The following is a 461,373-nucleotide window of genomic DNA, read 5'->3' as shown; positions in this document are numbered from 1 at the left end:
TGTTTGACGAATTTTTTTGTTGCGTAACATATACTGGGCATATCAATCTAGTAAGGGAAGTAATTAACCAATCCCAACACAAATTACTTCATAATAGATCCCAGCTCCAGTCCTGTCGGCGGAAAAAGAACCCATTGTTGTAAAAAACTAAAGAAATTGAGACCCATGATGCAGTAAATAAATTCTATCCCGATAAAGTAAAATTTAATTATCGTTATAAATCGGCTCTTGTGTCTGGTAGAAATAAGGCGGATTTAGTTACAACTCGTATAGTTTCTTTAACTGATAATAAGGAAATTCGCTTGGATCCTCGAAGTGGAACTTGTTTAATTAAAATATTCTCGGATGCCTTTACTCAAGGCTATTTCACGTTATCTGACCAAGGTCATATGTCAGTGCCAGACATAGCTTCAGATAATCTAGAAGTGAATAAAACATTAAATAAATACAAGAATAGAAAAATATACATTAGTAAAGAATGTTCTCCTAATAAAAAGTATTAAAAATGCCGTCTTGAGCATGTCCTTAAGCAATAATTGCTATTGACGAATCAACACGTCCTTTGTATTATATGTACAACAACTTTTAACTAAGTCCAGTGAGGCTTGGAAAGTAATCAATTAGTAAGGGGAACCTTCTAAATCGAACTTTCTTTGTCTGCTGGCAGAGGAAGTTTTTTTATTACTATAGTTTTAATCACCTTAAAAATATTTAATATAAACGTTACTTAAATTAAAATTATTTTAATTTAAGTATTGACGATTCACCTCGTTGTTTGTATCATTGGAACAATAACTTTTAATTAGACCCGGTGAGGTCTTGAAGGCGAAAGAAGTACAGAGAGGATTCTCTGGGTTTCGCGTACTGGTGAAAAGTTTTTAAATTTGAATTTTTAATAGGGTCCAGAGAGATCCCGAAGGTTCAGTCTATATCAATCGTCTAAGACAAAAACTTTAGGGATGCTGGTAAGTAGGCATCCCTTTTTATGTACAAATTTTTATCAATTCGGAGGACAAATATGAAAAGATACCTAGTTTTTGAAGATGGAACATACTTTGAAGGTACAGCTTTTGGAAGCGACACAGAAACAATCGGCGAACTTGTTTTTACAACAGGGATGAGCGGATATCAAGAAGCAATTACTGATCAATCCTACAATGGGCAAATTATTAACTTTTGTGCACCAATGATCGGTAATTATGGTGTCGCCAAGAAATTTAATGAATCACAAAAGCCTACTATAAAGGGCGTGCTAGCCCGAGAAATAAGCGATGTCGTTGGCAATTATCAAAGTGAAATGACAATCGATGAATTCTTGAAACAAGAAAATGTCCCTGGTATCCGACGAATTGATACACGTGCAATAACTTTAAAGATTAGAAAAGCTGGCTCATTGAAAGCCGCAATCGTAGACGATTTAAACTCAGGTTTATTAGACCAAATCAGTACTTGGAAATTAGACGATGAACAATTACAAAAAAGTATCAACCCCACACCAGCTACGTTTGAAGGTAGCGGCAAACATGTCGTACTACTGGATTTCGGATATAAAGAAAGTATCGTGTCTGAACTAACTAAAAGATGTTTGCAAGTAACAGTTGTACCAGGCAATACACCATTAGAAGAAATTGAAAACTTAAAGCCCGACGGCATTATGTTGAGTAATGGACCTGGAGATCCGACTAGACATATGGATATTTTGCCAACGATTGTTGAATTGGAAAAACGCTATCCACTATTTGGGATTTGTATGGGCCACCAATTGTTGTGTTTAGCTAACGGTGCCAAAACTTTTAAGATGAAGTTCGGTCATCGTGGGTTCAATCACCCGGTTAAAGACCTTGAAAGTGGCAGAATTTATTTCACATCACAAAATCACGGTTATGCCGTTGATGAAGAATCGGTTAAGGATACAGACTTGAAAGTTACTCAAGTTGAATTGAATGACCAAACAGTTGAAGGTGTTGAGCATACTAAATACAATGCCTTCTCAGTTCAATTCCATCCGGATGCTAAGCCAGGTCCACACGATGCTGATTTTTTGTTTAACAAATTCTGGGACATGATTAACAAATAGTTGGAGGGGAATAAATTGCCAAAAAGAACAGACCTTAAAAAAATTATGATTATCGGTTCCGGTCCAATTATTATTGGTCAGGCTGCCGAATTCGATTATTCAGGAACACAAGCTTGTCTAGCTTTGAAAGAAGAAGGCTATGAGACGGTTTTGATCAACTCTAATCCAGCCACGATTATGACTGACAAGCATATTGCCGATAAAGTGTATATTGAACCGATTACGCTGGAATTTGTTGAGAAAGTTTTGGTAAAGGAACATCCCGATGCCATTATTCCCACTCTGGGTGGTCAAACTGGTTTGAATATGGCCGTGCAGTTGCAAGAAGCTGGTATCCTAGATCAATTAGATATTGAAATTATTGGAACTAAATTAAATACAATCAACGAAGCTGAAGACCGTGAAGAATTCAAGGAATTGATGAATAAATTACACGAACCAGTTCCTGCTTCACAGTCAGCTCACACGTATAAAGCAGCTAAAAAATTTGTCGATGATATCGGTTTTCCAGTTATCATCCGTCCTGCCTTTACTATGGGTGGAACTGGTGGTGGGGTTGCTCACGATTACGTTGAATTAGAAGAAATTGTTGAACGTGGTTTAAAAGCTTCACCATCAACTGAAGTATTGATTGAACAAAGTATTGCTGGTTATAAAGAAATTGAATTTGAAGTTATGCGTGATAGTGCCGATAATGCTTTAGCTGTTTGTCACATGGAAAACGTTGACCCCGTCGGTATTCATACCGGAGATTCAATTGTTATTTCTCCAATTCAAACGTTAACTGATAATGAAATTCAAAAACTACGTGATGTTTCCCTAAAAATTATTCGTGCTTTAAAAATCGAAGGTGGTTGTAATGTGCAACTTGCCATCGATACTAAAACAAGTAATTACTTCATTATTGAAGTTAACCCTCGTGTCAGTCGTTCTTCCGCTTTGGCATCAAAAGCAACTGGTTATCCGATTGCTAAGATTGCGGCCAAAATTGCAGTTGGTTTGACATTGGATGAAATTATCAATCCAATCACTGGGAAGACTTTTGCTCAATTTGAACCTGCTTTGGACTATGTTGTCTGTAAGATTCCTCGTTGGCCATTTGATAAGTTTTCTAAGGCTGACCGGACTATTGGTACCCAAATGAAGGCAACTGGTGAAGTTATGGCTTTAGGTAGAAATATCGAAGAAGCCCTACAAAAAGCTGTTCGCTCACTGGAAATTGATCAAGAAGATTTGATTATGGATTCGCTGGCTGATAAATCAATTGAAGATTTGGAAAAATATATTCAAACACCAACTGATGACCGTTTGTTCTATATCGCCGAACTATTGAGACGTGATGTTTCTTATGAAACTATCAAAGACTTAACAGCGATTAATCCTTTCTTCCTTGCCAAAATCAAAAATATCATCAACTATGAAAAAGTTTTGACTAATGGAACATTGGATAAAGAGATTGTTTTAGAAGCTAAGCGATTAGGCTATTCTGATAAAACCATTGCTCGTTTGAATGACTTGGATGAAGATATTATTCGTCACTTTAGAATTCAGAGTGAAATTCTACCAACTTACAAGACAGTTGATACATGTGCTGGTGAGTTTGAAGCGGCAGCTCCTTACTTCTACAGTACTTATGAAACTGAAAATGAATCAGCAAAGATGTCTAATAAATCGGTATTAATCCTCGGCTCTGGTCCAATCAGAATTGGTCAGGGGATTGAATTCGACTATTCAACAGTTCACTGTGTCAGAGCTGTGCAACAAATGGGCTATAAGGCCATCGTTATCAATAACAATCCTGAAACTGTTTCAACTGACTATTCAGTCGCTGATAAATTGTACTTTGAACCTTTGACATTGGAAGATGTTTTGAATGTCTGCGATTTGGAACAACCTGTCGGTGCAATCGTTCAATTTGGTGGTCAAACTTCTGTTAATTTAGCAGAACCTTTGAAAGAAAATGGTATCAAGATTTTAGGTACTCAAGTTGAAGATATCAACCGCGCAGAAGACCGTGATTTATTTGATCAAATTATTAAAAAATTGAATATTCCACAACCGGCTGGTGGTACTGCTACATCTCAAGAAGGTGCGCTTGAAGTTGCTCATAAGATTGGTTATCCAGTTTTGATTCGTCCAAGTTATGTTCTCGGTGGTCGTGCTATGGAAATTGTCAGATCTGACGAAGAACTCGACAAGTATATGCACGAAGCAGTTCATGTTTCCAATGATCATCCAGTTTTAATTGATACATATTTGACCGGACGTGAATGTGAAATCGATGCCTTGAGTGATGGTAAGAATGTTTTACTACCAGGTATCATTGAACATATCGAAAGATCTGGTGTGCACTCTGGTGATTCGATGGCGGTTTATCCTCCTCAAAATATTCCGGATGAAGTTCAAGCTCAAATTGTTAAATACACTAAGTTATTGGCCAAAGAATTGAAGTGTGTCGGTATCATGAATGTTCAATTTGTTATTCACGATAACCAAGCTTACGTAATTGAAGTTAATCCTCGTGCCAGTCGGACTGTGCCTTTCTTGAGTAAGGTAACAAGTATTCAAATGGCAAGAATTGCTACTAAGCTAATTCTGGGAGCTGATTTTAATACACTCGGACTAGAGCCAGGCTTGGAACCAGAATCTCGTTTGATTCACGTTAAAGCACCAACATTCTCCTTCAATAAACTAAACAATGTTGATAGTGCTTTGGGACCTGAGATGAAGTCAACCGGCGAAGTTATGGGCTCCGGACTCGACTATACTGAAGCTTTGTACAAAGCTTTTGAAGCAACTAATGAACATATTAAAGATGCTGGTAATGTCTTGATAACTGTCAATGACAACGACAAGCAAGAAGCTAGTTCATTAGCTCATCGTTTCCATGACGTTGGATTCCAAATCTTGGCAACTAAGGGAACTGCCGCATACCTCAACAAAGAGGGTATTAAAGCGAAAGTTGTCCCTGAAGTCGGCCAAGCAAAAGAAGATATTGTCTATTACTTGAGTCACAATAAGATTCAATTATTGATCAATACCTTGGGCGAGAGTAGAAGTCACCATTCTGACGGTTATATTATTCGTCAAAATGCAGTCTTAAATTCAGTGCCACTTTATACATCACTTGATACTGCTAATGCGATTTTGAAAGTATTAGAGAAACGTTTTATCAGTGTTAATCCATTATAGAGACAAAAATAGCATCCCGAGCGTGGGATGCTATTTTTATTGCTTACTTGTTGATTAATTCAATTTCACTCTTACCGTCTCCAAGTTTCTTGACGAGTAATTGTTGACCAATACTTTGTTTCATTGATTCAATATGGCTGATAACACCAACCATCCGGTTTTTACCGATATCTTCGAGAGCATTCATGGCTTCACTGAGTGTTTCATCATCGAGTGAACCGAATCCTTCATCGACGAATAGGGCGTCAATTTGCACACCATTGGCTGATGATTGAACGACTTCACTGAGTGATAAAGCAATTGATAGGGCAGCGATAAATGTTTCACCACCAGAGAGGGTATCAGATGATCTAATGGCGTTTGTTTCTCGATCGTATACATTGATATCTAATCCGTGATCACGTTGCTTATCGGCAGCTTTTTCTGAGATAACGAAGTAATAACGGTTATGGGATAAGCGATTGAGGAATGTTTCATTAGCGTATGACAGAATTCGTTGCAGATAGTTTTGAACGACATAAGTTTCTAGTTTCAACTTGCTGTCATTGCCATCTTTACCATTCACAACGTTGTAGAGGCTAGTGATTGCAGCTAATTCTTTAGCAAAGCTTCCTTGTTGTTTCATGATATCTGTCACTTTGTCGAAACTCTTTTGGGCGTTGTTGAAGTCTGATTTGGCAGTCGCGGCTTGAGAAATTGCAGCTTTACGTTGAATTTGGACTTCGTCGAGGGCTTGTTTCAATTTGTCTGTATCAGGCTTTTCTAATCCTTCGATGGCCTTCTTGAGTTTGTTAATACTGTTGGTTAGCATTTCTTTTTCTTTGTTGTAACTGACGATAGTATTTTGCAATTCGGTTAGTTGATTTTGGTTTAACTCGAGAATCCATTTATCCAAGGTATCGTAATCGTTGGTTTTAGCAGATTCAGAGTTTAATGCTTGATCTAATTCGGCAGATAAACTCTTGAGTGTATCGTTTTGTTTTGTTAAACGGCCTTTGATGTCATTTAGGTGAGTTTGATTATTACTGAAGTTCTTTTCAGCGTCGTTCAATGATTTCTGAGCTTGTTTCAAGTTAGCTTGGAACTCGTTGTAATCATGTTTTAACTGAGCTTGTTGTTGAAGCAATTCGGTGCTGGATACATCAGGGTTATCGAGCGTTTGTACTTTAGATTCCAAATCTTTAGTGTGTGTTTGTTGTTGTGCTAATAGACGTTCCACTTTAGCATTGGCAGCTGACAAATCGTTTTGGATATCTTGTTGCTGTTGTTCCAAAGCTTGAATTTCTTGCTTTAATTTTTGAGCAGCTTTTAGTTCTTTGTTTATTTCATCAAGTGTAATTTGGAATTGGTCACGAATCTTTTCCATATCAAATTCAGCTGGTAAGTCGATACTTACCGTTTCAAGTAATTCATTATATTTAGATGAAAGATTTCTTAGTGCCTCGACTGATTCAAGTTGCTTTTGACTGAATTCAGCGGATAGGTCATCTAATGTTTGATTGATTTCTTTAACGGCATTGTCAGCTGCAGCATAGGCTTTTTGAGAGTCATCAACTTCATCCATAGACTTTCGTAGTCCGGCCTCATCAGCAGTAACTACATGTTCAGCATAAGGGTGGTCGGTGGATCCACAGACAGCACAGGGTTGGCCATTTTCAAGTTCTTGACGTAATTGGGCAATCATTAATGTCTGTCTGGTTTTAATCTTTTCTTGATAGACTGCCTTAGCTTTAGCAAGTGTCAATTTTTTGGTCTCGGCTTCAGCGGTTAATTTCTTAAGTCGTTCTTGAAGTCGTTGAGCTTCAGCAATGGTTGTGTCACGTTTGTTAGCCAAGGGAGTGAGCGTGTCGCTGATATTGTTCTTCTCGTTATTTAATTTATCTTTTTGGTTATTTAAGGATTCTGAATCAGTGGCACTTTGTTTCTTGGTTTCAATCTCCTGCTTGATTTTTTCAACGGCCTCAGTTTGAGAGGTTAGGTTAAGTTGAGCTTGTTCCAATTGGGGTTTGAGTTTAGCTAGTGCCTTTTTAATATTTTCAATATCTTGGACTTTTGATATAACCACGCTTAACTTTTGAACTTGCTCGTTTTTGCTATCAAATTCTTTAGTTTGAGAATTGAGCTTAGTAAATGATTTTTTTGATTGATCCAATTCATTTTGAGAAGCTGTTAATTTTTGAGTGAATGTTTGCTCATCTTTAGCAGTTTCTTTTTGTTCAGTTGTAATTTTATCAAGGTCACGAACAGTCTCACGGAGTGGTTGGGCCCAGGTTAATTCGTCAATATGAGTTTGTTTTAACTTGATATCTTGAGTTTGGTCGATGATTTTAGTTTTATATTCCTGTTCGGATTCAGCTAAACTTTCAAAGTTGTTTTTGATGGTTTCGGCTGCACGGTATTTGTTGTCGGCAGTTTCATATTCAGCATCAATTTTCTTTTCGGCTGCTTGAGCGTTAACTAAATTAGTTTGACGTTGGTCTAGGTATCCTTTCAGGACAACGGTCAATTGGTCGTTGGTAGTCTTCGATAATTCTGTCTGTTCTTCATCAGACCAAACAGGAGATTCAGTTTGCGACTTTAATTCGTTATTAAAATCAGTTGATTTAGCATTAGCTGCATCAAAATGGTCTTTCAATTTAGTTGTAAAGTCGGTGAATAATTGAGTACCGAAGATTTTTTTGAGAATTTTTTCTTTGTCGTTGGTGTTAGATTTCAAAAATTCTGAGAAATCATTTTGTGGTAGCAGAATAATCTTCTTAAATTGATCAGCGTTTAAGTTGAGAATTTCAGTAATAGAGATTCCGACATCGGCTGGTTTTGATGCAATACTTTCAACTTCAATACCACCGACATCTTCGACAACTGATAAATTGGCTGTGGGATTTCGGGTGGTATTACCGGTACCGCGTTCTTTGGCTAGTACTTGGAGTGGTGTACGTTCGATTTTATAAATTTTGCCACTTTGTTCAAAGTAGAAAATGACTTTTGTAATATCTTTGGGACCAGCAAACTGGCTGCGCATTTCTCTAGCATCACGATCACTAGTTGTAGTGTTGAAGAGAGCATAAGTCATAGCATCAAAGATAGTCGATTTTCCAGCACCAGTATCGCCACCAATTAAGAAAATTGGTGATTCATCAAGTTTTCGAAAGTCGATAACTGAGTGTGCATGAGGTCCAAAATTATTGATTTCTAAGTAAATTGGTTTCATTTGTGCTCTCTTTCTACTTCATTGAAGATAGTCTCAACAATGTTCTTTTGTTTAGTTGATAAGTCCTTGCCGGTAATAGTTTGAAAAAATTTGTCGACCGTTTCTTCAGGGCTGATTTCATTGATATTGACTGCAACGTGCTGTAAATCATTTTTGTCTTGATTGACTTGATAATCTAATTCGACAATTGTTCCATAACGTTTTTGCAACTCAGCACGGATATTAGTCTGAATGTGTTCACTACGGTCAAAATCTTTAATAGTTATCGCAAACCAATCTTTATTAACTGGTTGTTGTTTGTAAAAGTCAGCATCACAGAGAGTTTGCCAATTCTCTTCGAGGACAATTAAATCAGTTTTTGGTGTTAAAGGTTTGAATTCACGTGTAATACCAGAATCGTCAATGGTAACGATATCGACACCTTTAGCTTTATTTTTGAGACGTGCTTCTTTGATATTGAACTTAACAGGACTACCAGAATAACGGATAGTCTCACTTGGGGAGGCAAAACGGGTATGAATATGACCAAGCATTACATAATCGAAAGCTTGGAATTGATCAGCGGTTAATGTGGCTAAACCACCGACTTTAGACGTAGTTTCACTAGTAAGGTCAATCTCTTCATCTTTATGAGGAGTGACAGCAAAGTGGGTTATCAAGATATGTTTCTTATTTTTGTCGAATAATTTCACCATATCGCTGACGACTAAATTCATGGCATCACTGATTGTTGTAATACTTTTAACTTCTTCATCGGGGAGTCCTTGCTCTTTGTAGTAAACACGGGCATCGATTGGATCAAAAAATGGCAATAGAAAAAGTTGAGCCTCGTCAGTCTCAACTGGTGTAAAGGCTTCTTTTAGAAGGGTATTTAGGTGAAAATTAGTGTGTTCCATCCATTCACGACCATAGTTGAGCCGCTTGGCGCTGTCGTGATTACCAGAAATAGCATAAATAGGGATGTTGTTTTCCAAATTTATTTCACGAAGCATTTTATCTAAGGCAGTTACGGCCTCGGGATTAGGGATGGCGCGGTCATAAATATCACCCGCAATAACAACGCCATCAACGTGTTCATCTTTAGCAATTTGTAATATTTGCTCAAAGGCATGCTTTTGTTCGTCCAAAAGAGACAGTGCATTTAATGTTCGACCAATATGCCAGTCAGCTGTATGTAAAAGTTTCATCGGCAATTCCTCCATTGAGTTCATTGTATCAAAGTTATCTTTCTACAAGGAAAAGTATATCATCTTCTAAGAACATATGTTCGCTAAAATGTCAAAAAAAGACGATAAATTAATTATCGTCTTCAAAAGTATTAATCGTTTAAATTGTAACGGAGCTTCATATTCTCAGAACCCATTGTTACCATGTCTCCGAGCAATTTAGTTTGTAATTCAAAAGCAGTTGTAGCCAATTTTTCGTTAGCTGATTCCAAATATTTTTCAACATTTTTGGCATCTTTAATATCGGTATCAGTATCGTTTTGGATTTTACGATAAGCACTCATAGCATCGAGTTCGTAATCGTTTCGCATGTCAACGTAGAAGTCATAATCAGTATCACCAAGTAAAGCTGTTGTACAACTCAACCAATACATGTTATTAAGGTCGAATTTGCCAGTAGCATTTTTGTATGGTGCAGGTGTGTCGTTGACGTTAGCGTAGAAAGGAACAACTGTGTTGAATGTGTTGGCACCGTAAGCTAACCAGTGGATACCAGCAATTTCAGTGGGAACATTATTTCTAATTTGGAGAATGTGAACGTTGTGGTTTCTGTTAATTCCGATTGGACGGAAGAGTTTCTTTTCAGCATCAGTACCATTTCCGTAAACATCATATTTAGTATTTTCGAAATGGGAACTCAAGACAAATTTTACATCTTCAATAGAAATTTTACGGTTGGCGTGACAAATGAATGGCAAATCTTGGTCCATTGGATCATCTGGTGTGTCGTCGGGACTGAAGAATCTTTGACCATACCAAGTACGTGGGTTGTTGTAAACAGTATCTTTAATAGATGAGCTACCAAAAATATGTCTCAAATTATATTTGTCAAAATCAGGATTCAAATTATTGTTATCAATCATTTCCTTCAAATCGTCTGAACAAATTGTGTCATCAGAATCGAAGTCGAAATCGTCGATATTCATACGGTTAGGAGCGACAACATAGGCATCGTCAGGAATACGAACGGCAGCAAAGTGGTGTCCACCGATAGTTTCAAGCCACCAAACTTCTTCTTTGTCAGCAAATGAGATACCGTTTGGTTCGTAAGTACCATATTTTTCTAACAATGAACCAAGACGTTTAACACCTTCACGGGCACTGTTGGCGTATGGAAGAACTACGGTAACAAGGTCTTCTTCACCAAGTCCACCTTCAACGAATGGATCTAGTCCTAAGACACGTGAATTAGTAGTAATTGTTTCAGTTGCTGACATAGCAACGTTTTTACTATTAATACCGGCGGCTGGCCAGATACCATTTGTCAAAATTGAGTTAGGCATTGATGTGTAACGGAGTGGGTTGTCAGGAAGATCAACGTTAACTTTACTAATAACTGAAGTGTAAGTTTTTGGTTGGTCCTCAGGGTTTACAACTACAAAACGTTGAGGATCTAGTGCTTCGTGACCATCATCGTTTCGAGAAATAATTGTTGAGCCATCGATTGAAGCCTTTTTACCGACTAAAATTGATGTACATGAACCTTTAATGCGTTTTTCCATTATATAATTAGCTCCCTTTTATGGTTTCTATTGTTTAATTATAACTTTTCTAATATGGTTAGACAAATTAGTGATAAATTGTTCTTATCAGATGATGTATAGCAAATATGACGATTTTCTTGTTCTTTTAGAACTGGAGGATCGTCTTTTTGATAGTATACTTATAAAAGCAATGTGATAATTGGTCATTTTTGTCCAAGCATAAATAAGCGGTTTGATTAAAACTGGAGGTACACATGGCAGCAAGTAAGTCAGAAGATAATATGGTTGATTTGACTCAATCAGTCCATAAACAAATGAATAAGTACAAATCTCAACAAATCAAAGCAGTTCTAGAGTTGTTGGATGAAGGGAATACTGTGCCATTTATTGCCCGTTATCGTAAGGAACGGACTGGGACTTTGGATGAAGTTGCCATTCGTGATATTGAAGATGAAGCACATCGATTAATGAAGTTAAATCAACGACGTGAAGATGTCATTAATTTGATTCAGGAACAGGGCAAGTTAACGCCGAAATTAAAGAAGCAGCTTGAAGAAGCAACGGTATTACAACAAGTGGAGGACTTATATCTTCCATATAAACAAAAGAAGCAGACCAAAGCTAGTATTGCTCGAGAAGCTGGGCTAGAACCACTAGCAAATTGGCTATTAAGTTTTCCATCAGGCGGTTTAAATAACAAAGCGAGTTCATTTATTAATGCTAGTAAAAAGTTAGCTAATTTAGAGGACGTTTGGGCTGGAGTCAACGAAATTTTGGCCGAACAATTCAGTGAAAATGCTAGTTTCCGTGAATGGATACGAGGATATACTTGGCAAAATGGTGAATTGACTAGCAAGGTTAAACGTGGTGCTAAGGAAAAGGATGAGGGACAAACTTACGAAACATATTACGATTTTCAACAATCATTGAAACAAATCCCTCCATACCGGACCTTAGCCATTAACCGTGGAGAACGTGAAAAAATATTGACCGTTGGTATTTCCATTGATACCGATAAAATTATGAATTTTGGAAATTCTCGAATAATTGGTCGTCATCAAGGACCAGCTGTCGAAAAAGTCCAGAATGCCTTTGCGGATGCATACAAACGATTTTTGGGACCAGCTATTGCCAGAGAACTTCGTCGCAAGCTATCTGACCAAGCAAATGAACATGCCATTAAAGTCTTTGGAAATAATTTGTATCATCTTTTGATGGCATCACCATTGAAAGGCAAAGTTGTTATGGGCTTCGATCCAGCCTATCGAACGGGCTGTAAATTAGCAATTGTCGATGCTAACGGAAGATTTTTGACCAAACAAGTAATTTATCCTCACAAGCCGGCTAACAAAGAAAAACGGGATGCAGCTAAAACTGAATTTAAGAAGTTACTAGAAGATTATCAAGTTGAAATGATTGCTATTGGGAACGGAACTGCCAGTCGAGAATCTGAAGAGTTTGTAAGTGAAATTTTAAAAACTCTAAAACGTCCGGTTTATTACGTAATTGTTAATGAAGCAGGTGCTTCAGTTTATTCGGCGAGTGCAAATGCCCGTTCAGAATTTGGTGATCTGCACGTTGAAGAGCGCTCAGCAATCAGTATTGGTCGTCGTTTGCAGGATCCATTGGCGGAATTGATAAAAGTTGATCCAAAAGCAATCGGTGTAGGTCAATATCAACATGATGTTCCTGAAAAAGATTTAGATGAACAGTTAGACCGAGTTGTAGAAACAGCTGTAAACCAAGTGGGAGTTAATGTTAATACAGCAAGTCCCGAACTTTTGACTCATATTTCTGGTTTGACTGCAACGACAGCTAAAAATATCGTAAAGTTTCGAAATGAAAATGGTACCTTCAATAAACGTGAAGTATTAAAGAAAGTTCCTCGATTGGGACCTAAAGCCTATCAACAGTCAGTCGGCTTTCTAAGAATTATTTCTGGAGATGATCCGCTGGACAACACTGATATTCATCCGGAAAGCTATGCTGCCACACGGAAATTGTTGAAAGAAATTGATATGTCTATTGAATCAGTTGGTACCACTGAGCTTCACCAAAAATTAGTGGAATTAAATAAACACGAGTGGGCTCAAAAGTTGGATATTGGTGAGGAAACTCTAACTGATATTATTGACGGATTGAGTAAGCCAGGTAGAGATTTGCGTGACAATATGCCAGCACCATTGCTCCGACAAGATGTTTTAACTATGGCTGATCTTAAACCAGGGATGGAACTTCAAGGTACAGTTAGAAATGTGATTGATTTCGGTGTGTTTGTTGATATCGGGGTTAAACAAGATGGATTAGTGCATATTTCACAGTTAGCTGACCGATTTGTTAGTGATCCTAGTACGATAGTAACGATTGGCGATATTGTGACTGTTTGGGTACTAAGTGTCGACGAGAATCGCAATCGTATTCAATTGACGATGCGTAAAGATAAAGTTAATAATTAAATTTAGTCATAAAAAGGCCCTGAACTGTGGATTCATTTCCAAGCTCAAGGCCTTTTGCCATATTTTATTTAGGTAAATCGATGTTAGCATCTTTAATGGCTGACAAATATGTTTTTAACAAGACATTTCTAGCTTCAAATTGAGCACCTGGTTTAGTGTAGGCTGCAACTTGAATGGTCAATGTACCGTCGTTTTGATTGGCAAAACCAATAATAGCAGGACGTTTGGTGATATTTAGTTCAGTTAAATTCAAATTTTGATTAATATCTTCAATAATCTTCGTAATTTCGTTAAAAGGGGAGTCGTTGAAGATAGGAATTTCCATTAGAGCCTGCATATTGTTACGGGATTTATTGCTGACAACGGTGATATTACGGTTGGGGATGTAGTTGAGAGTTCCGTCGATACTTTGAATTTGCGTAGTCCGAATACCAACGTATGTAACACGACCTTCAATACTATTGATTTTAATCGTATCGCCAACACTGATTTGTTGTTCTAATAGGATGAAAAATCCGTTGACCATATCGGAAACGAAACCTTGCGCACCAAGTCCAATTGCCAAACTGAAGATTCCGGCACCAGCAATCAATGTCCCAACAGGAATCCCAATGGCTGAAAGAATAGCGTAAATCCAGAAGAATATCAGGATATATTTGAAAATATTAAGGACTAATGTGTAAATTGTGTCGAGTTTCTTGGGTGAAATGGATGCTTTAGTGCCACGTAATCCAGTTTTGAAGATATGGCGAATAATTTTTTTACCAATCCAATTGATTAATAATAGGACGATTGTTAATAGGATTAGCTGGAATAAAACACCAGCGATATGTTGCAAGACCGATTCCCAGTCGACTTTGAGAAACATGTTTTTAATTAGAGAATTTAAGTTAAGGGATGATTTCAAGATGATTGTTCCTTTCAAAAAGCTGTAAATATAGTATAGCAAAAAGAAAAAGCCAGAGTGGGACAAAACATGGTCAACTTTTCAAGTATTAATGCAAATAGGCCTAATAATCTAAAATCAGATTACTAGGCCTATTCGTTTTAAGTGGAAAGTTTGTGCAGCAATACTAAACTATTTCATATAACTTCCCGGTACGAAATCCTCAACGGCCACATATAGGCGGTCGGATAAATCTTTGTAAAGTTCGTGTTCACCGGTTAATAGAGTGAAATTCAAGTTGTCGCATGATTCAATCAATTTGATAGCAGCGGCAATTTTTAAATCATCGTGTGAATAATCGATATCACTGTTGCCGGTAATAGTGATGTCTAAAGTAGGTCTATCTTGACCTAAAGTATATTCTTGAATGTTTTCTGTTATTAACATTTTTTCTCCCTCAAATCCTCTGGAGCAATAAAATACAACATTTTTCAAGGGATAACAATACTATTGTACGGATTGTAAACTCAGATAAACCTGATATATTGATGGTAAATGATAATGAGGTGAAGACAGATAACAAAAGCCGGTGTACCGAGGAATGTTATGTTTATTTCATTAGTTTTGAGCATTGGATGTTTTGTATTGTTTGAAATGATTGGATCAACCGTTGACAGTAATGGAATTTTACATGAACCATTTTTCTTAATACCATTTGGCTGCTTATTTATCATAATAGGATTCGTCAGTGGTCTAATTCACTGGTATCAGCGCAAATTTGCCAAATAAATTATCCAAATTATTTTAAAATAGGTGTATCTTAGAGAAAAAGCAAAGTAAAGAAGGTTAATTAATGGCACTAGTTTATATGAGAAAAGCCGAAGCTTCCGATATTGATGCAATTATGGAAGTGATTAACGAGGCTAAAGCACTTTTAAAAGCTGATGGTAGTACACAATGGCAAGATGGACATCCGGATAGAGATTTATTGCTTGATGATATTGCCAAAGGATTTGCTAGAGTTTTAATAGTTGATGGAGATGTTGCCGGAACTGCTACTTTGATGACAACGGATGACCCTAACTACAGTAAAATTGAAGGAGCTTGGCAAGATACAACTGATCAATATGCTACAATTCATCGAATTGCTATTTCTGCTAAATATCGTGGTATGAAGTTGAGCAAATTCTTTTTCTCTAATTTAATCAGTGATACATATGCCCAAGGCATTCGTCACATGCGAATTGATACACATAAACTCAATAAACGCATGCAACATTTAGCTCAAGAATTCGGTTTTGAATATACTGGAATTATTTATGTTCCAGATGCAATCGATGGTAAACGTTTGGCTTATGAATTAAGTATGGTAAAGTAGTTTAACGTTAATTGTACATATAGAAGGGAAACTAAAAATGACATACCCACAATTAGATTTAGAAAATGCTACAGGTAGTGTGGCAACAATCAATACTAATCATGGAATAATTAAGATTCAATTGTTTGATGAACTAGTACCTAAGACAGTTAAGAACTTTGTTGAATTAGCTAAGAAAGGTTATTACAACGGAATTATCTTCCATCGTGTAATCCCTGATTTCATGATTCAAGGTGGCGATCCAACTGGTACTGGTATGGCTGGTGAAAGTATTTACGGCGATAGCTTTGAAGATGAGTTTACTGATCAATTGTTCAACTTGGACGGTGCACTATCAATGGCTAACGCTGGTCCTAATACTAATGGTAGTCAATTCTTCATCGTATCTAACCAAAATGTGCCTAAGCGTATGATTAAGGAAATGGCCGGAGCTGGTTATCCTCAAGAAATCATTGCAGCTTATAAGAATGGTGGAACTCCATGGTTGGATCACAGACACACTGTCTTTGGCCAAGTAATTGATGGAATGGATGTTGTCCGTGAAATTGCTCGTGCTAAACGTGATGGAAATGATAAGCCTAAAGAAGATATCGTTATGGAAAGTGTTGAAATCACAGATTAAGTATATAAAGACTAGATAAGAGGGATGTTAACCTCAAGCTAGTCTTTTTTTGTTACCTAAATTCTGATCAAACTTGTACAATTCGGACTTCCATTGCTGAAAAAACGTGATATAGTATTAGTCAATAAAGTTGAACCGGATATTTATAAGTGATTTGTTTTTAGCTACTTAATAGGAAGAAACTTGTTTATGATTCAATTGTGTAAAATAAATTGAAAAAAATCATAAAAAGTACTTGCATCGGTTTATCTTTAACGGTAATATATATCTTGTTGTTGCGACAGATGACAACGGCGTCAACGGATTCAAGCTTAATTGCTTATCTCATTCGCCTTTAATTATTTTAAAAAAGTTCTTGACTTGGTCTTGTAACTTCGATATGATAATTAAGTTGTCTGTTAGATAACTCCTAACAATTTATCATTTGCTTGATAGATTGTTAGAAAAATTATTTTAAAAAGCTCTTGACATTCATTTGTCAGCTTGATAAAATAATTAAGTCGCTGATGAGCGTAAGCGCTTAATCAGCTGGTAGACCTTTGAAAACTGAACAAAGTTTTAACACTAAAATTGTGTAGGCCAACATTTATTTGTTGGATTTACAACGAAGTCAATTCGCTAGTATTTAATATTTTTATTGAGTCACAAACTTTTAATATGAGAGTTTGATCCTGGCTCAGGACGAACGCTGGCGGCATGCCTAATACATGCAAGTCGAACGAACTTTCCCGATGATTGAAGCTTGCTTCATGAATCGGATCTAAGTGAGTGGCGGACGGGTGAGTAACACGTGGGTAACCTGCCCAAAAGTGGGGGATAACATTTGGAAACAAGTGCTAATACCGCATAACAACTACTTTCACATGATCGTAGTTTAAAAGATGGCTCTGCTATCGCTTTTGGATGGACCCGCGGCGTATTAGCTAGTTGGTGAGGTAAAGGCTCACCAAGGCAATGATACGTAGCCGACCTGAGAGGGTAATCGGCCACATTGGGACTGAGACACGGCCCAAACTCCTACGGGAGGCAGCAGTAGGGAATCTTCCACAATGGGCGAAAGCCTGATGGAGCAATGCCGCGTGAGTGAAGAAGGTTTTCGGATCGTAAAACTCTGTTGTTGAAGAAGAACATGCGTGAGAGTAACTGTTCACGTACTGACGGTATTCAACCAGAAAGCCACGGCTAACTACGTGCCAGCAGCCGCGGTAATACGTAGGTGGCAAGCGTTGTCCGGATTTATTGGGCGTAAAGAGAATGTAGGCGGTTTATTAAGTTTGAAGTGAAAGCCCTCGGCTCAACCGAGGAAGTGCTTCGAAAACTGGTAAACTTGAGTGCAGAAGAGGAAAGTGGAACTCCATGTGTAGCGGTGGAATGCGTAGATATATGGAAGAACACCAGTGGCGAAGGCGGCTTTCTGGTCTGTAACTGACGCTGAGATTCGAAAGCATGGGTAGCAAACAGGATTAGATACCCTGGTAGTCCATGCCGTAAACGATGAGTGCTAAGTGTTGGAGGGTTTCCGCCCTTCAGTGCTGCAGCTAACGCATTAAGCACTCCGCCTGGGGAGTACGATCGCAAGATTGAAACTCAAAGGAATTGACGGGGGCCCGCACAAGCGGTGGAGCATGTGGTTTAATTCGAAGCAACGCGAAGAACCTTACCAGGTCTTGACATACCATGAAAAGCTAAGAGATTAGTCTTTCCCTTCGGGGACATGGATACAGGTGGTGCATGGTTGTCGTCAGCTCGTGTCGTGAGATGTTGGGTTAAGTCCCGCAACGAGCGCAACCCTTATTATCAGTTGCCAGCATTCAGTTGGGCACTCTGGTGAGACTGCCGGTGACAAACCGGAGGAAGGTGGGGACGACGTCAAATCATCATGCCCCTTATGACCTGGGCTACACACGTGCTACAATGGTCGGTACAACGTGCTGCGAACTCGCGAGGGCAAGCAAATCACTTAAAACCGATCTCAGTTCGGATTGTAGGCTGCAACTCGCCTACATGAAGCTGGAATCGCTAGTAATCGCGGATCAGCATGCCGCGGTGAATACGTTCCCGGGCCTTGTACACACCGCCCGTCACACCATGAGAGTTTGTAACACCCAAAGCCGGTGGGGTAACCCTTCGGGGAGCTAGCCGTCTAAGGTGGGACAAATGATTAGGGTGAAGTCGTAACAAGGTAGCCGTAGGAGAACCTGCGGCTGGATCACCTCCTTTCTAAGGATATGATGCGTAAGCATCAACGGAAATACACAATTGTTAAAACTTTGTTTAGTTTTGAGAGGCCTACCGGGCGTTTTTCGGGCCTATAGCTCAGCTGGTTTAGAGCGCACGCCTGATAAGCGTGAGGTCGATGGTTCAAGTCCATTTAGGCCCATTCTCATATTAATAAGTACCATATGGGGGCTTAGCTCAGCTGGGAGAGCACCTGCTTTGCAAGCAGGAGGTCATCGGTTCGATCCCGTTAGCCTCCATTGGCAGAAATGCCAATGTTCGTACCTTGAAAACTGGATATTAAGAAATAATGAATTAAAGAAACACCGAAAACTGCGCGATAAAAATGATTAATTTCATATTTTGTCAAGATTAAGTTATAAAGGGCGCACGGTGGATGCCTAGACACTAGGAGCCGATGAAGGACGTAACTAACGACGATACGCCTCGGGGAGCTGTAAGTAAGCTTTGATCCGGGGATTTCCGAATGGGGGAACCCAAATATCGTAATGGATATTTACTTGTTTGTGAATACATAGCAATCAAGAGGAACACGCAATGAACTGAAACATCTAAGTAGTTGCAGGAAGAGAAAGAAAATTCGATTCCCTGAGTAGCGGCGAGCGAAACGGGAATAGCCCAAACTAAAGAGCTTGCTCTTTAGGGTTGTAGGACTGATGTTGTGAGAACAAAAGGTAATGATAGTTGAACAAGTTGGAAAGCTTGGCCAAAGAGAGTGAAAGCCTCGTAAACGAAATCTGACCCACTCCATTCAGTATCCTGAGTACGGCGGAACACGAGAAACTCCGTCGGAATCTGGGAGGACCATCTCCCAAGGCTAAATACTCCCTAGTGATCGATAGTGAACCAGTACCGTGAGGGAAAGGTGAAAAGTACCCCGGAAGGGGAGTGAAATAGATCCTGAAACCGTGTGCCTACAAGTAGTCAGAGCCCGTTAATGGGTGATGGCGTGCCTTTTGTAGAATGAACCGGCGAGTTACGTTAACATGCAAGGTTAAGATGAAAAGTCGGAGCCGTAGCGAAAGCGAGTCTGAATAGGGCGATTTAGTATGTTGATGTAGACCCGAAACCAAGTGACCTACCCATGACCAGGTTGAAGATGCGGTAAAACGCATTGGAGGACCGAACCCGTGTATGTTGAAAAATGCTGGGATGAGTTGTGGGTAGCGGTGAAATTCCAAACGAACTTGGAGATAGCTGGTTCTCTCCGAAATAGCTTTAGGGTTAGCCTCGGGGATTAGGATTATGGAGGTAGAGCACTGTTTGGACTAGGGGCCCGTCTTGGGTTACTGAATTCAGATAAACTCCGAATACCATCAATCTATACCCGGGAGTCAGACGATGAGTGATAAGATCCACCGTCGAAAGGGAAACAGCCCAGATCACCAGTTAAGGTCCCAAAATTCATGCTAAGTGGAAAAGGATGTGGAAACGCATAGACAACTAGGATGTTGGCTCAGAAGCAGCCATTCATTCAAAGAGTGCGTAATAGCTCACTAGTCGAGTGATTCTGCGCCGAAAATGTACCGGGGCTAAGCATGATACCGAAACTGTGGATGTGTCGTAAGACACGTGGTAGGAGAGCGTTGTAAGAGCATTGAAGCTGTACCGTGAGGAGCAGTGGAGTTCTTAGAAGTGAGAATGCCGGTATGAGTAACGAAAGACCAGTGAGAATCTGGTCGGCCGAAAGACTAAGGTTTCCTGGGGAAGGCTCGTCCTCCCAGGGTTAGTCGGGGCCTAAGATGAGACCGAGAGGTGTAATCGATGGATAACGGGTTGATATTCCCGTACTAGTTTATTTTGTTTGAACGATGGAAGGACGCAGGAGGATGATGTGTGCGCGCTGATGGATATGCGCGTCCAAATAGCAAGTCTTGGTAAGAGTCAAATGCTTTTACCTTTAAGGACAAGTTATGATGGGGAGTGAAATTTTAGTAGCGAAGCACAGTAACTCACACTGCCGAGAAAAGTTCCTAGTTAGAAATAAACTACCCGTACCGCAAACCGACACAGGTAGTCGAGGAGAGTATCCTAAGGTCAGCGAGTGAACTCTCGTTAAGGAACTCGGCAAAATGACCCCGTAACTTCGGGAGAAGGGGTGCTGGTGTAACAGCCAGCCGCAGTGAATAGGCCCAAACAACTGTTTATCAAAAACACAGGTCTATGCTAAATCGTAAGATGACGTATATGGGCTGACGCCTGCCCGGTGCTGGAAGGTTAAGAGGATCAGTTAGCTTTTGCGAAGCTGAGAATTGAAGCCCCAGTAAACGGCGGCCGTAACTATAACGGTCCTAAGGTAGCGAAATTCCTTGTCGGGTAAGTTCCGACCCGCACGAAAGGCGTAATGATTTGGGCACTGTCTCAACGAGAGACTCGGTGAAATTATAATACCCGTGAAGATGCGGGTTACCCGCGACAGGACGGAAAGACCCCATGGAGCTTTACTGTAGCTTGATATTGAGTTTTTGTGTGACATGTACAGGATAGGTAGGAGCCGTTGATTTCGGAACGCTAGTTTCGAAGGAGGCATTGGTGGGATACTACCCTTGTTATATGAAAACTCTAACCCACGCCGCTCAGCGCGGTGGGGGACAGTGTCTGGTGGGCAGTTTGACTGGGGCGGTCGCCTCCTAAAATGTAACGGAGGCGCTCAAAGGTTCGCTCAGAATGGTTGGAAATCATTCGCAGAGTGTAAACGTATAAGCGAGCTTGACTGCGAGACTGACAAGTCGAGCAGGGACGAAAGTCGGAGTTAGTGATCCGGTGGTACCATATGGAAGGGCCATCGCTCAACGGATAAAAGCTACCCTGGGGATAACAGGCTTATCTCCCCCAAGAGTTCACATCGACGGGGAGGTTTGGCACCTCGATGTCGGCTCATCGCATCCTGGGGCTGTAGTCGGTCCCAAGGGTTGGGCTGTTCGCCCATTAAAGCGGTACGCGAGCTGGGTTCAGAACGTCGTGAGACAGTTCGGTCCCTATCCGTCGCGGGCGTAGGAAATTTGAGAGGAGCTGTCCTTAGTACGAGAGGACCGGGATGGACATACCTCTGGTGTACCAGTTGTGCCGCCAGGCGCATCGCTGGGTAGCTACGTATGGAAGGGATAAACGCTGAAAGCATCTAAGTGTGAAGCCCCCCTCGAGATGAGATTTCCCATTCCTTTATGGAAGTAAGATCCGTTAGAGATTATGACGTAGATAGGCTGCGGGTGGAAGTGTAGCGATACATGGAGCTGAGCAGTACTAATAGATCGAGGACTTAATCGAGTAAGAGTTTACAGCAGTTCGAAGTGATTCATGATTTAATTCATTGTTCTTAATATCTAGTTTTCAGGGTACGAGCGAAAATAGTGTGGTGGCGATAGTGAGAAGGATACACCTGTTCCCATGCCGAACACAGAAGTTAAGCTTCTCCGCGCCGAAAGTAGTTGGTGGGAAACTACCCGCGAGGATAGGGAGCTGCCACGCTAATATAAAGGAATTGACTTAGGTCAGTTCCTTTTTTCGTATCTTCGAATACTTAGAAATACCGTTTATCTCCCTTCGGGATCATAAACGGTATTTTTTGTGCCAAAAATTACCAAAAAGCCTATAATATTCAGTTATTAAATCTTTTACCAAGAGGGAATCAAGAATGATTAAGATTAGACAGGCAACCGAAAATGATGTGCAAGAATTGTTAGATATTTATGCGCCATACATTCTTAATACGACAATTACTTTTGAAGATGTTATTCCAACTGTAGAAGATTTCAAGAAACGGATTCATAATATTTTAGAAAACTTTCCTTATTTAGTAGCAGTTGATGATAATAACAAAATTCGTGGATATGCTTACGCTCACGCCTATAAACCTCGTGCCGCATATGCTTGGACGGTTGAAACTAGTATCTACGTAGAACGTGAATATGAGGGTCATGGTGTGGGGACAACATTGTATCAATATTTGGAAAATACTTTAAAAAGACAGGGTGTCGTCAACTTGATGGCATGCATTACTGAGGAAAATACGAATAGTGTTAAATTTCATGAGAAATGTGGTTATGAGAAAGTCGGAACCTTTAAAAAGGTTGGTTTCAAGTTTAATCGGTGGCTCGATATTGTCTGGATGCAGAAAACATTAAATCCACGTTTAGAAAAAATGGAAAAAGTAATTTCTTTTAATAAATTGGATTAAATGTTTGACCTAGAGTTAACTCTAAGGAGTATCATTCTTAATGATGAAGGGAGCATTTATATGACAAAATTAACTGATACATTTGATATTTATAATGGTGTTAAGATTCCCAAGGTAGCATTTGGTACATGGCAAATTCCCGCTAACCAAGCAAGACAAGCTGTTTCTGACGCTATCGAAACAGGTTACAGACATGTTGATACTGCACTTGTTTATGGCAATGAAAAAGAAGTTGGACAAGGTATTAAGGACTCTGGTGTTAAACGTGAGGACTTGTTCATTACTTCTAAACTACCTGCTCAAACAAAGTCTTATGACGGTGCTCTAGCTGACTTTGAAACAACTATGAAAAATCTTGATTTAGATTATTTGGATCTTTATTTGGTTCACGCTCCATGGCCTTGGAGTGAAATTGGTGCTAATTATGACAAGCAAAATCTTGATGTATGGCGCGCTATGGAAGAAATTTACAAATCTGGCCGTGTTAAGGCTATTGGTGTTTCAAACTTTAACGTACATGATTTGGAAAATGTAATGAAGACAGCAACTGTTAAGCCAATGGTTGACCAAATTCAATACTACATTGGTTATACAGAACCAAAGATTACTTCATTTGCTAAAAAGAATGATATTTTGGTTGAGGCATACTCACCACTTGCTACAGGTGGCTTGATCCACAACGAAGATGTCTTGAAGATTGCTGAAAAGTATCATGTCAGCGTTCCTCAACTAGCTATTCAATTTGTTATCCAAAATGATGTTTTGCCATTACCAAAGGCTGTTCACAAGGAACATATTGTTGCTAATACTAAGTTGGACTTTGAGATTAGTGCTGATGACATGAAGACATTGAACGCAATGCCTGATACTGCTCCAGAGCATTCTCACAATTCTACACAAGGGTAAAATTTAAGTAAGTGAGCCGTTTCCAGAGCTGAGAGTATTCATCTGCTGCGCGGAACGGCCCGAGCCAAAAGGCGGTCTCGGACCTCGGTTGAAGCCTTTCCAAAAACCGGAAAGTCTCCAACACGTCCGGTGGTGTAATGGCTAAAGCCATAACACCACTTTCGCTGCGGATAAATACTCTCAGCTCTTCCAACTAATTTATTTTTTGTATGTTCTATATGAATCCACTTTTACTATTTGATGGATCAATCATAAGTGACCTTTGTAATCAAATAGAAGAGTAGTAGTTACGGTAGTCTTAAAAAGACTATCGTATTTTTTTATCAAAATAATTATTAAAATGTTAGACAAATTGACTACATCATGATAATATTACAATATACTAATGATAACGATAAGATTTTAGATAAGGAGATGAACTATGAAATTAAAAAACGATAACCTAATGAAGCTTTTAACATCCGATAACGAACCAAAAATCAGCATTATCTTACCGATTCATCCGGAAACTCCTCAGGCAGAAACTAACTTACTTGCCTACAAAAATCTTTTGAAGGATGTCAAAAAAGACCTAGAACTAAATTATCCACGTCGGGAATGGAATAACGCAGTAAAAAATCTCGAATCCCTGATCCTTGATAGAAAATTATGGAACTCAGATAAAAGAGCCTTATTGATTTTTGCCAACAATGATAACATGGAAATCAGAGCCATGGAACATACAGTTTTAGCCAAAGAACATGTTGGAAATACTTTCTTGATTCAAGATCTCTTGCTACCCGAAGAGAATGTTAAGAGACCAGATTACTTGCTAAATATCAGTCGTGACCGCGTTAACGTTATTGATATTAATAGTTTGAAAGAAGTCGAATTACCTGACCTGCACACGAGATTTTCCGACTACTATTCAGACTTTGACGCTAATTCCAATGTGAATTCTGGTTCATATGGAGGTCTGACAGCAACGTATCACGGACACCGTACTAAATCTGAAGAGCAACAAAAAGATCAAAGTATCTATTACCAATATTTAGATAAAGAGTTAACGAATTTAAACCGGACAAAAGGCTATACATTTGTGTTAGCAGGTTTGTCAGAAACATTAGATGTATATTTGAAGTCGTACAAGAATAGTCCTTATATCGGTGGAATCATGCATGGATCAGTCATGAATCTGTCCCGTGCAGAGTTAGCCGAAAGAGTAAATGATTACTTCGCTTTTGAAAGAATTGCTGAAGTGGAACAAGTAAAGAATAATGTCAAAGCCGCCGGGGAAAAGAATAGAGTTATCAATGACTTGAGTATTATTGACCTTGCTTTAAACAATCGGGATGTTAAATCATTAGTTTCGTTTAACGATGGAAGTTCATATTCAGTAGAGCATAATAAATTACTGATTAAATCCTTGATCAATAAAATCAATTGTCGAGTTCTATATACACCAGGCGACAATAGTTATCCTAGTATGAATGCTATATTGTATTAGAGAGAGCGGAGACAGGGCGGTCAGCTCCCGAGCATTTTCATAACTAAGTGAATTGCACGCCGAACTTAGCGGGCGATTTGCTTAGTTGTGAAAAGCGGAAGGAGTTGCCCTGTCGTAGCTCGTTTCAAGGTAGAGAGCAGAGCGAGCCTGTATAGCTCGTTTTAGAGCCACAGCAGTATAGAACCAAAACCATTCATCAAATTTTCCAACCAAGTAGTGCAACCATACAACCACAAATAAGCCGATAATCGAAAAAAAGATTATCGGCTTATTTTGTTGATTCCAGCAAGATTTCCAAGAAAGGTTTAGGATAGACGTGTAACAGAGAGGTAAAACAATCGGAGGTAGAGTAAATGGCAAATGTATTAATTATTGGCGCAACAAGCTTAATGGGGCAAAAAGCGACGAAATTTTTCTTGGACAAAACTGATGATAATATTACTTTGATGGCACGCTACACAGGACTTTTAACAATCGATGAAAAACGTGAACGTGTATTTCAAGGAGACATTATTGATGAAGAAATTTTGGATAGCGCTATGAAAGGCGTTGACGTGGTATTAGTATCACTCGATAGCAATGAAGAGCTGTTGATTCAAAAGATTATTGATGCAATGGACAAAGAGGGAGTCAGACGCTTCATATTCTTAACATCAATGGGACTTTACAATGAAGTACCAACTACAAACGGTGCGTCAGGTAATTTGAACGATGGTGAAATTTTGGCACCATATCAACAAGTAGTTTACGCAATTGCTGCTTCAGATTTAAATTACACGGTCGTTCGCCCAACTTGGTTAGATAATGGACAAGATGTCGATAATTATGAAATCGTCCGCAAAGGTGGTTTGTCTAAAACAGATACAGTTGCCAGCAGCAGTGTAGCTGACCTTGTAGTTCGCCTAGCACATAACGGAAAGCTAGGTTCACACGATAGTTTAGCTATTAGTCGTAAGGCATAAAAATTCTACAAAAAAATGGAGTTGCTAATCATAATTAGTAGCTCCATTTTTGTATTAACTTTATTTTTCGGGTTTATTTTCTCTAAGAATACGAGCAGGATTTCCAACAACAATAACGTTGTCAGGGAATGAATGTGTAATGACAGATCCGGCACCAACGATGACATTATTTCCCAAAGTGACACCTGGTAAGATGCTTGCGCCACCGCCGACCCAAACGTCATTACCGATAGTAATAGGTGAAACTCTTTCAGCTTCAGTCCGACGAACCGATGGGTCCAATGGGTGCTGTGGAGTGTAGAGACCGACTTTAGGTCCAAACTTAACATCATTACCGATAGTGATTTTACCTTCGTCACAGAGCATTACATCGTGGTTAGCGTAGAAATGGTTACCAATCGTAATGTTAACTCCGTAGCTAAAGTAAATCGTTGGTTCAACAAAGAATCTATCGCCGACCGATTTCATCAAACTCTTGATCTTGCTGTTACGTTCGTCATTGTTGGCAATACGATTGTAGTCCATCAATTTAACACGAACGTCATCACGTAAGGCAGCTAAGTCCTTTGACTCTAGGTATAACTCCCCATTGATCATTTGCTGGTACGATGAATCTTCTTCAATATTCATTTTTAAATTAATCTCTCCTCAAAATAGACATATATTAAGGATAGCACAACGACAAAATGCTTGCTTTGAAGTGTACTTTAAGGTCTAAACTTTGGGGTATATAGAATGCCGTTTCCAGAGCTGAGAGCATTCATCTGCTGCGCGGAACGGTCCGAGCCAAAGAGCGGTCTCGGACCTCGGTTGAAGCCTTACCAAAACCCGGTAAGTCTCCAACACGCCCGGTGGTGTAAGAGCTAAAGCTCTAACGCCACTTTCGCTGCGGATGAATACTCTCAGCTCTTCCAACTAAATTATCTTTATAATAATTAGATAACTAATCAAATTAACTGGGTATGTTCTCAGCGACGATATCTTTTAATCATTAGATAATTTGTTGCTGTTCAATAATATGGAAACGGGTTTTAAATTGTTAAGTATCAAAATGAGGAGAGTACATCTATGAAGAAATTAATCATCTATTTTTCACTATCAAATAATACAAAAAAAGCTGCTGAAAAGATTCAAGAAATCACCGACGCAGACATCGTTCGTTTACAACCAGTTACATCATATCCAGAAGGGTACAGCAATTACGTTCCGGTTGCCCAAAAGGAATTCGAAGACCAAATTCATCCAGCTTTAAAAACTGAGATTCCAGATTTGGCAAATTATGACACGATTTATCTAGGCTATCCAACATGGAACGGCAAGATGCCAATGCTATTCCATACATTATTTGAGAAGTATGATTTCAGTGAAAAGACAGTTGTTCCATTCATAACAAGTGGCAGTTCATCAGTTGCCGAATCGATGCCAGATGTAAGAAAGGTAGCGGCTAATAGTAAGGTGACTGAGGGCTTTAGGTATGATAATAATGATACCCAATTAAAGGCCTTTTTAAGCGATAAATAGTAATGGTAAGTAATAATACACAAAACAAACAATAATTGAATACAAGAGCCGGAAGGTGCAAGATAGTCCACCAGCAGTGCAAGTGGTGTTAGGACTCTAGTCCTTACTCCACTGACGTATTTTGAGATTCGCGGTCTATGCGAAGCTCAAAATCGAGGCGCGAGACCTTGGCTCGCACCGGTCACACAGCAGGGGACTATCTTGCACCTTCCGGCGGCAGGAACTAAAGAATTCAAATTATAAAAACAACAAAAAAGCTGAAGCAGCTTGGATCGGGAATTATCCAAGTGTTTCAGCTTTTTCTGAGGTTTTAAAACAACCAATTAGCTATTTTTTTATGTGTGTGTAATATGGGAGAACAGCCAATTGATTATGAATAACGGAGCCCATTGACTACTTCAACTTCGAAGAAGTCAATGTAAGGTTACTGTAGAATTCATCGTTAGCAGGGCTAAGATCGAATCCTTTAACACGGTTGTTAACTGGTTGCCATGCGTAGTTAAATTGTTCACCGACAACACCAGCTTGGTTGTTCATGTATTCTTGCCATTCTTTGAATGTCTTAGCACGTGTCTTATCGTTCCAAGCACCATTATCATTCATTTGGTTGATCAACTTAGTATTCTTAGCAGTTGTAAAGTGACCCATGTTGAATGCAGCAGTATCACCGTACAATTGTGATTGTGATGGTTCTGATGATAATGACCATGCACCTAACCAGATATCCATCTTGTTTTGTTCTGGCTTTTGAAGAGTATCGTAGAAACTGTTCATTTCAACTGGCTTGCCGCTAGTGTATTTAACGTCCAAACCAACCTTGTGCCATTGTTGTAGATAATCTTGGTATGTAGCTTCTGTAGTAGCACTACTTGTCATAGCACCGAAGTAGATAACGAGTTTCTTACCCTTTGGATCTGAACGCCACTTGCTACCGTTACGTTTCTTGTAACCAGCATCATCAAGTAACTTGTTAGCTTTCTTGATGTTTAGTGGGTAACCCTTAGCAGACTTGTCGTAGTACTTGTTAAATACTGGTGGGAGCAAAGTATTAGCACGCCACTTGATACCATTACCAAATTTCTTTGAAACTTGGTCAACGTTTAGAGCATACATCATAGCTTGACGAAGACTCTTGTTAGCCATCTTCTTGTTTGGATCAGCAACGTTCTTACCAGTCTTAGTATCGTAGTGACCTAAGTTAAAGGCAAAGTAACTGTAACCTAAAGCAGGTTGTCCAACTTTTGAGTATCCTTTAAGGTTCTTCAAGTTCTTGTAGTCAGTACCACCAAGTGCACCAGCAACTGATGGAGCAACTGTATCGTACTTCTTAGATTGAAGAGCTTTGTCGATATTATTCATTGAAACAACGTTCAAAGTAATGTGACCGATTTGGGCTTTCTTTCCGTAGTAGAACTTGTTTGGTGACCATGATGTTGATTCACCTTCAACGACTTTATCCAACTTGTAAGGTCCGACAAAGATAGGGTTCTTACGGATTTGTTCTGAAGAAGCCAATTTAGCGATAGGAACATCTTTGATGTATTCGTAAGGTTCAATTGAACCCCAGATGTATGAGTTACCAGAGAACTTCATACTTGGAGCCATTTGCTTGAAGTGGATGACAGCAACTTTACCAGTTTCACCGTCTGGGAATGTGATACCTGAGATAGTATCAGCCTTACCCTTGTGATATTCAGTCATACCTTCGATATCTTCGAAGTCAGATGAATATTGTTGTGAGGTAGTTTCTTTGTTACCTAAAACTTCATAAGCGTATTCAACGTCTTTAGCAGTAACAGGTGAGCCGTTTGACCACTTAGCATCCTTACGGATTGTAATTGTGGCAGTTTTAGCTTTACGGTCAAGTTTTTGATTAGCAAGTCCACCATCGATGATCTTGTAGTTCTTGTCAACGTTGAACAAATTGTTTTGACCACCGGGTGCAAAGGCCTCAGCATCTTCAGCGTTAGAAGCAAGAATAGGATCGGTGATACCTTGGAATGGAGCGTTATTAACGATAGCTAACTTCAAAGTACCGTTCTTAGTAGCATTTTTATTTGTAGCAGCTTTGTTGTTATAGGCTGTTGAAAGTTTAACAGCTGCATCGGAGCTTTCTGAGCTGCTATTGTTAGAACATCCAGCTAGTGTGAGGGCTGCTAGAAAAGTGATTGCAACTGAGGCTAGCTTTGTTTTTGTTTTAACCATATATATTTCCCCCTTGGAAATTTTTTAAACCCTAAATATTTTTTACCAAAACCACTTGTTGAAAGATGATTTGGTTGTGTAATAAAGAAAGAGAACTGGAAGATGCTTTTGTAATGATGTAGGCATCACTTCTTTCAATTGTTAGGTATGATTTTACAAATATTAAGCTTCGGCGCCTTGACGTTGAGAAGCATCAGCAGAACGACGAACAACTTGTCCGATGTAACTGATTGATAAACATAAAATGATGATTAAGAGCGCGGCTGGCAACCATGTCCACCAGTATTGGGTGATGTTGTTAGGATCATTGGCGTTAGCAATCAAAGTACCAAGTGATGGTGTATGAATTGGAAGTCCAAATCCCAAGTATGAAAGACCCGTTTCAACCCCGATATTTTCGGCGAAAGATAATGTTGTATCAACGATAATTAGGGATGAAATGTTAGGCATGATTTCTTTAAAGATAATCTTGAAATTGCTAGTACCAGAAGTTTTGGCAGCAGCAACGTAATCTTTTTCTGATTCAGAAAGGGTACGAGAACGAATCAAACGTGAAGTACCTTCCCAGTAAAAGATTGAAAAAATTAAGGTTAAAGTAACAGCGTTGTAATTTCTGATGATTGTAACTAAAACGATGATCATCATAGTCATAGGTAGCATCATCATGAAGTCATACACACGTTGCATACCCCAGTCGATGTAACCGTTGAAGTAACCGGAGACGAGTCCCCAGCAAATACCAAAAGTTGATGAAATAATTGTCAATCCAATGGCAATACCAATTGAATTTCTAGAACCAACGATCAATTGTTGTGCAATCGAACGTCCACCAGTATCAGCTCCAAGTATGAAACCATTAGTACCAGGTGCAGTATTGTAATTCATGATGTTTGTTTCCATCATCTTCGGTGTGTCGATAAATAGTGAAGCAATCATAACGAATAAGATGAAAGCTACAACGATAACTAGCGCAACCATAGCTGGCTTGTCGGCCTTGAATTCGCTCCAAATAATTTTGGCAGAACTTGGAGTTGCTTCTTGTTGGGCTTCTTTAGAAAGCCTCTCAAGATCAGCCGCTGAAATACGTGAATGTCTGTTTAAATTTTCTTCCATAATTTAACGGCCCCCTTATTGAATACGAATTCTAGGATCGACGATACTTAGGATGATATCTGAAAGTAAGGTACCTAGTAGATTCAAAATTCCGTAAATTAAAACTAATGCGGTGATAACAGTGTAATCACGGTAACTAATTGAGTTAATGAAGAGTAGTCCCATACCTGGATATGAGAAGACGGTTTCGGTAAATAGGGAACCGTTTAACAATCCGGTAATTGAGTAACCTGCAAAGGCTGCAATTGGTAAGAGTGAATTTCTAAAAATATGATGTCTGTAGATATCTTTTGAAGGAACACCTTTTGAACGAGCTGTTCTAACATAGTCAGAACGTTTAGCATCGATAACTTCTGAACGAAGGTATTGAACGACGTTGACGGTTCCGAATAATGCACCCAAGATACCAGGTAATAGAATATGGTAGAAACGGGATCCAATTGTTTGTATTCCCGGATTTGCCGTTGATGAAATTGAACCAGTTGTTGGGAACCAGCCAAGCACGTAACCGAAAATCCAAACACCGATAACTAAGATAACGAAGAATGGAATACAGTAAGTAACGTATGTGTAAACTCTGATAATTGAATCAGGTAATTTACCTTCATGCTTAGCAGCGAACATACCCATTGGTAAAGCAAAGCAATATGTCAAAATAGTTGTGAATAATGCTAACCAAAGAGTATTAACAGCACGGCTACCAATCAAACGAGTTACAGGTTCTTGATATTGATAACTATTTCCTAAGTTTCCATGGAACAAGTGAACAACCCAGTTCCAATATTGTTGATACCAAGGATCATATAGACCGTTGAGTTTCATCAAGTGATGGATTTGAGCTGGGTCAGATCTAGGGTTGATGGAACCTGTGAACGGATCACCAGGCATCGCTTTAGCTAATAGGAAAACTAAAATACTAAGAATAATAACTTCAGGAATCATAATTAAGATACGACGGAGAATTGTTTTCCACATTATGCTTGCACCTCGCCTTCATGCTTGAGTTGTTCAACCAAATCCTCAGGTAATGCGACTGAATGAGTTGGTGTAATTTGAACTAGTGGATAAGCTTGACCATCTTTGTCATAATATTTATCTTGTTGTTCACGATAAACTTCTTCGACTGCCAAACGTTGAGCACGATGTTCAGCACGTTGACTAACGTTTGTTTCAGGAATAGCGGCTAAAAGTCGTTTAGTATAAATGTGCATTGGGTGATTATAAATATCATCTCTAGTACCAATTTCAACTAAACGTCCACGGTTCATGATGGCGATGTTGTTACACATATGTCTGACAACACCCAAATCGTGAGAAATAAATAGGTAAGAAATACCAAATTCACGTTGAATCTTTTTCATAAAGTTAAGAACTTGTGCTTGAACTGATAAGTCCAAAGCGGAAACAGGTTCGTCAGCGATAATCAATTTTGGATTAGTGGCAACGGCTCTAGCAACACCGATACGTTGTCTTTGACCACCGGAGAATTGGTGAGGATACTTATATAAAGCATCAGCATCAAGTCCAACGATATCGAGTAATTGTAAAACACGTAATTTTTCTTCATCTTTACTTAGGTGTTCGAAATTACGAAGTGGTTCAGCGATGATATCTTCAATTCTCTTTCGAGGATTTAAACTGGAAAGTGAATCTTGGAAAATCATTTGAACGTCGTGATTGTAATCAAGACTCTTACGATTAGACTTTTTAGTAATATCTTTTCCTTTATACATAACTGATCCGCTAGTGACCTTTTCGAGACCAACGACTGATTTACCAGTGGTTGATTTACCAGAACCAGATTCACCAACTAGACCATATGTTTCACCAGCTTCAATGTTGAAACTGATACCGTCGACGGCTTTAACTGAATCAGTAATACGATTCCAGAAGCCAGAGCGGATGGGGTAGTGAACTTTTAAGTCTTTAATTTCAACTAAACTCATGCTGTTGCACCCCCTTGTTGTTCATCAGGAAAGGTGAACGATTTGTAACATGTACAACGAACGATATGACCGTCGTCAACTTCATGCATACTTGGTTCAGCTTCGTGAGCATCATCTGGCAACCAAGGAATTCTTGGTGCAAAACGATCACCATCAGTAGGCATCTTTTGTAATGAAGGAACATTACCTTTAATGACGTATAAGTCATCATTTTCTTTATCAAGTTGAGGCATTGATCTTAATAGTGAACGAGTGTAGGGATGTTTTGGTTGGTCGAAGATTTGTTCGGCTGAGCCTTCTTCAACGATTTGACCGGCGTACATAACAGCAACACGGTCAGCCGTTTCAGCAACAACTCCTAAATCGTGGGTGATTAAGATGATTCCGGCGTGATTTTCTTTTTGAATATCACGGAGAACATCTAGAATCTGAGCTTGGATAGTTACGTCCAAAGCAGTGGTTGGTTCGTCAGCGATGATTAAATCTGGCTTGCAGGCGATGGCAATGGCGATGATAACACGTTGTCTCATACCACCAGATAACTCATGTGGAAATTGATGAGCCGTCCGTTTAGGATTGACGATACCAACTTGGTCCAACAATTCCAAAACTCTTTGATGCTTTTGTTCAGCAGTGAATTTAGTATGATAATTCATAACTTCACTGATTTGATCTTCAATTCTTTTTAATGGATTCAATGCAGAAAGTGGATCTTGGAAAATCATACCGATTTTAGCGCCACGGAATTGGTTGTAGCCATTTTCGTCAAGTTGTAATAGGTCGGTACCTTCAAAATCAACTTTCCCAGTGATTTTTGTTTCTGACGGATCGTGCAGTCCCATGATGGTCGTAGCTAAAGTACTTTTACCACAACCTGACTCACCGACAATGGCAAGAATTTCATCATGGTGTACTTCCAAATTAATATGGGAAATAGCATCGTAATATTTTCCTTTAATCTTAAAAGCAGTGCTGACGTCTTTAATATTTAAAAATTCTGAATTAGACCCCAAGAAATCCCCTCCCGGTTTTTAATTTATCTCTTATTCTCCCTAACCACTTTTCAGTGGTCTACACACAGTCGTTTGAATTGAGATGTAATAATTGATTTTGATTATAATTAATTTAAATCTAATTTACAACCCTGATTATTAAAGAAATATTAAAAAGATTAATAAAAATACAATTTGTCTTATTTTAGGCCTTTTGGCTTGAAATAAATGGCTAGAGGGGGTTGAAAGGGGTACCATTGCCGTTTTAAGGGATATTTTTTTCTAATAATTGTCCCTTGGTCAGGTTAAATTGGAGTCAAAAAAAGGGAAATATCATGAAATATGGCTTCAGATACCTCTCTTATATTAATAAAAATTAAAATTTATATATTTTACAAAAACTTAGTTGGTTAAAACAATTGCACTAAAATTATTGTTCAGACATACTATTGAAATATTGGTTTTTGTTCCATCTCCAGAGCTGAGAATATTCACCTGCTATGCGGACCGGTTCGAGCCGTAGTGCGGTCTCGAACCTCGGTTTGAATCCTTGCCACAGTTCGGCAAGTATCCAAACTCGCCCGGTGGTGTAATTGTTAAAGCAATAACGCCACAACCACAGCTGGTGAATATTCTCAGCTCTTCCGATTTGTTGTGCATTAAAAAATTCAAACTAATCCTAATCTATATAGAAGAAATTGTTACAGCAACTTTTATATTTGAATTGGTTAATTTAATAGAGTGGTAAGATATCGATAGAAGAAGGGTGATTATATGCGTCATCGTAAAGGTAGTAAGAAACCGTTAATTATTACACTGGTTTCGATTGTAGTAATTTTGGCATTGTGCGTGATATTTTTCTTTCCATTGAATAATATGATCCGTAATGCTACGGGCAATGACACGGCTAGCGATAAGGTTGTTAAGTCGGAGCTTGTTAAAAAAGTCAAATCTAAGAAAACTGGTGATCCAAGTAAAGACAAAAAGATCGACCGAGCTGCATCGGTCTTGGGTAAGAAAAAAATGTCGCAAATTATGTCAGCTGCCAGCAATCAGGAACAGGCTGCTAATTTAATTGAGAATTCGTCGTCATTGTCAAAAACTCAATCACAAACAGCCGCTCAAGAGATTTTCTCAAATGATGCCTATTCAGGTTTACGTTCGGCCATTAGCTCTGGTAACTGGTATCAAGCGTATCAGCAGTATCAGAAGCTTTCGAGCAATGGTCAGTTGAATCAGTTACAACAGGATATTAATCAACAAAAATAACGTTAATTCATCGAAGTTAACGTTATTTTTGTTTAAATTAAACAATATTAGTATTAAATTCTGGAGTGTTGGACTACTAAAAGACTATAATAATAAATGCATTTAATCCAAGAATATTTTGATTATTTTTTCTATTTTAAGGTTTCTCTAAGGAATTATTGGTATCCTTATAAATAGCTATAATTACAAAATTTCCAAGAATATTTTTGGAAAAAGTCGTATTTTAAACTAATATTTCATAATATGAAAGGTATAGGTAGTATTTAACGTATGATGACGATTGGAAGATATTTACGTACTAAGAGATTTTTTAAAGAACTAACCTTGCAACAGGTAGTTGATACTGTAAAAAGTGATTACAACTTCTCAACATCAACTTCAGTTTTGAGTGCTATTGAAACTGACAAAAACAAGATCATTGATGGTGAATTGTTATTTGTATTATCAGATTTATATGGAGTCGATTTGAAAGAACTTCAAGAATTGATTTTGAATAATTTGAAGACTAACAATAACAGAAGATAAAAATTTTTGTTTTTTTTAATATTCCGCCTTCGGGTGACAATGATAGCAGCCTGCTGTGGGGACCGGTCCGAGCCGAAGTGCGGTCTCGGGCCTCGATTTTGAGCCTTGCAAAACCAGCAAGTCTCAAAAGCCGTCCTAGTGTTGTAAGAACGGGAAATTCGCTCGTCCTAACGACACTTCCCACTGCTGGCTCCATCACTGTCACCCGAAGGCTAGGTTATTTGTCTTTTGTTGAGTATTACTGGCTGATGAAATGAATTTTATTTTTAGTCAAGTAGGCTTAGTTTGGTGATGAGTAAATTAAATAATTGAGGATTTTTTTATCTTTTTAAAACAGAATAAGTAATTTAATGGAGCACATCACTTAACTTGGTGGTGTGCTTTTTTTGTTGTAAGTTAAGTATTCCGTCTCCAGAGCTGGAAAATATTCTCAAGCTGTGCGGAACGGTCCGAGCCAAAGTACGGTCTCGAACCTCGGTTTGAAGCCTTGACACAGTTCGTCAAGGCTCCAAACACGTCCGGTGGTATAAGCATGGGAGATACCTCCCATACTTATACCACTACCACGGCACACAAATATTTCCCAGCTCTTCCGACTAGATAATCGATATTAATTGAATGTGGAAGTATTCAAATGTTTTTGTACTCAGCCGTTTTGATACAAAAGTTTTATTTAAGGCTTATTCAGTCTGAGTAACCACGAAATCATTTAAATGAGTCGGAAGGGATAAGAATATTCACCAGCTGTGGGTGTGGCGTTACGGCTTTAGCCGTTACACCACCGGGCGTGTTTGGAGACTTACCGGGTTTTGGTAAGGCTTCAAACCGAGATTCGAGACCGTACTGTGGCTCGAATCGGTCTGCATAGCAGGTGAATATTCTTATCCCTGGAGACGGACAACATTTATTTATATATAGAATGTGAATTTTTTCATATTTATAATAAAATCGTTTATAATAGTTTTGAGGAAGTTTAAACATGTTAACGACATTACCAGTATTTGTGTCAAAATATTCTTTTTGATTGGAAGATGATAAAATGAAATTTTGCGTGAATACTGATAAGAAAAACAGTTGGTATATCGGAGTTAATAACTATGATCCGAAGATGATTAACAAGCTTGAAACGTTGATGTTTCAAGGCAATGGCTACATGGGGATGCGGGCAGTTTCTGAGGAACGGCAATTGAATGAACGACGCAATATGTTTGTTTCGGGGACTTTCGATGCCTTTCCAAGTGAAGTTACTGAATTACCAAACTTGCCTGATATTTTGAATATGGAAATTCAAATTGATGACATGCCTTTGTCTTTGAGTACAGGTCGAGTTGAAAATTATCAGAAGAGTTTAAATTTGAAGAACGGTGAATTAACACGTAATTTTGATTGGATCATCAATGATAAACGCGTTAATTTTAAATATAGCCGTTTTGTTTCCATGAAAGATAAGCATCTTTTCGTTTCAAAGGTAGAAATTACGTCTGATAAGGACATCAATGTTAAGGTTCAATCGGGGATTGACGGGCAGCAATCTAATAGTGAGACTCAACATATGATGGAAGGCGACAAGCGTCTTTATGATGGCAAATTTATTCAGATGAAATCCGAAACGCAACAATCACATATTAAATTTGTCTTTAATGTTAGACATAAACTGTATGTTGACGAGGTTTTGATGGGGAATAAGCCTTACATGAAGATGGGACGTCGTCAGATTTTTGGCAATTACGATGTTGATATGAAGGCAAACCAAAAATTTACTTTGGTGAAATATGCCAATGTTTACACGAGTATGGATGAGCACCACAATGCGGATAAAATGGCCGAATCATCGGTTGATGATTTGAAATTTGCTAGTTTGAGTAACTATAAAGAATTGTTACAAAAATCAGCCCGTGTTTGGAATCAAAATATTTGGAAAAAGAGTTTCGTTCAAATTGAATCTGATGACGTAATGCCACAAGTTTCCATTAACTTTGCGCGCTATCAATTGGCCGCCAATACGCCACATGACCCACGTAAGAATATTGGTGCTAAAGGAATTACTGGTGAAGGTTATAAGGGACACAGTTTCTGGGATACTGAAACTTTCATGCTGCCATACTATACTTTCACCATGCCAGAAGTTGCTAGAAATCTTTTGACATATCGTTATTTAGGACTTGAAGGTGCACATAAGAAGGCTTTGGCTAATAATTACAAAGGTGCCCAATTCCCTTGGGAGGCAGCACATCCAGCTGATGGAGAGACAACGCCACTTTGGGGTTCAGCCGATATTGTTACTGGTAAGCCAATGAAAATTTGGTCTGGTTTTATCGAACAACATATTACGAGTGATATTGTGATTGCTTTGATGGACTACATGAATGCGACCGGTGACCATGATTTTGCAGAAAAGATGGGCTTTGAAATTATTTTAGATGCCGCCAAGTTCTGGAGTAGCCGTTTGGAATATAATCAAGCTCAAGATATTTATGAAATTAACGATGTTATTGGTCCAGATGAGTACAAGGAACACGTTAATAACAATGCTTACACGAACTTTACAGCGCGTTGGTGCATTCAAAAGGCTATTAAAGTTTACAATCTTATCAAGGAAGACAATCCAGCTCTTTACGTAGATTTGAATGATAAGTTGAACTTGAAGAAGACGTATGGCGATTGGATTAAGCAAGTTAATAAGATCTATGTGCCACAACCTAACGCCGATGGTGTGATTGCTGAAGATGACCAATACTTGTCAAAGAAGATAATCGATGTTTCTAAGTTTAAAGTTAATGATCAGATCAGTAATGTGTTCAAATATTATAATTTGTCACAAATCAACGATATGCAAATAACGAAGCAAGCTGATGTTTTGTTATTAATATATTTATTTGAAGATATGTTTACAGATAAAGTGAAGATGAGCAATTGGAATTATTACGAGCCAAAGACGACACATGACTCATCATTATCACTATCAATTCACTCAATTTTGGCCAGTGACCTTGGCTTAGCTGATGAAGCTTACAAGTTATATGAAATGTCCTGCGAAACCGACCTGGGTGTTCACGTTGGTAAAGCCGCTCAAGGATTGCACATGGCAGCCTGCGGTGGAGTTTGGAATATGACCGTTCAAGGCTTTGGTGGCATGAGAATTGATAACGGCAGACTAAAGATTGAGCCACATCTACCAGATAATTGGAAGAGTTTAAAATATCAAATTCAATGGCAAGGCAGCACAGTTAAAGTTAGTGTTGATAATGAAAATCTTGTTGTCGAAGCAGTCGGAAAAGGCGTTGAATTTATCAATCATGGACAGACATATCAAGTTGCTGCTAATTCTAACGTGGCAGTTGAAACATCTGTTGAAGAATTTGTATAAAGTTTCATAATTTCGTTTAATGTATGGGTTTTAGTTTGGTTTAATTTGTTGTAATTAATAAGATGTAGTAGAAAAAGTTATTATTGGGGTTTCAAAATAAAGAAGAGATTAAAAATCAAGCAATTCCGCAGTTAGTGGCTTGCTTGATTTTTTTGTCTATAATTTTAACAAAACCGAATCGAATAAGTTTATATTCAAATATTAATTTTTATAAATAAAAAAATACATTAGTCGGAGGTCACCAGAAATATAGTCATACAGTGGAGGTGGCGTTACGGCTTCAGCCGTTACACCACAGGGCGACTTTGGAGACTTGCCGGACTGTGGCAAGGCTTCAAAGCGAGAGACGAGACCTTGGCTCGGCTCGGTCCTCACTGTAGGACTATATTTCTGGCGACCGGAGTCATCAAATAGTTTAGAATGAAAGTAAATACGATTTGGAGGAATACGCAATGGCAAAAGTGGTTATCATTACTGGGATTTCATCAGGCATGGGCAGAGCAGCAGCTTTGTATTTTCAAAAACAAGGCTTCGAGGTCTACGGTGGAGCCCGTCGAGTGGAAAGATTAGTCGATTTGCAGGAACAAGGCATTCACACACAAGCTTTGGATGTAACTGATAAGTTGTCTGTTCGTGGATTGGTTGATCATGTCATCAGTGAAGAAGGGCACGTTGACGTTTTGATTAATAATGCTGGTTACGGTGAATATGGTCCTTTGGAAGAAGTTCCAGTTGAGAATGCTAAGAAGCAATTTGATGTTAATTTGTTTGGCGTGGATCAAATAACACAACTAGTCTTGCCATTTATGAGACACCAAGGTTCGGGTCGAATCGTTAATATTTCATCCATTGCGGCCAATGTTTACAGTCCATTAGGCGGTTGGTATCACGCAACTAAAGCAGGATTAAATATGTGGAGTGATGTTTTAGATACTGAAGTGCGCCGATTTGGAATCCGTTCAGTCATTGTGCAACCCGGTTTGACTAAATCAGAGTGGAGTAAGATTGCTTTCGAAAATGCTCGGAAGAATTTGTTGGATGATTCTCCGTATGAAGAGTTAGTTGATAAATTGGGGAACCTCTTCGGGGAACTTGGTAAAGGCGCTACATCGGAAGATTTGGCAAAAGTATTTTATCGCGCCGCTACAGATGTTCGTCCAAAACGTCGTTACTACAATTCGATAATGGATCACGGGATGGTCATGGTTGCTAGAACGATGCCTAATACATATCGAGTTGCTTTGAATTTATTGATGAAATAATAGGGGAAATAAGATGGCTTTTTTTGGTTTTAAAGATATAGATAAACTTTCAGAGGTGGATATGGCAATTTATCGCTATATTGTCGACCATGATGAACAAGTTCCATACATGAGAGTGAGAGATTTAGCTACGGGGGCTCATGCGTCGAACTCTTCAGTAATGCGCTTCATTCATAAAATAGGGTATAGCAGTTTTCCCGAATTTAAAGTGTCATTTCAAACTGAAAATCAAGATTTAAAAAATTCAAATGATGATATTCTAACAATGTTTACGAGGGATGCTTTTCCCAATGATATTGAAAAAACGATTAAATTAGTTGCTCATTTGATGTTGGACGCTGACAATATTATTTTTATTGGCATGGGTGCATCAGGTGCGATTGCTGAATATGCATCACGTCAGGCGGCATCGTTAGGTTTTAATTGCTATGCCATGAAAGATCCATATTATCCATTGGTTCAGCAACTACATAACACTTCAAACAATGTTTTAGTTACGTTATCGGTGTCAGGAAAGACAATAGAATTGGTTGAGATGTTAAACAATTTTGTTAATTCCGCAGATACTGTATTAACAAGTATTACTGGTAATATTGAGAGCCCGATTGCAAGGATTGGGCGCTATGCGTTGTCATACAATGTGGAGGAAACAAGAATTCATAAGTATTATGACTTAACAAGTCAAGTCCCAGCAGTGTATTTAGTGGATGGACTGTTGAAAGAACTGCACAATCAAGACGTTGCTCGACGAATAAATTAACCGGTACACAGTGTTCCTAACTTGGAAAATCAGTCATATCACAGGTACGAATAATCAGAACGCTTGCAAAGTATTCACATTTTGTAAGCGCTTTTTTATACTTGATGAGTAAATTGATTAGGGGGACACAATATTATGATGAATAGTTTTAATGCCTTCATGGAAAAACACATCGTACCGTTTGCGACTAAGTTAAATGAACAACGTCATGTTGCTGCGATTCGTGATGCTTTCATGTATACATTTCCAATCACTATGGCGGCTTCAATCGTTATTTTGATTAATAATCTTATTTTTTCAAAGCAAGGTTTTATTGCACAGATTTTATTCTTACCGAAATTTTTCCCACACTTAGAGGAAGCTCAGAAACTTTTGACTTCCGTAACTAATGGGACAATGAATATCATGTCGATTTTTATTGCGTACCTAGTTGCCAGAAACTTGGCCAAATACTTCCATGCTGACGATATGTTAGTTGGTATGACAGGTATCGCGGTTTTCATGATTTTATACTCACCATCAATTATGAAGGGTGGAGTTACATATCTACCTACTACATACATGGGCGCACAAGGTTTGTTCGTTGCCATGATCTGTGGTGGCTTAGTTGGTGAATTTTTACCAAAGTTAACAAGAATTAAGAAGTTACAAATTAAGATGCCAGATATGGTTCCACCTGCTGTTGCTCGTTCATTTAATGGCTTGATTCCAATCGTTATTGTCATTATGTTAGCTTCTGTTTTGAATTACTTTATTCAAATGGTTTCACCACAAGGTATTAATGATGTTATTTACAATACAATTCAAACACCATTAACTCACATTGGTGTAAACATCTACGGTGTTATTATTATTGCTATCGTTCAAAACTTACTATGGTTAGTTGGTATTCATGGTCCAAATACTTTGAACGCTTTGAGATCAATTATTTTTACTGAAGCAGATTTAAGTAACCAAACATTTATCAATGCTCATGGTACCGTTTGGGGAGTTCCACATCGTGTTACATGGGGTGTTCTAAATGATGTTTTCGCTAATATGGGTGGTAGTGGTATGACACTTGGTCTAATCATTGCTATCTTCCTTGTTTCAAGAAGAAAGGATTACCGTACTATCGCTAAAATGGCTTTGGTACCCGGACTATTCAATATCAATGAACCTTTGATGTTTGGTTTGCCAATTGTTTTGAATCCAATTATGGCTGTACCATTCGTCTTAACACCTGTTGTTAATATCTTGATTGGTTACATGGTAACTGTTGTCTTTAATTGGATGCCGACGCCCGCGATAGGTATGTCGTGGACCACTCCAGGGCCTTTGATGCCGTTCTTAGGTACTGGTGGTAATTTAATAGGACTAGTCATGGGTGTTGTTTGTTTAGCTGTATCTGTAATGATGTACTTCCCATTCGTTTTGGCAGCTAACAGAATGGCTGCACCAGCTGATGAAGATTCAAAAAAAGATAAGAAAGCAGAAATTGAAAAAGACGCTAAAAAAGAAACTACTGGTACTGAAGTAGCTGGTGCCTAAGCAATTGATGGAGGATAACTATTTATGAGTTTAAAAGGACAAGCATTTCCAGATGGATTTCTCTGGGGTGGTGCAGTTGCAGCTCACCAGCTTGAGGGTGGATTCGATCAGGGAGGCAAAGGATTAAGTACTGCCGATGTAATGACGATTGGCGCCAATGATATTCCAAGAAAGGTTACTGATGGGATTGATTCTGACGAATTTTATCCAAATCACAATGCTATCGACTTTTATCACCGTTATCCTGAAGATATTAAATTATTCGCTGAAATGGGATTCAAAGCTTTTAGAACATCAATCGCTTGGACAAGAATTTTTCCTAATGGCGATGATGAACAACCAAATGAAGCTGGTTTGAAATTTTACGATGATTTATTTGATGAATGTCTAAAATATAATATTCAACCAGTTATCACGCTGTCACACTTTGAAATGCCATATCATTTAGTACAAAAGTATGGTGGTTGGAGAAGTAGAAAAGTTATTGATTTTTTCGTTAAATTTGCGACAGTTGTCTTCAAGCGTTATAAAAATAAAGTTAAATATTGGATGACTTTTAATGAAATCAATAATCAAACTGACTTTGAGTCTAGTCATGCATTATTTACCGATTCAGGTATTTTACCTAAGCCTGATGAAGATAATGAAAAATTAATGTATCAAGCCGCACATTATGAATTGGTTGCGAGTGCCAAAGCAGTTAAAATTGGGCATGAAATTAATCCAGACTTTCAAATTGGATGCATGATTGCAATGACACCAATTTATCCACTAACTTCAAAACCAGAGGACGTCCTCTTTGCTCAACGAGCTATGCAAACAAGATTTTGGTTCGCTGATGTTCATGCTAATGGTTTTTATCCACAATGGTTATTCAATCATTTCAAAGAACGTAAATTTGATTTAGACATTACCGAAGATGATTTAAAGGATTTACGTGAGGGTACAGTTGATTATATTGGGTTCAGTTATTACATGTCATTTACTGTTAAAGATACCGGTAAACTTGAATATAATGAGAGTCATGACCGAGTAAAGAATCCTTACGTGAAAGCAAGTGAATGGGGGTGGCAAGTTGATCCAGTTGGACTACGTTATGCGCTCAATTGGTTCAATGATCGCTATCATTTGCCACAATTTATCGTTGAAAATGGTTTAGGTGCAGTGGATAAAAAGACTGAAGATAACCAAATTCACGATGATTATCGTATTGCTTATATGAATAATCACATTCGTGAAATGAAAAAGGCTGTCCTTGAAGACGGTGTTAATCTAATTGGCTATACACCTTGGGGATGTATTGATTTAGTAGCCGCAAGTACAGGCCAAATGTCGAAACGTTATGGCATGATTTATGTTGATGAGAATGACGATGGAACCGGATCATTGGAACGCTATCGAAAAGATTCCTTCTATTGGTTCCAAGACGTTATCAAACATAACGGTTCAGAAATAGAGTAGGCAATAATATGACAAAATATATTGGAATCGATATTGGCGGTACATCTGTTAAATATGGTCTAGTCGATGAAAATGGTGTTGTTTCGAATAAAAATAGTTTTAAAACTAAAGCTGAAGATAAAGCCGAATTATTGTCTGATTTGCTTGATGCAGTTGACAATATGAAGGCAATTGACTCAAATTTAGCAGGTATTGGTGTCAGTATGCCAGGTGTTGTTCAGGCAGATGGATATTTAACGACGGCCGGCGCAGTGAAGTGCTTTTATGAAATCAATCTCAAAGACATATTAGAAGATAAGACCGGTTTGCCCGTTAAGATTGAAAATGACGCTAACGCAGCAGCCATTGCCGAAAAGTGGCTTGGCTCTGCTCAAGGAGTTCATGATTATTTAAGTTTAGTTTTGGGGACCGGCGTTGGTGGAGCATTAGTGATCAATGATCAAATTTATCGTGGAGCTCACGCTCGTTCGGGTGAGTTTGGTTGGATGATTGTTGAAGATGATGATATTGATGTTGAAATGGGGAGTCTTAACTTCCGTGGAGCAACTGTAATTGGACTAATCAGAAGATACAATCAGTATAGTGACCAACCAGTTGATGACGCCCGAGTTATTTTCCAGCGTGCAGATGCCGGAGAAGTATTGGCCAAGAGTATCTTGAAGAGTTATTATCACAGTTTGGCTAAAGGAATTATTAATTTAGAGGTTTCCTTTGATCCAGCCACAGTGATTATTGGCGGTGGTATCAGTGCTAATACTGAGTTTATAGATACACTGAATAAGACCATTGAAGAAATTAAAAAAACACATAATAGTATTAAAAATTTAGATTTACCACTTGTCAAAGCTGCAAAGTTGAAGAATGATGCAGGAATGATAGGTGCCGTTTATCAACTAATTAATGCTTAGAAGTATAAATAAGACAATCAGAATGCATGTGAGAAATTCACGTCGTTTTGATTGTCTTTTTTTAGTCTAGTCATTATATTGTGTTTAATTATTACTGTAAGGCAGAAAATAATTTGTGTTTTAGACTCTGGAGACGGCACGATAGACAAACCTTATATATTTAAACAACAAAAGAGGCGGTTTCAATGCTATTTGGAATTGCGACAAAAAAAGATGATGATTGGTGGATTGGAGTTACTAATCCGGATACGCCACATCTGAGTAAATATGAATCTCTGATGTTCCAAGGCAATGGTTATTTAGGAATCCGAGGTTCTTTGGAAGAACATTATTTAAATGAAAAACGAGATATGTTCGTTTTAGGAACCTTTGATAAATTTAAGAATGAAGCGACTGAACTCCCCAATTTACCTGATATCGTTAATATTGAAATCATGGTAAATGGGAAGTTATTGAGTTTGAACCATGGCGAAACCACCAACTATCAGCGAGGATTAAATCTCCACAATGGTGAAATTGTTCGTTCATTTGATTGGCTGAATGGAAAAGATAAACTTCATTTTGAATTTAGACGTTTTGTCTCGATGGATAATTGTCATTTATTTGTGTCGGAAGTTAAAGTTACGCCGCTGTCTGACAATGTCAGGTTACAGATAAAATCTGGAATCGATGGGCAACAGACTAATGGTGGAACGCAACATTTTGTCGAAGGGACTAAGCGATTATTCAATGCTCGGTTCGTACAAATGCAGACACAGACGCAGAATTCTTTAGTGAAATTTGCCTTAACTGAATACCATCGACTCTTTTTGAATGCGACCGAATTGACGCTGAATCCTCGGTTACAAATAGAGCGACGTCAGATTTTTGCCAACTATTCGATTGATGTTGAAAAGGATCAATGTTTGACTTTCGTTAAGTATGCCAATGTTTTTGCCAGCAATGACCAGGATTTAAAAGACAATGTTTCGATGGATTGCTTGTGTCAGTTGAAGCATGTAGGACGAGAATCGTATCAGAAATTATTGGAGGCTTCGTCGCATGTTTGGGAAGAAAAAATTTGGCAGGATAGTTTTGTGGAGATAGCTTCACATAATAATAAGCCCCAAATTGCCGTCAATTATGCGCGGTATCAACTGTTTGCCAATGCGCCTTGTGATTACAGTAAAAATATTGGTGCCAAAGGGATGACTGGTGAAGGTTACAAAGGTCATGCTTTTTGGGATACCGAAATTTTTATGTTGCCGTTTTTCATGTTAAATATTCCGTCCTATGCTCATAATCTGTTGATTTATCGTTATTTGAATTTAATTGGTGCTCAAAAAAAAGCTCGCCAAGGTGGTTATCAAGGTGCGCAATATCCGTGGGAAGCTGCTATGCCAGAAGATGCTGAATCAGCTCCATTGTGGGGAAGTGCCGATATTATAACCGGTGAACCGATGAAAATTTTGTCTGGCTCGACTGAAATACATGTGACAGCGGACGTGGCTTTTGGCGTGTATCAATACATTAAAAATACGGGTGACTACAGCTTTGCTAAACGAATGGGTTATGAAATTATTTTGCAGTGTGCCCAATTTTGGGCCAGTCGTGTTACTTGGAACAGTGAAATCAATCATTTTGAGATCACCGATGTGATTGGACCAGATGAGTACAAGGAACATGCCAACAATAATGCTTTCACAAATTACATGGTTCACTGGTGTATGCGTAAGGGTGCTGAGATTATTACTGATTTACGTCAAAATGATTTGATAACGTATAGTCGATTGAATAAAAAATTTGATATGAAGAAATTAGTCAAAGAGTTAATTGAGAAATCATCGATGCTCTATTTGCCAGCTCCCAATGAAAATGGAATTATTGCTCAAGATGACAATTATTTATCATATAAAAAAATTAATGTTAATAAATATCGAACCTCTGATAACATCTCCGAAATTTTCAAAGATTTTGATCTAAAACAATTGGACAAGCTCCAAGTTACCAAGCAGGCTGATGTTTTACTGTTGCTATTACTATTCGAAGATGAACTTCCAAAAAATATTATCAAGCAAAACTGGGATTACTATGAACCGAAGACGATTCATGACTCTTCATTATCGTTTTCAACCCATGCAATTTTGGCCAATGATATCGGTCTTTACGACCGGGCGTTTGACTATTTTGAAAAGAATTGTCAGATTGATTTAGGTACCAACATGGGTTCCTCTGTGAAGGGAGTTCATATGGCCGGACTAGCTGGGACGTGGAAAATCGTCATTGAAGGTTTCGGCGGCATCCGTGCTGTCAAAGATGGCTTACGAATTCAACCACATATTCCCAGTACTTGGAAACATTTGAAGTTTTCATTGATTTGGCGTGGAAATAAAGTCGATGTTTTGGTCACACAAACTTACTTTTCCGTAATTTCTGATGGGAAAATTAAATTTATCTATCATGACCACATTTATCATGTAGAGCCCCAAGAACGTGTGCTGATAGAGATTTGAGATATTTTTCACAGATTAGAAGAGATTAAATTATTTAATCTTTCTCTAATTTAACTGTTGTAAAACACTTTGGAAGATGATAGTATCTTTTTCATAAATTAATTTTTTTCTAATAAAGAGGAGAGACAATATTATGACAGAGACAAATAAAGTAGTTTTAGCATATTCCGGTGGATTGGACACATCAGTGGCCATTCCGTGGTTAAAGAATAAAGGATACGATGTGATTGCATGTTGTATTAACGTTGGTGAAGGAAAAGATCTTGAGTTTATCAAGAACAAGGCGATTGATGCTGGTGCAGTTGATGCTATCGCCATTGACGCTTTGGATGAATTCGCCGATGATTACGCCCTCGTGGCTTTACAAGGACATACCCTCTATGAAGGTATCTATCCGCTTCTCTCTGCTCTTTCCCGACCTCTTATTAGTAAAAAATTAGTAGAAATTGCCAAAGAAAATGATGCAGTTGCCATTGCCCATGGCTGTACCGGAAAAGGTAACGATCAAGTTCGTTTTGAAGTTGCCATCCACGCTTTGGCTCCAGAAATGACAGTGCTTGGTCCTGTCCGTGATTGGCACTGGTCACGTGAGGAAGAAATTGAATTTGCCAAGGAAAACAATATTCCTATTCCAATCGATTTGGACTCACCATACTCAATCGACGCCAATATTTGGGGTCGTGCTAATGAATGTGGCGTTCTAGAAGACCCTTGGAATGAGGCTCCTGAAGATGCTTTTGATATTACGACTCCAATCGAAAAGACACCTGACGAACCAACAAGTATTGAAATTGAATTTGAACATGGCGTTCCCGTTACATTAGACGGCGAAAAGATGAAATTCTCTGATATGATTCAGGAATTGAACATCGTTGCTGGTGAAAATGGTATCGGTAGAATTGATCACATTGAAAACCGTTTGGTTGGTATCAAGTCTCGTGAGGTTTACGAAACACCCGCCGCAGCAGTATTATTGAAGGCTCACAAAGAGTTGGAAGATTTGACTTTGGAACGTGATTTAGCGCATTTCAAGCCATATATTGAAAAAGAATTAAGCGACACAATTTACAATGGCTTGTGGTTCTCACCATTGATGGATTCATTGTTGGCATTCTTGCATGAAAGTCAAAAGATGGTTAACGGAACTGTTAAATTAAAGCTATTTAAGGGTACAGTTTGGGTTCAAGGACGTAAGTCACCAAATTCACTTTATGATAAAGATTTGGCTACTTATACTTCAGCCGATTCCTTCGATCAAGAGGCTGCCCAAGGATTTATCAAACTTTGGGGACTACCAACACAGGTTTCCGCTCAAGTTGCTGCTAAAGCTGAGGCAAAACAAGCTGAAGCACATAAAGACGGAGTTAACCAATGAGCACAGCCAAACTTTGGGGTGGAAGATTTTCCGCTCAAGCCGACTCATGGGTAGACGAGTTTGGTGCCTCAATCAGTTTCGATCAGTTGATGGCCGATGAAGATATCGAAGGCTCTTTGGCTCACGTGAAAATGTTGCAGAAGACGGGCATTTTAAGCCCTGAAGATGTGCAACAGATTGTCGCTGGTTTGGAAAGCATTCAAGCTGACCTGCACCAAAATAAATTACATTTTACAGTTGAAAACGAAGATATTCATATGAATATTGAAAGTATTTTAACTGACCGTATTGGACCAGTAGCGGGTAAATTACATACTGGTCGTTCCCGAAATGATCAAGTAGCAACGGATTTTCACTTATATGTTAAGAAACGTTTGCCACAGATTATCGAAGAAATTAAGACGATACAAAAGACTTTGGTTAACTTGGCGGCTGATAATGTCGAGACGATTATGCCTGGTTATACGCATTTACAGCACGCCCAACCAATCTCTTATGGTCATTATTTGATGGCTTACTACTCAATGCTCAAGCGAGATGTCGAACGTTTTGAATTCAATCAAAAACACACTGATATTTCACCACTTGGAGCCGCAGCGTTGGCTGGAACTACTTTTCCAATTGATCGTCAATTTACGGCTGACGAATTAGGCTTCTCTGAAGTCTATAATAATTCGTTGGACGCCGTGTCAGACCGTGATTTTGCATTGGAATTTCTCAGCAATTCGTCAATTCTAATGATGCATCTATCACGTTTTTGCGAAGAATTGAGTATGTGGGTCAGTTACGAGTTCAATTATTTGGAATTGAGTGACAAATATACAACGGGAAGCTCAATCATGCCTCAGAAAAAGAATCCTGATATGGCTGAGTTGATCCGTGGTAAAAGTGGACGTGTCTTTGGACATCTCTTAGGTTTACTTTCAACAATGAAATCCTTGCCTTTGGCTTATAACAAAGACTTACAAGAGGATAAAGAGGGCGTTTTTGATACTGTCAAAACTATTCTGCCAGCTTTGAGAGTTTTCAACGGGATGCTTTCAACTGTGAAGGTTAAAAAAGAGAACATGTACAAGGCAACGACTCACGATTTTTCAAACGCCACTGAATTAGCAGATTATTTGGCTACGAAGGGAATTCCTTTCAGACAAGCTCATGGCATCGTGGGTGAATTAGTCTTGAAAGGCCTCCAGACTGGTAAGAATTTGCAAGATATTTCAATGGAAGAATTTAAACAGATATCACCTTTGATTGAAGAAGATGTCTATGATGTTTTGAAGCCGGAAGTTGCTGTCGAGAGAAGAAATTCTTTTGGCGGGACAGGCTTCCAACAAGTTTTAGCCCAGATTGACCGGGCTCGAACTGAATTAGCTGAATAATGATTTTGGAGTCCTCTTTTATGGGACTCCATTTTTTGTATTGAAATATGCCGCCTCCGGGTGACAGTGATTGCAGCCTGCAAGTTGGGACCGGTCCGAGCCGAAAGGCGGTCTCGGGCCTCGATTTTGAGCCGAAGCCCACGTCTCAAAAGTCGTCCTAGTGTTGTAAGAACGAGAAGTTCGCTCGTTCTAACGACACTTTCCACTGCTGGCTCCATCACTGTCACCCGGAGGCTGGGTTTTTATATAAAATCGGGTCATTTGGACTTTAAAAATATTTAGTTGATTTGGTTTGATGGTATTTGATTATTGGATGAATTTTTCCTGATTGGTTGGGAGGATTCATCTATTTTTTTGTTTTTAAGTATCTGAGAGTTATATAGGCAGTGGCTCTAAAACGAGCTACACAAGGGCAACTTCTTCCGCTTTTTGTAGATAAGTAAATTGCATGCCGATTTTGCGTGCGATTTACTTATCTACAAAAATGCTCGGGAGCTGACCGCCCTTGTTTCGCTCTCTAAGATTTTCTTATATTAACCTTATTCAATCATCAAGACCCTAATACCAACGGGGTGCTATAACTTATATATGCTTTTGAACGAAATAAAAAAATGCTTAGTTTCATTAATTATATGAATCAAAAAATCTAGTCAAACAAGTCTCCGAGTGCGAGAAAATTCCACCCGCTGTGGAGGCGGCATATTTAACAAACAGAGGTGAACTTTTGACGCAAGGAAGAGTAAAGAAGAAAAGATATCTCCATGAAGTTGATCTGATGCGTGTGATTTTTATCGGTGGTGTGTTGTTGAATCATACGACAACTGCCTTTAAAAATAACGTTGGTAGCGGATCTGGCAGTGAGCTTCTTCTTGAAGCAACTCATTTGGCACTTCATTTTACTAGAATGGGTTTTATGTTTATGACTGGGCTCGTTTTGGTACTTAATTATTACAATAAAGAACCGCATTGGTTCAATTTTTGGAAGAAACGTTATATCAGCGTTGGGATTCCTTATGTTGGCTGGAATGCCATTATGATGTGGTTCGCAACGATTACGGCTGGTGTCGCATTGAATTGGCCGAATTACTTTAAAAATTTATTTGATGCAATCATTCACGGAAATAAATATTATATGTACTACATTTTAGTGACGTTTCAGTTGTATTTGATTTTTCCACTGTTGGTTTACATGTTTAAGAAGTTGAAAAATCATCATATTGCCATTTTGGTAGGTAGTGCTTTGATTCAGTTGTTGCTGGTAATTGGAATCAAGTATTGGTTGCCTGGTGTTGATCGGAGCAGCTGGTGGTATTTATTTAGAGCTTACGGAATGAATATTTTAGTTTATCAATTCTACTTTATCGCTGGAGCATTCGTTGCCATCCATTACGATGAAGTTGACCGTTTTATTGAAAAAAATCACCGAGTCATTGGCTGGTCTACATTGGTTCTCGCTTTGGGAACCGTTGCCTTATTCTTCGGTAATCTAAAAATTTTGAAGCTGAGTATGAGTGCGACTGAATCAATTCATCAACCATATATTTTTATTTATGACGTCTTTATGATTGCCTTTGTTTTCTGGATTGGGCGGCAATACGCGCATGCTCGAGAAAAGGGATTACCACAATGGATCGACCGAATTATTAAAAATATGTCCAAAGTATCCTTCGGGATTTATTTGACACAGACGATTCCTATAACATTGTTGTACGGCATTCTCAGTGTTATCAAAGTTCCATCAGTCGTTATGTTGTTATTATTGCCGTTTGGGTATGCATTCGTTTTAGGCGGAGCGTTCTTAATTTCGTGGTTCTGCTACAAAGTCCCACCATTTGGAGTTTTGATTGGACGTCCCCAATGGCACCTTAGTAAAGCTAGAAAAGAAGCTAAAGGAGTAAAAGAAAATGTCAAAAATAACGAATCAATTAAACAAGCAATTAGAGAATAATATGAGTGAAAAAGTCATTAAAGACGAAAAAATGAACCGTTGGTTTCATGGTTATGAAATAGCAGATGATGTACGTTCATTGCGTGATGTATTTCTGGATTTACACATTGGTCGTGGCGATGCAGTACTAGTTTGCTTACCAAATACGGCCGCTTATCCGGTTATTACGCAGGCATTGTGGGAAGTTGGTGCGGTTATGCATCCAATTGCAGCAACGACTCCAGAACTCGAGTTACAACAAGAACTTGCTGAACATGAATATGTAGCTTCGATTGTTGGTCAAGAATTAGTGGATGCTGCTTTAGATGACAGATTGGCGATTGTAACGGCGTTACATTTGCAGACGTATCCTTTATTGCACATTATCCGTGACCGTAAGTTGATGGGTAATGATGCCGGTATTCCTGAGGAAGACGATTTAGCATTGATTATGAACACCTCTGGAACGACTGGAAAGCCTAAGCGTGTTGGTTTAACACATCGAATTTTGTTGAACGGAGTTGAGCATGATATTGAAAGTCATCAAATGACTGCCGCTGATACGACGATGGTTGTCATGCCAATGTTTCATATCAATGCGCAGGCAGTTTCAATTCTTTCGACTAGATTGTCTGGTGGCAAGATTGTGATTGCTGACAAATTCAGTGCTTCTAAATTTTGGAATCAAGTCCGAGATAACGGCGTTACATGGGTTTCAGTAGTACCAACTATCGTCAACATCTTGTTGATCAACCAAAAGGCTAACGAAAATTACAGCGATGACATCAGATTACGTTTCGCCAGATGTTCATCATTTGCTTTACCACTTGATAAACTAACTGCGTTCCAAACTCGTTTCCATACTAGAATTTTGGAAGGCTACGGCATGACTGAAACAGCCAGCCAATGTACGATCAATCCATTCGACGCTCCCAAAGTGGGTTCTGCCGGTAAGGCGTTTAAAACTGACGTTCAAATTATGAATGATGGAAAGATTATGACGGTCGCTAATCAAATTGGTGAAATCGTTGTTCGTGGCGATCATGTAATTAGCGATTATCTCGAATCACATCCAAATTCTTTCAAAGATGGTTGGTTTTTGACTGGTGATCTTGGATATTTGGACGAAGATGGTTACCTGTTTGTCAAAGGTCGTAAGAAAGATATTATCAATCATGGTGGCGAAAAAGTTGCTCCAGCACAGGTCGAGAATTCACTCAGTCAGTTGAATTTTGTCAAAGAAGTGTCAGTGATTGGGACCCCGGATGCACTCTATGGTGAGGCGGTCACGGCAGTAGTTATCAGCCAAGGTATGCAAGAAGAATCCCTAGAGCGCCAAAAGATTCTAGCTCATGCCAGAGAAACATTGGCTAATTATGAACAGCCGACACGAATTTATTTTGTGAAAGATTATCCTCGTAACGCTACGGGTAAAGTGATTCGTTTGAAATTACGTGAACAAGTATTGTCATTAGTAGGGAGCGTCGGATGAGTAAAAAACAGAAAAAATTTAAAAAGTTAATCATCAGTGTGGTGTTAGTTTTCTGGGCAGCCATTGCCATTTATGGATTCAAACAGACTGACGCCGGAGCTGCTAGTTCAGACTTACAGACTGTGACGATTGGTTATCAAAAGGGTGATCCTTTCGATATTGCCAAAGAACGTGGCAAATTCGTTAAAAAGATGAAGACTAAAGGATACAAAGTTGTCTGGAAAGAATTTCAAGATGGAAATTCTTTGATGCAAGCATTGAAGGCAGGCAGTATCAATTACGCAAGAACTGGTGATACACCGCCTGTTTCTGCACTCTCGACTGGAACGAAGTTAACCTATGTTGCAGCAGGTTCCTCAAAAGCCAAGGGTTCAGGAATTCTGGTTAAAAATAGTTCAAGTATTTCATCAATCAAAGATTTGAAAGGTAAGAAAGTCGCTTATACCAAGGGAACTAGCTCACAGTACATGCTATTAGCTGCTCTGAAAAATGCTGGACTTAGTGCCAGTGACATTACTTGGGTCAATATGGACCAATCCAGTGCCAGCGTTGCTTTCTCCAAGGGTAAAGTTGATGCGTGGGCGACATGGGATCCATATACTTCTCAAGCTGAAATTACACAAAATGCCAAACTTTTGACCAATGGTGTCGGAATTACGAATAATCGTGATTACGTTTTAGCCATGCAAAGTTATGCAAAAGATAATACTGAGGTTTCCAAGTACCTAATTAAGTATCTTGAAGAAGATATGCAGTGGGCCAATAACCATCACAGTGAATTGATAACGATGATGAGTAAGTCATTGAAAGTGTCAAAGAAAGTGGTTAAGAAGATGGTTGAACGCAGGACTTATGGTATTAGCGCGATGAACAGTACTTACGCCAAAGAAGAACAGCAAATTGCTGATTTATTCTATTCAGAAGGTTTAATTGAAAATAAAGTCACAATTAGTGATTCAGGAGATTATAAAAATGAATAAAATTAAAGATGAAGGTCAACTCAACGAGTTGGCTTTTTTGTTTAGGATGCCGCCGGAGGTCGCAAAAGAATTTCGCCTGCTGTGGGACCGGTCCGAGCCAGGGAGCGGTCTCGAATCTCGCTTTTGAGCCGAAAACCGCGTCTCAAAAGTCGTCCTGTGGAGTAAGGGCTAAAGCCCCAACTCCACTTTCACTGCGGGTGAATTCTCTTGCGACCTCCGGCTAGTTTAGTTGGTTATAACAGACTTATAGAAAATAGCTATTTAAAAGCGATGTCTTATTCTGTATCATATTTTATAACGATATCATAACGGTATAATTTACCTTACAAAGTAAGTGCAACTGTCACGTTCTCGGCAAATACAGCTTTGTCGAATAGAATTGGAGTCAATCAAGGGGGATATTGATATGAGAATTGGAGAACAATTACAACAACAACGTAAATTACGGAATATGTCGCAAAACGAATTGGCTGATAAGCTGAAGATTTCTCGGCAATCAATTTCTAAATGGGAAAATGGTGCTTCGTTGCCTAGTTTTAGTAATGTGATTGCGATTAGTGAACTATTCGATATTTCTCTTGATGAACTGATTAAAGGGGACGTGGATTTAATGAATAAATTTGAAGACGATAAAATTGGTTTGAGTAAAATTGAAACTATTTTTACAGTAGGTTTCATTTTGGTTATTACCAGTTTGATTTTTATATATAGCCAAGGTATTACCGTTACCAGTGTAGATTATTGGCTGCCCGGCCTAGGAATCATCTTTTTCATAGGTTTTGCTGCCAATATCAAATGGAGTGTATTTAATAAAAGTCTTAATAAAAAAGCAGTGTTTTTTGGAATTTTATTGTTGGTCGTAATTGTTGTTCCGTATATTATGCATGAGGTTCCTGATATTTTAGAAGGTATCAGGGAAGGTAGTAATTATTGATAAAAAAAATAAGCCTATTTGGGCTTATTTTTTTTAATCTTCTTCGTCATCATCATCTGAAAAATCAAGCATTGGCAATGTCATAGCTGAAAAGCCACTGGCTGATGTCATCATTGAAACCATTGGCCGTAAATATGACAACAGAATTGAAGCTCCTTCATCCTGCAATATTTGAAGTGCATCTTCTTGTGGCAACAAGTTGGAGACTTTAAATAGTGACAGGATACGAGCCGTGATTTTATACGGTGAATTATCGTTTTCGTAGTTGATAAAAATGGTTAAATAAACGGGAATTGCTTCATTAAAGTCAATCTCATCTTCAGTTGGCATTTCCACAAGTGTGCTGATATCAGTATCGTCAATTGTGTCATCAAAATCAAAATCATCATTAACTTGAAAATCGAATTTTAGAACAGTAGGATTTTCAAATTCTAAATACTTGTTCGGTGTATTCATAATTGGGCTCCAGCTATTTTCTATCAGCTTATCATTATGCTGAAGAAAAAACAGCTTTTTAGATAGGTTTGTTTGCCATAAATATCAGGTTAAAAGTATGTCATCAGCGCATTGGTTAAATTATCAGCGAGAACATGACGAACAAGCACGTTTAAAGTTGAGCATTAATCGTCAAAGTCAACAAGTTGTCGGAGCTGAAGCTTACAGTTATACGGCTGATGACTTGGTCAACTACTTGGCAATTTTGATTCAACAAAATATATCTGTAAAAAGATTACATGATTTATTCTTAACTTATCCAAGTACTGCGACTGATTTATGCGGTATCTGGGTCTAAAATTTCAAAAAAAAAGAGGCTCCCAATGGAGGTCTCTTTTAATAGCTAATTTTCTTAATCTTTAACAATTTTACCCACAGCGATAGGTAGGGTTACGTGTTGATCGTAGTGTCCAACGGCACCGGCAATTGTATCTGGCAAATCCAAATCTTCAGGAACACCGTGAACATAAATAACACGTTTATCTAAGTCCAAATCGTCTGTCCCGAAAACTTCTTTAAATTTAGCTTGTAACTTGTTTAGTGGAACTTCTTTTTCGTATTCGAAACTTCCGTTAGCGTCTGAAACTGGGTATGTATCGTTAGGAACGTTCATGTCATGTGGGGCGGCATCGAATGGGACCATAGTTGTACCAGAAACTGGTTCAGTCTCAGGCAAATCTACGAATCCGTCACCATTAGCATCTTGGGCTTTAGTAGCGATTTGAGCATCTTTACCATCTGGAAAGCCGTGGAAATGTTCCCAATGTTGAGTATTTTTAGGTGTATCTTGCATTGAAATGTGAATCTTCATTACATCATTCTCAATTTCAAAAGTGGCAGTTCCGTGTGCTGCCGTACCAATTTTTTCTTCATTTAATGGAACAATTTTTGCACTATACTTTTCAGTCATGGTAGTAGTTCCTCCAGTTATTTCTTTTTTGATTACGAAAGTAATTGTATACTGAATCTGAATAAATAGAATTGACATATGTCAAGAAAGGGAAAATAATTTTATGGCACACGATCCGATTAAATGCGTGGAACAAGTTTCTATCTTCAAAGGTGCTCCAAAGAGTGTGATTGAAGCATTGGCACGTGTTTCAGTTCATCAGAAAAAGATTGTGGCTGGGCAGATGATTTATTCGGCGGGAGAACCCAATGACCGCTTGATGATAGTCGATTCTGGTAGAGTACGAGTTTATAGTTACGCTGATGATGACCGTGAACGGACACTTTACATGTTGCGGTCGCGAGAAGTGGATTTAACAGGAGCCTTATTTACCAACCACGAGCATCACAATTTTGCTCAAGCCGCCGAACCAACTGAGATATGTTACTTGAAACAGAGCGCGTTCAAAGATGTGCTGAAAGAATATCCAGAAATGGCTTTGTCACTAGTCGATGTGCTGGGTGAACGGTTGACTTCGTTGGAGCAACGGGATGTGACCGATACTTTGTTGACGTCAAGGGAACGTTTATATAATTATTTGTTGGAGTTACGAAGCCAATTCGGCAATCAAACGTATAAGTTGCCAGTTACTAAGAAAGAGTTGGCTCAGTATTTAGGAATTACCCCAGAAACACTCAGCCGTCAGTTAAAACAATTAGTCGCGGAAGATAAAATTAAATTGGATCGACGTGAGTTTACTATTCTTTAATGCCGTCTCCAGAGATGAGAGTATTTCGCCCACTATGCGGAACGGCCCGAGCCAAAGTGCGGTCTCGAACCTCGGTTGAAGCCTTGCAAGACAGGCAAGGCTTCAACACGCCCGGTGGTGTAATGGCTAAAGCCATAACGCCACTTTCATAGCGGGTGAATACTCTCATCTCTTCCGACTAGGTTTACTGGCTTTAATAAATATTAAATTTTAATAGAATATAAATTAAAAAATTGTCTTCCAAATTTATTGGGAGACAATTTTTTGTTATGCAGTTTGCTTTTCCAAATTAGGTTCTTCTAGAATTTCACCGAGAACTCGATCTGCCACAATGCCAATTTGACCGGCATTACGGTTCTTAGGGCAATCTTCTTCGTATGAATTAGTGGAATCTTTCATAACGATAATTCGGTCCGCCATTCTGGCAGCTTCTTCAACGTCGTGGGTAACGAGGATAGTTGTTAGATTTTGTTTCTGACAAATATCGAGGATTAAATCCTGCATCTTTCGTCTTGTTAGAGCATCCAAAGCCCCGAGAGGTTCGTCTAATAATAGAATCTTAGGGTGGCTCATAAGTGCTCGAGCCAAGGCAACACGTTGTTTTTGTCCACCTGATAATTGGGTTGGATAGTGGTCGGCATAATCGCTGAGTTCGACTAATTCGAGTAACTCCTGAGCGTGCGCTTTAGTATTTTTATTTTTTGAACCAAATGATAAATTGTCTAAAACAGACATCCAGGGGAGTAGTCGATCTTCTTGAAACATTACGCGCATTAACGTTTTGGAGTTGGTCTGGTCAATGGTAACAGATCCTGCGGTTGGCTGTTCCAATCCGGCAATCAAACGTAGTAGGGTACTTTTACCACCACCACTCATTCCGACCAAAGCGATAAACTCGCCTTGATTAATATCGAGATTTACATCATGGAGTGCGGTTAAATTATCATATATTTTATTAACATTTTTAATTGAAATCATTGTGTTATTTATTTTCTTCATTAAATATTGCTCCTTCCAGTATTTTGCCAATCGAGTAAGAGACTTTCAAAACTCTTCGCGATTAAATCAGAAATTTTTCCAAGGACGGCATAGACGACGATACATAAGATGACGGTTTCCATATCGACGAAATCTTCGGCGTTGTTTGCCATATAACCGATACCTGAACTAGCTGAAATTGTTTCGGCAACGATTAAAGTAGTCCACATAACGCCCAGTGCGTAGCGAATACCGACTAAAATTTGTGGTAAAGTGGCTGGAAAAATTATTTTGAAAAACATTTGCTTTCTAGTTAATTCGTAAGATTTACCCATTTCGATCAAATCAGGATCAACGGAACGAATTCCGTGGAAAGTGTTGATATAAACGGGGAACATTGTCCCAATAGCTACCAAAGAAATCTTGGCGGATTCGTTAATTCCTAACCACAAAATGATTAGGGGAATAAGAGCTAAATGAGGGATATTCCGAAACATCTGAATTGATGAATCGAACAGTAATCGACTCGTGTTGGACATGCCGTTGATAAATCCCAGCAGAAAACCAATTCCACCACCAATCAACAGACCAACAGTTGCCCGGTAAAGACTGATACTGAGGTTCTTGGGCAATTCTCCAGATACTGTCAATTCAACTCCGTCCTGGAATACTGCAATTGGCGAGGGTAAAACGGAACTTGAGAGCCAGCCTAAGGAACTACTAACTTGCCATAATAAAATTACGATAATTGGAATTAAGAATGGCAAAAATTTATCGACTGGGATAGTGAATTTCTTCCGTTTGGTCGTTGTAAGTGCAACTGGCTTTTCCATAGATTAGGCCTCCTTGAGTTGTTGAGTCACTTCCTGAGCTAGAAGTGTGCGTTGAATTTTCCCGGTCGCATTTTTCGGTAATTGCGTACTGAAAATATACTTAGTGGGACGTTCAACAGGTAATAATTGCTCATTGGCTAATTCGTTCAACAACGCTAATTGGTGGCGATGATCTTGGCTAAGCTTTTTAGGAACGATAACGGCCGTAACAGTCTCACCATAAATCAAATCAGGTGTACCAACAACAGCCATTTCACGGATAAATTTCAAATCATTCAGACAATCTTCGACAGCTAAGGGATTAATATTTTCACCGCCACGGATAATCATTTCCTTGATACGACCGGCCATGTGCAGATAACCTTGTTCATCTAAGGAACCGAGGTCACCAGTCAACAGCCAGCCGTCATGGAACGCTTCAGGTTGTGGGTCAAGATAATGTGTGATGATATGCTCACCTTTCAAAGCAATTTCACCAATTTCGTTAGGCCCGAGTTCTTGATGATTGCCATCTAAAATTCTAATCTGAGTACCTTTGATGATACCGACAGTGTTTTGAACCGGCTTTTCCAAAGGATTCTGAGCAATTTGACTAGCAGCCTCGGTCATACCATAACTTTCGATTAATGGGATGCTGAAACGCTGGCTAAATTGTTGGTGAATACTTGGTAGGAGAGGGGCTGAAGCAGTCCGGAGAAACCGAAGCCTATTTTCTCTTGGCTGTTCGTCACGCTGCAATAAAATGGCAACGATAGCTGGTGTCAATGAAACCCAAGTTACCATTTCACTACTGACTTCTTTCCAGAAAAGGTGAGCACTGAATTTTGGTCTGAATAGTAATTGACCGTGAGATAGTCGTGTTGCCAAGTTAGAAATCACCATCGCATTGATGTGGAACATTGGCATCAGGATTAAAGTGCTATCTTTTTCAGTCAATTCTTCGCTGTCGATGACGTTAAAAGCCTCAGCCAATAGTTGATGATGTGTTAGTCCAACACGTTTAGGTTTACCAGTGGTTCCTGAAGTATGCATGATTAAAGCAAGCTGTTCATCGTTGGGTATTTCTAAGGGATGTGCCTGATGTTTATTGCAAATAAAGATTTGAACCTCTGGTTCGTGGAGGGTCGTCAAACGTGGATGATTAGTAAAGAGGTCATTTAAAACTTCCAATTCAGTTGTATTTGTATCTAAAATAATTGCGGAATAATGGTATTGATCTTCAAGTTCACTAATTTGAATTTCATTAGTTGCGGGGTTGATAGGTTGAACAATTGCGCCAACTTCCCACAAACTTTGAATTGCTAAGGTATAAGTAACCGAGTTAGTTAAGCTGACAAGCACGATATCGTTGTGACCGATACCTTTGTTTTGCCAATAATTTTTCCAAACATTTTCTTCTAAGTTAAGTTCACTGCCGGTGTACCAGTGTTGATTAGCGTCTTGCATCAAAGGACGAGTAGCACCAGCAATTAATTGTTGTTGTAATCTTTCAGTAAGTTCTGACATAAGTTTTACCAGATTTAAGTGGAATCATGGGGAGGATTATTACTTAAATCGATGTCCTTTCGATTGAATAACCATAGTTTACAAGGGAAGAGGTTATGCAACTACCTAGGTTTGATAAGGTTTATATAAGAAATTCTTAGAGAGCATATCAGAGATCGGAGACAGGGCGTCCAGCTCCCGAGCATTTTCGTGGTTTTGTGAGTTGCCCGCTGCTTTTGCGGGCGATTTACAAAATCATGAAAAGCGGAAGGAGTTGCCCTTGTGTAGCTCGTTTTAGAGCCACTGCATATATGAAAGGTGGGTTTCAAATTTGATAACTAAGATGTTAACCAATGTTTTACTTACTATTTACAGCTTCTTTACATAAGGTTGATATTATTAGATTTATTAAATAGTAGACGAGGTCAATAAAAATTATGAACAGTGCTTTAGATGAGCTCTTACTAAATCTTCTATCGTTGATTGTATTGGCAACTTTCAATGTATCTCCAACAATGCGTCATTTAAAATCACGTTTGCGGAATAATTTTAGAAATATAATCTTGATTGTAATAATATATATTGGGATTTTCTTTTCGATTATCATGGCTCATATATTTTATTACCTGTGGATATTTATTTTCTCGTTTTGTATTTTGTTTGATACATACAAATCTACTAAAGATAGGACATGAATTTATGGAAAGCAAAAAGCCTCCAATCATTACATTTAATGATTGAAGACCTTAAAGTATGGAAACATAATAATTAAGAATTTTTATTATTAACGGTTTAAAAAGCAAATAGAGAAGTTAATCAGATAACTATTTATCATACATTTTGTTGATAATTCTCGTTAATATTTTATCGTTGTCTTTAATTAGTTTGTTTATTTGTTTAAATTTAATAAAAAAGTTTATTGAAGAAAGAACTAAAACAATACCAACTGTAATTGATGAAAGTGAATAAATTGAAGATATCAAATTTTCTTGCAACGTTACCACCAGCTCTTGTTAAGTTTATATTCTATGAGTTTTAATCGATTATTTTTCTCTTTTGCCTCATCCAACTCTTATTGTAAGTCCGGTTCAGTATAAGCAGGGCTATGATAAGCAATATATTAATAAAAATAAGAGTAATCATCTTGGGCTCCTCCATTTATTTTATGATCCACGGACTCTAAAAAGTGACACCGGTAATTGTCATATATAGTCTTAAAATCATTTGTCGGATAGTTCATCCAAAATTTCCGATTCCAACTTCTTGTTTTCACGTGCTATTTTATTGACTTGGGGACGTTTAGTTATTGTATAGATTACAGTTATCAGTATCGTGGCGAGAGCAATAAATGCTGTGATTATAAATGTTATGACTACGAGTACTTCTAACAACATTATTGCTTACCTCCGTTAGTTAATTTATATTTGATTAGTTTTAATTGACTATTATTTTTTCTTACTCTAGCTGCTGATTTTTCGATATGACGGAATGCTAACCAATAGGCTATGGTAATGAATATATTGATAATAATAAAAATAATAAACGCAATCATACCGTTATATGTTGAAATGACTGATCCATGCAACATTTTTAGTCCCCCAAATGACTTAAACGTAATTTATAAACTGGGATAAGTATATCACAAGCGCATCGATGCCATTGGTACCGTTTACACGGAGCTTTCTAAATGGTATAGTTCTAACCATGTGCTAGTAATTAGCCTATAAACATCATTTATAAAGAAAGGTCTATACACCGAAATGGGGAAGAAATTCATGAACCAAAATAAAATTAAGTCAGAAATCATCAATTTATCCGCAATCTTGAGTTTGCCCAAAGGTACTGAAGCTTTCGTCAGTGATGTTCATGGTGAATATGATGAATTTGCTCACATCATGCGGAATGGATCAGGTAATACGAAGCAAAAAATAGCTGAATTATTCACTGGTCGATTAACTCCTGCCAGTCAGAAAAAGTTGGCGTTTTTAATTTATTATCCGTCAGAAATTCTGACTAAGACCAAATCACGGATGCATGATTCTGATGAATTGAATCAATGGTATATGGATATTTTCAACAATTTAATTGAAGTTTTACGTTATACAGCCAACAAATATACTCGCTCAAAAGTTAGGAAATCTATTTCTCCAGAGTTTGTTTATATTACGGAAGAACTGCTCTATGCGGACTTGAATACTGAAACTAAGCAATATTATTATCAAGATATTATGACGAGCATTGTCAGTTTGCACGAAGCTGATGATTTTATCATTGCCACATGTCATTCGATTCAACGTTTGGTGGTCGATCACGTTCATATAATTGGTGATATTTATGACCGTGGGCCACATCCGGATTACATCATTGAACATCTGGCGCATCATTGGCAAAACTTTGATTTCCAGTGGGGTAATCACGATATTTTATGGATGGGAAGCGTTGCTGGCTCCAAATTGTGCATGCTAAATTTACTGCGAATTTGCGCGCGCTACGATAATTTATCCATTCTGCAAGATTCCTATGGGATTGATTTGACCTCGGTAATTGCATTGGCGACTAAGTATTATCAACCTTTGGAGGCATTCAATCCTAAATCAGATACTGGAGAAGTCATTTCCACTGCGAATAAAGTTCAGGATAATTGTGTTCAACAGGCAGCAACCATTATGCAATTCAAGTTGGAAGGGGCTGCTATCAAACGTAATCCAGATTTTCAAATGGAGAATCGTTTGTTGCTGGATAAACTGACTTCAGATAAAAAGTCGATTATTTTGCATGGAAAATCATACCCATTACAAGATGGCTGTTTTCAACTGGTGGATATGGAAAATCCATATGCATTGACTCCAGAAGAATCTGCTGTAATCGATGACTTGATTCAACAATTTATTAATTCTCAGAAATTAAATAAGCATATAAAATATTTAGTTGATAATGGTTCAATGTATCTCAAATATAATGGCAATTTATTGTTGCATGGCTGTATTCCGGTTGATGAAAACGGACAATTACAAGGCTTGGTCATTAATGGTAAAGCATACGCTGGTAAGCAACTATTCGACTATTTTGACCAAATGATTCGAAAAGCTTTACAACATCCAGCTGTGGAAGACTCTTTCAATACCGATATTATCTGGTATTTATGGACCGGAAAAATGTCACCATTATTCGGAAAAGATAAGATGACAACTTTTGAACGGTATTTTATCAATGATGATGCATTGCACATCGAAAAGTTGAATCCATATTACTCATTACGAAAAGAAGAATGGTTTGCGGATCAACTGTTGCAAGAATTTGGATTGGATATCAACGAAGGTCACATAATTAACGGGCATACGCCAGTCAAAGCTGGAACTTCGCCAATTAAAGCCAATGGAAAGATTTTTGTCATTGATGGTGGCATGTCGAAACCTTATCACAAGACGACAGGAATCGGTGGTTATACATTATTGTCTAATTCTTACGGATTGCAGTTGGTAACTCACGAACCATTTACGACACGTGCCAAGGCGATTGAAGAAATGAAGGATGTTGTTTCAACCAAGCGTGTGATTGAACAGTCAGTTAAACGAAAGTTAGTTGCCGAAACTGATATTGGTCAAAAGATTAAGCAACAAATGGATGAACTAATTTTGGAGTTAAATAGTAAGTAATAAAAAAGAGGAACCTTACCATATCTGATTATCTCAAGTATGATAGGGTTCCTCTTTGCATATAAATTTAATAATTAGACTTCATCAAAATTAACTTCAAAAATAGAACCTTTTGGTTGATTGTCTAAAACTACAATTGAGCCATTGTTGATTTTAACTAGCTGAGAAACAATCGATAATCCCAAGCCACTACCCTTGATTTCGGTAGAGTGGGATGTGTCAACTCGATAAAAACGTTGGAAAATCAGCTTCTTCTGATCATCAGGAATACCCATGCCTAAATCTTTAACTGATAATCTAATTTTGCCAGCTTTCTTCTCCAAAGCTAGTGTGATTGGCGTGTCCTCAGGTGAATATTTATTAGCATTGTCCAATAATGCGACAATGATTTGCTTCAATGTGTCGGTATTACCTGAAATATTCAGACCAGGGGTAATTGATAATTTCAGTTCATGTGCCAAAGCTTTTTGATATTGATTACCAATTTGTTCGGCAATTTCAGATAAATTAACTTTTTCCAAAACTAATTCGGCTCGGTCAGCTCGAGACAAGTGTAAGAGGTTGGTAATCAGATTTTGCATGCGGAGGGACTCTTCGTCGATAAATCCCAGCGATTCAGGAATAACATCGGGATGCTTGTCACCATGGCGTTTAATTAAGTTGATATTGCCACGGATAGCTGCAATTGGTGTTTTCAATTCGTGGGAAGCGTTGGAAACAAAGTCTTTCTCACGTTGCAATCGTTGATTTTGGGCCTCTAGTAATTCGTTGAAGGCATCTCCCAGTTCCTTAATTTCTTGGGGACTGTCAGGCACTGTCAAACTTGGTTGATCGGTATCTGGGATGGTACTACGGGTTTCTTTAACCAAGGCAATAGTTGGAGCACTCAATTTGGCAGCCAGTTGTTGAGCCCACCAAGTTCCGAATCCTAGGGTGACAAAGACGATAATACTGATAATTATCAATAATAATAGAAGACTGTTAATCAAGCGGCTCAAACTAGTCCACAGTTGATAGGTCGTATCGGCATCTTTTCTCGTATAAAAGAGGAAGAAGCCGTAACCTTGAACGTAGACGATATGTTGACCAGGCAAAATTAAAACTTTTCGCTGATTGATAAATTTTTTAGAGGCAGAAGTCGTCATGATTTCTTGACCGGCTCGGTTGGAAGCGGCAGTAATTGACGATTTATTGGTTTTTACACGAATGACCGTGTTCTGTTTAGTATGACGATTATTCTGATTGCTCCATTGAATAAAACCGGGAATGTCATCAATATTGGAACGATAAAGACTCATCATTTGACCATTGGCTTCGTGAACAGTTTGCGAATATTGCTGAATCCCGACAACAACCAAAATTATTGCGCTAATTGATAAAGTAATGATAATAACGAGTTTGCGAATTGCGCTGTTGATTAACTCTTGATAGGAAGGCGACTTTTGAGTGTCTGTCATTCTGCCACATCCTCGATTGAATAGCCAACTCCACGAATAGTCTGAATCAAAGCTTGATTATTTTTGCCATCAACCTTGTTTCGCAGATAACCAACGTAAACATCGACTACATTTTGTTGTCCGAGGAAATCTTCACCCCAAACATTGTCGAGTAATTCATCACGTGTAAAAACTTGTCCAACATGTTGCAGGAAGAATAACAGTAGATCATATTCACGTCTCGTCAACTGAACATTTTCATCATTACGAGTAACTTGGTGTGACTTAGTATTCAAAATTAGGTCAGCAATTTGATAAGTTTGGTCCGGTTCAGATAAATGTTCGGCCCGTCTTTGAATAACCCGAACACGTGCCAAAAGCTCTTCAATTTCAAAAGGCTTCGTAATATAGTCGTCAGCACCGTTATCGAGTCCAGCAACTTTATCACCAATATAATCACGAGCAGTCATAACGATAACAGGAACTTGATCATGTTTACGAATGCGACGGAGCACTTCCATACCATCCAACTTAGGCAACATCCAATCAAGCAAAATCAATAGCAATTCATTCTGATGTTTTTCATAAAGTTCCATAGATTCAACGCCATCGTTAGCAATGATGACATCGAAATCCTCAAATTGTAGTTCTTTACTGACGTAACTGGAAAGACTACGTTCATCTTCAACAATTAAAATCGTATTTTTCATTAACAAATCTCCCAATGGTTTATTTTGTGGGATGCCGTCTGCGAAGCTGAGAAATATAATTAATTCTCATTAATTTCATTCTTCATAGATATGGAATATTTAACTTGCACAACATGTTATTTAATTAAAATCTTTTTAGTTATTATAATAGTAAATAGACCTTAAGACTAACTAAAAAACAAACTAAAGCGTAAAGATTACTAATTATGCTATACTACTAAGTAGCGAAAACGTTAATAGAATAGTCAACTTGAAGATAACTTAGTGCTAAATTATTATATTGATTTGCAAGGTTTTAATAATTCAAATCGATGATATATATAAATATGTTTGAAGATATATTGAGAGATTAGTCTCCGATTGTGGGGAATTCACCAGCAGTGAAAGTGGTGTTAGAGCAGTGATTTTCTGCTCTTACAGCACAGACGTCTTTTGAGATTCGCGCACTTTGCGAAGCTCAAAAGCGAGGCGCGAGACCTTGGCTCGCACCGGTCTCACAGCAGGCGAAATTCCCCACAATCGGAGACGGCAGTGAACAGTGGAAGGTGATACCCGATGGAAAAAGCAATTGAGATTCTTAAACAAAATAATTATAAAATAACTAAACAACGAACTGACCTAATCGATTTCTTGGGCAAATTTACAGTTCAATACGTATCAATCAACGATATTGCTAACTATATGCGTTCACTTTATCCGGGGATGAGTAATAATACGATTTATCGGAACTTGAAAGAATTTGCCGATATTGGATTAGTTGAATATCAGGAAAAAGATAAGACTTTGGTGAAGTATCAATGTGATTTTACACATCGTCATCATCACCATTTTGTCTGTAAGAATTGTGGAAAAGTTACGGAACTCAAGGCTTGTCCAATGGAATTCTTCGCTGATCAATTACCTGGATATACGATTGAAGGTCACGCGATTGAGGTTTATGGACTTTGCGCTGACTGTACAAAAAAATTAAATGCTTAAACTTGTTAAAGACATAATTTTGATTTTACTGAAATTATGTCTTTTTTTTCTGCAAAAAATAGCTTGTACAATATATCGAAGCGATATATGCTTAGAAACGAGAAAGATAGGTGTTAAGGATGTACGAATTATTTATTTTGGGACAGTTGATGGATCATCCAATGACTGGTTATTCTTTGAGAAAGGCTTTCATCACGATTGCTGGAAATGACCAGGCCATTAGTTTCGGTACTTTGTATCCATTAATGGATAAGTTGGAACGGTCAAAGATGATAAATCATAAATTTGAAACAACTGACAATGACCGTATTCAAAAACTAGCAGCGATAACTGAAAGTGGAAAAAAACGCTTTTATGAGTTAGCGACTGTTAAAACACCCGTCAATAAACAAACTCAATTGACTTTTTTGATGAAGATACATTTTTTACATTTATTGAATCGAGAACAACAGGTCTTTGTTTTGGAAGATTTTCAGGCTTTTTCTGAGGCTAAACTACAACATCTTCAAAGTCTGAAAATGGGATTGGAAATCAATGACAACATGATTCAGGCGGATATAGATGATGCCTTATTAGTTAAACAGTTACAAATTTTACGTGCTCAAGTTCAGATAGACTGGGTCGCACAACTTCTAAAAGAAAGAAAAGGAGCTTAAACTTATGGATAGCTTTGCTAAAAATCCGGAGATTCAAAAGCATCGCTGGTTAATTTTAATCGCGGTATGTATGTTTACGTTCATGTCGACTTTGGACGGAAGTATCGTCAATATTGCTTTGCCAGTGATGAGTAGAGATTTAAAAATTCCGATGAATCAAGCGGAATGGGTCGTTTCAATTTATTTAATTGTTATTTGTGCACTATTATTATTATTTGGAAAACTTGGGGATGCCTATGGTAAAATTCGGATTTTCAAACTTGGTTCAATTCTCTTTACAGTTGGTTCATTACTTTGTGGATTCAATTCAGGCTTAACATTTTTACTTGCTGCTCGTGCTTTGCAGGCCGTTGGTGCAGCGATGACGATGAGTACGAATAACGGAATTATTACTGAAGTATTTCCATTTAGCGAACGTGGTCGAGCTTTGGGAACAATCGGGTCATTCGTGGCATTGGGAAGTATTGCTGGACCCGGTGTCGGTGGTTTGATTTTGGCGCATTTGCACTGGGGTTACATTTTCTTGATCAATGTACCCGTTGGTATCATTGCAATTTTGTTAGGTATGAAAATTTTGCCAAAAGATATTACTTTGTCGAATCAAAGGATTGATAAAACTGGTTCCGCACTCTTTGCTTTGGTGATGGTAACATTGTTTGCGGGAGTATTCTTAGGGCAAGAAGTCGGCTTTGTCCATCCAAGTATTTTGACATTATTTGCGGTGGCTCTATTGGCGTTCATTTGGTTTATTAGGACCGAATTGCGTGTTGAAATTCCGGTGCTAGATTTAAGAATTTTCCGTAACGCTAATTTCACTATCAGTATTTTCTGTGCCTTTCTAATTTTTGTGGCAAACTTTTTCTTCAATGTTATTTCGCCATTCTATCTTGAAAATGCGCGAGGATTGGCAGCTAATTACGCTGGTTATGCTTTGATGACATTTCCAATTGTGCAGGTTGTTGTGGCACCGATTGCCGGAGCTATTTCTGATAAAATTGGTCCCGAATTGTTAACATTCATCGGCTTGATTTTAATTTCAATCAGTCAAGTTGGCTACATTTTCGTCGGCTTATCCACGCCATTGTGGATTTTCATGTTCTTTGTTGGATTAGTTGGATTTGGTAACGGTGTTTTCCAAGCACCAAATAACTCAATCGTTATGAATTCAGTTGAGGTCAAAGATCTCGGAATTGCCGGTGGGGTCAATGCTTTAGCTCGTGAGTTGGGAATGATTATCGGTATTTCCGTAGCGACAACTGTCTTGTTCTCATCAATGAGCCACACAGCAGGTCACACGGTCACTTCATACGTACCAGCTCAACCAGAGTTATTCATTTCCGGTATGCACGTGGCATTCATGGTTTCATTAGCCATTTGCTTGGTGGCTACGGTTATTACTGGAGTACGTTTGTTGAGAAAGTAAATCTCAGATTTTTTTGAAAAGTGATTGCCTTAGAGTATAGGCTAAGTGCTACTATCAAATTGAGTAAACGTTCAGGAGGAATATTCATGAAATATCGTAGATTTGGAAATACTGGCTTTAATGCTAGTGAAGTTTCATTGGGTACTTGGCAACTTGGTTCAAAATGGGGTGATCCATTCTCAGAAAAGGATGCGATTGCCACTTTGGAAGAGGCTTATGACCAAGGCGTAAATTTCTTTGATACAGCTGATGTCTATCAAGATGGTGAAAGTCAACGTGCTATTGCTAAATTTATCAAAGGAAAAGAAGACAAGGTTTTTGTTTCAACTAAAATTGGACGTCGTTTAGATTCCCATGTCGCTGAAGGTTACAATGAAAAGAATCTTCGTGGCTTCGTTGAAGATTGTCTAAAGAATTTAGATGTTGATGCGCTAGATAATGTGCTATTACATTGCCCACCAACTCAAGTTTTCTATGAACCAGAAGTATTTTTTGCCATGGATAAGATGAAAAAAGAGGGCTTGATCAAGAACTATGGTGTCAGTGTTGAAAAGGTTGAGGAAGGTATTAAAGCTTTAGATTATAATATTTCTTCAGTTGAAATCATCTACAACATGTTCCGTCTTCGTCCTGCAGATAACTTTTTCAAAATGGCTAAGGAACACGATGTTGGAACAATCGTCAGAGTGCCGCTTGCCAGTGGCTTGTTGACAGGTAAATATACTTTGGATACGAAATTTGGTAAAAATGACCACCGGACAACCAACCGAAATGGGGAAGAATTTGATGCTGGAGAAACTTTCTCAGGTGTTGATTACGCAACTGGTGTTAAGGCTGCCCAAGAATTAGACGAAAGACTAGGCGCTGGCAACAAATTGGCACCGATGGCACTACGTTATATTTTGATGAATGATGGTGTCAGCACAGTGATTCCAGGTGCTTCAAAGCCAGAACAAATCGAAAGAAATGTAACAGCTGCAGAACTACCACCATTTACTCATGAGCAAATGGGAATCGTCCGTGATGTCTATGACAAGTACATTAAGAATCCAGTGCAATATAAGTGGTAAAATATTTAGTCAAAAAGGCTGTTGTAAGAAATTATTCTTATTTCTTACAACAGCCTTTTTTAATGGCAATATAACGTGTAGTGCTAGTTAAACATGCCGTCTCCAGAGCTGGAAAATATTCTCAAGCTGTGCGGAACGGTTCGAGCCAAAGAACGGTCTCGAACCTCGGTTTGAAGCCTCGTAAAAACCACGAGTCTCCAAACACGTCCGGTGGTATAAGGATGGGAGAAACTCCTATCCTTATACCACTACCACGGCACACAAATATTTCCCAGCTCTTCCGACTAATTAATTGGTATTAGTTGAATGTCAAAGTATTTAAGCAAATTTTAGACTAAGAAATATTTGTGACAAGTTATCAACTAGTACCATACGTAATGTAGGAAATATTTTTAAATTTTTATTCGAAAACTGCTGTTACATTTAATTTGTTGAGATGCAATAATGTTATGCAAGGAGGGTATGATGAAAAAAACTTTAATAGTTCTAACACTGTTATTCTTTGTTTTACCATTATCCGCATGTGGATCGAATACGAAAACTTCCAATCATCAAGCATCAAAAACTGAGTTGAAGTACCGGCCTGATACTGCCTTGATTAAAAAGAATCAGGCAATTTGGGATAAATTAACCAAGGACGCTGAAGTTGTCAAACATAATGATTACAGTGGCGACAGCATTGTGCCAACCAAATTATCGGAATTAAAGGAACATGGAGATGTTATAAAAGGTACAGTTTACAACTTAGAACAGATGGGTGCTCCGAAGAATATGGCTTTTACCAAAGCTAAAATTCACATTGACCAAGTTTTGAGCGGCGATAAAAAATTGGCTGGGAAAGACTATTACGTTGTTTTGCGTGGTGGACTGACGACAACAGATATTTTTTACGCAGATATGAATCGTACTAGAGAAGCCAATCATGATATTTTGGTCGTAAATCCGGAAGCACCTTTGCCTAAAATTGGTACACAATTTATTACCATTTTAAGTAAAAACACTTTGGATGATGGTTCTGAATTCAGCAAAATATTGTTGAAAAGTGGTTTCACAAAAGAAAATTCACGTCCCATTTTTGATGAACAATTTATTTTTTTGGTTAAAAGTAAATCCGGCGATTATGTATTGAATAATCCGACCGCTAGAACAGGCTTGGAAGAATTAACTGACGCTATTAATGAAAAATATAAATAAACTTAAAAAGCTATAACAAGAAAACCAACGATTTTCTTGTTATAGCTTTTTAGTGTGTTAATTTCCAATTTTTATAACTCAAACCGGCAAAGTATGCCAAAACTTCAAACGTCGAAATGAAGAATGTCACTGGCCAATTGGTAACGAATGCCAGATAAAGTCCCAACCAGACACCAGCTAACGACAATCCAACTGAAACTAGGATCATCTTTGGCACGGAATGAACAACGTATTTAGCTGTTGCGGCGGGGAGTGTTAAGAGGACGAAGACTAGCAGTGAACCGACGATTTGTGCGCCGATACTGACACTTAATGCCAAAGTTATTAGAAAGACGATTGACAATAAACGTGTTTTTAATCCTGAAGCTTGAGCACCTAAGTGGTCGAATGAGTCGAATGCCAGTGGTTTATAAAATATCAAAAAGATAATTATAACGAATACTGCCAAGATCAATAATTGCTTTACTTCTGCGGCGCTAATTCCGACAATACTACCGAAGAGAATATTTGTGGCATAACTACTTGATTGTGCCGATAGGGATAGGAAGAGAATTCCTAGTCCAATAAACAATGATGATATGGCACTGATTGAAGCTTCTCGTCTGGATGCTTCGCCGCTCAAACTTCCGACCGCGATGGAACTGACGAGTGTGAAAATAATCATTCCCGCTAATGGTGAAATGCCAACGAGAATTCCGAATGCGGCTCCGGCAAAACCAATTTCTGATAATGTGTGGGATAAGAATGACATGTTTCGTGAAACTACGAAGACTCCCACTAATCCAGCAGTGATTGCGATGAAGGTACTGGCAATAAAGGCCTGACGCATAAATTCATACTCAAACATAATTAGCCCTCCATCTCGAACATCTTTTTAGAAACTTGGTCGACATCAAGCTCTTCCAGAGTTTTATTTTTGAAAAGTAGTGCTCGATTTGTATATTTTTTAGTTAGTTCGTAATCATGAGTTATAAAAATAACGGTTAACTGATATTTATGGTTCAATTCTTGGACGAGATCCATCAGCTGCATTTTGACTTCGACATCCAAGCTGGCAGTTGATTCATCCAGAATCAGAATCTTTGGTTCATTCAGTAGCGCTTGAGCCAAATATGCTTTCTGTTTTTCACCACCAGATGCTAGTCCCAGTGGCCGATCTTTGAGCTCAGTCAGATGAGTTTTTTCCATGATAGTGTTGATAAGTTCATTATTCTGTCGACGTTGCTTGGAACTGAAAGTTAACTTGAGGTTCAAACGAATGAATTGCTCGATACTGAGTGGATAATCAATGTCGATATTACGGAATTGGGGCACGTAACCGATAGTTTGCTTAACAACATTCAGCTCGCCACTAGTTTTTGGCTCCAATCCCATCAGAATTTTGACCAATGTTGTTTTACCGGAACCATTGGGACCAATCAGGCTAATGAATTCGCCATCATTGATTCGGAAATTCAAATCTTTGAAAACTAGTTGTTTACCGAAACGCTTAGTTAAATTTTTTGCTTCAATCATTGTTTCATCTCACTTTGTAAAATCTTATTTAGAGCTTGATATTGCGATAACATCCATTGTTGGTAAGTTTTACCTTTTGGTAAAGTTTCCGTGACGCTTAAAACAGGGATGTTATTTTTCTTGGCTAATGAAACGAGATTGTTGACGACTTTACTATCTGTTTGTTTATTGAGAACAAGAAAGGCAATCTGTTTATTTTCAATCCCTTGGTGCATGGATTTGATAACTGCTGGAGTAGGGTCAGTGCCATTTTCAATGGCTTGTTCAAATTTTTTATTAGTAACATTTAATCCCATAGCTTTGATTGAATAGTCAAAAACAGGTTCGGTGACGTAAACATTTTTGTTAGGTAGCTTGTTGACTGTGTCTTTTAATTGGCTCAATTCCTTTTGAACTGGTTTGAGTGAGGCAATGTATTCCTGAGCATTTTGTTCAAAGTAAGCTTTATCCTTGGGATATTTTTTAGCTAACTTATCAGCCAAATACTTAGCGTAGTCAGGCATGGTTTCAGGATTGTACCAGATGTGTGGATTGACGCCAGTCTTTTTATGCATGACGTTTTCGCCAATCTTGATTTCAGTGCCATTTTTTTGAAGTTTGTTCATCCATGAATCATAGCCCAAACCGTTGGCGACCGTGACATCCGCCTTACTGACAGACTGGGCAACTTTAGTAGTTGGCTCATAATCGTGAGGATCAATAGCAGGATTATTGATAATAGAAGTAACGTTTCCTTTGTCACCAACAACCTTCTTGGCGACTTCAGCGTAAAAATCTGTGGTCGTGACGATATTGATTTTTTGTGAAGTATTGTTAACTTTTTTGTTGGAGCAACCGGAAATTATTAAAGCAAGAATTGCAAAAAATAGAATGATTCCTAAAGATTTTTGTTTCTTAAAATTCATTGTTTTTTCTCCTTAATGATAAATAATACTATTTAACACTAAACTAAAGATGTAAAAAAGTAAATAGTAAGTTTTATCATTTGGGTGGGTGCCGTCGGAAGGGCTGAGAATATTCACCTGCTATGCGGACCGGCTCGAGCCAAGGTCTCGCCCCTCGGTTTGAAGCCTTACCAAAGCCCGGTAAGTCTCCAAACTCGCCCGGTGGTGTAAGAGCTGAAGCTCTAACGCCACACCCACAGCTGGTGAATATTCTCAGCCCTTCCGACTAGTTTTTTTCTTGAACTTGAGTTATTCATATTAGTTTTAGTAACGTTGAAATTTTTAATTGTATGAAAAAAGAGTTGAACCACATCTGAAGTAATCAGGTAGGTTCAACTCTTTATTATTCTAAATGTTTAATAATTAAGTTTTGATATGAATATTGACATAACAGTCTTAGTGGTAATTTATTTAAACTATTTGAAGTCATTCCTTCAATAAAAAATAAATTAGTTGGAAGAGCTGAGAGTATTCATCAGCAGCGAAAGTGGCGTTATGGCTTTAGCCATTACACCACCGGACGTGTTGGAGACTTTCCGGTCTGTGGAAAGGCTTCAACCGAGGCCCGAGACCGATCTTTGGCTCGGACCGTGCCGCGCAGCAGATGAATACTCTCAGCTCTGGAAACGGTACACTTTAAAACCTTAACTATAACTTATCAATATTGTTTGTTAATTCAATAATATGTTGTTTAATATCGTCACGAACATCACGGTATGCTTGAGTTTCCTCGCTTTCGCTACCGGTTGTTAGGGTTGGGTCGCTGATAGGCCAGTGCAACCAACGAGCCGTTGAAGGAAGGACGTTTTTATCACGAGCTTCACCGCTTAATGTGATGACTACGTTCGCATGATTGAGAAAGAGATCGTCAATCTTTTTAGATTCCTGTTGTGAAATATCGATACCATCATCTGCCATAACTTTTACTGCTTTAGGATCGAGATCTTCCGCGCGCACGCCCGCACTTTCGATTTTCCAGTTTGGTAAATATTTTTTAGCGTATCCTTTGGCGATTTGACCACGACAAGAATTGCCGCTACATAGGAAGTAAATACTTTTATTCATTTTTTATACCTAGTTTGATTTGACATTCAGGGCAGAGACCGTAGACCTCCATGTGATTTCCAGAAATCATATATCCAGAAATCTCAGCAGTCTTTTCTTCAAGACTCTTTTCAGTATCGCTGAAACCGGGATACGTAACGTCTACAATCCGTCCACAATTGGTACAAATGGCGTGATAGTGGGGTGAACCGAAGTAATCATAGTGAGTACTGCCGTCACCATTTTGTAATTCCACGACTAAATGATGGTCAACAAAAGTGTTCAGAGTATTATAAATCGTAGAAGACCCGATATTAGGCAACTCTTTGCTGAGGGCATCACGGATAGTCTCCACAGTAGGGTGATTATGATGGCTAACTAAATAGGCCAAAATAATGTGTCGTTGTGGAGTAACTCGCAACTTATGGTCCTTTAGAACTTGTAGTGTTTCTTCCATTACAGCGTTACTAGCCATGAGCAATCTTCCTTTCTATATGAGAATCATTACAGGTTAATTATATTACTAAACATAAGACAATTCCAAAGAAACTACCTTTTTTCATCAAAAACAGTAATTTGTTTACTTTTTAAAAAACTAGGTTTATTATGTACTCGTTACTAAATGAGAACCATTCCAAATTAATTAATAGCTAAGGAGTGAGGAATCATGACCAAAGAAAAGAAACAACGTAGCTTAGCTGAAAAAATCAACGTAATGCGTGCCAGTGTCATGGGAGCCAACGATGGGATTGTTTCAGTCGCCGGAATTGTTGTCGGAGTCGCAAGTGCTCAGAGTAATAATCATGCTATTTTTCTAGCCGGAATTGCCGGAATGTTAGCCGGAACTATTTCAATGGCAATGGGTGAGTGGGTATCTGTCAGCACCCAACGTGACACCGAGAAACGAGCTTTGGAAAAGGAATCCGCTGTTTTAGATGGTAATTATGACAGTGAATTCAGTTTTATTCGGGATAAATACCAAGCCACTGGGATTTCAAATGAATTGGCAACTCAAGCTACTTCAGAAATGTTGAGTAAGGATCCATTGGACGTCGCTGTTCGTGAACGTTATGGCTTTAATCCTAAGGAGAAAACTAGTGCAATTGCGGCTGCCATGGCTTCAATGATTTCATTTCCAACTGGATCAATTTTGCCACTAGTTTCAATTACGATGTTTCCCCAAGACGTTAAAATGATGGCGACTGTGATTGCAGTTATTATCGCTTTGACGATTACCGGCTATACAGCAGCTGTTTTGGGCGGAGCTAACCGTTTAAAGGCAGTTATCAGAAATGTAGTTTCCGGACTGTTAACGATGTTTGTAACTTACGCAATCGGTTCGCTATTTGCACATTAAGGGAGTGAGAATGATGAAATCTATGACAATTTCTAAACCAAAGAAACAAAAGAAGACAATGGCTGAACGTTCTAATACCCTTCGTGCAGGCGTTTTAGGTTCAAATGATGGTATTTTAACAGTCGTCGGTGTGCTATTTTCAGTCGCTGTAGCTACGACCAACCAATTCGTAATATTTATCGCAGGTCTATCAGACCTCTTAGCATGTGCTTTTTCAATGGCTTCTGGGGAATATGCCTCAGTTAGCTCTCAAAAAGATACCGAAAGAGCTGCAATTGAAAAAGAACGTGAGTTGATAAAAAGTGATTATCCGTCCGAATTAGCAGTAGTTGCCAAATACTATGTTGAACGTGGTGTTACACAAGCAACTTCTAATGAAATTGCCTCAGAATTGATGAAAAAAGATGCTCTAGGAACAGTCGTCAGAGTTAAATATGACTTGCAACTAGGACATTACATGAATCCTTGGGACGCTGCTTTTTCTTCATTAGTTTCCGCAGCTTCCGGTGGTATTTTCCCATTAGTTGCGATGACCTTGTTGCCATCAGCAGTTAAGTGGCCCGGAACAATTTTAGCAGTTACGTTGTCTGTAGCATTGACTGGATATTTGAGCGCCAAGTTAGGTGATGGACTAGTGAAGACCGCTATGATTAGAAACATTATCGTCGGCTTGATCACAATGGCAATTCACTATTCAGTTGGATTGATGCTTTAATTCTGACGACCTCCGGCTAGTGTATTTCTTGTTTTAAAATTATATTGATATTATATTTAACAATCTTTACAAAAAACCTCTAGTAATCGAATGTGTTGATTACTAGAGGTTTTTTGAGTTTAAATATTTAGTATTATTGATCTACTATAAAAATAAATTAGTTGGAAGAGCTGAGAGTATTCATCAGCAGCGAAAGTGGCGTTATCGCTTTAGCGATTACACCACCGGACGAGTTGGAGACTTTCCGGTCTTTGGAAAGGCTTCAACCGAGATTCGAGACCGTACTTTGTCTCGAATCGTGCCGCGCAGCAGATGAATACTCTCAACTCTGGAAACGGAAAGTCAAACTTCAATTCACTATTTCGTTTTAAGCATTAGATCCAATGATTTTTGTAAATCTTCCAATTGTTTAGCGTCTTTGCAGTCAGTATTTTGTCTGATATTTTGGGCAATTACTAATTTCATTGCTTTATCAACGCTGGACTTTACAGCTGACAATTGCATCAAAACATCATCACAGGGCTTGTTGTCGTCCATCATTCTGAGAACAGCATCGAGTTGTCCACGTGAACGTTTCAAGCGACTAGTTATTTTTTTAGATGCAGCAGCTGATTCTTCGGGTGTTTGAGACATGTTTACCTCCCAAATTTGTTTTATTGTTCCAATTATACCCATGCGGGTACCGGGTAGCAAATAATTGATTCATTTTCTGTGAAAAAGCTTTAAAAACAAATTATTTGCTTTCATTTACCCTAGGGGGGTATATTATTTTACATAGATATGAGAAGGAGATTTGAATGATGGCTAATATTACAGAAATTTCAGATAAGACATTCAATGACGAGACAGGTAAGGGACTAGTTATCACCGATTTTAACGCGGATTGGTGTCCTCCATGTAAAATGATGAACCCAATTTTGGAGAAGCTATCATCAACTGATGAATTAGGCGACAAGATTAAGTTCACTTCAATGAACGTGGATCACAACCCAGATACACCTAACAACTTTGGTATTCAGGGAATCCCAACATTTATCATTAAGAAAGATGGTAATGTTGTCGGCCGTATGGTTGGTTATCAACCAGAAGCTAAATTCCGTATGGAACTAGAGAAGTATATGGATTAGGTTTTGTTCACTGCCGCCGGAGGGGGCAAGTGATAAAAGACCGCTATGCGACCGGTTCGAGCCTAGGTCTCGAACCTCGATTTTGAGCTTTGCAAGGTTCGCAAATCTCAAAATACGTCGGTGGAGTAAGGGATAAATCCCTAACTCCACTTGCACAGCAGGTCTTTATCACTTGTCCCCTCCGGCTGTTTTTTTGGTTTTGGGCAGCTGTTATTGTTGCTATATGAGTTAACTTTTATTCAAGAGCATTTCTGGGCCAGATTATTCCAATTGAGGGGTGTCTGGTCTTTTTTGTTTTTTGAAGTTATAGAAGTTTTGAACCATTTAGTATACTTAATTCCCGTTTGTATTTATAAAAATAACTAAGTTATTGATTGAATTAAATTTAAATAATTATTAACTCCCCAAAAACAAACACTAGTCGGAAGTTGTCAGAAATATAGACAGCCGTGAGGTTGGCGTTAGAATGGCGCTTTTCCATTCTTACACCACCGACGTATTTTGAGATTCGCGTTTTTTGCGAAGCTCAAAATCGAGGCGCGAGACCTTGGCTCGCACCGGTCGCATGGCAGGCTATATTTCTGACAGCTTCCGGCGGAAATAAAACAATCTTAAAATATACCTCATATACCATCAAAAAGGTGGTATATTTGACGAGAGAAAACGGTTTCAAATATATGCAAAAGGGATGGTAGCAAATGTCTAAATTACCAGGAACGCTTAAATATATCAGCTGGTTTGAAGGCGAAATCATCACAATCGATTTTGGACGTGCAGTTGACTTTGATCCGAAGGCTTATCCAGAATTAGCAAAGATTGGACGTTGGATTGCATCAGATGACCAGTCGAAGTATTATCTAGCTTATAAGATTGATGGCATCTATCCGGACAAAATTATCAATCATCTATTGGGGACATTGAATTTGAACGGATACGAATTGATTCACAGTTCTGCTACATATGCTTAATTCTTTCCAAACAAAAAGCCGCGGCTGCGACTTTTTTAATCTCTATTGAAAGTTTACAAAACGTTGATCCCAGATATTCTCAAAGAATGAAATCGTATTTTCAGCGGTCATATAATCATTGTCAAAGGTAGTTGTCATATCGTGTTTCATGATAATTTTATAGCCGAGACCGTGAGCCATAACGATTGTCGCATTGCAGCAATATTCAGTTTGGGCACCACAAAGCTCGATTGAGCGAACTCCTTTTTGCATTAAAATTTTATTTAAATTAGTTTGATAGAAGGCATTTGGATGGGTCTTTTCCACCGTGATGTCTTCTTTTTGTTTGTCCAATTTCCCCGATAAATTCCAGAGTTCACTGCCACGTACAAGATCCTGATCATTATGTTGAATAAAAATTATAGGCAAATTGTCTTGGCGGTAATTAAAAATTCGATTATTGATGCTGTGGATCAATCCATCAAAATTATAGCTGTATTGTAGAGCCCGCTGCATGTCTACAATTACTAGTGCGTCAGCTAATTCTGGCATGATAACACTTCCCCTTAAAAGATTTTTCTAGTTTGAGCGTACCATGATGGTTCATTTTTTGAAAGCGATATTATTAGAATTTGTCTCTTAAAATATTTGCAGGTAGTTAGTAATTCGCCTTATAATTGAAAATATCAAAATATAGGATATAAAAAATGAAAAAATTAAAAATAATTTCAATTATAATTGGTTCGCTATTAGCCATCGTTCTAGTATTTGCCGGAATCTTTGTTTATCGAACTCAAGATTCACTGAATTCTCTGAATACAAATAAGAATAGTGTTTCTCAAAAAATCAATCAGGGGAAACCATTCTCAATTTTGTTACTAGGTGCTGATACCGGGACTGATGGACGAGTTGACCGTGGTAATTCTGACACAATGATGTTGTTAACATTGAATCCTCAGAAACAAACGACCGTCGCATATTCGATTCCTCGAGATGCTTTGGCTGAAATGGTTGGCGATAAAACCAAGAATGTTCAAAAAGTTAACGCTGCCTACAATATTGGCTTATCAAAAATGGCTAAAAGTACCGTTGGTAGTTTGTTGGGTGTACCAGTGAACTATCACGTGGCTATTAACATGCAAGCTTTGGAAAAAACAGTTGATTTTGTTGGCGGTGTGACTGTGAAAAGTCCCATGAATGTTTCCTTTGATGGAGTAACAGTTCCTAAAGGAACACATCATTTGAATGGTAAAGAAGCTTTGACATATGCTCGAATGCGGTATCAAGACCCGCGTGGCGATTATGGCCGTCAAGTTCGTCAGCAACAAGTTTTACGAGCAGTTGTTAAGAAATTAGAGCAACCTCAATATGCTGTCAAAATCCCAGATTTAATCAAGAAATTGGGCAATGACGTCAATACTGATTTAACAACTTCAGAAATCGACCAACTAGTATTGAAGTATCATAGCAGCGCCAAGGCAATGGACTTCAATCAAATCCAAGGAAAAACAGCTTGGATCAACCAAAGTTCTTATCAAATATTGCCAACATCAACTATGCAAAGTGCATCTGATAAATTACGTGATAATTTAGGATTGCCAGCACAAACTTTGGATAATACGGAAACTAGGTTGAATGCTAAAAATAAGGCATTCTTCAAAGACCCAGACGATATCAATTACGACACATTTGGTTTGGATACTATGCATTATACGAATAATACGTATTAGGGGTTTTCGTCTCCGGAGATGAGAGTATTCATCTGCTGCGCGGTACGGCTCGAGCCAAAGAGCGGTCTCGACCCTCGGTTGAAGCCTTGCAAAATCAGCAAGTCTCCAACACGCCCGGTGGTGTAATTGCTAAAGCAATAACGCCACTTTCGCTACATATAAATACTCTCATCTCCTCCGACTAATTTGTTTCTTTAATGGATAGATAATTAAAGAAAAATTTGTGGATTTTCAATAAATTATTTCTAGTACGGTTACTTGACGAAAGCATTAAGTTTAATATCGGGTAATTAGTTAGAAAGTCTAGAGTATTTAATGATAGTCCAGTGTTTCTTAATAACCAACTGACTTAAAAGATAAAAGAGTCGGAAGAGCTGAGAAGTATTCACCAGCTATGAAAGTGGCGTTACGGCTTTAGCCGTTACACCACCGGGCGTGTTGGAGACTTTCCGAACTTTGGAAAGGCTTCAACCGAGGGTCGAGACCGTACTTTGGCTCGAGCCGTACCGCATAGCAGGCGAAATACTTCTCAGCTCTGGAGACGGCAGGTAACTTTAATAGAATAAATAAAAGGGGCTGTGAGATAACTACTTTTGTCTTAAACATGCAGCATAAACGTGCAACAAAACATAACTTTTTCCGCTTAAAACAAATATGGACTGTAATCCAAAATCGGATTACAGTCCATATTTGCCTTAATGCTCGAAAGTTGACCATGTTTTGTTGCACTCTTTTTTTTACAATGTTATGTCAGCTGTTAAGCGGCTGCTTTGATAAGGAAAACGTGATTCAGCAATTTCAAATGGTTGACCATCATCAAGATAGCTCAACTGGTTGATTATTAAAACTGGTTCGCCTAATTCATGAGCAATTCCGGTCTCAACGTCGGTTTGGTCAGCCTTATCAGCCCGGATGATTCGATGGGTTCCTTCAATACGTAGGCCTTCTTTTTCAAGATGGTTATAGATTGATTTTTCCAAAATATCTTCAGTTAAAGTGGTAATAGCTGTTGGCATAATGGTGTGTTCATAGGCAAAAATTTTACCATTAACGTAACGAACACGGCGGATTACATAGACTGGCTCGGTTGGTTGAATAATCAACTTATCAGCTTCATCTTTAGTAGGGATGCGTGCTGATAATTCCAAAACTTTACTGGTAACAGCTTTACCTTTATTTGTTTTCGTTGCACCAAGGGGTTTGTCGATTGGCGAAACACGTCCAAAGCGGTCATCACTGTGATTGTCGGCAACATAATCTTTGCGGACGTATGTTCCAGAGCCACGTTTGGAATACACCATACCTTCAACCATCAATAGCTGTAAAGCCTTGTGGACCGTGATTCTAGTGGTATTAAACTTTTTTGCAATTTGATTCTGATCGGGCATCAATTCACCTGGAGCATACCGGCCGGTTTGAATTTGATGTCTTAACGTATTTGCAACTTCTTTGTACTTGTATGCCATTAACAGACAGCCCCCTAACTTATATCATTAATAGTGTAGCATTAAAAATGTACGATTTTCGTTTTATTTAAAAGTATATACTTATTTGCAACCGGATATTTACATTAATAAGTTTTGTGGTATGCTGAAAACGTATTCATAAGAGAGGATGAGGTGGATCATGAATAAAAAATTGCCAGAGAATTTCTTTTGGGGAAACTCAACATCCAGTATGCAAACTGAGGGCGCTTGGAACGTGGATGGTAAAGGTAAATCGGTTTATGACATCAAAGAGGCAACTGCTAATACTTCCGATTGGCATGATGCGATTGATGAATATCATCGTTATGAAGAAGATTTCAATTTGATGGCCAATCAGGGAATGAACTTTTATCGTTTCCAAATTTCTTGGAGTCGTGTTGATCCGGATGGTGACGGCAATTTCAATGAAGCGGGGATTGAGTTTTATGACAAATTGATTGATGCCTTGTTGAAACGTAATATTACGCCGATGATTTGTTTGTACCACTTTGATATGCCACTGAATTTAGCTGAAAAATACAACGGCTTTCTATCTCGTCCAGTCGTCAGCGCCTTTGTCAGATACGGAACTGAAATGGTTAAACGCTTTGGCGACCGTGTAAAATATTGGATTACTTTCAATGAACAGAATTTGTATCATACGACTGAAGCATTCAAAATTTCAGGATATATGAAGGGCGACAAAACGGTTGATGAAATGTATCAAATCAGCCATCACGTTATGTTAGCGCACGCGGGTGTTGCCAATTATATTCATGAGAAAACTGACTGTTTAGTCGGTGGGATGTTGGCTTATACCGAAGTTTATCCAGCTTCACCTAATCCTAAAGATGTTTTATATGCACGTCAGATAAATGAATTTTTGAACCGCGACTTGTTGGATTCTTTCGTTTACGGACGTTATTCACATGAAGTTATGACATATGTTAAAAATCATAAGATTGAAATGGATTATCAGTTAAATGATGATGAAATTTTGATTCAAGTATCATCAGATTTTCTAGCGTTCAGTTATTATCGCAGTGAAACTATCAACTCTGCCAAGGTTCCAGATGGGACAGTGCCTAACCAATATTTGGATTATGGTGCGCAAGAAAATCCATTCTTGCAGACTTCAGAATTTGGTTGGCAGATTGATCCACTCGGATTCAGGGATGTTTTGACCAAAGTCTACAATGAATATTGCTTGCCAATGTTTCCAATTGAAAATGGTTTGGGAGTGCGTGAAGTTTACGATGGTAAAGAAATTCAAGACGACTATCGCATTAATTACATGCGTGACCATATTCAAGCGATGAAAGATGCTGTTTTGGAAGATGGCGTGGAAGTCTTGGGCTACTTGGGGTGGGGATTGATTGACATTCCTAGTTCAAGCGGCAATATGGATAAGCGTTACGGAACAGTCTATGTTAACCGGACTAATCATGATTTGAAAGATATGCAACGGGTACCTAAGAAAAGCTATTGGTGGCTGCAACGTGTCATCAAAACAAACGGTGCCAATTTAAACAATTTAGAAACTGTGGAAGCTCACTAAAAATGGGCTTCTTTTTTTGTTTTTGAAATATGCCGCCTCCGGTTGCCAGAAATGTAGATACCCGCTTGTGGGACCGGTGCGAGCCAAGGTCTCGCGCCTCGCTTTTGAGCCGAAGACCGCGTCTCAAAAGACGTCCGTGGTGTAATGGCTAAAGCCATAACGCCACTTTCACAGCGGTACTACATTTCTGGCAACCAGAGGCTAGTTTTTTTTGATAAATTCCATGTTTTAATCACATGTTAGTAAATTGATGTCAGAAGTTATTTTTGATATTTAGTTTAATTGTAAGTTATATATGTTTGAACTATAGAATCTGTTTTGGACTATTATGATTCTATTTATTATCAAATAATATATAACGGCTTTTTGGTCATTAATACGGAATAGTTAAGATTAGAATTTTCCATCAATAAATTAGGCGGAGGAGCGGTTGAATGCTCGCTTATCCCAAGTTGTAAAAGATGTAATTATTTTCATGAAAATTTAGTGTAGTAGTTTTCGGATACACGTGTCTAACCCCAGTAAACAGGCAAAAATAAATGTGATAAGAATCACAAAAATGTGTTGTTTTAGCTAAATGTAAGCGTTAACATGAAAATGGAATGAATTTGGAGGTGGATGTTTTGATGACTGTCGAAGATTTAAATGCAATGCCACGGTTTCAGAATCCGGTAACGATTCACGATATTAAAAAGGCTGCTCACTTGATTCATCAGGTTGGTCGGGTGACGCCGTTGATTCAGTCGATGTTCTTGAGTCGGGATGTGACTGGTGGGGAGGTCTATTTGAAACTTGAGAATATGCAGCTGACTGGTTCTTTTAAGTTTCGCGGTGCCTTTAATAAAATTAACCATTTGAGTGAATCAGAAAAAGAACGCGGTGTTATCACTGCTTCGGCAGGAAATCATGCTCAAGGTGTTGCTTTGACGTCTAAATTGTTGGGCATCAAGTCAATTGTTGTTATGCCGCATGGAGCTCCATTGGCTAAGCAACAAGCTACGGCTGGCTATGGTGCGCAAGTAGTTTTGCATGGCGATACGTTTGATGAAGCACACCAATTTATGGAAGAAGAGGCCGCTGACAAAGGTTATACGATTGTTGATCCATACGATGATGTGGATGTGATTGCTGGACAGGGTTCGATTGGTTTGGAAATTTTGAATCAATTGGAAGATGTCGACACGGTTATTGTGCCAGTTGGCGGTGGCGGTCTGATTTCGGGAATTGCGACGGCTATCAAGACTATTAATCCACAGATTCACTTGATTGGTGTGCAGTCGGAAAATGTTCACGGAATGACAGCCTCATATCGGGCTAATGAGATTACGACATTTGGCGTTGATAAAACTTTGGCTGATGGAACTGCGGTGGCAACGCCGGGACAAATAACTTTTCCAATTACTAAGCATTTAGTGGATGAGATGGTTTTGGTCAGTGAAGAAGAAATTGCTACAGCGATGAAAGACTTGTTGCAACGGGCAAAAGTTGTGGCTGAAGGAGCTGGCGCTTTGCCAACCGCTGCTTTGGAAGCACACAAAATTGATCCTTGTTGGTTGGAAAATAAGCGGGTGGTAGCTTTAGTTTCCGGTGGTAATGTCGACCTCGAACGTGTTGCTACGAATATTGATCATTTTGTCGGATAGGGTTGTCCTTGAAATAGGGGAACGAGTATCATAAACGATATAAAGGCGCATGGTACTGGTTGGTAATTTATTGCAAATATTGCATTGCTTAAATAATTTGAATGTTAATACATTTGTATACTTTTACATTCAATTAATAGTAATCAATTAGTCGGAAGAGCTGGGAAATATTTGTGTGCCGTGGTAGTGGTATAAGTACGGGAAATTCTCCCGTACTTATACCACCGGGCGTGTTTGGAGACTTGACGAACTGTGTCAAGTCTTCAAACCGAGGTCCGAGACCGCTCTTTGGCTCGGGCCGTTCCGCACAGCTTGAGAATATTTCCCAGCTCTGTAGACGGCATATTTAACTGGCACCACACGTATATAAAGAAATTTTTAATTGGGGGATAAAAATGACAGAACTCGATCGTTTTGAAGCATCAGCTTGTACATCAATTATGGTAGGTAAGAAAGCTTCTATGGATGGAGCAACTTACATTTCCAGAAATGAAGACCGTATGTTGGCAATTGAACCTAAGCGTATCATCGTTCAACCAGCTGTTTCTGGACGTCATGAGACATATGTTTCACCATACAACAATATGACAGCACCTTATCCAGAAAGTGGTTACCGTTATACCGCTACTCCAAGCACGAACCAAAAGACTGCTGGTCCTAACGAAGAAGACGGTTTTAATGAGAAAAATGTTGGTATGAGTGCAACTGAGAGTGTTTATGCTAATGAAAAAGTTTTGGCTTTCGATCCATACGTTAAAGATGGTTTGGCTGAAGATTCACTAGCAACTTTAGTATTGCCATACATCAATTCAGCTCGTGATGGTGTTAAATATCTTGGTGATTTAGTTGCCAAATATGGTTCCGCTGAAGGTAATGGTTTGCAATTCAACGATAAAGATGAAGTTTGGTATATGGAAGTTGTTACCGGACATCAATGGGTTGCTGTAAGAATTCCTGACGACAGTTATGCCGTTGCTGCTAACCAAGTAGCCATCCAAGATATCGACTTTAACGACCCAGAAAACTACATGTGGGCTGACGGAATTCAAGATTTCGTTTCTGACAATGACTTAAATCCAGACTTTGACCGTTGGGATTTCCGCCACATCTTCGGAACAGATACTGAACAAGACCACCATTACAACACACCACGTGTCTGGTTTGCACAACGTTATTTGAACCCATCAATCCAACAAGAACCAGAATCACCAGAACTTCCTTTCATCAGAAAAGCCGAAAAGAAGATTGCTGTTGAAGACATCCAATATATTTTGAAATCACATTATAATGAAACAAAATACGATCCAATGGGCAGCGGCAGTGACCATGACAAGAGAACATATCGTGCCATTTCACTTTCCAGAACAGCCAATTCTCACATTCTACAAATGAGAGATTCAGACAAAAATGGAGCAGCCGGCGTTGAATGGACAGGTTTTGGAATTCCAAGTTTCTGCCCACACGTACCATTCTTCACTAATGCCAATGACATTGACGAATCATACAGTTATACACCAGATAAATTAGATTTGAAGAGTGCATACTGGATGTATGAAGCCTTAGCAATGGTAGTAGAATCACATTATGCAGAATTCGTGGAACCAAACTTAGATTATCAAAAAGAGTTATCATCATGGGCCAGAAGAAAGATTGCGGCAGTTGATAAAAAAGCAGTCACAATGAGCGGTTCAGAATTAACAGATTATCTAACAGAACAAAATAAAGAAATAGTTAAACATTATAACGACGCAACAAAAGCCCACTTAGCAGATTTAGTAACAAAAGGGACAGAGTTGTCGAAGTTAACATTTAAGATGGATCCAAATTTGTAGAGAGTGGAGCAGGCCCGGGAATCCCCGAGCATTTGCATGACTTCACGAATTATCCGCGCACCTTGCGGATGATTTGGGAAGTTAGGCAAAGCGGAAGGGATTGGCCTGCGGAACTCGTTTTAGAGCCACTGCCTACACAGCAAAGGTCTAAAATACAACAGCCGATATAAATATCTTTTATAAGTAATCCATCAATAAAAAAAACGACAAATATCCCCAAAATCCCCAATAACCAAAATGGAGACAAAAGATATTTGTCGTTCTTTATATCTGAATAAAGCTGAATAACTGAATTAAAAATTGTAAACTAAAACTGAATATATTATTTAATAATCAGTAGTCGAGTACCTATCCGGAAACGGCATACTTCACGAAACTTCCACCCTAATAAATACAGAGGTAATAACCATGAAAGATATACGTTTTAAAAGTGTTTTTGACATTATTGGACCCGTAATGGTTGGACCCAGCAGTTCTCATACCGCCGGAGCAGCCAGAATTGGGAAAGTAGTCCACGATATTTTCGGTGAAAAGCCAGATAAGATTACGATTGATTTGTATGAATCATTTGCCAAAACTTATCGTGGTCACGGAACAGACGTCGCCATTGTTGGTGGTTTGTTAGGCATGGAACCTGATGATGAACATCTAGCTGATTCCTTGAAAATAGCTTACGAACAAGGCATTAAAGTGGCTTTCGTTCCCAAGAGTGACAAAGTTGACCATCCAAATACCGCCAAAATCAATCTAGTTAAAGGTGACCACGAGTTGTCTGTAACTGGTATTTCAATTGGTGGTGGGAATATTCAAATTTCTGAAATCAATGGATTCAAGATGTCTTTGAGCCTTGGTACACCAACTTATATCACCGTTCACCAAGATGTCGCCGGAATGATTGCCAAAGTTACTGATGTCTTTTCAAATTTCAAAATCAATATTGGTACCATGACCGTTACTCGTGCTTCCAAAGGTGAGAAAGCCATCATGATTATTGAAGTGGACGAACGCCGTGACAAGCCAGAGATTCTGGAAAAATTACGAGCTTTGCCAAATGTCGATAATGCAACGTATTTTGAATAATAGGGGATTACAAGATGTTTTATACAATTAAAGAATTAGTTGAAAAAAGTGCCGATTACGATTCAGTTGCTGACTTGATGATCCAAACTGAGATGGAAAATACTGATCGTAGCAAGGAATTTATCCGTTCGCAGATGGAACGTAATTTGGAAGTTATGGAAAAATCTATCAAGCAAGGTATCGCTGGAGTTAAATCAGTTACTGGTTTGACTGGTGGGGATGCTAAGTTGATGGATGCTTATATTAAAAAAGGCGATTTCTTGAGTGGAGAACCAATTTTGGAAGCTGTTCGTAACGCCGTAGCGGTCAATGAAGTTAATGCCAAAATGGGTTTGATTTGTGCCACACCAACTGCCGGTAGTGCTGGAGTTTTAGCCGGAGTACTAGTTGCCACAAGAGATAGACTACATTTAACACGTGATCAACAAGTTGACTTTCTCTTCACAGCTGGGGCTTTTGGACTAGTAATTGCGAATAATTCATCAATTGCCGGTGCCGAAGGTGGTTGCCAAGCAGAGGTCGGTTCGGCCGCCGCAATGGCATCTGCAGCTTTGGTATGTGCTAAAGGTGGAACAGCTCAACAAGCGGCTGAAGCAATTTCTATCACTTTGCAAAATATGATGGGACTAGTCTGTGATCCAGTGGCTGGTTTAGTTGAAGTGCCATGTGTTAAACGTAATGCATTGGGCTCTTCACAAGCAATGATTTCAGCCGACATGGCTCTAGCCGGAATTAAGAGTGTCATTCCAGTTGACGAAGTGGTTGAAGCAATGCACAAAGTTGGTCAACAAATGCCATCAATCTTTAAAGAAACAGCCGAAGGTGGCTTAGCAACAACACCGACTGCTTTGAGACTGAAAAAAGAAATTTTTGGAGATTAGATAGTTCCGCCGGAGATTGCGAAAAATTTAAGTCTGCTATGGGACCGGCTCGAGCCAAAGTGCGGTCTCGACCCTCGATTTTGAGCCGAAAATCGTGTCTCAAAACTCGTCCTGTGGAGTAAGGACTAAAGTCCTAACACCACTACCACAGCCGACTTAATTTTTCACAACCTCCAGCTAGTGTATTTGTTTCTTCGAAGTGGTTTTGAATTATTAATAAATAAGTAATTAAAATGGCAATGCTAATTCAATATTATTGGATATGACATTGTCTTTGTTTTAAAAGTTAGTTTTTAAAGTAAATAAATTAGGAGGAATTAAAGGCTGTAATTACGTTTTTTCAACCTTAAAAAAATTATGAGACAACAGACGCACATGGCTTGTACCTCAATTATGGTAGGTAAAAAGGCCGCAATGGATGGCGTTAACTATATTGCACGTAACGAAGATAACTTTGTAGCTAACTGGCCCAAGAGGTTTTTCGTGCAACCAGCAGTTTCTGGACGTCATGAAACTTATACATCACCATACAATAAATTAAGTGTCGAACTGCCTGAAACTGGTTATCGCTATACTTCTTCACCAGATGCTAATCAAGACGAGGGGTGGTACGAAGAAGACGGTATCAATGAGAAAAACGTTGGTATGAGTGCAACTGAAAGTGTTACCGCCAATGAAAAAGTTTTGGCATATGATCCATTGATTGAGAACGGTGTGGCTGAAGATTCAATCACAACCTTAGTTTTGCCATACATCAATTCCGCTCGTGAAGGCGTGAAGTATCTTGGTGATTTGATTGCCAAATACGGTTCAACTGAAAGTAACGGCGTGGAATTTTTCGATGAAGATGAAATTTGGTATATGGAATTGGCTACAGGTCACCACTGGGTTGCCATAAGAATCCCTGACGACTGTTATGTAGTAGCTGCCAATCAAATTGGAATCGAAGACATCGATTTCAATGATCCAGAAAATTACATGTGGTCCGATGGAATTCAAGAATTTGTCAGCGAACACGACTTGAATCCAGATTTAAACGGCTGGAATTTCAGACACATCTTTGGCACAAGCACCAAACAAGACCGCCACTACAACACACCGAGAGTTTGGTATGGTCAAAAAGTCTTGAACCCTTCAATTGAGCAAGATCCCGAGTCAGACGATTTGCCATTCTTGAGAAAGCCTGAGAAGAAGATCTCCGTTGAAGACATTCAATATATTTTGGCATCACACTACAATGAGACCAAATTTGACCCAATCGGCAGTGGTTCTGAAGAAGATAAGAAACGTTACCGTGCCATTTCCTTATCAAGAACAGCCAATTCCCATATTCTACAATTACGCGATTCCAAGAAAGTAGCTGCCAATGCCATCGAATGGAAAGCATTAGGCATTCCCAGCTTCACACCATACGTGCCATTTTTCACCAATGCGGATGATATAGATGAATCATATAGCTACGTGCCCGAGAAATTAGATTTAAAGAGCGCATATTGGTTATATGAATCATTGTCAATGATCGTTGAAAGTCATTACAGCGAGTTTGCTACGGCTAATTTAGACTATCAAAAAGAACTAGCATCATGGTCAAGAAGAAAAATAGCAGCAGTTGATAAAGAAACAGCCAATATGACAGGACAAAAATTGGCAGATTATTTAACAGAGCAAAATCATCAGATAGCAAAACACTTTAATGACACAACAAAAGCCCACCTAGCAGATTTGATTACACAAGGGACAGAGCTGTCGAAATTGACATTTAAGATGGATCCAAATTTGTAGAGAGTGGAGCAGGCCCGGGAATCCCCGAGCATTTGCATGACTTCACGAATTATCCGCGTTTTTTGCGGATGATTTGGGAAGTTAGGCAAAGCGGAAGGGATTGGCCTGCGGAACTCGTTTTAGAGCCACTGCATATTTAAACAAGGTCTAAAATACAAAAGCAGTAAAAAAAGAGAACTAACTTAAAGAAACCGATAAAAAGGATGTTCCCAAAGTTAAGCCCTCGAATAACCAGCAACCCAAAATGAAAAAGAAGCAGATGATCAGCACTTGAACTTATAATTCAAGTCGCAAAACCATCTGCTTTTTACATACCAAAACCAAAAAAATCACTCTTTTTACAAAAATTTAAAATATTTCAATACCTAAACGTCCAAACCCCACGCCCCTCTAAAAGAATTTTCCCCAAATCAAGGAAGAAAATTTTGCATAACTTATTAATATAACACAAATAAAACGTTTTCTAACAACAAATTTGCTATATCATGAGCGTTTTTTCCCCATAGTGACAATTTCAAGGCTATAATAGATATTGGGACTTTCCCAGTTTGGGAAAAATCAATGAAAGGTAGCGAATGTATGCAGGTATATAAAAATTCACAAGAATTGATAGACCAGATTAAAGAGAGTTATCATAAATTCATTGATGAATATGAGGGAATTAGCGATGATGTTGCTGATGAAAGAATCGATCAGGTAGATAAGACTCCTAGAGAGATGCTCTCATATCAAGTTGGTTGGATTAATATGATTTTATCATGGGAGAAAGCTGAAGCTGGTGGGGCCAAAATTACCACACCTACTCCTGGCTACAAATGGGATCAAATGCGTCAGTTATACCATGATTTCAATATCAAATATGGTTCAGATGGCATCGAGAACGAAAAAGCAGAACTTGGCAGTGTCGTGGCTGAGTTGATTGCTTGGATTGAGGATATGTCACACGATGAGTTGTTCACACCTGGCGAGCGTAAGTGGGCAACAACCAAAGCAATGTGGCCAGTAGCTAAATGGATCAGAATAAACGCCGTTTCACCATTCAATAACTACAGTAGACAAGTTAGAAAATGGAAGAACTTTAACTTAAGAGATAAAAAACCAGTAAATTCATAGAATCAAATGGTTTTTAGTCAAATAGAACAAAAAGCAGTGCTTACAATCTTTAGGGATTGTCGGTGCTGCTTTTTTGCTTGCTGTCTCCAGAGCTGAGAAGTATTTCATCTGCTATGCGGACCGGCCTGAGCCACAGTGCGGTCTCAGACCTCGGTTTGAAGCCTTACCATAGTTCGGTAAGTCTCCAAACTCGCCCGGTGGTGTAACGGCTAAAGCCGTAACGCCACTTTCATAGCGGATGAAATACTTCTCAGCTCTTCCGACTATATATTGTTGGATGTTGATTTAATGGGCTTTACTTTAGTTCTTATAATATATGAATAAGATATTGTTGAGCTGTATGAAGGTTACTTGAACTTTAAACCAATAACTCAGAATTATTTAAAACCTCAGCCTCCGATTGTCAGAAATTTCACCAGCAGTGAAAGTGCTGTTATGGCTTCAGCCATTACAGCACGGACGACTTTTGAGACTTGCCGGTTTTGCAAGGATCAAAAGCGAGGTTCGAGACCGAACTTTGGCTCGAACCGGTCCCACAGCAGGCGAAAATTTCTGACAATCGGAGGCGGCAGTCAAAGCAAAATAAAAAAGCCACCCATAATATGAGTGACTTTAAAGCCCAAGATCAATCAAGAAATACCCGATAGTACCAATGATAACCAACATAGTAAAGTTGATTATTGTGAAGTACAATAAATACTTACCAGGATCTTTCTTAAAGAAAAATCTGTATTGTTTGAAAGCCAATAAGTTAGCAAGTGAACCAACTACAGTACCAAGTCCACCAATATTCGTACCTAAGAAAATGGCGTGAACATATTTAGAAAACTTAGAAACTAAGATAGTCGTTGGAACATTACTAATGAATTGACTGGTAATAATCGATGTTAAGTAAGTGCTTGTTCTTGTTTGCAAGAATTGATGTAGATTATTAACGATTGCTGGTTCACGGTTAATATTACCAACGGCAATAAAGAAACACATGAATATCAGCACGATAGAATAATCAACTGATTCAAGAATATGCGGATTGATGAAAATCACCAGCAATAGTGCCGCAATCAATGAACCCCACATTGGGATAACTGAAAAAATTCCAAGGAAGATTACTACTGTGACAGCGACTGTTAAAGATAAACTAGGAATATTTAATTCCACAGCGGGTAACTCAGTCAATTCGATTGGATCTTTTGGAAAGAACCGAGTGGCTAAAAAGACTGCTATGAAAGTAACAATCGTTATCGGAGTAGACATGATAAAGAATTGTTTGATTCCTAAATTAAAGTGCGTCAACAGGAATAAGTTATGGGTATTACCAAACGGCGTAAAAATACTTCCAAGGTTAGCGGCCATCGCGATGATGATCACTGGGAAAATTGGGTTGACTTTTATATGTTTGGAAAGTTGATAAAATAATGGTACTAAGGTTAAAATCGTAACATCATTAGTTAAAAACATAGCTCCAAAAAAAGCTAATGAAGCTAGCATAAATATCATTTGTCGCGTAGTTTTCGCTTTATGCGTCATATACGCCGCGTAATATTTAAGAAAGTCCAAATAATCATAAATTTGGATTATAATCATCATAGATAGTAGCGATGCGAGCGTCTTCCAATTTATGTCCATCAATTGTGGTGGACTAATGAAGATAGATGTCAAAATTGCTGCGGCACCAGCGATCCACAACACCCTATCTGAAAATACACGTTTTAATACGGCCATTTACGTTTCCCCTACAAAAAATTAGTCCTTATATAGTATAAAGATAAAAGTACTGTTAAAAAAGATAATTATACAAAAAATAACAAATAAGTTTCCAAAACTTAATTTTTTCAAAAATTATTTATATAAAAAGCATAATGTATTGTAACCTAAGTATAATAAATATCAACATGAGGGAGGATAATAAATGCAAATAATTTTATCAATTTTGATGTTCATTGTCGGAATCGCCATAATGACCGTGTCTTTCAGAGCTAAGAGGGAATTGATATATTATCTGACCTTATCAGCTGGTACCATCGTCTTTTTCGCAGCTATATTCGTGATATTTCCAAAGTAGTAGTACCTAGAGGAAAAAATTGTTATAATCGCCTTATCAAATAGGGGAGGACTTCTATTATGTTTAAGCGTATTTTTCTTTTGGTCCTTGTTTCAATGATTCTAAGCATCATTGAAATGACCGTAGATCCCGGATTCTTCGTTGGAAGAATTTTCTTAGCTTTCTCAGGATTTTTGATGGTTTTAACATCATTAATGTTTATTAAAAATTTAAGACGCGCTGAATAGTGCCGTCTCCAGGACTGAGAATATTCAGCTGCTTTAGTATTATTCAAGTTAGCTCAAATATTAAATAAAGCTCAATTAAGGTAGCTATATTGTTAAAGTATTGTACAAGTATTCAGATTCTTTCTGATGAAGATGTACAGTGCTTTTTTTAATTGATTCTACAGATTGAGAATATTTTAAATATGATAAAATTATTTATAACGCATAGTCTCATTCATAAAGAAATAAATTAGTTGGAGCAGATGAATACTCTCAGCTCCGGAAACGGCACAATATATTACTTGTAGCAAAATTGAGGAGGCAAATAATGATAGCTTTCAAAAGAGTATTACTCCATGTGGTACGCAAATAAAAATATAACTACATGGAGAAAATTATGAAAAACATATATGACAATGAAAAATTCTTTGATAAATATAGTCAGATGAATCGTAGTAAGAATGGATTAGCTGGTGCTGGCGAGTGGAGTACGTTGAAACCAATGTTGCCAGATTTCCAAGATAAGGTAGTTTTGGATTTAGGCTGTGGTTACGGTTGGCATGATCGGTATGCCGTTGATAAAGGTGCCAGTGCAGTTGTCGGTGTCGATATGTCCGAGAGAATGTTGCATGTTGCTCGTTCTAAAACTGTGAGCGATAAGATAACTTACGTGCATGATGATATTACTAAAATAAAATTTGAAGATAATAAATTTGATGTCGTCCTAAGTTCACTAGCTTTGCACTATGTAGAAAACTTTGACGATATGGTAAAAAAGATTGGCCATTATCTTAAACTGAATGGAACTTTCATCTTTTCGGTTGAGCATCCAATTTTTACTGCTCAAGGCAGTGAAGAGTGGAATTATGACAGTAATGGTCAAATTAAAGATTTTCCAGTTGATAATTATTTTTATGAAGGTAAACGTGAGACTGACTTTTTGGGTGAAACGGTTGTTAAGTATCATAAGACTTTGACAACTTACTTAAATGGACTGCTTAAAAATAATTTTCAAATTACGCAAGTTGTTGAACCAATGCCACCCAAAGACATGATGGATCTTCCGGGAATGAAGGATGAAATGCGCCGACCAATGATGTTGATCGTTTCAGCTACTAATAAAAATAGATAAACAAGAAGTCAGAATTTCCAAGTATTAGTTTGGAAGTTCTGGCTTCTTTTGTCTGATTAAAAAATTGAAAAACTATAGCACGATGTAAAAAATGCCACAACCAATAATCTAAAATAAAATAAAATTTATTTGCGTTTTAGTGTATTTTGAATTGTTGGTCAGATGCTAATATTTCCCTAAACAACGAGGGAGAGTGGAGAGAATGAAAAAGTTCGTTAGATTTGTACTTGTTTCAGCTTTAGCACTTATTTCTTTTGGAAGTTTTAGTCAAACAGTTAGGGCCAGTGGAGCAGATAGCCTTTTGGTTCACACTTTTAAGACAACAAGGTTATATGCTAAAGGAAAACAAGTTGCAGGAAATGATTGGGATCCCCAGTTTGAGTTTTCACCTATAAGCGATCGAGAATTAGCGATTAATAGTAATTGGTATAGTGATCAACGAACTGATTCTGATAAAATTACGGATGGTAAATATTACCGTGTTGCAACAAATGAATGGGTTAAACTCAGTGATGTTGTATTGGTAGATAATTACAGCGTTATTTTTGGATTGTACACTTATAAAAATTATCCGATTTTTAATTTAAATACTGATTCTTTTAAAATGGAAAAAACAGATAAAACATTACCTACTAATGAGTGGTTAATTGGATCAGAAATAGACTTTCCGAATGGAGATAGTTATTATCAAGTCGGTCAGAATGAATGGATTCAAATAGACCAATAGTTTTTTAATTCAATTTTAAATTATTTTGTATGGGATAAATGGATAGAAAAAGAACAGGTAAACTCAGAATTATTCTTTTGAGTTTACCTGTTCTTTTATATCATGAAACAATTGTTTCACAAGAAACATCTAATATTCACCTTCAGCGATTTTCTCTAAAGTAGTTTTTGAAGGGATGAAGAATAACGTTCCGCTGACTGCTGTACTGAAGTCTAAAAGACGATCGCTCTTAGTAAACATATTTTCCAGCATACGGTTGGTGATTGAGAAATCTTTGGTATAAGCAATGAAATAAGTTCCGGTAATATCTTTGACAGGGTCGGAGAAAGGTACATTCATTCTGACAATTTTGTGTTCAATGCCATCTTTCATATCTTTGGAAATAACGTTGTGAGCGTTAGGAAGTTTTTCATCATCGGCCAGTTCGCGGTCAGAAAATTTGTGACGACCAATTGATTTTTCTTGTTCGTCAGTTGAGAGACTTTTCCAAGCATCCATGTTGTGAATATACTTTTGGGCAAAGGCATATGAACCGTTGGCGAATTCTTCATCATCGTCAATTAGCGTGTAGTCCATCGATTCAACGCCAGCTGGGTTTTCAGTACCGTCAATGAAACCGACAATTGAACGACCTTCGAGGTATCTGAAACCATGAGTTTCGTCCTCAACCGAAGTGATGGGACGAAGGATGCCCATGAACTGATCCATTAATTCATAACAGACAGCCATATTTTTTGCTCGAACGTGGATAAAAATATCTCCGGGTGTGGAAACGGCGGTATACTTTGGACCTTTAATTTCTTGGAAAGTTGATAATTGTTTTGGTTTTGGTGCATCAGGGAAAAGGTAGTCCCAAGCATCAGCTCCAAATCCCCAAGCAATATGAGCTTGAGCCTCAGGGTCACGAATACGCATACTATTAATTATGGAATTAGATAAGTCAGAGAATTCAGCGATAGCATCTTTTTCATCAGCTTGATTTTTATGGTTCAGCAGTAAAGTTGCGAAAATAACACTTTCACCGGCATCTTTATAAACGTCTTGAGCTTTTTTAATGTCAACGGTCATGAAATTATCCTCCAAATATTGTTTATACCGAAACCATATCATAGAACTGGAAAATTTAAGCATTTAAAGATTGGTTTTTGGGGCCGCTGGAGATTGTGCGGAATGGTTCTCGCTATGAGGACCGGTTCGAGCCAAAGAGCGGTCTCGAACCTCGCTTTTGAGCCGAAAACCACGTCTCAAAAACGTCCTAGTGGAGTAAGAACGGTGAAACCGCCCGTCCTAACTCCACTGGCACAGCGTTCACCATTCCGCACAATCTCCAGCTAATGTATTTGTTGGATAAAATGAACCGGAATTGAATTTAATGTATCGCCAAAAAGCGGTTGAAGTATTATTTTAGTAAACATTATTTAGTAGATGATTTGTCTAATTTATCTTATTATATTGAAAAAATAATAATCATCCTTATTAAATGTCAGTTTAAGGATTAATATAATCAAAAGGAAAGTAACGGTAGTTCTTCAGAAATCTGAGAATTAATGAATAAATTAATCGGAAGGAATGAGCATATTCACCCGCTGTGGGTGTGGCGTTATGGCTTTAGCCATTACACCACCGGGCGTGTTTGGAGACTCGCGGTTTTTGCGAGGCTTCAAACCGAGGTTCGAGACCGTACTTTGGCTCGGACCGGTCCGCATAGCAGGTGAGTATGCTCATTCCTGGAGATGGAAACTTTCAAGTTGTATACCTTTGTTTAAAATTCATAAATTAAAATTCTTGATTATGCGTTAATTTAGGAGAATAATAAAATTAATAACTAATTTAATAATTTAACTAGGAATTATCCCGAAAGGAAGTACAGATATATGTGCACAAGTCTTAGCCTAGGAGCTTTAGATGGCTCTAAATTTTTAGCAAGAACAATGGATTTCGCCTTCGAATTGAATGGTCGTCCAACTTTCTTACCAGAAAACTACAAATGGATCTCATCATTTGATCAAGCGGTTTATACAACGGATTACGCAATCATGGGAACAGGTGCCAAATATGGTAATAACTATATGGTAGCCGACGGTTTCAATGAATACGGTCTATCTGCTGCTGAATTATATTTCTCAAACGCAGCCAAGTATGATGAAAAACCAACTGAAGGAAAAATGAATCTTGTCGCTGAAGAATTTATTCTTTGGGCATTAGGTAACAACAAGAACATTGATGAACTCCGTGAAAATTTGAAGGAAGTTCGTTTGATTGATTCAGATGCTGGTGTTATGGGTCAAAATCAACCATTACACTTTATTTTCAGCGATGCTACAGGGGCAACTTATGTCCTAGAACCAGAGGGCAATGGCTTAATTCTTGAAGAAGATAAAGTTGGTGTTATGACTAATACACCTAACTATGACTGGCACAAGACTAACTTGGCTAACTACTTGGGTGCTCAACAAATGAGTTTCAAGGCTAAGAATTTCGGTGACCAAGAAGTTATTCCATTAGGTTCAAATGGTACATTCAGATTGCCAGGAGGCTACACAGCCGTTGACCGTTTCGTCAGAACAGCTTTCAACCGTAGCAAGACTGAACAACCAAAGAATGCTAAGCAAGCCGTAAACACAATTTTGCACATTCTCGACAGTGTAACAATTCCTCGTGGTGTTAATTTGAAAGATAATGGCGACCCAAGCTACACACAATACCAAACAGTTTTGGACTTAACTAATAAAGTAATGTATTTTGTACCATACGGTAACAGAACAGTTTACTCAGTTAAGATGACAGAAGATTTGATCAATAACCAAAAAGAACCAAAAGAATTCGAAGTAGCTCTAAAACAAGAATTCGCAACATTGAACTAGGTTTTCGTTTTTGTCTCCAGAGCTGAGAAACATTTACCTACTATGCGGACCGGTCCGAGCCGAAGAGCGGTCTCGAACCTCGGTTGTTTTGAAGCCTTACCAAAATGCGGTAAGTCTCCAAACACGCCCGGTGGTGTAAGAGCTAAAGCTCTAACGCCACACCCACAGCGGGTAAATATTTCTCAGCTCTTCCGACTAATTAGTAGTGTGAATTGTATTGATGTGTATCTGATAATAAATAATTGATTGAATTTGATAATAATGGATAAGATGTTAGGTTTTCCACTAGCATTTCATCCATTATTTTTTTTCATTCAGATAAATTGGTCATTCCAGTTAAATATCAATTAATTCAAAAGCCTAGTCTCCGTTTGTCAGAAATTTCGCCAGCAGTGGTAGTTATGTTAGGCTGGCGATTTTCCAGTCTTACATAACAGGACGTCTTTTGAAATTCGAGTGATTTTCTCGAAGTTCAAAAGCGAGGGTCGAGACCGTTCTTTGGCTCGAGCCGGTCCCACAGCAGGCGAAAATTTCTGACGACCGGAGACGGCAAAGAAAAACCATACCAGTAAATTTTTGGTATCTAACTCCAATATGTTATAAGATGTAACTAAAGTAAAAGATAATCACCATGTCAAAAATTGGTGCGACCCAATTATGAAATGAGGAAATGTAATGGCCGATTTAGTTTATCAAAAAATTATTACATCATTGAAAAAATCAATTGATGCTGGGGAGTTCTCAGATATGCGTTTACCTGATGAAAGATCTCTAGCAGAAAGTTACAGTGTCAGCCGCAGCTCTATCAAACGAGCTCTAGGTTTAATGGCTGATCAAGGAATCATCTTTAAAAAACGTGGTTCAGGGACATTTGTTAATCCGTTGTATTTGAAGCAAGGTTCGTCTTTCAATTACAGTGGCAAGAACCTTGGTATCACGGACAGTTTCAACGCTAATGGACAAAAGCCAGGCGTGAAAGTTTTGAGTTTTGACGTTGTGCATCCAAGTAAAGATTTACAGGATAATTTATTTCTCAAGCCTTCAGAATTCGTCTATGCCTTCAAACGCTTGCGCCTGTTGGATGACGTGCCATTCATGATTGAAACTGGCTATATTCCCATCAAGTTGGCGCCTGAATTGTCAGAGCAAATTGCTTCTGAATCTATCTTCAATTATGTAGAATCAGAATTAGGCAAAGAAGTTAATAAAACTTACTTGAATATTTCGGCAGAACCATCTGATGCTGAAGGTAAGGAGTTATTGCATTTAGCTGATAATGAACCTGTTGGATTGATGGAAGGTATTTTCTTCTTAGACGACGGAACACCGTTCGAATTTTCGACAATGAAGTTGCATTATAAGTATTTCAAGTACGATTCATTCGTTGATTTGGCAAATAAGTAAGAGTTTCCAATAATTGGAACGCACCAATTTATCAAATGGTTGACTTTTTAAAATATTCTAGTTATGATACTCAATGTAAATACATAAGGAGTGTGCTGGTAATGACAGATTACTCATCAAAAGAATACTTAAATTTAGTAGATAAATATTGGCAAGCAGCAAATTATATTTCTGTTGGTCAACTTTACTTAAAAGATAATCCTTTATTAAGACGTGAATTAAAACCTGACGATGTTAAAGTTCATCCGATTGGACACTGGGGAACTATCGCCGGTCAAAACTTTATTTATGCTCATTTAAACCGTGCTATCAACAAGTATGGTCTCAAAATGTTTTATATCGAAGGCCCTGGTCATGGTGGGCAAGTAATGGTTTCAAACTCTTATCTTGATGGTAGTTACACTGAAACTTATCCAGAAATTACTCAAGATACTAAAGGTATGCAAAAGCTATTCAAGCAATTTTCATTCCCAGGCGGTGTTGCATCACATGCTGCCCCTGAGACTCCTGGATCAATGCATGAAGGTGGAGAATTAGGTTATTCTCTATCACACGGTGTAGGTGCCGTTTTGGATAATCCTGACGAAATTGCTGCTGTTGTTATTGGTGACGGGGAAGCAGAAACTGGTCCTTTGGCCGCTTCATGGTTCTCAAACGTCTTCATTAACCCAGTTGATGATGGTGCTGTATTGCCAATCTTAAATCTAAATGGTTTCAAGATTTCTAACCCAACAATCTTGTCACGTAAGAGTGATGAAGATTTGACTAAGTACTTTGAAGGTATGGGTTGGGATCCAATGTTTGTTGAAGGAACTGATCCTGAAAAGATGCACCCAGAAATGGCTCAAACCGTTGATGCTGCAATCGAAAAGATTCAATCCATTCAAACAGAAGCTAGAAAACACCCAGCCTCAGAAGCTAAGATGCCTAAGTGGCCTGTAATTATTTTCCGTGCCCCTAAAGGTTGGACTGGCCCTAAGACTTGGGATGGCGTTCCAATTGAAGGCTCATTTAGAGCTCACCAAATTCCAATTCCTGTTGACCAAAATGATATGCAACATGCAGACAAATTGGTTGAATGGATGGAATCTTATAAACCAGACGAATTATTTGATGAAAATGGTACTTTGAAGAGTGAAATTGCTGCGATTGCACCTAAGGGTCAAAGCAGAATGGCTATGAACCCTATCGTTAATGGTGGAGTTGATCCAAAGCCTCTTAAATTGCCAGACTATAAAAATTACGCATTAAACTTTGATAAACGTGGTTCTAAAGTTGCTCAAGATATGATCGAGCTTGGTAAATATTTGGAAGATGTTATCAAGAATAATCCAGATAACTTCAGATTATTTGGACCCGATGAAACAATGTCCAACCGTTTGTATGACATCTTTAAGACAACAAACCGTCAATGGATGGAACCAGTTCACGAACCAAATGACCAATATGAAGCACCAGCTGGTCGTATCATCGATTCACAACTTTCAGAACACCAAGCAGAAGGTTTTAACGAAGGTTATACTTTGACAGGTCGTCACGGTATTTTCGCTAGTTATGAAGCATTCTTACGAGTAGTCGACTCAATGTTGACACAACACTTCAAGTGGCTTAGAAAAGCTAACGAATTAGGTTGGAGAAAGAAGTATCCTTCACTAAACGTTATTGCTACATCAACAGCTTTCCAACAAGATCACAATGGTTACACTCACCAAGATCCCGGTATTATTACTCACTTGGCTGAAAAGAAACCAGAGTATATCCGTGAATACTTCCCAGCCGACACAAACTCATTGTTAGCCGTAATGCCAAAGATTTTGGATGACCAAGAAAAGATCAATTTATTGGTTACTTCAAAGCAACCAAGACCACAATTCTACTCAATTGAAGAAGGTCAAGAATTGGCTGAAAAGGGACTCAAGGTAATCGATTGGGCCTCAAATGACAACGGAGATCCTGATATTGTGATTGCTGCTGCCGGAACAGAACCAAACCTTGAATCGTTGGCTGCTATTAGCATTCTTAGAAAAGCTAAGCCAGAACTCAAGATTAGATTCGTGAACGTCGTAGACCTATTGAAGTTGAGATCACCAAAAGTTGACCCTCGTGGTTTAACAGATGAAGAATTCAACGAAATCTTCACAATTGATAAACCAGTATTGTTTGCCTTCCACGGTTTCGAAGATATTATTAAAGACATCTTCTTTGATCGTGAAAACCACAATCTTTACGTACATGGTTATCGTGAAAATGGTGATATCACAACACCATTCGATATGCGTGTAGTTAATGAGATGGATAGATTCCACTTGGCAGAAGAAGCAGCTGTGGCCGTACAAGGCGATGGTGCAAGCGACTTTGCTGATGAAATGGAAGCTAAAGTTGATAAGCATAACAAGTATATCCGCGAATATGGCGATGATTTGCCAGAAGTTCAAGAGTGGAAGTGGGAATAGCAGAGAGTGGAGACAGGGCGGTTAGCTCCCGAGCATTTTCGTAATTAAGTGAATTGCACGCTGGTTTTGCGTGTGATTTGCTTAATTATGAAAAGCGGAAGGAGTTGCACTGTCGGAACTCGTTTCAGAGCCACTGCATGCCCCAACAAAGCTTTTAAAATTAATATAACTAAAACTAAAGCTGTAGAAATTCCAACGAGGATTCCCACAGCTTTTTTGTTGTTTCAAACAAAATCTAAACTATTTCAGAAACCAAAAGATCCAATGAACTAAAAAAAACAGCTCCATCAAATGAATCAAGCACCTGCGCATATCACTAAAACCCAAAGCACAACAAATCAAAATTCATCCTAAAATTAAAATTATTAAACCAACAAACTAAAAAATACTGTTCACTCATCGTAAACAGCTGTCCACAAACCCCGTCACACCAACGTTTATAGAAAAATAAGTTTAAAAATAATTGAATAAGTTTCATTCTAAGAAACTTTCATAATTCTGTTGAAAAAATGTGAAGCTTTTTAAAACACCTACTGCGAGTAGAATGTAAACTTTAATTTGTTCTAAGACAATAATAGGTATTATTAGAATTAAAAAGCATATTATTGAAAGGGCTCTAACCCCTGGTATGACGGGTTGTTAAAGCCTTTTTAGCATGGTATTATCGTTTATGGAAAAAGAGAAAACACTAAGGGGTGGATGTTATGACAACAAGAAACGTAAAATTCATGAAAGTAGCACTAATGGCGGTAGTGGCCGTATTATTAATGATGTTATTCGTCTTGCAAAGTCGATACACCATTCCAGCAGTTGCAATTGCCGCAATCGCATTAGCAGTTTACTCAGAAGATAGAATTTCAAAGACACATACATTTAAGTTTACTGATTAATCAATCAGCTAAAATATAAGGTACAGAAAAAAACTCATCGTGGTAATCATTTGGTTATCGTGATGAGTTTTTTTGTCCTTATTTCTTCCGCAGGTTGGCTGATCTAAAGCAGGGATTAGCATTATTTTATTAGCTTAATATTTAAGTTTTTGTATATAGGTTTTATGATTGCCATACGAACATATGTACGATAAACTGTAACCAATCAGATGAAGAAGTGAGGTAGTAGTGGGATTTCTTTCAACTTACAATTTACCAAATGAAAGGTATTAGTGATTTGGTTTTTTGCTTATAGTCAATGAATGCTTGTCCATAATGACCTTCCAAATATTTATCAGCTGTGGGTATATAGGAAAAAATAAACGTACATAAGAGCATCAAAGGTATTAGTAATGACCAAAGATTACCAGTGACCAGAGCAAATCCCAGCACCCATAGAACGTCTCCAAAATAGTTAATATGGACGGCATATTTGAACAGTCCACCGGTATATAATTTCCCTTTGTTATCGGGATTGTCCTTGAACGGTTTACGTAACAGCTCCGATATGGAATTTACGAGTGATCCAAGTATAAATAGAATCCAACCGCTCCAAATCAGTCTAGTGGAGCCCCAGATGGCTAGAATTTGGAAGATAAGGTAATAGAGTGCAAAGGCAGAACTATTGCCTAGAGCTTCTTTCCAGCTGATTCCTCGTGGCAGCCAAATGAACATCATGCAGTTTAACCTAATAAAGATTATGGCGATAAGAATCTGCATGTTGATAGATACGAAATTGGTGAGCTTAGGAAATACAAATAGATAGTCGATGATGATGTATATTATTTGAGCTACTAGAATGAAAATTTTAGCAGACATAGTTTTTTTGTGAATACCGTACATAATTGCCTCTTTTAAAATTAATTATCTTGTTACATAAAGTTTGAAACAAAGTATAGTTCACTTGCAAATGATAAGTCCAAAAAAGGCAGTGATCCAATATCAGATCACTGCCTTATAGTGTAAAAAGTTATATAGAAATTAAATTTAATCAGCGTAAGGCAAGGCATCGTTAGAAACATCTTCTTTGTTTAAAAGAATGATATTCTCACCTTTTTGCTTGCGCATTTCGATATCGTTCTCACCCCAAACACAGAGTTCCTCCAAAATTTTGTTCAATGAGTGACCATAGTCTGTCAAAGAATATTCAACTTTTGGTGGAATTTGGTTGTAAACCTTGCGAGTGATAATTCCGTCATCTTCTAGTTCACGAAGTTGTTGCGTCAACATTTTTTGAGTGATGTTGGGGATGGCGCGGCGTAATTGACCAGTGCGCATGGTGCCATGTTTTAAGTGACAAAGAATAATTGGTTTCCACTTGCCACCAATAATTCTCATAGTTGCCTCAACACCGATATTATAAATTGCCTGTTTCATAAGACGTCATCCTCCCGATTTCAGTAAGTGTATCTTAACATCACTAATTATTCTTAGCAATTTTCCAAGTCTAAATCTTTGGAATTAACTGTCGAACTTTCCATTTTCATCAAAACCCAAATGAGCACGATACTGGCGATCAACATGATTATACCAATAAATGGCGTGTTCAGAATTTGATGATGTGCAACAGCAAAACCACCAGCAGTTGAAGCAAATGAGATTCCAACGTTGAAAGCAGAAATATTTAGAGCTGATGCCAAAGGAACTTCATTAGGAGTATATTTTTCAGCCAATTGAACGATGTAAAGTTGTAATCCAGGAACGTTCATAAAGGCAAATAAGCCCATCAATAGAACAGCCAGTAAACCTAAGAAATGTAGGTTGATCGTAGCTCTAATTACAAGTAATGCCACACCTAGACCAATGAACATTCCCATTAGTGCACGCAAAGGATTTTTATTAGCCCAACGACCACCGAGTGTGTTACCAATAGCTACGGCCACACCGTAAAAAATCAAGATGATAACGATGGCACTTTCAGACCAGCCCATATTTTTATTCAAGATTGTTGTCAGATAGGTATAAACGGGGAAAGTTGCTCCGTAACCTAAAGCTGTGATAACCAAAATCAAGAGTAATTGAGGTTGTTTAATGATGCGCCAGATACCTTTAACACTAGTAGGCTTAGGCAATGGCAATTCATTTGGTACGAGGATAGCGTTGCTGACAAGTCCAATCAATCCTAAAGTAACTAGGAAAGCAAATGACATTCTCCAGCCAAAAGTTTGGCCGATGAAAGTCCCGATTGGAACACCAGTAATAGTGGCAACAGTCAAACCAGTAAACATTACTGCAATGGCAGAAGCACGTTTGTTTGGAGCCACAACATCAGCGGCAATTAACGAAGCAATTGTCATGAAAATTCCGTGTGACAAGGCAGCAATGACACGACCAGCCAATAAGATGGCAAAGTTTGGTGCCAAAGTAGCTAAGAGATTTCCTAAAATGAAACTAACCATGATACCAATCAATAACTTTTTACGATTCCAGCGATTAGTAATCAAAGCTAAAACTGGTGCGCCGAACATAACACCTAATGCATAAATGGAAACAGTCAGACCACCCTCAGAAATAGAGATGCCGAAAGTTTTCGTCAATAAAGGCATAATGCCGACACTGATAAATTCAGTTGATCCAATCGCAAAGGCACTGATAGCCAATGATAAAAGAATCCAGTTTGGAGATATTTTTTTGTTCATATTATTTTCGCCCCTTTAAGTAAAAATTGAGTATGTGTAACATTATATGGGGTTAGAACAAATAAACAATTACGTACTTTAAAGTGCAGTAGGGACTAAAAAGTACCTACCCCTTTAACTGTTCACTGCCGCCTCCAGTTGTGAGGGAATGCCACGGCTGTGCGACCGGTCCGAGCCAAGGTCTCGAACCTCGATTTTGAGCTTTGCATAGACCACAAATCTCAAAATACGTCGGTGGGGTAAGTCCTTTCAGAACTAACGCCACCTGCACTGCACGTGGATTTCCTCACAACTGGAGGCTATAATATTTTTAGTTTTACTGCAGATTTTATAGTCTCAATTTTGAATTTGATTTGTTTTGTGAAGATTAGAACGATGCTGGAAATGTTAAACCGTAAATTACTTTAATGGATTATTTTTTATGATTCATTCATTTTAGTTGAGCTATCTAATATCAAATTAACTTGGCTAAAAATAAGCCAGCTGGAGAATTCGAGGAATGGAGACCACTGTGGCAGTGGTGTTAGGACGGGTGGTTTTCCCGTTCTTACAGCACAGGACGTCTTTTGAAATTCGAGTGGTTTTCTCGAAGTTCAAAAGCTAGGGTCGAGACCGTACTTTGGCTCGAGCCGGTCCTCATAGTGGGACTCCATTCCTCGAATTCTTCAGCGTCAAGGAACGGCTACATTAAATATTTCTAATAAAATTATTGACATATTAATCTGTGAATGTTTTACTAGTCATTGTAAATTGAAAACGAGGGGAACTTTATTATGAAAATGAATAATAATCTTAGCTCACATTTAAATAGTCAATTTGCCTTTAGCTTTTTCTTTAGATAGCGTTTGTATCCGGTCATTGGATACGAACGCGTACGTGTTCGTATCTATCGATTGGCTAAAGCTTTTAAGCATGTCATTTAAAGCCAGATAGATACAGGGTTGAATCTATCTGGAGAAAATATTTGGGCCCAATTATTTAAACAGTTAGATTCGTATCCGAATCTAGCTGGTTTTTTTTATACTTTTGGGAGGGTATTTTCATGAAAAAAACATTAATCGGATTATTAACAATCACAATGGCAGCACTTTTATTAGTCGGCTGCTCTAACAAAACGGCATCATCAGATAAGAGTCTAAACGTTGGTATTTTACAAATTGTTCCACATGGATCACTCGATGCTGCACGTAAAGGCTTCAAGGAACAGTTGAATAAAGAAATTAAGCAAAATCATAAATCAATCAAAGTTAATTACAATTATCAAAATGCTCAAGGTGACCAATCGAATTTAAACTCGATGGCACAACAATTAACACAAAAGAAGAGTGATTTGATTTTAGGAATCGCCACACCTTCAGCACAGGCTTTAGCTAAGAAGACTAAAACGACACCAATTGTTGTCACAGCTGTTACTAATTTGGAAAGTGCTGGTTTAGTTAAAAATGATAAGAAGCCTGGTACAAATGTCACTGGTACGAAGGATCTTGGTCCGGTCGACAAGCAAGTTAAGTTATTGACGACGATGACTAAAAACGACAAACCAATCGGTGTTTTGTACAATTCATCCGAAGAGAATTCTGTTTTGCAAATCAAGATGGTCAAGAAATACGCTAAGAATCACAATTTGAAACTAAATATCGTCAGTGTCACAAGTACCAATGATGTTGCCAGTGCTTTGTCAGGATTAGCTGGAAAAGTTTCAGGTATCTACATTCCAACTGATAATTTGATGGCAAGTTCCATGAAGACCGTTGGTAAAAAAGCTCGTGAAGCTAAATTGCCAGTCGTTACTGGTTCAATCGAAATGGCTGAAGATGGCGGTACAGCAACTTACGGAATCAACTACCACGACCTTGGTAAACAAACAGCTAAAATGGCTTACAAAATTTTGATCGACAAAAAGAAGCCTCAAGATATGCCAGTTGAAACATCACACACATTGAGACTTTATGTAAACAAAGCTAATGCTAAAGCAATCGGCGTTAACCCTGATCAAATTCAGAAGCCATAATTAAAATTTTTTGGAGGTAGAAATATGCTTATATCTAGTCTTGGACAAGGATTACTGTGGGCGCCGTTAGCGATTGGTGTCTTCATCACATTTAGAATTTTAGATATACCTGATTTGACGACTGAAGGCAGTTTTCCCTTTGGTGCTGCCGTTGCAGTCAGTCTGATGTTAAAAGGACAGTCAGCTATTGTTGCTGCTTTGGCAGGTTTCGTTGCTGGATGTTTGGCGGGACTGATAACGGGAATTCTGGATACTAAATTACACATTCCTTCACTTTTAGCCGGTATTTTAACAATGACTGGTTTGTACTCAATCAACATGCACATCATGGGTAAATCTAACGTGCCGCTCTTGAATGAAAAAGTTTTGACCGAATATTTGCCAGCTGGTTGGAGTTTAGAAATCCAAACAATCGTCTTGGGATTAATTGTTACCGGTATCGTTGTCACAATTTTATATTTAATGTTCAAAACTAGATTAGGTTTGTCACTGATGGCAACTGGTAATAACAAGAACATGTCGGCTGCCAACGGAATCAACACGGATGGGATGATTATCTTCGGATACATGATTTCCAACGGATTCATCGCTTTATCAGGTGCATTAATCGCTCAAAGTAACGGTTACGCTGATATCGGCATGGGAATTGGAACTATCGTAATTGGCTTGGCATCAGTGTTAGTCGGAGAAATTTTCCTACGTGGACACAATATTTTGACTAGATTAATCGCTATGGTCGTTGGGGCAATTGTTTATCGACTACTCTTAACGGTTGCCATGGGACTAGGGTTCCCACCAGATGATTTGAAAATTTTATCCGCAGTCATCTTGGTAATCGTAATCTGCGTGCCAATTATTCAAACAAGAATCAGAACGAAACGTCAATTGAAGAAGTATTTAGAACAAATGGAGGATAAAGCTGATGAAGGTATTACAAGTGAAGCACCTACAAAAGGTATTCTTTCCCGGGACTGATAATGAACGCCACGTTTTGAAAAATATTAATTTACAAGTAGATGAAGGCGACTTTATATCCGTAATAGGTAACAATGGTGCCGGAAAATCAACTTTGCTAAATACCATTGCTGGAACTTTGCACGCTGATGCCGGAGAAATTGACCTAGCATCTCACAATGTTTCCAAAAAATCGATTGCTTACCGTTCACGCTGGATGTCGCGAGTGTTCCAAGATCCAAAAATGGGCACGGCTGGTGATTTAACAGTTATGCAAAACTTAGTTTTAGCCCAAAGTCACACGAATACCATCAACTTGAAGTGGTACCAAAGAAAAGGCGACGTCGAAGAGTATCAGGAGTTGTTAAAGACCTTGAACATGGGACTAGAAAATTTCATGGATACACAAGTTAAATATCTTTCAGGCGGTCAAAGACAGGCATTGTCATTGTTGATGGCAACCTTGAGCAAACCAAAATTGTTGTTGTTAGATGAACATACAGCAGCGTTGGATCCAAAGACGAGCCAAGAGGTTATGAAGATAACGAACGAAATGGTTCAAAGAGAACATTTAACGACCATGATGATTACACACAAAATGTCAGATGCATTGAAGTATGGCAATCGCTTAGTTATGGTGCAAGATGGCCAAATTAAGTTAGATGTCAGAGGCGCTGAAAAAGAGAGCTTAGATACAGCTCAATTGTTGCAGGCATTTGAATAGAAAATTTCTGAAATATCCTGTCTACAGAGCTGGGGAATATTCACGAGCAGTGCGTACCAGTCCCCATAGCAGGACTGTATACTGACAATCGGAGACGACACAAATAAAAAGACTAGTTACTGAAGTAGGATTCAGTGACTAGTCTTTATTTGTATAACCCATTTATCAGGGGGAAGGATGAGTTACAACTTGTTTTTTGAATGTGAATCATTCTATATCTATGTTTTTTATATGAAGATTAACTTTATAGGGGGATAAGTTAAGGCTTTTTGATTTCCTTTAACTTACAAATACATCATAACCAGAAAATGTGAAGAAATTATGATTCCAATGTTCCGAAAATGAGAAGTTTATTTATTTTTTTCGTCTCCGGTTGGTGTGGCTGTCGTTGTTTTTTAAAATAGTGTACTGATTGTCATCTATTAATTGTGAACTCAAAAATATTCTTTGTGGAACAACCGATATTAATATACTTTTATTGTGCAAAGAATTGGGAGATACCGGCATTTTTGAATTTAAAATAACTTCAAAATTTATAAACTAGAAAAAATTAGATTTGATAAGATTTTTAGGTATTACAAATTTAGATAGTTTTTTAAACTAGGAGGGAACATCACACTATGAGGTTTAAGCAAATAAAAAAAGCCCCAGACTCAATTATGAGGAAGAAATTGGTTGTGGCATCAGCACTTGCACTTGGGGGAGTTGCAATGCTGGGGACGGCAACAATCGTTAATGCAGAAAGTGTACTTAGTAGTAGTGAGCAATCATATGTTAAAGAAGCAAATTTAAGTAATTCAAATCATGATGAAATGGGTTCTAATACTAAAGAACAGATTGATTTTGAATTACCAGATGGATTAGGTAAGGACGATGTATTAGATTATGGAAAAGATGGTACTGCAAATTATATAATCTCTAAAAAAGGTACTTTATATTTTCTCAAAGGAGAATTGTCCGTTACTGATACTCAAAATATAGGTAGAAAATATGGTCAATTAATTAAAAAAATTGAAACGCGTTTTGCCAGTTTCAGTTTAAAAACCCCAGAAAATTAATCATCACTATTTGCAGATTATTTTTCAAATGTTATTGAGTTTGATTGTTGGGGATTAGATTTAAGCGAGACTAAAAATGCTTCTTTAATGTTTGCTAATATGACATCATTGAAATATATGGATAGCCTAGGGATATCAGGATCAGGTAAAGAATATGTGACTACAAATATGAGTGGAATGTTTAAAAACGATAGTAATCTAGAAAGAGTATTTTTAAATAGCAGTTTGGATACAAAGAATGTGACTGACATGTCTGAAATGTTCTCCGGTGTTTCAAAATTACAGAATTTGGATATTTCTGAGTTTGATATGAGAAAAGTTACGAATTCTAATAAAATATTTGAAGGGACTAATTTAGAAAGAATTACATTAGGAGCTAGAAATAAATTTTCTAAGAAGGATGTTATACCCAATAAGAATAAATTAGTGTGGAGAGCTATTGATGAGGATGGCAATTTGGAGAAAGACATGACATTTTCTTCGTATGAATCAAATGGCCATACTTTGTCCGAATATTACGATGGTATGGGAAATAAAGGACGTCAAACTTTTATTGTGAATTATCATGTGCTAATAATTCCAAGCAATTTGGGTGATCAAGTAATTGAAAATATTACTGTTAATTCTGGAAATAGTGTCAATGTAAAAGTGCCAGTTATAAAGGGCTATACAGCGGACAAGAAAGATGTTACAGCGTTTATTAATAATTATGGAACTATTACAACTGAAGAAATAGTACATTATACTTTAAATTCCAAACCTTCTGAGTCAAATAATGGAGGATTACAAAAGCCTTCAAACCCATCTGGAACGGGAAACAACTCTTCATCGCAAACTAAACCACAAAAAGATAAAAATAATACAATAAAAGCTAATGTAACTATTTCAACAAACTTAGGTGATATTAAAGTTCAAGTTTCTGGTAAAGCTAATGAAAAGAAAACTGTAGATGTACCTCAAACGGATGGATACACATCGGATAAAAAGACTGTTACTGTCTTAATTAATGCAAATGGAACTGCAACCACATCTGAATCAGTAAAGTATATAAAAAATACTACTGAAGTTGTTAGGAAGAATACCTTAATTACAACATTTAATGATAAGGGCAATGTTATTTTGTATAACTTAGATGGTACAAAATTAACTAGGTCTGATAGAATGTTGGCCTCAAATACTGATTGGTTCAGTGATCGACAGGTAACGATTGATGGAATATTGTACTTGCGCGTTGCGACTAATGAATGGATTAAAGGTTCAAATGTTTATAGCTATCAATCAAATATTGAAAATGTTAAAACTAAACGACTTGCAATGTTAGTTAATACTCATGGACAACGAGTAAAAGATAGAGCATTACAGACTGGAACAAGTTGGTTTACAGATAGAATTGTCATGATTAATGGAAATAAGTATTATCGAGTAGCAACGAATGAATTAGTTTCTGCAGATGATATTTATTAAAATGTAAAAAAGAACATTCCTGATTAAGAAAAGGAATGTTCTTTTTACGTTCAATTGTAATATTAAATTTTAAGAAATCCGTTTATTAAAATAAATTAGTTGGAAGAGTTGAGAGTATTTAGCCGCAGCGAAAGTGGCGTTAGAGCTTTAGCTCTTACACCACCGGACGAGTTGGAGACTTTCCGGTCTTTGGAAAGGCTTCAACCGAGGTTCGAGACCGCACTGTGGCTCGAACCGTGCCGCAGCTGAATACTCTCAGCTCTGGAAACGGCTACTCCAGGTAAATCTTCTTCAATGACTCGATTTCAGAAGGACTAACCTTCAATTCATTTTTGATATACTTATCAATGTTGCCATACGTTTTATTAATAGTCTTAATAGCGGTGGCTAAGTAATTATAATGAACAGTCATTAAGTCTTTAACAGAATTGATAACGTCAGGGTCCTTGTAGCCTTTGGAATCCAACAAGCCTAATAGGTCAGTCACAAATTCTTTGTTAGCTACATTAGTTAATAGGTAATCTTCTTTGATTGTTTCAAAAGGAACGCCCAAAGCTGTGAGCAAGAAGACTGCACCCATACCGGTTCTATCCTTACCAGCACTACAGTGGAAAATCAAAACTTCGTTATCGTTCTTATTTAGTAATAATTGGTTAAAGAATTTTCGATAAGCAGCTTTTGAGCTATCCTTTGTGATAATATCACGGTAAACGTCAACCATATGTGCATATCCATCGGTAGGATCACCGTCAATTTCAGGAATGTAACTGTCACTTTGTACCTCAGATGACTTAGTTTCATCTTCTTCAAAAACAGGTGCCCAAACGTAACGTACGCCTGCAGGACGCTTGTCGGGTTTCTTATCGATTTCTTGTTTCGAACGGAAGTCCACGTCAATCTTCAAACCGTAATCCTTCAAATATTGAAGGTCTGCGTCAGTTAAGTCAGCTAATCCAGCTGATCTCAAAATCTTGTGATATTTAACCGTTCTGCCATCGGTTGTTTGATAGCCGCCAAGTTCACGGAAATTAACACCTTTTTCAAGGTTTAAAACACGTTCATTATCGTTAGCCATTCTCATTTACCTCGGTTGTTTTTTTCTACGTATCCATTATAACAAAAAGAAAGAGTTACCTTATTATGAAGTTCATTATTGCACCCGGAAAATACAGTAATCATGTTAGCTCGGAAAAAATCGGTCAAGCTATATATAGTGGAATATTACGTGCTCTGCCAAATGCTGAAATTGCGACCATGCCAGTAACGGACAGCAAGGATGGTATGCCAGCTTTGGTTGAGCACACAATTGGTGGTCACTGGAGTGAACTGCCGTTTTTTGATGCCTTTTGGACTAGTAAAACTGGACGATATCTTGTTACTAATATCGACAGTCAAGATACCGCTATTATTGATTCTGAACAAGTCGTAGGTGTAGATTTAGCAAAAAATAAATCGCGTGATCAATTGTTTCATGCGACAAGTTATGGTATCGGCGAGTTGATTGTTGATGCTGTGACGAGTGGAATTCGCAATATTGTTCTTTGTTTGGGGAAGACTGCCGTAGCCGATGGTGGCTTAGGAGTCTTACAAGCGCTTGGAGCCAAGATTTATGATGAATCTGGATCGTTGATACCAGAAGGTGAAAATCCGCTGATAAACGTTAATAGAATCGATTTGGAAGATGTCTATGAATTGTTGGGAAAAAGGACACGGATAAATGTTCTGTTAAATTTCTCAAGTTCCTACCGACTCAGTGATACTGTAGAGTATTTGAACGAGGCGCAGGAAAGTTTTTTGGAAGATAATTTAGTTTATATTACCGAAAAAATGAATCAGAAGTATAATTTAGATATACACCCGATGCCACATTCGGATTCAATTAAGACGTTGGCAGGGGCGTTAGCAATGATTAATGCACGGATTTCACGCTCGTCATTTGAGTGGGTCGCTAAAGTTACAGGGATGAATGACACCATTCGTTCGGCGGATATATTGATTACAGCCACTGATAAAATTTCTGGAGATTCGATGCATGATGATATTTTGTATCACTTGAGTCGGGTGGCAGGATCAGAAAAAATTCCTACGTTTGTTTTGTGCAATAATTTCGTTGATAATTTTAATAATTATGAACAACTATTCACAGGGATATTTTCCACACAGATGACGGAATATGACGATGAAATCACAATTTTTGAAAACTATGAATCCGTAGCCAACCAATTGGCACGAACTCTTTTAGCTTTTAAATAGTTATTTCATTGAATAATATATATGAATGCATTAATCTTAAAACAAAGGATTTTCAATAAGTGCATTGGAGGATTGAATTATGGAACAAGATTATAAGAGAATTTTGGTTCCGGTAGATGGATCAAATGAAGCAGAAATGGCTTTCAAAAAAGCTGTCACAGTTGCCAAAATGAACGGTGGTCACATCGACGTTTTGACTGTGCTAGATACAAAACAATTCATCGGTTTACATGGTGGAATGCTTAACGGGGACGTTATTTACCAACTATCCGAAGATGCCCAAAAATATCTTAACGAATTAAAAGAGGGCGCTGTTAAGGATGGTTTCAAAGAAGACGACATCGACATCCACGTTCGTTTCGGTGAACCAAAGACAGTTATTTCCCAAGAATTTATCGAAGAATACAAGAACGATTTGATCATGATCGGTTCAACAGGTATGAATGCAGTCACAAGATTGCTAGTAGGTTCAGTTTCAGAGTACGTTACAAGAAATGCTAGAACCGATGTTATTATTGTTAGAACTGATATTGATAATAAGAAATTGGTGGATAAGAAGCACAAGAAATAGAGAGTGGAGCAAGCCCGGGAATTTCCGAGCATTTGCGTAGCTTCACGGATTATCCGCGTATTTTGCGGATGATTTGGGAAGGTATGCAAAGCGGAAGAAATTGGCTTGTGGAACTCGTTTCAGTTAGAGAGCGGAACAAGGGCGGTCAGCTCCCGAGCATTTTCGTATTTAAGTGAATTGCACGCCGATTTTGCGTGTGATTTGCTTAAATATGAAAAGCGGAAGGAGTTGCCCTTGTGTAGCTCGTTTCAGAGCCACTGCCTATATAAAAACGGGCTAAAACTCAACTGCCTATATAAAAAGTTTTAAAACCCACTGACCAGATGGCAAATGTTTTAAAACGAAATCACTTATCCATTTCAAAGCCCTAACCAAAAAATACGAAAAAAAATAAAAAGCTGGCACAATGCCGGCTTTTTTGTTGGAGGAAAACCATATGAGATGTGAATGGGCTAATAGTTCTGAAGAAATGCAGTCCTATCACGATAATGAATGGGGCACACCCAATCATGACGAACGTTATTTTTTCGAAATGTTAACACTAGAAGCAGCTCAAGCTGGACTTTCATGGGCAACAATTATCAAACGCCGCGAAACATATCGAAAAGCATACGATAATTTTGATATTGATAAAGTAGCTGCCTTTGACCAAGCCAAAAGAGATGTATTGCTTCAAGACAAAGGTATCATTCGCAACCGTCTAAAAGTCGATTCATCCATCAATAATGCCAAGTTAATTCAGGAAATGCATCAACACGGAGAAAACTTTTTTGAATATATTTGGAATTTTGTTGATAATAAACCAATAATTAATCATTATAGTGATATGAGTGAAGTGCCTGCTCAAACCGAATTGTCGCAAAGAATCAGTAAGGATTTGAAAAAACGTGGTTTTAGATTCGTCGGTCCAACAATAATATATTCATATTTGCAGGCAGTCGGCGTGATCAATGATCATGTGGATGCCTGTGATTTCAAGTATTAATTAGTATAATAGTACTGTGCCGTTTCCAGAGCTGATGAATACTCGCAGCTCTTCCAACTAATTTATTAGGATTGTTAAAATAATAGTTATATTAAACTTTTGTTTTTCAATCTTGAGAGACGTAATTTAAACATTTACAGAGTTAAAGTATAATAGATTATTAAGAAGACGTTATACATAAGCGACAGTAAGAACCAAAAACAAACAAGCAACCTTTAGCAATATGGAGGAGAAATATGAATTCTGAAACAATTAGTAAATTAGCTGAAAAGCTATATGAAGATCGCAATAAGATTGAAGAAAAGTCACAAACATTCGAGGCTCAAGCAGTCTACGATATTTTGGACTCACTAGAAGTTTTGAGAAAGCCTATCAAGGAATACTTTGATATGACTGAAGATGACTACTACCAAAATGAATCAGATCACCGTTTGACTTTACAAAGCCCAACTCACAAATTGAGCGAATTGCATGACCGTGTTCAAGTAAATCACGTTGATGGTTCTTTGGATGCTCACGAAATCAACTTTACTTACAATCACGAAGATCCATATGCTGGCGGAGACTATAAAGTTAAAACTGATCTAAATTTGGTCAGCTTTGCTTTTACTGTTATTGGCGCTGTTTATGACAATACAATTGTCGCTGATGTCAGAAACTCGCTTTCAAAAGACGCTGTTCTTTCAATTGGACTAGCAGCACACGCTATTGAGGCTTGGCAATAATTATGAAATTAATATCAGTCAATGATTTATCATTGCAAAACAATGGCTACTTTGCATTCAAGCATGTAGCTTTTTCTTTATCCCAAAACGAAATAATCGGCATTAACGGCGACAATGGCAGTGGTAAAACTCAGCTTTTAGAGGCAATCGCTAATTATCAAACACCTGACAGTGGCACGATTGAATACACTCCAGGGGTTAGAATCGGCTATTTGCCCCAAGATAATCCGCAGGTTGTAGATCAAACAGTTGCCAAGTATTTGGAAAATATTCGACGGATTTCAAAAGATTTAGCCGTTAGAAAAGAACAGTTGCAAGGGATGATTACGTTTCTTGGTGTCAGTCCGTACTTGAATCAACCTGTCCGCCAATTATCGCTTGGTTTAAGACGACGGATTGACTTCTTAGCAGCGGTGGCTGGGCACCCTAATGTCTTGTTGTTGGATGAACCATTTGCCTTTCAATCGAAGAAAACTATCAAGAATATGTTGAGTTTGATGCAAGATTTGAAGAAGAATGGCTCAGGCATAATTTTGAGTGCGACAAGTTTTGACAAAGAAGTCAGCCAATATTTGGATACTGGTTATCTTTTGGCTGAGAATAAGCTGACAAAAATTGAATCTACGACGAATAAAGAGTTGAAATGTCGGCTAATTTTTAGCGTGCACCCAAATTCGGTGGCAGTAACTTCAGATATTGAGCGCTACATCACTTCGAATCTCAACAATGTCGTCAAGTTAGATATTCCCTTGGCGTTGAAAAATGCTATGGTAGAGAAGATGACGCGACTTAACTATCATCTAGAGGAGGTTTTATGAGATGAAGGTTAGAATCTTCTTGAAAAGTTATCTGCAACTAATTTTTCAAGATTTCTGGTATTTGACGATGCTTTTTGCCATTATCGTTTTCGGATTGACTGCCGACCATTTGCTCGGAATCGATTCGATAAAAAAATACAGCCTATTGTTGATTGGCAGCTTCTTCTTGTCGCTATTTGCCACGATGAACCTTTATCACAATGACAGTCGACAGAACAAGTATTTAAAGCAGAAAGTTGCCAGTTATTGGGCGGATACATTGAGCCAATTTTTGGTAGCGCTGATTGTAAATATCTTTTCAGGCAGTTTGATTTTTATTTTCAGTCTAATTTTGAACCGCAATATTTTATTAGATACGGTCGGAATTTTGACATTAATTGCAGTCGGATTCTTAGGCAGTTCGATTGCAACATTATTTAAAACCCAATGGGGCCGTCATTCGAGCCTGGGACAAGTGGGCGTGTTAGTTTTCGTCTACTTAGCATTATCAGGCAGCGTGATCAGTTTATTGGATTACGTGGAGTGGTTATTACCTCCTTTATCAAAAATAATAGTAACTTTGCAGAGTAAACCATTCATACCGCAGTTGTTGCCGATTACAGGCCAAACATTCTTATATGGACTAGTTTTGTTCATAATAAGCAGTTTGATATATCGTCCAAAAAAAATGCACTAAAGTGTTGCAATGAGGTAGGTTTTTCTGTTTTAATACTCTGATGGATTAAAGTTGTCGCCGGAGAGTGACTGCGATTTAGTTTGCTGTGAGATATCTCGTATCTGACTAAATCACAATTACCCTCCGGCTAGTATTTTATAGGCTTGTTTGATTATGTTATTTATTAACGTGTGGTATTAGTTAAATATGCCGTCTACAGAGCTGGGAAATATTCACCAGCTGTGCGGAACGGTCCGAGCCAAAAAGCGGTCTCGAACCACGGCACACAAATATTTCCCAGCTCTTCCGACTAGTTAATTAGTATTAATTGAATATAAGAGTATTCGAATGTATTTATACTCAAGTGGGTTTAGGCTATGAAATTTTGTGATAGGTTATCAACTGGGCACCATACGTTATGTATTAATAGATTTTAATTGAGCCTGTAAATTTAATATAAACATAATTTGATGTAATGTAGTTGGGCTGATATTTTTTGAATATGCAATCCAATTAACTGACGGTTAGGTTTCAAGTAATCGTGTAAAGTTATTTATCAAGCGATTATTTAAAGTAAAAGATGAAGGTAATCATCTTGAAAATAACTTAGCCGGAGGTTATCAGAGATATGGGTATGCAGTGAAGGTGGCGTTATGGCTTTAGCCATTACACCACGGGGCGAGTTTGGAGACTTTCCGAATTTTGGAAAGCCTTCCAATCGAGGTTCGAGACCGTACTTTGGCTCGGACCGGTCCCCACAGCAGACCCATATTCTCTGATGACCGTAGGCGGCACAACACAAATGATAGTTTTCAACTTTAGCTCTGACGAAATAAGGAGGGCATTTATTTAATGAGTAATATTTATTTGCGTCAATCAACCCTTGACGATTTGCCAAGAATTATTAAAATCATCGATAGTGCAAAGAAAACCTTACGGAACCGTGGTGTTAACCAGTGGCAAAATGGTTATCCCAATGATGAGATTTTGGAACAAGATATTCAAGAAGATATAAGTTATGTTTTAATATTAAATGGTAGAGTTGTCGGAGTTGCTGCATTGCAACAAGGCTACGATCAGAATTATCAAGATATGACTTCTGGGTCATGGGCAAGCAATTCTGACGTAACGTATTCCGTGATTCACCGTATAGCGATTGAAGCTGATCACCAAGGCGAACACCTCAGTTCAGCATTAATTCAACAACTATTAACAATGTCATATCACCTTGGCTACTGTGATGTCAGAATCGATACGCATCCGGACAATTTAGTCATGCAACACATTATCGAATCCAGCGGTTTTGAAGAAAAAGGAACGATTACGATGGACGAAGATCTTGGTGTAAGAAAGGCATACCAAATTCTTTTGAAATAAACTTTGAAAGATAATTTTTCACATTTTTGATATATAATTGAACCATAATTAACCATCGTTAAGATGGTTTTTTTATTATATCTAAAGGTTAAAAAATGAAAGCTTGATGTAGCCACGTTATAGCGTTTCTAACTGAGGTTATTATAGAAAATAATTAGTTGGAAGAGCTGAGCGTATTCATCAGCAGCGAAAGTGGCGTTATGGCTTCAGCCATTACACCACCGGACGAGTTGGAGACTTTCCGGCCTTTGGGAAGGCTTCAACCGAGGCTCGAGACCGCACTGTGGCTCGAACCGTGCCGCACAGCAGATGAATATGCTCAGCTCTGGAAATGACAGAGCAAACTTTCAACCTTTAGTACTATATTTATATCCGTGGTTTGGATATTGGGAGAACTGCAAATTGAAAATCAAAAATATTGCAAGAAGTGTGCTTACACCTAGACCTTCAGAATTTATTTCAACTCAAACAGATAATTTTTTGAGAAGATTAAAGCCGAGACCGTTTGTCGTTGATTATATCGAAGGTGTTTATAAAAATAATGTCTTACCTAATGTCAATGATGATACAGTTACAATTTCCGTTCTAACTGATACTCATGCTAAAGCCGTTGTCAGTTCTTCCTATTATGGAATCAATGGTATGCGGCATATTATTGAGGCCAATTATGTCAGTGACCACCTAGGAGTCGATCTGAATGTTCATTTGGGCGATTTGATGGATGGCAGCGACAAACCTGAGATAAGTCGGGGTATTTTGAAGTTTGCGGTTGAAAATTATCAGGCAAGCAAGGCCCCATTTTTTATTATTGAAGGTAACCATGACGAAAATGATAAATATGATGAACATCGTTTCTTTAAAACTGCTTCATTTCACCGAGATGACTATGATTCACTAGTAACTAAATACGATTATGAGCAATCTGAGATTCAACGTTTGAATCCCGTTTCGAGAGTAGGCTGGTTCGATAAAGGCAGTATACGAATTGTCTTCATCGATACGAGTGATATTCCTTATATTTTAAGTAATGGTTCCAAGAAATATGATTTCAAGAAAGTTCGTGGAGTCAGGGAACAACAGCTTGAGGATTTAACTACTGTTTTGGAGCGCACTGTTGATAAACATGTCGTTGTGATGGGACATGCAAATATTATCAGTCCAAGTGGACGGAGTGCGTTAAACTTTAATGGTGACTTGGTGCAACAATTATTGGTTGCATTCAATAACAAAGCTTCTGGACAATTGAAAAATGAATTAACCGGAGATTTTGGTGTAAATATTCGCTACGATTTCTCGTCTACCGGCATTTCTAAGGTAACGACTTATATTTGTGGACACATGCATTACGAAAAAAACTACAAAGTTTCTGAAATTAATCATATAATATTAAATTGTTCGGCCCTTATGGGGAAGAAGCACGGTTTAACAACAGACTATAACAAAAAATGGGATAGACGTTATAATGAAATCTCTGAATTAGCAGGGTATTTCATTAATATCGACCCGAATAAACTACGCTTACAGATTTATGGTTACGGAGCCGCAACAAGGTATGTAAGTTTTGAAATATAAGGGAGAATTATTTTATGTGTGGAATTGTCGGATTCGTAGATAAAAATATTGCAGATAAGAAGCCTGTAATTGAAGCTATGATGGATACGATCAAACACCGTGGACCAAACAGTTCAGGTGAACTACTAGAAGGCGACACTGCGTTAGGTTTCCGTCGCTTGAGTATCATTGATATTAACAGTGGTATGCAACCAATTTATAACGAAGATAGATCAAAAGCCGTCATCTTCAACGGTGAAATTTACAACTATCAAGATGTTAGAAAAGAACTAAAGAAAGCCGGACATATTTTTACAACTGATACTGATACTGAAGTCCTTCTTCATGGATTTGAAGAATGGGGTATCGAAGGTTTGTTGAAGAAAATCCGTGGAATGTTTGCCTTTGTAATTTATGATCTCAAGACTGGTGATATTACTGGTGCTAGAGACTTCTTTGGTATTAAGCCATTGTATTATTACAATCGTGAAGGTACATTTATTTTCGGTTCAGAAATCAAATCTTTCTTGAAGGAACCTAATTTCAAGAAGGAATTAAACAAAGCTGCCTTGAAGCCATATTTGACTTTCCAATATTCAGCTATGAATGAAACTTTCTTCAAGAATGTTTTCAAAATTCCTGAAGGCCACTACTTTACATTTAAGAATGGCAAGCTAAGTATCAAGAAGTACTGGGATATGGAATTCAAAGAAAATAACTTGTCATTCGAAGAAACTGTTAAACGAATTGACAAATCATTGCGTGATTCAGTTGAAGAACACTCAATCAGTGATGTGCCAGTTGGTTCATTGCTTTCAAGTGGTGTTGATTCAAGTTACGTTACAGCTATTTTAAAACCACAACATACTTACTCAATCGATTTCGATACAAGTACGTATGAAGAAGGTACTGCTGCTAAGGAATTAGCCGACAAATTAGGCCTTGAAAATACACGTGGTATCGTTACAAAAGAAGAAGCTATTAAGTCACTTCCTTTAATCCAATACTACATGGACGAACCAGATGCCAACCCATCAAGTGTGCCACTATACTTCTTAACAAAATTAGCTAGCCGTGACGTTACCGTTATCCTTTCAGGTGAAGGCGCTGATGAGTTGTTTGCTGGATATGCAAATTATGGATTCCACTCACATTCAAAGGCTATCCGTGTCGTTGCTGAAGACTTGAAGAAACTACCTAAGGGCGTTAAATACAAGTTAGCTCGTGGTTTGAAGAAGATGCCTAACTTCCCAGGAAGATTGCACTTGTACGAATCAACAGCTAAGGCTGAAGAATTCTTTATCGGACAAGCTAAGATCTTTACTGAAAAAGAAGCAGCAGATTTAGTTAAACCAGAATTTGAAAAATCACGTTCAGTACATGACATCGTTATGAGAAGTTACAACAAAGTTCGTGACTATAACGATGAAGTTAAGAAGATGCAATACCTAGATCTTCACCAATTCATGGCAAACGACATCATCCTAAAAGCTGACCGTATGAGTATGGCCAACTCAATGGAATTAAGAGTACCATTCCTAGATAAAGAAGTTGCCAAAGTAGCAGCCGGCGTACCTACAAAGTATCTTTTGAACAGTAAAGATAGCAAGTATGCATTAAGAGTAGCTGCCGAAAGAGCACTTCCAAAAGAATGGGCTAAACGTGAAAAACTAGGCTTCCCAGTTCCAATCCGTGACTGGATCAGAACAAAAGAAGTTTATGAAGACTTCCGTAAGTTGTTCAGTGCCGACTTTGCCGGAGAATTCTTCGACCAAGACGCAATCTTGAAGATGCTAGATGGCTGTTATCGTGGAGAAAACGATGATCGTCGTAAAGTTTGGACAATTTATACATTCTTGATTTGGTATAAAGTTTACTTTATCGATGGTGGTAAGAAACCAGACGTTGATCCTAAGGTTTTTGTACCAGAAGACGAAGAAAAATAGAGAGTGGAGACAGGGCGGTCAGCTCCCGAGCATTTGCATGACTTCACGAATTATCCGCGTACTTTGCGGATGATTTGGGAAGTTAGGCAAAGCGGAAGGAGTTGCCCTGTCGGAACTCGTTTTAGAGCCACTGCCTATATAAACAAATATTTAAGAACATACTAATATTATTAGTGATTTTTGTAATTTATCAAAAGTAAAAGGAGTTGTTTCCAACTTGATGTTATATCAAGCGGGAAACAACTCCTTTTTTTTATTGAATAATTATATCTAAATTTACTTTATTAAAAAAGATATATAAGTCTGCAAATCAACGAGTTCAAAGCTTATTACATAAAATAATATTCTGATATTTGATTATTAAATACAAAACAAAATAAATAATGAAATAAGCTTTATCAAATGATTTATTAAATTACTTATAGCGTTACTATTAAACTGATTACGGATATTTTGACGTCAGAATGAAAGTTTTAAAGAAAATCTGTAACTTGGGTATAGGCATTAAAGGTATTGATTGATATTTGTTATTTGATAAGAGAGTTTATTAATTAAATAGACTTTTCAGGGAGGCAACTAATGAGGTTTAATCAATTGAAAAGAGATCCTAATTCGATTATTAGAAAAAAGCTGTATAGGAAAGGTAAATGTTGGGTGATCTCATCATCTTTAGCATTTGCTAGCGGGCTAATACTTTTGGGTACTAGTGGGATGTTAGTTCAAGCGGATGCTACAAGTGATAATACAACACAAGAAGATAATGTTGTAGTGCAAGGAAACAGTATTCAAGATGGTAGTACTACAAGTTCAAATGATGCTAACGGTTCTGAAAGTGTGGGCAGTGGTCAATCTTCTTCTGACAATGGTGCTGTTACTAAGAGTTTAAACGGAGGGATTGAACAAACAACACAAAATCCCACTAATAAAGTACAACCGGAAAATATTCAGGTTACAAAGAATCCTGTTGCTGATAATGACAATGTATCTCAAGATAAACAGACAAAAGTAACAAAATTTGCGTCTTTAAATGAGGAAGGTGCTCCTACTAAAGATTCAACAGAAACCGGAGCAGGCACTGCTCCAAAGGATATAGTGCCTAATTATAATCCTGACGCAGTTTTTGCTGATAACACGAATAATTCACCAATGTCAGGTACCCAATTTACAATTGCTGATAATCAAATTCCAAATCAAATCAAGCAAGAAGGTATCTATCAAAGTGGTATGGATGGAACATCACCATATTTCATAACTAATGATACACATACATTGTATCTTCTTGATGGAACCCTAGATAAAGTGTATACAGAAGAATTATTGACTAATGATGACTTGATGCTGAATCATATTTTTAAAGTCGATACATCGTTGGCAAAGAAAGTTTATTTCCCAACAGATTCAAGTAATTTCTTTTCCGGTATAACATATGCGAGTACAATGGGTAACACTCATGTCTTAGAAATGGATTTGTCTAAAGCTGATACTAGCAATGTTACTGATATGTCTTATATGTTTAATAATGCGTCAGTTCAGGCGCTTGATCTAAGTTCTTTTGATACTAGTAATGTTACTAATATGTCTTATATGTTTGAGAATTTAAATACAATGAGCGTGCCTAATAGTAATGACATAGAGGCACCTTGCGTTTTAGATGTATCGAGTTTTAATGGAAATGGACTAACGGGTTCCGACGTTGTTGACGGTATGTTTGAAGATACAAATGTCACAACTATAAATATGCCTCATTTTACAATTAATTCAGACGGTGTTGAAAATGCCTATTATATGTTTAATGGAGTTGTTACTGATAAAGTTTCGATTCCTAATTTTGATGGTAGCAAAATTAAGAATTGGGATTACATATTTTCAGGAGCTAATATTAACAATCTAGATATTAGTAATTGGAATATGACAGGTAATTCCAAATATTCCGAGTTTTTTTCAGAGGCTAATATAAAAGAAGTTGTATTGGGACCTAAGGACAAATTTGTTTGGGACGAAAGTATTCCTACGGTAGGTACTGATGTAACAGATGATAGTAAATGGATTAGTATTGAAAAAAATGGGTTAGTTGATAATCCAGAAACGGCATTAATGTTTAGTGCCTATCCACAGGTTCAAAATGACGGATTGAGTAAATATTATGATGGTACTGGTAAAACCGGTGTAAGAGCATTTGTACCAGATATTGATATTGCTAAGTTAAACTTAAATGTTCCAACCATGATAGATGGCAAGAAGACAGCTGATACAGTTTATCCGGACCTATACGTAAAAATTGGTATTCCTGTAACAGTAGATGTTCCCGTTAAGACGGGATATACTTCTGACAAAAAGACGATTGTTGCAACGGTTACAAAAGACGGTATTACCACTGACGAAACTATTAACTATAAGAAAATACCGACAAGCAGTGGAACGACACAAAACATTTTTGTATCTAATAACGTTCAAACAGTCGTAACCTATCCTGACAAAGGTAATGTGACTCTGTACAAACAAGAAGGACAAGAGTTTGTTCCAATTACTGATCGGGTTGTAGAAGCTGATAGTGGTTGGTATACTGACCAGGTTGCCAATGTTGGCAGTGAAAAATCTGATATACAATATTATAGAATTGCCACCAACGAGTGGGTCAAAGCTAGTCAGGCTTACGTATATAAAGCTAATAAGATAATCATTAGAACAACCCCAGGAGCTGCTAAGCAATTGATTCATGCTGAAGGTACTAATGTCACTGACCGTGCATTAAGTTCAGATACTGAATGGTATAGCGATTTAACTGCTGTACTTGGTGACAGTGAGTATTACCGAGTAGCGACGAATGAATTTGTAAATAAAGCTGACGTAACTGTAATTAAAGATATCTAAATAACAATTAGGAAGTATCCAGGATAAACTGGATGCTTTTTTTATAGAATATTTAAAGGTTGAAAGTTAAGAAACAATAAAACTATTGCCAAACTTAAATAGTGGACAGGATTATTTGATATAGTAAACTTGATATTTTTCTAAACAGAAGCCGTTAGGGGAATTCTGCTTAGAACCAGAATCAGGGGTGGAAAAATGGATACTAGCAATGTAACAAATATGAGCCAAATGTTTTTAAATTGTCGGTCACTAAAAGAATTAAACTTATCCAGTTTCAATACTAATAGTGTCCAAGATATGTCACAGATGTTCAGTGGCTGCAGCGATTTACGCATGCTTAATATTACAAATTTTGATACCAAAAAAGTTACTAATATGAACGGAATGTTCGCTGGTTGTGAAACCTTGGAAGAGTTGGATTTATCAAACTTTGACACGAAAAATGTTAAGAGTATGGATAACATGTTCCAATCTTCCGATGCTCTAAAGTCACTCAAATTGGGTGAAAAATTCGTTGTGCCCAAGAATAAAGAACATAATTTAAAACTGGTCAACCGGACTTGGGTTGATGTTGGAACTGGCACGATTAAGAATCCTAAGCCAACCAACAAAGAAGGCATCAGTTCAGTTGAATTGTTGAAACACCATGATAAAGGCAATTGGGTCGTTAAACCTGAAAAGGCCTACCAAGGTGATTTCAAATTGATCATCGCTAATAATTTGAACAAAGATATCGTTATGGATGTTCCAGAAGATATTCGTCCAGAATACATTGGCAGCAGTTTTGAAATGATGGTTCCACAAATCATTGGTTATAACGCTGATAAAAAGATTTTACACGTTACCGCTACAGATAAAGGTTTAATCAGTGACGATAAAGTTAACTATACAAAAATCGAATCTGAAGTTGATCCTAGAACAGTTACTTTTGATAAACCCGTCGAAGCAGTAAAACCTGCAGAGCCCGTAACGCCAAAGGTACAACCTACTTCTTCAGTACAATTGGCTGAAAAAGTTGCACCAAAGCCTGAGAAAAAAGTGGAAGTTCAACCAGCAGAGAAGACTGAGACAAAGGTTGAGACTAAGCCTGAAGAAAAAGAAAAACCAGCAGAAAAGGCAGAGCCAACAAAGCCTACAGTAGCCGGTAAAGTTTCAAAATTCATGCATTATGTCACAGTACATCCTGATATCCAATCAGCTCAAACTTACAACACTAATGGTCAAATTAATAAAGGCGACCAATTGCGTCAAAATTATAGTTGGTTCAGTGATAAGCAACTCCAAATTGGATCTCAAAAATATTATCACGTTGTAGGCGATTCATGGATCAAAGCAGAAGATGTCTACCGTTATCAAGAATTCCAAAATATTGTTAAGACGAAAGATGTTGTTATGACACACTTAGTTAATAGTCGTGCCGAAGAGCTAACTAACCGTGGCTTGGGTGCTTTGAGTACATGGCAAACGTCTAAAGAAGCATTGATCGGTGATCACAAGTATTATCAAATAACTACTAACGAGTTTGTTGACGCTGATAGCGTTGATTTGATGAATGCTTAAGGTTGCTGTTTAAACCGTTACAGTCGTTATGCAATAGCAGTAAAGCATGAATTTATTGCGTATTTGGATTATCGGTTAATTTAAATCATTGTAATTGTTCATGATATTATTAATGATTTTTCAAGTGAGATTTATAATTAATTATTTCAAATAACGATTCATGAAGCTTGTAATATCAAGGCTGACAAAAAATATATCACCATTATTGATGAATGATTGTTTCGACGAAATCGACATTATTCAATGATAATCAGAGGCGATGGCTCGCATTTACTTCATGTAGATGTGAGTTTTTTTGATGCGTGTAGCAAATAGGGTAGCGTTATGACGTTACTGTTAATATGTGATATATTAATAACCGCCGATATAAAATAATTATCAGTTGTCTCAAACAGATTTATTAGAAATACGCTGTATTATGCCTTTTTCAAGTGATAAATTAAGAAAAGGATAAGGCTAGGAAATTAAAACCCACAGCGATACTCGTTGTGATAAATTGAATATGGTATAATTTTGTTTGAAATGTGTGAAAATTTAAAAATAGAATTTTAATATAGTAAGAGGTTGATCCCTATCGAAACTGAATCAGGAAAAAAATTCACGCCTATATTATTAGGTAGTGATATGAATGTTTACGGAATGGCTCGTGCTTTCCATGAACTTTATGGGGGCACTGTTAAGGCCTATGCTGATATCCAATTGGCACCTACAAGATATACAAAAATCTTAAACTTAACACTTCACCCAGGCTTTTCTGAAGACCCTGTTTTTATTGAAAAAATGCGTGAAATTGCTAAAGTTTACCAAAATCACGAAGAACCAGTTATCTTAATTGGTTGTGGTGATGGTTATGCCGAACTTATCAGCAAACATAAAGAAGAATTATCAAAGACATTTGTCTGCCCATATGTTGATTATGATTTACTAAAATCATTGAATAATAAAGAGAGCTTTTATAATGTTGCCGACAAACATGGTTTGCCACATCCTTTGACAAAGATCATTACAAAAGATATGTACGAAAGTAAGCAGGATATGGATGTGCCATTTGATTTCCCAGTGGCTTTAAAACCTGCTAACAGTGTTGAATGGTTGGATATTCATTTTGAAGGCCGTAAGAAAGCTTTCACTATCCATTCACAAGAAGAATACATGAGTATTGTCGGTAAAATTTATGGCAACGGCTATAAATCTGATTTGATTTTACAAGACTTTATCCCTGGTGATGACTCTAACATGCGTGTTTTGAATGCCTATGTTGATCAAGATCACCACGTCAAGATGATGTGTTTAGGTCACCCAATTTTGGAAGACCCAACACCTCAATCAATTGGTAATTACGTTGCAATCGTGCCTGAATTCAATCAGGATGTTTACGACCGTGTTCAAAAGTTTCTTGAAGATATTGAATTCACTGGTTATGCCAACTTCGATATGAAGTATGACTCTCGTGACGATACTTTCAAATTCTTTGAAATCAACTTGCGTCAAGGTAGAAGTAGTTTCTTCGTCACATTGAACGGCTATAACTTAGCTAAGTATGTTGTTGAAGATTACGTTGAAGGCAGTCTTGAGAACGAACCAACTGTCTATGCCAACAAGAACAAGGCTCAACATAAGCTTTGGTTAGGTGTACCAGTTAAAGTCTTCAACAAGTATGCTGCTAAAAACGATGCAACTAAATATGCTGACGAATTAATCAAACAAGACCGCGTTGGAACAACTGTTTTCTATGATAAAGACAGATCATTCAGACGTTGGATGTTGTTGACATACATGTTCCACAATTACGTTAAGAGATTTGATGAGTACTTCGAAGAGAACAAAGGACGTGACTTTAAATAACTTAGGGGGCTTTATTGATGGACGAAATAAAAGGATACAAAGTTAAAAAAGTAGATTATTCTAAGATTTTAATCTGTGTCGATTCAGACGATTTTGTGTCATCGAAAAACGCTTTTAATTATGCCTGTTCACTAGCAAGACACCATAATGCCGAACTAGGGATTGTTTCAGTGCTGGAAACTGGCGATTTGAATATTTTTCAATCACTAGATCCAGAAGTTTTGAAAGAACGCCGTGAAGAGATTAAAGAACTTCTAGCAATGTATGGCGAAAAAGCCGAAGACTATGGAGTTAAGAATATCCATTTGATGGTAACAGAAGGAACACCAGGTACAACAATAGTTGATAAAGTCATTCCAAGTTTCAAACCAGATTTAGTGATTGTTGGTGTTGAAGAGAAGAACAGAACACGTAATACAATCGGTTCGCAAGCTGCAAAGATTGTGAATAATTCTAGATGCTCGGTTAGTGTGATTAGATAGAGAGTGGAGCAGGCCCGGGAATTTCCGAGCATTTGCATGACTTCACGAATTATCCGCTTACCTTGCGGATGATTTGGGAAGTTAGGCAAAGCGGAAGAAATTGGCCTGCGGAACTCGTTTTAGAGCCACTGCCTATATAAGCAGAGGTTTTAACACCCAATCTACCAATAAAGAAAAAGCACTTACAAAAAAAGTACGAAAAATAAATAACAAATAAAATAGTGGACAATCTAAATAAGATGTCCGCTTTTTTAGTAGGGTATCAAGAGTTTCTTGATTTAGAGCATTGCTAAGTATTAAAAACTTCCAGAAGAACAGAGCCGGAGGGTATTAGAAATTTCACCGGCAGTGGGAAGAGGAGTTAGGACGAGTGAATTTCTCGTTCTTACTCCTCTAGGACGATTTTTGAGACTTGCCGGTTTTGCAAGGCTCAAAAACGAGGCCCGAGACCGAACTTTGGCTCGGACCGGTCCCCACAGCAGGCGAAAATTTCTAATACCCTCCGGCGGCAGTGAAAAGAATAAAACTGAAACATAAATATTCTAATAAATTATAAAGAGTGATATAGTAGTCACTAAAAAATAACGGCGGTGAATTATATATGTTAATGAGTAAAGTTGTCGGTGGTGCAGGTGACATGGTTAACGCCAAGCCAGCCGATTTTAAAGATAATTTGTATTTGGCTGTCAATGGTGCTTGGCAAGAAAAGGCTGAGATTCCTTCAGATAAGTCACGTACTGGTGGTTTCATGGATCTTGACGAAGGTGTCGAGAAGAAATTGATGAAAGAATTCCATGAATTCGCTGACGGGGAAAAAGAATTAGATGACGAATTGATGGAACAAGCTGTTAAGTTATATCGTTTGACGAATAACGTTGACCACTTGAGTAAATTTCACCAACAACCAATTTTGAAAGATATGCAAAGAATCAGCGATTTGAACAATTTGCAAGACTTAAGTGAAAATATGGCTCAACTTTCAAAAGATGGTTTCCCATTGCCAATCGATGGTGAAGTTGACGCTGATATGAAAGATACCGCTAAGAATGCCTTGTACATCGGTGGCGCTAGTCTAATTTTGCCTGATAAATCTTACTATGATAAAGACAATGAATCAGGTAAGAAATTGTTGGCTAAATACGCTGAAATTGCCGGCCGTTTGCTTTCAATGATTGGCTACAAGTTGGACGATGCTAAAGAAATCGTCGATAAGGCTTTGGCTTTTGATAAGGCATTGCTTCCTATCGTTAAGAGTTCTGAGGAGTGGGCTGACTATACAAAAGTTTATAACCCAATGGACTTTACCGAGTTTATTACTAAATCAGACAAGCTTGATTTGAAGAGTTTAGTAACAGATTTGATTAACGATACTCCTGAAAAAGTTATTATCACTGAGCCAAGATACTTGGATAATTTGAACAAGTTAGTTAATGACGATACTTTTGAAGATATTAAAGCTTGGATGATGGTTAAATTCCTAACAGGCAACGCTTCAATTCTTGATGAAGAATTCCGTCAAACAATTGGTGAGTATCAACTTGCTAAGAGTGGTGCCAAGGAACTTCAAAATAGAACTAAGTATGCTTATCACTTTGCTTCAGGTATGTTCAGTGAAGTTGTCGGTGCTTATTATGGTAAGAAATACTTTGGTGAAAAAGCTAAGGCTAACGTTCGTGAAATGGTCAAGAAGATGATTTCAATTTACGAGCAAAGACTTTCTAACAACGATTGGTTGAGCGAAGATACTAAGAAGAAAGCTATCGTTAAACTTGATAAGATTGTTATTAAAGTTGGTTATCCTGATAAGATTCAAGATATTTACAGTAAATTCCAAATTAACGAAAATGATTCATTGTATGACAACGTTTCGCGAATCAAGAAGATTATTACACAAGATTCATTGGATCAATTCCACAAGCCAGTTGACCGTGAAAAATGGTTGATGCCAGGACACATGGTTAACGCTTGTTACGATCCATCAAGAAATGACATCACATTCCCAGCAGCTATTTTGCAGGCACCATTCTACAGCTTGGACCAAACAAGCAGTCAAAACTTTGGTGGTATCGGTGCTGTTATCGCTCATGAAATTTCCCACGCCTTTGATAACAACGGTGCGCAATTTGATGAATACGGTAATATGAACAACTGGTGGACAAAAGAAGATTACGCTAAGTTCCAAGAACTAACTAAGAAAGTGATCGATGAATTTGACGGCATTCCATACGCTGGTAGCAAGGTCAACGGTACTTTGGTTGTCAGTGAAAACGTGGCCGATGTCGGTGGATTACGTTGTGCTCTAGAAGCAGCTAAGGAAGACGCAGACTTTGATGTCAAAGCATTCTTCACTAACTGGGCTAAAGTTTGGAGAAATAAGTCAACTAAGCAATTAACAGAAATGTTCTTGTCAGTTGACGTCCACTCGCCAGCTCCATTGCGTGCTAATGTTATGGCTCAAAACATGGATGAATTCTATGATGCATTCGATGTTAAACCAGGCGACGGTATGTGGTTAGATCCAGATAAGCGAGTTAATATTTGGTAAAATTAAATTATAAGCGAGAGTGTGACAAAACATGGTCAGCTTTCGAGCATTAAGGCAAATACCTCTAGTAATCCGATTTGGATTGCTGGAGGTATTTGTTTTAAGCGGAAAAAGCTATGTTTTGTTGCACGTTTATGGCCGCATGTTTAAGGTAAAAATAGTTATGTCACAGCCCCCCTTTTTTTATGCCGCTGCCTTTTCCCTAATTAAGATTGTGTTGCTGTATTTGAAGAGCGGAATAGTCCTAAATCAAAATTAATTACATAATATATTGAGTATTTGTATAAAAGAAGCTAATGATTTGCGTAATATTCAATTCTAAAAGTAAACTTAGCTGGAGGTTGGTAGAGAAATTGGTCCGCAGTGAAATGTATTGTAAGAACGAAGTTCTTGCAATACAAGGACGACTTTTGAGACGCGGGTTTCGGCTCAAAAGCGAGGCCCGAGACCGCACTTTGGCTCGGGCCGTTCCTCACAGCAGACCAAATTTCTCTACCAACCGGAGGCGGCAATATATAAACAACATTTCTTAATATTATAATTGCTCTAATTAAATTAGAAGAGTACCATAGAAATACAAAATAAGTTGTGGCGGTGAATTAATTGAGAATTAATAAAATTATTGGTGGTGCCGGGGATTTGGCACTTGATACAAAACCAACTGATTATAAAGACAATCTATATCTAGCAGTTAATGGTAAGTGGCAGGAAAAAGCTGAGATTCCAGCTGATAAATCCAGTGCCGGAGCTTCCGTTGATTTGGAATTGGAGATTGAAAAGAATCTCATGCAGGAATTCCACGATTTTGCTAAAGATGATAGTTCAATTAATGACTCAGAACTTTTGCAAGCCATCAAACTATATCGAGTAGCTAACAATGAAGAAACTTCTCAAATGGTACAAAATAACTCCATTTTGAAGGATATTGATCGTATCAAAGCATTGAGTTCAGTAAATGATTTGAGTAAAAATTTTGCCAGCTTGAGTAAAGATAATTTTATTTTGCCATTAGAAATGTTCGTTGAAGCCGATATGAAAAATACCGCTAAAAACGTTGTCTTTGTGAATGGTGCCGATTTATTCTTGCCTGACAAATCTTACTATGACGAAGACAATGAATTTGGTCATAAATTGTTGGCTAAATATGTCGACGTCGCTACTAAATTATTGGAAAAATTGGGATACAGCGATGCAGATGCCAAAGATACTGTGAAGAAAGCTTCAGCCTTTGATAACTTGTTGGTTCCAGTTGTAAAGACAGCGGAAGAATGGGCTGAATATACCGAAATTTATAACCCTTATGAATTTAATGATTTTGGCGCTAAGTCAGATACTTTGGACTTGAAGACTTGGGTTACCGATGAAATCAAGGCAACTCCAGAAAAAGTTATCGTTGTACAGCCAAGATATATGGACAATCTAAATAAGCTTGTTAATGACGATAATTTTGAAAATATCAAGGCGTGGATGATTGTTAGATATTTGATGGATAACGCAGAATTTGTCAGTGAAGATTTCCGTCAGATTTATGGTGAATTTAAATTGGCTCGTAGTGGTGCCAAAGAATTACCTACAAGAACTAAATACGCCTATCATTTGGCAGAACGTACATTTAGCGAAGTTGTCGGAGTTTATTATGGTAAGAAATACTTTGGTGAAAAGGCCAAAGCAGATGTCCGTGAAATGATCAAGAAAATGATTAATATTTACGAACAACGAATCAATGACAACGATTGGTTAGGTGAAGATACCAAGAAAAAGGCTATCGTTAAGTTGGAAAAGATTGTTCTTAAAGTTGGTTATCCCGATAAAGTTGAAGCAATTTATAAAAAGCTAAAAGTTGATGAAAATGCCACTCTTTATGACAATATGGTCCAACTGAATAAAGTTTTGGTACAAGATAACTTGGATGATTATCACAAACCAGTCGACCGAACAAAATGGGCAATGCCAGGACATATGGTCAACGCATGTTACGATCCAACACGCAATGACATCACATTCCCAGCCGCAATTTTGCAAGCACCATTCTACAGCTTGAAGCAGACAAGCAGCGAAAATTATGGAGGGATCGGAGCAACAATAGCACACGAAATTTCTCATGCTTTCGATAACAACGGTGCACAATTTGATGAATATGGAAATATGCATAATTGGTGGACAAAAGAAGATTACGCACATTTCAAAGGATTGACACAAGAAATGATTGACCAGTTCCAAGGCATCGTTTATGCAGGCGGCAAGGTTAATGGAAAACTAGTTGTAAGTGAGAATATTGCCGATGTCGGAGGAATGCGCTGTGGAATCGAAGCGGCCAAGTCAGAACCAGACTATGACCCTAAACAATTCTTCATCCAGTGGGCTAAATCATGGAGGTTCAAGGCAACACAAGAGTATAACGAAGATTTATTAGCAACCGATGTACATGCACCACAACCAATGCGGGCAAACGTAATGTCACAAGATTTAGATGAATTCTTTGAGGCATTTGATGTCAAAGAAGGAGACGGAATGTGGCTAGCAACGGATAAACGTATTAATATTTGGTAAGCCGTCTCCAGAGCTGGAAAATATTTGAAATAGGCAATCAACTAGCACCATGATTTAATTTATAAAAATTAATTGATCTCATCAGCCGCAGAAGGTTGTTGAGGTCTTTTTTTTGAACTAAAGGTTCTACAAAATGGTTTTCCTCTAAAGCACTACGCAGGCGAAGCCCAGGCTATGTTTTGAACTTAAAGGTTTTGAACTTAAAGGTTTTGAACTTAAAGGTTTTGAATTTAAAGGTTTTGAATTTAAAGGTTTTGGATCTTAAAGGTCTAAAAGGCATGGAAGCAAAGGAACAAAGCGGAGGGTGACAGAGAAATTTTTTACCAGTGGTGCAGGTGGCGTTATGGCTTTAGCCATTACACCACGGACGATTTTGGAGACTTACCGGGCTTTGGTAAGGCTTCAAATCGAGGCGCGAGACCTTGGCTCGCACCGGTCCCACCACAGGTAAAAAATTTCTCTGTCACCCGGAGCGCCAAAAGATAAAATTATTGATAACCCAAAACAAATATGATAAAATTTTTCAGCTTGTGACAAATCCAAAAATAAAGGAGGGATTTTTATGGAACAAGAAACTTTTGCAATAAAAAATTGGCGCCGAAATATTTATCTATTTTTAACCGGTCAATTTTTGTCAGGGATTACCAGCATGATTGTTCAGTACGCCATTATTTGGTATTTGACCAAACAGACAGGATCAGCGACAGTTCTGAGCATGGCGACATTGTTAGGAATGTTGCCGATGATTCTGTTGAGTCCATTTGTGGGCCCATACGTCGACCGAACTAACAAGAAAGCACTGTTGATCATACCTGATATTATTGCGGCTTTAGTGGCGATAGTATTGGCCATGGTAGGCTTTCTGACACATGAATTTCCAATTTGGCTAGTGTTTATTTCATTAGTTATTAGAGCTATCGTGCAGACTTTCCAAATGCCAACGATTCAATCAATTTTGCCAACAATGGTACCGCAAGACCAGTTGACGAAAATTAATGGTCAATTAGGAATGGTTCAATCAGCCAATTACATCATTGCACCAGCATTAGGAGCCTTTCTTTTCGCTATCATTTCCATGCCCGTATTGATTTTATTTGACGTTTTAGGAGCCATTATCGGGGTAACGATTATCTTGTTCGTAAAAATCCCAGAATATCCTAAAACAGATGAAAAAGTTCGTGTATTGGCAGATGCCAAATTCGGATTAGACTTATTACGTTCGAAAAAAGGCTTGTGGTACATGACTTTAATGGGAACCGTATTCACATTATTATTTATGCCAGCAGTCAGCATGTATCCATTAATGACAATGTCATATTTCAAAGGTACAGTTGCTCAGGCAGGTATCATTGAAATGATTTATTCAGTCGGAGCGCTGATTGGTGGAACGATTATCGGATTTTTAGGTAATTGGTCAGATCGAATCAGACCGTTGATATGGTCAATGTTCATTATGGGAATCACGATGGGCATGAGTGGCTTTCTACCACAAAATTACACAGGATTTCTGTGGTTCTTCGCCTTGAATGCCATTTCCGGAATAGCCACACCGTTCTTTAATACACTGTTGATGGCAATGATTCAGCAAAGTTATCCGCCAGAACAGTTAGGCCGAGTCTTAGGAATTATGAATTCATTAATGAGTTTGGCAGGACCAGTAGGATTGATATTTGCCGGACCATTGGCTGATAAAATTGGCGTTAACAATTTATTTGTAATTGCAGGATTGGGAACAATAGTCTGTGGCATTTTTGTATTTATGAATGCTACAACACGAAATTACGATAAAGAATTGCAAAAAGAAATTGATTAGTTTTCCGCCTCCGGTTTCGAGGGAGATGAGGTAGCCTGCTGTGGGACCGACTTGAGCCAAGGTCTCAAGTCTCGATTTTGAGCTTCGCAAAGTACGCGAATCTCAAAATACGTCCTGTGGTGTAAGACCGGAAAATCGCCGGTCTAACACCACTGCCACGGCTGGCTACCTCACTCCCTCGAAACCTCCGGCTAGTTGGTTGGATGTTTTTATTTGTATTGAAGTGTAATGATATAAAAATATATGGAGTGTTAAAACACTATTATTTGAATGACGTCATTTTAATTGATCAAAAAAACTGTAGTAATCTCATAAAAAGGATTGCTACAGTTTTTTGGTTCTACAATTCGAATTAAAGTTAAATCAATATTGGAGAGCATACAACCAAGCATACCAAGAGCTGGAGGGTGACAGAGAATTTTTTTACCGGTGGTGCAGGTGGCGTTATTGCTTTAGCAATTACACCACGGACGACTTTGGAGACTTACCGGGCTTTGGTAAGGCTTCAAAGCGAGGCGCGAGACCTTGGCTCGCACCGGTCCCACCACAGGTAAAAAAATTTCTCTGTCACCCGGAAGCGGAAAAAAACTAAAAATATTTTTTTATTTTTTGTGATGTATACGTTTTCTTATATAATAGTAGGTAACAAAGAAAGGTGAGGGTCTAATGGCATACATTGAAGTTAGAAATGAATCGAAACGTTATCACATGGGGGAAACGACGATTATTGCTAATAATAATCTGAATTTTAATGTTGATAAGGGGAAACTTACTGTCATTTTAGGGCCTAGTGGTGCTGGTAAATCAACTATCTTGAACATTTTGGGTGGCATGGATACTCCCACTGAGGGTCAAGTTATTATTGATGGGACGGATATTGCCCAGTTCTCTGAGCGTGAATTGACCACGTATCGCCGTAATGATGTCGGTTTTATTTTTCAATTCTACAATTTGATTCCTAATTTAACGACTAAAGAAAATGTTGAATTGGCTTCGGCCATTGTTAAAGATGCTTTGGATGCCACCAGAATCTTGCAGGCAGTTGGTTTGGGAGATCGTGTTGATAATTTCCCATCACAATTATCGGGTGGTGAGCAACAGCGTGTTGCAATTGCTCGGGCTTTGGCCAAGAATCCCAAGTTGTTGCTGTGTGATGAACCAACGGGTGCTTTGGATTATGAAACTGGTAAACAAGTTCTAACGCTGTTACAAAATGCCAGTCACATTGATAATAAGACGGTTATCGTCATCACTCACAACTCGGCTTTGGCAAAAATGGCTGATCGAGTGATTCGAATTCACGATGCCAAGGTTCAATCAATTGAAGATAATCCTTATCCAACTCCAGTCCAAGATATTGAATGGTAGGTGATAAAATATGAGTCCTTTAACGAGAAATATGTTGCGCGATATTAAGAAATCCAAAGGACGATTTATCGCCATTATTTTGATTATCATGTTAGGTGTCTTGATTTTCGTTGGTGTCAAAGCTGCCGGTCCGAGTTTGAATGATTCGTTGGACAAAACAGTTTCCGACAAGAATTTATCTGACATTCAAATGTTGTCAACAACTGGCTTTTCAGAAACCGACTTGAAGTTAGCTCGAAAAGTTCCAGGGGCTCAAGTTGAAGCTACAAAATTCAAGTATGTTATTGGTGGTAAAAGTAAAGTGGCCGTTGCGCTCTATGGCTATGATGAAACTGCCAAGCAGAATCAATTGATCATGCGTAGTGGACGTTTGCCTGAGCATAATAATGAGGTTGTTTTGGATAAGAATGCTAAATCCAAGTATGGCTATAAATTGGGACAGCAGTTCCATTTTGCTAATGATTCTGGGTTAAACCAAAAGTCATACAAGATAGTTGGGTTTGCTGATTCGCCACAATATATTGATAACCAGTCACGTGGCTCAACCAATATCGCGGATGGACAAGTGCAATTATTTGCGTATATTCCGGAAAATCAACTGGATATGTCTGTAGCAACAATGCTGAATTTACATTTTAATTCTTTGAAGGATAAAAATACGTTCAGCGATGCCTATAAAGACGCAGTTGATAAAAAATTAACAATACTAAAGAAGAAGTTTAAAAATCGCAAGTATCAACGGACAACTGAAGTTACAGCCGACTATTTAACTCAATTCGACCAGCAACAAGCACAGTTGGACCAGTTACGTGCAATGGATCCGCAAGCTGCCAGTCAACAACAAGTACAGTTGAATGCTGCGAAAGCAAAGGTTTTAAAGAAAGCTAAGACGAGTTATACATGGCAAACGAGAAATGATATGCCCGGCTTTTCAGCATATGGTGAGAGTTCAGATCGAATCGCTGCCATTGCCAACGTCTTTCCAGTGTTCTTCTTCCTAATCGCTGCTTTAATAACGTTCACAACAATTACTCGGATGGTTGAAGAGGCCAGAAGTGAAATCGGAACGTTCAAGGCATTCGGTTATACGAAGTGGGAAATTTCTAAAAACTACTATTACTATGCGATCTCTGCCGGAGTAATCGGAGCCATTTTAGGAGCGTTGATTGGAAATGAGAGCTTGCCAAGAATTGTTCTAGCGCTCTATAAGCAATATATTGCCCTCGATTGGGTGGTTAGTTTGCAGTGGTGGGTCATTCTCATTGCCATGATTTTCTCGCTCTTGGCAACTTTGGGAGCGGCTGTAATCGTTATTAGAAAAGAATTAGTTGAAGGCCCAGCGGCTCTAATGCGTCCGAAAGCTCCTAAATCTGCTAAGAAGATTTTGATGGAGCGAATCAAGCCACTCTGGAATCACTTGAGTTTCAATAGCAAAGTCAGTTATCGGAATTTGTTCCGATTCAAGTCACGAATGTTTATGACAATTATCGGTATTGCCGGTGGTACAGCTCTGATTTTGACAGGATTCGGAATTCAAAATTCTATTGGAGCAAGTGGAAACCGTCAATATAGTGAGATTTTTGATTATCAAGCGGTTGTGAAGCTGAATGACGATGCTAATTTGATGAAAGTTAAACAAGTTTTAAATGATAATGGGCAGTATCAAAGTAGTACAGCTATTAATTCGACGACTGCCAAGTTGAAAGCTAATGGAGAACAAGTTAACGATGTAAATATTTATACGCCAACATCAATAAATAAATTCGATAAATTTGTTCATTTGGGGACTAGTTTAAATAAACATGACGTAATTTTATCAAAGAAGACAGCTCAACTGTTGGATGTTAAAAAAGGCGATAAACTAAACGTTGCGGCAACTGGTGGCAAGAAAGTTACTGTCAAAGTCGGCGCCATAACGGAAAACTTTATCGGACATTTTCTCTACTTGAGTCCAGAAGTTTATCAAGATAAGTTTGGCGAATCGGCAACCGCAAATACTTTGTTGCTACATTTGAAGAACCAGACGAGTGGTCAACGAAAGCATTTGGCTAATAAGTTATTGGATTCTGGTGAAGTGATGGGCACTAGTTATACGCATGATGTTTTGAGTACCGTTTCAAAAATGTCATCATCATTGAAACCAATCGTTTTGATTTTTATCTTATTATCAGGAGTTTTGTCGTTCGTTGTGCTATATAATTTAACCAACATCAACGTTTCGGAAAGAATTAGAGAGTTGTCGACTATCAAAGTTTTAGGATTTTATAACAATGAAGTGACGATGTATATTGTCAGAGAAAATATTATTTTGACGATATTTGGGATTATCGTTGGTTACGGAGTCGGTAATTTATTGACAGCTTATATCCTTAATCAAGCTGCGACCTAATTGGTGATTTTCCCACTGACAATCAGCTGGATTGGCTACTTAGTTGCAACTTTATTGATGATAATTTTCACAGCTATTGTTATGCTTGTAACGCATAAGAAATTGCAACATATTGACATGATTGGTGCACTAAAATCGAATGAATGATTGAGGGTAGTATTATGAGTCTAGAGAACGATAAAGTTCTGATAATTGGTGGTACTTCAGGTTTTGGTAAAGAAGTTGCCATTATGGCTAAGCACAAAAAAGCTGATGTTTATGTCATTGGCCGTGATCAAGAACGTGTGAATCAATTAAGATATGAGGAAAACATTCAAGGTAGTTCATTAGATGCACAAAATAAGGAACAGTTGAACCATTTCTTTGATAAATATGGCTCATTTGACCACATTGTATCGATGCTCGGTGGCGCTATGGGCGGTGGATTTTTGGATAGTCCCATGGCAGAAATTCGTGAAGCAATTGAGGATAAATTCTTCGCCAATTTACAGTTAGTTCAAATCGCAAGCAAACATTTACGTAATAAAGGCTCAATTATTTTGACATCTGGTTCCGGTGGTCATCCTTATGACGCTTCAGGAGCAATTATCGGTAATCAAGCCATTAATACGATGGTTGAAGGGACAGCCGTTGAATTAGCTCCAGATCACAGAATCAATGCCGTATCGCCAACCTGGACCCCAACTGGATTGTGGCGTGATATGAATTCCAAACAATTGGCTCAACAAAAAGATAATGTGGCTGAAAATGTGCCGTTAGGTCGTGTGGCAAGAATCGATGAAGTTGCCTCCGCTTATATTTATTTGATGGAAAACGACTTTATCACTGGTCAAGTCTTGAGAGTTGACGGTGGAGTTGACCTCTAAGAGGTGTTACACTTAAAGCCAACTTTAAGTAGAGGTGAAAAATAATGCCAGTAGAAATTGAAAAAAGATACCGTATTGGTGACTTTTCCGAATTGGTCGGATTGAATAGCCCAACACTTCGTTATTACGAAAAAGAAGGACTGATCAAACCACACCGGACTGATAATGGAGTCCGTTATTATACTGATATGGATGCTAGATGGGTCCGTTTCTTGTTACATTTGAAGAGTACGGGGATGACAATCGAGCAGTTGAAACTTTATGTTAAATTGCGTGCTGAAGGCGATTCAACGATTAATCAACGAATCGAATTGCTTGAGGAAGTTCGTAAAAACTTTGAAGTCGAATTTCAACAATTACAAGATAGTTGGACTATTCTGAATGATAAGTTGGATTGGTACAAGGGTAAAATGGGCGGTCATATCGAAGATAGTGAACAGTTTTCTGAATACTTGGAAAGCTTGAATCACGGGTATTTGCAGGATAGATGATAGCCGTCAGAGGTTGCGAGGGATTGAGCCTGCTGTGGGATCGGCTCGAGCCAAAGAGCGGTCTCGACCCTCGATTTTGAGCTTCGCAGAGTACGCGAATCTCAAAATACGTCCTGTGGTGTAAGACCGGAAGTTCACCGGCCTAACGCCACTTCCACTGCTGACTCAATCCCTCGCAACCTCTGACTAATGTATTGGTTTGTTTGAAATTGAATCTTAAAAATATTAATAGTATAAAAAATAATCGCTTACTTTATGGAAAAGTAGACGATTATTTTTTTTGAATTAATACAATCAAAAAAGCATAATTCATTTCTTCCATGTCAGTTACGTTTGAAGTTGATTCAATCAAAGGATTCTAAAATATAATTTAAGACTGAGCCGGAGGGTGCCAGAGATTTTCACCAGCAGTGAAGGTGTCGTTATGGCTTTAGCCATTACAACACAGGACGATTTTGAGACGTGGTTTTCGGCTCAAAATCGAGATTCGAGACCGTACTTTGGCTCGGATCGGTCCTCACAGCAGGCGAAAAATCTCTGGCACCCGGAGGCGGCATATTTAAATAAAATTCAGATTGTCCTTGACTTAAAGTTAACTTTAAGTAGTTTAATAGAAATCATCAAGGAGGAATTGATTATGGCAAAACAAACAGCAGGACATGACCTATTAGGAGATTTTGCTCCACAATTTGCTGAATTAAATGATGATGTATTATTCGGAGAAGTTTGGAGTAAAGAGTCTGAACTTTCTGCGCATGATCGTTCTCTAATCACAATCGCAAGTATTATTTCAGCAGGTAACCTTGAACAATTAGATGCACATTTAAAAATTGGTAAGAAAAACGGTATTACTAAAGAAGAAATCGTTGCAGAAATTACTCATTTATCATTTTACGCAGGTTGGCCTAAGGCATGGTCTGCATTTAACAGAGCTAAAGAAATTTGGAAGGATGAAAAATAATTATGGCAAAAAATGAAGAATTAAAGACAGACGGAGTTTTTCTCGTTGGTGACAAAAATGATGCATATGCACAATACTTTATCGGACAAAGCTACCTCAAAGGTTTAGTAAGTCCTGAAGACAATATCGACTTTGGTGTTGGTAACGTTACATTTGAACCGGGATGTCGTAACGATTGGCACATTCACCATGATGGTTTCCAAATTCTTTTGGTTACAGGTGGCGAAGGTTGGTATCAAGAGTGGGGCAAATCAGCTCAATTATTGAAGCAAGGTGACGTTGTCGTTATTAAAGAGGGCGTTAAGCATTGGCACGGTGCAACTAAGGACAGTTGGTTCAGTCATGTTGCAATTACTAAAGGTACAACAGAATGGCTTGAGAAAGTTACTGATGCTGAATATAACAAATTATAAGAGGTAAAAATGGTAGAAAAAGTTTTAATCTTGGGAGCTGCTAGTCAAATTGGTCGATATTTGATTCCTGATTTATTGGAACAGACAGATGCTAAATTAACCTTGTTTGCCCGTAATGGTAATCGTCGTTTGAAAAATTTCCAAGATAAAGCAGGAATTATTGATGGCGACTGGACTAATACTGAAGAATTGGTAGCAGCTTTAGAAGGTCAAGGTATCGTTTATTTGGCCACAGTTCCCAATACATCAGTATCGAAGAAAATCGTTGCTGCAATGAAACAGGCTGGTGTTAAACGATTAATTGTAGCCGGTGGACTTGGTATTTTTGATGAAGTTGCTGGAAAGTTTGGTGAATGGAATGCACGGATGATTGGCGATTATACAGCCATCAAGGAAGCATCATTTGCATTGTGTGATCCAGATTTAGATGTAACATTTTTACGAATGACTTGGTTGTATGACCAAGATAATAATACGAAATATGAAATTGTTCCTGAAGGTCAGCCCTATAAAGGGACACAGGTTACTCGTCAGGCAGTAGCACAATTGATTACAGATATTGTTAAAAAGCCATCGCTTTACGGTCAACAAAATATCGGTGTAGTTGAGCCCAACACTGAGTGGGACAAACCGTCATTTTACTAAAATAGTGAGTTTGTTTTAGTTGTTTAAAAAATAAACTGATATTTGAAATTTTAGCAAGTGATAAATTCAATATTTTGATATTTAATAATTGTTAAAATTAACTGTGAATTTCCGAAAATATAACTTATATCACAAAATTATAGACCGAGAAAATGGTCTATTTTTTTTACGCTTTTTTTACATTAAATAGATTATATATATACATCCCGTCTCCATACTATAGCTAATGACTTATTTGGAGGGATTAGATAATGTCTACAGTATTAACGAATATTACTAAGAATTACGATTCAGAGAAAGCGGTCTTGAGTGATGTCAACGCCGAAATCCAAACCGGGGAATTCTTTGTAATCGTTGGCCCATCAGGTTGTGGTAAGAGTACTTTACTACGAATGATTGCTGGTCTAACACCAATCAGTGATGGGGAAATTCGTATCAACGATAAAGTTGTCAACGGATTGCCACCTAAGGATCGTAACTTAACAATGGTTTTCCAAAGTTATGCACTTTTCCCATTTTTGAATGTTTGGGATAACGTAGCTTTTGGTTTGAAAGCTAGAAAGAGTACATCTCAAGCTGAAATTGAAACTCGTGTTAATGATGCTTTGAAAATGGTTAACCTTGAAACTCTAAAGGATAGAAAACCTCGTGAACTTTCTGGTGGTCAAAGACAACGTGTTGCTTTAGCCCGTGCCGTTGCCAGTGATGCCAAGATTTGTTTGATGGATGAACCACTATCTAACTTGGATGCTCAATTGAGAATCAAGATGCGCCAAGAAATTTATGCACTCCAAAGAAAACTTGGTTTAACACTGATTTATGTTACCCATGATCAAGTTGAAGCTATGACTATGGCTGATCACATCATGGTTTTACATGATTCTAAAGTTCAACAAATTGGTACACCAGCTGAAATCTACAAATACCCAGCTAACGAATTCGTTGCCAGTTTCTTCGGAGTTCCACCAATCAACATTTTGCCTGCTGTGAAAGTTTCAAATGGAAAAGTAAATGTTAACAATGATTTTGAAGTTAATATCGATCAACAAGTACCAACTGATAACTTCAAAATTGGTATTAGACCTAACGAATTGGTGATTGAACAAACAGATGAATTGCATGCTAATGCTTCTGTTAAATCAATTGAATTCTTAGGTGATGAAAAGATTGTTTATGCCAAGATGAGTAACAATGATTTGGAAGTAGCAGCTGTTGTTGCCAGTGATGCTGATTTCAAAGCTTATGACACAATCAAAGTTTCTGCTTCTGACAATGTTCTATTATTCAATGGCGATGGTGTAAATATCACTAGAAACGCGGAGGATGTAGTCAATGCTTAAGACTTCAACAACTGACGCTGTTCCAGAAAAAAAGGTTAAAGCCACACAACGTCACAGTTTTCGTTTGAATGCGAATGACAAATATTATGCATCTATCTTTTTAGGTCCTTCATTATTAGTTTTAGGATTATTCGTTTTCTATCCAATGCTTAAGACACTTTATATCAGTCTCTTTTTAACTAATACACTTGGTAAAACGACTGTCTATGTGGGATTAGGTAATTATGTAAATCTAATTTCTTCACCGGATTTTATTTCTAGTATGTTTGTTACGTTATTTTATGTTTTTGCGGTAACTTTCTTTACCGTAGCGCTCGGATTACTACTAGCTAACTTAGCAAGTCAAAAGTTACCAGGGATTGCCATTTTTAGAACACTTTATTCAGTTACAATGGGTGTTTCAGTAGCTGTCGCAGCTATTTTCTGGCTCTTCATTTTTAATCCATCAACTGGTTTCTTTGCTCTAATGAGTAGCATGTTTAACTTACCAGTCATGAACTGGTTAACTAATCCAACTAGTGCCATGTGGGCTGTTATTATCACAACCGTTTGGATGAATCTTGGATTTACTTTCTTAATTTTATTGGGTGCTATTCAATCAGTTCCAAATACTTTGTATGAAGCCGCCGACGTTGAAGGTGCTTCATCAAACTTCCAATTTTTCCACATTACTGTTCCAATGATCTCACCAACATTGTTCTTCGTTTCCACAATCACTATCATCGGTTCATTTAAGAGTTTCGGTCTAATCGATATGATTACTAAGGGTGGTCCTACAAATGCCACTAACATGCTAGTTTACCGAATTTATAAAGATGCCTTTTACAGTGGAAATTATTCTAAATCTAGTGCAGAAGCAATCATTTTGACAGTTATTATTGCCTTCTTCACATTGCTTCAATTCAAATTCCTTGAGAAGAAGGTGAACTACTAATGCAAAGTCTTGATGAAAGTGCTGTTCTAAAACGTGTTTTCAGTTATATCTTGATGATCTTATTAGCTTTGATTATCTTGGGACCATTCTTTATTGGTATTTGGACTAGTTTCTTGCCAACAATGGATATTGCCAAAGGTAATATGTTCAGTACCAATGTTTCACTTGATAATTATGTAGCCGCCTTTACGAGAACACCGATTTTACGTTATCTCGGTAATACAGTTGTTATTGCTACAGTTACCATGCTTGCACAATTACTCTTCTGTTCAATGAGTGCGTATGCTTTCGTATTTCTCAAGTTCAGATTTAGAAAGACATTCTTCACATTGTTCTTAGTTACAATGATGTTGCCTTTTGAAGCAGAAATCATCCCTAACTTTGCCACAATCAAGCAAATGGGATTATTGGATCACTTCGGAGCCTTGATTATTCCATTCTTAACTTCAGCGTTTGGTACATTCATGCTTCGTCAATCATTCATGCAAACACCAGCCGAATTGAAAGAAGCCTCAGATATTGAAGGCTTGAATCATTTCCAATTTTACTGGAAAATTGTTTTGCCATATAACAAGATCAGTATGATTACGCTTGGTGCATACAGTTTCTTGGGTGCCTGGAATCAATACCTCTGGCCAATGTTGACAACCTTTAGTAATAACTCACGTGTTATTCAAAATGGTTTGAAGCAATTGAAGTCAGAAGAAACTTTCAATGACTGGGGAATGATTCAAGCCAGTGCGGCTATCATTGTTATTCCAACAATTATTGTGCTCTTCGTCGGTCAACATTACTTCAAGTCGGGTATGAACGAGGGGGCAGTTAAATAATGTCGAAATTTAAAAAATTAACAATCCCGTTGATTTTAGTTTTAGGAGTTGTTTTAGTTGCCTTGTTTGGTAAATCTCTTTCAGCTAAATCTGCGGTTAAAGATAATCGGACACAAGTTGTTTTCTGGCACGAAATGGGTGGACCTTCTGAACAAGCTTTGTATAAAGTTGTTGATGGTTTCAACAAGTCACAAAACAAGTATCGCGTTGTTCCTAAGTACCAAGGATCTTATGATGAAGCGATTCAAAAGATTCTGCAAACACATAACACAAGTACATCACCAGCAGTTTTCCAAGCATTTGATATTTCAACTGCTCAAATGTTACACAGTGGTTATACAACACCAGTTCAAAACTTCATTGATGAAGACAAATACGATGTAAGTAAGATTTCTGCCGTTGCTAGAGCTTTCTACGCCAATGGTGGTAAGCAACAAGCTATGCCATTCAATACTTCACAGCCAGTGTTGTATTTCAATGCCTCTCTATTAGAGAAATACGGAATTACACCACCACCAGTTTCACCTTCATACAGTGACATTACTCGTGTTGCCAAAGAATTGTACGAGAAGTCAGGTCACAAAGTTAAAGGTATGACTGTTCAAGTTTATGGTTGGTTCCTAGAACAAGCTTTAGCTAATGCCAACAGACAATTAGCAAACAACAACGATGGTCACACTGGTAACCCAACGAAGGTTAATATTAATAATCCAGATACAGTTGAATTCTTGAACTGGATCAAGGAAAATATTAAAGCCAGCGACTTTATCGATTATGGTTCAGGTGCCAGTGCCGGCGCTAACCAAACTGCCGGTTTCCTTTCTGACAAGGTTGGAATTTTCATCCAATCTTCAGCAAGTATCGGTCAATTGAGCAAGAGCAATAAGAACAAATTAGGTATCACATACTTCCCACATCCCGATGGCAAAAAAGCTAACGGTGTTTCTATTGGTGGGGCAGCCCTTTGGATTTCAAATGACAAGCCTAAGGACGTTCAACGTGGAGCCTTCGAATTTATCAAGTATACTTTGAAGCCAGAAGTTCAAGCTCAATGGCAAAAGTCTACTGGTTACTTAGCTCTTAACAAAGATTCACAAAAGACTGATATCTTAAAGGACTTATATGCCAAGAGTCCTGAATCAAAAGTACCAGGAGAACAATTAGCTAATGCCAAAGCTAACTTCTCGAATTCCGGTATTTTGATGGAAGGTATGCAATTGACACGTCAATTAGAAGAAGTTGCCATGGAGACAGTTTATAATGGCGGTGATATTAAGACTGCTTTAAATACAGCTGATAAGAATATCAACGATAATTTAACTACTCTGAATAAGGCGAACGGCTTTAAATAAACGTTTTCGTCTTTTTGAATTGGTCAATGTTGTAAGTTTTCGTCCGCTTTAATTAAAATGGTCAAAAAACTTTTAAAAACAAAAAAATCATTCCTCCTAATTATCGGAAGAATGATTTTTTTGATAGTGCCTTAAATTGAATAGGTTGGGCGGCAATGCTTGTAAGAAGGTAATACCTAAGATTAGCAATGCTCCCGCTAATTCGGCAGCGCTGACGTGTGTTTTTAACACTGTTACAGCTAGAAATGTTGCTGTTAGTGGCTCGAACGCACTTAACATTCCGGTTGTTGCTGGTGTTAGATAGTTGAGACTTTGTAGATAGAATAGATATGAAAACATTGTTCCACCGGTAACGATGAAAATAATACAGATCCAAGCTGTTGGTGTCATTGCTGGCACGTGGGTCAAGTTGGCGAATGGTGCGAAGACGATGCCGCCTAATAACATTGACCAGCCGGTGACAATTCTCGCATCGAAACGTTTTAATAATTCTCTTGGCAATAATGTATATGATGCCTGACTGATACCAGCTCCAACTCCCCATAAAACGGCCGCAGGTGACAACATTAGCTGATTAATGTGTCCGTGTGTCACTAAGAGAAAAGTCCCTAGAAGGGCTAAGAAAATGGATATTACGTCAATTCTTCTTGGCAGTTGTAGTTTTCTCAATGAGATGTATAAGATGATGAATAATGGCCCTAAAAATTGTAAAACAGTGGCGGTTGGCGCATTGCCATATTTAATCGCCATAAAGTATGTGTATTGTGCCGGTAACATCCCCAAAAGTCCAAATGCCAACAGTTGCACGACATAGCGTGGTTTCTTTAAGATGGCGAATAATTCTTTAGAATCAACGAAGTAACACCAGATAACTAGCATTAAACCGGCGAAAATCAAGCGAATACCCACGATCCACTGTGTTGGGATGTTTTCTTGTGTAAATAAATATTGGGCGATACTGCCAGAAAATCCCCAGAGTACGGGACCAGCAATCGCGTAAAAGAACCCCTTTTGTTTGTCTGTCATAAAAATCTCCCCTAAGACATGTTAAATATCATGCTAACACTGATGATATCTCTCAAGCAAAGAAATATTTAGTACTGTATAATTCGTTTTATATAGGAGGAACGCTTATGCTCAAAATCCAAGATATTAGTAAGAATTTCGGATCATTGCAAGCTTTAAATGATGTCTCATTTGATGTAGCTGACGGCCAAATTATGGGATTAATTGGCCAAAATGGTGCCGGAAAATCGACTACTTTTCACAGTATTTTGAACTTTCTCAACTATTCCGGAACAATCACGTGGAATGGGCAACCGATAACTGAGTCAGTCTTTGATGAGATTGGTTATTTGCCCGAAGAACGTAGTTTGATGCCCAAATTAACGATTGAACAACAGATTATTTATTTGGCACGACTCAAAGATAAATCGGCCAAAGAGATTCGCCCCCAAATTGATACGTGGCTACAACGATTTGCGGTTAAGGGGAATAAGAAAGATAGAATTAAGGATTTATCAAAAGGGAATCAGCAGAAAGTTCAATTAATTTGTACCCTAATTCATAAACCTAAGCTGATAATTTTGGATGAGCCTTTTAGTGGACTAGATCCGGTCAACGCCGACCTTTTGAAACAAGCCATCTTAACTGCCAAAGAGCAGGGAGCAGCCATTATTTTCTCCAGTCACGATATGGAAAACGTTGAGGAATTGTGTGACAAATTGGTTATGTTGCGTAATGGACGGGCTATTTTATATGGAACTGTTCGTGAAGTTCGCCAATCATTTGGTAAAACCAGAATTTTAGTGACGACGGATTGGACGAAAGAACAATTAGAAAACTTGCCACATGTCATCAAAGTTGAACGGCACGAGGAGAAACGTTTCGTCTTAGATTTAGATGATGAAACAGCCGGTGAAGAGATTTTTGATAAGTTGACTCAAGGTAAATATATCGAAGAATTCAGTCAGCAGCCACCAACTTTGGATGAAATTTTCCGTTTGAAAGCAGGTGAAAAAGATGAATAAACTTTGGATTGTTACGATGGAAACATTTCTACGTCAAATCAAGTCGTGGAGTTTCGTACTATTAATTTTAGGACCATTCTTGATGTTTGGGATTTCCATTGGTGCCGGTTATATGGGTGCTCAAAGTAACCAAGGTGCCGATAAGATTGCAGTTATCAGTACTCAGCCACAGTTGCGCAACAGTTTTATCAAGAGTAATAAAGACGATGTCAATAAATCAGTTACTGATAAAAAGACAGCTACTAAGAAAATGAATCATAACAAATTAGCTGGATATTTGGAATTAGAGATAGTTTCTGGCAAGGTCAGTGCCCATTATACAGGGACAACCTCACTAGGAACGGGTACGAAGTCTCGTATTAATAATTATTTAATGCAGACACAGCAACAATTAAATCTTGCCAATGCCAAATTAACCACTGGCCAAATTAAAACTTTACAGCAACAACCGGTATTGAAAGAATCAATCAAGAAGAGCGCTGGAACGGCAAATATAGCTAAGCAACTTTCATTCTGGATCACAGTTGTTATGGTTTATATAATTTTAATTACCTATACAACCATTACCGCTCAAGAAATTGCTTCTGAAAAAGGGACTAAGATTATGGAAATTATTTTTTCCAGCACAACAGCCGTGAAATATTTCTTGGGAAAAATCTTTGGAGTGATGTTAGTGATTTTGACACAAGTTTTGATTTATCTATTAGGCGGATGGGGAGCGTATGTCTTTGCCCAAAACTCGTCCCTAACCAAGCCGTTTATGCATGAGTATCAATCGTTGATAACATCAGTTTTGAAAAATTTATTAAGTGTCAATCTGATTTATTTGTTGCTAGGCGTAGTAATTTATACAATTTTGGCCGCATTTTCCGGAGCATTGGTAGCCAAAGCAGAAGATGCCTCGAAAGCTGCTCAACCAGTTATTATGTTGAATCTAGCAGCGTTCTTCATCACTTTCCCATTCCAAAATAACCTCGATTCGATGGTAGTAAAAGTACTTTCGTATATTCCATTTTTCTCAACATATTTCATGCCGTTAAGAATAATCAACAACGACGCATCAACATTAGAGATTGTCTTGTCGATTGTGATTTTAGCGTTGAGTATCGTTCTTTTAGCAGGATACATTGGAAAAATCTATCAAGGATTGATGTTACAAACAGACGATTCAAGTTTCTGGAAGAGATTTAAAAGAGGAGTTTCATATACTAAATAGAAGATTGGTTTTAATTAGTCTTTTATTCCTAAAGTTAGACATAAACTAGCCGGAGGATACCAGAGAATGTACCTGCGTAGCTGGAACAATCATCTGGCATCCGGAGGTGGCAATAAAAATAAATACCATTATATTTGCATATTAAATTGCATTTATAGTGGTATTTTTTATACAAAATGTATATGAAAGCGTTTTGCTTGCAGGTATACTCCACGTATAGAGGAAAGGGGTATTAAATATATGTCTGCAAAACAGAATCAACATGGGGGTTTCAGAAGTAGTCAAAAGCTGTTTTTACTCGGCGTGACTACTTTTAGTGCAATGCTAGTTTTCATCAGTTCGCCAACCACAGTTCACGCTGATGAAACGGATGCGACAGTTTCCACAAGTACGAACGATACTGATACGGCAACAGCTCCAACTGATCCTAGCGCCAAAGAAACAGATTCGACTGCAACAGACAATACTAGTGATACCAATAAGGTGAGTGCTTATTATGAAGTTCAGGCATCCTCCGATATTGCGACCGAACAAGCGCCAACGAAAGCAGTCGCAACTAAATCAACTAAGGCGGTGACGACAACAATCGGCAATTCAGTTGAAGATACACAGACTTATCAAGAGATTCAGAAGACTACAGACACGATGAACGCCAACCAAGTCAACGTTGACCAAGCATATTTTGGACTGGCTGGAGACAAAGTGGTCGATCAACAGTTGGCAAATATGGACGCAACGACAGCGGCTAAGTTGAACGACGACGGTTATTTGATTAAGAGTGGCGTAGTTAATAGTAAGAAAACTTTGGTCGTTCAAGGAAAAGATGCTACCGGATTATTTTATGGCATCAATCATTTGAATAATCTAATCGCTAAAAAATCCGATTTATCTAAAATTAACATTTCCGAATCGCCCCAGATGTCAATTCGTGGTGTGATTGAAGGATTTTATGGCGAACCTTGGTCACAACAAGCTCGTAAGGATTTGTTTAAATTCATGGGTGATCACAAAATGAATGTTTACATCTATTCACCTAAAGATGATGACTACTTGCGGAAGAATTGGAAAGAACTTTATCCACAAGATAAACTCGACCAGATTAAAGATTTAATTTATGCGGCTAAGAAGAATCATGTGCAATTCGTTTATACATTATCACCTGGTAATGACATTACATATTCTAGTAAGGAAGACTTCGACAAGACAGCCGCCAAGCTAAATCAATTGAAGTCAATCGGCGTGACCCAATTTTACATTGCTTTAGATGATATTCCTTTGGGGATGACAGATGCCGATGCCGCAATTTTTAAAAATCATCCGACAACTAACTATCCCAATAATCCATGGTCAGGTTTGGCTGATGCTCAAGCCTTTTACGTGAACAAGGTCCAAAGAGATTACGTTAAGAAAAATAATTTACCAGACCTCTGGTTAGTGCCAACTAATTACAACGGTTCCAAGCGAGATCCATTCAAAGAAGCTCAAGGTGAGGCTTTGGACAAAAACATTCGTGTGCAATGGACAGGTGAAGGCGTCTTTTCAGGTGATATCACGAATGAGTCAGTTGAAAAAGCTAAAGAGACATATCATACGGACCACATTTTTATTTGGGATAATTTTCCAGTAAACGATTCAGATCAAGAACGTTTGTATCTCAATCCGGTCAGAAGTAGAAGTAAAAAGCTTTATCAAATCATGGATGGGTTCACAAGTAATCCAATGGTTCAACCATATGCTTCGTGGATTGGCTTATCTAGTTATGGTGACTACATGTGGAACGCTGACAAATATAATCCGGACGCAAATCTACAAGACACGATTCGAGAACTAGCTGGTGGCGATCCAGAAGTAGTTGTTGCTATGCAGCAGTTTGTTGACTTGAATCAATATTGGAATTATGCGACTGAAGAAGACCAAGTACATGCGCCAATCTTATCAAACTTTGTGAATAAATTTGAACAAGCAGACTACGGTACGGCAGCTTATCAAGAGGCCAAGAAGGATTTGTTGGATCGTTTGGATATCATTAGTAACATGCCAACGACATTGCAGAAGATGAAAACAAGTGGTTTTTATAATGACTCGTTGCCATGGATCAATGCCGCTAGTCACTGGGGGAAAGCGATGATTGCAAGCGTGGAAATCATGGATGCAATCAAGAGTAATCAGACTGACAAGTTGAGTGCTAGTTTCAGTACTCTCAATGAACAAGTTAAATTAGCCAATGAGAAATCTTTGCCAGACAATCGGACTGGAAAGCCTGACTTAGTGCTGACACCAACAGTTGGGGATGGCGTGTTTGAAAGTTTTGTTGCTAAAGCTAATCAAGCAGTCGATGGATATTTGGGAACGAAGACTTTAGTTACAGGCACAGCTCAATTGGCAAGTACGGCTACAACCAATATTCCACAAAATGGCGATTACGCTCCAGGCAATATGAACGACAATGACCTTAATACGAAATTCTGGAGTAATCGCAGTATCAAAACAGGCGACACAGTCACTGTGGATTTGAAGGAAAGCCAAGAAATCCAAAGAATCAATCTACATCAAGGTATTTCAGATGATGCAACATCAGGTGATATTTTTAAAGCGGCCACAATCTATGCTGGAAATTCAGCTGACGGTAGCGATAAATTTGCTATTGGGGAAGTGACACCGACTGGAAATTATCAATTAGATTTGAACCAACCAATCAAAGCCAGATATATCTTTATCACAGCCACAAGCGATTCAGACAATTGGCTCCAAATTAGAAATATTTCTGTTTTCGGTAAGACGGGCTTGAGTATCAACAATATTCAAGCAACTGATAATTCGAGTTCCAAGGGGATGTTTGATGGAACCGTCAAGACAGCATTCACCGGGATGCTAACTGACAGTCAAACAACCGGAACAATTGAACAGACCTTCGAATCGACCGATGCTAAAACAATTTACCTAGCAGGTAAGGTTAGTGGGACTATCTATGTCCATCAAAATAATAAATGGCAAGAATTAGGTCGAGTTGAGGATAACCAGTCATTAACCAAGTTAAAAATAGAAGGTGGGTCGATTGATGGCATTAAGCTAGTAATTGATAGTAATACATCTGAGTTTGTAATAAATGAGTTTGGGTTGAGTAGTAAATAGGAATTTCTAGCGGAACAAGAATCGAATAAGATAACCCAAAAAAGCCAACTTACAATTGAAGCTGGCTTTTTTGACGTAATATATAACAGAGACAAAGAGCCGGACGTCTTTTGAGACGTGGTTTTCGGCTCAAAAGCGAGGCTCGAGACCGCCCTTTGGCTCGAACCGGTCCTCACAGCAGGCGAAAAATCACTGTCAACCGTAGGCGGAAACAAAAAGACAACCTAGTTTTCACCAGATTGTCCAAAATTTTCATTATTTAAAAGAATAGTCCGTAAAGTTTAACGGCACAAACGGCACCAAGTATTGGAGCAACAACTGGTACCCAACTGTACTTCCATTGGGAAGAACCCTTTGGATTTAAAGGTAATAATGCATGCAAGATACGAGGACCAAGATCACGAGCAGGGTTCAAAGCGGGACCTGTAGGACCACCGAATGAAACGACCAAACACATAACCAAGAATCCAAGTCCGATAAAGTCGGCACGAGGGTCGATATGATCAGAAGTTAATGCTACGGCACCGAATACCAAGATAAAGGTACCGATAAATTCGTTAATGAAACCATTCATACGACTGTTTTCAGCATCGATTGTTGAGAAAGTACCAAGAATACTTTCAACATTCTCTGTTTGATTGTAATAAGGCTTGTAGGCAGCAACAATCATCAATTGACCAAAGATGGCACCTAAGAATTGGGCAATTAGATATGGACCAACTTCGGCCCATGGAAATTCACCATTGAAAGCCAAAGCTAAAGTCATAGCTGGATTGATTTGACCACCTGAGATAGGACCGAACATCATGGCTGGAATCATAACACCGATACCATAACCGAATCCGATCAAAATCCACCCACCGTGGAAACCTTTCGTTCCTTTTAATTCAACGTTGGCAACTGAACCATTACCGAGGGCAACCATGATAGCTGTTCCGATAAATTCAGCGATACAACGTACTAACAATGTATAATGCATAATTAATACTACCCCTAAATTTAATTGATTTGTCCCATCATGACCTATACTATTAAGCAAAACACGAATATTAAAATTCACTCAGAAATGGGTTAAATCGTATAAATTCGTAATAATTTGTCTTTTATGAGTGAATATTTTCTAAAATTCACGTAAAAAAATTGCTCCACCAATAAGGGGCAATCTTCACTAACATAAATAGTAAAATAAATCAAATAATGAGCAACGTGTAATATTGTATCATACATTCCGAATATTTTTTGGCATTTTCAGAAAAATCGACAAGTTTTTGCTTTTGGTTTTTTCCGCCTACGGGTGAGATGGATGAAGTCCGCTGTGGGACCGGCTCGAGCCAGAATGCGGTCTCGACCCTCGGTTTTGAACTTCGAGAAAGGCACTCGAATTTCAAAACACGTCCTGTGCTGTAAGAACGGGAAAAGCACCCGTCCTAACACCACTGCCACTGCAGGACTTCATCCATCTCACCCGTAGACTAGTTTATTTATGGACTGGAGTGTATTTTGTCTTGCGGGTCTCACTTAAGATTGAGTAGAGTTCATTTAGTATATAGACACATAATCAAAATCTTAATGAAATTATTTATAATTATAGGAAATAAATTAGGCGGAAGGGATGAGCATATTCACCCGCTGTGGGTGTGGCGTTAGAGCTTTAGCTCTTACACCACCGGGCGTGTTTGGAGACTTACCGAATTTTGGTAAGGCTTCAAACCGAGATTCGAGACCGTACTTTGGCTCGAATCGGTCCGCATAGCAGGTGAATATGCTCATCCCTGGAGTTTTTCAAAAAAATGGCATTACTTTACTTGGAATTTAACTATCAAAAGATATAATTGAGTTATTATTCCGGTGACAAGAGTTAGTCTCTTTCAATCTTTGGATAATTAATCCTAAAAACGAGGTAGAAAAATGAAGGTTCTTAGTTTAGTTAATTTAACAAAGAAACAAACAGAGAAGATTCAATCAATCTCTGGTATTGATTTAAAAGTGGTATCTCCTAAAAAGGTTACCCCTGAAGATCTTGATGGAGTCGAAGTTTTATATGACTGGTCAAATACTTTGAAAGATGCCGTTTTGAAGAGCGATACTTTGAATTGGATTCAAGTTGTTCGTGCAGGTGTCGACGCTTTGCCTTTGCGTGAATTGAATGAAAAGGGTGTTATTTTAACTAACGGATCCGGTGCCAATGCTATCAATATTGCGGAACAAACTTTGGCCTACATGTTGATGTTCATGCGCCGAATGAATTTGACCGCTAGACATCAAGATGCCCGTGAGTGGAAACAAGATGATGGTTATGATGAAGTTTATAACAAGACTGTCATGATTGTTGGCGTGGGCCACATTGGAAAATTGATTGCTCAATATGCCAAAGCTTTGGGAATGAAGACAATCGGTGTCAGAAGAACTGACCAAGATACTGAATATATTGACGAAATGATTCCTATGTCAGAAATGAAATCTAGAATCAATGAAGTTCACTTTGTCGTCAACGCTTTGCCAGATACCGAAGAAACTATTGGCATGTTTGATGAAGAATTGTTCAAAGCTATGTCTAAGAAAGCTTATTACATCAATATCGGCCGTGGAAAAACAACGAATATGGACGATTTGATTGCAGCTTTACAGAATGAAGAAATTGCCGGAGCCGGTTTGGATGTTACAACTCCAGAACCATTGCCAAGCGACAATCCATTGTGGGATATGAAAAATGTCATCATAACACCACACGATGCTGGCAACAGTGTTCACTATGAAGAAAGAGCCTTCGATATTTTCAAACGCAACTTGAAGTCATACGTGGAAAATGGCGAAGTCGTTGTTAATGAAGTAAATTATTCAACAGGTTATTAGTTGAGTGTGCTGCTGAGGGCAAGAAGGGTAAAGGCCACACCAGCGGACTTTATCCTTCACATCCTTTGGCTAGTTGGTTGAGGTTCCTGTATATGTTCGATATATTAAATGGATAATTAAATGTGAGTTCTTAGTAAATGTTAATTCATTTGCTAGGAACTTTTTTTTGTCAATAAAGTTTAGTAGGAAAATATGTTGGTTTATTCGGATATATCTCGAATGATAAAGATATCAGCTATGTACCAAGGAAGATAAATACTGTCGAGTGCACCTTGTTTTACAAGATAAGGTAATGGATTTACACTAAAAATAAAGATTAGAAGTTATTATAAGAAAATACCTTATGGACTTGATCTTCCCAGTAATGATGTGTACCAGATAATAATGTTACTCAAATATTTCGGAAAGAAATGATAATATGACCTTAACGGATAAAGACATAGATCTATTAGACGAAGTTATCGCTGAAGATAACGCTCTTAAATCAAAGGCGTACGGTGCCGAGGTGCCACAGCATTCGAAAGAAGAAATAGAACAAATGAGTAGATGGTTTACTGAAATAAGAAAATCCAGTCAACCATTATCAGTTGAAGAGTTAAAGAGGATTAAGTAAGCACTCAATAATTAGGTTGAGTGCTTTTCTTGTATTTAAATAAAATGAAAACTAACTTTTAAGAAAGTTAAGGATATTAATAGGTGCAGAAATTGTTGTTGGTATAAATGGTTAGGCTTAGGTCTATATGGAATTAATATTATTTGGCATATTTTACCAAGACAACGTTTTCAAAAATAAATAGTGTTGAGAATTAACCCAGATGTATTAAAATTAAAGTAGATACGTGAAAGGAAAAATAATGTCATCTGGTGATTGTTTTATAGGATTCATGCTTGTTTTCTTGTTTTGGTTATTATTATTGATTTTGGAAATAATTTTAAACATGAGAAACACGATTATAGAATTATCTTTCTTTTCTGATGAAAAACTAAATACTTTAGATAGTGATCTAAATAAAAGATTCGGTGTTCGTTTTCAGGCTCCATTTGAATTGTTGGAGTTTTTGATAGTTGGATATATTGTTTATGTACTATTAACGGATTTACGCTTCCAAGGAATTCAGTTGGATGCTGGTTCGTTAAATCAAATCATGTTCTTCTTTGCGATTGTCACAGCAGTGATGGTCGGGGATATGTTGTTGATTGCTAAAGATTTACATATTTATAAGTTCATTAAGAATTACGTGGCACAATCTTAGAGAGTGGAGCAGGCCCGGGAATTTCCGAGCATTTTCGTATTATTGTGAATTGCACGCTGTTTTTGCGGGCGATTTACAATAATATGAAAAGCGGAAGAAATTGGCCTGCGGAACTCGTTTTAAATTAGAGAGTGAAACAAGAGCGGTTAGCTCCCGAGCATTTGCATGACTTCACGAATTATCCGCGTACTTTGCGGATGATTTGGGAAGTTAGGCAAAGCGGAAGGAGTTGCCCTTGTGTAACTCGTTTTAGAGCCACTGCCTATATCAAAAAAATAACTGTATCAATCGCGAATGATTGTTACAGTTCTTTTTGACTATAAATTATTATTCATCATCTTCAGGATGCTCTTTAAGCCAACTATCAACGTCCTTTTGGCTCTCAAGGTGTTCAACAGGTATATCTTTAATAGATTCTGCTAAATTTTTCTCGGCTACTTCTCTTGATGTAGAGTTAATTTTCTTTTCCATTCGAATCATATCCCTCAAAATTAGTTTATTTTCGATAATTGGAGCATCGTAATTATCCACAAAGAAGTTACGATCAATGTTAACAACTCGAAAGCCACATTTCTGATAAAGATAAAGCTGTGCAAAACTTGTGCTACCTGTGCCAATTTCAATTGTGTGATACTGTCTTTTTTGAGCCCAATCAATGGCAAAACAAACTAACTTTTCGCCTAAACCGTGATTTTGAACCGACTCATCCACAGAAATATTCACAATTTCCACTGTTTCCGGTCTGGTATCAAGCATTAACAGCACACCTAATAACTCATCATTGTGCACAAGTTCAAATTGGTAAGCCCGGTCAAGATAACTATCTACAATTTCTCGAGACGGATCAGCAGCTAAGAAAAGTTGGTAATGTTTAGAAGTGATTTTTGCAATTGGTTGAATTTTGAAATTATTCTCTGATTTGTCCATCGCCTTGTACCAAGTATTTCGTAGTAGTTAATTCGTTGGCGCCCATAGGACCTCTGGCGTGAAGCTTTTGGGTACTGATACCAATTTCAGCTCCGAAACCAAATTGTTGGCCATCGGTGAAACGAGTTGAAGCATTTGTGTAAACCACCGCAGCGTCGATTTGTTTCATGAATTGGCGACTGGCTGAATAGTTTTCGGTGATGATTGATTCACTGTGTTTTGTATTGTATTTGTTGATGTGTTTGATAGCGTCATCGATGCCGTCCACAATTTTAATAGCAATGATGTAATCGTCGTATTCGGTGCCCCAATCTTCATCAGTAGCAGGCACAATGTCAGGAACGATTGCTTTAGCTAGAGTATCGCCACGGACTTCAACGTTATTGGCGCGCAAGGCACTGTAAAGTTTTGGTAAAAATTGATTGGCAATATCCTTGTGAAGGACAACTTTTTCAGCCGCATTGCAGACGGAAGGGCGTTGGACTTTGGCATTGATAATAATCTTTAAAGCCTTTTCCAAATCAGCGCCTTTGTCAACGTAAATATGGCAGTTTCCGGCACCAGTTTCGATAATTGGTACCTTAGCTTTGTTGACAACCATCTTGATAAATTTACCGCTACCACGAGGAATCAAAACGTCGATGTAGTCAGTTAATTCCATCATCTTCTGAGCTGTTTCATGGCTGACATCGTCAATCAATTGGACAGCATCAGGCGTGATACCGGAATCTTTCAGAGCTGAACGAAGCGTTTCTGACAAAATAATATTGGAATTGATGGCTTCTTTACCACCACGCAAAATTACAGCGTTACCAGCTTTAAAACAAAGTCCAGCAGCATCGACAGTCACGTTAGGGCGGGCTTCATAAATCATGCCAATGACACCCAAAGGCACACGTTCTTGAGTAATATCGAGACCAGTCACAGTTTCCCAACCACGCTCAATTTTTCCAATAGGGTCAGGTAAATCCATTACTTGACGCAAACCGTCAGACATATCGTTGATACGATCCGGCGTTAATAAAAGACGATCAATCATCGCTTCTTTAATACCATTTTTCTTGGCGTTAGCAATATCTTCCTTGTTAGCATCAATAATTTTTTTAGTGTTGAGTACCAAAGCATTGGCCATGTTTAATAAGGCATTATTTTTCTTTTGAGTACCAAGTTGGCCTAATTCAAAAGCTGCACTTTGGGCATTTTGACCCATTTTTTCTAGATCTGTCATGATTTTTCACTCCTAAAACTGTTTTGTATTGAAGGATGCCGCCTGCGGGTGCCGGTGAAATGGTAGTTCACGGTGAGGACCGGCTCGAGCCAAAAGGCGGTCTCGAACTTCGATTTGAATCCTTGCCATAGTTCGGCAAGTATCCAAATTCGCCCTGTGGTGTAACGGCTAAAGCCGTAACGCCACCTCCACCGCGTACTACCATCCACCGGCACCCTCCGGCTAGGTTATTCGTATATAGTTTTGTCATCAGAATGATGACGATAGGTAAATGTATTAATTGCGAAAGTATTCCAATTATGAAATGTTATCCGCTTTCAATATTTAGATATGTATCTCTAGTATACACAAAAAAGCACTCATCACCATTACGAGTGCTACAAATAGGAAGAGGTTTTGAATCCAAGGAATTTGAATCAATTCATATCAAATTAAAGTAAAACCAAACTCAATTATAAAAAAGCGGGTTTGTCTTTTAAAAAGTTAATCTAGTCTCCGTGTGTGAGGAATCTGCCAGCAGTGAAGATATGGTGTAAGGGCGTAAGCCCTTATACCATAGGACGACTTTTGAGACTTGCCGAACTTGCAGGGCTCAAAAGCGAGGCGCGAGACCGCACTATGGCTCGCACCGGTCCCACAGCAGGCAGAATTCCTCACACACGGAGACGGCAGCAGCCCAGCAGATTAATTTTTCAAAAGACAAAAAAATAGCGGACGGCTGCATCCACTATTTAACGTCTAAGTAATATTTTGTTTTTTTAGTTATCGTTGATTAATATGTTGCCGTCAACATAAACACTTACTTATTTAAATTTTTTGTAATTCTATCAATCATTTCAATAAATAAACGTTGCTCTTCTTCACTTAAACCATCAGTTGCACAACACTCAGAAGTGACCCAAATTTCTTCAACCTTTTTAGCTAGATCATGCCCATGCTCAGTCAAGCTAACGAGGGTAACACGTTTGTCTTCAGTAGACTTTTCCGTATGAATGAGATCACTACTGACCATACGGCGAACGGATTTAGCAATTGTTGAATGGTCGACACAGAGTTCTACGACAAGTTTATTTTGAGAAACCTGTCCATGTTTTAATAATTCCAATAAAATCATATCTTGACCAGGATAGAGGCCAAGAGGACGCATTTTTTTAGTAATTTGATTCTTATAACTGTTTATAAGGTTAATAATGGCTTTTTCAATTGGAAATTGTGGATTCATCATTATCGCCTCCTAATAGTTAATTGTTTTCCATCTCTAGAGCTGAGAGTATTCATATGCTGCGTGGAACGGCCCGAGCCAAAGGGCGGTCTCGAACCTCGGTTGAAGCCTTACCAAAAACCGGTAAGTCTCCAACACGCCCGGTGGTGTAAGAGCTAAAGCTCTAACGCCACTTTCGCTGCATATGAATACTCTCAGCTCTTCCGACTAATTTAGCTCTTTTAATGTCATATGATCAGTCGAAAGAATTTGTAGCATCATTGTTAATGGACATGATTGTAAATTGTATGGCACGAGTATTATGCCGGCCATATTCTGTAGTAGTACAGTTTCAAAATTCAAAATACACTAGCCGGAGGTCGTCAGTAATATAGTCCAGCGGTGAAGGTGGCGTTATTGCTTTAGCAATTACACCACGGACGACTTTGGAGACTTGCTGGTCTTGCAAGGCTTCAAAGCGAGGCTCGAGACCGCATTTTGGCTCGAACCGGTCCTCACAGCAGGACTATATTACTGACGACCGGAGGCGGCACTAGTCGCTTGATTTAGAAAATAGTGTACCAACAGGATCGCCTGATAAAATATTGAAGATGATGTCAGGATTTTTACCGTTAGTTAAGACCATCTGTTGATTGTGCTTTAAAATCCGCTCAGCGGCCTTTAACTTAGTTGTCATGCCACCAGTACCATATTTTGTTCCGTGACCACCAGCGGCTGCGATAATGGCAGGACTGATAGAATCGATGCTAGGAACTAATTGAGCATCAGGAACTTTCAAAGGATTGGCTGTGAAAAAGCCATCGATATCTGACAACATAATCAACAAGTCAGCATCGACTAAATTGGTGACAATGGCAGAAAGTTGGTCGTTATCGCCAAATTTTGTGTGATGGTCCAATTCAGAAACCGTGACTGTATCATTTTCGTTGACGATGGGAATGGCATTATCCATTGATAACAATTCTTGGAAACTGTTCATTACGTTGGTGTGACTTTCCGGATAATCGATTATATCACGAGTAATCAACATTTGGGCGACTGACATACCGTACTCGTGGAAAGCTTCATTATAAATTTGCATCAATTCGGCTTGACCGACAGCAGCAACGGCTTGTTGTTTCGAAATTTTTACCGGACGTTGATCGATTCCTAAAACTCCCATACCGACACCAATAGCACCGGATGAAACTAGGACGACATCTTTGCCTTCTTTTTTGAGGGTACTCAAAACTTTGGCAAGTTCTTTGATAACATTTAAGTTGATCTTGCTATTTTGACGAATTAAAGTGCTAGTACCAATTTTGACAACGATTCGATCAGCATAGATCTGACGCTTATTTTGCATTTTTTCTTCCTCATAGATGTTTTTAAAACTAGTATTTATTTTCCATAACTATTACGATAGAACAATAGGTAGAATAAGAAAAGGGTGTATTTCATGTATAAAATATTAATCATGCTTCATGACGGTGACGACTATATCCGAATGAACAAAGTTTACATCGAAAGTATGCCGGTCGCTGGGCAATATATAATTCACTCAGACGGATTGCCATATTACGTTGAGGAAGTCACAACCTTTGTTGGTTACGTTAGCAGCAAAGGTGCGATTGCCATCGTGGTCGTGCATCCAGCTCCAAAAGATGCAGAAGTTAACAATCTTTATGGCGTTGATATCGTAAAAGACTTAGATGATCCCGAATATAATAATAAAAAAGAAGAATAATGTGAGTGCTAGTTAAATATGCCGCCTCCAGAGCTGGGAAATATTCTCAAGCTGTGCGGAACGGTCCGAGCCAAAAAGCGGTCTCGAACCTCGGTTTGAAGCCTTGACACAGTTCGTCAAGTCTCCAAACACGTCCGGTGGTATAAGTACGGGAGTTTCTCCCGTACTTATACCACTACCACGGCACACAAATATTTCCCAGCTCTTCCGACTAGTTAACCGTTATTAGTTGAATGTAGAAGTGTTTAAACACATGTGATTACTGATTCAAATCGGGTAAACAGACTTTTAAATAAATGATAAGCAGAGCAACTACCGTGGATATATCATGATAGTTGCTAATGGCAAAGCAAATATAATTGCTTTGTCTTTTTTTGTCTCTTATACCGATATTTTAATACTATTCGCTGATGATCAAATTTAAGAAATAAAGGTTAAAACTAGCCCAGGTTCATTAATCGAAAATCTATTTACAATCATATGAAAATAAGCAGCATATTTTCTTGATCAGCAAAATACCAAAGACAGCAAAATAATGGTAATTACAATATTTATAAGCTATTGCATCAACCTTTACAGTGATTAATAAATGAAGAATCGTGGAAAAATTTATTATTTGAGCCAAAAAATTAGCCTGTGGTTGTCAGTAGTGCAGACAGCCGTGAGAGTGGCGTTAGAGCAGTGGTTTTCTGCTCTTACACCACTGACGCATTTTGAGATTCGCGTACCTTGCGAAGCTCAAAATCGAGGCGCGAGACCTTGGCTCGCACCGGTCACATGGCAGACTGCACTACTGACAACCACAGGCGGCCGTCTTTCAATACTCCAAAAAAAGGGCAAAAAAAATAAAGACCTACCACAAGTCTTTATTTTTGCGAGAGATTTTTAAATCAGAGCCTACCACTAACCCTGATTCCTAAGCAGTTGAGAAGGAGTACTACTTTCAAAACGGATAACAATGAAAATATTGTTAGGTATATACATCTCGCCTATATAACCAAATTAATTATAAGTCCAATATTAAAAAACTTCTACAATCTCTTTAATATAATTTGATAAAAATGGCAATATATTAAAACTATTCGGCAACTTGATACACTATCTTGGCTACTTTGTGAAATCACATGACATGAAATAGTTATGATGTCATAATTTAGTCAATGAGAGTTTCCTGATTTTATATGAAAAGTTCAAAATTGTATAAGTATTTTATATAAAGTTGAAAGCACATGCCATCAAAATTGAGGCATAATGATGACAATAAATGAGAATAAATCGCATATGGGTTTTGGAATTTCCAAATAGAAGGGTGGTAACATTTTGAAACAAGTTAAAGTTTCCAACGTCGAGCGAGATAATTTTATCCGTTCCGTTGAGGAGTCCGTTGGATCCTTCAATTTAGGTTCAGAAGGTTCGTTGATAAAGCTAGTGTTTAAACATCTTAAGCAACTTGAATATGACGAAAATTTGGAAGTTGAATTGATTAGTTTCCGCAGTGACTTAATCAAGTTTGATATGGACACAGGTCATCGTCACAGTCGCGATGTTGAGGAGTTATTGTTTAAAATTAAAAATAGAAATTTACCATATATCTAATATAGTGTAGGAATATTTTTTATTCCTACATTTTTTTGTATTCTGGGTGATATTATAGTTCCGAGGTGACAAAATGACAAAAATTTATCAACAAATGATACAAGATGTACCAATTTTAGAGGTGATTCCTGAGGACGCATTTCACAAACAATTGCCCCTCGTAATTTTTTATCATGGTTGGCGCTCAAGTAAGGAGTTAGTTTTGACCCAAGCTCGAAAATTAGCGCAAAAAAATATCCGCGTCGTCTTGCCCGATGCAATGAATCATGGGCAAAGATTGGCGGATGTCTCTTCAATTCCCTCGTTTACCTTTTGGAATAGCATTCAAGGAAATTTGACTGAATATTCGTTGATTCGAGATTATTATTCTAATAAAGATTTAATCAAAGATAATAAAATTGGCGTTGGCGGCTATTCGATGGGAGCGATGACGACGGGAGCCTTGTTGACGGCACACCCCGAAATCACTGCAGCAACCATCATTATGGGTACACCAGATCTTTCGACATATGCAAGACTGGTTCGAAGAGATGCTAAACGCCGTGGGATTTATGTTCCAGATGATTTGGAACAGTTAACAAGTTGGATCAATACGTATGATTTGAGCCAACACCCAGAAAAAATTGCCCATCGACCACTGCTATTTTGGCATGGAACTGACGATTATCGAATTCCTTATCGCCAGTCCAAAGACTTTTTCGACCGTATTCATAATGAAAGTTATGCCGACCAAGTAGCGTTTATTACTGGTTACAAAGCAGGACACTTGGTTGAACCACGGTTAATGGATAAAGTAGCTAACTTTTTTGAGTATTACTTGGAATAGCTTTGAACAGGATGAACAAATTGAGCAAACCGAGAATTACCAAAACAATAAAGGCGTGCTGGGTACCGATAGCAGTTGAAACCTCAAGGCTGAGATGAGTATTGCTTTGACTTTGAGCGATGATGGCAGAAACAATTGATGTACCAGTCGCTCCAGCAAATTGTTGCAGTGTGTTAAAAATGGCATTGCCATCGGCTTGATCGGGGCCAGAAAGATATTTCAGACCATTAGTCATGATGTTACCAAATGACAGTCCCATTCCGAACATGTAGAGAATATAAATCCAGACAATCATCGTATTTGTTAAATGTAAACTGAGGATTGTGAAAATAATTAAGGAAATATCAGCACATGTGACACCAAATAAAATTGGCAAACGAGCACCCATTTCATCGAGAACTTTTCCACCTAAAGGAGCTAAGATTGCCCCGATGACACCAGCCGGAAAGACTGCCAAACCAGCAACTGTGGCTGAATTATTATTGACAAGTTGGATATAGTTGGGCAGGATAAATGCAAATCCTAGCGATAGAATTTGGAAAATGAAGAAACTGGCTACATGACTGCTGAAAGTGTGATTCTTGAGTACTTTCAAATTGACGATAGGGCTGGCAATTTTAGTTGAGCGGAGAATGAAGCTGATAAGGCCAATGATTCCTACTAAAAATGCGGCAAGTACTACGAGATTCAATTGGCTCATATTACTGAATCCGAAGATCAGTCCACCAAAAGTTAAAATCAAACTGAATAAACTGAGCGAGTCAAATTTAGATTTTTGAATTTGGCTTTTTTGTTGGATATTTTTAATTCCTAATAGAAAAGAAACAATCAAAATTGGCAAGAGAATTACAAAGATGTAGCGCCATCCAAGGGAACTGACGACTAGACCACCAAAGGTTGGACCAATGGCAGGAGCCACAGCCGTAATTAGTGTTCCGATCCCCATCATTAGCCCAATTTTTGATTCGGGAACATTTTCCAAAATAATGTTGAACATCAGTGGCAAAGCAATTCCGGTACCAAGACCTTGAATAATTCGGCCCAACAAAAGGATTGGAAATGCAGGTGCGATGGCATCAACTAAAACACCAAAAATGAAGAAGAGGTTGGCAAAGATAAATAGTGTTTTAGTTTTGAAATTTTTCTTTAAGTATGATGATAACGGTACAACGATGGCGACAATGAGTAGATAAATAGTTGTCATCCATTGTACGGTCGAAGTGGTGACGTTGAATTCTCTCATCAAGGTAGGGAAGGAAATATTCATGGAAGTCTCGACGATAACGCCGCAAAACGACATTAAACCAGTCGCGATAACAGCTAGCAGAACGTTCAAAGGAATCTTTTCAGATTTATTCATTAGGCTTCACCTCCATTAGCGTAAAATTTAAGAATCTTTTCAAATGTAGCAATTTCAGCGCTCGAAAAATTTTCTTCTAAAACTTTTTGTTGGTGATTCATAAACTGATTGATCTCTGTTTCTAAATTACGAGACTTATCGGTTAAAAAAACTGATTTTTGACGTGCATCGGTAGTTGAAGATTGGCGATAGAGCAAATCTCTTTTTTCCATCCGTTGTAAAAGGACTGTGGCAGTCGATCGTTGGATGAAAAATTCGTGTTCGATGTCACGTTGAAACATTTCTTTGTCACCTTGACGACTCAAGTAGTCGATAACGGACATTTGCATCCAAGTTGTATCGTATTTGTGAGCAAAGAGGTCCAGTTCGCGAGTGATTTGGTTAGCGGCAATTTTTAAAAGCCGATTGGTATAATGTTCTGACATAATTTTTACCTCAATTTAAATTAAACGTTAGCTGACTAACGATTAATTATCTTACAACTGATTTATCCTGTGTTCAATGGTTAATTGTGATGCCGCCTCCGGTTGACAGTGATTTTTCACCTGCTGTGAGGACCGGTTCGAGCCAAAGAGCGGTCTCGAACCTCGCTTTTGAGCCGAAAATCACGTCTCAAAAGTCGTCCGTTGAGTAAGGACTAAAGTCCTAACTCAACCTTCACTGCTGGCGAAAATCACTGTCAACCTCCGGCTAGTTCGTTTAATAAATAAGTTTTTAAGATTGCGATAGGATGTGTAATTTTTGATTTTGAAACTAGAAACAAAATCTAAATTCGAGCCGAACAAAAGAATCTTGGGACATAACTGTCATATTCATTAAATATGCGGTGTAAACGTGCGATAAAACATAACTTTTCCACTTATTAAACCAAATATGGACCGCAATCCTAAATCGGATTACAGTCCATATTTATCTTAATGTTCGAGAGTTGGCCATGTTTGGTCTCACTCTCTAAATTGTTTTATAGTCTAAATTCAAAAGTCTGTTTCTTAATATCTTTCCGTTCGTTGACTTGGGAAACTTGTCAATCTGACGATACTCGCTGGGAACTTGATAATCGACTAAATTGTGTTGACCAAATTCTTGCAAGTCGGCGCTGGTTAAAAAGGCATTTTCTTGCATTGTTAAATATGCTACTGGAACTTCTTTGCCATCTTTGCCCGGAATGCCTACGATACAGATGTCGATGATGCCGTTGACACTGCGGAAGATGTTTTCGACTTCTTCGGGATAGATGATTTTGTCGCCGGAATAGATTAAATCGGCTTGGCGGCCTTTTATATAGAGGAAGTTGTCATCGTCTAAGTAACCGACATCACCGGTTTTGAAAAAGCCATCTTCAGTGAACCTAGATTGGTAGAGTTCCTGTTTATTGAGGTAGCCGACTGCGACTGTAGGTGATTTTAATTCGATGTTACCGATATTATCTTGATTGATATTGGTAATTCGAATCTGAGTTGTGAAAAATGGTTGGCCACAGGATCCAGCCTTGATTTCGGCATCGTCAAAGTTCAAAGCCGATATATTCGAGGTTGTTTCGGTCATGCCGTATGACTGTAAAACTGGGATTTCCAACATATTACAGCGCAACAAGGTCCAATTATCAATTCGACCAGTACCTAGGAAAATACAACGGAAGTTATCGTTATAACGCTGTCCTTTTGGTAAATTATTTAATAGTTCTCGCAATAAAGAAGGGATCAGAGAAATTATTGTTGCTCGTTCATTGATCAAAACTTTGTTGATATGGTCGATGTCGAAGCCATCAATTAAATAAACGCCGATGCCGTATATCAGTGCCCGCATGATGATAATAAACCCTGGCACGTTGAAAAGTGGCAACGTCAGAACCCAAGAATCTTTCTTGTTGATACCAAGGTTTAAAGCGGTACCCATGGCGGAGTAGAAGTAATTGCCATACGTTAACATAACGCCGGTGTCGTTACTGTCAGCGCTTGGCGTATAGAAAACGGAGGAAACTTGAGTATCGGTGAACTCCGATATTGGTTGATATTTGGGGTCTTTTCTCAGACTCAAAATATCGGACATGAAAGCTTTGTTCCATGTGATTTGCTTGATTTCTCTCGTATTGGCTGAATCGCTGATTAGAATCATTTTGGGATTGCAGTCGTGCAACTGGTAGGTCAAAGTGGCTTGGGATAGCTCGGTGTCGAGGAAGATAGTTCGTGTTCCCAACTGTTGAAGTGCTAAAATGGCAACGTAGCCATTAAAACAATTATCGGTAAATAACGCTACGGGGTCGTTTTGGCGAATGCCGCTAGAATAAAGTTTACCGGCGAAGAGTTGAACAGTTGAATTGAGCTCGCTGAAGGTAAAATCCGCGTGTTCCAGTATCAACGCAATTTTGTTTGGATCGAGTTTTGCACGTTTGACTAACCAGTTTTCCAAAATATGACCTCTTTTCAATCAAAAATTTGATACGATTAATACATTATGATTTATTGTAAAACACATATATAAGAATTTTTTACTAATTATCGAAAAAAATTGAGGTACAAAATGAGTTTATTAAAGGATTTAGGAATCGAAGTACTTGAACAAGGGAGACATAAAGTTGTCTTGCAGATGGATTTGACGGAAGAACATTTAAATATGGAAGAGAAGAAAGCCGGCAGTATCAACGCAATGCTTTCCGAAACAGCCGCCAGTATCGGTGCCAATTTGAATGTTGACCAGAAGAGTTCAGCTGCCATCATGGGCGTTAATGTCCACAATTTGAATAGCTTTAAACTGGGAACGCTCATTGTTGAAGCCATCTCAGTTCGTAGCGGTGAAAATGTGCAGACATGGCAAGCGACAACTCACTTTGAACAGAGCGCTATTCCCAATGGTTTGAGTACCGTAATGCTAAAAAAAATCCAGATCTAATTGCGATAGATTCTGGAGTTTATGATTTCAAAGAAAGCTAAAATAATTAAGCTTAAACCGAATAATTGATATATGAAAATAATAGTTTTAGAAGGGTTCAGGATAAACACGATACCGGCCAGCATCAACAATGCTGAGTAGAAATAATCAAGGTATGGCGTTACCGGAGCCTTTTTTGTCATCTCATGTGAATCACGGTATTGGTTGATACCGTTGACTAGCAGGATGATTCCTAAAACTGGTGGAACAAGTGGGACAAGCAATTTTGCGAATAATAAAACTGCTAAAGCCAAGAATAATGCGCCAATCCCTAATCCAACAGCAATATTATTTTCCCCCGTGGTTCGTCGAATACTTAAACCGTCAAAAATGGACAACACGCCATAAATGGCAATGTAACTGGAAACAATGTAGATGATGATATCGAAACTCTTGATTGGCGCAACGACAATTAAAATGCCAGCAACCAACAAGAAGATGAAACGTAACCAACGATAAAGTTGGAACTGTCTAACCATTTTTAAATCCCCTCTGATATATGTGTTGATCCGCCTCCGGTTGACAGTGATTTTTCGCCTGCTGTGAGGACCGGTTCGAGCCAAAGTACGGTCTCGAACCTCGCTTTTGAGCCGAAAATCACGTCTCAAAAGTCGTCCGTGGAGTAAGGACTAAAGTCCCAACTCCACCTTCACTGTTGGTGAAAATCACTGTCAACCTCCGGCTAAGTTTTTTTAATGTTATGAATACATGGTATAAAAATTAAATTGGATAATCTAATGGTTGTAGATAACTAAAGTATCGGTGTACATAATATTCAGTTATCAATCAACCAATTTAATTGAAGAAACAAGCGGAAGGGGTGAGAACGTTTGCCAGCTGTGGGTGTGGCGTTATGGCTTTAGCCATTACACCACCGGGCGAGTTTGGAGACTTGCTGATTTTGCAAGGCTTCAAACCGAGGCCTGAGACCGCACTGTGGCTCAGACCGTTCCGCATAGCAGGCAAATGTTCTCATCCCTGTAGCGTCCCATAGATATATGATACCAGAAATGATTAAAAAGAGAATCAGTGGATAGCACTTATTTCACAATCTCAATTGTTTAGCCATTAACACCATGTCAAGCCAGTCCAAAGCAAATTTCTTTTATTGTGAAATCTTTGTGGTACGTTATATGTAAATGTGATGTTAGGAGACGAGATTATGGCTGTTCGTGCATCTGATGAAATGATTGATGTTTTAACAAAGTGGGGCGTAGATAATATTTACGGTTTGCCCGGAGATTCAGTCGATACTACGATTGACGCTTTATACCGAGTTCAAGATAAAATCACCTTTACTCACGTATTACATGAAGAAATTGCCGCTTTATCTGCTGCTGCTCATGCTAAATTAACTGGAAAGTTGGGCGTTTGTTTATCAATCGGAGGTCCCGGCGCAATCCACTTGTTGAACGGACTTTACGATGCCAAGATGGATCACGTGCCAGTTCTGGCTATTGTGGGGCAGGTTCAATCTAAATTGCTCAACACAGATTTCTTCCAAGAAGTTGATACTCATGTGCTATTTGACGATGTTGCTGTCTATAACAAAATTATTATGGATCCCCAATCATTGCCAAGAATTATAGATGAAGCAATCAGGACTGCCATTTCGAAAAAAGGTGTGGCTGTTTTGACGATTCCAGATGACATTCCAGACCATATGATTAAGGATAATTTCAAGCCTAATGTTGACAACTTTCACATGGAAAATTACAAGGTTGATGATGTGCAGATTAAGAAAGCCTTAGAAATGATTGAAAGTCATGCTAATCCAATCGTTTTAGCTGGAGTTGGTATTAAAGATGCCAAAAAGGAAATGAAGGAATTTATTGAGAAATATAAATTGCCTATTATTTTGACAATGCCTGCCAAAGGATTAGTTGACGATGACCATCCTTATAATTTGGGACAATTGGGCAAACTAGGAACTAAGCCCGCGTTTGAAATGATGCAAAAGGCCGATTTAGTAATTATGGTCGGCACAGATTATCCATATACGGCTTACCTAAATAAGAAAGTAGATGCGATTCAAATTGACGTCAACGCTGATCGATTAGGCAAACGTCGTCACGTAAACATTGCGATTCAAGCCGATGCTAAAGAAGCTTTGATACGCTTGAATGAGTTAGGAACTGAAGTACCGCAGCGTCCCTATTTGGATGAAGCAGTTGGTAAAATTGGTCAGTGGCACAAGTGGATGCAAGACGTTTATTCCAAGAAACACCAAGGAGTTTTGCCATCATTGATGTTCCACAATATTAGTAAGAGCGCACCTAGCGATACAATTTGGTCAATCGATGTTGGGACTTCAACAGCATTCGGTGCCAGATTTTTAACAGCTAAATCCAGTCAAAAGTATACAATCTCAGCCTGGCTAGGAACTATGGGCTGTGCGTTGCCCGGAGCTATTGCCGCTAAGAAAGACTTTCCAGACCGTCCCGTATATGCAATTGCCGGAGATGGTGCTACTGCAATGGTTATGCAAGACTTCGCAACAGCAGTCAGATATAATTTGCCAATGCTCTATGTTGTTTTGAATAACAAATTGTTGGCATTTATTGAATACGAACAACAGTCAGCTGGTCAACAAAATTACGGAATCAGTTTGCCCGAAATTGATTTTGCCAAATTTGCGGAAGCCTGTGGAGGAATTGGTGAACGTATCACAACCGACCAAGAGTTTTCCGAAGCAATCGCAAAGTATCGTCACCCTGAAAAGCCCGTATTGTTAGATGTAGCCGTAACCGATGAAGCTCCATTGCCAGGAAAAATCATGATGGATGAAGCACAAGGTTATGCAAAATTTAGCTTTGACCACATCCTTGATAAAGGTTCAATGCCAAAATTACCACCGATGAAAGAAATATTACGTTCATTTTTATAATTAAATAGATAATTAGAGTAAATAAAGAGTCGCAATCCAATATGGAATTGCGACTCTTTTTGGTTGGTCTAAACATTATTTTTATATGATTAAATCAATTTTATATGCAACTTGATAGAAAAAACTAGTCGGAAGGAATAAGAATATTCACCAGCTGTGGGTGTGGCGTTACGGCTTTAGCCGTTACACCACCGGGCGAGTTTGGAGACTTACCGAACTTTGGTAAGGCTTCAAACCGAGATTCGAGACCGTACTGTGGCTCGAATCGGTCCGCACAGCAGGTGAATATTTTCTCAGTCCTGCAGACGGAAGTTACAAGGGACTGAATTCCTTTATAACATACTCGCTAGGAAGTGTCTTATCACTATCCAAATATCTCTGATATCGAGTCTTCTGGACAATCTCGTTATAAGCATCCTGAAGTTGTTCCATAGTATATTTTTCCGTCAATAAATCGACAGGTGTTTTGTAAAAATTCGACATGTATTCTAACAATTTTTTATCGTCATTGATCATTGTTAAATACCTCCGCCAACATGGTAGTTCCTGAGTTAATTATTAGCAACTGTTCATAAATTAAAAAATCTTTAATTTTTCTTTAACTTAAATAGGCTGATGTAACGCCTTATAATACGCTTTCACCTTGATTGTGTAGGATTTAACTATAATAAAAATCTTGCAACTAAATTAAAAAACCATTAAAATATCAATATTTCAACAATAAAAAATTAGGGGGTGTCTTTATGACAACGCAAAATGTAGATCATGATCACGAGGTGGACCACCGCTTGATTCAAAACGAAAATAAGTACTACGCTCAAGCATCTCGTATCAACTACTATGATTTAGTCATAGAATCAGCTCACGATGCAACTTTGGTCGATGCTGATGGAAACGAGTATATCGACTTGTTGGCAAGCGCGTCTGCTATCAACGTTGGTCATACTAATGAAAAAGTCGTTAAAGCAATTCAAGCGCAGGCTGAAAAGCTGATTCATTACACACCTGCCTATTTTCATCACCGTCCCGGACAGGAATTAGCTGAACGTTTGGCAAAATCAGTTCCCGGCAGCGAAAAGAAAGTTGTTTTCTCAAATTCTGGCTCTGAAGCAAATGATGCAATTGTTAAATTTGCTCGAGCATACACTGGTCGCCAATATATCGTGTCCTACATGGATGCGTATCATGGCTCAACCTTTGGCTCTATGGCTTTGTCAGGTGTCAGTTTGAACATGACTCGCAAGATGGGCCCATTGATGCCCGGAGTCGTGCACGTGCCATATCCAGACTTGTATCGCCGTTATCCTAATGAAACTGAGCATGATGTAGCGTTACGTTACTTCGATGCATTCAAGGAACCGTTTGAAAGTTTTCTACCTCCTGATGAAGTTGCCTGCGTTTTGATTGAACCGATTCAAGGGGATGGGGGCATTCGTAAAGCTCCTGAAGAATATATGAAATTAGTTTATGACTACTGTCACGAACACGGAATCCTCTTTGCGGTCGATGAAATTAATCAAGGTATGGGACGTACCGGCAAAATGTGGAGTTACCAACAGTTTGATGGCATCGAACCCGACTTGATGTCAGTTGGAAAATCCCTTGCTTCTGGAATGCCTTTATCTGCTACAATTGGTAGAAAAGAAATTATGGAAAGCCTTGATTCACCTGCACACGTCTTTACAACGGCCGGTAATCCAGTCTGTTGCGCCGCTTCCTTAGCTACCTTGGATGTCTTGGAAGAAGAAGATTTGCTTGAAAAGTCAACAGAAGGTGGCTTTCATGCTGAAAAGAGATTTAAAGATATGCAAAAGCATTACCCAGAAATTGGGGATGTGAGAATGTATGGACTCGATGGAGGAATCGAATTAGTGAAAGATCGTGACTCCAAAGAACCAAATCCCGACTTTGCTAACAAAGTGATTTATTATGCATTTCAACATGGTGTTGTTATGATTACATTAAAGGGTAATATTCTTAGATTTCAACCGCCACTAGTCATCAGCCGTGAAGAATTGGACAGAGCATTGGACGTTTTGGACGACGCTTTTGCCGCAGCAGAAAATAATCAAGTAATTATTCCGAATAACGAAAAAATAGGTTGGTAAATAAGGGAGAGATTTTTTTATGAGTGATTTTTTTAAACGTTTGACCTTAAAAGAAGATCCGAGTATATACGAGGATAAAGATTCACATTTAGTTCGAGTTTTAACAGTTAAGGATTTCTTGGCATTAGGAGTTGGGACAATTGTTTCAACGTCAATCTTTACATTGCCCGGAGTGGTTGCCGCTGAGCATACTGGTCCGTCCGTGGTGTTCTCATTCATCGTTGCCGCAATTGTTGCCGGTTTAGTAGCTTTTGCCTATGCGGAAATGGCTGCTGCAATGCCATTCGCTGGTTCGGCGTATTCTTGGATCAACGTAATGTTTGGTGAATTCTTCGGTTGGGTCGCAGGTTGGGCCTTGCTGGCAGAGTATTTCATCGCCCTAGCGTTCGTTGGTTCTGGGTTGTCCGCCAATTTCAGGGGACTGTTGGAGCCGTTGGGAGTCCATTTCCCGAATGCCATTGCTAATACTTTTGGTAACAATGGTGGAGTTGTCGATTTGGTGGCCGTAGTCGTAATTGCGGCGGTAGCGTGGCTAATTTCTCATGGTGCCGGTGGTGCTGCTAAAGTTGAAAATATTCTAGTTGTGCTAAAAGTTTTGGCCGTTTTAACGTTTATCGTCGTTGGTTTGACTGCCATTCACGTGGAAAATTATTTCCCATTTATTCCTAAGTATCGTGTTAATCCAGATGGAACTGCCTTTGGTGGTTGGCAAGGAATTTACGCTGGTGTATCAATGATTTTCCTATCATATATCGGATTTGATTCAATCGCCGCTAATTCCGCTGAAGCTAAAGACCCCGGGAAGACAATGCCTCGTGGTATCTTAGGTTCACTATTGATTGCCGTTGTCTTGTTCGTTGCTGTTGCGTTAGTGCTTGTCGGAATGTTCAAATATTCTTCATACGCTAACAACGCTGAACCTGTTGGTTGGGCTTTGAGACATGCAGGACATCCAATTGTTGCTAGTATTATTCAGGCAATTGCTGTTATCGGGATGTTTACCGCATTAATCGGGATGATGTTGGCTGGCTCAAGACTAGTTTACTCATTCGGACGCGACGGAATGTTGCCAAGTTGGTTAGGTAAGTTGAACAAAAATAACCTTCCTAATCATGCGTTACTAGTACTTTCTATCGTTGGTATCTTGATTGGAGCTTTCTGTCCATTCGCATTCTTGGCTCAATTGATTTCAGCCGGAACATTGATTGCGTTCATGTTCGTTTCCTTGGGAATTTATCCATTGAGAAAACGTGAGGGTAAAGATATCAATATGCCTGATTTCAAAGTTCCATTATATCCAGTTCTACCCGCACTTGGTTTTATCGGTTCACTGATTATTTTCTGGGGACTTGATATTCAAGCAAAGACATACGCTGGTATCTGGTTTGCCATTGGCTTAGTTGTTTACTTTGCTTATGGCATGCATCATTCTACATTGGGCAAGAAAGCCGATGCTGAAAAAAATAGTAAAAAATAAAGCAGACTCTTCGGAGGCTGCTTTTTTGGTGGCTTTTGCCGCCTTCGGGTGTGAGTGATTCCGCCGCTGTGAGACCGGTGCGAGCCGAAGTGCGGTCTCGCGCCTCGATTTTGAACTTCGAGAAGTTCGCTCGAATTTCAAAATACGTCTGTGGAGTAAGAACGGCAAAAACGGCCGTCCTAACTCCACTGTCACTGCAGGCTCCATCACTCACACCTGAAGGCTAAGTTGTTTGTTATAACTGAATTGTTTTTATTGACTTGAGTTGGTTATGTATAGATACTTTAAGTTAAAAATAGGTGCTGGAGGGATATTATGGCTAATACGAAAATTTTTCAGATGGCTTTTAGTAAAATTTATTCACTTTATATTCAGAAGATTGAACGTAAGAATCAGCCTAAGGAGAATTTGGATAGGGTCATTTACTGGCTGACAGGTTACGATGAAAATAGTTTACAAGAACAAATTTCCGCTGATGTGACTATGGAAGAATTTTTTGAACAAGCGCCATTTTTGAATGAAAATGCGCACCTGGTTACGGGAACTATTTGTGGTGTTAGAGTGGAAGATATTTCTGATCCGTTGATGCAGAAAATCCGTTATTTGGATAAATTAGTTGATGAAGTTGCTAAGGGTAAGTCGATGGATAAGATATTGCGTAAGTAATTTGGAGGACAAAAAAAGAGCCGAGAGTGCACTCCGGGCTCCATGGATCTGACTAGCTTTCAGCTGTACCTAGGCTAGCTGACGATCGAATCGTCATTTCATGGTTCAAATACTACTATGTGGTCTCTAGATAGTCAATTAGTTTACCTAGAATCTTGAAAAGATATTTAGTTTTGGGTCGCATCCATGCTATTCCTCACATCTATGAAACTTAACTTTGCTTTAATGATATCCTTTCAATCATCGGATAATGCTAGTGGAATTATATTAACAGAAAGCAAATTAGTCGGAAGGGATGGAAATATTCACCAGCTGTGGGTGTGGCGTTACGGCTTTAGCCATTACACCACCGGGCGAGTTTGGAGACTTACCGTACTTTGGTAAGGCTTCAAACCGAGATTCGAGACCGTACTGTGGCTCGAATCGGTCCGCATAGCAGGTGAATATTTTCCATCCCTGGAGACGGCAACCTAAAAAGCCAACCATATCTGGACGTATATGGTTGGCCTTCGGCGTTCTTCTATGTTGTAAGGAGATTCACACTCTGACTAGTGTGAGAACTTAGTATATCATGAGTATGTCAAGAAATGTACTCAAAATCCAATTGAATTTGTTGTACAAAATGTATAAAAAGTATTATTTATTTATAAAACCCAATGATATTAAGTCTTATCAGTGAAAAGATGATGCCAATTAATAAAATAGTAAAAAATTATAGACTTTTTATGTGTCACTTTTTCAGAATAGAACTATAATGGTCTTGTAACAAAGGAGGTTGTTGAATTATGGCAGAAGTAGATCCATCAAAGATGGCTGATGCAGCCATTGCAAAAGAACCAGAAGTATTGAACCTAAAGATGAGTGAGGCTTTCGACTGGAGCGATGATGATACAGTTGTTCGTGACGCAATCTGGGATTATTTCATGGAGAACAACAATCACGATACAGTTAAGACTGAAGAAGCTGAAAAACCATTCCTCGATATGAAGGATGCAGATGTACGCGACTTCATCGAAAAGAACCTTAAAAAATAAATCTTTAATTTTCCTTTAGACTTCAAGATGTGATGTCTAAAGGATTTTTTTATGCAATTTTTTTAATAAATTCAATATATAACATGATATAAAAATGAAAAGAAGACAGAGCTTCCAAAACTGGAAATTCTGTCTTTTATTTTGACTTAGAATTGTTGTAAACCATCGTAACCACGTCATCCACAGCGTTAAATATGAAGTCAGTTACACGTTTCTTGAATTCTTTGCTGGCGATGAAATTGGTGGATTGATGAACGATAAAGTCTACGACAACTTTTGGAGCCTTTATTTCAGCAATTTTCTTCATCATCTCATCCTCCTACGCAATGTTTTGAACATTTTTCTAAGAAAGCGGTTGGATGTTTGCCGAGCCAAGTGATCATAAGCTAGGTAGTGCAATTGCCGTTTCGAAAGTTTGGGATTTTGCGCCAACTGTAATTCGAGAAAGGCATACAGTTCTTTAGGCTTTAAATCGGTGTTTCTGGTAAATTCAGCCATCCGTTTGTCGACAGCCTGTTCAATTTCCTCATGAATAATACCGTAGGATAGACCGCCGGGTAAAATTTTGTTGTGTTCGTGCAATTCGTGTTCAACGTGCAACTTCAAATTAAGTTTGGTTTCATCATTAAAATCATCGATTTTTTGAGTAACGTCAGATAATTTTTTGTCCTCAGTCAAATTTATCACCCCTCGCAACTATTACTATAATTATAGTCTGAACAAAATTGGATGACAAAAAAAGTCTCCCAGATTAGGAGACTTTTGAGTTAATAGACACGTTCGTGTTGTGCTGGTTAAATATGCCGTCTCCAGAGCTGGGAAATATTCTCAAGCTGTGCGGAACGGCCCGAGCCAAAAGGCGGTCTCGGCCCTCGGTTTGAAGCCTTGACATAGTTCGTCAAGTCTCCAAACTCGTCCGGTGGTATAAGTACGGGAAGTTCTTCCCGTACTTATACCACTACCACGGCACACAAATATTTCCCAGCTCTTCCGACTAATTAATTGTTATTATTTGGTCCGTTGTTATAGAGTTCAGAGTACTTTTAACATGCTCATATTCTCCGACCTTTATCAGTTTACTAATTACAGGAGAAATGGAATTAGTATCTGATTTGAATGCAGGCTCTATTTTTGAACGATAATTAAATTTATACTTCTCCCAAAGTCCAGCATCAACTGGACCATATTTAAAGGCAACAAAATTGTTTTCAAATAATGGTCGTTTATACTCAGCTAAGAAGTCGGAGTATACAAAGTAGACTAATTTCATAAGTGGTGGGGCAGTTAATGAAAAACGCTCGGTTATATATTCGGCAATATCTGTGGAAGTTATTTCGTCTTTGTATTCAGCAATGAAGTTTTCAATATTGTTCAGAATGAGGATATCTTTAAAGAAAGGATCGGAGTCAATAACTGACTGCCATGATGCCCCTTCAGTATCAATAAGATGAGTCGAATAGGAAGTTATATTATTGTTTTTTAACGTATCGCTAATGTTCGTAATCTTAGTTAATAGACTTCTATCTGTACTTAGGGATGTTTCTTTATAGGCAATTCTAGAACCTTTTTTATAACTATCGGCAATTACTATAAAATGTTTGTACATACGACTTCACCTCTTTATCGGTATTTTAACATCTATTAATTAGCCTAAATACTAAAAAGGCCTCCCACAAATTGGGAGGCCTTCTTCTATATTAGGGAGGGAGATTGTATTAGTTTGTTTATATATGTTTCTCATATCTTTTAGTAACGCAATATTCTTGTTTACCAGTTTCTATAATAAATGGTAAATGTGAAGAAATTGTGAAAAATAGAAATATCCCTAATTATTGTGTAACAGATGTCGCAAATTCTGGTTCGCTTGTGACATTTTGATTAGCTTGATTTAATTGCATGTTTGAACTCTGTGTCCATTCGTTGGTTGAAACTTGGTAGAAAGTATAGCCATATTTATTTTGAACCTGTTGACCAACTTTCCACTGAGTACCTTCTTGCAACTGACGACCAGAGAATGAATCCATTGAAGTGTCATAGACATCCGCCGGACCATTCACCACTGTACCAACGACTGGTTGAGCTTGTTCAGTTTGTTGTGCTGCAGCTTGAGCTTCAGTCTGTGGTGTCGCAATATTCAGATTACTTGCGGCCACATATTCATCAGTCGCAATTTGGATATAACTTGTGCCATTGATCGTAACGGTTTGACCGATATTCCATGAAGAACCGGCTGGTAACATTATGCCACTGACTGCTTGGCCTTGGCTGTTGACGACTGCCGTTGCCCATTTAGTTGTTCCAGTTTGACCCGTATTAGCAACAGCAGTTTCATATGAACTAGTTTGTACCTGTGATTGTGCTTGCGTTTGAGCAGCTTGATTTTGACTACTAATATTCAAATTTTTGGCAGAAATCCATTCGTTTGTAGCAACTTGATAGTATGTTACGCCGTTGATTTGTTTAGTGCTGCCAAGTTTCCAAGCACTGTTGTTTGGAAGAAAAGTGCTGGTGATAGTTTGACCCTGATCATCGACCATGACCCCGCTACCAGTGACAGTACCGACTAAACCACCGATTTCCGCTGTATCTGCCGCACTTACGCTTTGAGGTGACAAATTAGACAGGACGGTTGGAGCGATTAACAAAGCTAATGCCGAGCCGATTAAAACTTTATTCTTTTTCATCAATATACCTCCTCGTTTTAATTTGCGGTTCATAGTAAACCTATAATGCAATCGGTAAATCCGCAATAGCTTTAAGAAACAGTTAAAGGAAATGTTATCAAATCTTTAAAAATAGATTTTGATTTTTTGAGGAGTGCCGCCTTCGGGTGTGAGTGATTCCACCGCTGTGAGACCGGTTCGAGCCAAGGTCTCGCACCTCGATTTTGAGCTTTGCATAGTGCGCAAATCTCAAAATACGTCTGTGGAGTAAGAACGGAAAATCGCCGTCCTAACTCCACTGTCACTGCAGGCTCCATCACTCACACCCGAAGGCTAAGTTAATTGGATGTGCTGTGGATTACATTGATTCAGTATTACGGTTAAACGAATCGGAAAATAATAACAATAAATTGAAAGCATTTACTAGGATAGTTTTATCCATCACGTTTTTTCAAACTAATAAAACTAGGAAAAATGAGATATATTTATGTATTACATATGTACAGCATGATAATATACAAACGTAGAATGGAGGGTGACAGTTAATGATTAATTCGGAGTCACTAAATCAAAAAGTTAAGATGTTCAAAAATGGAAATTCATATGCTTTTAGGATGTCGAAAAAGGATTGCGAGTTTATGAAGGTTGACGAAGGTACTAAATTTGAAAAAACTGTATCGCCTGATGGGAAAGAGATAACATTCAAAAAAGTAGAGAGTGCTACTCCGAATATTCTTGAAATAGCCAACAATATTTATGATGAACATGAATATCTTATGAAGCGACTAGAGAATTTATGATATTTCTGGACTAACTTTCTTAAAAGCTAAATAAAGAATACAAAGGGAAGCCGCTTAATGTGACCTCCATTTTTTGAAGTTGCTAGTTGTCTTTTGATTTATATTACCGAAGACAGTTAACTCGTAGTACTAAATAGTTCCAATATTAAGGAGCAAAGTATTATTTTTATGTTTTGCTTTTTTTAGCCTTTAAATCACAAAACTAAAACCAATAAAAAAACTCCAACCCAATGAGTCGGAGGAGCTGAGCGAGAAGTATTCACCAGCAGTGACAGTGTTGTTAGGGCGTCAGCCATTACAACACAGGACGAATTTTGAGACGTGGTTTCCGGCTCAAAATCGAGGCTCGAGACCGCACTATGGCTCGAGCCGGTCCCACAGCAGGCGAAATACTTCTCGCTCAGCTCCGGAGACGGACCCTAGTTAAAAAAGCTGGAAAAGTCTGAAGAATACCCCTTAATTTTAAACTTATGGTAAGTCTTCAAATCACGGTCAGCTAATTTTACGATAATGGAATTGGTGATTGTATGTTGCTTGGAACGTATCGTGGGTTTAACTTTATAGATCAGACCATATTCAGAAGGTTTCTTCATTTTGTAGACATTAATAGAAACGTTTTGATAGTTTTGCCAGTCAAAAGGTCCATCTTTTTTGTCGATTGCTAAACGAGCCATTTTGATAAATTGCTTTTTCTGATATTTGTTCAATTTGTGCGTCTGCTTGCTCTCCAAGGTTATCTGGCTGCCCGAAGAATAGCAGTAGGGTGCAGAATGATAATTGCGATATAGTTGAGGAATTCCAAAAGCCCCCATTAATATTAAAATGCAGGCGATCCAGATGGCTCGGGTCGTGTGCTTTTTTACTTTTTCCTCAGTCATAAATTTCTCCTATGCGTATTAAATATAACGTATACCATTATACTAATTTTTTTGAAACATTAAAAATCTGCTTTTATTTCAATGTATTGAATTGCAACATTTAAAAATCGATTGCAACATTACAATGTTGCAATCGAAAAAATAATGTTACAATCTTTGGAATTTCGGAATATGTCCCTGGAATAATCTCCAAAGGCCCCAGATTACTGATGGAACTCAGTAACCTGGGGCTTTTCTAATGTTAATTTTTTATAGATAAAAAATGGGCTAATTACGTAATTACTATATATACAGGCATATGGTTGGATGTTTTAAAACCGAAAGATAGTCTTCAAACATATTTTATGGTTAAAAGGCGTTTTATCTGGTACCATACTACTTGAATACATCAAAATGATGTATCGAATACGTTTTAAGACGAGGTAAAGAAATGGAAAATAAGTTGCGCTTCCTATCACTTGATATTGAAGGGTATCCATTATTTGAGAATAAACTGAATTTTTCTTTGCTAACCGATAGTAGAGTTTCAAAAGGCCACACTGAATCTCTAACTAACCTCTTTGGAAATAACTATACGAATAATGTGACAACCATAGTAGGTAAGAATGCCACTGGTAAAACAGCAATTTTGAAATTAACCATTGGTATACTGTCATTGCTACTTAACAATAGGTCGATTGAAGAGACTAAATTAAATGAAATATTATTTGATGATTCAGCAGTGACATTTAACATTTATTTGTATGGGACTGATAAATTTTTATACAAAGATGTGATTACGATTGCTAAAAATGAAAATTCAGAATCCAATAATCTTGAGATAAGAACAGAAAAAATTTATCGAAAGAGAGCTTTAGTTAATGAGAGTAAGAAAAAATCACTAGATTTTTCTAAGGCAAAATTGATTATGGATCGTAATAATCTCAGTCCAGAGGTTGCGGCAGTATTGGCTCCAGATGATTCAATATTTAGAACAATAATAAAAATTAATGATTACAATATTCCTAGCGTGGTTGATAATACAATTTTTACAAATACGAATTTGTTCGTTTCTAATCTAGGATATGTTCCAAGTGAGATTTTGCGATATTTGGATCCAAGTATTGAATACCTTAAGATTGAGCGAGTAGATGAAAATAACAATAGACAGACTTTTTATAGATTAAAATTCAAAAATAAAGATGAAGAAATCACTGATAGAAATTTTGCCACGATTGAGTATTATTTATCTTCTGGTACGGCCAAAGGTATTTCACTTTATACGCAGATATTGAATACTTTAAAAAATGGTGGAATTATTTTCGTTGATGAAATTGAGAATCATTTCAATCATGCCATAGCTAGAACTTTTATAAATTATTTTAAAGACCCATCAATAAATATAAATCATGCAAAATTAGTTTTCACAACGCATTATTCTGAATTCTTGGATGATTTGGACAGAAATGATCAAATATATATAACAAGAAGACTAGATAAAATTTCATTGACTAGATATTCCAGCACCAATATGAGAAACGATGTTTTACGGTCAGATATTTTCATGTCCGACAGTATACCTGGAACGGCACCAGAATATGATGCCTATCTTGCTTTAAAGAAAGCAACCTCTAAATTCGTCACAGATATGAGTTAATCAAGAATATAAATAAGAAGAATATCAAGCCCTTGAAAGTGAAGCGGTCTGATATTCTTCTTTATTTATAGAACAAATTTAATGGTGTGAATTGATTTGATTAATACCTGTACGCCCACTGAACATTGTCTTTACAATCAGTTGTAACATTATTTTTTTCTATTGTAACATTGCAATGAAACAATACGATATAAAATGTTACAATAGAAAAAAACAAATATGACAAAAGGGTAATTAATATGATAAATAACATTTCTGATCAATTGGATTATTTCAGAAGAGAGAGTGGAATATCGGTAGAAATAAAGAAGCAACTTGAGATACCAATGTCTAATTTAGACAAAAGGGTATCGGTAGTTTATCGTGCCTCCATTCTTAGTAGAGAGATCAATCTTGTAGATTATCAGGCCAGAAATGTTAAAAGAGCAGTGTCCATAATTCAAAGAATAAGGGAGAATAATGAATTTGATTCTGTCATAATGGTTACTCAATTGGGCAAGGACGATAGAAAATTCTTAATCGAGAAGGGTATTCCTTTTATTACTCTAGAAGGAGAAATATTTCTGCCATTTCTTGGAACAAAGCTTTTCCCAAATAAAATCAAAATGTTTAATGACAATAAAACTCTATCGCCAGTTGGTCAGAGACTATATATGTTCATTTTGATGATGATGCTTATGGCAGAAAAAAACCGAGCAGTATTTGTAGAAATAGGCGCTAAAAATATTTTAGTTAATGACCTGGGACAGTTGGTTATTAAAGGTGGACAAGAATTTTATAGTCGTGTTGGTAAAAATATTGGTATCAAAAATAGAATCAGTTTTTCCAGAGCAACCAATGATTTGATTTCTCATGGACTACTCAAGGCATCAGGTGAGACGGTTGACCGAATATATACGTATCCACTGGAAAGCCGGGCATACTTTGAAGCTGGTCTTGAATATCTAGTTTCACCTGTGCATGAAAAAGAATTGAAGTTTGATTCTGCTGTTAACAGGGGTATCGTTGAAACTTTAGATTACTCAAAACTACTGAAGAGCGGCTTCACAGGATTGAGTCAGGTAACTATGATTTCCGATAATCAGAGAAAAACGTTCGTTACGGATAAAAACATGTTTAATACATTGTCAAATACTGTAATTAGAGAAGCTAGTGAATCAATGGGCGAGCCATTTAATACTGATTTGAAATTTTTAATTCAGGTCCAAAAGTATGATTTGAATTTTTTTAACGTACTTTATAGACAGACGGATAAAGAATACCCTGGGGATGTAGTTGATCCTTTGGACTTGTATTTAATGATGTCAAAAGAAAATTATGACGAACGTGTAGATTCTGAATTGGAAGACATGCTAGACAATATCTGGAGGGACAATTGATGCCATTTGAAAACTTCTTTCACTTTTTTAAATCATATAGTGACTGCTATACGATTATTGGTGGAAACGCAGCATCTATCTTACTGAATAAAGAGGGACAGGATTTTAGAGCAACACACGATTATGATATGGTGGTTATCTTCGAAAATGCCACCGCAGGATTTTCGGAACGTTTTATGCAGTTTGTTGAGAAATATGGTTACTCTATGGATGGTTTTGGAAAGAATAAAGATAAAAGTTACTATAGGTTTGTCACCAAGAATGAATCTGTTCCAAGTCAAATAGAACTTTTTTGCAGAAAGCCTTTCTTATATGACCTAATTGAACCAGATGTTCATAAAACTCCATTGCACTTTGAGAATGGTCCCAGTTTGTCAGCAATTGTTTTAGATGATGATTATTATCAAATTCTCAAAAAAGGGGTTGAACGAATACAGGTTGGTTCTGAGGGTGCACCTGTTTTAAGCCCAGCATACTTAATTTTATTTAAGGCTAAGGCACACTTGGATATAAGAAAACGCATTTTGGATGGTCAGCAGGTGCAAAGAAGTGATAAGACAAAGCATTTTAACGATGTTTGTCGCTTAACAGAACTGTTACCGGATAATAATTACGATTTGAGTTTAGTTCCAGAGAGAGTTCAATCGGATTTGAAGAAATTTATCAAACTAGTTGAGGATACTGATAAAAGAGAATTCAAATTAAAATTTCGGCATATGAATGCAGCTGAAAGACCCAATCAAATAGTTGTCATTACAGACTTAAACAATTTATTACCAAACTAAAAAGCATCCAGTCAATTTCGACTGGATGCTTTTCTACTATATATTTAACAAATCAAAACCTAGTTACGAATCTGAGCGTCAGAAGGTTGAATAGTATCACGACCATCAGCACGAGCATTCTTGATAGCACGGATAATATCGTTGTCACTCCAAGCACCAACTGTCTTAACACCTTGGTCAGTCAATTGTTGACGGGCGTTAGCAATATCAGCGTCAGTAATTTCTTTACCTTGGCCTTTTCTCGATTCAATATCGAAATCACCCTTAGCGGCAGGATTATTGCTTTGGTCATCATCTGTTGCGTCTTTATTGTCGGCTGAATCATCACCGTTGTTATCAGTATTAGTTTCATCAGTAGCGGTCACGGTAGCGGCTGGTAATGTGTCTAACAATTCCTTAGCTTGAGCATAAAGGTCAGAGTAATACTTGCCTTTAACATTCTTAGACTTAGCTACTTGTTCTAACAATGAACGAGCTTGGTCATTATCACCAGACTTGATCATTGCCTTAGCGTTTTTAATATCTAGTTTAAAGTTATTGCGTGTTACTTCAATTTTATCAACTTGCTTGAGCATTGTTTTTGCCTTAGCAGTCATCTTCTTATTGCCATTATCTTGATCTTTAGCAATTGTTAAAGCTTTTTTAGCGGCAGAAAATTGACGTTTGTTCATCAATTTCTTAGCTTTTACCAAATTAGTAGCTTGTTTTTCAGAAGCTGTGGCTTTGTCAGTCTTCTTAGCTTTGACGGCGGACTCGAAGTGGTCAGCAGCACGTGAATAGTTCTGGTCGCTGACGGCATCGTTACCCTTAGTCATTTCTGTCTTGTAAGCATCACTGTTGTCAGTGCTTTTGCTTGATGATGAAGAATTACTGCAGCCGGCTATAATTAGTGCCAAACCTGTTGTTGCGAGTAATAAAGCTTTTTTCATTTTTGAATTCCTCCATTGAATACTGGTTGGATTATAACATGACAAGGGGGTTGTTGAAAAATTCCGCCTCCGATTGTCAGATGATGGAGTTCCGCTATGGGACCGACTTGAGCCAAAGTGCGGTCTCAAGTCTCGATTTTGAGCCTTGCAAAACCGGCAAGTCTCAAAAGTCGTCCCTGTGGAGTAAGAACGAGAAATGCACTCGTCCTAACTCCACTACCACAGCAGACTCCATCACTGACAATCAGAGGCTGGGATATTTCGTTGGTTTTAAAATAACTCTGGATTCTGGAATTTTCACTTTTAGATGATTGGATTACTTCTATAGTAGATTTACACAATTTTGGATGAAGTATTGTTCGAATATTTAAAGATACAGTTCTATGAGTTAATTCTGGAATTAATTCTGATATTCATTAGTTATAGGAAGAATCTAGTTCAGAATATCAATTTTTCAGACTAAATTATCCATATAACTGGAGTGGATCAGAACATCAGATATCTAAAAACAAACTAGCCAACGGGTGCGAGGGAGTCAACCAGCAGTGGGAGTGGAGTAAGGACTTTAGTCCATACTCCACTACGAATTTTGAGATTCGAGCGAACTTCTCGAAGCTCAAAATCGAGGCGCGAGACCTTGGCTCGCACCGGTCCACAGCAGGTTAGACTCCCTCGCACCCGTTGGCGGCAGAAAAAAGTTAAATTAGTATTTCCGTTTTAAAGACTCTCAATCGTTACTATCTATGTAAGTTACTTAACGGCCGTTAGTTCTTACAAATAATAATAAAGAGGTCAGACAAATGAGCTGGAAGAAAACTGCTATCACAATCACCATGGGAAATGACAAGTATCCAAAGGGAATCAAAGTGATCCGCTTCAACAACATCGTGGAAGAACCCACTAAGGAACAGCTTCAACAATTCGCTGAAGGTTTGGTTTTGTTATCAGACGGGGATTCTTATCTTGGTTCAGAAATCGTTAAATACACACAACAAAGTGCAAAATAGAGGAGAATAACTGATGAAAAAATTACAATTGCGTTTTAAGACTGCTGAAGGTCACAAGAAGAACTTGGTATTGAACTATGTTAAGGCTGATCTAACGCCCGAGGAAGTTAAAGCGGGGATGGCAAAGATTAGTGCCAGTAAACTTTTTGAACAAAATACTGTCCAACTTTTTCAAGAAGTACTTGGTGCCAGCTATATTGAACGCATTGAAACCAAAGCTCTTTAGAATTATGCAGTATCTAGATAAAATTATTAAAATATTTAAGGGATAAACCTTGAGCCTACGACTTATTTCGACTAGAATAAGAGTAGGCTCTTTTGGATAAGCAATAAGTTGTAAGGAATGCGTTGGAATAACGGCTGTAATAGATTTGTGATTTTAAGGTTGACTTTGGTCAAAAAAGAGCAAATATATTGTGGTTATCTGTATGATTATTACAGAACTGTGATTTTTAATACAGAAGTGTTACAAAAATGTAGACTTTGCAATTTAGAGTTGATTCATAAGCCAGAGTTTCATATAATGGTTGTCAGTGGGATAGCCCCACGACAATTTAAAATAATAAATTCTTGTAGTCCAGGGGAGGATTAACATTGAAAAAATCTATTAAATACGCAGGAATCGCTGCTGCAACACTTCTAGCTGTTGCCCCAGTTGCTGCTCCTGTTGTTTCACAAGCCGCCGGTACAGATACAACTGTAAATACACCAGCAAGTGAATTTACAAATGCTAAGAACAAATTTGCCGGTCAATTTACTGACAAAGATGCTGTCTCAGCTAACGTTTATGCTAAATTAAAACTTGGTCAAAATGCTGCTGTTAAGACATCAGAATTTAACAACGCTAATGCTGCTGTTATCGGTAGTCCATTAAGTAACAATGATGGTAAAAACTATCTTGGAACATTAGATCGTAAGAATGTTACTGCTTATATGACTGCTACTGATGCAAAGGGTAACGTATATGATGGTACAACAAATCATACTTCTGCTAATTTGAATGCTGCTATTAATGCTGATGATTCAATGTTGCCTGTAACATTTACTGTTTATGCTAAAGATACTGACATTAATGGTAACGGTACAACATTTAAGCAAGTTGCACAATTTAAGTTAAACAAATCTGACGAGGGTACAGAACTTAAGACAATTAATGCTAAGTTTACAACACCTATCTCAGTTGCTAAAAACTCAAAGACTGCTCTTACACAATTAGTTTCATCAACTAATGTTGCATTGACAGATCAAGATGGTGAAGCTGTTTCAACAACAGGTACAACTATCGGTAAAGGCTTCTACAGAACATATAAGGCTGCTATGGATGCTGCTGCATCAACAGATGTACATGCTGATGGTACTCTTGGTACAGATATTACAGGTGGCGAATTTAAGACTGCTGGTACATACTATCAATTAGTTAACTTTACTGCTGGTAGTGATACAAAGCTTGCTAAATTCATTACTAACTATGAAGGTGATCCTTCATCATATACTGTTCTTGTAAATGGTAAAAAAGCTTCAGCTGGTTACGACTTTACAACAAGTCGTGCTACAATTTCATTTGTACGTGCAATCAATGTTTCTGATTCAGAAGCTGAATGGACAACTACAGATACTAAAGGTGTTGTTACAACAAAGGCTGACCACGCTTATTACACATTGAAGGATGACGAAGGCAATGCCGTTACAAACCGTGCTCTTGCAAAGAACACTGCTTGGAAGACAAATGCTGTACGTGTTGACCAAAATGGTAACAAACAATATCGTGTTGGTGGTAGCGAATGGATTGACGCTAACGATGTAACATTCTCAGACAAAGCTACTGATAACAATAATGGCGAAGGTGCATACACTGACGTTAAAGCTTTGAATGGTAAAGTTGTTACTGCTGGCCCTTCAGGCTTCGTTTACCCATTGTTTGATGACAATGGCAAACAAGTAACAAACCGTGCCGTTGCTGGTGATACTGCATGGTACACAGACAAGTCAGCTGTTAACGCAGAAGGCACAACTGTATATCACGTTGCTACTGGTGAATGGTTACAAGGTAACAATGTTACTTACTCAGCATACTAGAAATTAGTTGCTTAATAAGTTCCAAAAAAAGAGACTCACTGTGGTGAGGCTCTTTTTTTTATGATTTTATGCCTTTAGGCCCTGTTGAGTGCGCATAAGCGTGCGAAACAAAAAACCACCCGCTATGCGGGTGGGCATTAATTCGTTATACGAAAACGCCCCCATAAGTTTTAAAATGTAGGTGTCGAAGCCAAACATTTTAAAAACAAAGGAGACGTCTATCATGGCGAATAAGCTCAATAGTCTTGCACATACCAAATGGATGTGTAAGTACCATATCGTATTCATTCCAAAGTATAGGAGAAAAATAATATATAATCAATATCGACGTGATTTACAAGACTATATAAAATTGCTTTGTAAATATAAAGGTGTTGAAATAATTGAGGGTCATATGATGCCTGATCATGTGCATTTGTTGTTAAGTATTCCACCTAAAATAAGTGTTGCCAGTTTTATGGGATATCTAAAAGGAAAAAGTGCATTGATGATGTTTGATAAGCATGCAAATTTGAAATATAAATTTGGAAACAGACATTTTTGGGCAGAAGGGTATTACGTAACGACTGTAGGAATGAATGAAGCAACTATACAAAAATACATTCGTGATCAGGAAAAGAAAGATATGGTCACGGATAAATTGATATCTCATGAATATGAGGACCCTTTTAAGGGTCCACGTAAGTAGTACGAATACCGCTTAAAGCGGAAGCAACAGTGGTAAGAGCAATTTGGCTTTGATACACAAAAGCCAGCGTCTTGAGGCGCTGGCTAGTGATGGAGGCTTATAGCCTCAGAGAAAACCACCCGTTTTACGGGTGGTTTTTATTCTTTGTCAAATCGTGTTGATGAATGATTTTGAGCAGATGGTACCCCTTAATTGAGTTGCTTTATTGCATAAAACAGTCCCATTCCTTAAATGTAGTTAGGATTTATAGGCCCAATAGATATTGTGTTTAAGCTTACCAATAGTGCTATTGGAGTAAGAAAATAGACAATTATTGCTTACATATTTTAAGCTCTTACGCAATGTACTGATTGACGTATCCGCAGCGGTATTATTCTTCTTATAGTTACGAATATTCTCTAAGTAACTAAGGATTATGGCTTTTAATTGACGATTCCATTAATTGGTATGTTTCATATGTTTGCTTTATATTAGTAATTGATTGGTACCAAGATTGTCATATTTTTCATTATTTATATTATTGTATTTTTCCTTATTGAATAATAAATTATTAAGTGCTACGGTATGTGTGAAATATAGGAGGGCAAAGATATGAAAAAGAAAGTTTTAGTATCATTTTTAGCATCAATTGTTGCTATATTTGCTGTGATATTCCTAGGGAGTACTGAGCAAACTGCAAATGCTGCCTTGAATAATACAATAATGATTAATAAATCAAGTGGTGCAACAGTTTATGCTTCTCCAAGTTCATCTGATCCTGCTGGTAGAACCTTATCTAATGGTTCATCATGGGCTTATAATTCTATTCAAATTGGCGATGGCGGTAATACATATGTAATGGTTGCCCCTAATCAATGGGTTAATACGAATGATACGTATAAGCTCGGGGATGAAAATGGAAATATATATGTTAATAAGTTGACGTATGTTTATAGTTCACCTACTAGTGGATTAACTACTCAAATATTACCTACAAATAGCACGTGGGCTTATAATGGAGTTGCAAGACAATGGAATACTTCTGGTTTACCTGCATGGGTAAGAGTATCAACGAATGGTTGGGTAAAAGCAACTGATGTTGGTGCTTGGAAGTAGTCTTTTGTTAGAAGTACAAAGTAGATGTTAATAGCGATTATAAGAAGTAGGAAAATGGCGAATTAAAATTGTCAGTTTTCCTACTTTTTTGATATCATACTTCTAATGGAATCTAGAAGGTTCTAAATATTATATTAGACGATGGAAAAAACTAAATGATTGGCCGTTTTGAATGGTAAAAAAATAAGGGCGTGGGATAAAGCTCCAAACTCTTGTCTTTTAGATTGATGATTTTTTTACAGGTATGTTCGACCGATGATTGTTCTTTGAATTTTTATTTTCTTAACTGCTTGTATTTGACAAGCGGATTAAGCTTCCGGCTTATAATTATTTTTCTTCATTATCTGTTCAGCAATGGATCTAGCTTGAGAATTGCTGAAGTTAGTTTCTAAATAGAAATCAGGTTTCAATTCTGGTAAATTAATTTTCTTTGGATTAACAAAATCTTTTCCGGTCGGATGGACTGGTGCGTCAGTGGAGTATATGTACCTTTTTCCTGTGGAGGTTTTCATGCTATTCGGAAATTTTTCTCCTACTTGTTTAGCAACTTTAGTCAAAACCTTTTTCAATCTTTCGCCTACTGTACTATCGCCCTGCCAAATATTATCAATATCTTTTGTATATTTACTAATTGACGATGGTTCATCAACATCATTACTGTCGTTTCTAGTTTCCTTAATCATTGTTTCTAAATTCTTTTTTAATACCTGTAAAGATTCTTTTTGCTTTCGCAAAAATGATATATACGCATAAAATATATTTGATTCAAAATTAATTTTTGTCCACTCGTTTTTGCAAATACAAATTTCGAATTGCTGGACGAGTTCTAACAGTATTTCCTCATCAAAGTTATCCTCTTCAATTTGTGGATTTCTCCTTTTTGCGTATAGTTTATCAATACCATTGATTAATTTTAAAAGTTGTTTTTCACAATCATCAGATTTCTTGAGAAAACTGTTTAGATACTTTTTTACTCTCTCTTCTAAGTCTTTTTCACCGTGTTTATTTTTTCTTACATCTACTGAGACAAACTTCACTAGGTTCTCTGATTTATCATCGTTTTCAAGTTCGTAAGCTTTAAACTGCATTGTCAAATCAATTTTTTTGTTTTTTAATGCTCGATACAATGCATAAATTTTATCGGATTCATCTTTTTTAGTTTCAGGTTTGACCTGTCTATCGAATTCGATGATTTCTTCTAGTGCTGTATTATATTCAATGAAACTTTTTTTCAGTAACTTTAACCAATTCAATCTGCTTTTTACAATATTATGATTTTTATAGTTGTTTTTTGTATCCAAACTTGAATCGCTACAAATACCAGTATAGCAATAATTGAACTTACATTTGCTAAATCTAAAATCTTATCCACCTGAAATCCCCCCGGAAAACCTTATTTATATTATGCAATACTCTAAATAATACCATTACCTTAACATTGTCAATTTGATTATTCAAAAAGATTCAGAGTATTCTTTCAAATAATCATGTATTTTTTCCATCGTTCAATATTCTATGTGAAGTAACAGGACTATCAGAGTATTTTAAATTCATGTGCTTTTCAGTCTCAATACTTTGACTTTACTATTTTTAACTTTAGGCATAAATTTTTGATTACTCAAGATTTCTTTTTCCTTATTTGAACATTTACTGAAATTAGACAATCAATATAAAAACTGCGTAAAAATTACGATTAAAAAGGTATATAATTTTATTTAATTCTAAAGGCATGGTGAATACAAATTGGACGAAGATTATTATAAATGTATCGATAATTTGGCGGATGAAATATCAAAATGGGGTGTCGGGCTAATCATTGGTGCTGGATTTTCAAAAGCTGTAATTAGCGGAGATAATCCCGCAAAGAATTGGAAAGAACTTTTCGAAGATTTAGTAGTATATCTGAAACGGACATACTTTAATGATGAAGAGAAACCATTCATAGATATTGATAAGGAGTTGTCAAAAGGATTAACCCTTCCTCAAATTGCTACAAGGGTCTGTCAATTATTAGCAAAAAAGCGAAAAATAACATATGAAGACAGTAAGGATGAGATAAAGAAAATTATTCGTGCTCTTGTTAATTGGGTTCCAGAGAGCAGTGAAACAGAGAAATATAAAAGCCTTTTTGAAAATTTAAATATAAAATGGATAGTGACGACCAACTATGATGAGGTACTTGAAGCTATTTTGGGTGAAAAGGGATATACAATTGATCCTGAGCAACCTTTGACAGCCCCCAGTGAAATGATTCCGATTTATCATATCCATGGTGATCGTAAAAACTACCCAAGTCTAATTGTTACACATGAGGATTATGTTCCCTTGTTTAAGCCTGGTAATTATCGTGAATCAAAGCTTTTTACAATGATGTCAGAAGCTCCGGTACTGATTTTGGGTTATAGTCTGTCAGATTTGAACTTACTGTCAGCTTTGGAACAAAGTAAGCAACCGTTTGACGATAAAGATAATTTTCCCGTAGTTTTAACTAATTTTGTTGGTCAACAGGATGACTTGGAATATCAAAAGGAACTTTTCGATGGAGGAAGTTATGAAAAGATTGATATTGATTCTATTGATAACTTCTTGAGTAAGTTGGATTTATTAATATCTGAAAAAAAAGAAACACGAAAAAAAGAACGTGAAAACAAAATAATGGCATATGCGTCAATCAAAAAATTTGTTGAGAGTGTTGAGAAACTTTCTTCAGAGTCTGAATCGTGTGAAGATTACGCTGATTTCGTATTCAATAATTATTCGCAATAATTATTTAAAATTCAGTGAATCTTTTAAGCCTGAAATGTTCAAAGATATAAAAAATTGTTTTAAAAATTTAAAGAAACATGGAAAAGCTGAAGCAGATCAAAACATTATTTTTAATAAAACACTGGTGATCGTTATGCAGTATTACAGAGGAGAATCTGGAGGAAATGGTAATTTTAGCTCCTATAGTTCCCTTTTGGAGTTTATATTATTTATAATTGATACTTTTGAGGTTGATTGGTTCACCCCTCGAGGTATGGAACTAATTACTAAAAATCTTAATTATTGTTTGGAACATACAGGAGAAAGAGGAATACTAGGCGCCTCTTGGACGGCTGATGATACATGGAAAAAAGAAGGGCCCAATTTTTATAACAAACATCGTGAGTTATGGGATGAGATATATTTGCAGGCAAAAATTGATATTAATATGTCCCAATTAGTACAACACTTTGATCAGATTATGGATGAAAATTAAAGTGGAGTATCTTTTATCTAAGAATTCACTTGTATTTCGTTTAAGAATTACTAGGAATCTGGCATAAAGTACTTCAATGTCTTATGATTAAGTAGTGTTGTTAATATAAAGACAAGGGAGTTTTTTTATGTCACGTAAATTAAGAAAGATTGGTATTATTATTGCCACCGTTCTTTTGATTTTTGGAACATTGCCATTTATGGGCCTTGGTACTGCGAAAGCAGCCGATACATCTGCTGATGAGAAGATTACCATTGGTGTATTGAAGAATACAGCCTCTCTGCCAGCTCTAATGGCCGATGCTGCTGGTGATTTCACTCACCAAAATATTTCAGTTGAAACAAAGACTTTCGACTCTAACGAACAATTAGATGCTGCCATTAAGGATGGTACTGTTAATGCTGCGGTTACTAACTTAGTTAGTTATGCCGGACTTGTTAGCAAGAAAGCTAATGCTGACTGGAAGGTTGCTGGTGCTTTGCCTGGTTACAGTGGTTTAGTCGCCAACAAGAAGTACAAGTCAATCAAGCGTCTCAAGGGTAAGACGATTGCTATCGACAAGAAGGATGCTTCTAAACAATACTTATTGGACGTTTTAAAGAAGAATAAGATGAAGTATTCAAGTATCAAGGTCAAAGAAGTTGCTTCAATGCAAGACCGCGTGGATGCTTTGAAAGCTGGCTCAATTGATGCCGCTGTTTTGGAAGATCCATTGATGAGTTCTGCTAAAGCTAATGGCGGTAAGATTTTGAATCGTCAAAAGATGACTGCTAATAACGGTAGTATTTTGATTATGAATAAGGCTTTTGCTAAGAAGAATACTTCTTCAATGCAAATCCTAGTTGATACTATGAACCAAGAGATTAAGATGCTTGATAAGTCTGGCGGTTACGGTATGGCCGGTACTGCTCTTAACAAGATGAACTTTGATCAAAAGGGTGCCAAGGTTTTAACTGACTTGGATGTTAGTTTCAAGAAGATTCATAAAGTTAAGAAGTCTGATTTCAACAGTGCCTTCAAGTATGCCAAGAATCACAAGCTATACAAAGGTAAAATTAGCTACAAAGCACATACAATTAAAATAAAAAATATTAAATAATTTTTTTTGAGATATCGCAAATTGGCGGTATCTCTTTTGCTTTCAATACGGTATATTTAAATAGCACCACAAAGGGTGCAAATAACCCCGAAAGAGGTCTAGCTAGATGGAAGCTGTCGAACAAATGTCCGATGTACGTCCATTAAACACAGTCGATGCAGCCTACATGAAAGTTGCAATGGAATTCTTGGAAGAGTTGCGATTCGTCCAGGTAATTAACACTTTGGGGTTGGCCACAATTGATTTAGATAATTTGGAGCTGCAACACTTCAATCGATGGTTGTCGTTGCTATGTAATCCAGATAATCAATTTCTGTTGTCCCCATTCAAAGACGTTTCGTTTTCTGTAGCTCTAACCAAGTTTCCTTCGAAGTGTTTTCAACATCCTCTTTCCGCAGGGGAACTAGCCCTGTATTTGCAACAACGAGATGATACTGACTCCGTTTTGGAGTTCGCGATGATCTTGAAGGCTTTACCAGCTCTAGTTGTTTTGCACGAAATTATTAATCAATAATGTGTATCTTTTAGGCTCTATATAAATCTTGGTGCAGAGAATTATATATTTTATTAATACACATTAGCTGATTTTGGAAATTAATCCGTACTACCACGGCTTTTATTGTCCCGTTGAATTCTTATATTCAGCGGAAGCTGTGGGCTCAAAAATAAAATCATTAAGTAATTCGATAACTCAAAAAAAAGTCAATCCTTGCGGATTGGCTTTTTGCTTTGTCTAAAATTTTGTTTTTAAAAATTGGTTTCTTTATCTGAAATGTGACCAGTAGCGTTGAACTTTTCTCTAGTTAATTGAAATATTCTATCTTGATACTTGGTTTGGATTTTTTGATTGTTTTCTATTTTTGAAATATTTCCGTATCCCAATCCAGTCCAATCTCCAAATTCTCTAACGGTCATTTTAATGGCTTCTCTTAATTTCTTTAGTTCCCATGGTTGCATAAAGCCGACACGAGACCTGTAAGCGGAAAAATCATTTCTAACATTTTCCATAGGGTCGTCAAAATTATTCCAGAGTTCGCCATCGGAATCTTGCCAATAGTAGTGAAGTACTACTAGATCATCTATGTCTTTTACTTTAACTTTTTCTTCCAATGACTTATTTTCATACAGTTCAGTTATTCCTTTTTCGGGATTATAAAACTCTCTTTGTTCTACATTCATATTTTTCACCTCATGGAGAAATCGATAACTGGTAAAATACTTTCACATAAATTATCAGATATCTTCATTACCCTTGAGTGTGTCATGAAAAGCTTCTTCTTGTTTGAAGTCGTGGTCTTTGATGAATGTGGGATCCTTGAAAACATTTGGACGCTTAGGCCTATAGACTATGTCTCCGTGGCGTCCTTGAAATACCACATAGATACCATCGGTTGGATTAATTTCTTTAGGAATATCAAACACTTTGGTGTCCTTGATTTTTCTAGCTTTGACTTCTTTCTCGTTCGGTTCTTTCATGTTGTCCAGCTCCTCTTATGGGATTACCATCTACTTTAGCAATCTGAACATTGTAACTGTGGTAGTTGTCTCAGATTTGTTCAATGGTAATACCGCTTATTTTGGCGCTTTCATTCTACCTTATAGTACTCAAAAAGGCCATCCATATGGATAGGCCTTTTTAGTTTGAACTATTCTTTTGTTTGCTTATCTTCTGAATCAACATCTTTGAAATCATTAGCTGGTTCTTCGGAATCAGCGGATTCTTTAGATTTTTTTGGTTTTTCAGATTCTTTAGTTTCTTTGGAGTCGGCAGTTTCCTTTGGTTCTTTTGAATTTTCAGATTCTGTGGAATCCTTTGGTTCTACTTTTTCTTCTGATTCTTCAGCTTTAGCTGCCTTTTTTTCAGCCAACTTATTCTTCATTTCAATAGCCCGTGGCTTGAACTTGCTCCATTTGAAATTGAACATACTGAAGATTGAGCCAATCACAAATGCAACTAATGCCCAGAATGAGAAGTGGCGAGCGGTCTTTTGGACGTGTGTTTCGTAGTAATCAATCACTACTTTACCATTGCCGCTGACTGTCACTTCACCGAGTCCGTTATTTTTCTTATTCATAGTCAATTTCGAAACGTTGCCGGTGGACTCCTTGGATTGGAAACCATAGTAGGCGATGACTGGAACGGAGATGACTGTCTTCCTAGCATTGGTAAAGTTGAAAGTCATCTTGGTATCAGCACGTTTGAAATTGGTTATCTCGGCTTTTTTACCAGCTTTGATAGTTGGCATCTGTGGTTCAGCTTCCAATGGTACGACATCCGCACCATCGGGTAGGTATTCTTGACCACCACCGATACTGAATGGCGATGCTTTGTCATACTCTGAATATGGCACCATGGCAGTTGACATGCCATTGACCATCCGATAACTGGCTGAAATTGCTAGTAATGTGACGAAAGCCACTAGAGCTGCTTTGACCAGATTACCTTTGAGCAAGTGCAGTGGGTCGGCGGCGATGAAGATTGCTAAGAGGACAGTGGCAATCATATCGAAACGCCATGGATATTGAATCATCTTGAAAGGTGTCTTGTTGAGCATTACCCATGGGAAAATTTTACTTCCGCAGATGAACATAATGGCACCAATACCGGCAAAATGTTTGACAGCTTTATTCTCGATTTTACCCATTGAAACTAGGGCGGCGATACCTGCCAATAAGAGAACGACCCCGATATTTGGCTTGTTGATAACGTTGTTGATACTCCAGTGGAAGTAATCGACTAAATTGTCGGCTCCAGCTGGAAGGATACTTTTACTCTCGGTCAAACGTAAGGTGGTGTGCTTCAATTGCTCAAGCATGGGCAAGAAATAACCGACACTCATGAGCCCCGAGGCACCCGCTGCCCAAATCAGTGAAAGTAGACGTTTGGGGTGAACTTTGAGTTCAGGCAATTGGCACAACATGATTAGTACGATTGTGATTGCTACCAAAATTGGCGAAATAGCGTGGGAATAGATGATTCCTGTCATACCAAAGGCTAGAAATAACCAATTGCGCTTTCTTTCACCATAAAAAATTTCATAAATACCTAAAATTGCGATAGGTAGGAAGACGAATGCTCCCACTTCACCGAGATCGTGGCGGAAAAGCATATCGTGGAGTCGGTAGTTAGCCAACGTGTAGACAAAACTGAAAACTAAACTGTTCCAATATTTCTTGGAAACTTTGAAGAAACAAAGAAATGATACGGAGAATGTTAGGAAGTTTAGTAATAGGTAGAAACGTACAATTGTCTGCGCTGGTGTAAAGCCCATCAAACGCATGAAGGCTGCGGGATATATCAGAAAATCAGAGTAGAAGATATTCGAGATATATCCGAGGCCTTCCATAAAGGACATGTTGACGAGTGGAAAATAGTTGTGATGCAGGATGGATTGATAGAGACCTTCAATACGCATCATGTGGAATCGGTTGTCACTTGGGCCTAAGAAAGTCCAAATGGAGTGGTGATAAAATTCGGTTTGATAGAGTGCAATGTAGCTGACTCCAGCAAACAAGGCGGCGGTGATGGCTGCAATGATGATGATTAGCAGGAACCGCAGATATTTATTCTTTATAGAAATGGATTTCATTAGTTGATACCTTTCCCCTAATATATAACGCAGTTACTTGTGGTGTGTTAGTTAAATATGCCGTCGGAAGAGCTGGGAAATATTCTCAAGCTGTGCGGACCGGTCCGAGCCGAAGTGCGGTCTCGAACCTCGTTTTGAAGCCTTGACACAATTCGTCAAGTCTCAAAACACGCCCGGTGGAATAAGTATGGGAAAAATTTCTCGTACTTATTCCACTACCACGGCACACAAATATTTCCCAGCTCTTCCGACTAGTGTTCCTTAAATGAGTTAATTATGTTAATAATTCAAGGATTTAATGTGTGACCTTGGTATTTCTGAATTCATTTAAAACGGCATATTAACTAACATGGCAAATAACTTATTCCTATTATACTAATACTTAATGGGACAATCATAGGATATTATCCGATATTTAAAAGAAATGTTTAAACTGGACGTCTCCAGGGCTGAGAATATTCACCTGCTAATCGAGTAGGAGGTACTTTATGTACCGACCTCTCACACCACCGTACGTACGGACCCGTATACGGCGGTTCATTAATTAGACATCCTGGTAAGTCCAAATCTCATTGGCCATATTTATCAGCCAAGAATTTGTCTTTTTATCTTGGTTCAGTCCATCCGTAAGTATCATTGAGATTATCATCACTTAAGGTTGGCTCAGCCAAATAAGATGTCTCTTCTAATCAAACATTCACCAGAATCAGTGCTACGCGCCCAGTGGGCCAGAAACTAGTTCCGTTTTCTGCGATTATCGCACACTTCCACTTCCCGTATTGATTAGAACAATTAATGTTCAGTCCTTCGTCGCAACGCGACTACTATGACCTCTGCTGACTTCTCTATCATTCAGTCAGGTATCACTACCTGATTTGACTGTAGGATACATTCCGTTTCCTTGCCAGTCATATGACAGAGACCTCCCCGGGTAAGAACGTTAACTTTCGTACCATGTAGCTGTTGGCTTTACTTGACCTGTCACTCGTAGTTATAGGATTTGAGTTGCGCAGCACTCTTGTCCGACAAGCCCAGCCTTATAGCCACTTCTTGTTCATCAGCTCGGTACTTTGCCTCGGGCTTCCTTCAGATTCCACCTCACGATGGACACCCTTGCCTCTGGCTAGTGATTCCGACTACAACGGCTCACGAAGGACTTTCACCTCCTAGTTAACGCCCATGCCGGGCGCACTGCGGACCGGTCCGAGCCGAAGTGCGGTCTCGAACCTCGGTTTGAAGCTTTGCCAAAGTACGGCAAATCTCCAAACACGCCCGGTGGTGTAATGGCTAAAGCCATAACGCCACACCCACAGCGGGTGAATATTCTCAGCACTTCCGACTAATCTATTATTTATTATTTTGATATTATTAATAAATTCATTAAGAATGTTGGCTATATAAATAAAAAATACTAAATAAATTATAATAATCCATTCATTTTATTGAATTATTTTTTACATGAATCGATTAATTTTATATTTCTTTATTTGTTACAATTCAATAGACATATCGTATATAAATCACATTTGAGAAGGGTGATTTTATGGGGGAATATAAAAAAATAAATATAAAAGTATTCATATTTTTTGTGTTTATTGCTGTAATTACTACCACAATTGCAGCGTGCAATTACACAAAAGTTAGGGCTGATACCACGTCAGGTGATCCGGCTGATTTAGCTAATGCACTAGCCACGGCTCCACGAGGATTGGATATTTCTGATCCGACTTTTAGGTTGGGTGAGTTTTATATGAATAATTATCCAGGACTTAACGTCAATGCTGCTAAGGTTATTGACCGTAATCAAAGTGCTGGTGATAAAACCGGTATACTACGAGTTACCAATGATTTTAATCAGTTGGGTGCTATCTGGAGTAATATCGATGAAGCAAACTATATTGATGTTTCACGTGACCAAACGATGTCAATGTGGCTGTATTTTGGTAGGCCTGTGAATTCCGCTCAGCCTAAAGAAGTTGGTGATGGAATGGCTTTCGTTCTCCAAAATGATGATCGAAAATTAGGCGCCATTTCCATGTTTAACGAAGACCCTGCATATGGTGAAACGCTTGGAGTTTGGGGTGCTGATTTTGACAACGAGAATGCGAATAATATGACGAGTGATCTTATTAAGACAAGTATTCAGAAAAGCTATGCAATTGAGTTTGATACTTTTGCTAATAATCTAGTCAGCTTTGGGGCTATTAATGGTAAAGGTGTCTCATTTGACGCCGGGAAAACTTCTCAGCATATCGGAATGAATTACCCTGATTTAGAATCAACATATTTGCGCCAAATAGTCGATATAATAGTCGATCAAAAACATTATTTTTCGATGAATCATAAGAATGAAGAGGCCACCATAACTACTGGAGGGTCATTTGATAATATGAATTTGACTGATGCACAATGGCATCATATGACGGTTAAATTTACTCATGATACCCATACTTTATCGTTCGATTATGACGACAAGAATCTTGATGGAACATACAAGGCACCTGTTAAAGCCGCTTCGACTGTCCTTAATATGAACCATTTTCAGCTGGGTGACAGTAATAAATTGCGCTGGGGCTTCACGGGTTCAACTGGTCAATTTATGGAGAATAATCTGATTGTTTTCGAATCAATTCCTTCATTTGTTTCTGGTGATACCAGTGCCTCAATTAAGAATGTGACGAAAAATTATACGATTTCTGCTGGTGATCATGTCGATGTGGGGGATGATTTGGACTTCACTTATAACCTTAATTATGAAAGTGGGGCCAAGGAGTGGTCGGATATTTTGGCAAGTATGAATTTGCCGTCTGAAGTCACTTTCCACTCTGGTTCGGTTATTTACAACGATGATGCTGGCAATGTGGAAGAAATTCCGCTGTCGGAATACACCAACAATAATGTTCAACATCAGTTATTACAAAACCTGTCGGATACAAATAAAAAAGCCACAATTGTTCTACATACAACGGTTAATTCGGTGGATAGACAGACTGAAGTTGGTGAGTCATGGGCCAAGTTTGCCAGTGATAATTTTATTATTAATGATAAGGCACCCAATTTCGTGATTGATGTCGATTCATTGAATATCAGCACGAATCCCTCGGGAACAGTGAATTACGGCAGTCTGGATCAGGTTCCAGAGACTATACCAGTGACAGGTGAAATTTGGTACTCGAAGGTTTCAACGATTAATCCTAATACTATCAAGGTTAAAAGCAGTTTTAACGGTGGGTCAGAAGTGACTACCTCAGCTACGGGTTCGATTGGTGCCACGGCTCCATTTTCATTGTCGATTGACAGGTAGAAAGTACACGTCGGACAAAATACTTTGACACTTTATGGTCAGGATAATACTGGAAAACGTACGAAAGAAGTTACGATAATTTTCAATGTTGGTGGCGGTCTATCATTTGGCAATGTATCGCCGGGGGTATTTTTCAAAGATGTGAATATGGGCTACAAGGGTGAAATTGTTACGAGAAAACCTGGTTGGCAAATAGAAGTTATCGATGGCCGGTCGACTCAAAAAGGTTGGACTTTACAGGCTAAGGCATCGTCTTTGGTTGATGAGAAGACTAGTGGTCAGCTGATTGGTGAAGTTGTTCACCGTGATGATAATGGCGTGATAGCTCCGCTGTTGGATTGGACTAATATTTATTCGCATAAGAAATCTACCGATAGTGTCGAAACATTCGATGTTGCTAATGCGTGGACACAGAATAACGGTGTACTGTTACAGCTTAATGGTAAGAATATGGCTGGAGTGTACTCTGGCAAAGTAGAATGGAATTTGGTTGATAGTATTCAAAATGAGTAAAAGTAGATTTATGTATTTTCTAGAACAAACAAAAACTCTAGCCATTGTTGGTTAGAGTTTTTGTTTGTGGATATTTATGTTTAGTAGACCTCGTTTCCAAGCGATTGACCAAAATTATATTCTGATTTTTATAATCTTGGATTCCTAGTTCCATTAGAACGTCTTTCGGAATCATAATCCCTTGTGAGTTTTCCCACTTTTTCAAATAAGTTCTTCTGTTTTCTACCATAATATTCTCCTGCTTTTTTTATTGAATATCGGAAAATGTGGCGCAGTCTCTTATCTGTAATTAGTTCTTGGATACGGCATAATCTTATAACGAATGATTATTTCATGTCGAGCGATTATTCAAAATAGCCAATTTATTAATTCATTATGTTTATAAATATATAAATAGTGTAGAATATTGTGATGTGCGGAACTTTTCCGAAAAAATGGAGATTGATGGAAAATAGTAAAGAGGGAAACGTTGAAATAAACGTTTTTATTTTTTCTATCAGTAGGGGTTATGATGAAACGATTAAAATTAAATAAACTATCATCGCTTATCTTGTTAGTGATGATGTATTTTATCATGTCTGCAATTATGTACTTAATTATTAGACAGAAGTTCATTTGGAATGGGGACGATGTTTATTATCAATTCCAAAGAATTCAGGGGATTCAACATTCCTTTAAAGTAGGCGTTTTTCCAACGTTATCGACGATGAACTTTGGCCGAATTGGTTATGGAGTAAATTTATTTTATCCTTGGTTAACGTTGGTTCCATTTGGAATTGTGGGGATGTTTACTAATAATTTAATTTCTACTTATTACATTACGTTAGGGCTGCTATTTTTCGTTTCATTTTTAGTCAGCCACTATTCAATGTATAAATTGAGTGGGTCAACTAACCAGTCAATTGCATTTTCACTGATTTATAATTTTTGTAATTATCGGTTAATTGAATTGATTCCACGTGCGTCTTTGGCGGAGTATATTGCTACAATTTTTCTTCCATTATGTTTTGTAGGATTGTATGAAATTTTATATCGAAATTATCGTAGTTGGTATATTTTAGCAATTGGGATGAGTCTGATAGTTATGACCCATGTGTTGACTAGTTTTATGACGGTGATATTGTTTGTCATAATTCTTGCTGTCAGTGTTCCCAAGATGGATCAAAGAATAAAGAGAATAGTTGCCTTGGGCTATGCGGCATTGACGACATTTTTGTTGTCCGCAGCCTACTTGATACCGTTCTTGGCTGAAGAAAAGTTTCAAAAATATGGTCAGCCGGATCCACAGAAATTAGTTGGAACGGATTTCTGGCAATCAATTGTTATGGGATTCAATAATTCATCCAGTCGAATGGTTGAAGGTAACTATTATAATATTGGTGCCGCAATGTTAATTGTTATAATTGTGGGATTGATTTCATTCAGAAAAATCGATTTTACCAATAAGAGTATTTATGTTTTAGGTGTGGTTATTTTTCTTGTTTCAACGAGTATTTTTCCATGGCACGTGTTCCAAAACACACCTTTAGCATTAATTCAATTTCCGTTTAGATTGTTGATGTTCACATCAATGTTTTTATCAGTTACAGGTTCATATTTGTTCATGTTGTACTTTAACGGGGCGGAACCTCAAGCGGGAACCTCAAGCGGGAACCTCAAGCGGGAACCTCAAGCGGGAACCTCAAGCGGGAACCTCAAGCGGGAACCTCAAGCGGGAACCTCAAGCGGGAACCTCAAGCGGGAACCTCAAGCGGGAACCTCAAGCGGGAACCTCAAGCGGGAACCTCAAGCGGGAACCTCAAGCGGGAACCGTCTAAATATAGTATTCTCAAATCGAGCATGTACATGCTAGGTTTGTTCGCAATTTTACTTGGTTTTTGGAGTAGCTCATTTTCTATGTCAACTTCTAGTAAAACGTTGATTGCTGATAAAAATGCTACAATTGGCGCAGCTATGATTAGGGAGAATAGAATTCCCGATACTTATTTAGCTCAATATGTGCCATCAAAAGCAGAAGCAACTTTGGATTCTGTTACACAACATCAGGCATTTCTTGATCAAAAACCAGCTATTTGTAATCCTACCGATATCAAAGGTAATGCCGTAGTTTCAGTTGGCTCATTGGATAAGAATGAAATTGTTGATGTGCCGTTTATCAGGTATAAATATTCAAAGATTCTTTTAAACAATCATCCAATTTCAAGCTGGTCTAGTAAACGTGGAACGATTGAATTTAAGAGTAAGAATCATATTAAGCATTCTAAAGTCCAGATACAATATGGTAGTAAAAGATTGTTCGCTGTCATAGTTGCCTGTGAAGTTTTGGGTGTTTTAGGTATTATTACTGGAATAGTAATACAAAAAAGAACGCCATCAGACATGATTTAATTCATGTTTGATGGCGCTCTTTTTCTATAGTCCGAGAATTTGTTTTTTCTTAATATCGTATTCTTCTTGTGTAATAGCACCTTGGTCGAGCAAGTCTTTCAATTTGTCGAGTTGATCAAGTTGTGAATCATTTGTATAGCCATTACTTGTGTTTGAAAATTTACGGCCCGGATTGATGTAATTCTTTGCCAAGAGGGCATTGTATGAATAGTCGTCAGCTGGTTCAAAGCCGGCGTTCAATAGGTCATTGGCATAAAGTTTATTATAGAAGAAAGCAAAAATTAGATTGAAGAAAAATGATCCACCGCCCCATGTAAAGACGCCAAAGGCTAGGTCAACTAGTAGAATGATGACAAGCCATTTCCAATCTCCTCTGAAAAGTGCAGGCCAAAAGCCCCAGAAAAACTCAGTCCATGAGAATCCAACTTTGACATCTTTTCGTTCTCTAGTATTACGATTAATTAGCGTTGCATGCATGATAAATCCTCCCCGATAATGGTACATTTGCATTAAGTATAGCAAATAATCGTCTAAATTGAAGGATTCATCGCATTCTACGCGTAGGTTTTCTGAAAATAAATGTTATTTATTGGAAGTCTAAGCGATATTAGTGAGTTCTACCATAGTGGTTCTCATTAATAGTAGAGAATCTACGACCGGATGCAATGTAATTTTTGGCAAGTAATGCGTTATATGAGGAGTCATCGGCTGGTTCAAAGCCGTTATTTAACAGATCATTTGTGTAGAGCTTGTTATAAAAGAATGCAAAAATCATATTAAATAATCCTGAACCAATACCGTTATTCCAAACACCTAAGACGAGATCAACTAGTAAGATGACTACTAACCATTTCCAATCGCCTCTGAAAAGTGCGGGCCAAAAGCCCCAGAAAAATTCAGCCCATGAGAATCCAACTTTAACTTCTTTACGTTCGTTAGTACGACGGTTCAGTAAAATTGCGTGCATAATATTCTCCCAGTGATTATTTTTCCTAAGTATAGCAATTATTATTTAATTTAGTAGGAATGGGATAACTTTTTTACAAATTGTTTGGCGGATGAATTATAATTTTATAATGTACAGTAATAGAGCGTTTATAAGGGGGGTTGAGTCATTAACGAAGTGCTTTCAAAATTAAAAAAATATCGGTGGTCACTAATTATTCTGACAATTGTCTTTTTTATTATGCTATTGCTCAACTGGAAGACGTTGTATGTGGCTGACGATTATGTCTATCGTTTCGTCTATCAATCACCATCGCCCACGGCATTTGCTCACCAGCAACGGATTAGTACAGGGATGATTCCGTACTCGATGTTTAATCATTATATGCTGTGGAACGGGCGTTTTGTGGCGCATTCAATCGTGCAATTTTTCATGCAATTTAATTCAAAAATTCCGTTCGATATTTGTAGCAGTTTGATTTACGTATTGTTGCTGATATTCATGGATAAAATAGCTGTGAAATTAACTGGCAAGAAACATAATGCATTTATTTTGCCACTGATTTTTGGATTCACTTGGTTCTACATTCCTTATTTTGGTCAGTCAGTCTTGTGGTTGTCAGGATCAGGTAATTATTTGTGGATGAGTGTGATTTATTTAGGATTTATTATCTTTAATTTGAAAAATCGTTCCGTAAATATCGGCAACATTTTTAGTGCAATAGTCCTAGGATTTTTAGCTGGAGCTTCGAACGAAAATTCTGGTCCAGCGGCTGTTTTGATTATTTTATTGTTCATGTTGAAACGATTTATTAAGGAACATAAGGTCAGTTTTATTTCGACAATTAGCGTAATTTTTAGTGGAGTCGGATTTATCACGATGATGATGTCGCCAGGTTCGCAAAGTCGTGGCAATGTTCATCGGACTTGGGAAATTATTCAAAAAAATATTGATGGAATATATAAACTTACTTTTGATAAATGGGTTTGGATTTATGGATTGATGGCAGTTTTATTGATTGCTGGAATCGTCATGAAACGGATTAATGGTGATACATTCTGGGCAGTGATGTTCTTCTTGATCGGGCATTTGGCAGCTGTCTATGCGATGGCTTTTTCACCAGAATATCCGGAAAGAACCTTCTTCGGTGGAGTGATTTTTCTAGGAATAGCGTTGTTTATTTTAGTTTATTCGGTATTGGGCGAGTTGAAGTGGGCGCCAATAGCTTTGTCAGCCGCGGTTGTAATTGCATTTGGAGTCAGCTTTGGGCCAGCTTATAAAGATATTAATATCAGCTATCATCAGATGCGGACACAATATCAATTAATTTATAAAGCCGAGGCAACCAAGGATAAGAGTGCCAGAGTTCCGTTAATGACCACGCAAAAGAGCCAGTATAACGCCAATTATGGTGTGATTGCCTTAGATACACCGGCAAATGCGTTGATGAATCAATGGGAAGCCAAGTTCTTTGACCTTAATCAAATTACCGGTTACCGAATAAAATAACCGGTATGGTAAGATAGTTTTTACTAGTGCATATTAAATTAGAACTTATTTACTAAATATGAATGTTTATATTATACAGAAGACAATTAGTTGGAAGGGATGAGAATATTCTCAGCCCTGTAGACGTTTTCGGGGGATATTTTGAAGAAAAAAAGAGTAATATATATCGACGTTATCCGTGTGGTAGCCATGATGCTCGTGGTTTTAGCACATTCGTTGGCGGCTAGATTGGCAGTTAGGGATGGCTCGTTAAATTGGGATATTTCAAACATGCTAGTCGTGATCACTGAAATTGCTGTGCCACTATTTTTCATGATTAGTGGGGCCACGATTTTGAACAGTCGGCGGACTAAAGACGTGGGATATTTGTTCAGTCACCGCTTGGTCAGAGTGTTGGTGCCATTTATCCTCTGGTCGATCATCAGTGCTTACGGTGCCAGAAAAATTGATGGAGTTTTCACATTTCATGACTTTTTCCACAGCGTATTATTGATGTATCATCAGCCAGTTTTAATAGCGTATTGGTTCATCTATCCGTTGGTATCACTGTATTTGTTATCGCCGTTGTTGAAAGCAATGGTTGAGGGCATGGACAATAAAATGTTTAATTATTTGTTGGCATTGTGGATGGTCATCAGCATGTTCTTACCAGCTTTAGTCGACGCATTGCCAAAGAATCTCAGCATGTACTTTGACGGATATACGGTTGGAAAAGTAGTCTTTTCAACCAGTTTGGGCTATTTCTTATTGGGATATAAGTTGACCCAAACAAAGCATGCCAAAGATAATCCACTACAATTATTCGTGATTGCTGTCGTATTGATGGCAATTAACGTCTTGATTGGATTCGTCAGTTTAAAACCAGCTTTCCATTATTTAACCGTAATTTCAGTAGTGAACATTCCAGTTATCGCTGCCTTGATTTTCTTAGTATTGAAATCATTTGAAGGTCGCTATCACAATTGGTTCATCAAGTTGACCGAAATTATCGCACCATTGACGTATGGCGTGTATCTAGTTCACGGCTTGAGCATTGGAATTGTGCAGAAGATGGCGGGAGTTAACCATTATCTGATTACATTCTTCTTTGCAACAGTGCTTTCATTAGTAGTTATTTTCATCTTGAGTAAGATACCAGTTTTGAAAAAATGGATGTTATAGAAGTTAAGCCCTTAGACCGTGCATGGTCTAGGGGCTTTTTTGACGTACAATATGGCAACAGGTTGTGCATGATTGATTATATAGCGGAGGCTATAATTGGGGAAAATAATCATAAGAGGAAAAGGCAATGAAGAAAAAACATCTGATTATTCTAGGGATTTTTGCAACGATTTGGTTACCAGCGTTAGCAGATATATTCTACTGGAATAAGTTACCTGAAAAACTTCCGACCCATTTTAATGCCCAAATGGTACCGGACAGTTGGTCGTCCAAAGCAGTAGCAGTGCTGGCTTTACCTGTTATATTAACCTTGGTACAGGGATTGATTCTGTATTCTATTGACCAACATTCGAAGAAATATGATGTACAAAATGGCATTGTTTATACGGTTTTAACAATCATGCCAATTCTTTCAATATGGCTAAATTTTGTTATGATATCGACGGCGTTAAATAATAACGTTAATCGTTCCAAACAGCCAATGCTCAGTTTATTGTTTGGCATCATACTCATTATTTTAGGAGTGGTATTGAAGTATGTTAAAACTAATCCAATAATTGGGATTCGATTACCTTGGACCATGTTGAGTACGGAAAATTGGCGATTAACAAATAACTTTGGATCAAAAGTATTTATTGTTGGAGGAATAATTGAATTTATTGTGGCACTGTTTTCGTCACTGTCATTAATGATATTCATTTTAGCAATAATTATTATAATACCGGTGATCTACTCGTATATTTTGTATCGAAAGGGAATTTGAGTGTTATCGAAATGCAAGTTGATGTGCCGAAATTTTAATGAATTATATGTGAAAATCATTAAAACTCCAGTCAAACTAGTCGGAGGTTGCTAGGTGATTTTTTACCCGCTATGGAGGTGGCGTTAGTGCTTTAGCACTTACACCACAGGGCGACTTTGGAGACTCGCGGTTTTTGCGAGGCTTCAAAGCGAGACTTGAGACCTTGGCTCAAGTCGGTCCTCATAGCAGGTAAAAAAATCATCTAGCAACCGGAGACGGCAACACAATAAATGTCTTGCGGAATCGAGGAATATAGCGCAAACTTAAACAATCATGAAAAATAAAATTACGAGTAAATTCAACCCTTGGCAGAAGTTTGTCACACCGTTGATGTTTGTGATTTCATTGATCTATTTTGGGGTATTCAGATATTTTGTAATTCCATCTGGGGATGATTATTTCTGGTGGGGACCGCGGGGGTCTTACTTACTTCATCATATGTTCTTTGGACCGCAATCAATCTATGGTGGTAGCAGCAATGGCCGATATCTAGGCAATACTTTGGAAATAATCACTATGCATTACCAACCAATCGCCATTTTAACCTATGCAATATTTTGGACGCTGCTACTGTGGGGGCTGTGGCGCTTATCCGGAAAAACGATGTTGTCGCTAGTCATGTCATTTTTATTTGTCTTCACGTTGCAAGATGGATTTTTGAACAACATCTTAGTTTGGAACGCCGGTTTCGTAAATTACGTGCCACCGATTGCATTAGCACTAGTTTACATATGGCTAGTCGAAAAAGGCCGTGAAAAAGATTTCAACCAATTCATGGCACTGGGGACTTTAGTTTTGGCATACATTGGTGGACTATTCACCGAAACGATGACAGTAGCGCAGATAGCGTTAGGAATCTTCGTGATTCTCCATTTCCGCAAGCAAACGAAACTTTACCATGTGACTTATTTATTGGGAGCAGTCGTGGCAGCCGTGACGATGTTTACCCACCGTGGTTACCGTGGCAAGAGTATTTATCGAAATACAACCTTTGATCCGCTCAAAATTTGGGAAAATTACGCAAGAATTACCCATTTCTGGTTGATAACTTTCAATGTGGCAATGTTGGTAGCAATTTTATTAGCCATTGCCGTTTTGATATTTAGAGCTGATTTCTCCATTATGAAAAAGTCGATTTTAACCGTTATAACGCTGGCATTTTTAGGATACTATATTGCAATAAACGTCTATCTGAAGCGATTCGAGCTCAATTATATGTACGGCTACAATAAGATTGACGATAATCTCTCCAATATGGAAGGAATAGTCAGTTTACTATTGGTAGCATTTATCGGTTACAGCATTTTTCTATTCTTCAAAACTGATGCTAAAATGTGGCTCTACTTCCTGATGACAGGCGTTATCATGGGACAATTGTTATTCGTATCAGCACCAATCAATTGCCGGGGCAACTTTTTAACGTATGTTTTTACATATTTAATAACCATGCGATTCGTTCTGGCAGCGATGGATAATTTGAAAGTAAAAAATTGGCTAACAGGTTTATTAGTGTTGGTATTAGTTGTAGTAGGCGGCGAATATTTAAATATAATGTCGACCAATTATGAAGCTAATTTGTCCAGAGTCGATGATCCTGAATATTATGATGGCAAAGTAGAATTAACCAAGCACGTTCCATATCGAAAATTTGTCTGGGTCAATGATTTGTTGAATCAGCAAGTTCCAAGATATTGGGAATATTATTTTGATAAGTAGAGAGTGAATTTCAGAGAGTGGAGCAAGCCCGGGAATTTCCGAGCATTTGCATGACTTCACGAATTATTCGCGTACTTTGCGGATGATTTGGGAAGTTAGGCAAAGCGGAAGAAATTGGCTTGCGGAACTCGTTTTAGAGCCACTGCATATATAAAATAATAAAGGCCTCAGCATGTGAAATGTTGGGGCTTTTACTGTATAAAAGAATATGTACATTTTAGAGGACAGATAAAATAAAAAAGCTATCAGTAATTAAACTGATAACTTTCCTTAGCAGATTTAGTTGTGGTCCCAGCGACCGATACGCCCGTATGTCGTACATTTATATCTGATTTAATTGTGGTTTCAGCAACCGATAGACTCATATGTTCTACATTTCTGTCTGGTTTTATAGATGTCTGCCACATCTCTCTTGCTTTCAAATACATTATACAGGGGGTTAAGGTAAGTTCAAAAATATAGACTGAATGTTTTCAATAGTGCTTTTGTTATCCCCAAGGTTACGACGTTTGCAATTTTTGCAAAACTCGTAACCTTGGGTAATTATTGGGTATCAAAATTGTTTTTTGATGTCCTTAAATTTGTTATTAGAGGAAAAAGTCCAAATTATTGAAATAATATCCAGTGATAAAAAAGGGAGTCGGAGGATATAGGTGAATTCAGCCGCTGGGGACGACTTTTGAGACGTGATTTTCGGCTCAAAAGCGAGGTGAGAAACCTTGGCTCGAACCGGTCCCCATAGCGGCTGAAATTCACCTATATTCTCCGGCGGAAAAACGGCAACCTTTAATTAAACATTTAAGGTATAATAAAACCAGTATTAACTTAAAAGGTGGTATTACAATGCTTGAAAATGTACAAGGTCTTGTAAAGGTCAACCAAGATAGCCGTTATGTCGTCTTTTTGTTTGACTCTTATGAAGTAAATCGTAAAATGTTGCAAGATAAATATGTTAAAGGTGAATCAGCTTGGTATACAGATGCCAAGGGAACCGGCGACGATGGCAAAGTCTTTTATCGAATCGCTCAAGATGGCGAATGGATCGAAGCCGAATACGTTACCTATATAGAAACTACAGATTAATATCTGAATCATAGGTATTAATCTTTTTTCTTTGGGGGCATCTCCAGAACTGAAAATATTAATCTGCTATGCGGACCGGTCTGAGCCAAAGTGCGGTCTCAGACCTCGATTTTGAACTTCGCAAAGTACGCGAATTTCAAAACTCGTCCTGTGGTGTAATGGCTAAAGCCATAACGCCACACTCACAGCAGGTTAATATTCTCAGTTCTTACGACTAATTGGATGTCCATAATATAAATATCTTTAGTTTATTCTTTCAATCTTCAAATATTCTTCGTAATTTAAATATAGAGTGAATAGATGGCAAGTATTACGAAGATTCCAATACCAACTGAATAATCTAAGACATCAGTTAGTTTTAAAAAACTAGCCAGAGAGATCCTGTGAATTCAGCCGCTGTGCAGGTGGAGTTTACTCCACGGGACGACTTTTGAGACTTGCTGAACTTGCAAGGCTTAAAAGCGAGGTTCGAGACCGCACTTTGGCTCGGACCGGTCCCCATAGCGGCTGAAATTCACAGGAACTCTCTGGCGGCAGAACCCCAAAAATGAAAATAAAAGAAAATTCTTTAAAAATAGCCGGATTTCTTAAGGTTTTATTGAAGGCAACCCTTTTAAATAGTAGTCTACTGTTAGTTATATTTTTATAATTGGAGGGAGACAATTATGAACAAAAAATGGGTTGCCTCTACTGCTCTAGCAAGTTTCTTAGCAGCAGTTGGTGTATCATCGAATGCTTCTCCAGTAAAAGCTGCACTTGCTACTGATGATGGAAATCAGGATGATGACCAAGATCACAAAGTTGCTGATACTAAGGATCCGAATGTTGCCAGTGTAATGGACGCACAAGGAGCTCCAATCAGTGAAAGTGCTGCGGATGCTATTGAAGAAAACGAAAATAGTGCTGAAACTAACAGTGTTTTGCCGGCTAGTGCTGTGCGTTCAATTACGCAAGCCTCTGCTACAGCGGGAGTTAGCAAGGCGCAACAAGATGCTTTTCTAAAAAATATTGGACCAATTGCTCAACAGGCAGCTTCCAAATATAATGTCTACGCCTCAGTTATGATGGCACAGGCTATTATTGAAAGTTCTTGGGGACAATCAACTTTGTCGACGCAATCGAACAATTATTTCGGTGTCAAAGGTGACTATAATGGCTCATACGTCAGCATGCCTACTCAAGAGTGGAGTGCTGATAAAGGCTATTACACAATTTATGCCAATTTTAGAAAGTATCCTAGTATTTATGATTCTTTTGCCGATAACGGCGCATTACTAAGAGGCGGAATTTCCGGTGCCCCTAATTTTTACGACGGGACTTGGAAAGAAAAAACTTCCTCATATAAAGATGCTACGGCTTGGTTGCAAGGTAGATATGCCACCAGTCCAATTTATGCATCAACTTTGAATAGGATAATCGAGACTTATAATTTGACACAATATGATAGCGAAGCCAGTACCGGAGGTACTAGTGATAATTCAGTCAGTGGTACACAAACAGCAATGGATGATACCGCTACTGTAACTAATAAAAGTTTAGCTAAAATTTATATCAATGCTAATCCCAATCAGATTGCTGCTAACCGTGCATTGGCATACAACACTTCATGGCACATTTCTTCAAAAGTTGTCGCTGCTGATGGAACCGTTTATTACCAAGTAGCTTCCAACGAATATGTTTTGGCATCTGATGTTCAATTAGCATCCGAAAAATCCAATCCACCTGTTAAAATTGCTGATACAGCAGTGATTGTTAACAATAGTGGATCGGTAGTTTATAGTGCCGCCAATAAAAAAGCCGCAACTAGTCGAGTTTTGCCATACCAATCCGCTTGGATTACAACTGCATACGTAGTTGACGATGATGGCAATACTTTCTACTTTGTGGGAAATAACGCTTATGTTTTAGCAACAGACGTTAGCTTGAAGTCGCAAATGGCTAATGATGAATATAAAGACGATGATATCGTTTCATATCCAGATATCGTGCACGTTACAGCGACACCAAGTGCCAGAGCTTATGACGACAAACACAACGTGTTAGCGGTTAGTTTAGCCAGTGGAACCGATTGGAAGATTGATAAGAAATCGACTCATTCAGACGGTTCAATTTGGTATCGCGTGGCAACTAATCAATGGGTCAATGCCAATGACGTACAAGTTAAAGGCTCAAATTATGTTACATCGGTTTCAGGTATGGTTAAAATCAATTACATTCCTGGCTATGGAGTTAACGTATATAACAGCCCAGCATCCAACAATAAGTTTACCGGAGCACGCTTAGCAGATGGTACAACTTGGCGTGTTACGTCAAAGCAAATTGTCGATGGACAAACTTGGTATAAAGTAAATGCCGGTTGGGTTAATGGAACTTATTGTATTTATAATGCAGATTAGAGAGTGGAGCAGGCCCGGGAATTTCCGAGCATTTGCATGACTTCACGAATTATCCGCCGTACTTGCGGATGATTTGGGAAGTTAGGCAAAGCGGAAGAAATTGGCCTGTGGAACTCGTTTTAGTTAGAGAGTGGAGACAGGGCGGTCAGCTCCCGAGCATTTGCATGACTTCACGAATTATCCGCCGTACTTGCGGATGATTTGGGAAGTTAGGCAAAGCGGAAGGAGTTGCCCTGTCGGAACTCGTTTTAGAGCCACTGCCTATATAACCTTAAATAACAAAAATCAAAGCGTATGTTCTCAGTAAATCACTGGGAGCATATTTTTTTAGTTATTTTACATTTAAGCATATTTCTAAAATATACTAATATATACTTAAATATTTCGAATTTTAAGTACGATATGCAAAACCGGTTTAAAATACTTCAAATATAATAAATTGAATGATAATATTCAGTATATAGAAATCTTACTTAAAAGATTGGAGTGAGTAATTTGGAGAGAAAAAATTTTAGTGAACATCCAACGATTCTAGACATTTTGAAAGAGAACGATTCTAATATAAAAAGACAACACGGTGTGATTAATTATTTAGATTTTAAAATAAAAATCTATCATGAACTAAAGAGATATTTTGAAGATGAAGCTATCATTAATGATTCTAATATTTCGGAAATTGAAAACAGTAAAGTAATCCAAGATATGATAAGTTCCGGAATTCTTGAATACATTGGTCGTGGTATTTTAGTAGATTCGTCATGGAATCCAAATGATTTTCTACTTCGTCAGTTGGTACTAAAACAAGGAATATATTCCGGATCTACAGCACTCTATCTTTGGGGATTGAGTGACGAGTACCCATATAAATCCTTTATGACATTCAAGCGTGGGTATAGATTGCCTAGTACAATGCAAGAATGGACTGAGGGAATTGTAGTTAAACAAGTAAGTGATGATGTATTAAATATGTTTGTTGAAAAAATGGATGTGTCTGGAACACAACAGAAAATCAATATATATAGCAAAGAAAGGGTGCTGGTGGATGTACTTCGTGAACCAGTGAGTACAGACGTTATTAATACTGCCTATAGACGATATCTGAAAGATTCAAAGGTGGGAGTTAATAGACTAATGCTTGTTGCTAAAAAGATGGGAGCTTTTGAAAAAGTCAGAAATAGATTGGAAATTATGATATGAGTACGAGGAGGAGCCAAGAGCAGAGCATAAAGGATAAATTGAAAGCCAAGCGCGATGAAACAGGCGTTCCATTTGATATTTTACAGAAAAAGTTTTTTATTGATTGTTTTCTAAAATTATTATCTGAATCTAAATACGCTGATAATTTTATTTGGAAAGGTGGGTTTGTTCTTTCAGCTATTACTGGAATACAGAAACGAACGACAGTTGATTTGGATACCTTAGTAAGAGGTGTTACTGTAGACACCGTAACACTTAGTAAAATAATTAAAGAAATCATTTCTAACAAAGACGAAAGCAGTCCGGATTTTAATCTGATAGATGTTCAAGAGATTCAAGAGGAAAAGGCCTATCAAGGATTAAGAGTCAGAATAATGGGTCAATTAGGACAAATGAAGGATAATTTCCACTTAGATGTTGTTACTGGTGAAACTCTAGAGCAGCGAGCAATTGAATGGGATTATCAGCCACTAATTGGTGATAAGAAAATCCCAATTTATATATATCGGCCTGAACAAATCTTAGCTGAGAAGTTGCAGACTGTATTGGAGAGGGGAATTGCCAATACTCGTATGAAAGATTTTTACGACGTATATATCATTCCAGCTACCACTCAGCTAGATATTGATGATTTATCAGATGATTTTAAATCAGTTATGCATTCAAGGGATACCGAAGAACTTTGGACAATTCGCGAGTCAGTACTTGATTTAATTGCCACTGATCAAAAAATGCATAACGAATGGATTAATTATTCTAAAAAGAATAAATTTGCTAAAAAATTGTCATTTGAACGAGTATTAAGTTCGGTAAATATTTTGTTTAAAAAAATTAAAATGTGATATAACTTAAAGCAATCCCGTATTACGAAAAAATATCTGAAAAACAAATAAAATCTTACAGAAAATGTATCTAGGATTTTCCAATCATGTTATATTTTCGGCATACTCAGAAGTGAGTAAATACTGCACTGCTAAGAGGTAAACATCTTGAAATTATATCAATTCGAATCAATTGAAATTTCGAAACAATATCTATTAACAAACGGTTATTACTCGCTTTGGCGCAATGAAGATTTTGAAATGGATAACAAAGTAGTCGCATTATTTGATGTATCCCATTTTGAAGTTCCGAATATCAAATCACTAATTTTACATTTGGATCTGGGCGTAATTATTGAGGAACGATCAACTAAGCAATTGATGAATGAATTATATAAAGCAAATGGGCTCGGCTTCACCGTAAGTAAGGTGTTGGCGAGCCTTTTTGGTATCAAAAAATACATTCCATTCGTTCATGGATATCAAACTTATATGCCTATTAGCGGTGGAAGTCGCAAGAATACCGACTGGATTTCTCCCAATTTATTAAGTAAGGCGGAGGTTTCTAATGGGGTGTTACATTTGATAGCAATCAACGGAAGTAGATTTAGTTTGGAGTTTATAAAAGGCGACTTTGGAAAAAGAGTACACGACGTAGCATTACTAAGCCGAGCTAATTTTTTATTTTTAGAAGCTTTAGTAAATTGGGGGAATTGCGAGTTACAACCACCGTCTAATTTAGGATTGCTGGAACCATTTGAAAATTGTCAGTGTCTGAACCATGAGCAAATGGAAATGAAAGTGAAAAATTTGCGTGAGATGATTGTTGCATTCAAAAAAGCTATTCTATTCAATCTGGGAATAGAACAACTTCAAAAAGTAGAATTGATTAAGTTTTACAGTCAGAACTTGTCGAGGATGAAAAAGGTTTATTAGGAATTGAACTCCGACTTCATTTTGAAATGTGACTTTGTGATATATTATATTTGCCATAAGGTTTGGTGTTTCTTAAAATGTAAATAGGGGTATGTATAAAACTGATGCGATTTTTCATTTATCATGGAACTACAGAGAAAAAGTTTAAAGAAATTATAAAAACGCATACGATATCATTTAAAAAACGCCCTGATCATTGGTTAGGAGGGGGAGTTTATTTCTTTATAAATGATTATGTTTCAGCATTTAATTGGTCTCATAGAGTTAAAAAAGATCCTGTTGGGTGTGTTCTTAAATATGATTTTGAAATAAATCCCAAATATTATCTTGATTTAGACAGTCAGACAGGTCTTGAGTCTTTTAATGAATTTGTAGGCTATATGGAGTCAAAGAAATATGCGTTTGAGTATAGTGAAGAAGAGCAGGCCTATATAAAAAAGAACCCCGATAAAAAAAACATAGTTTTAAGGTCAAAGTATTTAGAGCTGTTTTATAACGTTGAAAATATTAAAGCTTGTTCCTATACATTTTCTGGACCGTTTAATTCCGAAATAAGATCTCTGGGACAATTGGGCTTAGAGTCTAAAAGTAGACAATTGGTTGTTGTTGATCCAGAGTTAATAGACATCTCACAATTGAAAAGGGTAACCGAGTAGTTTATACTTCATCCTAGAAGGGAGTTGATAAAGTAATGAGTTATGATAAAAAAACGATTTTGGATGCTGCAAAAAAAGCAGGGATTAATTTAATCGAGAATAATTCTAACAACAATATTATTTATCCAGATGGAACTGAAGAATATATTGATGTTAGAATTAAAAATAATGTTACAACAGATTGTAATTATGTTATTAATGATTTAACTGCTCAATCGGATAATTTGTTTATTAATAATGATGAATATGAAATTATTTATGACACTAATGACAGTGGAGATTACAGTTTAGATTTAAAAGAATTTTTAAATCCAACTCATGATTTATCAAGTCTACAAATTGATTCCGATATAAAGATAAATCATTTGAATAAAAGTAATAATGATTTTGAAAGGGCTGCTTAGTTTTTATGAATACTGAACAAAATAAAAGTATATTGGAATTCACAAATCCGGTTTTGAAACGTGCAATTTTTCAACCAAATCCAAAATTTGATAAAAAGAATTCGAAGAATATAAAGATGAATTTAAAGACGAGTAATAGTGGTATAGATACTAAGCTGGAATATCACTCGTCTGATGTTGTATTAACTGTTACAAATATATCTTCGGATGATAGTTTGTCTTCAAATGAGGATCCTTTTGTATTAATAGTAAGTATGGCTGCTAGATTTAGATGGCCTGAAAGTACACCTAAGGATGTTGAGGAGTCATTTGTTAGAACTAATGCTCCATCCTTACTGTTATCATATATACGACCTTTGGTAAGTAATATTACGGGTTTGAGTGAATTTGGAATCCAAAACATTCCATTCATTGACTTTACTAATTCTATTGAAGATTAAATTTTAGTCGTTTGACCATATTTTGTGGTTGACCGGCTTTTTATTTTGTGCAATTTTGGAAATGAATTTGCCTTCAGCTTATTGTTTTTATTTTTGGCAATTAATATTACAGGAAAGGATTTGCTATATTAATTCCACCACAAGCGCTTGTGAGTTAAACCCAGGAGAACTCACAATTATGACTGATCTGGAATTAGGCTTTCAACATGCATTACAAAATCAAAGGTTGATTCATGGCGTCTTGAAACGTGTCCATATTTTCGTAACTCGCTGCGATTATGACGATTATTTTCAAGAGGCAATGATTCTCTATGCCCAAACTTATGTTAAATACTGTCAAAATGAAGACGATTTGTCTAAATTCAACCGTTATGTTTTTCAGAAGTTAACATGGAGATTGACAGATATGTTGCGACAGGAGAAGCGTTATAACGACTTCCATAGTCTTGAAGAGTTCGACTTTCAACGAGTTCCAGAGGTATTGTTGTTGGCTGATTTGGACTTTGTGAATTTAAACGAACTCTCGGAAATTGAGAAAGCTATCTTACAAGAACACTTTATCGATGGACAATCTTTAGTAATATTGGCGAAGCGTTATAACCATACATCAAGGGGCCTGAGGTACTGTCGCAATAGGCTTTTGAAAAAACTACGACATATGAGCGTTCGTTGAATTTTACCATTTGATTACAGGCGTATTACTTTTGTCAAATTAGTGAAAAAACTTGTTATAATTTATATCGTTAAGGAAATTAACGGCGGGAAGGAAATATATATTATGGTATCTAAAAAAATTATGACGACTGTGGCAACTTCTGTTGCTTTGGCTAGTATCGGATTTACAACGGTAGGACAGGTAGTTCCTACACTCGGTGCTAACACTCAAACAGCTCAAGCTGTAACGTCATCTATTAATAATTACATCAATGCTAATAACATCAAACCAGTTTCAATTACAAATCAAGAAGGAACTTTCAGTGTTTGGCAAGGCTATGAAAATGGTGTTGGTAAGCCAGAAGGTGTTGTTATTCATGAAACAGCTACACCAGGGGCAACTGCTCAAAACGAAGCTACATACTTCAATCGTGAGTGGAAAAATATTTACACATACGTTCATGCTTTTGTCGACAACAACCAAATTTTGAACATTAAGAATACGGATTACACTACTTGGGGTGCAGGTCCTACAGCTAATGCCAAATTTATCAACGTTGAATTGTGTGAAGTTGTTACGACCGATGCTTTTGCACGTTCAGTTGCTAACCAAGCATATTACACAGCTTCAAAATTAGTTCAATATAACTTGCCATTTACACCAGGTGTGACAGTTATGTCTCATGATGCTGTAAGTAAAAAATGGCATGAAACAACTCATACTGACCCAGTTGGCTACTTCGCTAAATGGGGCTACAGCATGGATCAATTCTATGATCTAGTTGGCAAGTACTACAACCAATTGAAGGGTAGTACAAACTCTGGTAGCAATAATAACAACAATAACGTAAATAATGGTAACGGCGATGCTGCTAACTCAAGTAACATCCGTGTTAACAATTCTAAAGGTAACTTCGTTCCATTAGTTGCTTTCCAAAATGACGGCAGTGTTAAAAACATTTCTGACCGTGCTCTAGCCAACAACTCACTATGGTATACAGACCAAGTTAAGGAATACAATGGTCTACAATATCGTCGTGTTGCTACAAACGAATGGGTTGATAACGGCTATGTTACAGGCAACAAATAATTTATAACGAAATAAACTGTCTTTGATAGTTAGTTATTCTAAAAGATACGCTGAAAAGCGTGTCTTTTTTTGCTATCATTATTCAATAATAGGGGGAGGCCGCCGGAGGCTGCCATGGATTGAAGCCTGCGGTGGGGACCGGCGCGAGCCAAGGTCTCGCCCCTCGCTTTGAATCCTTGCAAGTTCGGCAAGTATCCAAAGTCGCCCCGTGGTGTAACGGCTAAAGCCGTAACGCCACCTTCACCGCTGTCTTCAATCCATGGCAACCTCCAGCTAAAGTGTTGGCTTGCTGCAGCGGCATCTGTTACTGCTTTCTATTGAATTATTGAATTAGAAACGGAACATGTTCTTACTATTATTAAATTAGTTTATGAGCATCTTTTAAAACCAAGAATCAAAAACCATATAAAATTGTAATACTTTATTTTGAAATATTTGTCGCCATAAAAATAGAAGAGAGACAAAATAGTGAATAATCCCTAGCCGGAGCTTGATAGCAATATAGCCGGCTGTGCAAGTGGAGTAAGAGCTTTAGCTCTTACTCCACAGGACGACTTTTGAGACTTGCTGGTTTTGCAAGGCTCAAAATCGAGGCTCGAGACCGTCCTTTGGCTCGAACCGGTCCCATAGCAGGCTATATTGCTATCAACCGGAGGCGGAACAAGTTGTATAATTGTTGGATGAGAAAGGCATAAAGATGGGTAAAAAAATCTATGTTGTTTTGAGCATGCTGTGTCTTTTTGCCGTACTTTTGGTAGGTTGTAAGCCGAAAGAGACGTCAAAAGTTGTTGCATCGAATAAGACTTGGTATTTGTACCAAGATCAAGGCGAGAACGATACAGTTTCAATTAAATTTTTAAAGAATCAACGTGCTGAAATTAAAGATATTACGACGATTGACGGAAAAGTTGGTATCAATCGTTTCAATAATCAATTTAATAATCCAAAATATACTTTGGACCGTGATGGCAAAACGATTACTTTCAAAACGGCTAAAACTGATTTAGTCTTGAAAATTATTAAGAGCTATCATGAAAATGTTTATGGCAAACATATGAAGGGTTACTATGTCCAATCGGGCAACGATACCTACAAATTTGCCTATATTACCAAACGCGACAAGCAGTCCAATATCAGCAAGTCGCAAAAAACTAAGTCTCAGACGATTGCTTATGATCAATTGCCGGATCATATTATCGATGTGAACGCTAATACGAAGCCACTGACAGCTAACAATGCGTTGATTGGTAATTATGATTTTTCTACTATTATTGATTATCGTCGAACAGATGGAAATTTAACTATCAATCAAAATGGAACTTACCAGATGACTTTGACCGAGCATTCAGCTCAGAAATTGACTGACAAAACTGACAATAAAGTGGTTATGTTAACGGAGGTTGAGACTGGGAATGTTCAGAGTCTTTATGGAAAAATTTATTTAACGCCGAAGAATCTTTTGACGATTAATTATTATTATCATGGGCAAAATCAGGATAAACTTTTGCCTAAGAGTGTTAATTTGAAAGTTAATTCGAAGTCGACTGGTAATCAGATTGACCGGGCTAAGATTCGTATGGAAGCTGACGGGGACCAGTTGTACCTCTTCTCGAGTGACTATACTGTGCGGGTCAAAGATGGTCAAAAGAATACCAAGGCTAACTTGTTAACCAAATCGACTTCGGAACAGACGAGCTTGAGAGATGCTATTACACAGACGAAAGATTATTATGATAAGTATGTTGCCAATCCATTGACTTCAAACGCTGATTTGATGCAATTGGTTGGGGCAATCTCTGACAATCATGATAAGAAAGTCGGTAATATTGGCGTTAACTTTGGCGACTTGTATGGAACAAATATTCAGCCGAGCGATTATCAAGGAGTCAGTGTTAATGGTAGTAAACAGCCATTGATGCAATATATTTTCCTCGTTTCGCCGTCAGCCTATTCTGAAAATGGGCCTGCTGTGACGACAACTAAAGGGAAACTGTTGATTTATGGGTCTTTGGATAACAAATTATTCCTATTGAGACAGCCGGACAAAGATTCGACAACGGTAACTTGGACGATGGTGAAGGACTTTCCACTAACCGTTCCCAAATTAAAATTCAGCTTAAATTAAGTTCTGGAGGGGAACCATGAATTTTTTACTGATGGTCATTGTTACGATCATTGAAGCACTAGTGGTTTATCGAATTAGATTCGTTTATAGTCGGCAGCCTGTTTGGGCAATTAGTTTGGCGAGTGCAACAATTGTCGGATTTTACTTGATTGCCAAATTTTCAGTTAGTAAATATGTCAGTGCCTTTGCGTTTAGTTTGGCAACGCTTAACTTGATATTGTTGCTGGTAATGCTGATATATATGTGGAAATTGGATCAGACTTTGAAAAAGCAACAGGCGCTGCAGGGAACAGATTTCCTGTTGGTTTTGGGCAGTAAATGCCTGACTCCGCGAGTAACACCAGTATTGGCTTCAAGGTTGGATAAAACAATTGAGATATATGATAAATTTGACGTCAAACCGCAGATAATTGTCACTGGTGGCAGAAGTTCAATCGATTTGCCCACGGAAGCTGAATTAATGGAGCAATACTTAGTTGATGCTGGGATTCCGGCTGAGATGATTATTATGGAAACAAAAGCTAAAAATACTATTCAAAATTTAGGATTTTCTTCAATAAAAATTCGTAATATATGGCATAAAGATAATCACCCACGCGTTATCATAGTTACGAGCGATTATCATCTGCCTAGAACCAAGTTTTACGCGAAAAAGTTGGGAATAAAGGTTAATTTTGCGGCGGCTAGAACGGTCAAGATGTTAAAGTGGCCGGCAATGTTTCGTGAGTTTACTGCAATTCTTTGGGATCACCGATATTCTCTCGTGACAATTTGGGGGATGGATGTCTTATTTTCGTTAAGTATGTGTATATGATGAGGAGAACTATATGAGTTTGTACGATAAGTTTGTTGAAAATAAACGTCTGCGAAGATTCGTCTTGTTGCTGTTTGTTGTCGTGGTATTTTACCTACTACGTAGCATGATGAGCATGTTTTTACTAACGTTTACATTTACCTTTTTATCGGTTCAATTAGTCCGGACCGTTCAAAAAAAATTTCCAAGGACCAAGCCCGCTTGGGTGATTGCGCCAGTCTATTTGATAATTATTGGCTTGCTGATTTTTGTCATTGCCAACTACATACCACAGTTGATTAATCAAACAGCTAAGATGTTTAGTTCGTTGCAAAAATTTTATGAGAGTAAAGAAGTTCGTTCTAATCCGTATTTAGACGTAATTTATAATTACTTGCAGCAGATCAACCTTGATAACCAAATCAAAGTTGCTATCACACAAGTAGTCAATTACATCACAAGTGTTGGGGCCGTTGGCTTTAACATCGTAATTTCCTTCTTATTGAGTTTCTTCTATACCAGTCAGGTTGAACAGATGAATGCCTTTGGTCGTCAGTTCTTAGATAGCAAATACAGCTGGTTATTCTCAGATTTGTTCTATTATGGTAAGAAATTCGTCAATACTTTCGGTGTCGTTTTGGAAGCACAATTGATGATTGCCGTTGTAAATACTGCTTTAACAACGATTACATTGCTATTTATGGGGATGCCGGGAATCATTGCGTTGTCAGCGATGGTCTTCATATTGTCATTGATTCCAGTGGCCGGAGTAATTATTTCCTTGATACCATTGAGCTTCGTGGCTTATTCAGTCGGCGGAATCCGTTACGTTATCTACATTGTAATCATGATTGTTGTGATCCATTTGATCGAAACATATTTCTTGAATCCACAGTTCATGTCCAGCATGACTCATTTGCCAATCTTCTTTACCTTCGTTGTCTTGATAGTTTCCGAAGAACTACTTGGAACTTGGGGACTAATCATTGGTATTCCAATTTTCGTTTTCTTCCTAGATATTCTGGGGGTTCATTCAATCGGTGGGCACAAGCCTAAAAAAATCCGAATAAAATTAAAGAAAACGTTATAATTATGATTAAGATATATTTGTCATATATAATGGAGTTAAATGTAGTCAACTGACGTAGATGGGAGATTAAAATATGTCATTCTTCGATAGAAAAAAGAAAGATAATGATGATAATAATTATTCTGATCTAAACAATCCTTCATATCCAAATGCACAACCGGATCAAAATAATTTTGACCAAGCACAAAATCAATATAATGATGTGCAGGCTGGAATGGGGACACAGTTTACACCAAATGACCAAGATTTTAACAATGCCAATGCTAATAATAACAACGGCAATGATTATTTCTTCGGCCAAAATCAACCACAATTTGGTCAACCAGATCCACAACAAGGACCAGCACAACAACCACAGGGACCACAAGGCCAAGCTCCACAAAATGGCATGGATAATAATGGTGGCGAGCAGTGGCAATATACTGAACAGGATTTGCAAAGTACTTTGGATCAAAGTGCTGATTTGAAAGCTCAACTCCGCAGTCAATTATTGGCTGACAGAAGCTATTGCAATCACGTTTTGCGCAATACTAACAGCGACCAAGTTGATGACCGTCAACAAGCAACCGACCGTATCAGTGAAATCAACAAGTCATTGAAAGAATGGTTTGGAACAGATGAGATGGCCAATGAAATTTACATGGATGAAAACCGTGACTACTATATTTTCACCGATGATTTAGCAGCCAATCCCGACGCTGACACAAGCAAAATGTGGCAACAATTGACAATGACTTTAGCCGATAAAGGACTTTTAGCCAACGCCATTTCCGTGACATATAATGATCAAGTTGACCAAACATGGATGAACTATCAAAACGCCGGATTCGTTGATGGCAATGCATTCTTGTTGAACATGTACAATGAATTGCAGGGCCGCAACATGAATACACCCGTAACGCCAGCTGAAATTCCATTCGATGCCGACTACCGAGTACAACACGTCAGCGATAAAGTTGATAAGATTTTGGATGCCGATGACAAATTAGTGATGGAAGTTTCCAGAACAGCTAACCATCAATTACAAATCATCCGTCACTACAAAGACAACAGCTTATTGAGCCGTGATATTTTCGATGTCAACGGAGTAATCTCAGCAACTCAATTCTATGACCACCGTAATGCCAATAAAGTTGTCCGTGAGAACTTCTATCGCCAGGACGGAACATTGGTTCTAATCAAGAGTTATACAGCCAACGAGCCATATATTCAGCTATTCAGTGAAGGAAATGTGCTTATTAGTACATTCGATAGCGATGAAGAGTTGATAGTTTGGTGGTTGAAGAGCCAAGCATTGAGACAAAGTGAAGCTACAATTTTCGTATCAATTAATTCTGAGTATTATAAGAAGTTGTTGACACTTAGAGATAGTGGCTTTGAAGTAGTTCCAATTGTGATGAAGCAGAGTGAAAATGCTGATATCATTTCTGATTTGATTGAAGGTAAGGACAAGATCAGTGCGGTGATGGCTGGGTCTGATCAAGTTAATACTTACTTGAATAAGAATGCTAAGAATACTTTGGATATTACTACTTTGAAGGAAATCGATGCACCAGTGTATAAAGAATAGAGAGTGGAGACAGGGCGGTCAGCTCCCGAGCATTTGCATGACTTCACGAATTATCCGCGTATTTTGCGGATGATTTGGGAAGTTATGCAAAGCGGAAGGAGTTGCCCTGTCGGAACTCGTTTTAGAGCCACTGCCTATATAAAGTTTTGAAAATAATAAAACAAGAGCTATAACAATTGAAGTAGATGATTGTTATAGCTCTTTTAGTTAGTGTAGGAAGTTTAGATTACCGATATAGGAAGTGTAATACATAAGCCAGTAAAGGAGCTGGAGGTTTGGAAAATAATAAGCCAGCAGTGAAGGTGGAGTTAGGACGGTGCTTTTCCGTTCTTACTCCACGGACGACTTTTGAGACGCGGTTTTCGGCTCAAAAGCGAGGTTCGAGACCTTGGCTCGGGCCGGTCCTCACAGCGGCTTATTATTTTCCAAACCGGAGGCGGAGAGAATAAAACATAAATTGAGACGGGTTCTCTTTTTTTTATTGCCAAAATCGTGTAAAATACATATTGTTAAAGAAATGAAAAGAGGATCTTATAAATGGCAAAATTAGTTTTCATTCGTCACGGACAAAGTGAATGGAATTTATCAAACCAATTTACTGGTTGGGTTGATGTTGACCTTAGTGAAGAAGGAGTAAAGCAAGCTCAAAACGCTGGTAAACTTCTTAAAGAATCTGGCATCCAATTTGACCAAGCTTATACATCAGTATTGACACGTGCTATCAAGACATTGCACTACGCTCTTGAAGGCTGTGACCAATTATGGATTCCTGAAACAAAGACATGGAGACTTAACGAACGTCACTATGGCGCACTTCAAGGTCTTAACAAAGCTGAAACAGCTGAAAAATATGGTGACGAACAAGTTCACATTTGGAGACGTTCATATGATACATTGCCTCCATTGTTGAAAGCTACTGACGAAGGTTCAGCAGCTAAGGATCGTCGTTACGCAAACTTGGACCCAAGAATTATTCCTGGTGGCGAAAACCTTAAAGTTACTTTGGAACGTGTAATTCCATTCTGGGAAGATGAAATCGCTCCTAAATTGCTAGATGGCAAGAACGTTATCATCGCTGCCCACGGTAACTCACTACGTGCTTTGACTAAGTACATCGAAAACATCAGTGATGCTGACATCATGGATGTTGAAATGACTACTGGTGAACCAGTTGTCTATGACTTGGATGACAAGTTGAACGTTGTAAGTAAGAAGAAGCTTAACTAATTTTAGTAACACTTAGCGACTTTGTCGCTTAGGGTTACTTATTAATTTAGTTGAATGTAAAATACGACCTGCACAATTGTGTGCAAGTCGTATTTTTTTGATACTTTTTTTTAGAGTGTGTTATTTGGATGTCTGCTTGTGATAAAGTTGGTATAATTGAATGTGTTAAAGATTCAAGAAAAATTTTACGGAGCTAAAAGTAGCTTTGTAGAGCTGAAGTAAGGTTTACGGAGCTGAAAGTAGTTTTGTAGAGCTGCAGTAAGGCTTACGGAGCTAAGAGTAGTTTTGTAGAGCTGAAGTAAGGTTTACGGAGCTGAAAGTAGTTTTGTAGAGCTGCAGCAAGGTTTACGGAGCTAAGAGTAGTTTTGTAGAGCTGCAGCAAGGTTTACGGAGCTAAGAGTAGTTTTGTAGAGCTGCAGTAAGGTTTACGGAGCTAAGAGTAGTTTTGTAGAGCTGAAGTAAGGTTTACGGAGCTGAAAGTAGTTTTGTAGAGCTGCAGCAAGGTTTACGGAGCTGATGGTAGTTTGTATAACTAATACGAATTATTCAAAGTTTAATAGGATTATTATTTTTATAAAAGCATGAGGTGTGCAATTGAATACTCCTAAGTATGAAGAAAAGGATTTATTAAGCATTCCAGAAGGAAAAACTTTCGGAGTAAATAGAGTCCAGAAATCCGTATCATCATTGATTAAATCTTTTAAATCAAATGTTTGGTTAAAGCTGTCTCCAGATGCGTTTGCTGCAACGGTATAAGTTTTGTTTCCAGCAGTAATTTTGTAAACAATGTTAGTGTTGGCTGAATCGTTCCCAAAGCTGTGGTTATCACTGTAGTTCAGTGTTGTGGGTAAATTCAAAGTGGCATTAGTTTGCTTATAAAGCAAGTCGATTTCGTTAGTAGAATTGGAATTAGTCAGATTCAGCGAGTATGTTGGCCTTGCCAAGATAGTAAATTCAGGACTATTGGTTGATGAAATTTCATTACTGCCATTAAAGGTTGCAGGAGCTTGCTTAACATCAATATCTTTAGTTGTGGCATTGACTGCTTTAGCGTTGATAGTGATCTTGGCAGTATCGTTGGTGGGACTCAATTCTTCATCCAACTGTGATGTGATGTTGTCGTTTGTTATGTCACCTGTACTAATAGTTTGAGAATAACCATCGTTGAAGGTAATGGTTCCTATATTATTATAAGAATCTGGAGTAATTGTGACACCATTAGGAATTTTGATATTGGCTAAAATATCTTTCCAATTAACGCTACCAGTTTTGTATGTTAAGTCGTAATTTAGTTTGAGTGAGTCACCATTACCGACGGTTTTGTCAGTTGAGGCAGAGGTGATTTTTTTGTTGTTTAAAGTTGTATCAATAATATTAGCGTCAGCATCGGCGTAGAGTGTATCCGGAGTGGAGTCGAAGGCTACTAATTTGGTAGATACACTATCTGAAGGACCATTAGCTGCTGTGAATCCCCAACGAACTTTACCGTCAGTTGTGTTTAATTTTGATGTATCCACAGTGTTGGAAACAGACAGTTTCTTGTCCCATCCAGAAGGAATATTATTATCACTATAATCGAGGTTTTTGTCGTTGTAATCATATGTCAAAGTAGCGAGGTTGCTACCATTAGGGGCGGGAGTCCATTTGATAGTAACATGGTGCCAGTATAATACATTGCCATTTTGGTCTGTACCATCAGTTAAAGATGCTGAATTAGAATTGTTGTGTACCAGAACATAGCCCTTTTTCCAAGGGGAATAGTCGTTAGTTAAGGTGGGATTGTCTGTGAAGTCTAAGTCCTTATAAGAAGTGGCAAATCCAGGGTAAGTTACAGCAATATGTCCATATTGACCTCCAAGAGAACCATATGTGACTTTAGTCTCATTTTCGGTTGGAAAGCCAATATAATCTGAAGGTGGAGGACTCACTTGGGTATCATAACCGTTCAAAGAGTAGGACGTTAATGTAGAAAGAAACCCCGAGAAATAGCCATATTTGTTACTAATTGGTTTTGATGGTAAATAAAAACTATTTTTTTCCGTATCAAATTCGAGTGCAATACTGTTTTGAATGGCAGTTTTCTGAATGTCACTTGGAGAAGGAACAGTACCACCTATAGCTGTATACGATGAAGAGTCGTAGCCATAAACACCCATACTCTCAAGTCCAGCACCCAATGCACTAGTATTTTTTGAATCATTTTGAAGTACGAAGGCAATTCCTTCACTATTAACATCGTCACTACCTTCTCCGCTACCAAAATATAACCAAGCGGAAATAGTTTGTTTCTTGTTAATGTCAAAGCTTTTAGCAGTGGACCACATTGATCCATAAGTGTTCTTATTGTTAGCCAAAGATATGATGTTACCACTGTCGGAATTTTGACCGGTATTATCAACGATTTGAGCTGAATTTGTTCCATATGGATAACCAAAAGATACTGTAGGTTTGGCATTTGACATGTAACTATCAACTGGAATACCAGTCGGAGCACTTTTTAAGACAGCTAAATCAGTACTGTCAGTCAAAGCGGCTGAAGCTTTATTTGTATTAAATGAAAAAATCACAAAAATACTAACAAGTGCAGAAAATCCAATTCCAAGAATCTTCCTCATTTTATTCCTCATATGCATGTTCCCCCTCAATTAAGAACAGCTCATTTGAAAATACAATAAGTATATTTTTAATTATATCATTATGTGTAAATGACATAATTCATATAAAAACAATTATATTTATGAATAACGACAATCATGTTGCATGGAATAAATGTTATTGGACTTCTAATGCCGTTAATTTTTTCCAAAAGTTGTATGATATTAATGAGAGACAATACATTTATAGGAGGCTTTACGGATGGCATTTACGAAGATTGATTTAGACAATTGGACGAGAAAAGAAGTTTTTGAACACTTCATTGATCAAAAGACGACATATAGTGCAACACATGAAATTAATATTGAGCATGCATTACATTTTGTGAAGGAAAACGATTATAAGTTCTATCCATTATTTATCTATGCAGTTTTGCGTGTGGTTAATTCCAATTACTTATATCGTATGGACTTTAATGATCAAGGTGAACTGGGCTTTTACGACAGCAGCACGGCCTTTTATTCAATCTTTGATGATAAACGTGAGATATTCTCCAATATTGATACTGAAGATACGTATACCTTTGCGGAATTCCATCGTGATTATTTGGACGATGTTGCCAAGTATCGTGACACTGGAAAGTTATTCCCTAAGCAACCAATTCCTCAAAATGTTGTCAATATCTCCATGATTCCGTGGGCTAGTTTCAACAGTTTCAACTTAAATATCGGTAACAATGACAATTACTTATTGCCAATTGTAACGGCTAGCAAGTTTCAAAAGCGGTCTGATGGGATTAAGCTACCTGTAAGTTTCCAAATTCATCACGCTGTCTGTGACGGATATCAAACAGCTCAATTTTTCAATCGATTACAAGAAGTTCTCGATGAACCAGAAGAATTGTAAAAATACTTGTCTTAGAGTGTGCTTTAAGGTTTATAATTGTAAACAAGTTATGCCTTTTCAGTAAATAAATAGTTGAGGATTGCCAAAGAAATAAGACGTTGCACGTTGTGTAGGTCTTATTTTTTGTTGGTAAATAACGTGTGATATTCCGTCTCCAGAGCTGGAAAATATTCACCAGCTGTGCGGACCGGTCCGAGCCATGGAGCGGTCTCGAACCTCGGTTTGAAGCCTTGACACAATTCGTCAAGTCTCCAAACACGCCCGGTAGTATAAGTACGGGAGAGTCTCCCGTACTTATACTACTTTCACAGCACACAAATATTTCCCAGCTCTCCCGACTAGTGGAGTATAGCTTTCATATCTAGACATAATCAGTCTTCTATCTTTGGATAAAGCGAATGTAACTTTATGCGTGCATCTGCTGTTGTAAATTGCCAATCTATTGATAGATTCTTTTCATTACGTTCGCTACACCATGTTGTCACTTCTTGACGTAGTTGTTTGATTTCTGGAATACGCCGATTCAGACATTGACGACTCAACAAGTTCAAGCCAATTTCAGCTATATTTAACCAGCTCCCATGCTTGGGTGTGTAGTGTATTTCTAATTTACCAGCCAATCGACGAGCCTCTTTTGGCTCGAAACGTTGATATAGTGATCCTATTTTATGAATATTCAAATTATCCATTACTAAAATTATTTTATCGGCAGATGGGTACAGGTCATCCACCAACCATTTTATAACCTCCGCGAAATCGCGTGAGGTTCTGCGTTTTCGGACGTCCACATATTGTTTACCGGTTAATGGTTCAATCAAACTGATTATTGCGCAATACCCATTACGAGTGTATTCATAGTCAATTTTCTTGGGTTTCATTCTACGAGTTGGAAGTGGTTTGGAAACATCGCCGTGAAGTACATACGGCTTCTCATCCAAACAAACTAATGGTCGATTACTATCATATGGTAGGGCATATGTGTCTAGAACATCCTCCATGTGGGCAACGTATTCACCATCATCTGGCTTGGGGTTCGCCCAACTCTCTACTTGGTATGGTTTAATTTCATTTTTTTAAGCTTGCGTGCAATGGCATCACGCTTCACAGGATGTTCGAGTATAGTCGCTGACTTTTCTTCCAATAAGCTATATGACCATCTCGTGTAGCCTTCTGGAGCGGGGCCACAGGCTAACGCAATCAGTTTTGCCTCATCTTCTGCTGTTAATTTTTGGTTTGCGTGATCCGAATTACTATTACGTTTTATAGTGATGGCCTCATCGATACCGCCTTCGAAGAAAAGGTTGATGACGGCATAAACCACTCCAGTACTGCAACGATTCATCTTAGCCACTTCAATTCTAGTCATGATTTCACCATGAGATTCATCTAAGTCTAGCAATACTTGAATCCGACGTTTGACGGTTTTATTAAGACTTTTAGAATTCAAAAGATTTTTTAGACGAGTAACTTGATCATCAGAAAGAAAAATATGTTGTTTAACTGGTCTGTTATTCGATTTCATGAGGATTGTCCTTTTTGAATTGATTATATCGAAATACAGATATGAAAGCTACGCTCCACTAGTTAATCGGTAATAGTTTAATGTAGAGGTATGCTAGATTATTTTTTAAGATGGGATATTTGCGTAACTAATAGCATGTGTTAAATAAAGATAGGAAGAAGTAGAGGGGTATGAGTAGAAATCGTAAAATTTTGGTTACCTTTGCGTTAGTGCTGTCGAATATGATGGCCGGTCTTGATGCGACGATAATCAATACTGCGCTGCCTGCAATCATTAGTGACTTGCACGGTATTCAGTACATGGGGTGGATTGTCGCCATTTTCTTATTAGGAATGGCCGTTTCGACACCGTTATGGAGTAAATTTGGGGAGAAGAAGGGTAATAAAGTTGCCTATATCACCGCTACAGTTGTTTTCATGATTGGAGCGTTGTTTCAAGGATTAGCGCCCAATATTATCTGGTTTATCACTGCCAGAAGTATCATGGGAATTGGTGCAGGCGGTATGAACACGATTCCTTTCATTATCTACTCACAGATTTTCAAAAATATTAAACGTCGTTCGCAAGTCATCGGGATTGCTTCGGCGGGATTCAGTGGGACGTCAATCGTCGGACCGCTAATTGGTGGTTGGATTGTTGATGCGTTCAGCTGGCACTGGGTATTTTATATTAACTTGCCATTAGCATTGCTTTCGATTGCAATTGTTGCTATTTTCTTCAATATTAAAGAGAAGTTGAATGAAGAAAAAGTTGATTATCATGGGGCAATTTTGATGGTACTTGGTTTGACTTCCTTCTTGATTGGGATTCAAATGCTCGGAGTATCGTCAATTTTTGTTACGTTAGGATTCGTTGCTCTTGGAGCTGTCTTAATTTTCTGGATGTCACGAGTGGAAAATCGAGTCGATGATCCCATCGTACCTAATCGTTTGTTTAAAAATGAAAAGTTAGTTATTGATTTGATTTTATTCGCCTTGTTGTGGGGTTCATTCGTGGCTTTCAATATCTACATTCCGATGTGGGCTCAAGGCATCATGGGACTCAGTGCTCTAGTCGGAGGGATGACACAGATTCCCGGGGCGATTGCTAACTTCTTTGGTTCCGAGCTGGAGCCATTTATGCAACGAAAGATGAATCGTTATACGATTATTGCCGTCGGAACTGCATCATTCTTGATTTCCTTTGCCGGATTGTACTGGGCTAAACAAACCGCCAGTTATACATTCTTGCTAATCATGGGTGTCTTTGAAGGATTCGGTATCGGTGTCTGTTTCAATGCTTTGTTGATTGCCGTGCAATTTGATGTTGAGACACGTGATGTGCCAATTTCAACTTCATTTGCTTACTTGGTCAGAATTTTGAGTCAAACATTTATGTCATCAATTTATGGTGTTATTTTGAATCTAGCTTTGATCAATGGCGTGAAGGAAAGCCATGGTCATATCACGATGGCAATGATGAATAAATTGAGTAACGCTACGGTGGCAAAAGAATTGCCTAAAGCCTACGTTCCACAAATGAAACGGATTTTATTCTCAGGTATTCATAATATTATGTTGACTGCCTTGGTTCTGATTATTTTAGTTATTATAATTTTAATTTATTTGTTCAGACGGGAAGCTGTTAAGAAGCATTCAGTTCAAACAAATTAAAAAGCGAGCTCATTAGGAGTTCGCTTTTTTTTGTGAATTATAGACGCTTAGTAGACAACGATAATTTCTTTTTTATGATGAGATAACACTTAATGGTGGGTAAAGATTCCGAAGTGTCTGGAATTTTGAAATCACAATCATTCGATTCTTGTATAACGTCGATACCCTGACTAGAATTAGATTCAGTCGTAAAAGATATGTTGGAGGTAGCGCTTGTGACATCAAGAATATTATCTAAAGAGAAAATCATAAATACGGCTATGGAAATGATTAATCACCAAGAAACGTTGAATTTTACCAAATTGGGTAAAGCGCTGGGTACTAGGTCACAGGCTTTGTACAATTATTTTCCTGATATAATTGTGGTAAAAGTTGCTGTAGCAGCGAAGTTTTATGGTAAATTAGGGGTTCGATTGGATGCTGATTTATTGGGGATGACTGGCAAGCAAGCTATTAAAACATTTGCCAATGTGGCAGTGCAGTATTCATTAGGCAATTTTTATCTGGTTCAACAAATTATCACGATTCCACCTAACAGGTTGAACAATTCTGAGTTTGAAGAAAGTTTTCGCCGATTGCAGATGATTTTAATCCAATTGTTGAAACCGATAGTTCAAGATGAATCACAGCAGTTGGTCGTTTCCAGAATGATATTCAACTTAGTCATTGGGGAAGTATTTTGTGCAGGGTATGGTCGTTTTGATAATAACTTGCTTAATACACGTGATAGTTTTAACCAAATGTTGAATAGAATATTATCTGATCAAAGTAAATAGCATTAGTAACCTTATACGATTACTAATGCTATTTTTGTACTACTTATAAATATTTCTCAGACCGTTTAAATCAGCTTCCGATAATTTGGAAACGCCCTGATCAACAGGATACATGACAGAATTCGTATAAGAACTATGACCTAATCCCAGAGCATGGCCTAATTCGTGCATTGCCACTGAATCTTTCATCGACATATTAGGATAGGTAACATTCAATCCGGCCCGACCACTATTGATTGCATAATGATCCAGCTGTAGAGCCGATGGACCACCGTTGCCCAATTCAACGGTACTGGAAGCAATATTTTCAATCTTCTTATGATAAATGAAGAATGTAATATTATTCTGATTTGGTTGTGCATTTCCAGGTACTAGTTTAACGATACCAGTGTTGTTATATGTATCGACAGCATTCTGGAAAACCTGACGTGCTTTAGCAGGAACGTTACTTTTGAAATGATAATAGTAAGTATTGGAAGTGTGCATATTTTTTAGTGGCGATTCAACCGGTGTGGAAACTTTTCCGACTTGATCTTCAGAAGTTGTTTTGACCGGCCCACTGAGTTTCTTATCAATATTAGTTTTAATTAGATAAACGTATGGTTGCATACGAGTATTGGTTGCTTTAATCTCGTCTTTCACTTGCGGAACGATTTCAGGATGAATTTCAACAACAACGAAGCCAGCTGCCAAAATGATTATCCAAGCAATCCATGAATTTTTTCTCATCTGTACTCCTTAAAAATTCATTTTTGTCTATGTAATCATAGTTTTTTAGACTACAATTGTCCACTCAATTGATTAGAAAAAAGTTATTTTTTATTTTGTAAGGAGCTACGTTTAGGACTGACCCATGTGCCTGACCCAAAACCGAGAATTGTCTTCATGGCTGGGATGAAAGTTGCCACAACGGTAATGGGATTAATCATCCAATAAAAGAGCATGTACATTGGGGCAAAGAAGGCGTATTTCATTTTGGCTCCGTGGTGGTCAAGCAACAGGGCAGTGAGCAATTGAAAAACTCCGGCGATTATTTCAAAACTGACGAAAATAAATGAGATTTCAAATCCGTGCATGATCCGTTCAAATTTGCCGTGTATAAGGAATAACAACATAGCGATGATAAACATGACTGTTGTAATGACAAAAAAGAATGACCAGATGATTGATAATGTTGAATCTATGAACATCGACATTTGATAACGACGTTTAATAGGATGAAAGATGAATTTTTTAACATTAGTCAGCCAAACTTCAGTCCCACATTGTGCCCAACGTTTGCGCTGTTTGTAGAGGTCACCAATAGTTTCGGGAACGTTCATATGAAAAACGATATCTGGAGCAAAACGAGGAATGGCACCAATAGTTTGATGATCCCAAGCAATACTGATATCTTCAGTCGCTCGGTCTTGTCGGAATCCACCAACGTCAATCAGAAAATCCTTTTTGTAAAGAGTATTGGCGCCACTATAAGCGTACATTGAGTCGTTAATTGAAGTTTGACTACGTTTGATAACACCAACGATACTAGAGAACTCAACTGTTTGGGACTTGCCTAATAGTGAAGTCCGATTTTGAACATCCATATTAGCCGTGACAGCGGAAGTATTCATATCTTGAGCATGGATGAAGAAGTTCATGTATTTCATCAGTGCGTCCGGTTCAGGAATTGTATCGGCATCGTTACTGAGAATATATTCACCTTTGGCAAAGTGCATACCGATATTGAAAGCATGTGCTTTACCTTTATTTTGAATGATATTGATAGTTCTTAGGCGCGGATACTTTTTCATTAAACGCTTGATAATCTCAGCTGTTTTATCAGTTGAACCGTCATTAGTAACGAGAACTTCAAAATTATCGTAGTTGATATTTTCGAAAAGGTACGTGATTGTCTCTTTAATGACGACTTCTTCGTTATGTGCGGGAATCATGATTGTGATCATTGGTTGCAGATTCTTGGGAATGGGATGCCAATCTTCATCGTATTTGTTCTTCTTTAAAAAGCGATAAGATAGGGCGCCGCTGAACCAAAAAAATGATCCAACAATGGGATATAAACATAGTATCAACAAGCAAATGTTGACAAAAGTTCCTCCAGCTGTGGAGCCCAATATGTGATCTATAAAAATATTTTTCATGTTAGCTCCTAATCTACGTCGTCTAAATCTTTTTTAGCATAGAGTTTTTGAATTTGGTGAGTCTCAAGATTTTGTTCTGGTTGGACGTCATAACTTCGGACATTCTCACGGAATTCTTGATCACCAAAACGATTATCAATGAAATAATCGATAGTCTTTTTGCGTTTCTTCTGATTGATAGGGTTAAAAGTTGGCCACTGTTCGACCACACGGTCACGTTTGCGATTCTGAATAATCGTCATACCAGTAGAAAATATTGCCGTCATAACGAAGGCAAATAATAGAATGATACCGATAAATTTAATTTCATAAATACCCTCTCGAAAGGACCAGACATGAGGAATCTTTGGATTAAAGATAGCCCAAAAAGAAGTTATCGTTATAACGATGGGTACGATGACCGCCACCCAGCCAATGATGGCGAAAAAGGTTTGGCGAATTTTGAGCCACAAATGGCCGGATTCAAAATACTTATCCGTATATAATTGTTGTCGGTTTTTTTCTTTCATTATTTTTTAGCACTTTCTGGATTTTCGGGGTGACCAAAGAGATAACCTTGACGAGTTTTAATGTTCAACTGTTCTGCTAGAGCCTGGTCATCATCATTTTCAATACCCATTAAAATTAAATTGATGTTATTTTCTTGTGAAATTTTGTTCCATGACTGTAAGTTCAAATCGAGCCAGACGTTGGGATCATCTTTACGAAAGTTACGCATTGAACACTTGATATTGTCGACAAACGGCAGCATCCACTCAATTTCCTTGAGATTTTTCATATCGGCTCCAACGTTATCGATGCCGAATTCCATGTTGTAATGTTGCGCTTCGCGAATTCTTTTTTCGAAAATATAACGGTTCTTCAAACGATTGCCTTTGCCGGGAGTATATTCAATGGATAAATTCATCGGTTCAATTTTAGAAATTGCCCAACGAACAAAGTATTGAAACTCCGGACTGATAATTTGGTTATATTCCAAGTTAATGGATAAAGTTATGGGCTCAGCTGGCAAAGATTTGAAGGTATTTTCCAACAAAAAGACGACTCGTTGCAATGGTAATGAGTCGAGATTAGAGGGGAGAGACCAAGTTCCATCTGGGTTTTGTTGACGTAAAAGGCATTCATAACCGAGCGTTTTATTTTGATAATCAACTTGTTTTTGAATGAAGTAGCGTAAGGTAAATTCCTTATTCTCTAAATAATTATTATTAGACTTACGCGAATTCCAATAAGTGATTGCGATAGTTACCACAAAAAATACAATTGTTGCGATTACTATCCATATTAGACCCCTCTCTAACTCTAAAAGATTCATAAGTTCCTCCACAATATGATTTACTGAAAGCTTTCAGCTATTTGAATGCAAACTACAATTGTCGTCATAAAGAAAAGAATGTAGTAAGTAAAATTTGCGTGATCCTCAATAATTATAATTAATATTATATCTGTTAATAGTCATGAGCTATAACTTTTTTACGATATAATTTTAAAAATGTTTAATCTGGTTTGGAGCCATTTCCATAACATGATTCCCCATATAATCAAATTTATAAATAAAAAAGTTTACATTTTGTATTTAAACAACAAGTCTATTTTACTGCATATACGTAATCCAAGCATTCATTTATGCGAAAATACCAATAAAATTAGTTCGAACAAATTTGACTATAAATGTGTTTAAACATATAATGAAAGCGTAAACAAAATTGATGTGAAATTCAAAAAAAGGGAATGAACGTTATGGAAAATCAAACACTGATTTCATTAGTTGCACCCGCTGATGGGCAACTTTTAACGCTAGACAAAGTTTCTGATCCCGTATTTTCACAAGGCCTGATGGGACAAGGCTTAGCAATTGAACCTACTTCTGGAGAGATTGTTGCGCCAGTCGATGGAACAGTTACCTTAGTTTCGGAAACTAAACATGCCTTTGGTATCAAAACTAAGGATGGTGCTGATATTCTAGTCCATTTGGGAATTGATACAGTTGAACTGGAGGGCAAACCTTTCAAGGTCAACATTAAACAAGGCGATATCGTCAACGCCGGTGAAGCGGTCGTTAGCATGGATCTTGCTGCAATTAAAGCTGCTGGCAAAGAGACAACCGTCATTTTGGCAATTACTAATAGTAATGATATTTTACAAAATTTGATGGTGACTGGTTCTGAACAAGTTGTTGAAGCTGGCGATACAGTCGCAGTGGCCGCAATCAAAACTGCTGAAAAGGTTGCGTTGAAACCTCCTAGAACTGGTGGAAAGTACGATCAGCTGGCTACTAACATTATTGAAAATGTTGGTGGAGTAGAAAATATCAACAGTTTGATCCACTGTATAACTAGATTACGTTTTTATTTGAAAGATTCGTCTAAAGTAAATGATAAAATTATCGAAAATATGGATGGCGTCATTTCGGTTGCCAAAGCTGGCGGTCAATATCAAGTTGTTATCGGTCAAGCAGTGGTCGATGTTTATGATGCTGTGATTGCTCAGATTGGTCCACAATTCTCGAATGATGATGCCACAGCTGAAGCAGTTGATCAGACTGCCAATAAAGTTCATGGTTTTTGGCCTAATGTCAAACGCGGTGCCAGTAATTTTATCGGTGTTCTAACCGCTTCAATGATTCCTATTATTGGAATTCTAGCTGGCTCAGGTATTTTGAAAGGTATCTTAGCTGCTTTAACCGGATTCAAAGTTTTGTCAACGACTAGCGGCACATATGTGATTTTGAACGCTGTGGGCGATGCAACATTTTACTTTTTACCAGTTGTTTTAGGATTTACTGCTGCTAAAAAGTTAGGCTCAGATCCAATCGTTTTAGCAATCGTAGGTGGAATTCTGATTTATCCACAGATAATAACTTTGGCGGGTAAAGCTAGTACCGCCAGCACCAACTTCTTGGGAATTCCAACAACATTGATTTCCTATACATCTTCAGTTTTCCCAATTATCGTGGCAGCTTGGTTAGGAAAGTATGTTGAAAAATTTCTAAAGAAAGTTATTCCTACTTATGTAAAAAGTGTTTTTGTACCAATTTTGGAAGCATTAGTTTTGAGTTTAGTAGTCATTATTGGCGTTGGACCAATTATTACCGTCTTGAGTAAAGGACTTTCCAACGGATTAGTTTCAATTTATAACTTCAGTCCAACTTTATCTGGATTAGTTCTTGGTGGTGTCTATCAAACAATGGTAATCTTCGGCTTGCATTGGGGACTCATTCCTATTGTTATCAACGATATTGCCACTAACGGTCACAGTTACATCAATTCAATTCTTTCAATCACTATGGTTGCCCAAGGTGGTGCCGTTCTCGCTGTATTCTTGAAAACTAAGGATAAGAAACTCAAGGAAATGTCTTTAGCAGCTGCTGTATCGGCGTTTTGTGGAGTCACTGAACCAGCACTTTATGGTGTCAACTTGAAGTACAAACGAGTCTTCGTTGTAGCAAGTATCGCCAGTGCTCTAGGTGGTGCTTTGACGGGCTTCTTGAGAGTGGATAACTATGCTCTATCAGGTGCCTTAATTGGGTTCCCAGCGTTCATAACGCCAGGAGTCGGAATTGGCAGCAATTTCTACGGTTACCTAATTTCTCACTATGGAACGTTATTGATTGCAGTCGTCTTGGTTTACTTCTTTGGATTTACCGACAAAATGTTAGCCAAGAAAGCTGATCCGATGAATATTAACAATGTTAGTTTAGCTTAGTTATTTTGAAATATGTCGCTGGAGGGCGTCAGTAATGTAGTTTGCTGTATGGCTGGTGTAGTAGTGAAATTGCACCGTTATAACGCCATTCAAAATGCAAACTATCTTACTGATGCCCTCCAGTTGAGTTTTTATTTAGTTTTATCTAGTGATGAATTCTGAAAATATAAATTAAATTTACAAATGTTTCGTACAATTATTCAGTTTTGGAAGACTTAAAATGGTAGTCTAAACATGTAAACAATTATTGTAAGATTAATTCTTAAAGCAAATGAGTATTCTTAGTTCTAGATACAGCAATTCCAACAATCAAAGGAGAAAAAATATGAAAATAGAGGAACGCAAGCTTAAAATCTCTGATCATGAATTTACAGTTAAAGGTTACTGGCTCGACCAAATATCCGATTTTGGGAAACCTGTTGATTACCCAGTCGTAATAATTTGTCCCGGCGGTGGTTTTACTTTCCACTCAGGGCGTGAAGAAGAGCCGCTTGCTTTGCGTTATAACTCCTTTGGGATGCACGCTGTTGTTTTAGAGTACAAGCTGATTGGCGATACACCAGTTTATCCGATGGCTTTGCAGGAAATGGCAAAAACTATCGATTGGATCAATCAACAACCAGATTCGATGCATATTGATAAGGATAAAATTATCTTAGCTGGTTTTTCTGCTGGAGCACATATAGTGGCTGCTTATAACGGAATAGGTCCTAATCCAACATTACGTAAGAAATACCAAATTGAGAGATATAAAGGTCAACATGCAGCGGTCATTTTAGGCTATCCTGTAATCGATATGACGATGAAAGACAGCTTTCCAGATGATGACAAGGTACTGCATGAAATTAGCACTGACGAGTCATTATGGAAGTCTCAGGAGTTGTTGAATAAAGACTCTAAGCCAGCATTTGTTTGGCAAACAAGAACCGACGATTTGGTTAATGTCATGAATTCCTTGGTATATGTGGAAAAGATGGTTCAGTTGGGACTTCCAGCCGAATTTCACATGTTTGGTTCAGGAATCCATGGTTTAGGTTTAGCGACTTATGTTACGAAAAAGCCTGGTAAGGATAAGTATCTGAATAAAAGAGCATCGGGATGGATGGATCTATCTTTAACATGGTTGGAAATGATGAATTTATTAGGATCAGCATATTAAGGCATTCTACTGAAAAGTGGAATGCTTTTTTCATACCGAGTTTAATCTTTTATTATCCAAAATTGACTGACTATAAAGGTGTTTGAATACTATTAATACTCAAACAATAACGACTATTTAGTCGGAATTGCTAGTGAATATTTCCCAGCTCTGGAGACGTCATATTTAACGAACACTACAAGTTATTTATCATAAAACATGAAAATACTAGCTATCATTTGAACTGAAAACGCTTAACGCTTCCAGAGTGTTGTTTTATCATTTAGCATTGTTATACTAATCACGTTAACCATAAGGAAGGTGAATATTTATCGTTAATTGACAGCAGTAATATTTCGGCTATTCGAGAGGGTAGCGTAGCAATGAATTCAAATGAAATCAAAGCGAAGGGAAATATTACTCATGAAGTCTAAAAGGGTTCTCGGATCCATTGAATTAAGCATTGCCGCAATTATTTGGGGAGCAATGTTTGTAGTTGTAAAAATTATTGTCGATGAGGTACATCCAATTCAATTAGTTTGGTTGGAGTACTTAATCTCGTTAGTATTTTTAATCGGATACTCAGTAATAAAAGGAGAAAAGTGGCACATCAATTGGTCTGATCTTCGATTGATCTTCTGGATCGGAATAATTGGTAACACAATCTCATTAGTAGCACAGGAAATGGGTACAGGTTTATCCAATGCCCAAACTGGTTCAGTTATCACTTCAACCATTCCAGCATTTATGATTATCTTTGGTTGGTTGATTTTGAAAGAACGACTCGATAAGGTCAAGGTTTTCTCAGTTCTCATTGCTATCTTAGGTGTAGTTATGATTGTTGGTTTGAAAATGACTGGTAGCAATGTTGTTTTAGGAATTATTTTATTAATTCTAACTGCCATCACATGGGCTTTGATGTCCGTCTTGATTAAAAAAGTAAAGACGTATAGTTCTTTACAAATTACTATTATGTCAACTGTAGTAGCTGTAGTCTGCTTGACACCATTTATTTTGAGCGACTTGCCATCACTCACAAGCATTAATTTTTCTGAACCAAAAGTTATTCTCAGTTTGCTATATATCGGTGCTGTTTCAACCGCCGTTGCTTACGTAATGTGGAATAAAGGTCTCAAAGTTATAAGTGCCAGTTCTTCAGGATTGTTCTATTTGATTCAACCAATCGTTGGTTCATTCTTAGGTTGGTTACTATTGGGTGAACAAATTTCTGTTGGCTTTATTATTGGCTCCGCCATGATACTTGCCAGTGTTTGGATCTCAGTTAAATTTGAAGATTCAGACGAAGAAGCACTTGCCAGTGCTGAGGGTTAGTTGTAAAAAAACAATTTATAATTGAATATTAATAATTTATAAGGTGAATCCATTAGGGTTCATCTTTTTTTGCGTAATTTTGATTATGATGAAAAATAAAACTATTTTGCTAATGATGTTGTTAAAAGTTCCCGGAATCGGTGGACAAACGGTGCGTAAGATTATGGAAAAGGAGATTGATGTCGATAAGTCGGTGGATAACTGGAATTTTTTGAGTGAATTGGAGATTACTATCGTTAAAAAGGCTGTTACTAGTGGAAAACTTTCGGATGAAATTTGGAATCAATATCATCAGGAAGTTTTGCAAGAGCTAGAACAAGCAAAAGCCATAGGAGTCGAAATAATTAGTTATCTTGATGAATCTTATCCACAGCGCCTGTTGAAACTGCAACGTTTTCCAGTGATTTTGTACGCAATGGGAAATATTGAATTGTTGAACGCTGAACGGATGGTGACGATTGTTGGTACTAGAAAGCCGACTGAATATGGTATCGAATGTGACATTGAACTGACGGAATGGCTTTCATTAGAACAAGGATATGTCGTGGTCAGTGGATTAGCGCAGGGTTGCGATGCATATACTCATGGTACAGCTGAAAAAACGATTGCGGTGGTGGCTCATGGTTTAGATCAACCAATTTATCCACGGAAAAATGCTCCGCTGGCGAAAAGTATTTTGGAAAAGGGCGGACTATTAATTACCACATATCCACTGGGGACAAAAATTATTCCACAACATTTGGCAGCTCGAGATGAGTGGCAGAGTGGCTTGGGTGATGGAGTAATTGTGATTGAAACTGGTTTGACTGGTGGGACGCACACGACGATTAGTTACGCTTTAAAGCAGTCGAAACCTTTGGCAATCTTGAAATTTGATGAATACTGTAAAAATAATTTTGGTAATGAAAAATTATTGAATAACTTAGCTTTTGATGGGTTGAATGGAATGGATACGTGTATTAACTTTGTGAAAAGAATGCAACGTGAAGCAAAATAAAAAGCCGGTCTCTAAAGTGAGATCGGCTTTTCTAATGATTAATTTTCAGCGTTATGAATTTCTCCCAATATGTCCCAATCGGAAAAATCATAATTCATATAATCTTTATTCTGAATAGGTAAATGTTGTTCTAAAGTATCGAATTGTTGAATTTCAACTTGACCAGTTGCGCCGCCAAATCCTAAGACGTGACCACCAAAATCATGGTCATCAGATAGGAAGTGGTGATGGAAACCGCCGACAGCAGCACCGTCAAAAATCTGGGGAGAATAGTAGCTTAACAATGTTCCTTCGACAGATTCTTTCAAAAAGATACTTTGATTTTCAGCAGTCTTACCAAGAGTTGCGTAAGGTTTGTGCGACTTTTTAACAGCACGAGTTTTGATATTGGTGAAAGTTCCGTGTACTAGTAGTGAGAAAAAGGTATTGTTACTGGTCATTGAAAGAATTTTCTTATCCAATTCTGGCTGTGAAAGTTGTTCGATTTCAGTCAAATGTCGATATTCAGCGAAGTGACTGTTGGCAAATGGCAATGTGAAATCATCTTTAACAACGTTAACTTTGCCATCGCTATCAACTTGGTAAGGAACGCCGTCGAGAATAACTAATTCGCCATCAAGTCCTTCACCAGTACCGATTCCAGTATCACCATGTTCCAACAATTCTTTCATCGTGATAGTTCCATCCAATAGACCGGGAACGAGCAATGCTAGAGTTCCGTGTTGATAGAGTGTATGTGTTTTTGCCATATTTTTGCCTCTTTCTAATTAGTTCAATACGTCATCGACAAGTTTAGATGCAAGGTTGATGTTGTCTGAATAATCAACAGGGATGTGCAAGATGACTGGACCCTTGGTGTTAAAGGCTTTGGCAAGCATAGGTTCCAAATCTTCGGTTCTTTCAACGCGCATACCAGTAGCACCGAAACTTTCAGCATATTTAACAAAATCAACTGGTCCTAATTCAACGCCAGATTCGTGACCGTATTTAGCAATTTCTTGGAAACGAACCATATCGTAATATCCGTCGTCCCAAATCAATTGAACGATGTTGAGGTGTAGACGAACTGCTGTCTCCAGTTCTTGACCAGAGAATAGGAAGCCACCGTCACCAGCAACGGAAACGATTGGTTGTTCTGGACGTTCCAAAGCAGCTGCAATGGCCCATGGAAGCGCCACACCGAGTGTTTGCATACCGTTACTGAATAATAGGTGACGTGGTTTATAACTTCTGAAATGACGTGCCATCCAGATATAAAGCGATCCTACGTCAACAGTTACAGTTGTGTCATCGTTAACTTGATTTTGCAAAGCGTGGATGATTGCTAGAGGATGAATTCCGTTTTTATCCGAGTGATTTTCAGGAATAGCATCTTTCTTAGTAAATTTCTCTTGTTGGTCAGCCAAATGCTTGTGCATATCAGTGCCAAGGTCAATGTCAGCGGGTAAACTTTCACTAACTTCGTCCAAAGTTTTAGCAATATCAGCTTGAACAATTAAGTCTGGTTGATAATCGTTAGTGATTTCAGGGGCAATACTATCTAGGTTGATAATTTCGCCAGTTCTGCCAACGTTCCAATTTCTGGCTTCGTATTCGATTGGATCATAACCGACAGCGATGATTAAATCACTTTCCTTGAGGATTGTGTCACCAATTTGGTTTCTAAATAGTCCAACACGACCGTAGTAATTCTTTTCAAGGTCACGTGAGATAACACCAGCGCCTTGGAAAGTTTCAACAACAGGAATTGAGAACTTATGTAAAAATTTATGAATTTTATGAGTTACTTCATTAGTTGACGAACGCATACCAGCTAAAATTACAGGTAACTTAGCATGTTCAATCTTTTCAATAATCTTATTAACAGTTTCTTGATCAGCACCACCTTGTTCGATGGGAGACAAGCCATTGATGGTATTATTGCTGACTTTGTCATTCAAAACATCTTGAGGGATGGAGATAAAAGTAGCACCAGATTTAGGTGCCATCGCATTTTGGTAAGCGTTTGCAAATGACTCCGACAAATTATTTGCATCTTGAATTTCCACACTCTCTTTTGTTGCAGCAGCTAAAAGCTCTTTACTTGAGATACTCTGGTGGGTTAACCTAGCAATATCGTTTCGAGGAACTTGACCACCAAGAGCAACAACTGGGTCACCTTCAGAAGTGGCGGTAATTAAACCAGTTGCTAAGTTGGAGACACCAGGACCTGAAGTAGTAGCTACGACACCAGGTTTACCAGTCAAACGACCGATTCCCGCAGCAATAAAGGCCGCATTTTGTTCGTGGCGAGTGATGATTAGTTTGGGAGTTTTAGGATTATCGTTGTATTCAAGCGATTCAAAAAGTTGGTCGATTTTAGCACCAGGTAGTCCAAAAACATACTTAACTCCTTGATTAATCATTGTTTGAATCAACGCTTGAGCACCATTTGGTTGTTCTGTCATTGTTTCTAGCCTCTTTTTTATATAATTTTGTTCTATACTTATTTATAGTTTAAATTAAATCATTCGTGTTGAGTTGTCAACACAGAAAACTTTTCATCGGAGTGAAAATAAATGAAAAATATCGGTTACTTAGCGCAAGACATATCTATCTTACATAGACAATATTACAAGGATACAAGGGATAAATTCAACGAAATCAACTTGAACCCGACCGCAGCGTGTATTTTATTAGCTGTGAGCGATTATGAAAACATCAGTCAAAATCAAGTTGCCCGTTCATTAGTGATCGATAAAGGCTTAGCAACCCGTGAAATCAATAAGATGGAAAAACTTAATTATCTAACAAAGACTGATGGGGCAGGGAAAACTAAGATTTTACAGCTCACAACAGAGGGAAAAAAAGTCATTGATACGGTTCAATCAATCCGTAGTCAATGGTGGGAAGATAGATTTGCAAAATCCGGCATTACGCCAGATAGTCCGTTGGTTTCTTCAATTGAGGCTGTTGTATCAACGATTGTGGGACCTATAAATGAAAAGTAAGCAATACTCAACGTTTTCAGTTGAGATGTTGCTTATTTTTTTTGCTCTTGTCATCCTCCAGCTATTTTATCTGGTGTATATGTACTTTGATTTCATAATATACAGAAGTATTTTGATAACCTTTTAACAAAAAATAATATTATCCTCTATTAATACATTGAATATGTATATAACCATATTGTATTTACACATGGTGCTAGTTGATAACCTATTACAAATATTTCATAGTCTAAAATTGTTTAAATGCTTTCACATTCAACTAATAACGATTAATTAGTCGGAAGAGCTGGGAAATATTTGTGTGCCGTGGTAGTGGTATAAGTACGGAAGGAATCTTTCGTACTTATACCACCGGACGTGTTTGGAGACTTGACGAACTGTGTCAAGGCTTCAAACCGAGGTTCGAGACCGCATTTTGGCTCGGACCGTTCCGCACAGCTTGAGAATATTTCCCAGCTCTGGAGACGGCATACTTAAATACATTGAAAATAAAAAAAGCGTTTGACAACGCGTGATTAGAAATCATGTGCCCTCAAATGCTTTTTTCTGTTGTTGCTACAGGAACCTTTTCGATACGAACTTTCTTAGTAATATTTTTTGGCAAAATTTGCTTTAAATTGTTGCGCAGATTCAAAACTACTATTGAGTGATCATAATTATTGCGATTTAGTACCCTGATTTTGTCATCTAATCGTAAGTCGATATTGCTCAAAATCTTAAAGAGATAGTCGTCTTCAGTGAAATTGATAATTCGTAAGGTAGTCTCGGAAATATCTTGATTGGCGAGTAGGGACGCCTGAGTGAACTCAGGTATCTCACTATTAATTGGGATGATATTTCCGTGCGGACATGTTTCTGGATAATCCAAGTAGATATTAAGTCGGTCAATCAATAATATATCGGGATGGTCCGATAATTTTGTTGCTTGTTCGTAGATGTCACTTATAGGAATATTTAATTTTTCATAAAGCCATGTTTCTAGTAAGCGATGTTGTTGAATTAGGGGAGTGACTCGGTTCAATCCCTTCTTTGTAAGTCGGGTTCCGTAGTATTTTGTGTACTTAACCAAGCCTAACTTTGCAAGATGCTGAGTTCTATCTGAGATAGAAGCCTTGCTGACATTGGCTTTGACGGCTAAATCAATATTGTTGGCATTTTGGAAACTACCACCTAATTCGAAGATAAGTCTTAAAAAGTTTAAGTCATTCAAAATTATTCGCCACCTTTTTCTATAGATAGATTATTTGGAAGGCTCTTTAAAAATATCGTCAACTGATAATAGTAAATTGGTGAAGATCCTAGAATACATACCGATTAGAATCTCCTTTGTTAGTCGATTGTGAGACTGTTCATTCTTCATAAGTACCTCCATGATAAAATTGTTTAATTCATTTAATTAGTCTGACCTAATAAATATGTTTAAATTTATATGTAATGGGCATGTATATACCATTTGTATAACGAATCATTAATGAATTAATATAAAATCTTTAGAAACCTTGCTATGAACGTTTTTAATATAACATATTTATTTTAAATAAAATAGTTAAGGTTCATCTAACCTTTCTGACATATACCTCATAATATTGCTAAAATTCCCTTTACAATGGGCAAGTAAACGGTTACTACAAAATTTCGAATTAATGGATTAAAAATTACAGTTTTGTTAGGTAGCCTTAAAAAAGAGTTTACATCACATTAATTTGCGGTAGAATGAGTTTTGGAAAGACAAACAGCAACAAAATGATTTAAAAAATTGTATTGGAGGAGAGAAAAATGTCGAAGCAAAACAACACTTTTGAACGTGTTTTAGTCGGTGTTGATGATTCAGCAGATGCTCAATTGGCGTTTAGATATGCAATGCACCGCTGTATCAAAGATAGTTCAACGTTAATCATTACTTCTATTCTGGAAGATAATGAAATGAATGTTTATCAAGCGTTGACAAGAGACTATGTTCACGGCGAACGTAAAGAACTTGAAGAGCACTTGAAAGAATATCGTCAAGTAGCTTTAGATGCTGGAGTTAAGAAAGTTGAGTTAATGGTAGCTGAAGGGGATCCTGGTGAAACAATCGTCAAGGATGTAATTCCTGCCTCAGATGCGGACTTACTAGTTATCGGTTCACTTTCTAAAAAGGGAATCAAGAAATACTTCGGTTCGCAAGCAGCCTATATGGCAAAATATTCACCTATCTCAATCATGATTATTCGTTAAACCAAAGTTAAAGGGGGAGATTAATATGGCTGAAAAGCGTAAATTAATCCAATATGCCAATGGTCCTTCACTAGAAGAGATCAACGGCACAGTTTCAGTACCAAAAGACAAAGGTTTTTTCAAAACACTACTTGCATACTCAGGTCCCGGGGCATTAGTTGCCGTCGGTTACATGGATCCAGGTAACTGGTCAACATCAATCACTGGTGGTCAAAATTTCCAATACTTACTAATGTCAGTTATTCTTATGTCTAGTTTAATTGCCATGTTGTTACAATATATGGCAGCTAAACTAGGCATAGTGAGTAAGATGGACTTGGCACAGGCCATTCGTGCTCGTACAAGCAAATCACTAGGTATCGTTTTATGGATTTTAACTGAATTCGCTATTATGGCGACTGATATTGCCGAAGTTATCGGTGGTGCGATTGCCTTGTATCTATTATTCAATATCCCATTAGTAATTGCCGTTTTCATTACTGTTGGTGATGTTCTAGTCTTGCTATTATTAACAAAAATTGGTTTCAGAAAAATTGAAGCTATCGTTGTATGTTTAATTCTCGTAATTTTATTTGTATTCGTTTATCAAGTTGCACTATCAAATCCTAATTGGAGTGCCGCATTTGCTGGATTGTTGCCAACAGGTAAAACTTTCGCAACTGGTCCAACTATTGGTGGTCAAACACCTTTGACTGGTGCACTAGGAATTATCGGTGCCACAGTTATGCCTCATAATTTGTACTTGCATTCAGCTATTTCTCAAACAAGAAAAGTTGATCATGCTGATGAAAAATCAGTTGCCCAAAATGTTCGTTTCTCAGCTTGGGATTCAAATATCCAACTAACAGCTGCTTTCTTCGTTAACGCTTTGCTATTAGTTATGGGTGTTGCCGTCTTCAAGAGTGGTGCCGTTAAAGACCCATCATTCTTCGGTTTGTATCACGCTTTATCAGATACCTCAACTTTAAGCAATGGAGTTTTGATTGCCGTTGCTAAATCAGGTGTCCTTTCAACATTATTCGCCGTTGCTCTATTGGCTTCAGGTCAAAATTCAACTATTACTGGTACACTATCTGGACAAGTCATTATGGAAGGCTTCGTTCACATGAAGATGCCTCTTTGGTTAAGACGTTTAGTTACACGTTTGTTGTCAGTTATCCCCGTACTAATTTGTGTTATGTTGACAAGCGGTAAGAGCTCAATTGACGAGCACGTTGCCTTGAACGATTTGATGAATAATTCACAAGTATTCTTGGCATTCGCTTTACCATTCTCAATGTTGCCATTATTATTGATGACTGACAGTGCCACGGAAATGGGTAACAAATTCAAAAATGCTACTTGGATCAAGTGGTTCGGCTGGTTCTCAGTTCTCGCATTAACATTCTTGAATCTTTACGGATTGCCTGGTCAAATCCAAGCATTCTATGGCGATAATCCAACTGCTGGTCAAATGACTCAAGCAAATATCATCGCTGGTGTCTTGATTGCCGCTGTTCTAGCACTCCTAATTTGGACAATGCTTGATATGCACAAGGGTAATGAAAGACTTAAGGCATCATTAGCCGCTGAACACGTTGATTCAACATATGCTCACTTGGCTAAAATGTCAGCAGAAGCTAAGACTGAAGCAGACTTTGATAAAGCCGCTACTGTCGAAAGAGATGCTGAACAAAGATAACTAATTGTAATCAAAAAGCGACCTTTTTGGGTCGCTTTTTTTAGTCATAAAATTTCAATTATTATTCGATAAATAAAACCTGTCAAAATGAGAAAAAATCCTAGGTAGTTAACGTTTCCATATGATATATTTCTCGAGTTATTTAAAAAAATTTATGTTGTAGAGGAAATTTATGAAGAAATTACTATATAGCTCAATTATTCTTGGTGCAGCCGTTTTTGCGCTGGGAATCCAAGGAAACAATGCTCTAACAGTTAAGGCAGAAGATGTTGTAAGTGCAGAACCAGCAAATGAACCTGCTAGTGAAAAAGTTGAACCTAAAGAAGATATTGACGTGCCAGTTGAAGAAAAGTCAGATCTCCCAAGTAAAACTGAAATATCTCAAAATAATTCTGACATTGATGTAGACACAGTACCTGTTTTAGCTCCCAAAACAGGTAATAGGGTTAATGTATCTGATGGTAGCAATCCCTTGATTTATATTAAGCCAAGAGAAGATAAAATTGCTGGTTTATCTAATACTGAAGATCCGGCTAACAAAGGCGACTTAATGGTTCCTTATACATATCATGGAAATGCGGCTATCTTTGAGATTGAAGATGGAAAAATTGCTCTGGATGATAGTAAGGAAACAGGTTATAAAGAGAGAGACTTTGATGATGTTTATGTAAATGATCCAGATATTCGTAGTAAAAGTGGGGCTTTTACTGAAGTTATTTATGGAATTAGTTCAGGAAATCAAGTAACCAAAAAAGAAAAATTAATTGAGGCTTTAAAGCAAGAAGCATTCTTTTTTATGGAACGTAGAAATCATGGTTATAGTAATGAAGCAGAATTAAATTCGTATGAGGATGCTTTTAATAAGAAACTTGATGAAATTAAAGCTTTAAATGATGATGGGACTCCAGTTGTAAAAACACCAGTTACAGAAACAACGACAATTTCACATAGTCACCACACATCAACAAAGGCGCAAAATCATGATCAAGATGACGAGAAATTACCTTTAGTTATTGTAGCAATTCGTCAAGCACAACTTTACACGGCTGATGGTCAAACGGTAACTGACCGTGGATTAAGCGATAGCAGCGTTTGGATGGCCGATAAAGTGGCAACAATTAATGGACAAAAAATGTATCGTATTTCTGCCAACGAATGGGTTGCAGCAAGCGATGTTATCTAAAAAAAGGGGCTGTGACTTCAGACATAACTGTTTTTGTCTTTAACATGCAGCATAAACGTGCAACAAAACATAACTTTTTCCGCTTAAAACAAATATGGACTGTAATCCAAAATCGGATTACAGTCCATATTTGCCTTAATGCTCGAAAGTTGACCATGTTTTGTCACACTCTCGTTTTTTTGACTAAATTAAAATACCGTCGCAGTGGTCAATTTCATGTTGAATAATTTCAGCAATAAAATCAGAAAATTCTTGCGTCTGTTCATTAAGATTATTATCCAAATATTTCACGGTGATTTTTTTATAACGCTTAGTTGCACGTTCACCAATCAAGGAAAGACAACCTTCGGAAGTGGAATATTCGCCAGACTTACTAATAATAGTGGGATTAATCATTGGAACATTCATAATACCCATAGAAAAAACAATAATTCGTTTATTAATACCAATCATATTAGCAGCCATGCCAACACAATTTTCCGAGTTAGCTTTCAAAGTATCCAGCAGATCCGTAACGACGTTATGGTCGTCTTTAGTAGCGAGTTCAGCTTTTTGAGAAAGTAGTGCAGTGTCACGATTAATAGGTCTGATCATATTGTTTTGCTCCTATTTTTTTGAAAGATTTTATATTTTTATAGATTGATAAATTTGTGAGCTTTCATTTTTTAATACATTAGCCAAAGGACGGCAGAGATTGAGACAGCTGTGGAGGTGGCGTTATGGCTTTAGCCATTACACCACAGGGCGACTTTGGAGACTTGCCGAACTTGCAAGGCTTCAAAGCGAGGTGTGAGACCTTGGCTCACGCCGGTCCTCATAGCAGACTCAATCTCTGCCGTCCTTCGGCGGCTCCACGCCAAGTTATAGTATAATTTAGTTGAGGATGATTGACTAGGAGGGTATGTATGAATTTATTATTTGCGATTGATGACAATGTAACGCAACAATTAATGACTACTTTATATTCGATTAAACAGAATTCTACCTTTGAAAAGTATTCTGTCTATGTAATTCAAGATCAGAAATTACGCAAGAACGATGAAATTAAAAGTTTTTGTCAGAAGTTAGGGATGCATTATCACCCCGTAATAATTGATGATGACCAATTTGACGATGCACCAACGACTGACCGTTATCCTAAGACTATCTATTATCGACTATTGGCATATAAGTATTTGCCTAAAAATATTAAACGGATTCTTTATTTGGATATTGATATTTTAGTTATTAATGATTTGAAGCCGTTATATACAATTGATTTGAAAAATTACTGGTATGCGGCTGCCAGTCACACATCTTTGGACGTAACTGATAACATCAATAAATTGCGTTTGGGTAATTATGAGGCTGAGGGTTACTTTAATTCTGGGATCATGTTGATGGATTTGCAGGCTATCCGAGAAAATGTCAAAGCTGAAGATATTTTCAACTATATCAATAAGATGGGAGCTACATTATTGTTGCCAGATCAGGATATTTTGAATGGTCTGTACGGTCAAAATATTATGAGAATCCCCGATGAATTATACAATTATGATGCAAGGATGAATCCACTTTATTATGCAAAAAGTAATGGCGAGTGGGACATCGATTGGGTGATTGATCACACGGCTATTTTACATTTCTGCGGTCGTGACAAACCATGGCGCCCCGAATACAAAGAACGTTTTTCAGGATTATATAAGCATTATCAACGAAAAGCAGGGCTACTTTAGTGGCCTTATTTTTTTTGGCATTTTGTCAATATCAGAATGATATCACTTTGATATAAGGGTGATATAATGCGGGTATGACAGATAAGATGATTGCATTAAGACTAGATAAGGATTTATACGACCGGATTTCTGAGGATGCTGATCGTGAAAATCGAAGTGTTAATAATTATATCGTCACTAAGTTGAGTGCGGCAGTGCCCACCAATAATCTTGAGCAACGCCAAATAGTAGGATCAGTCGTTGGAGGGAACAAAATCAATATGGCAAACGATTTGATTGAGGTTAAGGGGATTTATTACCGCTATGACTTATTGGCAAATGATTCGGTTAACAAAGAGAGAAATTATCAAATAATCAAAGCAAATGGTAATATCTTGACGATTCAAGAATTGAAAGCAGAAAAGTAGGCGGATAAATATGTTTGGTTTTAAAATAGTACGTCAGAATCATGTTGGTTTGGTAGAAACTTTAGGAAAATACAGACGTGAAGTTAGCGCTGGTTTGAATGTTTATATACCTTTTATACAGAAAGTACGTATTGTTGACTTGGCGATGATTCCTTTGTCACTGCAAGGTTATTCGGTTATTACCAAGGATAATGCGGAAGTCCAAACTAATGTCACCTTGAATTATCACATAACTGATGCGCGTAAATTTCAATATGAAAATAGCAACTCAGTTGAATCAATGATTCAGTTGGTTCGTGGTCACTTGCGTGATATTATCGGTAAATTAGATTTGAACGAGGCATTGGGCTCCACTTCTCAAATTAATGCCGACCTAGCAACAGCTATCGGAGATTTGACGGATACATATGGTATCAAAGTTGATCGTGTTAATATCGACGAATTGAAACCATCTGCTTCAATCACTGAATCAATGGAGAAACAAATTCGGGCTGATCGTGAAAAAACTGCCGCAATTGCCAAAGCTAACGGTGATGCCAGAAGTATTGAAATTGAAACTAAAGCTAGAAATGAGGCCACGGTTTCAACAGCCAAGGCGGAAGCTGAAGCTACAATTGCCAGAGCCGATGCCAAAGCTTACGAAATCAAGAAGTTGAACGATACTTTAGCAGCCGTTGACAACAAGTATTTCACTGCCCAACAAATCCAAGCATTCGCTGCATTAGCTAATTCAGCCGCTAACACTGTAGTTATGGACAAAGATTCAATCGCTAAATACGCTGATATTCCTGTAACTGCTAAGGTTATGAATCAAATGGTAAACAAATAATTTCAAAAGATGTATAAGACAGATGGTTCCCAATAAGGAATTATTTGTCTTTTTTTCTTGACTATATGTCGTTATCGACATATACTATCTATTGTCGATAACGACATAAGGAGACAATTAAATTATGACAAAAACTTTTAAAACATTAGATGACTTTTTAGGAACACATTTTATTTACACTTATGACAATGGCTGGGAGTATGAATGGTACGCTAAGAATGATCACACCGCTGATTACCGAATTCACGGTGGAATGGTTGCTGGACGTTGGGTAACTGACCAAAAAGCTGATATTCTTATGCTTACAGAAGGTGTTTACAAAGTTTCATGGACGGAACCAACTGGTACTGACGTTGCTTTGGACTTCATGCCTAATGAAAACAAGATGCACGGAACAATCTTTTTCCCTAAGTGGGTTGAAGAACATCCCGAAATCACAGTTACTTATCAAAATGAACACATTGATTTAATGGAAGAATCACGTGAGAAGTACGAAACATATCCTAAGCTAGTCGTTCCAGAAATGGCTAAAATCACTTATATGGGTGATGCAGGTCAAAATAACAACGATGTTATCAGCGAAGCTCCTTATAAAGGATTGCCAGATGACATTCGTGCCGGAAAATATTTCGACGAAAACTACCACCGTATCAATAAATAAGCATGTTAGAATGGTATACGAAAGTCGTATATCATTTTTTTTGTATGGGTCTCTAGGACTGAGAATATTAACCTGCTATGCGGACCGGTCCGAGCCGAAGTGCGGTCTCGAACCTCGATTTTGAACTTCGCAAAGTACGCGAATTTCAAAACTCGCCCGGTGGTGTAATGGCTAAAGCCATAACGCCACACCCACAGCGGGTTAATATTCTCAGTCCTTCCGATTAATTTTCTAACTAGTACATAGAATTCTATATATATTAACTAAACACCAATCGGAACCTTTACAGAAACATTTGTATATTTCAACATTTAATATGGAGAAAATTATGCCAAAAAAACGTATCTTACCATATGTCTTATTAGGATTAATCAATAATAAAGGTAAATTATCTGGTTATCAGATCAGTCAGGAATTTAAGAATGAAGTCGGCGATTTCTGGCATGCCTCACACAGTCAAATTTATCCCGAATTAGCACGTATGAAAGATGACGGTTGGCTGATTGACGAGGATGTGGATAAGTCTACATTTTACAGTGTCACTGCCGAGGGTCATAAGATATTACGTAATTGGATGCAAGAACCGTTGACTGATAATGAAGAAATTTTTTCGTTGAAACTTTACTTCATTAAAGACCAGACGGATCCCTTGTTGAACAATTTACTTCAACAGGAATTGGAATTGCGTCAAGAAAAGTATGATTATTTAAAAGGACGTCTCGAAGAAGTTTTCACAGATGACGCTACGATTCAAAATAATTATGGTCATTATTTGATATTGACCCGTGCCATTGAACGTGAAGAAAATCATATCCATTGGTTGAAATCTAAAGTTAATTAAGGATTCCACCTTTGATCGTCAATAATTCAGTTTGCCTTCATAGCTGGGTTAATTATTGACAGTCAGGGTCTGGGGTCCTTTTTTTATATAGTGAGTTATCAAAGAGATCCACATAAGTTTTTAAGTATTCAACAGTATGTTAAAAGAGAAAAACAACCAACGAATAAAAAAAGCCGGAGGTTGCGAGAAAAAATCTATCAGCAGTGCAGGTCGTGTTAAGGCTTTAGCCTTTACACAACCGACGTACTTTGCGAAGCCCAAAATCGAGACTTGAGACCTTGGCTCAAGTCGGTCGCACAGCAGATAGACTTTTTCTCGCAACCGGAGACACCACTAACAATATAATTGTAAACAACATAAATTAGCTCAATAAGATTGTACGCAAATGGACAGAGTGTCTTGTCTAACGCGTACCGTCTTATTGGGCTTTTTTTGTGTCTTTTTGAGTTTTTATCAATAAATAGATTAATAACAAAAATTCATATTTCACAACCAAAACTATCAAACAGTCGAAAAAAATTTCCCAAATTATCGGTAAAAGAATAATATCAAATTTCAAATTTTGATATATCCGGTTATATCAAAGCTGTATAGACATCAATCCGGCCAGCCCTTAAAATTGTTCCAGCATGAGGGAAACATGTAAATACGTGTCTTGTAAATTGATGACTTTCTATAAATATTAACTTCAATTCAATTTAAGCATCTATTAGTAAGCCGAATATAAACACATATCCATTATTAAAGAGACTAGTTGGAAGAGCTGAGAGTATTCATCAGCAGCGAAAGTGGCGTTATGGCTTTAGCCATTACACCACCGGTCGTGTTGGAGACTTTCCGGTTTGTGGAAAGGCTTCAACCGAGGTCCGAGACCGCTCTTTGGCTTGAACCGTACCGCGCAGCAGATGAATACTCTCAGCTCTGGAGACGGCAGCACCACACGTATACAAATAAATTTGATTATTAGTGGAGGTTTAAGTGGAATCAGAACAAACCATTAGTATGATTCAAATTCTAGTCATACTGCGTAAACACATTAAAGCTATCTTGGGAACAACAATTGTCGTTACTTTGGTAGCAGCATTTATGACTTTCTTTGTCATGACACCCAAATACAGCGCAACAACTGAGATTCTCGTTAATCGCAAACTTTCTGCCGATTTGCAGAGTGCTCAGTTTCAACAAGTTCAGGCCGATATTCAAATGATCAGCACTTACAAGGACATCATCACTAGTCCGGCTGTTCTAAAAGACGTTAATCGTGAAGTGAAAACTTATGCCGGTTATCCAGGCTCACTGGCCAAATTGAAAAAATCGCTAACTATTAGTAGCTCGCAAAATTCACAAGTATTTTCCGTAACGGCTAAGGCAACTAATGCCAAGACTGCTGCGAAAATATCGGATGCTACTGCCAAAGTTTTTAAAAAGAAAATTGGCAAAATCATGAGTATCAATAATGTTTCTATCGTGTCAGATGCGTTGGTAACTAAGAAGCCTGTCAGTCCTAAGAAAACTTTGAATATTCTCGCTGGAATTATTTTAGGGATGATTTTGGGCATGGCATTAGCTTTCATCATCGAATTGACCGACCGTACCGTTACTTCAGAAAAATTTCTCGTCGATGAGCTGGGATTAACCAGTCTGGGTGTTGTCACAGAGATTGATCAAAAGGATGTCGAACGGACGTTGCAACGGAAACGATTCTATGGAAATAAACCAAATCCTGCGAAGAGGAGGGTCTAAAGTGGCTTTTAAATTATTTAAAAAAACTGCGAAAAAATTGGACAACTATAGCTTGTCGCACGGTGTCAGCTTGGTTACATATGACAATCCCATCAGCACGATTTCAGAACAATTTAACACTATTCGTACCAATATTCAGTTTTCGTCAGTTGATCGAAATTTGCAGTCGATTTTGTTCACATCTTCTGCACCATCTGAAGGTAAATCAACTGTCAGCAATAATGTGGCTGTCAGCTGGGCTAAACAAGATAAACGAGTGATTTTGATTGATGCCGATTTACGTCGACCAACAATTCATCGGACTTTCGGAGTTTCTAATCACCTCGGACTGTCGAATTATCTTTCAGGAACAGTTGATTTGGAGACAGTTATCCAGCCAACTATGGTCGAAAATCTTTTCGTTATCACCAGCGGACCGACCGCACCGAATCCGTCAGAACTGTTAGGTGGCAATCGCATCAATGAAATGTTGGCAACTTTGACTGAACAATTTGACTGCCTGATTTTTGACGCTCCACCAATTAATTCCGTGACAGATGCGCAAGTTTTAGCAACCAGAGTGGATGGCGTTATTTTAGTGGTTCCTTGTGGAATCGCTAATAAAGTTGGCGTTACTCAAGCTAAAAAGTCTCTGGAAACTGTCCATGCACATATCCTCGGATTCATTATGAATCGCATGACGAAAGAGAACATGGAAGGTTACTACGGTGGCGAATATAGCGGATATTACGGAGCTATTCAAAAATGACGTTAGTAGATTTACATTGCCATCTTTTACCCGCCGTTGATGATGGGGCACAAGATGTTTTTAATGCTCTGAGTTTGGCAAAAGTAGCGGTGGAGCAAGGTATTAGCCATCTTTTATTAACGCCGCACCATTTAGATGGCAAGTATATTAACCATAAATTAGAAGTTATTCAAAAAGCAGCTCATTTGCAAGATGAGTTGAACAAGATGGAATTATCGCTGCAGGTATTTCCGAGTCAGGAAGTTCATTTGAATGGTGAATTGTTAGAGAAAATTGCTACAGATGACGTTTTATTCATGGATGAAACTAATCGGTATCTGTTACTGGAACTACCACATGGCGATGTACCAAAGTATACCGAACAAATTATTTTTGAGTTGGTTGCTCGAAATATTAGGCCAGTCATCGCTCATCCGGAACGCAATCATGCTATCCAAAGAGATCCATCGAAATTGTACGAGCTGATTACACTAGGGTGCTTGACACAGCTGACTTGTAGCAGCTATCTAGGCAATTTTGGCAAGCAAGTTCAGACGCTGACCGAAAAAATTATCAAGTCGAATCAAGGCTTTGTCTTTGCTTCCGATGCTCACAATTTTGAGGGACGAAGATTCTTGATGAAAGAAGCTTTTGAACGTTTAACTGCCGAAGAAGGTTCAGATGTCGCGGCACGTTTCCAACAGAATGCCAGAAATATTATCAACGGCGAAGATATTGCCGAACTTGAGATTAAAGATATTTCCGCATTACCACCAGCTAAGAAAAAATTTTGGTTATTTTAACACAGGAGAAAAGCTATGGAATATTTTGACGGTGATGAAAAAAGGATAGCTATTCATAAACCATCTTTTATTTATCCAATCATGAAAAGAATTTTTGATATTGTTATGTCTCTGTTAGCGCTTATGTTCTTGAGTCCAATCTTCTTATTCGTTCTAATCATGAACCTTATCTGTAAATCAAATCGTGGACCGTTGTTTTATCGCCACGTCCGTATTGGTTTAAAGGGTGAGAAGTTTGGGATGTACAAGTTCCGCTCCATGATTGTGAAAGCCGAAGAAAGATTACAACAGGATAAGGAATTGTATGCCAAATATGTGGCTAATAACTACAAATTAAAGCCGGAAGATGATCCGCGAGTGACTAAAATTGGGCGCTTCTTGAGAAAATCTTCAATCGATGAGATTCCTCAATTTATCAATGTTTTAAAAGGTGAAATGAGTTTAGTCGGTCCTCGTCCAGTAATTGAAGCGGAATTAAAAGAGTACGACCATGAGAAACTTTTGTCAGTTAAGCCCGGTGCCATGGGATTATGGCAAGCATCAGGTCGCAGTCATATTGGTTATCCTGAGCGTGCCCGAATTGAAATGCGTTATATCGATCAGGCCTGTATGTTATTCGATATGAAAATAATTATCGGAAACTTTGTCAGTGTCTTCAAAGGAAAGGGAGCCTATTGAGCAAGTTAAAAATTCTGGTAGCGACCCACAAACAGGCACCAATGCCCACGAATCGTGATTTGTATCTTCCCATTTTAGTTAATGCCAAGCGTAACTATCAGGTGGGAATTGATCTCGATTATCAAAGGGATGATGTGGCAGAAAATATTTCTCATAAAAATGCTAATTACAATGAATTAACAGCCATATATTGGGCTTGGAAAAATTTGTCCGATGTTGATGCAGTAGGATTAGTTCACTATCGGCGTTTCTTTTTCAAATCAGGGCGTAAGAACAAACTTGAGCATTTAATTGACCAAAATGATGCCGAAAAGTTATTGGCGAAACATGATGTCATCTTGCCTAAAAAGCGCAACTACTACATTGAAACCAACTATTCTCACTACATTCATGCCCACCATGAGGAACCTCTGTTGGAGGTACGAAATATTTTGGTTGAATCATATCCAGAATATCTCGAATCGTTTGATACGGTGATGAATAGAAATCAGGCGCATATGTTCAATATGTTCATCATGAAAAAGGCTCAATTTAACAATTATGCGACTTGGTTGTTCGACGTTTTAGAACAGTTGGAAACCAGAATTGATATTTCCAAATATTCCATACAAGAAGCACGAGTTTTCGGTTATGTAGCAGAATTGATGATGGATGTCTGGATTGAAACGAACCAAATTAACTATGGCGAAATGAAATGGTCGATGACGGGAAAAAAGCAGACTGTCAAGAAAGCTTATAACTTTTTACATCGAAAGTTTGTTAAGTCAAACGTTGATTCCAGCCGGACACATTTTTAAGTGAGGGTAATCATATGAAAAAAATCTGTCTATTTATTCCCTATATGACAGGCTTTGGTGGCACGGAGACGGTTATTACCAACTTGTTTGCCGAGTATAACCGCAGTCAATCGAATACTGAGTTGAGTTTAGTCAATATCGGTGGATTCGAAAATGGTGCTTGGTTGGAAGGTGTCAAAGATAAGCAGATTATCTGGTTGAGTAAAAATAAATGGCTTCGAAAAATTCAATACGCTTTATTTTTACCGCTCATTTTGTATCGTCAAATCAAGTCAAAAAAAGAGGTAGATGTGGTTATTTCTACCAATCCCATCATGTGGTTCTTGCTCTTTTGGATAAAAAAAATAACCCATCAGGATTATCGAGTTATGAGTTGGTATCACTATTCACTTAGCTCTAAAAAGGTGGCTCAGCCATTGTTAAAGAGCGCTGACGGCTATCTTGCTATTAGTACCGGTATTGCGAAACAAATCGTTGCGACGGGTATTTCAGAGGATAAAGTTAAAACGATTTTTAATCCGATTCTGAAAAAATCACTTAGCATTCCGCGAACACAAACTAGTGATAAATGCCGTTTTATCTATGTTGGTCGCGTGATGTTGGATGGTCAAAAAAACCTTCGGGCAACGTTTGAAGCTTTGAGTAGGGTTCATGGCGACTGGCAACTAGATGTTATTGGTAATGGCTACAGTCAAGAAATTAAAACGCTTTTGACAGAGCTAGGTATCAAATCACATGTTAAATTTACTGGTTTTAAAGAGGATGTTTGGAGCGGTTTAACGGCGGTTGATGGATTGTTATTATCTTCCAAATATGAAGGATTGCCAATGGTTTTAAACGAAGCTATTTCCGTGGGGATCCCCGTTTTAGCGTTTGATTGTCCAACCGGACCAGCTGATATTGTGAATTCTCAAAACGGAATATTGGTACCAACCGATAATTTGACTGCCTATGTGACTGAATTACAAAAGTTCATTGACCGTCATTATGACTTTAACCAACTTGCTGAAATTAAGGATTCAATTAAAAAGTTTTACAGTGAAAATTATTTTCTCACTTTTATGAAATCAATAGAGAACTAGGAGGAACTGCCTTTGAAAATCGATGCTGTAGTGGTCACGTTTAATCGACTTGATAAGTTGAAAGAATGTCTGGAGGCCTTAAGCACTTTTGATCTAAACAATATCTTTGTAATCAACAATGCAAGTACCGATGGAACTAAGGATTATCTTAAAAAGCTGCCAAGTGTTCAAGCAATTAATTTGGAAGAAAATGTTGGCGGTGCCGGTGGTTTTAACGTTGGTATGAAGCAGTTTATCGAGAACAGTGAGAGTGATTATGTTTGGATCATGGATGACGACACGATTCCTGAACCGGGCGCGCTCGAGTTACTCGGCAATACGTTGGCTGACAACAGTAAAATCGGTTTTGCTATCGGGCAAGTGTATTGGACTGACGGTACTTTGGCAAAGATGAATTTACCAGTTTTGGCTAGAAATCAACCGACTGATTCAAAGATTCGTTGCGTTGAAGAAGCATCATTTGTAGCTGTGATGTTCTCACGTCAGGCTATCAAAAAAACTGGTTATCCAATTAAAGACTTTTTCATCTGGGGTGACGATGTCGAGTATACCAATCGCGTTATCCACCAAGGTTTTCTAGGTATTCAAGTTATGAATGCACGGATTTTACACAAGATGGGTGAAAACGTCGGCATCAATATCCTCGGCGAAAATTCCAATCAAGGTCGGATTCAACGTTACTTTTATAACTACCGCAATCGTCTGTATTTGAATCGTCAAAAAGGGATTGTACCAGTTATGCGAGCACTGTGCGGACGGATTGTTTGGGGCTTTCGCATCATGTTTTCAGAGAATGAATTTAAGCGTTTGAAACTAAGCGTTTTATGCAAAGGAACCCTAGCAGGCTTAACGTTTAATCCGAAAATTGAACAATGTTAACAAAAAAACAATTACAAAAATTTGACGGTTGGCTCTTTATTTTCGGTTACGTCTTAGTTTTGATAACAGGAATCGTCAACTCGTCAGCGTTTAATGAATTATTACCAACTGATGCTATGAACAAAATAGTGGTGGCGTTTGCCCTCGGACTGTTCATTTTGAAAGTCTTTTTGAATGAATACCGTGTCAAAGAACTGGGACTTTACGTAGTAATATTAGTGATTCTGGTTCTTTCGTGGCGACAATCACAAAGTACGTCGTTGGTTTCAATGTTTATCTTCATGATTTCCAGTCGCAATGTTAATGGCGAGCTGATCAATAAAATTTATTTATTTATCTCAGTAGGCCTGATGGTTCTGATTATTTTCTCAGCGCTTAAGGGCGTGATTCCCAATTATGTCTATTTCCGCGATGGTCTGTCACGGGTATCATTGGGCATCATTTATCCAACCGACTTTGCGGCGCACGTGTTTTATATTCTCGCCAGTTTAGCGTATCTACGTAAGGATAAGTTCAATTGGAAAGATTTTTTGTTCATGGTGGGGATTAGTTACTGGGTTTATCTCCAGACCAACGCTCGCTTGAATTTCATCTGTAGTTTGTTGTTGGCAATCGGCATGTATCTCGCTAAATGGGATAGAAAGAATTATCTACAAAAAATTACGTGGTTAGCTCCAATTATCGGTGCTACGGTGATGATTTTTTTAACATATATTTACAATCCTGGCAGCCAATTTCTAAATCTTTTGAATCATCTGTTGTCAGGACGTTTTTCAATTGTGAACGAGGTTATCCACGAATATGGTATCCACGCCTTTGGTAGCAACATTCTCCAAAATGGCTTAGGTGGACCGACTGGTTTGAACTTTAATGCACTCTTCAGCAAGTACGTTTTCATCGATTCTTCGTATTTACGGCTGTTATTGATGTACGGCGTGGTCAGCTTGGTTGTCACAATCCTGATTATTTCCATGATGGTCAAAAAAACGACCGACCGATATTTGCTAGTGATTCTCTTGGTCATTTTTATTTCCGGGGCGATTGAAAATCACATGCTTGAATTAGCTTATAATCCGTTTTTCCTAATCTTATTCACCGAATGTTTTAAACGAAAAAATTTAACCCAAGGAAGTGTCTAATGAATTATTTAGTAGTTGGCTCAGGACTTTTTGGAGCAGTTTTTGCACATGAAGCTGCCAAAAAAGGCCATTCAGTTAAAGTTATCGAAAAGAGATCCCACATTGGTGGCAATATTTATACCAAAGAAGTTGCTGGGATTCAGGTTCACCAATATGGTGCCCACATTTTCCATACGAATATGAAAGAAATTTGGGATTACGTGAACCAATTCGCTGACTTTAACAATTATATTAATAGTCCAATCGCCAATTATAATGGTGAAATTTATAATCTACCTTTTAATATGAATACTTTCAACAAGCTCTGGGGCGTGATTACTCCGGCTGAAGCTCAGGCCAAAATTGCTGAACAAAAGCAGCTGTTTAACTTGGATGGTGAGCCTAAGAACTTGGAAGAACAAGCTATTTCGTTGATTGGACCAGACGTTTATCAAAAATTAGTTAAGGGTTACACCGAAAAGCAGTGGGGTAAGTCAGCTAAGGATTTACCAGCCTTTATCATTCGTCGTTTGCCAGTTCGTTTCACATACGATAACAACTATTTCAACGACCCATATCAAGGGATTCCTGTCGGTGGTTATACGAAGATTATTGAAAAACTCTTAGATCATGACTTGATTGAAGTCGAACTTAATTCTGATTTCTTCAGTCATCGTGAAGAATATTTACAATCTGACGCCAAAATTATTTATACAGGGATGATCGATCAGTTCTTCAATTATCGATTGGGTGAATTGGAATATCGGAGTCTTCGTTTTGAAACTGAAATTTTGAATCAAGATAATTATCAGGGCAATGCGGTTGTTAACTATACCGATGCCAAAACTCCTTTTACCAGAATCATTGAACATAAGCATTTTGAATTTGGAAAAGGCGACCCTAATAAGACTGTTATTACACGTGAATATCCTGAAGTTTGGCAACGTGGAGATGATCCATATTATCCAGTTAACAATCAACGTAATCAGGAACTATACGCTGAATACGTACAATTGGCACAAGCTGATTATCCACAAGTATTCTTCGGCGGGCGTTTAGGGCAGTATCGTTACTACAATATGGATCAAACAATTGCCGCTGCTTTACAAGTCGTAAAAGATGAATTTGGAGAATAAATTATATGCGTGTTGTTAAAAACTATCTCTACAATGCTTCTTATCAAGTGTTTATTTTGATAGTGCCTTTAATAACGACTCCATATTTAGCTCGTGTTTTGGGTCCAAAAGGAGTGGGGATCAACGCATATACCAATTCTATCGTTCAATACTTTATCTTGTTTGGAAGTATCGGTGTCAGCTTGTATGGTAATCGCCAAATTGCTTTTGTCAGAGATAATCAAGCTAAATTGACCAAAACTTTCTACGAAATTTTTCTCTTGAGATTAGGGATGATTTTGTTAGCTTGTTTGGCTTTTGGACTGTTTATCCTCTTGACTCCGGAGTATAAAGTCTTTTACTTAGCACAAGCCGTATCACTATTGGCAGCAGCGTTTGATATTTCTTGGTTCTTCATGGGCGTGGAAAACTTTGCGGTGACAGTTCTCAGAAACCTAGTTATCAGAATTTTGACATTGATAAGTATTTTCATTTTTGTCAAAACGACCAATGACTTGGCGATTTATATTTTGATTTTGTCGCTGTCATTGTTACTAGGAAACTTGTTATTATTTCCCAGTTTGTCCAAATATTTAGGGAAAGTATCATTCAAGACATTGCAGTTAGGCAAGCACTTTTGGCCAGCGGCTGTCTTGTTTATTCCCCAAATTGCAACTCAGATTTATCTTGTTTTGAATAAAACTATGTTGGGTGCGATGACTTCAATCCAAGCAGCTGGTTATTTTGACCAGTCAGACAAGATGATCAAAGTAGTTTTGGCTGTTGTTACAGCGACCGGAACAGTGATGTTACCACACGTTGCCCATGCTTTTGCTAAAGGAGAACATGAGAAAACGCGTGAATGTCTGTATCAAAGTTTTGCCTTTGTAACGGCGTTATCCGTACCAATGACATTTGGTTTAGCGGCAGTTACTTCCAAATTTGTACCATTATTCTTCACCCAGCAATTCATCAGCGTAGTGCCGATTATGATGATTGAAGCGGTCGTTATCCTATTGATTGCTTGGAGCAATGCTTTAGGATTGCAGTATTTATTGCCAACGAAGCAGAATAAGGCCTTCACCATCTCGGTAGTAGTCGGCGCCATAGTTAATCTGATTGTCAATATTCCGTTAATTATGGCGTATGGTGCAGTCGGAGCGGCCATTGCCACAGTTATTTCCGAAGTGGCAGTGACCGGATACCAGTTGTGGAGTGTTCGTAAGCAAATTAGTTATCGCAAGCTTTTCACCGATATTCACAAGTATCTATTGGCAGGTTTGGGGATGTTTGGACTGGTTTATTGCTTGGACATCGTTTGGGCAGAAAATTGGTTGGCCTTAGCGGGCGAAATCTTAATAGGGATAGTATTTTATCTAATATTGTTAGTATTTTTGAAAGTCGAATTAGTGAATAAGTTGAGGGGAAAATTGAGACATGCAAAAGAAAACTAAAAGACACGTTTTGGGATATACCTTGATTATTTTCATTTTGTTTTTAATCTTTGGCGGAACTGCCTATGGTATGACCCGATATCGTGGTGTAAAGAAGGCGATTGACAGCACTTATCACGACTCAGGTGTGGTAAAGCAACGCAATGGTGCAGATCAGTTAAAAAATAAACGACCAATTTCAATTCTCCTAATGGGTACTGATACTGGGGCTTTGGGACGAAATGACCGTGGTCGGACAGATAGCATGATGGTTATAACGCTACAACCGAATAAACATAAGACGACAATTACGAGTATTCCTCGTGATACCGCAGTGAATATTCCAGGTTACGGTCGACCATCAAAAATAAATGCAGCTTATTCAATGGGACAGACAAAAATGGCCATTACAGCTGTGCAGAAACTTTTAAATATTCCAATTGATTTCTATATTTTGATCAATATGGGTGGTATGGAAAAAGTTATTGATGAGGTAAATGGGGTACAAGTTACGCCAACAATGGATTTTGAATACGAAGGTTACAGTTTCAAGAAAGACCATAAGACGTTGATGGACGGTAAAAAGGCTTTAGCTTATACACGTATGCGACATGAGGACCCTAATTTAGATTACGGCCGTCAATCGAGACAACGTGCAGTTCTAACAGCTTTGGTTTTGAAGAGTACATCAATGGCAACTTTGTTGAATCAGGACTTTGTGGATTCATTGTCAGATCAGACACAGACAGATATGACGTTTGAGGACTTCAAGAATATTACTCAGAAGTACCATCTAGCTCGTAAGGAAATCAGTCAAACTCATTTACAAGGTGAGAGTACTGAAATTGATGAGCAGGATATGGAAGTTGTGGATCAATATGAATTGCAACGAGTAACTGATCAAATTCGTGACAACTTAGGACTTGATCCAGCACCAACCGGAAATATTGAATATCGTTAAAAAAGAGATGTGATAATTTCACATCCCTTTTGTTTTTTTGAAATAATGCCGCCAGCGGATGCCCGTGATTTTTGCCTGCTATGAGGACCGGTCCGATCCAAAAGGCGGTCTCGAACCTCGATTTTGAGCTTCGCCAAGTGCGCGAATCTCAAAACTCGCCCTGTGGAGTAAGGGCTAAAGCCCCAACTCCACTACCACAGCAGGCAAAATCACGGGCATCCACTGGCTAGGTTATCTGTACGTTACTTATAATTACAATCAAATTTGAGAATGATTTAGGTATTGGTAAGACATGCTTAATTTATCTGTGTGTCTAAATAGTTGTAAATCTGCCAATTGGTGCTAGATTGATCACCATAAATAGAAATTATTTCCACGATATTTGTCTGTCAGTTATCTAAAAAAACTATAAAAATATTTTTGAAAAGAATTACAAAAAAGTGCACACAGCTATGTGAATTATAAGTAGAATGATGGGGAGATATCATGAATATATTGAGGAAGAACTTATGAAAGAAAAATCTGTTGATAATCTAATTTTTATCGGTATGGTTTTAATCTTGGTCTACCAATACACGTTACTTTATTTGAGTGTTATTGATGGATCGTGGATAAACTTTCTAATCGTATCGGGAGTATTTATCCTGGGACTGGTTTTGGGACATAGTACATATATTATTTTGGGCAGTGTCTTGTCGTTTGTTAGCATGTGTGCCGGCGGTTTTATGCTGGTGTTGCCATACACACGGATGATGTATTTTTGGCCAGCAATTGCTTTATTGACGATTACGCCGATAACAACTTATGGGATGTATCTGTTGTACCATCAGCTTTTGAAACGTAGAGCTTTGTCACAAGAGTTGGAACAGTTGCAGCAAAATAAGCCTGATTTGGAATTCGTAACCGGGGCTCTGAATGAGCGTGCCTTGAATATTGCGGTGGCTCGAGAATTGAAATTGGTTTTCTACCATGAAGAAGATTATCGTTTCACTTTGACGATGGTTAAAATCGACTTTTTGGAAAGTATTATTAATTTCTTAGGCAAGCAACGGTTCAATGAGTTGTTACGAACAACTGCGGAACATTTGATGGGGATGTTATTTACGACTGATAGTCTTTACTATATTGGGACTGGTCGGTTCGTAATTCTCTCGCCAATGTTGGGGACAGATAACGCCCCAATCATGAAAAAGAAGATTAAAGACCATATCGATGACATTGCTGAAAAGTTTGGTTTAGCCCGTAATGCCTTGGTATTGCGGATGGGACAAATTACGTACTCGTCACAAGATAGGGTTAAGAACCGTAACGTTGAAGATACGCTGGCACAATTAGAGCGTAGCGCTGAGACTGATATTGTTAAAGAATACTTATAGGAAGTGATCAAATGGGATTAGGAAGTTTTGCATGGCTCTTTCCGGTTAGTTTGATCGTGACAATTTCGTTTGGCATCGTCGTATTGGTGTTGTCAATTTGCTGGTGGATAATTTTTAAAAAGACTATCCGCTGCTTCAATACGGAGGACAAACGTCATGATTGATTGGTTATATGTCATCGCAATTATCACGATTTGGCTGTCGATTGTTATGACTATCGTGACTATTAGTGGTGGCGTTATCTTTATTTTTAAGCACATGCAGCATACCGATATTGATAATTTGCCACCTTTGAAACGCTATCCGAAAGTAACGCTTGTCGTACCAGCTCACAATGAGGAACTTGTTATTCAAGATACCGTTAAAGCTATTTTGAATTTAAATTATCCCAAGGATAGAGTTGAATTGCTAGTTTATGCCGATAATTGTAACGATAAAACGGCGAACCGAGTTCGAGAATTAATGGCGATGTCGGTGTATTTCAACAATAATTTCCGAGTGATTGAACGGACTGGTAGCGGTGGAAAAGCTGGCGTTCTAAACGATGCGCTGAAAATTTCAACCGGTGAATACTTGGGCGTATATGACGCTGATGCAGCACCAGAAAAGAATGCGCTGTATTTCTTGATTCAAAAAGTTTTGGAAAATCCCGAGCGTTATGCGGCTGCCTTTGGTCGTAATAAGACCCGGAACTATCAACAGAATTTTTTGTCACGTTGTATTAATTTGGAAATCGTTAATACGCAAAGAATTCAACATACTGGCTTGTGGCAATTATTTAAGATTGGCCGAATTCCCGGTACTAACTTTATTATTAATAAAAAAATCGTTCAGTCGATTGGCGGCTGGAATAATGGCGCTCTGACTGAGGATACAGCTATTTCCTTTAGTTTGATGCGAGCAGGAAAGTTGATTGCTTTGGCTCATAGGGCAGAGGCTTTTCAACAGGAACCGGAAACATTATTTGCTTACTACAATCAACGGAAACGTTGGGCTCGTGGTAACTACGAGGTTATTTTAGATAATATGAAACACTTATTTGATAAAACACCTTGGCGGATTAAATTGGAAGTTGGTTACTATCTGTGTACTTTCTTCTGGTTCAATGCGGCCATCATTATTTCGAATGTGATTTTTCTGATTAACATTGGCTTGGGTGGCATTCGAACGATTTTTCCACAGATGCATCAATTAGTTTCACTAGGGGCACCGTTGTCAGTGTTATTCATGATTAACTGGCTGTTGATGTTCTTCTTGTATTTGTTGCAAATGAACATTGCTTTGGCCAGCGATTATGGTCAAGCGACAGTAACAAACTTTTTTTACACACTAATTTCGTACTTTACGTATGCACAACTCTTTGTGGTCGTCTCAATCGTGGCAATTTACGACATGTTGCGGGACAAGCTAACTGGGAAAAAGCAGACGAAGTGGTATAAGACTCAGAGATTTTGATGGAGGCTGGCAAAATGAAACGTCATAAGTATCAATGGATGATCAGTGGCCTAATTATTTTGGTCGCCTTGGCAATTGGTATAGCAATATACAATACTTATTCGCCTCGTAGTACGTCCAGCGTTAGTACTGCAGTCGTGAAAGACCACTATAAGATTTGGAAGAAAGCCTATTTACGAGGCAACAAGCAACAAGAATTTGTCAAAACTAATAATAAGAATTCTAAAGATCAGACACTTTCTGAAGCACAGGGTTATGGGATGTTGATTACAGTTATGGCGGCTCAACAAGATTTTGGCAGTCAAAAAACATTTAACCAGTTGACCCGTTACTATGTAAGACATCAAATTAGTTCTGACAATCCACTGATGGCTTGGCGTCAAAATCATAAAGGGATTGCCATGACCAGCACCAAGGAAGAAAAAACTAGTGCAACCGACGGCGATTTAGATATTGCTTATGCTTTGATTTTGGCAGACGAACGTTGGGGCAGTAAGGGTGAAATTAAGTACAATCGTTTGGCTAAAAAGTTATTAACGACGATTAAGAAAAAAGAAATTAATCCTACGACTAAATTGCCAAAAGTTGGTGACTGGGCAACTGGTCCAAAGTCTGCAACAGTGGTACGGACGTCAGATTTAATGACAGCTTATTTCCGTAAATTTGCCAGCTATACCAATGATGGCAGTTGGACTAAAGTCGCTCAGAACAGTCAGATAGTTTTGAAGAGGTTGAGTGATCAGCAAGAGACAGGTTTAATGGCCGATTTTGTAACAGTTACAGGCTCGAAGTTGAAGACTGGCAAGATTGGTGCTAAAGAAGTGGCCTCAGAACATGACAATCAGTATGGTTTCAATGCGTGTCGAGTTCCTTGGCGGGTGGCATATGATTATCAGATATACCACAGTCAAAGTAGTAAGCAAATTGCCAGAAAGATGTGCAGATTTTTCGCTGATCAGAAGCAAATTACGGCCATCTATAAATTGAATGGTGATCCAGTTGGAGACTACACGAATGCGGCTTTCACAACACCGGTAGCTTATGCAGCACAAGTCGTTGCTAATCCAGAGTTAAAAGTTCGTTATACTAAGGTTTTGACGGGGAAGATGTCGACAAAAGACTACTATCCGGCAACCATTCAAATGGCAACTCTTTTAGCAAGTAGCAGTATTGGAAAATAAAAACAGTAATCCAAATCGGGTTACTGTTTTTATTATTCTAAAATTAGTTATTGACAAGTCAGAACGTATGTTCGTATAATGAACTTGCAAACAAAATAGGAGGTGTAAAGCGATGGATTACAGCAAAGAACCACATGGTGTTTTCTTTTTGATTGATAATAAATCGTTTTATGCCAGTGTTGAGGCAACTATGCGTGGTCTCAATCCTCTGAAAGAATTATTAGTTGTAATGAGTGAGGCTGACAACACCAATGGCGGCTTGGTACTTGCCACTTCACCGATGGCTAAGAAAATCTTTCATCTCCAAGCAAATGTTTCTCGTCAACGTAACCTACCACAAGATCCACGTTTGATTGTTGTCCCACCACGGATGAACCTCTATATCAAACGGAATTTACAAATAAATAATATCTTTCGAGAATTTGCGGCTGAGTGTGATGTTTGGCCATACTCGATTGATGAATCGATTCTTGATATGACTAAATCATGGCATCTGTTCGGCAACAGTCCTAGAGAGGTAGCACGTTTAATTCAAAAAACTATTCGTAAGCGTTTAGGTTTGTATACCACAGTGGGTATCGGTGACAATCCAGTGCAGGCAAAGATTGCCTTAGACATTTATGCTAAGCATGACCCTGAATTAATGGGAGAAATTCATTATGAAACAGTTCCCGAAAAGATTTGGACTATTAAAAATATGACTGACGTCTGGAGTATTGCCAAACGAACCGAGAAACGGCTCAACCGTTTGGGAATCCACTCTATGAAGGAATTAGCCTTTACCAATCCGTTTTATTTGAAACAAGAACTAGGATTAATCGGTGAACAAATTTTTGCGATTGCCTGGGGAATTGATCGAACACGTTTGTCAGACAATATTGCCCCAAAGAATCACAGCATTGGCAACTCACAAGTCTTACCAAGGGACTATTTCCAAAAGTCCGAGATTGAAACAGTCATCAAAGAGATGGGCCAACAAGTTGCCTCACGCTTGCGGCATCATCATAAGCAGACCGGCTGTCTATATTTAAGCGTGACATATGCCTATGCAGCGCGTGTTGAAGGTGAACGTGGCGGCTTCAGCGTTGCTAGTAATCTAAATCATACCGATAATGACCGTGATATAGCAGAAGTTTTGATTGCCTTATTTGAGAATTATTGGCAAGGACAACCGGTTCGTAATTTGGCAGTGTATACGTCCAAACTGGTCAATAAGGAAGCTCAACAACTGAATTTCTTCACGCCTGTTAAGCAACAATGCCAAGCAGAAGACAAACTATCTATCATCGATGAGATTCGAGCTAGGTATGGATTTGAGTCGATAGTATATGCGAATAGTTTATTGAAAGGGGGCACTGCAATCCATCGGGCTACTTTAGTTGGCGGTCACAATGGCGGCAATGCCTATGAATAAAGACTTAAGAATTATTCTTGAACGTATCAAGCAAAACTTTACGCGAAAAAGAGATACCGAGTATTATTTGCAAGTGGTCAATGACTACTATGACCAGACGTATAATTTCTTTATCAACATCCGACCACGTGGCAAAAGACTTCATTCGATTCCCCTACACACAGTTGAAGATTATCGGTTGTCATATTTGGAAAAAATAATTGATAAAATTATGGAACAATATAAATTTTCAATCACGTATGATGGATTTGTAGGGCAGAAATGGCCCGAGAAACAAGAATTAATACAGAAAAGACGGCATAAAGATGAATAGTAAATACGAATACGATTCTGAAACTGTCCAATCGTTTTTTGATAATTATTATCACGATCGCGGCAAAATGAAGTGGCAAGGGTTTTATCTATCAGACCACACAGCGGCTTTGAATCGACAAATGAAACAAATACAGCATCATAATAAATTACGACAAGAACAATCGGATGCAGAAATAACCAAGTTTTTGATGCAATCATTCACATACAATCAAATAGTTAAAGTGCAACTCAATGTTTGCGATACGGATAATCAAGTTGAAGCAGATTTAACCGGAGAAGTTAGCGGTTATAATGATGACTTGTTCTATTTGGATAATGGTAAGACATTTCATTTAGGGGATGTTCGCAATGTGGAAGTTGTTGCTTAGGGTAGGGGAACCTACCTTTTTTTGCGCAAAAAAAAACTACCAATCTCTTGGCAGTCTAAAAGTCATTCTCATCTTCAATAATATGTTCTTGCGTCTGCTTAAAAATAGTGATGATGTGCTGATCACTCAAACGGTAGTGAATGTTACGTCCTCGTCTCGCGTTAGAAACAAGATTGAGTTGTTTTAAAATACTCAATTGATGGGAGATTGAAGATTGGCTCATATCAAGGGTGTCCGCAATCTCACCAACACTTAATGGTGTTTTTGCTAAGGCAAGAATTATTTTTACCCGTGTCATATCGCCGAAGGCTTTAAAAATATTGACCATGGCATCGAGGTCATCGTCATTAGGAAGATTTTCTTTTAAATTATGCAAAGCTGCTTGATGTTCTGCTTCAAAATTTTGTTCTGGCATAAATTGTCCTCTTGTCAAATAAGGTTAGATTAGGTTGAAATTCATTACGACCTATTATATTATAATTTATATATGAATGATTGCTCATATATTCAGATGAGCATGTAAACCCTTTCAAGGAGGATAGCTCGATGAAATTATACGATGTCCAAACTGATTATAAAGTTAAAAAAATACGCAAACGTATTAAAAATGAATTAAGCAAAGAAACTAAGTTAACCATTATTCGTTTGTTAATTTCTTTCATTCTACTACTAGTTGGCTCCAGTAGGCTGTTGCCAGCACCAATTAATGCGGGATTTTTTATTCTGGCATATCTAGTGATTGGCGCTAGAATCGTCTATACAGCTGTTAAAAATATTTTTCATGGTGAAATTTTTGACGAGAATTTTTTAATGAGTATCGCTACGATTGGGGCAATTATTCTTGGAGAGTATCCGGAAGCAATTGCCGTAATGTTGTTTTACGAGTTGGGAAACGTCTTTGAAGATGTTGCCGTCAACCGTTCGAAAAAATCAATTTCGGCATTATTGGAAGTTAAACCAGCTTTTGCCACATTAAAGTTGGATGATAAAACTAGGGTAGTCAATCCCAGTGAAGTTCAAATTGGCCAGATTATTTTAGTTAAACCGGGTGAAAAGATTCCGCTTGATGGGACAGTTGTCTTAGGACAATCATCCGTTGATACATCAGCTTTGACCGGTGAATCGATGCCACAAAATATCAAAGTGGGCGACCAAGCATTGAGTGGTTCAATCAACCAAAATGGGACGCTTCAAATCAAGGTAAGCAAGGTTTACAGTGATTCGACAGTTGCTAAAATTTTGGATCTGGTTCAAAATGCCAGCAGTAAAAAGACTGATACGGAAAAATTCATCACGAAATTTGCCAAGATTTACACGCCAATTGTTGTTGGTTTAGCTGCAGCGTTGGCAATCTTACCACCACTTGTAATGCATGGTGCTTGGGATGTCTGGGTTTATCGTTCACTGATTTTCCTAGTGATTTCGTGTCCGTGTGCGTTGGTTATCTCGGTGCCATTGAGTTTCTTCGGTGGAATTGGGGCAGCCTCGAAACAAGGTATCTTGGTCAAAGGTAGTAATTATTTAGAAGCTTTGAACAATGTTGATACGGTGGCTTTTGACAAAACTGGGACTTTGACTAAAGGTAAGTTCTCGGTTATTCAAGTTACACCGACAGCTGATGTTACTAAAGATGAACTATTGCAGATGGCAGCCAGTGTCGAAAAGAATTCGACGCATCCGATTGCTGCATCAATTTTGAATGCTTATACAGGAAAAATTTTGCCAATTGATTCATCAGAAGAACAAGCTGGGCATGGTTTGAGTGCTGAAGTTGCCGGTCAGACTGTGGTTGTCGGTAATGCCAAAGCTATGCGAGCTAATGGCGTCGAATTTATTGAAGCACAGTCGGTTGGGACGATTGTTTACGTTGCTGTAGCGGGTAAGTTCTGGGGTGATATCGTGATTGCAGACGAACCTAAAAAAGACGCTGCCGAAGCTATTCGATTGTTGAATAATCGTGGTATTAAAAAGACAGTTATGTTGACGGGTGACAACGAAAAAGTTGGTACGACGATTGCAGATAAATTAAAGATGAGCGCCGTATATACGAATTTATTACCCGAAAATAAAGTTGAAATCGTCAATAATCTTTTGAAAACATCGCATAAAAATAACAAGAGTGTAGCTTTCGTGGGTGATGGTATCAACGATACGCCCGTTTTAGCTACTGCTGATGTCGGATTTGCAATGGGTGGATTGGGATCAGACGCCGCCGTTGAAGCAGCCGATATTGTTATCATGGGTGATGAGCCCTCCAAAGTTGCACGTGCAATGAAGATTGCCAAACGAACTCGCCAAATTGTTACGCAAAATATTTCCTTTGCTTTGACGATTAAGATTTTATTCTTACTCTTAGGAGCCTTGGGAATGGTCAATATGTGGCAGGCAGTGTTCGCGGACGTTGGTGTGACGATTATTGCTGTGCTAAATGCCATTAGATTACAATTTATTAATTTTGAAGATTAGAGAGTGGGACAGAACATGGTCAACTTTCGAGCATTAAGGCAAATAGGGACTACAATCCAAAAATCGGATTGTAGTCCCTATTTGTTTTAAGCGGAAAAATTTATGTTTTGTTCCAAGTTTATGATGACATCGCTATTTAGCTGGCAAAATATTGATTGTATATAGCAAGATAATAAAGATAAAGAAGAGAATGTACATAATTGGCGTAATTTCTTTTCTACGACCTGCGGCCCACATTGTTAGAGGGTAGAAGAGAATCCCGAATGCGAAACCATAAGAAATGTTATAAGTTAGCGGCATACCAACGATTGTCAGAAAAGCTGGCATGGCAATTTCAAATTTACTCCAGTCGATTTCTTTCATCGCTTGAGCCATTAAAATTCCGACGATTATCAAAACTGGTGCGGTAACGTTGGAAGTAACGACGCTCAAGAGTGGTGAGAAGAACATTGCTAAAGCAAACATGATACTGACGACCAATGATGTTAAACCCGTTCGGCCACCGATTGCGATACCTGCGGATGATTCCACGTAAGCTGATGTAGGCGTTGTTCCCATGACTGCACCACCGACCATGGAAATTGAATCTGCCATCAAAGCACGACCGATACGAGGCATTTTGTTGTCTTTCATAAATCCAGCTTGTTCAGCCAAACCAATCAAAGTCCCAGCAGTATCAAAGAATGCGACTAACAGAAAGACTAGAACGACTGCCCAAAGTTGTGGATTAGCGAGATCAGGCAAGTGGGCAATTCCGACTCCAAAGGTTGGTTTCATGCTTGGAATCGTGGAAATAATTTGTTTTGGCAAAGGAATTAATTTGGTAAATAGTCCCAAGATGGTTGTTAATACCATACCGATAAAAATTGAGCCAGGGACTTTTTTAGCCATCAAGAGGCCAGTAACGATTAATCCGAAAATTGTTAGCCAAGTTGTGGGAACAGTCAATGAACCCATTTCGACTAAAGTTGATTTGCTGGCGACAACTAGGCCACCACCTTGTAAACCAACGAACGCAATGAACAGTCCGATACCAGCTGCCATCGCAAGTTTTAAGTCGCGAGGAATTGAATCAATCACTATTTCACGTAATTTTAAAACGGAGATTAACAGGAATAAAATACTGGAAGCAAAAACTCCAGCCATTGCAGTTTGCCAAGGAATTCCCATGGCTAAAACAACTGAGTAGGTGAAGAACGCGTTGTCACCAAGTCCTGGCGCAATCGCAATTGGATAGTTGGCTAGAAATGCCATTAATATGGATCCTAGAATTGCCGACAGGGCAGTTGCCGTGAAAACAGCACCTTTGTCCATACCAGCAGCCCCTAATACCTGCGGGTTGACGAAAAGGATGTAAGCCATGGATACGAAAGTTGTTAGGCCTGCTAAGACTTCACGTCGAATTGTTGTATTAGCTTCTTTGAGATGGAAAACTTTTTCAATAAAGCTGAGATTTGCATCAGATTGCACGATAATAACCCCCTAATTTATCTAAAGGCTGCCGCCGGAGGCTGACAGTGATTTTTGCTCGCTATGGGACCGGCTCGAGCCGAAGTGCGGTATCGACCCTCGATTTTGAGCCGAAAACCGCGTCTCAAAACTCGTCCTGTGGTGTAATGGCTAAAGCCATAACGCCACCTCCACAGCGTGCAAAATCACTGTCAACCTCCGGTTAGTATATTTTGATAACTGAGTTACTTTTTTAACTATTGCTTGAATATAATTATGAACATTTATTTATATAACTCGGTTAATCGTTCAGCCTTTGATCGATTACTCCATTAGTATTACAGATTTTATGCCAAATTACAAATAAAATACGAATAATTATATAAAATGTATACAATATAATTCGGAAATTGAACATGGCATTCAAAAAGAATAAGTCAAAATCTCACTTCAATACCCAAAATTCCGAAGAAAAAGAGGTCCTTCACGGTCTAATGCTGTGAAGGGCCTCTTTTCAAGGTTCAATTAATTCTGTTTTATCTGAAAATATCTTCTTCCGCTGTGTCGCCACTAGCAAAGGTATATTCTTTTCCAATTGTTGTAGGATTTTGAATAATCAATGCCAAGGCACGTGCAACGTCAACTCGAGGGATATTGCCAATTTCGTTATTTCCAAGCAATTTAATCTTGCCTGTACCATCTTCATCGGTCAAACCACCTGGGTGAATGATGGTGTAATCGAGGTTAGTGCCACGCAAATGGTCGTCAGCGTAATGCTTGGCAATCATGTATGGCTTAATACCTGAAGCATCCCACTTGCTACGGTTATCGCTAAAGACTGAACTAACCATAATGTAACGTTTGATACCAATAGCTTCGGCAACCATCATTGTTTTAATGGCACCGTCGAGATCAATTTGCAAAGTCAAATCTGAACCAGCGCCACCAGCACCAGCTGAAAAGACAATTACATCCGCTCCTGAAGCCTCAATTGAATCCTTGATACTGTCGAGGGATGCTGTTAAATCAATAAATTGAGTTTCAATGTTGTTATCGTTGTAGGCCTTGATCTGTTCTTGACTGCGCAATCCAGCAACAAAATCGATGTTTCTTGATTGTAACTCTCCGATTAGTAGGTGACCAACTTTACCATGGGCACCAATAATAAGAACTTTCATACACACAAAACCTCCTTAGTTAACCATACTGTAGCAACAATTTTTTAATAAAGCTAGTGTTTTGTATCTTATATTCTTCTATATTAAACTTGAATAAAAGATGTTGGTTTTGAAATATGCCGCTTCCGGTTGCCAGTGATTGGGGTTCGCTGTGAGGACCGGTGCGAGCCAAGGTCTCGCGCCTCGCTTTTGAGCCGAAAACCGCGTCTCAAAAGTCGTCCGTGGTGTAACGGCTAAAGCCGTAACGCCACAATCACTGGCAACCTCCAGCTCTTGTATCTGATATTCTGGATATATCTGTGTACTTGATTTTTAATTGTATAAATCAATGTTTAATATGGAATGTAGATGTATCCTAGAAGTATAAACAGATTTTTAATGAAATAATAGAATTTAAATTAACATCAATATGAATGTTCTCAGCTCTGGAGACGGCATATTTAGTTAGATAGGGGTGGATTGTACATATGAAAATTTTAGGGATACTTGGCTCGCACCAGGAACATGGGCTCAACGCTCAAATGCTGGATGAAGTTTTGAAAAATGTTGATGCTGGCGTTGAGACTGAAACAATTTATTTGGAAAATTATGATATTACGCCACACAAATATCATGAGAAAAACTTGGTTCTGGATGAATTGGCTGAAAAGATGGCCGAGAGTGATGTTTGGGTTTTAGCTGCACCGACGTATTTTCGGGAATTATCTGGAGTTATGAAGAACTTTTTTGATTGTATACGTCCGAAGCTAGTTTATTTTAAGGAAAATGGCGATACGATTCCGGGGCAGTTTAAAAATAAACATTATCTCAGCATCACTTCTTGTTATGTTTCGACGATAGAAAACTTTCTAACCGGTGTCACAGACGAGTCTTTGAAGACGATTGATCGGGTCATGTCGGCTGCTGGTGTGATAAAAGTTGGAGAAATTGTGCTGCCTAATACTTTTGGCATGAAAACTATTCCTAATAATAAGAAGGAACTGTGTCAAAAATGCGCTAAAAAGATCTCGGTTCGAAAGATAAAGGATGACTCAACTGTGAAAAGATATATTCAATTATTCTTGATGATTGCTGTGATGGCATTGATTACGATGGGGATTCAGATTCCTCTGAAAACTTGGATTGCGGGTAATTTTTGGCTGAACTATGGCAGCTTTACGATAATTTTCTTCGTATTATTAGCATGTATTCTGCATTTCATGACCTTTGTAAAGCATCGTAGAAGGTAATTCGAGAATTTTAATATCTAAGTGGCTACGATTAATCAATAGTAATATGATAATTAGAGCAAAATAAAAAAGACAAGAAAACTCTTGTCTTTTTAATTACAATAATTTTGTATTAAATTAGTCGGAAGGGATGAGAACAGTTACCCGCTGTGGGTGTGGCGTTAGAGCTTTAGCTCTTACACCACCGGGCGAGTTTTGAGATTCGCGTACTTTGCGAAGCTCAAAATCGAGGTTCGAGACCGTACTGTGGCTCGGACCGGTCCGCATAGCAGGTGAATGTTCTTATCCCTGGAGACGGCCGCCTATTTTATTAATTCGTTCAATTGACCAAGTACACGGTCATAGCTTGGTTCATCTGATTGAACTGGGACGATTTCGGAATAGATGATTTCGCCATTCTTATCGACTACCCAAACGGAACGAGCCAAGATATTGCGGTCTCTGATCCAAATCTTAGACTTCTTACCAAAGTCATGATCCATGTCAGATAGCATTTGCATATTTTCGACACCTTCAGCTGCACACCAGTTAGCTTGTTCTTCTGGTGTATTAGTTGAGATAGTTACGAAATTGATTTCAGCATGACCGGCAACTTCTTCATTGAAGTGCTTGGTTTGAATGCTGCAGACACGTGTGTTGATATCTGGCACAACACTGATCAAAACTGGCTTATCAAGCAGACTGCTCAATTTGACCACGTTATTATCCTTATCAAGCACAGTAAAGTCGGGGAATGTTTCACCAACAGTCAATGGGTCGCCATAAGTTGTAATTGTGTCGCCTTTAAAATCTAAATCCATACAAAATCACCCTTTCATATTTGAACTAAAAGCATTATGCATATATTATAAAGTACCGCAAAATAAAACCCCAGAAATTAGATTGGAAAATAAGTTATTATGAGGAAATGTCATGAAGTTAATTGGAAAAAACATCGTAATTCGTAATTTTGAAATGTCAGACTTAGAACAATTTTTGGAATTGGTACAGGACAAAAATAACCATAAATTAGCTGGACTAGAATATACCGAGGATGTAGACTTTGGTCGTGATCTCCTTGATATGTACTGCAGAAGGGATGGATCCTACGCCATCGCTTTGTCCGGTAACAACAAGATGATAGGAATAATTGAGTTGAATAAACGCGGTGAATCAACGGAACTGTTGCTTACACGTGAGATGGGTTTTGTAGTAGATAGGAAGTTTCGTCATCAGGGATATGCCAAAGAGGCCGTTGAGATGATGATTAACTACGGGTTTACGGACTTACAGTTAACTGAAATCTGGGCTTCCACGGAGAAGGAAAATCCCGTACCACAGAATTTGCTAGAAAACTTCGATTTCAAGTATATGTATGAAGCTGATCAAGCGCTTCCATACACGGGGCAACACAATTTGGTCAAATACTACTTGCTCAAGAAGTGATTCACTTCTCGTAAAAAATTCTTAACTATTTCGGATTAGTTAGGGGGTAGACAGATGGTATTATACAAAGCGTAAGGAGAAAACAGACAAGACTTTTGATGAGAGGTTTTTTATATGAAGAGAAAAATGAGAACTAGAAAAAGTCTCACAGTCAAAAAGCGAGTAGTCGGTTTCTTCGCAATTGCCGTTATATTGTTGGGTGTGATTGGAGGATTTAGCTTTACACATGTAATCGCTGAATCCAACAGTTCGACTGGAGGTGGCGCTGATAGGTCAGCACCGGTTGCGGTTGTCGCCTCCAAGGCCACAGATGATTCAGGCCTTGATGGTGGCGGTGGCTCCAATGGATCAGTTTTACTAAATAGTGATAATACCGGTACTAGTACTGGTACTGAAGCTAAGAAGGTAAATACTAATTTTCAACCTTCAGTAGAAATTAACAACATGTCGACATATCCACAAACGGGTGATGCACATGACACCGGATTAATCATAACTGGTTTTACGATTCTGATTGGTCTATTCGCTTTTTATGGTTACAAGCTCCGGAAAAGCTTGAAGTTCTTACAAGTTTCAAAATGATTCAATTCTGATAAATAACTTTTACAAATAATGAAATGTACAGCTTGTAAAATTTGTTATTATCTAATTGTAATCAAGAAAGACAAAAACAAAAAAATAATTTTCTATATCAGGGAGGATATATCATGAAATTATCAAGAAATGTTCTAGTAGGATCACTAGCAGTATCAGGAATGGTTTTAGGAGCAGTTGCACCAGCAATGACAGCACAAGCTGCTACATCAACAGCAGATATTAATGCATCAACAGGTGCCGTTACACCTAAGGCAGAATACAATATCGGTAATTTAAACAATCCAGATAATGGACAATTAGCAATTGCTATGGATAGTAAAGATGGTGCCAATGATGGTACTGCAAGTGCTACATCAAATGCAGCTGTTAAAGTTGTAACAGGTGTCTTAGTACTTGACCAAGTTCCAGACTTCAATTTTGGTACAGCAGTATCAGGACAAAAAAAGGATTTAGTTGATAACACAAGACCAGAAGACGCTAAGAGTGTTGATGGTAATGCTGATGGTAGTCTATCGGTTCTTGAATCACGTCAAATTTCAAATGGATCAGAAGGCGCAACAGGTGCCACTGGATTCAGCCTAACAGCTAAATTAGGACAATTTGTTGATGCATCAGCTCAACCTATCGCAGGAGACTCTGCATTTACATTGAACTTATTAGCACAACCAATCTCAGATGGTCAAAACACTATCTCAAATGCTGCTGGTGAAAAATTGAGTACACAAGCTGCTGAGTTGACTTCAGCTACAGCTGCAAAGGATAGTACTGCTAAGTCAGTTATGAATGTTTCTACAGCAGATGGTTCATCATACAAAGATGGTCAATACCTTGCTACGTTTAATGCTGCTGATAAGGCAACTAGTGGTAAAGCAGGTGCTAATTTGTTAATTCCTTCAGGACTAGACAATTCATCAGCTGCCGTTAAATCATTGAATGCTCCTATTACATGGACATTGAAGACAACTCCAACAGTTGCATAATTAATTGATTTAAATTTAATTTAATAGCAACTATAAAACCACTACTCGTGTAGTGGTTTTTATTTTATAATGTGTATGTATAAAACATATTGTTTTTTGGAGGGTTTAGTTTATGAAGTGGAAACGAAATAAATTAATATTATTTTTTATGCTCTTATTTGCGACAATCTCTGGTGCAATGACAGGGGCAATTGATGTTAAAGCTGTTTCAGGTGAGTATCTTTTGAAACCAATGGGCGGATCAGATACTGTTAACATAGGGTCTGGAAGCTATATGGTAACCGGAACTCCTGGTCAAGAAGCAACTTTGCAACTTATGGTTCTTAATAAGGCAAGTAATACCAGAAAGTTTATGTATATGGTAAATACTGCTTATACAAATGATGCTGGTCAGTTAGAGTATGATAAGTCCAAAGTTACTGATCCGTCATTGAAGATTCAAACTGCCAATACTGCTTCGCCTAGAAAACAAGAATTTACTGTTCCGGGTAAAACCAATGCGACAATTGCTTTCAAGATTACTATTCCAAAGAAAGCCTTTAAAGGAACAATAATGGGTGGGGTTACCGTCTATCCATATAAGGAAAAGGCAAAAGGAACCGTTAGTTCAAATGGTACTTTGATTAAAAATAAATTTAGTTATTCAATCCCTATTCAAATACATCAAAAGGATGCAGATAGTGATGAGGCTAAGTATTCTATCACTGCTGTAAGACCAGGAACCGTTTCAGCATCAGATGGTTTAAAACCTGGTGTACAAGCCAATGTTCATAATTCTTCAAACTCATATACAGGTGTTTTAAGTTCAAAGGCTGTTGTGACAAAGAAAGGTGATAAGAGTTTTAAAATTACTAATACATCGTCTACTCAAGAGATAGCTCCTACAAGCAACTACAATTATCAAATTTCTTGGGGTAAGAAACGTTTACAGGCCGGTGATTATCACTTGAAGATGGTTTATAAAGCTCCGGGTGGTCTAAAATCATGGACTTTAAATAAAGACTTTACAATTACAAATAATGATGCTGCTAAGTACAATAAATTAGCCGGTATCAAACCAAATTATCTATGGCTATATATTTTATTAGCAATTCTTGCATTAGCTATTATCTTAGGATTGGGCGTCTACTTAGGTAAGAGAAACAACAATAAGAATAATGGTAACAATGGAAACAATATGAATAATAACGGTGGTAATACAACTAGAAGACGTCGTCGTTAATAAATAATTAAATTGAGCTGTTCCAAGACTTGGGACGGCTTTTTTAGTATTATAGATGGTAGAAGTGATATTTAGAGGATAATTATGAATAAGAAAATTGTATATGTAATATCAATGTTGGTCTTCGCATTTATTGGTTTTATAATGATTCCTCAAACTGCCAAGGCTGACATTGATGGAGTTACAGTTACACCACTTATAGGTGATTCAGATATAACAGATCGATTTCAAATAATAGGGAAACCGAATGCTACCAGAACATTGAGAATCTCTATCGCTAATTTTGGTATTAGAAATGTTCGTTTGAAGATTGTTCCCACCAACGCAACGACATCAATGGATGGAAAGATTGTATATACCGATAATGTTAAGTCTGGACAATATGGATTAAAATATGCTTTTGCTGATATGACTAAATCTCAAACTGTTTTAGTGAAAACCAATAAAACAAAAGATGTCTCTTTTAAAGTGAAATTGCCTGAAGGTGAGGTTGATAATCTTATTTTGGGTGGTTTTAATATTTACGATATTAGTAAGAGTGTTGGTGGTAACGCGGATATACCGGTATGGATTACTGGTTCCAATAAGGCTGTTGGAGGGATCGTAACGCTTCATAATTTAGGTCTGGATGTTATTCAGAAACAACCACATATAATTGTTAATCTTCAAAATAAAGAACCTGGTTTGATGAAAAACGTAATAGTCCACATGACTGTAAAACGTAAGAGCTGGTTAGATAGGTTTAACTTAGGTGACAAAACTATGACTGCCGACCTAACTTATCCCAAAGTAGCTCCCAATTCTAAAATTCCAGTAGACTTTGATCAAAATACCACCCCAATCAAGGCCGGAACCTATGTAGTAAAAGGTGCGGCTCGCAGTGGTAAAGCAACTTGGACTTTCCACAAGACTTACACGATTACGCAAGACCAAGCTAACAACATCAACAAGCGTTGTAAGGGTCTGATTTACAACAAGACCACAACGTACATTCTGATTGTCTGTGTCCTAGTATCGATTATTTTCCTTATTTTCTGGGCCATTTGGTATTCAGGTAGGAGTTAAAAAGTATGAAGAAAAAATTTATTGTATTTTTTTCAGCGTTATTACTATTGATCACAACACTTTTGCCATTCGCAACCACGGTAAAAGCTGCACCTGACAAATCCTATGCTATTCAAGCAATTTTGCCAGATAATCAAGTTAACAAAGACGAATCTTATTTTGACTTGAAAGTTACGCCTAATAAAGAGCAAACGCTCAAGGTTTTGATTGCTAACACTGGTAGTAAGCCCATTACGGTCACTGCCGAGGTCAACAACGCCTATACTGCCGACTCTGGTGTAATTGGTTACGATAAGTACAACACGAAGCTGTACAAGTCTAAATTGCCATCTCTGACATCTCTCGTTGAAGGTAAGCGTAAAAAAGTTGTCACTTTGGCAAATGGTGAAAATAAGACGGTTGAGTTTAAAGTTAAATCACCTAGTTCTGAATATGCCGGTATTATCTTAGGTGGTGTTACAACGACTGCATCAGTCAGCCCAACTAAGTCTAAGAATATCAATATTAAGAATCAGGTTCGTTATGTTAAAGGCGTCGTACTCCGTTCTAAAGATGATGGAGTTATGCCAGACATGCATTTAACTTCAGCTGCTCCTAAGGCAGTTGCGGGTTCAACTGGTATTGCTTACAAGTTAGACAATACAGCACCGATAAACGTCAATAAGGTGTCCTTGAAGGCCGAAATAACCAATGGTAGTAAAGTTACCAACTACTCCGCAGATAACCTTCAGTTCGCTCCTAATTCGCAATTCGACTACTTCATTCCGATTAAGAAATTAGATGCTGGAACATATAAAGCACATATTTCGTTGAAGAATGAGAGTGGCTTTGCCAAAGAATTTAACTATACGATTACGGTCAAGCAACGCCAAGTCGAAAACGTTAATGATGCGGCCAGACCTAAACCACAGTCGCATAATAAGCAGTGGATCGGTATTATTATCGGAATCATTGTGTTGCTCGGGGTCGTCGTGTGGATGTATCTCTATTATTCACAACGTAATAAAGGCGATGGACCTAAGGGTGGCCGTGGTAAGATGAATTTGAGATTGCCAAAGAAACCCGATAATCCTAATAAAACTAGCCGTTCTGGCAATGATGGTGAAAGTAGATCTTCACGTCATAAAAAATAAATTTAATTTGAAAAGCGATAAATTCCTGTATTATTAGGGATTTATCGTTTTTTTTTGATTTGTTTATAGGAAAGAACGTTTTGGTGCTCTTTTTTATTACATCTTTATATAAATATCATTGTGAAAGGGTGTACAATAAGCCTACCTAGGAGGTGAAGATTTTGAGATTTCAACAAGTAAAAAGGTCAACGAATAATATTTTAAGAAAGGAAAGTATTAAGAATTGGATAGTTAAGTCTGCTTTGGGGTTAGTGGGCGGATTAGCTTTATTTGGTGTTTCTCAATCAACCGTCACTCAAGCCACTACAGATACTACTGAACAACCGAGTAGTTCTGAAATAACTCCAAAAACAGTAACAAAGGAAAATGAACCTACTGGTGAAATTTCAGGTAATTGGGGTGTCGATTGGAAATTCTCTGGTGACACACTCCAAATTTCAGGCGGAAATTTAGATAATACTCACTATTATGGTTATGACGACCCTCGTAATACAACACAGTGGGGTGATCTGAATTTACTGGATGTCAAAAAGATTGAAATTACCGGCAATATAACTGCTGGAGAGGATATTTCTGGATTATTTAAAGAGTTTGTTAACGTTGAGGAGATTGATGGATTGGATAAGCTTGATACATCGAACGTAACAGACATGAGTTATGCATTTGCCGATTGTAATAATTTGAAAACTATTGATGTAAGTAAGCTTCAAACGGACAAGGTAACTGATTTCTCCAACATGTTTTTACAAAATCATGAGTTGACAGGAATCGATTTATCTAGCTGGAAATGGCCAGCCGGAACAAATTTTAAGAGTATGTTTGAATTTTGTGAGAAGCTAGAAACTATAGATTTACCAACTGGATTAAGTTCGGGTAAGTCTGATAGCGATTTTTCAAATATGTTCCACTATGATAAAGCGGTGAAATCACTTAATTTATCAGGATTAGATATGTCTAAAACAGATAAAGTTGATAATTTACTTAATTCGGCGGAATCCGTTTCAACTTTGATATTGTCGTCCATGAATAATTTGACAAAAGCTGGACTGGATCCTAAATATTCAGTTATTGATGATGAAAATCAAGGGGTCGCTGGATGGAAGAAGAATGGTGATTCCAGTGTGAATGCTAGTAACGATGATTTGATGGATATGTATGTTGGAGATGATAAAAAGGATAGTGAAGTGGCAACATGGACCTGGAATGAATTGCCATATATGAATTTCACCGTTCGATATGTTGATGAAGATGATGGTTCTCTTATTACAACAAGAGAGATAACTAGTGGTGATAAAGTTTTACCTTTTTCAGAATTTAAACCAGCAGCTTTAGGAACAATTGGATCGACAGATAGTGGTCATGCGATACAATTTAAGCCAGAGTCGATCATTTTAACTAAGGATATAGATGGAAAATCTATTAACGTTAAAATTCCGAAAGCAGTAATTAAATTTGTTGTATATGAAAATGGTAAGCGTGTCCCAAGGGATATCATTATGTCAAATAATGATATTGTTGATGGAAAAGTTAATTTTAAAGGTCAGTTAGATGTATTAAAGAATAAAAAGTTGATTCTTGTTGATCCTGATACTCCACCCGATACTTTTGATAAAAGTAAAAGTTATTTTGTTTTTTTGGGTAATCCAATGAATATTACTGAAGATCTTTTAACAAATCTGAAATTAACCGATTACAGTAGCTATAGTGATATAATTCAAGGACTTGCTAATAGTCTTGTAGATGAGGTAGAGGGAACTATACCTACCTTCTATGAAGGAATGAAAGTGGATTTTTACGCCTTCTATGAACCTGATAAAAATACCAATTCCGGTGGCAGTTCTTCTACAACAACTGTAGACCGGGAAATCAAAGGTATTGAAGAAAGAATTGGAACCCACAAGAATAACTCAGATGTCCAACTTTACTATGACAATGGCGATATTGTCAAAGACCGCAAATTAGCACCTAGCAGCGATTGGTACACTGATAATTTGATGACACTAAAGGGTGTTAAGTATTATCGTGTCGCAACTGACTTGTGGGCTAAAGCTGACGATGTCTATATTTACTATCCAAAAGCAGCTAACGTCCTTGTGAATAAAGACTCAATTGCTAGACTAGTTACATCGCAAGGTAAGGATGTTACTGATCGTGCATTGCAAGGAGGCAGTGGCTGGTATACTGATAGATACACTTATATCAACGGTGAAAAATATTATCGAGTTGCTACCAACGAATTTGTTAGTGTCGATAAAGTTCAAGAATATTAAAAAAACGTCAATAATCAGAAATGATTATTGACGTTTTTAATTTAAAATAAATTAATTATTTCACAAATTCTGTATATACATAATTATGTAAGGGTGTACAATGTGTATAAACAGGAGGTGTGGGAATTGAGATTTCAGCAATTAAAAAGATATTCAAACGCTATATTAAAGAAAAAAATGTATAAAAGTGGTAGGAATTGGATAGTAAAGTCGACTTTGAGTTTGGCAAGTGGACTAGCTTTATTTGGCGTGTCTCAATTAACTACTGTTCAAGCTGATACAACTGATTTGACACCAGTTAGCCAAGCTACTTCGGAATCAGTTGAACAGCCGCAGAATGATGACAAAGATGTGAATGCTGATCCAGCTACTCAACCTGAACAAACTAAAGAAGATGCTAGTGGTCAGAATGCTGATGTACCACAAGAAAAGGGGATTCCAGATAAGGGTGACGTGACCTCTGATATTGAGACAAAGGAACCAGTTATAGAAGAAGGGGAACCAGATAATTCATCAAATAAGCCAGAAAATAATATGGCCCAACCTGTAGAACACTCAGAAACTGATGATGTTTCCAGTAATGAAGCCCCAGCTGATTCCACTGACTGGGGAATTGATTATAACCTCAGTGAAGATGGAACTACTTTGACAATCAATGGTGGGACATTGAAAGATACTACGTATATTCAGGGGGAAAATTCAGAACCTAGTGATATTAAGAATCCATGGATTACGAGTGGCATTGATAAGAGCCAAGTTACAACGATTCGAATTACAAAAAAAGTTATCGCTGGGAAGAGTGCTTCAGGTTTGTTTGCTGACTTTAGTAATGTTAACCAATTTACAGGATTGGATAATCTGGATACATCCAACACAGTGGATATGAGTTACTTATTTAGAAATTCTGGAAATATTGGCGAACAGGATTTAAATAATTGGGATGTATCCAATGTCGAAAACTTTTCAGAAATGTTTCTTATTAACAGCAACCTGAAGAGATTGGATATTTCTAATTGGAATTGGATTATGGGAAGTAATTTTAAAGAAATGTTTGACGGTGCAATGAATCTGGAGAGTTTGATATTACCCAAAAGTATTAATTCTACAAGTGTTTCTGATAAATCTAAACTCATGTTTAGAAAGATGTTCAGTAGAAATTACGTATTGACGTCATTGGATATATCAAATATCGATATGGCAGGAGTTAATCCAGAAAATATCAATGAGCTACTTTATGATGAGAAGAATTTACAAGAACTAACTTTAGCGCCTCAAACCAATCTGGCACGCTCTATTATGAATAATCCTTCTATATATTATGATTCCCAAGATAATGATTTAAACTCAAGTTCTGTACCAATAGCTGTTGCATGGATTGCAACTAAATCTGATGATGCAAAAATTAAGGTGGGGGATGTAAAAGCTACTGACATGTTACGAAATATGTATAATGGATCGTTGGACGTTCATAGTAAGATAACATGGAAATGGGATTATGAATTACCTATGAAATTTAAGGCAAGATATGTTGCCGAAGATGATCATTCAAAAGTTTTCTATACGGATGAAGAATATACAACTCAGCCACCATATACTTATTTTAAAACGCATTTTGATGCATCAAAAGTACCAAGTAATATTTCATTGGATGATTATTACACTGGATACGATGGCAGGTTTTTCCTGACTAAGGATGACGAAGGTGTGGCATTGATTCCAATACCTAAAAAGCAGGTTACTATACAGGTAATTGAAACAAATACGGCAGGTACGGAAAATAAGTCCCATACATTCTATATTCCGATTGGAAAAACTGGTAATACGGGGATAGATTACTCGAAAGAACTTAAGGACTTTCCTGAAGACAGAGAAATGATTATGTATTCCGAAGGTGCTACCTCCTCTATTAGTGAGTATAGTTCGCTTGAACAAGTACAATATGGTCCAGAATTAGGTGGATCAATACCGATTGATGACGGTATGCTTAAGGAAGTGTCCAAATTAAATGACAATGTTCCGATAAGTGAAGTGAAATCCAATATTAGAATGTTCGTGAGAACTTATGTTGAGGCGCTTGGGTCGGTAGATGAAAGTCTTTCTGGAATGAAGTATATTTTTCACATATTATATGAACCTGAAGAAAATAATAATAATACCAGCTCTGGTTCCCACTCCAGTTCCAGTTCGAATGAAGTTAAACCTGAGAACAATGAACCAGAAAGTATCAATGGAACTTTAGGCACCTATAATGATTCTCCAGAAGTCAAATTATACGATGATTCTGGTACGGAATTAACTGATAGAAAGTTGGCTCCAAGCAGTGATTGGTTCACTGATGAAACTAGGACTTTAAATGGTGATAAATACTATCGTTTAGCTACAAATCAATGGGCTAAAGCTGATGATGTTTATATTTACCATGGTCATGCTGCTAATGTATTGGTAAATTCAGATTCGATTGCTAGTTTGGTTACAGCAGGTGGTAAGCCGGTAACTGATCGTGCATTGCAAGCAAATAGCGGCTGGTATACAGATAGATATATTTACATAAATAATTCTAAATATTATCGTGTCGCAACCAATGAATTTGTTAGTGCTGATAAAGTTCAAGAATACTAAAAAGAAAATTCGAGTAGATGAAAATTTACTCGAGTTTTTTTATAAATTGATGTTTAAGTTAATGATAATAATAATTGTGAAAGGGTGTACAATGAACTCGAATAAGAGGGTGAAATAATTGAGATTTCAACAATTAAAAAGAAGTTCAAACGTAATATTAAAAAAGAAATTATATAAAAGTGGTACTAGTTGGGTAGTTAAATCCACTTTAGGTCTGATGAGTGGACTAGCTTTATTTGGCGTATCTCAGTCAACAGTTGTTAAAGCTGACAGTGTTAATAATATGTCACCGGTTAGTCAATCTATTTCAAAGCCCGATTCAATGATCCAATCCCAAGCTGATACTGAATCGGGAGATAGCTCTGTTGATTCTTCGGGTTCAGAAATTAAAGCAGAACCTGATGGACAAGCAAGTTTAACAGATGAAAAGGACACTAGTGGTCAATCTAGTTCTGAAGACGGATCTCCAATAGTTGGTCAATCTAGTACACAACCTGATGATCAAGATAAAACTAAAGCTATGATTCCAACAGGACCAGTTGATACAGGTAATGGAGATATCCCAAATAATCAGGATGTACCTAGTATCAGCAATGATGACTCACAGGAAAGCAATAGCTCAGATGATGCAGCGGCATTAGACCAAGAAAGGGAAAAAGAGTCTGATGGTAGTGATATGCATACAGACAATAGTCTTGGGGTTCCTTGGAGTATCAACGGTGATGTTTTGAATATTGAAGGCGGTACATTAAACAATATAACTGACGATAATATGGGTAATTCAAGTGTACCTTGGTCTGACTCAGAGAAAAAAGCAATCACCAAAGTTTCAATTAATGGAGATATTATTGCCGGAGAACATTTTTCTGGGATGTTTGATGGATTTAGTGCTATGACAGAAATCGATGGTCTAGAAAAAATAAATACTAAAAATACAATTGATATGAGTTTCTTATTTTCTGATTGTTCAAGTTTAACGAGTTTGAATTTAAACAATTTGGATGTTTCTAACGTGGAAGATTTCTCTAATATGTTTAATGGAGACGATAATTTAAATACTTTAGATATTTCGAATTGGAAATGGTCAGACGGAGTTGATTTCTTTGGGATGTTTGCAGGAGATCAGCGGTTGGAAACATTGAGCTTGCCGCTTAATTATATTAATTCAACAAATGTTCAGGATAAATCAAAGCTGAATTTTAATTCTATGTTCTCCGATACATTTTCTGATAGTCCTAAATTTGCATCATTGGATATATCTAATCTCGATATGTACGGTACCCAGAGGATATCAAACTTTTTAAGGGGTAACCGGAATATGAATGAAATTACGTTATCGGGTAGAAATGTTTTATATATTGTGGGAAATGATGGAACCCATGTAGTAAATGATTTAGGAGTCGATGGACCTGCTATTGGAAATACAAAACCGGTAGCATGGCAAGCCATTAGTTCTAATGACGATAATGTTCCGGTCGGTACAATAAAAACATCGAAGCAATTAGTAAAAATGTATTCTGGAAATCTTGATAAGAACAGTTTGGTTACTTGGAAATGGGTTTATGAAGTTGCACCCATAAAGTTTCAAGTAGAATATGTTGCAGAGGATGATCCTACAAAATTATTTTCTCCAGGAATTACATACCAGGAAGATCCATATAGAGAGTACGATATGATTCCGCCTTTAAGCAGTTATACTTTACCAGAAGGTGTTTCATTTGATGGTTACTATACGGGTTATCAACCGGAAATTATCCCAACCCCAGCTGATGCAAATGGAATTATCAAAATTAAAGTTCCAAAAAATCTAATAACGTTTGAGGTTATTGAGAAGAATACGGATGGTGTGATTGTAGGTGGAAAGCCACATGATATTTTGGTTGGAGTAGGATCAAGGTATAAGGAAACAAATCTTGATGATGAATTAAAAAAAATATCGAATGATAGAAAAATAATTACTTCTGATGACAAAATAGTCCCTTGTAGCAATATATTATATAAACCTTTTGGAGAAGATTCAATATCCGAAGATATTAGTGACTCATTGATAAATGGAATGTCCGTTGGGGATTCAAATTCCTTGCTATTCTACGGTCGGGCATTTATTACTGAGTTAGCTAATGAATTGCTTCCTCAGCAGCCGGAATATATCGATTTTATGTCAGGATACAAGTATGTTACTACACTGATATATAAACCGGAACCCAGTGATGCACCAGTAATCAACAATAATGGTGGTGGTTCATCCTCAAATTCAAGCAACAGTTCAGAAGCAAATCGTACAGTCGAAGGTATCGAAGGAACCTTAGGCACATACAATGACAGACCAGAAGTTCAACTATACGATGATGAAGGCAGTCAATTAACAGATAGAAAACTTGTTCTAGGTAGTGATTGGTTCACTGATGAAACAATGACTTTGAACAATGATAAATATTATCGTGTGGCTACGAACCAATGGGCAAAAGCTGACGATGTTTATATTTATTACAATCATGATTCCAATGTACTTGTAAATACCGGTTCAGTTGCTGGTTTGGTGACAGCGGACGGCAAGAATGTAACTGATCGTGCATTGCAAGCAAATAGCGGCTGGTATACAGATAGATATATTTACATAAATAATTCTAAATATTATCGTGTCGCAACCAATGAATTTGTTAGTGCTGATAAAGTTCAAGAATACTAAAAAAGCGCTGGAGTCTTTATAAAAAGATTCCAACGCTTTTATTATGTACAGAGGTAATTCTAACGGAAGTGATTCTATTTTAGATAAACTATTTATTAGGAGTCAAACCCCTAACGATAAAATCAGTAACGTGGTTGATTTCTAAAGTTTCGTCCCACTTATTAGGGTCAACGATAATATAATGTTGAATCAAGTATCCTAAAATATTTGAGGCGATGAATCTGAAGATTTCAAGATTGTCCCAATCAATCAGTAAATGTTTGCTCTTCAGTTCATCCAACACCTCATTGAACTGTTTAAAGGATTTTTTAGGAATGCTCTCAATCAAACGGTCATGGATTTCCTGATCGTAGATAAACTCATTTAAAAAAATCTTCATTATCTTATGGTTGTACTTAAAGAGGCCGATGCGATCATTAATCATCGAGTTCAAGAAATATTTCAAATTGAGATTGCCATTTTGATAAGCTGTTTGAGAAAACTGATTCAAATCTTGGGGTAGAATTTTTTGAGTCAATGGTGTCAAAATAGCCATCAATAATTCTTCTTTATTCTTAAATTTACGAAAAATGCTGCCTTCAGAAACGCCTGCATGTTCAGAAATTTCTTTGGTCGAGGTATTGGCATAGCCACGAATCGAGAAGAGATCAATGGCCGATTGGAAAATCAATTTTTGCTTCGGTGTCAGTTTTTCAGTTTTTTCTGCTTCGAGATAAAGATCAAATTGGTTATCCATATGTTTGCCTCTTATATTAATTATTTTGTCTCTAGAAATGAGAATATTCTCATTTCTTCCGATTTGCTTTGGACTACTAGTATAACAATAACACTGCATATCCATAATACATTAGTCGGAGGTTGCGAGGAGATTCAGCTAGCTGTGGAGGTGTTGTAAGAGCTTTAGCTCTTACAACACCGGACGATTTTTGAGACTCGCGGTTTTATGCGAGACTCAAAATCGAGGGTCGAGACCGTACTCTGGCTCGAGCCGGTCTCATAGCAGGCTGAAATCTCCTCGTAACCGGAGACGGACCCAGTTCCATTCTATCCTAAATGGAACTCAAGAGGTAAAACTAAAAAATTTCTTTATGCATGTTTCATAGAACTGTTATTTCTGTAGCCAAAGTAGAATTGAATAATGGCAAGAACGATGTTGACGTAGTTCAAAACATTGAACCATGTGTCGATGCCACTAACTTTGGCAACGCCGAAGTAAACCCAAAATCCCACGATAACTGCAACTACATTGATCCAAGCAAAAGCTTTCTGGAAGTTTTGGTCGTCGGTCTTAAACCACATCCAAATAACATTGACGATAAACCAAATTGCTAAAATCCAAAATATTGTTGTAAACATAATAAAATCCTCCTTTGTGTGATAGTGAGTACTCACTATCAATTTACAAATACGATTATAGTTCTCTAGTTTTAAAATGCAACAAAAAAAGACATTTAAAATCAAAAATGATTTCAAATGCCTTTTATATCAAGCTTTTATAAGACTTTTTTCTTTTTACTACTTTCAATTTTGTTCTTCAATTTGCGGACATAAATCTGATTTAATTGAATCAATAACCAAATATAATCTGGACGAACTGATGAAATATCCCATGAAATGACTTTCAAATCTTCAGGATACTTCTTCTTTTCAATATCCAATGGCAAGACATCCAACGATGTAATCAAAACATCAACGTCCTCGAATTATTCATTAGGAACAATTTCCACGAAGGCGAGGGTTCTGATATTTCTCAAGACAACTTCGGCAGCCTGATTGCCTGGATCGATTAAGACTTTAACTTTGATAATATCTTCCGCACGAATGGTGGAAATATAACTTGGCAAGACTTGGAACAGATTTCTCGAAATCAGCTCGGCCGCATTATAAATTCCAGGGAATTCATTTTGATCGATGTTGGAGAAGAATGTATAAATATCTTTGTAAAGGTCAGTATACGTCTGCTCGGAATCGCTCATGTACATGGTATCCAAATGCATCAGAGAATATGGTGCCATGATGTAATAGAAGACAACGTCACGTGTTACATAAGTCATGATATGCTTCAGAGTCCGCTGATCATGGTAGACCGTCATATCGTCGTGATAGTGTTCCTTTAAGAAATCTATAAAGTGATAAACGAGCGCATAGAACTTAGGATTAATTCTGGCGTTGGCATTGATTGGTTGCTCAAAGGCGGTATCACTTGGTTGAAAGGCAGTCTTTCTGAATAGATTGACCAATTTATTTTCATTATCCAAAGCTTTGACAGGTACGATTGGGTAATCTTCATGGGTCAAAATATCTTCACCAAGATTTTGGTCGCCAAAGACATCGCTATAGTATGGCAAATCTTCGATATAATTACGTTTAATTAAACGAATCCGAGAGATTGCCAGATAATATTTAAGTTGGAAATGCACGATAGGATTGTTAAAAGTAATCCCAGTACGTCCAATAATTTGGTCGATGGAATTCTCTTGAATTAGGCTGAATGGCCATTCTTGACCATGGTATGTGTACCAATAGACATAGTATGCCATCCAACGAATATTTTTTTCATTTCCTTTGATTTCGAGTGTCGAGTTGGAGATCTTGAGACCAAAGTTTTTTAAGAAAGCACGAAATTGTGACATCCGACGGTTAAGGGTAGATTTACTAGTGAAATGTTCATTACTAAAACTCTCAAACGAAGGATTAGCACTGGTTAAACCATAGTTGAAAGCTTGGAAAACAATCGAATTTTTAACCAGATATAGCCGGTAAGTATCGATTGAAATCTTAGTGAAGTCAATTGACTCGATTTTAGTATCGGCGGGGTCAATATCGGGAGTGACATCAGCTAAGTCTTCCAGCAGTGCTTGGAAAATATTGTAAGTTTTCTGGTATGTGAATTCTAGTCTACTACTAATGTTACTTAAATTTACTTCACGAGGAGGTAATGATTTAATAACAGTAAGCATGCGGTATTTCTCGACATCTTGCTTAACTAAGAAAATTTGCTCCAACATTTGTCTTCCCCCGGTAACGTTAAATTAATTTAATAATATACGAAACACTACTTGCTACTATCTTAACATTTATTTATAATGTTTTGTAATCAGATAGAGGTGCAATCTTTATTATTAGTATTTTGGAGTGCGGATAGGGTACTTTGAAAAAATATGAAAGGAAAGTTTGCCGAAATCAATTATCCCTACTTGGTAATTTGATTGGGCTATTGCTTAATAGGCAGTAGACTGTCGTGTTTCAAAACGGGCTTCGAACAACAACTTCCTGTGGTTTACTACGCTTAGCAAATCACGCACAAAATCGTGCGCAATTCGCTAAGCTAGGTAAATCCACGGAAGTTCCCGTTGTTCTACGCCCTCTCAACGCGTTGAGCTATTGATTAATGGGATAATTATAATCCTTATTGTCGGTAGTTCCTCTGATAATAAGGATTTTTTTTATGTCCAAAAAGGGGAATGAAAGATGGAAAATAATGATGTGAATAGGTCGTTGAAGACTCGTCACTTGTCGATGATTGCGCTAGGTGGCTCAATCGGTACCGGCTTGTTCGTTGCGAGTGGTTCTTCAATTTCAACAGCAGGTCCGGGGGGTGCCTTGATAGCTTATGTGGCTATCGGTATTATGGTTTACTTCCTGATGACTAGTTTGGGAGAGATGGCAACTTATATGCCAGTTTCTGGGTCTTTTGCAACATATGCTACAAAATTTATTGATCCTGCCTTCGGTTTTGCGCTAGGTTGGAATTACTGGTTCAACTGGGCGATTACTTTGGCGGTTGATCTCTCCACTATTTCTTTAGTTGTTAAGTATTGGTTCCCAGGTTTGTCGTCGTGGAAAGTCAGTTTGACGTTCATGATTGTGCTCCTGATTATCAATTTCATTTCGGTTGGTTCATTTGGTGAAACAGAATATTGGTTGTCATCAATTAAAGTTACTGCCGTAATTATCTTTTTGATCTGTGGTGTTTTAACTATTATGGGTATTTTAGGCGGACATGGTTCCGTTGGACTTTCAAACTATACGTATAAACATGCTCCATTTGTTGGGGGCGTGCCGGCAATCCTAAGCGTCTTCGTTGTTGCTGGGTTCTCGTTTCAAGGGACTGAGTTGATCGGTATTACAGCCGGTGAATCAGCTACTCCTGAAAAGAGTATTCCAAAGGCTATCAAGCAAGTCTTCTGGAGAATTTTATTATTCTATATTTTGTCAATCGCCGTTATCGGTGCCTTGATTCCTTATACAAGTCCTAACTTGCTAGGTTCAGGCGCTGGCGATATTGCTATCAGTCCATTTACGATTGTTTTCAAAAAAGTTGGTATTCCACTAGCTGCTGGTATCATGAACGCGGTTATCTTAACTTCAGTTATTTCGGCTGCTAACTCAGGTTTGTACGCTGCTAGTCGTATGCTTTGGTCAATGAGTAAAAATGGCATGGCACCAAAGGCTTTCCAAAGAACTAATGGACGTGGTGTGCCAGTATTTTCACTATTATTGACGGCTTTGGTCGGTGGTATTGCCCTGTTCACAAGTTTGTACGGTGATTCATTCTACGAATTACTAGTTGCAGCTTCGGGATTGACCGGCTTTATCGCATGGTTGGGAATTGCTTTCTCACATTATCGTTTCAGAAAAGCCTACATATATAAAGGCTATGATTTAGATGATTTGAAGTATAAAGCAAAATGGTTCCCATTCGGACCTTTATTGGCAATCGTTTTAGGTATTATTATTATCCTTGGTCAAGACGTCCGTTCAATGGTTAACTTCAACATTGGCCGTCTGTTGATCAGTTACAGTGGTTTGATTATTCTCTTCATCTGCTGGATTTACTATAAGGTCAGATATAAGACCAAGTTCATCAAGCTAGAGGATATCGATGTCAAAGCAACCAAAAATGGTGGCCACTACTAGTTGAAATTTATTAGAAATTAAATTATGATAAACAAAGAATATATGTGGTGTTAGTTAAGTATTCCGTCTACAGAGCTGGGAAATATTCTCAAGCTGTGCGGACCGGTCCGAGCCAAAGAGCGGTCTCGAACCTCGGTTTGAAGCCTTGACACAGTTCGTCAAGTCTCCAAACACGCCCGGTGGTATAAGTACGGGAGATTCCTCCCGTACTTATACCACTACCACGGCACACAAATATTTCTCAGCTCTTCCGACTAGTTAATCGGTAATAATTGGACGAAATGTTTGTAATGGATTGTAAACTAGCGCCATGCATAATAAATATAAAAGCTAAGAGAGTGCCTACTCACAAAACCTTTCAGAGAGACGATGGTTGGTGTAAATCGTTATGGTTTTTATTCCAGCATTCTGGTGACGGGTAATGCCGTTCGGTTTGATCCGATAAAATCTGAAAGTGCAGTGTATTTGATATACGCTGAAACTGGGTGGTACCGCGAATGGTCGATTCGTCCCTTTATTGGGAATGATTCGGCCATTTTTTTGTATCAGAGAGTGGAGCAGGCCCGGGAATTTCCGAGCATTTTCGTAGGTTCGTGAATTGCACGCCGAACTTAGCGGGCGATTTACGAACCTATGAAAAGCGGAAGAAATTGGCCTGTGGAACTCGTTTTATTGCAGAGAGCGGAACAAGGGCGGTTAGCTCCTGAGCATTTTCGTAGATAAGTGAATTGCACGCCGATTTTGCGTGTGATTTACTTATCTATGAAAAGCGGAGGGAGTTGCCCTTGTGTAGCTCGTTTCAGAGCCACTGCCTATATAACTCAGGCAAGGTTAAAGATTCATAAGTAACGCATTAACCAAGTTAAACAACGCCACCGAAGTATTTTAATAGCTAGTCTATTAATTTAGTACTCAGCTCTGGAGACGGCATATTTAACTGTAAAAAACAAAGGGAGAGAAAAAACACATGTTAGACATCAAACTAATCAGAAAAGATCCTGATTTCATCAAGAACAAACTATCATCACGTGGCGTAACAGCTGACGAAATCGATGAATTACTTTCATACGATGAAAAACGTCGTGATTTACTTGTTCAAACTGAAACTTTGAAAAAGAAGCGTAACGATGTTTCTCAAGGTATCGCTATGAAGAAACGCAACAAGGAAGACGCTAGTGACGAAATCGCTGCTATGAAACAGGTCGGTGCTGATATCAAGAAAATCGATGCTGAACTTGAAGAAGCAGAAGGCAAAATGAACTATATCTTAGTTCGTCTACCTAACATTCCTGATGATTCTGTTCCTGTTGGTCCTGACGACAGCACAAACGTTGAAATCAGAAAAGTTGGTGCTATTCCTACAGAAGGTTTCAAACCTCGTCACCACTGGGATATCGGTGAAGAACTAGGTATCTTGGATTTTGAACAAGCTACTAAAGTTGCCGGTTCACGTTTCGTTTACTATATCGGAATGGGTGCTCGCCTAGAACGTGCCGTTTATAACTTCATGTTGGATCAACACCAAAAGGAAGGTTACACCGAAGTAATCCCTCCATACTTGGTTAACAACAACGCCATGTTTGGTACAAGTCAATTCCCTAAGTTTACTGAAGATGTTTATACCGTTACAGTTGACGAAAATCCTTTGACATTGATTCCTACAGCCGAAGTTCCTTTGACAAACTACTTTGCTGATAAGATTTTGGATGAAAAAGATTTGCCTAAGTATGTTACAGCTTTGACACCATGTTTCCGTTCTGAAGCAGGTTCAGCTGGTCGTGATACTCGTGGTTTGATCAGAATGCACCAATTTAATAAGGTTGAAATGGTTAAAGTTTCAAAACCTGAAGAATCATACAATGAACTAGAAAAATTAACTGCTAATGCAGAAAACATTTTGAAACAATTGGGACTTCCATATCACGTTATCGTGCTTTCAAGTGGGGATGCCAGTTTCAGTTCAGCTAAGACTTATGACCTTGAAGTTTGGATGCCTGCCCAAGACAAGTATCGTGAAGTTTCAAGTTGTTCTAACTGTCTTGATTTCCAAGCTCGTCGTGCTCACATTAGATATCGTGACGAAAATGGTAAGACTAAGTTGGCTCACACATTGAACGGTTCAGGTCTTGCTGCTGGTCGTACAGTTGCTGCAATCCTTGAAAATTATCAAAACGAAGACGGTTCTGTAACTATTCCTGATGTATTGGTTCCATACATGGGTGGCGTAACAAAAATTACTAAAGAAAATGCCAAATAGTTATTGACCTCAAGTCTATAAATTGATAAAATTTAATAGTTCTGTTAAAGAGCTGTTAAATTATTCCGGTTTAGCTCAGTTGGTAGAGCACCTGACTGTTAATCAGGTTGTCGTCAGTTCGAGTCTGACAACCGGAGTTGAAAATACTTAGGATTTACCTAGGTGTCAAATAAATTACATCTAGTTTCTAGTTCATAGGAATTAGGTGTAATTTTTTTATTAAGCCGTGTTAGCTCAGTTGGTAGAGCATCGGTATCGTAAACCGGCGGTCACAGGTTCGACTCCTGCACACGGCATACTAAGTAGTTTAAAGAAACAGACGAAGAGCTAGAAAGCCTATTAAATTGGTTTCATAGCTCTTTTTTTGTTTCTTAGAAATGAAAACACTTTGCGCGCTACTGATTTCCTTGTTGCTGAGTTAAAGAACGTGCAAAATAATTGTGGTGATTCTTGGCTAACAAGTTATTTGGATATCTGATTTTAAAGGGCTAAATATGATTGAAGATTGATTTTGAGGTTAAAAATAAAAAGAATCCACTGCAATAGGTTCTCCTTTTGATAATTAGTAGAAGCAATCGTGAATCACTTTTACCAAGACTGCGATAGTTTTGATCAGTGGTGTGATTACTTTGATTCTACCAATAAAGTTGTTATTAATTGATAGAGTTTCACTCTGGGTGTTATTGCAATAACACTCAACAAGCATTAGTCAATTATATTTCTCCTTGCTCATTTGATGTTTTGTCCAGCAATGGATCTCGGTTGAGGGAGGAGTTTTTTGTACACAATAAATCATGCTTTGACTCGATTATTCATTACATTATTGTATGGAGCAAAGACTTTTTGTGTTATCATTCTGAGTATCTAATGAATTGTTTTAGAATTGTTAGGATTACTAACCCAAATAAAGCAAATACTATGAACTAGCATTGGAGATGATAGAGAGTTGATTAATACTGATAAGTTTGACGGTTTTTTGATTTGTCCTGGTAATTCTAAAAAGCAAATAAATCAATTTAAACGGCTTTTCGCTAAAGACAATTTAAGTGGAGTTCCCAAGGAACAACAGTATTTACAAATGAGAAGAATTTCTCAAAATGATATGGCCTATTCTTTGGATGCTTTTGTTAATAAAGAACTTGTTGGACAATTCTATATTAAGATAATGCCTTTAAAACTTTCTATTGATACATTTCGAATAATAAATGAGCAATCTGAAAAAATGTTTAGAGAAGAAAGTTTTTATGGAATTAAGGATGAAAAAGGATTGGATAGGGTTAATAACTCAATTTATGGTGGCTTTGGATCTTATGAACCTTATCCGACGGTGACTGACAAGGCTGCGGCATTATGGTATAAAATAGCAACTAATCAGTTTTTCAATAATGGTAACAAGCGTACTGCAATGTTGTCAGCATTGTACCTGATAGTAGGAAGCTTTTATAATTTTGACGTGACCGATGCTAATTTAATGTATGATATTTCTTTAGGGGCCGCCAATAATGAAATAAATATAAAGTATATTGAAAAGTTTATTAGTAAGCACATTACACTTAACTATGACCATATGGCGAATACTTTAGAAAATGGTCATTTTGATTATTCGCAATCACTTGTATTTAAAAATACTGATAACATATTACATTAATACGAAAGAGGTCTTTATAATGAAAATGCCTGCATATAATTTAAAACAGCCACTATCTAAAAATGACTTGATTAAGTCTACATCAAAAGAAGATTTTGCAAAGAAATTATTTAATGATAAAGATGAGATTAAAAAAAATACAAATGAAATTCTAAACAATCCGAAGATTTCATCCGTAGTAAAAAGACTCTCAAAAATTTAATTATTTTAAATTTACCTAATTCTATTATTTATAGGATTAGTTTTTTTATTTTTTGAAATGATAATTGGATAATCACTAGCTCTAAAATTCGAGCAAAAAGCCGTCCACAAGTGGATAGCTAATTGGTTTAAGTTCATCAATACTATTGATATTATGAAATAGCCAGTGAATCATTGATTGGACATGATATTTATCAATCGTGTTTGAATCAAAGTTTATAACTTACGAAAGACCATCAAATTCATCGATTATATCTTCCATGGAAACAGTCTTTTTGTCGTCTTTAATCCAACGCTTGTGGGCTAAGTCAGCGGTTTGCTGATCATAGTCATTCTCTAGTTGTGCCATTGAGTATTTTTTTAACAAATCAGAAGTACTTATTCCGTAAAATTTAGCCATATATTGTAACCACTCATTTTCGTACTCAGAAACTTTAATAGTAAGCTTTGCCATTATATGTTTCTCCTTCGTGTTTTATATTGTAATACGTAAGGAACTTTTTTCAAATAAAAGGTTTTCAACTTTTTATTCGAAAAACTTTGATTCAAAATAGACTTAATATCATCAAAATATAGGCATCAGAGTGACTTATAATTTATTGTTGCATTTATCAAATAATAGATTATCTAAATTTAGTTGATTTTTAGGAAATACAGTTCGAATACATGAAATAGTTTGGCAATGCTGTTATAATGTACTTGCTAATGATTATAGATACATTTTAGATAATGAAATATGATACAAACTCCCAGGAGAAACGCGTAGCGTTTCTCTTTTTTTGTGTCCTCTAGGGGTTTAACTAGAAGTTGAAGTAGCTTTATACTTAGTCCAGTAGGTAAAATATATTTGATGATTTTTCGTATGACGTGAATCATCAAAGTAGAATTTGTCATAAGTTTAAATAAAAATAGTTTCCTTTATGAATGATTGACACAGATTGACACAATTTAGTCATATTTATAAAGATACCTTTTTATAAAGTGATTTTAAGTAATTATGTTAAGATTAATATCGTCTTGTATAAATTAATTTATATTAACGAAAGGACATCTGTGAATATGCGGGTGATTGGTATTTTTTAATTGGTAAATACACGTAAAATTGAACGCGATTTATTGGTAGCCAGCGCCACGTTAGTCGGTTTGAGTGCTGGTATGATGGCGGAAACCAATGTTAAAGCGGATCCAACATCTGGCTCAGGTAATAAAGCCGTCGTTGTTGCAGATGATCCAGATAAAGAAGTCGTCGAGGATGATTCTGAAAGTGATAGTACTTCAGGTGATTCCGATGATTCTTCTAGCGTTGGTAAACAAACTGGTGATTCTGTCGAGTCAAAGACTGAGGATGAAAGTGCATCTGGTACTCAAGCTGGAAATACTGTTGGTGGTAATTCAGATATTCAGGATACAGAGTCAGATATTGGGGATGAAGGATCTGGAGATGATTCTGATACCACAATGGGTAAGGGTTCTCAAGAAGAGGATTCAACTTTGGATGTCACGAAGACTGATGATACTGATAAATCAATTGATATAGCAGATAACAAAGTTCAAGAGGATACTGACGAAACATCTGATTTCAGTTTTAGCAAGGATGCCAATGGCTATTACACTGTAACTGGATATACCGGTGCGGCTCAAAAGGCTGCTAATGGTGGAGTTGCTCCCAAGTATTCAACGGATATTACGATTCCGGATACTTACAATGGGCAACCAGTTATCGCAATTGGTGATAATGCTTTTAACAATGATGATAGTAGCAATGATAACTTGTCGATCGTGGACGGTTTGACTTCGGTTACTCTGGGTAATAATTTACAGTGGATTTCACAGGGCGCTTTTAAAGGGAACAAGTTGACCTCAGTTAGTTTTCCAAATGGTATTTGGTCGATTGGTAATAATGCGTTTGAGGATAACAAATTGACTGACGTTGATTTGAATCAAGTTGCGCAAATTAATGATTCTGCTTTTAAAGATAATGATATTGATAAATTAGTTATTCCTGATAAAACTGATGATATTGCGGAATACGCTTTTGAAAATAATAAGATAACCGAATTAACCTTGGGCAAAAATCTTCAAACCATTAATACTTCAGCTTTTGAAAATAATCAAATTGGTGGGGTTATAACATTACCTGAGAGCTTAACAGGATTAGGTGATCACGCCTTTACTAATAACAAAATCACAGGAGTTAACTTTAATGATAAGTTGACAGTACTTAATACTGGGGTTTTCGAGAATAACGAAATTACCGGTAATCTTGTTTTACCAAACCAGATATCACAAATGGGTGACCATGCCTTTGCCAACAATAAAATTACCGGTCTGAAATTGAATAATAATATAACCGTACTCAATACTGGAGTTTTTGAAAATAACAAAATTACTGGCAATGTCACGTTACCTGATCAGATATCACAGATGGGTGACCACGCTTTTTACAATAATAAAATTACTAGTTTAAAGTTGAGCCAAGGATTAACTTCGCTCAATACTAGTGTTTTTGAAAATAATGAAATCACTGGTAATGTGACGATACCTGATGGAGTGACACAAATTGGTGACAATGCTTTTAATAATAATAAAATAACAGATTTAAAGTTAGGTAAAAAATTAGAAAGTATAAGTACTGGAGCTTTTGAAAATAATGAGATTACTGGTGATGTGACGATACCTGATGAGGTGACACAGATTGGTGATCATGCTTTTACTGATAATAAAATAACAAATTTAAAATTGGGTAAAAAATTAGAAAGTATAAGTACTGGAGCTTTTGAAAATAACGAAATTACTGGTGATGTAGCATTGCCTGATACATTAAGCCAGCTTGGTGACTATGCCTTTAATAATAATAAAATCACTAACGTTAAATTAAGTAATTCGTTAACAGGTATTAGCACGGGTGTGTTCAAGGATAATAATTTACAAGAAAATTTAGTTTTGCCTGATAATATAAGGTATATCGGCGATGACTCTTTTATTAATAATAGTCTCACTGGATTAACCATCAATTCCAAAGCCATTACTATTGGTACATCTTCATTTAAAAATAACAAATTAGCTGGTGTATTAGATGTTCCTGCAAGTGTTACTCATATTGGAGCCAATTCTTTTGAAGGTAATAGTTTGACCGAAGTAGATTTTAATGGTCATCTTGATACTGTCGGTAACGATGCTTTCAAAGGCAATAATTTACAAATTGTTAATGGTACGGGAGATATTGGTACCATTGGTGATGGAGCGTTTTCTAATCAAAGTGGATTACAGATAAAGGCTGATGCTACTTATACACAGGCTTTGGATATCAGGAAGAATATTGCTGGAAAATTGACTTTAACATCTAATAAATTAGCTGGACTGAAATTTTCATTTAACGGCACTGAATTGAATTATGATCCAATTGGTGATAAATTAACTCTTCCGGAAGATTATCGTGGAAAAGATGTCACAATCGAAATTTCGATGATTTCAAGTGGCTCTGATACTGGTTGGTATGGAAGCAGAAAAATAGAACTTATCCTCACCAAGAAAATGGTCACAGCTGATGTAACGATTCCAAGTAATTTGACTACTAATCCCGTTGTAAAGGGAGTTACTGGTCAAGTCGGTACGGATGTAAAAGTTGATGTCCCTGCAGTTGATGGATACGATTCATTTGAACCAACTCAGGTTGATGCGACTGTAAGTGATGACACAATTACCACTAATGATTATGTAATTTATACTAAGAAGAAACCAAGCACGGGTGGAGATTCTGGTAATCCTGATTCTGGTGAACCAACGACACCAACAAAGCCAAGTGAACCGGATAAGCCTTCTACACCAAGTGAACCAGACAATCCATCAACTCCAGTTGAACCAAGTAATCCGGGTACTGGTTCAGATGATGGTAGTCAAACCGAGCCAACTGAGCCCGCAAATCCAGTTGAACCTGTTGATCCGACAGAACCAACTGAGCCCGTTGTTCCAACTATACCAACAGAACCATCTACACCGGGTGAGCCTTCAGATAATTCTGATAGCTCAGGTAATTCTAAGGATAATTCATCCTCAAACAGTGACTCCAGTTCCGATACTTCAGGAGTTATCAACATTGAACAGAATTCAACACAGACTGTTTCTCAAGACAATAGTCATGCGCGGCCTGATGAAAAATATAATTATAACCAAACTTTGAATACAGAAAATCCAATATCACGGACACTTCTGAATCAAAGCAATGCAATTAATAAAGTTAAAGCATCAACAACTTCAACGGGTATGAAGTTACCTCAAACAAGTGACAAGACTAATAATCTAGCATGGTTAGGTACAATAATGTTAGGAATTATTGGCTGGTTTGGGTTTAAACGTAAAGAGGAATAAATAGTACACAAAAAGGGCGGTCAATTTGACCGTCCTTTTGTATTGAAAAAATTAATAACCATCTAAAGTTTCTTGAAGTTCTTTTTTAACTGCCGCAATCAAACTCTGTGGAGATTTAACTGTAACCAGATTGCCTTGACCTAAGACCCACATCTTGGCTCCGTTGAAAAACATATTTCCATAAACAACAACACTGCCGTCAGGATTTTTAAAAATTTTGCCAGATTCGGTACGCTTGATTTTGGAATTAGGCAACTGATCTAAAGCTGCAGGGTAGTAGCCACGATAATTAAATTCGTAAGAGATGGCGCTACCACTATTTAAACGATAGGATTTATTACGGATTGATTCCTCATCCTCATACTTACCCCGAGGTACCTCGAATGTTTTCCGTTTAACTGTAACATCTAAGAATCTATCCAGCCGATATACGTAAGTTATACCATCGTCGATATCTTTTATCTTGTCCGAATTTAGCCGATACATAATAACGTAAAAGTAGTTGCCGGAAAAATATAAACTGAGCGGTAAGCCAACTCTGGTTTTATTAGAATGACCGGCAGGATTGCTGTCGCGATAGGTGAAAGAAATTGCTTTCTTTTTTCTAATAATGTTATGAAATTTTTTAACGCGTTTCACAAGATCGTTATCTTGATTGACAGGTAGATAGCCACCAGTTTTTAATGCTGTCATCATGTCATTAATTTCTTTTTTGTGGTTATCAGAAATAAGCGCAGAAAGACTATTGGATATTTCATTTAATTCTTTTTTTCCAAAAGCTCGACTACCAATTAAAACTTTCATAATTGTGAGTGTTTCTTCGAAATTAAAAAAATCGTTTTGGGTTAGATAATAAATATTATCTTTTGTATCGTGATGAAAATCAAAGTAATCAGAGGGTTTAATAATTTGGTGAATTATTGCCATATCTCGTTCAACGGAACGTTTTCCACAATTGTATTGAACCATATTCTTCTGCGTGTAAATTTTTTCGCCACGGAGCATTCTGGCAAATGTATTCGCAATTCGGGTGTTGCTATCCATTTTGATACATCCTTTCGTTTAGAGACCTGCTTTGATCAGGTTCCATAACATTTCAAAACGTTTATCGTAATTTGGATCGTTCCAGGTTTCCCTAAAATTAGGTAATGTGAAGATTGAAAATGCGGCCAGAATCATCTCTGACTTTTCATAGTCGTTAGCTGGATAATCCATAATTGAATTCATTTGTTGATAAGCACTGATAAGTACATTATGCAGCGCTACGGGATTGTTGTCGATATATTCAGTGTTCAGAGCAAACATCCGCGGATTGTGGTTGAAAGTATTCTTTTTAGCGTTAACAAAAGCCCAGAGCCAGTCGTGGAGCTGTTCTTTGGAAGATTCAGCATTGGAGATATTGATTTGTTGGATAATTTCACGGTTAAACCAAGCCGAAGCAACAGCTTCCCAGAGTGCCTGTTTATTGCGGAAATGTTTATATAAAGCTGCATGGGAAAGCCCCAACTCAGCAGAAATTTGGTCCAAAGTTACATCAGTGTTGCCTGTTTGCATGATTAGCTTTTCGGCAGTCGTGAGAATTTTATCTCGAGTTTTTTGAGCCATGATCAAGAAAGACTCCTTTTTAAATTATGATTATAAGGCTGAGTAGCTCTTCCGATTAATTTATTTAATATTAACAAAAGCAATCGGTTAGTTTATTTCGGTCTTTTATTATGAATTTATTTTAACACAAAATTATTGTAAGTAACTTTAATTGACTTTTGTAACCAAAGAAGCTAAACTGACTCCAGTTACAAAATACAAATAAAGTTACTTAATGGGATTAAGAGGAGACTTTTAAATGCAAGCAGCTCAATTGATGAAATACGATAAGAATTTTAAGTTAGTCGTTAAGGATATTTCTATGCCAACACCTAATGAAAATGAAGTCTTGGTTAAGGTTAAAGTAGCAGCGGTCAATCCTTTGGAAATGTTGATTGGTACTGGTAGTGTCAAATTGATTCAAGATTATGACAAACCTTTAACGATGGGTAACGAATTATCGGGCGTTATTGAGTCTGTTGGTAAAAATGTGGATAACTTTAATATCGGTGATGAAATATATTCCCGATTGCCATTAACAAAAATTGGGGCATTTGCAGAATATGTCGCCATTGATTATCGAGCCATAGCTTTGAAACCTAAGAATTTGGACTTTGTCCACAGTGCCGCTGTTCCTTTGACTGGATTAACAGCTTACCAAGGTTTGACTGAAGAATTACAAGCACAAGCGGGTCAAAGTGTCATGATTCCTGGTGGATCAGGTTCATTTGGACAAATGGCCATCCCAATTGCTAAAGAACTTGGTTTGAAAGTTATGGTCAGCGGTAATGCACGTGCCGAACAATCGGCTTTAGATATGGGTGTTGACCGATATTTCTATTATCGGAAAGATAATTATTGGGAACATTTAAAGAATGTCGATTACGTTATTGATACGATTGGCAGTAAAAAAGAATTTGCCCATGAACTACAAATTTTGAAGCCACAGGGAAGAGTACTTTCATTGAGAATGGGGCCTAACCGCCAATTTGCCAAGGATCGCCATTTATCATTCTTGAAGACAACTTTATTCACTATTGCTGGTAGTTCAATTGATAAACAAGCTAGAAAGTTAGATGCAGATTATCGCTTTATTTTTGTTAGAAGTGATGGCGAACAATTAAAAAAGATTACCAAAATTGTTGAAACTAACAATATCAAACCGGCGGTTGATCCAACTGAATTTAAATTATCAGATATTAATGAAGCCTTGAACTATGTTGCTACCGGACATCCCAAGGGCAAAGTTGTTATTAAATTTTAGAGATTATTGAGGAGAACGACAAATGGCAGAAATGCATTATATTAAAGCAGAAAATAAACGAATTTTAGCCACTAACGGTGTGGAATATGCTTATCGTGAATTGGGCGAAAGAACCGGTGTGCCAATTGTTGCGCTGAATCATTTATCCGCTAATTTGGACAACTGGGATCCAGTTATAATCGACGGTTTGGCAAAGAATCACTGGATTATTACCTTTGATTATGAGGGTGTCGGTGGATCAACTGGTAGCGTTCCAGACACTATTCAAGGGATGGCCAAGGATACTGCCAATTTCATCGAAACACTAGGTTTGAAAAAGGTTGATATTCTAGGCTTCTCAATGGGTGGCATGGTTGGACAAGAACTAATGGAATTAAAGCCAGAACTCGTTGAAAAAGCAATTTTGGCCGGAACAGGTCCTCGTGGTGGTAAAGGAATTTCTAGTATCATCAAGCTATCTGACAGGGAACTATTAAAGGCAATCGTAACGTTCAAGGATGTTAAAACTTACATGTTCTTTACCAGAACAGCTAACGGTAAGAGCAGTGCCAGTGCATTTATCGAACGTCTAAAAATTCGTAAAGATGACCGTGATAAGACAATTAGTTGGCCTTCATATCGTAGACAGTTGCATGCAATTAAATTATGGGGTGAAGACAGACCAGCTGATCTATCAAAGATTGAACAACCAGTTTTAGTAGTTAATGGCGATGACGATATTATGGTTCCAACAAAGCCCAATACGTATGATTTACACGAAAGATTAGCAAATAGTGAATTGATTATTTATAAAGATGCTGGACACGGAAGCATTGCTCAAAATAATGTTTCATTTGTGGAGAGCGCTAACGATTTTTATTAAAAGTTTGCCGCCGGATTTCGTCAGTAATGTAGGCGCTATGGGGACCGGTCCAAGCCGAAGTGCGGTCTCGAACCTCGATTTGAAGCCTTTCCATAAATCGGAAAGTCTTCAAACTCGCCCCGTGGTGTAATGGCTAAAGCCATAACTCCACCTCCATAGCAGCCTACATTACTGACGAAATCCGGCTATTTTTGTACTTGATGAGATAGGTAACATATATTTTGTGTATGGCTGTTCTTGAGAGATATTGATTCGTTTTTAACAATGTAAGATTATGGGATTTGCTGGATTTTTCAAATTTATAATTTTAAAATATTAATCCAATAAAATAAATAGTTTATTGATATATGAGTCAAAGGTTGAGAGGGATGGAGCCAGCAGTGAAAGTGGTGTTAGGCCGGTGAATTTCCGGCCTTACAGCACAGGACGTCTTTTGAGATTCGCGTACTTTGCGAAGCTCAAAAGCGAGGGTCGAGACCGCTCTTTGGCTCGAGCCAGTCCCACAGCAGGCTACCATCCCTCTCAACCTTTGACGGCAGAACACGGAACACAAAAAAAGCCCTGAATAAGTTCATTCAGGGCTTTTAATATACAAATATTTATTTAACTTGAGCTAATGCGTTAGCAACGGCTTCTTTAATAGCTTTGCTTGAAGCTGAAGCACCAGAAACAGTATCAACATCGACTGAATTCTTTTCAACGATTTCCTTAGGCAATTCTTTAACCGCCTTGAGACCGTAGTCATCGGATTCACTTTGCTTCAAAACTTCGATGTTTTTAATATCGTCTTTACTGTCAGCTGTGACACGGACAACGATTTCGTTACCCATACCAGCAGTTGATTTACCGATATATTGATTATCTTTTGTTTCGTAGTGTTCTTCAACAACATCAGAACCTAAGCCTGATTCGTGAACACTGGCAGATGATTCAGCGTCAACCTTTGGTTCGTCAACTTTGATTTCATCCTTAGTTTCAGCAGCGTTTTCACCAGCAATTTTACCAAAAATTAAGTTTTCAGCTAAGTTACTACCACCGTTATATTGACGGCCCATCAAGCTTCCTAGTTCACCAATGGCATAAAGATGAGGGATAACGACATCGTCATTGTCGACTACTTCGGCCTTAGAATTGTGAACGGGTCCACCTTGAGTGTTCAATAGTCCTTGAACCATGGCAAGTGCATAATATGGACCGTCTCCAAAGGCTGTCAAAGTTTCGGGGTCACGATTGTATGCGTAGTCACGTTTGATATCAGCGAAGTGGTTGAAGTCTTTGATTGTGTCAGTTAATTTCTTAACATCAACGTTCATAACTTCAGCAAGGCTTTCAAGATTATCAGCTTTAACAACTGAATCCATGAATTCTGGATATGGAGCATTCTTGTCGCCAGTCAATTCATCATACTTCTTTTGGTCAAAGACAACGTATGGGTGACGTGGAGCCAATGGAATTCTCCAGTTGCCATGATCCTTGATGTGACCATGTCTGTGAATTTCGTTTTCATCAAAGTAACGTGTACCGTCATCGCCGACAACGATTAAGCTACCTTGGTGGAAAGCAGGCCAGTCGAATGGCAAGAATTGTGAACGTTGACCCTTAGCAGGCTTTGGAGTCAAACCATGGAAAATACCATAGGCTTCGTAGTTATCCATGTTGTAAAGCTTTGCACCGACTTCACTGGCCATTTTGACACCGATACCTTTGTTATAAAGTGAACCGATTGGGTTCAAGCTTGTTTCTCCAAGGTAAGTTTCAACCATCTTAGGATTGTTTTCAAAACCACCAGTTGCCATAACGACACCGTTTTTAGCTCTGACATTTAAGTCTTTGCCGTCACGTTTAATTTGAACACCAACAACGGCTCTAGTATTAGGGTCTTGAATCAAGTGTTCAGCTGGTGTGCTGTACAAAACATCAATCTTATCAGCACGGTCTAAGACTTGTTGACGCAAATTCTTCCAGAGTGCAGAGTCAGCAACGCCTTCATGCATAGCAACTAAATCGTGAGTAGCTTGTCCACGGAATTCTGGATATTCGTGAGCCATAAAGTGCAAGGCTTTTGAAACAGGTGATTCGGGATGATCTCTCATGATAAATGGCTTTACGCCAAGATAATTTTCCAAATAATCAGGAATACGATATAAACCTTGGATGTAAGTTTCCATTAAATCCTTATCGTATGACAAAGGAAAAGCCAAGTCTTGGTAATATTTACGCAAATCGTCAAGGTCAGCACCAGTTGAAATAACTTGTCCGGCGTAACGAGTATTACCACCTTCATGACCCTCGGGAGCTGAATCTGTGATTAAAACTTTGGCACCATTATCAGCCGCAAATCTGGCAGCAGAAGCACCAGCGCCACCGAAACCTAGAACGACGACATCATATGTTGCGTCCCATTTTAAATTAGAATTATCAAACATTTCATTCACTCCATTTCCTCTTAATGATAGGATAAATATAACTCTAATTATAAAACTTGTGAACAAGTTCCTTTTGTCGAAATCGACATAAAAGACTATTATGAGTAGTGTTCACGATAAAAAAATAATTTTTGCTTCCGTCTCCAGAGCTGAGAAGTATTTCGCCTGCTGTGCGGACCGGGCCGAGCCAAAGTTCGGTCTCGTCCCTCGGTTTGAAGCCTCGCACAACCCGCGAGTCTCCAAACTAGCCCGGTGGTGTAATTGCTAAAGCAATAATGCCACTTCCACTGCTGGTGAATACTTCCCAGCTCTTCCGACTAGGTAATTGGTAATACTTGAATGTAATAGTGCTCAAATGTATTTATATTCAAGTAATTTTCGATTATGAAATATTTTTAAATGAATTGAGGAAATCCTGATGAGCCTAATCAATAAGAACTACTATGCCTTAGGAACGGTGATAAATTTGTCTGTGGCTGCACCTGCTGATGAGAAAGATTTGGATGCTGGCTATGAATTGATTCAACGTTTTGAAGATAAGTTGACTGTTAACCGTGATAAATCAGAAGTCATGTCAATCAATCACAATGCTGGAATCAAGGCTGTAGCAGTACCTGAGGATACTTATGGCCTGATTAAACGAGCTGTATTAGTCAGTCGTAAACACCTTGGTTTTAACGTTGCCATTGGACCATTGGTGAAACTTTGGAAAATTGGTTTCAAAGGTGCCAACCGACCTAGTGATGCTGATATCAAGGAACGTTTGAAAATCATCGATCCAGAACGGATTCAATTGGACGATGAAAAGCAGACGGTTTTCTTACTTGATAAAGGTATGGAAATCGATCTCGGCGGAATTGCCAAAGGGTACATTGCTGACCAAATTAAGCAATTATGGTTGGAACGTGGCGTTAAAACAGGCATTATTGACCTAGGTGGCAACGTCTTATTAGTGGGACCAAGTCAACATGCCGATGAGTTGTGGACGGTTGGAGTGCAAAATCCAATCAAGCCTAGAGACGTCTCACTCGGAGCTGTCAAAACTTCCGCTAAATCAATTGGAACATCAGGTATTTATGAACGTAAATTAATTATTGATGGTCACGAATATCACCATATGTTCGACTCAAAAACAGGCTATCCAATCAAGAATAACCTTGCCAGTGTCACGATAATTAGTGATAAATCGATTGATGGCGAAATTTGGTCGACAATTGGTTTCTATCAAGGGATTGAACAAGGGAAAGCATTGATTGAAGCGCAACCTGGGATTGAGGCAGTTTTCATTACCAAGGACTTACAGGCTGTGGAAACTAGTGGTCTACAAGGAAAATTCACTTTGATGTAATTGATTTCTTTCGTGAAAAAATTTACAATGACCAAGACACTAAAATATAAATGGGATGATTAATGATATGAATAAATTTATTGCTATTGTTGGATCCAACTCCAACAAATCAACCAACCGCGAATTGTTGCAATACATGCAAAAACATTTTCAGAATCAAGCCGAAATTGAATTAGTTGAAATTAAAGGTTTACCAATTTTTAAGAAGAGTGCTGACAGATTTGTACCTCAAGCAGCTAAAGACATTGCTACCAAAATTGAGGCAGCTGATGGGGTAATTATCGCCACACCTGAATATGACCACTCAATCACTGCCGCTTTAACGAGTGCATTAGCCTGGTTGTCGTATGGCATCCATCCATTCGTTGACAAGCCAGTTATGATTACAGGTGCTTCATACGGCTCACTTGGTTCATCACGTGCTCAATCGCAGTTGAGACAAATTTTGGACTCACCAGAATTGAAAGCTCGCATTATGCCAAGTTCAGAATTCTTGTTGGGCCACTCACTACAAGCTTTTGACGAGAATGAAAACTTAAAAGATGCTAATGAAGTTAAACAATTAGATGGTCTATTCAAAGACTTCTTACAATTTGTTAATATTTCGAAACAATTGAACAACGCCAATGCTGTTAACAAGCAAAAGGCCGAGCAATTTTCATGGGATAAAGATTAGGGGGAATAACATGAAACTAGTTGGTATTGCAGGATCAATTGCTGATCAATCATACAACCGAACATTACTAAAATTTATCGCCAAGCATTTTGAGGGTCTAGTTGACATTGATGTATTGGATATTAACGATGTACCAATGTTTAGCCAAGACGACGACCAGACTAATAGTGATGTAATTCAAAATTTATGTAAAAAAATAAAAGGCGCTGACGGTGTAATTATTGCTACACCAGAGCACAACCACACTGTACCTGCTGCTTTGAAGAATGTAATCGAATGGCTTTCATATGAAGTTCATCCTTTTGATGGCAAACCTGTCATGATTGTGGGAGCTTCATACCATACTCAAGGTTCATCACGTGCTCAATTGCACTTGAGACAAATTCTCGAAGCACCGGGCGTCAATGCTATCGTTTTGCCTGGTAACGAATTCTTATTGGGTGACGTTAAGAGTGCCTTTGACGAAAACGATGATCTCAAGGATCAAAGAACCGTTGATTTTCTACAATCGACTCTTCAAAACTTCATTCGTTTTGCCAAAGTTATCAACATGATTGGTCAAACAACTGATTATGAAGAAGAAGATTTGAGCGCTAAAAATGGTACTGATACAACTGTTAAGGGCGTTGATATGAACGCTGACGACTGGTTGGATCAAGCTGCTAAGAAAGTTAATGCTGTTGAAGGCGACACATACGTCAAGTTGGATAGCGGATTATTGACAGTTAACCAATTGAATTATTTCCTCAAGACATCTCCAGTCGAATTGACTTATGTTGACGAAAATAATCAATTCATTTACTACAACAATGCCGTACCAACCGAAAAGATGTTAGCCAAACGTACACCTGCTCAAGTTGGGGATGCGTTGGACAAAGTTCATCCAAAGATTGCTCGTGTTATCAAGCATGTTAAGCAAGTTATCAACACGTTAAGAACAGGCAAGACTGATTTAGTTTCAATGCCTGTACCCGGTGGCGATGATACAACACACGTTATGCATTACTACAAAGCAATGCACGATGAAGAAGGCAATTACAAGGGTGTTAATGAATGGGCTGTTGATGTTAAGCCAATCGTTGACCAATACCTCCAAGAAACTGGTCAAAAACTAGTTAAAGATCCTGATGCCAAGGTAGATGCAACAACAGGTGCTTCAGAAAAGCCGGAAGTTGACGCTACAACTGGTGCATCAGATAAAGCTGAACCAGAAGCTGCTAAGCCTGAAGTTAAAGTAGATGCAACATCAAGTGCATCAAAGCACTAATAAAAAAACGTTGAAATCATGAAAATGAAATCAACGTTTTTTGTGTGCCGTCAAAAGAGCTGAGAGTATTTCACCTGCTATGTGGACCGGTCCGAGCCGAAGGGCGGTCTCGAACCTCGGTTTTGAAGCCTTACCAAAGACCGGTAAGTCTCCAAACACGCCCGGTGGTGTAATGGCTAAAGCCATAACGCCACACCCACAGCGGGTGAATACTCTCAGCTCTTTTGACTAGTTGGTTGGAGTTGTTGCAGTGGATTAAATATTTTGAAATATATTGCTGACAACTGGAGAAGGTTATATTTATGCGAACAAAAAAACAAGTCTGTCTGAGGAGGGCAGGCTTGTTTTATACCATATATGTAACGGCATTACCAGTAGTGTCAGGGGTAAGATATGAATGCTTGTGAGGTTTCCATATTTATCAAATAGAGAGAGGGATTCGCTAATTAATGAAAGCATTCAAAGTAAATTATTATTTTAAAGGGATGCTTATGATACGCATTTGAGGGTGGGAAGTGAAGCTGATTGAGGGGGCAACTTCACTTCAGAATGCGAGTAAGCTTTATTGGTAACGATATGAGGATGTATCGCAACCTTCATTAAGAATTAAAAGAAGGAATGTTTTTTTGTTCATATCTTTACCCCTTTCACAGTTACTAATATACCATATGTGTTTAAACATGTCATTTCATAATAGAAAAAATATTTTTTATAAATATGGAGTGCTTTTTTGAAGGTGGGGTATTGAAGGAGACCGTCTCCAGAGCTGGGAAATATTTACAAGCTGTGCGGAACGGCCCGAGCCAAAGAGCGGTCTCGAACCTCGGTTTGAAGCCTTACCAAAGGCCGGTAAGTCTCCAAACACGCCCGGTGGTATAAGTACGGGAGAAACTCCCGTACTTATACCACTACCACGGCACACAAATATTTCCCAGCTCTTCCGACTAATTCATCGTTATTAATTAAATGTATTCATATTTAGTTAATCTTGAATGGAAAATATTGGCTTTTGATTTAGAAAATCAAATTAAGCGATTTCAACCTTATTAAGGATATTAAATATCTACAAATTTGTCGAACATAAACCCAAATTGAGTCGAACAAATATATATAATTGGAATTTTAGGAAACGATGATTTTGGAACCAATCTGGGATTTTTGAATATTAAGAGATCATAAAATCCCGGAATATCCCCGAGTCCAAAAATAAACTAGCCGGAGGATGACAGTAATATAGTCCGCTGTGCAGGTGGCGTTAAGGCTGAAGCCTTAACGCCACGGGGCGAGTTTTGAAATTCGCGAACTGTGCGAAGTTCAAAATCGAGGTTCGAGACCGTACTTTGGCTCGGCTTGGTCCCCATAGCGGACTAATATTACTGTCATACTCCAGCGGCAAGAGAAAAAAGCAAAAAAAAAAACAAGCTCATCTTGGGGGGATGAACTTGTCTTTGCTACAAGAATGTGTAGCGACATTACCAGTAGTGTCAGGGGTAAAGATATGAATGCTTGTGAGGTTTCCATATTTGTCAAATAGAGAGGGATTTGTTAATTAAATTAACGAAAGCATTCAAAGTAAATTATTTGTAATGGGATAACGTATCTAAGTGGGAATTGATTGAGGGGGGCAATTCTCACCTAAATGGCGAGTAAGCTTTAGGTTAACGATATGAGGATGTGTATCGCAACCTTATTAAGAGTTAAAAAGGAAGGAATGCATTTGATCATATCTGTACCTCTTTCACGATTACAATATAACACATGTGTTTAAACAATTAAATTCATTTCTGGAAAAAATATTTATTTATATTTAATAGAACAAATTTAGTAAATTGTTCTATTATAATGGTATCCTAAATTTTTCTTCATTATGCGAGATAATACACACTTTGGGGTAAAATGAGGATTAAATAAGCAAAATTATGGCTAATATTCTCAACATTTATAATGTTGATATATTTTTTTAAATATTATGTAAGCGCTTTAATTATGGTAGAATATTAACTATAAGATTACTAAAAAAAGGGTGGTTTTTATTATGAAAGTAAGTATTGTAGGTTGTACGCACGCCGGAACATTCTCAGCTATGAACATTCTTAAGGAACATCCCGATTGGGAAGTTTCTGTTTTCGAACGTAATGATAACCTTTCTTTCCTATCATGTGGGATTGCTTTATGGGTTAGTGACCGTGTTTCAGATCCTAACAAAATGTTTTACGCAAGCCCCGAAGCCTTGACAGAATTGGGTGCTCACATGCACATGCAACACGATGTTACAAATATTGATTTCGATAATAAGAAGTTAGCTGTTAAAAATCTCGTTAATGGCGAAACTTTTGAACAACCATACGACAAATTAGTAATTACAACTGGTTCAGCTCCAGTCGTTCCTCCAATTCCAGGTATTGATTCAAGTCACGTAATGCTTTGCAAGAACTGGACAAACGCTAACGAATTGAAAGAAAAAGCTGCTGATATTAAGAGTGCCATTGTTATTGGTGCTGGTTATATCGGTGCTGAATTGGCTGAAGGTTACGCTACTTTGGGCAAAGAAACAACTTTGATTGATGCTTTACCACACGTTTTAGCAAAGAACTTCGATCCTAATATGTCAGCTGTTGCAGAAAAAGATTACATCGACAACGGTGTAAAACTTGGTATGGGTGAAAAAGTTGAATCATTTGAAGACACTGGCAATGGTGTAATCGTTAAAACTGACAAGAACAGTTACGAAGCTGATATTGCCGTAATGTGCGTTGGATTCCGTCCTAACACAAAGATGTTTGCCGATGAATTTGACACTTTGCCAAACGGTGCATTGCTTGTGGATAAGTATATGCATACAAGTAAAGAAGATGTATTCTCAGCTGGAGATGCTGCATCAGTTCACTACAATCCAACTAATGATAACCAATATATTCCATTGGCAACAAACTCAGTTCGCCAAGGTATTTTAGTAGGTAAGAATATCGAAAAAGATACTGCCGCATACATGGGGACACAAGCAAGTTCAGCCGTTGAATTGTTTGGCAGAACATATGCTGCTAGTGGTTTGACTAAAGAACATGCTGAAGTATTGGGCAAGAATGTTGAAACTGTTTCACTCGAAGACAACTATCGCCCTGAATTTATGCTATCAACAACACCTGTTTTAATGAATCTCGTTTGGGACCCAGAAACAAGAGTTGTTTTAGGTGGCGCTTTGACAAGTATGTATGATGTATCACAATCAGCTAACCTATTGTCATTAGCTATCCAAAAGAAAGTTACGATAGATGAATTATCAATGGTTGACTTCCTATTCCAACCAAACTTTGATAAACCAGTTAACTATGTTAGTGCCTTAGCCGGTGCCGCTGTAGAGAAAGCTGATTCTAAAGTAGCAGAATAGAATTACTCCCTGAATAGAAAAAAATAAAATGAAAAAGCAGCCATTTTTGACTGCTTTTTTTGTGCATTAGCTCTATAGTTTGGGTGCCGTCTCCGGTTGCGAGAAAAATTCACCTGCTATGAGGACTGGCCCGAGCCAAAGTGCGGTCTCGAACCTCGGTTTGAAGCCTTACCAAAGACCGGTAAGTCTCCAAACACGCCCTGTGGAGTTAGGACTTTAGTCCTAACTCCACCTCCATAGCGGGTAAATTTTCTCGCAACCTCCGACTAATGTATCTAGATGACGAAATTATTTGTAGTAAATATTTTTTTGAAATTTTCTAAAACTTTGAAAAATGAGGATGAACTTATGGATAACGACAGTAATCTTATTATGCATCAGAATAAAACGTCTGAGGATTTTGATATTGTGATTGATGATCACGGTTCTCAGAAGACTGAAGCCATTTATCAACAGAATGAATCGGAAGGTAAGGTTTATCAGGATTTGGATAATTTGTTGCAACATCATAAGTATGAAAATGCTATTCGTTATGTTTATGACCAGAAGTTTGAGTTGGAGCGGGGCAGTTATTATCAACTCGGTGAATGGTTGGTTAAAAGACTGCAAGCCGATAAGGATATTGATCCAGCTTTGTTGAGTGATTTTGTTACTAATATGAATAAGTATAAATAGTTTCAAAAAAACATTGGAATCGCGAATTAGGTTCCAATGTTTTTTGTTGAATCAATTTTCAGCAAGTGTTTAACTAAGGTCAATATTAAATTACATTTTCTGGAGGTTATTATGGATACTAATTTACCAGTGGCAATCACAAACTTTATAAAGGCTACTAATAACGCTGATTCAACGGGGTTTGTTAACCTATTTACTAACGATGCCGTACTGAACGATTGGGGCACCGAATACAATGGTCCCGCTGAAATTGCTAAGTGGAATCAGACTGATAATATCGGTAAGAAATCTCACTTCGAACTTGTCGATGCCAAACAGAATCCTGATGATAGCTGGATAGTTAACTTAGAAGTGAGCGGAAATGGTTTTAATGGAACGAGTCCATTCAAAATGTTGGTTATGGGCGACCAATTAAAAGGTGTCCAGATTTTACCTGGTTAAATAAGTATTATCGATATAGTCAATAAAATAGTCAGAAAAAGAAGAGTCGGAAGGGATGAGAATATATACCGGCTGTGACAGTGGCGTTACGGCTTTAGCCGTTACACCACCGGGCGAGTTTGGAGACTTACCGAACTTTGGTAAGGCTTCAAACCGAGGTCCGAGACCGAACTGTGGCTCGGGCCGGTCCGCATAGCAGGTATATATTCTCATCCCTGTAGACGGAAAGTCATAAATAATTCAAACTTTCCGCACCCCATTTTCATAATATCTGGTTATTATGTATACATAGTCAAATATGGCTATTAAAAAAACGAGGTGAAACATATGAAAAAACATCCAATTCTCGTTCTAACGGGCGTATCTGTTTTAGCAGCTGCGTGCACTAAAATGATTAAAGATCACAATGATAAGAAATTCTTGAACTAATTTACTATTAGAAAATACAAAAATACGAGAACCAAAATTACTCACATTCAAAAACAAAATCAATAAAAAAATAATCCGAGGAAAATATATGAAAAAAGATATGACAGGCTTGCGCAAGCAAGCCTTTTTTGCGCCTTCATTTTTGCATTTATCCGCATTATCCCATATGATTTGAGTAGTTAGTAAAAGACTAAAGGGTGGAATCTTTGAGGGAGTTCAAATGGTCAAAAATAGATAATTACTATGATTTTATGGATTGAGAATATACTTGAAATTCTAAATTATAGTTTAGTTATTTATGTAGCTTTTGAAATATTCGAATCAGATATATCAATTTAAATGTTGATAAAGATATATCTTAGCCGGAAGTTGTCAGTGATTTTTACCTGCTGTGGAGGTGGCGTTAGAACTTTAGCTCTTACACCACAGGGCGTGTTTGGAGACTTACCGGTTTTTGGTGAGGCTTCAAACCGAGGTTCGAGACCGCACTTTGGCTCGGACCGGTCCTCATAGCTGGTAAAAAATTACTGACAACTGTAGGCGGCAACCTAAAACCCAGCCTTTAGTTAAGGAGACTCTATTATTATGTCGAAACGTCGTATCCTGTATTATCTTGGAGCGTTTTTTATTAATTTCGTTATTATTTCAATTACCTTTGCCTATGTTGGCTTGGTTCCTTTTGGTAACAATAATTTTCTTAGCAGTGACCTAGGGACTCAATACTTAGCATTCTTGACCGAGTTAAGACGTCAATTGGTAACGGGCAATGTTCATCTCTACTTATTCAGCCAATCACTGGGAGACAACTTCTTCCCAGTGATTAGTTATTATTTATTATCGCCATTTAATTTGTTATTGGTTTTATTTAGTCCTAAGGGGATTCCAGCTGCCGCAAATATTATCATCATGCTGAAAATTTCGAGCATGGGCGTTACGATGGCGTACTTTTTGAAATCCTATTTTCAGAAAATATCGGTCGCAAATTATATGTTCACAATTGCCTATAGTTTCTGCGGATTTGTGGCATCATATTTTTATGATCTGATGTGGCTTGATGCATTGATAATGTTACCGTTGGTGGCTGTCGGTGTAATGAAAGTTATCAAGAAACAACAGTATGTGCTTTACTTCTTTTCAATTCTTTTAGCAATCATTTTTAACTATTATTTAGGGTACATGTTGTGTATCTTTTCAGTCTGTTTCTTCATATATATTGGTTTGGAAAATAATCTCTTTCAGGCGCACAACAAATGGCGAGTGATTAGAACTTATTTGATTACCTCAATTCTGGCGGGAATGAGTTCGGCAGTTGTACTGGTACCAACGTTAGCCGGTATGTTGAAGACTGCGAAAACTTCTTTCAATGTGTTGAACTATTTACCATCAGCTCGCTTTGGCTTAGAAGCACTGACGGAATTGGGAATCGGCGGCAATACTTTCAACCAACGACTTGAGCATGGGCCGTCAGTTTTCATGACTTCGACAATTTTGATTTTATTGCTGGCATTTTTCCTCAGTGACCGGATTTCTAATAAAGATAAGTGGTACTCAACATTGCTGCTGGGGACGCTACTTATCAGCATGTTTGTCACGACTTTCAATACGGTGTGGCATATGTTCCAAAATCCAGCTGGTTTTCCGTTCCGAAATAGTTTCATTTTCACGTTCGTCTGTATCTTTATTGCTTACAAAGCTTTTGATGCTGGTGTCTTTGAAAATATGAGCACCATCATTAAGAGCACATGTTTGGCGGGAATTCTAGTCTGTATCGGTTATTCGACGGAATGGTTGTTGCCACGAATTATTGAAAAGCTCGGCTTTGGTATGCCGAACCGTGAATATGACGGTCGATATTTTTGGTTGAGTATCGTCTGTATCATTATTTCGGGTGCAATATTGTTGGCTTTCCATATGAATCGAAAGTTCCTAGTTGTAGTTATTCTGATGATGTCGTTTGAAGTTATTGCTAATTTCACTTCGGTCATGAGTACGGCTGGCTTTGGTAATCAGTTGGTCTATCGAGAAGAGTTTGCCAAAGAAGATGCAATTTTGAAGAATGTCAAAGATAGAAGTCATCTGGGACATCGAATTATCGTTTCCAAGTCGGGATTGAATAAAGCTTTTCCGGAAAAATACAACAATTACAATGATCCAATTCTGTTCAATATCAATGGTGTCAGTCTTTACAGTTCAACGTTGAATCAGAATACGTTAGAAATGATGCATAATTTAGGTTATTACAGTGTTAATGTCCGTCGAATAAGTTATTTTGGTGGAACGAATTTGACCAATGCCTTGTTGGGTGTATATTATCGGGTTCGCCAGTGGGACAATCACTATCAAGTCGAGGAAAATTACAATGCGCCAACGTTGGGATTCTTAGTTAATTCAGATGTTTATGGATTCCAAATGTATTCGAAACGAGCTTTAGCAAATCAAGATCGACTTTGGCAATCTTTGAATGGCAATAGTTATGAGTATCTGAAGAATGCTTTGATGACCAGCATGCAACAGACGAATGTTAAAAATAAAACGATGTATACATATCAATTGGTGACTCGTGCCAGTGGTCCAATGTATTTTTACGTTTCGCCGATGAATTACGATAAAGCTAAAATTTACGTCAATGGTAAGCGGGTCGATACGGAGCCAATCAATGTTTATAAAGCCGCCACTTTACGATTAGGTCATTTCAAGCGGAACAAAAAGGTGCAAGTAAAAATTGTGACTGATAAGTCGCTCGATTTAAATCCTGAGTATTTCCAATCCTTGGATCAAAAGGCTTTCTTACAGTCATTGCACAAGTTCCGTAACAATTCACTGAAGATTACATCTGATTTGAATCATGATACGGTGCGGGGGACAATCGACGTCCCAGAAGCTTCACCAATGCTATTCAGTATTCCATACGATGATGGTTGGAATGCACACGTTGATGGTAAAAAAGTTAAAATTCATAAAGTTGTCGATAATCTGATGGCAATCGATTTGAAAAGTGGTCATCACCAAGTTGTTTTGAATTATCAAGTCCCTGGTTTGAAGTTAGGCTGGATTGTTTCAACTATTTCGATTATTCTATTTATTGGATTCAATTATTTAATAAAGAAAAGAAATTAAGACTAAAAAATAATCTAAACGACAACATATTGAAAGAAAATTAATAATTGTTTGCAATATTTGGCAAATGTTATAATATTTTGGTATGAAACGTTTACATAATGAGGTGAAATGATGTCTAGTGAATATATTATGGCAATTGATGAAGGTACTACGAGTACCCGAGCAATAATTTTTGACCAAAAAGGCACAAAGATTGCTGATGCCCAACGTGAATTTACGCAACATTTTCCACAACCTGGTTGGGTTGAGCACGATGCTAACGAAATTTGGAATGCGGTGCAATCAACTATCGCCAGTGTCTTTATTGAATCTGGCATTAAACCGAAACAAATTAAGGGTATCGGAATCACGAATCAACGTGAAACAACGATTATCTGGGATAAGAAGACTGGCTTGCCAATTTACAACGCAATTGTTTGGCAAAGTCGTCAAACATCTGACATTGCTGCCAAGTTAGAAAAAGATGGCTACGGTCAAATGGTGCACGAGAAAACTGGTCTCTTGATTGACCCTTACTTCTCCGCTACGAAGATTCGTTGGATTTTGGATCACGTTGACGGTGCCCAAGCACGTGCTGAAAAAGGTGAATTACTCTTCGGAACGATTGATACATGGTTACTTTGGAAACTTTCTGGCGGTGCTGCCCATGTGACGGACTACTCAAATGCCAGTCGAACAATGTTATTTAATATCCACGATTTAAAGTGGGATGACGATATTTTAAAGGCTTTGAACATTCCTAAGGCAATGTTGCCTGAAGTTCGTCCTAATTCAGAAGTTTACGCTACAACTAAGGGCTATCACTTCTATGGCTCTGAAGTTCCAATTGCTGGTATGATTGGTGATCAACAAGCTGCTTTATTCGGTCAGATGGCTTTTGAACCCGGCATGGTTAAAAATACATACGGAACTGGTGCTTTCATCGTTATGAATACTGGTGAAAAACCTCAACTGTCAGATAATAATCTTTTGACAACAATCGGTTATGGAATTAATGGCAAAGTTTACTATGCTTTGGAAGGTAGTATTTTCGTTGCCGGTTCAGCTATTCAATGGTTGCGTGATGCCATGCATTTAGTTGACTCAGCTCCAGAATCAGAAGAGGCTGCTTTAGCTTCAAGTGATGATGACGAAGTTTATGTTGTACCTGCCTTTACTGGTTTGGGCGCACCATACTGGGATGCTGACGCTCGTGGGGCTGTCTTCGGATTGACTCGTGGGACAACTAAAGATGACTTTATCAAAGCTACGTTACAATCATTGGCTTACCAATCACGTGATGTTTTGGAAACAATGAAACGTGATACTGGGATTGATATTCCAACGTTGAAAGTCGATGGTGGAGCTGCTAATAATAGATATTTGATGCAATTCCAAGCTGATATTTTACAAACTCCAGTCCAACGTGCCAATGATTTGGAAACTACTGCACTTGGTGCCGCATTTTTAGCTGGACTAGCAGTAGGGTATTGGGATAACCTAGATGATATTAAGAAACAATATGCGACTGGTGCGACATTTGAACCAGATATGGATGTCAAACGTGCTGATTATCTTTACGAAGGCTGGAAAGATGCTGTCAGTTCTACGAGAACATTCAAGCATAAAGCAAGAAATTAAAAGGCGAGCTTCGCCTTTTTTGGTGTGTGGGAGTAAATTATGGAAAAAGAATATATTTTAGCAATCGATGAAGGAACGACGACTGCTCGAGCTATCATCTTTGATCACAGTGGAAAAAAGGTCGCAGTTGCCAGACATCCAATTGAACAAATTTTGCCGAATCCAGGTTGGGTCGAGCATGATCCTAATGCGTTGTGGAATGCTGTCCAAACGACGATTGCCACTGCGTTGATTGATTCGGGAATTAAGCCTGCTCAAATTAAAGCAATTGGTATCGCCAGTCAACGTGAAACAACGATTGTTTGGGACAAGGAGACTGGTTTGCCAATTTATAACGCTATTGTCTGGCAAAGTCGTCAAACTGCCGGTTTAGCCAATGACTTGATTAAAGCTGGTTATAAAGATGAAATCCATCAAAAAACTGGCTTGATAATCAGTCCATATTTCTCTGCCACTAAAATACGCTGGATTTTGGATCACGTTGACGGTGCCCAAGAACGTGCTGAAAAAGGTGAGTTGCTCTTTGGAACAGTCAATACTTGGTTATTGTGGAAATTAACTGATGGTGAAAGTTTTGCGACTGACTGTGCCAATGCCAGCAGAACGATGCTTTATAATATCAACACGTTGGAATGGGACGATGAATTATTAAAATTCTTTAATATTCCCAAGTCAATGTTGCCAGAAGTTAAGTCAAACTCAGAAATCTTTGGTGTAACGAAAAATTATCAATTCTATGGTTCAGAGATTCCTATTTCTGGTATGACTGGTTCGCAACAAGCTTCACTCTTTGGTCAAATGGCTTTTGAAAAAGGGATGGTCAAAAACACATATGGAACTGGTGCTTTTGCGGTGATGAATACCGGCGATAAACCAGCTTTGTCTGACAATAATTTATTGACAACAATTGCTTATGACGTTAACGGTCAAGTCAAGTATGCCTTAGAGGGTAGTGTCTTTGTGGCTGGAGCGGCGTTACAGTGGTTGCGTGATGATATGCGTATGATTAACAGCACTCCAGAAACTTCGGATGCTGCCAAAGCTTCTACAAGTAAAGATGAAGTCTATGTTGTCCCAGCTTTTGCCGGTTTAGGCGCACCATACTGGGATAATGAAGCTCACGGAACAATTTTTGGTATCACTCGTGGGACAACGGATAATGACTTAATTAAAGCAACGTTACAGGCAATTGCTTATCAAACTAAAGATATCATTGAAACAATGAGTTCTGATTCCAAGATTCCAATTGAAGTTCTAAAGGTTGATGGGGCAGCTTCGGCTAACGATTATTTGATGCAGTTCCAAGCCGATATCTTGGGCATTCAACTTCAAAGATCTTCCGAATTAGAAACGACTTCCTTAGGGGTAGCTTTTATGGCTGGCTTAGGTGTCGGTTTCTGGAAAGATTTGGATGATATTAAAAAGAATTATGAAACTGGAAAAATTTATCAATCAGAGATGGACGATTCAGTTCGTCAGGATCTCTATGCTGGTTGGAAAGACGCTGTGAAGGCAACTATGGCGTTCAAACACCGGGTATAAAAATAAGAGCCTATATTAAAGGGCTCTTATTTTTTTTTGTTGGTATATAAGGATTTGCAGTATTTTTATTAAAAATACTTTGACACGAAGAATTTGAAAGTTTAATATTAATACATCATTGTGTAATGTGAGGAGAATTTTTTAATGGACGAGAAAAAAGATCGAGGTTTCTTCGGACAACCGACAGGCTTGCGTACATTATTCCTAACTGAATTTTGGGAAAGATTCAGTTACTACGGTATGCGTGCCATTTTACTTTTCTACATGTACTATGCAGTAACTAAGGGTGGTCTAGGGATGGACCGTACCACTGCTGCTTCTGTTATGTCTATCTATGGTTCACTTGTTTATATGTCAAGTGTCCTAGGTGGATTTATCAGTGATAGACTTTTGGGAGCCAGAAGAACAGTCTTCTGGGGTGGTGTGTTGATCATGTTTGGTCACATCGTCTTATCGCTTCCAATTGGTGAAACTGGATTGTTCCTATCTATTGGACTAATTGTTATTGGTACTGGACTTTTGAAACCAAACGTATCCGAAATGGTTGGTGGATTGTATTCTGAGGGAGATCCAAGACGTGACTCCGGCTTCAGTATTTATGTCATGGGTATCAACTTGGGTTCACTATTTGCTCCACAAGCTGTTAACAGTATGAGTAACGCATTTAATTTCCACGCTGGTTTCTCATTAGCTGCTATCGGTATGTTCATTGGTTTGATCGTTTACTGGTGGGACGGACGTAAGTACTTGCCAGAATCAAGTTTGCACGCTCCAGATCCAATTACGGATGCTGAACGTGGTAGATTTATCAAACGAGTTTCAATCGTAGTTGTAGCAATTGTTATCATTGTTGTGGCATTGATTTTTGCACGCGCCTTTACAATTGACAACGTTATAACGATCATCAGTATCTTGGGTATCGGTTTGCCTGTTGGTTACTTCATCATGATGCTAACGAGTAAAAAAGTTACTAAAGTTGAAAGATCACGTGTTTTTGCATATATTCCATTGTTCATTGCCGCTATGATTTTCTGGGCAATTGAAGAACAAGGTTCAGTTGTTTTGGCATTGTTTGCTGCAGAACAAACACAACTAAACTTCGCTGGATTGCATTTATCAGCACCACAATTCCAAATGCTTAACCCATTCTTCATCATTATCTATACACCATTCTTTGCTTGGTTATGGATTAAGTTGAGCAAGAGACAACCATCATCACCATCTAAATTCTGGATGGGATTAGTTGCCACAGCAATTTCATACTTTGTTTTGATCATTCCTTTAATTGGATTAAGTCCTAGTGGAAAAGTTAGTCCACTTTGGTTAGTTCTAAGTTGGGGTATCATCGAAATTGGTGAAATGTTAATCTCACCAGTTGGATTGTCAGCCACAACTAAATTGGCTCCAAAGGCTTTCTCTGGTCAAATGATGAGTATGTGGTTCCTAGCTGATTCAGCTGGACAAGCTGCTAATGCTCAAATCGTTAAGTTATTCGTACCTGGAGATCCACATAACGAAATGATGTTCTTCGGTGTTACAGGTATCGTTACATTAGTTGCAGCCGTATTGTTAATCCTTTGTGTTCCATGGATTAAAAAGATGATGCAAGGTGTTAATTAAAAAAATTATTTAAAGATTGTAGACTTTGTTGTCTGCGGTCTTTTTTTGTTTCTTTTAAGGATGCCGCCTCCGGTTGCGAGGGATGGAGTTACGCTATGAGGACCGGTTCGAGCCAAAAGGCGGTCTCGAACCTCGATTTTGAGCTTCGCAGAGTACGCGAATCTCAAAAGTCGCCCTGTGGTGTAATGGCTAAAGCCATAACGCCACCTCCACAGCGTACTCCATCCCTCGCAACCGGAGGCTCTGGTATTTTTGGTTAATATTGTATGTTTAATGATTCTGAATATTTAAGGGGGATTATTTAAAACTGCATCGAATTAATTCTTGGAAAATTGGAATTAAAAATTCAGTTACCTTTGATATTTTAAAAATATTTATATGAAATGATTCGATTAATTTTTTAAACCTGATGGGGATTAAATATTTGGTTATTTTGATGACGAATAAATTAGACCAATTCAAACGAATATGAGTATTAAGCTGATTAAAGCTCACTTTTAATAAACCTAGCCGGAGGATGCCGGTAATTTTCACCAGTAGTGAAGGTAATATGAGGACGCTAGTCCTTATATTACAGGACGACTTTTGAGACGTGGGCTTCGGCTCGAACCGGTCCTCACATCGGGCGAAAAATTACCGGCATCCTCCGGCGGAAGTGAACAAATAAAAAAAGTTTATAAAATCACTTGAAATGAATCTGGATTTTCGGTAATATTATTAAGTCGAATGAGACATGTGTTAAACACATGGAGGGGTAGCGAAGTCTGGCTAAACGCGGCGGACTGTAAATCCGCTCCTTCGGGTTCGGTGGTTCGAATCCACTCCCCTCCATTAATTGGGTTATAGCCAAGTGGTAAGGCAATGGGTTTTGATCCCATCATGCGCTGGTTCGAATCCAGCTAACCCAATAACTTAAAAAGGCAAAATTCATAATTTGAATTTTGCCTTTTTATTTTTTCTAAGTTTTTATACCAATTCTCAATTTTTTATAGAAATACGGTATAATTAACAGAAGTAATGCTCGTAAAGGAGTCCATATGATGAAGGTACCAGTATATATACAAATTCATAACGAAATTAGAAAAGAAATTGAATCTGGCAAGTGGGCTGTGGGGGAACGCATTCCATCAGAGAGACAGCTTTCTCAAGATTTTGATGTTAGTCGAATGACGTTACGCCAAGCGATTCAAACACTTGTTGATGAGGGAATCTTGCAACGCCAAGTAGGTTCTGGTACATATGTTGCCAGCAGCAAGGTTCAAGAAAAGATGTCAGGAACGACTAGTTTTACTGAAATCACTGAGAGTCAGGGTAAGAAGCCCTCAAGTAAAACCGTGTCCTATCACGTAGCTGACCCTTCGATTAGCGAAATTGAAAAATTAAAACTTAAAAATGGCGACCAAGTGTTACGAATGGAAAGAATTCGTTACGCAGACAAACAACCAATCTGTTTTGAAGTCGCAACTATTCCAATTGGTATCGTTGATAGCTTGAATAAAAAAGACATTACGTCTTCACTCTATAAAGCACTTGAAGACAAGGCTGGGTTAAAATTAGGTAACGCTACACAAACAGTTTCAGCCATCCTTGCTTCAGAAAAAATTGCCAACTTTTTGAACGTTAAACGTGGATCTGCCGTTTTACGAGTTCGCCAAGTTACAACTTTGGATGATGAACGTCCATTCGAATATGTTCGTTCACAATATGCCGGTGATCGTTTTGAATTTTACTTAGAGAGATAATTGGGTTTTGAAATATGCCGCCTACGGTTGTCGATGAAATGGCAGTCTACCATGAGGACCGACTCGAGCCAAGGTCTCGTGTCTCGCTTTGAAGCCTTGCCAGAGTTCGGCAAGTCTCCAAAGTCGCCCTGTGGTGTAATGGCTAAAGCCATAACGCCACCTCCATGGGATACTCCATTTCATCGACAACCTCCGGCTAGTGTATGTTTTATTACGAAGTGAAATTTCAAAATGATTTTGGTATTATTTACTAAGATTTTTGGTCTTACTTATACTTATATGGTTAGACCGGATTTTACTTTGGTTAATAATGAATTAGGTGGATAGGTATAGTTACTTAAGAAATTTGATTGGTTATGAGCCAAAGAATGCTATAGCTGGAGGTTGCCAGAGAATTCACCAGCAGTGAAAGTGGAGTAAGTGCTTTAGCACTTACTCCACAAGACGACTTTTGAAACGTGGTTTTCGGTTCAAAAGCGAGGTTCGAGACCGTACTATGGCTCGAACCGGTCCTCACAGCAGGCGAAATTCTCTGGCAACCGGAAGCGGAAGTACACAATAAAACAGGTTTTGAATTTTAATTGGGATAATTAATTTCTTTAAAATTCGATTTAAGGTAAGATATAACCTGATATGTTTTTTAAATTTTTAACTGGGAGTCACTTATGCAAAGCTTTATAAAAAAGTACAGTATCTTCTTGATGCTATATATCGTTTTTCAGCCTGTATTAGATGCTGTTACCGGACTGATGGCTCAAGCACATATTAATATAACCTTTGGGGTATTGATTCGAATGGCCGTTATGGCCGTTACGGCGTTTTATATCCTGATATTCCTGATACTGAATCGGGATAACAAACAAGGGTTTCGAGTCATCGGGTATTTCGTGATTTTAGGAATAGTTTCGATAATCAGTTTAATCATTAATTACAAACAAAAAGTTTTATTTATACCATCACTAGAAATAACAACCTTAGCAAAAAGTTTGTATTATCCAGTCATGTTGCTGGGATACTTTTATGCGTTTGAAGAATTGGCGGAAGACCGAGTTATCAACCGTTATTTCCCTAAAGTAGTTTTCTATGCCGTTAACATCATCAGTATTATCATGATTGTGGCACACTTTACAAACACAAGTTTCAGCTCATATGCCTATTATAAATTAGGTGAGAGTGGCTGGTTCTACGCTGCTAATGAGTTGAGTGCTATCGTTTCAATCGCCTTTCCAATTATGATTTGGTATGCCTTGAATAAAATTAACAAGTGGTCGAGAGTTTACTACTGGTTAACAATTATTTTGGCAATCTACTCAGCATTGTTGATTGGTACAAAAGGTTCATTGTTAGCAATTCTCTTCGGTATTTGTATGGGAATTTTGGCAACAGTTATTCACTTCTTCCAAGATGGCGGCAATCGCAAATTCAACGCCGGAATCGTGGCTTTATTAGTCATCACACTTGGTGGAGTATTCGCTGCTTATCCAGCCATGGCCGTTTCCAGAACTGCTGAATTGCACAGCGACATGATCAAGTATAAGAAGAAACAAGCTAAGACTAAAAAAGGTATTACTAAAGACCAGAAGAAGTACGTTGAAACTAACAAGACAGTTTCTTACTTACTAAGTGGTCGGACAGTTTACTTTGAAAACGCTGCTCACAACTATAAGAAAGCAACCATAGCTCAAAAGACATTTGGTATGGGCTATGCAACAAGCTTTAAGAGTGAGAAGAAAGCTAAGTTAGTCGAAATGGACTACATCGATATCTTCTTCCAATTTGGTATCATTGGAACAATCATTTACTTAGCACCATTGCTATATTGCTTACTATATCTAGTCGGCACATTCTTGAGAAAATTCAAGTACATGTGGTCCTTTAAGTGGGCAATGTTAGTAGCCAGTGTAGCGTTAGGATTCGGAATGGCATTGATGACAGGACACGTTATCGAAGCACCTTCAGTAAGTATTTACTTCGTTTCGATTCTGAGTTATGCAATGTTAAATGCAAAGATATTTGTAAGAAGTGAACAGAATCCAGAGACAATCGATGTCGAAGATTAGAGAGTGGAGCAGGCCCGGGAATTTCCGAGCATTTGCGTAGCTTCACGAATTATCCGCGTACCTTGCGGATGATTTGGGGAGGTAGGCAAAGCGGAAGAAATTGGCCTGTGGAACTCGTTTTAGAGCCACTGCCTATATAAACTAAAAATAATGCTTGAAACAAAAAAGGATTGTCATCCAACGAAATGAAAAAGTTGGATGACAATCTTTTTTATTTTAATTTTTTAAGTAAGTTTGATAATTTTGAATTGGATTTCCAATAAAAATATATTGAAGATTGGAGACGTTATTCAGCCTATTTACGGCTCTTCTTTTCTTTATTAATCAAATTCATATAGCGAGGAATTGCCAACATCCGGCCAAAACGAGTAGGCTCCTTAATCAAACGGTAGAACCATTCCAAATTAAGTGCTTGGAAAAACTTTGGAGCTCGCTTTTTAGTACCGGAGAAGACATCAAAACTACCACCAACACCAATCCAAATAGCATCAGTTGTCTTACGGTATTTATTGATGAAAATCTCTTGCTTAGGGGAACCTAGAGCAACGAAAACGATGTTAGGTTGCTTTTCAGCAATTTCAGCTACGATATCTGCTTCATCTTTGAAATAACCATCGTGATAACCAACAAGATCAACTTGAGGGTAATCCTTTTTGATTTTCTCAGCGCTAGCTTCAATAACTTCTGGCTTAGCACCAAGTAAATAAACTTTCGAAAACTTGCGGTTAGCCGCTTCAACTAAATATTGTAAAGTATCGAATCCAGTGATTCGTTCGTGGAGTGGAGTTCCCAGACTTTTAGCTCCTTTGATAACTCCAATTCCATCGGGAATGACGTAATCAGCATTATTGACAATTTCTGAAAAATTGGTATCTTTTCTAGCAGAAAGAACAATTTCAGGATTAGGTGTTACGATAAACTTGTTTGCTTTAACATCCAAATCATCATCCAAGTATTTATGAAATTGTTTAGTCGTGAAATTATCAAACTCTGTACCTAAAATATTTACTCTATTTTTGTGCATGGCGTTCTCCTTTAATGTATTATTATACACGAGAAAGATTAATTTGAGAGGTGTCTTAATGAGGGTTTTACATATTAATGCCGGCAATGAAGACGGTGGAGCTCGTACATATATTGTTAACCTGATGAAAGGTCAAAAGTTAACTGGTGAGAAGAGTACGTTATTAACTTTTCAAGAAGGTCCAGTTTCAAAGATGGCGCGTGAAAATGGCTTGAGCGTGTCGGTAATGAAACAAAAACAACGTTTTGATTTATCGATTCTAAAACCATTAACAAACTATATTAACAATAATCACTTCGATATTGTGCATACACATGGTCCACGTGCTAACTATATCGTGTCTTTGATTAGAAAGAAAATCAATGCTAAATGGGTCATAACAGTCCATTCTGACCCCCGTATCGACTTTTCAGGGATCAAAGGTAAAGTTATGCTCAAGTTAAATCTACACGCTCTAAAAAGCGCAGATTCACTTTTCTACATGAACCCTGATTTGGAAGAATATTTTGAATCATTGAAAATCAGATCAAGCAAAACATTTGAAGTTTTCAATGCCATCGATTTTTCTGGAATCAATCCGCGATTCAATCGCCAACCAACATTCAGTTTGCTGGAAGTAGCACGTTTGGTTGAGGTCAAGAATCATCGTTTATTGCTTGAAGCCTTGAGCAAAGTTAAGTTCAATTACCGCTTGACACTAGTCGGCGATGGTCCATTGATGGACGATTTACGTAAGTTAGTTTCAGAATTAGGTATCAAAGATAAAGTCGATTTCGTTGGTTTCCGTGAAAATACCGGTGACTATTATCAAGAATGTGATGTTTCCGTCCTAACTTCGAAGTCAGAAAGTTTGCCAACAGTTTACCTTGAATCAGCTGCTTATGGAAAACCAGTTATTGCGACAAATGTCGGTGCTACCGATAGAGTTATCAATGACGATACTGGTTGGTTAGTCGATTCTGGCGATGAACAAGGACTGATTGCAGCCTTGAACGATGCCCACTCAATGTGGCGTGATGGCAACCTTGATCAAAAAGGATTGGCACTTTATCAAGAGGTTCGAGACAACTATTCTATCGAAGAATTAGCTCATAAAGTAAACGATGGATACGAAGCGACTTTAAATGCAGATTAATGTAAAATATAGATTGTTAACCAGAGTTTGATTTGGGCTTTGCCTTGGAAGGTTTTGTATGGTTGTTCGTGTTGCAGACTATCGAAATAATAATCTGATATAACCAGTATCTTAGCTTCCGGTTTCGAATGATGGAGCCAGCAGTGGTAGTGGTGTTAGGACGGCGGTTTTCCGTTCTTACAGCACAGGACGTTTTTGAGACGTGGTTTTCGGCTCAAAAGCGAGGGTCGAGACCGCACTATGGCTCGAGCCGGTCCCACAGTAGGCGGAATCATTCGAAACCGAAAGCGGCAACCCTCAAAAACCTCTGGCCATTAATATAAATTTATAAGGGAGTTATGATGACTCAATTTCAAAATGAAGATTTAACTTTGCATACGGATTATTACGAATTAAATATGATGTATACATACTGGAAGAAGGGTTTGCACAACCGTCGGGCTGTTTTTGAAGTTTACTTCAGAAGCTTGCCATTCGACAACGGTTTTGCCGTTTTTGCAGGACTGGAACATGTCGTTAATTATCTCAAGAATTTAAGCTTTTCAGATTCAGATATCGATTACTTGCGTGAATACGGGGAATTTGATGAAGAATTTTTACGTTGGCTAAAAGATATGCAATTCAGTTGTACAGTTCGTTCAGCTTATGAAGGGGATTTGGTCTTCAATGAAGAACCTATCCTTCAAGTTGAGGGACCATTGGCACAATGCCAACTGATTGAAACTGCCATTTTGAACATGGTTAACTTCCAAACTTTGATTGCTACAAAGGCTGCTCGTATCAAGACCGTTTGTGGTGATGATCCAGTTATGGAATTTGGTTCACGTCGTGCCCAAGAAGTCGATGCTGCCATTTGGGGTACTAGAGCCGCTTATATTGCAGGATTCGATGCTACAAGTAATGTTTTAGCAGGTAAGTTGTTTGGTATTCCAATTTCTGGTACACATGCCCATGCTTTGGTGCAAACATACCGTAACGAATATGAGGCTTTCAAAGCTTACGCTACAACACATAAGAATTGTGTCTTCTTAGTTGATACATATGATACTTTGAAGAGTGGTGTGCCTAGTGCCATCAAGGTTGCTCGTGAAATGGGCGACAAAATTAATTTTGAAGGTGTCAGAATTGACTCCGGTGATATGGCCTATATTTCAAAGCGTGTCAGAAAGCAACTTGATGAAGCTGGTTTCCCAAATGCCAAGATTTACGCTTCCAATGATTTGGATGAAAAGACCGTTTTAAACTTGAAGATGCAAGATGCTAAAATCGATGTCTGGGGAATTGGTACAAAGGTTATTACAGCCTTTGATCAACCAGCTCTAGGTGCTGTTTACAAATTGGTAAGTATCGAAGATTCTAAAGGCAATATGATGGATACTTTGAAACTTTCAAGTAATGCAGCTAAGATTTCCACACCTGGTAAGAAACAAGTTTGGAGAATTACTAATAACGAAAAGAATGATAAATCCGAAGGGGACTATGTAACTTTCTGGAATGAAGATCCTAGAGAACACAGTTCACTTTATATGTTCCATCCACAATATACTTATATCAATAAGACTGTGGAAGACTTCCAAGCTAAGCCAATGCTGCACGACATCTTTACTAACGGTAAATTAGTTTATGATTTGCCAAATGTTAAAGAAATTCGCAAGTATTGTGCTGACAACCTCGATTCACTTTGGGACGAATACAAACGTATTTTGAACCCTCAAGTCTATCCTGTTGATTTATCTTCAAAACTATACAGCCACAAGATGAAGTATATTGAGAAGATTAGAAATGACGTAAACAACATTAGATTAGGTGACTAAAATGAGACCATTGCAAAAAGAAATTATTGAATTTGAACATACTAAGCCAAAGATTGACCCAGAAGCTGAAATTAGACGCTCAGTGGACTTTCTCAAGAATTACTTACAGACACATAGCTTTTTGAAAACACTTGTCCTAGGCATTTCTGGTGGACAGGATTCGACATTGGCAGGTAGACTGTCAGAAATTGCCATGACTGAATTACGCGCTGAAACTGGCGACGACAGTTACCAATTTATCGCAGTTCGTTTGCCCTACGGTGAACAAGCTGACGAGTCTGACTGTATGCAAGCTATCGAATGGATGAAAGCTGATAAAGTTGTTCGGGTCAACATCAAAGATAGTGTCGATGCGATGGTAAAAGCTGTTGAAAACAATGGTTTAACTATTTCTGATTTCAATAAAGGTAATATCAAAGCTAGAACTAGAATGATTGCTCAGTATGCGATTGCTGGCGATAACAAAGGTGTTGTTGTTGGAACTGATCACGCTGCTGAAAATATCACTGGTTTTTATACAAAGTTTGGTGATGGTGCCGCTGATGTAACGCCGTTATTCCGTTTGGATAAGCGCCAGGGCAAGGTAATGTTAGCCAAACTTGATGCCCCTAAGAATCTTTATGAGAAAGTACCAACCGCTGACTTGGAGGAAGACCGTCCTAGTTTGCCTGATGAAAAAGCTTTAGGTGTATCTTACAAAGATATTGACGATTATCTTGAAGGTAAAGACATTTCAGATGCTAGTGCTGAAATCATTGAAAACTGGTATAAGAAGACTGCTCACAAGCGCCGTTCTCCATATACCGTATTTGACAATTAGTATAGTTCTATATCATATTTGGACATTCAGATTTTTTGAATGTCTTTTTTTTTAAGAAATAACGTATGTTAGAATGAGAGTGTAATCTTCTAAAAGAGGTGTATAACAGTGAAAAGTGATTTAATCTCCCTAATGAAACCATCCGTTGTCGCAATTAAGCAACAGGATATTTTTAAGTTCAATGCGCGGGCCAAGAAAATACCAGGAGCTGTTAATATGACCGTTGGCGAACCCAACTTTCATACTCCTGAACACATCAAACAGGCTGCAATTAGAGCCATCGAAGATGACCACACGCACTACACAGTGCCAGAAGGTAACCATAAATTATTGGTTGCTGTAGCTAACTATCTGCACGACAAGTACGATTTGAACTATGATCCAGAGACGCAGATTGTCGCTACGACTGGTGTTACCGAAGGTGTTTTCTCAGCCTTCAATGCAATTTTGCAAGATGGTGACGAGGTTTTAATTCCATCACCAGCATTTACCATTTATGGTCCAGATGCTGATTTCAATGGAGCTTCACCGGTTTACTTGGATACTTCAAAGACTGACTTCAAAGTCACTCCTGATGTATTAGCAGAGGTTTTGAGAACGAATCCACGTATCAAAATCTTTTTACTCAACTTCCCAAGTAATCCAACGGGGGTTAGTTACACTGAGGATGAATTACGAGCTTTAGCAGATATTTTGAAAGATCACGATATTTTCGTTATCAGTGACGAAATATATAGTGAGTTAACATATAATTTTAAACACGTCTCATTTGGCAATATTTTGCCAGAACAGACGATTCTATTGAATGGACTATCAAAGTCACATGCTATGACAGGTTGGCGCTTTGGTGTCGTTTGTGGGCCTGCAGAGGTCATTTCACAGATCAATAAGATCCATGAATTGGCAACTACATCAATCACATCGATTACCCAATATGCAGCCTTAGAAGCATATACAAATGGCTACGATGATCCAAAAGCAATGCAAGTACAATATCAAGAAAGACGTGACGCCTTGTATGCTGGCTTACATGGCATGGGCTTTGAATGTCCAACGCCAGATGGAGCCTTTTACTTATTTGCAAAAATTCCTGAAGGTTACGAACAAGACGACGTTAAATTTGCTAACGATTTATTGGAAGAAGAGCATTTAGCAATTCTACCAGGAAGTTTCTTTGGTATCGGTGGTGAAGGTCACTTGCGTTTCAGCTATGCTGCAAGCATGGATAGTATTAACAAGTGTATTTCGAAACTACAAAGTTTCTTGGTAAACCAAAAAAAATTAGCAAATATAGAGGGATAGAATGCTAAGTAAATTCCAAGGCATTATTAGTAAAATTATTATCGCGTGCCTAGCAATCTTTACGACGGTCGTATTGATTCAGATGGGACACTTTCTAACAATCAATTATTTAAAAGTTGAACCAGTATTAACAGTACTGGTTTTTCTTTGTGCAATTATTTTTGTCGGTGGGGTCGGATTTTTCTTATATCGTATCCGTGACGATGATCCCAATTTAAACCGACTAATTCTTATCAGCCTCTTATTAATCTTTGCCATTGTGGCAATCATCTGGCTGAAACTAGTGCCACAAACACAAGTCAGTGACTTTAAGGCATTCTGGAGAACTGCTCCGAAAGCTCTTGAGGGTAAAGCTATTTACAAGTATGACAATGATTATTTCGCCAAGTGGGCGTACCAAACAGGATATCTAGTCTACGTTATGACGGTGGTAAAAGTCTTTGGTCACAAGGTTATTGCCATTCAATTGTTAAACGTCTTGTATCAAGTTTTGATTCTGTTGATGTCATATATTTTGGCAATGCAATTGTTCAAAAACGTCAGTGTTGCCCGTTTAACAGTCTTTATTTTGATGATTGACTTAGATTGGTTTGCTCTAAACAGTCAGGCAGACAATCAATATTTGGGGATGCTGCTGTTTCTAGTGACGTTCTATCTGATTATGAAGAATCAGTATTGGGCATACGCTTTGGCTGGTATAACGCTGGGAGTTGGTAGTATTATTCGACCAATTGGACCAGTGGTGATTGCCGGGATCGTTGTATATGCTTTGTTGTACTTATTTATTCACAACAATCAATTCAATTGGTCTGGCTTAGGCAAAATTCTGATTACATTGGTCATTTATCAAGTGATATTCTCAGCTGCCGGTATGACAATTAAGAGTTCGGGCTTGAATGAGTATGGATTGACTAATCGTGATTCTGAGTGGAAATTTGTAGTTGGTCTAGATGCCAATTCCAATGGATCATATGATCAAGGGATGGTTAATCGTTTCAATTTGAAGGATAGCCGTGCCAAGATGAGTGCTCAGGAACATCAAGTTATCCGAGAGAACATTTCTAACTTGAATTCCACTCACGGTTGGCTGAAATTGTTCTGGAACAAGAATGAAACGCTTTGGGCCAGTCGCTCAACCACAATTGACTTTACCGGATTTGAGACCCAGCATTCGTTAAAAGTAAGCAATATGGCGAAATTATTAGGCTATATGGGCACCGTTATGCTGATTATTTTTTCATGGATAGGTTCATTGAAACTTTGGCATAATAAAAATCAAAAAACATTCTTATTAGTACTACCACTGATGGCTTACGCTGTCGTACAATTGTTAATTGAAGTGCAAGGCAGATATCGACTTGAATTTTTGCCAGTTATCGCTATTTTAGGCGGTTTAGGGCTATTTACCATTTGTGAATGGATGAGATCAAAGTGGGGTAGAATGAATGTCTGATGTATTTAAATTAAGTATCGTAGTACCTTGTTACAATGAGGAAGAGGTACTACACGAAACAACCAAAGAGCTGTCAGCGATTGTTAAAGGCTTGATGGATGAGAAAAAAATCTCTGAGACAAGTAAGATTGTCTTTGTGGACGATGGTAGTAAAGATAAAACTTGGGAATTGATTGACGAGTTTTCTAAAAAATATAACGCCGTTACAGGAGTTAAACTAAGCCGTAACTTCGGGCACCAGGGTGCTTTATTAGCTGGAGTTACTAGTGCATCAAAAGATTCTGATGCCGTTATAACGATAGATGCTGATCTTCAAGATGATGTTAATGCGATTCCGAAGATGGTCGACGAGTATCTTAAGGGTGCCGAAGTTGTCTATGGCGTTAGAAATAATCGTGATACTGATACAGCTTTTAAGCGTAGCACAGCTGAATCATTCTATAAGTTTATGGGATTTTTAGGTGTAAAACTGGTACCTGATTCAGCTGATTATCGTTTGATGAGTCAACGTGCTTGCCAAGTATTGTTGAGTTATCGTGAGCGGAATTTATTCTTACGTGGAATTGTTCCATTAGTAGGATTCAAATCTGCCAAAGTATATTATGCCAGAAAAGAACGTTTTGCTGGGGAATCAAAGTATCCATTACGCAAGATGATTAAATTTGCCGTTGATGGTGTAACATCATTTTCAATCGTACCCATTAAGTTGATTATGGGGTTAGGATTTTTCATCGTATTCATCAGTATATTATTGTTGATTTATAGTTTTATTCGGAAAGTAAATGGTGATGTAATCCCCGGTTGGTCGTCATTAATGATATCCATTTGGGCACTCGGTGGTGTACAATTAATTAGTATTAGTGTCATCGGTGAGTATGTTGGTAAAATCTTTAATGAGGTTAAACAACGCCCTAGATTTACGGTCGAACGAGATATTTATACTGAGAAGACACAAGAAGAAAATAAGAGGTAATTATTATGAATGCCGCACAAAAAAGAGCAATGCAATACGGTCAATTAATTAACAATACTGTTCAAGCAATCCAAGAAGAACAAGATAAGTTGAACCCTGAATACGAAAAGATTCGTGGTGCCTTGGATCGTAGTAAAGTTGATAAGATGGACGATGTTGAATACGGTAAGATTCAAAAAGATTTCGCTACTGGAACTAAGAACTATCAAGAAGCTCTAGCTAAACTTGAAAAGGGCAAGGCTCCTGCAAGATTGATGGGAACACATATCTCACTAGTTTCTGCTTTCAAGAAGTATGTTGAAGGTTGTGGAGAAATGACTGACAGTATCGGTGCTGACAAACAAGTTGATCGTCACGCTTTTGATGAAGCTGAAAAGAAGCAAGACGAATATATGGATAGATTTTCTAAATTAATTCAAAAATTAACTGACTTGGCATAATGAATAATCAGGATTTAACTGAGTTAATAAAAAAGGTTTCCCAAGAATATTTTGGGAAGCCTTTTATTCATCAAGCTTGTTTTAACAGTCGTTTGAAGACAACGGGTGGGAGATTTCATTTGAATGACCGCCATATTGATATCAATCCTAAGATTTACGAACAATTTGGATATGGAACTTTAGTTGGAGTCATCAAACATGAATTGTGCCACTATCATTTGTATAACGATGGCTTGCCAGCGCAACATCGAGACCGTACTTTTAAAGTATTATTACAGCAAGTGGGTGGACTTCGATATTCACCAATTCAAAGTAGTGTAAAGAAAAAAACTTATCATATTTATGAATGCAGCAACTGTCATCATATCTATCGGCGCGTTAAGAAGTTGAATACACAAAAGTATGTCTGTGGCATCTGTCGCGGCAAGTTGAAATATATTAAAGATCTTAATATTTCAGCTTGAAATATTTTTTAATTATGTGTATTATAGAACGTGCATGCGGGTATGGCGGAACTGGCAGACGCGCAAGACTAAGGATCTTGTGGAGAGTTTTCTCCGTGGAAGTTCGAATCTTCTTACCCGCATCATCAAAGTAGTTGAACGATTTTGTTCAGCTGCTTTTTTTTGTTGTCTTGAAGTATGCCATCCTACAGCAGTTTCTTAATTAATAACTAGTCTACGTCGTTAAGAAATGTTAAATCATTTATTCTGATTAACCCCTGAAGTATTTTCTGTTTTGCAAAGGGAAAATCTTCTTCCATACACTCAATGTGTACTTCACCATCGAATATATCTAAATCAAACATTTTCAAAATAGAATGTAACAAAATATATCTGGGTGATCCTATTTTGAAGGTGAAACCATGAGTCTCAAGATTATCCAAAGTCCGACCGTTGTCAGTGATAATAATTTTAGGATTATCGTTAGTGACGTATAAAACAATATGTTCAAGCGAGTTATCTAAAAACGGAGTTTCAATACGAATTGAATTAGTTGATAATTCGGTATATTTTTCGTTTTCTCTGAGCCATTCAAAATAAGCTTTTCTCATTTCAACAGTATCCATTTTTTTCTCCTAACTTATCCCCAGAATTAATGAACATCTTTAATTGCAATATCGGATGACTTGATAAATTCATTTGTGGCCACGCGATAATATTTTTCGTTATTGATATAAGTGATGCTGTCGACTTTCCAACTCGTGTTATTCGCAAGTGAGCGGTCAGTGACTAAGTCTCCTTTAGCAGTGTAAATTTTAGTTTGGACTTTATGAGTAGTTATGATTAGATCCACGGGTGAGTAGATGTAGACATCGTCAGCGTTGACGAATTCATTTGTTGCTACACGGTAATATTTCGTGCCATTAATTTCAGTTTCACGGTCGGTTATCCATGCACTATTTACGGACAGCTCACGATTAGAAATTAGTTTATTTTCAGCTTGGTAAAGTAGTTTGGCGGAATCGTCGTAAGTTCTGATTCGTTCATTGATTGGATTGTATAAATAAACTTGATTTGCTTGAGCCCATTGGTTGGCAGCAATCCGATAGTAATTAATACTATTCACCGTTATTTTGGCATCACTGTTCCAACTAATTGCATTATTTAGGACACGGTTGGTAATGAAATTCATTTGTTTATTTGAATCCAGTTGAAAAATTTGGACAGCTGTTTTATCCGCAAAAGTTGAAATCGTTTGTTGGATTGGATTTATATCTGAAATATCTGGTTGTTTCAGATTGTGATGACTTGAGCCCCTTGAGGGCTTTTTTTTGTACGTTAAAGTCTGTTTTTGATCAATTACTAGTTTTGGATTTTTGGCATCAATAATTTTGAGCGTGCCATCGGGTTGGTAAGTGGCGATGATTGCGGGGGCAAAGTAGCCAGGTAAGTTTGGAGCTGAAATTGTTTTCGATTTGTCCCCATATTTTCCTTCAGGAATTGTCAGGGTGATTGTTTCAAGTCCATTAGGATTTTTGACGATAAGTTTTGCACCGGTGACTGGAACCCCAGTGTAAAAGTTGGAGTTGCCGAAATCAATTGAATGATTGTTGTCAATGTCGCTGATTGTTATACCGTTAGGTCCATAGTTAACCCGAAATGTTGGAGATGTGTAGCCATTCACTTCTGGTAGAGTGAGGGAGGTTGAAGTTCCAACTTTTCCGTCTGGAATTTGGAGAGGTTCTTTACCTACTGGTGTTAATATCATTTGAGAATGTCCGGTAAGCGTAATCGCTGTATAGTTTAAATCTTTGGGATTATCCGGAATGAAGTTGCCGGTTGCATCGATTTTGCCAGATATTTCTTCATTTACAGGTGTATATCCCTTGATAGCGGGTGATTTAATCTTCAAAGAATCACCAACTGATACTGGACCATAAGTAGTGCTTCCGGCAGAATTAGCATTTAATTTGAAATGGAAAGTTCCAGAATTGAATCTTTTTCCAGTGTAGTTAGAAAGTTTATTTAGGTCGACAATTTTTTTATTATCATCCTTTAACGTAATTGTTTTGTTTGCGTTATAAATGACTGTTATTTTTGAAGTCGTATAGCCAGATACTGGGGGCAAATCTATTTTCGTTGAAGTACCAACAGTACCTTTGGGGATTTCCAAATTCTTTGCACCATTAGGTGTATTTACTGATTGATTGGTTATTTCAAATATATCTCCTTGATAGATTGAATCAGGGGATGAATCGGGGATAAATTTTCCATCGACATCGATGGTTCCGATGATTTGAGCACCTGACGATGTGTGATAACCATTTATTGTAGGGGCTTTGAAGTGTACTTTTTTACCAACGGTTTCTTCACCATATGGAATTGTGGCTTTGGAACCATCTTTTAAAGTGAAAGTATAAGTCCCAGGATTGGTGTTATTTCCTTGATAATTATTGATTTTACTGGGGTCAATGGTCTTGCCGTCGGAGTCTTGAAATATAACGGTTTCCTGTTTATTATCATCGACCACATATTTTACTGTGATTTTTTTTGGAGTGTATCCGGGAATATCTGGAAAAGAAATCTTGTTGAAGGTGCCAATATTACCCTCGGGAATAGGTATTGTTTCGTTACCGTTGGGAGTAGAGACCGTTAACTCACTTTTTTTCACTGTGTCTCCAGTATAGGAATAGCTTGAATCGGGATCAGGAATAAATTTACCGTTGACGTCAATAGTTCCCTTGATTTGTTTTTGATTTGGTTTGTAACCTGAAATTTCAGGAGAATCGATGGATATAGTTTTTCCAACATATTCAGCTCCATAATCAGTTGAACCATTTGAACCGTCTTTTAAAGTCACTACAAATGATCCCGGTTTGGTTTCATTAGGGGTATAAATACTAGAATCAGTTAGTTCAATGGGATTAATAATCTCTCCATTGTCTTTTCCTGTAGTGAACCTCCTTAATGTAATTGAGCCATTAGCATTGTAAGTTGCGGTTATATTGGGTGCAGTATATCCATCAGTTTCAGGTAGAGTAAAAGGCTCTGATGTTGTGTCAACTGTACCATCAGGAATATTGAAATATTTTTTCCCGACAGGTGTACTTATAGATTTGTTAGAAATTCCAGGGATGGTAATTCCAGTAATCTCAAGTTCTGTCGAATCGAATGTGTAGTGGTTATCTGAACTATCACTGTAAGTTACTTTGATAGTACTAGGTGTACCATTTTTGATTTTGTAACCTTGAGGTAAAGAATCTTTAGTAATAGTAATAGTTTTAATTTCACCAGCGATGCCTGCTGGAATTTCAAGATGGACCAATTTTTTTGGTAAATTTGTCTTAAGGTATGTACTGCCGCCATCAACAGGGATTGATTTGTATATAGCTTCATAACCGTTAGGAGTTTCTGCTTGTGTTTGTTCTATAGTTACTTTGACGGAGCTTCCTGATTGTAAGGAATAAATTATTCCATTTGAAGCTGTCCACCTAGAATCCAAATGAACAATTTTTGTATCCCCAACCTTACCAGAAACACGTTTGGTTATATCCCCTTGATTAGTGTGAACCGTAACTTGGTTAGTTACATCTTTTTCAGATGGTTCTGGGACTGCCCAATAAATCGCACGGTCAGGAAGCTTTTTTGCGTTTCCCGTTAGTATATTTCCATCGTATAGAAACCCTAAACCATCAGTTACTTTTTGTTTATCATCAATTGCTGTTATTCCATGAAATTTAGCAGGCCCTTTATAAGTTTTAGGATTAAATTCACCTATCGGCTGAACTGAACTAGCTATCCAAATGCTTCCTTTTTGGGATGTTAGGTATGTTTTGAGGTCGAAATGAAGCTTGGAGCTTAAAGTGATACTTGTTAGGTTAGTCCCATCAAACATACCTTCACCCTTAGTTGAATCACCAGTTTCAGTGAATACTGGCCAGTCCCATAAATAAATATTTAAATCAGTTAGCGATTTATCATTTTTAAACATAGATAGCAAATTTACTTTTAAATTTTTTGAGAGAACGGGATCTTTTTTATCTTCAGAGGCAATTTTCCAAGCATTAGTACTAGATGAATCGGGCCTATCAGTACTAATAAAACTGTTCAAATTTACATCATTAGCAAAAGCATAACTTCCATTAGTAATATTCATAAAGCAATCGCCAGAAAGAGTTATCGATTTAAGTAAGGTATCATTTTCAAACATATGACTTATATTGCGTATTTTTCGAACATTATTTTTAGATAAATCAATTTTCGTTATTTTCGAATCGTTTTTAAACATTCCCTCAGTGTTAGTTGTATTAGAAACACCTTTTCTTGTATTTAAAAATTTCAAATTCCCCAAGTTATTAATAGTGATTAAATTCTCCATATTGGCGAATAGGTAAGAAGAATTCAGAGGAGCGTTAACTTCTTTATCAATACTAATAGTAGTGATTTGTTTTGTATGACCACCCCAATGTTCAGTATTGCCACCCTTTTGATCGGTCAGAGGTCCATAAATATGCAAGATAGTATTGTTATCAGTGACTTTCCAACCAAGAACGTCATCATTTTTTGAGACTATTTCTGTGGTATTTGCCTGCCCCTTAACGGGAGAAACTTCTGGAGCTTGAATTGGCTTGGTAGCCTGAGACTTCGTATCTGTAGGTATGTTTGAAGCTGATTTAGTCGAAGTAACAGTTTTTGGCGTAGTTTCAGTTGGTTTCTTGGATGTATCAGCTACAAAATCGTCTGACTTAATATGTGTACCGGCAGATTTTGCTACAGGTTCAACTTTTTTCTTAGAAATGTCGGCTGATGGAGTAGGAGTCTTTATAGAAGTAACAGGTGTTTTGACATCCTCTTTAACTGTTTTTGTAGGAACTTTTGCCGGAACTTTTGTATTTTTATTAACAGGATTCAAGGTAGGCGAAGAAGAAGTCCCACCAGTATTTGAAGGCATTGAATTAGTCACAGCAGGTTTAACATCTGCGGCTTGAACTATATCTGGCGTACCAAATAAAAGCATTCCACCCGCAAACATCAGACTACTGATCACGACCCAATTCTTTTTTGATTTAACTAATTTTTTTCGCATGATTATGTTCGAATCACTTTTCAATTGTTGAAATCTCATATTCTGACCTTCCATCCTCTATAATATGTAAAAACTAGTTCGATTATATGGTCTCAATAGTTTGTGAATGTTTCAGATACGGTAAGAATCGTTCTGCAAAGTTGAAAGGGAGATTTAGAAAAAATTGCATTTTAGGCTTTCTTTAAATCAAAAAACGTTATCTTAGATTATTTGATGCTAATGGAATTAATCTCAAATTAATTGTCGGATTAGGGATGTAGCAGATTTATATAAAAAGCTTTAAAATTAGGACTTTAAATCTAATTAGTATTTTCCGATATATTGAATCAATAAATATTCATGTATTTCAACATACTATATCGAGAAATAATGCTAAAAATAAGTTATTTAATACCCAATTTTTTCTTCACAAAATTTATTCATGCAATATTCTCATTTTTCCGTTTCAAAATAAATTACGTCATTTAATACAAAAAAAATTGTGCATATGCAAATATTTGAAAGAAATTTTTGTGCAATTGGATTATTTATTGGTCACACTGTCATATATATATTTGTGTGGTGGTATAGTATTATTGATAAATATCATAACGATAGATGGGAGTGTGTTGCCATTGTTTCTTGGATCTATTATTTATAATAAAAGACGAGAAATGAATTTGACTCAAATTGAGTTAGCTAACGATATTTGTACTCAAAATACGATAAGTAAGATTGAAAAGCATAATATAGCCCCAACGGTTAACATTTTGATCAAGATTTGTTTGAAGCTGAGCTTGACGTTGAATGATGTATTCAGTGATTTTACTACCGAATCTTCAGTCAAGGAAGAGAGTGCTTTGGATGCGATTGAAAAGGATGTTTTGCTCGAGAAAATCTCAGATATCGACGAAAGAATGTCATCATTGGAAGGTAAGTTGAACGATAATGACATGAAGCAGTATGAATTGATTAGTGGTGTGATGGATTACTGGAACAAGAATTACGATGTTTCATTATTTGATTTAGACAAGGTATTGCAATATACCAAGTCCGCCGGGGACGATATCTACACTTTGCTTGCATATTTGTTCAAGGGGATGAATTACTTAGGACAAAAGCATAATGATCGTGCTCAGTATTATTTCAAAATGATCACTACTTCAGTTGACGAAGTTTCTCAAATCTCAAATGCCAGTGATTTGGAAATTCTCTTTATTTGTAAGACGCTTGCTAAATCTTACAACATCATGGGATTGTATAAGAGGTCATATGATTTCAGTCGTTGCGGATTAAACATTGCTCAAACAAGACATGTATCTTATTTCTTGGATGAACTCAATTATCAAGCTGCCTATTCAATTAAGGACGACAATAATGAAAAGCAAGCTTATCAAGATTATTACAATCTTGCCTTGTACTTAGCAAAGTCGAATAAGAATGAATCATTGCTCGCCAAAATGCGTTAACAGATAAACAAAAAAATCATCAGTCTATATAGATTGATGATTTTTTTTATAAATATTTAAGTAAGTAAGAATGTTGTTAGAAATGTTTAAACATATTATAATCTGAATAGTCTAAGGAGACTAAGGAAGCAAGTAATTTGAAAAGAAAGGTTATAGTAGTGTTTTTTACGATTCTACTAGGAATAGGATTTTCATTTTTACCAATCCAAAGTGTCAAGGCTGAGTCTGTAACTAGCGGATATTTCGTTGACGTTAGCGCACATTCTGCAGAAGTATATAATTCCTCTGGCGATTCATTAGGAAAATCAGAGCCTGAAAATAGTTGTTGGTATCTTGGGAGAACCGCAACTATCGACGGCAAAGATTACTATCAAATTGGAACAAATGAGTACTTGAGTTCCAGTGATAGCTATATGTATCGCGATAGACCAGAGGTTATTAGAGTAGAGACCGATGAAGATGTTCCTGTCTATAACCACGACTTTGTTGAGAGCTCAAGTGTTGCTTTGGCTCCAGGTACTTATTGGTATTCTGATCGTGTGATTACCACTCCAGATGGTATGCCATTTGTCCGTGTTGCCACCGATGAATATGTTGGTATGTGGAATGTGATTCAGCAATCGTTTACAGAAAGATAATACTAGTTTTTAAAAAGGGTAATCCAAATTTTTTTTTGGAAAGCTCTTTTTTTTATATTCATGAAGTATAGGTTTACAAAAGTAGATAGGTCAAGGGATTATACCACTTTCGTAATTTAGTTATATTAAATATATAAAAAAATTAATAGAGAAATATATCATTATTCACAAATTTTTGTTGAAATAATCACCGATTCCTTGTACTATAAAGGTGCTTATGATAATGCCGAATCTGTATAAGCAAATGTGTGAATTATAAAAAAATCTATTTTTTGTATATCAAAATCAATTTTTGTGTGCGCTATTTTTCTGCCAAAAAATGGTGTGCTAGGGATTAAACTAAAAAATGTATATCGAGGTTATTTATTATGAAGAAAACTATGTTACTACTAGTCTGTGCACTTTTAGGTACTGGTAGCGCAGTTGCCACTGCAGCCAGTTCTGTTACAAATGTCAACGCTCAATCAGTTACTCAAAAGGGTAATTATGCTCAAGTAAGTAGCGATGAAGCTCAACTTTACAATCAAAACGGAGACAAAATTAATATTGCTTTGGACAAAGACAGTACTTGGCAAGTTGCCAAGACACAAAGCATTAACGGAAGCGACTATTACCAAGTCTCATCTGATGGATATCTTAGTGCAAAGGATAGTTTTGCATACAAAAACCGTCGAATGATTATCAAAGTTCAATCACTCGACGGCGCAGATAAAGATGTAAATGTTTATGATCATAATTTAGTTCAAAGAAATGATGTTCAACTTGCAGCCAATAGTAAATGGGCTACAGATACTGAAATCAATTATTCGAACGGTGTTCCATTTTTACGTGTTGCCCCTGATCAGTACGTTGCCATGTACGATGTTGTGGAACAATCATTTAGTGCTACTATCTAATTTAAATTTAATGTGTGTGTGAATTACTATCTCTAGATATCTTCGGTATGCCGACCGTTGATATCTTTTTTTGTATATATATGTTCAATCTTCATGTGCACTGCCAAATGCACTTTAAGAATTTATCTAATATATATGAGGTCATTCCTTAATACAATTCGTAGTGTACTATCATTTAGACTTAATTTTGATTCAGTTTTTGTAAGAACTGTTTTCCAAAAGTGGAATAAAATCTGTGGACGTTATAAATCCATAGATTTTTTTGTTTTAAAGTAGAGCTAAAATTATGCACTTCTTACAATTGGTATAGCTATGATTAATTAATCCTTTATGGCTCTAACAAAAGATTTATCACACGTTCATTATAACATATTTTTTGTTTGGTATATGATGTCATTCGACCTAAAATTGGCGGTGAAATCTGAAAGAAGGTTAATCATTATGTCATCAAATAAAAAATATGTTTATTTAGGGGCAACATTATTTTCAGCTATATTATTAGCACCTTTATCAAATCAAACAGTTAAGGCAGCTACAACTGCCAGTACAACGACTTCAACGGATACTGCAACTACCGCACTGAATAGTGTGACGACAGCAACTCCGACGACCAGTACAACTGCTGTGGAACCAACGAGCACCGTTACGACTACGACTGTTCCCACAACGACTACGGCTCCAGCTACTGCGACGTCAACCAGCACAACAACAACGACAGCAACAATTTCGACAAGTTCTACTGCTGCTCCAGCGCCAACGACTTCACCAACAACTACAACGGCAACTGGTACTACAACTGCTCCAGTATCAACGACTTCAACCACAACATCAACCAGTACTGCGACTGCACCAACTACCACGACTTCAAGTACTGGTAGTTCAACAGCAGGTATAACTTTACCAGGATCAACTATCCCCACGACAACACCGACAGCTCCCGGAACAACTACTGGAACTACTACAACGCCCACAACGAGTACGATTGATTATTCAATTCCTGCCAATGTTACTAATGATACAGTGGTAAATTTTGCCGATTCAACTTTAGCAGCGTTAGTTAAGGCAGGACTAGGCTTGAAATCAACAGATAATATTACTGTCGGGGATATTAAAAGTTATACAAAAGCAGTAACACTTGAGGTCAATGAGCAAACTTATATGGCTTCAAATCCGGCAACATCCCAATTGACGCCGTCGCAATATACTCCAGTTGAAAGTTTGAATGGGATTCAATATTTGAAACTTTTGCCTTCGGATATGATTGACTTGCGAGTAAGACTTGGTTCAGATGCTAATGCCAATACTGATTTGACGCCTCTGTATGGCATTAAATTTAATAATTTGTCATTGGTTGGTAATTTTAGTAATCCGAATGCGAAAGAAATAGATGTAAATCAGATTACTAAATTGGAAGTTCCATCCTATGGAGGAGTCGGTCTTGATGGTGATCAAGATTATAACGGTATTAATAATGCTGAACTAAAGACGCTTGCACCGTGGGTAATAGCGTATTCTAATAACGGTCAACAATACGATTATTTTGGCTTGGATAGTACTTCAGTCACTGATTATTCACCTTTGAAAGGTGTTAATAGGACAGCCAACCTTAATATTAGTGTGACTGGCGGTTCCTATAATCCAACGCCAATTTACGCTGTCAAAGGTCAACCGATTAAATTTACCGCTCAGCCATTCACTGGACTAGACGGTGAAGATTTGGCATCCAGCTATTACTTTTCAACATCTGTGCCTGCAGGTACGGCTAAAATCTATAATTTGAAAAATCTTGGTAATGATAAATATGAATTGGATGGCGCTGACACCAGTGCTACAACGTTGACATATGGTAATGCTGGGTTGAATGCTAACTATAATCCAACTACTAGTTTGGATGGAATTACTTTGAAATATTATGGCAAGAGTGTTTTCATAAGTAACTTCATGAACGGACAACCTATTATTTGGCAAGATCATCCCAATGTAACTATTAACTACGTCGATAGCACTGGTAAATCAATTATGACAAAGACTGTTAATGGTACAAATATCGGCGATGCCTTCGATTTAACTGGTGATACCGCAGTTGCTGGTTATAAATTGACCAGTCCGACAACTGATTTGAAAGGTGCGTATACTCAGGACCCACAAGTGATTACTTTGACATACGCTAAGATTCCAAAGCCTCATTCATCAAGTTCAAGTAGCTCGACTCCAGCTAAGAAACCAACTCCCATCAAAGTTCCAAGTGAAACAGCTAATGGCGAAAAGGTGGATTTCCAATATATTCCAGACGATTCCGTTGGTGTTGAGGCCGCTTTAGCTCATATTGGCGTTAAAGCAACCGCCACTATCCATGGAAAACTTTTCTACCTATTGAGTTCTGGTGAAGTTGTAGAAGCGTCGAGTTACAACTTTGTTAAGGAGGCTACTTCTGGTATTGTCAGAACCTTTGGTACTGCTGTGACACCTGTAAATGCCTATGGTGAGCCTTTGACTAGATCATTGTTGGCAAATACTGAGTGGAAATATAGCAACATTGTTACGATTAAAGGTGCTAGTTATTATCAAGTTGCTACCAATGAATTTATTCCAGTTGCCAAGTCTTTGGCATTCACACCAGCCACTAAGTCAACAGTTGTAAACGTTGCTCAAAAGGCAATGATTTACGATTCTCAAGGCAAGAGTACCGGCAAGACATTACCAAGTGGCAGTGTTTGGAAGACTGACGGTTGCGCTGTAATTGACGGCGTTACAATGTATCGTGTTTCAACTGATGGTTGGATTAGCGAGAAAGTTTCCACAACTTATCAACCGGTTAAAACTGTCTACAAAGCTGAGTCTGAGACAACTGTTTATAGTAGTACAGGTGAAGCAACTGCTAAGAAACTTCCTATTGGTAGTTCATGGAAAGCAGATCGAATTGTCACAATTGGTGGACAAGAATATCTAAGAATCGCGACAAATGAATTCGTTAAATATCTTGCATAAATAGAAAATCCTTCGTAATTAAATATTACGAGGGATTTTTTATAATATGGCAAATTTGATATACTCAAGAAAATATTTATATAGGGGGGAAGTATGGATAAAGTTAAGAGGCTACCCAAGGGTATTAAAACTATTTGGCGGATTCATGCGTTGATTGAATTTATTATTTTTGCATTAATTATGATTGGAATAGGCTTTATTAGGTTGGCATTATCATCGACTGCTAAGGGTTATTTTGATTTGATAATGATTATTATTTTGATATTAGGGATGATTATATTTATCGGAAGTTTGTTTCTGGTCAATTATTTGTGGGCATTTTGGACGTATTACATTGATGAACGACAAGTTCAATTGCACAGTGGCTATTTTTTTCGGAAGCAAGTGATTATTCCGATTGCCCGAGTTCAAAATGTAACTTTGAAACAGGGTCCAATTTTACGTTGGAAAGATTTACAAAAGGTAATTATTGTTACCGCATCAGGTCGTAGTGAGATTGACGGTATCAAGTCGGAACAAGCTGACCAGTTGAAGGAGACTATTATGAAGCTGGCTCAGGAGGCTAAAAATGATATCTAAACCGAGAAGATTGAGCCCGGCTGCCATTTTATTTTTCTTTTACAAAGATATTAAGAACTTATTTATTCCTGCGGCTGTATTTGCGTTTGCGACGTTTCAACAAGCTAGATTTTGGACGATAACCGGTCTTGTCAGCCTTTTTTTATTGGTAGTTGTTGGCGATGTTGTGAAATATATGACGTTCAGCTATCAATTTTTTGATCAAGAGATTTTGGTTAGAAAGGGTATTTTCGTTAAGAAAGTTAATCATATTCCTTATGATCGAATTCAAAATGTGACAGCTAATCAATGGTTCTTCTTGCGACCATTTAAATTAGAAGAACTAGAAATTGAAACAGCTGGTCATTCGGATGGACCAGAAGTGAGTTTGGCGGCAGTTTCAGTGGATTTAAAGGATGAACTAAACAACTATCGTAAACAGTTCAAAACTACTGAGACTGTGGTTGAAAATGAAGAAACAACTCTGAGCGGTCAGTCATATGCAATAACGTGGCGAGAATTGATCAAATTTTCTTTAACGTCACCAGCATTTTTGTCAGGATTATTAGTTGTTTTGGCGATTTATGGCAAGGTACAGCATTCAATCAGTGCACAAATGTACGCGGCGGCTGCTCAAGAATTTTCCCACTTAGGTTGGGTCATAGTTGTTGTGGGTATGCTGCTGATAGTTTTGGCTTTTTATCTTGTGTCAGTTTTTGTTTTAATTGCTCGATATTATCACTTCCATCTGACAATGGAGAACAATCAATTTGAGATGCAATATGGATTTTTCAAGACGAAGAAAACGAGTATTTCTCAAAGTCGTATTCAAGCAGTTGTAGTTAAACAGACCTTGTTGAGAAGAATGCTGAATATTGCTTCAGTTAAACTGGTAATTATTTCCAACTCTAAAAAAGAGGATACGGAAAAAGATATTATCGTTATGCCAGTGATTGAAACAGTCAAATTAACAGGTTTTATGCACAAGTTTTTCCCTAATATTCCTGTGGAAAAGGGACAAGCTTTGGCTGCTAATTCCGGAACTTATTACTATGATTTACGAAATGCCATAATTTTTAGTTTGGTAACGGATTTAATAATTGGCTTATTTATCTTCAAAATCTCGGTTATTTTAGTGCTTGTCGTAATAGTGATTTCAGCAATAATCTGGATTGTTCCAGCGTATTTGAACGCTAGAAGAGCTGCCGTTGCGGTGATGGATGATAAATATGTCTTCCTGCAGAATAATCACCTGACATCTAAGAATTCGTATTTTGTACCTAAGAACAGCATTCAGTTATTAGAACGCCGTCAGAGTATCTGGTTGGGTAGAAAGAAGTTTGCTCATTTGCGATTAAGTTGTCGTTCAGGTATTGGTGAAAGAAATTTAAAAGTTAAATATTTACCGCAAGCACAAGTTGATAGGGTGGTTGAATGGTACAAAAAAAGTTCTAATTAGGAGAAATCCCAATTAGAACTTTTTAATTTACTTATTTTCCTTAGCTTGAATCAGTTTAACTTTTTTAAGAATTTGTTGGTCAAAGGCTCTCATGTAGTCATCATGAGTTTTGAATTTCTTACCCTTGAGTTTTCTTTCAGCATCAGTCCAGTCGTAATAGTTGATTGGGACCATGTTACGATCCTTGTTCTTAACGTAAAGTTCCGAGAAGTTAGCATCGTTTTGAATTTGAGCAGTCAGCCAGATATGATTAGTATCTTTATATTGTAGGAAATATTGTGAATTACGTTGAACATTATTTTGATACATTGAATATTGAACTTGCATTTTAAAAGTATTGCCATAATTATGTGACATTGCATCAGTCTTGATACCGAGGCCAATGGCGATAACCATGAAGACTGGTAGGATAAACTTTTCGTAACCATCTAATAGCATATCGAAGTTAATTATGAAGATGGTAGCAAAGAACATGTAGGTTGCAAACATACATCTAGAACCGAATGGTGAAACGACGATGAATGGAGCAACAACAACGAAGCTTGATAATAATAGTGAAAAATTAGCAATTTTTTGCTTAGTATTTCTAACACGCAATGTGTAGAAGACTACTGCCACGGTAAAAATCAGAATGGCAACAATCAACATGATTAAGTGTTTCGTTGAAAATTGTGTGAGCATGTAGTGAATCATGGTGTCGGAATTACTTGATCCTTTAAGTGAGCGATATGAGTCAGTTCCAAATAGGATTTTTATGTAGGCACCGTTGATAAACATTAGGAAAGCACCGATGAAATTACCAACTAAAATGAAGTTCAGAACTTTCTTAAATTCATTGCCAAAGTGTTTTCTTAAGAATAACCAAACGAGAATGCTGTTAAAGACATTCAAAATTGTTACATGTTCCGCAAAGAATTGAGCAAAGATAGCCGCAAAGAATATCAGGTAAGTACTAGTGCGATAATAGTGAATATTTTTATTGTCATAATTTTTTAAAACTAAATAAAGCATGAACAATGGAAATACTAATGAAGGAACATAGTTAGCAAATCCAGCGTGCCAACCTAAAATTTGTTTAAAGATAGTGTTGGGAGTCAATAGGATGAAAATGGTTGCTAGGGATGCGGAGACCAAACCAATCGACTTGGGAGCTTTGATCTGTTCACGAATTCGTTGGATCAAATAGACAATTGTTGTCATAAAAGTTCCGTAACCAAGAAAGGCAATTGGCTTGAATTTGGTCATCGTAATAACAAGCAAATCACCAAGGTAGCGGCCGTCATATTTTAGGAAGATGCCTTGAGGGAAGTAGTTACTACCAAAGTAAGTTCCCCAATGCAGGTCATCACCTAACAGTGGCATCCACATGCCAACTAAGCCGAAGATGATAAATATAATGAAATAAAAACTAAGTTTTGCTGTACGTGTCATTTTTTGTCCTCTTTTAGGTATTGAAAAGTTGACCGTCTCCAGAGATGAGAATATTAACTCGCTATGCGGACCGGATCGAGCCAAAAGGCGGTCTCGAACCTCGATTTGAAGCCTTACCAAAAAACGGTAAGGCTCCAAACTCGCCCGGTGGTGTAAGAGCTAAAGCTCTTACACCACACCCACAGCGGGTTAATATTCTCATCTCTTCCGACTAATTTGCTTTCTAAATTAGTATAAACAATTTATGAATGTTTTGATTAAATAAATTGTATTCTTAAACTTTCAGTAAAATAGTCTATTAACAGTCAACCTTTGGGTATCTCAATAAAGATTTAGTGATGTAGTTCATTTAATTTATTTGAAATCGTAAATTAGTCGTAGGTTGCCTAGTGATTTTTTGCCTGCTATGAAGGTGGAGTTAGGACTTTAGTCCTTACTCCACAGGGCGACTTTGGAGACTTGCGGTTTGTGCAAGGCTTCAAATCGAGGGGCGAGACCTTGGCTCGACCTGGTCCTCATAGCGGGTGAAAATCTCTGGCACCATCCGGCGGCAAAAAAGTAAAAACTATGTATCTTTGTTTAAGGATATAATTAAGTTGCCGCGCAATCAATGAAAATATGTACTTGCTACTAGTATTATGAAATTGCTAAAATATATACTGATATAATTGTGCATGGTAGTATTATTGATGCAAACGATTACGGAAAAGGTGAGAATTTCATGAAAAAAACGAGAGTTATTAACTCAAATATATCACGGGTTATAGCCCAAATGGGACACTTCGATACAATCGGAATTGGCGATGCTGGGATGCCTGTTCCTGATGATACCGAAAAAATTGACTTAGCTGTTGAAGCAGGTTTGCCAAGCTTTATTCAAGTTTTGGATAATGTTTTGAGTGAATTAGAAGTTCAAAAGGTTTACTTAGCCGAGGAAATTAAGGTCCAAAACCCTGAACAATTGGCTGCTGTTAAGAAATTAGTTGGCGATACACCAATTGAATTTATTCCCCATGAAGAAATGAAAAAAGATTTGAGTGATACTAAAGCATTCATTAGAACAGGTGAGGAGACACCATATTCAAATATTTTACTTGAAAGTGGAGTTGTCTTTTAGAGGAGCTTTAATATGAAAAAAATTGTCGTACTAGGTTCAATCAATGTAGATATTATTTTAAATATTGCTCGTTTACCTTTACCAGGTGAAACTATGGCAATGCATGACCGCTCAACTGCTGGTGGTGGTAAGGGTGCCAATCAAGCAATCGCAGCCGTTCGTGCTGGTGCAGAAACTTCTTTCATCGCAAAAATTGGTCAAGATCGTTCAGCCGACTTTATGTTGGATACTTTCAAATTTGACGGTTTGAACATTGATCACGTTACACAAGATGACAAGGCTGGTACTGGTCAAGCCTATATTTTACTTGATGATAATGGTCAAAACAGTATTTTAATTTATGGTGGTGCTAATCAAACTATCACAACTGAAGATATCAGAAACGCTAAAGATGCGATTGCTGATGCCGACTGTTTGATTACTGAATTTGAAACACCACTTGAAGCATCAACTGAAGCATTTAGAATTGCTAAAGAGAACAATGTCTTAACTATTTTAAATCCAGCTCCAGCCAAGACTTATATTCCGGATGAACTGTTGAAGCTAACCGATATTATCGTTCCTAACGAAACAGAAGCTGAAGCAATTACTGGAGTTAAGGTTACAGATCAACCTTCAATGGTGGAAGCTGCAAACAAAATGCACACCATGGGCGTAAAAAATGTTATAATAACAGTTGGTGCTAATGGAGCTTTCTATTCAGTGAATGGAAAAAATGGCTTTGTTAATGCTTACAAAGTTAACACGGTTGATACGACAGCCGCTGGTGATACATTTATCGGTTATTTAGCTTCAAAGCTAAATCAAGATTTAGATAATATCGAAGAAGCAATGAAATTTGCTAGTAAAGCATCTTCCATTACGGTTCAAACGCAAGGTGCTCAGAATTCGATTCCACATTTAAGAGATGTTGAAATTTAAGTATTTGTAAAAGAAACTTTACGCTTAGCGGATTGAAATAATTGATCAAGCATGTTAATATAGTAGTTGTATTTTTGAATGGTGAATGGTTCGAATGGTTTGAATGTTTCGTATTTTAGACTTTCTTCCATGATGTACCACGAAATAATGCACAAAAAATATTTTCTTATCAGGAGGAAAAGTTCATGGAAAACGGAACAGTTAAATGGTTTAACGCAGAAAAAGGTTATGGTTTTATTACTCGCGAAGATGGTAGTGATGTATTCGTACATTTCTCAGCTATCCAAGGCGACGGTTACAAGACTCTTGAAGAAGGCCAAGCAGTTACATTTGATATCGAAGATTCAGATCGTGGCCCACAAGCTTCAAACGTTAACAAAGCTTAATTATAAAAAATAAGTTTGATAAAAGCTAACTCGCAGAGTTAGCTTTTTTTTTTGCACTTTTTTCGAATTTACATAAACTTTACAAGAAATTTACTTTGTTGGTCTATTGTTTATATTGTGGCCGTTTCCAGAGCTGAGAGCATTCATCTGCTGCGCGGTACGGTTCGAGCCGAAGTGCGGTCTCGAACCTCGGTTGAAGCCTTGCAAAACCGGCAAGTCTCCAACACGCCCGGTGGTGTAATTGCTAAAGCAATAACGCCACTTTCGCTGCTGATGAATGCTCTCAGCTCTTCCAACTCGTTTATTACTAATTATGTTTTGATGTCTAAAATGGTTTGAATATAAACAGACTTTAATCCCTTTATATTCAGTTATTACTGATTAACTAATCGGAAGAGCCCGGGTATTTAAATAATTTCAGGAGTTACGCTATGCAAGCAAATTGGCGCAATAATTTTAGAATTTTATGGTTTGGTAGTTTGATCACCGATATGGGCAATGCGATGACGTTACCTTTTATCGTGTTATTTATTGATACTTTGGGTCATTTCAATAAAGCTGAATTGAATTTACTGGGGGCAGCTGCTTTTTCATTAACATATTTGAGTAAAGCAATCGTTTCGCCTTTTTGGGGACGCTTAGCTGATTTAAAAGGGCGTAAACTGATGTGTTTGCGAGCTTCAGGTGTCATGACGCTGACTATTCTGATGATTGGCTTTTCGCCAAATGTCTGGTTTCTATTATTTTTTCGAGTCCTTCAAGGAGCCTTTTCTGGTTATATCAACAATGCTAATGCCTTGATGTCAGTTTCTGCGCCTAAGAAAATTCAGGGTCGGGTAATGAGCAAATTAGTGACTGGCAGTATTACTGGAACGCTGTTGGGCCCGTTGGTTGGAGGCTTTTTGGCCACTTGGTTTGGTTATCGGGGGGCTTTCTTTGTGACTAGCTTTTTGATGGCCATTGTTTTTCTAACTACTTGGATTGGCGTTAAGGAAGAATTTACACCGATTTCGAAAAATGAACTCCAACCAGCTCTTCCTTTGATGAAGAAAATCGGTTGGCCATTCTTTATTGCCTTGTTTGGGTCGCTCTTAGCCGTTCAAGCGACAACCAATGCAATTACACCGATGCTCAGTTTACTTGTCCGAGAATTGAACTCTAGTGGGCAAAACGTGGTAATAATGACCGGGGTAGTTTCTGCAGCTCCCGGATTCGCTACAATTTTGATGGCAGGGGTCATTGGAGTTTTGATCGATCGGCTTGGTGCCTTACGAAGCATGATAATATTTCTTATTTCCGCAATTATATGTTTAGCGTTGACTAGTTTGGTGCAAAATATTTGGCAACTGATAATTTTAAGATTCATTTTGGGAATTTCTGATGCGGCGTTAATTCCGTCGATACAAGTTTTAACTGTACAAAACGTACCGAAGTCAATTTTTGGACGAGTTTTCAGTTATAATCAATCGGCACAGTCGTTTGGCAATGTTTTGGGACCAATGATTGCTGCATGGATTGCAATCGGCTTTGGCTATAAAAGTATTTTCCTTTTCTCTGCATTTTTGGAGCTGATAGCTTTAGGAACGTGGCTGTATTACTCAAAACAACGGCAATTGAAACACAGTAGTTGAAACTTTTAGCAATTGTTAAAATTCCGTTTTAAATCACAAAAACTTCAAGTATATCGGCTATAATTAGTTTTATTAACTAAAGGTTTTCCGTTTCATTTACGGGGATAAGAATGTTTACCTGCTATGCGGACCAGTCCGAGCCAAGAAACGGTCTCGAACTTCGGTTTGAAGGCTTACCCAAAAGCGTTAAGTCGCCAAACACGCCTGGTGGTGTAAATGTTCTTATCCCCTCCAACTAATTTATGTGCTATGTTTTGGTAGTTTCTGTTTCAAATTATTATTGAGGTTTGAAAAGTCAGATAATGATTTTGTTTTAATTCATTAAACTATTTATATATCAGTTAAATTAGTCGGAAGAGCAGAGAAGTATTCACCAGCAGTGGAAGTGGCGTTACGGCTTTGGCCGTTACACCACCGGGCGAGTTTGGAGACTTGCTGAACTTGCAAGGCTTCAAACCGAGGTTCGAGACCGAACTATGGCTCGAATCGTTCCGCACAGCAGGCGAAATACTTCTCTGCTCTGGAGACGGCAGGCAGATTAAACTTACAAAGGATAGATCAATTGCCACAAAAGAGGAGATACAAATCACGTCGAACTAACTATCGGCGCAAAAGTAACAAGAATAATCGGACAACTATTATTTTAATAGCGATTGTCGCAGTGTTTGTCGTCAGCTTCTTTGGCTATCGAAGATATGTCCAGTATCAGAGTGAGTCAAAGGTTGAAATGGTCCAACAAGACCACAGTCAATTCATCAAAAAAGTATCGCCGTATGCAGTTGAATTGGGTAGACAATATGGAGTTTTACCTAGTATCACGATTGCTCAAGCAATTTTGGAGAGCGACTGGGGTACTAGTTCACTTGCTAGTCAGTACAACAATTACTTTGGTATCAAGGGTGAAGACCCTTCCAATACGAAAGTTTTACAGACGAAAGAATACACCAATGGTCAGTGGATAACTATCAATGGACGTTTTCGAGTTTATTCGGATTTTCGTGAATCGATGAAAGACCATACAAAATTGCTAGTTGATGGTACGACCTGGAATTCGCAACAGTACAGGCAAGTTATCCAATCGAAGAATTATATTGATGCGGCAGTGGCTTTACAAACTGATGGATATGCGACTGATCCTGGTTACACAAACAAAATTATTCGGGTTATTCAAAAATATAATCTGAAAAAATACGATGAAGGTATCAAGTGAAAATCAAAGTATGATAGACTCTAATTATTCTATGTAAATGTAGGGAGAACGGTAATGAAGGAATTAGAAGAAAGAATCAGAACGGATGGTCGAGTTTTAGGCAAGGACGTGCTTAAAGTCGATAGTTTTTTAAACCATCAAGTTGACCCAATGCTAATGGAGAGAATGGGTGAGGAATTCTACAAACACTTTAAAGATTCAGGTATTAACAAGATTTTGACAGTTGAATCTTCAGGTATTGCACCAGCTGTAATGACTGGTTTACAGTTCCAAGTACCAGTTGTGTTTGCTAGAAAGCACAAATCTGTAACATTGAGTGATGATCTTTATACGTCAGAGGTTTACTCATTCACAAAGAAGACTTCTAATCACATCAGTATCGCCAAAAAGTACCTATCCAGTGATGACAAAGTTTTGATCATTGATGATTTCTTAGCTAATGGCCAGGCTGTTAACGGCTTGAATACGATTATTGAGGATGCTGGTGCAACTTTGGCTGGTATTGGAATCGTAATTGAAAAGTCCTTCCAAAAGGGTAGACAAATGATTGATAAATCAGGTATTCCAATCTGCTCACTAGCTAAAATCAAAGCTTTTGAAAATGGACAAGTAGTTTTCGATGAAGAAGAAGACTAGTAATTAAGAAGGTGGAATTATGACTTTTATTGCGCCCGGTAAGACATTAGGCATAATTGGTGGCGGTAGTGAAACATATATTTTTGAATTGGAAGCTAAGAGAATGGGCTTTAGAACCATGCTTTTAACCGATGAAGAGAAGGATATTGCGACACAGGCTGCTGACAGCTTTTTAGTCGGTCAGTTGGAAAACATCGAGAATCTAAGTGAATTGGGCCATAGAAGTGACCTTCTTTTGTATATGGACGAGAATTTTGACAGCAGTTTGTTAAAGGAATTGGCTAAGAGTTTCAACGTTGCTCAAGGTGCTGACTTGTTAACAATTGCTCAAGATCGTTATATCGAGAGAACCTTCTTGAATGATTTAAATATTAATGTGCCACCATTTTTTTCAATCGTAACGGTAGATGATATCAAAAGAGCGGTCGAAGAAATTGGTTTCCCATGTATTTTAAAGCCGATTCAAAAGAACCAAACGATTTTGAAACGTCATATTCTTTATAACGATAACGATGTTGAACGTGTGCAGAAGTTACTCCAAGATGGAACTTACATTCTTGAAGCGTGGATTGAGACTAAGACTGAGTATTCAATCATGATCAGCAAGAGTAAGGACCAAAAGATCCATACTTTTCCAATGATCAAAGAGATTTATGATGGTACGCATTTGATGAGTTCTTTTATTTATAAGAAGAATGATCCAGATGTAGAAGCAGAAATGCAACGAGTTGCCTTGATGGTAGCTGAAAATATTAACTACGTGGGAATTTTTGGCATAGGTTTCATCCTATCTCAATCCGGGGTCTTGTACGTCAAACGAATCTTTCCAGGAATCAATTATTCAGCTAATGTTTATCCAGAGGCAACTGGCATTTCGCAATTTGAATTACATATCAGAGCTATTTGTGACTGGCCAATTCCCGAGATTTTTCCAATGGTCAACGCGGCTACCTTGAAAATTATTGAAGGTAACTTGCCACAGAGTTTGGATTTACTCCAGGAAAAGGCCCAGTGGAAATTTAATTATTACACCGGATTTAAAGCTAAGGATCAAGCCGACCGGGATGTCGGTTATATTTCAATTTTCTCAGACGATGTCGAAGAATTAAAAAATGATATCCTAACAACTAATATTTGGAGAGTAGAATAATTCATGATTGATAGATATGTAACTGAACAGATGAAACCAATTTGGACAGACCAAAACAGATTTCAAGCTTGGCTCGAAGTAGAAATTGCGGCCGTTGAAGGATGGAGCAAAGAAGGAGAAATCCCTGCTGAAGATGCTAAGTTAATTGCTCAAAACGCTAAGTTTGATGTTTCAGAGATTGCTGAAATCGAAAAAGAAACAAAACATGACGTGGTTGCTTTTACAAGAGATGTTTCCAGATACTTGGGACCAGAGAAGAAGTGGGTCCACTTTGGATTAACATCAACTGATGTCGTTGATACAGCCTATGGATACTTGATGAAACAGGCTAATGATATTATTCGTGAAGATTTGAATGAATTTCTCAAGGTAGTCGGTGAGAAAGCTTTGAAGTACAAAGATACTGTTATGATTGGTAGAACTCACGGTGTTCACGCTGAACCTACAACTTTCGGACTAGTTTTAGCTAACTGGTATTCTGAAATCAAACGTGATATCGAACGTTTCGACCATGCTGCTAAAGGCGTTGAAGCTGGTAAAATCAGTGGTGCCGTTGGTAGTTATGCCAATGTTCCAACTGATGTGGAAAAATTTGTTTGTGATAAACTAGGCATCCGTGCCCAAGAAATTTCAACACAAGTTTTACCACGTGACTTACATGCTGAATACATTCAAACAATGGCATTGATTGCTACATCAATTGAACGTTTCGCACTCGAAGTACGTCACTTACAAAGAACTGAAGTCCGTGAAGCTGAAGAATTCTTCGCTGCTGGACAAAAAGGTTCATCAGCCATGCCTCACAAACGTAACCCAATCGGTTCAGAAAACGTAACTGGTTTGGCTCGTGTGATCAGAGGACATGCATTCACAGCCTTGGAAGATGTGCCATTGTGGCATGAACGAGACATTTCACACAGTTCTGCTGAAAGAATTATCATTCCAGACACAACTGAATTGTTGGATTACATCTTACGCAGATTTACTAAGATCACTAAGGATCTAACAGTATTCCCTGACAAGATGATTGAAGACATGAATTTGACACACGGATTGATCTTCTCACAACGTGTCTTGTTGAAGTTAGTTGAAGCTGGCTATTCACGTGAACAAGCTTATGATATCGTGCAACCATTTACTGCCAAAGCTTGGGATGAAAAGAAAGACTTCAGAACAATGCTTGAAAATGATTCTAGAGTAACCGATAAGCTATCAGACAAAGATTTAGACGATGCATTCGATTACCACTGGCACTTACGTCACGTTGACGAAATATTTAAGCGTGTTGGACTAGAATAATAAGCTGCCGCCGGAGGTTTCAAGGGAGTTGAGTCTGCTGTGAGGACCGGCTCGAGCCAAAGGGCGGTCTCGACCCTCGATTTTGAGCCTCGCACAAACCGCGAGTCTCAAAAGTCGTCCTAGTGTTGTAAGAACGGGAAACCACCGTCCTAACGACACTTCTCACTGCTGACTCACTCCCTCGAACCCTCCGGCTAGGGTATTGGTTGATTTGGATTTATTTGATTGGACTGATATTCTGGTCGATAGGTAGTGTGGATTTAATAATGATAATAAGAAAATCTCAACTGAATTTTTTCAGTTGAGATTTTTTAGGTGGGTAAGGATATTTAATTTTGAAAAATATTTAGATAATTGAATTTTGTTCCGTATTGTTTATTAAAGGCGTAAATTTAATTATTCAGTTGTAGGGATGCTTGAGGAAAGTAGTCGCCTAAGAATGATAAATTTGGAGTTAACCAAAACTCTAGACGGAGGTTGCCAATGATTTCACCAGCTATGGAGGTGGCGTTATGGCTTTAGCTATTACACCACAGGGCGACTTTGGAGACTTGCCGAACTTGCAAGGCTTCAAAGCGAGGTGTGAGACCTTGGCTCACGCCGGTCCTCATAGCAGGCGAAAATCATTGGCAACCGGAGTCGGCATCTTAAAATTAAATAAATAAGGAACATATGTTCAATTTTAGCGAGTTGTCTTTCGCTCTATGCAGAAAAATTTGCTACAATATAAACAGCTATTTTAGTTACAACTAAAACTTTTTACACAAAGATTTGAGGGATTTTAAAATTGGACGATACGATGCTAAAAGGTCTTAACCCCGAGCAACAAGACGCGGTTAAGGCAACAGAAGGACCACTTTTAATCATGGCCGGCGCCGGTTCAGGTAAAACAAGAGTTTTAACTCACCGTGTGGCTTATTTGATTGAAGAAAAAAATATCATGCCTTGGCATGTCTTAGCGATTACCTTTACTAACAAGGCTGCTAAGGAAATGAAGGAAAGAATCGGTAAGTTACTAAATGAGTCAGCTAATGATGTCTGGGTCTCAACTTTCCACTCTCTTTGTGTAAGAATTTTAAGAAGAGATTTCGATAAGATGGGCAAACCTAAGACGTTCACGATTGCAGATCCTGGTGAGCAACGTACCTTGATGAAGCAAATCTTGACAAAGATGAACTTGGATCCTAAGCGTTACGATCCGCGTGCTATTTTGGGTACGATCAGTAATGCTAAGAACGAATTGCAGACTCCTGCTGAATATGCCAAGGTAGCTGCTTCACCTTATGAACAAACAGTTGCCAGCGTTTATGACGTTTATGCTAAAGAGATGGAACGTAACAACTCGCTTGATTTCGATGACTTAATCATGCAAACAAGTGAATTGTTCGACCAGTGTCCTGATGTTTTGGAAAAGTATCAAGAAAAATTCCAATATATTCACGTTGATGAATATCAGGATACCAACGAAGCTCAATATAAACTTGTTAAACAATTAGGTGCCAAGTACCGCAACGTCTGTGTTGTTGGTGATGCTGATCAAAGTATTTACGGTTGGCGTGGTGCTAATATCCAAAATATTATGAACTTTGAAAAGGATTATCCCGAAGCAACAACGATTAAGTTGGAACAAAATTATCGTTCAACGAAGACAATTTTGAAGGCTGCCAATGAAGTTATCAACAACAACGGTAACCGTAAGCCTAAGGATTTGTGGACTGATAATCAGGAAGGCGACAAGATCAAGTTTTATCGTGGTCAAAATGAATCAGATGAAGCATTGTATGTCGTTGATCAAGTGAAGAATTTATTGCAAGAAGGCTTTAAATACGGTGATTTTGCAGTGCTTTATCGAACAAATGCTCAATCACGTACATTTGAAGAGAAACTCATGCAAGCCAATATGCCTTATAAGATTATTGGTGGTCATAAGTTCTACGATCGTAAGGAAATTAGGGATATCTTAGCTTACTTGCGTTTGATTGCTAACCACGATGACTCAATGAGTTTTCAACGTGTTATCAACAGTCCTAAGCGTGGTATTGGACCTGGTACAATTGAAAAATTGCAAGCTTATGCGGATGAACACAGTTGGTCATTGCTAGAAGCTGCTGAAAATATTGAGCTTTCACCATTGGCTGCCCGTCCCCGTAAGACTATCGGTGGCTTTGCCAAAGTCATTGATAATTTAACTAAGTTGGCTGAAGATCAGTCAATGACAATCTTGATGGACCACTTACTAGAGGATTCTGGTTATGTTGAAGATTTGAAACAACAAAATAACTTGGAGTCACAAGCACGTGTGGAAAATATCGAAGAACTTTTGACTGTTACGACTCAATTTGACCAAGGTTATGAACCCGACCCAGATGTTGATGAGACACGTTTGACAACGTTCTTAACTGAATTGTCATTGGTCAGTGATCAAGATCAAATTGAAGAAGAGCAACAAGAAATTACTTTGATGACATTGCACGCTGCTAAAGGTTTGGAATTCCCAGTTGTCTTCCTAGTTGGTATGGAAGAAGGAATTTTCCCACTTGGTCGTTCATTGCTCAAAGAAGATGACCTCGAAGAAGAGCGTCGTCTGGCATATGTTGGTATCACTCGTGCTGAAAAGCGTCTCTACTTAACAAATGCCGTCAGTCGTATGCTTTATGGCCGTCTACAAAACAACGCTACTTCACGTTTCGTTGAAGAAATTAAAGATGATGCTATTGAACGTGTCAACAGCAATGCTGGTAATATTGGTCGTCCAAGTGGTCGCAATTCGTCATATAAGGACCGTCGACGTGTAGCTGCTACTACTGCAACCTTCCAATCACCAACTTTGAAAGCCAAAGGTGCTTCTGGTGCGGAGAAATTGCACTGGAACGTTGGCGATAAAGTTGAACACAAGAAGTGGGGTCAAGGTACAGTTGTCAAAGTTAATGGCGATGGTAATAACGCTGAGTTAGACGTGGCTTTCAAGAGTGAAGGTATTAAACGTCTCTTGGCAGAATATGCCCCAATTAAAAAAGTTACTGATTAATCAAGAGGTGAAATCATGGCAGATTTAACAAAAGAACAAGCTAATCAAGAGTTAGCGAAGATTCGTCCTCAATTGAATGAATGGCGCGATGCTTACTACACCAAGGATGCACCCGTTGTTGAAGATAATGTTTATGACAAACTTTACAATCAATTATTGGCTCTAGAACAGCAATATCCTGATTTGGTAACTTCGGATTCACCTTCGCAACAAGTTGGTGATGTCACGTTACCAGATTTCAACAAGGTAACCCACGATATTCCAATGCTGTCGATGGGGGATGTTTTTTCTGAAGGAGAATTAGCTGAATTTAACGACCGAATTGAAAAAAATGTTGGACATGAGGTCGATTATAATGTTGAATTAAAAATTGATGGTTTGTCACTGTCACTTATTTATGAAAATGGTATCTTAGTACAAGGTTCAACCCGTGGAAATGGAACGATTGGTGAAAATGTGACGGAGAATGTTAAGACTATCAAGGATATTCCCCAGAAACTCAGTCGTCCGTTGTCATTTGAAGTGCGTGGCGAATGTTTCATGTCTAAGAAAGAATTTTTACGTTTGAATCAAGAACGTGAAAATGAGGGACAACAAGTTTTTGCCAATCCTAGAAATGCGGCTGCCGGTAGCTTACGTCAGTTGGATCCGAAGGTGACTGCTTCCAGAAAATTGGATACATTTATGTATACGATTGTTACTTTTGACGATTTGAATGTTTCCACACAACATGAAGCTTTGGAAACTTTGAAAGAATTAGGCTTTAACGTTAACCCAACAGCTGAAGTTACAACTGGTTTGAAGGGTGTTCAAGAATTCATTGAACGTTACGGAGAAATTCGTGATGACCTTGATTACGGTATTGATGGAGTTGTTCTAAAAGTTGATGATTTAGCCATTCAACGAGACCTTGGTAATACTGTCAAAGTACCTCGTTGGGAAATTGCTTATAAGTTTCCACCTGAACAAGCAGAGTCAGTGGTTCACGATATTGAATGGACGATTGGTAGAACAGGTGTCTTAACGCCAACAGCTGTGATGGATCCGGTGCAATTAGCTGGGACAACAGTGTCTCGAGCAACTTTGCATAATGAAGATATGATTCGTCAAAAGGATATTCGTATTGGTGATACCGTACTCTTGCATAAAGCAGGCGATATCATTCCAGAAGTTTCACAAGTTGTTTTAAGTAAACGCCCCAAGGATTCAGTGCCAGCTGAAATTCCAACACATTGTCCATACTGTGATTCTGAGTTGATTCATTTAGAAGATGAAGTAGCTTTACGTTGCATCAATCCTAAGTGTCCCGCCCAAGTTAAAGAACAGTTGACTCACTTCGCTTCAAGAAATGCGATGAATATCGACGGCTTAGGTCCCAAGATTATTGAGCAACTTTATACGAAGAAATTAGTGCAAGATGTCGCTGATATTTATAAATTGACGGCTGAGGATTTGGAAACTTTGGATGGCTTCAAAGAAAAATCTATCAATAACTTATTAACAGCAATTGATAACTCAAAGAGTAATTCCGTTGAAAGATTACTTTTCGGCTTAGGAATTCGTCATGTCGGTGCCAAAGCCGGTCGAATTTTAGCTGAGAATTTTGGTAGTTTAGATAATTTGATGTCCGCTTCCAGAGAAGAAATCCTTGAAGTAAATACTATGGGTGAGATAATTGCTGATAGTATTGCAACTTATTTTGCAAATGATGATGTTAAAAAGCTTATTAATGAACTAAAATCAGTAAATATTAATATGAATTTTATCGGTAGTTCAAATTCTAATGAAACAAATAGTCACTTTACTGATAAAATAATTGTTATAACCGGAACATTACAAAATTATAAACGTTCACAATTGGCCGAGACGCTTGAAAATCTCGGTGCTAAAGTTACGGGTTCAGTTACGAAAAAGACTGACATCTTGATTGCCGGTGAAAAAGCTGGTAGTAAACTAACTAAAGCGCAACAATTGGGAACACAGATTATTGATGAAGCAACATTGTCTGAATATTTAGATGATGCCAAAGAGTAGGAGAACAGTTTTGAAAAAATTCTTAAAAACTACATCGCTATTGCTGATGTGCTCGTTATTGTTGGCTGCCTGTGGGAATTTACAAGATTCCAGTTTGTCATCAGGTGGTGGCGATTCTTCCAAGAGTTCTGTTCAGACAACAACATCGTCTGATTCAAGCAGCTACGATGTTTTATTAAGTGATGGGAAATATAAAACTAGTCCTATTTCTGGACTTACTGCAGCTGACAATAGTAATCAGTTCAACAGTAGAAGTTTCGAAAGTGGACTTATGAGCTTGTCGAAGAAACAATTTTCAACGAATTCATATGTTTTCCAAGAAGGCCAAGTTTTGAGTGCAAGTACTGTCAATGATTGGTTAGCACGTAAATCCAGCAAGAATGAGTCAGGTTTGAATCCTGAATCTAATGGCTCAACTGATCCTGACAAACGTACGCCAATGTATTTCCAACAAATGCTTGAGGAAGATTATCTTCAAAAACAAGATGGAAAATATAAATTGGCTGGGATGTCGATTGGTATTGCAATGAATAAGATCGATTACTATCAGAAGAAGCAATATGGTGCCACTTTCAAGTCAACGATTTCTACTGAAGAGCAAAAGGCTCAAGGTGAAAGAATTGCCAAAGAAGTTGTCCAACGCTTGCGTAAAGATAGTAAAGTCGGTAATATTCCAATTGTTGTTGGTTTATATTCAGTTGCTCCAGCAGATACTTTAGTTGGGGGAACTTATTTCCAATATTCATTGAGTAAGAGCGATGGTTTAGGTAATTGGAGTGATTTAGGCTACAAGAATCAAATGTTGCCAACTGTTAACGGCGATAATGCTATCAGTAGCAGTGATTCCGATGCGTTTGCCAACTTTAAGCAACATATTCAAAATTACTTCCCTAATCTTTCGGGAGTTACTGCCCAAGCTCACTACGATGGAACAAGTCTCAAAGCAATGGATATTACAATCAATACTCAATTTGATGGGCTAGCTCAAGTAACTAGTTTTACTCAGTTCGTTCAGACAAGTGCCCAAAAGTACTTGCCATCAGGAGCTAACTTAGACATCAATATTCAAACAGTTGATGAACAACAAGCCGTTGTTACACGTACAAACGGTAAGTTCTATTCACACGTTTATAATGCAGATTAAAAAGGAGAAACAAATGATTTCAAAAGATGAAATTTTACACGTTGCCACTTTGGCTAATTTAAAATTCCAAGATAATGAAGTTGACAGTTTTGTTGACCAACTAGATAAAATTGTTGGTATGGAAAGCAAATTATCATCAGTTGATACAACTGGTGTTGAACCAACTTACAATATGGCTGACACCAACTCTGTCTTCCGTGAAGATAAAGGTATCCATACTGAAACTAGAGAACAAATGCTTGAAAATGTTCCTGAAGTTGAAGATAACCTTATCAAAGTTCCAACGATTGTTGACAAGGAGGACGCTGAATAGTGGATATCAAGAAAGAAACAATTGCTTCTTTGCACGAGAAGTTAGTTAACAAAGATGTAACTGCCGAAGCTCTTACAAACCAAGCTTTAGACAATATCAAAGGTGATGCTGAAAAGCTAAATACTTTCATTACTGTCAATGACAAGGCAACTGAGGATGCTAAGAAAATTGACGTTGAAGGTGTTGACGGTTTATTAGCTGGTATTCCAGTGGGTATCAAGGATAATATCGTTACAAACGGTATTAAGACTACTGCCGCAAGTAAAATTCTTTATAATTTCATGCCTGTTTACAGTGCAACTGTTATGGACAAATTAGCTGCTGCCGGCGCTATTAACGTTGGTAAGACTAACTTGGACGAATTTGCCATGGGTTCATCTACTGAAACTTCATACTATGGAACTTCAGTTAATCCTTGGGACTTCAGTCGCGTTCCTGGTGGTTCTTCAGGTGGCTCTGCTGCTGCCGTTGCCGCTGGTGAAGTTGTTGCTGCCCTAGGTACAGATACTGGTGGTTCAATCAGACAACCCGCTGCCTTCAATGGTATCTTTGGTATCAAACCAACTTACGGTCGTGTTTCTCGTTGGGGTGTTATTGCCTTTGCATCAAGTCTTGATCAAGTCGGTGTTATGTCAAAACGTGTCGAAGATTCAGCAACTGTTCTTTCAGTTATTGCTGGTCATGATGACAAAGATTCAACTAGTTCAGAAAAAGAAGTTCCAGATTACCGTGCTAACTTGAACAAAGATATGCATGGTGTTAAGATTGCCGTTCCTAAGGAATTCTGGCATGAAGGAACTCATCCTGACGTGCTTGCTAACGTTAATAAAGCTCTTGATGCTTATAAGAAGATGGGTGCTACAGTCGAGGAAGTTAGTCTTCCAACATTGGAACATGCCGTTGAAGTTTATTATGTCCTAGCATCTAGTGAAGCCTCATCTAACCTTCAAAGATATGATGGTGTTAGATATGGTTACCGTGCTAAAGATGTTAAGAATATCAAAGACTTGTTCGTTAACTCTCGTTCAGAAGGTTTCGGTGATGAAGTTAAACGTCGTATCATGCTAGGTACTTTCGCTCTATCAGCTGGTGCTTATGATGCATACTTCAAGAAGGCTGCTGAAGTTAGAACAATTTTTATCAATGAAATGAATAACGTCTTAAAAGACTATGATTTAATTATGGGACCTTCAACAACAACACCTGCTTTCAAGATTGGTGAAAAAGTTGACGATCCATTGGCAATGTACATGAATGATATTTTGACAATTCCTGCTAACTTAGCTGGTTTGCCTGCTGCTTCAGTTCCTGCCGGTTTAGCTGACGGAATGCCAGTTGGTCTACAAATCATTGGTAAGCCATTTGCTGAACAAGATGTCTTCAATGCTGCTTATGCTTTACAAGAAGAAAATAAATTCTATGAACAAATACCAACTGCACTCAAGGGGGAAGACTAATGAATTTTGAAACAACTATCGGACTAGAAGTCCACGTTGAATTAAAGACTAAGTCCAAGATGTATAGTCCTTCACCAGTTGCTTATGGTGCTGAATCTAATATCAATACCAACGTTATTGACTTTGGTTTTCCAGGAACATTGCCAACTGTAAATAAAAATGCTTATCGTCTCGGTGTTATGGTCGGATTAGCTTTGAATGCTAATATCGAAAATCACACTCACTTTGACCGTAAGAACTACTTCTATCCAGATAATCCTAAAGCTTACCAAATTACTCAACAAGACAAACCATTGGGTCACGATGGCTATATCGAAATTGAAGTTGATGGCGAAAAGAAGAAAATCGGTATCGAAGAACTTCACGTCGAAGAAGATGCTGGTAAAAATACCCACGGTAACAACGGCTATTCATATGTCGATTTGAACCGTCAAGGTACACCTTTGATTGAAATTGTTTCAAAGCCTGATATGAAGTCTCCTGAAGAAGCTTATCAATATCTTGAAAATCTTCGTAAGATTATTCAATTTACTGGTGCTTCTGATGTTAAGATGGAAGAAGGTTCAATGCGTGTTGATACTAATATCTCAATCCGCCCAGTTGGATCAGATACATATGGTACCAAAGTCGAATTGAAGAACTTGAACTCATTCAACCACGTTAGATTAGGTCTAGCTTACGAAGAGAAACGTCAAGCTGCTATCCTTAAACAAGGCGGCACAATTGGCCAAGAAACAAGACGTTTTGATGAAAAATCTGGTGAAACATTCTTAATGCGTGTTAAGTCCGGTGCTGACGATTATCGTTACTTCCCAGAACCAGATCTACCAGATTATGAAATTTCACCAGAATGGATTGCTGAAATCAAGGCTAACTTGCCAGAAACAGCTTCCGTAAGACGTAACCACTACATCAACGAATTAGGAATTCCTGAATATGATGCCGGTGTTTTGACAGATACTAAGGAAATGTCTGACTTCTTTGATGAAGCAGTTAGTTACGACGCTAATCCAAAACTAGTTTCTAACTGGTTGATGGGTGAAGTTAATGCTTACTTGAACGATAAGAAAATTGGTTTGCTTGATACTAAGTTGACACCTGAACATCTTGCTAAGATGATTAACTTGATTTCAAACGGAACAATTTCTTCGAAGATTGCTAAGAAGGTCTTCCAAGAAACTATCAGCAACGGAACAGAACCTGAGGAATGGGTTAAGTCTAAGGGACTTGTCCAAGAATCTGATCCAGCTGTTTTGAAGCCAATGATCTTAGAAATTCTAGACAATAATCAACAATCAATCGATGACTTTAAGAATGGTAAAGATCGTGCCGTTGGTTTCTTGGTTGGTCAAATCATGAAACAAACACATGGACAAGCCAATCCTAAGGTTGTTAATAAGATTTTGATGGCAGAGTTAAAGAGTCGTTAGTGAGGGAAAGATATGCGAGCTAGACTTATATATAATCCAACTTCAGGTCACGAGACCATGAACAGTAATGTTGGAGACATTTTGAATATTATTGAAAAAGCTGGTTATGAGGCTAGTGCTTATCGAACGACACCGAAAAAAAACTCAGCTAAAGATGAAGCCAGACGAGTAGCTAAAGAGGGTTTTGACCTGATTGTTGCTGCTGGTGGCGATGGTACGATCAATGAAGTTGTTAACGGAATTGCCGATTTGGATCACCGTCCTGAAATGGCAATTATTCCGGCCGGAACAACGAATGATTACGCCCGTGCTTTGAAGATTCCACGTGATGATGTCGTAGAGGCTGCCAAAGTGATTTTGAAAGGTCAAAAGTTACCAGTTGATATTGGACAAGCTGGTAAAAGTTACTTTATCAATATCGCCGGCGGTGGTTCAATGACCGAATTGACTTATGAAGTTCCTTCAGCTTATAAGTCAATCTTGGGTTACTTGGCCTACTTGGTAAAAGGTGCAGAAATGTTGCCTCGTATCAGTCCTATTGACATGCACATCGAATATGACGACGGTGTTTTTGACGGGAAAGCAACGATGTTTCTAATCGGATTGACTAATTCAATCGGTGGGATGGAACAAATTGCGCCCAACTCAGTTATTGGTGATGGAACTTTCTCATTGATTATCGTTAAAGAAACTAACTTGCGTGATCTTGTTCATTTGATTGCCTTAGTTCTAAACGGTGGTCGTCATGTTTATAATCCAAAGGTTATTTACACGAAGACTAAAAAAATCAGTGTTAAAGCTAACGATGAAAATCGTGTCATGGTCAACTTGGATGGTGAATATGGTGGGGATGCTCCGATGGAATTTACTAACTTGCATAACCATCTAAATATTTACGCCAACGTTGATTCGATTCCGCTCAAAGCAATTGATACATCAACTCTCAGTGAAAAAGATGCTGGCGAGAAGATTATCGAAGAAGAAAAGAACCTTGATTCAGATAAATCAGATAACGATAAAGAAAAAGAAACAGATAAATAAATAAGAATTAGGAAGTGTATCGATTTTGGACACTTCTTTTTTCTATGTATAGGTGAAAAATGGAAAAACCAAATTTGAAAAAGAACCAAGAAATAGAATTAGACATCCTTGATCTCTCATATGAGGGTAAAGGTGTTGCTAAAGTCGATGACTTCACATTGTTCGTTGACAATGCATTGCCAGGTGAAAAAGTTAAAGCTGTTATCACACGTGTGAACAAGAACTTTGGCTTTGCTAAAACACTTGATGTTTTAGTAGAATCTCCTGACCGTGTCCACGATATTGACGCTGTCTACGCTCAAACAGGAATCGCTCCTTTGAGCCACTTGAAGTATGACAAGCAACTTGAATTCAAACACAACCAAGTCGTAACTGATTTTGACAAGATTGGTTTGAAAGATGTTACTGTTAACGATACTTTGGGTATGGAATCACCATTCAATTACCGTAATAAGGCACAAGTTCCAGTTCGCCAAGTTAATGGCAAGTTGACAACTGGTTTCTATCGTCGTCGTTCACACGATTTAGTACCAATGGAAAACTTCTTGATTCAAGATCCTAAGATTGATGCTGAAATCATCCGTGTCCGTGATATTTTGCGTAAATATAACGTTCGTGGTTTTGATGAACAAAATCAAAAGGGTCAAATCAAGACAATCATGGTTCGTCGTGCTTACTTTACTGGTGAAATGATGGTCGTTCTAGTTTCAAGAACACCTGATATTTCTCACTATAAAGACATTACTAAAGAAATTATGGCTAACCCCGAGATTAAGTCTGTCTTCTTGAACATCAATTCTAAGAATACTAACGTTATTCTTGGTCAAAAGATGACATTGCTCGGTGGTAAGAAGTATATTGATGATGAAATTTTGGGACATAAATACCGTATTTCACCAAAATCTTTCTACCAAGTTAACCCTGTTCAAACTCAAAACCTTTACAAACTTGCAATTGATAAAGCTGAATTGACAGGTAAGGAAAACGTTGTCGATGCCTATTCAGGAATTGGTACAATTGGACTTTCATTAGCTAACAAGGCTAAGCACGTTACTGGTATCGAAATTATTGAAGATGCCGTTAAAGATGCTGACCAAAATGCTAAGTTGAATAATATTACTAACGCTGATTTTATCGTTGGTAAGACTGAAGATGTTTTGAATGACTGGGCTAAGAATGAAGTTTCAGTCGACGTCTTGATGGTTGATCCTCCACGTAAAGGTTTGGCTAATTCATTGATTGATTCATTGAAGAACATCAAACCAAAGCGGATAGTTTATATCAGTTGTAATCCTGCTACTTTGGCACGTGATTTGGAACTATTGAGCGATACATACGAAATTGGCGATGTAACTCCTGTTGATATGTTCCCAATGACTAACCATATCGAATGTGTTACAAAACTTACTTTGAAATAGGTTTTATGACTGCCGTCGGAGTGGGACAGTGATTCCGCCGCGGTGGACCGGTGCGAGCCAAGGTCTCGCGCCTCGATTTTGAACTTCGAGAAGGTCGCTCGAATTTCAAAATACGTCAGTAGTGTAAGAGCTGAAGCTCTAACGCTACTCTCACCGCAGGCTCCATCACTGTCCCACCCCGACTAATGTATTTTTTTGATTGATGATAATTTTAAAATAAATAGCACTCAAATCAGCGGGTTATCTGTGATTTGAATGCTTTTTTGTTTTGTTCAATTATATTAATTATTTAATTGATGAAAATTTGGATAATAGTAATTGTATGACTGATAGATTAATATTGAATTGAATATTAAATTAGCCGGAGATTTCGAGTATGAAGCCCGCAGTGGGTGTGGCGTTAGGACGGGTGAATTTCCCGTTCTTACACCACAGGGCGTTTTTGAGACGTGGTTTTCGGCTCAAAAGCGAGGTTCGAGACCGTACTTTGGCTCGAAACGGTCCACACAGCAGGCTTCATACTCGAAACTGGAGGCGACAGAGGACAACTATTATGAAATTAATTTTTGGAATTGGTGCTATTTTAATTGGTATTTGGCAGGTTTATGTTTCGAAACAATATTTTAATAATCTCAAGAAACAATCTAGTCCACTGATTTTTGCCTTAATTGCTACGATTGCTAGTTTGGCTTTTGCGGCTGTTTTGTTGGTTTATGGTGTTCAAACTTTGATTTCTTTACGTTAATCGGGAAAAACAATACGTTTAAAGACAATTTATGTTTTGGTTATTATTTCTGAAATATAATATTGTTAGCAGTAAGAATTGAGGGATATCATGGATCATGAAAAAGTTTTCTTAGGTGATAACCTGAGAAGTTGTCGAAAAAATTGTAATTTATCGGAACGTGAAGTTTCTAAAATGTTGCATGTCGATATTACGACGATTTCAAAATATGAACACAACACGAGAACTCCCGATATCTATATGATGATGCGATTCGCTGATGTTTACGAAGTCAGTTTGGATAAATTAGTTGGAAGAAAATAGATGGATGCTTGGCCTGCAAAGGTTTAAGCATCTTTTTTGTATTGATATATACGCGTGGTGCTAGTTAAGTATGCCGTCTCCAGAGCTGGAAAATATTTCCCGGCTCTTCGGACTAATTAATCGTTATTAGTTGAGTGTGAAAGCATTTAAACAATTTTAGACTATGAAATATTTGTAATGGGTTATCGACTAGTACCATGCGTATATATATGAAAAAAGGACATATCAAATGTTTGTATACATTTGATATGTCCTTTTTTTAATCAATTCTTGTTGGAAAGTAGCTTAGTTAATTCCTTATTTTTTCTGAATGAAACTTCACAGGTTGATCCATCAGTGAATGACAGTGTTCTTGAATGGCTGTCGTATGTTGTTGCGTTCTCTAGGTTGACTAAGTAACTGCGATTGCAACGGAATAGGTTGGGGTAGTCGGTTTCGAAGGTGTTTAGGGAGCCGTTGAATTCGGCCAGTTGATTTTTCGTGATGATAAATATTCGGCCGGGGACGTCTTTTTGTGTGTACAGCATGATAATGTCGTCCATCATGATGGAAAAATAACGGCTGCCAATCTTGTAATCTAACAGGTTTTTCGATGAGTGACTGTATTTTTGAAGATTCTTTTTTGCCATTTCAATGTCGTCAGTGATGCGATGTTTGATTTCATCGAGACCTTTATTTTTCAAGATGTAATCCATCGGAGCAATTTTACGTTCGAGTGTAGTTAGAGATAATTCGTCGTGGGTCGTGATGAAAACAATTTGAGCCATCGGGGCATCTCTACGAACTCTTTCCGCAATATTTAAGCCGGCCATTTTGTCATCATTAATTTCCATATCTAAAAAATAGAGGCCTTGTTCTTGAGGCGTGTAATCTTGGTAAAATTTCTCGACTGAATCGGAGATTGATTTTAATTCAAGATTGGCGTCATTGATCAAAATACCATTTTTAATAAATTCAGCGTATTTCTGGCGTTGAATGGAGTTGTCTTCGAGTAAATAAACTGGGAACACTTAATCACCCCCTACAATAATTAATGTCATCAACAGATGGCTATGGATAATTTTAGTTTCTAAGTATAGATTATCAGTTTCCGAGATTAAACGGCGAGTATTTGCTAAACCGAAACCAAGATGATTGGCTTTAGTCGTGTAACCCGTCTGGAATAGGTCTCGAAAATTTAAATTCCCTTTGATGGGATTGTCGATAGTTATTTCAGTAATATTGTCAGCTTGGGTAATGGCGCAGGTGACATCTTTTTCAGCGATTGTTTGAACGTATTCAAAAGCATTGTCTAAAAGAATGCCTAAAATTCTGACGATAATTAAAATTTCGGTTGTGAAATGATAATGGTCTTGATTCAATTCAATTTGAAAATTAATTTTTTGATTTCTTGCTAAGAAAAACTTTTGAATCAATATTCCCCGAATTGCGTCGCTGTCGATAGCTTGGACTTGGGCGATATTTCCGCTGTCAGTTGGCAATAACTTGGCTTGGGATTGCACGATATCTTGATAATATTGTTTCAATTCAGCGGAGTCGCTTTGATCAACGAATGTTTTCATCGATAACATGATGTTTTGAAAGTCATGTTTGAACTTGCGTATATCGGTATATTGTTGGCGCACACTGATTAGATAATCGTTCAATTGCTTGTTATAAATCACTTTAGCTTGAGCTTGTCGTTGAATGGCAATAGTTTTAACAAAGAAAATTAATTGGCGATATGTCAAAGTAATGATAACGGTGAAGACTACCAGAATAATGGACTGTAACGTCGCTGTGACGGATTGCAAGTCACTGACTAGTAGAATTACCATGAAGGCCACAAAGACGCTGAAAGACATCGTAAAGACCCTTCTACCTAGATGATACTGTTCGACTTGAATCCAAAGTTTGACTGTAGGAGCTCGATAAACGTTGGTTAAGAGTAAAAAGATGATGATGTATATTGCGTTGATCAATAATGAAACGAGGATAAAGTTTTGCTGGAATTCCTCTAAAATTTGTAATTTCCACTCATTGAGGGCAATAAAGAAGATAATTCTGGCTGTATAAGTTGCTAAACTGAACAAGACAGTTTCGATATTGGCAGCCATGACTAGTGAAATCGACTTTTGCATATCTAACGTCTTGAATTTATTCCAAGCCCAATTGCACAGCAAGATAAAGCAGACGAATAATAAAATAAAAATATCATCGACAAATAATCCGATATAACCAAATATTAAAGAAATGGTTACATCGGATATTAAATGTCCTATATTAAATGAGTTTAAAAAGTAGCGATGTATCTGCAAAATTGCAAATAAGATAAAGAAATCTGCTACAAAACTTAGTTCCCAATCTATATATACCATACGCTAATTGTATTTAAAAAATCGGTTTAATACAAGCTAATTATGGTTGAGGGTCTGGGACTTTTTTGCTTGTTCGACTGTTGCTTGAGTTATTTATACCATTTCCAACAATGTACTGATGGAAGATGTCAATAAATTGGGTGTTAGCAATCATATCAGAGTGCTGAGCTTTGTCGCCAGTAAGGGTGATCAATGTGTAACGCTTGATGTGGCCTTCGTAAATATATTTACCAGCATCGACACTGCCGAGCGGAACGATTCCGTCATCTGTGTACAACTGCGTACCAGCAACTGAATAATAAGTTAAATCAGTTGGAATCTTGCTTCGATCTTTAACTAGGTCGTTTAACATCTGTGTTCGATTGGAAGTATTTTTTTCTTCAAAGTTGTAGGGCGTACCAACGGTTAACATCTGGTTGACGTTAATCGTCGAGTCATCAAAATAATGTTCCAAAAAGTAAGTCCAAATCAGACCACCATTTGAATGTCCAAAGGCATTGAAGTTATTGAAGCGATAACGAGCCTTGAGCTTATTGAAAGCCTGATTGAACCAAGCAGCTTGTTTTTTGATATTGGCATAACCATCTTTATTATTCTCAAACCCCACCACAATAAAGGGGCGTGTGTCGTTGGGACGAATACTGCCAGTGTAGGTGATGGTGTCATTGGTGTGAACGGTCATCTTGAGTAAACTGTGATGTTCGCCGTATTGACGATTGACTGTTTTGACCAAATCATCGAAACGATTGGCTGTCGCACTGCTACCGGGAATCATAATGACGGGTGACATTGGCGAGTTGTAACGCCCAGCTAAGGTCGTAACGTTGCTCTTAGTCCATAGATATGAGGGAATACCAAGTAGAATCAGGATAATGCCTAAACTTAATAGGTATTTGAAATTTTTATTCTGCTTTAAATTGCGTAGTTGCATCCGCATTAGACTTCACCTTCTTCAATGCCGGGATTGTCTAATAATTTGACCTTAGCGGCCATTTTAACGAAAGGCATATAAATGTATACCGAGATAATTATCGCCAGGATAGAGAATCCTAGAGCCTGCCAGCTACCATTGGTACCGATGAAGGCAATCAGTGGTCCAGGGGTACCAACTGGTACGGGATAAACGCTTGGTGGCATCAGATGTAGGGTGATAGCGAGTGCTGCCATTAACATGTTAGCCAAGGGGGCTAATAGAAATGGAATGAGAAAGATAACGTTGAATAGCACAGGTATACCCGTCATAACGCCACTACTAATATTAAAAATACTTGGTATCATTGCCCAACGTGCCACAGTTTGAAAGTCTTTATCCTTAGAAATAATTAGGATAGCAATGATCAAACCGAGGATTGAACCAGTTCCACCATACGTTGCGAAGGCGTGATATAACGTTGAACTGGTAAATGGATTGGGAGCGTTCCAAGCGGTGTGTTTTTGAAGAGCATAATTTAGGTTGATGGTCGATAGGACGTCCATTTTTTCCACACCCAGAGCGGAGTAAGTTCCTGACCAACCGAAAAATGACATGATTAATGTGTAAATAGAAAAGACTAAAGTTTTAGTAATTTGTGTCCAATTATTTTTGGAAGTGTACTCTGTCGAGAGGGCATTGATGAAGTTACCAGGTGCTTCAGAATAATAAGTGACGTTGATTAATGTACTGAAAATCATTGCAATAATTAATGAAATGATGATTGGCTTTAGGGATATGAAAGTTCTTTCCAAAATACTGGTAGTTTGTTTTTCATTTTCAAGATTGGGAGCCTGACGACTGAGTTTCTTGAAAATCCAACCGATAATCATACCGGAAATAATGGCGAATAGGAGTCCTCGCATACCCAGCATATCAGTGTGAAATGAGAAGGGCTGTACCTTGGAATATGCGTAATCCATTATCAAAAGGGAGCTGATACCAGTTAGTCCGGCTAGTTGATCGTCACGATGATAATATTTGGCGGTATATTTAGCCGCACCAAAGATGGCGATAACTGATACCCAACCGAGTGACATGTTGTACAGTCCGTTAGCAACGTTTTCGATTAAACGGTAAAAGAAATCATTTCCAAACGTTGGAAAAACATCGGTCAGAAAGCCCTCTTTACCAAGTACGACTGTCTGAATAATTTTTATAAAACTCCCGAATAAAGCAAAAGGAAAGATTAATAATAATGTTCGTTGAATAATTCGATAAATCAATAATTTTTGAATCTTTAAAGTCCCTCGAACCAACCGTTCCTCAAGCTTACTGTTGAATTGAACTTTCATGAAAACACCTGCTATTCATTTCAAATAATATCCCAAGCAAATTATAACCTCCAACAAAAAAAGCCGCCATCAAAGCGACCTTTTTTTATGAAAATAATGAATGTAATAAATTGGTAGACCAAGTAATGTGATTCCGATACCCATGAATGCCAATCCAGGCTGGCGTATCAAGGTTGAAATGATGATATATCCGCCACCTAGTAAGGCAATAATTGGTGGAAGTGGATAAAAACTAATCTTATAAGGACGTTCCAATTCGGGTTCATTGCGACGTAAGATAAAGACACCGATGAACATCATCATTGAGAAAATCCACATAACGAAAACTAACATATCGGTTAGGTAATCGAAGCTTCCCATAAAAATCATAATGATAGCGATAATTGTTTGGACGATTCCAGCATTGGCAGGAACACGAGTTTTATTAGTTAATTTACCAAAGAATTTTGAGAAAACAATTTCATCATCGGTACCAAGAACATAGCTGACACGCGAACCGGTCATTGTGTAGCCGTTAACGGATCCGAAGACGGAAATCAAAATACCGATTGTAACAATTTTTCCACCGATATTACCGAAAATCTGAATGGCAGCTTCAGAAGCCGCGTTTTGATTTCCAGGAATCAAGTGGAATGGTAATGATTTGATGAAAACAAAGCTGATCAAAACGTAAATTAAAGTGATAAAGAATAGTCCCACGATAATTGATTTAGCTAAGTCTTTCTCAGGTTTCTTCATTTCACCAGCTAAGTTACCAACATTCATCCAACCATCAAAGGCAAACATTGTGGCTAAAAGTCCACCACCCATGGATGACCAAAAGTCGGGATGACTTCCAGAAGTAACAGGGAAGAGTGATACGGGATGTGTTGCTGGTGTGAAAATTCCTACAACAATAATCACAACAATTGGAATTAATTTGGCAATTAAGGAAATTGATTGAATTCGTCCACCGACTTTAGCACCTAAAAGATTGACGGCAAATAAAAAGACTGCCAAGGTGATAGCGATGGGGATTTGCCAAACGTGTGGAATATTGCAGAGGTTCAACACCTGTGTAGCAAAGATTATGGATAGTGCGGAAATTCCAGCTGGATAATAAATGACCGACTGTGCCCAAGCCAGTAAGAAAGCTGGGACTTTTCCGTAAATATATTCAATATATTTGTAAATTCCACCGGCAACTGGCAAGGCAGAAGCTAATTCCGCCACAGTTAGTCCGGCATTGATAGTAATAAAACCAGCTAAGAGCCATACAAAAATAGTCAAACTTGCTGATCCAGTAGCGGCCGTAACACTAGAGATTTTGAAGAATACTCCACCTCCGATTACAAGACCCATTACTGTTGATAGCGCTGGAAAGAATCCTAAATCCCTTTTCAGGCTAAATTTGTCTGTTTCATCGTTCATTGAAAAAAAGTACTCCCCTCAAATGGTATAAAGTAAAATTATATACCATATTATTAAATTTTGAGTATTTTTTTGTTGGTAATTACGCTTACATATCAGTAAAATTAAATACAGAGGTGATTTTATGATTAGTTTAGGAATAATAGGAACAAACTGGATCACAGAACAATTTATTAAAGCAACGGATGAAACCAAAACTTTTGCTTTAACAAACGTTTACTCACGTACAGAAGCGAAAGCTGAAAGCCTTATTGAAGATTTGAAGAAGAAAGATATTGATATCAGTACAGATTTAACTGCTTTCTTTAAGAAAGATTTCGATACAGTCTACATTGCTTCACCAAATGGATTACATTTTGCTCAAGCTAAACAGGCTTTGGAAAATGGTAAGAATGTTATCGTTGAAAAGCCTAGTACTTCAACAATCAAAGAGTTTAGTTTATTGGACGATTTGGCTCACAAAAATGGTCTCTACTTATTTGAGGCAGCTAGACATATTCATGAACCGATCTTTAAGAAGATTGAGGAAATTGTTGATAAGAATCGGGAAAAATTAAGTGGTGCTAGTTTTTCTTATATGAAATACTCGAGCCGTTATGACGCCTACTTAGCAGGCAAGAATCCTAATATTTTCACAACTAAGTTCTCTGGTGGGGCTTTATATGACTTAGGAGTTTATACAGTTTATGACGCCGTTGTACTATTTGGTCAACCAGAAAAAGTTGACTATGACGCTGAATTTCTAGCATCCGGGGTTGATGGCAGTGGGGCTTTAACTTTGAAATATCCTGATTTTGACGTCAATATTATTATTGGTAAGACAAAGAATTCCTACATGTCGTCAGAAATTTACTTTGGTCGTGATACCTTATTGTTAGATAATGGTGGGGATATCAGTCATTTAGATTGGGCCGACGATAATAAGAATATTACCGATGTACCAGCTTTGAAGGCTGAAAATCCGATGGATTCTGAGGCTAGTGAGTTTGCTAGAATAATGACCGAAAAGGATCAAGCAACTTATGATAAACTATTAAAATACGCCAGAACGGTAAATAGAATTCTAGAGCAAGCAAGAACAAGTGCCGGTATTGTTTTTGATGCAGATGAGGAAAAATAAATTGGAAATACCAAAATTATATCAAGACTACTTTAAAGCAAATCAATTTGAAACATTAACTAAGATTCAAGAGGCTGTCTACATGCCTTTCAAAGAAGGTAAAGATTTAGTAGCTATGGCACCAACAGGTTCAGGTAAGACATTAGGTTTCGTGATGCCAATGCTAGAAACCTTGGTTCCTAAAGACGGACTCCAAGTTTTGATCTTGGAACCTTCACAAGAATTAGCCATGCAAGTTCGTGATGTTATTCAACCACTTGCTAAGTTAATCGACTGTAAAGTTCAAGCTTTGACAGGTGGTGCTAATCCCACACGTCAATTGAAGAAATTGAAAGAAAAACCTGAGATTATCGTTGCTACATTAGGACGTTTGAACGAGTTAGTTGAATCTCGTAAAGTGAAATTAGGTAAAATCAATACAGTTATCGTCGATGAAGCCGATGAAATGTTGAATGAATCAAAACTTGAAAGTGTTCGTAGTACAATTTCACAAATGCCAGCTGATGTTCAAATGACTTTCTTTTCAGCTACTGGCAACGATATTTTCCAAGACATGCACAAGTGGTTTGGACAAGACTTCTTAGTAATCGATCAACGAAATGATACGAGTTATACAGCCGGTATCAAACATTATTTTGTGGATGCCAATAATGAATTTATTAAGAACGCAATTTTAAGAGAATTAGCTCATAACAAGAAATTCTTGGGTATCGTCTTCTTCAGTAATTCACGTTCGCTTCACAAAGCTATCAGTGACATGAACCATAATAAGACTAACTTTGTTTCACTCGATAGTAAGATGTCTTCACAACAACGTAAAACGGCGTTACAACTATTCTCAACTAAGAAAGTTAACTTGATGTTAACAACTGATGTAGCGGCTCGTGGTATGGATATTGACGATATTAATATGATTGTTAATTACATGATGCCTCGTGATGACAGTGAATATATTCACCGTTCAGGTCGTACAGGTAGAATGGGTAAGAGCGGTAACGTAATTACTTTTGGTAACAGCCATGATATGAGAAACTTGCAAGATATGGTCGAAGCTGACATTACTAAGGCTTATGTTGACCACGAAGGTAAGCTTTCAAAGAAACCTGTTTTTGACAAGACTAAGCGTCATAACGCTACAAAACCACAAGAAAAAACAAGCAAACCTAAGAAACGTTTACGTGATCAAAAGAATAAAGGTAAGCGTAATTTCCATAAGAAACAAGATTAATTTAGTATCTGCACACTTTTTGAGTTAAAATAAGAAGTGTGTTTTATGGTCCCTTGGCCCAGTTGGATAGAGCAACTGCCTCCTAAGCAGTAGGTCCCCGGTTCGATTCCGGGAGGGATCAGTTATCAGACGATAAATCAAAAATAAACCGTAATCAATTGTTGATTATGGTTTATTTTTTCAATATATTGATTTGTCGTCTCGTCTCCAGAGCTGAGAACATTTACCTGCTATGCGGACCGGTCCGAGCCGGAGTGCGGTCTCGGACCTCGATTTTGAGCTCCGCAAAGTACGCGAATCTCAAAACTCGCCCGGTGGTGTAATGGCTAAAGCCATAACGCCACACCCACAGCGGGTAAATATTCTCAGCTCTTCCGACTATGGAATTCATACTATAAAAATTAGTGAATATCGTATGAGGTGTTATATATGAAAAAATCATATAAAGATGTTGATACCAAAATGGAACTTAATTTAGTGAATAAATCATCAAGCTATTTTAAATCAGATACTTATAATTTAGAAAATATTTTGGCTAAGAAAGAAATTGAATCTGGAAAGTTGAAAAAATTTAAGTTTATTGACGAATTATGGAATGATTTAAACGATTAGGCATTATTTAAAAATAGAATTTATATTAGTAAAATAAAGGCGGTCAAATAATGGAAACAATCAAATGTAGTCAAACACTTTCAATCAGTAATCATCGGGTATTTTCATCTGATTTGAATGAACATAATACAGTTTTTGGTGGCAGAACGTTAATGACCATCGATGATAACTCATCCATAGCGGCGTCACGTGTAGCCAGAATTGAGACAGTTACTGCTTCTATTGATCAAGTAAACTTCATATTGCCATTTGGATTGCAGGATTCAATGTGCACTGAATCGTATGTTTCCGGTGTCGGAAGCCGTTCAATCGAGGTTTTCACTAAGATTATCGGTGAACATTTGAAGACTGGTAAAAGATTTTTGGGATTAACATGTTTTTCAACCTTCGTTGTAACGGATAAGAGTGTTGTTTTACCGGGAATTGTTCCTGATAATGATGAAGCAGAATATGTTTGTAGCGGATATCATGAAAGACAGGCTGAAAGATTGGCTAAGTTAATGAAACAAGAGAAGTTTAATCAGAATATTAGTTTGAAGTTTCCTTGGCAAGATTAAGAGAGGGTGAAGACAGGGCGGTCAGCTCCCGAGGATTAAGACTACTTTCTCAGTTGGCTGCGTAGCAGACAGCAGAGAAAGTTGACTTAACCGGAAGGAGTTGCCCTGTCGTAGCCTGTTTTAGAGCCACTGCCTATATATAAGAGAAACCAAAAGAGAGCCAGTAATCACAAAAAGTGTGTTTACTAGCTCTCTTTTTTTAAAATTAGTTTAATCTTCAGCTTGAGTATTGGTATTTAAAATCATATCTCTCAAAGCTAAAAAGTCCGAATTACTGAAAAATTTATTTAAGACATCATCAACGACAACTGAGGCTTCTTTAAAATGTTTGATACCAGAGTTGGTGATTTTCAAGCAGACTTCCTTTTGATTATCTTCACTGTGATAGCGCACGATAGGCTTGCAATCTTTATTCTCCAATCGAACTGCCATGCGAGAGACGGCGGCGGAACTGAGTTCCAATGAGTCCTTAATTTCTAACAGACTTGCTTTGGAATCATATTGATCGTAGAGATAATGGAGAAAACTAAATTCAACAGGTGATAAATCATATTTAATCAGAGCTTTTTCCAACTTGATTTGAATATCATTTTCGAAGTGTTTCATATTTAACCAAGTACAGAGATTGGAATTATTATCCAAAATAATCACCTCTTATAAAAATTATTAACTTTCATGTATTATGAAACTTATCTGTTGCTTGCGCAAGCAAAGAAGACTAGGAATGTTCAAACTCATATGCGTTATAAAGAATGCTTTTTTGCTATACTGGACGTAGAAAAATAGACGAGGGGATTTATATGAATTTTTATTCTTATCAATATTTAATTGACCACAATAATGAACCTAATTTCTTATTTATTATAGGAATTATCATTTTGGCAGCGGCCATTTTCATTACGAGTCTTTTGTACTTCAGAAATCGTTCGGATAATAAATACCGAGATCTGCTGATAATTTTTGCCTTAGGAATAATTTTATTTATTGGTATAAATTACAACAATTATGAGCAACAACTTGATGTTAACAACAAGACTAACCAGACTTTAGAATTGATGCGCTCGGTTGCCAAGGATAAGAAACTTTCGACGAAAAATCTTTATTCGAATAGTTCCAGTTTGAACGAAGGTATGTTGATAAAATCTGGCAACAATATTTATCGGGTCAGTTTCGATAATAATCAGAGTAGTTATACGTTGACGAAGGCCAATATTATTAGTTCGCAAGAAATTAAATTAATTAATAAGTAGGTGACAAAATGGTTCTATCATATGGAGATTTAACTTTAAAGTTTATTATTGGATTTCTCTTCATGGTTTTACAGATTAACCTCTTTGGTCGTGGCAATATTGCTCCAACTAGTGCGATTGATCAGCTTCAAAACTATGTTCTTGGTGGAATTGTCGGTGGTATGATTTACAACTCTGCTATTACTATTTTACAATTTTCACTGGTTTTATTAATTTGGACGATGGTCGTTTTTATAGCTAAATTTATGACTAATCATAATAATCTCTTTAAAAAAGTGATTGAAGGAACACCACAGTTAATTATTAAAAATGGAAAAATCGATGTTGATTTGGCGTTACGTAACGGTCTATCCGCCAATGATTTATCATTTAAACTCCGTCAGGCCGGGGTTATGGATGTTAGAAATGTTAAACGTGCAGTCTTTGAACGTAACGGTCAATTGACTTTAGTTATGAAAAATGAAGACAGTATTAAGTATCCAATCATCTTGGATGGAAAAATTGACGCTGACGAGTTGAGCAGCATTCATAAAGATGATGAATGGCTAGAGACTGAGTTAAAAAAGCGTAATTTAGAAATATCTGAGGTTTACATGGCCAATTATATTGATAATCAGTTAATTATTTATGAATACTAAATATTCCGTAATCGCATACAATTAGGCTTAACTGTATTAAAATGGAGTCGTATCAAAAATTTGGTGGTGATAACATGGCAGGTGGATCTAAAGTGTTCTCTGTTCTCATGCTAATTTTTTATGCAATTTTATTGTATTTTGTCTTCGCTGATAAAAACATGATTGCGATGTATATGATGGCTATTGGCATGTTTGTAGAGGCTTTAGTAAATTGTATTTTCACGTTTCGATCAAAAACTAAATAGGGTGGCGATTATAAATGTCAGAATCACAAGTTTACACGGATTACTTTTTTGATGAACCAGTATTTGATTTGCACGATGGTGGGTATGTTCCACTAGAAAAGGCCGATGTACCAGATAAGCCTTTGAATATTCCTGCTGCTTTGAAGCCTGATAAGGTGGATGGCAACGATGTCTATTACACAATTACTGCACAGGAAGGTGAAACTCAAATTTTGCCCGGTGCTAAAACTAAGACTTGGGGATACAATGCCTCATTGCTTGGTACTACGATTGTTTTAAAGCAGGGTGTTCACTATCATGTACACCTCGTAAATAAGTTGCCAGAAGTTACTACTTTCCACTGGCACGGTTTGAATGTTACCGGACCAATTGTTGATGGTGGCCCACACGCTCCAGTTTATCCAGGTGGCAGTCGTGATATCGACTTTACCTTGGATCAACCAGCTCAAACTGATTGGATTCACCCACATCCATGTCCAAATACAGCTCGCCAAGTTTGGAATGGTTTGGCCGCAGCGGTCGTTGTGACTGATGATGATGAAGCTAAATTACCTTTCCCAAGAAATTATGGTGTTGATGATATTCCCGTTATTTTACAAGATAGAAGCTACCACGATAATCAACTAGATTACAAAGCTGACTATGATATGGATGGTACTTTGGGTAAATATGCGCTTGTTAATGGCACAATCAATGGTGTTTTCAACGTTACAACGCAAAGAGTTCGTCTCAGAATTTTGAACGGCTCTAACCGTCGCGAGTGGAGACTACACTTTGATGATAATCATGAATTTACTCAGATTGCTTCAGATGGCGGTACATTGCCTGAACCAGTTAAATTGACTAAGTTGATGTTAACTTGTGCTGAACGTGCTGAAGTTATCCTTGATTTTGGTGACAAAAAGCCTGGCGATGTAGTGACATTGATGACTGACGATATGCCAATTATGAAGTTTAAGATTGGTGATTATAAACGTGAAGACGTTGAATTGCCAGAACACCTTACAACTATCGATGCACCAAAGGTTACTCCAGGATTACCCGTTACACGTACCGTTATGTCAGGTATGGATGACAAGGTTCGTCTTGATGGCAAACTCTTTGATATGCAAAGAATCGACCGGAAACAAAAGATTGGCGATACTGTTCTTTGGGACGTTGTTAATACCAACGATATGAATGGCGGTATGATTCATCCATTCCACATGCACGGTTGCCAATTCCTAGTTCTTAGTCGTAACGGTAAAGCTCCATATCCTAACGAACATGGCTGGAAAGATACAGTTGGTGTCAATGCTGGTGAAACTGTCAGAATCGCTGTTCAATTCACTAAATTTGGCGTTTACATGTATCACTGCCATATCCTTGAGCATGAGGATACGGGTATGATGGCTCAAATTGAAGCTTATGATCCTAATGAAAAGCACGAATATCACTTAATCAGTATGGACGAAATGCAACATCCATCTAAATAGTCTTTGGTATTGAAGGACTGCCGCCTCCGGGTGACTGAGATTTCAGCCTGCTGTGGGACCGGCTCGAGCCAAAGGGCGGTCTCGACCCTCGATTTTGAGCTTCGCAGAATACGCGAATCTCAAAATCGTCCTGTATTATAACGGCGTTGCCGTTACAATACATTTCACTGCTGGCTGAATCTCAGTCACCCGGAGGCTAGGTATTCTTTAATAATTTGATATTTAGTCGATATTTAATTTCGTAGTATTGATGTATATAAATTTAAATATAATTCAAAAACCAATCCCAAAAATATGTTTGAGATTGGTTTTTTTAATCAATTGCTGAAGTTCAAAAAATATAAGTTGGATATAATTGTGGTTGTAGGTTATTCAAAAATTGCAAATTATTCAGAATAATTTTTATTTGATTATTTATCCAATTAAAGAACTAGTCGGAAGAGCTGAGAGTATTCATCAGTAGCGAAAGTGGCGTTATGGCTTTAGCCATTACACCACCGGGCGTGTTGGAGACTTTCCGGTCTTTGGATAGGCTTCAACCGAGGTTCGAGACCGCTCTTTGGCTCGGACCGTTCCGCGGTGCGCCTGGCATGGGCGTTAACTTAGAGGTGAAAGTCCTCTGTGAACCGTAGTAGTCGGAATCACTAGCTTAGGACAAGGGTGTCCATCGTGAGGTGGAATCTGAAGGAAGTCCAAGGCAAAGTACCGAGCTGATGTACAAGAAGTGGCTATAAGGCTGGATTTGCAGGATAAGGGTGCCGCGGAATTCAAATCCGATCACTACTGCAAGGGCAAATCAAGTAGAGCCAACAGCTACATGGTACGAAAGTTAACGTTCTTACCCAGGGAGGTCTGTATCGAATGTCTGGCAAGGACTCGAAATGAGTCCTACAGACAAATTAGGCCGTGATGTCTAACTGAACGATGCAGAAGTCAGCAGAGGTCATAGTAGTCGCTTTGCGACGAAGGACTGAACATTAATAATTCTTTTCGATATTGGAGGTGGAAGCGATGCGACAATCGCAGAAAATAGAATGTAAATTCGACCATTTTAATGCTCACATATGTGAGCAAATGATGGTACGTAGCGCCGCTTCTGGCGAAAATACGAATAAGAATGGCATTTCATTTAAGCAACTAGTTTTAGATGAAAATAATCTCAATAGAGCCTATAAGCGAGTCAAGGAAAACAAGGGTGGAGCTGGCATAGATGGAATGACTGTCTATGACTTGTTCGACTATATTCGTAAGAACAAGGAAGCACTACTTAAGTCCTTAAGTGATTCAACTTATAAACCTAGCCCCGTCAAAAGGGTAGAAATACCTAAGCCAAATGGGACTATGCGTAAGCTTGGTATACCAACAGTCTTCGACCGTGTGGTACAACAAGCAGTGGCGCAGGTTATGAGCCCTATCTTTGAGAAAATCTTCTCTAACAACAGCTTTGGATTTAGACCAAATCGAAGTGCCCATGACGCAGTAAAACAGGTTGTGAGTTTTTACAAGCAAGGCTATCACGTTGTGATAGACCTTGACCTAAAGTCTTACTTCGACACGGTGAACCATGATTTACTTATCAAGTTCATCAAGCAATATACTGATGATGAATGGTTGTTAAATCTAATTCGTAAGTTCCTAACCAGTGGCGTAATGGATGGAAAACTATTTCAAGAAATGGAAAAAGGTACGCCTCAAGGCGGTAACCTTTCTCCACTCTTGGCCAACATATATTTAAATGAGCTGGACAAGTTATTGACCACCCGTGGTCATAAATTCGTCCGCTACGCTGATGACTGTAATATTTATGTCAAAAGTAAACGAGCAGGAAGAAGAGTCCTGAATAGTATTTCAAGGTTCCTAGAAAGTGGTTTAAAGCTAACTTTAAACCAAGAAAAGACCAAAATTACAGTGCCAACAAAGTCAAAGTTTTTAGGATTCTCTTTAGGCTTTACCAACAAGGGCGTATGTTTACGCCCGAGCTATCAAGCCGAAAAGAGGGTCAAGCAATCGCTAAGAAAACTCACAAAGAGGAATCGAGGTCGAAAGCTTGAAGTTATCCTGAAAGAAATAAGACAAAAGATGGTTGGATGGCTCAATTACTATGGAATTGGTGCGATGAAGGATTTTATCAGAAAACTTGATTCTTGGTTGCGAGCACGTATTAGACAATATATTTGGAAGTCATGGAAAAGACCCAAAGCAAAGTATAGGAAGTTGGTTAAATTAGGCGTGACACGGCGTCAAGCGTTTATCTGTGCAAACTCCAGTAAAGGATACTGGCGAACAGCGCACAGCAGTGTGGTGCAACACGCCCTAAGCAAGAAAAAGCTAGAATCTTTTGGCCTAATAGACATGACCAAAAGACTCCAGTCTTTGCAAAATGCTTAAATTAATGAACCGCCGTATACGGAACCGTACGTACGGTGGTGTGAGAGGTCGGTATCGTGAGATACCTCCTACTCGATCAACAGATGAATACTCTCAGCTCTGGAGACGGCATCATTAAAAAAGTAAAGAAAGTATGCCATAATGCTGTATATAAGCTTTTTACTTGAGGGAAAAGAGATTTTATTGTGAAACAAGGGAATTTTAAAAAACGTTTGGGTTATCTGACATTCGCCATTGTCTTAGATGCCTTTGCCAACTCATTAATGATTAATAGTAATATGGGGAGTGCTGTTTGGACGGCTTCTGCGGTCAATATCTCGCACCTCTTACATTCGACCTATGGTACGACTTTATTCGTTTACGCGGTTATTGTGACTGTTGTGAATCAATTTTTGCTAGGGAAGTTTGATGGACATATTTTCTTATCCAATTTACTATTCTCGCTGCCATTTAGTTATTTGGTTGGGTTCTTTTCAATGATACTTGATCCGTTCCAATTAAATGCGTTACCAATCGTTTTGAGGCTGTCTGTGGACGTTTTGGGATTGATTGGTGTCTCGGTCGGGACTTCCATTTATCAACGTTGTAATTTGATTCAACATCCTAATGACGAACTTGCATATTTACTCCGATTCAAATATTTACATGGGTCAGCTGGCTGGGGACAATTATTCAGTTATACGCCACCGGTGATCATTATGATTATTTGTTATTTTATAACTGGACATATTTTGTCAGTCGGAATTGGAACCGTATTAGCGATGTTTTTCCAAGGAATTGTAATCGGATACTCTGATAAGATTGTGTTACCATCGTTAAAGCATCATTACTCATTTTAAGATTTGGTAACAAACTAGTTAAAAGTCTGTAAATATTAATAAATTTATACCGAAAAGAGTTAAAATTATTTGTTTATTCGCTTGCGATAGAAGTCGGTATGGTTTAGTATGACTAGTAGGGACTACCAGATTCAAAAACAACTGATTCCTTCCCGACGGTGAGATTAATTTCTCACTATTTTTTTGGGAAAAAAACAAAAAAACGACACTAGCAATCAAAAATGATTGCTAGTGTCGTTTGCTTTATTGGTATTAGGAACATATTTAAAGGGAGCTTAAAGTTAATAATGTCAGTCGGAGAATACAAGAAAAATCCATCAGCAGTGCAGGTGGTGTTAGGTCGTAAGATCTTACTCCACCGACGTATTTTGAGATTCGTGGTTTATGCGAAGCTCAAAGTCGAGGCGCGAGACCTTGGCTCGCACCGGTCGCACGGCAGATGGATCTTTTCTTGTATTCGGAGATTATTCCTCAGCTAAATCATCAAAGTTATATGTAACGCCTTCAACTGTCAAACGGTTACGACCAGAGTTCTTTGATTCATAAAGGAACTGATCAACTCGGTTGAATAAATCGTCGAAGTCATTGTCGGTCTGCTTTAATTCAGAAATACCGAAGGATATGGTGATATCCAGGCGCTGACTCTTGAGAACTAGAGGTGTATTGACCAACGTATTACGTAAATCGGATACGATAGGAATACATTCAGATGGCTTTTTACCACGGAAGATAATGATGAATTCCTCACCACCAAAACGGAATAATTGTCCTTTAGTATCAGTGAGAAACATTTCTCTTTCCATAGTGTGAGCTACGTGTTTCAAAACTTCATCACCAGTTGAGTGACCGTACTCATCGTTAAATTCCTTGAAATGGTCGATATCAAACATTGTGACTGTTAGTGGGACTTCTTCTTTGGAATAGGTTTCAAAAACTTCCTATGAGGTTTTATCAAGGTTAGCACGGTTCCTGACGCCTGTTAGTTCATCATAGTTTACCTGAACTTGTAAATCATTGTATGTCAACATTGTATCTTGCAGCTTGCGAGCACAGAATCGAATAATCGTCATGTAGATTAAGAAAACACCCAACATGTTGAGAATTTCGTAAGCTGGGAAAGTATGATCTGTCCAAATTAGGACCCACCATGCTAAACCGAACAATGTCTGCATACCAACGTATTTCCACTCATTGTCTTGCAACTTTTCCGTTTGATTGTAAATAAAAATGATAATTGCAATCAGGAATAAATAAGAAACAATGAATAAAGGTAAATCTTTGTTATTAAAGCGAGTTAAAATCTTTGCTTGGTAGTAAAGTAGTGGCATAAACAGGTTAATCAGCAAGGTGATTTTATTACGAATTAGGTACATACAGTAGAGCAAAATGGTTAATTGAGCATTGGCATAGAGCCAACCATTGTTGATGGTACCGCTGTTCAAGATAAAGAATATCTTTTCAAGCATAATCATACTGGAGGCTAATATCACACCCTCAATAACGTGAATTGCGACTCTTTGGTATAGCGGTGAAGATCTACCGATACGTCTTTCCAGCGAATAAGCGACAATAGTGATGATAGTAATTAAGCCAATCGTCACTAGGGTGATAATTGCTGAATTTATGTTTAGATAATTATTAACAATTTTTTCTAAAATATTGTCTGGCAAATTAAAACCTCAATTGCTTTTTATTTTGAATATTCAGATTTTTATATCAATTTCTATTATAACCGAAATAGTAATTTTATAAAATTTAGATAAAATCAATATCAACGAAATACTAAAAATTAATTATAATTTTTTAACTTACGTATAAATACTATACACTTATTTATTTATAAAAATATAGGGGTTATAATGAAAGAGTTAGTGAAGTTTTTTTAATTTATTGCTAAAAAATCATATTATAGTTTAAACAAATTATGAATTATGGGGTAAATTTTATGAAGGTTATCGTTGTAGGCTGTACACACGCTGGTACAGCAGCAGTTGAACAAATTTTACAAGATCATCCGGACACAGAAATTACAGTTTATGAACGTGATGATAATATTTCTTTCCTATCATGTGGTATCGCGCTTTATTTGGGTAAAAAAGTAAAGCACCTTGAAGATATGTTCTATGCTTCTCCTAAGGATCTAGAAAAAATGGGTGCCAAGGTACACATGAAGTATGATGTTTTGAAAATTGATTCAAAGAACAAGACTGTTATGTGTGAAAACATGAAGACACATGAAATTATCAATGACAGTTACGACAAATTAATTATGACAACGGGCTCAACCGTAGCAGTTCCACCAATTATGGGTATTTCTGATACTCGTATTTTAATGTGTAAGAGTTATGCACAAGCACAAGCCATTTACGAAACAGCTCAAAATCACAAGCATATTACCATCGTTGGTGGTGGTTATATCGGTGTTGAATTGGCTGAAAGTTATGCCAACACGGAACACGTTGTAACTTTGATTCAGTCACGTGGCCAAGTTTTAAACAATTATATTGATCAAGATATGTCACAAAATGTAATTGATTTACTAAAGAGTCATGGCGTTCACGTTTATTTGAATGAGAGAGTAACTGGTTTTGACCGTGATGATGATGACAATGTTTTAATTGAAACTAATGAAAAAGATCACCACGCTGATTTGGTTATCGTCTGTACCGGTTTTGTTGCTAATACAGAATTGCTACGTGTTCAAGTTGATATGGACCGCCATGGGGCAATTATTATTAACGACTATACACAAACATCAAATCCTGACATTTACGCTGCTGGGGATGCTTGTACCGTTAACTTTAACCCAACTGGAAAACCAGCTTACATGCCATTGGCTACAAATGCAATCCGTCAAGGTACTTTAGCCGGAATCAATATTTTTGGTGATATTAAAAAGTACATGGGAACTCAAGCCACATCAGCAATGGAATTATTTGGACACACGATTGCTTCAACCGGCTTAACTTTGAAACACGCGTTGGACAACGGAATAAACGCCGATGCCGTAATTTATCACGACTACTATCGTCCAAATTATATGCCTACTACAGAAATGTTGACGATTAAATTAGTTTACAATAAGGACAACCGTTTGATTCTTGGGGCTCAATTATTCAGTAAGCACGAAGTAGCCCAATCAGCCAATACAATCTCTGTCTGCATCCAAAATAAAAATACGATAGACGATTTGGCATTTATGGATATGCTATTCCAACCAAACTATGACAATCCATTCAATTATTTGAATTTAGTTGCACAACAAGCTGTTGCTAAAGAACGTAAATAAATTAAACATAAGCTCTGAATAAAGATTTCCTTAATCTTTGTTCGGAGCTTTTTGTGTATGATGCCGCCGGAGATTTCCAGAGATGGCAGCCTGCGCTGGGACCGGTCCGAGCCGAAAGGCGGTCTCGGGCCTCGATTTTGAGCCTTGCAAAAGCGGCAAGTTTCAAAAGTCGTCCTAGTGTTGTAAGAACGAGAAGTTCGCTCGTCCTAACGACACTTCCCACTGCTGGCTGCCATCTCTGGAAATCTCCGGCTAGTGTATTTTTTTCGTTAGATTGAATTGTTTTAAGGTTAATAAATAATTCAATTATTATTTAGATAGTTTCGAACATGATACTAATATTACTTTCGTATATTTGGACAGATGATTTATTTGTTCGAAATATTAATGAACCTTGAAGCCTTTGTGTAGGAACATTAAATCATCCTAAGTTGTACAGACTAAGTTCAATTTAAATCAGTCACCCAAAAGAGAAAGAGCCGAAAAATGCCAGAGAATTCACCCGCAGTGCAAGTAATATAAGGACGTGAGTCCTTATATTACAGGACGACTTTTGAGACTTCGGCTCAAAAGCGAGGCCCGAGACCGCACTTCGGCTCGGACCGGTCCCACAGCAGGTGAAATTCTCTGGCATCTTTCGGCGGCAGTGAACGGAAAATAAAAAAATTGCAGATATATAATTATCTGCAATCGGTTAAAACTTATTATCGTCTGGCTTTAATTTAAGTAGGCGAGGCTTGCCATAGAAGTAACCTTGTCTGAGGTCAATCTTCAATGAATCGGCTAATGCGTCATCGTGGTCATCTTCAATACCTTCCAAAATAAAGCGAAGGTTATTTTTATTGCTGAAATCACGCCAGAAGATTACTTTCTTTTCGATGTCTGGATCGCGTAATTTCTCACCAAAGTTTTGGATGGCAAACTTGATTTCTGAAGCTAATGGAACTAGTTCTTGAATATTGTCCAATTGGTTAACACCGGTACCACAGTCATCGAGACTGAAGTCCATACCGTAATTGATAAATTCTTTGATCAAAGGCACTAGTTCAGAATTTGGCCAGTCTTGGTCTGGTGTATCCTCAGTTAACTCAACTACCAAACGCAATGGTCGCAAAATACTCTGGGCTTCGATAATGGCATCGCGGACTTCTTTATCCATTAATTGGTTACGGTTGATATTAACTGAAACTGAACCAATTTTTAGTGACAATAATTTGGTTGTCGCAATTAAAAGTGAAGCCATTGTATGTGAAGGCACGTCGGAAAAATTAGCGGGTGGACGCCAACCTTCGGCAGTCTTTTTTTTCATCAATAATTCATAGCCGATTAGCGAATTATTAACTTTGTCTAGTTGGGGCTGAATAAAAAATCTATACATGCTCAACCTCCTTTACAGCATTCCCTATATTTCTAAGCGGTTATTTCAACACTAAATGTAATACTACTACAACTTAAGTTTCATGTCATGATGAAGTATCCCGACTTCGGTATATTGTTCACCAACAACTTCAAAACCTAACTTTTTATAGAAAGCTTGAGCGTGATCTTGAGCTCCTAAAATTGCATAAGAATAATTATGTTCACGTGCATATTTAATGATAATTTCGATTAATTCCGAACCGAGATGTTGCTGACGAAAGTCCTTTAAAACGGCGACACGTTGAATGTGAACACCGTTATCTTCAGTGGGAGAGAAACGGGCAGTAGCGACTGCTTGATTATCGAGATAAATATTAAAATAAGTACATTTATTTTCTGAATCATCAATTTCTAAATTTTGTGGTACATGCTGCTCTTTGACGAAAACAGCTTTTCTAATTTTTAGACTATCTTGGTAGATGTCTGAATCAGCGCCACGGCTGTGTTTAATTTCCTTCATAGCAATCTCCATTTTAAAAAAGTCAATACAATCTAATTATATTACAAAATTAGGAAGAAAAATGTTCGATATTTAATATAAAAATTTACGATTTCTTGGAAGTGAAATAAACTTCGATTGATATAATTTAGGTATGTGTTGTGGTATGCTGTAAAGAATGAAAGCTAGTATAAAATGGTACTTAAGAGGAGGAACCGACTGGTGAAAGTTATTGTTGTCGGATGTACACATGCTGGTACAGCTGCAGTTGAACAGATACTAAAGAAGCATCCTGAAACAGATGTAACTGTCTACGAACGTGAAGATAATATCGCGTTTCTATCATGTGGAATTGCGTTGTATTTAGGAAGAATCGTCAATCATCTTGAGGACATGTTTTATGCTGACCCTACCACGCTTGAGGGCTATGGTGCTAAAGTCCATATGAAACATAACGTTTTAAAAATAGACTCAAAAAACAAAAAGGTCATTGTTCAAAACTTAGAAACTCAAGAAATTGTTGAAGATACTTACGATAAATTAATTATGACGACTGGTTCTGAGGTTGGTATTCCACCAATTGGTGGAATGGACAATCCAAGAGTCCTCTTGTGTAAGAGTTACGATCAAGCTAAGAAGATTTATGAATCAGCTTTAAATTACCCTAGCATTGCTATTGTTGGTGCTGGGTATGTTGGCGTGGAGTTAGCTGAAAGTTATGCCAACACAGTTCATGATGTAACTTTGATTCAATCACGTGAACAAATTTTGAATAACTACGTTGATGATGGTTTGTCAGAAACTATCATTGAAAAATTAAAAGATCATGATGTTAAAGTTCGCTTGGGTGAACGTGTCGCTGAGATTGAGGATGGCGAGCAATTAACAATCAAGACTAAAGCAGGTCATGCCTATAAAGCCGACCTAGTCATTGTCTGTACCGGTTTCTTTGCCAATACCGACTTATTACGTGGTCAAGTTCAAATGGACGGCTACGGTGCTATTATCGTCAATGATTACATGCAAACATCAGACCCTGATATTTATGGTGCCGGTGATTCTTGTGTTGTTAAATTTAATCCAACTGGTGAATTGAAATATATTCCACTAGCCACTCAAGCCGTTCGTCAAGGGACCCTGGCAGGTATCAATATTTTTGGCGATATCCGTAAGTATATGGGAACTCAAGCAACGACCGGAATGGAAATCTTTGGTTATACTTTAGCCGAAACAGGCTTAACTTTGAAAAAGGCCCTAGCTAATGGGATGAATGCGGATTGCGTAGTTTACCACGACTACTATCGTCCAAGTTATATGCCAACGACCGACATGCTGACAATTTATCTTATCTATGATAAAGATACGAGAAAGGTACTTGGTGCTCAGTTATTCAGTAAGCATGAAGTAGCTCAATCAGCTAATGCCATTTCAATCTGTATTCAAAATGAAAATACAATCGACGATTTAGCCTTTGTTGATATGTTGTTCCAACCAAATTACGATAATCCATTTAATTATCTAAACTTGGTTGCTCAACAAGCAATTGCTAAAGAAGACGACGAAAATTAAATGTAAGTAATGTTAGATCATCGAGCAATCGGTGGTCTATTTTTTTTTGTTTTTTGAAATATGCCGCCTCCGGTTGTCAGTAATACAGTTACGCTATGGGGACCGGCTCGAGCCAGAGTGCGGTCTCGACCCTCGATTTTGAGCTTCGCAAAGTACGCGAATCTCAAAAGTCGTCCCGTGGTGTAATGGCTAAAGCCATAACGCCACCTCCACAGCGTACTGTATTACTGACAACCGGAGGCTAGTTGATTTAATCTAATTTTTTTTAATTGAATGGTATGCAATGTTATTTCTTTGTAAATTTAATGTTGGCCCTACAAGTTTAAAGAATGAAATAATTGAGCAAAATATTATATAAAAAAACAATTTTGTTATCCTTTTTAAAGACAAGAGCCGGGGGATTTCAGAGATTGAGACAGCTGTGCAAGTGGAGTTAGGGATTTATCCCTTACTCCACCGACGTATTTTGAAATTCGAGTGATTTTCTCGAAGTTCAAAATCGAGATTCGAGACCATGGCTCGAATCGGTCGCATAGCAGGCTCAAATCTCTGAAATTCCCCGGCGGCAGTGAACAGTAAGAAACCAAGAAAAAAGCATAACAAAAAGACCAGCAGGCGGGGAACCCACTGATCTATTTTATATGGTTGATTTTGGATAGAGGCAAGAAATTAATTATTCGTCATTGAATGATGGGGTATTCAATGAATCGGGGAGATTATTATGGTCCGTTGTATTTGGGCAAACTTAAGAAATGAGTTTTTTTCTCCTCTATCGCATTGTAATTGGGAGTTACAAAAAATCAACTAAGTATCTAGAATAAGCATCTAGTCATAGAATTATATAAAATGAATCTTTTCTATACGGGAGGCAGATAGGCTTTGATAACTTATTCCAGATGTTAACAAAGTTGCTATTTTAGCCCCTCCTTTCTCTATGTTAGCGCTTTCTTTATTGGTACAAACATAGTATAGCAACTTTTTGTAAATTTCACAATATAAATAATTGTGAAATTTTATATTTTTTTGATGCCAAAAGCTAGATAGGACGGTAGTTATAAGGTGATAGGGCGTCTTTAAATAGATTTTTATTTATTTGAAAATATTTCACAATCAAAATAATGTTTTTAGAAAACTGGCTATAGACGAATAGTATTCTTAATGTCGGTTGGCAATTAATGTGTAGTGATAGTTAAATATTCCGTCTACAGAACTGGGAAATATTCTCGAGCTGTGCGGAACGGTCCGAGCCAGAATGCGGTCTCGAACCACGGCACACAAATATTTCCCAGCTCTTCCGACTAATTAATCTATATCAATTGAGCGTAAGAGTATTCGAGTGGATATGGGTATCTAAATATGTATAAGTTCTGGTAACTGCAGGTGATAATTGAGTTAAAGAATCAGAAAGAGGAGATGACTAACACTATAATTTGTTTAAATGTTTAGAGTTCATTGTTAAAATCCTTTATTCGAATACTGCCAGCTCAGGAGACAAAGAAGAGCACAAAAAAAGACAGGAACCAAAGTTCCTGTCTTTTTATTAATCAAATTATTACTTGATTGAAGGTGTACCGAACCATTCGATACGTTCCTTAGTTGTGTCAGTAATAGCCTTTGTACCAGGTGCAAGCAATTTACGAGGATCGTAACCCTTAGCATCGATATCTTGGTCTTTGCCGGCTTCGATATATTCACGAGTTGCCTTAGCGAATGACAATTGTAATTCAGTATTAACGTTAACCTTTGAAATACCCATTGAGATAGCCTTAACGATTTGTTCCTTAGGGATACCTGAACCACCATGAAGAACAAGTGGTGTTGAGATTTCAGCAGCTAATTCTTGTAGACGGTCGAAGCTCAAACCTTTCCAGTTGTCAGGGTAAACACCATGGATGTTACCAATACCAACAGCAAGGTAGTCAACGCCAGTAGCAGCAAGTGTCTTAGCTTCTTCAACATCAGCTAATTCACCAAGACCAGTAATACCATCTTCAGTACCACCGATTGAACCAACTTCAGCTTCAACAGACATACCCTTAGCGTGAGCTAATTTAACGATTTCCTTTGTCTTTTCAAGGTTTTCGTCGAATGGTAAGTCATGGCCATCGAACATAACTGAGTTGTAACCAACTTCGATACATTCCTTAGCAGCTTCGTAGTTACCGTGATCCAAGTGCATTACAACTGGAACTGTAATACCCATTGATTTGATTGTGTCTTGTACAAGGTGTAGACATAGTTCGTAACCACCCATATACTTAGCAGCACCCATTGATGTTTGAACCAAGATAGGTGTATTTGTTTCTTGGGCAGCAGCTAAAATGCCACGAGTCCATTCCAAGTCGTTGATGTTAAAAGCACCAACAGCGTATTTGCCTTTACGGGCGTTGTTGAAAATTTCGTTACCGTTTGTTAAAACCATCGATAATCCTCCAAAAATTTCATTCATTTATTTGAATACATTAGTAATTTTAACTCAAAGTGAATAAAATTAATACATCTTTTAACAAAACTATTTCAGTAAGCGCTTTATCTAAAATGAAAATACATGTAAAAGGCTAATAGGTATAGGATTATTAAAATTATTAGAATATACCACCAATTTTTTTGGTACCGGGATTTAATCACAGTGTTGTAAATTGACATGACCGCGAAGAAAGCAACGAGGGTTGTTAGGATGCTTAAAATAACTAAAAGAGTTAGATTTATCATAATGGTTCATTATAAACATAAGTTTTCATAAAATAGTAGAAAATGTTTGGGGTTGGGTGCCGCCAGAGGTTGTGAGGGATGGAGCCTGCTGTGGGACCGGCTCGAGCCGAAGTGCGGTCTCGACCCTCGATTTTGAACTTCGCAAAGTACGCGAATTTCAAAATACGTCCTGTGGTGTAAGACCGGAAAATCGCCGGCCTAACACCACTGCCACTGCGGGCTCCATCCCTCACAACCTCTGGCTAATGTATTTGGGGCTGATTTGATATTACTTAATGTATATAGTGTCATGTTGGATTGATGTCATACTTTATGGATTACATATATTTGATTTGAAAGTTGTGTTGGCTACCGATAACTTATAGCATTCGGTATTATTTATAAATTCGTGTTCAAAGTTTTAGGTAGAAGTAATGAAACTGACCAGAAAAATGAGGCGGAAGGGATAAGAATATTTACCAGCTATGGGTGTGGCGTTATTGCTTTAGCAATTACACCACCGGGCGCGTTTGGAGACTTACCGAACTTTGGTAAGGCTTCAAACCGAGGTTCGAGACCGCACTGTGGCTCGAGCCGGTCCGCATAGCAGGTAAATATTTCTTATCCCTGGAGACGGGAAAACACTACCTATATTAATAACCCCAACTTTGATATACTGGAACTAATTTATTGAGGTGATAATTTTGGATAAAATTAAAGTTATGACTGTTTTTGGTACGAGACCAGAAGCAATTAAAATGGCACCGCTAGTTTTGAAATTGAAGCAAAATAGTGACCGTTTTGAGACTGTTACTGTAGTGACAGCCCAACATCGTGAGATGCTTGATTCCGTTTTGGAAATTTTTAATATTAAGCCAGATTACGATTTGAATATTATGAAGGAACGCCAAACGCTTAGTGGTATCACTGGTTTGGTTCTTAAAGAATTAGATAGCATTATTGAAAAAGAAAAGCCTGATATCGTGTTAGTTCATGGCGATACAACGACAACATTTAGTGCCGCATTATCAGCTTTCTACCATCAAACAGCGATTGGACACGTTGAAGCTGGTTTGAGAACTTGGAATAAGTACTCACCATGGCCAGAAGAAATGAACCGTCAAATGACTGACGATTTAACGGATATTTACTTTGCACCAACAACTGAAAGTAAAGCTAATTTGTTGAAGGAAAATCACAAGGAAGACCATATTTTCGTAACTGGTAATACGGCCATTGATGCCTTGAGAAGTACCGTTCACAAAGATTATCATCACGACGTTATGGACGTTATCGATCCAGATAAAAAGATGATTTTAATCACAATGCACCGTCGTGAAAATCAAGGTGAACCAATGAAACAAGTTTTCCGTGCTATGAAGAAAGTTGTGGAAAAACATGACGATATTGAACTAGTTTACCCAGTTCACTTGAATCCAGTTGTGCAAAAGACAGCTAAAGATATTTTAGGCGACGTTGACCGTGTACATTTGATCGAACCATTAGATGTAGTGGACTTTCATAATTTAGCATCAAGAAGTTACTTCATCATGACCGATTCCGGTGGTGTTCAAGAAGAGGCTCCATCATTAGGCAAGCCAGTATTGGTATTGCGTGATACAACTGAACGTCCAGAAGGTGTTACAGCTGGAACCTTGAAACTAGTCGGAACAGATGCCGAAGTAGTCGAAAGAGAAATGACACGTTTAATTGAAGACAAAGCCGAATACGATAGAATGGCAAATGCCAAGAATCCATATGGTGACGGAAAAGCATCAGACAGAATTCTTGATTCATTGAGCTACTATTTCAAGCAAACAACAGACCGTCCTAGCGAATTTGAATAGGATCCGTCTCCAGAGCAGAGAGTATTCACCTGCTATGCGGACCGGATCGAGCCACAGTTCGGTCTCAATCCTCGGTTTGAAGCCTTACCAAAGTACGGTAAGTCTCCAAACACGCCCGGTGGTGTAAGAGCTAAAGCTCTAACGCCACACCCACAGCGGGTGAATACTCTCTGCTCTTCCAACTAATTTATTAAATGAGTGTTTACATATAATCTATTTTTATTTAAGACAAAATATCATTAAGTGGTGTTTTGTCTTTTTTACCATGTTATTTTAAGTATCAAACCAACAAATAAGCGAAGAGTAAACCAGTCTCATGGGGACAAAAATGCAGTCTGCAATGGAGGTGGCGTTATGGCTTTAGCCATTACACCACAGGACGAGTTTTGAGATTTGCGAACTTTGCAAAGCTCAAAATCGAGGTTCGAGACCGCACTATGGCTCGGACCGGTCCTCATAGCAGAACTGCATTTTTATCCCCATGAGGCGGAATATTCCAAAAAAGAAGCCGAAATGAATTAATACTCATTTCGACTTCTTTTTGATTTTAAATTTTTAAATCTCTCAATCAACTGACGATTATTGTAATTGAAAATCAGTTTAGAAGAGAAGTAGTTGAATAATCCGACAATCACTTGATCGATAGCCTTAATGATCAAGTTGTTCCAAGGAAAAATCAGAACAGCCACAATCATAAAGATGTCATCAAATATCAGTGAGAAAATTCGTGAAACTAGGAAAATGATTCCTTCATGAAAGAGTTTTTTTAAACCTTCCATTTCGGACTTAAACACGTAGAGCTTGGTAACGAAAAAGGAAAAGAAATTGGAAATGAACCAAGCGACCGTGTTAGCTATCCACAAAGGTATGTGGAAATAATTGTGTGAAAGATCAAAGATTCCGATGTTGATGATTGATGCCAAGAACCCGAAGAAACAATACACCCAAAAATTACGATATTTTTTAATAAAATCCATTTTTATAGATCCATTTCTTGTGCCTTTTTATAAATTTCTTCCGCAAAGTTATCGAGATGATCGATGTCATCCTGTTCGGGGTCCAGTTCAACTCTAACGGGTTCAGCACCTTTAGTTGCGCCAACTTTGTCAAAAACTTTGGCAAATTCATCGACAGCTCGGCAAAAATCTTCATAGAAGGTATCGCCAGAGCCACAGACTCCGTAGACTTTTTCACTGAGATTTAAGTCTTGCATATCATCGTAAAAATCTAGAGCTTCATCGGGTACGATTCCTTGATCGTAAGTATAACTAGCAATCACACAAATGTCGGCATCTTCAAAATCAGCGGCGTCGGTTTGAGAAACTTCACTCATATCAACGTCGCAACCAAGTGCTTCAAACTTTTCTGTTAAAACGTATGCGATATCTTCATCGTTACCAGTAATGCTGGCAAAGACAATTTTTACTTTTGTCATATTATATTAACGCCTCATTCATAAATGCATATCTTGAGTAATTATAGCAAAAATCAATAATCGAAAGGTTAAAAGTTGGAAATTATTTTTTATATGCCGCCTTCGGGTGTGAGGGATTGAAGCCTGCTGTGGGACCGACTCGAGCCAAGGGGCGGTCTCGAGTCTCGATTTTGAGCCGAAAACCGCGTCTCAAAATACGTCCTGTTATGTAAGACCGGAAAATCACCGGCCTAACATAACTATCACTGCGGGCTTCATCCCTCACACCCGAAGGCTAGTTTTTTTGTTGGCTGCTGTGGAATTGGTTGGGATTGATTTATTAATAAATAACGGTAACTTAGAATTTCTTGCGACCGATATTTGATTTTTAAAATACTGAACAAAAAATATTTCGCAAAAAATATTTATATCTTCTATAAATGAAACTTTTTTGAACGCACCCAACTAATCTATAAAAAAACGAGCCTCTTGGTTCCAGTGATGGAGAACAGCTGTGCCAGTGGAGTTAGGACTTCAGTCCTTACTCCACCGACGTATTTTGAGATTCGCGAACCATGCGAAGCTCAAAATCGAGGCGCGAGACCTTGGCTCGCACCGGTCGCATAGCGTTCGGAATCACTGGAACCAAGAGGCGGCATCCTTAAATATCCCTCAATACCATATTTTAAAGGCAATTCAAAAACAGCGACAATGTTATAATGAGATTAACATTTTTTTTGAAGGGACATGTTATAAAGTGATTACATTAAAATCTGCAAGAGAAATAGAAGGAATGAGAAAGTCCGGAGAACTGCTTGCCAATACACATATCGGTTTGCGTGACATTATCAAACCAGGAATTTCATCAATGGAAATTGAAAATTTTGCCAACGACTATATCGTTTCACACGGTGGTCGCCCATCAGAAAAAGGCTTCGAAGGCTACAAATACGCTACTTGTGTTTGTGTTAACGATGAAGTAGCTCATGGTATTCCTCGTAAAAACTTGATTTTGAAGAGTGGGGACGTCTTAAAGGTTGACATGACAGTCAACTTGGATGGCTATGAAAGTGATTCATGTTGGACTTATGCGGTTGGAGAACTTTCAGCTGAAGATCAAAAATTAATGGACGTTACTAAAAAAGCCCTTTATTTAGGAATTGACCAAGCCGTTGTTGGTAATCGTTTAGGCGATATTGGTTACGCTATTCAACACTATGTTGAAGATGAAAATCATATGGGTGATGTGCGTGATTTGATTGGACATGGTATCCAGCCTACAATGCACGAAGCTCCAAATGTGCCTCATTATGGTGAACCTGGCCAAGGTTTAAGATTACGTGAAGGTATGACGATTACAATTGAACCAATGGTTAATTTAGGTACATGGGAAATCAAAGATAAGTTTGTCAAAGCTGACGGTTGGGAATATTTTGTTTCCGCTGATGGTACTGATTCCGCTCAATATGAACATACAATTGCGATTACTAAAGATGGTCCTAAAATTCTAACATCACAAGATCCTGAATATGATGCTAAATATCTACTTTAATAATCGGTGTGAATAATGGAAGAAAATACACAGCAGGTACCATTATTTAAACAGTCGATATCTAAACATGAAAAATTTATCGGCTTCGTAAAGTATGTTACACAAGCAGTGAGCGATTCAAATGTACCCATGGCTTCGAAAGCAATTACGTATTATATCCTGTTGTCACTATTTCCAGCTGTCATTGTTATTGGAAATTTGATTCCACTATTACATTTAGATAAACCGACAGTTATCGGCTATATTGAATTTATTTTGCCAGATGACTTGCACCATTACTTGTTGCCGACAATTATTAAGGTTTTATCTAGTTCCAATAGAGGTATCTTGTCAGTTGGTATTCTAGTGTCTCTTTGGGCAATCTCTCGTGGATTAAATATTGCACAAATGACGATGAATGAAGCATACGGTTTGGACGTAAACAGTCTATTTGTTGAAAAAACTTTTTTAAACTATATCATTCGTCGTGGTCTAGCATTTGTTACAACTTTGATGTTAATCGTTATTGCTGTGGCAGCTATTATAACGTTTACATTTGGTCAACTTTTTTTGAACTGGTTGATTCCCTTGCTACGAGTGAATTCTCGCTGGATAGATGAATTTACTAGATGGAAATGGCCCTTTGCAATTGTTATAATGTTTTTGATCATGTTTGCTTTATTTTATTTTTTACCTAATATCCATTTGAAACTTTATTACATTTTAACCGGGACCTTTATTGCCAGTGTCGGTATCTTAGGTCTGTCGCAATTGTTTTCATATTATTTGAAATATTTTGGGTCAGCATGGGACAACTATGGTGCTATCGGCGCGATTATTGTGTTTTTGCTTTGGGTGAATATGTCAGTGACAATCTTTTTATTTGGAAATGCTATTAATGTTGCTTTTGCCGAGTCCTTCGGCGGTCCATATTTAAGGATAAGTACTGGTAGATTAACTAGTTATTTGCAGTCGCATGAAAAGGAGAATAATTAATGAAAGTTAGAAAAGCAATTATACCAGCAGCAGGATTGGGAACAAGATTTTTGCCAGCTACCAAAGCTTTAGCAAAGGAAATGTTACCTATCGTTGATAAGCCAACAATTCAATTTATCGTTGAGGAGGCCAAAGCTTCTGGTATTGAAGATATTTTGATCATTACTGGTAAGAATAAACGTTCAATCGAGGATCACTTTGACTCCGTACCAGAATTGGAACAAAACCTTGAATCAAAGAATAAGACTGAATTATTAAAAGTTGTTCAAGCTACAACTGACTTGGGCGTTAACTTGTACTACAGTCGTCAAGCACATCCAAATGGTTTAGGAGACGCTGTCTCACAAGCCAGATCATTTATCGGTGACGAGCCATTTATCGTTATGCTTGGTGATGATTTGATGAAAGACAAGGTTCCTTTGACAAAGCAATTGATTGATGACTATGAGAAGACTCATGCTTCAACAATTGCCGTTATGAAGGTTCCTGAAAGAGACGTTTCTAAATATGGTGTAATTGACCCAGAAGGCGAAAATGCCCCTGGATTATACAACGTTAAGAAATTCGTTGAAAAGCCAAAAGTTGAAGATGCTCCAAGTAACTTAGCCATTATCGGACGTTACTTGTTAACACCAGAAATTTTTGACCTACTAGCAACTCAAAAACCAGGTGCTGGTAATGAAATTCAATTAACAGACGCTATCGATCGCATGAACAAGACACAAAGAGTCTTCGCCCACGAATTTAAGGGACAAAGATTTGATGTTGGTAACAAGTTTGGTTATGTGAAGACAAACATCGAATATGGATTGACTCACCCAGAAGTAAAGGATGAATTGAAGCCATACATTCTTGATCTTGCTAAACAAATTCAAGCTGAAGATAAGAGTAAGAAAAATACTAAATAATGCTTTGTAATGCCGCCTCCGGGCGCAAAAAAAGTCTACCTGCTGTGGGACCGGTTCGAGCCGAAGTGCGGTCTCGAACCTCGATTTTGAACTTCGCAAAGTGCGCGAATTTCAAAATACGTCCTTGGTAATAGACTGGCAAAATCTTGCCAGTCTATTACCAATTTCACAGCTGGTAGACTTTTTTTGCGCCCTCCGGCTAGATATTTTTTTGATATGTATAATATTAATTATCAACTCTGAATTTATATGTGGTTAAGAAGTATTACAGTAATTGAATGTTTAAAGTTATTTCAAATTTAATGATTAATTGAATATGGATGAATTAATCCGATATTTGGGGGTCTACAAAAATACACTCGAGCACATTAAAAACTCCCAAAAAATACCCTAGCATCCGGTGACAAGTGGTTTGCCAGCAGTGACAGTGGTGTTAGGACGACGAAGTCGTTCTTACAGCACAGACGTATTTTGAGATTTGCGGTCTATGCAAAGCTCAAAATCGAGCTCCGAGACCTTGGCTCGGGGCGGTCTCACAGCAGGCAAAACCACTTGTCACCGGATGCGGCAGTAATCATCACCCCAACAACAAACTATCGTTCGATACTCTAAACCCAAACAATTGTCTCTGCCCAGATTCATCATTATAAAAAACAGGCATTTCGTAATATTCTTTTTTATTGAGCAGAATTAAGAACTCCCAATTTTTTAAACCATGCATTTTAGTGGATGTCTTGAGGATTATTTCATCATCGATAACTTCAAGGTCAACAACAGGTAATCGTTTATCGCCGGTTTCGACGAATATACGGTTATTTTTTTTGAAATCATTTAGTAATAAGATTAAATCAATAGTACGCATAAGAATTTTCCATCACTTTTATTTGTTTTTATTGGTTAATTAAATTATCATTAAGGCTTAAGGATATTCTACCAAGTTTGAAGGGAAAAGATTATGGATCCGATTGTAATTATAGATGCAAAAAGAACTGCTATTGGCAAATTCCGCGGACAATTTGCTGATATGACGGCGGTTGAGTTGGGTAGTCAACTTGTTAAAAAACTACTTAGCCAAAATAAAGTTAACCCTAAGATGGTTGATCAATTTATTTTTGGAAATGTTTATCAAACTGGTATGGGTCAAAATACAGCTCGTCAAATCGAGTTAAATGTAGACGGACGTGTCGACGCAACGGCCATGACCGTCAATCAAGTTTGTGGTTCCGGGATGAAAGCCATTTATGAAGGTGTCTCGGCTATCACTATGGGTAACGCAGAAATTGTTGTTGCCGGTGGTGTAGAAAGCATGTCAAATGCACCATTTTATGCACCAAGAACAGGCAAGATGGAAGTTAGTCCTAAGTTGTCAGATAGTTTGTTCAATGATGGATTGAACGATGCTTTCAATCATTTGCCAATGGGTATCACGGCTGAAAATGTAGCTCGTAAATATCACGTAACTCGTGAACAACAAGATAAATTTGCTTTTGATTCACATCAAAAAGCACATAAGGCTCAAGCAAAATTAGCCAAAGAAATTATTCCGATTGAAGTTAATGGTGAAGAAATTACCACTGATCAATCGATTCGTCCAACAACGACTTTGGAACAAATGGGTCAATTACGAACTGTTTTCGATAAAAAAGGAACAGTTACTGCTGGAAATTCATCGCCAATCAACGATGGTGCTGCTGCCGTAATTTTGATGCGTGAAAGTCGTGCTAAAGAATTAGGTCTCAATTATGTGGCTGAAATTACTGGTTATACAGAAATCGGAATCGACCCCGATTATATGGGTTATGCACCATATTACGCCATCAACAAATACTTTGACCGCTATAAGACAACAGTTGATGACTACGATTTATTTGAAGTCAACGAAGCCTTTGCGGCTCAAGCAGTTGCGGTTAGTCGTGACCTCAAGTTACCTGAGGACCGTTTGAATATTTATGGTGGAGCGATTGCTTTAGGGCATCCACTTGGCGCTACAGGAACTCGAATGATTGCTACTTTGATCAATTCATTGCAACAAGAAGGCAAGCAAAATGGCTTAGCATCACTTTGTATCGGTGGTGGTATGGCAATGGCTATGGGAATCAAATTACTATGAAAATTTACGAAATGACAGATGAGCAACGGATTAAGTATCTGCTTGATGGCGGGTATATTGATGAAACTCAAGCCCAACTATTGCGTGAGCGTCAGACTATTTCAACCGATTTAGCCGACAGTCTCAGTGAAAATCAGGTTGGTAGTTTTAGTTTGCCATATGGTTTTGCGACTGACTTTTTAATTGATGGAACTGATTATTTAGTGCCCATGGTGATTGAAGAGCCTTCAGTTATTGCGGCAGCTTCTAATGCAGCTAAACGTGTCAAAAAAAGTGGTGGCTTTAAAACTTTCCCAACCTCCAGAATCGTCTACGGACAAATTGTTTTGGAAAATGTGACGGCAGCTGAAATTGCTGAGTTGCAACAACATGATTCAGAAATTTTGAAATTTGCTCAGCAAGCTCACCCAAGTTTAATTAAACGTGGCGGTGGGGTCGTTTCTTTGAAGTTCAATCATTACGAACATTTTGAAGAGGTTGAACTAGGAATCGATACCGTTGATGCCATGGGAGCTAATATGGTCAACTCGATTTTGGAAAAGACCGCACATAAGATTGCCTCAATGATTTCTGGGGATGTTTTGTGCAGCATTTTATCCAATAGTGGAGTAGGTCAGGTTATTACAGTAGAAGCAAAAGTTGATTATGAGCAATTAGCTACTAAAACGATGTCTGGCGAGGAAGTTGCTGGTCGGATAGTCAAACTATCAACCTTTGCCAAAGAGTCGGTTAAACGGGCTATTACTCACAATAAAGGCATTATGAATGGTGTCGACGCTGTATTATTGGCAACGGGAAATGATTTTCGTGCTCAAGAAGCAGCTGCACATAGTTTTGCGTTTGAATCTGGGCAGTACCAACCATTTAGTGAGTGGCGTATTGCTGATAATAAATTAGTTGGAACGTTAAAAATGCCAATTGAATTGGGCAGTGTCGGTGGAGCTATCAGGGCTTTACCCATGGCACAGTTGAGTTTAGCAATTATGAAGATTCAAAATAGCCGACAGTTGCAGTCAGTCGTTGGTGCAGTCGGATTAGCTAACAATTTGTCAGCGTTACGAGCTTTGGTCACGACTGGTATTCAAGCGGGACACATGGGATTGCAAAGTAAATCTCTCGCGGTGTCAGCCGGTGCAGTCGGCCCAGAAATCGATCAAGTAGCTCATAAACTGAATCAGACTAAAGATTATACATTGCAGAATGCAGAGAATATTTTATTAGAGTTGAGGAAAAAATAATGGATGTAGGTATTGATAAAATAGGCTTTTATGTACCAAAAGATTATATTGATATTGTGGAGTTAGCTAAAGCTAGGGATGTTGATCCTAATAAATTCACAATTGGTATTGGTCAAGATAAGCAAGCTGTTCCGCAACCTTATCAGGATGCAGTTACACTAGCCGCTAGTTCAGCCGATAGTATTTTAACAACTGACGATAAAAAAGATATTGGTCTATTGATAGTTGGAACAGAGAGCAGTGTCGATGAATCTAAGTCTACAGCCGCTTTCTTAATGGACTTGTTGGATTTACCAGAAGATATCCGTTCATATGAAATTAAACAAGCTTGTTTCGGCGCTACAGCCGGTTTGCAAGCAGCATATGATTTTGTCAGTCTCAATCCGGGTAAAAAGGCCCTAGTTATTGCTAGCGATATTGCTCGTTATGGTATCAAAACTCCCGGTGAAGTTACTCAAGGTGCTGGTTCAGTCGCTATGCTGATCAGTGAAAACCCTCGTGTTTTGAAACTCGACCACAAGTCAGTTTATATGACACGTAACGTTGGTGACTTCTGGCGTCCCACTTTCTCAAAGACAGCATTTGCCCGTGGAAAGTTCTCAAATGAGGTTTATGTCGACTTTTTCACGACGCTTTGGAATAAATTTCAGGCTAAATATGAGGTTACGGCTGATGATTTTTCAACTATGTTATTCCACATTCCTTATACAAAAATGGGAACTAAGGCCTTGCGTACACTAGATGGTAAGTTGTCGGATGAGAAATACGCTGAATTAACAGAACATTATCAAGCCAGTGTTAAATTCAGTCGTGAAGTTGGTAATCTTTACACAGGTTCACTTTATCTCGGACTGTTATCATACCTAGTTAACGCCGCTGAAGCTAACGAAAAGATGCTATTCTTCAGTTATGGTTCAGGTGCTGTTGGCGAAATTTACAGTGGTGAAATCCAACCAGATTTTGAGAAAATTATCGATAAAGACGCTATTTTAGCAATGCTTGATAATCGTCAAAAGATGAGTATTTCTGATTACGAAAAAATGTATGAAGTTGAATATCAAGATGGTACAATCGTTGATCCAGCAGGCGTCGATGCCAAGTTTTATTTGAGTGAAATCAAAGAAAATGAACGACTTTATAAAAAGAATAAATAACCGTTGTAATCGCTTACATAGAATGTTATATTATAGACGTGGTAAGGATGGAATGTCAGGAACTGTAGCCCTAAAAGAATTTGATTGAGAAAGTTTTATCGTTTCTAGGAGATGGTAGGATTAGTAGAAAGCAAAGTAAAATTAAGGTAGTACAGTTCAACGGCATTTTAGGAACTAGTGATAAAAGTTAATATAAGATCGACCTAATTAATGTTAGTCGCACAAAGCTCATTACGTAATTCGCTAGGATCCTTTAGTTGAACAATTCATATAGTAAGATATGTTTTAAGTAGTAAGATTCATTGTAAAGTTTAGATTCATTTTAACGTTGATGAAACTGCAGCAAATTTCATCTTACCACTTATATCTAACTAGGGACTCTCCAAGAGTAGAGTCCTTTTTTAGTGTCCTTATCTCCAGAAATGAGAATATTTACCTGCTATGCGGACCGGGCCGAGCCAAGGTCTCGTCCCTCGGTTTGAAGCCTTACCAAAGTTCGGTAAGTCTCCAAACTCGCCCGGTGGTGTAATTGCTAAAGCAATAACGCCACACCCACAGCTGGTAAATATTCTCATTTCTTCCGACTCTTTGGTATGAACTGATTTAATCGTTTATTTTGATTATGCAGAATAGTAGCACAAAAATATTGTAAACGCTTACCGAGAATGTTATATTATAGATGTGGTAAAGATGAAATGTCAGGAACTGTAGCCCTAAAAATAGTTTGATTAAGAAAGTTTTATCGTTTTAGAGAATGGTAGGATTAGTAAAAAACAAAGGAAAGTTAGAGTCTGTACAGTTCAACGACATTTTTGGAACTAGTGCCAAAAGTTAACATAAGATCGACCTAAAAAGTAGTCGCGCAAACTCAATACATGCTGCGCTAGGATCCATTAGTTGAACAAGCAATACATATTTATAGTAAGATATGTCTCTCAGTAGTAAGATTCATTTAAAGTTTAGATTCATTTTAACGTTGATGAAACTGCAGTAAATTTCATCTTACCACTCATATCTAACTAGGGGCCCCCGGTGTTTGGGGGCTCTTTTTTATTGTGTACTTTTTTGGAATGCCGCCTTCGGGTTCCAGTGATTCCGACCGCTATGCGACCGGTGCGAGCCAAGGTCTCGCACCTCGATTTTGAACTTCGAGAAGTTCGCTCGAATTTCAAAATACGTCGGTGGAGTAAGGGATAAATCCCTAACTCCACTGGCACAGCAGGTCTCCATCACTGGAACCCGAAGGCTAAAGTATCTCAATAATAAAGAGATTTGTTTTTTTAATAGGGCAGTGGATTAGATATAGTCTTTGGTATTCAATTTTCAAGTATTTCATAGTAAAGACCTCGATCTCTAATTTGTATTTAGACCAAGGCTATACTGATTAATTATTTACATATTCAAAACGTTAGTACTATTTATGAAATAAAATGAGTCGGAAGGGATGAGAATATTCACCCGCTATGGGTGTGGCGTTATGGCTTTAGCCATTACACCACCGGGCGAGTTTGGAGACTTACCGTATTTTGGTAAGGCTTCAAACCGAGGTTCGAGACCGTTCTCTGGCTCGGACCGGTCCGCATAGCAGGTGAATATTTCTCATCCCTGGAGATGGCAAACAAAAAAAGGATTGAATCCCTCACAGATTCAATCCTTTTTGATATTCGATTATATTTTATTAGCCAATTACTTGAACGGTAACATTTTGACGGCCAAATTGTAATGCTTGTGAATTAGGCATAGCGATGTCTAATTGGTTAGGGTTACTGTATGCGAAGTAACCTGTATCATTAACAACACGGTCGAATGTTTGACCATTGCTGGCTGTAATTCTTAAGTGTGTACCCTTAGGGAATTTTGATAGATTAGCGGCAACACCACTGTAACCCATGCTTGAACCTAAAACGGCTGGGTCATAGGCTGTAGCATTCATTGTTAGTGTTTGTTTAACGTTGTCATTTGAGAGATAGTCTCCCTTGATCCAACGACTTTTACCAACATCGTACCAAGTTGTACCATTGGCATCAGTTTGGCTTTGGTAAACGTGAACCATATTTCCACCTGTAACTGAATAGCCGTTAAAGCCACCGTTAGGAGCATCATAAAGGTTTACGCCACCGTTAGCTTTAACATACATGTCTTTGTCTAAGGCAACGGCAGGGGCAGTGCTTGAAGAGTCTGTAGCTGCTACCCATGCGTTGTTGGCAACTTGATAGTATGTAACGCCATTAACGTTAGCAATCTTGTTTGTACGCCATGCAGTCTTGTTTTGAAGTCTGGCACCGGCGAAACTCATATTTCCTTGGCTATCTGGAGTTGTGTAAAGTGTAGCTCCGTTAGCATTTGCGATATAAATAACACTACTAGTATCTGACATTGAAACTGTTGCGGCATCTACAGTTTGTGATTGTACGCTTACACCAACAAGTGCAAGTGATGTGACTGTTAATAATGATGCTACGAAATTTTTGATCTTCATTAAAGAGATTCCCCCGAATTTGAAACACGATTTTAAATCTAATTTTCTCAACGGAAGTAATCATATAACGTCTAGACCATGAAATGTTGATTATAACTCAACTGTAAATTAGTTATAACTTAACTGTAAAGGCTACGTAATTGAACTGAAATACAAATGAGTCAAAAAATACAAATTATTTTTCGGTATATTTCTTAATGGCATCTAACATGTCGTCAATATTGTTGACCATAATACCATTCATTTTGATCAAACCAATCGTGTAATTATTGATATATGCAAAAGGATTTTCTCCGATTCCCTTTACAGCCTCAAGCTTTTTGGGGTTCTCGAAACCATGTTGACGTAGGTCAGTATAAACACCAATTACAGGGATTTCTTTACCGTAAGCTACACCAATTTCTGAGGCCACGCCATCGTCCATTGTGTCACCATCAAGAATTGCGACGACTAAATCGGAAGAAAGGAGCTCTTTATTGTCTTCTTGAGCAATTTTAATTGAGTCAGCGTAGTTCATTTTGTCGTTAATATCACCATTTTCTTGGGGAAGATAGACTTCAATATTACCATCCATCTTTCTGATTTTATCAACAACTACTTCATTAAACATTCTGTCGGCTAGGGCAAATAAACCGTTGGCAAAATAAATTTTCATATAAAAATCCCTCTTTCTATTATTTGTTCTGTAATATTTTATCATGGTTGGAATCATAATAATATGAAGGATTTTTTGTATTGGTGGGCTGCCACCGGAAAGCGCAAGATGATGGAGTCTGCTATGGGACCGACTTGAGCCAAGGTCTCAAGTCTCGTTTTGAAGCCTTGCAAGTGCGGCAAGTCTCCAAAGTCGCCCATGGAGTAAGAACGAGAAGTGCACTCGTCCTAACTCCATTTTCATAGCGGACTCCATCACTCGCGCTCTCCGGCTAGGGTATTTTGGGGTGTTTAGCTTTTAATGGTTGTCTAGTTTCTTCTATATATATGAAAATAAAATGAATTGTCTTAATTTAGATATAGATGGAAATTAATTTTAAAATCATAAGTAACTATTCATGTGAGTGAATGACCTTGAGTGTTTATTAATGTTGAGTAAAAGATAAACTAGTCGGAAGATTTGATAGTATTTACTCGCAGTGGAAGTGGTGTTATGGCTTTAGCCATTACACCACCGGGCGAGTTTGGAGACTTACCGTATTTTGGTAAGTCTTCAAAACCGAGGTTCGAGACCGCTTTTTGGCTCGGACCGGTCCGCACAGCAGGGGAATACTATCAAATCTGGAGACGGCATGGCAAAGTCCACTTGGACAAAATTATATAAAACCAGAAAAAAAGCGAATAAAAAATATACCATTAATTATTTTAAAAAATATTCCATTTTTTGATAAATATTTTTGCGAATTCGGATTCCAAAAGAGTATCTAATCAATATACAATGTCTTTGTAAGATACAACTGGTAATGAGCTTTGGTTCTCTTCATAGCCAAGGTATTGAGGACATTGTCAGCGGGATCTTGCTACCTCATTAATTAAGTCGTGGAAACAATATTTCCCCAACTAATTTTCCCAACAATATAACGAAACAAAAAATAGGTCTGACTTCCCCGGTCAGGCTTATTTTTTTGCTATTTTTAAAATTAATTCGTCAATTATATGTATAAGCATTCCAATATTATCGACAGCTAGGAATATTATGAATCTATTCTGAGTACATTGAAACATTTAAATTTAAAAATTTATAATTAGATAAAAATATTTACATTAATTGCTACACAAAAGTGGGGGCTATATGGCATTATATGTATAAAGAATATGTTTATACATATTGTATTGTGAGGGAGGGTTACTTCATGCAAGCAAAAAAGATAATTAAGGGATTAATGTTCTTGTTGTTCGGTATGATAGCTTTTTTTGGCATCTGGCAGAAAACATCGAATTTAGTACAAGCCAGTGTTACCGATGATAATGTTTTAAATGTGCCACCCGGTGGTATTTCTTTACAGGATTATTTCCTTAAAGGATCCTTTAAGGATAACAATGCTACAGTTATGACAAACTCCAATGGTGTTGATGTCGTGAGGTTAACTAATGGTAAAAACCAGACTGGTGCTATTTGGAGTGATAGTAATGCTGCCGATATTGGTGGCAATGGTAAGAATTATTTAAATGTTGATAAAAAACAGACTATAACTATGTGGATGTACTTTGGTACTATTCTTTTACCTGTTGGTATTCCAGACGGAATGGCTTTTGTTTTACAAAATGATGATAATGGTCTAGGTGCTATTTCGAAAAATTCTAAAGGAGAAATAAATCACGGACAGTCATTAGGTGTCTGGGGACTGGATTCTACCACTTCGACGGGATTAACTGGAAAGAATACCATTCAAAGCCAGGCCATTCAAAAGAGCTTTGCTTTGGAGTTTGATACTTATGCAAATATGAATCAAAATCACGATTGGAAAGAAGACGATACTGATGATTCTTTGTTAAATGGTCGTGAAAATTCTTTTGATACTATGCCTTACTCAGGAGACAATTATTATTTAAAGAGACCACATATTGCATGGAATTATCCTGCGGAAGCAGGTACTTATAAGCAACTCAGCTCAAACTTTGGTAGTTTTTTATTTGGAAACTCGATTATGGGAATGTACCATCATTTAGGATCAGATAATAGATATAATGGTGCCGGTATCGATTTTTCATATGGTAAAAATAGCAATAATACTTATCAGGATGCTTGGAATCATATGACGATTGAATATACTCCAGATGGTGATGGCAAGCATGCACAAATACACTATAAGTTTAGAGATAAAAACGTTGATGGAACGGCACGCTTTCCTCTAGTTGACGCTACAGCAGATATTAATTTGGATGAATTTCAATTAAACGGCAGCAATAAGTTGAGATATGGATTCACAGGCTCAACTGGTCCAGATGCTGATATTACTAATGCGATTGTTTTTGAATCAATGCCATCCTTAGTAAATGCTGATGCCAATGCCTATACGGTTGATAAAACTAATAATACGAAGATTAAGACAAAAGATGATACTGATGTCACTTCGGAATCTGGTCAAAATCCTCAACTAATGGATGACCAAGCAAAATCAATGGTTACAGCCACGACCGTCCATCCTAATGATGATTTGACTTTAAACTACATGTTGCATTATCTAAGTGGTGAAGAAGCTACAAATGGGATGAAAGCAACCGTTAAAGTTCCCGATAACGTAACTGTGACACCTGATGCGGACAATAATATTGGTAAAATCTACTATATTAGTAAGCCCGATGATAAAGGTAATGTACAAAAAATGGAGACTAATATTGGTAAAGATAGTTTAGATGACAAGGGTGTTCTGACTTGTGATATTGATACTCTTGGTGATAAGACTGAAGGCAATACCTATTGGGAAACAGCACGTATTGAGCTGAATGCAACCGCTGATAGCCTGCCTGATGGAACCACTAAATTGACTGTACCATCAACTTTGAATACTTTTGAAGGTAAGAACTACAAGGTTAATATTCAACCAGATTCATTCGATATTGTTAAACCTTCGAATACGTTACATATCACGACTGATATGGCAGATCCGACTGAAGTTCAATTAGGCAATATGTTTGATTTAACGGGTACTATCAGCTTTGAACATGAAGAAACTGTAGATAAAAATGACATGTATATTAATTACACAATTGATAATAATCCAACGATTATGAGTCAAGACAGCACTGCTGGAGCTGACTTTACAATTAAAGACCTTGAAACGGGTACTAAATCGGGTCAATTGGATGTTGGTGATCACACGATTAAAGTTCAGGTAATTGATGATAATTACGAGGGTGCTAATGGCAAAGAAACTTTAGCCTCAAATGTTTTGGAATATCACATTAAGGTAACGAATAAGTCTGTTGTCATTACTCCGGAAAAGTCTGAATTAACGGTCAATGACAATGAACCTGTGGAACTTAAAGGAACGTACTTGCATTCCGATGGCAGTTCAACTGTTCCTGAAAATGGTCAGTCGGAAATCTCGTACACAATTACTAATGATGGCGAAGATCCTCAAAAGAAAGTAGTTGAGAACCAAGACAACGATGGTAATTATAAGATTAGCTTGAAGCCATATGCTTATGATAAAGATGAATCTACCTCAATTGACGACTACCAAGGTAACACGGGGCTAAAAGTAGGTAAGAATACTGTAACAATCAGTGTTATCGATGAACAAGGACATAAATCTCAGTCCAAAGATGTCATTGTCAATGTACCCGACATTACGCCAACTTTAACAGCTGATACAACGGATTATAATTTTGTTCAAGGTGAACCGATTAATTTAACGGCCAATATTGGCTATCCAGGGGACTACCAAGTGACTCCTGGTAAGTTGACATGGTACGTGAACGCTAACGGCAACAAGACGATTAGAAGTTATGACGGCGATACATCAGTTGCCACACCGGTTAGTCAGGACTTTACCATCGACCCTGCTGCTAATGGAATGGATAATGGTTCCAAAGAAGGCTACCCAGTTTCAATCTATTACTCGGATCCATATGGGCGTACATCGAAGCCGGTAAATTATAACGTGATCGTACTTGATAAAACTGCTTCATTGGAAAGTGGCGATTATAGTTTCAAGACAGTCAGAGCCAGCCGAATTCCTGATATCGTTCAACGCAATGGCAAGTGGAATCTGTCAGTTAAGAGCGTTATGACGGGATGGACTTTAACTGCTAAAGCCGGCAAGATGGTGAAGGACGCTGGACAAGCTGATGAAGAGACACTCGATGGCAATATGATTTTCATTTCGCCAGAGGATAATAAAACTTATGATTTAGGTAAAGAGACGCTCATTCAAAGCAGTTCAGATAAAAGCGATATTGAAACAACTCATATTGGCGACGATTGGAATGACAACCAAGGTGTTTTATTGGATTTGAATTCCAGTAACGTTGCAGGATTGTATAAAGGCGAAATTGAATGGAATTTAACCAATAGTTTATAGGCTATTTGTTATTGTTTTTTTCAATTCCATCAATTTTGTCTCCTAGAATAAAAGTACGAAAAAAAAGATGAAATCGAAGTCAATTAAGACTAAGAATTTCATCTTTTTATTTTGATTTTTTATGTGAAACATCAATTAAGGTTAATCGGAGTAGAAGTTTATTCTACGACTTGAATCCAGCCTTCAGGAGCTTCAACTGTACCGAATTGGATACCTGTCAATGTATCGTAAAGTTTCTTTGTAACAGGTCCAACTTCTGTTTCACTGTAGAAGACGTGTAAGTCGCCGTCGTGTTCCAAACCACCAATAGGTGAGATAACAGCAGCAGTACCACAGGCTCCAGCTTCCTTGAAACGGTCTAGTTGGTCGATGTAGACGTCGCCTTCTTCAGCGCCAAGTCCCAAACGATTCTTAGCCAACCAAAGTAGTGAGTACTTGGTAATACTTGGAAGAATTGAAGGTGATTTTGGTGTTACGAAAGTATTGTCTTTGGTGATACCAAAGAAGTTAGCTGAACCGACTTCCTCAATCTTCTTGTGTTCGATTGGATCTAGGTAAACACAATCCGCAAAGCCATTATCGTGTGCTTGGGCACCAGGGTAAAGACTGGCAGCGTAGTTACCACCGACTTTACTTTGACCAGTACCTTTGTGAGCGGCACGGTCGTATTGAGAAGTAGTGAAGTTAACTGGTGTTAGACCACCCTTGAAGTAGTTACCAACTGGCATGGCAAAAACAGTAAAGATATATTCTGGAGCAGCGTGGACACCAATTTGTTCACCAGTACCGATAATTAATGGACGAAGGTAAAGTGTAGCTCCATTACCGTATGGAGGCACAAAATCAGCATTTGCTTTAACAACTGATTTTACAGCTTCAACGAATTTGTCTTCTGGGAAAACAGGCATCAATAGTCGTTCACATGAGTCCTTCATACGTTTAGCATTACGATCTGGACGGAATAATTGAATCTTGTTGTCCGGAGTACGATAAGCTTTCATACCTTCAAAAGCTGCTTGTCCGTAGTGCAATACCGGTGAAGCCTCGCTGATGTGAAGGGTGCTATCTTCTGTTAATCCAGCATCTTGCCATTCGCCGTCTTTCCAATGGGCAGTGAAACGGTAAGGTAAATCCATATAATTGAAACCTAAATTGTTCCAATCAATTTTTGTTGCATCTGCTTTTGCCATGTTTTATATCTCCTTTGTTAAATCTAATCTAATATATTAAAGTATATTAAAGAAAAATTAAATTTATTAGATTTATCATAATTAATGAGCTGGTAAGTGTCAATGATAAATTGGAATTAATCTAATTTTTTCTAATGTAAGGGTTTTTCTTAGGATTGCTTGTTTTCTATCTATACAATAGGGGTGTATTGAATAGGCCGTCTCAGGATTACAGTGATTCCGACGCTATGCGACCGGTGCGAGCCAAGGTCTCGCGCCTCAAATTTGAGCTTTGCATAGACCGCAAATCTCAAATTTGTCGGTGGAGTAAGGACTAAAGTCCTAACTCCACTTGCACAGCAGTCTCCATCACTGTAATCCTGAGACTAAATTCACTGTTGTTTAGATGGCACATTCATTCTAATAATTTTCCATACCATTTATAAAAGATATGATTAGTCTGTATATTCGTTTATAGATTGATTAATAAAAACTATATTAAAACAGATGTGGAAACTTTAGAGGTTAATATTATGGGTAAAAAAAGATTGATTCTTTCAACTGTACTGGCGATTTTAATTTTGATTGGTGGGTTCTTTGGTTTCAGTCGGCATACTCAGGCTGTTCATGCTGGGAAATATGTTGAGAGTTCGACACCGACTTTATTTTTCCATGGGTATGGCAGTAGTTTTAACGCTGAAACGCAGATGACTGAAGCGATTAAGGATGCTGGTGTGACTAGAAAAATTGTGCGGGTCAATGTTAGTCCGAATGGTTATGCGAAGTTGATTGGATCGATTCCGAAGAATGCTAAGAATCCGCTTGTTGAAGTGAATTTTGATAATAATAAAATGACTGATTATTATACGGCTGGTAAATGGGCGAAGAATGTGATCGAACTTTTGCAGGAGGAGTATAAGTTTAAGAGTGTTAATTTGGTCGGGCATTCGATGGGGAACATGGCTATCAACTATTACATTATGGAAAATGCTGGCAAAAAAGGGCTGCCAAAAGTTAATAAAGTTGTTGATATTGCGGGCCATTTTAACGGTATTTTAGGGATGGACGACAAGCCTAATAAAATGAAATTAGCTAAAAATGGCAAGCCTGACAAGATGGATAAGTCTTATAAGCAACTGTTGAAATCACGAAAAAATTATCCAACTAATGCACAGGTTTTGAACATTTATGGGGATATTGAAGATGGCACCAATTCTGATGGTCGAGTTAGCAATGCATCGTCTAAATCCTTGAAGTATCTAGTTTCTGGACGTGCTAAATCTTATAAAGAGAAGAAAATTAAAGGCAAGATGGGACAACACAGTAAATTACATGAAAATAAACAGGTTGATAAACTTTTAATCAATTTCTTGTGGAAAAAATAAGTTGAGAATTGCCGCCACCGGATTACAGTGATGAAGCCCGCTATGCGACCGGTGCGAGCCAAGGTCTCGCGCCTCGATTTTGAACTTCGCAAAGTACGCGAATTTCAAAATACGTCGGTGGAGTAAGGACTAAAGTCCTAACTCCACTTGCACAGCAGGTCTTCATCACTGTAATCCGGTAGCTATTGATCTGAAATATGTTAGGTATTAGATGACTAAATATGAGTTAACTAAAGGTAGAATATTCTTGAAATAAAAAAAGTATCTTCAGAGCAATCACGATAGATTGATTACTCTCGAAGATACTTTTTTTAATGTTTAACGAATGGATACCAACCGGCTAAAGCAAAGCCAATCAAGGCAGTAACGATACAGAAAACAATCACAGCCCAAACTAAAGTTTTATTGAGCGTCTTTTGTTCCTTACGAGCAAAAGCAATTTCAACCAAGCCGATGAAAATCAAAGCAATAATAACTTTAACAATCAACAACGTAGGTTCGACTGACCAAGCATGCAATCCCAACTTAATACCAGTAGCGATTATAACAATGTAGCCGACACGAGTAATCATTTCATAAATCTTTGTATTCGAATTTGTAAATAATACCAATAAAATCATCACGGCCATAACAAGCCAAGTAATTAAATGTGTCCATAACCAAACCATAATAAATTCCTCCAATGGAGACTATCATAACATTGTTTTTCTCAAACCTTCCGACTAATTAATTTCTATCAATTGAATTTAAGAATACTCAAGTGTATTTATATTCCGGTAATTCTATATTATGAAATATTTGTAATTTGTTATTTTTACAAAAAAATGAGTTATATCACAGTTGAACCAATCAAAAGTGATATAACTCATTTCATATTTTATTTATATTCTAATTATTATTATCAAGTTAACCAAGAAAATACCAGTTAAACTAGCCGGAGGTTGCCAGAAATTTTATCCGCTATGGAGGTGGCGTTATGGCTTTAGCCATTACACCACAGGGCGAGTTTGGATACTTGCCGAACTTTGGCAAGGATTCAAATCGAGGCGCGAGACCTTGGCTCGCGCCGGTCCTCATAGCTGAAGAAATTTTCTGGCAACCGGAGGCGGGAATCCTTAACTGTTTAGATTTTCTTTACGTTTCTTATAATCATCATCAGAAACATTGCCTTTAGCGTATTCCTGATTTAAAACTTCTAAGGCACTAACTTTATTACGATTATTGTGATTATTATTAATTAAATAAACGACTAGGATAATGGCAAGTAAAATAATAATTCCGTATAACCAGAATCCACCGCCCATAAACCCCATACCACCGAAACCGGCATGACAATTTCCAAATCCCATCATAATGTCCATCTCCTTAAATGGTTTTGACTACATTATATAGGGGGTGTCGGGCGGTCGCAATTAAAGTGTACTTTGGCGAAAGACTAGCTTAGTTGCCAGCTCCATTCTTTTAGCAACGTGTCTGGGATTGGTCAAAATATCCTGCATCAAATCGACGGCGGCTCCACCCATTTGAACTGTTGCTACATCGACTGAAGTGAGCTCTGGGTTGACGTAACTGGCTAATGTCGTGTTGTTGAAACTGAAAATACTGACACGGTCAGGAATGGCAATGTTAGCTTCTTGTAAAGCTTTTAATGCGCCAGCTGCCATTGGGTCATTTGTGACGAAGAAAGCGTGTGGTAGGTCATCCAAGGTTTGGATAGCCTTTCTCATCTGTTTATAGCCGGCACCTTTGGTAAAGTCACCTTTGAAACACAAGTCAAGGCGAAAGATATCGTGACTGATCATGGCATCCTTGAAATTGTTGTAGCGCAAGTCGGGAATGGTCCGTAGATTGTCGGTCGATGTTTCCTCGCCGTAGATAAGGCCAATGTCTTTAATGTTTTGGTCAACGAAGTAATCCACAACTTGCTTGGTGCTGTACTTGAAGTCAGTGATAACAGTATCGAAGCCTTGTGGAAATTGGTCGTCATCGATGAAGACTAGATTGTGACTAATTTGCATCATTTGGTCGACTTGTTCTTGACTGTACTTTCCGATGGCAATGATACCGTCAATATCGGCGGGGATTTCAGATAAATCATTGTGGAAAATTCGACTCACTTCAAAGCCATAGGTTGGAGCTTGTTGTTCGATACCTTCACGAACGGCCATGTAATAGAGATCGTCTTGTTCCTTAGATTCCGAATACCATTGCACCAGGGCGATATGTTTTTGAAAACGGGTGTTGCGGCGATTGGCTTTGCGATAGTTCATTTCGGTCGCAATTTTTAGAATATTAGTTCTAGTTTGGTCGGTGACGGAGAGCGTTAAGTCGTTATTTAAAACTCGAGAAACGGTTGCTGGTGAAACGTTAGCTCTTTTGGCAATATCCCGTAAAGTCGCCATTATTCGAGACTTTCAATGAATTTATCAAATGCGGCTTGACCTTGGTCGTTCCACTTGAAGACACCAGCATCTTCGAGGACTCTGCCAAAGACTAAACCAGTCTCTTGAGCGACAATTTCAGAAACGTTATCATCAGTAAATTCATATTTAGTTGCTAACTTATCAGCCCAAGTTTTGTGATATGCGGTCATCTTGTTTGGTTGTTTCAAAAGATATCTTTCGACTTCTTTTAATTCATCCTTTAAACGAGCGGGCAAAATAGCGCGTCCCATGACTTCGATTAGACCGATATTTTCTTTCTTAATATGTTGTACATCTTGATGAGGATGGAAAATTCCGTCGGGATATTTGGCTGAAGTTTGATTGTCACGCAAAACAATATCTAAGACGTAGTCAACACCTTTGCGATAGGCAATCGGTGTGACTGTGTGGTGACGAGTTTCGTTCGTATAAGCTCTAACATCAACAGATTCGTCGGTATAATTCATCCAATTTTCATGAATCAAAGTTGCGGCTTTGACCAATTTTTCAGGATCACTACTTGTTAAACGAATGGTTGATAGGGGCCACTTCACGATACCAGCTTTGACATTATCAACCGGAATCTCGATTTCTCGTTCGATTGGAGCTTTCATCATTGGGAAGTCATGACGGCCACCTTGATAGTGATCGTGACTGAGCATTGAACCGCCAACAATTGGTAAATCAGCGTTACTGCCGACAAAATATTGTGGGAAGATACGGATGATTTCGAGTAAATTATTGAAAGTATGCTGATTGATAATCATTGGTTGGTGAATGCGATTGAGAAAAATAGCGTGCTCACTGAAGTATGCATAAGGGGAGTATTGGAAGCCCCAAGTTTGACCGCCAAGAGTAAAGCGAATGATACGGTGATTGCTTCTAGCTGGATAGCCTAACCGACCAAGATAACCCTCATTTTCCATGCAAAGCTGACATTTAGGATAGCCATTTTGGACTTGTTTACCAGCTGCAGCGATTGCCTTAGGGTCTTTTTCAGGTTTAGAAAGATTGATCGTAATTTCCAAATCTCCGTAATTTGTTTTGACGGTGTAAGAAATATTTTTAGCGATAGCTTTAGTTTTGATATAGTCATTAGTCTGACTTAATTGATAGAAGTAATTTGTAGCTCTTTCAGGACTCTTTTGATAAAGGTTCCAGAATTTATCGTTGACCTTTGAAGGCAATGGCGTAACGAAGTCCATCAGTTGGTCGTTGAGTATTTCTTTTGATGTTTGACTACCGTCAATTTTTTCATTCTTAATAGCAGTTTCAATTAGGGCTGTTTTGACATCATCGTCTGTTTGATGATTATCGTCGCCAACTAGGGCACAGATGCGATTGTACAAATAGGTGCGGTCGAGTTCTTGATAATCGTTATCGGACGCAATAATTTGATCGACAAATTTATCGACACAAGACATTATTTTTCCACCTCGGAGATTTTAATTTCACTAGGTCCATCAGATATTTCAGCGATGTAAAAGTCAGCTGCGTAGCCAATTTTATCCTGATAAATCTGACCGACATTTTGTTTGAAGTTATCAATTTGGTCCTTTTCAACAAAGGCAATTGCACAACCACCAAAGCCAGCGCCAACCATACGAGCACCGAGGACACCAGGCTGTTGCCAAGCTGCTTCAACTAGCGTATCGAGTTCGACACCAGTAACTTCATAATCATAGTGAAGTGAAACATGAGAGGCGTTAACGAGTTTGCCAAATTCAACCAGATTGTTTTCCTTGAGGTACTTGATAGCCTTGAGCGTCCTTTGATTTTCAAAGACAGCGTGACGGGCACGACGAATCAAAATATCGTCATTGATTAAGTAAGAATTACGGTCGAACTCATCGATTGAAAGTTCACCCAGTGATTTAATATCCAATTTCTTTTGTAAGAGGGCGAGTGCTTGTTCACATTGGCTGCGACGTTCGTTGTATTTAGAATCAGCCAGAGCACGGTGTTTGTTAGTATTCATGATGACAATCGCGTGGTCGCCGAGTTCAACTGGAGCGTAGTGGTATTCCATGGTATTAGTATCAAGCAGGATAGCTTGGTCCTTTTTACCCATACCGACAGCAAATTCATCCATGATTCCAGAGTTGACACCGATATATTCATTTTCATTCTTTTGGCCCATTTTAACGAGATCCAATTGGTCGATACCTAGGTGGAAGACATCGTTCAAAATATTTCCCATCAATAATTCAATGGAAGCGGATGACGAAAGACCAGCTCCATCAGGTAAATTACCTTTGAAGTAGATATTGAATCCGTGATCGATATTGTATCCGGCCTTCATTAATAAATAAATCATACCCTTAGGATAGTTAGCCCAGTTATGTTTCTTGTCGTATTCGAGTCGATCAAGGAAGAAAGTCACAACACCAGTTTCAGGGATGTTGTCAGAGTAAAGTTTAACCGCTTGGTCGATTCGTTCTTCATAAGCAGCGTAAGTTCCCAAACTGATAGCACAAGGGAAGACATTGCCACCATTGTAGTCAGTGTGTTCACCGATTAAATTAATTCTTCCGGGTGAAAAAAATAATCTTTCTGCTGGTTTGTCATAAATTTTCTTGAAGCCTTGCAAAATTTCGTTAGTATCCATAATCATTCTCCACATTTAGTAAATATTTAGTTAACAAAATGATAGCGCTTTCTGACAATTAAAACAAGGTCTATGGATTTAATAATTTTAATAAAATGTTATCATTATATGCATGAATGCCCGCAACGGGAAATAGAGGAGAATGCCATGAAAACCGCAGTGGTTACTGATACAGCATCTTACTTAACACCTGAACAAATTAAGAAATATAATATTACTGTTTTGCCAATCACCGTAATTTTAGGAGATAAGCAGTATAAAGAAACTGAAGAATTAACAGATGATAAATTTTACGATTATTTAGCCAACGAGCCCGAGTTGCCAACGACAGCTCAAGTTTCAATGGGACAAATCCAAGAAGCCTATGACCGCCTTGTTTCTGAGGGATACGATACGATTATTTCCATCCATTTATCATTGGGAATCACTTCATTTATGGATAACTTGCGTATGTTTGTTAAAGAATACGACAAAGCCAAAGTTTATCCGTTCGACTCAATGGCTGCCAGTGCCGCTGAAGCTGATCTCGTAATGTTGGCTGGCGACTTAGCTCAAAAGAATGTCGATCCCGAAGAAATTGTTAAACAGTTGTCAGATTTACGTGATTCAACTGATATTTATTTTGCGGTCAACGACTTGAAACATCTCAGTCGAACAGGTCGCCTAAGCAATCATTCCGCTATTATTGGAAGTTTGTTAGATGTGAAGCCACTTTTAACTTTTAAAGATGGTAAAATTTATGCGATTGGCAAAGAAAGAACCATGCGCCGCGCTTATCGTATGATTCAAACAGAAATTCAAAAATACGCAGACGCCCATCCCGATTGGAAATTGCACATCACCGTGGTTGATTCAAATAATCGCGAGTTGCTAGACAAATGGGTTACAGACTTCCAAGAAAATTTCCCCGAAGCTCGAGTTTCCAAGAGCCATTTAGGACCAGCAATCAGTGTCCATACAGGTGAAAAGACGATGGGAGTTGTCTGGGATAAGGATTTTTTAGATGAAAACTAGAATTATGATTTACGTCGATGATGTTGATATGAGTGTTGCCTTTTGGACCGATGAATTTGGTGCTCAAGTAGTGGCCAGACAAACTTTGAACGGTGGCTATCAAAATGTGATAGTTGGTATTTCAAGTGAAGTTGAATTATCAATTTTTCCACGCGATTATATTAGAATTTATTCCCCAGAAGTTGCTGAAAATGTACCTTCATTGATGTTTTTCTCGAAAGATTTCGATAGATTGCATGATGAATTGATCAGTGCTGGCGAGATTACCGAAGTAAACGGTGTTTTGACGTTTAACTTCCAAGATCCTGAAGGCAACTATTTTGTTGTTGCTAAGGCTGAGTAGTTTGAAGGATGCCGCCGGAGGGGACGAGTGATGAAGCCCGCTATGCGACCGGTGCGAGCCAAGGTCTCGCGCCTCGATTTTGAACTTCGAGAAAACCGCTTGAATTTCAAAATACGTCGGTGTTGTAATGGCTAAAGCCATAACGACACTTGCACAGCAGGTCTTCATCACTCGTCCCCTCCGGCTCTGGTTTTTTAAATATGCAATGTATAATTGTTGGTTCAGTTTGTAAGTTGGAATGTACTTTTTAATTTGATTAATTTAGATATTTATATGGAAGATTAGATAATCCTGAATTTGGGGTCGTCTAATCTTTTTTATTTTTTTTCTTTAGAAACTGAGTCCATCAGTTGGAGTGTGATATAACTATCAGCCAAAAATACATTAGCCTTCGATTGTGAGGGATGGGCCAGCAGTGGTAGTGGTGTTAAGGCTTCAGCCTTTACAGCACAGGACGATTTTGAGACGTGGTCTTCGGCTCACAATCGAGGGTCGAGACCGCACTTTGGCTCGAGCCGTTCCACACAGCAGGCCCATCCCTCACAATCGAAGGCGGCACCCCAGAAAGAGACAATTTGTAAATTCCAAATGGTTGCAAGCTTTTTTGGTACTTAATAGAATTAATTCATAAGTACGAGAAAGGAAAATTTCTTATGAAAATTAGCCTTCAAGAACAGTTGATCAACCAATTAACCAGCTATGTACAAGGGCTTGAGCCTAATGCCAAATTGTTGTCGGAGCGCCAATTGGCTGATAAATATGAAGTATCCCGAAATACGATTCGGGGAGCTTTGTTTGATTTGGAAACGATTGGTTTGGTGCGCCGGATTCATGGCAAAGGGACTTTTGTTAATCGAACGAATCTCGATAGTGATCTCAGCAGTTGTTATAAATTTGGTCAACAGATGCGACGGCTTGGTCGAGTACCAACTACTCGGATAATTAGTTTTGAAAAAAAGGAAGTTAACGCTTATTTTGCCGAAAATATGAATTTAACGGACGGTGAAATTATTATCAAAGTTGAACGTCTGCGTTTGGCTGATGGTGAACCGATGATGTTTGAGCGGACTTATTTGCCACTGAAATACTTTCCAACTCTGAGTGTGGGGATGTTACAAAATCGGTCGATGTACGATGTTTTTAAGGATGAATTTCAAGAAGATATTGACTATGCCGACGAATATTTTTCCTCCGGAGTTATTAGTGAATGCGATAGTAAAGTGATGGGATTGCCGGATGGAACGCCATGCTTATTATTGAAACGTAAGACGTATGATTTACAGAATCATTTGATTGAATTTACCTTGAGTACAGCCAGAAGTGATGAGTTTGGTTATCACGTCAGGCATGGGATTGATGAATAAGAAAAAGAAGCTTAGTAAAATTTACTAGGCTTCTTTTTGATTAAATTTGTTTTATAAAAATAACGTTGGTCTCAAAATCTTTAACAGGTGGTTGGATTGTAATTCCAACAGTGTTAAGTTCTTGACCTAAGAAATGTTCACCAGTGCTTAATTCATACTGCATTTGGTCATCAAGATAATGTAGTGGCAATTCTTGAGACACTTTGACCGCTGAAGCAAGTTCATTGGAATAGAATAGGAGCGCATGTTTTTTGTCTGGAGTGACTAGTAGCCAAGTTATTTTATCAGAAAATAATATATCATTTAATCGATAAAAATTGGCATCTTTAAAATCTGCTGGCCAGTAACTTTGATATTGCTTGAACTGCTGTTTAACAGTTTCTTTCTCCGACTCAATCAAATCATTGATATCAAGTTCTAAGCCCATTTGTCCAATGCTAGCGGATTGTAAACGAACTTTTAAACTGGTTATACGTCCGTTTTGTTGATTGGGGGAGACTGAAGCATGGTTACTGAAAATACTCTGTGGAAAGAGATAGCTAAAGCCATTTTCGATTTTTGAACGGTCGATTGGGTCAGTTAAATCACTGATCCATGTTTGATTCGTATATGACGACATGCCGAAATCGAGTCGACCGCCACCAGCAGAACAATTTTCAATAATTAGGTTGGGACAGTTTTGTTTCAAATCTCTCATGATTTCATATAGTCCAATTACATATCGATAGTAAAGTTCATCTTGCTGAATATTCGGTAACCATGAGTTACCAACTTGAGTTAAGTGTCGATTCATATCCCATTTTAGATAGTCTAATTTATTCTCTTTAACCAAATTAGTCATAGCTTGTACTAGATGTTTACGAACCACATCTTGTGAGAGATCCAAGACTAATTGATGTCTAGCAGTGATTTGAGTACGTCCGCGATAGTTTAAGACCCATTCAGGATGTTCTTTATACAACGGGCTATTTTCAGTGACCATTTCAGGTTCAATCCATAACCCGAATTGCATACCTAAGTTATGTGCTTGATTGACTAATGGAGTTAGACCATTTGGAAATTTGTTTTGGTCTGGAACCCAACAACCGAGTTGTCCGTGTTCACTATTGCGATTAATGAACCAACCGTCATCCACCACGATTGTTTTAAGGCCGAGAAGGTGAGCATCTTTAATAAATTGACTTACTTTTGTTTCTGAGACATCAAATTTCATCGATTCCCAAGTATTAATAACTGAGTCTGTGTCGTTAGTTGATTTAGGGATTAATTGCTTTCCAAATTGATGGAATGACTGTGACATTCCATTGAGACCTTTATCAGACCAAGTCATAACGGCCTCAGGAGTTTGAAAACTTGTATTAGGCTTTAGTTGCCAATTAAATGTTGTTGGTTCAAGTCCAATATGCAATCTAGTTTTTTTATACTGATCAACTTCAATTGCAGTTTCAAAGTTACCGCTCCAAACTAAAGCAAGTCCAATGGCTTCGCCAGAAAATTCGGTAGTATTGGGATTGACCAAAGCAGCAAATGGTTGCTGTTGCGGACCACTAGTTCCACGGAAAGTATGGAACATTTGAATTCCAGAGTGTAGAGGTTCCAGCGAAGGATTAGCTTCATGGGCATGAGTTCCATTTAATGTTAAAACCTTATATTTGTCACTTGAGAGATCCAACTGAGCACTGTTAGCTGCTTCGAGAGATAAAACAGAAGTACCACTATTTTTAAAAGTGGTACTTCTCAATATCAAATCTGAATTTTCAAAGATGGTGTAGTTTAAATCTATCTTTAATTTAGTCTGCGGGTCTATTAAATGAAGGGTAAGTGTTGATACGGGTTCTTCTTTAGATACGGTGGTTGGTAGTGAATCACAATTGATAGGTTTGTCTGTGATCGTGTAACCAGCATATTTTAAGATTGGTATTAATTGATTGTACTCATTTTTAACAAGGTAACTAGGAATCCGATAGTCACCACTACCAATAGTTGAATATTCTAAGGGAATAGAAGTAACCGAATAAGGAAATTCTTTCGAAATATCGGCGGAAAAAGCATGATTACCACTAGACAATCGATGGGCTGCACTATATTCACTGAGGTAGTGACCAAAATATCGATGTACTGGAAATTCATTATTCAATATTTGAATAATATAACTGATTTTTTGATTATGAATATTGATGATTCCACTTTTTTGATTGAATTCTATCGGCATTTTTTACTCCTATTTTAAATTGAGGCAGTTACGGCGGCTGAAGCACTTGATGTGGCTGGTTCAGTTAATGCAACCACTTTGTCGCCAGATTTAACTTCAGTGTTCTTTAAACGCTCAACACTAGCATAGTCATTAGTATTAGTGATAACTAACATAACTGTTGTGTCATAGTCGGCAGCCTTAAGGGCCTTAGTATCAAAGGTTCCTAATAAGTCACCCTTTTTAACTTGATCACCTTTTTTAACATTAGTAGTGAAGTACTTACCGTTTAAATCAACGGTATCGATTCCTAAGTGAATTAGGACTTCAGCACCATCGTCAGTTTTAATTCCATAAGCATGTTTACTGTCATATGTGACGGTGATAGTACCATTTGCTGGAGCAACTACTTGGTCGTCATTAGGAACAATAGCAACACCTTTACCCATGATTTCAGCAGAGAATACTTTATCATTTACGTCACGTAAGCTTTCACTTAAACCACTTACGGGAGCTGTGATAACTTCATCGTTAACAAGGATAGGCTTAGCAACTTTAGGTGTTTCTTCTTTAGCATCGACATTGTTTCCAAGTGTCTTCTTTGCATAAATAAATGTAGGGATGAAAGCAACTACGAAAGCGATTGCAGCACTGAGTAAGAATGCTGGGATAGCTCTAGATGCGATTGAAATAAATCCAATTACAGAAGCAGGTCCCATGGCAACAGCCAAAACGTGGAATAATCCTAAGAAGATACATGCGACACCTGAGGAAATAGCCGCAAAGATAAATGGAAACTTCATCTTCAAGTTAACACCGAAGATAGCAGGTTCAGTAATACCAAGTAGGGCTGAGATACCAGCAGATGATGTCAAAGCTTTTTGTTTTTGACTCTTTGTTGCAAAGAAAATAGCAAGAGTAGCAGCACCTTGACTGATGTTAGCCATTGAAGCAACTGGGAAAATAAATGAACCACCAGTTTTAGCAACATTAGCAAGTAATTGTGTTTCGATAGCAGGGAATGTTTGGTGTAAACCAGTAATAACAATTGCTGAGTAGAATAAACCAAAGATACCCATACCGATCCAGCCGGTTGTATTGTAAAGACCAACAAGACCATTTGTTAAAGCATCACTGACGGCTCTAAGAACAGGACCGACAATAGTAAATGTTAAGAAACCAGTAATAACGATTGATAACATTGGTGTAAATGTGAAATCAAAAGCACTCTTAATGTGTTTGTGGAAGAATTTCTCCAATGTAGCAAGTATATATGCAACAGCTAGAACTGGAAGAACTTGTCCTTGGTATCCGGCTTGAGCAACGTGAAGACCGAAGATATCCCAGTAAGGCATTTTACCAGCGGCTGTAACAGCGGCAACACTGTAACCATTAACAAGTGATGGTAGAACCATTGCCATACCCATGGCCGCACCTAGATAAGGATTTCCACCAAAACGTTTTGTGGCGGAGAAACCTAATAGAATAGGTAAAAATGTAAATGGAGCACTAGCCATGGCGTTAATCATTTCTGCAGCGCCCTTTAATCCGGGATAAACTTCAACGACGGATTTGGCCATGAATAGATGTTCAGCTGTAAGAACATTGTTTAGTGCCATTAGTAAACCACCAGCAACTAGGGCTGGAATAATTGGAATAAAAATATCAGAAAGAACTTTTAGAAAATCCATTAAAGGATTCTTGCGTTTACCAGCACTGGCAACAGCTTTAATATCGTCTGGAGTGGCCTCTTTAAGACCAGTTTGGGCAATTAATGCATCGTAGACGTTATCAACATCTCCGGGTCCGATGATTATTTGATATTGACCGTTAGTTTCAAATGTTCCTTTTACATCAGGATCATTATCCAAAGCGGCTTGATCTATTTTAGATTCGTCTTTAATGACCAATCTTAAACGTGTGGCACAATGTGCTGCGGCTTGAATGTTGTTTGGACCGACGGCTGCAAGAACACGACTTGCGACTTCCTTATGATTCATATGGATCACTCCTCAAAAAAATATTTTGTAAACGCTTTACACAAAAACTATCATAGCAACTATTAATCATTTGTCAAGCGCTTACCAAAGAATATAATTTTGCTAAGGCATACCTAAATATAAGAAAAGACATGTATTTGAAAATTTAAAATGATAAAATGTCATATAAATTGATAAACGTTTGACAATTATGTGTAAGCGGTTTTATACTTGTAACAACGAATGAAGAGTAAGAAGGAGTCAAAAATGATTTGGAATCGACAAACGAGATATACACCTTATAATGAATGGTCAGATTCAAAGGTAGCTGACTTGAAGAAACAAGTTCAACAATCAAAATGGAGAATGAAACATCACATTCAACCTGATTCAGGTTTGTTGAATGATCCCAACGGCTTTTCTTACTTTAACGGTAAATGGAATCTATTTTATCAAGTTTTCCCATTTGGACCTGTCCATGGCTTAAAGTCTTGGAAACATTTGACTTCGAAAAACTTGGTTGATTGGGAAGATGAAGGTTTGGCAATTAAGCCAGACACTAAATATGATTCCCATGGGGCTTACACAGGAACAGCAATTCCTGTTAACGATAAGTTATTTATCATGTATACAGGTAACGTTCGAACAAAAGATTGGAAAAGAGAATCATATCAATTAGGTGCCTGGATGAATCGAGATAACCAGATTGAGAAGTTATCTAAACCTTTAATTGTCAATGCTCCTGAGGGATATACAACTTCGATTCGTGATCCGTATATTATTCAAAAGAATGGCAAGTATTTTGCCATTGTGGGTGGTCAAACCAATGATAATAATGGAGCAGCATTAGTTTATGAGTCTGATGGCCTAGAGGATTGGAACTTTAACGGTGAATTAAACCTTGACGGCAAGATAACAGGTTACATGGTTGAATGTCCTAATTTAATTTTTATCGATGATAAACCGGTATTGATTTTCTGTCCTCAAGGATTAGACAAAAATGAATTAAATTATCAAAATATTTATCCAAATGTCTATTCTGTTTTGGATGGTATTGATTTGAAGAATGCCAAAGTTGAAAATGCTAGCCATCCGCAATTGTTGGATGATGGTTTTGATGCCTATGCTACAGAAGCTATCAATGCTCCGGATGGTCGTGCTTTAGCAGTGAGTTGGATTGGCTTGCCCGAAATAGACTATCCAACGGATTCAGAAAATTGGGCACACTGTTTGAGCTTGATTAAGGAATTGACGATGAGGGATGGTCATCTATATCAAAATCCAGTCGCCGAAGTTAAAGAGTTGAGAACTACTGAAGTTAACTTGGATGGTGAATCTGAACAAATTGACCTAGATAGAAATAATGGTAGTTTTGAAACAGAGATAACAGTTCCTGCTAATACTACATTGAATCTTAAAGTTGCTAATGCTAAAGATGATGGCTATTTAGAGTTTTCAATAGATACAAATAAAGGTGAAATTAAGGTTGATCGTAGTCAGACTGGTAATCCATTTGGTGAAAAGTTCGGCCGGACAAGAATCAGCAGCGTCAAAGCTCATAAGTCTGTGAAGATTCGACTTGTCATAGATGTATCAGTTTTTGAATGCTATATTGATAATGGTTATTCCGTTATGACAGGCAGGTTTTTCTTAAATGATTTGCCTAGTGTTCTTAAGATAGAAAACAATTCTTCTGATTTGAAAGGGACAGTTTGGGAATGGCGTAAATAAGTTACCTATTGGAGTAAAAATAATAATGAAACCAAAATTAGATGATGTGGCTAAATTAGCTGGTGTTTCTTCGACAACAGTTTCGAGAGTGATAAATAATTATGCCCATCTCAGTGAAAAAACTAAAGATAAAGTATTTTCAGCAATGAAAGAATTGAATTATCAACCAAATAGTTTAGCAAGATCCCTACAAGGGAAGCATACTCAACTTGTTGGAGTTATTTTTTCAGATATTCGAAATCCATTCTTTGGAGAACTGGTTTCCAGAATTGAAAAGATGCTATTTGCTAAAGGATATAAGATGATTCTTTGTAATAGTGCCGATGATCCGCAAAAGGAACGAGATTACATACGGATGTTAATGGCAAATCAAGTTGATGGGATTATTGCGGGAGCTCACAATTTGGGTATTGAAGAATACAGCCAATCCGGTTTACCAATTGTTTCATTTGACCGTTATTTGTCTGACAAGATTCCAATCGTTAGTTCTGATAACTACGATGGTGGATTTATGGCAACTGAGTCGTTGTATCAATCTGGAGCTCGTAATATTGCAATTTTTACAGGTAAAAATCACGAGGGTTCACCGACTAATGGTCGTTTAGAAGGCTATCAAGACTATTTGAAGAAACAGGGCTTAACCCCACATGTTCATGAATTACCTTTTGAAATGTCACCGACGTTAAAGAATATGGAAATAAAATCGATTTTGAATCAATATCATTACGATGGCGTATTTTGTAGTGATGATTTAACCGCTTTGTTAACGATTAATGTAGCCAAACAATTATCAATCGATGTTCCTAAAGACTTAAGGATTGTCGGATATGATGGCACATCTCTGGTTAGAAATTACAATCCAGAATTAACTACTGTTGCGCAACCGTTAGTGGATATCAGCACACTTTTGGTATCACTGTTGTTACAGAGAATTGATGACCCAGATTGTGGTCTGGAAAAAGAATATGTTTTACCAGTCAAATTAGTTAAAGGAATTACAGCTTAATTTATAAAGGAGTCAGCAGCAGAATGGAAGAACAATCAATTAAGTGGTGGCAACAAGCAGTTGTCTATCAGGTTTATCCACGAAGTTTTCAAGATACTAATAATGATGGGATTGGGGATATTCCGGGAATAATTCAACATTTGGATTATCTGAAGGATTTAGGAATCGATGTTATTTGGTTGAATCCTATTTATAAATCTCCTAATGATGATAATGGCTATGATATTAGTGATTATCAAAACATTAATGAAGACTTTGGAACTATGGCAGACTTTGATAAACTTTTGTCAGAAGCTCATAAACGTGGTTTGAAAATTATTATGGATTTAGTTGTCAATCATACTTCTGATGAACATCGCTGGTTTAAGGAAAGTAGAGAAAGTAAGGATAATAAATACCGTAACTTCTACTTCTGGAGAACTGGAAAAGATGGAAATCCGCCTAATAATTGGGATTCTGCTTTTGGTGGAACGGCTTGGAAATACGATGAGAAAACTGATCAATATTATCTACATACTTTCTCAACCAAACAACCAGATTTGAACTGGGAAAATCCACAAATGCGTCAGAGTATTTATACTATGATGACGTGGTGGCTAGGAAAAGGTGTCGATGGTTTTCGAATGGATGTTATTAATCAAATTTCAAAATTACCCGGATTGCCTGATGGTCCGCTGAAGCCACACAGTAAATTTGGGGATGCTCGTGTTACTAATGGACCTCGAGTCCATGAATTCATTAAAGAGATGAATCAAGAGGTACTTTCTAAATTTGATATTATGACTGTTGGTGAGACCCATGGCATTACACCTGATGATGGTTTGAAATATGCTGGATTTGACCGTGATGAGTTGAATATGGTTTTTGAATTTCAACATTTGCGGTTGGACAATAGTAAACATGGTTTTGGAAAATGGAGTACTCGTAGAGCACCACTTTCAGAATTGAAACAGGTTATTAATAATTGGCAAGTTAATTTGAACGGTAAAGCTTGGAATAGTTTGTTTTGGAATAATCATGATACTCCACGTGTTGTGTCGAGATTTGGTAATGACAACGAGGAATACAGAGAGTTATCAGCCAAAATGTTAGCAATGTGAATGCACTTACTTCAAGGAACGCCTTATATTTATCAAGGTGAGGAAATTGGGATGACTGATGCACATTTTAAAGATCTGAGTGATTATCGTGATATTGAAACGTTGAATGCTTATAAGGATTTAGTTGAAAAAAATCATCTGTTGAGTAAGCAAGATATGATGGCTAGAATTGAAAAAAATTCTCGAGACAATTCCCGGACACCTATGCAATGGAATGATAATGTCAATGCTGGCTTTAGTGATGTTACCCCTTGGATAGCATCAAATAAGAACTATAAATATATCAATGTCGAAGAATCGTTGGAAGATCGTAATTCTGTTTGGTATTTTTACAAGAAATTAATTAGTTTAAGACATGACAATCCAATAGTTACTTTAGGTGATTTTGAGTTAGTGATGGCTGAGGATGATAAAACATTTGCTTATACGAGAAAATGGGAGAATCAAACTTGGTTAGTTGTATGTAATTTCACTGAGGATAATTTGGAAAGGCCATTGGATAAGTATTTAAATGGTTCTGAGAAATTATTGCTTAGTAACTATTCTGATGATCAAAAGAATAATTTGAGGCCGTATGAAGCTAAAGTTTATGCTATGAATTAGTGGGTTTGATTATTGTTGATTAATAAAAACGGACCATCAAAGATTTTTATCTTTGATGGTCCGTTTTTTACGTAATCTAATATTAGAAGAACAAAACCTATCTTCTAACTAATTTAACAATCGTTTCAACATGTGGTGTTTGTGGGAACATATCAACTGGTTGTAGGTAAATAACACGGTATTCTTTAGTCAAAGTTACCAAGTCTTTTGCCAAAGTTGATGGATTGCATGAGACGTAAACCAATTTGTTAACAGGATTACGGTTCAAAGCAGCAGTCAATTTATTATCCAAACCAGTACGTGGAGGATCAACTACAACGGCGTTAACTGTTTTGCCATCTTCCAACAATTTAGGATAAATTTCATCAGCTGAACCAACGTAATATTCGGCGTTGTCGACTTCGTTTAATTTGGCATTGGCTTTAGCATCCTCGATAGCTTCAGGGATGATTTCGATACCATAAATTTGTTTAACTTTGTTAGCCATTGTGATACCAATCGTACCGACACCACAGTAGGCATCTAATAAGACGTCACGTTGGTTGGGTTCGAGTGCTTGGGAAACTAAGTCGTACAGCTTATCAGTTTGAAGTGAATTTAGTTGTAGGAAAGCACGTGGTGAAAAGTTGAATAGGTAGCCGTTGATATCTTCTTGAAGATATTCGTCACCCCAGAGTAATTTAGTTTCATCTCCCCAGACAGCACCTTTGTCTTCTTTATTGATGTTTTGAGAAATTGAACTAACTTCGGGAATTTCTTTTTGGATTCTTTCGATTAGTTGGTGTTCTTTGATGAACTTAGGTGAACGTGTGATGAAAGTAACTTGGAGTTGGTTAAATTCAACTGATTCACGGATGACAATCATGCTCAAAATACCGGATTTTTTCTCAGGATTGAAGACAGGAATTTCCAAATCTTTCACCATTTGAACGATTTTGCGCATGGCACTCATTGTTAAGTCCATTTGTGTAGGCATTTCCGTTAGGTCAACTAAATCTTGAGTTCCAGTTCGGTAAAGTCCACAACGAATTTCGCCGTCAATTTCTTGAATAGGGAATTGAGCTTTGTTACGATACTTTTCTTGTTGAACGGAGCCAACTGTTGGTTTAATCATGTATTTGTCGTGAGCGTATGGCTTATATTTATCCAATGATTCACGAAGGATATTTGATTTGAAATGCAATTGATCTTTGTAGTTGATATGGGCAAATTCTAGTCCACCGACTTCGTCAGCTAATTCTGGTGTGTCGGGATTTCTGAAACGACTAGGTTTTCTGATCTTATGAATACGACCATTTAAGAATCGTTCGTGAATATCTGTCAATTCACAGACGATAATATCTTCAGGGACAGCTTTTGGTACGAAGACGATCACGTGTTTGAAGAAACCAATTCCTTCACCGTTGATTCCAATTCGCTTAATAGTTAGTGGAAACCGATCGCCGATTTTTAATTCTTGCGTAATATTATTTGTAGGCATAAATTTTTCCTTTGAATGTTTTTGCGATAAACTCATATTAGAGTATAACATGGTGAGGTAATAATATATTGGCAAAAGTCACGAAAATCCAAGCACAGAAACGTAAAGGACGCTACAATGTTTTCCTTGATGGCAAGTATGCGTTCCCAGTAGCAGAGCAAACTTTAATTGATTTTAGATTGATGAATGGCGTCGAAGTAACTGACGAGCAAATCAAAGAAATCCAAGATTCCGAGAATATTAACAAAGCATATGGGGATGCTTTGAATTATTTGAGTTATCAATTGCGGACCAAAAAAGAAATTAAAGACTACCTATATAAGAAAGAATATCATCGAGATGCAGTCGACGAAGTTATCAGTCGTTTAGAAAAACTGCATTATTTAGACGATGCAGCATATGCAAAGAGTTTTATCAGCAACCAATTGCGAACGACATCGAATGGACCAAAAGTTATTGAACAGAAAATGGCTCAAAAAGGCGTCCCAAATAATATTATCCAAGATTCAGTAGTTGAAATTGATTACGATACATTGTTGGAGAATGCAACCGAATTTGCCAAAAAACAAGTAAGAAAACAGCATCGAGCATCATTCAAGCAAATGGTAACAAAACTCCGTTCCAGCTTGTATCAAAAAGGTTTTGATAATGAAGTTATCGAAGAAACTATCAAAAACTTAGAGTTAGAGCCAGATGAAGACGAAGAGTTGGAAAAATTACGAAAGTTAGTCAGCAAGGTACAACATCGCTATGATAAACCAGCCAAGTTGATTAATTATTTGATGACCAAAGGTTATAAATTTGATGAAATCAAAAAGGTTCTAGGGTCTGAAGAATAGAAATTTTGAAGTTTTTAAGATTTAAATGAATGCAGGAAATCTCAATTAGAGGTTTCCTATTTTTGTATTATTGAGTATATAAGCACATGAGGTTAGCTGATAATTTATTACAAACATTTATATCGATTATATTTTGGTAATTAAAATGGACCGAGTATAAATAAGTTTGAATATTCTTACATTCAATTGATAACGATTAATTAGTCGGAAGAGCTGGGAAATATTTGTGTGCCGTGGTAGTGGTATAAGGACGGGAGGAGGGCTCCCGTCCTTATACCACCGGGCGTGTTTGGAGACTTGCCGAACTTTGGCAAGGCTTCAAACCGAGGTTCGAGACCGCTCTTTGGCTCGGACCGTTCCGCACAGCTTGTGAATATTTCCCAGCTCTGTAGACGGGATATTTAATTAGCACCACACGTTATATAACAACTTTTAATAACGATAGCTTTTATTAGTTTCACAGCTCTGGTATACTTTTTTTGGATAAGAATTAGGTTTAGAGAAAGCTGGTAAGTTATGCAGATTCCTAGAGAAGGGGATTACGTAGCAATCCAGAGTTATAAGCATGATGGTCATTTACATCGTACTTGGCGTGAAACAATGGTGCTAAAGACAAGTGAAAACGAAATTATTGGTTGTAATGAGAATACTCTTGTCACAGAAGCAGATGGACGTCGTTGGGTAACTCGAGAGCCCGCACTGGTCTATTTTCATAAGAAATATTGGTTCAACATTATTACTATGATAAGAGAAAGTGGAGTATCTTATTACTGCAATTTAGCGACACCATATGCTTTGGACAAAGAGGCCATCAAATATATTGATTACGATTTAGATGTTAAAGTTTTCCCTGATGGGGAGAAAAGATTGCTGGATGTGGATGAGTACGCTGCACACAGTAAAATGTGGAATTATCCACCAGAAATAGATAAGATCTTACATTATAATGTCGACGTTTTAATTGATTGGATCGATAAAGGCAAAGGACCATTTTCACAAGCTTATGTGGATCTTTGGATGCAAAGATATAAGGAACTGTCACACCATTAGGATTGCTATATCCTGATTAGACTGCCAATTGGCGGTCTTTTTTTGTTTTATTACAAAAATTGTTGCTATAAATTAAATGTTTTATTTCATAATAAAAAAGTTTTCCAAATGTGAATTTGCATAAAATAATAAACGTGCCATAATAAAGTCGATAAATGTTTAAACATGTTTATTGGGGGTGCTTTTTTTGAGAAAATTGAGTTTATGGATAATTTATTCAATGGTTTTCTTACTTACCTTAATGGCAACAAATATAACAACAATCAATGCCGGATTTAATGATACTGATATTATGAATGTGTCTCCTTCAGGTATTAATATTGGCAGTTTGAGTCCAACTTCTTTGTTCGTACAAGGTCCAGATACATTACCTTCAACAGTTGAAAAAGGCAATGTTGTTCAAGTTATTAATAGTAAAAACAATAGTCAGGTTTCCTCAGTATGGAGCAATCGTGATAATGGTGTCGATAATTATTTTGATACCGGCAATAAACAAACGATATCTGCTTGGCTATTTTTAAGTGGTACGCAAGCCTATGGTTCTGAAGGTATGGCTTTTGTTTTGCAAAATAGTGGTACTTCAGCAATTGCAAAGAATGGTAGTAAAATTGCTGGTGGCGAATCATTTGGCGTTTGGGGCAGCGACTTATCAAGAAAGTCCAGTACTACTGCCATGGCCGCCTCAGCCATTCAGAATAGTTGGGCATTGGAATTTGACGGTGTGCCTAATAAATTGACTACTGCACAGGTTAATAGCGGAACAGGTGGTACATTAGGCCAAACACTGGATAGCTATCAACAAGGTATGGATATGTATGGAAATGTTCCTAATAGAGGATTTAGAGATTTCATGTCACATTTAGCATGGGCATATCCAGGTTTGCCAAAAGCTTATTTCAAAATGGGTACAAGTGGTATAAATCCATATTATGAATTGGTACATAATGATGCCTACGAAACCGACTTTGTAACACCTCAAACGGCACAATTGGCATGGCACCATTTTACAATCACGTATACACCACCAGAGGCTGGTTCGACGGTAGCCAAATTAACTTACAAATTTAATGATAAGACGTTGGCTGGATTAAAACCTTCTGAACATGATATGGATCAGACACCAATTTCACAGACGATAGATTTGGATTTAAAGTATCTAAATGCTACAGCCGGAACACCACTATATTATGGCTTTACAGCTGCTAATAGTACTAATAACAGTGCCACGAATGCGGTTGTTTTTGAGGAATTACCATCAATTGTTGAAGCAGATGGTAACGCTTATGTTGTTGATGAAACCAATAAAACAAAGGTCAGTTCCAGCACTGATGTTATGAAAGATAGTGATAAAACTTTAGCTGAAACGACAACTGTTCATCCTAAAGATAAATTACGTTTTAATTACATGTTAAAGTATCAATCTGGTAAACAAGATATGAAGCCAGTAACGGCAACGGCTAACATACCAGATAATGTTACTGTCGATGCTGATAGTAAAGGCAATATCGGGAAAGTTATTTATGAAGACGGTGATTCAGAAGTAATTCCTTCTGATGCTGTGAAGAACGGAGAATTATCATTTCCAACTACAAAAGCTTTGAGTTTAAATAATAAATGGGCGGATGTTCAACTAAACACAACTGCTAATGATGTTCCTGATACCCAAAGTGCTTTACAAGTTCCACTTTCTCACGCAACTTTGGAAGGTGAAAATTACAAGACTGATGTGCAAACACCACCATTTATGATTCAGGCTTCCAGAGCAACTTTTACACTTACTAAAACTTCGGCTGATAAAGTTACAACATCACCTAATTTGCCAGTGGATTTAACTGGTGATATGAAGATTGTTGAAAATGATACCAATAAAAATCAAACGATTGATAATAACGATATTGATTTTTACGTCTCAATTGATGATGGGGATGCCAAGTTAGTCAAAGATACGAGCGTCAATGGAAAATTCACAATTCCGTTCAGCAGTGCAGATGTCGGTGATCATACGATTACTGTGAGAGCTGTCGATCCTAAGTATGTCGGCTCAGATGGCATTGCGGACACATTATCTTCGAATACAGTAACTTATAATGTCACGGTTGCCGATAAACAATTAAAGATTAATTCAGACAGTCCCAGTGATTTGACCGCAGTCGGAAATACTGATCTGTCAATTGATGCGACTGATAATTATAACGATAGTAGCAGTTTCAAAAATTCCGATATGACACTTCATACAGTTGTAAATGGAACCGAAACCACTTCTAAACTCAGCGGGGATGATTCAATAACTAGCGGTAAATTTACCGCCAATATTCCTGCTAAATTGATTGAAGCTGGTAAGACCAATAAAGTTGATATTTACTTAACTGATAGTGCAACGCCGGCTTTGAAATCGAACACATTGTCATATAACGTGACTGTTCCTGATACAGCGTTGAATTTGACGGCTGATAAAACTGACCTCACAACGTTTGTGAACAAGGATACTACGTTAAGTGGAAAAATAAGTTACGCCGATGGTACGGAATTCAAAAACTCTGATATGACTTTACATATCAATGTCGATGGCACTGATCAAGCAAGTGAACAACTTACTGGGGATACTAATGCCGCAACTAATAGCTTTGACAAAGTGTTCTCTGATTTATCAGTTAAAGCACACACCATCACTTTGTATGTAACTGATACCCATGGAAGAAAATCCAATTCGCAAGTATATAATGTTAATGTATTGGATAAAGAGCTATTTTTGGAAAGTAAGGGCGAGTATGATTTTCAATTTATTCGTGCCAATGATCGAGCTCAAACAATTGACCGTCAAGATGATTGGGGTATTCAAGTTGAAAGTACTAATACCGTTTGGACGCTAACCGCTGAAAGTAGCACGTTAGTTAACAAGAGTGGCGATGCTTTCAATGGTGGCTTGATTTTCATCGATAAAAATGGTGATACTTCATCACTTCAAAATAATCCAGTTTTAATTGACAAGGATACAAAGGTTAATCCAACACGCGAAACAACGGATGTTTCTAAATTCTGGGCTAAAAATCAGGGAGTTTTATTGCATGTTAATTCTGGATTAGTTCCAAGTGGAAATTACAATGGAACAATTACTTGGAATTTATCAGATAGTGTCTAAAAAAAGGAAGTTCTCAATTTGAGGACTTCCTTTTTTTATCCAATCACTTTACAAATGAAAGCCTTTCCTAAAATGACACAAATATTTGTTTAAACGTGAGATAATATAATAAATATGATTAAACATGTATAACGGGGGTGTATATTTTGAAAAAAATGAGTACGTGGATTATTTCTTCATTGATTATTTTTTTAGCCCTGATTGCAACAAATGTAACGATAATTAAAGCGTCAGGTGGTATTTCAGATGGTGATGGGTTGAATGCTGCACCCACCGGCGTTAATATTGGATTTTTGAGTCAGGCTTCTTTATTTACTCAAGGTTCAAGTACAACAATCCCATCAACTGTTAAGAGTGGACATGTCGTCGAAATAATTAATGGTGGAAATCAAGATCAAGTTTCCTCAATTTGGAGTAATCCAGCTGATGGAATTGATAATTATTTTGATGCTGGTAAAAAGCAAACACTATCCGCTTGGATTTTTATGGGTGGGTCCAGTTACCATGGATCTGAAGGATTAGTATTTGTTTTGCAGAATGCTGGTCCTAAAGCTATTGCCATGAATGGAAACAATATTGCCGGCGGAGAATCATTAGGAGTTTGGGGCAGTGACTTAAAGAAGAGAAAAAATAGTTCAGCAATGGCGCTGACAGCCATTCAGAATAGTTGGGCACTAGAGTTTGATGGTGTTCCTACAGGGAGTCAAGACGGTAATGCTGTCTATGGTAAAACAGTGGTCGCAAATCCCGGAGAAACACTGGACAGTTATCAAAAAGGTGTAAATAATACTCTTTTGGATTTCCAGGGCAATTCTCTCAATAGAGGATTTAAAGAGATGTGGGGACATTTAGCATGGTCATATCCAGGGGATAAGGATGCTTACTTAAATATTGGTACTTATAATTATGGAAATATATTACCTGACAATGGACCCATTTACGAATTAGTTCACAATGATATTGATGAAACTGATTTTGTAACGCCTTCGTCAGCCGCCTTAGCATGGCATCATTTGACAGTTACTTATACGCCTCCAGAAGCTGGTTCAACAGCTGCAACTTTAAAGTATGTATTTAATGATAAAACTATTGAAGGGCTGGAACCGCCTAGTGAAGACAGAGATCAACAATTAATTACGCGGGAGTTGAAGCTGGATTTATCAAAACTAAATGCAACTACCGATACAAAACTATATTATGGTTTTGTAGGTACAAATAGCACTGAAATGAATTCGGCAACAAATGCGGTGGTCTTTGAAGAATTACCATCACTTGTAGAAGCTGATAAGAACGCTTATGTTGTTGATGAAACTAATAAAACTAAAGTCAGTTCAAGTACCGATGTCATGAAGGATAATGATAAAACTTTAACTGAAACAAAAACAGTTCATCCTAACGATAAATTACGTTTTAACTATATGTTGCAGTATCAATCTGGTAAAAGAGATATGTTACCGGTCACTGCGACGGTTAATGTACCGGATAATGTAACGGTAACGCCTGATAGTTCGGGAAATATTGGACAGGTAACGTATGCCAATGCTGATTCAGAGCCTATTCCAGCTAGTGCGCTAAAAGATACAGAAATAACAGATAAAAAGACAGGTAAAACTTCAACCGTCAAAATGTTAACATTTAAAATTGGAAATTCTTTGAGTTTAACTAATCCATGGGCAAATATCGAGCTCAATGCGACCGCAAATCCTGTGCCTGATGTCAATACAGCCTTACAAGTGCCACTTTCCCATGCAACTTTGGAAGGTGATAATTATAAGACTGATGTGCAGACACCGCCATTTACAATTCAAGCAGCTCGAGCAACTTTGACACTCACCAAGACATCGGATGATGTCATCACAACTTCACCCGACCATTCAGTTGATTTGACTGGTACGATGAAAATTGTTGAGAATGATACGCCAAATGTTGAACAGCCTATCGATAATAACGATATTAATTTCTATGTATCGGTTGACGGTGGGGATGCTCAGTTGGTTAAAGATACCGCCAGTGCGGACGGTCACTTTGCGATACCATTTACTAGTTCTGATGAGAGTGACCACACAATTAGTGTTTATGCTGTAGATCCAAATTATGTTGGTTCGGACGGAATCCCTGATACATTAGCCTCGAAAGAAGTGACGTATACGGTTAGAGTTAAGAAAAATGATTTGTCTTTAGTAAGTAAAGATGAATATGACTTCCAATTTGTCCGTGCTGATGAAAAGGAAAGAACTATCCCTCGTCAAGAAGATTGGGGTGTTGAAGTCAATAGTACCAACACTAAATGGGTCTTGACTGCCAATAGCTCAGAATTAGTCGATGCGAACAACGATGTTTTCAATGGTGAATTAGTCTTTACTGATGATTCTGGAAATACCTCGTCACTTCAAGATGGAAAAGTTTTAATCGATGAAGATTTGACTGCCAGTCCAACAAAAGAGATTACAAAGGTTTCTGATGAGTGGGCTAGCGATGAAGGTGTATTATTACACGTTAACTCCGGAGTCGTGCCAAGCGGTAAATATGATGGAACAATTTATTGGAATTTATCAGATAGTATTACAGAGTAGGAGAGTGTGACAAAATACGGTCAGCTTTCGAGCAATAAGGTAAATTACTCCAGTAATCCGATTTTGGATTGCTGGAGTAATTTGTTTTAAGCGGAAAAACTTGCTGTGTGTTTAAGATAAAAATAGTTATGTCACAACCTCTTCTTGCCTTCTTAAATGTTGACCTATGCATGTTAAACATAACGAGTGATTCGAAATAAGTATTATACAAGCAACTGATTTTGACCCATACTGAAGGTGATAGATAAAAATAATGAGGTGAAAAAATGACGAAAACACTTTATTTAATGCGCCATGGGGAAACTTTATTCAACCAATTACATTTGATTCAGGGTGCCTGTGATTCACCGTTAACGCAAAAAGGAATCGATTCAGCTAAGACAGTGGGCAAACATTTCCAAGAGGCTGGAATTAAATTTGACCATGCATATTCTTCAACTCAGGAGCGTGCTTCTGATACTTTGGAATTAATTACTGACCAACCATATCAACGTCTAAAGGGTCTCAAGGAGTGGAATTTTGGTGTCTTTGAAGCAAAACCAGAGTATCTTAATCCACACAACCAGCCGGGACGTAACTCTTATGGCGACTTCTTTGTCCAATTTCATGGGGAATCAGATTATGACGTTCAAGACCGTATGAATGAAACTTTAACAAAGGTCATGGAGCAAGCTAAAGATGGCGAAAATGTCTTGGCAGTAAGTCATGGCGGCGCAATTTATGCATTTTTATTGAAGTGGATGGATATTCAGGCTATCAAGGAGAAGGTCAGTTTGCACAACTGTGCAGTCGTGAAGATGAGTTACGATGATGGAAAATTTAGTTTTGAGGATGTTATACAAAATAATTAAATTTTTCCTATAAGTCATAACTTTTTCCTAAAACCTTGCTATACTAGAAAGCATGATTTTAATTAAGGGGAATTGTTGTGAACATTTATAATTTAATATCAAATATTCTTCTCCTAGTTGCCTTAATGTTAACTAGTGATGTACGTTTGAGAGAAAGAGACACCAAAGGTATCGTAGCCTATGCGCTGATTGCTTTCGCATTCCTGATCAAGTTAACTCAAGCTTGGTCAACAATGGGATACAATGTGTGGTTGATTTTATTCTTAGTAATCCTCATTCGTACCAACAATTTAGTTCAACAAATGGTAACTGATTTTCGAGAAGAATTGGGCTTTTGGCCTTTTCTTGCAGCAATGTTAGTCGGTTTGGTCGGCTTCAACATGTTGTATGATATGGTCCGTTTATTATTGCCAATGGCAGTTGTTATATTATTGATTTTATTAGTGAGTAATAGAAAATCCAGTCAACGTTAATTCGTTGGTTGGATTTTTTTGTATTATTAAAGGCCGTCTCCAGAGCTGAGAATATTTACCTGCTATGCGGACCGGCCCGAGCCGAAGTGCGGTCTCGAACCTCGATTTTGAGCTCCGCAAAGTACGCAAATCTCAAAACTCGCCCGGTGGTGTAATTGCTAAAGCAATAACGCCACACCCACAGCGGGTAAATATTCTCAGCTCTTCCGACTAACTGATTTTCTATTGGTAATTTGAAAATAAACGGATATGTTTAACCTTACCTATTTATTTATATTTGACGTAAAAAAGGAATCAAAAGAACTATTATGGTGATATAAAGGGGACAGGTGATTGGTATGAGATTTCAACAATTGAAAAAACAATCCAATGTAATTTTAAGAAAGAAATTGTATAAATCAGGAAAGAACTGGATAGTGGCAACTACTCTGGCTTTAGCGGGTGGAATCATTTTAGGAATGCCATCAATGGTTGTTAAGGCTGATAACGTTGATACTAATACTGTTAATACTCAACAAACAGAGAGCGTACAAGGAACAGTACCGGGTGATTCTAGTCCGCAAAAAGGGAGTGACGGTACTGTTGATCAAAGTGGGAAACCAACTGTTGGTGTTCCAACTCCTAGTCTAAATAGCACTGGAAAAGTTGAAACAACTGATGAACAAAAAGTAACTCCCGCTACCGATAAAGTTGATACTTCTAATACTGATGAAAGCCAAATTCCGAAAGATACAGAAGAAGCACCTCAAACAACACGTGATAATAATACTCAAAATGATAATCAAATTTCCAATACTCCAAATGAAGTTACAGATTCTAAAGGTAACATTGCTTCAAGTGAGATGTATGGCAAAGCATTCGTAGGTACAGATTCAAGTAGTGGTGAAACTGGAAGTGATTGGTATCTTAATCAAGCTGGAGAATTACATATAGGAGCGGGTACTTGGGCACCATTTGTGACTATTCCTGGTTCCGAGAGTGTCAATCCTTTTAGAGATAAAAAATATATTGATAAAATTCAAAAGGTTGTTTTTGATGGAAAAGTCGTTGCTGGGACAAGTATTGCTGAACTATTTAACAATATGAAAAATTTAAATGAAGTTGATAATTTAACCAACTTAGATACATCAAATACACAAAATTTTGAGGGTATGTTCTGGTATGACACAAGTTTACATAATGTTAATTGGCGGGACTTGAATATGAGTAGTGCTACAGATATTTCATCACTATTTTCTGATAGTGGCATGACGGTGGCAGATTTTAAAGGCTTTACAAGTTCAACAATCAGAAACTATACAAGTATGTTTGCGCGTAATAAAAATCTAAAAACTGCTGATATGACGGATATGACTGTTATAAATAATGCTGATCCGAATAACTATAGTGAAATACAAATGTATGGAATTTTTGCCGATAGTAGTTTAGAGAATGTAAATTTAACCAACGTTAGTTTTTCTAATTCCAATTTGGAATCAATGTTCAGGGGATGTAGAAATCTGCAATCACTTGATTTATCTTCTTTTGGGAATATTAGTCCCTTATACTTGCTCGACTTATTAAATTTTAACGATAATGATTATTACGAAGATAAAGATGTATCGGCTAGTAAGATTAGAAAAATAGTTTTAAATAGTAAAACCGATTATCAAACAGCAAACTTTACGTACGATTCAGATAAATATGCTGGTTGGAAAAATGATACAAACCGTGACGATCCAACTGTTTGGCCACTGGTTAAAGACCCCAAATATCCTATAGAGTATTCAGCATTAATCAATCTTTACACTCCTTCGACAGCTGGTAATCAGGCTCCAGAAGGTAATACTACATGGGTGGCAGTTGAGAGACCGAAATTAACTTCATATGTTCAATACTTTACACCTGATCAAAATCAAGATGTGGATAAGCCAATATATACAACTGAACCATTTGAGTCTAATGAAGGCGGATATGTTTATATTAAGTCCATTCCAGGGTATTTTGCTCCAGAACAATCTAAGGTCTTAGTTGAAGAAAGTGGACCTATAAATGTAGTTGTTCAAAGAATCTATCCATATAATTTAAAAATAAATATTAGTTACGAAGATAATTCAAGTAAGAACAATGTAACTAATGCCGTATTCCCTGCTGGAATCACTGATGTAACAAGTGTAGCTGACTTTCAAAATGAACTAAATAAATTACCAGATAGTAAAAATGATAGTCTTGATTTGAAAAATACAAAGATAGATTTAGGATTTGGTTTAAATAATCAGGTGATAAGTATTTCTGACATTATAAATGATCAAGATGATGAAGACCCAATAATTCTTCCTGGAGATAAAAAGAATCTAAAAGCTATCATTAATGACGTTATGCAATATATGCTTGATAACGGAACCACGCTGGAAGGATTAAAGGATACTAATCCAATAGATTTTGTTGATGCATACTATGACAATTATGTAGCATCAGCAGTACCACAACCAACTCCAAATCATAGTAGTGGCAGTAGTTCCAGTTCCACAAATACAACTCCAGAGACAACAACCAACACAATCAAAGATATCAAGCAAACCTCAGCAACCTTTGGTGATCGTCCAAAAGTTCAAGTATATGGAACTGATGGTCAAGTTATTCCAAATGTATTCCTAAGTCCTGATTCAGCTTGGTACAACGATGAGTCCATGGAATTAAACGGAGCGACATATTATCGAGTAGCGACAGATAAATGGGTCAATGCCAACGATGTTTATGTATATGTTGCTAACAACAGTTATGTACGTGTTTATAAGGATAATTTTGGTCACTTAGTCAATGCCCGTAATGAAAAATCGAGTCGTGAATTATTACCAGCAACTGACTGGTATAGTGACAGGTACACAGAAATAAATGGTAAGAAATATTATCGTGTTGCAACGAATGAATTTGTTAGGGCAAGTGAAGTGTATGAATATGCTTATTCCAATCCAGTAGTTACAACTAAACAGGTAACAAGTTTATATGATGAAAAGGGTAATTTACTTTCAAATAAATTGCCTACTGGAAAGTCGTATAAAACTGACAGGTTCCAAATGCTTGATGGACTAACTTATTATCGGGTTGGTAGCAATCAGTTTGTTAAAGCAGAAGATGTAGACTTTTAATTTAAGCATAAAAAAGGCCCTGATTGATTAATTTCAATCAGGACCTTTTGAGGTTTACTTCATTATTTTACTATCATCAAATGTAATGCCAGACAAGAAGTCCTTAATTCTAGTTGTAGGATGATTGAAGAAATCATCTGGTGTGCCATCGAAGAGGATGTCGCCATTCTCAACGAAGACGATTTTATCGGCCACGGAACGAGCAAATTGCATGTTATGTGTCACGATAATCATTGATTGCTTCAACTTGCTGAGTTCTTCCAAAATCAACAAGACTTGAGTTTCTAGCTCAGGATCAAGGGCACTGGTTGGTTCGTCCAACAAGACGTATTCAGGATTCATTGCTAAAGCCCGACAGATTGAAATACGTTGTTGTTGACCACCAGATAACTGACTAGGGTAACGGTCGGCATATTCTGTTAAACCAACTTGTGAAAGTAACTTCCGAGCATGGTCTTCAGTTTCTTTCTTAGATGCTTTCAGAACAGTTTCTGGTGCAGTAGTGATGTTTTGAAGAACGGTCAAGTTAGGGAAGAGGTTCCAGTTTTGAAAAACCATACTAGTCTTTTTACGAACTTCGAAACTCTTCTTTTTAGTAAGTGGCTCGGCATAATCTAATGTTAAATCTGAGAAGCTAAGTGTGCCGCTTTCAGGTCTAACTAGAAGATCAAGTGAACGTAACAATGTCGATTTACCAGAACCGGAAGGTCCTAGAATAACTGTTGTTTTGCCATCAGGGAAGTCAACGGACAAGTTTTTCAAAACTTCCTTGTCATCATATTTTTTAACAATATTCTTTAATGAAATCATTAGGCTTCACTCCCTTTAACATATTTTGAAGTTTTGCGTTCGAGATAATGTTGTAATAATGTCAACAATGAGCAAATTACAGCATATAAGAAAGCAGCTAATGAGTACATCAAGAGTGGTTGGAAGTTCTTAGCAGTAATCTGTTGACTGACTTGGAACATTTCCAAAATAGTGATGGAACTAGCCAATGATGTATCTTTAACTAAACCAATAAATGAATTGGATAGTGGTGGTAAAGCGATTCTAACAGCTTGTGGCAGCACAATCTTCATTAAAGTTTGTTTAGTCGTAAAGTTCAATGTGAAAGCAGCATCCCATTGATCTTGTGGAACTGACATCAAGGCTGAACGGATTGTTTCTGAAGCATAAGCTCCAGTATTCAAGGAGAAGCCAATTACGGCTGCGATGAATGGTGAAAGTTGAATGCCAGCACTTGGAAGACCAAAGAAGATGATGAACAATTGAACCAGCAATGGAGTGGAACGGAATAACCAAACATAAAAGTCAGCAATCGCACGGAGAACCAACCATGGATATTTGATTACTTTATTTTCACTCGGTTTGATAAATTTAATTAACGCTGTTAATACGGCTAGAATCAGGCCAAAGATAAATGAAATGATTGCCAGTGGAATGGTAAACTGCAACATTGCAGAAATCATTTCTGGTAATGACGTAATGATAATGTGCCACATGAAGTTAAAACCCCCTCAATTAGTTTTAAAAATTATTTTTTAGTAATGTCTTCACCGAAGTACTTATCTGAAAGCTTCTTCATTGTACCGTCTTTGTAAAGTTCTTTGATAGCTTTGTTTACACGGCCACGTAGGTGAGTTGATTTCTTGTTGTAAATTGGAGCAATCTTTGAAGCAGCAAGTTTGTTGTCAGGAATAGTGATGTATTTCAAATCAGTATTCTTGTGACTTTCTTTCCAATATAAGAAAGCTTCCTTAGAATTGATAGCACCAGCAACACGT

At 37.8% G+C, this 461,373-nt stretch carries 378 protein-coding genes, 8 tRNA genes, 3 rRNA genes, 5 pseudogenes and 1 riboswitch (1 of these 395 running past the window's edge); of the genes and pseudogenes, 279 read left to right on the top strand and 115 right to left on the bottom strand.

Going from position 1 to position 461,373, the window contains the following annotated elements:
- The first annotated feature begins 1,018 nt into the window (after positions 1–1,018).
- Both JP39_RS10550 and carB read left to right on the top strand, forming a co-directional pair.
- Entirely contained in the window at positions 1,019–2,077 is a 1,059-nt protein-coding gene (locus JP39_RS10550) for a carbamoyl phosphate synthase small subunit (RefSeq protein WP_041500290.1), read from the top strand.
- Positions 2,078–2,092: 15 nt separating this feature from the next.
- Positions 2,093–5,269: a carbamoyl-phosphate synthase large subunit gene (gene carB, locus JP39_RS10545; RefSeq protein WP_041500292.1), complete on the top strand. Its 3,177-nt coding sequence runs from the start codon at positions 2,093–2,095 to the stop codon at positions 5,267–5,269.
- Positions 5,270–5,312: 43 nt separating this feature from the next.
- On the opposite strand, the gene JP39_RS10540 is transcribed toward carB, so the two are convergent.
- The 3 genes from JP39_RS10540 to JP39_RS10530 form a co-directional block, all read right to left on the bottom strand.
- Positions 5,313–8,480, bottom strand: a complete 3,168-nt coding sequence (locus tag JP39_RS10540) for an SbcC/MukB-like Walker B domain-containing protein (RefSeq protein ID WP_041500294.1) — start codon at positions 8,478–8,480, stop codon at positions 5,313–5,315.
- Entirely contained in the window at positions 8,477–9,667 is a 1,191-nt protein-coding gene (locus JP39_RS10535) for an exonuclease SbcCD subunit D (RefSeq protein WP_041500296.1), read from the bottom strand. The genes JP39_RS10540 and JP39_RS10535 overlap by 4 nt, the downstream gene beginning before the upstream one ends.
- A 131-nt stretch (positions 9,668–9,798) precedes the next feature.
- Positions 9,799–11,208, bottom strand: a complete 1,410-nt coding sequence (locus JP39_RS10530) for a C69 family dipeptidase (RefSeq protein WP_041500297.1) — start codon at positions 11,206–11,208, stop codon at positions 9,799–9,801.
- Between the two features lie 236 nt (positions 11,209–11,444).
- Between JP39_RS10530 and JP39_RS10525 the strand changes: the two genes are divergently transcribed.
- A complete protein-coding gene (locus JP39_RS10525; RefSeq protein WP_041500298.1) occupies positions 11,445–13,646 on the top strand; it encodes a Tex family protein in 2,202 nt (733 codons plus the stop codon).
- 64 nt (positions 13,647–13,710) lie between these two features.
- Here the strand turns inward: JP39_RS10525 and JP39_RS10520 are convergent, their stop codons facing one another.
- Positions 13,711–14,595: a mechanosensitive ion channel family protein gene (locus JP39_RS10520; protein WP_245626329.1), complete on the bottom strand. Its 885-nt coding sequence runs from the start codon at positions 14,593–14,595 to the stop codon at positions 13,711–13,713.
- A gap of 129 nt (positions 14,596–14,724) precedes the next feature.
- Positions 14,725–14,979, bottom strand: coding sequence for a hypothetical protein (locus JP39_RS10515; protein ID WP_041500300.1), 255 nt, complete (start codon positions 14,977–14,979; stop codon positions 14,725–14,727).
- A gap of 159 nt (positions 14,980–15,138) precedes the next feature.
- Here JP39_RS10515 and JP39_RS12890 point away from each other — a divergent pair, with 159 nt between their 5' ends.
- The 12 genes from JP39_RS12890 (at position 15,139) to JP39_RS10455 (ending at position 26,301) form a co-directional block, all read left to right on the top strand.
- Entirely contained in the window at positions 15,139–15,321 is a 183-nt protein-coding gene (locus JP39_RS12890; protein WP_048699098.1) for a DUF3955 domain-containing protein, read from the top strand.
- A 64-nt stretch (positions 15,322–15,385) separates the two neighbouring features.
- On the top strand, positions 15,386–15,910 hold the full coding sequence (locus JP39_RS10505; protein WP_041500302.1) for a GNAT family N-acetyltransferase: 525 nt from the start codon (positions 15,386–15,388) through the stop codon (positions 15,908–15,910).
- A gap of 37 nt (positions 15,911–15,947) precedes the next feature.
- Positions 15,948–16,532 (top strand): peptidylprolyl isomerase, encoded by a 585-nt coding sequence (locus tag JP39_RS10500; RefSeq protein WP_041500303.1) that lies wholly within the window; start codon positions 15,948–15,950, stop codon positions 16,530–16,532.
- A gap of 653 nt (positions 16,533–17,185) precedes the next feature.
- Positions 17,186–18,752 (top strand): 16S ribosomal RNA (locus tag JP39_RS10495).
- An 85-nt stretch (positions 18,753–18,837) separates the two neighbouring features.
- Positions 18,838–18,912, top strand: a tRNA-Ile gene (locus tag JP39_RS10490).
- A 24-nt stretch (positions 18,913–18,936) separates the two neighbouring features.
- Positions 18,937–19,009 (top strand) — tRNA-Ala (locus JP39_RS10485).
- 110 nt (positions 19,010–19,119) lie between these two features.
- Positions 19,120–22,037 (top strand): 23S ribosomal RNA (locus JP39_RS10480).
- 84 nt (positions 22,038–22,121) lie between these two features.
- A 5S ribosomal RNA gene (rrf, locus tag JP39_RS10475) occupies positions 22,122–22,238 on the top strand.
- The 16S, 23S and 5S rRNA genes sit together here with 2 tRNA genes alongside, the layout of an rRNA operon.
- Before the next feature lie 166 nt (positions 22,239–22,404).
- Positions 22,405–22,947 carry a GNAT family N-acetyltransferase gene (locus JP39_RS10470; protein ID WP_041501108.1) on the top strand — a complete coding sequence of 181 codons (543 nt, stop codon included), beginning with the start codon at positions 22,405–22,407 and terminating at the stop codon, positions 22,945–22,947.
- A gap of 60 nt (positions 22,948–23,007) precedes the next feature.
- Positions 23,008–23,853 carry an aldo/keto reductase gene (locus JP39_RS10465; RefSeq protein ID WP_041501109.1) on the top strand — a complete coding sequence of 282 codons (846 nt, stop codon included), beginning with the start codon at positions 23,008–23,010 and terminating at the stop codon, positions 23,851–23,853.
- 421 nt (positions 23,854–24,274) lie between these two features.
- Positions 24,275–25,339, top strand: a complete 1,065-nt coding sequence (locus JP39_RS10460) for a baeRF8 domain-containing protein (RefSeq protein ID WP_041501110.1) — start codon at positions 24,275–24,277, stop codon at positions 25,337–25,339.
- 353 nt (positions 25,340–25,692) lie between these two features.
- Positions 25,693–26,301 (top strand): NAD(P)H-binding protein, encoded by a 609-nt coding sequence (locus tag JP39_RS10455; RefSeq protein ID WP_041501113.1) that lies wholly within the window; start codon positions 25,693–25,695, stop codon positions 26,299–26,301.
- Between the two features lie 60 nt (positions 26,302–26,361).
- Here the strand turns inward: JP39_RS10455 and JP39_RS10450 are convergent, their stop codons facing one another.
- The gene (locus JP39_RS10450) at positions 26,362–26,931 is read right to left on the bottom strand and encodes a sugar O-acetyltransferase (RefSeq protein ID WP_041501114.1); all 570 of its coding nucleotides are present in this window, start codon (positions 26,929–26,931) and stop codon (positions 26,362–26,364) included.
- 438 nt (positions 26,932–27,369) lie between these two features.
- On the opposite strand from JP39_RS10450, the gene JP39_RS10445 reads away from it, so the two are divergent.
- Positions 27,370–27,822 carry a flavodoxin gene (locus JP39_RS10445; protein WP_041501116.1) on the top strand — a complete coding sequence of 151 codons (453 nt, stop codon included), beginning with the start codon at positions 27,370–27,372 and terminating at the stop codon, positions 27,820–27,822.
- 393 nt (positions 27,823–28,215) lie between these two features.
- Here the strand turns inward: JP39_RS10445 and JP39_RS10440 are convergent, their stop codons facing one another.
- The 5 genes from JP39_RS10440 to JP39_RS10420 form a co-directional block, all read right to left on the bottom strand.
- A complete protein-coding gene (locus JP39_RS10440; RefSeq protein ID WP_041501117.1) occupies positions 28,216–30,027 on the bottom strand; it encodes an oligopeptide ABC transporter substrate-binding protein in 1,812 nt (603 codons plus the stop codon).
- A gap of 162 nt (positions 30,028–30,189) precedes the next feature.
- Positions 30,190–31,140, bottom strand: a complete 951-nt coding sequence (locus JP39_RS10435; protein WP_041501118.1) for an ABC transporter permease — start codon at positions 31,138–31,140, stop codon at positions 30,190–30,192.
- A gap of 15 nt (positions 31,141–31,155) precedes the next feature.
- Positions 31,156–32,115: an ABC transporter permease gene (locus JP39_RS10430; RefSeq protein WP_041501120.1), complete on the bottom strand. Its 960-nt coding sequence runs from the start codon at positions 32,113–32,115 to the stop codon at positions 31,156–31,158.
- A complete protein-coding gene (locus JP39_RS10425) occupies positions 32,115–33,086 on the bottom strand; it encodes an ABC transporter ATP-binding protein (RefSeq protein ID WP_041501121.1) in 972 nt (323 codons plus the stop codon). Before JP39_RS10425 ends, JP39_RS10430 begins: the two co-directional genes overlap by 1 nt.
- On the bottom strand, positions 33,083–34,099 hold the full coding sequence (locus tag JP39_RS10420; protein WP_041501122.1) for an ABC transporter ATP-binding protein: 1,017 nt from the start codon (positions 34,097–34,099) through the stop codon (positions 33,083–33,085). The genes JP39_RS10425 and JP39_RS10420 overlap by 4 nt, the downstream gene beginning before the upstream one ends.
- Positions 34,100–34,852: 753 nt before the next feature.
- Between JP39_RS10420 and JP39_RS10415 the strand changes: the two genes are divergently transcribed.
- The 16 genes from JP39_RS10415 (at position 34,853) to JP39_RS10345 (ending at position 55,739) form a co-directional block, all read left to right on the top strand.
- Positions 34,853–35,347 (top strand): hypothetical protein, encoded by a 495-nt coding sequence (locus JP39_RS10415; protein WP_041501124.1) that lies wholly within the window; start codon positions 34,853–34,855, stop codon positions 35,345–35,347.
- A gap of 270 nt (positions 35,348–35,617) precedes the next feature.
- Positions 35,618–35,872 carry a hypothetical protein gene (locus JP39_RS10410; RefSeq protein WP_041501125.1) on the top strand — a complete coding sequence of 85 codons (255 nt, stop codon included), beginning with the start codon at positions 35,618–35,620 and terminating at the stop codon, positions 35,870–35,872.
- A gap of 1,039 nt (positions 35,873–36,911) precedes the next feature.
- Positions 36,912–39,239, top strand: a complete 2,328-nt coding sequence (locus JP39_RS10405; protein ID WP_041501126.1) for a glycosyl hydrolase family 65 domain-containing protein — start codon at positions 36,912–36,914, stop codon at positions 39,237–39,239.
- 452 nt (positions 39,240–39,691) lie between these two features.
- Positions 39,692–40,501: an SDR family NAD(P)-dependent oxidoreductase gene (locus JP39_RS10400; protein ID WP_041501128.1), complete on the top strand. Its 810-nt coding sequence runs from the start codon at positions 39,692–39,694 to the stop codon at positions 40,499–40,501.
- Positions 40,502–40,514: 13 nt separating this feature from the next.
- The gene (locus tag JP39_RS10395) at positions 40,515–41,261 is read left to right on the top strand and encodes a MurR/RpiR family transcriptional regulator (RefSeq protein WP_041501129.1); all 747 of its coding nucleotides are present in this window, start codon (positions 40,515–40,517) and stop codon (positions 41,259–41,261) included.
- A gap of 138 nt (positions 41,262–41,399) precedes the next feature.
- A complete protein-coding gene (locus tag JP39_RS10390) occupies positions 41,400–42,791 on the top strand; it encodes a PTS sugar transporter subunit IIC (protein ID WP_048699132.1) in 1,392 nt (463 codons plus the stop codon).
- Positions 42,792–42,815: 24 nt separating this feature from the next.
- On the top strand, positions 42,816–44,252 hold the full coding sequence (locus JP39_RS10385; protein ID WP_041501130.1) for a 6-phospho-beta-glucosidase: 1,437 nt from the start codon (positions 42,816–42,818) through the stop codon (positions 44,250–44,252).
- An 8-nt stretch (positions 44,253–44,260) separates the two neighbouring features.
- A complete protein-coding gene (locus tag JP39_RS10380; RefSeq protein ID WP_041501131.1) occupies positions 44,261–45,160 on the top strand; it encodes an ROK family protein in 900 nt (299 codons plus the stop codon).
- A gap of 185 nt (positions 45,161–45,345) precedes the next feature.
- On the top strand, positions 45,346–47,652 hold the full coding sequence (locus JP39_RS10375) for a glycosyl hydrolase family 65 domain-containing protein (RefSeq protein WP_041501132.1): 2,307 nt from the start codon (positions 45,346–45,348) through the stop codon (positions 47,650–47,652).
- Positions 47,653–47,785: 133 nt separating this feature from the next.
- The gene (locus tag JP39_RS10370; protein ID WP_041501133.1) at positions 47,786–49,027 is read left to right on the top strand and encodes an argininosuccinate synthase; all 1,242 of its coding nucleotides are present in this window, start codon (positions 47,786–47,788) and stop codon (positions 49,025–49,027) included.
- Positions 49,024–50,406: an argininosuccinate lyase gene (argH, locus tag JP39_RS10365; RefSeq protein ID WP_041501134.1), complete on the top strand. Its 1,383-nt coding sequence runs from the start codon at positions 49,024–49,026 to the stop codon at positions 50,404–50,406. Before JP39_RS10370 ends, argH begins: the two co-directional genes overlap by 4 nt.
- Positions 50,407–51,130: 724 nt before the next feature.
- A complete protein-coding gene (locus JP39_RS10360) occupies positions 51,131–52,354 on the top strand; it encodes an acyltransferase (protein WP_041501136.1) in 1,224 nt (407 codons plus the stop codon).
- Positions 52,311–53,825: an AMP-binding protein gene (locus JP39_RS10355; RefSeq protein ID WP_041501138.1), complete on the top strand. Its 1,515-nt coding sequence runs from the start codon at positions 52,311–52,313 to the stop codon at positions 53,823–53,825. Before JP39_RS10360 ends, JP39_RS10355 begins: the two co-directional genes overlap by 44 nt.
- Positions 53,822–54,805, top strand: coding sequence for an aliphatic sulfonate ABC transporter substrate-binding protein (locus tag JP39_RS10350; protein ID WP_041501140.1), 984 nt, complete (start codon positions 53,822–53,824; stop codon positions 54,803–54,805). The genes JP39_RS10355 and JP39_RS10350 overlap by 4 nt, the downstream gene beginning before the upstream one ends.
- Entirely contained in the window at positions 54,798–54,932 is a 135-nt protein-coding gene (locus JP39_RS12840) for a hypothetical protein (RefSeq protein WP_255312383.1), read from the top strand. Before JP39_RS10350 ends, JP39_RS12840 begins: the two co-directional genes overlap by 8 nt.
- A gap of 279 nt (positions 54,933–55,211) precedes the next feature.
- On the top strand, positions 55,212–55,739 hold the full coding sequence (locus JP39_RS10345) for a helix-turn-helix domain-containing protein (protein WP_053085059.1): 528 nt from the start codon (positions 55,212–55,214) through the stop codon (positions 55,737–55,739).
- 33 nt (positions 55,740–55,772) lie between these two features.
- On the opposite strand, the gene JP39_RS10340 is transcribed toward JP39_RS10345, so the two are convergent.
- Entirely contained in the window at positions 55,773–56,195 is a 423-nt protein-coding gene (locus tag JP39_RS10340; RefSeq protein WP_041501141.1) for a protein-export chaperone SecB, read from the bottom strand.
- Between the two features lie 94 nt (positions 56,196–56,289).
- Here JP39_RS10340 and JP39_RS10335 point away from each other — a divergent pair.
- Positions 56,290–56,532 (top strand): annotated as a pseudogene (locus JP39_RS10335) (dihydrolipoyl dehydrogenase family protein); the annotation flags it as partial.
- Between the two features lie 54 nt (positions 56,533–56,586).
- On the opposite strand, the gene JP39_RS10330 reads toward JP39_RS10335, so the two are convergent.
- Entirely contained in the window at positions 56,587–57,144 is a 558-nt protein-coding gene (locus JP39_RS10330; RefSeq protein ID WP_041501144.1) for a hypothetical protein, read from the bottom strand.
- A 103-nt stretch (positions 57,145–57,247) separates the two neighbouring features.
- On the opposite strand from JP39_RS10330, the gene JP39_RS10325 reads away from it, so the two are divergent.
- Complete coding sequence (locus JP39_RS10325) at positions 57,248–57,892, top strand: Crp/Fnr family transcriptional regulator (RefSeq protein WP_041501146.1); 645 nt, start codon at positions 57,248–57,250, stop codon at positions 57,890–57,892.
- Between the two features lie 267 nt (positions 57,893–58,159).
- Here the strand turns inward: JP39_RS10325 and JP39_RS10320 are convergent.
- The 5 genes and pseudogenes from JP39_RS10320 to JP39_RS10305 all read right to left on the bottom strand — a co-directional run.
- Positions 58,160–58,792 (bottom strand): annotated as a pseudogene (locus JP39_RS10320) (ABC transporter ATP-binding protein); the annotation flags it as partial.
- Between the two features lie 98 nt (positions 58,793–58,890).
- A complete protein-coding gene (locus tag JP39_RS10315; RefSeq protein WP_041501149.1) occupies positions 58,891–59,703 on the bottom strand; it encodes an ABC transporter permease subunit in 813 nt (270 codons plus the stop codon).
- Between the two features lie 3 nt (positions 59,704–59,706).
- Positions 59,707–61,209, bottom strand: coding sequence for an AMP-binding protein (locus JP39_RS10310; RefSeq protein WP_041501150.1), 1,503 nt, complete (start codon positions 61,207–61,209; stop codon positions 59,707–59,709).
- 1,199 nt (positions 61,210–62,408) lie between these two features.
- A complete protein-coding gene (locus tag JP39_RS12620; protein WP_157492466.1) occupies positions 62,409–62,582 on the bottom strand; it encodes a hypothetical protein in 174 nt (57 codons plus the stop codon).
- On the bottom strand, positions 62,582–62,776 hold the full coding sequence (locus tag JP39_RS10305) for a hypothetical protein (RefSeq protein ID WP_041501152.1): 195 nt from the start codon (positions 62,774–62,776) through the stop codon (positions 62,582–62,584). The genes JP39_RS12620 and JP39_RS10305 overlap by 1 nt, the downstream gene beginning before the upstream one ends.
- 172 nt (positions 62,777–62,948) lie before the next feature.
- Here JP39_RS10305 and JP39_RS10300 point away from each other — a divergent pair, with 172 nt between their 5' ends.
- On the top strand, positions 62,949–64,844 hold the full coding sequence (locus JP39_RS10300; RefSeq protein ID WP_041501153.1) for a fructose-1,6-bisphosphatase: 1,896 nt from the start codon (positions 62,949–62,951) through the stop codon (positions 64,842–64,844).
- 74 nt (positions 64,845–64,918) lie between these two features.
- Here JP39_RS10300 and JP39_RS10295 read toward each other — a convergent pair whose 3' ends face one another.
- Together JP39_RS10295 and JP39_RS10290 are read right to left on the bottom strand one after the other, a co-directional pair.
- A complete protein-coding gene (locus tag JP39_RS10295) occupies positions 64,919–66,301 on the bottom strand; it encodes a sensor histidine kinase (RefSeq protein WP_041501154.1) in 1,383 nt (460 codons plus the stop codon).
- Entirely contained in the window at positions 66,298–66,990 is a 693-nt protein-coding gene (locus JP39_RS10290) for a response regulator transcription factor (protein ID WP_041501156.1), read from the bottom strand. The genes JP39_RS10295 and JP39_RS10290 overlap by 4 nt, the downstream gene beginning before the upstream one ends.
- 555 nt (positions 66,991–67,545) lie before the next feature.
- Between JP39_RS10290 and JP39_RS10285 the strand changes: the two genes are divergently transcribed.
- From JP39_RS10285 to JP39_RS10265, 5 genes are all read left to right on the top strand, one after another.
- The gene (locus tag JP39_RS10285; protein WP_041501157.1) at positions 67,546–67,968 is read left to right on the top strand and encodes a Fur family transcriptional regulator; all 423 of its coding nucleotides are present in this window, start codon (positions 67,546–67,548) and stop codon (positions 67,966–67,968) included.
- A gap of 119 nt (positions 67,969–68,087) precedes the next feature.
- Positions 68,088–68,624, top strand: a complete 537-nt coding sequence (locus JP39_RS10280) for a helix-turn-helix transcriptional regulator (RefSeq protein ID WP_041501159.1) — start codon at positions 68,088–68,090, stop codon at positions 68,622–68,624.
- A 4-nt stretch (positions 68,625–68,628) separates the two neighbouring features.
- A complete protein-coding gene (locus tag JP39_RS10275; protein WP_041501160.1) occupies positions 68,629–70,047 on the top strand; it encodes an MFS transporter in 1,419 nt (472 codons plus the stop codon).
- Positions 70,048–70,133: 86 nt separating this feature from the next.
- A complete protein-coding gene (locus JP39_RS10270) occupies positions 70,134–71,117 on the top strand; it encodes an aldo/keto reductase (protein ID WP_041501161.1) in 984 nt (327 codons plus the stop codon).
- A 462-nt stretch (positions 71,118–71,579) separates the two neighbouring features.
- Positions 71,580–72,311: a hypothetical protein gene (locus JP39_RS10265; protein WP_157492465.1), complete on the top strand. Its 732-nt coding sequence runs from the start codon at positions 71,580–71,582 to the stop codon at positions 72,309–72,311.
- A gap of 49 nt (positions 72,312–72,360) precedes the next feature.
- On the opposite strand, the gene JP39_RS10260 is transcribed toward JP39_RS10265, so the two are convergent.
- From JP39_RS10260 to JP39_RS10240, 5 genes are all read right to left on the bottom strand, one after another.
- On the bottom strand, positions 72,361–73,158 hold the full coding sequence (locus JP39_RS10260) for a metal ABC transporter permease (RefSeq protein ID WP_041501164.1): 798 nt from the start codon (positions 73,156–73,158) through the stop codon (positions 72,361–72,363).
- Between the two features lie 2 nt (positions 73,159–73,160).
- On the bottom strand, positions 73,161–73,826 hold the full coding sequence (locus JP39_RS10255; protein ID WP_041501165.1) for a metal ABC transporter ATP-binding protein: 666 nt from the start codon (positions 73,824–73,826) through the stop codon (positions 73,161–73,163).
- Positions 73,823–74,731: a metal ABC transporter solute-binding protein gene (locus JP39_RS10250; protein ID WP_041501167.1), complete on the bottom strand. Its 909-nt coding sequence runs from the start codon at positions 74,729–74,731 to the stop codon at positions 73,823–73,825. The genes JP39_RS10255 and JP39_RS10250 overlap by 4 nt, the downstream gene beginning before the upstream one ends.
- A 687-nt stretch (positions 74,732–75,418) precedes the next feature.
- Positions 75,419–75,835, bottom strand: a complete 417-nt coding sequence (locus tag JP39_RS10245) for an arsenate reductase/protein-tyrosine-phosphatase family protein (protein WP_041501168.1) — start codon at positions 75,833–75,835, stop codon at positions 75,419–75,421.
- Positions 75,828–76,289 carry a Fur family transcriptional regulator gene (locus JP39_RS10240; RefSeq protein WP_041501171.1) on the bottom strand — a complete coding sequence of 154 codons (462 nt, stop codon included), beginning with the start codon at positions 76,287–76,289 and terminating at the stop codon, positions 75,828–75,830. Before JP39_RS10240 ends, JP39_RS10245 begins: the two co-directional genes overlap by 8 nt.
- A gap of 192 nt (positions 76,290–76,481) precedes the next feature.
- Here JP39_RS10240 and JP39_RS10235 point away from each other — a divergent pair, with 192 nt between their 5' ends.
- Together JP39_RS10235 and JP39_RS10230 are read left to right on the top strand one after the other, a co-directional pair.
- Positions 76,482–77,171 (top strand): VIT1/CCC1 transporter family protein, encoded by a 690-nt coding sequence (locus tag JP39_RS10235; RefSeq protein WP_041501172.1) that lies wholly within the window; start codon positions 76,482–76,484, stop codon positions 77,169–77,171.
- 10 nt (positions 77,172–77,181) lie between these two features.
- A complete protein-coding gene (locus tag JP39_RS10230) occupies positions 77,182–77,886 on the top strand; it encodes a VIT1/CCC1 transporter family protein (protein ID WP_082330693.1) in 705 nt (234 codons plus the stop codon).
- Positions 77,887–78,243: 357 nt separating this feature from the next.
- Here JP39_RS10230 and JP39_RS10225 read toward each other — a convergent pair whose 3' ends face one another.
- Entirely contained in the window at positions 78,244–78,519 is a 276-nt protein-coding gene (locus tag JP39_RS10225) for a metal-sensing transcriptional repressor (RefSeq protein WP_041501174.1), read from the bottom strand.
- Between the two features lie 164 nt (positions 78,520–78,683).
- Here JP39_RS10225 and JP39_RS10220 point away from each other — a divergent pair, with 164 nt between their 5' ends.
- Together JP39_RS10220 and JP39_RS10210 are read left to right on the top strand one after the other, a co-directional pair.
- Positions 78,684–79,013, top strand: a complete 330-nt coding sequence (locus tag JP39_RS10220; RefSeq protein WP_041501175.1) for a thioredoxin family protein — start codon at positions 78,684–78,686, stop codon at positions 79,011–79,013.
- A 698-nt stretch (positions 79,014–79,711) separates the two neighbouring features.
- Positions 79,712–79,981: a hypothetical protein gene (locus JP39_RS10210; protein ID WP_041501177.1), complete on the top strand. Its 270-nt coding sequence runs from the start codon at positions 79,712–79,714 to the stop codon at positions 79,979–79,981.
- Positions 79,982–80,023: 42 nt separating this feature from the next.
- Here JP39_RS10210 and JP39_RS10205 read toward each other — a convergent pair whose 3' ends face one another.
- Positions 80,024–80,512, bottom strand: a complete 489-nt coding sequence (locus JP39_RS10205) for a cysteine hydrolase family protein (RefSeq protein ID WP_041501178.1) — start codon at positions 80,510–80,512, stop codon at positions 80,024–80,026.
- 155 nt (positions 80,513–80,667) lie between these two features.
- Here JP39_RS10205 and JP39_RS10200 point away from each other — a divergent pair, with 155 nt between their 5' ends.
- Complete coding sequence (locus JP39_RS10200) at positions 80,668–81,690, top strand: LCP family protein (RefSeq protein ID WP_041501179.1); 1,023 nt, start codon at positions 80,668–80,670, stop codon at positions 81,688–81,690.
- 737 nt (positions 81,691–82,427) lie between these two features.
- Here JP39_RS10200 and JP39_RS10195 read toward each other — a convergent pair.
- The gene (locus JP39_RS10195; protein ID WP_041501180.1) at positions 82,428–83,156 is read right to left on the bottom strand and encodes a GntR family transcriptional regulator; all 729 of its coding nucleotides are present in this window, start codon (positions 83,154–83,156) and stop codon (positions 82,428–82,430) included.
- 160 nt (positions 83,157–83,316) lie between these two features.
- On the opposite strand from JP39_RS10195, the gene JP39_RS10190 reads away from it, so the two are divergent.
- The 7 genes from JP39_RS10190 (at position 83,317) to JP39_RS10160 (ending at position 93,045) form a co-directional block, all read left to right on the top strand.
- Positions 83,317–84,714 (top strand): glycoside hydrolase family 1 protein, encoded by a 1,398-nt coding sequence (locus JP39_RS10190; RefSeq protein ID WP_041501181.1) that lies wholly within the window; start codon positions 83,317–83,319, stop codon positions 84,712–84,714.
- A 650-nt stretch (positions 84,715–85,364) separates the two neighbouring features.
- Positions 85,365–86,357, top strand: a complete 993-nt coding sequence (gene tdcB / locus JP39_RS10185; protein ID WP_041501255.1) for a bifunctional threonine ammonia-lyase/L-serine ammonia-lyase TdcB — start codon at positions 85,365–85,367, stop codon at positions 86,355–86,357.
- A 395-nt stretch (positions 86,358–86,752) separates the two neighbouring features.
- Positions 86,753–88,189, top strand: coding sequence for a C69 family dipeptidase (locus JP39_RS10180; protein WP_041501182.1), 1,437 nt, complete (start codon positions 86,753–86,755; stop codon positions 88,187–88,189).
- 408 nt (positions 88,190–88,597) lie between these two features.
- Positions 88,598–89,269 carry an L-serine ammonia-lyase, iron-sulfur-dependent subunit beta gene (gene sdaAB / locus JP39_RS10175; protein ID WP_041501183.1) on the top strand — a complete coding sequence of 224 codons (672 nt, stop codon included), beginning with the start codon at positions 88,598–88,600 and terminating at the stop codon, positions 89,267–89,269.
- A 14-nt stretch (positions 89,270–89,283) separates the two neighbouring features.
- Complete coding sequence (sdaAA, locus tag JP39_RS10170; protein WP_041501184.1) at positions 89,284–90,150, top strand: L-serine ammonia-lyase, iron-sulfur-dependent, subunit alpha; 867 nt, start codon at positions 89,284–89,286, stop codon at positions 90,148–90,150.
- Between the two features lie 357 nt (positions 90,151–90,507).
- Positions 90,508–91,932, top strand: a complete 1,425-nt coding sequence (locus JP39_RS10165; RefSeq protein ID WP_041501185.1) for a C69 family dipeptidase — start codon at positions 90,508–90,510, stop codon at positions 91,930–91,932.
- A 579-nt stretch (positions 91,933–92,511) separates the two neighbouring features.
- Positions 92,512–93,045, top strand: a complete 534-nt coding sequence (locus JP39_RS10160) for a ClbS/DfsB family four-helix bundle protein (RefSeq protein ID WP_041501186.1) — start codon at positions 92,512–92,514, stop codon at positions 93,043–93,045.
- A 612-nt stretch (positions 93,046–93,657) separates the two neighbouring features.
- On the opposite strand, the gene JP39_RS10155 is transcribed toward JP39_RS10160, so the two are convergent.
- Entirely contained in the window at positions 93,658–94,767 is a 1,110-nt protein-coding gene (locus JP39_RS10155; protein WP_041501187.1) for an SLC13 family permease, read from the bottom strand.
- A 187-nt stretch (positions 94,768–94,954) separates the two neighbouring features.
- On the opposite strand from JP39_RS10155, the gene JP39_RS12615 reads away from it, so the two are divergent.
- The 4 genes from JP39_RS12615 (at position 94,955) to JP39_RS10145 (ending at position 97,172) form a co-directional block, all read left to right on the top strand.
- The gene (locus JP39_RS12615; protein ID WP_157492464.1) at positions 94,955–95,107 is read left to right on the top strand and encodes a DUF6095 family protein; all 153 of its coding nucleotides are present in this window, start codon (positions 94,955–94,957) and stop codon (positions 95,105–95,107) included.
- Between the two features lie 59 nt (positions 95,108–95,166).
- Positions 95,167–95,334, top strand: coding sequence for a hypothetical protein (locus tag JP39_RS12610; RefSeq protein ID WP_157492463.1), 168 nt, complete (start codon positions 95,167–95,169; stop codon positions 95,332–95,334).
- Between the two features lie 376 nt (positions 95,335–95,710).
- Positions 95,711–96,445, top strand: a complete 735-nt coding sequence (locus JP39_RS10150; protein ID WP_211257135.1) for a class I SAM-dependent methyltransferase — start codon at positions 95,711–95,713, stop codon at positions 96,443–96,445.
- A 202-nt stretch (positions 96,446–96,647) separates the two neighbouring features.
- A complete protein-coding gene (locus tag JP39_RS10145; RefSeq protein WP_041501188.1) occupies positions 96,648–97,172 on the top strand; it encodes an SLAP domain-containing protein in 525 nt (174 codons plus the stop codon).
- A 129-nt stretch (positions 97,173–97,301) separates the two neighbouring features.
- Here JP39_RS10145 and JP39_RS10140 read toward each other — a convergent pair whose 3' ends face one another.
- Complete coding sequence (locus JP39_RS10140) at positions 97,302–98,240, bottom strand: Dyp-type peroxidase (RefSeq protein WP_041501189.1); 939 nt, start codon at positions 98,238–98,240, stop codon at positions 97,302–97,304.
- 806 nt (positions 98,241–99,046) lie between these two features.
- Here JP39_RS10140 and JP39_RS10135 point away from each other — a divergent pair.
- From JP39_RS10135 to JP39_RS10120, 4 genes are all read left to right on the top strand, one after another.
- Positions 99,047–100,036 (top strand): choloylglycine hydrolase family protein, encoded by a 990-nt coding sequence (locus tag JP39_RS10135; RefSeq protein ID WP_041501190.1) that lies wholly within the window; start codon positions 99,047–99,049, stop codon positions 100,034–100,036.
- A gap of 675 nt (positions 100,037–100,711) precedes the next feature.
- Positions 100,712–101,440 carry a GntR family transcriptional regulator gene (locus JP39_RS10130; protein ID WP_041501191.1) on the top strand — a complete coding sequence of 243 codons (729 nt, stop codon included), beginning with the start codon at positions 100,712–100,714 and terminating at the stop codon, positions 101,438–101,440.
- Between the two features lie 101 nt (positions 101,441–101,541).
- Positions 101,542–103,893, top strand: coding sequence for a phosphoketolase family protein (locus tag JP39_RS10125; protein ID WP_041501192.1), 2,352 nt, complete (start codon positions 101,542–101,544; stop codon positions 103,891–103,893).
- A 704-nt stretch (positions 103,894–104,597) separates the two neighbouring features.
- Positions 104,598–104,783, top strand: coding sequence for a hypothetical protein (locus JP39_RS10120; protein WP_041501193.1), 186 nt, complete (start codon positions 104,598–104,600; stop codon positions 104,781–104,783).
- 252 nt (positions 104,784–105,035) lie between these two features.
- Here JP39_RS10120 and JP39_RS10115 read toward each other — a convergent pair whose 3' ends face one another.
- The 3 genes from JP39_RS10115 to JP39_RS10105 form a co-directional block, all read right to left on the bottom strand.
- On the bottom strand, positions 105,036–105,497 hold the full coding sequence (locus JP39_RS10115) for a methyltransferase family protein (RefSeq protein ID WP_245626377.1): 462 nt from the start codon (positions 105,495–105,497) through the stop codon (positions 105,036–105,038).
- A gap of 312 nt (positions 105,498–105,809) precedes the next feature.
- Positions 105,810–106,199, bottom strand: coding sequence for a winged helix-turn-helix transcriptional regulator (locus tag JP39_RS10110; RefSeq protein ID WP_041501195.1), 390 nt, complete (start codon positions 106,197–106,199; stop codon positions 105,810–105,812).
- Between the two features lie 53 nt (positions 106,200–106,252).
- Positions 106,253–107,461: an MFS transporter gene (locus JP39_RS10105; RefSeq protein WP_041501196.1), complete on the bottom strand. Its 1,209-nt coding sequence runs from the start codon at positions 107,459–107,461 to the stop codon at positions 106,253–106,255.
- Between the two features lie 1,042 nt (positions 107,462–108,503).
- Here JP39_RS10105 and JP39_RS10100 point away from each other — a divergent pair.
- The 5 genes from JP39_RS10100 to JP39_RS10080 all read left to right on the top strand — a co-directional run bounded on the left by JP39_RS10100 (position 108,504) and on the right by JP39_RS10080 (position 113,672).
- The gene (locus JP39_RS10100) at positions 108,504–109,472 is read left to right on the top strand and encodes an ABC transporter substrate-binding protein (protein ID WP_041501197.1); all 969 of its coding nucleotides are present in this window, start codon (positions 108,504–108,506) and stop codon (positions 109,470–109,472) included.
- 24 nt (positions 109,473–109,496) lie between these two features.
- A complete protein-coding gene (locus tag JP39_RS10095) occupies positions 109,497–110,447 on the top strand; it encodes an ABC transporter permease (protein ID WP_041501198.1) in 951 nt (316 codons plus the stop codon).
- A complete protein-coding gene (locus JP39_RS10090; protein WP_041501199.1) occupies positions 110,395–111,150 on the top strand; it encodes an ABC transporter ATP-binding protein in 756 nt (251 codons plus the stop codon). The genes JP39_RS10095 and JP39_RS10090 overlap by 53 nt, the downstream gene beginning before the upstream one ends.
- 620 nt (positions 111,151–111,770) lie before the next feature.
- Positions 111,771–112,208 carry a hypothetical protein gene (locus JP39_RS10085; RefSeq protein WP_041501200.1) on the top strand — a complete coding sequence of 146 codons (438 nt, stop codon included), beginning with the start codon at positions 111,771–111,773 and terminating at the stop codon, positions 112,206–112,208.
- Positions 112,209–112,307: 99 nt separating this feature from the next.
- On the top strand, positions 112,308–113,672 hold the full coding sequence (locus tag JP39_RS10080) for a BspA family leucine-rich repeat surface protein (RefSeq protein WP_169751885.1): 1,365 nt from the start codon (positions 112,308–112,310) through the stop codon (positions 113,670–113,672).
- Between the two features lie 271 nt (positions 113,673–113,943).
- Here JP39_RS10080 and JP39_RS10075 read toward each other — a convergent pair whose 3' ends face one another.
- Complete coding sequence (locus tag JP39_RS10075) at positions 113,944–114,747, bottom strand: tyrosine-protein phosphatase (RefSeq protein ID WP_041501202.1); 804 nt, start codon at positions 114,745–114,747, stop codon at positions 113,944–113,946.
- Positions 114,748–114,812: 65 nt separating this feature from the next.
- On the opposite strand from JP39_RS10075, the gene JP39_RS10070 reads away from it, so the two are divergent.
- The 27 genes and pseudogenes from JP39_RS10070 (at position 114,813) to JP39_RS09940 (ending at position 149,808) form a co-directional block, all read left to right on the top strand.
- Positions 114,813–115,925: a glycerate kinase gene (locus JP39_RS10070; RefSeq protein ID WP_041501203.1), complete on the top strand. Its 1,113-nt coding sequence runs from the start codon at positions 114,813–114,815 to the stop codon at positions 115,923–115,925.
- 79 nt (positions 115,926–116,004) lie between these two features.
- Positions 116,005–116,496: a universal stress protein gene (locus JP39_RS10065; RefSeq protein WP_041501204.1), complete on the top strand. Its 492-nt coding sequence runs from the start codon at positions 116,005–116,007 to the stop codon at positions 116,494–116,496.
- Positions 116,497–116,932: 436 nt separating this feature from the next.
- On the top strand, positions 116,933–117,481 hold the full coding sequence (locus JP39_RS10060) for a DNA-3-methyladenine glycosylase I (RefSeq protein WP_041501205.1): 549 nt from the start codon (positions 116,933–116,935) through the stop codon (positions 117,479–117,481).
- 236 nt (positions 117,482–117,717) lie between these two features.
- Positions 117,718–118,206, top strand: coding sequence for a hypothetical protein (locus JP39_RS10055; RefSeq protein WP_041501206.1), 489 nt, complete (start codon positions 117,718–117,720; stop codon positions 118,204–118,206).
- Positions 118,207–118,208: 2 nt separating this feature from the next.
- Positions 118,209–119,024: an ATP-binding cassette domain-containing protein gene (locus JP39_RS10050; RefSeq protein ID WP_041501207.1), complete on the top strand. Its 816-nt coding sequence runs from the start codon at positions 118,209–118,211 to the stop codon at positions 119,022–119,024.
- A 1-nt stretch (position 119,025) separates the two neighbouring features.
- Positions 119,026–119,700 carry a hypothetical protein gene (locus tag JP39_RS10045; protein ID WP_041501208.1) on the top strand — a complete coding sequence of 225 codons (675 nt, stop codon included), beginning with the start codon at positions 119,026–119,028 and terminating at the stop codon, positions 119,698–119,700.
- An 831-nt stretch (positions 119,701–120,531) separates the two neighbouring features.
- Positions 120,532–121,056 (top strand): GNAT family N-acetyltransferase, encoded by a 525-nt coding sequence (locus tag JP39_RS10040; RefSeq protein ID WP_041501209.1) that lies wholly within the window; start codon positions 120,532–120,534, stop codon positions 121,054–121,056.
- A gap of 402 nt (positions 121,057–121,458) precedes the next feature.
- Positions 121,459–122,628, top strand: coding sequence for a metallophosphoesterase family protein (locus JP39_RS10035; RefSeq protein ID WP_041501210.1), 1,170 nt, complete (start codon positions 121,459–121,461; stop codon positions 122,626–122,628).
- 14 nt (positions 122,629–122,642) lie between these two features.
- Positions 122,643–124,553, top strand: coding sequence for an asparagine synthase (glutamine-hydrolyzing) (asnB, locus tag JP39_RS10030; RefSeq protein ID WP_041501211.1), 1,911 nt, complete (start codon positions 122,643–122,645; stop codon positions 124,551–124,553).
- Between the two features lie 579 nt (positions 124,554–125,132).
- Positions 125,133–127,424, top strand: a complete 2,292-nt coding sequence (locus JP39_RS10025; protein ID WP_048699115.1) for a BspA family leucine-rich repeat surface protein — start codon at positions 125,133–125,135, stop codon at positions 127,422–127,424.
- A gap of 195 nt (positions 127,425–127,619) precedes the next feature.
- Positions 127,620–128,984: a BspA family leucine-rich repeat surface protein gene (locus JP39_RS10020; protein ID WP_041501213.1), complete on the top strand. Its 1,365-nt coding sequence runs from the start codon at positions 127,620–127,622 to the stop codon at positions 128,982–128,984.
- Between the two features lie 624 nt (positions 128,985–129,608).
- Positions 129,609–130,829: a carboxylate--amine ligase gene (locus JP39_RS10015; RefSeq protein ID WP_048699129.1), complete on the top strand. Its 1,221-nt coding sequence runs from the start codon at positions 129,609–129,611 to the stop codon at positions 130,827–130,829.
- Positions 130,830–130,846: 17 nt separating this feature from the next.
- Positions 130,847–131,311, top strand: a complete 465-nt coding sequence (locus JP39_RS10010) for a universal stress protein (protein WP_041501214.1) — start codon at positions 130,847–130,849, stop codon at positions 131,309–131,311.
- 601 nt (positions 131,312–131,912) lie between these two features.
- Positions 131,913–133,856: a M13 family metallopeptidase gene (locus JP39_RS10005; protein WP_082330691.1), complete on the top strand. Its 1,944-nt coding sequence runs from the start codon at positions 131,913–131,915 to the stop codon at positions 133,854–133,856.
- Positions 133,857–134,459: 603 nt separating this feature from the next.
- Positions 134,460–136,406 carry a M13 family metallopeptidase gene (locus JP39_RS10000; RefSeq protein ID WP_041501215.1) on the top strand — a complete coding sequence of 649 codons (1,947 nt, stop codon included), beginning with the start codon at positions 134,460–134,462 and terminating at the stop codon, positions 136,404–136,406.
- A 562-nt stretch (positions 136,407–136,968) separates the two neighbouring features.
- Entirely contained in the window at positions 136,969–138,219 is a 1,251-nt protein-coding gene (locus tag JP39_RS09995; protein ID WP_041501216.1) for an MFS transporter, read from the top strand.
- Between the two features lie 666 nt (positions 138,220–138,885).
- Positions 138,886–139,587 carry an ABC transporter ATP-binding protein gene (locus tag JP39_RS09990; protein WP_041501217.1) on the top strand — a complete coding sequence of 234 codons (702 nt, stop codon included), beginning with the start codon at positions 138,886–138,888 and terminating at the stop codon, positions 139,585–139,587.
- 10 nt (positions 139,588–139,597) lie between these two features.
- A pseudogene (locus JP39_RS09985) lies at positions 139,598–142,123 on the top strand (FtsX-like permease family protein).
- 14 nt (positions 142,124–142,137) lie between these two features.
- On the top strand, positions 142,138–142,842 hold the full coding sequence (locus JP39_RS09980) for an SDR family oxidoreductase (RefSeq protein WP_082330690.1): 705 nt from the start codon (positions 142,138–142,140) through the stop codon (positions 142,840–142,842).
- A gap of 44 nt (positions 142,843–142,886) precedes the next feature.
- Positions 142,887–143,333, top strand: a complete 447-nt coding sequence (locus tag JP39_RS09975) for a MerR family transcriptional regulator (RefSeq protein ID WP_041501219.1) — start codon at positions 142,887–142,889, stop codon at positions 143,331–143,333.
- Between the two features lie 637 nt (positions 143,334–143,970).
- Positions 143,971–144,294, top strand: a complete 324-nt coding sequence (locus tag JP39_RS09970; protein WP_041501259.1) for a carboxymuconolactone decarboxylase family protein — start codon at positions 143,971–143,973, stop codon at positions 144,292–144,294.
- Positions 144,295–144,296: 2 nt separating this feature from the next.
- Positions 144,297–144,707: a cupin domain-containing protein gene (locus JP39_RS09965; protein WP_041501220.1), complete on the top strand. Its 411-nt coding sequence runs from the start codon at positions 144,297–144,299 to the stop codon at positions 144,705–144,707.
- Positions 144,708–144,716: 9 nt separating this feature from the next.
- The gene (locus tag JP39_RS09960; RefSeq protein ID WP_041501221.1) at positions 144,717–145,352 is read left to right on the top strand and encodes an NAD(P)H-binding protein; all 636 of its coding nucleotides are present in this window, start codon (positions 144,717–144,719) and stop codon (positions 145,350–145,352) included.
- 251 nt (positions 145,353–145,603) lie between these two features.
- Positions 145,604–146,692, top strand: a complete 1,089-nt coding sequence (locus JP39_RS09955) for an ABC transporter ATP-binding protein (protein ID WP_041501222.1) — start codon at positions 145,604–145,606, stop codon at positions 146,690–146,692.
- Positions 146,685–147,626, top strand: a complete 942-nt coding sequence (locus JP39_RS09950; RefSeq protein ID WP_041501223.1) for a carbohydrate ABC transporter permease — start codon at positions 146,685–146,687, stop codon at positions 147,624–147,626. The genes JP39_RS09955 and JP39_RS09950 overlap by 8 nt, the downstream gene beginning before the upstream one ends.
- Complete coding sequence (locus JP39_RS09945) at positions 147,626–148,456, top strand: carbohydrate ABC transporter permease (protein WP_041501224.1); 831 nt, start codon at positions 147,626–147,628, stop codon at positions 148,454–148,456. Before JP39_RS09950 ends, JP39_RS09945 begins: the two co-directional genes overlap by 1 nt.
- Positions 148,456–149,808 carry an ABC transporter substrate-binding protein gene (locus JP39_RS09940; RefSeq protein WP_041501225.1) on the top strand — a complete coding sequence of 451 codons (1,353 nt, stop codon included), beginning with the start codon at positions 148,456–148,458 and terminating at the stop codon, positions 149,806–149,808. Before JP39_RS09945 ends, JP39_RS09940 begins: the two co-directional genes overlap by 1 nt.
- A gap of 96 nt (positions 149,809–149,904) precedes the next feature.
- Here JP39_RS09940 and JP39_RS09935 read toward each other — a convergent pair whose 3' ends face one another.
- Positions 149,905–150,834, bottom strand: coding sequence for a DMT family transporter (locus JP39_RS09935; RefSeq protein ID WP_041501226.1), 930 nt, complete (start codon positions 150,832–150,834; stop codon positions 149,905–149,907).
- Positions 150,835–150,941: 107 nt separating this feature from the next.
- Between JP39_RS09935 and JP39_RS09930 the strand changes: the two genes are divergently transcribed.
- From JP39_RS09930 to JP39_RS09920, 3 genes are all read left to right on the top strand, one after another.
- Entirely contained in the window at positions 150,942–151,838 is an 897-nt protein-coding gene (locus JP39_RS09930; RefSeq protein WP_041501227.1) for an ABC transporter ATP-binding protein, read from the top strand.
- Positions 151,831–153,054, top strand: a complete 1,224-nt coding sequence (locus tag JP39_RS09925) for an ABC transporter permease (RefSeq protein ID WP_041501228.1) — start codon at positions 151,831–151,833, stop codon at positions 153,052–153,054. The genes JP39_RS09930 and JP39_RS09925 overlap by 8 nt, the downstream gene beginning before the upstream one ends.
- A 240-nt stretch (positions 153,055–153,294) precedes the next feature.
- Positions 153,295–156,186, top strand: coding sequence for a glycoside hydrolase family 84 protein (locus tag JP39_RS09920; RefSeq protein ID WP_053085058.1), 2,892 nt, complete (start codon positions 153,295–153,297; stop codon positions 156,184–156,186).
- Positions 156,187–156,445: 259 nt separating this feature from the next.
- On the opposite strand, the gene JP39_RS09915 is transcribed toward JP39_RS09920, so the two are convergent.
- Positions 156,446–157,165 (bottom strand): MIP/aquaporin family protein, encoded by a 720-nt coding sequence (locus JP39_RS09915; protein WP_041501229.1) that lies wholly within the window; start codon positions 157,163–157,165, stop codon positions 156,446–156,448.
- 929 nt (positions 157,166–158,094) lie between these two features.
- On the opposite strand from JP39_RS09915, the gene JP39_RS09910 reads away from it, so the two are divergent.
- The 3 genes from JP39_RS09910 to JP39_RS09900 all read left to right on the top strand — a co-directional run bounded on the left by JP39_RS09910 (position 158,095) and on the right by JP39_RS09900 (position 160,292).
- Complete coding sequence (locus tag JP39_RS09910) at positions 158,095–159,039, top strand: D-2-hydroxyacid dehydrogenase (protein ID WP_041501230.1); 945 nt, start codon at positions 158,095–158,097, stop codon at positions 159,037–159,039.
- Between the two features lie 418 nt (positions 159,040–159,457).
- On the top strand, positions 159,458–159,652 hold the full coding sequence (locus JP39_RS09905; protein WP_041501231.1) for a hypothetical protein: 195 nt from the start codon (positions 159,458–159,460) through the stop codon (positions 159,650–159,652).
- A 325-nt stretch (positions 159,653–159,977) separates the two neighbouring features.
- The gene (locus JP39_RS09900; protein WP_137619739.1) at positions 159,978–160,292 is read left to right on the top strand and encodes a hypothetical protein; all 315 of its coding nucleotides are present in this window, start codon (positions 159,978–159,980) and stop codon (positions 160,290–160,292) included.
- A 327-nt stretch (positions 160,293–160,619) separates the two neighbouring features.
- Here JP39_RS09900 and JP39_RS09895 read toward each other — a convergent pair whose 3' ends face one another.
- From JP39_RS09895 to proB, 4 genes are all read right to left on the bottom strand, one after another.
- On the bottom strand, positions 160,620–161,219 hold the full coding sequence (locus JP39_RS09895; RefSeq protein WP_082330689.1) for a GNAT family N-acetyltransferase: 600 nt from the start codon (positions 161,217–161,219) through the stop codon (positions 160,620–160,622).
- A complete protein-coding gene (locus JP39_RS09890; RefSeq protein WP_041501233.1) occupies positions 161,200–162,447 on the bottom strand; it encodes a glutamate-5-semialdehyde dehydrogenase in 1,248 nt (415 codons plus the stop codon). The genes JP39_RS09895 and JP39_RS09890 overlap by 20 nt, the downstream gene beginning before the upstream one ends.
- 799 nt (positions 162,448–163,246) lie before the next feature.
- Positions 163,247–163,672 (bottom strand): MarR family winged helix-turn-helix transcriptional regulator, encoded by a 426-nt coding sequence (locus JP39_RS09885; protein WP_245626327.1) that lies wholly within the window; start codon positions 163,670–163,672, stop codon positions 163,247–163,249.
- Between the two features lie 529 nt (positions 163,673–164,201).
- The gene (gene proB / locus JP39_RS09880; protein ID WP_041501234.1) at positions 164,202–165,014 is read right to left on the bottom strand and encodes a glutamate 5-kinase; all 813 of its coding nucleotides are present in this window, start codon (positions 165,012–165,014) and stop codon (positions 164,202–164,204) included.
- 93 nt (positions 165,015–165,107) lie between these two features.
- On the opposite strand from proB, the gene JP39_RS09875 reads away from it, so the two are divergent.
- The 4 genes from JP39_RS09875 to JP39_RS09860 all read left to right on the top strand — a co-directional run bounded on the left by JP39_RS09875 (position 165,108) and on the right by JP39_RS09860 (position 167,817).
- Positions 165,108–165,395 (top strand): hypothetical protein, encoded by a 288-nt coding sequence (locus JP39_RS09875; protein WP_041501235.1) that lies wholly within the window; start codon positions 165,108–165,110, stop codon positions 165,393–165,395.
- Between the two features lie 589 nt (positions 165,396–165,984).
- Positions 165,985–166,284 (top strand): hypothetical protein, encoded by a 300-nt coding sequence (locus JP39_RS09870; RefSeq protein ID WP_041501236.1) that lies wholly within the window; start codon positions 165,985–165,987, stop codon positions 166,282–166,284.
- Between the two features lie 431 nt (positions 166,285–166,715).
- Positions 166,716–166,991: a hypothetical protein gene (locus JP39_RS09865; protein ID WP_041501237.1), complete on the top strand. Its 276-nt coding sequence runs from the start codon at positions 166,716–166,718 to the stop codon at positions 166,989–166,991.
- Positions 166,992–167,064: 73 nt separating this feature from the next.
- Positions 167,065–167,817 carry an alpha/beta fold hydrolase gene (locus tag JP39_RS09860; RefSeq protein ID WP_041501238.1) on the top strand — a complete coding sequence of 251 codons (753 nt, stop codon included), beginning with the start codon at positions 167,065–167,067 and terminating at the stop codon, positions 167,815–167,817.
- Here the strand turns inward: JP39_RS09860 and JP39_RS09855 are convergent.
- The 3 genes from JP39_RS09855 to JP39_RS09845 all read right to left on the bottom strand — a co-directional run bounded on the left by JP39_RS09855 (position 167,789) and on the right by JP39_RS09845 (position 171,586).
- A complete protein-coding gene (locus JP39_RS09855) occupies positions 167,789–169,177 on the bottom strand; it encodes an MDR family MFS transporter (RefSeq protein WP_041501239.1) in 1,389 nt (462 codons plus the stop codon). The genes JP39_RS09860 and JP39_RS09855 overlap by 29 nt on opposite strands.
- Entirely contained in the window at positions 169,177–169,602 is a 426-nt protein-coding gene (locus tag JP39_RS09850; RefSeq protein ID WP_041501240.1) for a MarR family winged helix-turn-helix transcriptional regulator, read from the bottom strand. The genes JP39_RS09855 and JP39_RS09850 overlap by 1 nt, the downstream gene beginning before the upstream one ends.
- 526 nt (positions 169,603–170,128) lie before the next feature.
- Positions 170,129–171,586, bottom strand: a complete 1,458-nt coding sequence (locus JP39_RS09845; RefSeq protein ID WP_041501241.1) for an AMP-binding protein — start codon at positions 171,584–171,586, stop codon at positions 170,129–170,131.
- Between the two features lie 111 nt (positions 171,587–171,697).
- Between JP39_RS09845 and JP39_RS09840 the strand changes: the two genes are divergently transcribed.
- The gene (locus JP39_RS09840) at positions 171,698–172,066 is read left to right on the top strand and encodes a PaaI family thioesterase (protein WP_041501242.1); all 369 of its coding nucleotides are present in this window, start codon (positions 171,698–171,700) and stop codon (positions 172,064–172,066) included.
- Here the strand turns inward: JP39_RS09840 and JP39_RS09835 are convergent.
- Positions 172,063–172,584: a DUF308 domain-containing protein gene (locus tag JP39_RS09835; protein ID WP_041501243.1), complete on the bottom strand. Its 522-nt coding sequence runs from the start codon at positions 172,582–172,584 to the stop codon at positions 172,063–172,065. The two genes, JP39_RS09840 and JP39_RS09835, sit on opposite strands and share 4 nt — an antisense overlap.
- A 683-nt stretch (positions 172,585–173,267) precedes the next feature.
- Between JP39_RS09835 and JP39_RS09830 the strand changes: the two genes are divergently transcribed.
- Positions 173,268–174,992 (top strand): pyruvate oxidase, encoded by a 1,725-nt coding sequence (locus JP39_RS09830; RefSeq protein WP_041501244.1) that lies wholly within the window; start codon positions 173,268–173,270, stop codon positions 174,990–174,992.
- A gap of 312 nt (positions 174,993–175,304) precedes the next feature.
- Here JP39_RS09830 and JP39_RS09825 read toward each other — a convergent pair whose 3' ends face one another.
- On the bottom strand, positions 175,305–175,508 hold the full coding sequence (locus JP39_RS09825) for a hypothetical protein (RefSeq protein WP_041501245.1): 204 nt from the start codon (positions 175,506–175,508) through the stop codon (positions 175,305–175,307).
- Positions 175,509–175,735: 227 nt separating this feature from the next.
- On the opposite strand from JP39_RS09825, the gene JP39_RS09820 reads away from it, so the two are divergent.
- From JP39_RS09820 to JP39_RS09805, 4 genes are all read left to right on the top strand, one after another.
- Positions 175,736–177,100: an aspartate aminotransferase family protein gene (locus JP39_RS09820; protein WP_041501246.1), complete on the top strand. Its 1,365-nt coding sequence runs from the start codon at positions 175,736–175,738 to the stop codon at positions 177,098–177,100.
- A gap of 19 nt (positions 177,101–177,119) precedes the next feature.
- Positions 177,120–178,577 carry an APC family permease gene (locus tag JP39_RS09815; protein ID WP_041501247.1) on the top strand — a complete coding sequence of 486 codons (1,458 nt, stop codon included), beginning with the start codon at positions 177,120–177,122 and terminating at the stop codon, positions 178,575–178,577.
- A gap of 315 nt (positions 178,578–178,892) precedes the next feature.
- Complete coding sequence (locus JP39_RS09810; protein WP_041501248.1) at positions 178,893–179,243, top strand: DUF2200 domain-containing protein; 351 nt, start codon at positions 178,893–178,895, stop codon at positions 179,241–179,243.
- A gap of 785 nt (positions 179,244–180,028) precedes the next feature.
- A complete protein-coding gene (locus tag JP39_RS09805) occupies positions 180,029–180,277 on the top strand; it encodes a P8 family protein (RefSeq protein WP_082330688.1) in 249 nt (82 codons plus the stop codon).
- A gap of 136 nt (positions 180,278–180,413) precedes the next feature.
- Here the strand turns inward: JP39_RS09805 and JP39_RS12605 are convergent, their stop codons facing one another.
- The 4 genes from JP39_RS12605 to JP39_RS09790 form a co-directional block, all read right to left on the bottom strand.
- Complete coding sequence (locus tag JP39_RS12605; RefSeq protein ID WP_157492462.1) at positions 180,414–180,587, bottom strand: hypothetical protein; 174 nt, start codon at positions 180,585–180,587, stop codon at positions 180,414–180,416.
- Positions 180,584–180,955, bottom strand: a complete 372-nt coding sequence (locus tag JP39_RS09800; RefSeq protein WP_041501249.1) for a hypothetical protein — start codon at positions 180,953–180,955, stop codon at positions 180,584–180,586. The genes JP39_RS12605 and JP39_RS09800 overlap by 4 nt, the downstream gene beginning before the upstream one ends.
- Before the next feature lie 316 nt (positions 180,956–181,271).
- A complete protein-coding gene (locus tag JP39_RS09795) occupies positions 181,272–181,883 on the bottom strand; it encodes a Panacea domain-containing protein (protein WP_041501250.1) in 612 nt (203 codons plus the stop codon).
- Between the two features lie 223 nt (positions 181,884–182,106).
- Complete coding sequence (locus JP39_RS09790; protein WP_041501251.1) at positions 182,107–182,961, bottom strand: SLAP domain-containing protein; 855 nt, start codon at positions 182,959–182,961, stop codon at positions 182,107–182,109.
- Between the two features lie 524 nt (positions 182,962–183,485).
- Here JP39_RS09790 and JP39_RS09785 point away from each other — a divergent pair.
- A complete protein-coding gene (locus JP39_RS09785) occupies positions 183,486–183,740 on the top strand; it encodes an AbrB family transcriptional regulator (RefSeq protein ID WP_041501252.1) in 255 nt (84 codons plus the stop codon).
- Positions 183,741–184,159: 419 nt separating this feature from the next.
- Here the strand turns inward: JP39_RS09785 and JP39_RS09780 are convergent, their stop codons facing one another.
- Positions 184,160–184,618 (bottom strand): hypothetical protein, encoded by a 459-nt coding sequence (locus tag JP39_RS09780; RefSeq protein WP_041498914.1) that lies wholly within the window; start codon positions 184,616–184,618, stop codon positions 184,160–184,162.
- A gap of 430 nt (positions 184,619–185,048) precedes the next feature.
- On the opposite strand from JP39_RS09780, the gene JP39_RS09775 reads away from it, so the two are divergent.
- From JP39_RS09775 to JP39_RS09765, 3 genes are all read left to right on the top strand, one after another.
- The gene (locus JP39_RS09775; protein ID WP_041498913.1) at positions 185,049–186,254 is read left to right on the top strand and encodes an AAA family ATPase; all 1,206 of its coding nucleotides are present in this window, start codon (positions 185,049–185,051) and stop codon (positions 186,252–186,254) included.
- Positions 186,255–186,493: 239 nt separating this feature from the next.
- Positions 186,494–187,633: a hypothetical protein gene (locus JP39_RS09770; RefSeq protein WP_041498911.1), complete on the top strand. Its 1,140-nt coding sequence runs from the start codon at positions 186,494–186,496 to the stop codon at positions 187,631–187,633.
- The gene (locus JP39_RS09765) at positions 187,633–188,418 is read left to right on the top strand and encodes a hypothetical protein (RefSeq protein WP_041498910.1); all 786 of its coding nucleotides are present in this window, start codon (positions 187,633–187,635) and stop codon (positions 188,416–188,418) included. The genes JP39_RS09770 and JP39_RS09765 overlap by 1 nt, the downstream gene beginning before the upstream one ends.
- Before the next feature lie 59 nt (positions 188,419–188,477).
- On the opposite strand, the gene JP39_RS09760 is transcribed toward JP39_RS09765, so the two are convergent.
- Positions 188,478–189,347 carry a hypothetical protein gene (locus JP39_RS09760; RefSeq protein ID WP_041498909.1) on the bottom strand — a complete coding sequence of 290 codons (870 nt, stop codon included), beginning with the start codon at positions 189,345–189,347 and terminating at the stop codon, positions 188,478–188,480.
- A gap of 800 nt (positions 189,348–190,147) precedes the next feature.
- On the opposite strand from JP39_RS09760, the gene JP39_RS09755 reads away from it, so the two are divergent.
- The 5 genes from JP39_RS09755 (at position 190,148) to JP39_RS09735 (ending at position 194,213) form a co-directional block, all read left to right on the top strand.
- Positions 190,148–190,354 carry a hypothetical protein gene (locus tag JP39_RS09755; RefSeq protein WP_041498908.1) on the top strand — a complete coding sequence of 69 codons (207 nt, stop codon included), beginning with the start codon at positions 190,148–190,150 and terminating at the stop codon, positions 190,352–190,354.
- Positions 190,355–190,367: 13 nt separating this feature from the next.
- Positions 190,368–190,580: a DUF2922 domain-containing protein gene (locus JP39_RS09750; RefSeq protein WP_041498907.1), complete on the top strand. Its 213-nt coding sequence runs from the start codon at positions 190,368–190,370 to the stop codon at positions 190,578–190,580.
- Positions 190,581–190,948: 368 nt separating this feature from the next.
- Entirely contained in the window at positions 190,949–192,430 is a 1,482-nt protein-coding gene (locus tag JP39_RS09745) for a hypothetical protein (protein WP_041498905.1), read from the top strand.
- Between the two features lie 223 nt (positions 192,431–192,653).
- On the top strand, positions 192,654–193,118 hold the full coding sequence (gene tnpA, locus JP39_RS09740) for an IS200/IS605 family transposase (RefSeq protein ID WP_041498904.1): 465 nt from the start codon (positions 192,654–192,656) through the stop codon (positions 193,116–193,118).
- Between the two features lie 702 nt (positions 193,119–193,820).
- Positions 193,821–194,213 carry a hypothetical protein gene (locus tag JP39_RS09735; protein ID WP_169751884.1) on the top strand — a complete coding sequence of 131 codons (393 nt, stop codon included), beginning with the start codon at positions 193,821–193,823 and terminating at the stop codon, positions 194,211–194,213.
- A gap of 308 nt (positions 194,214–194,521) precedes the next feature.
- On the opposite strand, the gene JP39_RS09730 is transcribed toward JP39_RS09735, so the two are convergent.
- A complete protein-coding gene (locus JP39_RS09730) occupies positions 194,522–195,514 on the bottom strand; it encodes a hypothetical protein (RefSeq protein ID WP_041498900.1) in 993 nt (330 codons plus the stop codon).
- Between the two features lie 442 nt (positions 195,515–195,956).
- Between JP39_RS09730 and JP39_RS09725 the strand changes: the two genes are divergently transcribed.
- From JP39_RS09725 to JP39_RS09710, 4 genes are all read left to right on the top strand, one after another.
- Complete coding sequence (locus JP39_RS09725) at positions 195,957–196,979, top strand: SIR2 family protein (RefSeq protein ID WP_041498899.1); 1,023 nt, start codon at positions 195,957–195,959, stop codon at positions 196,977–196,979.
- Positions 196,936–197,454 carry a hypothetical protein gene (locus tag JP39_RS09720; RefSeq protein ID WP_041498898.1) on the top strand — a complete coding sequence of 173 codons (519 nt, stop codon included), beginning with the start codon at positions 196,936–196,938 and terminating at the stop codon, positions 197,452–197,454. The genes JP39_RS09725 and JP39_RS09720 overlap by 44 nt, the downstream gene beginning before the upstream one ends.
- Before the next feature lie 127 nt (positions 197,455–197,581).
- Positions 197,582–198,553: an ABC transporter substrate-binding protein gene (locus JP39_RS09715; protein ID WP_041498895.1), complete on the top strand. Its 972-nt coding sequence runs from the start codon at positions 197,582–197,584 to the stop codon at positions 198,551–198,553.
- A 106-nt stretch (positions 198,554–198,659) separates the two neighbouring features.
- Complete coding sequence (locus JP39_RS09710) at positions 198,660–199,067, top strand: hypothetical protein (RefSeq protein ID WP_041498894.1); 408 nt, start codon at positions 198,660–198,662, stop codon at positions 199,065–199,067.
- A 233-nt stretch (positions 199,068–199,300) separates the two neighbouring features.
- On the opposite strand, the gene JP39_RS09705 is transcribed toward JP39_RS09710, so the two are convergent.
- The 3 genes from JP39_RS09705 to JP39_RS09695 form a co-directional block, all read right to left on the bottom strand.
- On the bottom strand, positions 199,301–199,732 hold the full coding sequence (locus JP39_RS09705; protein WP_053856744.1) for a helix-turn-helix transcriptional regulator: 432 nt from the start codon (positions 199,730–199,732) through the stop codon (positions 199,301–199,303).
- A 54-nt stretch (positions 199,733–199,786) separates the two neighbouring features.
- On the bottom strand, positions 199,787–200,029 hold the full coding sequence (locus tag JP39_RS09700; protein WP_041498892.1) for a hypothetical protein: 243 nt from the start codon (positions 200,027–200,029) through the stop codon (positions 199,787–199,789).
- Between the two features lie 170 nt (positions 200,030–200,199).
- Positions 200,200–202,143: a glycosyltransferase family protein gene (locus tag JP39_RS09695; protein WP_041498891.1), complete on the bottom strand. Its 1,944-nt coding sequence runs from the start codon at positions 202,141–202,143 to the stop codon at positions 200,200–200,202.
- A gap of 1,543 nt (positions 202,144–203,686) precedes the next feature.
- Here JP39_RS09695 and JP39_RS09690 point away from each other — a divergent pair.
- Entirely contained in the window at positions 203,687–205,447 is a 1,761-nt protein-coding gene (locus JP39_RS09690; RefSeq protein ID WP_041498889.1) for an L-type lectin family protein, read from the top strand.
- 24 nt (positions 205,448–205,471) lie between these two features.
- Complete coding sequence (locus JP39_RS09685) at positions 205,472–205,960, top strand: hypothetical protein (RefSeq protein WP_041498887.1); 489 nt, start codon at positions 205,472–205,474, stop codon at positions 205,958–205,960.
- A 37-nt stretch (positions 205,961–205,997) separates the two neighbouring features.
- Here the strand turns inward: JP39_RS09685 and JP39_RS09680 are convergent, their stop codons facing one another.
- Entirely contained in the window at positions 205,998–206,189 is a 192-nt protein-coding gene (locus tag JP39_RS09680; RefSeq protein WP_041498886.1) for an AbrB/MazE/SpoVT family DNA-binding domain-containing protein, read from the bottom strand.
- A gap of 279 nt (positions 206,190–206,468) precedes the next feature.
- Here JP39_RS09680 and JP39_RS09675 point away from each other — a divergent pair, with 279 nt between their 5' ends.
- The gene (locus JP39_RS09675) at positions 206,469–207,812 is read left to right on the top strand and encodes a 6-pyruvoyl-tetrahydropterin synthase-related protein (protein ID WP_157492461.1); all 1,344 of its coding nucleotides are present in this window, start codon (positions 206,469–206,471) and stop codon (positions 207,810–207,812) included.
- Between the two features lie 44 nt (positions 207,813–207,856).
- Positions 207,857–208,348 (top strand): hypothetical protein, encoded by a 492-nt coding sequence (locus JP39_RS09670; RefSeq protein ID WP_041501404.1) that lies wholly within the window; start codon positions 207,857–207,859, stop codon positions 208,346–208,348.
- A 24-nt stretch (positions 208,349–208,372) separates the two neighbouring features.
- On the opposite strand, the gene JP39_RS09665 is transcribed toward JP39_RS09670, so the two are convergent.
- Positions 208,373–208,825, bottom strand: coding sequence for an SHOCT domain-containing protein (locus tag JP39_RS09665; RefSeq protein WP_137619746.1), 453 nt, complete (start codon positions 208,823–208,825; stop codon positions 208,373–208,375).
- Positions 208,826–208,955: 130 nt separating this feature from the next.
- Positions 208,956–209,315 carry a hypothetical protein gene (locus tag JP39_RS09660; RefSeq protein WP_048699022.1) on the bottom strand — a complete coding sequence of 120 codons (360 nt, stop codon included), beginning with the start codon at positions 209,313–209,315 and terminating at the stop codon, positions 208,956–208,958.
- 156 nt (positions 209,316–209,471) lie between these two features.
- On the opposite strand from JP39_RS09660, the gene JP39_RS09655 reads away from it, so the two are divergent.
- The 19 genes from JP39_RS09655 to JP39_RS09560 all read left to right on the top strand — a co-directional run bounded on the left by JP39_RS09655 (position 209,472) and on the right by JP39_RS09560 (position 230,964).
- The gene (locus JP39_RS09655; protein ID WP_041501403.1) at positions 209,472–210,803 is read left to right on the top strand and encodes a DUF3329 domain-containing protein; all 1,332 of its coding nucleotides are present in this window, start codon (positions 209,472–209,474) and stop codon (positions 210,801–210,803) included.
- A gap of 141 nt (positions 210,804–210,944) precedes the next feature.
- Entirely contained in the window at positions 210,945–211,964 is a 1,020-nt protein-coding gene (locus JP39_RS09650; protein ID WP_041501402.1) for an acyltransferase, read from the top strand.
- Positions 211,965–212,091: 127 nt separating this feature from the next.
- Positions 212,092–212,727, top strand: coding sequence for an SdpI family protein (locus JP39_RS09645; RefSeq protein WP_041501401.1), 636 nt, complete (start codon positions 212,092–212,094; stop codon positions 212,725–212,727).
- Between the two features lie 312 nt (positions 212,728–213,039).
- The gene (locus JP39_RS09640) at positions 213,040–214,482 is read left to right on the top strand and encodes a hypothetical protein (RefSeq protein ID WP_041501400.1); all 1,443 of its coding nucleotides are present in this window, start codon (positions 213,040–213,042) and stop codon (positions 214,480–214,482) included.
- Positions 214,483–215,325: 843 nt separating this feature from the next.
- A complete protein-coding gene (locus tag JP39_RS09635; protein WP_041501399.1) occupies positions 215,326–215,565 on the top strand; it encodes a hypothetical protein in 240 nt (79 codons plus the stop codon).
- Positions 215,566–216,230: 665 nt separating this feature from the next.
- Positions 216,231–217,961, top strand: a complete 1,731-nt coding sequence (locus JP39_RS09630) for a glycoside hydrolase family 73 protein (RefSeq protein WP_041501398.1) — start codon at positions 216,231–216,233, stop codon at positions 217,959–217,961.
- A 495-nt stretch (positions 217,962–218,456) separates the two neighbouring features.
- The gene (locus tag JP39_RS09625; RefSeq protein WP_048699340.1) at positions 218,457–219,158 is read left to right on the top strand and encodes a type IV toxin-antitoxin system AbiEi family antitoxin domain-containing protein; all 702 of its coding nucleotides are present in this window, start codon (positions 218,457–218,459) and stop codon (positions 219,156–219,158) included.
- Complete coding sequence (locus JP39_RS09620) at positions 219,155–220,000, top strand: nucleotidyl transferase AbiEii/AbiGii toxin family protein (RefSeq protein ID WP_041501397.1); 846 nt, start codon at positions 219,155–219,157, stop codon at positions 219,998–220,000. Before JP39_RS09625 ends, JP39_RS09620 begins: the two co-directional genes overlap by 4 nt.
- A gap of 147 nt (positions 220,001–220,147) precedes the next feature.
- On the top strand, positions 220,148–220,915 hold the full coding sequence (locus JP39_RS09615) for a hypothetical protein (protein WP_041501396.1): 768 nt from the start codon (positions 220,148–220,150) through the stop codon (positions 220,913–220,915).
- A gap of 104 nt (positions 220,916–221,019) precedes the next feature.
- Positions 221,020–221,571, top strand: coding sequence for a hypothetical protein (locus JP39_RS09610; RefSeq protein ID WP_041501395.1), 552 nt, complete (start codon positions 221,020–221,022; stop codon positions 221,569–221,571).
- A gap of 35 nt (positions 221,572–221,606) precedes the next feature.
- Positions 221,607–221,975 carry a hypothetical protein gene (locus JP39_RS09605; RefSeq protein ID WP_041501394.1) on the top strand — a complete coding sequence of 123 codons (369 nt, stop codon included), beginning with the start codon at positions 221,607–221,609 and terminating at the stop codon, positions 221,973–221,975.
- A gap of 5 nt (positions 221,976–221,980) precedes the next feature.
- A complete protein-coding gene (locus tag JP39_RS09600) occupies positions 221,981–222,415 on the top strand; it encodes a protein-export chaperone SecB (protein ID WP_041501393.1) in 435 nt (144 codons plus the stop codon).
- Between the two features lie 178 nt (positions 222,416–222,593).
- The gene (locus JP39_RS09595; protein WP_041501392.1) at positions 222,594–223,088 is read left to right on the top strand and encodes a sigma-70 RNA polymerase sigma factor region 4 domain-containing protein; all 495 of its coding nucleotides are present in this window, start codon (positions 222,594–222,596) and stop codon (positions 223,086–223,088) included.
- 105 nt (positions 223,089–223,193) lie between these two features.
- Entirely contained in the window at positions 223,194–224,159 is a 966-nt protein-coding gene (locus JP39_RS09590) for a peptidoglycan recognition protein family protein (protein ID WP_041501391.1), read from the top strand.
- Positions 224,160–224,856: 697 nt separating this feature from the next.
- Positions 224,857–226,284 carry a hypothetical protein gene (locus JP39_RS09580; RefSeq protein ID WP_041501389.1) on the top strand — a complete coding sequence of 476 codons (1,428 nt, stop codon included), beginning with the start codon at positions 224,857–224,859 and terminating at the stop codon, positions 226,282–226,284.
- A gap of 16 nt (positions 226,285–226,300) precedes the next feature.
- A complete protein-coding gene (locus JP39_RS09575) occupies positions 226,301–227,098 on the top strand; it encodes a YdcF family protein (RefSeq protein WP_048699335.1) in 798 nt (265 codons plus the stop codon).
- Positions 227,099–227,111: 13 nt separating this feature from the next.
- Positions 227,112–228,167, top strand: coding sequence for an AI-2E family transporter (locus tag JP39_RS09570; RefSeq protein ID WP_041501388.1), 1,056 nt, complete (start codon positions 227,112–227,114; stop codon positions 228,165–228,167).
- 73 nt (positions 228,168–228,240) lie between these two features.
- Positions 228,241–229,737, top strand: coding sequence for a hypothetical protein (locus tag JP39_RS09565; protein ID WP_041501387.1), 1,497 nt, complete (start codon positions 228,241–228,243; stop codon positions 229,735–229,737).
- Positions 229,738–230,274: 537 nt separating this feature from the next.
- Positions 230,275–230,964 (top strand): 2,3-diphosphoglycerate-dependent phosphoglycerate mutase, encoded by a 690-nt coding sequence (locus tag JP39_RS09560; protein WP_041501386.1) that lies wholly within the window; start codon positions 230,275–230,277, stop codon positions 230,962–230,964.
- Between the two features lie 542 nt (positions 230,965–231,506).
- Here the strand turns inward: JP39_RS09560 and JP39_RS09555 are convergent.
- Positions 231,507–233,591, bottom strand: a complete 2,085-nt coding sequence (locus JP39_RS09555; RefSeq protein WP_041501385.1) for an L-type lectin family protein — start codon at positions 233,589–233,591, stop codon at positions 231,507–231,509.
- A gap of 229 nt (positions 233,592–233,820) precedes the next feature.
- Here JP39_RS09555 and JP39_RS09550 point away from each other — a divergent pair, with 229 nt between their 5' ends.
- Positions 233,821–234,465, top strand: coding sequence for a CatA-like O-acetyltransferase (locus tag JP39_RS09550; RefSeq protein WP_041501384.1), 645 nt, complete (start codon positions 233,821–233,823; stop codon positions 234,463–234,465).
- A 371-nt stretch (positions 234,466–234,836) separates the two neighbouring features.
- On the opposite strand, the gene JP39_RS09545 is transcribed toward JP39_RS09550, so the two are convergent.
- A complete protein-coding gene (locus tag JP39_RS09545; protein ID WP_137619794.1) occupies positions 234,837–235,529 on the bottom strand; it encodes an IS630 family transposase in 693 nt (230 codons plus the stop codon).
- Complete coding sequence (locus JP39_RS09540) at positions 235,511–235,987, bottom strand: helix-turn-helix domain-containing protein (RefSeq protein WP_041501689.1); 477 nt, start codon at positions 235,985–235,987, stop codon at positions 235,511–235,513. The genes JP39_RS09545 and JP39_RS09540 overlap by 19 nt, the downstream gene beginning before the upstream one ends.
- A gap of 170 nt (positions 235,988–236,157) precedes the next feature.
- Between JP39_RS09540 and JP39_RS09535 the strand changes: the two genes are divergently transcribed.
- Positions 236,158–237,639, top strand: coding sequence for an MFS transporter (locus JP39_RS09535; protein WP_041499955.1), 1,482 nt, complete (start codon positions 236,158–236,160; stop codon positions 237,637–237,639).
- 215 nt (positions 237,640–237,854) lie between these two features.
- Positions 237,855–238,415 carry a TetR/AcrR family transcriptional regulator gene (locus JP39_RS09530; RefSeq protein WP_041499953.1) on the top strand — a complete coding sequence of 187 codons (561 nt, stop codon included), beginning with the start codon at positions 237,855–237,857 and terminating at the stop codon, positions 238,413–238,415.
- 39 nt (positions 238,416–238,454) lie between these two features.
- Here the strand turns inward: JP39_RS09530 and JP39_RS09525 are convergent, their stop codons facing one another.
- The 4 genes from JP39_RS09525 to JP39_RS09510 all read right to left on the bottom strand — a co-directional run bounded on the left by JP39_RS09525 (position 238,455) and on the right by JP39_RS09510 (position 241,871).
- Positions 238,455–239,144, bottom strand: coding sequence for a M57 family metalloprotease (locus tag JP39_RS09525; protein WP_137619765.1), 690 nt, complete (start codon positions 239,142–239,144; stop codon positions 238,455–238,457).
- Positions 239,145–239,227: 83 nt separating this feature from the next.
- Positions 239,228–240,556: a glycosyltransferase family 2 protein gene (locus JP39_RS09520; protein ID WP_041499951.1), complete on the bottom strand. Its 1,329-nt coding sequence runs from the start codon at positions 240,554–240,556 to the stop codon at positions 239,228–239,230.
- A gap of 8 nt (positions 240,557–240,564) precedes the next feature.
- Positions 240,565–241,065 carry a DUF502 domain-containing protein gene (locus JP39_RS09515; protein ID WP_041499950.1) on the bottom strand — a complete coding sequence of 167 codons (501 nt, stop codon included), beginning with the start codon at positions 241,063–241,065 and terminating at the stop codon, positions 240,565–240,567.
- Positions 241,065–241,871, bottom strand: coding sequence for an EAL domain-containing protein (locus JP39_RS09510; RefSeq protein ID WP_041499948.1), 807 nt, complete (start codon positions 241,869–241,871; stop codon positions 241,065–241,067). Before JP39_RS09510 ends, JP39_RS09515 begins: the two co-directional genes overlap by 1 nt.
- Positions 241,872–242,287: 416 nt before the next feature.
- Here JP39_RS09510 and JP39_RS09505 point away from each other — a divergent pair, with 416 nt between their 5' ends.
- From JP39_RS09505 to JP39_RS09490, 4 genes are all read left to right on the top strand, one after another.
- A complete protein-coding gene (locus JP39_RS09505) occupies positions 242,288–244,261 on the top strand; it encodes a PTS sugar transporter subunit IIABC (RefSeq protein WP_169751883.1) in 1,974 nt (657 codons plus the stop codon).
- A gap of 325 nt (positions 244,262–244,586) precedes the next feature.
- The gene (locus JP39_RS09500; protein WP_041501449.1) at positions 244,587–245,420 is read left to right on the top strand and encodes an alpha/beta hydrolase; all 834 of its coding nucleotides are present in this window, start codon (positions 244,587–244,589) and stop codon (positions 245,418–245,420) included.
- 402 nt (positions 245,421–245,822) lie between these two features.
- Positions 245,823–246,731 (top strand): DMT family transporter, encoded by a 909-nt coding sequence (locus JP39_RS09495; RefSeq protein ID WP_041501450.1) that lies wholly within the window; start codon positions 245,823–245,825, stop codon positions 246,729–246,731.
- 112 nt (positions 246,732–246,843) lie between these two features.
- Positions 246,844–247,728, top strand: coding sequence for a DNA-processing protein DprA (locus tag JP39_RS09490; protein WP_169751882.1), 885 nt, complete (start codon positions 246,844–246,846; stop codon positions 247,726–247,728).
- A 38-nt stretch (positions 247,729–247,766) separates the two neighbouring features.
- On the opposite strand, the gene budA is transcribed toward JP39_RS09490, so the two are convergent.
- The gene (gene budA, locus JP39_RS09485) at positions 247,767–248,477 is read right to left on the bottom strand and encodes an acetolactate decarboxylase (RefSeq protein WP_041501451.1); all 711 of its coding nucleotides are present in this window, start codon (positions 248,475–248,477) and stop codon (positions 247,767–247,769) included.
- 18 nt (positions 248,478–248,495) lie between these two features.
- Positions 248,496–250,175, bottom strand: coding sequence for an acetolactate synthase AlsS (alsS, locus tag JP39_RS09480; RefSeq protein ID WP_041501452.1), 1,680 nt, complete (start codon positions 250,173–250,175; stop codon positions 248,496–248,498).
- 111 nt (positions 250,176–250,286) lie between these two features.
- Between alsS and JP39_RS09475 the strand changes: the two genes are divergently transcribed.
- Positions 250,287–250,718, top strand: coding sequence for a MarR family winged helix-turn-helix transcriptional regulator (locus JP39_RS09475; RefSeq protein WP_041501453.1), 432 nt, complete (start codon positions 250,287–250,289; stop codon positions 250,716–250,718).
- 532 nt (positions 250,719–251,250) lie between these two features.
- Here JP39_RS09475 and JP39_RS09470 read toward each other — a convergent pair.
- Entirely contained in the window at positions 251,251–251,928 is a 678-nt protein-coding gene (locus JP39_RS09470; RefSeq protein WP_041501454.1) for a metal-dependent transcriptional regulator, read from the bottom strand.
- A gap of 566 nt (positions 251,929–252,494) precedes the next feature.
- Between JP39_RS09470 and JP39_RS09465 the strand changes: the two genes are divergently transcribed.
- The 3 genes from JP39_RS09465 to JP39_RS09455 all read left to right on the top strand — a co-directional run bounded on the left by JP39_RS09465 (position 252,495) and on the right by JP39_RS09455 (position 255,799).
- Positions 252,495–252,935, top strand: a complete 441-nt coding sequence (locus JP39_RS09465; RefSeq protein WP_041501455.1) for a universal stress protein — start codon at positions 252,495–252,497, stop codon at positions 252,933–252,935.
- 25 nt (positions 252,936–252,960) lie between these two features.
- Positions 252,961–254,616: an Nramp family divalent metal transporter gene (locus JP39_RS09460; protein ID WP_041501456.1), complete on the top strand. Its 1,656-nt coding sequence runs from the start codon at positions 252,961–252,963 to the stop codon at positions 254,614–254,616.
- A 172-nt stretch (positions 254,617–254,788) separates the two neighbouring features.
- The gene (locus JP39_RS09455; RefSeq protein ID WP_041501457.1) at positions 254,789–255,799 is read left to right on the top strand and encodes an SLAP domain-containing protein; all 1,011 of its coding nucleotides are present in this window, start codon (positions 254,789–254,791) and stop codon (positions 255,797–255,799) included.
- A 183-nt stretch (positions 255,800–255,982) separates the two neighbouring features.
- On the opposite strand, the gene JP39_RS09450 is transcribed toward JP39_RS09455, so the two are convergent.
- A complete protein-coding gene (locus JP39_RS09450) occupies positions 255,983–256,393 on the bottom strand; it encodes a peptide deformylase (RefSeq protein ID WP_041501458.1) in 411 nt (136 codons plus the stop codon).
- Positions 256,394–256,704: 311 nt separating this feature from the next.
- Between JP39_RS09450 and JP39_RS09445 the strand changes: the two genes are divergently transcribed.
- The 22 genes from JP39_RS09445 (at position 256,705) to JP39_RS09340 (ending at position 277,697) form a co-directional block, all read left to right on the top strand.
- Complete coding sequence (locus tag JP39_RS09445) at positions 256,705–257,514, top strand: glycosyltransferase family 8 protein (RefSeq protein WP_041501459.1); 810 nt, start codon at positions 256,705–256,707, stop codon at positions 257,512–257,514.
- 74 nt (positions 257,515–257,588) lie between these two features.
- Entirely contained in the window at positions 257,589–257,921 is a 333-nt protein-coding gene (locus tag JP39_RS09440) for a hypothetical protein (protein ID WP_041501460.1), read from the top strand.
- Between the two features lie 10 nt (positions 257,922–257,931).
- Positions 257,932–258,750: an SPFH domain-containing protein gene (locus JP39_RS09435; RefSeq protein ID WP_041501461.1), complete on the top strand. Its 819-nt coding sequence runs from the start codon at positions 257,932–257,934 to the stop codon at positions 258,748–258,750.
- 124 nt (positions 258,751–258,874) lie between these two features.
- Positions 258,875–259,411: a phenolic acid decarboxylase gene (locus JP39_RS09430; RefSeq protein ID WP_041501462.1), complete on the top strand. Its 537-nt coding sequence runs from the start codon at positions 258,875–258,877 to the stop codon at positions 259,409–259,411.
- A 328-nt stretch (positions 259,412–259,739) separates the two neighbouring features.
- Positions 259,740–260,252: a PadR family transcriptional regulator gene (locus JP39_RS09425; RefSeq protein ID WP_041501463.1), complete on the top strand. Its 513-nt coding sequence runs from the start codon at positions 259,740–259,742 to the stop codon at positions 260,250–260,252.
- A 978-nt stretch (positions 260,253–261,230) separates the two neighbouring features.
- Entirely contained in the window at positions 261,231–261,995 is a 765-nt protein-coding gene (locus JP39_RS09420; RefSeq protein ID WP_041501464.1) for a YveK family protein, read from the top strand.
- Between the two features lies 1 nt (position 261,996).
- A complete protein-coding gene (locus JP39_RS09415; protein WP_041501465.1) occupies positions 261,997–262,743 on the top strand; it encodes a CpsD/CapB family tyrosine-protein kinase in 747 nt (248 codons plus the stop codon).
- Positions 262,740–263,525, top strand: coding sequence for a tyrosine-protein phosphatase (locus tag JP39_RS09410; RefSeq protein WP_041501466.1), 786 nt, complete (start codon positions 262,740–262,742; stop codon positions 263,523–263,525). The genes JP39_RS09415 and JP39_RS09410 overlap by 4 nt, the downstream gene beginning before the upstream one ends.
- A 15-nt stretch (positions 263,526–263,540) precedes the next feature.
- Positions 263,541–264,203, top strand: coding sequence for a sugar transferase (locus JP39_RS09405; RefSeq protein WP_041501467.1), 663 nt, complete (start codon positions 263,541–263,543; stop codon positions 264,201–264,203).
- Positions 264,200–265,000: a DUF4422 domain-containing protein gene (locus JP39_RS09400; RefSeq protein ID WP_041501468.1), complete on the top strand. Its 801-nt coding sequence runs from the start codon at positions 264,200–264,202 to the stop codon at positions 264,998–265,000. Before JP39_RS09405 ends, JP39_RS09400 begins: the two co-directional genes overlap by 4 nt.
- Before the next feature lie 14 nt (positions 265,001–265,014).
- Entirely contained in the window at positions 265,015–266,082 is a 1,068-nt protein-coding gene (locus JP39_RS09395; protein ID WP_041501469.1) for a glycosyltransferase, read from the top strand.
- A 12-nt stretch (positions 266,083–266,094) separates the two neighbouring features.
- A complete protein-coding gene (locus JP39_RS09390; RefSeq protein WP_041501470.1) occupies positions 266,095–266,961 on the top strand; it encodes a glycosyltransferase family 2 protein in 867 nt (288 codons plus the stop codon).
- Positions 266,955–268,100: a hypothetical protein gene (locus tag JP39_RS09385; protein ID WP_041501471.1), complete on the top strand. Its 1,146-nt coding sequence runs from the start codon at positions 266,955–266,957 to the stop codon at positions 268,098–268,100. The genes JP39_RS09390 and JP39_RS09385 overlap by 7 nt, the downstream gene beginning before the upstream one ends.
- On the top strand, positions 268,100–269,215 hold the full coding sequence (gene glf / locus JP39_RS09380; protein ID WP_041501472.1) for a UDP-galactopyranose mutase: 1,116 nt from the start codon (positions 268,100–268,102) through the stop codon (positions 269,213–269,215). Before JP39_RS09385 ends, glf begins: the two co-directional genes overlap by 1 nt.
- A gap of 5 nt (positions 269,216–269,220) precedes the next feature.
- On the top strand, positions 269,221–270,648 hold the full coding sequence (locus tag JP39_RS09375; protein WP_041501473.1) for an oligosaccharide flippase family protein: 1,428 nt from the start codon (positions 269,221–269,223) through the stop codon (positions 270,646–270,648).
- Positions 270,632–271,588: an LCP family protein gene (locus tag JP39_RS09370; RefSeq protein WP_048699362.1), complete on the top strand. Its 957-nt coding sequence runs from the start codon at positions 270,632–270,634 to the stop codon at positions 271,586–271,588. The genes JP39_RS09375 and JP39_RS09370 overlap by 17 nt, the downstream gene beginning before the upstream one ends.
- A 509-nt stretch (positions 271,589–272,097) precedes the next feature.
- Positions 272,098–272,964: a diguanylate cyclase domain-containing protein gene (locus JP39_RS09365; protein WP_041501474.1), complete on the top strand. Its 867-nt coding sequence runs from the start codon at positions 272,098–272,100 to the stop codon at positions 272,962–272,964.
- Between the two features lie 156 nt (positions 272,965–273,120).
- Entirely contained in the window at positions 273,121–274,419 is a 1,299-nt protein-coding gene (locus JP39_RS09360) for a glycosyltransferase family 2 protein (protein WP_041501475.1), read from the top strand.
- Between the two features lie 14 nt (positions 274,420–274,433).
- Positions 274,434–275,600, top strand: a complete 1,167-nt coding sequence (locus JP39_RS09355; RefSeq protein WP_041501476.1) for a family 8 glycosyl hydrolase — start codon at positions 274,434–274,436, stop codon at positions 275,598–275,600.
- A 112-nt stretch (positions 275,601–275,712) separates the two neighbouring features.
- Complete coding sequence (locus JP39_RS09350) at positions 275,713–277,014, top strand: Y-family DNA polymerase (RefSeq protein ID WP_041501477.1); 1,302 nt, start codon at positions 275,713–275,715, stop codon at positions 277,012–277,014.
- Positions 277,007–277,327, top strand: a complete 321-nt coding sequence (locus tag JP39_RS09345) for a hypothetical protein (protein ID WP_041501478.1) — start codon at positions 277,007–277,009, stop codon at positions 277,325–277,327. Before JP39_RS09350 ends, JP39_RS09345 begins: the two co-directional genes overlap by 8 nt.
- Entirely contained in the window at positions 277,320–277,697 is a 378-nt protein-coding gene (locus JP39_RS09340; RefSeq protein WP_041501479.1) for a hypothetical protein, read from the top strand. Before JP39_RS09345 ends, JP39_RS09340 begins: the two co-directional genes overlap by 8 nt.
- A 55-nt stretch (positions 277,698–277,752) precedes the next feature.
- On the opposite strand, the gene JP39_RS09335 is transcribed toward JP39_RS09340, so the two are convergent.
- Positions 277,753–278,112 (bottom strand): ArsR/SmtB family transcription factor, encoded by a 360-nt coding sequence (locus JP39_RS09335; protein ID WP_048699360.1) that lies wholly within the window; start codon positions 278,110–278,112, stop codon positions 277,753–277,755.
- Positions 278,113–278,243: 131 nt separating this feature from the next.
- Here JP39_RS09335 and JP39_RS09330 point away from each other — a divergent pair, with 131 nt between their 5' ends.
- Entirely contained in the window at positions 278,244–280,163 is a 1,920-nt protein-coding gene (locus JP39_RS09330; RefSeq protein WP_041501480.1) for a heavy metal translocating P-type ATPase, read from the top strand.
- 132 nt (positions 280,164–280,295) lie between these two features.
- On the opposite strand, the gene JP39_RS09325 is transcribed toward JP39_RS09330, so the two are convergent.
- Together JP39_RS09325 and JP39_RS09320 are read right to left on the bottom strand one after the other, a co-directional pair.
- Positions 280,296–281,633 (bottom strand): NCS2 family permease, encoded by a 1,338-nt coding sequence (locus JP39_RS09325; RefSeq protein ID WP_041501481.1) that lies wholly within the window; start codon positions 281,631–281,633, stop codon positions 280,296–280,298.
- A 515-nt stretch (positions 281,634–282,148) separates the two neighbouring features.
- A complete protein-coding gene (locus JP39_RS09320; protein WP_041501482.1) occupies positions 282,149–282,790 on the bottom strand; it encodes an SDR family oxidoreductase in 642 nt (213 codons plus the stop codon).
- A 467-nt stretch (positions 282,791–283,257) separates the two neighbouring features.
- Here JP39_RS09320 and JP39_RS09315 point away from each other — a divergent pair, with 467 nt between their 5' ends.
- Positions 283,258–284,019, top strand: coding sequence for a flavodoxin family protein (locus JP39_RS09315; protein ID WP_041501483.1), 762 nt, complete (start codon positions 283,258–283,260; stop codon positions 284,017–284,019).
- A 302-nt stretch (positions 284,020–284,321) separates the two neighbouring features.
- On the opposite strand, the gene tpx is transcribed toward JP39_RS09315, so the two are convergent.
- On the bottom strand, positions 284,322–284,819 hold the full coding sequence (gene tpx, locus JP39_RS09310) for a thiol peroxidase (RefSeq protein WP_041501484.1): 498 nt from the start codon (positions 284,817–284,819) through the stop codon (positions 284,322–284,324).
- Between the two features lie 112 nt (positions 284,820–284,931).
- Here tpx and JP39_RS09305 point away from each other — a divergent pair, with 112 nt between their 5' ends.
- The 9 genes from JP39_RS09305 to JP39_RS09265 all read left to right on the top strand — a co-directional run bounded on the left by JP39_RS09305 (position 284,932) and on the right by JP39_RS09265 (position 298,019).
- Positions 284,932–285,444: a GNAT family N-acetyltransferase gene (locus JP39_RS09305; protein ID WP_041501485.1), complete on the top strand. Its 513-nt coding sequence runs from the start codon at positions 284,932–284,934 to the stop codon at positions 285,442–285,444.
- A gap of 114 nt (positions 285,445–285,558) precedes the next feature.
- A complete protein-coding gene (locus JP39_RS09300; protein WP_041501486.1) occupies positions 285,559–286,026 on the top strand; it encodes an LPXTG cell wall anchor domain-containing protein in 468 nt (155 codons plus the stop codon).
- Between the two features lie 125 nt (positions 286,027–286,151).
- Positions 286,152–287,021, top strand: a complete 870-nt coding sequence (locus JP39_RS09295) for a WxL domain-containing protein (RefSeq protein WP_041501487.1) — start codon at positions 286,152–286,154, stop codon at positions 287,019–287,021.
- Between the two features lie 112 nt (positions 287,022–287,133).
- Positions 287,134–288,243 (top strand): DUF3324 domain-containing protein, encoded by a 1,110-nt coding sequence (locus JP39_RS09290; protein ID WP_041501488.1) that lies wholly within the window; start codon positions 287,134–287,136, stop codon positions 288,241–288,243.
- An 84-nt stretch (positions 288,244–288,327) separates the two neighbouring features.
- Complete coding sequence (locus tag JP39_RS09285) at positions 288,328–289,308, top strand: WxL protein peptidoglycan domain-containing protein (protein WP_041501489.1); 981 nt, start codon at positions 288,328–288,330, stop codon at positions 289,306–289,308.
- Between the two features lie 5 nt (positions 289,309–289,313).
- Complete coding sequence (locus JP39_RS09280) at positions 289,314–290,441, top strand: DUF916 domain-containing protein (RefSeq protein ID WP_041501490.1); 1,128 nt, start codon at positions 289,314–289,316, stop codon at positions 290,439–290,441.
- Positions 290,442–290,602: 161 nt separating this feature from the next.
- A complete protein-coding gene (locus JP39_RS09275; protein WP_041501491.1) occupies positions 290,603–292,711 on the top strand; it encodes a BspA family leucine-rich repeat surface protein in 2,109 nt (702 codons plus the stop codon).
- A gap of 126 nt (positions 292,712–292,837) precedes the next feature.
- On the top strand, positions 292,838–295,330 hold the full coding sequence (locus JP39_RS09270) for a BspA family leucine-rich repeat surface protein (RefSeq protein WP_053856742.1): 2,493 nt from the start codon (positions 292,838–292,840) through the stop codon (positions 295,328–295,330).
- Positions 295,331–295,448: 118 nt separating this feature from the next.
- A complete protein-coding gene (locus JP39_RS09265) occupies positions 295,449–298,019 on the top strand; it encodes a BspA family leucine-rich repeat surface protein (protein ID WP_041501493.1) in 2,571 nt (856 codons plus the stop codon).
- 88 nt (positions 298,020–298,107) lie between these two features.
- Here the strand turns inward: JP39_RS09265 and JP39_RS09260 are convergent, their stop codons facing one another.
- From JP39_RS09260 to JP39_RS09245, 4 genes are all read right to left on the bottom strand, one after another.
- The gene (locus JP39_RS09260; RefSeq protein WP_041501494.1) at positions 298,108–298,755 is read right to left on the bottom strand and encodes a TetR/AcrR family transcriptional regulator; all 648 of its coding nucleotides are present in this window, start codon (positions 298,753–298,755) and stop codon (positions 298,108–298,110) included.
- 350 nt (positions 298,756–299,105) lie between these two features.
- The gene (locus JP39_RS09255; protein WP_041501495.1) at positions 299,106–299,375 is read right to left on the bottom strand and encodes a hypothetical protein; all 270 of its coding nucleotides are present in this window, start codon (positions 299,373–299,375) and stop codon (positions 299,106–299,108) included.
- A gap of 137 nt (positions 299,376–299,512) precedes the next feature.
- A complete protein-coding gene (locus JP39_RS09250) occupies positions 299,513–299,704 on the bottom strand; it encodes a hypothetical protein (protein WP_048699358.1) in 192 nt (63 codons plus the stop codon).
- Positions 299,705–299,722: 18 nt separating this feature from the next.
- Positions 299,723–301,027, bottom strand: coding sequence for a helix-turn-helix domain-containing protein (locus tag JP39_RS09245; RefSeq protein WP_048699356.1), 1,305 nt, complete (start codon positions 301,025–301,027; stop codon positions 299,723–299,725).
- An 86-nt stretch (positions 301,028–301,113) separates the two neighbouring features.
- A riboswitch (Lysine riboswitch) is annotated at positions 301,114–301,285 on the top strand.
- Positions 301,286–301,490: 205 nt separating this feature from the next.
- On the opposite strand from JP39_RS09245, the gene JP39_RS09240 reads away from it, so the two are divergent.
- The 6 genes from JP39_RS09240 to JP39_RS09210 all read left to right on the top strand — a co-directional run bounded on the left by JP39_RS09240 (position 301,491) and on the right by JP39_RS09210 (position 307,046).
- A complete protein-coding gene (locus tag JP39_RS09240) occupies positions 301,491–302,939 on the top strand; it encodes an amino acid permease (protein WP_041501496.1) in 1,449 nt (482 codons plus the stop codon).
- A gap of 967 nt (positions 302,940–303,906) precedes the next feature.
- On the top strand, positions 303,907–305,196 hold the full coding sequence (gene serS / locus JP39_RS09230) for a serine--tRNA ligase (RefSeq protein ID WP_041501498.1): 1,290 nt from the start codon (positions 303,907–303,909) through the stop codon (positions 305,194–305,196).
- 64 nt (positions 305,197–305,260) lie between these two features.
- Positions 305,261–305,333, top strand: a tRNA-Asn gene (locus JP39_RS09225).
- An 86-nt stretch (positions 305,334–305,419) separates the two neighbouring features.
- Positions 305,420–305,492: transfer RNA gene (locus JP39_RS09220), tRNA-Thr, on the top strand.
- Positions 305,493–306,142: 650 nt separating this feature from the next.
- Positions 306,143–306,844, top strand: coding sequence for a type II toxin-antitoxin system death-on-curing family toxin (locus JP39_RS09215; RefSeq protein ID WP_048699352.1), 702 nt, complete (start codon positions 306,143–306,145; stop codon positions 306,842–306,844).
- A 19-nt stretch (positions 306,845–306,863) separates the two neighbouring features.
- Positions 306,864–307,046 (top strand): hypothetical protein, encoded by a 183-nt coding sequence (locus JP39_RS09210; RefSeq protein WP_041501499.1) that lies wholly within the window; start codon positions 306,864–306,866, stop codon positions 307,044–307,046.
- 222 nt (positions 307,047–307,268) lie between these two features.
- On the opposite strand, the gene relB is transcribed toward JP39_RS09210, so the two are convergent.
- Positions 307,269–307,499 carry a type II toxin-antitoxin system RelB family antitoxin gene (gene relB, locus JP39_RS09205; protein WP_041501500.1) on the bottom strand — a complete coding sequence of 77 codons (231 nt, stop codon included), beginning with the start codon at positions 307,497–307,499 and terminating at the stop codon, positions 307,269–307,271.
- Between the two features lie 629 nt (positions 307,500–308,128).
- Here relB and JP39_RS09200 point away from each other — a divergent pair.
- The gene (locus JP39_RS09200) at positions 308,129–311,413 is read left to right on the top strand and encodes a leucine-rich repeat protein (RefSeq protein WP_041501501.1); all 3,285 of its coding nucleotides are present in this window, start codon (positions 308,129–308,131) and stop codon (positions 311,411–311,413) included.
- A gap of 51 nt (positions 311,414–311,464) precedes the next feature.
- Here the strand turns inward: JP39_RS09200 and JP39_RS09195 are convergent, their stop codons facing one another.
- On the bottom strand, positions 311,465–312,457 hold the full coding sequence (locus JP39_RS09195) for a WYL domain-containing protein (protein ID WP_041501502.1): 993 nt from the start codon (positions 312,455–312,457) through the stop codon (positions 311,465–311,467).
- Between the two features lie 18 nt (positions 312,458–312,475).
- Positions 312,476–313,018 (bottom strand): TetR/AcrR family transcriptional regulator, encoded by a 543-nt coding sequence (locus tag JP39_RS09190; protein ID WP_041501503.1) that lies wholly within the window; start codon positions 313,016–313,018, stop codon positions 312,476–312,478.
- Positions 313,019–313,256: 238 nt separating this feature from the next.
- On the opposite strand from JP39_RS09190, the gene JP39_RS09185 reads away from it, so the two are divergent.
- Together JP39_RS09185 and JP39_RS09180 are read left to right on the top strand one after the other, a co-directional pair.
- Positions 313,257–314,261 carry an NADP-dependent oxidoreductase gene (locus tag JP39_RS09185; RefSeq protein ID WP_041501504.1) on the top strand — a complete coding sequence of 335 codons (1,005 nt, stop codon included), beginning with the start codon at positions 313,257–313,259 and terminating at the stop codon, positions 314,259–314,261.
- 22 nt (positions 314,262–314,283) lie between these two features.
- Positions 314,284–315,123, top strand: a complete 840-nt coding sequence (locus JP39_RS09180) for an alpha/beta fold hydrolase (protein WP_245626326.1) — start codon at positions 314,284–314,286, stop codon at positions 315,121–315,123.
- A gap of 599 nt (positions 315,124–315,722) precedes the next feature.
- Here the strand turns inward: JP39_RS09180 and JP39_RS09175 are convergent.
- Positions 315,723–317,549: an FAD-binding protein gene (locus tag JP39_RS09175; RefSeq protein WP_041501526.1), complete on the bottom strand. Its 1,827-nt coding sequence runs from the start codon at positions 317,547–317,549 to the stop codon at positions 315,723–315,725.
- 418 nt (positions 317,550–317,967) lie between these two features.
- Between JP39_RS09175 and JP39_RS09170 the strand changes: the two genes are divergently transcribed.
- The 14 genes from JP39_RS09170 (at position 317,968) to JP39_RS09100 (ending at position 337,477) form a co-directional block, all read left to right on the top strand.
- Complete coding sequence (locus tag JP39_RS09170; RefSeq protein WP_041501505.1) at positions 317,968–318,897, top strand: FAD:protein FMN transferase; 930 nt, start codon at positions 317,968–317,970, stop codon at positions 318,895–318,897.
- A 67-nt stretch (positions 318,898–318,964) separates the two neighbouring features.
- Positions 318,965–319,573, top strand: a complete 609-nt coding sequence (locus JP39_RS09165) for an NADPH-dependent FMN reductase (protein WP_041501506.1) — start codon at positions 318,965–318,967, stop codon at positions 319,571–319,573.
- A gap of 10 nt (positions 319,574–319,583) precedes the next feature.
- Complete coding sequence (locus JP39_RS09160) at positions 319,584–320,840, top strand: NAD(P)H-dependent oxidoreductase (protein WP_041501507.1); 1,257 nt, start codon at positions 319,584–319,586, stop codon at positions 320,838–320,840.
- A 2,035-nt stretch (positions 320,841–322,875) separates the two neighbouring features.
- Positions 322,876–324,228 (top strand): FAD-dependent oxidoreductase, encoded by a 1,353-nt coding sequence (locus JP39_RS09150; protein WP_041501509.1) that lies wholly within the window; start codon positions 322,876–322,878, stop codon positions 324,226–324,228.
- 309 nt (positions 324,229–324,537) lie between these two features.
- Positions 324,538–324,903, top strand: a complete 366-nt coding sequence (locus tag JP39_RS09145) for a hypothetical protein (RefSeq protein WP_169751881.1) — start codon at positions 324,538–324,540, stop codon at positions 324,901–324,903.
- A 111-nt stretch (positions 324,904–325,014) separates the two neighbouring features.
- Positions 325,015–325,344: a Cif family virulence factor gene (locus tag JP39_RS09140; RefSeq protein ID WP_041501511.1), complete on the top strand. Its 330-nt coding sequence runs from the start codon at positions 325,015–325,017 to the stop codon at positions 325,342–325,344.
- 1,014 nt (positions 325,345–326,358) lie between these two features.
- Complete coding sequence (locus JP39_RS09135; RefSeq protein WP_041501512.1) at positions 326,359–328,890, top strand: YfhO family protein; 2,532 nt, start codon at positions 326,359–326,361, stop codon at positions 328,888–328,890.
- Between the two features lie 114 nt (positions 328,891–329,004).
- A complete protein-coding gene (gene glpK, locus JP39_RS09130; protein WP_041501513.1) occupies positions 329,005–330,513 on the top strand; it encodes a glycerol kinase GlpK in 1,509 nt (502 codons plus the stop codon).
- Positions 330,514–330,552: 39 nt separating this feature from the next.
- Complete coding sequence (gene glpK / locus JP39_RS09125; protein ID WP_041501514.1) at positions 330,553–332,055, top strand: glycerol kinase GlpK; 1,503 nt, start codon at positions 330,553–330,555, stop codon at positions 332,053–332,055.
- Positions 332,056–332,199: 144 nt separating this feature from the next.
- Positions 332,200–333,675, top strand: coding sequence for a peptide MFS transporter (locus JP39_RS09120; protein ID WP_041501515.1), 1,476 nt, complete (start codon positions 332,200–332,202; stop codon positions 333,673–333,675).
- A 748-nt stretch (positions 333,676–334,423) separates the two neighbouring features.
- Positions 334,424–334,506 (top strand) — tRNA-Tyr (locus JP39_RS09115).
- Between the two features lie 5 nt (positions 334,507–334,511).
- Positions 334,512–334,583: transfer RNA gene (locus JP39_RS09110), tRNA-Gln, on the top strand.
- Positions 334,584–334,715: 132 nt separating this feature from the next.
- Entirely contained in the window at positions 334,716–335,417 is a 702-nt protein-coding gene (locus JP39_RS09105) for a GntR family transcriptional regulator (protein ID WP_041501516.1), read from the top strand.
- 665 nt (positions 335,418–336,082) lie between these two features.
- Positions 336,083–337,477, top strand: a complete 1,395-nt coding sequence (locus tag JP39_RS09100) for an O-antigen ligase family protein (RefSeq protein ID WP_041501517.1) — start codon at positions 336,083–336,085, stop codon at positions 337,475–337,477.
- Between the two features lie 295 nt (positions 337,478–337,772).
- Here JP39_RS09100 and JP39_RS09095 read toward each other — a convergent pair whose 3' ends face one another.
- Positions 337,773–338,501, bottom strand: coding sequence for a WecB/TagA/CpsF family glycosyltransferase (locus JP39_RS09095; protein ID WP_041501518.1), 729 nt, complete (start codon positions 338,499–338,501; stop codon positions 337,773–337,775).
- 58 nt (positions 338,502–338,559) lie between these two features.
- Here JP39_RS09095 and JP39_RS09090 point away from each other — a divergent pair, with 58 nt between their 5' ends.
- From JP39_RS09090 to JP39_RS09050, 9 genes are all read left to right on the top strand, one after another.
- On the top strand, positions 338,560–339,636 hold the full coding sequence (locus tag JP39_RS09090; RefSeq protein WP_041501519.1) for a glycosyltransferase: 1,077 nt from the start codon (positions 338,560–338,562) through the stop codon (positions 339,634–339,636).
- Positions 339,637–339,974: 338 nt separating this feature from the next.
- On the top strand, positions 339,975–341,450 hold the full coding sequence (locus JP39_RS09085; protein WP_041500673.1) for a nicotinate phosphoribosyltransferase: 1,476 nt from the start codon (positions 339,975–339,977) through the stop codon (positions 341,448–341,450).
- Between the two features lies 1 nt (position 341,451).
- Entirely contained in the window at positions 341,452–342,270 is an 819-nt protein-coding gene (gene nadE, locus JP39_RS09080; RefSeq protein WP_041500671.1) for an ammonia-dependent NAD(+) synthetase, read from the top strand.
- A 132-nt stretch (positions 342,271–342,402) separates the two neighbouring features.
- Entirely contained in the window at positions 342,403–343,572 is a 1,170-nt protein-coding gene (locus tag JP39_RS09075; RefSeq protein WP_041500681.1) for an aminotransferase class I/II-fold pyridoxal phosphate-dependent enzyme, read from the top strand.
- Between the two features lies 1 nt (position 343,573).
- Positions 343,574–345,025 carry a hypothetical protein gene (locus tag JP39_RS09070; RefSeq protein WP_041500669.1) on the top strand — a complete coding sequence of 484 codons (1,452 nt, stop codon included), beginning with the start codon at positions 343,574–343,576 and terminating at the stop codon, positions 345,023–345,025.
- Entirely contained in the window at positions 345,018–345,998 is a 981-nt protein-coding gene (locus JP39_RS09065) for a glycosyltransferase family 2 protein (protein ID WP_041500668.1), read from the top strand. The genes JP39_RS09070 and JP39_RS09065 overlap by 8 nt, the downstream gene beginning before the upstream one ends.
- Positions 345,999–346,003: 5 nt before the next feature.
- A complete protein-coding gene (locus JP39_RS09060; protein ID WP_041500665.1) occupies positions 346,004–346,438 on the top strand; it encodes a hypothetical protein in 435 nt (144 codons plus the stop codon).
- Entirely contained in the window at positions 346,438–346,902 is a 465-nt protein-coding gene (locus JP39_RS09055; protein ID WP_041500663.1) for a SprT family protein, read from the top strand. The genes JP39_RS09060 and JP39_RS09055 overlap by 1 nt, the downstream gene beginning before the upstream one ends.
- 36 nt (positions 346,903–346,938) lie before the next feature.
- A tRNA-Leu gene (locus JP39_RS09050) sits at positions 346,939–347,024 on the top strand.
- A gap of 87 nt (positions 347,025–347,111) precedes the next feature.
- Here the strand turns inward: JP39_RS09050 and JP39_RS09045 are convergent.
- Together JP39_RS09045 and JP39_RS09040 are read right to left on the bottom strand one after the other, a co-directional pair.
- Entirely contained in the window at positions 347,112–347,507 is a 396-nt protein-coding gene (locus JP39_RS09045; protein ID WP_041500661.1) for a DUF1828 domain-containing protein, read from the bottom strand.
- Between the two features lie 26 nt (positions 347,508–347,533).
- Positions 347,534–352,006: an SLAP domain-containing protein gene (locus tag JP39_RS09040; RefSeq protein ID WP_041500659.1), complete on the bottom strand. Its 4,473-nt coding sequence runs from the start codon at positions 352,004–352,006 to the stop codon at positions 347,534–347,536.
- Between the two features lie 473 nt (positions 352,007–352,479).
- On the opposite strand from JP39_RS09040, the gene JP39_RS09035 reads away from it, so the two are divergent.
- From JP39_RS09035 to JP39_RS09025, 3 genes are all read left to right on the top strand, one after another.
- On the top strand, positions 352,480–353,415 hold the full coding sequence (locus JP39_RS09035; protein ID WP_425393758.1) for a helix-turn-helix domain-containing protein: 936 nt from the start codon (positions 352,480–352,482) through the stop codon (positions 353,413–353,415).
- Between the two features lie 137 nt (positions 353,416–353,552).
- A complete protein-coding gene (locus tag JP39_RS09030; protein ID WP_041500655.1) occupies positions 353,553–354,053 on the top strand; it encodes an SLAP domain-containing protein in 501 nt (166 codons plus the stop codon).
- A 368-nt stretch (positions 354,054–354,421) separates the two neighbouring features.
- Positions 354,422–354,949, top strand: coding sequence for an SLAP domain-containing protein (locus JP39_RS09025; RefSeq protein ID WP_041500653.1), 528 nt, complete (start codon positions 354,422–354,424; stop codon positions 354,947–354,949).
- Positions 354,950–355,464: 515 nt separating this feature from the next.
- On the opposite strand, the gene JP39_RS12695 is transcribed toward JP39_RS09025, so the two are convergent.
- On the bottom strand, positions 355,465–355,920 hold the full coding sequence (locus tag JP39_RS12695; protein ID WP_169751879.1) for a hypothetical protein: 456 nt from the start codon (positions 355,918–355,920) through the stop codon (positions 355,465–355,467).
- A 49-nt stretch (positions 355,921–355,969) separates the two neighbouring features.
- On the opposite strand from JP39_RS12695, the gene JP39_RS09020 reads away from it, so the two are divergent.
- The 3 genes from JP39_RS09020 to JP39_RS09010 all read left to right on the top strand — a co-directional run bounded on the left by JP39_RS09020 (position 355,970) and on the right by JP39_RS09010 (position 359,954).
- Complete coding sequence (locus JP39_RS09020) at positions 355,970–357,937, top strand: MucBP domain-containing protein (protein WP_169751878.1); 1,968 nt, start codon at positions 355,970–355,972, stop codon at positions 357,935–357,937.
- A gap of 93 nt (positions 357,938–358,030) precedes the next feature.
- On the top strand, positions 358,031–358,516 hold the full coding sequence (locus JP39_RS09015; RefSeq protein ID WP_041500649.1) for a PH domain-containing protein: 486 nt from the start codon (positions 358,031–358,033) through the stop codon (positions 358,514–358,516).
- Entirely contained in the window at positions 358,506–359,954 is a 1,449-nt protein-coding gene (locus tag JP39_RS09010; RefSeq protein WP_041500647.1) for a PH domain-containing protein, read from the top strand. The genes JP39_RS09015 and JP39_RS09010 overlap by 11 nt, the downstream gene beginning before the upstream one ends.
- Positions 359,955–359,981: 27 nt before the next feature.
- Here the strand turns inward: JP39_RS09010 and JP39_RS09005 are convergent, their stop codons facing one another.
- Positions 359,982–361,385, bottom strand: a complete 1,404-nt coding sequence (locus JP39_RS09005) for a hypothetical protein (RefSeq protein ID WP_041500646.1) — start codon at positions 361,383–361,385, stop codon at positions 359,982–359,984.
- A 721-nt stretch (positions 361,386–362,106) separates the two neighbouring features.
- On the opposite strand from JP39_RS09005, the gene rbsD reads away from it, so the two are divergent.
- Together rbsD and rbsK are read left to right on the top strand one after the other, a co-directional pair.
- Positions 362,107–362,502: a D-ribose pyranase gene (gene rbsD, locus JP39_RS09000; RefSeq protein ID WP_041500645.1), complete on the top strand. Its 396-nt coding sequence runs from the start codon at positions 362,107–362,109 to the stop codon at positions 362,500–362,502.
- Between the two features lie 12 nt (positions 362,503–362,514).
- The gene (gene rbsK / locus JP39_RS08995) at positions 362,515–363,423 is read left to right on the top strand and encodes a ribokinase (RefSeq protein WP_041500644.1); all 909 of its coding nucleotides are present in this window, start codon (positions 362,515–362,517) and stop codon (positions 363,421–363,423) included.
- Here rbsK and JP39_RS12835 read toward each other — a convergent pair.
- Positions 363,420–363,554, bottom strand: coding sequence for a hypothetical protein (locus JP39_RS12835; protein ID WP_255312415.1), 135 nt, complete (start codon positions 363,552–363,554; stop codon positions 363,420–363,422). The genes rbsK and JP39_RS12835 overlap by 4 nt on opposite strands.
- A gap of 54 nt (positions 363,555–363,608) precedes the next feature.
- Between JP39_RS12835 and JP39_RS08990 the strand changes: the two genes are divergently transcribed.
- The 17 genes from JP39_RS08990 to JP39_RS08915 all read left to right on the top strand — a co-directional run bounded on the left by JP39_RS08990 (position 363,609) and on the right by JP39_RS08915 (position 382,648).
- Positions 363,609–363,809: a cold-shock protein gene (locus tag JP39_RS08990; protein ID WP_041500642.1), complete on the top strand. Its 201-nt coding sequence runs from the start codon at positions 363,609–363,611 to the stop codon at positions 363,807–363,809.
- Between the two features lie 431 nt (positions 363,810–364,240).
- Positions 364,241–365,440 carry an MFS transporter gene (locus tag JP39_RS08985; RefSeq protein WP_041500641.1) on the top strand — a complete coding sequence of 400 codons (1,200 nt, stop codon included), beginning with the start codon at positions 364,241–364,243 and terminating at the stop codon, positions 365,438–365,440.
- A gap of 562 nt (positions 365,441–366,002) precedes the next feature.
- Positions 366,003–366,650, top strand: coding sequence for a glycoside hydrolase family 73 protein (locus JP39_RS08980; RefSeq protein WP_041500639.1), 648 nt, complete (start codon positions 366,003–366,005; stop codon positions 366,648–366,650).
- Positions 366,651–366,704: 54 nt separating this feature from the next.
- The gene (locus tag JP39_RS08975) at positions 366,705–367,286 is read left to right on the top strand and encodes a xanthine phosphoribosyltransferase (RefSeq protein ID WP_041500638.1); all 582 of its coding nucleotides are present in this window, start codon (positions 366,705–366,707) and stop codon (positions 367,284–367,286) included.
- A 19-nt stretch (positions 367,287–367,305) separates the two neighbouring features.
- A complete protein-coding gene (locus JP39_RS08970) occupies positions 367,306–368,436 on the top strand; it encodes an ATP-grasp domain-containing protein (RefSeq protein WP_041500636.1) in 1,131 nt (376 codons plus the stop codon).
- Between the two features lie 3 nt (positions 368,437–368,439).
- Complete coding sequence (purB, locus tag JP39_RS08965) at positions 368,440–369,735, top strand: adenylosuccinate lyase (RefSeq protein ID WP_041500635.1); 1,296 nt, start codon at positions 368,440–368,442, stop codon at positions 369,733–369,735.
- A gap of 512 nt (positions 369,736–370,247) precedes the next feature.
- Positions 370,248–370,400, top strand: coding sequence for a hypothetical protein (locus JP39_RS12600; protein WP_157492460.1), 153 nt, complete (start codon positions 370,248–370,250; stop codon positions 370,398–370,400).
- A gap of 134 nt (positions 370,401–370,534) precedes the next feature.
- On the top strand, positions 370,535–372,763 hold the full coding sequence (gene pcrA / locus JP39_RS08960) for a DNA helicase PcrA (RefSeq protein ID WP_041500679.1): 2,229 nt from the start codon (positions 370,535–370,537) through the stop codon (positions 372,761–372,763).
- A gap of 15 nt (positions 372,764–372,778) precedes the next feature.
- On the top strand, positions 372,779–374,797 hold the full coding sequence (gene ligA, locus JP39_RS08955; protein WP_041500633.1) for an NAD-dependent DNA ligase LigA: 2,019 nt from the start codon (positions 372,779–372,781) through the stop codon (positions 374,795–374,797).
- 10 nt (positions 374,798–374,807) lie between these two features.
- Complete coding sequence (locus tag JP39_RS08950) at positions 374,808–375,941, top strand: CamS family sex pheromone protein (protein WP_048699346.1); 1,134 nt, start codon at positions 374,808–374,810, stop codon at positions 375,939–375,941.
- 13 nt (positions 375,942–375,954) lie between these two features.
- Positions 375,955–376,254, top strand: coding sequence for an Asp-tRNA(Asn)/Glu-tRNA(Gln) amidotransferase subunit GatC (gene gatC, locus JP39_RS08945; RefSeq protein WP_041500630.1), 300 nt, complete (start codon positions 375,955–375,957; stop codon positions 376,252–376,254).
- A complete protein-coding gene (gatA, locus tag JP39_RS08940; RefSeq protein WP_041500628.1) occupies positions 376,254–377,711 on the top strand; it encodes an Asp-tRNA(Asn)/Glu-tRNA(Gln) amidotransferase subunit GatA in 1,458 nt (485 codons plus the stop codon). Before gatC ends, gatA begins: the two co-directional genes overlap by 1 nt.
- Entirely contained in the window at positions 377,711–379,141 is a 1,431-nt protein-coding gene (gene gatB, locus JP39_RS08935; protein WP_041500626.1) for an Asp-tRNA(Asn)/Glu-tRNA(Gln) amidotransferase subunit GatB, read from the top strand. The genes gatA and gatB overlap by 1 nt, the downstream gene beginning before the upstream one ends.
- Positions 379,142–379,153: 12 nt before the next feature.
- The gene (locus JP39_RS08930) at positions 379,154–380,182 is read left to right on the top strand and encodes a diacylglycerol kinase (RefSeq protein WP_041500624.1); all 1,029 of its coding nucleotides are present in this window, start codon (positions 379,154–379,156) and stop codon (positions 380,180–380,182) included.
- Positions 380,183–380,241: 59 nt separating this feature from the next.
- On the top strand, positions 380,242–381,600 hold the full coding sequence (gene rlmD / locus JP39_RS08925; RefSeq protein ID WP_041500623.1) for a 23S rRNA (uracil(1939)-C(5))-methyltransferase RlmD: 1,359 nt from the start codon (positions 380,242–380,244) through the stop codon (positions 381,598–381,600).
- Positions 381,601–382,153: 553 nt separating this feature from the next.
- Positions 382,154–382,345 carry a hypothetical protein gene (locus JP39_RS08920; protein WP_041500621.1) on the top strand — a complete coding sequence of 64 codons (192 nt, stop codon included), beginning with the start codon at positions 382,154–382,156 and terminating at the stop codon, positions 382,343–382,345.
- 90 nt (positions 382,346–382,435) lie between these two features.
- Positions 382,436–382,648: a helix-turn-helix domain-containing protein gene (locus JP39_RS08915; RefSeq protein WP_041500619.1), complete on the top strand. Its 213-nt coding sequence runs from the start codon at positions 382,436–382,438 to the stop codon at positions 382,646–382,648.
- Between the two features lie 263 nt (positions 382,649–382,911).
- Here the strand turns inward: JP39_RS08915 and JP39_RS08910 are convergent, their stop codons facing one another.
- The 5 genes from JP39_RS08910 to JP39_RS08890 form a co-directional block, all read right to left on the bottom strand.
- The gene (locus tag JP39_RS08910) at positions 382,912–383,658 is read right to left on the bottom strand and encodes a response regulator transcription factor (protein WP_041500618.1); all 747 of its coding nucleotides are present in this window, start codon (positions 383,656–383,658) and stop codon (positions 382,912–382,914) included.
- Positions 383,659–385,005 (bottom strand): sensor histidine kinase, encoded by a 1,347-nt coding sequence (locus JP39_RS08905; protein WP_082330679.1) that lies wholly within the window; start codon positions 385,003–385,005, stop codon positions 383,659–383,661.
- A 40-nt stretch (positions 385,006–385,045) separates the two neighbouring features.
- Entirely contained in the window at positions 385,046–385,942 is an 897-nt protein-coding gene (locus tag JP39_RS08900) for an alpha/beta hydrolase (protein WP_137619769.1), read from the bottom strand.
- A complete protein-coding gene (locus JP39_RS08895) occupies positions 385,942–387,270 on the bottom strand; it encodes a PTS transporter subunit EIIC (RefSeq protein ID WP_041500614.1) in 1,329 nt (442 codons plus the stop codon). The genes JP39_RS08900 and JP39_RS08895 overlap by 1 nt, the downstream gene beginning before the upstream one ends.
- Positions 387,271–387,339: 69 nt before the next feature.
- Positions 387,340–388,680: an APC family permease gene (locus JP39_RS08890; protein WP_041500612.1), complete on the bottom strand. Its 1,341-nt coding sequence runs from the start codon at positions 388,678–388,680 to the stop codon at positions 387,340–387,342.
- A 124-nt stretch (positions 388,681–388,804) separates the two neighbouring features.
- On the opposite strand from JP39_RS08890, the gene JP39_RS08885 reads away from it, so the two are divergent.
- The 5 genes from JP39_RS08885 (at position 388,805) to JP39_RS08865 (ending at position 392,197) form a co-directional block, all read left to right on the top strand.
- Positions 388,805–389,800, top strand: a complete 996-nt coding sequence (locus tag JP39_RS08885; RefSeq protein ID WP_041500610.1) for a Gfo/Idh/MocA family protein — start codon at positions 388,805–388,807, stop codon at positions 389,798–389,800.
- A gap of 1 nt (position 389,801) precedes the next feature.
- Complete coding sequence (locus JP39_RS08880; protein WP_048699343.1) at positions 389,802–391,028, top strand: DEAD/DEAH box helicase; 1,227 nt, start codon at positions 389,802–389,804, stop codon at positions 391,026–391,028.
- 47 nt (positions 391,029–391,075) lie between these two features.
- Positions 391,076–391,149: transfer RNA gene (locus JP39_RS08875), tRNA-Arg, on the top strand.
- Positions 391,150–391,457: 308 nt separating this feature from the next.
- Positions 391,458–391,640: a hypothetical protein gene (locus JP39_RS08870; protein ID WP_041500609.1), complete on the top strand. Its 183-nt coding sequence runs from the start codon at positions 391,458–391,460 to the stop codon at positions 391,638–391,640.
- 50 nt (positions 391,641–391,690) lie between these two features.
- Positions 391,691–392,197 (top strand): acyl-CoA thioesterase, encoded by a 507-nt coding sequence (locus JP39_RS08865; RefSeq protein ID WP_041500607.1) that lies wholly within the window; start codon positions 391,691–391,693, stop codon positions 392,195–392,197.
- 210 nt (positions 392,198–392,407) lie between these two features.
- Here JP39_RS08865 and JP39_RS08860 read toward each other — a convergent pair whose 3' ends face one another.
- On the bottom strand, positions 392,408–392,839 hold the full coding sequence (locus JP39_RS08860; RefSeq protein WP_041500605.1) for a MarR family transcriptional regulator: 432 nt from the start codon (positions 392,837–392,839) through the stop codon (positions 392,408–392,410).
- 158 nt (positions 392,840–392,997) lie between these two features.
- On the opposite strand from JP39_RS08860, the gene JP39_RS08855 reads away from it, so the two are divergent.
- The 5 genes from JP39_RS08855 (at position 392,998) to JP39_RS08835 (ending at position 399,032) form a co-directional block, all read left to right on the top strand.
- Entirely contained in the window at positions 392,998–393,447 is a 450-nt protein-coding gene (locus JP39_RS08855; protein ID WP_041500603.1) for a DUF3290 family protein, read from the top strand.
- Positions 393,448–393,455: 8 nt separating this feature from the next.
- Positions 393,456–394,085, top strand: coding sequence for a DUF421 domain-containing protein (locus JP39_RS08850; RefSeq protein ID WP_041500601.1), 630 nt, complete (start codon positions 393,456–393,458; stop codon positions 394,083–394,085).
- A gap of 259 nt (positions 394,086–394,344) precedes the next feature.
- Complete coding sequence (locus JP39_RS08845; protein WP_041500600.1) at positions 394,345–395,805, top strand: multicopper oxidase family protein; 1,461 nt, start codon at positions 394,345–394,347, stop codon at positions 395,803–395,805.
- A 1,011-nt stretch (positions 395,806–396,816) separates the two neighbouring features.
- Positions 396,817–398,193: a group II intron reverse transcriptase/maturase gene (ltrA, locus tag JP39_RS08840; protein ID WP_048698678.1), complete on the top strand. Its 1,377-nt coding sequence runs from the start codon at positions 396,817–396,819 to the stop codon at positions 398,191–398,193.
- A gap of 182 nt (positions 398,194–398,375) precedes the next feature.
- Positions 398,376–399,032, top strand: a complete 657-nt coding sequence (locus JP39_RS08835; protein ID WP_041500379.1) for a YczE/YyaS/YitT family protein — start codon at positions 398,376–398,378, stop codon at positions 399,030–399,032.
- 464 nt (positions 399,033–399,496) lie between these two features.
- Here JP39_RS08835 and JP39_RS08830 read toward each other — a convergent pair.
- Both JP39_RS08830 and JP39_RS08825 read right to left on the bottom strand, forming a co-directional pair.
- A pseudogene (locus tag JP39_RS08830) lies at positions 399,497–399,949 on the bottom strand (GGDEF domain-containing protein); the annotation flags it as partial.
- Between the two features lie 21 nt (positions 399,950–399,970).
- Positions 399,971–400,702 carry a hypothetical protein gene (locus JP39_RS08825; protein ID WP_048698694.1) on the bottom strand — a complete coding sequence of 244 codons (732 nt, stop codon included), beginning with the start codon at positions 400,700–400,702 and terminating at the stop codon, positions 399,971–399,973.
- A 275-nt stretch (positions 400,703–400,977) separates the two neighbouring features.
- Between JP39_RS08825 and JP39_RS08820 the strand changes: the two genes are divergently transcribed.
- Positions 400,978–402,321 (top strand): FAD-dependent oxidoreductase, encoded by a 1,344-nt coding sequence (locus tag JP39_RS08820; protein ID WP_041500381.1) that lies wholly within the window; start codon positions 400,978–400,980, stop codon positions 402,319–402,321.
- A gap of 694 nt (positions 402,322–403,015) precedes the next feature.
- On the opposite strand, the gene JP39_RS08815 is transcribed toward JP39_RS08820, so the two are convergent.
- Positions 403,016–403,699 (bottom strand): EAL domain-containing protein, encoded by a 684-nt coding sequence (locus JP39_RS08815; protein WP_041500382.1) that lies wholly within the window; start codon positions 403,697–403,699, stop codon positions 403,016–403,018.
- Positions 403,700–403,765: 66 nt separating this feature from the next.
- Positions 403,766–404,200: a GNAT family N-acetyltransferase gene (locus JP39_RS08810; RefSeq protein WP_041500383.1), complete on the bottom strand. Its 435-nt coding sequence runs from the start codon at positions 404,198–404,200 to the stop codon at positions 403,766–403,768.
- A gap of 201 nt (positions 404,201–404,401) precedes the next feature.
- Here JP39_RS08810 and JP39_RS08805 point away from each other — a divergent pair, with 201 nt between their 5' ends.
- A complete protein-coding gene (locus tag JP39_RS08805) occupies positions 404,402–405,748 on the top strand; it encodes an FAD-dependent oxidoreductase (protein ID WP_041500385.1) in 1,347 nt (448 codons plus the stop codon).
- Positions 405,749–407,300: 1,552 nt separating this feature from the next.
- Here the strand turns inward: JP39_RS08805 and fba are convergent.
- Complete coding sequence (fba, locus tag JP39_RS08800; protein ID WP_041500386.1) at positions 407,301–408,170, bottom strand: class II fructose-1,6-bisphosphate aldolase; 870 nt, start codon at positions 408,168–408,170, stop codon at positions 407,301–407,303.
- Between the two features lie 973 nt (positions 408,171–409,143).
- Between fba and wecB the strand changes: the two genes are divergently transcribed.
- On the top strand, positions 409,144–410,286 hold the full coding sequence (wecB, locus tag JP39_RS08795) for a non-hydrolyzing UDP-N-acetylglucosamine 2-epimerase (protein ID WP_041500388.1): 1,143 nt from the start codon (positions 409,144–409,146) through the stop codon (positions 410,284–410,286).
- Positions 410,287–410,804: 518 nt separating this feature from the next.
- On the opposite strand, the gene JP39_RS08790 is transcribed toward wecB, so the two are convergent.
- Positions 410,805–411,263 carry a GtrA family protein gene (locus tag JP39_RS08790; RefSeq protein ID WP_041500389.1) on the bottom strand — a complete coding sequence of 153 codons (459 nt, stop codon included), beginning with the start codon at positions 411,261–411,263 and terminating at the stop codon, positions 410,805–410,807.
- Positions 411,264–411,265: 2 nt separating this feature from the next.
- The gene (locus JP39_RS08785) at positions 411,266–411,721 is read right to left on the bottom strand and encodes a flavodoxin (protein WP_041500390.1); all 456 of its coding nucleotides are present in this window, start codon (positions 411,719–411,721) and stop codon (positions 411,266–411,268) included.
- A 736-nt stretch (positions 411,722–412,457) separates the two neighbouring features.
- On the opposite strand from JP39_RS08785, the gene map reads away from it, so the two are divergent.
- The 3 genes from map to galU are packed head-to-tail and all read left to right on the top strand — an operon-like array spanning position 412,458 to position 415,135.
- Positions 412,458–413,252 (top strand): type I methionyl aminopeptidase, encoded by a 795-nt coding sequence (gene map / locus JP39_RS08780; protein WP_041500392.1) that lies wholly within the window; start codon positions 412,458–412,460, stop codon positions 413,250–413,252.
- Positions 413,253–413,267: 15 nt separating this feature from the next.
- The gene (locus JP39_RS08775) at positions 413,268–414,227 is read left to right on the top strand and encodes a YihY/virulence factor BrkB family protein (RefSeq protein ID WP_041500394.1); all 960 of its coding nucleotides are present in this window, start codon (positions 413,268–413,270) and stop codon (positions 414,225–414,227) included.
- Positions 414,227–415,135 (top strand): UTP--glucose-1-phosphate uridylyltransferase GalU, encoded by a 909-nt coding sequence (gene galU, locus JP39_RS08770; protein ID WP_041500397.1) that lies wholly within the window; start codon positions 414,227–414,229, stop codon positions 415,133–415,135. Before JP39_RS08775 ends, galU begins: the two co-directional genes overlap by 1 nt.
- 577 nt (positions 415,136–415,712) lie before the next feature.
- Here the strand turns inward: galU and JP39_RS08765 are convergent.
- Complete coding sequence (locus JP39_RS08765) at positions 415,713–415,997, bottom strand: hypothetical protein (RefSeq protein WP_041500398.1); 285 nt, start codon at positions 415,995–415,997, stop codon at positions 415,713–415,715.
- Between the two features lie 93 nt (positions 415,998–416,090).
- On the opposite strand from JP39_RS08765, the gene JP39_RS08760 reads away from it, so the two are divergent.
- The 3 genes from JP39_RS08760 to JP39_RS08750 are packed head-to-tail and all read left to right on the top strand — an operon-like array spanning position 416,091 to position 419,637.
- Positions 416,091–417,245, top strand: coding sequence for a thiolase family protein (locus tag JP39_RS08760; protein WP_041500400.1), 1,155 nt, complete (start codon positions 416,091–416,093; stop codon positions 417,243–417,245).
- Positions 417,242–418,483 carry a hydroxymethylglutaryl-CoA reductase, degradative gene (locus tag JP39_RS08755; RefSeq protein ID WP_041500401.1) on the top strand — a complete coding sequence of 414 codons (1,242 nt, stop codon included), beginning with the start codon at positions 417,242–417,244 and terminating at the stop codon, positions 418,481–418,483. The genes JP39_RS08760 and JP39_RS08755 overlap by 4 nt, the downstream gene beginning before the upstream one ends.
- On the top strand, positions 418,483–419,637 hold the full coding sequence (locus tag JP39_RS08750; RefSeq protein WP_041500403.1) for a hydroxymethylglutaryl-CoA synthase: 1,155 nt from the start codon (positions 418,483–418,485) through the stop codon (positions 419,635–419,637). The genes JP39_RS08755 and JP39_RS08750 overlap by 1 nt, the downstream gene beginning before the upstream one ends.
- 1,678 nt (positions 419,638–421,315) lie before the next feature.
- On the opposite strand, the gene JP39_RS08745 is transcribed toward JP39_RS08750, so the two are convergent.
- Together JP39_RS08745 and JP39_RS08740 are read right to left on the bottom strand one after the other, a co-directional pair.
- Positions 421,316–422,116 (bottom strand): SLAP domain-containing protein, encoded by an 801-nt coding sequence (locus tag JP39_RS08745; protein WP_041500405.1) that lies wholly within the window; start codon positions 422,114–422,116, stop codon positions 421,316–421,318.
- 175 nt (positions 422,117–422,291) lie between these two features.
- A complete protein-coding gene (locus JP39_RS08740) occupies positions 422,292–422,771 on the bottom strand; it encodes a nucleoside 2-deoxyribosyltransferase (protein WP_041500407.1) in 480 nt (159 codons plus the stop codon).
- Between the two features lie 1,192 nt (positions 422,772–423,963).
- Between JP39_RS08740 and JP39_RS08735 the strand changes: the two genes are divergently transcribed.
- Positions 423,964–427,137 (top strand): L-type lectin family protein, encoded by a 3,174-nt coding sequence (locus JP39_RS08735; RefSeq protein WP_041500408.1) that lies wholly within the window; start codon positions 423,964–423,966, stop codon positions 427,135–427,137.
- 158 nt (positions 427,138–427,295) lie between these two features.
- On the opposite strand, the gene JP39_RS08730 is transcribed toward JP39_RS08735, so the two are convergent.
- Entirely contained in the window at positions 427,296–428,327 is a 1,032-nt protein-coding gene (locus tag JP39_RS08730) for a branched-chain amino acid aminotransferase (protein WP_041500409.1), read from the bottom strand.
- Positions 428,328–428,839: 512 nt separating this feature from the next.
- Here JP39_RS08730 and JP39_RS08725 point away from each other — a divergent pair.
- Complete coding sequence (locus tag JP39_RS08725; RefSeq protein WP_137619716.1) at positions 428,840–429,691, top strand: alpha/beta hydrolase; 852 nt, start codon at positions 428,840–428,842, stop codon at positions 429,689–429,691.
- A gap of 311 nt (positions 429,692–430,002) precedes the next feature.
- Here JP39_RS08725 and JP39_RS08720 read toward each other — a convergent pair whose 3' ends face one another.
- The 5 genes from JP39_RS08720 to JP39_RS08700 all read right to left on the bottom strand — a co-directional run bounded on the left by JP39_RS08720 (position 430,003) and on the right by JP39_RS08700 (position 434,722).
- On the bottom strand, positions 430,003–430,359 hold the full coding sequence (locus JP39_RS08720) for a DUF1516 family protein (protein WP_041500411.1): 357 nt from the start codon (positions 430,357–430,359) through the stop codon (positions 430,003–430,005).
- Positions 430,360–430,806: 447 nt separating this feature from the next.
- On the bottom strand, positions 430,807–431,043 hold the full coding sequence (locus JP39_RS08715) for an SHOCT domain-containing protein (protein WP_041500412.1): 237 nt from the start codon (positions 431,041–431,043) through the stop codon (positions 430,807–430,809).
- Positions 431,044–431,103: 60 nt separating this feature from the next.
- Entirely contained in the window at positions 431,104–432,096 is a 993-nt protein-coding gene (locus JP39_RS08710) for a LacI family DNA-binding transcriptional regulator (protein WP_169751897.1), read from the bottom strand.
- The gene (locus JP39_RS08705; protein ID WP_041500416.1) at positions 432,093–433,538 is read right to left on the bottom strand and encodes a UDP-glucose--hexose-1-phosphate uridylyltransferase; all 1,446 of its coding nucleotides are present in this window, start codon (positions 433,536–433,538) and stop codon (positions 432,093–432,095) included. The genes JP39_RS08710 and JP39_RS08705 overlap by 4 nt, the downstream gene beginning before the upstream one ends.
- Positions 433,538–434,722, bottom strand: a complete 1,185-nt coding sequence (locus JP39_RS08700; RefSeq protein WP_041500418.1) for a galactokinase — start codon at positions 434,720–434,722, stop codon at positions 433,538–433,540. Before JP39_RS08700 ends, JP39_RS08705 begins: the two co-directional genes overlap by 1 nt.
- A 147-nt stretch (positions 434,723–434,869) precedes the next feature.
- Here JP39_RS08700 and JP39_RS08695 point away from each other — a divergent pair, with 147 nt between their 5' ends.
- The 3 genes from JP39_RS08695 to JP39_RS08685 all read left to right on the top strand — a co-directional run bounded on the left by JP39_RS08695 (position 434,870) and on the right by JP39_RS08685 (position 437,443).
- On the top strand, positions 434,870–435,736 hold the full coding sequence (locus JP39_RS08695; RefSeq protein WP_041500420.1) for a DegV family protein: 867 nt from the start codon (positions 434,870–434,872) through the stop codon (positions 435,734–435,736).
- A complete protein-coding gene (locus JP39_RS08690; RefSeq protein WP_041500422.1) occupies positions 435,726–436,079 on the top strand; it encodes a VOC family protein in 354 nt (117 codons plus the stop codon). The genes JP39_RS08695 and JP39_RS08690 overlap by 11 nt, the downstream gene beginning before the upstream one ends.
- Before the next feature lie 653 nt (positions 436,080–436,732).
- Complete coding sequence (locus tag JP39_RS08685; protein WP_041500423.1) at positions 436,733–437,443, top strand: GntR family transcriptional regulator; 711 nt, start codon at positions 436,733–436,735, stop codon at positions 437,441–437,443.
- Positions 437,444–437,483: 40 nt separating this feature from the next.
- Here JP39_RS08685 and JP39_RS08680 read toward each other — a convergent pair whose 3' ends face one another.
- The gene (locus JP39_RS08680) at positions 437,484–439,655 is read right to left on the bottom strand and encodes an alpha-galactosidase (protein ID WP_041500425.1); all 2,172 of its coding nucleotides are present in this window, start codon (positions 439,653–439,655) and stop codon (positions 437,484–437,486) included.
- Between the two features lie 14 nt (positions 439,656–439,669).
- A complete protein-coding gene (locus tag JP39_RS08675) occupies positions 439,670–441,634 on the bottom strand; it encodes a sucrose-specific PTS transporter subunit IIBC (protein WP_041500427.1) in 1,965 nt (654 codons plus the stop codon).
- Positions 441,635–441,880: 246 nt separating this feature from the next.
- Between JP39_RS08675 and JP39_RS08670 the strand changes: the two genes are divergently transcribed.
- The 3 genes and pseudogenes from JP39_RS08670 (at position 441,881) to JP39_RS08660 (ending at position 446,053) form a co-directional block, all read left to right on the top strand.
- On the top strand, positions 441,881–443,344 hold the full coding sequence (locus JP39_RS08670; RefSeq protein ID WP_041500429.1) for a sucrose-6-phosphate hydrolase: 1,464 nt from the start codon (positions 441,881–441,883) through the stop codon (positions 443,342–443,344).
- Between the two features lie 25 nt (positions 443,345–443,369).
- Complete coding sequence (locus tag JP39_RS08665; RefSeq protein ID WP_041500431.1) at positions 443,370–444,350, top strand: LacI family DNA-binding transcriptional regulator; 981 nt, start codon at positions 443,370–443,372, stop codon at positions 444,348–444,350.
- A 23-nt stretch (positions 444,351–444,373) separates the two neighbouring features.
- Positions 444,374–446,053 (top strand): annotated as a pseudogene (locus JP39_RS08660) (glycoside hydrolase family 13 protein).
- A gap of 97 nt (positions 446,054–446,150) precedes the next feature.
- Here the strand turns inward: JP39_RS08660 and rlmD (JP39_RS08655) are convergent.
- Positions 446,151–447,569: a 23S rRNA (uracil(1939)-C(5))-methyltransferase RlmD gene (rlmD, locus tag JP39_RS08655; protein WP_245626325.1), complete on the bottom strand. Its 1,419-nt coding sequence runs from the start codon at positions 447,567–447,569 to the stop codon at positions 446,151–446,153.
- Positions 447,570–447,601: 32 nt separating this feature from the next.
- On the opposite strand from rlmD (JP39_RS08655), the gene recX reads away from it, so the two are divergent.
- From recX to JP39_RS08620, 7 genes are all read left to right on the top strand, one after another.
- Entirely contained in the window at positions 447,602–448,372 is a 771-nt protein-coding gene (recX, locus tag JP39_RS08650; RefSeq protein ID WP_041500434.1) for a recombination regulator RecX, read from the top strand.
- A 516-nt stretch (positions 448,373–448,888) separates the two neighbouring features.
- Positions 448,889–449,422, top strand: a complete 534-nt coding sequence (gene ntdP, locus JP39_RS08645) for a nucleoside tri-diphosphate phosphatase (protein WP_041500436.1) — start codon at positions 448,889–448,891, stop codon at positions 449,420–449,422.
- Positions 449,423–449,609: 187 nt separating this feature from the next.
- Complete coding sequence (locus JP39_RS08640; protein ID WP_041500437.1) at positions 449,610–452,561, top strand: hypothetical protein; 2,952 nt, start codon at positions 449,610–449,612, stop codon at positions 452,559–452,561.
- 146 nt (positions 452,562–452,707) lie between these two features.
- Positions 452,708–455,134 carry a hypothetical protein gene (locus JP39_RS08635; protein WP_041500439.1) on the top strand — a complete coding sequence of 809 codons (2,427 nt, stop codon included), beginning with the start codon at positions 452,708–452,710 and terminating at the stop codon, positions 455,132–455,134.
- Positions 455,135–455,400: 266 nt separating this feature from the next.
- The gene (locus tag JP39_RS08630) at positions 455,401–455,985 is read left to right on the top strand and encodes a histidine phosphatase family protein (protein ID WP_041500441.1); all 585 of its coding nucleotides are present in this window, start codon (positions 455,401–455,403) and stop codon (positions 455,983–455,985) included.
- A 77-nt stretch (positions 455,986–456,062) separates the two neighbouring features.
- Positions 456,063–456,458: a hypothetical protein gene (locus JP39_RS08625; protein WP_041500442.1), complete on the top strand. Its 396-nt coding sequence runs from the start codon at positions 456,063–456,065 to the stop codon at positions 456,456–456,458.
- Positions 456,459–456,796: 338 nt separating this feature from the next.
- On the top strand, positions 456,797–459,586 hold the full coding sequence (locus JP39_RS08620; RefSeq protein WP_041500444.1) for an SLAP domain-containing protein: 2,790 nt from the start codon (positions 456,797–456,799) through the stop codon (positions 459,584–459,586).
- Between the two features lie 54 nt (positions 459,587–459,640).
- Here the strand turns inward: JP39_RS08620 and JP39_RS08615 are convergent, their stop codons facing one another.
- The 3 genes in view from JP39_RS08615 to JP39_RS08605 are tightly spaced (at most 32 nt apart) and all read right to left on the bottom strand, a layout consistent with a single transcriptional unit that may run on beyond the window.
- A complete protein-coding gene (locus tag JP39_RS08615; RefSeq protein WP_041500446.1) occupies positions 459,641–460,396 on the bottom strand; it encodes an amino acid ABC transporter ATP-binding protein in 756 nt (251 codons plus the stop codon).
- Entirely contained in the window at positions 460,396–461,091 is a 696-nt protein-coding gene (locus tag JP39_RS08610) for an amino acid ABC transporter permease (protein ID WP_041500448.1), read from the bottom strand. The genes JP39_RS08615 and JP39_RS08610 overlap by 1 nt, the downstream gene beginning before the upstream one ends.
- A 32-nt stretch (positions 461,092–461,123) precedes the next feature.
- Positions 461,124–461,373, bottom strand: partial view of a transporter substrate-binding domain-containing protein gene (locus JP39_RS08605; protein ID WP_041500449.1) — the end only. 533 nt of this gene lie beyond the right edge of the window; the window shows 250 of its 783 coding nt (coding positions 534–783); its start codon lies off the right edge, out of view — the gene reads right to left on this strand; its stop codon occupies positions 461,124–461,126.

This window comes from Companilactobacillus heilongjiangensis (assembly GCF_000831645.3).
GTDB classification, from domain to species: Bacteria; Bacillota; Bacilli; order Lactobacillales; family Lactobacillaceae; genus Companilactobacillus; species Companilactobacillus heilongjiangensis.
Note: the sequence above shows the minus strand (reverse complement) of the source record. Positions and strands in the feature narration are given on the sequence as shown.

Excerpts from the sequence above, each read along its gene's own strand:
- JP39_RS10400 (WP_041501128.1), top strand. The coding sequence starts at position 39,692 with ATGGCAAAAGTGGTTATCATTACTGGGATTTCATCAGGCATGGGCAGA.
- JP39_RS10355 (WP_041501138.1), top strand. The coding sequence starts at position 52,311 with ATGTCAAAAATAACGAATCAATTAAACAAGCAATTAGAGAATAATATG.
- JP39_RS09710 (WP_041498894.1), top strand. The coding sequence starts at position 198,660 with ATGGAAGCTGTCGAACAAATGTCCGATGTACGTCCATTAAACACAGTC.
- JP39_RS09580 (WP_041501389.1), top strand. The coding sequence starts at position 224,857 with ATGGGTAAAAAAATCTATGTTGTTTTGAGCATGCTGTGTCTTTTTGCC.
- JP39_RS10100 (WP_041501197.1), top strand. The coding sequence starts at position 108,504 with ATGAAAAAAACATTAATCGGATTATTAACAATCACAATGGCAGCACTT.
- glf (WP_041501472.1), top strand. The coding sequence starts at position 268,100 with ATGAATTATTTAGTAGTTGGCTCAGGACTTTTTGGAGCAGTTTTTGCA.
- rlmD (WP_245626325.1), bottom strand. The coding sequence starts at position 447,569 with ATGAGTTTATCGCAAAAACATTCAAAGGAAAAATTTATGCCTACAAAT.
- JP39_RS09960 (WP_041501221.1), top strand. The coding sequence starts at position 144,717 with ATGGTAGAAAAAGTTTTAATCTTGGGAGCTGCTAGTCAAATTGGTCGA.
- JP39_RS10195 (WP_041501180.1), bottom strand. The coding sequence starts at position 83,156 with ATGGCATACAAGTACAAAGAAGTTGCAAATACGTTAAGACATCAAATT.
- JP39_RS10210 (WP_041501177.1), top strand. The coding sequence starts at position 79,712 with ATGTCTAAATTACCAGGAACGCTTAAATATATCAGCTGGTTTGAAGGC.
- JP39_RS08905 (WP_082330679.1), bottom strand. The coding sequence starts at position 385,005 with ATGGTATATATAGATTGGGAACTAAGTTTTGTAGCAGATTTCTTTATC.
- JP39_RS09870 (WP_041501236.1), top strand. The coding sequence starts at position 165,985 with ATGAAGAATCGTGGAAAAATTTATTATTTGAGCCAAAAAATTAGCCTG.
- JP39_RS10040 (WP_041501209.1), top strand. The coding sequence starts at position 120,532 with ATGAGTAATATTTATTTGCGTCAATCAACCCTTGACGATTTGCCAAGA.
- JP39_RS09920 (WP_053085058.1), top strand. The coding sequence starts at position 153,295 with ATGTCTGCAAAACAGAATCAACATGGGGGTTTCAGAAGTAGTCAAAAG.
- gatC (WP_041500630.1), top strand. The coding sequence starts at position 375,955 with ATGATTTCAAAAGATGAAATTTTACACGTTGCCACTTTGGCTAATTTA.
- JP39_RS09425 (WP_041501463.1), top strand. The coding sequence starts at position 259,740 with ATGCCAAAAAAACGTATCTTACCATATGTCTTATTAGGATTAATCAAT.
- JP39_RS08745 (WP_041500405.1), bottom strand. The coding sequence starts at position 422,116 with ATGAAGATCAAAAATTTCGTAGCATCATTATTAACAGTCACATCACTT.
- JP39_RS10505 (WP_041500302.1), top strand. The coding sequence starts at position 15,386 with ATGGCACTAGTTTATATGAGAAAAGCCGAAGCTTCCGATATTGATGCA.
- JP39_RS09620 (WP_041501397.1), top strand. The coding sequence starts at position 219,155 with ATGAGTACGAGGAGGAGCCAAGAGCAGAGCATAAAGGATAAATTGAAA.
- JP39_RS10515 (WP_041500300.1), bottom strand. The coding sequence starts at position 14,979 with ATGTTAATAACAGAAAACATTCAAGAATATACTTTAGGTCAAGATAGA.
- JP39_RS10280 (WP_041501159.1), top strand. The coding sequence starts at position 68,088 with ATGTACGAATTATTTATTTTGGGACAGTTGATGGATCATCCAATGACT.
- JP39_RS09540 (WP_041501689.1), bottom strand. The coding sequence starts at position 235,987 with ATGAAATCGAATAACAGACCAGTTAAACAACATATTTTTCTTTCTGAT.
- JP39_RS09945 (WP_041501224.1), top strand. The coding sequence starts at position 147,626 with ATGCAAAGTCTTGATGAAAGTGCTGTTCTAAAACGTGTTTTCAGTTAT.
- JP39_RS09460 (WP_041501456.1), top strand. The coding sequence starts at position 252,961 with ATGGCTGAAAAGCGTAAATTAATCCAATATGCCAATGGTCCTTCACTA.
- proB (WP_041501234.1), bottom strand. The coding sequence starts at position 165,014 with ATGCAAAATAAGCGTCAGATCTATGCTGATCGAATCGTTGTCAAAATT.
- JP39_RS10240 (WP_041501171.1), bottom strand. The coding sequence starts at position 76,289 with ATGGCTAGTAACGCTGTAATGGAAGAAACACTACAAGTTCTAAAGGAC.
- JP39_RS09195 (WP_041501502.1), bottom strand. The coding sequence starts at position 312,457 with ATGGATAGCAACACCCGAATTGCGAATACATTTGCCAGAATGCTCCGT.
- JP39_RS10255 (WP_041501165.1), bottom strand. The coding sequence starts at position 73,826 with ATGATTGAAGCAAAAAATTTAACTAAGCGTTTCGGTAAACAACTAGTT.
- JP39_RS10270 (WP_041501161.1), top strand. The coding sequence starts at position 70,134 with ATGAAATATCGTAGATTTGGAAATACTGGCTTTAATGCTAGTGAAGTT.
- JP39_RS09600 (WP_041501393.1), top strand. The coding sequence starts at position 221,981 with ATGAATACTGAACAAAATAAAAGTATATTGGAATTCACAAATCCGGTT.
- JP39_RS09320 (WP_041501482.1), bottom strand. The coding sequence starts at position 282,790 with ATGAAAGTTCTTATTATTGGTGCCCATGGTAAAGTTGGTCACCTACTA.
- tdcB (WP_041501255.1), top strand. The coding sequence starts at position 85,365 with ATGCCACGGTTTCAGAATCCGGTAACGATTCACGATATTAAAAAGGCT.
- JP39_RS09210 (WP_041501499.1), top strand. The coding sequence starts at position 306,864 with ATGAAAATGCCTGCATATAATTTAAAACAGCCACTATCTAAAAATGAC.
- JP39_RS09635 (WP_041501399.1), top strand. The coding sequence starts at position 215,326 with ATGCTTGAAAATGTACAAGGTCTTGTAAAGGTCAACCAAGATAGCCGT.
- JP39_RS10010 (WP_041501214.1), top strand. The coding sequence starts at position 130,847 with ATGGACGAAATAAAAGGATACAAAGTTAAAAAAGTAGATTATTCTAAG.
- JP39_RS09575 (WP_048699335.1), top strand. The coding sequence starts at position 226,301 with ATGAATTTTTTACTGATGGTCATTGTTACGATCATTGAAGCACTAGTG.
- JP39_RS10340 (WP_041501141.1), bottom strand. The coding sequence starts at position 56,195 with ATGAATACACCGAACAAGTATTTAGAATTTGAAAATCCTACTGTTCTA.
- JP39_RS09510 (WP_041499948.1), bottom strand. The coding sequence starts at position 241,871 with ATGAATCTTTTAGAGTTAGAGAGGGGTCTAATATGGATAGTAATCGCA.
- JP39_RS10395 (WP_041501129.1), top strand. The coding sequence starts at position 40,515 with ATGGCTTTTTTTGGTTTTAAAGATATAGATAAACTTTCAGAGGTGGAT.
- JP39_RS08895 (WP_041500614.1), bottom strand. The coding sequence starts at position 387,270 with ATGAAAGTTCAATTCAACAGTAAGCTTGAGGAACGGTTGGTTCGAGGG.
- JP39_RS09495 (WP_041501450.1), top strand. The coding sequence starts at position 245,823 with ATGAAGTCTAAAAGGGTTCTCGGATCCATTGAATTAAGCATTGCCGCA.
- JP39_RS08675 (WP_041500427.1), bottom strand. The coding sequence starts at position 441,634 with ATGAATCATAAGGAAGTCGCAAGTCGTGTTCTTGCAGCCGTCGGTCCA.
- ntdP (WP_041500436.1), top strand. The coding sequence starts at position 448,889 with ATGCAGATTCCTAGAGAAGGGGATTACGTAGCAATCCAGAGTTATAAG.
- JP39_RS09505 (WP_169751883.1), top strand. The coding sequence starts at position 242,288 with ATGAACGTTATGGAAAATCAAACACTGATTTCATTAGTTGCACCCGCT.
- JP39_RS09915 (WP_041501229.1), bottom strand. The coding sequence starts at position 157,165 with ATGCATTATACATTGTTAGTACGTTGTATCGCTGAATTTATCGGAACA.
- JP39_RS10105 (WP_041501196.1), bottom strand. The coding sequence starts at position 107,461 with ATGAACAAAAAAATATCTCCAAACTGGATTCTTTTATCATTGGCTATC.
- JP39_RS09360 (WP_041501475.1), top strand. The coding sequence starts at position 273,121 with ATGATTGATTGGTTATATGTCATCGCAATTATCACGATTTGGCTGTCG.
- JP39_RS09705 (WP_053856744.1), bottom strand. The coding sequence starts at position 199,732 with ATGAATGTAGAACAAAGAGAGTTTTATAATCCCGAAAAAGGAATAACT.
- JP39_RS09590 (WP_041501391.1), top strand. The coding sequence starts at position 223,194 with ATGGTATCTAAAAAAATTATGACGACTGTGGCAACTTCTGTTGCTTTG.
- JP39_RS09640 (WP_041501400.1), top strand. The coding sequence starts at position 213,040 with ATGAAAAATAAAATTACGAGTAAATTCAACCCTTGGCAGAAGTTTGTC.
- JP39_RS09935 (WP_041501226.1), bottom strand. The coding sequence starts at position 150,834 with ATGACAGACAAACAAAAGGGGTTCTTTTACGCGATTGCTGGTCCCGTA.
- JP39_RS08765 (WP_041500398.1), bottom strand. The coding sequence starts at position 415,997 with ATGCGTACTATTGATTTAATCTTATTACTAAATGATTTCAAAAAAAAT.
- JP39_RS10410 (WP_041501125.1), top strand. The coding sequence starts at position 35,618 with ATGATGACGATTGGAAGATATTTACGTACTAAGAGATTTTTTAAAGAA.
- JP39_RS08730 (WP_041500409.1), bottom strand. The coding sequence starts at position 428,327 with ATGGCAAAAGCAGATGCAACAAAAATTGATTGGAACAATTTAGGTTTC.
- JP39_RS09750 (WP_041498907.1), top strand. The coding sequence starts at position 190,368 with ATGAAAAAATTACAATTGCGTTTTAAGACTGCTGAAGGTCACAAGAAG.
- JP39_RS10060 (WP_041501205.1), top strand. The coding sequence starts at position 116,933 with ATGAGATGTGAATGGGCTAATAGTTCTGAAGAAATGCAGTCCTATCAC.
- JP39_RS09190 (WP_041501503.1), bottom strand. The coding sequence starts at position 313,018 with ATGGCTCAAAAAACTCGAGATAAAATTCTCACGACTGCCGAAAAGCTA.
- JP39_RS09395 (WP_041501469.1), top strand. The coding sequence starts at position 265,015 with ATGAAAAAAATCTGTCTATTTATTCCCTATATGACAGGCTTTGGTGGC.
- serS (WP_041501498.1), top strand. The coding sequence starts at position 303,907 with ATGTTAGACATCAAACTAATCAGAAAAGATCCTGATTTCATCAAGAAC.
- JP39_RS09040 (WP_041500659.1), bottom strand. The coding sequence starts at position 352,006 with ATGAGATTTCAACAATTGAAAAGTGATTCGAACATAATCATGCGAAAA.
- JP39_RS09075 (WP_041500681.1), top strand. The coding sequence starts at position 342,403 with ATGAAACCATCCGTTGTCGCAATTAAGCAACAGGATATTTTTAAGTTC.
- JP39_RS09140 (WP_041501511.1), top strand. The coding sequence starts at position 325,015 with ATGGATACTAATTTACCAGTGGCAATCACAAACTTTATAAAGGCTACT.
- JP39_RS09770 (WP_041498911.1), top strand. The coding sequence starts at position 186,494 with ATGATAAATAACATTTCTGATCAATTGGATTATTTCAGAAGAGAGAGT.
- JP39_RS10415 (WP_041501124.1), top strand. The coding sequence starts at position 34,853 with ATGCGTCATCGTAAAGGTAGTAAGAAACCGTTAATTATTACACTGGTT.
- JP39_RS09785 (WP_041501252.1), top strand. The coding sequence starts at position 183,486 with ATGATTAATTCGGAGTCACTAAATCAAAAAGTTAAGATGTTCAAAAAT.
- JP39_RS09660 (WP_048699022.1), bottom strand. The coding sequence starts at position 209,315 with ATGCACGCAATTTTACTGAACCGTCGTACTAACGAACGTAAAGAAGTT.
- JP39_RS10080 (WP_169751885.1), top strand. The coding sequence starts at position 112,308 with ATGACATCATTGAAATATATGGATAGCCTAGGGATATCAGGATCAGGT.
- JP39_RS09370 (WP_048699362.1), top strand. The coding sequence starts at position 270,632 with ATGCAAAAGAAAACTAAAAGACACGTTTTGGGATATACCTTGATTATT.
- JP39_RS10450 (WP_041501114.1), bottom strand. The coding sequence starts at position 26,931 with ATGAATATTGAAGAAGATTCATCGTACCAGCAAATGATCAATGGGGAG.
- JP39_RS09255 (WP_041501495.1), bottom strand. The coding sequence starts at position 299,375 with ATGTTTACAACAATATTTTGGATTTTAGCAATTTGGTTTATCGTCAAT.
- JP39_RS09375 (WP_041501473.1), top strand. The coding sequence starts at position 269,221 with ATGCGTGTTGTTAAAAACTATCTCTACAATGCTTCTTATCAAGTGTTT.
- JP39_RS09285 (WP_041501489.1), top strand. The coding sequence starts at position 288,328 with ATGAATAAGAAAATTGTATATGTAATATCAATGTTGGTCTTCGCATTT.
- JP39_RS08725 (WP_137619716.1), top strand. The coding sequence starts at position 428,840 with ATGGGTAAAAAAAGATTGATTCTTTCAACTGTACTGGCGATTTTAATT.
- JP39_RS10020 (WP_041501213.1), top strand. The coding sequence starts at position 127,620 with ATGGATACTAGCAATGTAACAAATATGAGCCAAATGTTTTTAAATTGT.
- JP39_RS10460 (WP_041501110.1), top strand. The coding sequence starts at position 24,275 with ATGAAATTAAAAAACGATAACCTAATGAAGCTTTTAACATCCGATAAC.
- JP39_RS09520 (WP_041499951.1), bottom strand. The coding sequence starts at position 240,556 with ATGAAAAATATTTTTATAGATCACATATTGGGCTCCACAGCTGGAGGA.
- JP39_RS10070 (WP_041501203.1), top strand. The coding sequence starts at position 114,813 with ATGAAGTTCATTATTGCACCCGGAAAATACAGTAATCATGTTAGCTCG.
- JP39_RS09090 (WP_041501519.1), top strand. The coding sequence starts at position 338,560 with ATGAGGGTTTTACATATTAATGCCGGCAATGAAGACGGTGGAGCTCGT.
- JP39_RS09735 (WP_169751884.1), top strand. The coding sequence starts at position 193,821 with ATGATTAATAAATCAAGTGGTGCAACAGTTTATGCTTCTCCAAGTTCA.
- JP39_RS09675 (WP_157492461.1), top strand. The coding sequence starts at position 206,469 with ATGATGAAACGATTAAAATTAAATAAACTATCATCGCTTATCTTGTTA.
- JP39_RS09010 (WP_041500647.1), top strand. The coding sequence starts at position 358,506 with ATGATATCTAAACCGAGAAGATTGAGCCCGGCTGCCATTTTATTTTTC.
- argH (WP_041501134.1), top strand. The coding sequence starts at position 49,024 with ATGAGCACAGCCAAACTTTGGGGTGGAAGATTTTCCGCTCAAGCCGAC.
- JP39_RS09790 (WP_041501251.1), bottom strand. The coding sequence starts at position 182,961 with ATGAAAAAGAATAAAGTTTTAATCGGCTCGGCATTAGCTTTGTTAATC.
- JP39_RS09565 (WP_041501387.1), top strand. The coding sequence starts at position 228,241 with ATGTCATTCTTCGATAGAAAAAAGAAAGATAATGATGATAATAATTAT.
- JP39_RS10530 (WP_041500297.1), bottom strand. The coding sequence starts at position 11,208 with ATGGAAAAACGCATTAAAGGTTCATGTACATCAATTTTAGTCGGTAAA.
- JP39_RS09340 (WP_041501479.1), top strand. The coding sequence starts at position 277,320 with ATGAATAGTAAATACGAATACGATTCTGAAACTGTCCAATCGTTTTTT.
- JP39_RS09060 (WP_041500665.1), top strand. The coding sequence starts at position 346,004 with ATGAATGCCGCACAAAAAAGAGCAATGCAATACGGTCAATTAATTAAC.
- JP39_RS08865 (WP_041500607.1), top strand. The coding sequence starts at position 391,691 with ATGGAAACAATCAAATGTAGTCAAACACTTTCAATCAGTAATCATCGG.
- JP39_RS09840 (WP_041501242.1), top strand. The coding sequence starts at position 171,698 with ATGAGTTTATTAAAGGATTTAGGAATCGAAGTACTTGAACAAGGGAGA.
- JP39_RS09980 (WP_082330690.1), top strand. The coding sequence starts at position 142,138 with ATGAGTCTAGAGAACGATAAAGTTCTGATAATTGGTGGTACTTCAGGT.
- JP39_RS09185 (WP_041501504.1), top strand. The coding sequence starts at position 313,257 with ATGCAAGCAGCTCAATTGATGAAATACGATAAGAATTTTAAGTTAGTC.
- sdaAB (WP_041501183.1), top strand. The coding sequence starts at position 88,598 with ATGAAAGATATACGTTTTAAAAGTGTTTTTGACATTATTGGACCCGTA.
- JP39_RS10235 (WP_041501172.1), top strand. The coding sequence starts at position 76,482 with ATGACCAAAGAAAAGAAACAACGTAGCTTAGCTGAAAAAATCAACGTA.
- JP39_RS09875 (WP_041501235.1), top strand. The coding sequence starts at position 165,108 with ATGTATAAAATATTAATCATGCTTCATGACGGTGACGACTATATCCGA.
- JP39_RS08790 (WP_041500389.1), bottom strand. The coding sequence starts at position 411,263 with ATGGATTTTATTAAAAAATATCGTAATTTTTGGGTGTATTGTTTCTTC.
- JP39_RS09550 (WP_041501384.1), top strand. The coding sequence starts at position 233,821 with ATGGCATTTACGAAGATTGATTTAGACAATTGGACGAGAAAAGAAGTT.
- JP39_RS10300 (WP_041501153.1), top strand. The coding sequence starts at position 62,949 with ATGGGGAAGAAATTCATGAACCAAAATAAAATTAAGTCAGAAATCATC.
- JP39_RS10075 (WP_041501202.1), bottom strand. The coding sequence starts at position 114,747 with ATGGCTAACGATAATGAACGTGTTTTAAACCTTGAAAAAGGTGTTAAT.
- JP39_RS09095 (WP_041501518.1), bottom strand. The coding sequence starts at position 338,501 with ATGCACAAAAATAGAGTAAATATTTTAGGTACAGAGTTTGATAATTTC.
- JP39_RS09300 (WP_041501486.1), top strand. The coding sequence starts at position 285,559 with ATGAAGAGAAAAATGAGAACTAGAAAAAGTCTCACAGTCAAAAAGCGA.
- JP39_RS09810 (WP_041501248.1), top strand. The coding sequence starts at position 178,893 with ATGGCTAATACGAAAATTTTTCAGATGGCTTTTAGTAAAATTTATTCA.
- JP39_RS10375 (WP_041501132.1), top strand. The coding sequence starts at position 45,346 with ATGCTATTTGGAATTGCGACAAAAAAAGATGATGATTGGTGGATTGGA.
- JP39_RS10405 (WP_041501126.1), top strand. The coding sequence starts at position 36,912 with ATGAAATTTTGCGTGAATACTGATAAGAAAAACAGTTGGTATATCGGA.
- JP39_RS10445 (WP_041501116.1), top strand. The coding sequence starts at position 27,370 with ATGAAGAAATTAATCATCTATTTTTCACTATCAAATAATACAAAAAAA.
- JP39_RS10015 (WP_048699129.1), top strand. The coding sequence starts at position 129,609 with ATGAATGTTTACGGAATGGCTCGTGCTTTCCATGAACTTTATGGGGGC.
- JP39_RS09630 (WP_041501398.1), top strand. The coding sequence starts at position 216,231 with ATGAACAAAAAATGGGTTGCCTCTACTGCTCTAGCAAGTTTCTTAGCA.
- JP39_RS09595 (WP_041501392.1), top strand. The coding sequence starts at position 222,594 with ATGACTGATCTGGAATTAGGCTTTCAACATGCATTACAAAATCAAAGG.
- JP39_RS09805 (WP_082330688.1), top strand. The coding sequence starts at position 180,029 with ATGGCAGAAGTAGATCCATCAAAGATGGCTGATGCAGCCATTGCAAAA.
- JP39_RS08760 (WP_041500400.1), top strand. The coding sequence starts at position 416,091 with ATGGATCCGATTGTAATTATAGATGCAAAAAGAACTGCTATTGGCAAA.
- JP39_RS09150 (WP_041501509.1), top strand. The coding sequence starts at position 322,876 with ATGAAAGTAAGTATTGTAGGTTGTACGCACGCCGGAACATTCTCAGCT.
- JP39_RS10250 (WP_041501167.1), bottom strand. The coding sequence starts at position 74,731 with ATGAATTTTAAGAAACAAAAATCTTTAGGAATCATTCTATTTTTTGCA.
- ligA (WP_041500633.1), top strand. The coding sequence starts at position 372,779 with ATGGCAGATTTAACAAAAGAACAAGCTAATCAAGAGTTAGCGAAGATT.
- JP39_RS10470 (WP_041501108.1), top strand. The coding sequence starts at position 22,405 with ATGATTAAGATTAGACAGGCAACCGAAAATGATGTGCAAGAATTGTTA.
- JP39_RS09405 (WP_041501467.1), top strand. The coding sequence starts at position 263,541 with ATGGAATATTTTGACGGTGATGAAAAAAGGATAGCTATTCATAAACCA.
- fba (WP_041500386.1), bottom strand. The coding sequence starts at position 408,170 with ATGGTTTTAACAAACGGTAACGAAATTTTCAACAACGCCCGTAAAGGC.
- JP39_RS10425 (WP_041501121.1), bottom strand. The coding sequence starts at position 33,086 with ATGAGTTTAGTTGAAATTAAAGACTTAAAAGTTCACTACCCCATCCGC.
- JP39_RS10115 (WP_245626377.1), bottom strand. The coding sequence starts at position 105,497 with ATGTTCATTTGGCTGCCACGAGGAATCAGCTGGAAAGAAGCTCTAGGC.
- JP39_RS09900 (WP_137619739.1), top strand. The coding sequence starts at position 159,978 with ATGAGAAACACGATTATAGAATTATCTTTCTTTTCTGATGAAAAACTA.
- JP39_RS10285 (WP_041501157.1), top strand. The coding sequence starts at position 67,546 with ATGGAAAAAGCAATTGAGATTCTTAAACAAAATAATTATAAAATAACT.
- JP39_RS08680 (WP_041500425.1), bottom strand. The coding sequence starts at position 439,655 with ATGCCGATAGAATTCAATCAAAAAAGTGGAATCATCAATATTCATAAT.
- JP39_RS09765 (WP_041498910.1), top strand. The coding sequence starts at position 187,633 with ATGCCATTTGAAAACTTCTTTCACTTTTTTAAATCATATAGTGACTGC.
- JP39_RS09925 (WP_041501228.1), top strand. The coding sequence starts at position 151,831 with ATGAATAAACTTTGGATTGTTACGATGGAAACATTTCTACGTCAAATC.
- JP39_RS10330 (WP_041501144.1), bottom strand. The coding sequence starts at position 57,144 with ATGACTGAAAAGTATAGTGCAAAAATTGTTCCATTAAATGAAGAAAAA.
- JP39_RS09560 (WP_041501386.1), top strand. The coding sequence starts at position 230,275 with ATGGCAAAATTAGTTTTCATTCGTCACGGACAAAGTGAATGGAATTTA.
- JP39_RS09345 (WP_041501478.1), top strand. The coding sequence starts at position 277,007 with ATGAATAAAGACTTAAGAATTATTCTTGAACGTATCAAGCAAAACTTT.
- JP39_RS12600 (WP_157492460.1), top strand. The coding sequence starts at position 370,248 with ATGGCTTTAGCTATTACACCACAGGGCGACTTTGGAGACTTGCCGAAC.
- rlmD (WP_041500623.1), top strand. The coding sequence starts at position 380,242 with ATGGAAAAACCAAATTTGAAAAAGAACCAAGAAATAGAATTAGACATC.
- JP39_RS09065 (WP_041500668.1), top strand. The coding sequence starts at position 345,018 with ATGTCTGATGTATTTAAATTAAGTATCGTAGTACCTTGTTACAATGAG.
- JP39_RS08690 (WP_041500422.1), top strand. The coding sequence starts at position 435,726 with ATGAAAACTAGAATTATGATTTACGTCGATGATGTTGATATGAGTGTT.
- JP39_RS09240 (WP_041501496.1), top strand. The coding sequence starts at position 301,491 with ATGGAAAATAATGATGTGAATAGGTCGTTGAAGACTCGTCACTTGTCG.
- JP39_RS08630 (WP_041500441.1), top strand. The coding sequence starts at position 455,401 with ATGACGAAAACACTTTATTTAATGCGCCATGGGGAAACTTTATTCAAC.
- JP39_RS10435 (WP_041501118.1), bottom strand. The coding sequence starts at position 31,140 with ATGGAAGAAAATTTAAACAGACATTCACGTATTTCAGCGGCTGATCTT.
- JP39_RS09890 (WP_041501233.1), bottom strand. The coding sequence starts at position 162,447 with ATGACAGATCTAGAAAAAATGGGTCAAAATGCCCAAAGTGCAGCTTTT.
- JP39_RS09555 (WP_041501385.1), bottom strand. The coding sequence starts at position 233,591 with ATGAGGAATAAAATGAGGAAGATTCTTGGAATTGGATTTTCTGCACTT.
- JP39_RS08815 (WP_041500382.1), bottom strand. The coding sequence starts at position 403,699 with ATGTATAGATTTTTTATTCAGCCCCAACTAGACAAAGTTAATAATTCG.
- JP39_RS09910 (WP_041501230.1), top strand. The coding sequence starts at position 158,095 with ATGAAGGTTCTTAGTTTAGTTAATTTAACAAAGAAACAAACAGAGAAG.
- JP39_RS09665 (WP_137619746.1), bottom strand. The coding sequence starts at position 208,825 with ATGCATGCAACGCTAATTAATCGTAATACTAGAGAACGAAAAGATGTC.
- JP39_RS08705 (WP_041500416.1), bottom strand. The coding sequence starts at position 433,538 with ATGTCTTGTGTCGATAAATTTGTCGATCAAATTATTGCGTCCGATAAC.
- JP39_RS09950 (WP_041501223.1), top strand. The coding sequence starts at position 146,685 with ATGCTTAAGACTTCAACAACTGACGCTGTTCCAGAAAAAAAGGTTAAA.
- JP39_RS10095 (WP_041501198.1), top strand. The coding sequence starts at position 109,497 with ATGCTTATATCTAGTCTTGGACAAGGATTACTGTGGGCGCCGTTAGCG.
- JP39_RS09670 (WP_041501404.1), top strand. The coding sequence starts at position 207,857 with ATGTCAACTTCTAGTAAAACGTTGATTGCTGATAAAAATGCTACAATT.
- rbsD (WP_041500645.1), top strand. The coding sequence starts at position 362,107 with ATGAAAAAAACGAGAGTTATTAACTCAAATATATCACGGGTTATAGCC.
- glpK (WP_041501514.1), top strand. The coding sequence starts at position 330,553 with ATGGAAAAAGAATATATTTTAGCAATCGATGAAGGAACGACGACTGCT.
- JP39_RS09450 (WP_041501458.1), bottom strand. The coding sequence starts at position 256,393 with ATGATCAGACCTATTAATCGTGACACTGCACTACTTTCTCAAAAAGCT.
- JP39_RS09930 (WP_041501227.1), top strand. The coding sequence starts at position 150,942 with ATGCTCAAAATCCAAGATATTAGTAAGAATTTCGGATCATTGCAAGCT.
- JP39_RS08990 (WP_041500642.1), top strand. The coding sequence starts at position 363,609 with ATGGAAAACGGAACAGTTAAATGGTTTAACGCAGAAAAAGGTTATGGT.
- JP39_RS12605 (WP_157492462.1), bottom strand. The coding sequence starts at position 180,587 with ATGATGAAGAAAATTGCTGAAATAAAGGCTCCAAAAGTTGTCGTAGAC.
- JP39_RS08695 (WP_041500420.1), top strand. The coding sequence starts at position 434,870 with ATGAAAACCGCAGTGGTTACTGATACAGCATCTTACTTAACACCTGAA.
- tnpA (WP_041498904.1), top strand. The coding sequence starts at position 192,654 with ATGGCGAATAAGCTCAATAGTCTTGCACATACCAAATGGATGTGTAAG.
- nadE (WP_041500671.1), top strand. The coding sequence starts at position 341,452 with ATGAGACCATTGCAAAAAGAAATTATTGAATTTGAACATACTAAGCCA.
- JP39_RS09410 (WP_041501466.1), top strand. The coding sequence starts at position 262,740 with ATGACGTTAGTAGATTTACATTGCCATCTTTTACCCGCCGTTGATGAT.
- galU (WP_041500397.1), top strand. The coding sequence starts at position 414,227 with ATGAAAGTTAGAAAAGCAATTATACCAGCAGCAGGATTGGGAACAAGA.
- JP39_RS10390 (WP_048699132.1), top strand. The coding sequence starts at position 41,400 with ATGAATAGTTTTAATGCCTTCATGGAAAAACACATCGTACCGTTTGCG.
- JP39_RS10055 (WP_041501206.1), top strand. The coding sequence starts at position 117,718 with ATGAATTCTGAAACAATTAGTAAATTAGCTGAAAAGCTATATGAAGAT.
- JP39_RS09045 (WP_041500661.1), bottom strand. The coding sequence starts at position 347,507 with ATGGATACTGTTGAAATGAGAAAAGCTTATTTTGAATGGCTCAGAGAA.
- JP39_RS09835 (WP_041501243.1), bottom strand. The coding sequence starts at position 172,584 with ATGGTTAGACAGTTCCAACTTTATCGTTGGTTACGTTTCATCTTCTTG.
- JP39_RS09715 (WP_041498895.1), top strand. The coding sequence starts at position 197,582 with ATGTCACGTAAATTAAGAAAGATTGGTATTATTATTGCCACCGTTCTT.
- JP39_RS10385 (WP_041501130.1), top strand. The coding sequence starts at position 42,816 with ATGAGTTTAAAAGGACAAGCATTTCCAGATGGATTTCTCTGGGGTGGT.
- budA (WP_041501451.1), bottom strand. The coding sequence starts at position 248,477 with ATGGCAAAAACACATACACTCTATCAACACGGAACTCTAGCATTGCTC.
- pcrA (WP_041500679.1), top strand. The coding sequence starts at position 370,535 with ATGCTAAAAGGTCTTAACCCCGAGCAACAAGACGCGGTTAAGGCAACA.
- JP39_RS10050 (WP_041501207.1), top strand. The coding sequence starts at position 118,209 with ATGAAATTAATATCAGTCAATGATTTATCATTGCAAAACAATGGCTAC.
- JP39_RS09535 (WP_041499955.1), top strand. The coding sequence starts at position 236,158 with ATGAGTAGAAATCGTAAAATTTTGGTTACCTTTGCGTTAGTGCTGTCG.
- JP39_RS09795 (WP_041501250.1), bottom strand. The coding sequence starts at position 181,883 with ATGTACAAACATTTTATAGTAATTGCCGATAGTTATAAAAAAGGTTCT.
- JP39_RS10540 (WP_041500294.1), bottom strand. The coding sequence starts at position 8,480 with ATGAAACCAATTTACTTAGAAATCAATAATTTTGGACCTCATGCACAC.
- JP39_RS08610 (WP_041500448.1), bottom strand. The coding sequence starts at position 461,091 with ATGTGGCACATTATCATTACGTCATTACCAGAAATGATTTCTGCAATG.
- alsS (WP_041501452.1), bottom strand. The coding sequence starts at position 250,175 with ATGACAGAACAACCAAATGGTGCTCAAGCGTTGATTCAAACAATGATT.
- JP39_RS08885 (WP_041500610.1), top strand. The coding sequence starts at position 388,805 with ATGATTAGTTTAGGAATAATAGGAACAAACTGGATCACAGAACAATTT.
- JP39_RS09825 (WP_041501245.1), bottom strand. The coding sequence starts at position 175,508 with ATGATCAATGACGATAAAAAATTGTTAGAATACATGTCGAATTTTTAC.
- JP39_RS10085 (WP_041501200.1), top strand. The coding sequence starts at position 111,771 with ATGAGGTTTAAGCAAATAAAAAAAGCCCCAGACTCAATTATGAGGAAG.
- JP39_RS12835 (WP_255312415.1), bottom strand. The coding sequence starts at position 363,554 with ATGGAAGAAAGTCTAAAATACGAAACATTCAAACCATTCGAACCATTC.
- JP39_RS09160 (WP_041501507.1), top strand. The coding sequence starts at position 319,584 with ATGAAACTAGTTGGTATTGCAGGATCAATTGCTGATCAATCATACAAC.
- JP39_RS10345 (WP_053085059.1), top strand. The coding sequence starts at position 55,212 with ATGAGAATTGGAGAACAATTACAACAACAACGTAAATTACGGAATATG.
- JP39_RS08845 (WP_041500600.1), top strand. The coding sequence starts at position 394,345 with ATGTCAGAATCACAAGTTTACACGGATTACTTTTTTGATGAACCAGTA.
- JP39_RS10265 (WP_157492465.1), top strand. The coding sequence starts at position 71,580 with ATGATGAAAAAAACTTTAATAGTTCTAACACTGTTATTCTTTGTTTTA.
- JP39_RS10125 (WP_041501192.1), top strand. The coding sequence starts at position 101,542 with ATGACAGATTACTCATCAAAAGAATACTTAAATTTAGTAGATAAATAT.
- JP39_RS08915 (WP_041500619.1), top strand. The coding sequence starts at position 382,436 with ATGGATCATGAAAAAGTTTTCTTAGGTGATAACCTGAGAAGTTGTCGA.
- JP39_RS10150 (WP_211257135.1), top strand. The coding sequence starts at position 95,711 with ATGAAAAACATATATGACAATGAAAAATTCTTTGATAAATATAGTCAG.
- JP39_RS09990 (WP_041501217.1), top strand. The coding sequence starts at position 138,886 with ATGGCATACATTGAAGTTAGAAATGAATCGAAACGTTATCACATGGGG.
- JP39_RS09445 (WP_041501459.1), top strand. The coding sequence starts at position 256,705 with ATGAATTTATTATTTGCGATTGATGACAATGTAACGCAACAATTAATG.
- JP39_RS10140 (WP_041501189.1), bottom strand. The coding sequence starts at position 98,240 with ATGACCGTTGACATTAAAAAAGCTCAAGACGTTTATAAAGATGCCGGT.
- JP39_RS09850 (WP_041501240.1), bottom strand. The coding sequence starts at position 169,602 with ATGTCAGAACATTATACCAATCGGCTTTTAAAAATTGCCGCTAACCAA.
- JP39_RS09780 (WP_041498914.1), bottom strand. The coding sequence starts at position 184,618 with ATGACTGAGGAAAAAGTAAAAAAGCACACGACCCGAGCCATCTGGATC.
- JP39_RS09855 (WP_041501239.1), bottom strand. The coding sequence starts at position 169,177 with ATGAATAAATCTGAAAAGATTCCTTTGAACGTTCTGCTAGCTGTTATC.
- JP39_RS09105 (WP_041501516.1), top strand. The coding sequence starts at position 334,716 with ATGAAGGTACCAGTATATATACAAATTCATAACGAAATTAGAAAAGAA.
- JP39_RS10205 (WP_041501178.1), bottom strand. The coding sequence starts at position 80,512 with ATGCCAGAATTAGCTGACGCACTAGTAATTGTAGACATGCAGCGGGCT.
- JP39_RS09025 (WP_041500653.1), top strand. The coding sequence starts at position 354,422 with ATGAAGAAAACTATGTTACTACTAGTCTGTGCACTTTTAGGTACTGGT.
- JP39_RS10245 (WP_041501168.1), bottom strand. The coding sequence starts at position 75,835 with ATGAATAAAAGTATTTACTTCCTATGTAGCGGCAATTCTTGTCGTGGT.
- JP39_RS10155 (WP_041501187.1), bottom strand. The coding sequence starts at position 94,767 with ATGGCCGTATTAAAACGTGTATTTTCAGATAGGGTGTTGTGGATCGCT.
- asnB (WP_041501211.1), top strand. The coding sequence starts at position 122,643 with ATGTGTGGAATTGTCGGATTCGTAGATAAAAATATTGCAGATAAGAAG.
- JP39_RS08930 (WP_041500624.1), top strand. The coding sequence starts at position 379,154 with ATGCGAGCTAGACTTATATATAATCCAACTTCAGGTCACGAGACCATG.
- JP39_RS08620 (WP_041500444.1), top strand. The coding sequence starts at position 456,797 with ATGAGATTTCAACAATTGAAAAAACAATCCAATGTAATTTTAAGAAAG.
- JP39_RS10230 (WP_082330693.1), top strand. The coding sequence starts at position 77,182 with ATGATGAAATCTATGACAATTTCTAAACCAAAGAAACAAAAGAAGACA.
- JP39_RS09455 (WP_041501457.1), top strand. The coding sequence starts at position 254,789 with ATGAAGAAATTACTATATAGCTCAATTATTCTTGGTGCAGCCGTTTTT.
- JP39_RS09970 (WP_041501259.1), top strand. The coding sequence starts at position 143,971 with ATGGCAAAACAAACAGCAGGACATGACCTATTAGGAGATTTTGCTCCA.
- JP39_RS12840 (WP_255312383.1), top strand. The coding sequence starts at position 54,798 with ATGAATAAAATTAAAGATGAAGGTCAACTCAACGAGTTGGCTTTTTTG.
- JP39_RS08715 (WP_041500412.1), bottom strand. The coding sequence starts at position 431,043 with ATGATGGGATTTGGAAATTGTCATGCCGGTTTCGGTGGTATGGGGTTT.
- JP39_RS10380 (WP_041501131.1), top strand. The coding sequence starts at position 44,261 with ATGACAAAATATATTGGAATCGATATTGGCGGTACATCTGTTAAATAT.
- JP39_RS10325 (WP_041501146.1), top strand. The coding sequence starts at position 57,248 with ATGGCACACGATCCGATTAAATGCGTGGAACAAGTTTCTATCTTCAAA.
- JP39_RS10005 (WP_082330691.1), top strand. The coding sequence starts at position 131,913 with ATGTTAATGAGTAAAGTTGTCGGTGGTGCAGGTGACATGGTTAACGCC.
- JP39_RS09525 (WP_137619765.1), bottom strand. The coding sequence starts at position 239,144 with ATGAGAAAAAATTCATGGATTGCTTGGATAATCATTTTGGCAGCTGGC.
- JP39_RS12890 (WP_048699098.1), top strand. The coding sequence starts at position 15,139 with ATGTTTATTTCATTAGTTTTGAGCATTGGATGTTTTGTATTGTTTGAA.
- JP39_RS10120 (WP_041501193.1), top strand. The coding sequence starts at position 104,598 with ATGACAACAAGAAACGTAAAATTCATGAAAGTAGCACTAATGGCGGTA.
- JP39_RS10465 (WP_041501109.1), top strand. The coding sequence starts at position 23,008 with ATGACAAAATTAACTGATACATTTGATATTTATAATGGTGTTAAGATT.
- JP39_RS10535 (WP_041500296.1), bottom strand. The coding sequence starts at position 9,667 with ATGAAACTTTTACATACAGCTGACTGGCATATTGGTCGAACATTAAAT.
- JP39_RS10525 (WP_041500298.1), top strand. The coding sequence starts at position 11,445 with ATGGCAGCAAGTAAGTCAGAAGATAATATGGTTGATTTGACTCAATCA.
- JP39_RS10225 (WP_041501174.1), bottom strand. The coding sequence starts at position 78,519 with ATGTCTCAAACACCCGAAGAATCAGCTGCTGCATCTAAAAAAATAACT.
- JP39_RS10370 (WP_041501133.1), top strand. The coding sequence starts at position 47,786 with ATGACAGAGACAAATAAAGTAGTTTTAGCATATTCCGGTGGATTGGAC.
- relB (WP_041501500.1), bottom strand. The coding sequence starts at position 307,499 with ATGGCAAAGCTTACTATTAAAGTTTCTGAGTACGAAAATGAGTGGTTA.
- JP39_RS09605 (WP_041501394.1), top strand. The coding sequence starts at position 221,607 with ATGAGTTATGATAAAAAAACGATTTTGGATGCTGCAAAAAAAGCAGGG.
- JP39_RS10090 (WP_041501199.1), top strand. The coding sequence starts at position 110,395 with ATGAAGGTATTACAAGTGAAGCACCTACAAAAGGTATTCTTTCCCGGG.
- gatB (WP_041500626.1), top strand. The coding sequence starts at position 377,711 with ATGAATTTTGAAACAACTATCGGACTAGAAGTCCACGTTGAATTAAAG.
- JP39_RS08855 (WP_041500603.1), top strand. The coding sequence starts at position 392,998 with ATGAATTTTTATTCTTATCAATATTTAATTGACCACAATAATGAACCT.
- JP39_RS10305 (WP_041501152.1), bottom strand. The coding sequence starts at position 62,776 with ATGTTGCATGGATCAGTCATTTCAACATATAACGGTATGATTGCGTTT.
- JP39_RS09830 (WP_041501244.1), top strand. The coding sequence starts at position 173,268 with ATGGCTGTTCGTGCATCTGATGAAATGATTGATGTTTTAACAAAGTGG.
- JP39_RS10130 (WP_041501191.1), top strand. The coding sequence starts at position 100,712 with ATGGCCGATTTAGTTTATCAAAAAATTATTACATCATTGAAAAAATCA.
- JP39_RS09755 (WP_041498908.1), top strand. The coding sequence starts at position 190,148 with ATGAGCTGGAAGAAAACTGCTATCACAATCACCATGGGAAATGACAAG.
- JP39_RS09465 (WP_041501455.1), top strand. The coding sequence starts at position 252,495 with ATGTCGAAGCAAAACAACACTTTTGAACGTGTTTTAGTCGGTGTTGAT.
- JP39_RS09680 (WP_041498886.1), bottom strand. The coding sequence starts at position 206,189 with ATGGTAGAAAACAGAAGAACTTATTTGAAAAAGTGGGAAAACTCACAA.
- JP39_RS10260 (WP_041501164.1), bottom strand. The coding sequence starts at position 73,158 with ATGTTTGAGTATGAATTTATGCGTCAGGCCTTTATTGCCAGTACCTTC.
- JP39_RS09860 (WP_041501238.1), top strand. The coding sequence starts at position 167,065 with ATGACAAAAATTTATCAACAAATGATACAAGATGTACCAATTTTAGAG.
- JP39_RS09490 (WP_169751882.1), top strand. The coding sequence starts at position 246,844 with ATGATGTTGTTAAAAGTTCCCGGAATCGGTGGACAAACGGTGCGTAAG.
- JP39_RS10290 (WP_041501156.1), bottom strand. The coding sequence starts at position 66,990 with ATGAAAAATACGATTTTAATTGTTGAAGATGAACGTAGTCTTTCCAGT.
- JP39_RS09775 (WP_041498913.1), top strand. The coding sequence starts at position 185,049 with ATGGAAAATAAGTTGCGCTTCCTATCACTTGATATTGAAGGGTATCCA.
- JP39_RS09700 (WP_041498892.1), bottom strand. The coding sequence starts at position 200,029 with ATGAAAGAACCGAACGAGAAAGAAGTCAAAGCTAGAAAAATCAAGGAC.
- JP39_RS09885 (WP_245626327.1), bottom strand. The coding sequence starts at position 163,672 with ATGATGAATCCACAATTTCCAATTGAAAAAGCCATTATTAACCTTATA.
- JP39_RS08900 (WP_137619769.1), bottom strand. The coding sequence starts at position 385,942 with ATGCGGATGCAACTACGCAATTTAAAGCAGAATAAAAATTTCAAATAC.
- JP39_RS08820 (WP_041500381.1), top strand. The coding sequence starts at position 400,978 with ATGAAGGTTATCGTTGTAGGCTGTACACACGCTGGTACAGCAGCAGTT.
- JP39_RS08720 (WP_041500411.1), bottom strand. The coding sequence starts at position 430,359 with ATGGTTTGGTTATGGACACATTTAATTACTTGGCTTGTTATGGCCGTG.
- JP39_RS09085 (WP_041500673.1), top strand. The coding sequence starts at position 339,975 with ATGATGACTCAATTTCAAAATGAAGATTTAACTTTGCATACGGATTAT.
- JP39_RS08750 (WP_041500403.1), top strand. The coding sequence starts at position 418,483 with ATGGATGTAGGTATTGATAAAATAGGCTTTTATGTACCAAAAGATTAT.
- JP39_RS09170 (WP_041501505.1), top strand. The coding sequence starts at position 317,968 with ATGAGCCTAATCAATAAGAACTACTATGCCTTAGGAACGGTGATAAAT.
- JP39_RS09120 (WP_041501515.1), top strand. The coding sequence starts at position 332,200 with ATGGACGAGAAAAAAGATCGAGGTTTCTTCGGACAACCGACAGGCTTG.
- JP39_RS09055 (WP_041500663.1), top strand. The coding sequence starts at position 346,438 with ATGAATAATCAGGATTTAACTGAGTTAATAAAAAAGGTTTCCCAAGAA.
- JP39_RS09015 (WP_041500649.1), top strand. The coding sequence starts at position 358,031 with ATGGATAAAGTTAAGAGGCTACCCAAGGGTATTAAAACTATTTGGCGG.
- JP39_RS09335 (WP_048699360.1), bottom strand. The coding sequence starts at position 278,112 with ATGCCAGAACAAAATTTTGAAGCAGAACATCAAGCAGCTTTGCATAAT.
- JP39_RS12610 (WP_157492463.1), top strand. The coding sequence starts at position 95,167 with ATGTTTAAGCGTATTTTTCTTTTGGTCCTTGTTTCAATGATTCTAAGC.
- JP39_RS09175 (WP_041501526.1), bottom strand. The coding sequence starts at position 317,549 with ATGTTTGATAATTCTAATTTAAAATGGGACGCAACATATGATGTCGTC.
- JP39_RS09820 (WP_041501246.1), top strand. The coding sequence starts at position 175,736 with ATGACAACGCAAAATGTAGATCATGATCACGAGGTGGACCACCGCTTG.
- JP39_RS10350 (WP_041501140.1), top strand. The coding sequence starts at position 53,822 with ATGAGTAAAAAACAGAAAAAATTTAAAAAGTTAATCATCAGTGTGGTG.
- JP39_RS10310 (WP_041501150.1), bottom strand. The coding sequence starts at position 61,209 with ATGTCAGAACTTACTGAAAGATTACAACAACAATTAATTGCTGGTGCT.
- purB (WP_041500635.1), top strand. The coding sequence starts at position 368,440 with ATGATTGATAGATATGTAACTGAACAGATGAAACCAATTTGGACAGAC.
- JP39_RS08740 (WP_041500407.1), bottom strand. The coding sequence starts at position 422,771 with ATGAAAATTTATTTTGCCAACGGTTTATTTGCCCTAGCCGACAGAATG.
- JP39_RS09350 (WP_041501477.1), top strand. The coding sequence starts at position 275,713 with ATGGATTACAGCAAAGAACCACATGGTGTTTTCTTTTTGATTGATAAT.
- rbsK (WP_041500644.1), top strand. The coding sequence starts at position 362,515 with ATGAAAAAAATTGTCGTACTAGGTTCAATCAATGTAGATATTATTTTA.
- JP39_RS10045 (WP_041501208.1), top strand. The coding sequence starts at position 119,026 with ATGAAGGTTAGAATCTTCTTGAAAAGTTATCTGCAACTAATTTTTCAA.
- JP39_RS10145 (WP_041501188.1), top strand. The coding sequence starts at position 96,648 with ATGAAAAAGTTCGTTAGATTTGTACTTGTTTCAGCTTTAGCACTTATT.
- JP39_RS09330 (WP_041501480.1), top strand. The coding sequence starts at position 278,244 with ATGAAATTATACGATGTCCAAACTGATTATAAAGTTAAAAAAATACGC.
- sdaAA (WP_041501184.1), top strand. The coding sequence starts at position 89,284 with ATGTTTTATACAATTAAAGAATTAGTTGAAAAAAGTGCCGATTACGAT.
- JP39_RS09895 (WP_082330689.1), bottom strand. The coding sequence starts at position 161,219 with ATGGACAAATCAGAGAATAATTTCAAAATTCAACCAATTGCAAAAATC.
- JP39_RS12615 (WP_157492464.1), top strand. The coding sequence starts at position 94,955 with ATGCAAATAATTTTATCAATTTTGATGTTCATTGTCGGAATCGCCATA.
- JP39_RS09245 (WP_048699356.1), bottom strand. The coding sequence starts at position 301,027 with ATGTTGGAGCAAATTTTCTTAGTTAAGCAAGATGTCGAGAAATACCGC.
- glpK (WP_041501513.1), top strand. The coding sequence starts at position 329,005 with ATGTCTAGTGAATATATTATGGCAATTGATGAAGGTACTACGAGTACC.
- JP39_RS09385 (WP_041501471.1), top strand. The coding sequence starts at position 266,955 with ATGTTAACAAAAAAACAATTACAAAAATTTGACGGTTGGCTCTTTATT.
- JP39_RS10220 (WP_041501175.1), top strand. The coding sequence starts at position 78,684 with ATGATGGCTAATATTACAGAAATTTCAGATAAGACATTCAATGACGAG.
- JP39_RS09965 (WP_041501220.1), top strand. The coding sequence starts at position 144,297 with ATGGCAAAAAATGAAGAATTAAAGACAGACGGAGTTTTTCTCGTTGGT.
- JP39_RS08890 (WP_041500612.1), bottom strand. The coding sequence starts at position 388,680 with ATGAACGATGAAACAGACAAATTTAGCCTGAAAAGGGATTTAGGATTC.
- JP39_RS08615 (WP_041500446.1), bottom strand. The coding sequence starts at position 460,396 with ATGATTTCATTAAAGAATATTGTTAAAAAATATGATGACAAGGAAGTT.
- JP39_RS09940 (WP_041501225.1), top strand. The coding sequence starts at position 148,456 with ATGTCGAAATTTAAAAAATTAACAATCCCGTTGATTTTAGTTTTAGGA.
- ltrA (WP_048698678.1), top strand. The coding sequence starts at position 396,817 with ATGCGACAATCGCAGAAAATAGAATGTAAATTCGACCATTTTAATGCT.
- JP39_RS09135 (WP_041501512.1), top strand. The coding sequence starts at position 326,359 with ATGTCGAAACGTCGTATCCTGTATTATCTTGGAGCGTTTTTTATTAAT.
- JP39_RS10180 (WP_041501182.1), top strand. The coding sequence starts at position 86,753 with ATGACAGAACTCGATCGTTTTGAAGCATCAGCTTGTACATCAATTATG.
- JP39_RS10065 (WP_041501204.1), top strand. The coding sequence starts at position 116,005 with ATGGAACAAGATTATAAGAGAATTTTGGTTCCGGTAGATGGATCAAAT.
- JP39_RS08920 (WP_041500621.1), top strand. The coding sequence starts at position 382,154 with ATGAAATTAATTTTTGGAATTGGTGCTATTTTAATTGGTATTTGGCAG.
- JP39_RS09295 (WP_041501487.1), top strand. The coding sequence starts at position 286,152 with ATGAAATTATCAAGAAATGTTCTAGTAGGATCACTAGCAGTATCAGGA.
- JP39_RS10315 (WP_041501149.1), bottom strand. The coding sequence starts at position 59,703 with ATGGAAAAGCCAGTTGCACTTACAACGACCAAACGGAAGAAATTCACT.
- JP39_RS09815 (WP_041501247.1), top strand. The coding sequence starts at position 177,120 with ATGAGTGATTTTTTTAAACGTTTGACCTTAAAAGAAGATCCGAGTATA.
- tpx (WP_041501484.1), bottom strand. The coding sequence starts at position 284,819 with ATGGATTTAGATTTTAAAGGCGACACAATTACAACTTATGGCGACCCA.
- JP39_RS10550 (WP_041500290.1), top strand. The coding sequence starts at position 1,019 with ATGAAAAGATACCTAGTTTTTGAAGATGGAACATACTTTGAAGGTACA.
- JP39_RS10110 (WP_041501195.1), bottom strand. The coding sequence starts at position 106,199 with ATGAAACAGGCAATTTATAATATCGGTGTTGAGGCAACTATGAGAATT.
- JP39_RS09280 (WP_041501490.1), top strand. The coding sequence starts at position 289,314 with ATGAAGAAAAAATTTATTGTATTTTTTTCAGCGTTATTACTATTGATC.
- JP39_RS09645 (WP_041501401.1), top strand. The coding sequence starts at position 212,092 with ATGAAGAAAAAACATCTGATTATTCTAGGGATTTTTGCAACGATTTGG.
- JP39_RS08775 (WP_041500394.1), top strand. The coding sequence starts at position 413,268 with ATGGAAGAAAATACACAGCAGGTACCATTATTTAAACAGTCGATATCT.
- JP39_RS09005 (WP_041500646.1), bottom strand. The coding sequence starts at position 361,385 with ATGACACGTACAGCAAAACTTAGTTTTTATTTCATTATATTTATCATC.
- JP39_RS08810 (WP_041500383.1), bottom strand. The coding sequence starts at position 404,200 with ATGAAGGAAATTAAACACAGCCGTGGCGCTGATTCAGACATCTACCAA.
- JP39_RS09305 (WP_041501485.1), top strand. The coding sequence starts at position 284,932 with ATGAAGTTAATTGGAAAAAACATCGTAATTCGTAATTTTGAAATGTCA.
- JP39_RS08985 (WP_041500641.1), top strand. The coding sequence starts at position 364,241 with ATGCAAGCAAATTGGCGCAATAATTTTAGAATTTTATGGTTTGGTAGT.
- JP39_RS09290 (WP_041501488.1), top strand. The coding sequence starts at position 287,134 with ATGAAGTGGAAACGAAATAAATTAATATTATTTTTTATGCTCTTATTT.
- JP39_RS09180 (WP_245626326.1), top strand. The coding sequence starts at position 314,284 with ATGGCAGAAATGCATTATATTAAAGCAGAAAATAAACGAATTTTAGCC.
- JP39_RS09690 (WP_041498889.1), top strand. The coding sequence starts at position 203,687 with ATGGGGGAATATAAAAAAATAAATATAAAAGTATTCATATTTTTTGTG.
- JP39_RS10190 (WP_041501181.1), top strand. The coding sequence starts at position 83,317 with ATGAATAAAAAATTGCCAGAGAATTTCTTTTGGGGAAACTCAACATCC.
- JP39_RS09100 (WP_041501517.1), top strand. The coding sequence starts at position 336,083 with ATGCAAAGCTTTATAAAAAAGTACAGTATCTTCTTGATGCTATATATC.
- JP39_RS09905 (WP_041501231.1), top strand. The coding sequence starts at position 159,458 with ATGACCTTAACGGATAAAGACATAGATCTATTAGACGAAGTTATCGCT.
- JP39_RS10275 (WP_041501160.1), top strand. The coding sequence starts at position 68,629 with ATGGATAGCTTTGCTAAAAATCCGGAGATTCAAAAGCATCGCTGGTTA.
- JP39_RS09695 (WP_041498891.1), bottom strand. The coding sequence starts at position 202,143 with ATGAAATCCATTTCTATAAAGAATAAATATCTGCGGTTCCTGCTAATC.
- JP39_RS08665 (WP_041500431.1), top strand. The coding sequence starts at position 443,370 with ATGAAACCAAAATTAGATGATGTGGCTAAATTAGCTGGTGTTTCTTCG.
- JP39_RS10025 (WP_048699115.1), top strand. The coding sequence starts at position 125,133 with ATGAGGTTTAATCAATTGAAAAGAGATCCTAATTCGATTATTAGAAAA.
- JP39_RS09165 (WP_041501506.1), top strand. The coding sequence starts at position 318,965 with ATGAATAAATTTATTGCTATTGTTGGATCCAACTCCAACAAATCAACC.
- JP39_RS08700 (WP_041500418.1), bottom strand. The coding sequence starts at position 434,722 with ATGGATACTAACGAAATTTTGCAAGGCTTCAAGAAAATTTATGACAAA.
- JP39_RS09315 (WP_041501483.1), top strand. The coding sequence starts at position 283,258 with ATGAAAATTTTAGGGATACTTGGCTCGCACCAGGAACATGGGCTCAAC.
- JP39_RS10135 (WP_041501190.1), top strand. The coding sequence starts at position 99,047 with ATGTGCACAAGTCTTAGCCTAGGAGCTTTAGATGGCTCTAAATTTTTA.
- JP39_RS09610 (WP_041501395.1), top strand. The coding sequence starts at position 221,020 with ATGCGATTTTTCATTTATCATGGAACTACAGAGAAAAAGTTTAAAGAA.
- JP39_RS09070 (WP_041500669.1), top strand. The coding sequence starts at position 343,574 with ATGCTAAGTAAATTCCAAGGCATTATTAGTAAAATTATTATCGCGTGC.
- JP39_RS09260 (WP_041501494.1), bottom strand. The coding sequence starts at position 298,755 with ATGGATAACCAATTTGATCTTTATCTCGAAGCAGAAAAAACTGAAAAA.
- JP39_RS08735 (WP_041500408.1), top strand. The coding sequence starts at position 423,964 with ATGCAAGCAAAAAAGATAATTAAGGGATTAATGTTCTTGTTGTTCGGT.
- JP39_RS10165 (WP_041501185.1), top strand. The coding sequence starts at position 90,508 with ATGAGACAACAGACGCACATGGCTTGTACCTCAATTATGGTAGGTAAA.
- JP39_RS10500 (WP_041500303.1), top strand. The coding sequence starts at position 15,948 with ATGACATACCCACAATTAGATTTAGAAAATGCTACAGGTAGTGTGGCA.
- JP39_RS08685 (WP_041500423.1), top strand. The coding sequence starts at position 436,733 with ATGAAAATTAGCCTTCAAGAACAGTTGATCAACCAATTAACCAGCTAT.
- JP39_RS08785 (WP_041500390.1), bottom strand. The coding sequence starts at position 411,721 with ATGACAAAAGTAAAAATTGTCTTTGCCAGCATTACTGGTAACGATGAA.
- JP39_RS10455 (WP_041501113.1), top strand. The coding sequence starts at position 25,693 with ATGGCAAATGTATTAATTATTGGCGCAACAAGCTTAATGGGGCAAAAA.
- JP39_RS08670 (WP_041500429.1), top strand. The coding sequence starts at position 441,881 with ATGATTTGGAATCGACAAACGAGATATACACCTTATAATGAATGGTCA.
- JP39_RS10440 (WP_041501117.1), bottom strand. The coding sequence starts at position 30,027 with ATGGTTAAAACAAAAACAAAGCTAGCCTCAGTTGCAATCACTTTTCTA.
- JP39_RS10430 (WP_041501120.1), bottom strand. The coding sequence starts at position 32,115 with ATGTGGAAAACAATTCTCCGTCGTATCTTAATTATGATTCCTGAAGTT.
- JP39_RS09515 (WP_041499950.1), bottom strand. The coding sequence starts at position 241,065 with ATGAAAGAAAAAAACCGACAACAATTATATACGGATAAGTATTTTGAA.
- JP39_RS08850 (WP_041500601.1), top strand. The coding sequence starts at position 393,456 with ATGGTTCTATCATATGGAGATTTAACTTTAAAGTTTATTATTGGATTT.
- JP39_RS08755 (WP_041500401.1), top strand. The coding sequence starts at position 417,242 with ATGAAAATTTACGAAATGACAGATGAGCAACGGATTAAGTATCTGCTT.
- JP39_RS09365 (WP_041501474.1), top strand. The coding sequence starts at position 272,098 with ATGAAAGAAAAATCTGTTGATAATCTAATTTTTATCGGTATGGTTTTA.
- JP39_RS09430 (WP_041501462.1), top strand. The coding sequence starts at position 258,875 with ATGACAAAAACTTTTAAAACATTAGATGACTTTTTAGGAACACATTTT.
- JP39_RS12620 (WP_157492466.1), bottom strand. The coding sequence starts at position 62,582 with ATGTTGTTAGAAGTACTCGTAGTCATAACATTTATAATCACAGCATTT.
- JP39_RS09355 (WP_041501476.1), top strand. The coding sequence starts at position 274,434 with ATGAAACGTCATAAGTATCAATGGATGATCAGTGGCCTAATTATTTTG.
- JP39_RS09955 (WP_041501222.1), top strand. The coding sequence starts at position 145,604 with ATGTCTACAGTATTAACGAATATTACTAAGAATTACGATTCAGAGAAA.
- JP39_RS08970 (WP_041500636.1), top strand. The coding sequence starts at position 367,306 with ATGACTTTTATTGCGCCCGGTAAGACATTAGGCATAATTGGTGGCGGT.
- JP39_RS09440 (WP_041501460.1), top strand. The coding sequence starts at position 257,589 with ATGACAGATAAGATGATTGCATTAAGACTAGATAAGGATTTATACGAC.
- JP39_RS08870 (WP_041500609.1), top strand. The coding sequence starts at position 391,458 with ATGAAAAAATCATATAAAGATGTTGATACCAAAATGGAACTTAATTTA.
- JP39_RS09570 (WP_041501388.1), top strand. The coding sequence starts at position 227,112 with ATGAGTTTGTACGATAAGTTTGTTGAAAATAAACGTCTGCGAAGATTC.
- JP39_RS09975 (WP_041501219.1), top strand. The coding sequence starts at position 142,887 with ATGCCAGTAGAAATTGAAAAAAGATACCGTATTGGTGACTTTTCCGAA.
- JP39_RS09475 (WP_041501453.1), top strand. The coding sequence starts at position 250,287 with ATGAAAAATATCGGTTACTTAGCGCAAGACATATCTATCTTACATAGA.
- JP39_RS10160 (WP_041501186.1), top strand. The coding sequence starts at position 92,512 with ATGCAGGTATATAAAAATTCACAAGAATTGATAGACCAGATTAAAGAG.
- JP39_RS09760 (WP_041498909.1), bottom strand. The coding sequence starts at position 189,347 with ATGAAAAAAGCTTTATTACTCGCAACAACAGGTTTGGCACTAATTATA.
- JP39_RS09435 (WP_041501461.1), top strand. The coding sequence starts at position 257,932 with ATGTTTGGTTTTAAAATAGTACGTCAGAATCATGTTGGTTTGGTAGAA.
- JP39_RS09995 (WP_041501216.1), top strand. The coding sequence starts at position 136,969 with ATGGAACAAGAAACTTTTGCAATAAAAAATTGGCGCCGAAATATTTAT.
- JP39_RS09500 (WP_041501449.1), top strand. The coding sequence starts at position 244,587 with ATGAAAATAGAGGAACGCAAGCTTAAAATCTCTGATCATGAATTTACA.
- JP39_RS10200 (WP_041501179.1), top strand. The coding sequence starts at position 80,668 with ATGAAAAAATTAAAAATAATTTCAATTATAATTGGTTCGCTATTAGCC.
- JP39_RS08975 (WP_041500638.1), top strand. The coding sequence starts at position 366,705 with ATGAAGGAATTAGAAGAAAGAATCAGAACGGATGGTCGAGTTTTAGGC.
- JP39_RS10295 (WP_041501154.1), bottom strand. The coding sequence starts at position 66,301 with ATGACAGACACTCAAAAGTCGCCTTCCTATCAAGAGTTAATCAACAGC.